Origin of the sequence: Streptomyces sp. GB4-14, from assembly GCF_022696125.1 — a bacterium.
In the GTDB taxonomy this organism is placed as follows: Bacteria; Actinomycetota; Actinomycetes; order Streptomycetales; family Streptomycetaceae; genus Streptomyces; species Streptomyces werraensis.
In genome coordinates this window covers 3,750,038-4,205,968 of sequence record NZ_RZHO01000002.1, presented here as the reverse complement: position 1 = coordinate 4,205,968, position 455,931 = coordinate 3,750,038, and the positions used below count along the sequence as shown (strand labels likewise).

Sequence of the window (455,931 nt, the reverse complement as noted above, 5' to 3'; positions counted from 1 at the left end):
CGGGTGCGGCTGCGCTTGGCGATCCACCACAGGGCGGGGGCCACGGCGAGCGCGATCGCGGTGAGCGGCAGGGACAGCGACGCCATGATCACCAGGGAGATCACGAACAGCAGCAGGTTGCCGATGGTCATCGGCAGCATGAAGAGCAGGCCCTGGATGAGCTGGAGGTCGCTGGTGGCGCGGCCGACGACCTGTCCGGTGGACAGCTCGTCCTGGCGTCTGCCGTCGAGCCGGGCGATCGACCCGAACATCTCGGTGCGCAGGTCGTGCTGGACGTCGAGGGCGAGCTTCCCGCCGTAGTAGCGGCGGATGTAGGTGAGGACGTAGACGGCGAGGGCGGCGCCGACCAGCAGGCCGGCCCAGGTGCCCATGTCCCGGGTCTTGTCGCCGATCACGTCGTCGATGATCACCTTGGTGATCAGCGGGACCAGGGCCATCACGGCCATGCCGGCGAGGGAGGAGCCGAGGGCCAGGACGACGTTCCTGGGGTGCCGCCACGCGTAGGCGGCCAGCCGTCGTGCCCATCCCCGTTGCGCTGTCACGCGGTGCCCTCCGATCGTCCTGATCTTCCGGAAGGCTCCAACGCCGACCGAAGCGGATTTCATCCCTCCGCAACAATTCCGCGGGCGCGCACCGCCTACGCGGCGTCGGATTCTCGTCACGCAATCGACACGCCGTCTCCACGCGCTTGACTGCATGTCCATGCCAGTCTCTCGGGTATCTCCCTTGTGCAACCCGCGTAGATCGGACACCCCACATGCTCGCCATACGCATACGGCACCGCAAGGCGGCGGCCCTCGCCACGGCCGCCGTGCTCGCCGGCCTCGCCGCCCCCGCCGCGACCGCCACCCCGGCCACGGTGACGGAGACCGCCACGACGGCGTCCTACGACCCGGCGTACTACGACGCCGCGGCCGGCAAGACCGGCACAGCCCTCAAGTCCGCCCTGCACACGATCATCAGCGACCAGACGAAGCTGTCGTACTCGGCGGTCTGGGAGGCGCTGAAGGTCACCGACCAGGACCCGGACAACAGCAGCAACGTGATCCTGCTCTACTCGGGCATCTCCCGCAGCAAGACGCTCAACGGCGGTGACGTGGGCGACTGGAACCGCGAGCACGTCTGGGCCAAGTCGCACGGCGACTTCGGCACCTCCACCGGCCCCGGCACCGACCTGCACCACCTGCGTCCCGAGGACGTGCAGGTCAACTCCATCCGCGGCAACAAGGACTTCGACAACGGCGGCAGTTCGTTCACCAACAGCGGCGGCAGCCTCACCGACTCGAACTCCTTCGAACCCCGTGACGCCGTCAAGGGTGACGTGGCCCGCATGATCCTCTACATGGCGGTCCGCTACGAGGGCACCGACGGCTGGCCCGACCTGGAGCCCAACGACACCGTCACCAACGGCACCAACCCGTACCACGGCCGCCTCTCGGTGCTGAAGCAGTGGCACCAGCAGGACCCGCCGAGCGCGTTCGAGGTGAACCGCAACGACGTCATCTTCGCGTCGTACCAGCACAACCGGAACCCGTTCATCGACCACCCGGAGTGGGTCGAGGCCATCTGGTGACGGCGGGACGGGCACCGGTCACCGCGCCTGCGGGGTGACCGGTGCCGGAAACGGGGCAGACTGCCTCATGACCGACGCGACACCGAGTCCCCACACCCTGTCCGGACGCCTGCTCGCCGCCCTCTGGACGCTGCGGCTCCTCGCCACGTCGGAGGGGTCTCCGCCGAAGCCCGAGGAGTTCCTCGCGAAGAAGAGGCCGGCGACCGTGGTGGGCAGGGAACTGTCCGCGCTGGGCTCCCACCTCCTCCGGGCCAGACGCCGGGGAGGCGAGCGATGGAAGGCCGCGGTGACCGTCCACCGCGAACTGCCGGACCTCCTGCCGGCGGACGGCGTGAGCCGCGACACCATGTCCCCGCCCGAGCAGCAGGCCTTCTCCTCGGGGTACGCCGAGGGTCTCGACCACTACCGGGACAAGTTCGGGGAACTGCTTCACTGAGACGGCTCCCGCCCTCCGTCACGCCGGGTACGGCACCGTCTCCCGGGCCGTGCGGAGGGCGCCCGCCCACCAGGAGAGCTGGTCCAGCAGCTTCTTCGCGTAGCCCGCGGACTCCGGGTCGGCGGGGCGGCCGTCCTCCCACGCCACCCGGTTCAGCGGGAAGGCGAGACCGTCGCGGATGGTCACCGCGTGCAGCTCGCCCATCACGTTCTCCAGGTGCAGGACGGCGTGCCGGCCGCCCGCCCCGCCGCCGTAGCTGACGAACGCGACGGGCTTGGCCGCCCACTGGGTGTAGTGCCAGTCGATCGCGGCCTTGAGGGAGGCCGGGTAGCTGCGGTTGTACTCCGGCGTGACCATGATGAAGGCGTCCGCGCCGTCCAGCGCCGCCGTGAGCGGTGCCATGGAGGCGGGGCGCGGGTAGGAGGCGCCGGCCACCGAGGGGTAGGCGTCCGGCAGGGTCAGGGGGATGTCGTGCTCGGCCAGGTCGACGACCTCGACGTCGAAGCCGCCGTGCCCGCGGGCCTGCTCCGCGACCCACGAGCCCACCACGGGACCGAACCGTCCCTCACGGACGCTGCCGACGACGACCACGAGCTTGTGCGTGTTGATGTCCATGCCGTCCACCCTGGAAGCGGCCCGGGACGGCAGCCAGACCGCGCTCAGGCTGGCCCCCGCAGGGCCACGCTGAGCACTGCGCACGGGCGGGTCCGCCGTCCTATCCTCGCGGCATGGGGACACCACTGGGCGACTTCCTGCGGCTCAAGCGCGACAGCACCCAGCCGGAGCAGCTGGGGCTCCCGGAGCACGGCCGCCGCCGCTCCCCCGGGCTGCGCCGCTCGGACGTGGCCGCGCGGGCCGGGGTGAGCGTCGAGTACCTGACCCGGATCGAGCAGGGCCGCGACCGCAACCCCTCGGTGGCCGTGCTGCACGCGCTGTGCGACGCGCTCGCGCTGACCCCGGCGGAGCGGGAGCACGTGCGGTACCTGGCGAAGATCGGCGGCGACGAGTGCACCGGGCACCTCGGGCCGGAGCCCGCCCGCCGGGAGGTCCGTGCGCCGGTGCGGGAGACCCTGCGGCTGCTGGAACCGGGCGTCGCGGTGGTCACCAACCGGCTGGGCGACCTCCTCGCCTGGACCTCCGGCTACGAGGCGGTCGCGGCCGGCACGGGACTGCTGGACGCCGACGGGCCGAACCTCACGCGGTACGTGTTCACCGACCCGCGCGCCCGGTCCCTCTTCCCCGACTGGGACGAGGTCGCCGACGAGCAGGTCTTCGACCTGTGGCTCGGTCCGAGGGCGGAGAACGCGGAGTGGCTGGCGGCGGAGCTGGCCCCGGCGGCGGGTCCGGAGTTCACCCGCCGGATGAACCGCCACAAGGTCCCGGAGCGGGGCGTGCTGCGGCTCCACCACCCCGACGCGGGTGAGCTGCGTCTGCGCCGCGAGTACCTCGAACTGCCGTCGGACTCCCAGCTGCTGCTGGTCCTCCTGCCCGACGGCGAGGCGACGTCCGAGGCGCTCGCCCGTCTCGGTGGCCGGACGGCGCACGGACGGCTCCGGGCGATTTCCTAGGAGCCTTCAGCCCAGGTGCGTCGGCGCGAACATGCGGAGGACCGCCGGGAGGACGACCACCGAGGGACCAGGGGTGGAGAGGGCCTTGGCGAGGTCCTCCTCCAGGGACTCGGGGGTGGTGCGGACGCCGGGGACGCCGAAGGACTCGGCGAGGGCCACGTAGTCCGGGCGGGTCAGCTCGGTCGCCGTGGGCTCGCCGAAGGCGTCCGTCATGTACTCGCGCAGGATGCCGTAGCCGCCGTCGTCGACGATCAGCCAGGTGACGTCCAGGTCGTACTGGCGGGCCGTGGCCAGCTCGGCGATCGAGTACAGCGCGCCGCCGTCGCCGGAGACCGCCAGCACCGGGCGGGTGGGGTCGGCGACCGCCGCGCCGAGGGCGGCGGGAAAGCCGTAGCCGAGACCGCCGGCGCCCTGCGCCGAGTGCAGGTGGTTGGGGCCCATCGCGTCGAACGCGGACCACGCCCAGTAGGCGAGGATCGTCATGTCCCAGAAGGACGGCGAGCCGGTCGGCAGGGCGCGCCGCACGGCCGTCAGGACCTGCTGCTCCAGCGCCAGGTCCTGCCCGTCGATGCGGGCCCGCACCCGGTCCAGCAGCTCCCGCACCCGCGCCGGGGCGGTGTCGTCCTCGCGGGGCCCGGCCGTCTCCAGGAGCGCCTGGAGGGCGAGGCGGGCGTCCGCGTGGATGCCGATGCCGGGGTGGTTGGACTCCAGTTTGCCGAGGTCGGCCTCGATCTGGATGACCCGGCCGCGAGGCTTGAACGTGTGGTAGTTCGAGGAGAGTTCGCCGAGTCCGGAGCCGACGACGAGCAGGACGTCCGCGTCCTCCAGGAAGTCGGTGGTGTGGCGGTCCTCGATCCAGGACTGCAGGGACAGCGGGTGGGTCCACGGGAAGGCGCCCTTGCCGCCGGGGGTGGTCACCACGGGCGCCTGAAGGCGCTCGGCGAGCTGCCGCAGCTTGCCGGAGGCGTCGGAGCGGACCACTCCGCCGCCCGCGATGATCGCGGGGCGTTCCGCCCCGGACAGCAGGTGCGCGGCCAGCGCGGTGAGTTCGGGGCGCGGGGGCAGCTCGTCCGGGGTGGCGTCCATCGCCGTCACCACCGGCAGGACCGTCTTCGCGAGCAGCACGTCCTGCGGGATCTCCACCCACACGGGCCCGTGCGGGACGGTGAGCGCCGACTTCCACGCCGCCGCGATCGCCGACGGGATCTGGGAGGCCGTGCGGACCGTGTGCACGGACTTGACGACGCCCCGGAACGAGGCGGACTGGTCGGGGAGTTCGTGCAGATAGCCGTGGCGTCCGCCGCCGAGGCCGGCCGTCGGCACCTGGCTGCTGATCGCCAGCACCGGCGCGGACGCGGCCGCCGCCTCCTGGAGCGCGGCCAGCGAGGTGAGCGCGCCGGGTCCGGTGGACAGCAGCAGCGGGGCCGCCTCGCCGGTGATGCGGCCGTACGCGTCGGCCGCGAAGCCCGCGTTGTTCTCCACGCGCAGGCCGATGTAGCGCAGGTCGGAGCGGCGCAGCGCGTCGAACATGCCGAGGGCGTGCTGGCCGGGCAGCCCGAAGACGGTGGTCGCGCCGAGCCCGGCCAGGGTCTCCACGACCAGGTCTCCGCCGGTGCGGCCGGGCGGGGGGTTCAGCGCCGCCTCCGTCTGCGCGGCGGTCGGACGGAGCTCCAGGTCGTGGTCGTGCGTCACTTGGCGCGGGCCTCCGCAATCTGGCGGGACATGATCGTGGTCAGTTCGTACGCCGTGTGGGACGCGGCGACCGAAGTGATCTCGGCGTGGTCGTACGCGGGCGCCACCTCGACGACGTCGGCCGAGACCAGGTTGCAGGAGGCGAGGCCGCGCAGGATCTCCAGCAGCTCGCGGGAGGTCATGCCGCCCGCCTCGGGCGTGCCGGTGCCGGGGGCGTGGGCCGGGTCGAGGCAGTCGATGTCGATGGAGATGTACAGCGGGCGGTCGCCGATGCGCTGCCGGAGCTGGTCGGCGACCTCGTCGGCGCCGCGGCGGTAGACGTCCGCGGAGGTGACGATGCCGAAGCCCATCTTCTCGTCGTCGGTGAGGTCCTGCTTGCCGTAGAGCGGGCCGCGGGTGCCGACGTGGGAGAGCGCCTCGGTGTCGAGGATGCCCTCCTCGACGGCCCGGCGGAACGGCGTGCCGTGGGTGTACTCGGCGCCGAAGTAGGTGTCCCAGGTGTCGAGGTGCGCGTCGAAGTGGAGCAGCGCGACCGGGCCGTGCTTCCTGGCGACGCTCCTGAGCAGCGGCAGCGCGATGGTGTGGTCGCCGCCGAGGGTCATCAGGCGGGCGCCGGTGCCGAGGAGGTCGTCGGCGGCGGCCTCTATCGTCTCGACGGCCTCGTTGATGTTGAACGGGTTGACGGCGATGTCACCGCCGTCCGCGACCTGCGCGAGGGCGAAGGGGGAGGCGTCCTGCGCGGGGTTGTAGGGGCGCAGCAGCCGGGACGCCTCGCGGATGGCGTTGCCGCCGAAGCGGGCGCCCGGCCGGTAGGAGACGCCCGAGTCGAACGGCACGCCCACGACGGCGACGTCGGCGCGGCCGACCTCGTCGAGCCGGGGCAGCCGGGCGAAGGTCGCGGGACCCGCGTAGCGCGGCACGCGGGACGAGTCGACGGGGCCGCGGGGCGTCTCGTTGCTGCTCATGAAGGACTGCTCTCTTTCCTACGTTTCGTCGCGTATGTGGTGACTGCCCACGATGCTACTGGGCGGCCGGGACCTGTTCGGACACGGTTTCGGACGCGTTCTCCGGCTCGGTGCCGCGTCCTGCGAGGCGCTCGCGCCAGGCGGCGAGGACGGCCGCGTCGGTCGGGCGGGTGGCGAGGGAGACGACGACGTAGGCCGCGAGGGAGGCGAGGAGGCCGTAGTAGACGGGCTCGTTGGCGAGGATGCCGTACGCGGCCATCAGGCCGATCACGGCGAGGCCGCCCACGGCGACGGAGGCGAGGGCGCCCTGGGCGGTGCCGCGCTTCCACAGCAGCCCGCCGAGGATGGGCACGAGCAGCCCGCCGACCAGCAGGTTGTACGCGACGGTCAGCGCCTGGACGACGTCGTTGAGGGCGATGGCGGTGGCGATCACGGCGAGACCCATCAGCAGGATGAAGGCGCGGTTGCCCCTGACCTCGTCGTGCTGCTCGCGCTCCGGGCGGACGATGCCGCGCAGCCGCGCCCAGATGTCGTTGTTGGCGACGGTGGCGCAGGCGATCAGCGCGCCGGAGGACGTCGACATCACGGCGGCGAGCGCGGCGGCCAGCACGAGGCCGCGCACGCCCATGGGCAGCTCGTCCTTGACGATGGTGGCGAACGCGTCGTCGGGGCTGGCGAGCTTCGGGTAGAGCACCTTGGCCGCGGTGCCGATGACCGCGCCGGCGACGGCGTAGGCGAGGCAGTAGGTGCCGGCGACGGTGCCGCCCCAGCGGGCCGTGCGGTCGCTGCGGGCGGTGAACACACGCTGCCAGATGTCCTGCCCGATGAGCATGCCGAACGTGTAGATCAGCACGTAGGTGAAGATCGTCTCGCCGCCGATGCCCAGCGGGTCGAAGTACTCGGTGGGCAGCTGTGCCTTCATCTCGCTGAAGCCGCCCGCCTTGACCACGGCGATGGGCAGCAGCAGGAGCAGCACGCCGATCGTCTTCACGACGAACTGCACCATGTCGGTGAGCGTGATCGACCACATGCCGCCGAGCGTGGAGTACGCGACGACGATCGAGCCGCCGAGGACGATCGCGAGGGTGCGGTTGATGTCGAAGAGGACGTCGAAGATCGTGGCGTAGGCGATCGTCGAGGTCACCGCGAGCATCAGGGTGTACGCCCACATGACGAGGCCGGAGATGACGCCGGCCCGGCCGCCGTAGCGCAGGTCGAGCATCTCCGAGACGGTGTAGACCTTCAGCCGGGCGATACGGGCGGAGAAGAAGACGCTGAGGGCGAGCAGTCCGAGGCCGATGGTGAACACCATCCAGGCGCCCGACAGGCCGTACTGGTAGCCGAGGCCCACGCCGCCGATGGTGGAGGCGCCGCCGAGGACGATGGCGGCCATGGTGCCGGAGTACATGGCGGGACCCAGGCGGCGGCCGGCCACCAGGAACTCGCTCTTGGACCTGGCGCGGCGCATGCCCCACCAGCCCATGGCCAGCATGCCGGCCATATAGACGACGATGACCAGGTAGTCCACGGCCATGCGGGGGCCTCCTTCGCGCACTGTCGGTGGCGTGTCGTGCAGACGGATCGCGCTCACCGGCGCCGCGCGGGGACATCCGCCCGTACCCGCGGGTTGCCGGTGACCCGACCTTAGGTGGCCGAAAAGCGACTGCGAAGTGTACGTTTCATCCAGATCGACATCCTGGGATGGAGGAAACGTCCACCATGCCGGACCCCGCTGTTCCGCCCACTCCACCCGTCCCCCTGGACGCGCTGCTCGCCCGCGCGGACCTGGGCCTGCGCCGGATCGCGGGCCCCGCGGACCCGGCGGTCGTGGTGCACTGGGCGCACACCTCGGAGATGGCCGACCCCTACCCGTACCTGCTGGGCGGCGAGCTGCTGCTGTCGGCGGGCGTGCACGTCCCGGACGGCGCGGGCGCGGGCTACTTCGACGCGTACGTGTCGCGGATCGTCGCGGCGGGCGGGGCGGCGCTCGGCTTCGGTGTCGCGCCGGTGCACGACACGGTGCCCGGGGCGCTGGTGGAGGCGTGCGAGATGCACGGGCTGCCGCTGCTGGAGGTGCCGCCGAGGACCACGTTCTCGGCGGTGGCGCGGGCGGTGTGGCAGCTGATGGCGCAGGCCCGCACGGCCGAGCTGCGGCGGGTAACGGAGGCCCAGCAGAGCCTGGCCACCGCCGCCGCCCGCCCGGACCCGGTCCCCTCCGTCCTCCAGCAGCTCGCCCGCCGCCTGGGCGGACGCGCGGTGCTGTACGGACCCGAGGGCACACGGATCGCGGCCGCCGGGACCGATCCGGGCGAGGAGACACGCACGGCGCTGGCGAAACTCGCGGAGGTCGTACGGCCGTCGGGACAGGAGCCCTCGGACGCCCGCCCCTCCTCCGCGTCCGACACGGTGGCCGGGCTGCGGCTGGTCGCGCACGCGCTGGGCAACGGCGAGGGGTTCGTGCTCGGGACGGCCGCCCCGCAGCGGGACGCGGGCGACCACACCATCGCGTCCGTCGCGGCCGTGCTGCTCTCCCTGCTCACCGGCGAACGGCACAGCGGCTCGGGCGCCGGCCGCTCCTCCGCGCTGGTACGGCTGCTGCTGGGCGCGGCGCCCGCGGAGGTGGCGCCGCTGCTCGGCGGTGACCGGTGGCGGGTCGTGCACGGCAGGCCGGACGGGCGGGCGGCGCCGGACCCGGTGGCCGCCTCCGCGCTCGGCGCGGCCCTCGGCTCGTCCCTGGTGGACGTCTCTGGCGAGGTGGTGCGGGTCCTGGTGCCCGACGGGCGGACGGTGGAGCGGGTGCCGGGCTGGACGCTCGGCGTCAGCGCTGCGGCGGCCCCGCGGGACTGGCCGGCCGCCGACACCCAGGCCGCCCGCGCCCTGGCCCGCGCCCGCGCCACCCGCACCCCGCTGCTCCGTCACGGCGACCGCCCGACGGCCCTCACGGACCTGGTCCCCCCGGCGGAAGCGGACGCCCACGCCCGCGCGCTCCTCGCGCCCATAGAGCGGTCCCCGGCCCTGGTCGACACCCTGCGCACCTGGCTGTCCCTCCACGGCAGCTGGGACCGCACGGCGGTCGCCCTGGACGTCCACCGCAACACGGTCCGGCAGCGCATCGCGCGCTGCGCGTCGCTCCTGGACGCGGACCTGGACGACCCGGACGTCCGCATGGAGCTGTGGTTCGCGCTGCGGCGGACGTGACCGTTGGCCCGGCCCGCGTGAGCGGCCCGGAGCCGGTCAGGACCGGCGGGGCGTCCGGGATCCCCCGCCCTCCGGTGTCAGGGGCAGGCCGCGCAGGGTCAGTCCCGACGGCGCGGGCAACGGTGCGGTGGGCGGGGCGGCCCGGAACGACTGGAGCAGGTACGCCACCAGGCGGCGGGACGCCCTCGGGTCGTCCGGGAGGGCCGCCACCAAGCCGCAGTGGGCCACCAGGGCGACGACGAGGTCGGACGGGTGGAAGTCGGGCCGGAGCGCACCCGACGCCTGGGCTCTGCGCACCAGGACGGTGAGGTCGCGTTCGGCCTGCTCACGGGAGTGCGCGTGCTCCTCCCTGGTCTCCGGGAAGGCGTCGAGGAACGCGGCCGGGAATCCGCGTTCCTCCCGCTGGAGGGCGCAGACCGTCTCGACCAGGTGCGTCAGGCCCGTCCACGGGTCGTCGGCGGCCAGGGCGTCACCAAGGGCCCGGCCGCAGGTCTCCATCTGCCGCGCGAACGCGCCCCGCACCAGCGCCTCCCGGGTCGGGAAGTGCCGGTACAGGGTCGCCACGCCGACCCCGGCCCGCCGGGCCACGGTCGCCATCGGGGCGTCGATCCCGTGCTCGGCGAAGACCGCGCGGGCCGCGGCGAGGAGGCGCTCCCGGTTGCGCCGGGCGTCCGCCCGCACGGTGTCCCGGGCCGTGTTCCGAGAGGATCGCGTCGTCACTGTCTCTCGCTTCCGCCTAAACGGACGATCTCGTCCGCTTGCCAGCCTACGGTCGGTCCCGAACCCCCGGACCACCTGACGCGAAGGCGACGGCGATGGACGACCGCATGATGAAGGCAGTGCTCTACGACCGTTACGGCGGCCCCGAGGAGCTCTACGTGGGCCGCGTGCCCCGGCCCGTGCCCGGCCCCGGCGAGGTCCTGGTGAAGGTGAGCGCGTTCAGCGTGAACGGCGGCGAGCTGTCCGCCCGCTCCGGGCGGCTCCGCCTGCTGCTCGGCCGCCGCTTCCCCAAGCGCGTGGGCCTTGACTTCACCGGCGAGGTCGCCGCGCACGGGGCCGGGGTCACCCGGTTCGCGCCCGGCGACCGCGTGTGGGGCGTCCTGGGCCGGACCTCGGGGTTCGGCAGCGCCGCCGAGTACGTGACCGTGCCCGAGGAGCGCGTCGGCCCGCTCCCCGACGGCCTCGACCCGGTGGACGCCGCCGCGCTCCCGGTGGCCACTACGGCCGTCACCGCGCTGCGCGACAAGGCCGGGCTGCGCCCCGGCGAGCGGCTCCTCGTGCGGGGCGCGGCGGGCGGCGTCGGCAACGCCGCCGTCCAGCTCGGGCGGGCGTACGGCGCGAAGGTCACGGGCCTCGCCCGCGCCGCCAACCTCGGCCTCGTCCGCGAACTCGGCGCGCACGAGGCCGTCGACCACCGGAGCGTACGGCCGGCGGACCTGGGCCGCTTCGACGTCGTCCTGGACACGGTGGGGACGGATCTCCGCGCCTTCCGGGGCCTGCTGAACCCCGGCGGGCGCATGGTGACCATCGCCTTCGACCTGAGCCGGCCCGTCACGTCGCTCGGCTACATTGCGGGCAGCGCGCTGCACGGACGCGGCCGGGTCCGCTTCTTCAGCGGCGACCCCCGTCGGGCCGATCTCGACGTGCTGGCCCGGCACGTCGCCGAGGGCGCGCTGCGCCCCGTGGTGGACAGGGTCTTCCCGCTGGAGGAGACGGCGGCGGCCCATCGGGCTCTGGAGGCGGGCGGCGTCCGGGGCAAGTACGTGGTGAGGGTCGCGGCTGAGTAGCCGTACGCAGCCGGCTGAGTACGTGACGCACGTCCCAGCGCGCGATACGCCAGGGACGGCCCCTGTTCCCTGCCTCACAATGGACGCATGCCGATACCCGGGACCCCCAGCCGCGCCGAACTCGTCGAGCACCTGGTCGCCACCCGCATCGCGGGCGAGGTCGCCACGCCGCGCGAGAACAACCTCTCCCACTACCGGAAGCTGGCGAACGGCGACCGGCACTACTGGCTCGGCCTGGAGCTCGGCGAGCGCTGGACCGACGAGCAGGACGTGCTCGCGGTGATGGCCGAGCGGGTCGGCGTGAACGACGACCCCGAGCACCGGTACGGGCAGGACACCATCGACCCCGAGCTGACGGTCGACGGCCTGGAGCGGATGGCGGGGCGGCTGCGCAAGGCGGCGGAGGGCCGGCAGCGGGTGCTGCTGGCGACCGGACACCCGGGCGGCCTGCTGGACGTGCACCGGGCGACGGCCGCCGCGCTGCGGGCGGCGGGCTGCGAGATCGTGGTCATCCCGGACGGGCTGACCACGGAGGAGGGCTACGTGATGCAGTTCGCGGACGTGGCGGTGCTTGAGCACGGGGCGACGCTGTGGCACACCCACTCGGGCGCGCCGATGAAGACGATCCTCACGGCGCTGGAGCGGGAGGGGAGACCGCTGCCCGACCTGGTGGTCGCCGACCACGGCTGGGCGGGCGCCGCCGGCCAGTACGGAGTGGACTCCGTCGGGTACGCCGACTGCAACGACCCCGCGCTGTTCCTCGCCGAGGCCGAGGGCACCGTCCAGGTGACCGTCCCCCTGGACGACCATGTGACGAGCCCCCGCCACTACGACCCGATGACGGCGTACCTGCTGGCGGCGGCGGGTCTGAGCTGACTCTCCCCTATGAACCTATGAACCGGGCCGCGGCCCCTTCCCTGGAAGCGCCGCGGCCTCTCCTTCTGCCTCAGTCCTCGTCGCGCGGGACGCGGACCACGCCCTCCTGGATGACGGAGACCGCGAGGCGGCCGTCCTGGGTGTAGATGCGCGCCTGGCCGAGCCCCCGGCCGCCGTGGGCGGTGGGGGACTGCTGGTCGTACAGCAGCCACTCGTCCGCGCGGAACGGGCGGTGGAACCACATCGCGTGGTCCAGGGAGGCCCCGACGACGTCGCCGACGGCCCAGCCGCCGCGCCCGTGGGCGAGCAGTACGGAGTCGAGGAGCGTCATGTCGGAGACGTACGTGGCGAGGACGACGTGCAGCAGAGGGTCGTCGGCGAGCTTGCCGTTGGTGCGGAACCACACCTGGGAGTGGGGTTCGCGGGGCTCGCCGAAGCGGCCGTAGGGCGGCTCGTCGACGTAGCGCAGGTCGACGGCGGCGCGTGCCTCGAGGAAGCGGTCGACGACCTCGGGCTCGAGGTGGGCGTAGCCGCGCAGGCGTTCCTCCGAGGTCGGGAGCGCGTCCGGGTCCGGGGACGCCGGCATCGGTGCCTGGTGGTCCAGGCCCTCCTCGTAGGTCTGGAAGGACGCGGAGAGGTGGAAGATCGGCTTGCCGTGCTGGACCGCGACCACCCGCCGGGTGGTGAACGAGCGGCCGTCGCGGATCCGGTCGACGGTGTAGACGATCGGCGCGCCGGGGTCGCCGAGGCGCAGGAAGTACGCGTGCAGGGAATGGGCGGGCCGGTCCTCGGGGACGGTCCGCCCGGCCGCGACCAGCGCCTGCGCCGCGACCTGCCCGCCGAAGACGCGGGGGACGACGGCGCTGCGCGAGCTGCCGCGGAAGATGTTCTCCTCGATCTGCTCGAGGTCGAGCAGATCGAGGAGTTCCTGAAGAGCCTGACTCATGGAATCAGTTGTATACGGCAGGGATTTCCGGGACCTTACAGGCCCATGTCCTTGGCGATGATCGTCTTCATGATCTCGCTGGTGCCGCCGTAGATGCGGTTGACCCGGTTGTCCGCGTACAGGCGGGCGATCGGGTACTCGTTCATGTAGCCGTAGCCGCCGTGCAGCTGGAGGCAGCGGTCGATGACGCGGTGGGCGACCTCGGTGCAGAACAGCTTGGCGCTGGCGGCCTCGGCGGGCGTGAGCTCGCCGGCGTCCAGGGCCTCCGTGGCGCGGTCGGCGACGGCCTCGGCGGCGTCCACCTCGGCCTGGCAGGCGGCCAGCTCGAACTTGGTGTTCTGGAAGTGCGCCACCGGCTTGCCGAAGACGGTGCGCTCCTGCACGTACTGCTTGGCGAACCGGACGGCGGCCTTGGCCTGGGCGTAGGCGCCGTAGGCGATGCCCCAGCGCTCGGAGGCCAGGTTGTGGCCGAGGTAGTAGAAGCCCTTGTTCTCCTCGCCGAGCAGGTCCTCGGCGGCGACCTTCACGTCGACGAACGCCAGCTCGGCGGTGTCGGAGGTGCGCAGGCCGAGCTTGTCGAGCTTGCGGCCGACCGAGTAGCCCTCGGACTTGGTGTCCACGACGAAGAGGGAGATGCCGTGACGGCGGTCCTCGGCGGTGGGGGCCGCGGTGCGGGCGCAGACGATCACCTTGTCGGCGTGGACGCCGCCGGTGATGAAGGTCTTGGCGCCGTTGAGGACGTAGTGAGTGCCGTCCTCGCTCAGCTTGGCGGTGGTCTTCATGCCCGCGAGGTCGGAGCCGGTGCCCGGCTCGGTCATCGCGATGGCCCACATCTCCTCGCCGGTGACGAACTTCGGGAGGTACCGCTTCTTCTGCTCGTCGGTGCCGAGCATCTTGATGTACGGCAGGGCGAGCAGCACGTGCACGCCGGAGCCGCCGAACTGGACGCCCGCGCGGGCGGTCTCCTCGTAGAGGACGGCCTCGAACTTGTGGGTGTCCATGCCCGCGCCGCCGAACTCCTCCGGCACGCTGATGCCGAAGATGCCCAGCTCACCGAGCTTGTAGTAGAAGTCGCGGGGCGCCTGTCCGGCCGCGAACCACTCGTCGTAGACGGGGACGACCTCGGCCTCGATGAAGGCGCGGAGGGTCTCCCGGAACGCCTCGTGATCCTCGTTGAAAATCGTACGGCGCACTATTCGCCACCTCCGGGGCCTGGGCATGTCTAAGCGCTTGCTCAGAGCAAGGTACCGGCGAGTATCCACACCCGTCCAGACCGGACGCCCCGTAACGCTCGTCACTCCGCGGCAGCGGGCGCGCCCCTCAGGAGTCCGCCGCCGCCGCGAACGCCCCCCGGGCCATCCGGTGCAGCAGCTCCGCCGTGCCCGCGCGGTCCGGGAGGGAGCCCGGGCGGGTGAGGTGGGGGGTGGAGTTGAGGAGGCCGAAGACCGAGTGGACCGCCGAGCGGGCGGCCGGTTCGGCGAGGTCCGGGTAGAGGCGGCGCACCACGGCCACCCAGAGCTCGACGTACTGCCGCTGGAGCTGGCGCACCAGCTTGCGGTCGGCGTCCCGGAGGCGGTCCAGCTCACGGTCGTGCAGGGTGATGAGCGGGCGGTCGTCGAGCGCGAAGTCGATGTGCCCCTCGATCAGCGAGTCGAGGACCGCCTCGGGAGCCGTCCCCCCGGCCCCGTCCGCCTCGGTGAGCCGACGCTTCGCACCGGTCAGCAGCGACTCGCTGATGCCGACCAGCAGCTCCGCCAGCATCGCGTCCTTGCCCGCGAAGTGCCGGTAGAGCCCGGGCCCGCTGATGCCGACGGCGGCGCCTATCTCGTCGACGCCGACCCCGTGGAAGCCCCGCTCGGCGAAGAGCCGCGCGGCCTCCTTGAGGATCTGCTCGCGGCGGGTGGGGGCGTCGGTTCTGGTGGCCATGAGGACGATTCTAGACAGGGAGGTTAGCGGTCGTTAACCTGAAGGAAATGCGTTAACGCTCATTAACACGTGAGGGGACCCGCAGGATGCATGAGGCACCGGAGCTTCACAGCGCGGCCGATCCCGCGTCGGAGGCCTTTCGGGCCAACGAGGAGGCGCACCGCGCCCTCGTCGAGGAGCTGCGCGGCAAGCTGGCCGCGGCGGCGCTCGGCGGCGGCGAGCGGGCACGCGCCCGTCACACCGCGCGCGGGAAGCTGCTCCCGCGCGACCGGGTGGACACCCTCCTGGACCCCGGCTCGCCCTTCCTGGAGCTGGCCCCGCTGGCCGCCGACGGGATGTACGACGGGCAGGCGCCGGCGGCCGGGGTGATCGCCGGGATCGGCCGGGTCGCGGGCCGCGAGTGCGTGGTCGTCGCCAACGACGCCACCGTCAAGGGCGGCACGTACTACCCGATGACCGTGAAGAAGCACCTGCGCGCGCAGGAGGTGGCCCTGGACAACCGGCTGCCCTGCGTCTACCTGGTGGACTCCGGAGGCGCCTTCCTGCCGATGCAGGACGAGGTGTTCCCGGACCGGGACCACTTCGGCCGCATCTTCTACAACCAGGCCCGGATGTCCGGCGCCGGCATCCCGCAGATCGCGGCGGTGCTCGGCTCCTGCACGGCGGGCGGGGCGTACGTCCCGGCGATGAGCGACGAGGCGGTGATCGTCCGCAACCAGGGCACGATCTTCCTCGGCGGCCCGCCGCTGGTGAAGGCGGCCACGGGTGAGGTCGTCACGGCGGAGGAGCTGGGCGGCGGCGAGGTCCACTCGCGGGTGTCCGGGGTGACCGACCACCTCGCCGAGGACGACGCGCACGCGCTGAGGATCGTGCGCCGGATCGTCTCCACGCTGCCCGCGCGCGGCCGGCTGCCCTGGCGGGTGGAACCGGCCGCCGAGCCCAAGGTGGACCCGGCGGGGCTGTACGGCGCGGTGCCGGTGGACTCCCGCACCCCCTACGACGTCCGCGAGATCATCGCGCGCGTCGTGGACGGCTCCCGGTTCGCCGAGTTCAAGGCGGAGTTCGGGCAGACCCTGGTCACCGGCTTCGCGCACATCCACGGCCACCCGGTGGGGATCGTCGCCAACAACGGCATCCTCTTCTCCGAGTCCGCCCAGAAGGGCGCCCACTTCATCGAGCTGTGCGACCAGCGCGGCATCCCCCTGGTGTTCCTGCAGAACATCTCGGGCTTCATGGTCGGCCGGGACTACGAGGCGGGCGGCATCGCCAAGCACGGCGCCAAGATGGTCACGGCCGTCGCCTGCACGCGCGTGCCGAAGCTGACCGTCGTGGTCGGCGGCTCCTACGGCGCGGGCAACTACTCGATGTGCGGCCGGGCCTACTCCCCCCGCTTCCTGTGGATGTGGCCGAACGCCAAGATCTCGGTGATGGGCGGCGAGCAGGCGGCCTCGGTCCTGGCGACGGTCAAACGGGACCAGCTGGAGGCGCGCGGCGAGGAGTGGCCCGCGGACGAGGAAGAGGCCTTCAAGGCCCCGATCCGCGCCCAGTACGAGCGCCAGGGGAACGCCTACTACGCGACGGCACGCCTCTGGGACGACGGCGTGATCGACCCGATGGACACCCGGCAGGTGCTGGGGCTGGCCCTGACCGCGTGCGCCAACGCGCCCCTGGGTGACCCCCAGTTCGGCGTCTTCCGGATGTGAGGGGACCCCTGACGATGACTGATCAGATGTTCGACACGGTGCTGGTGGCGAACCGGGGCGAGATCGCCGTCCGCGTCGAGCGCACGCTGCGATCGCTGGGCGTGCGCTCGGTGGCGGTGTACTCGGACGCGGACGCGGACGCCCGGCACGTCCGGGAGGCCGACACGGCGGTGCGGATCGGACCGGCGCCGGCCGCCGAGAGCTACCTGTCGGCCCAGCGGCTGCTGGAGGCCGCCGCCCGCACCGGCGCGCAGGCGGTGCACCCGGGGTACGGCTTCCTCGCGGAGAACGCGGAGTTCGCACGGGCCTGCGAGGCGGCAGGGCTCGTGTTCATCGGTCCCCCGGCGGACGCCATCGCCCTGATGGGCGACAAGATCCGCGCCAAGGAGACGGTGAAGGCGGCCGGGGTGCCGGTGGTGCCCGGCTCCAGCGGCAGCGGGCTGACGGACGCGCAGCTCGTCGACGCGGCCCGCGGGATCGGCATGCCGGTACTGCTGAAGCCGTCGGCGGGCGGCGGCGGCAAGGGCATGCGGCTCGTGCGGGACGAGACGCGGCTCGCCGACGAGATCGCCGCAGCCCGGCGCGAGGCCCGCGCCTCCTTCGGCGACGACACGCTCCTGGTGGAGCGGTGGATCGACCGGCCCCGGCACATCGAGATCCAGGTGCTGGCCGACGGCCACGGGAACGTGGTGCACCTGGGTGAGCGCGAGTGCTCCCTCCAGCGGCGGCACCAGAAGATCGTCGAGGAGGCGCCCAGTGTGCTCCTCGACGAGAAGACCCGGGCGGCGATGGGCGAGGCGGCCGTGCAGGCGGCCCGCTCCTGCGGCTACCGGGGCGCGGGCACGGTGGAGTTCATCGTCCCGGGCGACGACCCGTCGGCGTACTACTTCATGGAGATGAACACCCGGCTCCAGGTGGAGCACCCGGTCACCGAACTGATCACCGGCCTCGACCTGGTGGAGTGGCAGCTGCGGGTCGCGGCGGGCGAGCGGCTGCCGTTCGGGCAGGACGACGTCCGCCTCACCGGGCACGCGGTCGAGGCGCGGCTGTGCGCCGAGGACCCGGCGCGCGGCTTCCTGCCCTCCGGCGGCACGGTGCTGCGGCTGCGCGAGCCCCGGGGCGACGGCGTGCGCACCGACTCCGGGCTCTCCGAGGGCACGGAGGTCGGCAGCCTCTACGACCCGATGCTCTCCAAGGTGATCGCGTACGGTCCCGACCGGGCGACGGCGCTGCGCAAGCTGCGGGCGGCGCTCGCGGAGACGGTGACGCTGGGCGTGCAGACCAACGCGGGCTTCCTGCGGCGGCTGCTGGCGCACCCGGCGGTCGTGTCGGGCGAGCTGGACACCGGTCTGGTCGAGCGGGAGGCGGACTCCCTGGCCGGCGGCGAGGTGCCGGCCGAGGTGTACGCGGCGGCGGCGCTGCTGCGCCAGGCCGCCCTCGAACCCGCCGCGGCGCCCGGCTGGCGTGACCCGTTCGCCGCCGCCGACGGCTGGCGGATGGGCGGCGGCCGGGCCTGGACGGCGCACCACCTGCGGGTGGCGGGCCACGAACCGGTGACCGTGCGGGTGCGCGCCACGGCCGACGGCGGCACGGAGCTGCTGCTGCCCGGGGCGGACACCCCGCTGCGGGCGTCCGCCGGGCCGCTGGACGGACACCGGTTCACCTGCGAGCTGGACGGCGTGGCGCACACCTTCGCCGCCCTGCCGGACGGCTCCTGGCTGGGCCGGGACGGCGACGCCTGGCAGGTGCGGGACCACGACCCGGTCGCCGCGTCCCTCACCCGGGCGGGTCAGGCGGGCGCCGACTCGCTGACCGCGCCGATGCCGGGCACGGTGACGGTGGTGAAGGTCGCCGTCGGCGACGAGGTGGACGCGGGCCAGAGCCTGCTGGTGGTGGAGGCGATGAAGATGGAGCACGTCATCTCCGCCCCGCACGCGGGCACGGTCACGGAGCTGGACGTGTCCCCGGGCACGACGGTCGCCATGGACCAGGTGCTCGCGGTCATCGCGTCCGTGGAGGCCGCGGAACCGGCGGAAGGGGAGACGGCATGAACGCGAGCGAGCTGGGCCTGCCCATGGCCGTACCGGCCGAGGGGCTGCCGGCGCGGGTGCGGATCCACGAGGTGGGTGCCCGCGACGGCCTGCAGAACGAGAAGCAGACCGTGCCGACGGCCGTGAAGGCGGAGTTCGTCCGCCGGCTGGCCGGCACGGGCCTGACCACGATCGAGGCGACGAGCTTCGTGCACCCGAAGTGGGTGCCGCAGCTCGCGGACGCCGAGGACCTGTACCCGGCGGTGTCCGACCTGCCGGTCGAGCTGCCGGTGCTGGTTCCCAACGAGCGCGGCCTGGACCGCGCGCTGGCGCTGGGCGCCCGCCGGGTGGCGGTGTTCGCCAGTGCCACGGAGTCCTTCGCCAAGGCCAACCTCAACCGCACGGTGGACGAGGCGCTGGTCATGTTCGAGCCGGTGGTGGCCCGCGCGAAGGAGCAGGGCGTCCATGTGCGCGGCTATCTGTCGATGTGCTTCGGCGACCCCTGGGAGGGCGCGGTCCCGGTCCCCCAGGTGGTGCGGGTGTGCCGGGCGCTGCTCGACATGGGCTGCGACGAGCTGAGCCTCGGCGACACGATCGGCGTGGCGACCCCGGGCCATGTGACGGCCCTGATCCGCGCGCTCACGGAGGCGGGCGTGCCCGTCCCCGCGCTGGGCGTGCACTTCCACGACACCTACGGCCAGGCGCTGTCCAACACCCTGGCCGCGCTCCAGCAGGGCGTCGCCACGGTCGACGCCTCGGCCGGCGGGCTGGGCGGCTGCCCGTACGCGAAGTCCGCCACCGGCAATCTCGCCACCGAAGACCTCGTGTGGATGCTGCGGGGCCTCGGCATCGACACCGGGGTCGACCTCGGCCGTCTGGTCGCCACAAGCGTCTGGATGGCCGCCCATCTGGGCCGACCCAGCCCGTCCCGCACCGTACGAGCCCTCTCCCACCAGGAGCAGTGACGCCATGGACCACAAACTCTCCCCCGAACTCGAGGAACTCCGCCGCACGGTCGAGGAGTTCGCGCACGACGTGGTGGCGCCGAAGATCGGCGACTTCTACGAGCGGCACGAGTTCCCGTACGAGATCGTCCGGGAGATGGGCCGCATGGGCCTGTTCGGGCTGCCGTTCCCGGAGGAGTACGGCGGCATGGGCGGCGACTACTTCGCGCTCGGCGTGGCCCTGGAGGAACTGGCCCGCGTGGACTCCTCGGTGGCCATCACCCTGGAGGCGGGCGTCTCGCTGGGCGCCATGCCGCTGCACCTGTTCGGCACCGAGGAACAGAAGCGCGAGTGGCTGCCCCGGCTGTGCTCGGGCGAGATACTCGGCGCGTTCGGGCTGACCGAGCCGGACGGCGGCAGCGACGCGGGCGCGACCCGCACGACGGCCCGGCTGGACGAGGCGACGGACGAGTGGGTCATCAACGGCACCAAGTGCTTCATCACCAACTCGGGCACGGACATCACCGGTCTGGTCACCGTCACCGCCGTCACCGGCCGCAAGCCCGACGGCAGGCCGCGGATCTCGTCGATCATCGTTCCGTCCGGCACGCCCGGCTTCACGGTGGCGGCGCCGTACTCGAAGGTCGGCTGGAACGCCTCGGACACGCGCGAGCTCTCCTTCCAGGACGTGCGCGTCCCCGCGGCCAACCTGCTGGGCGAGGAGGGCCGCGGCTACGCGCAGTTCCTGCGCATCCTCGACGAGGGCCGCATCGCCATCGCGGCGCTCGCCACGGGCCTCGCGCAGGGCTGTGTCGACGAGTCGGTGAAGTACGCCAAGGAGCGGCACGCCTTCGGGCGTCCGATCGGCGCCAACCAGGCGATCCAGTTCAAGATCGCCGACATGGAGATGAAGGCGCACACGGCGCGGCTGGCGTGGCGGGACGCGGCGAGCCGGCTGGTGGCGGGCGAGCCGTTCAAGAAGGAGGCGGCGCTGGCCAAGCTGTACTCCTCCACGGTCGCCGTGGACAACGCGCGCGACGCGACGCAGATCCACGGCGGCTACGGCTTCATGAACGAGTACCCGGTGGCCCGCATGTGGCGCGACTCCAAGATCCTGGAGATCGGCGAGGGCACCAGCGAGGTCCAGCGGATGCTCATCGCACGGGAGTTGGGTCTGGCCGGCTGACCCCGGGACCGGCAGTGGGAGGGCCCGCGTCGGCCAGGACGCGGGCCGTCGCCGTGGCCGGGGCGCCTCAGCCCTCGGCCAGGTACATCAGCGCCACCAGGGCCGGCAGCGGGATCAGGAGCAGTACCGCCCCGACCACCCAGTGGCGGCGCCCGGACGCGCCCGTGCCGCGCCGGACCAGGATGTTGGCGGGGATCCACAGCCCGATCAGGACCGCCCACGGCGGGAGCAGGAGCCGCAGCCAGCCCACCAGATCGCCCACGGCCCCGCCGGAGGCGGACTCCGTGCCGGCGGTCAGGAGACTCGCCGCGAAGAGCGCCGTCAGCCACAGCGGTACGACGGCGAGGACACCGAGGACCAGGTTGACGGCCGCGGTGGGCCCCCACTTACGCACCACGTCCATGCCCGATCCCCCTTCGCGTGACCGGTTTCACGGTACAGGGCGGGCATTTCGGCACCCCGCGCAGGGACGGGTACGGGATGCCCTCTGGACAGATCGTTTGGTTAGGCTAACCTAACGCTGTTTGTACACCGGTCCCGTACGCACGAAAGCAGACCCTTCCATGCCGAACGCCACAACCGCCCGCCTCTCCCGTCGTGGACTGCTCGCCGCCGGCGGCGCCCTGGGCCTCGGCGCCGTACTCACCGCCTGCGGGGGCGACGACGCGAAGGACGGCGGCGCGGACACGAAGGGCTCCGCCAAGACCGGCCCCTGGACCTTCAAAGACGACCGCGGCACCACGGTGAAGCTGGACGAGGCGCCCAAGAACATCGTCGCGTTCACGGGCGTGGCCGCCGCGCTGTACGACTACGGCATCGAGGTCAAGGGCGTCTTCGGCCCGACCACGACCAAGGACGGCAAGGCCGACGTCCAGGCCGGCGACATGGACGTCAGCAAGGTGACGGTCCTGGGCAACGTCTGGGACCAGTTCAACGTCGAGAAGTACGCGGCCCTCGCGCCCGACGTCCTGATCTCCACGATGTTCGACGACGCCGGCACCCTCTGGTACGTCCCCGAGGCGTCCAAGGACAAGATCGCCAAGCTCGCGCCCAGCGTCGGCATCTCCGTGTTCGACCGTCAGCTCACCGCCCCGCTCCAGCGGATGTGGGAGCTGGCCGAGTCGCTCGGCGCCGACATGACGGCCGCGAAGGTCACCGAGGCCAAGAAGCGGTTCGAGGCGGCCTCGGAGCGGCTGCGCAAGGCCGCCAAGGCCAAGCCCGAGATCAAGGTGCTGGTCGGCTCCGCGAGCCCCGAGCTGTTCTACGTCTCGGGCAGCAACCTCTCGATCGACCTGGAGTACTTCAAGGCCCTCGGCGTGAACTTCGTGGAGCCGACGGAGGAGGCCAAGAAGGCCACGGGCGGCTGGTTCGAGAGCCTGAGCTGGGAGAACGTCGACAAGCACAAGGCCGACGTGATCATGATGGACGACCGCTCCTCGGCCATCCAGCCCGCCGACATCACCGAGGCGACCTGGAAGCAGCTGCCCGCCGTCAAGGCCGGCCAGGTCATCGCCCGTTCCACCGAGCCGATCCTGTCCTACGACAAGTGCGTGGCGCCGGTGGAGGCGCTCGCCGAGGCCATCGAGAAGGCCAGGAAGGTCAGCTGACCTCCGCGCAAGGCCCCCTCGCAGGTCCCCTGGCAAGGGCCAGCCGCCCTCGACTCGCAGGAGTACGCCGTGACGACTGCCGTGGCCGCCCCGTTCCGCTCCTTCGCCCCTCGGGCCGCCGGGACGCGGCGGCTCGGCCCGTCACCGGTCCGGGTCACCTTCACCGGACCGGAGCTGGGCGGCTTCCGCTCCGACGGGCGTGACCGGTCCCTGTCGTCACCCCTGCCCGATCCCGGGCGGGACAGGCCGGTGGTGCCGCTGGAACTCGGCGACAACCGGTGGCAGGTCCGGCGCGAACTGCCGGACGGCGTACGGGCGGTGACGCGCTCGTACACGCTGCGGGCGCCGCGTACGGACGCCCGGAGGCGGAACACCGAGATCGAGGTCGACCTCGACCTGCACGGCGTCACCCCTCAGGCGGGCCCGTCCGCCGGGGCCGGCCCGGCCTCCCGCTGGGCCGCCCGTGCCGCCGTGGGCGACCGGGTACTGCTGTTCGGCCCCGCGATCGCCGGCAACCGCGCGATCCGCTTCCGCCCTCCCGAGGACACCTCGACGGTGCCGCTGTGGGCGGACCAGACCCGCCTGCCAGGCGCGTCCGCCGTCCCGGAGAGCCTCCCGGCGGCCCCGCTACCGGGTCCGGCTGGAGGTACCGCACACCGGGGACGTCCAGGAGCTGCCTGCGGACACGGAGATCACCTGGTTCGCACGGGAGGGCGCCGCCGCCCCGGAGGCTCCGCCGGCCCTGGACGCCGTCCGCCGGACCGCCCTTCCCTCCCCCGAGCGCGCCTCCGTGTGGAGCGCCGGTGAGTCCGGCCAGGTCAAGCGGCTGCGTCGGCATTTCGTCCGGGAGCGCGGTGTCGACCGTCGGCGGGTGACGTTCGTGGGCTACCGGCCGCGCGGCCTGACGGAGCAGCAGCTTCGCGAACAGGCTTGAGCCGTGGGCGAGTTGAGGCTTTGTAGCGTCCTGTCGAGGACGTGACAACGGTCACGAAGGAAACGGGATTACCCCGGGAAAAGTTTGGTTAGGCTAACCTAAGTTGAACCGCACTGGACCTCTCCCCGCATCAGACCGTCCCCACCGGAGGACCCCCACATGCGCTCGCACCTGCTCAACGACACCACCACGGAGCACTACCGACGCTCCGTGACCGAAGGAGTCGAGCGGGTGGCCGCAAAACTCGCCGCCACCGACCGGCCGTTCACCGGCGTCACGGTCGACGACCTCGCCCCGCGCATCGACGCGATCGACCTCGACCGGCCGCTGCACGACACCACCGCGGTGCTGGACGAACTGGAGGACGTCTACCTCAGGGACGCGGTCTACTTCCACCACCCCCGCTACCTCGCCCACCTCAACTGCCCGGTCGTCATCCCGGCCGTGCTGGGCGAGGCGGTGCTCTCCGCCGTCAACTCCTCCCTGGACACCTGGGACCAGTCGGCCGGCGGCACCCTGATCGAGCGGAAGCTGATCGACTGGACGGCCGCCCGCATCGGCCTCGGCCCCGCCGCCGACGGCGTGTTCACCTCCGGCGGCACCCAGTCCAACCTCCAGGCGCTGCTGCTGGCCCGCGAGGAGACCAAGACCGAGGAGCTGACGAAGCTGCGCGTCTTCGCCTCCGAGGTCAGTCACTTCAGCGTGCAGAAATCCGCGAAGCTGCTCGGTCTCGGCCCGGACGCCGTGGTGGTGGTCCCCGTCGACCACGACAAGCGGATGCAGACCGTCGCCCTCGCCCACGAACTGGAGCGCTGCGCCGGGGCGGGGCTGATCCCGATGGCGGTCGTCGCCACCGCCGGCACCACCGACTTCGGCTCCATCGACCCGCTGCCGGAGATCGCGGGACTGTGCGAGCAGTACGGCGCCTGGATGCACGTGGACGCCGCCTACGGCTGCGGCCTGCTCGCCTCCCTCAAGTACCGGCACCGCATCGACGGCATCGAGCGCGCCGACTCGGTCACCGTCGACTACCACAAGTCCTTCTTCCAGCCGGTCAGTTCCTCGGCAGTGCTGGTGCGCGACGCGGCCACGCTGCGGCACGCCACCTACCACGCGGAGTACCTCAACCCGCGCCGCATGGTGACCGAGCGCATCCCCAACCAGGTCGACAAGTCCCTCCAGACCACCCGCCGCTTCGACGCGCTGAAGCTGTGGATGACGCTGCGCGTGATGGGCGCCGACGGCATCGGCCGGCTGTTCGACGAGGTGTGCGACCTCGCGGCCGAGGGCTGGAAGCTGCTGGCCGCCGACCCCCGCTTCGACGTGGTGGTCGAGCCGAGCCTCTCCACCCTGGTCTTCCGTTACGTCCCGGCGGCCGTCACCGATGCCGCCGAGATCGACCGCGCCAACCTGCACGCCCGCAAGGCCCTGTTCGCCTCCGGCGACGCGGTGGTCGCGAGCACCAAGGTGGCCGGGCGCCACTACCTGAAGTTCACCCTGCTCAACCCCGAGACCACGACGGCCGACATCACGGCCGTCCTCGACCTGATCGCCGGCCACGCCGAGCAGTACCTGGGAGAGTCCCTTGACCGCGCTTGCTGACACCACGGAACCGACCTACGACTTCGTGGGCATCGGGCTGGGCCCGTTCAACCTGGGGCTGGCCTGCCTGACCGAGCCCATCGACGAACTCGCGGGCGTCTTCCTGGAGTCCAAGCCGGACTTCGAGTGGCACGCGGGAATGTTCCTCGACGGCGCGCACCTGCAGACGCCGTTCATGTCGGACCTGGTCACCCTCGCCGACCCGACCTCCCCGTACTCCTTCCTCAACTACCTGAAGGAGAAGGGCCGGCTGTACTCGTTCTACATCCGGGAGAACTTCTACCCGCTGCGCGTGGAGTACGACGACTACTGCCGCTGGGCCGCCGCACAGCTGAGCAGCATCCGCTTCGGGACCACCGTCACCGAGGTCACGTGGGACGAGGCCGCCGAGGTGTACGTCGTGGCCACGTCCACCGGCACGACGTACCGCGGCCGGCACCTGGTGCTCGGCACCGGCACCGTTCCGTTCGTGCCCGAGGCGTGCCGCGGCCTGGAGGGCGACCTCTTCCACAACGCGCAGTACATGCACCGCAAGGCCGAGCTGCTGGGGAAGAAGTCGGTCACGATCGTGGGCAGCGGGCAGAGCGCCGCCGAAATCTACTACGAGCTGCTCTCGGAGATCGACGCCCACGGCTACCAGCTCAACTGGGTCACCCGCTCCCCGCGGTTCTTCCCGCTGGAGTACACCAAGCTGACCCTGGAGATGACGTCCCCGGACTACATCGACTACTTCCGCGCGCTGCCCGAGGACACCCGCTACCGGCTGGAGAAGCAGCAGAAGGGCCTGTTCAAGGGCATCAACTCGGACCTGATCGACGCGATCTTCGACCTGCTGTACCAGAAGAACGTGGAGAGCGGCGGCCGCGGCGTGCCCACCCGGCTGCTCACCAACTCCTCGCTCACCTCCGCCCGGTACCAGGACGGCACGTACACGCTGAGCTTCCACCAGGACGAGCAGGGCAAGGACTTCGAGATCGCCACCGAGGGCCTGGTGCTGGCGACCGGCTACCACTACGAGCAGCCCGCCTTCCTGGCGCCGGTGCGCGACCGGCTGCGCCTCGACGGCCGCGGCCGCTTCGACGTCGCCCGCAACTACGCGATCGACGTCACCGGGCGCGGCGTGTTCCTGCAGAACGCGGGCGTGCACACGCACAGCATCACCAGCCCCGACCTGGGCATGGGCGCCTACCGCAACGCCTCGATCATCCGCGAGCTGCTGGGCACCGAGTACTACCCGGTCGAGAAGAGCATCGCCTTCCAGGAGTTCGCCGTATGAGCACCATCGGTACGTTCACGATCCGCCCGCTCGACCCGAGGAAGGACGCGGAGCTGCTGCACCGCTGGGTGACGCATCCCAAGGCGGCGTTCTGGATGATGCAGGACGCGAAGCTCGAGGACGTGGAACGCGAGTACATGCGGATCGCCGCCCACGAGCACCACCACGCCTACCTGGGCCTGCACGACGGCGAGCCCGCCTTCCTGATGGAGAAGTACGACCCCCGGTACGTCGAACTCGCCGGACTCTACGAGCCCGAGCCCGGCGACGTCGGCATGCACTTCCTGGTCGCCCCCACCGACCGCCCCGTCCACGGCTTCACCCGCGCCGTCATCACCGCCGTGATGGAGGAACTGTTCGCCGATCCGGCCACCCGCCGGGTCGTGGTGGAGCCGGACGTCGGCAACAAGGCCGTGCACGCCCTGAACGAGGCCGTGGGCTTCGTGCCCGAGCGCGAGATCGACAAGCCGGAGAAGCGCGCGCTGCTGAGCTTCTGCACGCGCGAACAGTTCGAGGCCGCACGAGGAGCTTCCGCATGACCCTGTCCGACGCCGTGGCGCACCTGTCCCCCCACCGCTGGGCGCGGGCCAACCGTCTGCTGATCCGCAAGGCGCTCGCCGAGTTCGCGCACGAAAGGCTCGTCACTCCCGAGCCGGCCGGTGACGGCCGGTACGTCGTCCGCAGCGACGACGGCGAGACCCGCTACACGTTCGCCGCGAAGCTGCGCGGCCTGGACCACTGGCAGGTCGACGCCGACTCGATCACCCGCCACCGCGGCGACGCCGAACTCGAGCTCGCCGCGCTGGACTTCTTCATCGAGCTGCAGAAATCCCTGGGGCTGAGCGACGAGATCCTGCCGGTGTACCTGGAGGAGATCTCCTCCACCCTCTCCGGCACCTGCTACAAGCTGACCAAGCCGCAGATCACCTCAGCCGAGCTGGTCGACGCCGGGTTCCAGGCGATCGAGGCCGGCATGACCGAGGGCCACCCCTGCTTCGTCGCCAACAACGGGCGGCTCGGCTTCGGCGTCCACGAGTACCGGCGGTACGCCCCGGAGGCCGCGAACCCGGTGAAGCTGGTGTGGCTGGCCGCCCACCGCTCGCGGGCCGCGTTCACGGCCGGCGCCGGCATCGAGTACGAGGCGTTCGTCCGGCAGGAGCTGGGCGAGGAGACCGTCGAGCGGTTCCACGGCGTCCTGCGCGCGCAGGACCTGGACCCGGCCGACTACCTGCTGATCCCCGTCCACCCCTGGCAGTGGTGGAACAAGCTGTCCGTCACCTTCGCCGCCGAGGTCGCCCGCCGGCACCTCGTGCTGCTGGGCGAGGGTGACGACGAGTACCTGGCGCAGCAGTCCATCCGCACCTTCTTCAACCGCTCGCACCCGGAGAAGCACTACGTGAAGACGGCCCTGTCCGTCCTCAACATGGGCTTCATGCGGGGCCTGTCCGCCGCCTACATGGAGGCCACCCCCGCGATCAACGACTGGCTGGCGCGCCTGATCGACAACGACGCGGTGCTGCGGTCCACGGGACTGTCGGTCATCCGCGAGCGGGCCGCCGTGGGCTACCGGCACCTGGAGTACGAGCAGGCCACCGACCGCTACTCGCCGTACCGCAAGATGCTGGCGGCGCTGTGGCGGGAGAGCCCGGTGACGTCCCTGGAGGACGGCGAGTCGCTGGCCACCATGGCGTCCCTGGTCCACGTCGACCACGAGGGCCGGTCCTTCGCGGCCGCCCTGATCGAGCGCTCCGGGCTCGCCCCGGAGGAGTGGCTGAGACGCTACCTGCGGGCCTACTACGTCCCGCTGCTGCACAGCTTCTACGCCTACGACCTGGTGTACATGCCGCACGGCGAGAACGTCATCCTGGTCCTGGAGGACGGCGCCGTGAAGCGCGCGGTCTACAAGGACATCGCCGAGGAGATCGCGGTGATGGACCCGGACGCGGTGCTGCCGCCGGAGGTGTCCCGGATCCGTGTCGACGTCCCGGACGACACCAAGCTGCTGTCGATCTTCACGGACGTCTTCGACTGCTTCTTCCGCTTCCTCGCGGCGAACCTCGCCGAGGAAGGCGTCCTCGACGAGGAGGGCTTCTGGCGGACGGTCGCCGAGGTCACCCGCGAGTACCAGGCGTCGGTGCCGGAGCTGGCCGACAAGTTCGCCCGCTACGACATGTTCGCCCCGGAGTTCGCCCTGTCCTGCCTGAACCGCCTCCAGCTGCGCAACAACAAGCAAATGGTCGACCTGGCGGACCCCTCGGGCGCGCTCCAGCTCATAGGCACCCTGAAGAATCCCTTGGCGGCGTTCTGACCCGGCGCCCCTCAGGGGCGCCGGGAGCTGCGCCCCACCCCCACCCACGGTCGGCCACCCACGTTCCCCAGCCCTCCCTCCCCCAACTCCCGCCCCTGCCGGGGAACGTGGCGATGGAACAATCCCCCCATGGCGGAAATCATCCAGAAGGACGGCACGTGGACCTTCGACGGCGAAACCCTGCGCCTGACCCCCGGCCGCGACAAGAACGTCGGCCTGCTCCGCCGCACGCTGGGTGAACTGGCCGTGCCGCTGGAGGCGTTGGCGGGCATCTCACTGGAGCAGGGCAAGAAGTCGGGGCGGCTCAGGCTGCGGCTGCGCGACGGCGCCGACCCCCTGCTGCACGCGACGGGCGGCCGCCTCACCGAGCCCCACGACCCGTACCAGCTGGTCGTGGAGTCCGACCGCTACGGCGTCGCCGAGTACTTCACGGAGGAGGTCCGCACCGCGCTGCTGCTGGAGCAGATCCCGTCGGGCCCGGTGACCGGCTACCTGCTGCCCGGTCCGCCCCTGCCGCTGTCCGTCTCCGCAGGGGACGGCACGGTGAGCTTCGACGGCGAGCGCGTCCGGCTGGAGTGGAACTGGAAGACGGAGGACGCCAAGGCCGCCGCGGGCCCCCGCACCCTGGCGGTGGCCGACCTGGAGGGCGTGGACTGGCAGCCGGCGGCCGGGCTGGAGAACGGCCATCTGCGCTTCCTCGTGCGGCACGCCCCCACCAAGGTCCCGGCCAAGTACGACCCGAACGCGGTGGAGCTGTGGGGGTTCAAGAGGGACCCGCTGATGGCGCTGGTGGCCGCCGCCGTGCAGGCCCGTCTGCCGCACCCGTCCACCCCCGCCGCCCCGGCCCTGGAGGGCCCGCGCACCCCGGAGACCGACCGGTCCGCGCCGCCCGGCCCCGCCGAGGACGACCACGACGCGCTGCTGCGCCGGCTGCGGGAGCTGGGCGAGCTGCACCGGTCCGGGGTCCTCACCGACGAGGAGTTCACCCTCGCCAAGCAGGCCGTCCTGAAGCGCATGTAGAGGCCACCGGGCTTGGCCTGCCCGAAATCGGGCACGTTTCTTGCGAAACGGCCGCCGGTACTCCAGGATCATCGGGTGCACGACGAACTTGTCGATCATCTGACGCGGTCCACGCCCCTCAGCCGGGGCGAGGCGCTGCGTGTGATCCAGGACGTGCTCGCCTACTTCGACGAGACGACCGAGGAGTACGTCCGTCGCCGCCATCGCGAGCTCCAGGCCCAGGGCCTGGTGAACGCGACGATCTTCCAGCGGATCGAGGCGGACCTGAGATACCGCGCGGTGGCGCCGCCCGAGCTCTCGCTCCGGCAGCTGCGCCGCATCGTCTACGGCTAGGAACATACCTGTATGTGCGGAATCGTCGGTTACATCGGCAGGCGTGAGGTCGCCCCCCTGCTGCTCGAGGGCCTGCAGCGCCTGGAGTACCGCGGCTACGACTCGGCGGGCATCGCCGTGACCTCCCCGAAGACGGGGACCCTGAAGACGGTCAAGGCCAAGGGCCGGGTGCGCGACCTGGAGGCCAAGGTCCCGGCGCGCTTCAAGGGCACCACCGGCATCGCCCACACCCGCTGGGCCACCCACGGCGCCCCGTCCGACGTGAACGCCCACCCGCACCTGGACGCCGAGGGCAAGGTCGCCGTCGTCCACAACGGCATCATCGACAACGCCGCCGACCTGCGCCGCAAGCTGGAGGCGGACGGCGTCGAGTTCCTCTCCGAGACCGACACCGAGGTCCTCGTCCACCTCATCGCCCGCTCGGGGGCCGAGAAGCTCGAGGACAAGGTCCGCGAGACGGTCCGCCTGATCGAGGGCACCTACGGCATCGCCGTGCTGCACGCCGACTTCCCGGACCGCATCGTCGTCGCCCGCAACGGCTCGCCGGTCGTCCTCGGCATCGGCGAGAAGGAGATGTTCGTCGCCTCGGACATCGCCGCCCTGGTCGCCCACACCCGCCAGATAGTCACCCTCGACGACGGCGAGATGGCCACCCTCAAGGCCGACGACTTCCGCACCTACACCACGGAGGGCACGCGGACCACCGCCGAGCCCACCACCGTGGAGTGGGAGGCCGCCTCCTACGACATGGGCGGCCACGACACGTACATGCACAAGGAGATCCACGAGCAGGCCGAGGCCGTGGACCGCGTGCTGCGCGGCCGGATCGACGACCGCTTCTCCACCGTGCACCTGGGCGGCCTCAACCTGGACGCCCGCGAGGCCCGGCGCATCCGCCGCGTGAAGATCCTCGGCTGCGGCACCTCGTACCACGCCGGCATGATCGGCGCCCAGATGATCGAGGAGCTCGCGCGCATCCCCGCCGACGCCGAGCCCGCCTCCGAGTTCCGCTACCGCAACGCGGTCGTCGACCCCGACACCCTGTACGTCGCGGTCTCCCAGTCCGGCGAGACGTACGACGTGCTGGCCGCCGTCCAGGAGCTGAAGCGCAAGGGCGCCCGGGTCCTCGGCGTGGTCAACGTGGTGGGCTCCGCGATCGCCCGCGAGGCGGACGGCGGCGTCTACGTGCACGCAGGACCGGAGGTCTGCGTCGTCTCCACCAAGTGCTTCACCAACACCACGGTCGCCTTCGCGCTGCTCGCCCTGCACCTGGGCCGCACCCGTGACCTCTCCGTCCGCGACGGCAAGCGGATCATCGAGGGCCTGCGCCGCCTCCCCGCCCAGATCGCCGAGATGCTGGAGCAGGAGGAGCAGATCAAGAAGCTGGCGCTGGAGTACGCCGAGGCCCGCTCGATGCTCTTCATCGGCCGTGTCCGGGGCTACCCGGTGGCCCGTGAGGCCTCCCTGAAGCTCAAGGAGGTCTCCTACATCCACGCCGAGGCCTACCCGGCCTCCGAGCTGAAGCACGGCCCGCTGGCCCTGATCGAGCCGGCTCTCCCGACCGTCGCCATCGTCCCGGACGACGACCTGCTGGAGAAGAACCGCGCGGCCATGGAGGAGATCAAGGCCCGCAGCGGCCGGATCGTCGCGGTGGCGCACCAGGAGCAGGAGAAGGCGGACCACACGATCGTGGTCCCCAAGAACGAGGACGAGCTGGACCCGATCCTCATGGGCATTCCCCTCCAGCTCCTCGCCTACCACACGGCCCTGGCCCTGGGCAGGGACATCGACAAGCCCCGCAACCTGGCGAAGTCGGTCACGGTCGAATAATCACCTCTGAGGGGCAGCGCGCCCCAAAGGGGCGCGGGGCTGTGCCGATATGCGGCTCCGCCGCGCGGGCGCGATCAACCCGCACCGGCCCGCACCGGCCGTGCGAACAGAACGGGCCCCCACGTGTTGCCGGTCAACACGTGGGGGCCCGCCTCACATCACCCCGTCAGGGAATGACGACAACAGGCCGCTGCGCCCGCTTCGCCAGCCTCCCCGCGACCGACCCGAAGAGCCGCCCCACGAGCCCGTGGGTGGAACCCACGACGATCGCGTCGGCCGCGTACTCCCGCCCCACCTCTTCGAGTTCATGGCAGATGTCCCCGCCCCGCTCGACGAGGATCCACGGCACCTCGGCCAGATAGTCGGCGCAGGCGAGCTCCAGCCCCAGCACCTCCGTGCGGTGGTCCGGGACGTCGACGAAGACCGGCGGCTCGCAGCCCGCCCACACCGTGGTGGGCAGCCGGTTGGCGACGTGGACGATGATCAGACCGGAACCGGAGCGCCGTGCCATGCCGATGGCGTACGCGAGGGCCCGTTCGCTGGAGGTGGACCCGTCGAAGCCGACGACCACCCCGTGCCGGAAGGCGGGGTCGCACGCATGGCGCGATTCCTCAGCCGCCAGGGGTTCGGACGCCGTCGGATCGGCGACCGGCCGCTTGCGGTCCGCGGGTTCGAAGAATTCGTGACCGGCCATGGCTGTCTCGGGGGTGTGATCCTTTTATGGGGACGACAGTGTGCGGCGGAGCTGTGTCCGGGAAGTACCTTCCCAACCCCATACCCCCAAGGGTACGGCGGCACGCCTCCTTGGCCCAGATCCCGCGCGAACCGGGAGGCGGGTTCCCCGGAGCATGCACGAGGGTCCGCCCACGGCGCAACGGTTGCTGGCCTGTACAGGCGGTTTGCCGGGTATTCGCTTGACACCTGAACCATCCGCACCGGGCGACCCGCACGGTGACCGACGGACGGCCTGCCCGTCGGGAGGACGGGACCCCGACGGCCTCACCACGGCAGGAGGCACTCCGACGCCCCACCCCGCCCACGCCCACGCCCCCGCCCGGCTCCCGGAGGACGGCCTTCTGCGCCGGGCGGCGCTCGGGCGCCTGCCGGCCCCGCGGTCCTCCTGTGGCGCGGCGCGCCACACCTCACGGCGGCAGGCGTGACATGCGGCCCGGCAGCCGTCACGGCCGCTCCCCTCGCCCCGGCGCCCCTGCCTGCTCCCGGCGCCCCGCCGCCGGCCCCCGCGCCCGGCGCGTCGGCGCCTCTCCCCACGCGCGGGCGCACGCCCCACGGGACGCCGTAGACTCACCGGCCGGTTGACCGGTTTCCGCACCCACCCCCGTCTCTTTTCAGCCAACTTCCGGTTCTGGCGCACCTCGTGCCATGACCACCCTCCAACCCCCGTTCCACCTGCACGGAAAGCACCTCGCGGGCCCCGCGCACCCTACGTGCTTTGGCCACCGCGACGAGGCGCACTTCCCTGCACGGCGCGCGAGTGCAACGCTTCGTGATCGAATGCTTCACGCCAAGTTGCCAAGTCGACAATGCACCGAGTGCCGAACTGGCCACCGGTGCGCGACGGGACACAGTAGATTCGATCTTGACTGTCTTACGGCGGGGGACTCGTGCAGGACCGAGGGGAAACGTGCAGGAGCGACACAACCGAGGAGCCGCGACCACCGAGGGGGGCTTAGCAGGATGAGCCACGACTCCACTGCCGCGCCGGAGAACGCGGCCCGGAAACTCTCCGGGCGCCGCCGCAAGGAGATCGTCGCGGTGCTGCTGTTCAGCGGCGGCCCCATTTTCGAGAGTTCCATACCGCTGTCGGTGTTCGGGGTTGACCGCCAGGACGCCGGCGTGCCGCGCTACCGCTTGCTGGTGTGCGGCGGCGAAGAAGGCCCGCTGCGGACCACAGGGGGCCTGGAACTCACCGCGCCACACGGCCTGGAGGCGATATCCCGGGCGGGCACCGTCGTGGTGCCGGCCTGGCGATCGATCACCTCCCCGCCACCGGAGGAGGCCCTGGACGCGCTGCGCCGGGCCCACGAGGAGGGCGCCCGCATCGTCGGGCTGTGCACCGGCGCCTTCGTCCTCGCGGCGGCGGGTCTGCTGGACGGCCGTCCGGCGACCACCCACTGGATGTACGCGCCGACGCTGGCCAAGCGCTATCCGTCGGTGCACGTCGATCCACGCGAGCTGTTCGTGGACGACGGCGACGTGCTGACGTCCGCGGGCACCGCGGCCGGCATCGACCTGTGTCTGCACATCGTGCGCACGGACCACGGCAACGAGGCGGCCGGCGCGCTCGCCCGCCGCCTGGTGGTTCCGCCGCGCCGCAGCGGCGGTCAGGAGCGCTACCTCGACCGGTCTTTACCGGAGGAGATCGGCGCCGACCCGCTCGCCGAGGTCGTCGCCTGGGCGCTGGAGCACCTCCACGAGCAGTTCGACGTGGAGACGCTCGCCGCCCGCGCGTACATGAGCCGCCGCACCTTCGACCGCCGGTTCCGCTCGCTGACCGGCAGCGCGCCGCTGCAGTGGCTGATCACGCAGCGGGTGCTCCAGGCGCAGCGCCTGCTGGAGACGTCGGACTACTCGGTCGACGAAGTGGCGGGCCGCTGCGGCTTCCGCTCGCCGGTCGCGCTGCGCGGCCACTTCCGGCGCCAGCTCGGCTCCTCCCCGGCCGCCTACCGGGCCGCCTACCGGGCACGGCGTCCGCAGGCCGAGCGGGGCCAGGACGACGGGAGCGCGCAGGGCGCCCCGACGGGCGGCGTCCCGGCCGGCCGGCCGGATTCCGCGGGGCACTCGATGCCGCAGCAGCTGCACACGGACGGAGGCGTCCCGCACCAGTCGCGCCGGACGGCGGCCGGTGCGATGGGGTCGTCGCTGACCGCGTCGGCGCCGGGCTTCCCGGGGCAGCGCAGCGCGCCCTGAGACGACCGCCGTGAGGGCCGGAGGCCGCGTGCCTCCGGCCCTCACCGCTGTGCGGGACGACCTCGCCGCCGTACGGGAAGATCCAGGGAATCCCCGCTTCACCACCCGGTCCCGCCCGGCGTCACGCACCGTAGGGTGAGACACATGAACGATCGCATGGTGTGGATCGACTGCGAGATGACCGGCCTCTCGCTGTCGGACGACGCGCTCATCGAGGTGGCCGCCCTCGTCACCGACTCCGAGCTCAACGTGCTCGGCGAGGGCGTCGACATCGTCGTCCGCCCGCCGGAGCGGGCCCTGGAGACGATGCCGGAGGTGGTGCGCGCGATGCACACCGCGTCGGGGCTGCTCGACGAGCTGCCGAACGGCACGACGCTCGAGGACGCCGAGCAGCGCGTCCTCGCGTACATCAAGGAGCACGTCAAGGAGCCCGGCAAGGCGCCCCTGTGCGGGAACTCCGTCGGCACCGACCGCGGCTTCCTGCTGCGCGACATGCCGGCCCTGGAGAGCTACCTGCACTACCGGATCGTCGACGTGTCCAGCATCAAGGAGCTGGCCCGCCGCTGGTACCCCCGGGCGTACTTCAACAGCCCCGAGAAGAACGGCAACCACCGGGCGCTCGCCGACATCCGCGAGTCCATCGCGGAGCTGCGCTACTACCGCGAGGCCGTCTTCGTGCCGCAGCCGGGACCCGACTCCGACACGGCGAAGAAGATCGCGGCGAAGCACGTCCTGCCTGCTCGGTAGGGGCGTCGAGGGGGCCCAGGGGGGCCGCGCGGAAAGGCGTGCGCGAGCACCCCTTCGGACCCTGTACACTTTTTCTCGGCCGGTCGGGGAAGTCACTGATCTCCCGGAAACAGGCCGTGGTGGGTGTAGCTCAGCTGGTAGAGCACCTGGTTGTGGTCCAGGATGTCGCGGGTTCAAGTCCCGTCACTCACCCTCACCGCAGAAGCCGGTGACCTCGACGAGGTCACCGGCTTCTGGCGTCACCGGGGGCAAGGGGCAGGGTGCGGACGACTCCGCCCGCACCCATGGCACCCTCAGGACGACGCGCGCTCCACCAGTTCCGTCGCCAGCACCATCTGACGCCGCTCCAGCTCCCGCGTCGCGGACGGACGGCGGTCGGCGACTTCGCGGAGCAGCAGGTCGGTCATCGCCCGGCCCATCTCCTCGATCGGCTGGCGCACGCTGGTCAGCGGCGGCTCCATGTGGCGGGCGATCGCGGAGTCGTCGTAGCCGACCAGCGCCACGTCGTCCGGGATGCGGCGGCCCGCCTCGCGCAGCACCTGGCGCGCGCCGGCCGCCGTGACGTCGGAGGCGGCGAAGACCGCGTCCAGGTCGGGGCGGCGCTGCAGCAGGGCCTCCATGGCGCGGCGGCCGCCGCCCTCGGAGAAGTCGCCCGGCTCGATCAGCAGCTCGTCCACCTGGTGTCCCGCCTCGCGCAGCGCCTCCCGGTAGCCGTCGACGCGGCGCTGGGCGCCGTAGACGTCCAGCCGGCCGGTGATGTGCGCGATGGTGCGCCGGCCCCGGGAGACCAGGTGCTCGACGGCCTGCCGGGCGCCGCCGTAGTTGTCGGAGTCCACCGAGGTGAGCGTCTCGTCCGCGGAGCGGGGGCCGCTGATCACGGCGGGGATCTCCAGCTGGGACAGCATGTCGGGCAGCGGGTCGTCGGCGTGCACCGAGACCAGCAGCACGCCGTCCACGCGGTGCGCCGCCAGGTACTGGGCGAGCCGCTGCCGCTCCCGGTCGCTGCCCGCGAAGATCAGCAGGAGCTGCATCTCCGTGTCGGACAGCGCGGCGCCGACGCCGCGGAGCATGTCGGAGAAGTAGGGCTCGGTGAAGAAGCGGGTCTCCGGCTCGGGCACCACGAGCGCTATCGCGTCGGTGCGGTTGGCCGCGAGGGCGCGGGCCGCGGTGTTGGGGACGTAGCCCAGCTCGGCGACGGCCGCCTCGACGGCGGCGCGTGTGGCCTCGCTCACCCGCGGAGAGCCGTTGATCACGCGCGACACGGTGCCGCGGCCCACTCCGGCGCGCGCTGCCACCTCTTCGAGGGTGGGGCGGCCACCGCTCCGGCCCCGCACTCCGTGGCTTGCCATCCGCCCCCGCCTTCCTTGTGTGTCACCCTGGCCTGGAATGTAACAGCCCCGGCAGTGACGGTGACCAGCCGCGAGGGCGTCCGTGCGGACCCCGGCGTTCCGAGGGGGCGGACCCCGGGTCAAGTTAACGGGCAGATAACTGAACGCAGTTTGCCGCGTCTGTTCCCTTGACACCCCCGCCCGGACCCGGGACTCTTCAACACATCACTTGTGGGAGCGCTCCCACAGTACCTGACACATACACAACCCGCACGTTCCCCGCCCGAGCCGCAACGCGCAGAATACGGGTCAACAACGCCGTTGGCCGGGGGGTCGGCACGTCAGGGCAACAGGAGGACGCAATGCGAGCACGTACCCTGCCCCTCACCAGGCAGCGGTCGGGCGGGGGGAAGCCCTTCGCCCGCAAGGCGCTGGCGGTCGCGGCCGTCGTGTCGCTGGGCACCGGGCTGCTGGCCGGCTGCGCCGACGACGGCGGAGACGACAGCTCCGGTGGTTCCTCGTCCGGCGAGGGCAAGACCACGATCACCCTGGGTCTGTTCGGCACCATGGGCTTCAAGGAGGCCGGCCTCTACGCCGAGTACGAGAAGCTCAACCCGGACATCAAGATCCAGGAGAACGTGGTCGAGCGGAACGAGAACTACTACCCCGCTCTCGTCAACCACCTGACCACCAACAGCGGGCTGATGGACGTGCAGGCCATCGAGGTCGCCAACATCGCCGAGGTCGTGAACACCCAGGCGGACAAGTTCACGGACATGTCCAAGGTCGACGGTGTGAAGAAGGACGGCTGGCTGCCCTGGAAGTGGGAGCAGGCCACCACCAAGGACGGCCAGACCATCGGTCTCGGCACGGACGTCGGCCCGATGGCCATCTGCTACCGCAAGGACCTCTTCGAGAAGGCCGGTCTGCCGAGCGACCGCGAGCAGGTCGGCAAGCTGTGGGCCGGCGACTGGAACAAGTTCATCGCGACCGGCGAGAAGTACAAGAAGGCGGCCGGCAAGGACACCTTCTTCATGGACTCCCCCGGCGGCCTGCTGAACGCGGTGCTCAGCAGTGAGAAGGAGAAGTTCTACGACGCCTCCGGCGAGGTCATCTACAAGACCAACCCCGCCGTGAAGGCCGCCTTCGACCTGACCGCCGAGGCCGCCGAGAAGGGCCTGGTCCAGTCGCAGACGCAGTTCCAGCCGGCCTGGGACACCACCATCGCCAACAGCAAGTTCGCCACCGTCGCCTGCCCGCCGTGGATGCTCGGCTACATCAAGGGCAAGTCCAAGCCCGACGCGGCCGGCAAGTGGGACGTCGCCGTGGCGCCGAAGTCCGGCAACTGGGGCGGCTCCTTCCTGGGCGTGCCGAAGAGCGGCAAGAACGTCGAGGAGGCGCAGAAGCTGGTCGCCTGGCTGACCGCGCCCGAGCAGCAGGCCAAGCTGTTCAAGGTCCAGGGCTCCTTCCCGAGCGCCCCGGCGGCGTACGACAGCCCGGAGGTGACCGGCGCCACCAACGAGATGACCGGTGACGCGCCGATCGGTGAGATCTTCTCCGAGGCCGCCAAGCAGATCCCGGTCCAGGTGATCGGCCCGAAGGACCAGATCATCCAGCAGGGTCTGACCGACAACGGCGTCATCCTCGTGACGAAGGGCAAGTCGGCCAAGGAGGCCTGGGAGACGGCCACCAAGACCATCGACAACAACCTGGACCAGTGACCCGCATGGCCACCCGCTCCGACATCGCCGCGTCCCCCGTCAAGGGGGGCGCGGCCCCGGGCCGTACGCCCGGGAGCCGCCCCGCGGACAAGGAAGACCGGCGCAGGACGAAGCTGTCGCGCCGCTGGCAGCGCGACGCCCGCTGGAGCCCGTACGCGTTCGTCGCGCCGTTCTTCCTGCTGTTCGCGGCCTTCGGCCTGTTCCCGCTGATCTACACCGGCTGGGCCTCGCTGCACCAGGTCGAGCTGACCGCGCCGACCGACATGAACTGGGTCGGCCTGAAGAACTACACCCGGATCTTCGACGACGACTTCTTCTGGAACGCGGCGCAGAACACCCTGACCATCGGCATCATCTCCACCGTCCCGCAGCTGATGATCGCCATGGGCATCGCCCACATCCTCAACTACAAGCTGAGGGCGTCCACGTTCTGGCGGGTCGCGATGCTCGCGCCGTACGCCACCTCGATCGCCGCCGCGACCCTGGTGTTCGTGCTGCTCTTCGGCCGTGACTACGGCATGATCAACTGGGCGCTCGGCGCGGTGGGGATCGACCCGATCGGCTGGCAGGACGACAAGTGGCCCGGCCAGATAGCCGTCTCCACGATCATCATCTGGCGCTGGACCGGCTACAACGCGCTGATCTACCTGGCCGCGATGCAGGCGATCCCGCAGGACCTGTACGAGTCGGCGGCGCTGGACGGCGCCAGCCGCTGGCGGCAGTTCCTGCACGTGACGCTGCCCTCGCTGCGTCCGACGATCCTGTTCACCGTGGTCGTCTCGACGATCGGCGCCAGCCAGGTCTTCGGCGAGCCGCTGCTGTTCGACCCCAACAAGGGCGCGTCGGGCGGCGCGGAGCACCAGTTCCAGACGCTCGGCCTGTACCTGTACGAGCAGGGCTGGGTCAACCAGCACCTGGGCCGTGCCTCGGCGATCGCCTGGACCATGTTCGCGATCCTGATCGTCATCGGCCTCATCAACCAGCTCATCTCGCGCCGGCTGCGCGCCAGCAGTTAAGGAGTGTGGCCGTGACGACGACTGTGACGCCCCCCGAGACACCGATCGTCAAGGAGCAGAAGCGCTCGCGCCTGCCGAAGTCGGCGCGGGCCGGCGGGACCCTGCACGGCGGACCGCTCGCGTACGCGATCCTCGCCGTGTTCATGATCGTGTCGCTGTTCCCGCTGGTGTGGACCGCGATCGCCGCGTCCCGCGACAACCAGCGCCTGGCGGAGAACCCGCCGCCGTTCTGGTTCGGCTCCAACCTGTTCAAGAACCTGGAGCTCGCCTGGAACGACGCCAACCTCGGCGAGGCGTTCCTCAACACCACCATCGTGGCGGGCACCTCCGCCGTCACCATCGTGGTGCTGTCGACGATCGCCGGGTTCGCCTTCGCCAAGCTGCGCTTCAAGGGCCGCAACGCCCTGATGCTGGTGGTCATCGGCACGATGATGATCCCGCCGCAGCTCAGCATCATCCCGCTGTACATGATGGTCGCGAAGCTGGACTGGACCGACCAGCTCCAGGCGGTCATCTTCCCGTCGCTGGTGAGCGCGTTCGGCGTGTTCTTCATGCGGCAGTACCTGCTCCAGGCGCTGCCCGACGAGGTCATCGAGGCCGCGCGGGTGGACGGCGCCAGCAGCTGGCGCGTGGTGTGGCACGTGGTGTTTCCCGCCGCGCGGCCGGCCATGGCCGTGCTGGGCATGCTGATGTTCGTGCAGGCGTGGAACGACTTCCTGTGGCCGTTCCTGGTGCTGACGCAGACCGGCAACCCGACCGTGCAGGTCGCCGTCGCGGGTCTCGGCCGCGGGTACACCCCCGACCAGTCCCTGATCATGGCGGGTGCGCTGCTCGGCACGCTGCCCCTGCTGCTGGTCTTCGCGATCTTCGGCAAGCAGATCGTGGGCGGCATCATGCAGGGCGCGGTCAAGGGCTGACGCCCGCGCCCGATCCCGGTGGGGCCGGGTCGCCGCCGCCTCGGCCCCCTTCCTTCCTCTCACGTATCCGTCGGTCTTCCACGACCCCTATGCGACCTCTATGGGAGCGCTTCCATGTCTGACTCCGCCACGCCGGCGACCCCGGTGACCTTTCCTCCGGCCTTCCTCTGGGGCGCCGCGACCTCCGCGTACCAGATCGAGGGGGCGGTGCGGGAGGACGGACGTACCCCTTCCATCTGGGACACCTTCAGTCACACGCCGGGAAAGACGGCGGGCGGCGACACCGGTGACGTCGCCGTCGACCACTACCACCGCTACCGCGACGACGTGGCGCTGATGGCCGACCTCAACCTGCAGGCCTACCGCTTCTCCGTGTCCTGGTCCCGGGTCCAGCCCACCGGCCGCGGCCCTGCCGTGCAGCGCGGTCTGGACTTCTACCGCCGGCTCGTCGACGAGCTGCTGGAGAAGGGCATCAAGCCGGCCGTCACCCTCTACCACTGGGACCTGCCGCAGGAGCTGGAGGACGCGGGCGGCTGGCCGGAGCGCGACACCGCCTACCGCTTCGCCGAGTACGCGCAGATCGTGGGCGAGGCGCTCGGCGACCGCGTCGAGACGTGGATGACGCTCAACGAGCCCTGGTGCAGCGCCTTCCTGGGCTACGCCTCCGGTGTGCACGCCCCCGGCCGCACCGAACCGGCCGCCGCGCTGAAGGCCGCCCACCACCTCAACCTGGCGCACGGCCTCGGCACCAAGGCGCTGCGCTCGGTGATGCCGGCCCGCAACCAGATCTCCCTCAGCCTCAACACCTCCGTGGTGCGCCCGCTGAACCCCGGGTCCCCGGCGGACCTGGTGGCGGCCCGGAAGATCGACGACCTGTCGGGCGGCATCTTCCACGGCCCGATCCTGCACGGCGCCTACCCGGAGACGCTGCTGGAGGCGACCTCCTCGGTGACCGACTGGTCGTGCATCCAGGACGGTGACCTGGACACGATCCACCAGCCGATCGACGCGCTGGGCCTCAACTACTACACGCCGACCCTGGTGTCGGCCGCCGACCCCGACGACAAGGGCCCGCGCGCCGACGGTCACGGGGCGAGCGAGCACTCGCCGTGGCCCGCCGCCGACGACGTGGCGTTCCACCAGTCGCCGGGCGACCAGACGGAGATGGGCTGGTCGGTCGACCCGACCGGGCTGCACGAGCTGATCATGCGCTACCACCGCGAGGCTCCCGGCCTGCCCCTCTACATCACGGAGAACGGCGCCGCCTACGACGACAAGCCGGACGCCGACGGCAAGGTCCACGACCCGGAGCGCGTGTCCTACCTGTACGGCCACCTCTCCGCGGTGCGCCGGGCCATCGCCGACGGCGCCGACGTGCGCGGCTACTTCCTGTGGTCGCTGCTGGACAACTTCGAGTGGGCGTACGGCTACGAGAAGCGCTTCGGCGCCGTGTACGTCGACTACGTCAGCCAGAAGCGGACGCCGAAGTCGAGCGCGCTGTGGTACGCGCAGGCGGCGAAGGCGGGTGAGCTTCCGGACCCCGAGGGCTTCTGACCGGCCCTCGGCGTTCCGGAAGGAACGGGGCGCGGGATGCGGGGGGCGGGGCGCGGTGGTCCCTGGGGAGTGCCGCGCCCCGCTCGTGTGCGTCCGGGTCCTGCCACGCGGGCCGCTCCAGGCCTGCCGCCGGACGCACGGGTGCCCCGGCCGGGTGGGGGGAGGTCCGGCCGGGGCACGCGTTCCCCGTTTTCTTCAGGTGGCTCGACTGCTTCGGGTGACCCGGCCGCCTAAGGTGGCCCGGCTGCTTCAGGTGGCCCGGCTGCTTCAGGTGGCCCGGCGGCTCAAAGGCGGCCCGGCTGCTCAGTTGTAGGCCGCGAACGCCTTCGAGAAGGCGAACTTCTCCTGGAGGATCGAGCTGCAGGTGGCGTCGGCGGCCGGCTTCTCGCCCTCGGGGCACTGCTGGTCGCGGGTGCCGGACCACATCGACAGCCGGCCCAGCCCCTTGGCCTTGGCGAACTCCACCAGCTGGGTGGCGTCCTCGACCGTGAAGATCTCGGTGACGACGTCGTTCACCCCGATCATCGGGGTCACCGCGACCGTCTTCCACGCCTCGGCCTCGCCGAGCCCGAGGACCTCCTTGAGCTGCGCCTGGGTGGCGGTGGCGGCCTGCTCGGCGTAGGTGCCCATGTCGTCGCTGTACGCCGGGCCGTAGTCCATCGCCATGATGTTGACGGCGTCGATGCGCACGCCGTTCCTCCTGGCGTCGGCGAGGAGGTTCACGCCGTCCTGGGTGAGCCCTTCCGGCATCACCGGGAGGGTGAAGGAGACGTCCAGGTCCGGGTGGGACTTCTGCAGAGCGGCGATCGCTCGCGCGCGGCGGGTGTTCGCCTCCGCGTTCGGCAGCGCGCCGCCCTCGACGTCGAAGTCCACCTTGGTGAGCTGGTAGGTGTCGACGACCTCGGTGTAGGCCGCGGTGAGCGCCTCCACCGAGCCGCAGGTGGTGCCGAGTTCGGAGCCGGCCGCGCCGCCGAAGGAGACGCGGACGTCGCCGCCCGCCTCGCGCAGCGCGCCGATCTGCGCGGCCACCGGGTTGTCGCCGAGGCCTCCGGTGCCGCCCCACCTGGGGGTGCAGCCGCCGCCGTCCGTGACGAACGCGAGGGTGTACTCCTTCACGCCGGTCGCCTCGGCGCTCGCCGGCAGGTCGAACGCCGGGCTGAGGGAGGTGTCGACGTAGGGGGCGAAGCCCGCGCCGGCCGCCTTCGCGGAGCCGTCGGCGGCCACACCGGCCGTCTCGTCGGTGGCCAGTGCGGTGTTCGTGAACAGGAACGCCCCGCCGGCGGCGACGGCCGCGGCCGCCACCGCGCCGATCGCCTTGTTCCTGCCGCTGATCCTGCGCCGGTGCGTGCTCATCGCATGCCTGCCTTCGTTGCCGTTCGTGGGGGGAGGTTGCGGCAGCACGCTAGTGATCCGGAACCGGACAACCCGCCTGATCCGGACGGCGGCAGGGAACCTTAGGGTCCGCTTAAGGGAGGGATCGGGAGCGGTTAAAGGACAGGGCGGCGCGGCCCGTCCTGCGGCGGCGGACGCTCCCCCGGTGCCCGCGCCGCCGCGGCGGCCGGTCGCGGCCGTCGAGCTGGATCCAGATGCGCACCTCGGTCCCGCCGAGCACCGACCGGCCGATCCGCACGTCACCGCCCGTGGACTCGGCGAGACGGCGCACGATGTCCAGGCCGAGACCGGTGGAGCCGTCGGTGCCGGAGCCCCGGCCGCGCGCCATCGCCGCCTCGGGGTCGGCTATGCCGGGGCCCGCGTCGGAGACCAGCACGATCACCGCGTCCTCGCCGTTGTGCACGTCGACCGCGAAGGCGGTGCCCTCGGGGGTGTGCCGGAAGACGTTGCCGAGCAGGGCGTCCAGAGCGGCGGCCAGGTCGGCGCGGGCCACAGGGATGCGCACCGGCCGGTCCGCCCCGGCCACCCGCCACTTGCGGCCCTCGTCCTCGGCGAGCGCCGACCAGAACGCCATCCGCTCGCGCACCACTTCAGCCGCGTCACACCCCGCGCCCGGTCCGGCGGCGGCCGTCTGCGGCTTGGCGTCGCGGGCGGTGCGGATGATGGTGTCGACCTCGCGCTCCAGCTGCTCGACGGCGGCGCGGGTCTGCTCCGCGGCCGGACCGTCCCCCAGGGAGGCGGCGTTGAGGCGCAGCACGGTGAGCGGGGTGCGCAGCCGGTGGGACAGGTCGGCGGCCAGCTCCCGCTCGTTGGCGAGGAGCTGGACGACCTGGTCGGCCATGGAGTTGAACGCCACGGCAGCCAGGCGCAGTTCGGTCGGCCCCTCCTCGGGGACGCGGGCGCCGAGCTTGCCCTCGCCCAGTTCGTGCGCCCCCTCGACCAGCCGCTGGGCGGGCCGCACCATGCGCACGCCCAGCCGGTCGGCGACCGCGACCGAGCCGACGATCAGGGCGGCGCCGACGGCCGCGAGGACCGCCCAGGCGGTGCCGACGCCGTTGGTGACGGCGGACTCCGGGACGAACACCTCGACGACGGCGATCTCGCCGGAGCTGAGCGCGACCGGCTGGAGCAGCGCCGAACCGCCGGGCACGGTGGAGGTGGAGGCGCGACCCAGTTCCCGCACGGCGGCGATGTCCTCGTCGGAGGCCCGCCTCTCCCCTATGTCCAGGGGCCGTTCACCGGCGACGGCCGGGAGGTGCACGGCCATGGCGGTGCCGGAGCCGGCCGAGGCGACGACCCGCTCCAGCTGGGCGCGGTCGGTGGTGATGGACAGCGCGGGGGCGACGGCCGCCGCCTCCCGCTCGGCGCCCGCGAAGGCGCGGTCACGGGCCATCTCGCGGATGACCAGGCCGAGCGGGACGGCGAAGGCCACCACGACCATCGCGGTCACCGCCAGCGACACCTTCACCAGCGCCCATCTCATCGCGGCGGCTCCGCTCCGGGCGCGTGCACGGGTCCGGCCGCGTCGGCCGGGGGCTCCAGCTTCACGCCGACGCCCCGCAGGGTGTGCAGGTAACGGGGGCGGGCCGCGGTCTCCCCCAGCTTCCGGCGCAGCCAGGACAGATGGACGTCGATGGTCTGGTCGTCGCCGTAGGACTGCTGCCACACCTCGGCGAGCAGCTCGCGCCGGGGCACGACCACGCCGGGCCGTCCGGCGAGGAAGGCGAGCAGGTCGAACTCGCGTCTGGTCAGGTCCAGTCGCACGCCGTCCAGCTCGGCCTGGCGACGCAGCGGGTCGACGGTGAGGCCGCCGACCCGGATCACCGGGGAGGGCGCGGCCTCGCCGCCCGAGGCACGGGCGCGGCGCAGCACGGCGGCCATCCGGGCGGAGAGGTGCTCCACCGAGAACGGCTTGGTCAGATAGTCGTCCGCGCCGGCGTTGAGCAGCCGCACGATCTCCGTCTCGTCGTCGCGGGCGGTGGCGACGATGACCGGGACGTCGGTGATGCCGCGGAGCATCTTCAGGGCCTCGGAGCCGTCGAGATCCGGCAGTCCGAGGTCCAGGACGACCACGTCGAAGCGGAAATGGGCGACCTCGCGCAGCGCCTCCAGCGCGGTCCCGACGCTGCGCACGGTGTGCGAGGCGTCGGTCAGCTGCCGTATGAGCGCCGAACGTACGAACTGGTCGTCCTCGACCACGAGAACACTTGCCATGGGCGGCACCGTACGCCATGCCGGGCGAGGGCGGCCGGGGCCTGTGGACAACTCCGGACGAGCTACTCGAAGGCCTGTGGACGGCCGGTCCTGGCCGTCCGGGGGCGCGACACGGGTGGGGCCTGTGGGGCACTATGGGCCGACGATGCGCAGAGGACTCCTTCATGTACTGGCCTGGCTGCTCGCCACGGGCGCGGCGGTCACGCTGTCCTGGTGGGGCGTCAGCACGGTGATGGAGGGCACGGCCTACGACCCGCCGCGCGCCCTGCCGATCCCGGCGGGCGAGGAGAAGGCGCAGGCCGTGTCGTCGTCCACGCGCCGCCCGTCCCCGGGGCCGTCGGAGGACGAGGACGACACGCGGACGGAGAAGTCCCGCGAGCCGTCGGGGACTCCGGCCACCGGGTCCGCCCCGCCGGACCCGACGCCCTCGCGCACCGCCTCCCCTTCGAAGACGCCGTCCGCGCCGGAGGCGACCGCCGCCGGCGAGGTCAAGAGCTACGACACCCGGGGCGGACGGGCGGTGTTCGACATCGGCGAGACGTCCGCGTCGCTGGTGTCGGCGACGCCGGGGGCCGGCTGGTCGATGCAGGTGTGGAAGACGGAGACGTGGATCCGGGTGGAGTTCGCCTCGGGCACGGACCGGGTGACGGTGTTCTGCACCTGGCACGACGGCCCGCCGCGGGTGGAGATCTCCACGTACTGACGCCGTCCCGGGGCGCGTTCAGCGGAACGCGTCGGCGGGCGGCGCCGGGGACGCGACCGCCCTGAGGTCGGTCACGGGGGCCGCGCCGCCGGTGAAGTCGGTCAGTTCCCGGCCGTGCTGGACCCGGCCGGAGTGCGGGTCGGAGGCGGCCCGGCGGGTCAGCTCGGCGACCGGCAGCGGCGCGTCGGAGGCGACGAGGACCGCGTTGCCGAACCGCTTGCCGCGCAGCACGGCCGGGTCGGCGATCAGCGCGAGTTCCGCGAACCGGGCGGCGGCGGTGGCGATCTGGCCGCGCAGATGCGTGAGCGGCGGCCCGTCGGCGAGGTTGGCGGTGTAGATCCCGCCGGGGGCCAGCGCCCTGCGGACCTCGTCGAGGAACTCGGTGGAGGTCAGATGGGCCGGGGTGCGGGCGCCGCTGAAGACGTCGGCGACGACGAGGTCGGCCCAGCCGTCGGGCACCTTGGCGAGCCCTTCGCGGGCGTCCGCCGTGCGCACCCGGATCCGCGCCCGGGGGTCGAGCGGCAGCTCCCGCCGGACCAGCCGGACCAGCGCCCCGTCGCGCTCGACGACCTGCTGGGTGGAGCGGGGCCGGGTGGCGGCGACGTACCGGGCGAGGGTGAGGGCGCCACCGCCGAGGTGCACGGCGCGCAGGGGCTTTCCGGGCGGGGCGGCGAGGTCGACGACGTGCCCGAAGCGGCGCTGGTACTCGAAGGAGAGGTGGGCGGGGTCGTCCAGGTCGACGTGCGACTGGGGAGCGTCGTCGACCAGCAGCGTCCAGGCGCATGACCGGTCGCGGTCCGGGACGAGCCGGGCGGTGCCTCCGTCGACCTGCTCGGTGACGGCCTCGACGGCCGCCTGTCCCCGTCCGCTGCTCCTGCCCCGTGCCATGCGGTCATTGTCCCAGGCGGCGCGTCCGCACCCCGCCGGGGCCCGGCGCGCGGCCGCCCGCTGCCCGCGCCGCCCCTCAGCTGCAGCCGTCCGCCGCTTCGATCATCCGCTGGGCCTGCCCCAGGGCCTCGCGCAGCACCGCGGGGTCCGTCGCGAGGTCGGCCTCGCCGGGCGGCACCAGCCAGTCGGAGCCCTCCGCCGGGCGGTCGGGCGTCAGGCAGATGCCCCGGCCGTCGGTCTCCGTGCAGACGCTGCCGGGGACGTCCCAGGCGGCGGCGGTGCCGGGCGGCACCAGGAAGCCGAGGGTGTCGCAGCCGCCGTCGTGCAGCACCGGACCCACCGCGTCCCCGGCTCCGCGCCGCAGGATGTCCACCGCCTCCAGGCCCTGGCGGGCCGGGACGGTGACGACGTCACAGTCCCGGCCGTCGGGTTCAAGAGGGTCGTTCTTCCGGCTGGTCGTCATCATCCCGGCCTCCACCACACGGATCACGCTCGGACGAGGGGTCGGGAGTCGGGGGGCTCCCGGTCCACAGAGTTCAACGAGCCGCGCCGTCAAGGGCTACGCCGGAAGTACGCCGCAAAGGATGGCACTTCATGGCAGATCGCGGCTGACATATCCGGTATGTAGTCAAACTCAGCGTACCCAGCTCGTCACAGCAGGTACGTTCATGCCCGCCGGAAACAGGGTGGCACTCGGACAAGCCGTCCCGTTTCCGGCATGGTTCGACGGTTCGCAGAGAGGACCCGGCCATGGCGTCGTCAACGGTGCCCTCGTCCCAGCCAGCTCGGCCGTCGCGGCCGAATCTCGTCTTCCGGCGACTGCGCGGCTCGCGCTCGCCGGCCGAGTTCGCCGCGGCGGTGCGGCGGGCCGCCCGCGAGATCGGCGAGCGGGTCAGCTGTGACGCGCGGTACGTGCACCGGGTGGAGGCGGGCGAGATCCGCTGCCCCAACTACGCCTACGAACGGGTCTTCCTGCACATGTTCCCCGGCCGCACGCTGACCGACCTGGGCTTCTCGCCCCGCTCGTCGGTCCGCGGGCGCCGGGCCCGGGCCGCCGGGGACCGGTCCGCGGCCCGACCCGAGAACCCGGCGAACGCCACGAGTGAGACCAGCGGGGCGTCCGAGCCGTATGAGACGCACAACAGGTACGACCCGTACGACGAGTTCGACCCGCACGACCACGAGGAGAGCGACGTGCTGCGTCGCGCATTCATGACCGGCGGTGGCGCCACGGTGGCCGCCGTCCTGAGTCCGTACGGGCTCGCCCCGGAGGCTTCGGCGGCACAGCGCCCCGTGCGCCGTGCGGGGACGTCGGACGCGTGCGCCCTGGAGGAGGCCGTACGCCGGATCCGGGTGCTCGACGACCGCCACGGGGCGGACGGGCTCTACCGCCGCGCCGCCGCCCCGCTGCGGGCCGCGTACGAACTGCTGGAAGCCGGGACGACCCGGCAGAGCACGGCGGACCGGCTGTACGCGGGCGCCGGGGAGCTGGCCATCTCGGTGGGCTGGCTGGCGCACGACTCGGGCCGCTTCGACGACGCGCGCTCGCACTACGCGGAGGCGCTGGCGACCGCCCGGGTGACGGGCGACGCGGCACTGGAGGCGCACGCCTTCTGCAACACGGCGTTCCTCGCCCGGGACGCGGGCCGGCCCCGTGAGGCGGTGCGGGCGGCGCAGGCGGCCCAGCGGGCGGCGCGGCCGCTCGGCTCGCCCCGGCTGATGTCGCTGTTGGCACTGCGCGAGGCGGGCGGCTGGGCCGGTCTCGCCGACCGCACGGGGTGCGAACAGGCGCTGGTCCGGGCCCAGGCGTACTTCGACCGCGGGACCGCGGAGGCGGACCCCGAGTGGATGACCTTCTACGGGGAGGCCGAGCTGGAAGGCCTGGAGGCGCAGTGCTGGTCCACGCTGGGCGACTGGACGCGCGCGGCGCGCCACGCCCGGCGGGCGGCGGAGCTCCAGGACCCGCACTTCACCCGCAACATCGCCCTGTACACGGCGGAGCTGGCCGACGACCTGGCCCGCGGCGGCCGTCCGGAGGAGGCGGCGCAGGCCGGGATGCGCGCCCTGGACCTGCTGGGCGAGGTCCAGTCGTCCCGCGTCCGCTCGATGCTGTCCGTCACCTCGCGCGTGCTCCTGCCGCACCGCCGTGCGTCCGGCGTCTCGGAGTTCCTGGACCGCCACGCCTCCCTGCCCCGCATGGTGTGAGCACACGGGACACGGGCCGCGGGGCCCCGCCGGCGCAGGGGGAAGAACGCCGGCGGGGCCCCGCGGTGTCCGGACCGGGTCACGCGCCCTTGGCGGCACGGCCCAGGCGGAGGGCGGAGACGAGGAAGAACACGCCGCCGAGGAATGCGTAGCCCGCGAGCGTCTTCAGGTCGGCGTCGGCGCCGCCCGCCTGCGCGGCGAAGGACACACCGGCGAGGGTGGAGATGCCGCCGCTCGCGATCATCGCCCACTGCCCGCCCATGCGGCGCCGGACGACGCCCACGACGAGCTGGACCAGACCGGCGGTGACGGCCCAGGCGCCCCAGACCCGCAGCACCGCCGGGATGCCGGAGGTCGCGGCGAGGGCGAGGCCGACGGCCGTGGCGGCGCTCAGGGCGATGTTCAGGTACAGGTGCCGCACGGGACCGCCGTCCGCGGCGGCGGAGCGTACGTCGGCGATCGCGCAGGCGACGTCGAACAGCGGATAGATCACCAGGAGCGTCGCGCTGAGCGGGCCGAGGGTGTCGGCGGTGGCGAACAGCAGGGCGGCCCAGACGGCGGCGAAGGCGAAGCGCACGAAGTACAGACGGCGCAGTGCCGCGGGGGCGGCGGTGGGCGCGGGGGCCGGGGCGGTGGTGACGAGGGTGTCCACGGGAGTGCCTCTCGATGGGCGGAGCTGGCGAGGGAGAACGTTCGGTCTCCCTTGATTGAAGACCCGTCGCGGCCCGCTCGTCAAGACCGAACGTTCTCCCTCGCACTTTTGGTACGCTCGCACCCATGAGTCGGGGCACACGAAGCGGCAGGCCGTCCGAGGCGCGGACCCGGCTGCTCGGAACGGCGACGAAGATCTTCTACGCCGAGGGGATCCACTCCGTGGGCGTCGACCGGGTCATCGAGGAGGCCCAGGTCACCCGGGCCACGCTGTACCGGCACTTCTCGGGCAAGGAGGAACTGGTCCTCGCCTATCTCGACCAGGCGGACCAGGGCATACGGGCGCAGATCACCGGCGCGCAGTCGCCCGACGCCTCACCGGAGGACGACGTACGGGCGGTCGCGCGGGCCATCGCCGACGGCATCCGCTCCCCCGGCTTCCGCGGCTGCGCGTTCCTCAACGCGGTGGCGGAGTACCCCGACCCTGGCCACCCGGTGCACCGGGCCGTGCTGGCGCACCGGCAGTGGTTCCTGGGGACCGTCACAGAGCTGCTCGGCCGCGCGGGACTCGAGCCCGCCGACGCGGCGGGACGGCACTTCGTGATGCTCAGGGACGGCGCAATGGCGGCCGGCTGCCTCTTCGACCCCGAACTGGTCTGCGAGACCTTTCTGAGCGGCGTCGAGTCGTTGCTCAGGGCGGGCGCCGCCGCGTCACGCGCCTGACACCCACGCGCGCGTGGGTGTCAGGGGACGAGGTGCCCCACGTCGTTCCAGCTCTCCACGGCCGGCTCGCCGTACGCCCAGCCCAGGACCGACAGGGACGTCGGGTTGAGACGGATGCGGGCCGCGAAGTCCAGCGGCAGGCCCAGCCAGCGGGCGCCGATGGAGCGCAGGATGTGGCCGTGGGCGAAGACCAGCACGTCACGGTCGGCGGAACGCGCCCAGGCGACCACTTCGTCCGCGCGGGCCGTCACCTCCGCGAGCGTCTCCCCCTCCGGGACACCGTCCCGCCAGATGAGCCAGCCCGGCCGCACCGCCTGGATCTCCGCCGGGGTCATGCCCTCGTACGCGCCGTAGTCCCACTCCAGGAGCGCGTCCCAGTGCCGGGCGCGGTCGCCGAAGCCGGCCAGCTCGCACGTCTCCCGCGCGCGGGACAGCGGGCTGGTGCGCACCTCGACGTCCGGCAGCCCGTCGTAGGGCTGCCGGTGCAGGCGCTCGCCCAGCAGCTTCGCCCCCTGACGGCCCTCCTCCAGCAACGGCACATCGGTCCTGCCGGTGTGCTTTCCGGACAGCGACCACGCCGTCTGTCCGTGCCGGGCCAGCAGGATGCGCGGAGCCATGGGGAACCTTCCGGGAATGTCACAGGCGGGACCCGTCCATCATCGCTCACCCCGGTCCAGGGCAACCCGGGGGGCGATCTCCGCGTCTTCCCGGTTCCGAGGGCGTGTACGCGGGAAGACGCGCGCACACCGTAGAGTGGCTGGCCGCCGACCAGGACAGCACGAGGACGAAGGGGGAGCGATCGGATGCCGCACGCCGAGACACCGGGCACCGAGGCGGTCCCGGCGACCCGGATGCGCTGGTGGACGGAGCTGCCGCTCATCCTCCTCGTGTACGCCTGCTACTCCGCGGGACGGCTCGTCGTCCGCGGCGACGTCTCCGACGCCGTCGACCACGGCCTGGCGCTGCTGCGGATCGAGAAGGCGTTGTACCTCAACGCCGAGCACCCGCTGAACCGCCTGTTCACCCGCGAACCGTGGATCGGCATACCCGCCGACTTCTGGTACGCCTCCCTGCACTACCTGGTCACCCCGGCGCTCCTCGTGTGGCTGTTCCGCTCCCGCGCGGTGCGCTACCGGGCGGCCAGGACCTGGCTGATGACGTCGACGTTCATCGGCCTGATCGGCTTCACCCTGCTGCCCACCTGCCCGCCCCGGCTGCTCGACCCGAGCCACGGCTTCGTCGACACGATGGCCTACTACAGCTCGTGGGGCTGGTGGGGCGGCGAGGCGAGCGCCCCGCGCGGTCTGGGCGGCATGACCAACCAGTACGCGGCGATGCCCAGCCTGCACGTGGGATGGGCGCTGTGGTGCGGCGTGATCCTCTGGAAGTACGGGCGCGGGCGCTGGGCCAGGACGGCCGCGGTCGTCTACCCGCTGGTCACCACGATCGTGGTGATGGGCACCGCCAACCACTACTTCCTCGACGCGCTCGCGGGCGCCGCCGTGATGGGCGCGGGCTACCTGCTGGCCCCGTACGTGACGCGGTACGCGGACGTCGTGAAGGCCCGCTTCCGGATCGGTGCGACGGCCGTCCCCGCGGTCTCGTCCGGCCCGGATACCGCGATTGTCAGTGACGGATGCCAGACTTCCGCGGGTGAGCGAATTCCACGGCAGCGGCAGCCCGAGTCGCGGTACGGAGCCGAACCGGGTGCCTCCCCCACGGACGCCGGAGAAGGGGCTCCGGCACCGGCTCGCTGAGCTGCGCGGTCCCGAGGTGAAGCCCAGGGCGCTGGACGCCCGGGCGCTGGCCGCCCTCGCCGCCAACCCGGGCTGCAGACGGCGCGCGATCCTCGACGGCGCCGGCGTGGACAAGGCCGCATTGGCGAGCGCGCTGGGCTCGCCCTCGGTCTTCGGCCAGTCGCAGTTCGCCTTCGTCCGGGGCAACGCCTTCGAGGCCAAGGTCAAGGCCGACGGCGGCACGGAGCTGCTGCGCCTCGCCCACGAGAAGCTGGACCGCACGGCCGAGCCGCCCATGGGCGCGCGCCTGCCGGACCTGGGCGCGCAGGACTCCGACGGCCGCACGCGGCGCACGGAGGAGGCGCTGCGCGAGGCCGCCGCGGAACCGGGCGCCTGGACGCTCCTCGACCACCCGATGCTCGCCCTCGACGTGGCGGGCTCCCCCGCGTTCCTGGAGCCGGACGCGGTGGTGGTGCACCCCGACGGCAGCTGGACGGTCGTAGAGATCAAGTCGTTCCCCATGCTGGACGGGGCCGCCGACCCGGCGAAGGTCGGCGCGGCCGCCCGCCAGGCCGCGGTGTACGTGCTGGCGCTGGAGCGGGTCGCCGAGCGGCTGGACCCGCCGCCACGGGTGCGTCACCGTGTGCTGCTGGTGTGCCCGAAGGACTTCTCCAACCTGCCCACCGCCTCCGCCGTGGACGTGCGCAAGCAGCGCGCGGTGACCGCGCGCCAGCTGGCCCGGCTCACCCGCATCGAGGAGATCGCCGGGACGCTGCCCGACGGCGTGTGCTTCGCCCCGGAGCTGCCGCCCGAGCAGCTCGAGTGGTCCGTGGAGTCGGTCCCGGCGACGTACGCGCCCGAGTGCCTGTCCGCGTGCGAGCTGGCCTTCCACTGCCGTGACCGGTCCCGCGCGGCCGGCGCCGTGACCTCCCTGGGCCGCCCGGTGCGGGCCGAGCTGGGCGGTCTGACGACGGTCGGGGACGTGCTGGCGGCGGCCCGCGGCGAGGCGGGCGACCCCGAGGACCCGGCGGTCGCCGCGCTGCGCCGGGCCGCCGCCCTGCGCGCGGAGGCGCTCGCGTCCGCCGCCGAAGGGGCGCGGGAGGTGGCCGGGTGTCGCTGATCTCCACCCTCGCCCGGCTCGAGGCGGTCGACACCGGCCGCGCGCAGCCCGCCGCGACCGTCCGGCACCGGCATCTGTCCGAGCGGCCGCTGGTGTTCGTGCCGCTCATCACCGCCGGTGAGGCGGGCGCCCCGCTCGGCGCGCTGGTGGGGACCGACCGGGACGCGCCGCGGCTGCTGGTGGTGCCGCAGCCGCGCGACCGCGAGCTGCGGTTCGCGTTCCTCGCCGAGCTGGCGGACGTCGTCCTGCCGTACGTGGACGGGTTCGCGGACGCCGTGGAGGCGGCCGAGCGCTCGGAGACCGACCCGGAGACGGGCAAGCGGGTCAAGGTCGAGGTCGAGCTGTGCGCGGACGCGCCGCAGTTGATCGTGCCGAGCCGGGCCGGCGTCGACCTGGTGCGCCTGCTCGGCCGGTCGATGCGGTTCCGGCGCACCGCGGAGCAGGACCCGGAGACCCCGTTCCCGGCGCCGCCCCGGGTGCCGCTGCTCGGCCGCTGGCTGACGCACTTCGGGGAGCGGGCCCGGGTGCCCGGCTCCTGCCTGCTGCTCGCCATGACGGACGTGCTGGGCCGGCACTGGGCGACCGGCCAGTCCACGCTGGAGGACCAGCACCTGGGGGCGCTGCTCGCCTGGATCGACCCGCCCGAGGGCCGCTCCGGCGCGGAGGCCGCCCAGGAGGCGGAGCTGGCGCGGGACGACGACGGGCAGCTGGTGTGCCCGCCCGCGGGCCCGGCCACCGACCCGGCGTTCGACAACAAGCTGCTCGCCCCGGCCATCGAGCGCTACGACCGCGCGCGCACCGCGCTCGCCGCCGCCGAGGACGGTGTGGAGGCCGACGACCGGCTGGGCGCGCTGACCGCCGCCGAGCAGGACATCCGCGCCCTGGTGGAGAGCCGTACGCGGCCCACCTGGGACGCGGTGTGGCGGGGCCTGGACCTGCTGCGGGAGCTGCCGGAGGGCGCCCGCGTGGAGGAGCGCTGGACGCGCGACCGCTGGTCGTTCACCAGCCACCGCGACCGGGTGGCGGCCGGGGAGCCGCCGCAGCCGCGCCGCGACGACGCGGTGACGGCGGCGAACAAGCTGGCGGCCCGCGAGCGGGAGCAGGCGCGTCTGGAGGCACAGGAGGCACTCGACGACCCGCTGGTGATGGCGGCCCGGCGGCTGTCCGGGGAGGCGTTCGCCGGGGAGGTCGTCGACGTGGTGATGGCGTACAGCGAGAGCAAGCGGCCGAGCCCGCGCCCGCTGGTCACTGTCCGCACGGACGACCGGCCGCATCTGGGCGAGCGTGTGAAGGTGTACCGCTCGCTGGGCGGGAAGCCGCAGACGGCGGAGTTCGTGGAGTACGCGGCGGGGCCGGAGGACGGTCTGCTGGTCCTGCGGATCATGGACAAGATGGGCCGGGGCAAGGAGCCGGAGCCCGGTTCGGTGCCGGAGAAGGGCGACCGGCTGTGCTTCACGCTCTTCGAGCACGAGCCGCGCGGCGGCGCCAAGCTGCCCGACCCGGAGGAGACCCCGTGGACCCACGGCGGGCCGCCCGGTGAGGACCCCGCCCCCGAGCCCGCCGACCCGGTGACCGAGGAGGACGTGTTGTGACCGCCCCTGTCGAGGCGACGGTGTTCGACCCCGGCTCCGCGGCCGCCCGGGCCACGGACGCGATCCTCCACGACACACTCCACGGCCCCGCGCGCGGTGTCGTCGTCGACTCCCCGCCCGGCGCCGGCAAGTCCACGCTGGTGGTGCGCGCGGCGCTGGAACTGGCCGAGGCGGGCCGCCCGCTGATGGTGGTCGCGCAGACGAACGCGCAGGTGGACGACCTGGTGCTGCGCCTCGCCGAGAAGAACCCCGACCTGCCGGTGGGCCGCCTGCACAGCAGCGACACCGACCCGTACGACAAGGCGCTGGACGCCCTCGACCAGGTGCGCACGTCCGCGAAGGCGGCGGACCTCGCCGGGCTGCCGGTGGTGCTGTCGACGGCGGCGAAGTGGGCGCACGTGAAGAACGTGGAGCCGTGGCAGCACGCCATCGTCGACGAGGCGTACCAGATGCGCTCGGACGCGCTGCTGGCGGTGGCCGGGCTGTTCGAGCGGGCGCTGTTCGTGGGCGACCCGGGGCAGCTGGACCCGTTCTCCATCGTGGGCGCCGAGCAGTGGGCGGGCCTGTCGTACGACCCGTCGGGCTCGGCGGTGACCACGCTGCTCGCGCACAACCCCGACCTGCCGCAGCACCGGCTGCCGGTGTCCTGGCGGCTGCCCGCCTCGGCGGCGCCGCTGGTGTCGGACGCGTTCTACCCGTTCACGCCCTTCCGCAGCGGCACGGACCACGGCGACCGCGCCCTGACCCTCGCCGTCCCGTCGGACGGCTCGGGCCCTGACCGGGTGATCGACGAGGCGGCGGAGACCGGCTGGGGCCTGCTGGAGCTGCCCGCCCGCCACACCCCGCGCACCGACCCGGAGGCGGTGGGGGCGGTCGCCCTCGTGGTGCGCCGGCTGCTGGACCGGGGCGGCGCGGCGGTCTCCGAGCGCTCCCCCGACCCGACGCTGCTCACCGCGGACCGCGTCGCGGTCGGCACGGCCCACCGCGACCAGGCGGCGGCGATCCGTTCGGCGCTGGCGGACCTGGGTGTGAGCGACGTGACCGTCGACACGGCGAACCGCCTCCAGGGCCGGGAGTACGACGTGACGGTCGTCCTCCACCCCCTCTCCGGCCGCCCCGACGCGACGGCGTTCCACCTGGAGACGGGCCGCCTCTGCGTCCTCGCCTCCCGCCACCGCCACGCGTGCATCGTCGTCTGCCGCGAGGGCGTGACGGACCTCCTGGACGACTACCCGTCCACGGAACCGGTCCAGCTCGGGACGCTGGTGAAGTTCCCGGACGGCTGGGAGGCGAACCACGCGGTGCTGTCGCATCTGGCGGAGCACCGGGTGGCCTGGCGGCCCTGAGGCGGGACGGGGGCCGCGTCGGCGTCCGGCGCGCGCCGGTGCCGGGCGGGCCGGGGGAATAACCGGGGACCACCCCCTGTTCCCCCCACCGCACATGCACCGAGTGCGAAGACGTCCGACAGGAGGCACCCACGTGACCGCAGGCGACGAGATCAGGGGCACGGCACACGGCACCGCCCCCGTTCCCCTCTCCGTTCTCGACCTGGTCACGGTGGGTGCCGGGCGGACCGCGTCCGACGCGTTGCGGACCAGCGTGGAGCTGGCGAAGCTCACCGAGGCGCGCGGGTTCCACCGGTACTGGGTGGCCGAGCACCACTCCATGCCGGGCGTGGTCTCCTCCTCGCCGGCCGTGATCCTCGCGCACCTGGCCGCGTACACGGAGCGGATCCGGCTCGGGTCGGGCGGTGTGATGCTGCCCAACCACGCGCCCCTCGTGATCGCCGAGCAGTTCGGCACGCTGGAGGCCATGGCGCCGGGACGGATCGACCTGGGGCTGGGGCGGGCGCCCGGCACCGACGGGGCGACGGCCGCCGCCCTGCGCCGCACCGACCGGCTGAACGAGGGCGCCGACGACTTCCCGCAGCAGCTCGCCGAGCTCACCCGCTTCCTGGACGACGACTTCCCCGACGGGCACCCGTACCGGCGCATCCACGCCGTGCCCGGCCCTGTGCAGGCCACCTCGCCCGGCGGGGTGCAGTCCCCGCACCGGCCGCCGGTGTGGCTGCTCGGCTCCTCCGGGTTCAGCGCGCGGCTGGCCGGCGTGCTCGGCCTGCCGTTCGCCTTCGCGCACCACTTCTCCGCGCAGAACACCGTCCCCGCCCTCGACCTGTACCGGGAGAGCTTCCGGCCGAGCGAGGTGCTGGACGCGCCCTACGCGCTGATCGGGGTCGCCGCGCTCGCCGCCGACGACGAGAAGGAGGCGCGCCGCCAGGTGCTGGCCGCCGCGCTGAACATGGTGCGGCTGCGCACCGGACGCCCGGGGCTCGTGCCCACGCCCGAGGAGGCGGAGGCGTACGACTTCAGCCCGATGGAGCGGGAGTTCGTGGAGTCCTGGAACGCCAACGTCATCCACGGCACGGCGGACGAGGTCCGGGCAGGCCTGGACGACCTGCAGAAGCGCACCGGCGCCGACGAGTTGATGCTCACCGCCAACGCGCACGGTGGTGACGTCCGGGTGCGGTCGTACGAACTGATCGCCGACGCCTACGGGTTGCCGACGCCCGCCTGAACCCCGGGTGTGCCGAGCAGTTCGGAGATGCGGTCGGGCGGGACGGGCCGTGAGTACAGCCAGCCCTGGCCGGTGTCGCAGCCGATCCGGCGCAGCCGGGTGGCCTGCGCGGAGGTCTCCACGCACTCCGCGGTGACGGTCAGCCCCAGCCGGTGGGCGAGCTGCACCATCGCCTCGACGATGACCTCGTCCGCCGGGCTGGCCTTGGCGGCGCGGTCCTCGATCTGGAAGCCGCGCACGAAGGAGCCGTCGAGCTTCAGCACCGACACCGGCAGCCTGCTGAGGTAGGCGAGGTTGGAGTAGCCGGTGCCGAAGTCGTCGATGGCGATGCGCACGCCCATGTCGCTGAGGGCTTCGAGCGCCCGCAACGGCCGGCCCGAGGAGCCCATCACCGCGGACTCGGTCAGCTCCAGCTGGAGGAGGTGCGGGGGCAGCCCGGTCTCCTCCAGGGTTTCGGCGACGTCGGCGACCAGGTCGGAGTCCCAGACCTGACGGACCGCCACGTTCACGCTGACGAAGATCGGCGGCTCGTCCGGGTGCTGCGTCTGCCAGGCGCGCGCCTGCCTGCAGGCCGTGCGCAGCACCCAGCGGCCGAGCGGCACGATCGAACCGTCCTCCTCCGCCAGGGAGATGAACCGATTCGGCGTGAGCGTGCCGAAGCGCGGGTGGTGCCAGCGGATCAGGGCCTCCACGCCGTGCACGCGGTCGTCGTCCATGCCGACCAGCGGCTGGTACTCCAGGGCGAACTCGCCCCGGTCGATGGCCGGGCGGAGGGAGGAGACGAGGGCCTGCCGGGTGACGCGTGAGGCGTTGCGCTCCGGGTCGAACAGCGTCCAGCGGGCCTTGCCGTCGGCCTTCGCCCAGTACAGCGTGGTGTCGGCGGCCTGCATCAGCGCGGTGGGCGTGGTCCCGGCGGCGTGCCGCTCGACCACGCCGATGGAGGCGGACACCTTCAGGCGGCGGCCGGACAGGTCGAACGGCTCCTGGATCGCGTCGAGCAGCGACTCGGCGAGGTCGGCGAGCTGTTCGGTGCCGGTGGAGTCCTCCACGAGCAGGGCGAACTCGTCGCCGCCGAGCCGGGCGACCAGCGGGATCCCGGCCCGGGCCCGGCCCGCGTCCTGCGCGCACCGCGTGAGCCGGTCGGCCACGGCGGCGAGGAGCTGGTCGCCGACGCGGTGGCCGAGGGTGTCGTTGACGGCCTTGAAGCCGTCCAGGTCGAGGTAGCAGAGCCCGATCCGGCCGGTGCCGCTCTCCGCGTACGACTCCGCCTCCAGGGCGGTGGTCAGGCGTTCGAAGAACAGGGTGCGGTTGGGCAGCCGGGTCACCGGGTCGTGCATACGGAGGTGGCGGAGCCGGGCCTGGAGGGCGCGGTGGTCGCTGATGTCGGCGACGGACAGCAGGACGCCGCCGTCGCCGGAAGGCAGCGGGGCGACCGTGACCCGGACCCACAGGGCGTGCCCCTCGGGGTGTTTCAGCCGGCGGGTGCAGCGCAGCCGGGCGCGGCGGCCGCGCAGCAGTTCGCGGTAGGCGTGCCAGGTGCGGGCGTCGGAGGCGAGGTCGACCAGGTCGGCGGCGACGGCGCCGGTGAGGGCGTCCTGGTCGCGGCCCAGCAGGTCGGCGAGGGCGGCGTTGGCGCCGGTGACCATGCCCTCCCGGTCGACGACGGCCATGGCGAGCGGGGCGGCGGTGAAGACGGAGCGGTAGGACGGGGGCGCGGGCGACCGCGGGGAGGCGGACCCGGCGGAACCGACCGGCTCGGCAGCCTCGGCGGACCCGGCACCCGGGGACGCCGGGTTCTCACTCTCCGTGACGACCGACCGATTGAGCTCAGTCGCGGGCGTCGGCCCTTCGGACGTTCCGCTCACCACTCGCTCCCGCAGTGCACTCGCTCGCTGTCGTGCAGGAAAACACCTTCCGCATCCGGAAAGTGTGCCGATCATAGAGGCCCGCGTCGGGCCCTTCCAGCCACTGTCCGGCCTCCGGGCCGGTTCCGCATCTCTGCCAGATCGTTTCTGCACGGGTACGGACGGCTTCTGCCGAGGCTCCGACCAGTTGTGACGTTCTGTGAGTGCGGACGGTGCTCAGTGCGCGCGGTCCCGCCCGTTCTGCCGCCGTTCTCACCCGAGCGGTGCAGTTGAACAGGGCGCAGTACGACAAATCATCCCACTCTGGGTGCGGTGTCCCGCGAACCGTCTCCCGGAGGTCCCCGTGCCGCGTCAGCTCACCCCGAGAGGACTCGGTCGTGAGGCACTGCGACAGCGGCTGGGCCGTTCGGGTGTCCGGCCCCGGCTGCGGACCACGGCGGCGATGTGCACGACGATGTCGGCGCTCGCCGCGACGTCCATGGTGAGCGTGCCGTCCGGTCCCGAGCCGTTCTCGGCGGAGCCGTGCGTGCTCACCCGGACCGACGCCCACCACTCGGAGGGGCTGGACACCTGGAACGCGGCCTATCCGCGTCCGACCAGCCGGCTGGACGCGGTGATGGTGTTCCTGTCGTTCCCCGACTCGCGTCCGCTGACCTCGCCGGACGAGCTGGCCGCCGACCACTTCCCGATGACCAGCCGCTTCTTCGAGCGGGCCTCCTACGGGAAGTTCAGCCTGCGGGCGCATCCGGTGAAGCGGTGGATCCGGATGCCGCGCCCCTCGACGGCGTACGCCGTACAGCGCGACTGGACGGTGGCGCACCGTGCGGCCTACCTGCGGGACGCGCTCGCCGCATCCGATCCGCACGTCGACTACTCGGCCTACGACATCGTGTACCTCGTCGCCGATCCGGACGCGCCGGGGGTGGACTCGGACGCCACGAAGGTGGTCAACCTGGACCGGCCGATGCGGGCGGACGGCGCCGACATCCGGCGGGTCGTCACCGTGTTCGAGAACCATCCTCCGGACCGTCTGGTGCTGGCGCACGAGACGGGGCACGTCTTCGACCTGCCGGATCTGTACCACCGGCCGGTGGACGGCAAGGGCGACTGGGACACCCATGTCGGGGACTGGGACCTGATGGGCAGCCAGTTCGCGCTGGCCCCGGATCTGTTCGGCTGGCACAAGTGGAAGCTGGGCTGGCTGGAGCCGCGGCAGGTGCGGTGCGTGCAGGAGGGCGGTCCGGTGCGGCTGACGCTGGAGCCGCTGGGGGCGGGGCCGGGCACGCCGGTGACGGGCGCGGCCGGGGCGCCGTCGTTCGGTCTCGGGCGCGGCACCAAGCTGGCGGTGGTGCGCACGGGCGCGGACACGGCGCTGGCCTTCGAGGTGCGCGGCCCGGTCGGCAACGACCGCGCGGCCTGCCGGCCGGGGGTGCTGGTCTACCGCGTGTCCAGCGGCACCCGCTCGGGACGCGGTCCCGTCGAGGTGATCGACGCCCACCCGCACACCGAGGGGTGCTGGGAGGACTCGGTCTATCCCCCGCTTGCGGACGCCCCGGTCGCCCTCGGCGAGAGCTTCACGGTCCCCGGCGAGTCGGTCCGCGTCGACGTGGAGGGCCGCACGCCCTCCGGCGCCTGGACGGTCAAGATCACCACCGGCGACCGCGCGGCCCGGGCGTCCTGACCGGACGCGTGACCCACGCGCAGAAGGCCCCCCGCTTGCGCGAGAGGCCTTCCACGTGTCGTGCGCCGCCAGGGACTCGAACCCCGGACCCGCTGATTAAGAGTCAGCTGCTCTAACCAACTGAGCTAGCGGCGCCTGCTGACGTCGTAGACATTAGCACCACGATCGGCGGGAGGAAAAATCGATATCCGCACGGCGGCACGGGCCGCCCGGACCGCCGCCCAGAGCAGTACCTCCGGGCCCGGCAGCCAGGGGCTCCGGCTGTCGGGGGCGACCAGCCAGCGGGCCGGGGGTCCCGCGTCGGGGCGGGCGGGTCCGGACGGGGCGGGGACGGTCACCGCGTCGCCGGCGCCGTGACACAGCAGGGGCGGGACGCCGTCCGTGCGGCTGCCGTGGGCGCCCCACTCCTCCCACTTCAGCAGGGCGGGCAGCCGCTGGGCCGTGCCCACGGCGCCGAACAGCAGCATCCGGCCCCGGTACTCCGCGACGGGACCCGAGCCCGGCCCCTCCTCCCACAGACGGTCCAGCATCCGGCGCCCGAAGATCGCGGGCACGCTCACCACGTCGAAGACGACGCCGCAGGGCAGGACCACCGGAGCGTCCGGCCGCTCGCCCCAGAGGGTGCGGGCGCCGCGCGGGGCGGCGCCGGCCGAGGCGAGCCAGGCGGCTCCGTCCGGGGTGACACCGCTGACGTCGGAGACATTCGGTGTGCTGCTCATACAGATATTTCTACGTGCCGTGAGGGAACGGTTCCGCAGAGTTGCCGGAATCCGGGACGGCGACCCGGCCGGGCGCGTACCCTGTCGTCCGGCATATGCCACACCCGTTCGACGGGCCGGAGGACCGGGGCGCCGGCGCGGCTCACACGGGGTCGACGTGCCCCGGGCCCTCGCCGCCGCGCATCAGGTCGCGGCCGAACTCGACCATCTTCTTCGCGTAGTCCTCGGTCCACTCGGCGCGCTCGGCGATGTCCGCCGTGGACAGCCGGTCGAAGCGCCGGGGGTCGGCGAGCTGGGCCGCCGCCATCGCCTGGAACTCCGTCGCCCGGTCCGCGGCGGCACGGAACGCGAGCGTCAGCTCCGTGGCCCGCTCCAGCAGCGCGCGCGGATCCTCGATCGACTCCAGGTCGAAGAAATGCTCGGGGTCCGAGGCCGCCTGCGCGGGCTCGAACAGCAGGGGCGCGGGGCGCAGCCGCGGCTGGTCCGGGCGCGGCGTGTGCTCCGCCATGACTTCTCCTTCGTACGTCGCGGTGGCCTCCGGGTGCCGGAGGGCCACCGTCCATTGTCCCGCGCCCCCGCAAGAGGGCGTCCGGCCCGCGGGGACCGGCCGGCCCCGCGTCCGCGGGCGCGCCGACCGGTGACTACCCAGCTCGCGGGGCGCACAAAGACGGCGACGGGAACGCGCTCCGGGCGCGCGGGAGGGCGTACGCCGGCGAAGGTGGCGTTCGTCACGTCCGTGCCGGACCGGCATCTCCCGTCACACCTGGACGACCGGCTCCCGGGTGAAGAGCGCGCCCAGTTCCGGCGCGTTGACGCGGCGGTCGGCCAGGCGCAGGCCCTCCCAGGCCGTGACCTGGTTGGCGGTGAGGACCGGCTTTCCCAGCTCCTTCTCCAGTGCCGGGATGTGGGCCACGGTGTGCAGGGCGGTGTCCGGCAGGAGCAGCGCCTCCGCGTCCGGGGAGTCGGCCGCGCGGGCCAGCGCGAACAGCTCCCGTTCGCCCCAGGCGCCGACCTCGGCGGCCGTGACGGTGGTCCCCGAGCTGCGCACCCCGGTGACCTCCGCTCCCCCGGCCCGCAGGAAGTCGGCGAAGAGCCGGGCGACGTCGTCGGGGTAGGTCGCGCCGACGGCGACCCGGCGTACCTCGATCTCCCGGATCGCGTGCACGAAGGCGAAGGAGGTGGAGGAGGCGGGCATGCCCGCGGCGAGCGCGAGGCCCCGCACCTGCTCGTGGGCGCCCTCCCAGCCGTGCACGAAGCTGCCGCTGGTGCACGCCCACACCACGGCCTCCGCGCCGGAGAGCCGCAGTTCCTGCAGTCCGGCCGCCAGTCGTTCGGGCGAGCCCATCTCGCGCAGCACGTCCACCCGGTGCGCGTCCTCGCCGATGTCGGTGTGCACCAGGTCCAGGCGGACGTCGCTGCCCAGCAACTGCTCGATGCGCGGATAGTCGTCCTCCGCGAAGTGGCCGGGGTAGAGGAATCCCAGTGCGGTCATGTCCAGCCTTCCTGCTGCTTCTCTCCTGGCGCTTCCGGCAGTACGGGACCGGGCGCCGCCCGGCCGGGCAGCACGGCCGGCGTCCGGCCCGGCGTGACGGTCCCGGAGCGTGCGGACGCGTCGATCGGCGCCCGACACGGTCCCACCGCCCGGGTACCCCATCGGCGCAACGCCGCCCACATGCTCACCTGGTTGGCCGAGATGAGCGGTATGTGAGGTCCCGCCTCCTCCTCGACGGTGACCGAGAGGGCGTGGACCTCGTGGGACGCCGCCGGACAGCGGGAGAGATTTCCGGACGGCTTCACAGCTGATCGGGGCACGGTCGTCGAGCAGCCGCGCGATGCCGGACACCTCGCGCCCGACCAGGGAGATCTCGAGGAATCGGCCGGCCGTGCACCGTGGTCCCGTGCCGGTCGAGACCGCTCCCACGGCCGGACGGGCCGAAACTGGCCGGAATAACTCGCATCGCTTCGGGTAGCGGCGCCGCCATGGCTCCACCACTTCACCCACTGAGACGAATCACAGGGACCTCCGGGCCCTCGCGTCGGTCGCTGCTCGCGGGGGTCGCGGCGCTCGGCGCGCTGGGCGCGGCGGGGTGTTCCCGCGTGCCGACCGCCTCCACGACGGACGGCGGCGACCTGCTCGAGCGGCTGAGGGCGGCGGGCGTGGTCCGGCTGGGCATCGCCGGTGAGATCCCGTTCGGCTACATCGACAAGGACGGTGAGCTGACCGGCGAGGCGCCCGAGCTGGCCAAGGTCATCTTCAAACGGCTGGGGGTGGACCGGGTGCAGCCCGTGCCCACCGAGTTCGGCTCGCTCATACCCGGGCTGAACTCCCAGCAGTTCGACGTCGTGGCCGCGGGCATGTACGTGAACCCCGAGCGCTGTGAGCAGGTCATCTTCTCCGACCCCGACTACCAGATGCTCGACTCGTTCATCGTCCGCAAGGGCAACCCGCTGGGGCTGCGCGACTACCAGGACGTGGTCGAGAAGAAGGCGAAGTTCGCCACCGGCACCGGCTACGCGGAGATCGCGTACGCCGTGGAGGCCGGCTACAAGGAGAGCGACATCCTGATCGTCCCCGATCAGGTGGCCGGCCTGAACGCCGTCGAGGCCGGACGTGTCGACGTCTTCGCCGGTACCGCGCTCACCACCCGTGAGGTGGTCAAGAAGTCGAGCAAGGCCGAGGCCACCGAGCCGTTCAAGCCCCTCGTCGGGGGCGAGCCGCACGTCGACGGCGGCGCGTTCGCGTTCCGGCCGACGGAGACCGAGCTGCGGGACGCCTTCAACGTGGAGCTGGCGAAGCTCAAGAAGAGCGGCGAGCTGCTGCGCATCCTCAGGCCGTTCGGGTTCACCGAGGACGAGATGACCGATCTGACCGCGAAGGAGCTGTGCGGCGGATGACCTCAGGACTCTGGGAACGCGTACTCGAAGGCGTCTGGGTCACGATCCAGCTGCTCGTGCTCAGCGCGCTGCTCGCCACCGCCGTGTCGTTCGTGGTCGGCATCGCGCGCACCCACCGGCTGTGGATCGTCCGCTTCCTCGCGGGCTTCTACACCGAGGTGTTCCGCGGCACCTCCGCGCTGGTGATGATCTTCTGGGTGTTCTTCGTGCTGCCGCCGGCCTTCGGCTGGCAGCTCGTGCCGCTGTGGGCGGGCACCCTGGCACTCGGCCTGACCTACGGGGCGTACGGCTCGGAGATCGTGCGCGGCGCCCTCGCCGCGGTCGACCCGGCCCAGCGTGAGGGCGGCATCGCCCTCAGCTTCACGCCCTGGCAGCGGATGAGGCTCATCCTGCTGCCGCAGGCGGTGCCCGAGATGATCCCGCCGTTCTCCAACCTGCTGATCGAGCTGCTCAAGGGCACCGCCCTGGTGTCGGTCATGGGCATGGGCGACCTGGCGTTCAGCGCCAACCTGGTCCGCCTGGCGCTGCAGGAGAGCGCGGAGATCTACACGTACGTCCTGCTCATCTACTTCGCCATCGCCTTCCTGCTCACCCGGTCGATGCGCGGGCTGGAGAAGAAGCTGAAGGCGGGCGTCGGCAAGGCGCCGAGGAAGAAGGCCGCCGCCGTGCGCGTGCCCGAGGGAAGTGGTGTCTCGTGACGTGGGACTGGGGCGCGGTCGCCGACTTCATGCCGTACTTCTGGGACGGTCTGTGGGTCACCCTGCAGATCCTGGTGTTCGGTTCGCTGATCTCCTTCGCGCTGGGCCTGGTGTGGGCGCTGCTGATGCGGGCGCCGACGCGCTGGGTGACCTGGCCGGTCGGCGGCCTCACGGAGTTCGTCCGCAACACCCCGCTGCTGGTGCAGCTGTTCTTCCTCTTCTACGTGCTGCCCGAGTGGGGGATCACCTTCTCGGCGATGACCACCGGCGTCTTCGCCATCGGGCTGCACTACTCGACGTACACGATGCAGGTCTACCGCGCCGGTATCGAGGCCGTGCCGGCGGGCCAGTGGGAGGCGGCGACGGCGCTGAACCTGCCGCTGCGCCGGACGTGGACCGTGGTGATCCTGCCGCAGGCCGTGCGCCGGGTGGTGCCCGCGCTCGGCAACTACGTCATCTCGATGCTGAAGGACACGCCCCTGCTGATGGCCATCACCGTCCTGGAGATGCTCGGCCAGGCCCGGCTGTTCGCCCAGCAGAACTTCCAGTTCACCGAGCCCCTGACGGTGATCGGCGTGGCCTTCATCGTCATCTCCTACCTGGCCTCCCTTGCCCTGCGAGCCCTGGAGCGACGCCTTGTCCACTGACACCCACGCCCCCTTCGAAGAGAAGCCCGGGACCCCGCGCGCGACCGGTGAGCTGATCCGGCTGGAGCGGGTCACCAAGCGGTTCGGGGACCACACGGTCCTGGACAACCTGGACTTCTCGGTCGACGCCGGCAAGCACGTGACGCTGATCGGTCCGTCCGGGTCCGGCAAGACCACGATCCTGCGACTGCTGATGACCCTGCTGAAGCCCGACGAGGGCGTCATCACCGTCGACGGGCAGCAGCTGTTCCCGGCGCCGGAGAAGCAGGTCCGCGAGGTCCGCAAGAAGATCGGCATGGTCTTCCAGCAGTTCAACCTGTTCCCGAACATGACCGTGCTGCGGAACATCACCGAGGCCCCGGTCACCGTGCTCGGCATGTCCAAGGACGCCGCCGAGGAGCGGGCGCGGGAGCTGCTGGAGATGGTCGGGCTGAGCGACCACCTCGACAAGCACCCGGCCCAGCTCTCCGGCGGCCAGCAGCAGCGGGTGGCGATCGCCCGGGCGCTGGCGATGCGCCCGCAGGTGCTGCTGCTGGACGAGGTCACCTCGGCCCTGGACCCGGAGCTGGTGGCCGGCGTGCTGGACGTGCTGCGGGACATCGCCCGCTCCACGGACATCACGATGCTGTGCGTGACCCACGAGATGAACTTCGCCCGGGACATCTCGGACCAGGTGCTGATGTTCGACTCGGGCCGGGTCATCGAGGCGGGCTCGCCGGAGAAGATCTTCAACGAGCCGGAGCACGACCGGACGCGGGAATTCCTCAGCGCGGTCCTGTAGTCACGGAGCGTGCCCCGGCGCATCACCCGAGGTCCACGGTCTGGGTCATACCCCTGGCATATGCCAGGGGGTCGGCACCGCAGTTCAGAGGGCCGCAATCTTGTCAACCCCCGCCTTCGACAACGTCTTTGACGGCTATCGTGGAGGGGATTCGTTGACCGGATTGCGGCCCTACGAGCGAGCGCAGGGGGAAACCGTGGCGCTGAGGCACGAGCCGACCGCGTCGTACCACTCGGTCCAGGACGCGCTGCGCGTCCTGGAGACGGTGGCGCGGCGCGGCACAGGAATCAACGAGACCGAACTGGCCCGCGAGACCGGCATCGCCACGGAGCGGCTGACCACCCTCCTGCGCATGCTGCGCCGCGAGGCCTACGTCGAGCAGATCGCCGACGGCGCCTACGTCACCGGGGCCGCCTTCGTCCGGCTCGGCTCCGCCGACGGACACCGGCAGGCCCTGCGGGACACGCTCCAGCACACCCTCGAACGGCTGCGCGACTCCGTGGGCGCCGCCGTCTACCTCAGCCGGTACGTCGACGGCGAGGTCCGGGTCACCCAGTACGCCGACTCCCCGGCCACCCCGAAGGTGAACGAGTGGGTGGACTTCCGCTACTCGGCGCACGCCACGGCGGTCGGCAAGAGCCTGCTCACCCAGCTGGACCACGAGGGCCGGCGCGACCACCTGGCCCGGCACCGCCCGGCCCGGCTCACCTCGCGCACCATCACCAGCGACCGCCTGCTGCTGTCGAAGCTCGCCGCGCAGCCGCCGACGGTTCCGGTCCTGGACCTCCAGGAGTACGCGGTCGGCACGGTGTGCGCGGCCGTCCCGCTCACCGCCGGGTCCACGGCGGGATGCCTGGCGCTGTCCCTGCCGCTGGCCCACGCCCACCGGCTGCGCAGGGCCGCCGACGCCCTCAACCGCAACGCCGCCCCGGTGCTGCTGTCGCTGGCGATCTGAGCCTCGGCGGGAGTGGTCGGGAGCACCCTCTCGGACCAGGTATGATTTTTCCCGTCGCCGACCGCGGAAGCGGACGGCGGGAGTCATGCGCCGCTAGCTCAGTTGGTTAGAGCAGCTGACTCTTAATCAGCGGGTCCGGGGTTCGAGTCCCTGGCGGCGCACCGAGAAGGGCCTCTCGTGGGAGCGAGAGGCCCTTTGACGTGCCCGGGGACCTGTCAGAAGGTCACGTCGGAGCAGGCGTAGAACGCGTTGCCCGTGTCATGGACCGTCCACACCGCGAGGATCACGTGGTGGCCGCTGAGCCCGGTGGGCAGCCGGCCGCTGTGCGACAGGGTCTGCGGCGGACGCTGGCCGTTGTAGGGGACGGTCAGGAACGGGGTGAGGTTGAGGTCGGACCGGGACAGGTTGTGGTTCTGGTTCCAGCCCGGCTTGGTGACGTAGTACTTGAAGTCGGTGGTGGCGTGCATCGCCGTGAACTGCCACCGGAAGGTGTACTCCTGGCCGCCGGTCACCCGGGTGGTGGGCCAGGCGCCGCCCGACGGGGTGCGCGGGGCGTCGAGGGGGGCGAAGGACGCGTTGCCGGCCGAACAGAGCTTGCCGTCGGCGGGGCCGCCCGCCGGGAAGCCCTTCGGGCCCTCGACGCTCTGCGGCTCCCACTGGATGGCGCCGCAGTTGGAGACGCCGCCGTTCTGGCAGAGCTTCTGCCTGCTGACCGGCAGGTCGGTGTAGCCGTGGCCGCTGGCGCCGCCGGAGGAGAGCATGAGCGCTCCGGTCGTGGCCAGTCCCACCGCGGCCGCGTACAGCTTGGTCCGTTTACGCATGCTGCCGCTCCTGGATCGTGGGGGAGTTTGTCAGGGGTGCAGGTCTAGACCAAGTCTCAGGGTAAGGACGGTTGTTGAACATGTCCATACCAATCGCGGGGGTTGTTTCCCTCCGCGGTCGCCCTCCGTTCAGACCCCGGTCTCACCCCGCCCCGCGTAGAACGCCACCGTCAGGTCCTTCACCAGCACCTGGCGCTCGTAGTCGTCCAGGTCCACCAGGCCGCGCATGGTCAGCCGGGTCACGGTGTCCTCCACCGAGTCCACGACCGCGCCGATCACGCTCGCCCGGTGCCGGGCGTCCAGCGCCGTGATCCGGCGCCGGTGCATCGCGGCGGCCACCTCCGGCGCGTACTCCACCCGCAGCGGACGCACCGCGCACACCTCCACCCCCACCGGCCCGGCGTCCGCCGCCACCAGCCGGGTCAGCGCGTCCTGCGTCGCCTGCACCGCGCCCCGCCCGGCGCCCGGCGCGGCCACCGGCACCCGCAGCAGCGCCGCCTCCACGCACGCCCGCAGATACCCCTCGTGGTCCTCGACGCCCAGGGTCGCCCGCGCGGTGTCCCGCACCCGCCACACCACCAGCACCGACACCCGCAGCGCCACCCCGCCCCGGTCCGCCGCGGGGAGCGGCTCACCGCGCCAGTGCCGCAGCCGCACGTCGACCCGGCGGCGCAGCAACAGCGGGTTCACCCACAGCAGTCCGGTCCCCCGCACGGTCCCCCGGTAACGGCCGAACAGTTCCAGCACCCAGGCCCGTCCGGTCCGCCCGCGGGCCAGACCGCCGAAGCCGAACAGCCCGAGCGCCCCGGCCCCGGCGAACGCCGCCCACTGCGCGGGCCCGGGACCGCCGGCCCCGGCGGACGGTCCGAACGCCTCCGCCGCGAGCGGCGGCAGCACTCCCGCCCACCACGCGGTGACCGCGCAGCCCGCGGCGCCGCACACCCCCGCGAACACCCCGGCGATCCCCGGCAGCACCCGCGCGGGCCGCTCCACGATCTCCGGGTCGACGCCGGGCGCGGACGCGCGGGCCCTTACCCCGATGTCCCGGGTGTCCCGGTCCTCCTTCTCGGGCAGGGGACGGTGGGCGACGACCGCGGGCCGCGGCTTCGCCTCCGCGGGAGGCGCCGAGGGTTCCTCACGGAACAGCAGGTGGACGGGGATCTCGGTGGTGGACTCGGTGTGGATCAGCCGGGCCGGGCGGGCGGCCGCGAAGCCGTCGTCGGGCCCCTCGGACTCGGGGACGTGCTCGGGGATGTGGGGTGTCGTGGTGGTCATGCGTGCCTCCAGCCTCCGCGCCAGATGCGTCACATCGAGGGACTCGGGCGGGGGCGGAAGCCCGGCGCCCCGGTCGGGTCAGGCGAAGAGCCGTTGCCAGGTCTCCGGGTTCGGGACGCCGTCCGCCGCCCCGCCCCGCAGGCCCTGGGCCCGCTGGAAGCCGGCCACGTCGCGCCGGTCCTCATCGCCCCGGCGCGGGCCGGTCCCCTGGGTGCCGTGCCGGCCGGATCCCTTCGCCACCGGCTGCCGGCCCAGCCGGGTGACGTGCTCGTTCTCCGCACCCGGGCGAAACGGCTCCCGGCCCGGCACCCCGTGCGCGGCGGGCGCGGCGAGAAGGCCCACCGGGGCAGAAGCGGAACCTCCGTTTGAGCCGTCGAGGGATCCGCCGGACCGTCCGCCCGACGGACCGGGAGCACCGTCCGCGGCGGCGCCCCGCCGCACCGGCGCCACACCGGCCGCCCCCTCCCCGGCGTCCGTCCCGCGCGGTCCGTCGGGCACGGCGGGCACCGGCGTCCCGCCGCCCGCCACGACGGCGTCCGCGCCCTCGGTGACGGGTGGGGAATCCGCCACCTGCGGCTCGGCCGAAGGCGTGGGCAGGACGGGCGCGGCGGTCTCCGGGGCGGCTCCCGCGGTTCCGTCGGTCACGCCCTTGTAGCGGTACGGCACATAGCGCGCCGAGTTGTTCCAGTAGGCGTACGGCGTCGTCATCTTGCGGGTGTGCGGCGGGGTCTGCTCGTAGGCGACGTACTGGGTGCGGGCGGAGTTCGCCCACCCGCCGAAAATGACGACGTGCGAACCGTTGTACGGGTCGGACGCATTGTGGAACAGGAGGATGTCACCCGGCTGGAGTTCCGCCTTGGTGATTTTCTCGGCGTATTGCGCGAGGCTTCCCGTCCATTCGTTGCCGGGCAGTTTCCAGGCCATCGACACATAGCCCGAGCAGTCCTGCCGGTATCCGTCGGACCAGTAGGAGGACACGCTGTAGGGCACCTTCTGGCTGACCCAGGAGGCGGCCCGCCTGACGATGTCCGTCCGGCTGATCGCGGGGACCGTCCCGGGCGGCAGCGCGGGACCCGTGCGCCCGTCGGAGCCGAACAGGGGACCCGGCGCGCCCTGCCCGCCGCTTCCCTGATCTGCGGGGACGCCCTGGCCCGCGGAGACCCGGGTGTCCTGGGCGGCGACCGCGGGGACCGGGTGCGCGCCGAACGCGGCGGACGCGACCGCGGCCACCACGAGGGCGGCGCGGTGCGCCAGGGAGCGCCGCGGCCGCCCCGCGCGGGGAAGCGGCCGCTCCCGCCGTTCACCCGCTCGTCCGGGGGACGCGTGGTCTCCGGCGGGACCGCATTCCTCGCACACCGGAGACCCCATGCGACTTCCCTCACATTCCCGGAACGTTTCTCCGCATCTGCGCACGAGCGTCAGTGTCGCAACGGTCATCCGGGCGCGCACTTTGACGGTCCGAATGATGTAAAGCGCCCCTCCTCCGGACGCCCCGGGTGGCGGGCGGCGGGCCGGGGTGGTCACGAGCAGCTTCCGGGGTCCTGTAGAGTTCTTCCGTCAGCAGGCGCCGCTAGCTCAGTTGGTTAGAGCAGCTGACTCTTAATCAGCGGGTCCGGGGTTCGAGTCCCTGGCGGCGCACCGACACGACGGGCTCCTCGTTCCACGAGGAGCCCGTCGGCTTTTGGCCGGAAACTCTCTCGCCCCCGTTGAGCGCCTCGCTCTCGCGGCCCGTACGGAACTGTGACACCACAGGACACCCTCGGGTGTCACAAAGGTCCCCCTTTGCCCGGTCTGCACCGTGTTTCGCACCTTGCGATCATGAGGAGCGAACCGGGACCCTGGGTCCCTTCAACGGTCCGCGCCGTCGCGGTCGTTGAGGGGATCGGGGGAGCACCGGCCGCCGGCGGGGACGGGGTGAGGGACCCCGTTCCACCGCGCCGGCACCGAAGGGGGATCATGCAACCGGAAGGACACGAAGTCGTGTCTATAAGGTGTGCGTGACGTGGTGACCGCGGTCCGCCACTGACACGTCCGGAGGTCGAGGGGGACCGGCCCGGACGTAAGAAAGCGACGAAACACGCGCTCTTGCCGCGTGTGGGGGGATGACTCATGACGTCGACGCCGACGGGCGCCCACCGGGACGACGACCCGTCCCAGACCACCCAGCTGCGGGTGCCCGGCCATCGGAACTGGAACACGGGTACGTTCCGCCGGATCAAGAAAGCGCTGCCCAGATACGACTACGAGCACTACAGCCGCCTCGCGGGTCCCCTCACCCAGCCTGATCCGAACAAGCCGTACAAGGTCCAGTACCGCTCGCTGATCTCGCAGGAGCCGCACCGCATCCGCATCGCGCTGATGCTGCTGGCTGCCCCCGTGCTGTCGCTGGTGCTGCTGGTGTGGCTGCTCCAGCCGTCGCACTGGACGGAGCGCGACTACCCGGCGTTCGAGTGGCTGCCCGCCCTCGACGTCGTGATGCTCGTGTCGATCGGTCTGATCGAGCTCTTCCGCTGCATGAACGTGGTGTCGAACGCGCACGCCACGCTCGTCGCGCGCGACCCGATCCCCGTGGTGCCCGAGACCGGCACCCGGGTGGCCTTCCTCACCTCCTTCGTGCCCGGCAAGGAGCCGCTGGAGATGGTGACGAAGACCCTGGAGGCGGCCGTCAAGATCCGCCACCGGGGCCTGATGCACGTCTGGCTGCTCGACGAGGGCGACGACCCCGAGGTGAAGGCGGTCTGCGAGCGACTCGGCGTGCACCACTTCTCCCGCAAGGGCGTCGCGAAGTGGAACCAGAAGAAGGGCCCGCACCGCGCGAAGACCAAGCACGGCAACTACAACGCCTGGCTGGACGCGCACGGCGACAACTACGACTTCTTCGCCTCCGTGGACACCGACCACGTGCCGCTGCCGAACTACTTGGAGCGGATGCTCGGCTTCTTCCGCGACCCGGACGTCGGCTTCGTCATCGGCCCGCAGGTCTACGGCAACTACGACAACTTCGTCACCAAGGCCGCCGAGTCCCAGCAGTTCCTCTTCCACGCGCTGATCCAGCGCGCCGGCAACCGCTACGGCTCCCCGATGTTCGTGGGCACCTCCAACGCGGTGCGCATCAAGGCGCTGAAGCAGATCGGCGGCCTGTACGACTCGATCACCGAGGACATGGCGACCGGGTTCGAGATGCACCGGGCGAAGAACCCGGAGACCGGACGGAAGTGGCGCTCGGTCTACACCCCGGACGTGCTCGCGGTCGGCGAGGGCCCCAACGCCTGGACCGACTTCTTCACCCAGCAGATGCGCTGGTCGCGCGGTACGTACGAGACGATCCTCAAGCAGTACTGGAAGGGCTGGTTCTCGCTCCCGCCGAGCAAGCTCTTCAACTACACGATGATGATCATCTTCTATCCGATGTCCGCCCTGAACTGGATCCTCGCGGCGCTCAGCTGCGCGCTGTTCCTGGGCCTGGGCGCCTCGGGTGTGAACATCGACCCGGCCGTCTGGCTGATGCTCTACGGCAACGCCTCCGCGCTGCAGATCGGCCTGTACGTCTGGAACCGCCGGCACAACGTCTCCCCGCACGAGCCGGAGGGCTCCGGCGGTGTGGCCGGCATGGTGATGTCCGCGCTGTCGGCCCCGCTCTACGCGAAGGCGCTGATCGACTCGGTGCTGCGCCGCAAGAGCAAGTTCGTGGTCACCCCGAAGGGCGACTCGGCCAGCCCGGACACCTGGTTCGGCACCTTCCGCTACCACTGGTACTTCATTCTGATCTTCGGTGGCTCCATCGCCGCGGGCTTCGTCTTCGGGCACTCCCACCCGGCGATGGTCATCTGGGCCACCTTCGCCCTGCTCATCACCGCGGCGCCGATGTTCGCCTGGCGTCATGGCATGCGGCAGGACCGGAAGAAGCCCGGCGCGCACGCGGCGGGGCACCGGCGCGAGGACGCGACCCCGGCCGACGGCGTGCGGATGCCCCAGCAGCAGCACGCCCCGCACCAGCCGCAGCCCCGGCCCCACTGGGCCGGCTCCCACGGCGCACCGGGCGGACCAGGGGGCCCCGAAGGGCCGGGAGGCCCCGGGGGCGGCAACCCCGGTGACGACCAGACCATGCAGATCGCCCTTGGTGGACTTGGGGGACGTAAGGAATGACTGACCGTGCAGGCCGCCGTCGCGCCCGTCGGATCGCGATAGGCACGGCGGTGGTGCTCGCGCTGGCCGGGATGAACGGCCCGTGGCTCTACCGCTTCGGGACGGAGAAATACCACCAGTACAAGATCAATCAGCCGGAGTACAAGGCCGCGAACGGCAAGTGGGAGATCGTCGAGTTTCCCGAGGAGTACCGGCAGAACACCATCCACGCGGCGCTGCTGCGCACCGGCAAGGTGCTGCTCGTCGCGGGGTCGGGCAACAACCAGGACAACTTCGACGCGAAGAAGTACGACACCCGGATCTGGGACCCGGTCAAGGGCACCATCAAGAAGGTGCCCACGCCGAACGACCTGTTCTGCACCGGGCACACGCAGCTCGCCAACGGCAACCTGCTGATCGCGGGCGGCACCAAGCGGTACGAGAAGCTCAAGGGCGACGTGAAGAAGGCCGGCGGCCTGATGCTCGTCCACAACGAGAACCCGGACAAACCGATCACCCTGCCGGCGGGCACCAGGTTCACCGGCAAGGAGAACGGCAAGACCTTCGTCTCCAAGGACCCGGTGCTCGTGCCGCGCGCCGAGAAGAAGTTCGACCCGGAGACGGGCGAGTTCCTCGGCACCACCCCGGGCGTGGGCCGCATCTACGTCGAGGCGCAGAAGGAGGGCGCCGAGTACGAGACCGGCACGCAGGACAACTACCGGGTGCAGGGGCTCTCCGGCGCCGACGCGCGCAACACGTACGGCATCGCCGAGAAGCTCGCCCTGGACAAGAAGGACTTCCAGGGCATCCGGGACGCCTACGAGTTCGACCCGGTCGCCGAGAAGTACATCAAGGTCGACCCGATGAAGGAGGCCCGCTGGTACCCGACGCTCACCACCCTGAGCGACGGGAAGATCCTCAGCGTCTCCGGCCTCGACGACATCGGCCAGCTGGTCCCGGGCAAGAACGAGATCTACGACCCGGAGACCAAGGAGTGGGAGTACACCGACAAGGAGCGGCAGTTCCCCACGTACCCGGCGCTGTTCCTGATGCAGAACGGCAAGATCTTCTACTCCGGGTCGAACGCGGGCTACGGACCGGACGACGTCGGCCGCGAGCCGGGCGTCTGGGACGTGAAGACCAACAAGTTCAAGAAGATCCCCGGGCTGAGCGACCCCGAGCTGATGGAGACGTCCGGCACGGTGCTGCTGCCGCCCGCCCAGGACGAGAAGTACATGGTCATCGGCGGCGGCGGGGTGGGCGAGTCCCCGCGCTCCAGTGAGAAGACCAGGATCGTCGACCTGAAGGCCGACGACCCGACGTTCGTCGACGGGCCGTCGCTGGACAAGGGCACCCGCTACCCGCAGGCGTCGATCCTGCCGAACGACGAGGTGCTGATCTCCGGCGGCTCGGAGGACTACCGGGGCCGCGGCGACTCCAACATCCTCGAGGCGCGGATCTACGACACGGAGAAGAACGAGCTGCGGCGGGTCGCCGACCCGCTGGTGGGCCGCAACTACCACTCGGGTTCCATCCTGCTGCCCGACGGCCGCGTGATGTTCTTCGGCTCGGACTCGCTGTTCGCCGACAAGGCCAACACCAAGCCGGGCAAGTTCGAGCAGCGCATCGAGATCTACACCCCGCCGTACCTCTACGGCGACGAGGAGCAGCCCGACCTCTCCGGGGGGCCGCAGACCATCAGGCGCGGCGGGTCCGGCACGTTCACCTCGCAGGACGCGGCGTCGGTCAAGAAGGTCCGGCTGATCCGGCCGAGCGCCACCACCCACGTCACCGACGTGGACCAGCGCTCGATCGCCCTGGACTTCACGACCGACGGCGACGAGGTCACGGTGACCGTGCCGAAGAACAAGAACCTGGTGCAGTCCGGCTGGTACATGCTGTTCGTCACCGACGGCGACGGCACGCCCAGCAAGGCCCAGTGGGTGCGGGTGCCGTAGCGCGCCCGCCGGTACGACAGAGGGGGGCGCCGTGCGATCGCACGGCGCCCCCCTTCGTGTACGCGCGCTGCCCTGCCGCTAGTTCGCCGACGCGCGCGCCAGGTCCAGGGCGTAGTCCTCCCACCACTCGCCGGCCTTCGGGCCGCCCTTGCACTCGCCGTCCGACTCCCCCGGGCGCTTGATCCACAGATAGGCGTCGACGAGCGGGTCGGCCGTGCGGGTCGTGGGGGTCTCGCCGAGCGCCCGGCCGGGCGGGTTGCACCAGCGCTCGTCCGGATCGCCGTCCGTGTAGGGGCCGTTGCCGTTGCGGCTGGTGTCCACGACGAAGTGCTTTCCGCCGACCTCGGCGGACAGCTTCTTGCCGTAGGCGATGGAGTCCTCGGTGGTGTAGAAGTTCGAGACGTTCACCGCGAAGCCGTCGGCCTGCTCGATCCCGGCCCGCTTCAGCGGCTCGTGGATCTGGTCGGGGCTGCCCCAGCCGGCATTGCCCGCGTCCAGGTACACCTTGGTGTTCTTCAGGTCCTTCAGCCGGGTGACGGCGCCCTTGAGGAGGTCGTAGCGCTCCTCGTGGAACTCCTGCGGGGTGCAGCCGTCGACCAGGTGCAGCACCGCGTCCGGCTCCAGCACCACCGTCGCCGGGCGGTCCCCGATGCCCTCGGCCACCGCGTCGACGAAGTCCCGGTAGGCGTCGCCGTCGGCGGCCCCGCCCTGCGAGTACTGGCCGCAGTCGCGGTGCGGGATGTTGTAGAGGACCAGCACCGCGCGGCGGCCGGCCCGGTCGGCGCCCTCGGTGAACTCCCGCGCCTGCTCCTCGGCGTTCTCCGGGTTGATCCACTCCGCGACGGGCTGCTCGGCGATCTTCCTGAGCTGCTGCGCCTCGGCCTTCCTGCCGTCCCCCAGCAGCTCGCCGACCTCGCGCGCCGCGACACCGTCCGGGTTGACCCAGAAGGGGTCCGCCTCCTTCGGCTGCTGCGTGACGACGGCCGCGGCCGAGCCCTCCTTCTGGTCGTCACCTCCCGAGGAGCATCCCGTGAGCAGCAGCGCCGCCCCCAGCACCGCTGCGGACGCCCGCCCCCCGGCGAACGCCCCGACCCCCCTGCTGCCGTACATCCAACCCCCCTTGGGTGCACTTGTTCCAAGTGTTCCGAGCCCCAATCCTGGCACACCGCACGGCCCGCCAGGACGGCCGAGTGCCGCTTGTCCACGGCCTGTTACAGCGGACCCGGGGCGTCGTGGGGCCCGCCGTGCGCGACGTGGCCGGATCCACGCCCACCTGCGCCGATCACGGAATGCGACCGGTCCGGGACTGTCACGCGTCGGTGCGGGGCGCCGAGACGTCGGTGAGGTACGCGGAGACGACGACGTTGGCCTCGTAGGCGCCGGCCGCGGGGTCGAAGGCGCCCCCGCAGGTGATCAGCCGGAGCTCGGCGCGCCCCTCATGGCGCGGGCCGTACGCCTCCTGGGCGTCGAAGCCGTCCCGGTCGAGCACGCGGACGTCCTCGACGGTGAACTCGGCGACCGTGCCGTCGCTGCGGGCCACCCGGATCTCCTGGCCGGGCTCCAGCGTGTCCAGCCGGTGGAAGACGGCGGGCCGCGTCTCGGTGTCGAGGTGCCCCACCATCAGCGCGGCGCCCTCCGCGCCGGGGGCGGTGCCGGCCGCGTACCAGCCGACCTCGCCCGGGCGGTCCGGCGGCGGCGGGTCGGGGGCGCCGCGCTCGTCCAGGCCGCGGGCGGCGACCGGGGCGCGCAGGTCCAGGCCGGGGATGTCGAGGGTGAGCGGGTCGGCGGCCTTCAGCGGCCGGTGCACGGTGGGCAGGTCGGTCAGGGGCGGGCGTCCGGCCGCCGCCATGTCGCCGGTGGCCGGTCCGGCCGTCCCGGCGGGCACCTCGGTGAGTCCTTGCCCCCACAGCCACAGTCCGAGCAGCAGCGCCACCCAGACCGCGCCGGCGGGCAGCCGTTTCGTCAGGTCGCGCATGATGCCGGTCAACCCGTCCTCCGGCCGCGCCGCGCCTGACGCCGGGCCGTCCGGTGCACGGTGAGGGCGGCGGTCCCGGCCAGGGCGAGGGCGACCACCGTCTGCGCGGTGCCGGGCCCGTGCCGCTCGGGGCCGTCGGCGAGGTCCCGTGCCGCGCCGCCGGCTCCGGCGTTCACGGGGGCGACGGGCGAGGGATGCGCGGAGGGCTCGGCGCCCGCGGCGGGCGTGGGGTTCCGGACGACCTCGACGGTGCCCTTGTGCTCCGTGCCGTCGCAGGCGACGGTCACCGTGTACGTCCCGGCGGTGAGCGTGGACCGTACCCGCCCGTCGCCCGTGAGGCCGTCGCCGTCGTCGCCGGGGGTGAGGCGGGCGTCGGACACCAGCGCCGGGGACTGCGCGACCGCCTCGCGCGCGTCGCACCCGGTCACCCTGAGGGCGATGTCGCCGCCGGGCGCGGAAGTCGCGGGGACCGCCGAGACGCCCCCGCCGTCCGCCGCGTACGCCGCACAGGCCGCCGGACCGAACGCGGTGACGGCCAGGACACCCGCGCAGAGTGCGAGTCGCCGCTTACCCATCGTGAACCTCCAGACACTCTGGAGGTTCCCCCGCCCGGTCCGGCCCCGCACCTCCTTACGCGCGACACTGGACCGGTCGGGTGAACGAGGTACGGCGAAACGGCCGTACGACGATCAGACGAGGTCGACGATGTCCGCGATGGAGTCGACGACCCTGCTCGGCCGGTACGGGAAGTTCTCCACCTGCTCCGGCCGGGTCAGCCCGGTCAGCACCAGGTACGTCTTCATGCCGGCCTCGATGCCCGCCAGCACGTCGGTGTCCATCCGGTCGCCGATCATCGCGCTGCTCTCGGAGTGCGCGCCTATGGTGTTCAGTCCGGTGCGCATCATCAGCGGGTTGGGCTTGCCCGCGAAGTAGGGCTGCCGGCCGGTCGCCTTGGTGATGAGCGCGGCCACCGCGCCGGTCGCCGGGAGCGGGCCCTCGGTGGAGGGGCCGGTCTCGTCGGGGTTGGTGCAGATGAACCGGGCCCCGGCGTTGATCAGCCGCACCGCCTTGGTCATCGCCTCGAACGAGTACGTGCGGGTCTCGCCGAGGACCACGTAGTCGGGGTCGTGGTCGGTGAGGATGTAGCCGATGTCGTGCAGCGCGGTGGTCAGGCCGGCCTCGCCGATGACGTACGCGGAGCCGCCGGGCCGCTGGTCGTCGAGGAACTTGGCGGTGGCCAGGGCGGACGTCCAGATGTTCTCGATCGGCACCTCGAGCCCCATCCGGCGCAGCCGGGCGTGCAGGTCGCGCGGGGTGTAGATCGAGTTGTTGGTCAGCACCAGGAAGGGCCGCCCGGTCTCGCGCAGCTTCTTGATGAAGGCGTCGGCCCCGGGAATCGGCACACCTTCGTGGATCAGCACCCCGTCCATGTCGGTGAGCCAGGACTCGATGGGCTTGCGGTCTGCCATGTACACGATCTCCTGCCGTCGTCGGGCCCTGTGGGCCCCAGCCTAAATCGTCCCGGGTGCGGGTCGTCCGTGGCCGGTCGCGCAGTTCCCCGCGCCCCCGAGGGGTGCTGCAACCCCGGCCGCCGACAGCGCACCCCCGCCAGCCGCGGGCAGTCGTGCCGCTGCATCGCCGGGTGCGGGTCGTCCGTGGTTGTTCGCGCAGTTCCCCGCGCCCCCGAGGGGTGCTGCGGCCCCGGCCGCCGACAGCGCACCCCCGCCAGCCGCGGGCAGTCGTGCCGCTGCATCGCCGGGTGCGGGTCGTCCGTGGTTGTTCGCGCAGTTCCCCGCGCCCCCGAGGGGTGCTGCAACCCCGGCCGCCGACAGCGCACCCCCGCCAGCCGCGGGCAGTCGTGCCGCTGCATCGCCGGGTGCGGGTCGTCCGTGGTTGTTCGCGCAGTTCCCCGCGCCCCCGAGGGGTGCTGCGGCCCCGGCCGCCGACAGCGCACCCCCGCCAGCCGCGGGCAGTCGTGCCGCTGCATCGCCGGGTGCGGATGGTCCGTGGTTGTTCGCGCAGTTCCCCGCGCCCCTGAAGGGTGCTGCGGCCCCGGCCGCTGACAGTGCCGGGCTGCGCGGTACCCCCGCCCGGCACCACACCGTGGACCGCTCACCCGTCCTGCCCGAACACCGGCGCCAGCACCAACTGCGCCGCCCCCTCGGCGACCCGCCCCTCCCCGGGCACCGACCGCACCGCCGCACACTCCTCCCCCGTCCGCCGGGCCCGGGCCTCCAGCACCTCCCGCACACCGGACACGAACGCCTCCGGCGCCCCCTCCACCGTCCGCCCGCCCACCAGCACCCGATCGATGTCCAGCAACCCGACCAGATTCGCCGCCCCGGTCCCCAGCACCCGAGCCGCCTCCTCCGTCTCCCCCCGCGCCACCGCCGCCAGGCACAGCGCCTCCACGCACCCCCGGTCCCCGCACCCGCACGGCGGCCCGTCCAGCTGCACCACCTGGTGCCCGAACTCCCCCGCCCCGGTCCGCGGCCCCCGGTGCACACTCCCGCCGATCACCAGCCCGGCCCCGAGCCCCGTGCCGAGGTGCAGATAGGCGAAGGACCCGCCCTCACCCCCGACGGCCAGCCCGAGCGCCACGGCGTTGGTGTCCTTGTCGACGACGACCGGGACGGAGCCCAGCCGCGCGGACAACGCCTCCCGCAGCGGAAACCCGTCCCACTCGGGAAACCCCGTCACCCGGTGCAGCACCCCCCGCCGATGGTCGAGCGGCCCGGGCAGCGCGACGCCCACCCCCAGCAGCGACCGCACGCCCGCGACCTCCGTCCCCAGCTCCCCCACCACGGACGCGACCCGCCCCAGCACCGCCTCCGCGCCCGCCCCCAGATCCAGCGCCGTATGCCGCCGCGCCACCACCGTGCCGTCGAGATCGGCCAGCACGGCCCGCAGCTCGTCGCGGTCCAGATGCACACCCACCGCGTGCCCCGCCTCCGGCACCAGCCGCAGCACCGTCCGCGGCTTGCCGCCCGTGGACGCCCGCCGCCCGGCCTCCGCGGCGAGGCCCTCCTCACGCAGCCGGGCGGTTATCTTGCTGACCGCCTGCGGGGTGAGCCCGGTGCGCTCGGCGAGTTCCAGCCGGCTGATCCCCTCCGCCCCGGCCGTGCGCAGCAGGTCCAGCACCAGCGCGGTGTTGTGGCTGCGCAGGGCGAGCAGATTGGCCCCGCCGCCCGCGCCTCGCATGCCACCGCCGTACGTCCTGTTCACCCGCCCATTGTGTCCCCCTCTTGCACTTTGGCAACAGCGTTGCGAAAGTAGGACGCATGACTGGCACTCCCCTCCGCGTCGGCCTCGTCGGCTACGGCCTCGCGGGTTCCGTGTTCCACGCCCCGCTGATCGCCGCGACCCAGGGCCTCGCGCTCGACACGGTCGTCACCTCCAACCCCGAGCGGCAGGCGCAGGCCCGCGCCGAGTACCCGGACGTCACGGTCGCCGCCTCGGCGGACGAGCTGTGGGCGCGCGCGGACGAACTGGACCTGATCGTCGTCGCGTCCCCCAACAAGACCCACGTCCCGCTCGCCACCGCCGCGCTGGAGGCCGGTCTGCCGGTCGTCGTGGACAAGCCCGTCGCGGGCACGGCGGCCGAGGCCCGCACGCTGGCCGAGCTGGCCGACAGGCGCGGCCTGCTGCTGTCGGTCTTCCAGAACCGCCGCTGGGACAACGACTTCCTCACCCTGCGCAGGCTGATCGCCGACGGCGAGCTGGGCGAGGTGTACCGCTTCGAGTCACGGTTCGAGCGCTGGCGTCCGCAGCTCAAGGGCGGCTGGCGGGAGTCCGGCGACCCGGCGGAGATCGGCGGCCTGCTGTACGACCTCGGCAGCCATGTCGTCGACCAGGCGCTGGTCCTGTTCGGCCCGGTGACGTCGGTGTACGCCGAGACGGACGTCCGTCGCGAGGGCGCGCGGACCGACGACGACACGTTCATCGCGCTCACCCACGAGAGCGGGGTCCGCTCCCACCTGTACGTCTCCGCGACCACCGCCCAGCTCGGCCCGCGCTTCCGCGTCCTCGGCTCGCGGGCCGGGTACGTCAAGCACGGCCTGGACCCGCAGGAGACCGCCCTCCGCGAGGGCGCGCGCCCGGGCGCGTCCGGTGCCGAGTGGGGCGCCGAGCCCGAGGAGCTGTGGGGCCGTCTCGGCGCCGGGGAGTCCCCGGTGACCGGCGGCGGCAGCCCCGTCCCCACCCTGCCGGGCGACTACCCCGCCTACTACGCGGCCGTGGCGCGGGCGCTGCTCTCCGGCGGCCCCAACCCGGTGACCGCGCAGGAGGCCGCCGCGGCGCTCGACGTCCTGGAGGCGGCGCGCCGTTCGGCCGCCGAGAAGGTGACGGTGACCCTGTGACCAGCCCGAAGCAGTCCCCGGAGCTCACCCCGACGGTGGAGGAGCTGGAGGCGCAGGAACGCCGCCTGGTCCTCCGGCAGTTCACGCACGACGACGCGTGGGCGCTGGGCTCCCTGCTGGTGGACCTGGCGCGTGAGCGGCAGGCGCCGGTCGCGATCGACATCCACCGCGCGGGCCAGCAGCTGTTCCACGCGGCGCTGCCGGGCTCCACGCCCGACAACGACGCGTGGATCGCCCGCAAGCGCCGGGTGGTGGAGCGGTACGGCTCCGCGTCCTACCTGGTGGGCGCGCGGTTCCGGGCGAAGGGCACGACGTTCGAGGAGTCGTCCCGCCTCGACCCGGACATGTACGCGGCCCACGGCGGCTCCTTCCCGATCACCGTCGAGGGCGTCGGCGTCGTCGGCGCGGTGACGGTCTCGGGCCTGCCCCAGCTCCAGGACCACCGGCTGGTGGTGGAGGCGCTGGAGCTCTTCCTGTCACGGGCCTAGCCGGCCCGTATCACGCGACGAGGAGCAGGACGACGGCCCGGTCCCTCGCCTCCCGCCCGAGGCGAGGGACCGGCGTGTCCCTGTGTCCTACGCCTGCGCCAGCACCTGCCGTTGCCGTCCGAGCCCCGTGACCTCCAGCTCGACCACGTCACCTGCCCTCAGGTACGGCTTCGGTTCGGAGTGGCCCATCGCGACCCCGGCCGGGGTGCCGGTGTTGACGACGTCGCCCGGGTACAGGGTCATGAACCGGCTGACATGGCGCACGACCTCGCCGACCGGGAAGATCTGCTCCGCCGTCGTGCCGTTCTGTTTCAGCTCGCCGTTGACCCACAGCCGCAGCGACAGGTTCTGCGGGTCGGGCACCTCGTCGGCGGTGACCAGCCAGGGGCCGAGCGGGTTGAACGTCTCGCAGTTCTTGCCCTTGTCCCAGGTGCCGCCGCGTTCGATCTGGAACTCCCGCTCGGAGACGTCGTGGGCGACGGCGTACCCGGCGACGTGCGCGAGTGCGTCCTCCGCCGACTCCAGGTACCGCGCGGTCCGCCCGATCACGACGGCCAGTTCGACCTCCCAGTCGGTCTTCACCGACCCGCGCGGGATCAGCACGGTGTCGTCGGGGCCGACGACGGTGTCCGGGGCCTTGAAGAAGACGACCGGCTCGGCGGGCGGCTCGGCGCCGGTCTCGCGGGCATGGTCGTGGTAGTTGAGCCCGATGCACACGATCTTGCCGATCCGCGCGAGCGGCGGCCCGGTGCGCAGTCCCGCCGTGTCCAGTGCGGGCAGGTCGCCGGCGGCGGCCGCGCTCCTGATCCGGCCGAGGGCGTCCTCGTCGACGAGGAGCGTCCCGTCGATGTCCGCGACGATTCCGGACAGGTCCCGCAGGGTCCCGTCGGGGTCGAGCAGGGCGGGCCGTTCCCGTCCCGCCGTACCGACGCGCAGCAGCTTCATGGTCGTGTCTCCCTCGCTCGCGGGCGCCCGCCCGACGGGGACGACCGGTGCGGCGGGCGCGGCCGTCGGAGGACCGGCCGATCCTCCAGGCCGGGCCCTCCACTCCGCAAGACCCGGTTCACGTACTGGACCGTGTCCGCCGCACGCCTCACCGGTACAGCGCCGCACACCTCACCGGTACAGCGCGGACCGCTCGACCACGCTCCACGTCGTGGAGGTGACCACGTAGAGCGCGGCGGCGAGGGGCACGACGGCGACGGTGACCAGGGTGAAGAAGGACATGAACGGCATCACCTTCATGACCCCGCCCATGGCGGCGGCGCCCGGCACCTGCGGGTCCGCGCCCGCTCCCGTGCCCGCCATGGCCGCCGAGGCCGCGGTCATCCGGCGGGAGAGCCGGTAGCTGAAGTACGCGACGACCGCGACGACCGCGAAGAGGCCGAGGTACACCAGGCCGGCCCCGCCGAACATCCCGCCGTCGTCGAGGGCGTCCGCCCACCGGCCGCCGAGGGGCGCGTCGAGCAGCCGGTGGGTGAGCAGCGCGTTGGGCTCGCCGCCGATCGAGCCGCTGGAGAAGAGGTGGTAGAGCAGGAAGAACGCGGGGAGCTGGAGCAGGCTGGGCAGGCAGCCGGACAGCGGGGACACCTTCTCCTCGGCGTGCAGCTCCATCACGGCCTTCTGGAGCTTCTCCGGGTTCTTGCCGTGCTTGCGGCGCAGTTCGGCGATGCGCGGCTGGAGCGCGGCCCGCGCCTTCTGCCCGCGCGCGGCGGCCCGGGAGAGGGGGTGGACGAGGAGGCGTACGAGGGCCGTGAACGCGATGATCGCGGCGGCCGCGGCGGACAGGCCGAACAGGGGGCGGAGCAGGTCGGCGAGCTGCTCGACCAGGGTGGCGAAGACAGACAAGGGTGAGCCCTCCGGGGGTCTCGTCGTGCCGGGGGTCCCGGCACGACGGACGGCCGGGACGGGACGGGGAAGGTCGGCATGACGACCCGCGCGCGGGCGTGCGGAGGGAACGTGGAGAGAACGTCCCGCGGAAGTGCCCTACGCGGCGGTCGCCGGGAGGGCGTGACCGGGCGCTCGGGGACGGGTGCGTCCCTTGGCGTCGGGATCTCGCTGGGGGAGGAAGGCCGTACGCCGGTCGCGGTCCCGCAGGGCCGTGCGCACCCGGGTGGGCGGCACGGCGGGTGCGCTGCGGGCGGCGATCACGGCGCAGACGGTGAGGGCGGCGCCGGCCGCGGCGGTCGCGGCGAGCGTGACATGGACGAGGGAGAGGCCGCCGTCGGGGGCCGGGGTCAGCAGCAGGGCGATCTGGAGCAGCGGGAAGAGCAGGGCGAGGAGGGTGCGCGCGGAGCGCGTGGCCGGCCGCCCGGCGGGCGTGTGCCGCGTCGTGGGCCGTGTCATGAACCGCGTCATGGGCCGTGTCCCCCCTCTCCTCGTCCCGTGGTGCGTCGCGTGCACCGCATTGTGCCAGGCCTCTGTGTCAGCTCGGTGTGAGCCGTCGGTCAGGCGGGCTCGACCTCCACGGGCCGCAGCAGCCGCTTCGGCTTGAGCAGGGCCCGGCTGACCGGGTCGGCCGGGTCCCGGCTGAGGTCCGGTCCCGGCACCACTTCGACGTCCGGGACGGCCACGACGGTTCCACAGGCGGGGCAGTCGCTGTACGGGCCGAGCTCGGTGCCGCAGGCGGCGTGCCGGAAGATCCGCAGCCGCCGTTTCGTGAGGTGCTCGCGGCCCCACAGTCCGAGGGCGCGCAGGGTGGGCCACAGGGCGATGCCGCGGTCGGTGAGGACGTACTCGTCGCGGGGCGGGGACTCCTGGTAGCGGCGCTTCTCCAGGATGCCCTGGGCGGTGAGCGCCTGGAGCCGGGAGGCGAGGACCGCGCGCGGGATGCCGAGGTGGACGAGGAAGTCGTTGTAGCGGCGCACGCCGTAGAACGCGTCGCGGATGACGAGCAGCGTCCAGCGTTCGCCGATGACCTCCAGGGCGCTCGCGATGGAGCACTCCTGCGTCGCGTAGTCCTTGCCCAGTGCCATGCCGTCCACTGTAACCACTTTTCCGATTGTTGGTTCAATGAGCGAACCGACTGGTGTTACCTTGGTCGGGTCCTGGTGAGTTCAATGAGCGAACCTACCATCGCGTCTCTCACGCACGCCTCCCTCCCGATCCCGCAGAGGACCCCGACGACATGACCGCCACCCCCGCCACCGCCGCACAGGCGCAGGCCGCCACCGCGCGCGCCGCCGGCCCCGAGTCATCTCCTCGCCCAGCCGCCACCCTGGCCCTGACCAGCGCCGCCACGGCCGTGGCGCTGATGACGTACACCGCCCCGATCGTCACGCTGCCCGCGACCGCGGCCGCCCTGCACACCCCGCTGTCCGCGCAGGCGTGGCTGCTGAACGGCACCCCGCTCGGGCTCGCCGCGCTGCTCCTGGTGGCCGGCAGCCTCGCCGACGACTACGGCCGCCGCCGGGTCTTCGTCTGGGGCACCCTGGCGCTCGGCATCACCACGGCCCTCGGGGCCCTGGCCACCGACACGTGGCTGTTCACCCTGGCCCGGATCGCGCAGGGCGCGGCCAGCGCGGCCCTGCTGGCCAGCAGTCTCGGCCTGATCGTGCACGCCTTCCCGACGGCCGCAGGGCGGCTGCGGGCGACGGGCGTGTGGGGCGCGTTCGTCACCGGAGGCATCGCGGTGGGCCCGCTGCTCGCCGCGGGGATACCGAACTGGCGCACGGTCTACGGCGTCCTCGGCGCCGCCGCGCTGGTGATCGCCCTGCTGGGCACCCGCGCGCTCACCGAGTCACGGTCCGCGCGCGGGGGCCGGCCCGACTTCGCCGGGGCCGCGACGTTCGGACCGGCGCTGGTGGCGCTGGTGGCGGCCCTCACGCTGGGCCGGGACGGCTGGCTGCGGGCGCCGGTGTGGCTGCTGCTGGGCGCGACCGTCGTCCTTCTCGCAGGGTTCGCGCTGGTGGAGCGGCGCACGGCGACCCCGATGATCGACCTGTCCCTGCTCCGCCACCGCGGTTTCCTCGCCTCGTCCGTGGGCGGCCTGTTCACGGGACTGTCGGTGATCGGCCTGTTCAGCTTCCTGCCGGCGGTGCTCCAGCGGGTGCTGGGCATGTCCGCGATGGAGACGGCGCTGTTGTCCCTGCTGTGGGCGGGGCTCGCGTTCGTCGTCGCGCTGCAGGCCCGCCGCCTGGCAGGCCGCATCCCGACGCGCGTCCAGCTGGCCATCGCCTTCGCGCTGCACGCCGTCGGCGTGATCACGATGCTGGGCGCGATCGACGCGGGCTCCACGGCCCGATTCGTCCCCGGCATGATGATCGCCGGCGTCGGCAGCGGGCTGCTCAACGCGGCGCTGCCGCTGCTCGCCGTCGAGTCGGTCCCGCCCGCGCGGGCCGCGATGGGCTCCGGCGCGCAGCAGACCCTGCGCTACATCGGCTCGTGCGCCGGCGTCTCCCTCACCATCGCGGTGGCGACGTCGTCGAGCGGCGGCCCGGCCCGGGGCACGGACATCGCGATGGTGGTGTCCGCGGTGCTGGCTCTGGTCGCGGCGGTGGCGGTGCTGGCGCTGAGGGAACGGCCGTAGGACCGCGGCGGGCATGCCGTGGACCGGCTCCGGAGGGCCTTGGGGCCCTCACTTCTGTCACCTGTCGGCAGTACGGTGTCCCCCATGCGCCCCGACACGCCTGCCGAAAACGTCGACCACATCAACGAGGCCGCCCGTCTGGAGCGGACCGCCGACCGCTACCCCGAGGACGCCGAGGCCCTGCTGCTGCGGGCCGCCGCGCACCGGGAGCTGGCCGGAGACCGCCCGGCCGCCACGGCGCTCTACGACCGTCTGCTGACCTCGGGCGCGGACCTGGACAACCCGTACCTGGTCCGCGCCCTGAAAGCCTCCAACCTGTGGGAGTACGGTCATGAGGCGGAGGCCCGCGCGATCATCGACGGCATCCGCACGGCGTCCCCGCGCGACCCCGCCCCCTGGGTGATCGTCGCGGAAGCCCTGGAGGCGCACGACGAGCTGGAGCAGGCGCACGAGACGTTCACCGAGGCGGTGCGCCTGCTGCTGACCGGGGTGAGCGAGCCGCCGCGCGCCACGCATCCGCTGCTGCTCGGACGCCACCGGGTGCGCAGGATGCTGGGCGCGGCGCACGACGAGTGGGACGCGCTCGCGGACTCCGTGCACAGGCACCCCATCGGCCTGGACGAGCTGCACGACCCGAAGCGCGTGTGGTCGCTCGGTTCGGAGAACCCGGAGGAGCTCGAGGCGGAGATCCTGCGGCTGCGCGCGGAACTGGGCGCGTACCGGGAGGCGCTGTCCCGCCCGTTCCCGGTGGCGGTGCTGCACTGGCCGGCCGACGAGCTGGCGGAGCTGACGGAGGCGTACCCGGACCTCGCCGAGGAGTACCCGTCCTACGAGGCCCACCTGCGGACGATAGAGGCGGCCCTGCGCGAACTGGCCGCGTCCGGCACACCGAACCTGGGCATCGTGCGGGGCACGGTCCCGTCGTACGAGGCGTTCGCCGCGTCGGAGCTGACGTCCCCCTCGGACGCGAGCCTCCTCCCCCAGTACGCGACGACGCTCGCGGCGCGGGGGCGTGCGGTGGCGTGGCCGCCGGAGCGGTCGCAGGCGTGCTGGTGCGGGTCGGGGCAGGCGTACGGGGAGTGCCACGGGGTGCGGGCGTCTTCGCGCTGACGCGCGCGCAGGGGTGCGCCCGGCCACCGGTTCGTCCGGCGGCCGGGCGCACTTGGCGTTTCCGCGGCTGTTGTCGCGTTACCCGGCGAGGGCCGCGTTACTTGGCGAGGAAGGCGAGGAGGGCGTCGGTGACCTCCTGGGCGTGGGTCCACAGCAGGCCGTGCGGGGCGCCCTCGACGACGACGTACTCGGCCTGGGGCAGCGCCTGGTGGAAGGGCTCGCCGGTGGACTCGATGGGCAGGATCCGGTCGGCGGTGCCGTGCAGGATCAGCGCCGGGACGTCGATCTTGGCCAGGTCGGCGCGGAAGTCGGTGGTCCAGGTGGCGACGGCGGCGATGGAGGCGTACGGGGAGGACCCGGCGGCCACGTTCCAGCTGTTGCGCAGGGCCTCTTCGCTGATGCGGGTGCCGAGGTTCTCGTCCAGGTTGTAGAAGTCCTGGTAGAACGCGGTGAAGTAGGCGTACCGGTCCGCGGTGACGGCCTTCTCGATGCCCTCGAAGACGGAGGCGTCGACGCCCGTGGGGTTGTCGTCCGTCTTGAGCAGGTACGGCTCGAGCGAGGCGAGGAAGGCGGCCTTCGCGACCCGCTCCGACCCGTAGGTGCCGAGGTAGCGGCCGACTTCGCCGGTGCCCATGGAGAACCCGACGAGGACCGCGTCGCGCAGGTCCAGGGTCTCCATGACGGTGTTCAGGTCGGCGGCGAAGGTGTCGTAGTCGTAGCCGGTGGTGGGCTGGCTGGACTGCCCGAACCCGCGCCGGTCGTAGGTGACGACCCGGTAGCCGGCGGCGAGCAGGGCGGCGGTCTGCTTCTCCCAGGAGTGACCGTCGAGCGGATACCCGTGGATCAGCACGACCGGCTGCCCGGTGCCGTGGTCCTCGTAGTACAGCTCGATGTCGGTGCTGTTCTCCTGGCCGACGGTGATGAACGGCATGGTGACTGCCCCTCTTTCCTGAGGTCTGGTGTGCGGGAGCACTGGAGAAGAAGGTAGCGCGTCACTTGGTTGTACGCAACTAGATTGCGCACAATTAATTTCCGCCGGGGCGTCTGGGGGCGGGGTGCTGTCTGCGGGGTCGCTTGTGCGCTGCGAGCTGACGAACGAGGCCGGAGGCGGCGATGGTGGCCCGCAGCAGGTCACGGACGAGGTCGAGGTCGACGCTGCCGGGACCGGCTGAAGCGGGGGCAACTCCTACCCGCGACGCCGCCCCGCTCGCAGGCGGGCATCCCGTCGGCCACGACCTCCGTGCACCCGTGGAGCTCGACCTGGCGCAGCTCACACAGGCGCACCAGGACGGCCTTGCGGCCGTCGGAGACCTCGGCGAGGTCGGCGTCCACGTTGGGCGCGCTGCTTTGCACCGCGGCGGGAGCTTATGTCGACATGGCCGTGCGATTCCGCCTCAAATCTTGCCCTGACGTGACACCTTGAGCCAACAAATTCGGGATCAATCACCCCACTTCACAATTCAACTGCTTCAATGTCCGACCTTTGCAGTACCGTCACACGAACCAACCGAAGCGGAGGGCCGTCATGCGCTGACAAGGCCCAGACCTGTGTAGTTGAGGAAACAGCCCATGCCCTACGAGCCCGGCACTGTCTGGCAGTACGAGGTCCCCACGACCGGCAGCACGCATCTGCCGCCAGACGCCGGCTACGGCAAGGCCCTGACGAATCAGGGCTACGGCTTTGAGGTCGCCATCGCCGACCTGGTCGACAACTCGATCGACGCCGGGGCCGACAAGATAGTCGTGCACTTCCTGCGCGACGCCGAGCGCATCCTTACCCTGCTGGTCATCGACAACGGCACGGGCATGGACGACGCCGGTCTGGTTGCGGCCATGACGGTGGGACGGCGCCGCGACTACGGGGATAGCGCCCTCGGCATGTACGGCACAGGGCTGAAAGCGGCCTCGCTCTCTCACGCCGCTTCCCTGACCGTCGTCAGCCGCACCAAGCGCAGCCGCGCTGCTGGCCGACGGCTCACGGCGGAGGGCATCGAGGACAGCTTCCGGTGCGACACAGTTGATCCGCGGTACGCGCAGGAACTTGTGGACCGGTACGACGGCATCATCGAGTGGCAGGGCACAATCGTGCGCTGGGACCAGGTCCGCGTCTTCGAAACCGTGACGACCGGCCAAAGCGACCACTTCCTGTCCAAAGCCATCGCGCGTCTTGAGACCCACCTCGGCCTCTACCTGCACCGTTTCCTGCAGGACGGCCTCAAGCTCGACATCGCCGTGTGGGACATCAGCAGCAGCGAGGGTGAACTCGGCGAGGAAGTGGACCACATCGCCGTCCAGCCGCTGGATCCCTTCGGGTACAAGGTGCCCGGCAAGGCCCGCTACCCGCGTACGTTCACCGCCCCCGTCGAGGGTCTCGGCGACATCCAGCTGACCGCGCACATCTGGCCCGCGAAGTCGAAGCAGGCCGGTTTCCGCCAGATCGGCTCTCTCACCGACCGGCAGGGGTTTTACTTCTACCGCAACAACCGCCTTGTCCAAGCCGGCGGCTGGAACGGCCTGCGCAATCCCGAGGGTCACCTGGTGCTCGCCCGCGTGGAAGTCGACCTGCCCGCCCAGGGCAACAGCGTTCTCAGCCTGGACGTCAAGAAGGAAACCGTCACCGTCACACCTGCCTTCACTCTCGGCGTGGAGAAGGCTGTCGACGCAGACGGCCACACCTTCCACCAGTACCTCAGCGACGCCGAGGCCACCTACCGGGAGGGGGCCAAGCGCAACGAGATTGTGCGCAAGGCCGTGACCCCTCCGGGGAAGGGACTGGACCCGAAGATCAAGCGGGTCATCAAGGAAGAACTCCCCGAAAAGCCGGGTGAAGATCCGATCGCCTTCTCCTGGGCCACGCTGCCCGCGGACAAGTTCTTCGACCTGGACCGCGAGAACAACGTCGTCCTGCTCAACAGGGCCTTCCGCAGCGACTTCAACGATGGACGGCGCGGCGGGAGCAACGACGCGCCGGTGACAAAAACACTTCTGTACCTGCTGCTTGAAGACTGCTTCGGTCTCGGCCGCTGGGAGCGCGGCCGACAGGACCGAGTGGACTACTGGAACACCATTCTGCTGGCTGCGGCAGGCGCGCACCGAGAGCGCCGTACGCAGACGGCTGACTGATCCAGTACCGCTCTCACATCAGTCCTGACTGGGGGAACCATGACCACCACTTCATCTGCCGTGCTGCTCGACATCCACACCTCCGCGCTGGCGGGGATGGGCAGCCTGCCCCGCACCTTCGCCTCCTGGGCCAAGCTCGCCGCCGAGGTGTATACGGACGCGGATCTGAGCGAGGAACTGTTCCGCTCTCATCTCCTCAACGGTGACGATGCGCTGACCGCCCTGTGGAGCCGACACCTCACTGCCTGGGACTTCGCCGAGAATCCGCCGTGGGGTGGCAGCACCCCAGCCCGGACAGATGAACGGCGTGCCGTGATCTATGAGCACCTCGGGTTCGGCAGCGACGTCTGCAAGGCCCTGGACCAGGCGGTGCCGGTCGCGAAGGTGCCCGGAGCGACGGTAATCACCCGGGAGTTCACTCCCTGGTACACCGCTGAACGCGCAGCTGCCAGAAGCTTCTACTGGACGGCGTACGAACGGAAGCTGCGTGAGAAGGGCTGGTCCGAAGCGGCCATCGCCAGTCTGGACGAGGCGAGCCGGGCGGTAGTGGAGAGGCTTACCGACCCCGAGCAGCCCACGGCCCGCCAGGCGAAGGGCCTGGTGGTGGGCTACGTCCAGTCCGGCAAGACGGCGAACTTCACCGGGGTGGCCGCCAAGGCGATCGACGCCGGGTACCGGCTGGTCATCGTGCTGGGCGGCACCCTCAACCTGCTGCGTGCACAGACCCAGCGACGCCTGGACATGGAGCTGATCGGCCAGGAGAACATCCTGCGCGGCGCCGACATCTCGGATGTCGATTCACTCGTGGGTGTGGACTACGTGGGCGATGACGAGGGCTGGCCGGACTTCGTCCGCCACGGTGCGCGCCCCTCCACGCTCGGTGCTTTCGACATCGAACGCCTGACGACTCGTGACAACGACTATAAGAGCCTGGCTCAAGGCATCCGGGCGCTGGAGTTCGAGAAGCGCGTCCCGACCAAGCCGCTGCATGATCCAGTAAACCTGCACCATGCCGCGGCACGGATTCTCGTGGTGAAGAAGAACAAGAGCGTCCTGACCAAACTGGTCAAGGACCTCAAGCAGATTCACGGCATCCTGGGTGAACTGCCCGCTCTCATTATCGACGACGAGTCTGACCAGGCCTCCGTCAACACCTCTGACCCCAAGAAGTGGGAGCGCGGAAGCACCGAGCGCACCGCGATCAACGGCTTGATCTCCAAGCTGCTCGGGTTGCTCCCGCGGGCCCAGTACGTCGGCTACACCGCGACGCCGTTCGCCAACGTCTTCATCGATCCCGGTGATGACATGGACATCTTCCCCAGCGACTTCCTGATTTCGCTGCCCCGGCCGGCTGGGTACATGGGCGTTCAGGACTTCCACGACCTGGACTCCCCCGTGCCCGTCGACCAGCGCACCTATGCCAACTCGCAGGAGAAGGCACACGTGCGAGGGATCTATGACTCCACGGGAGAAGACAGACTCCAGGAGGCGATGGACGCCTTCGTGCTGTCCGGCGCCCTCAAGCTCTACCGAGCGGATCACGGTGTGCCGGACGCCGCCTTCCGGCACCACACCATGCTCGCCCACCAGTCGGTGCGGCAGGACGACCACGCTGACCTGGCTCTGCGCATCAACACCATGTGGCACCAGGCGGGTTATAGCTCGACGGCAGGACACGAACGTCTCGCGGCGCTCTGGGGAACCGATTTCGGGCCCGTCAGCGCGGCTCAGGCCAGTGACCTGCCTGCGCCGTCTTCCTACGAGGAGCTGCGTCCCTACGTGCACGCCGCACGGCAGCGCATCGGCAGCGGAGGCCAACCGGTCATCGTCGTGAACGGGGACACCGATCGGTACTTCGCCCAGCTCGACCTGGACTTCGACCGGACACCGAACGTCTGGAAGATCCTCGTGGGCGGTACGAAACTATCCCGCGGCTTCACGGTCGAGGGCCTGACCGTCACCTACTACCGCCGCACCACCCAGCAGGCCGACACTCTGATGCAGATGGGCCGCTGGTTCGGCTTCCGTCCCGGGTACCGGGACCTCGTCCGGCTGTACATCGGCCGTGAGGAGCCGTTCGGCCGCGACAAGTCCGTCGACCTCTATGAGGCGTACGAGGCCGTCTGCCGTGACGAGGAGACGTTCCGAGAGCAGCTTGCCCAGTATGCCGAGCTGGTCGACGGCAAGCCCCAGGTCACCCCTGTCGAGATCCCGCCGCTCGTGGCGCAACACCTGCCGTGGCTCAAGCCCTCGGCGCGCAACAAGATGTTCAACGCCGAGCTCGTGGAGATCCGCTCCCCGGGCCGCCCCATCGAGCCTGCCTCGTACCCGCTCACCGGATCAGTGACGAAGCGCAACACCGAGCACTGGCGGCCGGTACTGAGCGCACTGGCCCCGGAGCCCGTGCCGTTCAACAACCCCCCGGACAGCTCAAGCCCTCTCTCGCGGACGTTCACGGCGCTCACTGGCGCCGTCACCCACGGCGATCTGCTGAGCGCGCTGCGCAAGCTCGAGTGGGAACGGCCCCAGTACTTCGACCCGCACCTGACCTATCTGCAGCAGCTTGACGGCACCCTCGCGCGGGTAGATGACTGGCTTCTCATCTCGCCCCGGCTGGCCTCGGGGAACCGCGTCGAAGCGAGTGTCGTCGGCTCGGTCCCCTTGTCCCTTGTCCGACGGAGCATCCAGGCCGGCAAGAGCAGCTTCGGCCGCATCGCGAGCGTCGAGCACCGTACGGCTGCTCAACGGCTCATCGATGACGCCGCTGCTGGGGGCAGCACTCTTATCGGACCCAGGACTGGCGTGGCTCTGCTCTACCCAGTCGTGGAGGGCAGCAGCCAGGACAGCGTCCAGGCCGCGGTCCACAACGGCATCGCAGATCCGTCGAGGGTTGTGATGGCTTTCACTCTCATCCCGCCCCGGTCGGCGACCAGCGGCGACAGGCGTCTGGTGCGCTTCCGAGCCAAGAACTCGCGCTATGAGGGTGAGGCCACGGCTCCTTCGGAGTCCTCCTCGTAGGCGGCACCCTCACGTCAACACCTGGACATACTGGCTGACACGAACAGGACGGACATTGCTGCCCTTCGACGAAGACGTCACTGTGCAGGCAGCCTCCCGCATCGCGATGCAGGATGCGCTGAAGCAAGACCTCGACGTACAAAAGGTGGCCGATCATATCCTCTCCCTCGATCCGAAAGGGAAGAGATTCGGCGCAGTTCTCCGCGACACCATCGACCAGTTGCTGAACGGCGAGGCGACCGGAAGATACGACTGGAATCAGCTTTACAAAACGGAGAAAACTCACGCAGGCACGCTCGTTGAGATCAACTTGCAGCGAGAGTTCAAATTCGCCGACGGTGGGGACGTGGGCAGCTTTGACGACAAGCACCCCATGGACTACCGCATCCTTGGCATCGACGTGGACTGCAAGTTCTCTCAGACTTTCGGAGGGTGGATGATCCCCCCGGAAGCCATGGGCTACCTCTGCCTCCTTGTCTGGGCGGATGACAGTAAGAGCAAATGGAGCGCCGGGATACTTCGGGTTCGCTCTGAGTGGCTCAACACTGGAAGAAACCGAGACAAAAAACTCACGCTAAAAGCGGAGCACCGGGACGATGCGGTGCACTGGATCTGGCGTGATGCGGACCTTCCAGAGAACGTCCTTCTCCACCTGCCTGAGGCCACTCGATCCGCCATCTTGAACGAAAAATCCGGACAGGCGCGTGTCGTTGAGCTGTTCAGCCGTGTCCAGAACCGCCGTATCGGACGCGGCACAGTCCGAACAGCAGCCCAGCAACTCGACTACCTGGCACGGCTGCGGGAAGGTAAGTACAGAGCACGTACAGTACTCCGCGAGAGGGGCATTCTCATTGCCGGTCCTTTCGACAAGCATCGCGACATAGCCCGCCGCATCGGTGCCGAGGTTCCCCAGCGCGGTGAGTTCGTCAGCTTCCGGGTAGCCGAAGCCATGCCTCATCATGGGGAGGCCCCGCGTGTTGAACTGGAAGGACGTGAATGGGTTCTCGCCACTCCGGACGACCCAGAGCGGGAAGGTCCCAGACTGCCGAGGGTCAACGGTGAGGAAGAAGTTTGAGGGGCAGGACTGTGACCAGGACACCTCAGCTGGCGTGACGGTCAGCAAGGAGGTCTGGGTGCCGCCCGCCGGCTCCTGGGCGTCCTCCGCGGCCCGGCGGCGCAACATGCAGGCCATCCGCAGCCGCGACACCACGCCCGAGAAGCTGATCAGGCGGCTGGTCCACGCCCAGGGGCTGCGCTACCGCGTGGCAGCAAGGCCGCTGCCCGACCTTCGCCGGACGGCTGACATGGTCTTCCGCCCGGCGAAGGTGGCCGTCTTCATCGACGGCTGCTACTGGCACGGATGCCCTGAGCATTACGTCCCGCCGAAGACCAACGAGGGCTACTGGTCAGACAAGGTCGCCCGGAACATGGCCCGTGACCGGGACACCGACCAGCGTCTGGCAGAGGCGGGCTGGACGGTGCTCCGGTTCTGGGAACACGAGGCGTCGGAGAAGTGCGCCGCACGCATCGCTGCGGAGGTGGAGAAGCGTCGCAATCAAGGCAAGCAGGCTAAGCCTAAGCAGACTTAGCCTCGGAGCGATCACGCTCCTGCGCTGCCCTGAGCACATCGGCGATGGACTGCCCCACAGCCCTGGCCACGGGCGGCGGGAACGCGTTACCGACCTGCCGGTACTGCGCCGTCTTCCCACCGAAAAAGTCCCACTCCACCGGGAAGCCCTGGACGATGGCTGCCTGCCTCACTGTGAGCATCGGCCCGTCCGGGCCGAAGAGGTCACGGTCTTCGGTCTGCTTCTTCTCGCAGGTCTCGATGTCGTTGGCGACGCCCATGCCGGAGATGCCGAGCTGGCGCCATGCTGCCTTTGCGCGGCTAGGCCCCAGGTCTGCGCCGCCATGCTTCTTGGAGCCGCCTACGAGAGTCGGGGCGATTCCGCCGCCCTTGCCCTTCAGTTCGGCGTCTCGTTCCTGCGCCTTGCGGAGCCACTTCTCGTAAGCATCACGGGCCCGCTGTGCATGGGCTCCTTCGAAATACCGCGAGTACCTCTCCAGCATCGAAGGCTGAAGCGCTGCAGCCACACTCACCGGCTCCTCAAGCGCAGGTGTCGGCCACTCGTACTTCAGGTCCTTGATGACGTCGTCACGGAAGGCCACGAGGATGGCGCGCGGTCTGAGCTGTGGCACGCCGAAGTCACTGGCCTCTAGGACGCCCCACTTCGCGACCGTGTAGCCAAGGCCGGGGTCCTTGGCCATCTGGCCGTCGTCGCCTCGGTACTCGCCGCCCTGCAGTCGGGCTGTGATCCAGTCCCGGTAGTCCGAGAACTTGGGGTCCATGATCCCGCGCACGTTCTCGATCATGACGGCCCGAGGCCTGAGAATGTCAACCAACTCAAGCATGCGCGGGAAGAGGTCCCGCTCATCGTCCTTGCCAAGCTGCTTGCCCGCGTGTGAGAAAGGCGGGCACGGCACACCGCCTGCCAGCAGATCGAGGCCTCGCATCCGCAGCAGCTCGGCACTCTTCTTGACGTCCCGGTAAGGGTCGAACTCTTTGACGTCACCGGCCAGAACGTCGCAGTGCTCCCGCTCCCAGGCCCACACCTCGTGATCTTCGATGTTCAGCTTGAGTGTCTCGACCGCATACGCGTCGATTTCGACCAAAGCCAAGTGCCCGAAACCCGCCTGATGGAGACCGATGGCCTGACCTCCAGCCCCAGCGCAGATCTCGATCGAAGTGAGCTGAGGCTCCATCGGCGTCGCCTGGACGCCGCGAGCTTCCTTCGTGTGGGTCATGCCCCCTCCTTACAGCCGTGCAGCGGCAGACACATCTTGCAATCCACCATCACTGAGGGTGACAGACCCCACTGACAACGAGACCAGACCAAGTGTGCAGCACGCCTCGCCGTTCCCGGAACGCACCCTCCGCCACGCCGAACACTCATACGATATTGCCCATGCGGATACCTGCCTGGACCGAGGACGAACTTGTGCTTGCAGGCGCCCTGGTCGTGAAAAACGGCTGGCGCGAGCTGCGGACCGGGGAGCCCGAGGTCCAGGAGCTGTCTGACCTGCTCCGCTCGCTGCCCCTGCACGCTCCGGAGGCCCGCAGCGTTCCCAGCTTCCGGTCGCCGGACAGTGTGAGCCGTAAGACGACGGACTTCATGACCAACCACCCGTCCTACACCGGCAAGGCCACAAGGTGCGGGAAACCCACCCTGCTGATGATCCATGCCTTCACCGAGCGGGAGACGGAGATGTGTCTCGCCGCGGAGGCCCTCAGGGATGCCATTGGCTCTGGCGAGCTGTACCGCATTCCGCCCCAGCCCGAGGAGGTGGACGAGACGGGCGCGTCGGCGATCGAAGGCCGCCTTCTCATCCGGCGGGCGCTCGCACGTGAGCGTGACCCCAAGCTGCGAGTCCGCAAGATCGGACAGGTGCGAGGGCAAGGACTCCCCCTGCGGTGCGAGGTTTGCGCCTTCGACTTCGCCCAAGCGTACGGAGACCTCGGGGACGGTTACATCGAGGTGCATCACATCACCCCTCTTCATGTCTCCGGAGTCAGGGAGACGAAGCTGGACGACCTCGCGTGCCTGTGCGCCAACTGTCACCGCATGTGTCACAGAATCCGTCCAGGAGAATCCTGGCGTACGCCGGATGCGCTCCGTGAGCTGATGCGGAAGCCCACCGGGGATGCCATCCACTAGGCGGCGTCCGCTTCAGCCTCGTAGTGCATATGCGCACGGTCCAGGACATCGTCCGGGTCCAGGCCGCGCGCGCTGGTCCAGTGCAGCAGGTCGGTGATCAGCTCAACGGCTGACTCTGCCAGGACGGCGTCGGACTGGCCCCGTGGAAGCGTTCCGCTGCGTGCCCTGTAGCTCTCCAGCGCCTCGGCGGCGCGTTCCATGCGGAGGCAGCCGGCGTCCTGGCCGAGCTCGATCTCGCACCAGACCGCTTTGCCGATGGCCGTGGCCACCGCTCCCCAGTCCACTGCCATCGCAGCCAGCAGGTGCAGGCCACGTCCGCACTCGGCGTCGCAGTCGGCAGCACGCAGCAAAGGCAGCGATCTGGCTTTGTCATGCATCTCGACTCGCAGCCGATCACGCTTCCGCTCGAGAATCAGCGTCGCCGCGGAGCCTTCTCCGACGTGCTTGATGACGTTCGTCGCCAGCTCCGTGACGACGAGCTGCGCCGCGTCTCTGGCGGTCGGCACGCCCCACTGGCTCAGCTGGGTGGCCGCCGCCCTCCGCAGCAGACGGACTTCGCTGGGCAGTGCTTCGAAAGGCAGCACGCAGCGGCGCTGCACGTTCTCGGTGTAAGTCCCGGACACAGCAGTTCTCCCTCCCGCGCCACTTGACGAGTACGCATCGTGCCGAGCCGGATGCGTTGCGTGGCGATGCGTTACTGAGAATGACACAGAGAACTCTCACCGTGTAACTCCTCACGAGCCTCGATCGGGTGAATCTGTGCGTGGTGCCAGCCCAGCCTCCCTAGCCTGTTCTCGCTCCATACGCCCGCCTGGCCTATGCCTCAGAGGAGTCCCATGTCTGTGAGGACCACCACCCGCCGCCGCCAACTGGGCTCGACCCTGCGCAAGTTGCGCGCCCGCAGCGGCATGACGCTCGAGGAGGCCGGACGGCTGGTCGGCGTATCAAAGGCCACGGTCAGCCGTTACGAGACGCAGGCGGGACCAGTGAAGTGGATCGTCGTCGATGCCCTGTGCCGTGAGTACGGAGCGACGGACGCCGAGCGGGAGGCCGTCGTCAGGCTGGCCAAGGACGCCAAGCAGCAGGGCTGGTGGAGTTCCTTTGCCGACTCCATCCCGGAGAGCATGAACCTGCTGCTCACGCTGGAGGACGAGGCCGTTCGGGAGGATCACTTCTCCTGCGTGTACGTCCCCGGTCTCCTGCAGACCCGCGCGTACAGCACCGCTTTGCAGAAGGCGAACGAGATCCCACTGGCGCCGGCGGAGATCGAACGGCTCGTCGACATCCGCATGAAGCGGCAGGAGATCCTTACCCGTCCCGACCCGCCACGGCTGTGGGCGATCCTCGACGAGTCCGTCATCCGCCGCGTCGTCGGATCGCCGGAAACGATGAAGGAACAGCTGGAGCGGCTGCTGGAGGCGAACGAGTCCCTGCACATCACGCTTCAGGTACTGCCGTTCTCCAAGGGCGCCCACTCCGCCGCGCTCGGCAGTTTCGTCATCCTCGGCGGCCCCGAGTCGGCTCTCGACGTCGTGTACGTCGACTTCCACACCGGCTCGCTCTTCCTTGAGAAGGAGGAGGAACTCCACCGATACAGGCTTGCGTTCGAGTACCTCCGCGCACAAGCGTTGGACATGGAGGCGTCGTCTTCCCTGATCCAGCGTGTTTACGAGGAGCTGTGAATGTCAGTCGGCCAGCCGCCCGCTCATCGGCCCAAGTGGTTCAAGTCGTCCTACAGCGGCGGCAACACGACTGAGTGCCTGGAGGCGGCCTACACGCCCGATAGTGTGCTCATAAGAGACTCGAAGCGGTCGTCGGGACCGCGCCTTGAGCTGTCCCGGCGTGCCTGGGCGCAGTTTGTGGCAGGCGTGCCCGCACGGTGACCGCGCCACGCGTACCGGCTCAGAGGGATGTGCAGTCCCGTCCGTGCCCATGCTGACGGAGTTGCAGTACCGGCAGGTGTTAGCCCACCCCCGGCCCCTCCCACTCCCCCACCAACAACCCCAGCACCACCTCGTCCATGAACTCCCCCAGCACCCACGCCGACGACCGCAGCACCCCCTCCCGCACGAAACCGTTGCGTTCCGCGGCGCGGATCATGCCCTCGTTGTCCGCGAGGGTCTCGATCTGGAGGCGTTGCAGGCCGCGCACGGCGAAGCCGTAGTAGCAGAGGGCCGCGACGACGTCCGTGCCGTAGCCCTTGCCGCGGGCGGCGGGGAGCAGGCCGATGCCGATGTGGGCGTTGCGGTTGTGGGTGTCGATGCCCCACAGGTTCGCCGTGCCGATGAGGGTGCCGCCGGCGAGCTCCACCACGGAGAAGGGCGCCATGTTCTCCGGTGGGCTGTCGAAGGCGAGCTGCGGGTCCTTCGCCGTGACCGGCCGCCACGGGCGGCCCTCGGCGCGCGCGGCGTTGACCACGTCGTTGTAGAGCTCGGTCCGCAGGACCGGTATGTCGTCCTCGTGCCGTGCCCGGAGGCCGACCCTGGTTCCCTTCAGCATGCGGCCCTTCCTATAGGCCCGGGCGGGCGGGCGACAAACCATTAATCCGGTGTGCCGCCCGTCGAACCGAAGCGCGGCGGTACTCGACCGGCTCGTCCCGGCCGCTCCGCCCGGGGACCCGGCCCGGGTGCTCCTGTGGTGCACGGCCGCGGCGGCCTCGACGGCCTTCCTCGCCGGACCTCGTGGGTGTGGGAGGCGGCGCTCCCGGACTGAGCGGGGGCGGCAGGGCGACCGGACGTACGGTCGTGGGTCCGCTGCGGAGCAGGAGGGTGCAAGGGCTGCGAAAACCCCGGGGCGTCGCGCACCCGCCCGGCGTTACGCTGGCGCCATGGAGTGCTTCGCCGCCTTTCGCACGCGTCGCTGAGGGCCCCGCTCGCCGTCGCCGGGTCACGGCCGGGAGCGGGCCGACCGATGCCCCCTTCCCACCCGGGCGTCCAGCCCTCAGCCCGAAAGGCACACTCCCATGCGCATCCGCGCGTACACCCCGCAGGACCTCGCGGCCCTGACCGACCTGACCATCGAGACGTTCCGGCCGTTCTACGAGGACTCCTTCCGCCCTCTGGTGGGTGAGGCCGTCTTCGCCAACCAGCACGGCGACTGGCGCGACGACTACCGTCGGGAGGTCCCCGGACTTCACGCGCCCGAACGGCACAGGTACGTCGCGGTCGCCGAGACCGGCGACGGCAGCGGCATCGCCGGCTACGTGGCGTGGAGCGTCACCCCCGGCCGCCGGAACGGCAGCATCAGTCACCTCGCCGTCTCCCCGCGGCACCGCCGCCACCACGTCGGAGCCGCCCTGTGCGAGCACGCCTTCGCGCAGATGCGGAGTCTCGGCGCCGAGGTCGTCGAGATCGGCACCGGCGGCGACCCCTTCCACGCACCCGCCCGCGCCCTCTACGAGCGCCTCGGGTGCACGGCGCTGCCGACCGCGGTCTACTACCGGCGGCTCTGAGCCGGGTCCCGGGTGGGCGCGGCCTCCGTGCCCACCCCGGGCTGCGCCTGGCTCACTCGGCGCGGCCGGTGAACGCCACCGACGCGCCGAGGCCGATCATGGCCAGGCCGCCGGTGCCGCCGATCGCCGCCGTCCTGCGCGGTGACCGGCCCAGCCAGTCCCGCGCGGTGGCGGCGCCCAGGCCCCAGACGCCGTCGGAGAGCAGCTGCAACAGGGCGCCTGCCAGGCCGAGTACCAGCATCTGCGCGGTCGCGTGACCGGCCTCGCGGTCGACGAACTGGGGCAGTACGGCGGTGAGGAAGACGACGCTCTTGGGGTTCGTCACCCCGACCCAGAACCCCGCCCGGACCGAACCGGCCGTCCCCTCACCGCCCTTGGCGTCCGCCGGCCGGCCGGCCACGTCCCGGCCCCGCCAACTCGCGTGCACCGCCCTCACCCCGAGCACGATCAGGTACGCGGCGCCGAGCAGTTTGACCGTGTGGAAGAGCACCGCCGACCGCTCGACCAGGCTCCCCACGCCCAGCGCGACGGCCACGACCAGGACGTAGCCGCCGAGCGCGTTGCCCAGCACGGACGCCAGGGCCGTCGCCCGACCGTGGGCGAGGGCGCGTCCGACCACGAACAGCACGCTCGGTCCGGGCACGGCGGACAGCAGCAGGGACATCGTGCAGAAGGCGAGCAGGTGGTGGGCGTCGACCATGGGCCGATCCTCCCGGGCGGCCGACGCCGCCCGCCAGACGGACTTTCGGCCTAGGCCTCCGGGAGTGCGCCGCCGCACGCGCCCGCGGCGGGATGTTCGACCGTCTGGAGATCAAAGTGCTGCCGCCCGGGCCCCGGTGGGCGGCTCAGGCACGGTTCATGGTCAACGGTGAGGACCTGGTCGAGGAAGCGGTCGACGAGGGAGGTCGCGGCCCGTTCGCGGCCGACGTGCTGCCGGCCGGCCGCCCGCGAAGTGGTCCGTCGTCATGCGTACGACCGTACGCTTCACGTCGGCGCGAGCGTACGGGCGTACTCGCCCTCGCGCGGCGAGCGCCCCCGCGCCGTGTCGGGCACGGGGGCGCTCGCCGGTGAGGAAGGGGAGCTACGGCGTGGCCGTCACGCCGCCGGTGTCAGCTCCGCCCGGCCGAACAGGAGGGCGTAGCCGGACGGGAGCTGGTGCAGGATGCGCGTCACCAACTCGTCGCCGACCAGCGGCGGCAGGACGCTGAGCACGGAGCTGACGTCCCAGCGGGCCGTCGCCGGGGTCGCGCCCTCGATACGGGCCGCCACCGAGTCGACGAACTCGGACGCCGTCAGCCGGCGCGTCGCCGGGATCTGCGAGGCGACCACCCGCGCGGCCTCCTCGGGCAGGGCGCGGGCCAGGTCGACGCGCTCGTCCCCGACGACGTGGCCGCCGAGGGCGGACAGGACGATGCGGGTGACGCTCTCCGCCTCCGACCGCGTCGGGTACTGCCCGGCCTCCCGCACGGCGTCGACGAGTTCACGCCAGGCGGGGTCCTGTGCCGGGCGCGGCGCGGGCGCCGGGGTCATGATGCCTCCCGGCTGCGGGATCGCGGGCTTCTGCGGCGTCAGCGTGGTCATCCGAAGCTCCTCTCCTGCTGCGGTATTCGGTTCTGAAGGGGGTCCGGTGTCGTGTCCCCCACCGGGGGTGTACGGCGCGTGGACGCGTCCCGCGGGAGGGGGTTCCGCGGGACGCGTGGAAGGGGCGCGCGGGTGTCAGCCGACGATCTGCTTGCGGCTGTCGCCGCCCGTGATCTGGATGCGGCGCGGCTTGGCCGCCTCGGCCACCGGGATGCGCAGGGTCAGGACACCCGCGTCGTACTTCGCGTCGATGCGCTCGGTGTCCAGGGTGTCGCCAAGGAACAGCTGCCGGCTGAAGTGGCCGGTCGGACGCTCGGAGACCACCACGTCCGCGTCCTCGGGGGCCGGCGAGCGGCGCTCGGCACGGACGTTCAGGACGTTGCGCTCGACGTCGAGTTCGATGGACTCCGGGTCGATGCCGGGGATGTCGAAGTGGACGATGAAGTCGTCCCCTGCCCGGTAGGCGTCCATCGGCATCGCCGAGGTGCGGGTGGCCGGGCCGAAGGCCTGCCGCGTGAGTCGGTCGAACTCGGCGAACGGGTCGGTACGCATGAGCATCACAGTCCACTCCTCTCCGTGAAGTCGCTTGTGCGATGCCCTACGGATCACTTCCTTATATAACCCACCCGCTGGAAAGTTGACAACCCCCGACTCAGTTTTGCGTGGGCGGTCGCTCCGGGGCTGGTGGGAGGGGGCGCCGCCGGGCGCGTTAGCCTCGGAGATCCGAGGTTTCCGCGCCCCGCGCGGGGCGCAGTGGCAGGAGGCAGCAGGCATGGCGAAGGTTCCCAGTTCGGTCGTGGCCGCGAGCGGGCTCGTCGGCGGGTACGGCGTGGCCCGCTGGACCCGTAAGCGGCAGCTCGGCGGGGTCGTGCTCGCCGCCGCCGGGGTCGCCGCCGCCCAGCAGTGGCGCGAGCGGGCCGGCGGCACGGCGGCCGGTGTGCTGTCGGCGGCGTACGTGGCCGCCTTCGCCGGGTCGCACCCGCTGGCGAAGAAGGTCGGCGCCTGGCCGGCCGTGTTCTCGGTGGCCGGCGCGGTCGCCCTCGCGTCGTGGGCGGTGGCCGACCGGCGAGGCTGAGCCTCCGCCGGCCGCACCCCCGTCGAAGGCGGCCGTCAGGAGCCCGTCCGTCAGGGGCGGGCCACCGCCTGCTGCGGTTCGGCCGCCGACAGCGGCGCCGCGATGTCCTCCAGCGACCGCCGCTCCGCGTTCACCGCGAGCAGCGCCGCGACGACACCCGCCGCGACCATCAGCCCCGCGCCGATCTGGAACGCGAGCACCGTGTCGCCGACCTTGCCGGTGCCGGTCAGCTCGGCGAACAGCAGCGGGCCGCTGATGCCTCCGGCGGCGGTGCCGATCGCGTAGAAGAAGGCGATGGACATGGCCCGGGTCTCCATCGGGAAGATCTCGGAGACCGTGAGGTAGGCGCTGGACGCGCCGGCGGAGGCGAAGAACAGCACCACGCACCAGCACGCCGTCATCGTCGCCGCGGTGAGCGAGCCGCGGTCGAACAGCCACGCCGTGCCGAACAGCAGCGCGCCGGACAGCACGTAGGTGCCGGAGATCATGATGCGGCGGCCGACCGTGTCGAACAGCTTGCCGAGCAGCAGCGGGCCGAGGAAGTTGCCGGCCGCGATGACCGCGAAGTAGTAGCCGGTGTTCCCGGACGGCACGTCGAAGAACTGCGTGAGGATCGCCCCGAAGCCGAACGTGATCGCGTTGTAGAGGAACGCCTGCCCGATGAACAGGGCGAAGCCGAGGGTGGAGCGCCTGCGGTAGCGGCCGAAGACCGTCCGGGCGATCTCGGTGAACGTGGTGCGGCTGCGCTGGTGGATCGTCATCTCGCCGTCGGCGGCCGGCAGTTCCTTGCCGCCGTCGGCCGTGACGCGTTCCTCGATGCCGGCGACGATCCGCTCGGCCTCCTCGTCCCGGCCGTGGATCAGCAGCCAGCGCGGGCTCTCCGGGACGTGCCGCCGTACGAGCAGGATGGCCAGGGAGAGGACCGCGCCCAGGGCGAAGGTGAGGCGCCAGCCGACGTCCGCCGGGAAGATCGAGGTGTTCAGGGCGACGATCGACAGCAGCGCGCCGGCGACCGCGCCGAGCCAGTAACTGCCGTTGATGAGCAGGTCCACGCGGCCCCGGTACTGCGCCGGGATCAGCTCGTCGATCGCGGAGTTGATGGCCGCGTACTCGCCGCCGATGCCGAAGCCGGTGAGGAAGCGGAAGAGGAAGAACCACCAGGTGTCGAAGGACAGGGCGGTCATCGCCGTCGCGCCCAGATAGACGGCCAGGGTGATCAGGAACAGCTTCTTGCGGCCGTAGATGTCGGTGAGCCGGCCCCAGAAGAGGGCGCCCAGGCAGGCGCCCGTGACGTAGAGGGCGGCGGAGATGCCGGTGACCTCGCCGGAGGTGATGGGCAGTCCGCTGCCGGGCTCCGACAGACGGGCCGCGATGTTCCCGACGACGGTGACTTCCATCCCGTCGAGGATCCATACGGTGCCGAGGCCGATGACGACGGACCAGTGCCAGCGGGACCACGGCAGGCGGTCCAGGCGGGCGGGGATTCTGGTGGTGATGGTGCGTCCGGTCCCGGACTGCGCGGTGGCCATGGGCTCCCTCCTCGACGAAGTGAACCTCGTGTGCCCCGCGCCGGCCGCTTTCACGCCCGGCCGGTCCGCGGCCGGTACGGCCCCGGACGCCTCAGGGGCCGGACGCCTCAGGGGCCGGACCGCGCGACGCCTCTGCCTCCCTACGCCCCCAGCGCCCGTGACACCGTGTAGATCAGCAGGCCCGCGAGCGAGCCGACCACCGTGCCGTTGATGCGGATGAACTGCAGGTCGCGGCCGATGTTGGCCTCGATCTTCTTCGTCGTGTGCTCCGCGTCCCAGCTCGCCACCGTGTCCGTGATCAGCGAGGTGATCTCCTTGCGGTAGGTGGTCACCACGTACACCGCGGCGCTCTCCAGCCAGCCGTCGACCTTGCCCTGGAGCTTCGGCTCGAGCGACATGCGGGCGCCCAGCGACAGCAGCGACGCCCGCAGCCGCAGCCGCAGTTCGCTGCGCTCGTCCTCCGCCGCCGAGACGATCATGCCCCGTACGGCCGTCCAGGCGGACGCGATCAGGTCCTGCACCTCGCTGCGGCCCAGGATGTCGCCCTTGAGTCGCTCCACGCGCGCGCGGGTGTCGGTGTCGGACTGGAGGTCGGTCGCGAAGTCCGTGAGGAAGCGGTCCAGGGCTCCGCGCGCCGGGTGGCTCGGCATGTCCCGCATCTCGGTGACGAAGCGCAGCAGCTCCTTGTAGACGCGCTCGCCGACCTTGCGGTCCACGAACTTGGGCGTCCAGCCTGGGGCGCCGCCGTGCACCGCGTCCATCACGGCGTCGCTGTGCAGCACGAGCCAGTCGTGGGCGCGGGTGACGACGACGTCCACCGCGCGTTTGTGGGCGCCGTCGGCCACGATCCGCTCCAGCATCTTGCCCATGCCGGGCGCGACCTCCTGGGCGTTGGCCCGGCGCGTGATCGCCTCCCCGACGACCGCCTGCACGTCCGAGTCGCGCAGCACGGTCAGCGCGCCGCGCAGGGCCGCCGACGCCTCGGCGGTGACGCGGTCGGCATGCTCGGGGACGGAGAGCCAGGCGCCGAGTCGTGCGCCGATGCCGACGGCGCGGAGGCGTCGGCGCACGACGTCCTCCGAGAGGAAGTTCTCCCCGACGAAGTCGCCGAGGGCCGTGCCGAGCTGGTCCTTCTTGGTGGGGATGATCGCCGTGTGCGGGATGGGCAGGCCCAGCGGGTGCCGGAAGAGCGCGGTGACGGCGAACCAGTCGGCCAGCGCGCCCACCATGCCCGCCTCCGCCGCCGCGGCCACGTACCCCGCCCAGGCGCCGGCGCCCTGGTGGGAGGCCCACTCGGCGAGGACGTACACGAGGGCGACGAACAGCAGCAGGCCGGTCGCCGTGAGCTTCATCCGGCGCACCCCGCGCTGCTTCTCCTCGTCCGCGGGGCTGAACGTCGTCATCGCGCGGTTCGTGGCGGCACCGGTGCGGGCATGCTGCCCGGCGGCGTCCCGGTCCTCGGTGTCTGCCGTATCAGTCCGTTCCATCCGCTCCACCCGTTCGGTGATCTCTCACACATTGTCCCTTCCTGACCGACTCCTGGAACGGAACAGGAGTTCCCGGCGTCTGTCCGTGGGGGGATCGTCCAGGGACGTCACCTAGAGGTACCCCGGGCCGGCCGGGACACCCCGGGCCACGCGGACCGACCACCCGAAGGCCCGCACGGGGCCCGTCCCCGCGGCCGGTCCCAGGTCACGCCCGGTCCTGTCCCGGGCCCGTCCGGGTCCGCCCGGACGATCTTCGGCCGCGTCCCGCACCCGGCCTCCCCCGCCCTGACCCACCATGGTGCGACGGACGGAGCCCCGAGCGGCTCCCGCTTCCCGAGGAGAACGGAACAGCATGACCCGTGACGGGGACACGGCGGTGGGGCCGCGCACACCGCAGCCCCCCGCCCCGCAGGGGCGGCCCGGACGGTACGCGGCGTTGCTGGCCGCGGTGCTCGCGGCCGTGCTCGCCGTGTCCGCCGTGATCTTCGTCGGGGTGTCCGCCGACGGCCTGCGCGGGCGGGACACCCCGGCCCGGGAGGGCGGCGGGGCCGGGAACCCCGTCGCGCCCGCCTCCGCCGGGACCTGGGTCACCGCCTGGGCGACCGCGCCCGGCGGCGGCGAGCCCGGCACGGAGACCGCGGGGCTCGCCGGCCGGTCCGTGCGCAACGTCGTCCACACCACCGCCGGCGGCACCCGCGCCCGTGTCACCCTGTCCAACCTCTACGGCCGCGCCCCGCTCACCCTCACGCACGCGTCGATCGCCGTCTCCGCCGGCCCGGACACCGCCGCCGCGCTCGCCGGCACCATGCGGCCCCTCACCTTCGCCGGCAACCCGTCGGTCGTCGTCCCGGCGGGCGGACAGGTGGTCAGCGACGCCGTGCGCGTCCCGATCCCGCGCGACGCGCACGCGCTGATCAGCACGTACTCCCCCGTCCCCTCGGGCCCGGTGACGTACCACAAGCACGCCCGGCAGATCTCGTGGGTCGCCGAGGGCGAGCACACCCGCGACAGCACCGGGGCCGCCTACAACGGGAAGAGCACCGTATGGCGGTACGTCACCGCGCTGGACGTGTTCAGCGACGACTCCGAGGGCACGGTCGTCGTCCTCGGTGACTCCCTCACCGACGGCATCACCGCCACCGTCGGCGCCGACGCCCGCTGGCCCGACGTGCTGTCCGGCCGGCTGCGCTCGGCCCTCGCCTCCGGCCGGGACCTCCCCCGCTACAGCGTCGTCAACCTCGGGCTCAGCGGGAACCGCGTCCTCGCCGACGGGCCCGGCCGGCCGCCGCGCAACCCCAGCGCGCCGCGCCGCTTCGACCGGGACGTGCTGGGCCGCGCGAACGTCCGGGTCGTGGTCGTCGCGCTCGGCGTCAACGACATCCTCCGCGCGCCGGACACCGCCGACCCGGAGCGGATCCTGCGCGGGCTGACGGCCCTGGCCGAGCGGGCGCACGCACGGGGGATCAAGGTCGTCGGGGCGACGCTGATGCCGTACCGCGGGCACCACGGCTGGACCCCGTACGGCGAGGACGTACGGCAGCGGGTCAACGAGGAGATCCGCGACGGCGGGGTGTTCGACGAGGTCGTGGACTTCGACGAGGCGGTGCGGGACGGGTACGACCCCCGCCGCTTCCGGGCCGGCTACGACTCCGGGGACGGACTGCACCCCAGTGACGACGGCTACGCGCGCATGGCGCAGACGTTCGAGCTGAAGGCGCTGAAGGGCGGGGCGCCGGCCCGGCTGTGACCGGCGCCGGGACCGGTGAGCGCGGTCAGCGTTCCCCGGGCCGCCGCTCCCGCTCCTGGTGCGGGCCGTGCAGATTCAGCGGGTCGTGCGGACGCCGCGACTCCTCCAGTTCCCGGATGTGCCGCTCGGCGCTGTCCAGATGCTCCCGCCGCTGCCGCTCGGCTCGCTCCAGGTGCTCCCGCCGCCGCTCCTCCTTGAGCGCCTGCTTCTCCCGCCGCCGTTCCTCGCGCAGCCGCTGCCGCTCGGCGCGCGGCAGCTTGCGCTGCACGCCGACGCCGCCCCAGAAGGCGAGCCCGGTGACGATCACGCGCGGGGCGCCCGGCTCGGGCGGCACGCCCTCCTCACGGTGGTCGAAGCCGCCCATGATGCCGACGCCGCGCACCACGACCTCCACGCCCGGCGGCACGATCACATCGACGCCGCCCATGATCGCGACGGCGTTGACGACGACCTCACGGTCCGCGAAGTTCGCCTCGCGCAGGTCGATCTCGCCGCCACCCCAGAAGGCGAAGCAGTTGAACCGCCGGGGCGCCGTCCACCGGCCCTTGCGCTGGAAGCCGCTCATCACGGCGACCGCCCAGGTCGACGTCCCCGACTCGTCCCCGCCGACGATCCGGTCCGCCCAACCGCCGCCCGTCGCCGGGTCCTTCGTCAGCGACACGGAGGGCGCGACCGCCGTGCCCGACGCGGGCAGGTCACGGGTGAGGGGGGCCAGTTCCCCGTAGGTGCGCGCCTGGTAGGTGGCGTCCAGCCGCTCCTCGAACTCCTCCATGTCCAGGCGGCCCTCGGCGAGGGCGTCCCGGAGGACTTCGGCGACCCGTTCACGGTCGGCGTCGGAGGCGCGGAGGTCCGGGGCGGGTGCGTCGTCGGTCATACCCAGCAGCCTACGAGTTGTCCCCGTCACACGGCTACGAGGACCGCGTGGGCGCCCGCCCGGCCCGCTCCGCGTACATCCGCGCGATGACCGCCTCGATGTCCGGTTCCCGCACCGACAGGTCGACGAGCGGGTAGCGCTCGGCGATCCGCGTCACCAGCCCGGCCGCCGGCTCCGACGCGGGGAACGCCACCCACTGCCGGGGCCCGTCCACCCGCACCACCCGCGCGGGAGCGGGCACCTCCACCGGCGGGCACTCCCGCTCCAGGTCCACCACCAGCGTCCGCTCGCCCTCCCCCACCTCGTGCAGACCGGCGAGCGCCCCGTCGTACACCAGCCGGCCGTGGTCGATGACCATCACACGGGAGCAGACCTGCTCGATGTCCTGGAGGTCGTGCGTGGTCAGCAGGACGGTCGTGGAGCGCTCGGCGTTCACCTGCCGCAGGAACTCCCGCACCCGGGTCTTGGAGACGACGTCCAGGCCGATCGTCGGCTCGTCCAGGTACAGCACCTCCGGGTCGTGCAGCAGCGCCGCCGCGATGTCCCCGCGCATCCGCTGCCCCAGCGACAGCTGCCGCACCGGCACCTCCAGCAGATCACCCAGGTCGAGCAGTTCGACCAGCCGCGCGAGGTTCTCCCGGTAGCGGGCGTCGGGGATGCGGTACATGCGGTGCATCAGCTTGTACGAGTCGATCAGCGGCAGGTCCCACCACAGGGTGGTGCGCTGCCCGAACACCACCCCGATGCGGTGCGCCAGCCGGGTCCGCTCCCGCGACGGATCGATCCCGGCGACCCGCAGCCGGCCGCCGCTCGGCGTGAGGATGCCGGTCAGCATCTTGATCGTCGTCGACTTCCCGGCGCCGTTCGGCCCGATGTAGCCGACCATCTCGCCGCGCCCCACCGTGAAGGAGATCGAGTCCACGGCGCGCACCTGGTGCCGCTCCCGCCGCAGCAGCCCCTTGCGCCGGCGCACGTCGAAGACCTTCTCGACCCGGTCCAGCTCGATGAACGCCTCCGGTCCGGCCCCGGGACCCGGTTCCACTGTCGTGTGCATCGGCCCTCTCAACTCCCCACGCTCCTGTACGACCTGAGCCCCATCCGCCACACCAGCCCCGCGAGCACACAGCACCCCGCCGCCACCAGCGGCGACACGAACGCCGTCCACCCCGGCAGCGCCAGCGGGTACGGGCGCCCCAGCACGTGCGCGGCGGGCACCCAGTTGACGAAGGCCAGCGGCAGCACGAACGTCACCCCGCGCACCAGGTCCTTGCCGAACACCGCCGGCGGATACTGCAGCATCGTCGTCCCGCCGTACGTGAACGCGTTCTGCACCTCCGCCGCGTCCTGCGCGTAGATCTGGAACGCCGCGCCCGCCACGAACAACGCCACGAAGATCGCCGCACCCGCGAGCACCATCAACGGCACCAGCAGCACCCGCGACACCGTCCAGTCGATGTCCGCCGCCACCAGCGCCCAGCCCAGCACCGCCCCGCCCTGCACGGCCCGCCCCAGCCGGCGCACCGAGAAGCGGTCCCCGCCGACCTGCGCCAGCACCGGAACGGGCCGCACCAGCAGCACGTCGAAGGAACCGTCCCGGATCCGTGACCCCAGCTGCGGCATCGAACCCGCCGCCAGATGCGCGATCCCGAACGACGTCACCGACGCCCCGTACAGGAACGCCACCTCCGGCAGCGACCAGCCGGCCAGGGAGTCGACGTGCGAGAACATCAGCAGGATCCCCACGAAGTCCAGGCCCGTCATCACCAGGTTCCCGAACAGCGTGAACACGAAGGACGCCCGGTAGGTCATCCCGGACCGCACCCACATCCCGGCGATCATCCGGTAGGCCCGCAGCCCCTCCAGCACCGCGCCGCGCTCAGCCACCCTGCACCACCACCCGGCGCGTGGCCGCCGACTGCACCAGCCGGCCCGCCGCCAGCAGCACCACCGCCCACACCGCCTGGAACGCCAGCGCCCCCGCCGCGCCCGTCTCCCCCATCAGCACGTCCGCCGGCACCTGAAGCTGCGCCGCCCACGGCAGCGCCCGCGCGACCTCGCCGAACCCTCCGGGAAAGACGTTCAGCGGCAGCACCATGCCCGAGAAGAACACCCCGAGGATCATCATCGCCTGGTTGACGCCCGTACCGTCCAGCAGCCAGAACACACTCAGCGCCACCAGATAGCGGATCGCGAAACTCACCACCGCCGCCAGCGCCAGCGCCACGCCGAAGGACGCCCACACGTCGAACCGCGTGGGCAGCGCCGTCGGGAAGAACAGCCCGCCCACCAGGAACGGCACCACACCCCGCCCCAGCAGCTGGAACACCCCCCGCCCCAGGTCGCTCGCCAGCCACCACAGCTGCAGATCCGCCGGCCGGTAGAGGTCCACCGCGATGTCACCGGTGCGGATCCGCTCCATCAGCTCCTGCTCGACACCGCCGCCCTGCAGCGCCAGCGCCGCGAACAGGCACTGCCCCAGCCACACGTACGTCACCGCCTGCGCCTGGTCGTACCCGCCGAGGTGCGGACGCTCGTCCCACAGGGCCAGATACGTGTAGACGAGGATCAGCCCGAACACCGTGTTGGTGAACACACCGGCCGCGGTCGCCGCCCGGTACGACGCGTACCGCCGGAAGCCCCGGGCCGCCACGGCCAGGTACAACCGTGCCGAACCCACCTCTTCCTCCCCTTTCCGCCGCGGACACCGAAGCGCAGGAGCCTAGTCCGCGAGGCAGATGAGCCGCCACGGGTTTTCCGGCCCGTCCTCCGGTCAGGTGAACACCCGGCGCGGCCGTACGGGCGGGAAGCCGCAGGGCGCGCGAGGCGCGTCGCCGCCCGGCGAAGGCGGCGACGGATGCGACAGTCTTCAATAAGAGGCACGCACCAGGCGTACGCGCACACACGACGCGTACGCCTACGCATGAGGCGTACGGGAACGAACAAGGCGAATCAGGAGTCCGTGCACGACATGAGCGACGAGCCGCAGCCGAAGAAGCCCCGCCCGGGGTGGGCATCGCACGAGCCTCAGGCGGCCGACGCCCCGCGGGGGAGGAACGGCGGCGAGGCCCACGACGCCGGCGGCGCACCGGACGACCCACGGACGGACGAAGCCGCCCTCCCACGAACGGATGAATCCGACGGGGACAGCGGGACCGGCCCCGCTCCCGCGAGAACCGGCGCCTCCGCGAAGAAGGCCGCCCGGGAGAAACGCCGCGCCGCCCTCAAGGCCCGCCGCACCGGCTGGCGTCGCCTCGTCCCCACCTGGCGCATGACCCTCGGCGCGTTCCTCGTCACCGCACTGCTCGTCGTCGGCGGCTTCCTCCTCGGCTACGCCCTCGTCCAGATCCCCGCCGCCAACGCCCTCGCCACCCAGCAGGCCAACGTCTACCTCTATGCCGACGGCTCCGTCATCGCCCGCGACGGCGAGGTCAACCGGGAGAACGTCACGCTCTCCCAGATCTCCGAGGACGCCCAGCACGCCGTCCTCGCCGCCGAGGACCGCGACTTCTACACCGAGTCCGCCGTCGACCCCCAGGCCATGGTCCGCGGCGCGTGGAACACCGTCACCGGCAAGGGCAAGCAGTCCGGCTCCACCATCACCCAGCAGTACGTGAAGAACTACTACCTGCGCCAGGAGCAGACCGTCACCCGCAAGGTGAAGGAGTTCTTCATCGCCATCAAGCTGGACCGCAACCAGTCCAAGGACGAGATCCTCGAGGGCTACCTCAACACCAGCTTCTTCGGCCGCGGCGCCTACGGCATCCAGGCCGCCGCCCACGCCTACTACGACATGGACGCCTCCGAACTCGACGCCGGACGCGCCGCCTACCTCGCCGCCCTCGTCAACGCCCCCAGCCAGTACGACGTGATCGCCCACCCCGAGAACCGGGCCTTCGTCGAGAAGCGCTGGAACTACGTCCTCGACGGCATGGTCGACGAAGGCTGGCTCGACCCGGCCGAACGCGCCCGCCTCACCTTCCCCGTGCCCAAGCGGACCACCCACTCCACCGGCATGTCCGGGCAGCGCGGCTACATCGTCAACGTCGTCAAGCAGCACCTCACCGACAACAAGATCGTCGACGAGGCCTCCCTCGACACCGGCGGCTACCGCATCACCACCACCCTGCAGAAGAGCAAGCAGGACGCCTTCGTCGAGTCCGTCAACGACAACCTCATGGACCGCCTCGACCAGGAGAACCGCAAGGTCGACACCTACGTCCGCGCCGGCGGCGCCTCCGTCGAACCCAAGACCGGCAAGGTCGTGGCGATGTACAACGGCATCGACTACGTCAAGCAGTACACCCCCAACGCCACCCGCCGGGACTTCCAGGTCGGCTCCTCCTTCAAGCCGTTCGTCTTCACCGCCGCCGTCGAGAACGGCTCCCGCACCCAGGACGGCCGCCGCATCACCCCGGGCACCCGCTACGACGGCACCAGCGAACGCCCCGTCCAGGGCTGGGCCGGCCCCCGCTACGCGCCCGAGAACGAGGACCACGAGGACTACGGCGACATCACCGTCGCCGAGGCCACCGACAAGTCCGTCAACGCCGTCTACGCCCAGATGGCCGTCGACGTCGGCCCCGACAAGGTCCGCCAGACCGCCGTCGACCTCGGACTCTCCCCCGACACCCCCGACCTCGACGGCGCCGGACCCTCCATCGCCCTCGGCGTCGCCAACGCCAGCGTCCTCGACATGGCGCAGGCGTACGCGACCCTCGCCAACCACGGCAAGCACACCCCGTACACCCTCGTCGAGAAGGTCACCCACAACGGCCGCGACGTCGCCCTCCCCGACCGGCGCACCCGGCAGGCCGTCAGCCGCGAGGCCGCCGACACCACCACGTCCGTCCTCAAGGGCGTCGTCGAGAAGGGCACCGCCACCGCCGCACAGACCTCCGGACGCCCCGCCGCCGGCAAGACAGGCACCGCCGAGGAGGACACCGCCGCCTGGTTCGCCGGCTACACCCCCGAGCTCGCCACCGTCGTCGCCGTCATGGGCCAGGACCCCGTCACCGCCGGCCACAAGTCCCTCTACGGCGCCATGGGCCTGCCCCGCGTCAACGGCGGCGGCGCCCCCGCCGAGATCTGGGGCCAGTACACCCGCGACGCCCTCGACGGCGAACCCGTCAGCTCCTTCAGCCTGCGGCTCCAGCCCGGCGCCGACGAGAGCCAGCCCCCCGCCCCCGACTCCAGCGGCGGACCGTCCTCCTCCGGCGACCCCTCCTCCGCCTCCGCCGCCCCCGACGACGAGGACACCGACAGCGGCGCTCCCGAGGACAGCGGGAGCAGCAGCGACGACGACGGCACGGAGAGCGAAGAGCAGGACTCCACCGGCGGCACCACCACCGGCTCCCCCACCGGCGGCACCGGCGACGGCGGCGGCACCGGCACGGGCGGCGCCGGGGACACCACCGGCGGCGGCAGCACCGACGACGGCTCCAACCGCGACGAACTCCCCGGCCCCGGCGGACTCAGCGGCGCCCTCGACGGACGCCGCTGGAACTAGTCGCCCCTAGTGACCCGAGGTCGCCTTCAGCCCCACCACGGCCACCAGCAGCAGACAGATGAAGAAGATCCGGGCGGCGGTCACCGGCTCCCCCAGCACCGCCATGCCCAGCACCGCCGCCCCGGCCGCGCCGATCCCCACCCACACGCCGTACGCCGTCCCGATCGGCAGCGTCCGCGCCGCGTACGACAGCAGCAGCATGCTCGTCACGATGCCGGCGCCCGTCAGCACGCTCGGCCACAGACGGGTGAAACCGTCCGTGTACTTCATGCCGACCGACCAGCCGACCTCCAGCAGACCGGCGACCACCAGCAGAACCCAGGCCATGACGGCACCTCCGGGACACGACAGCGAAACGGGGGTGCGTCGTCTTTGCCTTCACCCCGGTACGGCGCGTCTCGTCGGGGCCCGCGCGGCGGGACCGCACAGGACCTCCCACCGTAGCCGACCACACGAAAAGGGCCGGTGACACCCGTCACCGGCCCTCCGAACAACGGGAACTACAGGTACAGCCCGGTCGAGTCCTCCGACCCCTCGAAACGGTCCGCGGCCACGGCGTGCAGATCACGTTCCCGCATCAGCACGTACGCCGTCCCGCGCACCTCGACCTCCGCACGGTCCTCCGGGTCGAACAACACCCGGTCACCGGGCTCCACCGTCCGCACGTTCTGACCCACCGCGACCACCTCGGCCCAGGCCAGCCGACGGCCCACCGCCGCCGTCGCGGGAATCAGAATGCCGCCCCCCGAACGCCGCTCACCCTCACCGGTCTCCTGCCGCACGAGCACACGGTCGTGCAGCATCCGGATCGGCAGCTTGTCGTGCTGGGAACTGTCGTTTCTGTTGGCGCTCACAGCCTGAAACCTACCTGCCTCGACAACGGGCGCACTCGGGAGGGGGACCGTCGGACCCTCACCTCAGCGGCGCCGCTTACGGGTACCCAGGGCCAGCAGCCCCACGACTCCCACCACCAGCAGCCCCACCGGGACCACCCGCTCCAGCCGCGGCGACCCCGTCTCGTCCACGAACTGCGCCTTCACATCGCTCACCACACGGTTGACGCCCACATAGGCGCGCCCCAGCGTGTGGTCCACGTTCGACACGACCCTTGCCTTCGCGTCCCCCACGATCGTCTTCGGGTGCACCCGCACCCCGATCTCGTCCAGGGTCTCCGCCAGCACCGCACGGCGACGCGCGATGTCCGCCTCGATCTGCGCCGGGGTCCTGGTGTCCGCCGTGTCCGCCACCGTGTCGCCTCCACGATCCGCTGTGTTGCCTGTGCCGGACAGTCTGTCAGCTTCAGGCCGCGCCGCACTGTCAGGACCCCCGGTTACCCTCGATCCCGGCACCCGATCCACGCAGTGCACGTAAGAGGAGACGAGACCGATGAGCGCACGCCTGACGCCCGGGGACGAGGCCCCCGCCTTCACCCTGCCCGACGCCGACGGCAACGAGGTGTCGCTGGCCGACCACAAGGGCCGCAAGGTCATCGTCTACTTCTACCCGGCGGCGCTGACGCCCGGCTGCACCAAGCAGGCGTGCGACTTCACCGACAACCTCGACGTGCTGGCCGAGGCGGGGTACGACGTGATCGGCATCTCCCCGGACGCCCCGGAGAAGCTCGCCAAGTTCCGCGAGAAGGAGAACCTGAAGGTCACCCTGCTCGCCGACCCGGACAAGAAGGTCCTGGACGCCTACGGCGCGTACGGCGAGAAGAAGAACTACGGCAAGACGTACATGGGCGTCATCCGCTCCACGATCGTCGTCGACGAGGAGGGCAAGGTCGAACACGCCCTCTACAACGTCCGCGCGACGGGCCACGTCGCCAAGATCATCAAGGACTTGGGCATCTGACCCGGCCGCCCTTTTCGCAACGGCCTGCACCGGTGCGCCGGTGCAGGCCGTTCCGCTTTCCGTACGTGACCGTCCGATATCCGGATCGTCCCAACTGCCACGCGATCACCGCCACGTGGTGCCGAGGAGGCCGACGAACCCGGGGCGACGCCCAGTAGAGTAAGCACCGCTGCGGGCCCGTACCCCAGCTGGCAAGAGGGCGCCGGTTTAGGTCCGGTGTGTCGTGGGTTCGAGTCCCACCGGGCCCACAGGGAGCAGAGGCTCGCCACCGCGATGGTGTCGAGCCTCTTCCGTGTCTTCAGCCCAGCAGCTCCCGCACCACCGGTACCAGCCCCCGGAACGCCTTCCCCCGGTGGCTGATCGCGTTCTTCTCCTCCGGGGTCAGCTCCGCGCACGTGCGTGTCTCGCCCTCGGGCTGGAGGATCGGGTCGTAGCCGAAGCCGTTGGTGCCGGCGGGGGTGTGGCGGAGGGTGCCGTTGAGGCGGCCCTCGACGACCCGCTCCGTGCCGTCCGGCAACGCGAGGGCCGCCGCGCACGCGAAGTACGCCCCGCGGTGTTCGTCGGCGATGTCGGAGAGCTGGGCGAGGAGGAGGTCGAGGTTGGCCTTGTCGTCGCCGTGGCGGCCGGACCAGCGGGCGGAGAAGATGCCGGGGGCGCCGCCGAGCACGTCGACGCAGAGGCCGGAGTCGTCGGCGACGGCGGGCAGGCCGGTGGCCCGGGCGAGGGCGTGGGCCTTGAGGAGGGCGTTCTCGGCGAAGGTGACGCCGGTCTCCTTGACGTCGGGGACGGCGGGGTAGGCGTCGGCGCCGACGAGTTCGTGCGGCAGGCCCGCGTCGGCGAGGATCGAGCGGAGCTCGGTGATCTTTCCGGCGTTGCGGGTGGCGAGGATCAGGCGGGTCATGGGCCCAGTATCCCTGGGCCGTGACGCGGCCTGTCGTTACGGGGTGCAGACCTTGGTGAGTTCGCCGGCGGCGTCGGTGACGGGGCCGATGTCGGGGGTCGTGTCGCCGTTCCTGACGGAGGTGCGGACGTTGTCGACGGCCTTGTCGAGGTCGTCGACGGCCTTGGAGACGTCGGCGTTGTCGGTCTTGTCGCCGATCTCGGTGAGGTTCTTGTCGATGGAGTCGAGGGATTCCTCGAGCTGGGTGACGTCGTTGCCCGCGTTCTCCACGGCCTGCTGCATGTCGGTGACGCTGTCGGCGATGGCGTCGGCGGTCTGGACGCAGTCCAGGGCCTTGTCGACGGCGTCGCAGCCGGTGGTGAGTCCGGCGGTCAGCGCGACGGCCGCCAGGGTGGCGGCGACGGCTGCGGTGCGGCGTCGGCGGCTCGATGCCATGGATCGTTCCCTCCTTCGTCGGGCCGGTGGGGCCCGGTGTGTCGGCGGGGCGCGCGGGGGGTGCCCGTGCGCCCGTAACCCTTCAGACGCGGCGGCGGTCGGCGCGGTTGCTCGCGCCGACCACGGGTCTTGGGGTGCCCTTTACCTTTCGAGGAGGGTATCGAGTGCGGTGCGCTGTGCGGCGGCGAGTTGGGTGCATCCGGTGACGGCGAGGTCGAGGAGGGCGTTGAGCTCGTCGCGGGCGAAGGGTTCGGCCTCGGCGGTGCCCTGGACCTCGACGAAGCGGCCGTCGCCGGTGCAGACGACGTTCATGTCGGTGTCGGCGCGGACGTCCTCCTCGTAGCAGAGGTCGAGGAGGGGCACGCCGGCGACGATGCCGACGGAGACGGCGGCGACGGTGCCGGTGAGGGGTTTGCGGCCGGGCTTGACGAGTTTCCTGGCCTGGGCCCAGCCGATGGCGTCGGCGAGGGCGACGTAGGCGCCGGTGATGGCGGCGGTGCGGGTGCCGCCGTCGGCCTGGAGGACGTCGCAGTCGAGGACGACGGTGTTCTCGCCGAGGGCCTTGTAGTCGATGACGGCGCGCAGGGAGCGGCCGATGAGGCGGCTGATCTCGTGGGTGCGGCCGCCGATGCGGCCGCGGACGGATTCGCGGTCGCCGCGGGTGTTGGTGGCGCGGGGGAGCATGGCGTATTCGGCGGTGACCCAGCCCTCGCCGCTGCCCTTGCGCCAGCGGGGGACGCCTTCGGTGACGGAGGCGGTGCAGAGGACCTTGGTGTCGCCGAAGGAGACGAGGACGGAGCCTTCGGCGTGTTTGCTCCAGCCGCGGTCGATGGTGACGGGGCGGAGCTGTTCGGGGGTGCGGCCGTCGATGCGAGACATGGCGTCGAGCCTAGCCGTAGACACGGCGGGGCCCTTCCCCGTGCTGGGGGAAGGGCCCGGGTGCGGTGGCGGCCGGTGGGGCCGCGGCGCGCGCGTCAGGTGGTGCGGTCGTTCACATCATGTCTTCGATCTCGGCGGCGATGGGGTCGGCGTCGGTGCCGATGACGACCTGGATGGCGCTGCCCATCTTGACGACGCCGTGGGCGCCGGCGGCCTTGAGGGCGGCGTCGTCGACCTTGGACGGGTCCACGACCTCGGTGCGGAGGCGGGTGATGCAGCCCTCGACCTCTTCGATGTTGTCGATGCCGCCGAGCCCGGCAACGATCTTCTCAGCCTTGGTGGCCATGTTCGTTCTCCCTGATCCGAACCGCTTTGTCGCAGTAACCCACAGTTGGCCCATCTTTGCGAGCGGTCATGTCGTGGGCGCTCGATGATGGGCGTCACGACAGCGGAACCGTCCTGCCTCACTGGTCTACACCACCGGGTGGACTGCCGCCAAACCCTCAGGGTCGTCCAGCGAAGGGGACTTGATGAGTACCGAGAGCCCCGCGGGTGCCGGCGCGGGGGTGAGCCCGCTGCGGGAGCGCTGGCACCGGTTGTTCCAGGGTCTGCAGAAGATGGGGCGGAGTCTGCAGCTGCCGATCGCGGTGCTGCCGGCGGCGGGCATCCTCAACCGGCTGGGGCAGCCGGACGTGTTCGGGGACGACGGGCTGGGGTGGACGAACGTCTCGAAGGTGATGGCGGGGGCGGGCGGGGCCCTGCTGGACGGTTCGCTGGGGCTGCCGCTGCTGTTCTGTGTGGGTGTGGCCATCGGGATGGCGAAGAAGGCGGACGGGTCGACGGCGCTGGCGGCGGTGGCGGGGTTCCTCGTCTACTTCAATGTGCTGCGGCAGTTCCCGAAGGACTGTCCGGAGGGTTCCGAGGCGGTACCGAACGTCGGCTGTCAGCTGGCGGACGGGACGGTGACGGCGTTCGACTACCAGAATCCGGGGGTGTTCGGCGGCATCGTCATCGGTCTGACGGCGGCGTATCTGTGGCAACGGTTCCACCGGACGAAGCTGGTGGACTGGCTGGGCTTCTTCAACGGGCGGCGGCTGGTGCCGATCATCATGGCGTTCGCGGCGATCGTGTTCGCGTCGCTGTGCCTGTGGGTGTGGCCGCCGATCGGTGACGCACTGGAGAGTTTCAGCGACTGGATGACGGGGCTCGGCGCGTGGGGTGCGGGCGTGTTCGGGGTCGCGAACCGGGCGTTGCTGGTGATCGGGCTGCACCAGTTCCTGAACGTGCCCATCTGGTTCCAGTTCGGTACGTACACGAAGCCGGACGGGACGGTGGTGCACGGTGACATCAACATGTTCCTGGCGGGCGACCCGGATGCGGGGCAGTTCCTGTCGGGGTTCTTCCCGATCATGATGTTCGCGCTGCCGGCGGCGGCGCTGGCGATCACGCACTGCGCGCGGCCGGACCGGCGCAAGGAGATCGGCGGACTGATGCTGTCGGTGGCGCTGACGTCGTTCGTCACGGGGATCACGGAGCCGATCGAGTACTCGTTCCTGTTCGTGGCGCCGCTGCTGTACGCGGTGCACGCGGTGCTGACGGGTGTGTCGATGGCGGTCACGTGGGGCCTTGGTGTGCACGACGGGTTCAGTTTCTCGGCGGGTCTGATCGACTACGTCATCAACTGGAACCTGGCGACGAAACCGTGGCTGATCATCCCCATCGGGCTGGTGTTCGCGGCGGTGTACTACGCGGTGTTCCGTTTCGCGATCACGAAGTTCGACCTGAAGACTCCGGGGCGGGAGCCGGAGGAGGAGGTGGAGGACGCGACGCGGCGCTGATCTCCTAGGCTGGAGGCGGCTGTCCCAGCCCTCGGGACCTCGAGTTCCGGGGGCTTTTCGGTGTGCCCGTGAAGGGGTCTGGCCGGCGCTTCCGCAAAGGCACCGTGCGTAGTTCCACGGTCGCTGATTCGCGGGTTCCTTACGTGGCCTTCATCGTGCTACAACAGGTCTACACCACTAGTGGTGTAGACCACCACCGATGGAGGAAGTATGAGCACCGCCACCGACTCGGCGGCCCCCGCAAAGAAGCGGGGATCCGGCCTCTTCCAGGGCCTGCAGAAGGTCGGCCGCAGCCTTCAGCTCCCGATCGCCGTCCTGCCGGCGGCGGGCATTCTGCTGCGCCTCGGCCAGCCGGACGTGTTCGGCGCGGACGGCCTTGGCTGGGACAAGGTCGCGGCCGTCTTCGCCACCGCGGGTGGCGCCATCTTCGACAACCTGCCGATGCTGTTCTGCATCGGCGTTGCCATCGGCTTCGCCAAGAAGGCCGACGGCTCGACCGCCCTCGCCGCGCTCGTCGGCTTCCTGGTCTACAGCAACGTCCTGAAGGCCTTCCCGGTCACCGAGGCCAAGGTGCAGGACGGCGCGGACATAGCCGCGACGTACAACAACCCGGGTGTCCTCGGCGGCATCCTGATGGGTCTGCTGGCCGCGGTGCTGTGGCAGCGGTACCACCGCAAGAGGCTGGTCGACTGGCTCGGCTTCTTCAACGGCCGCCGCCTCGTCCCGATCATCATGGCCTTCGTCGGCACCCTCGTGGGCGTCTTCTTCGGCCTGGTCTGGGAGCCGATCGGCAACCTCATCTCCGACGCCGGCGAGTGGATCACCGGTCTGGGCGCCGCGGGCGCGGGTCTGTTCGGTCTGATCAACCGCGCGCTGATCCCCATCGGCATGCACCAGTTCGTGAACACCGTCTCCTGGTTCCAGATCGGTGACTTCACCAACGCGGCGGGCGAGGTCGTCCACGGCGACCTGAACCGCTTCTTCGCCGGTGACCCGGACGCCGGCCAGTTCATGTCGGGCTTCTTCCCGATCATGATGTTCGGTCTGCCGGCCGCCGCGCTCGCCATCGCGCACGCCGCCCGGCCCGAGCGCCGCAAGGCCGTGCTGGGCATGATGCTCTCGCTCGCGCTGACCTCGTTCGTGACCGGTGTGACCGAGCCGATCGAGTTCGCGTTCATGTTCATCGCCCCGGCGCTGTACGTGATCCACGCGGTGCTGACCGCGCTGTCCATGGCGATCACCTGGGCGCTCGGTGTGCACGCCGGCTTCACCTTCTCGGCGGGCTTCATCGACTACGCCCTGAACTGGAACCTGGCGACCAAGCCCTGGCTGATCATCCCGATCGGCCTGGTGTTCGCGGTGATCTACTACGTGCTCTTCCGCTTCGCCATCACCAAGTTCGACCTGCCCACCCCGGGACGTGAGCCCGAGGAGGAGCTGGAGGACACCACCAAGGCGTGACGCCTCCTCGTACGACGCCGAAGGCCCCGGAACCGGCTCGGTTCCGGGGCCTTCGGCGTGCGCGGGGCTGCCGCGCTCAGATCTCGTACGTCGCCCCCGGCGCCGCCAGCCCCACCGGGCCGTCGTACACCGCGCGCGCGTCGGTGAGGTTGACCTGCGGGTCGGTCCACGGCGGGATGTGCGTGAGGATCAGCCGGCGGGCCCCGGCGCGGGCCGCGGACTCGCCCGCCTCACGGCCGTTGAGGTGCAGGTCCGGGATGCTCTCCTTGCCGTGCGTGAAGGCGGCCTCGCACAGGAAGAGGTCGGCGTCCCGGGCGAGGTCGTCGAGGAGCGGGGTCGCCCCCGTGTCGCCGGAGTAGGTCAGCGTCTTCCCGCCGTGCTCGATGCGGATGCCGTACGCCTCGACCGGGTGCGCGACGCGCTCGGTGTGCACGAGGAACGGGCCGATCTCGAAGGTGGACGGCTTGACCGTGTGGAAGTCGAAGACCTCGCTCATGGAGGAGGCCGAGGGGGTGTCGGCGTAGGCCGTCGTCAGCCGGTGCTCGGTGCCCTCGGGACCGTAGACCGGCAGCGGGGCGCAGCGGCCGCCGTCGTGCCGGTAGTAACGCGCCACGAAGTAGGCGCACATGTCGATGCAGTGGTCGGCGTGCAGATGGCTGAGGAAGATCGCGTCGAGGTCGTAGAGACCGCAGTGGCGCTGCAGCTCGCCCAGGGCGCCGTTGCCCATGTCGAGGAGCAGCCGGAAGCCGTCGGCCTCGACGAGGTAGCTCGAGCAGGCCGATTCCGCGGACGGGAACGACCCCGAGCAGCCGACGACGGTGAGCTTCATGAAGCAGAAACCTCCGCTGGCGGGTGGGAGAAGACGGGGGTCGTGCGGTTCGTCGAGCGTAAGGCGCAAAACCTGCGGTCGCTCCTCCACCAGGCGCCGTTGTGGGCGAACTCACCTGTGCTGTCACCGGTTCGGCTGGAAGGGGCGCGTGCCGGGGCGGGAGGGGGCGCGCGTCCTCGGTCCGCGCCGGTACGGTCTGGTCATGAACACGGCCTGGTGGCTCGCACTCGCCGCGGTGGTCCTGCTCGCCCTGGTCACCGCCCTCGTCGACGGCTGGGGCAGAGGCCACCGTCCCCGCAGAGACCGTCGCCGGGGAAAGGAGGGGGAGACGGAGTGAGTCCGCCCCGGACAGCGGAAGGGCCGGGGAGTGTGTCCCCGGCCCCGGCACGTCACGCGTGACGGACTACGCCCAGAGCTGCCCCTGCAGGGTCTCGATGGCTTCTTCCGTCGTCGGCGCCGTGTAGACACCCGTCGACAGGTACTTCCAGCCGCCGTCGGCGACGACGAAGACGACGTCGGCGGACTCGCCGGCCTTGAGTGCCTTGTTCGCGACGCCGATCGCCGCGTGCAGGGCGGCGCCGGTGGAGACGCCCGCGAAGATGCCCTCCTGCTGGAGGAGTTCGCGGGTGCGGGTGACCGCGTCGGCGGAGCCGACGGAGAAGCGGGTGGTGAGGACGGACGCGTCGTACAGCTCCGGCACGAAGCCCTCGTCGAGGTTGCGCAGGCCGTAGACCAGGTCGTCGTAGCGCGGCTCGGCGGCGACGATCCTCACGTCGGGCTTGTGCTCGCGCAGGTAGCGGCCGACGCCCATCAGGGTGCCCGTGGTGCCGAGGCCGGCGACGAAGTGCGTGACGGACGGGAGGTCCGCGAGGATCTCCGGGCCGGTGGTCGCGTAGTGGGCGCCCGCGTTGTCCGGGTTGCCGTACTGGTAGAGCATCACCCAGTCCGGGTGCTCGGCGGACAGCTCCTTGGCGACGCGCACGGCGGTGTTGGAGCCGCCCGCGGCCGGCGAGGAGATGATCTCCGCGCCCCACATGCCGAGCAGGTCGCGCCGCTCCTGCGAGGTGTTCTCGGGCATCACGCACACCATGCGGTAGCCCTTGAGCTTCGCGGCCATGGCGAGGGAGATGCCGGTGTTGCCGGACGTCGGCTCGAGGATCGTGCAGCCCGGGGTGAGACGGCCGTCCTTCTCCGCCTGCTCGATCATGAACAGCGCGGGGCGGTCCTTGACGGAACCCGTGGGGTTGCGGTCCTCCAGCTTGGCCCAGATGCGGACGTCGGCGGACGGCGACAGCCGCGGCAGGCGCACCAGGGGGGTGTTGCCCACCGCGGCCAGCGGGGAGTCGTACCGCATGCGGATCAGGCCATGCCGCCGGCGACGGCCGGCAGGATCGTCACGTTGTCGCCGTCGCTCAGCTTGGTGTTGATGCCGTCGAGGAAGCGGACGTCCTCGTCGTTGAGGTAGACGTTGACGAACCGGCGCAGCTGGTCGCCGTCCACGATGCGGGCCTGGATGCCCGAATGCCGGGTCTCGAGGTCGGCGAAGAGCTCGGCGAGGGTGTCCCCGTTGCCCTCCACCGCCTTCTGACCGTCGGTGTACTGGCGGAGGATGGTGGGGATGCGGACCTCGATGGCCATGGCTGAGGGCTCCTGTCGGAAGGTGTCGTGGGTTCGTCGTAGGCGCACGGCGGCGCCGCGGCTCACGGCCGCAGGCGGCGGCGGAACGTCAACAGATGGCGCTGTTCAGCCTGCACAGGTCGACGTGGAGCCGCGCCACGAGCAGCATGCCCGGCGCCTTGTCGCCCACGTCGAGGAGAACCATGCACTCATCGTATCGATTCCCCGGCGGGATCCCGGAGGGTGATCCCACATCCCGGACGTGAACCATCCGCCATGCGGGATCAGTACGCGTCGACGACCCGTACCTCCTCCTCGGTGACCTCGCCCTCCACGATGCGGAAGGAGCGGAACTGGAAGTCGCCGGCGCCGTCGGTGTCGGCGGTGGAGACCAGCACGTAGTGGGCGCCGGGCTCGTTGGCGTAGGTGATGTCGGTGCGCGAGGGGTAGGCCTCGGTCGCGGTGTGCGAGTGGTAGATGACCACCGGCTCCTCGTCGCGGTCGTCCATCTCCCGGTACAGCTTCAGCAGGTCCTGGGAGTCGAACTCGTAGAACGTGGGCGAGCGGGCCGCGTTCAGCATGGGGATGAAACGCTCGGGGCGGCCGGAGCCCACCGGGCCCGCCACCACGCCGCACGCCTCGTCGGGGTGGTCCTCGCGGGCGTGCGCGACGATCTGGTCGTAGAGGGCCTGGGTGATGGTCAGCATGGGCTCAGGATAAGCAGACGGGCCGTTCCGTACCGAGGGGTGGTACGGAACGGCCCGGATGCCGGACGCCTTGAGCGGATGGCGGCGGGGAACCCCACGAGTGCTCCCCGTGCGCCGGCGTCCTTCGGGGTGGTCAGCCGACCTTCTCGAACCGGTCCTCGTCGCGGTCCGCGATCGCCGGGTTGCCCTTCTTGAGCACGGTCCAGCCGATGCCCAGGGCGACAGCCCAGCCGGCCGCGACGTAGAGACAGACACGGGCGTCCGCGTCCGCCGCGATCATGCCGGTGACGCCGATCAGGAAGACCAGGGCGACCCAGCTGAACAGGGCGCCGCCGGGGGCGGGGAAGGACGAGGCGCGCAGCCGGCCGGCGTCGACGGCGCGGCGGTAGCGGATGTGGCTGACGAGGATCATCATCCAGGTCCAGATGCCGGCCGCGGTGGCGACGGAGGTGACGTAGAGGAACGCCTTCTCCGGGACGACGTAGTTCAGGACCACGCCGATGCCCATGAGGGCGACGGAGACCGTGATGCCGACGGCGGGCGTCTTGCGGGCGTTGAGCTTGCCGAAGGCCTGCGGCGCCTCGCTGTTGGAGGCCAGGTCGCGCAGCATCCGGCCGGTGGAGTACATGCCCGAGTTGCAGGACGACAGGGCCGCGGTGAGCACGACGAAGTTGACGATGCCCGCGGCGAGCGGGATGCCGATCTTGCCGAAGGCGTGCACGAAGGGGCTCTCGCCTGCGGAGAACTCGGTCCACTTGACGACGGAGAGGATCACCAGCAGGGCGCCGACGTAGAAGACGATGATGCGCCAGGGCAGGGTGTTGATGGCCTTGGGCAGCGTCTTCTCGGGGTTCTCGGACTCGCCCGCGGTGACGCCGACGAGCTCGACGGCGAGGTAGGCGAACATGACGCCCTGGAGGGTCATCAGGCTGGAGCCGATGCCGTTGGGGAAGAAGCCGTCGTGCGACCAGAGGTTGGAGACGGTGGCGGTGTCACCGGCGTCGGAGAAGCCGAGGGTGAGCACGCCGAGTCCGATGACGATCATGCCGATGATGGCGGTGACCTTGATCATCGAGAACCAGAACTCGACCTCGCCGAAGATCTTGACGGAGATCAGGTTCACGCCGAACAGCACGACGAGGAAGACCAGGGCGCTGACCCACTGCGGGATCTCGGGGAACCAGAAGTGGATGTAGATGGCGGCGGCCGTCAGCTCGGCCATGCCCGTGACCACCCACATCAGCCAGTACGTCCAGCCGGTGACGAAGCCGAAGAACGGGCCGAGGAACTCGCGGGCGTACTCGGCGAAGGAGCCGGAGACGGGACGGTAGAGGAGGAGCTCTCCCAGGGCCCGCATGATGAAGAAGATGACCACGCCCGCGAGGGCGTACATGAGGATGATGCTGGGGCCGGCCTTGGCGATGTTCGCCCCGGCGCCCATGAAGAGGCCGACGCCGATGGCGCCGCCGATCGCGATCATCTGGACCTGGCGGCTGCCGAGTCCGCGCTCGTACCCCTCTTCAGGGGCTTCGGTGACCTTCGCAGAGGTCATGTGTCGTGCGCCTTTCTCCATGCCGACCCGGGCCGTCTCTCGGCCGCGGATCGGGTCTCGATCCCCCCGGACTGATGGAGCTGAGCGGACGCGCGGGCCCGCTCGTGCCTGGCCGGCGGTGACCGGCTCGGTGGCGCACCCGGCCGAACGTTCGGGTGGCGTTCGCCGGGCGGTCGTGAAGGTCTATCACGGCCGCCATACTGATCACAGGGGGGCGCTGTGGCGCGCCTCACAGGAAGAAGCGGACAAAAGGCACCTGAAGGGCCCATAGGTGGCGGTCATTTGACGCGATCGTTATCCGGATTTGAGCGTCCTCTGAGCGAACACGTCGGCGGACTTTTCCGGACATTCAGGCCGCATGTCCGGCATGCCGCCCGGGGGCGGACGGCGCGCCCGGCGGACTCACGGCATGAGCGTCGAGACGAGCGTCTCCTGAAGACCGCCCAGCCAGAGGTACGCCATCACCATCGGCTTGCGCGGGTCCTCGTCCGGAAGGCGGAACAGCAGGTCGCTGTCGTCCTCGTCGGTGATCTCCAGCCGGGCGCCGATCGCCAGGCGCAGATCGTTCAGCGCGCCGAGCCAGCGCAGGGACTCCTCCGGCGTCAGCTCGAGCACCGTCTCGCCCTCGCCGGCCGCCGCCCTCAGCCCGTCCAGGGAGCGGATCACCGCCAGCGCGTTCTCCCGCTTGCCGGCCCGCAGGTCGTTCTCCGTGTAGCGGCGGAACTCGGCGGAGTGGGCCCGCTGCTCCTCGGCCTCCTCGGGCCGCTCGGTCCCCTCCGGGTCGACGTAGGCGTCGGGGAAGAGACGGCGCAGCACCGGGTCGGAGGGCGGCTCGCTGGGGCCGTCGGCGAAGAGCTCCGCGAGCGGGTCGCCGCCGGACTCCTCGGCCGGGCCGGGGCCGATGATCTCCATCAGCTGCACGGCGAGCGAGCGGATGATGGAGATCTCGACGTCGTCGAGGGCGACGGCCGCGCCGCCGCCGGGGAGCGGTTCGAAGTGTCCTGGCATAGGGGCGGTTCGCTGCTTCCGGTCCTGCGGGCGGGGTCGGGCCACGTCCGGTGCGGTCATGTCCGGCTTCACTTCCGGTCGTGCTGGAGGGTCGCCCACAGGCCGTAGCCGTGCATGGCCTGGACGTCGCGCTCCATCTCCTCGCGGGTGCCGCTGGAGACGACGGCCCGGCCCTTGTGGTGGACGTCGAGCATGAGCTTGGTGGCCTTGTCCTTGGAGTAGCCGAAGTACGTCTGGAAGACATAGGTCACGTAGCTCATGAGGTTGACCGGGTCGTTGTGGACGATCGTGACCCACGGGACGTCGGGCTCGGGTACGGCGAAGACCTCCTCCGCCGACTCGGTGCGTTCGATCTCCAGGGGTGCGGGTGACGTCACACTGCCCATGCTGCCACCGGAGGGGGGTGGTCGCACAAACCGGCCCGCTCACGACCGCCCGCGGAGTTAAATCGTCAGAGTGACGAAATGGGGGTACCATCCTCGCCATGGACACAGCGGACCTTGGGTTGCCGGTGAATGTTCCGTCGACGGCGCTCTTCACCGACCAGTACGAACTGACGATGCTGCAGGCGGCGCTGAAGGCCGGCACGGCCGAGCGGCACAGCGTGTTCGAGATCTTCACCCGGCGGCTGCCGCACGGCCGCCGCTACGGCGTCGTGGCGGGCACCGGACGGGTGCTGGACGCGGTGGAGAACTTCCGCTTCGACGAGGGCGTGCTGCGCTTCCTGCGCGAGAAGGCCGTCGTCGACGAGGAGACCTCGGACTGGCTGGCCGGCTACCGCTTCTCCGGCGACATCTGGGGCTACCCGGAGGGCGAGGTCTACTTCCCCGGCTCGCCCGTCATGCGGGTGGAGGGCAGCTTCGCCGAGTGCGTGCTGCTGGAGACGGTGATCCTGTCGATCCTCAACCACGACTCGGCCATCGCCGCCGCGGCCTCCCGGATGTCGTCCGCCGCCGGCGGCCGGCCGCTGATCGAGATGGGCGCCCGGCGCACCCATGAGCTGGCCGCCGTCGCCGCCTCCCGCGCCGCCTACATCGGCGGCTTCTCCTCCACCTCCGACCTGGCGGCCGGCTTCCGCTACAACATCCCCACCGTCGGCACCTCCGCCCACGCCTTCACCCTGCTGCACGACACCGAGCGGGACGCCTTCCGCGCCCAGGTGGACTCCCTCGGCGCCGGCACCACGCTGCTGGTGGACACCTACGACGTGGCCGAGGCGGTCCGCGCGGCCGTCGAGGTCGCCGGGCCCGAGCTGGGCGCGGTGCGCATCGACTCCGGCGACCTGCTGCTGGTGGCCCACCGGGTGCGGCAGCAGCTCGACGAGCTGGGCGCCCGCGACACGAAGATCGTCGTGACCTCGGACCTGGACGAGTACGCCATCGCCTCGCTGGCCGCGGCGCCGGTGGACGCGTACGGGGTGGGCACGCAGCTGGTGACCGGCTCCGGGCACCCGACCGCCTCCATGGTCTACAAGCTGGTCGCGCGCGCCGAGTCCGCCGACCCCGGGGCGCCGCTGGTGCCGGTGGCGAAGAAGTCCACCGGCGGCAAGACGTCGGTCGGCGGCCGCAAGTGGGCCGCCCGGCGGCGGGACGCGGACGGCGTCGCCGAGGCCGAGGTGATCGGCACCGGCGAGGTCCCGCCCGAGCTGGCCGACCGGCAGCTGCTGGTTCCGCTGGTGCGGGGCGGCGAGGTGATCGCCCGCGAGCCGCTGGACGTGGTCCGCGACCGGCACGCCGCCGCCCGCGCCGGTCTCCCGCTGTCCGCGACGCAGCTCTCCCGCGGGGAACCCGTCCTTCCGACGGAGTACGTGCACGTGCCGTCGGGTAGCTAAAGGCAAGCCAAGGCGTGAGTCCCCGTCCGCGTCGCTCCGTCCCGGGGCCCGAGGCACGCCCGCCCGGCCCCGCCGAATCCATCCGTCCGCCCAGAGCCGAAGGACACCGACCATGCGCCGCGCACTGATCGTCGTAGACGTGCAGAACGACTTCTGCGAGGGGGGCAGCCTCGCCGTCGCCGGCGGCGCCGACGTGGCCGCCGCCGTGACCGAGCTGATCGGCCAGGCCCCGGCCGGGTACCGGCACGTGGTCGCCACCCGGGACCACCACGTGGACCCCGGCGACCACTTCTCCGACCACCCCGACTTCCAGCGGTCCTGGCCCGCCCACTGCGTCGCCGGCACCGAGGGCGTCGGCTTCCACCCGAACTTCTCGCCCGCCGTGACCTCCGGGGCGGTCGACGCCGTCTTCGACAAGGGGGCGCACGCGGCGGCCTACAGCGGCTTCGAGGGCGCCGACGAGAACGGCACACCGCTCGCCGAGTGGCTGCGGGAGCGGGGGGTCGACGAGGTGGACGTCGTGGGCATCGCCACCGACCACTGCGTACGGGCCACCGCGCTGGACGCGGTGCGGGAGGGCTTCCGCACCCAGGTGCTGCTCGATCTCACCGCGGGCGTGTCCCGGGAGACCACCGAGCGGGCGCTGGAGGAGATGCGGGAGGCAGGCGTGGAGCTGTCCGGCAAGCCGGTCGTGCGGTGAGCCGGATCAGGCGGGGGCGGCCGGGCGGTTGATCAGCGCCCGGATCGGGTGCCACAGCTCCACCGGGAGCACTCCCCCGGCGGAGGCCGTGCGCCATATCAGGCCGTCGGGATGGTGCAGGACCGCCGTGATCTCGTCGGGCGTGGGCGGAGCGGTGTTGCCGCGCAGATAGACGGCGCGCAGGCCCAGGTTGCGCAGCCTGGTCAGGGCGCGCGCCCGGTTCTGCGCGTGGACCAGCACGCGTACCCCGGCCGGTGTGTCGGCGGCGGGGCTGGGCAGGTTCAGCGCCACCACCACCGTGCCGTTCGGCAGCTTGCAGAAGCCTCCTGCGGCCATGCGGTCATACCCCCGTGTCAGCAGGTGTCAATAAGAGAGCCACAGGAGGCACCTAAACACGGATCGGCGGTGACCCGCCAGGGGGTCACCGCCGATCATGCTCTGACCTGCTAGAACGCTATTCAGCGACCCGCAGGGCCCACCTCGAGCTCGATCGTGGAGCCGTCCTTGGCCTCCTTGGTGATCTTGATCTTGGTGTTGGTGTCAGTGACCTGGACGCTGCCGGTCGGGTTCGCCGGGTCCCAGTAGGTGTTGGTGCGGTCGTTGAAGACCGGCACGCCCTTCGAGGACGGGATGTACGTCGCGACGTCCGCCTTGTGCAGCGTGATCGCGTCGGTGCGGAAGGTGCTGAACGGCGAGTCGTAGGCCTGGATGCGGTTGCGCATCAGGGTGCCGTCGGACCACTTCAGCGCGGTCGGGTGGGAGTCGATCGGGAGGATCAGACCCGCGCCCGGGTGCACGCTGGTGTTGTTGTCCAGCTGGGAGGTGTCCCACTTCCAGATCAGCAGGCCGTTCTGGTAGGCGTAGTGCTCCACCCAGTCCGGACGGCTGTTCGCGAAGCCGAAGTTGTACGGGCCGACCTTCAGCGTCTTGTCGTACGACACGTACTGCCGGTTCTCGGCGATGTAGTACTGCTCGTAGTCGTTGGTGAACGACGCGCCGATGCGGGAGAAGCCCTTCGCCGTCCAGGCCTCGTCGGCCGTCTCGGCGTTGTCCGTGAAGAGCGTGGTGCCGTCCGCCGTCACCGTGATCGCGTCGGCCGTGAAGCCCTTCAGGGCGACACCGCCGTCGGTCTGGTAGCGGAAGCGCAGGTCGATCTTCTGGCCCGCGTAGGCGTCCAGCGGGTACACCAGCTTCTTGTGGCCGTCGACCGTGCCGTGCAGGGCCGGCTTGTCGCTGCCGTCCCGCGGGATCGGCTGACCGTCCACCGTGCCGTCCAGGGCGGTCCAGTTGGCGCCGCCGTCGGTGGACACCTCGGTGTAGAGGAAGTCGTAGTCGGACTCGATCTCGTACCAGCCGTCCAGGGACAGCTCGGCCGACGACCTGCCGGTGAGGTCGACGCTGCGGGTGAGGGTGTTCCGCAGGTCGTCACCGCTGCCGCTCCACCACTGGGTCCGGCCCTCGGCCGGAGTGACGATCTCGGTGGTGACGGCCTTCTTCGGGAGCTGGACGACCAGCGCCTGCTTGTGCTTGGTGTTGTACTCGGCGACGCCCAGCTTGTGCCAGGAGTTGACGCCGGCCTTGGCGGTGTCGTAGTTCAGCCAGCCGAGCTGGAGCTTGTCCCAGGCGGTCATGTCGCCGGGCAGGTTGCCGATCTCGTTCTTGCCGGTGCCCAGCCAGGAACCGGAGGACATCAGCGTCCAGAAGCCGGTGGCGTTCTCGCCGCCCTGGGTGTCGTAGAGGTCCGGCAGGCCGAGGTCGTGGCCGTACTCGTGGGCGAAGACGCCGAGTCCGCCGTTCTCGGGCTGGATGGTGTAGTCGCCGACCCAGATCCCGGTGTCGCCGATCTGCGTGCCGCCGAGCTTGTTGTTCTCGGGGCCGGTGGCGCCGGCGTCGGTGCCGAAGGCGTACCAGCGGTGCGCCCAGATCGCGTCCTCGCCCTGGGCGCCGCCGCCGGCGGACTCGTCCTCACCGGCGTGCACGATCTGGAAGTGGTCGATGTAACCGTCGGACTCGTTGAAGTCGCCGTCACCGTCGAAGTCGTAGCGGTCCCACAGGTCGTACTGGGAGAGCTGCGCCTTGATCTGGGCGTCGGTCCGGCCGGCGGCCTTCTGCTGCTCGACCCAGGCGGTGACGCCGTCCTGCACCGCGTACCAGGCGCAGTTGTCGGGCACACACTTGTTGGATCCGTAACGGGCCTCGTTGTAGGGCACCTTGACCCAGTCGGAGACCTCGCCGTCGACCGAGTAGCGGCCCGAGGACTGCTTCTCGTAGTACGTCTTGACCGAGTCGACGCCCTTGCCGGACCCGAAGTACAGGTCCTCGAAGTGCTGCTGGTCGTAGTCCTCCTGCCAGGCCGTGGAGTTGTCCACCTCACGGTCCGGCTCGGCGATCTGGTTGTGCAGGGGTCCCGGGGTGCCGCCGTAGCGGCTGTCGATCTTGTCGCCGAACTCCACCAGGATGGTGAAGATCTTGTCGGTCTTCTCCCGGCCGAGCTCGACGTACTTGCTGTCGCCCTTCTTGCTCTTGAGCTGGACGACCTTGGAACCGTCACGGTTCTTGACCGACGTCTTGCCGGAGAGCACCTGGTTGAGGGCCTCCTCGCGCTGGGCCGCCTGCGTCTTGGAGAGCGGGCCCTCGAGGTCGTGGTCGACGTGGTTGTTCGACGCCGGGTCGTGCCGGTCCACGGCGCTGGGACGGTCGGCCCGGTCGGCCGAGTCCGCCTGCGCCACGGTGAACGCAGAGCAGGTGGCGGTGGCCGCCGCAAGGGCCACGCCTATCGCGGCCGCTCTGAACGTCCAGGGTCTACTGGTCACTTGAGATCCCCTCCCGCGTGCCTGCGCGCGGCCGAAGGAGGTTCCGTCTGTGGAAGGTCCCGCGCGCACGTGATCAACGCGTGTAGTCAAGTGACGTCATTTGACTAGAGGTTCGCCAGAAAAAACAGACCTTGACTTGAACAGATCAAACGCGTTATGCGGAGCGACGGTTCGCATTGCGGACAGTTCCCCGCGAAACCCTGGCGGGCGCGTCCGCCGGGCCCTGTGCGGGGCGCCATGAATCCGTGCGCCCCCTGTGCACCGGCCCTGTAGGTCAGGTCACGCTTACTGTCCGTTCCCCTCGGGCACGCTCGCGGTTAGAGTCGCTTGGCGGAACACCCTTGAGCCGGTGGAAAGCCAGGCCGACAGCCCCCGACTTCCGAGGACACGATGGCCATGCCCCGTCCGACTGTCGCTCAGTTCGCCTACGGCTCGTGCGCCGTGATCCTGTCGACCCTCGCGTTGCTGCTGCTGTCCGGGACGAGTTCCGGCGCGGGCGTCGCGGCGGTCGCCGTCGTGGCGCTCGCCCTGGGACTCGTGGTGGCCGTGCGCGTACCGGGCCCCGCGTCCCGTCGCCCCGCAGCGGCCCGGCCCGCGACGCCGCTCCCGGTGCGGGCCACGGTGCCGTCCCCGTCCCGCGAGCAGGTCCGCGAGCCGGTCCACGAGCGCGCGGCGTCCTGACGCTCCGCCCGTCACCCGAGGGACGCCCCCCGGCCGCCCGGCCGGGGTGTATCGCGGTGCGGCCGGGCCTCACCGCGTGCTGACCACGACGGTCCTGGCCGCCTTGTCGTGCAGTCCCTGCTTGTAGGGCCGGTCGAAATAGCTCCAGCCGCCCGAGATCGCGGTCCAGACGCAGGCGCAGCAGAAGGCGAACGGCAGCCACAGCACGGCCGCGCGGATCAGCGCGGTCTGCACGGAGGGGTTGGAGCCGTCGGCGAGGTCGGCCACCCGCATGCCCAGCCACTTCTTGCCCAGGGTGCGGCCGTAGCGGACGGCCATGAAGGTGTCGTACGCGATGTACAGGGCCGCGGCGATGACCGACTGGGCGAAGCCGTTGCCGACGTTGACCCGATCGCCGTCGATGTTGTACTCGCTGACCCCGACCGGCCAGGTGAGCAGCCAGACGACGACGCCGACGAGGATCATGTCGATGATGCGGGCCAGCGTGCGCCGGCCGCTGTCGGCGAGCGGAGGCATCCCGGCCGGCGGGTCGCCCGGTCCGCCGCCCCCGTAGGGACCGCCGCCCGGGCCGCCGCCGTACGGGCCGCCGCTCCCGCCGTAGGGGCCGCCGCTCCCGCCGTAGGGGCCGCCCGCTCCCCCGCCGCCGTAGGGCCCCTGGGGGCCGCCGCCCCCGTACGGGCCGCTGCCGCCCTGACCGGGCGGGGGCGTGGAGCCGGGCGTGTCGTACGGGGAGCCCGGGCCGGGGGCGCCGGGCGGGGGCTGTTTCCTGAACGGGTCGTCGTCCGGCGGCGGCTGCTTCCGGAACGGGTCCTCGTCCGGCGGCTGCTGACCGGAGCCGGGGGGCGGTTCGGTGGTCATGCCCCCGATCCGATCCCGAACACCGCGGCCCCGCATCCGGCGGGCCGCCGTCCGGAGTAGCGGCGCCGCCCGCCGGGCCGATGCGGCGTCAGGCGGCGGGCGCCCGGCGCGCGTGTCAGACGGCGGCGACGAAGGTGTGCGCGGCCTTGTCGTGCCAGCACTGGCGCCAGGGCTTGTCGAACAGGCACCACAGCACGCCGACGACGCCGACCACGAGCAGTCCGGGCACGCTGTAGACCAGCCAGCGCCGCAGCGCCGCGCCGAGCTCCGGGGCCTCGTGCGCCTCGATGTCCCGCACCTCGATGCCCATGAGCCTCTTGCCCAGCGTGCGGCCCCACTTGACGGTCGGCAGCACCTCGAGGAGCACCCCGCCGAGCAGCAGGACGGCGAGGACGATGCCGAGGTGGACGGAGGTGGTGCCGTCGACCAGCCACACCGTGACGGTCCGTCCGGACAGCTTGGCCGCCTCGATCTTCGCGTCGATGTGGTCCAGGGCCCTCATACCGAGGGGCACGGCGGCCGCGGCGGTGACGGCGCCGAGGACGACCGTGTCGAGCAGCCGGGCGGCCAGCCGCCGGCCCAGGGTGGCGGGGCGGGCGGCGGCCTGGCGGCGGGCGGCGGCCTGGAACACGTCGTCGACCGGCGGCTTCCAGGGCGCGGGCTGCGGTTCCGGGGCGGCGCCCGCGAGCCGGTGCACCTGCTGCGGCCAGGAGGGCTGCCCGCCCCCGGGGCCGGACGTCAGCGGCGCCGAGGCGGCCGGGGCCGCGGCCGCCGCCGGGGTCGCCGGGGCGGACACGGCGGGCGCGGCGGCGGGTCCGGCGGGTCCGGTGGTCTGCGGGGGCACGGCGGGCGCGGTGGCCTGCTGCGGGCCGGACGGCGGGGCGGCGGGCGCGGACGCCGACGCGGCGGCGCGCTCGGCCGCGGCCTTCCCGGCGGTGAAGCCGGGCCGTCCGGCGCCGGGCGCGTTCGTCTCCCCGGCGCGCGGGGAGACGGCGCGGAAGGTCATGGTGCCCTCGTCGGGGGACGCCGCCGCACCGCCGGACGGGGCGGGCGGTTGCGCGGAGCCGGCCGTCGGCCTGCGGAAGACGAACGTCCCGTCCGCCCGCGGGGCGTCCGGGGAGGCGGTTGCCGGTGCCGAGGTGTCCGGGGTGTGCGGCACGCGGGGGTCGGCGCCGGCGGTCCCCCAGGAGACCTTGCGGTCCTGGTCGCCGCCGAAGCCGGACTGGCGGGAGCGGTCGGCGCCCCAGGCGGAGGCGGGCTCGGGCCTGCTGCCGTGCTGGGCGTCGGCCGGGGACGGGGCCGCCGGGGCGGGCGCGTCGTCCGGGTCCTCGTCGAAGAAGTGCGGGCCGGTCTCCTCCACGGACGGCACGGCCGGCGCGGCGCCGGAGGAGGCGGCCGGCGCGGCGCCGGGCGGCGGGGCGAGCGGCTCTCCGTCGGCGGGTGCCGGACGGCTGGTGCCCGGCACCCAGGAGGCGCCGTTCCAGTACCGGACGTAGCCGGGAATGGAGGGGTCCGGGTAGTACCCCTCGCGGGGCCTGTCGTCTCCGGGTGCCGGGGTTGGGGCGCTCATGTCCGTCGTCCCGTATCTGCTCGAGGGATGGGTCGGGGGCAACCACATCTATCAGACGGGCGGGGCCCGGACGTCCCGTCCGGGCGGACCCCACCCCTTTCGGGCACCTTCTCGTTCAGAAGAGCTTGCCCGGGTTCAGAATGCCGAGCGGATCGAACGCGCGCTTGACGGCCCGCTGCATCTCCATGGACACGGGACCGGCCTCCCGCGCCAGCCACTCCTTCTTCAGCACGCCGACCCCGTGCTCGCCGGTGATGGTGCCGCCGAGCTCCAGGCCGAGCGCCATGATCTCGTCGAAGGACTCGCGGGCCCGCCGGGACTCGTCCGGGTCGGAGGCGTCGAAGCAGACCGTCGGGTGGGTGTTGCCGTCGCCGGCGTGGGCGACGACGCCGATGGTCAGCCCGTGCTTCCCGGAGATCCGCTCGACGCCCTCGATCAGCTCGCCGAGCCGGGAGCGGGGCACGCACACGTCGTCGATCATCGTGGTGCCCTTGACGGCCTCCAGCGCGACCAGGGACATCCGGCGGGCCTGGAGCAGCATCTCCGACTCGGCGGCGTCCTCGGCGGGGACGACCTGGGTGGCGCCGGCCTCCTCGCAGAGCGCGCCGAGGGCGGCGAGGTCGGCGGCGGGGTCGGCGGTGTCGAACGCGGCCAGCAGCAGCGCCTCGGTGGACTCCGGCAGGCCCATGCGGGCCATGTCGTTGACCGCCTTGACGGTGGTGCGGTCCATCAGTTCGAGGAGGGACGGGACGTGACCGCCGGCCATGATGCGGCACACCGCGTCGCTCGCGGCGGCGCCGGAGGCGAACTCGGCGGCCAGCACCAGCTGCTCCGGAGGCTTGGGCCGCAGCGCGAGGACGGCGCGGACGACGATGCCGAGAGATCCCTCGGAGCCGACGAACAGCCGGGTCAGGTCGTAGCCGGCGACGCCCTTGACGGTGCGGCGGCCGGTGGTGAGCAGCCGCCCGTCGGCGAGGACGACGTCCAGACCGAGGACGTACTCGGCGGTGACGCCGTACTTCACGCAGCACAGGCCGCCCGAGGCGGTGCCGATGTTGCCGCCGATGGTGCACATCTCCCAGCTGGAGGGGTCCGGCGGGTAGGCGAGGCCGTGCTCGGCGACCGCGCGGGAGAGGGCGGCGTTGATCACGCCCGGTTCGACGACCGCGATCCGGTCGACCGGGTCGATCTCCAGGATGCGGTCCATCTTGGTCAGCGAGAGCACGATGCAGCCGTCGGTGGCGTTGGCGGCGCCGGACAGGCCGGTGCGGGCGCCCTGCGGGACGACCGGCACCCGCAGCTCGGTGGCGGTGCGCATCACGTGCTGGACCTGCTCGACCGTCCGGGGCAGCACCACCACCGCGGGGCTGCCGGCCGGGCAGAAGCTCGCCATGTCGTTGGCGTAGGAGGCCGTGACGTCCGGGTCGGTGAGGACGGCCTCCGCGGGCAGGCCGCCGAGCAGCCGGTCGACGAGAGGTCCGGCCGCGACCGTGTCTTCATCGCGTCGCGCTTCGATACGGCTCATGATCACAGCGTCGCACCCGGGGCCATCGGTGTGAACCCCATGCGGGCGGGCGGGTCCCGTCGGAGTGTGATGATCATATGTAAGCGGTGGGTGACGCACAGTGTGCGCCATGGACGACAAGCCTCATGCGCGCCGGCGGAGGTACCGTCGCGCCCTGCTCGCCTCGGCCGGCGGCACGGTCGTACTGGGCGGGGTGCTGGTGACGCTGCCGTGGGGCGGGCAGGCGGCGCCCCCGGCACCCACTCCGCAGGAGCGCGCCCTGGCCGCGGTGACCAGCGGCGTCCCGGCCGCGCTGCCCGGCCTGGATGCGCTGGCCGCCGAGCGCGAACGGCATCTGCGCACGCACCCCCGGGACGCGCGCGCCTGGGCCGAGCTGGGCGCGGCCCGGGTGGAGCAGGGGCTGCGGCTGGCCGACCCGCGCTACTGGCCGCGCGCCGAGAAGGCGCTGCGCACCGCGCTGAAGGTACGGAAGGACGACGTGCCGGCGCTGCGGGCGATGGCCGTGCTGGCGAACGCCCGCCGGGACCACGCGGCCGCCCGCGCCTGGGGCGAGGCGGCACGGAAGCTGGAGCCGGAGCGGTGGACGACGTACCCGCCGCTGATCGAGGCGTCCGCCGGGCTCGGCGACGACGAGGAGACCGGCCGGCTGCTGGAGAAGCTCGCGAAGCTGCGGTCAGGGCCGGAGGTGATGGCGCGGGCGGCGGCCGTGTACCGGGACCGGGGCTGGCGGGAGGACGCGGCGGCGAAGCTCGCGGACGCCGCGTCGGCCGCCGGGGAGCCCGCCGAGCGCGCGGCCTACCTGGAGCGGGCCGGGCAGCTCGCCTGGGAACGCGGTGACCGGCAGGACGCGCTGCGCCACTTCCAGGAGGCGGTGCGCACCGACCCCGACCAGCGGGCGGCCCAGGCCGGGCAGGGCAGGGTGCTGGCGGCGCTGGGCCGCACCACGGAGGCGCTGAGCGCGTACCGCACGGCGCTGGCGAGGCAGCCGCGGCCGGAGTACGCGCTGGAGCTGGGCGAGCTGTACGAGTCGCTGGGGATGCGGCCGGCCGCCGAGGCGCACTACGCGCTGGTGCGGGAGCGGGTCCGGCTGGCCACCGCGCACGGCGCCGACGAGGAGCTGGTGCTGGGCCGGTACGAGGCCGACCACGGGGATGCGGAGGCGGCGGTGCGGCGGCTGCGGGCGGAGTGGCGGCGGCAGCCGTCGACGGAGGTCGCGGACGCGCTGGGCTGGGCGCTGCACCGGGCCGGTGAGCACGAGGAGGCGCTGCCGTTCGCGGTGCGGGCCACGGAGGGCACCGAGGGCGGGGGCGTGCGCAGCGGGCTGTTCGCCTACCACCGGGGGATGATCGAGCTCTCCCTGGAGCGGTACGGGGCCGCGCGCCGCCATCTGACGGAGGCGCTGCGGATCAACCCCTGGTTCTCGCCGCTGCACGCGCCCCGGGCGAAGGAGGCGCTGGCCCGCCTGGGTGAGCCGTCCGTCCAGGCGGGCCCCGAGTCCTCCTGAGAGGGGGCGCGGGCGCGCGGCGCCTACAGGTTGCCGCGCTTGGCCTGCTCGCGCTCGATCGCCTCGAACAGGGCCTTGAAGTTGCCCTTGCCGAAGCCCATGGAGCCGTGGCGCTCGATCATCTCGAAGAAGACGGTCGGGCGGTCCTGGACCGGCTTGGTGAAGATCTGCAGCAGATAGCCGTCCTCGTCGCGGTCGACGAGGATCTTCAGCTCGCGCAGCGTCTCCACCGGCACGCGGGTCTCGCCCGCCCACTCGCCGAGGGTGTCGTAGTACGAGTCCGGGGTGTCCAGGAACTGCACGCCGGCGGCGCGCATCTGGCGGACGGTGTGCACGATGTCGTTGGTGTTCAGCGCGATGTGCTGGACGCCGGCGCCGCCGTAGAACTCCAGGTACTCGTCGATCTGGGACTTCTTCTTGGCGATGGCGGGCTCGTTGATCGGGAACTTGACCTTGAGCGTGCCGTCGGCCACGACCTTCGACATCAGCGCGCTGTACTCGGTCGCGATGTCGTCGCCCACGAACTCCTTCATGTTCGTGAAGCCCATGACCTTGTTGTAGAACTCGACCCACTCGTTCATGCGGCCGAGCTCCACGTTGCCGACGCAGTGGTCGACGGCCTGGAAGGACCGCTTGGCCGGCGGCTCGACGATGGGGTCGGCGGAGACGTAGCCCGGCAGGTAGGGGCCGTCGTAGCCGCCGCGCTCGACCAGGGTGTGCCGGGTCTTGCCGTAGGTGGCGATGGCGGCCAGCACGACGGTGCCGTGCTCGTCCTTCAGCTCGTACGGCTCGGCGACGGAGGTGGCGCCGTGCTCGATCGCGTACGCGTAGGCGGCGCGGGCGTCCGGCACCTCGATGGCGAGGTCGTACACGCCGTCGCCGTGCGCGGCCACGTGGTCCTCGAGGAACGCGCCCCACTCGGTGGACCGCTTGATCACCGAGGTGAACACGAAGCGGGCCGAGCCGCTCTCCAGCACGTAGGAGGCGGTCTCGCGGCTGCCGTTCTCCGGTCCGGAGTAGGCGACGAGCTGCATGCCGAAGGCGGTCGAGTAGTAGTGCGCCGCCTGCTTGGCGTTGCCCACGGCGAAGACGACCGCGTCCATTCCCTTGACCGGGAAGGGGTCTGCCTGCCGTGCGGTGTCGGGAGCGGTGTGTGTGGTCTGCGTCATAGGGGCAGGGTGGAACAGCCCTGCAAGGTGCGCAACAGTTTGCCCGATCACTGGGCAACATGCTCAGCCGGATGCCCGTATCGGCGGGCTTTCTGTACAGGATGACCACTGGGGAGAGCGGTATGGCGATCGATCATCTGGACGGGCGGATCATCCTGCTGCTGGCACGCGAGCCGCGCGTCGGGGTGCTGGAGATGTCCCGCAGGCTGGGGGTGGCGCGCGGGACCGTGCAGGCCCGCCTGGACCGCCTTCAGTCGAACGGAGTCATCCGCGGATTCGGCCCCCAGGTGGATCCCGCGGCCCTCGGCTACCCGGTCACCGCGTTCGCCACCCTGCAGATCAGACAGGGTCAAGGCGCCGATGTACGGGCCCACTTGGCGACCGTCCCCGAGGTGCTGGAACTGCACACCACCACCGGGACCGGGGACATGCTGTGCCGCCTCGTGGCTCGCTCGAACGCCGATCTCCAGCGGGTGATCGACCGCGTCGTCGGTTTTGATGGCATCGTCCGGGCGTCCACGGCGATCGTCATGGAGAACCCCGTTCCGCTGCGGATCATCCCGCTGGTGGAGCAGGCCGCGCTCGGCGAGTGACCGGACCTGGCCGAGCTGGGGGTGAGCGGATGTGAACTTCTGGGAGTACCTGGAGAGCCGGCACCAGCAACTGCTCACCGACGCCTACCAGCACGCCAGCGTCGTCTTCCAGTGCATGGTGGTGGCCACCGCCCTCGGTGTGCTGATCGGCATCGTCACCTACCGCAGCGAGTGGGCGGGCAGCCTCGCCACCACCCTCACCTCGGCCCTGCTGACCGTCCCGGCGCTGGCCATGATCGGCCTCCTCATCCCGATCGTGGGGCTCGGCGTCCCGCCGACCGTGATCGCGCTGACCCTGTACGGGCTGCTGCCCGTCGTGCGGAACGCGATCGTGGGCCTGCGCGGGGTCGATCCGGCGCTGGTGGACGCGGCCACGGGCATCGGCATGTCCCGGCTGTCCCGGCTGGTGCGGGTGGAGCTGCCGCTGGCGTGGCCGCCGATCCTCACCGGCATCCGTGTCTCCACGCAGATGCTGATGGGCATCGCGGCCATCGCCGCCTTCGCCTCCGGACCCGGCCTCGGCAACCTGATCTTCCGCGGGATCGCCTCCCTGGGCAGCAGGAACGCCCTGAACCAGGTGCTCGCCGGCACCCTCGGCATCGTCGTCCTCGCCCTGCTGTTCGACGCCGCGTACGTCCTGCTCGGACGGCTGACCATCTCCAGGGGGATCCGTGCCTGAGTCCGGTACGACCGAGGCCGCTCCCCGGTCGGTCGGGGCGACCATCGAGCTGGAGGGCCTCACCAAGCGCTACCCGGGCAGCGACCGGCCCGCCGTCGACGACGTCAGCATGGAGATCGGGGCGGGCGAGACGGTGGTACTCGTCGGCCCCTCCGGGTGCGGGAAGTCCACCACGCTGAAGATGATCAACCGGCTGATCGAGCCGACCGGCGGCCGGATCCGCATCGGCGGCGAGGACGTCACCGACATGGACCCGGTGAAGCTGCGCCGCACCATCGGCTACGCGATCCAGGCGAGCGGGCTGTTCCCGCACATGAGCGTCGCGCAGAACATCGCCCTGGTGCCGAAGATGCTGCGCTGGCCGGCCGCGCGGGTGCGCGACCGGGTGGAGGAGATGCTGGACCTGGTCGGCCTGGAACCCGGCGAGTTCCGCGACCGCTATCCGCGCCAGCTCTCCGGCGGCCAGCAGCAGCGGGTCGGCGTGGCGCGGGCGCTGGCGGCGGACCCGCCGGTGCTGCTGATGGACGAGCCGTTCGGCGCGGTCGACCCGATCACCCGCGACCACCTCCAGGACGAGCTGATCCGGCTCCAGCGGGAGCTGCACAAGACGATCGTGTTCGTCACCCACGACTTCGACGAGGCGATCAAGATCGGGGACCGGATCGCGGTGCTGCGCGAGCAGTCGCACATCGCCCAGTTCGACACCCCTGAGGCGATCCTCACCAACCCCGCCGACGACTTCGTGTCCGGTTTCGTCGGCGCGGGCGCGGCGCTGAAGCGGCTCAACCTCACCCGGGTCGGGGACGTGACGATCACCGACTACCCGACGGTGGGCGTCGACGACCCGCTCGACGAGATCTCCGCCCGGCTGCGCTCCGCCGGCACGGACGAGGTGCTGGTGCTGGACAAGCGGGGCCGCCCCTACAAGTGGCTGCGGCGCGGCGACATCGTGCGCGCGCAGGGCTCCTTGGCCCGCGCGGGCGTCCTGGTGCACGACACGGTGACCCGGGACGCCACCCTGCGGGACGCGCTGGAGGCGGTGCTCACCGACAACACGGGCCGTGTCGCGGTGACCGGGCGGCGCGGCGCCTACGAGGGTGTCGTGGACGTGGAGACGCTGATGAACTCCGTGCACGAACTGCTGGAGGCGGACCGGCTGGAGGCGCGGGAGTCGCAGGCCGGTCCGGAGGAACGGCGGTCCGCGCAGACGCACGCCGAGCAGGAGGCCGCGCGCCCCTCGGGCGACCGCGGGGAGGCCCAGGCGTGAGGACCTCCGAGGGGCGGCGGTCCGGGGACGGGCCCGGGGTGCGCGAGGGCGCGGGGCCGGACGGGGAGGAGGCCCCTGAGCCGGTCCGGCCGGCCGTGGCGCCGGCGCGGGTGAGCCGGCAGAAGCTGACGCTGCTGCCGCTGCTGCTGATCGCCGTGCTGCTGGCGACGTGGCTGTGGTTCGAGCAGGCCGACCTGGACGCCCTCACCCGCAACGCCCTGTCGGACGGGCGGGTGTCGAAGGCGCTGTGGCAGCACATCGAGCTGACCGTGATCTCGACGTTCTTCGTGCTGATCATCGCCATCCCGCTGGGCATCCTGCTGACCCGCGGGCCGGCCGGCCGGGCCACCCCGGTGGTGATGACGCTCGCCAACATCGGCCAGGCCACCCCGGCGATCGGGCTGCTGGCGCTGCTGGTGATCTGGCTGGGCATCGGCCGCCGGGCGGCCCTGATCGGCATCATCGCCTACGCCGTGCTGCCGGTGCTGTCCAACACCGTCACCGGGCTGCGGGCCAACGACCCGGCGCTGCTGGAGGCGGCGCGCGGCATCGGCATGTCCCCGGTGGGCGTGCTCACCCGGGTGGAGCTGCCGCTCGCCGTGCCGCTGATCCTCGCGGGTGTGCGCACCGCGCTGGTGCTGAATGTCGGCACGGCGACGCTCGCCACCTTCGGCGGGGGCGGCGGACTGGGCGTGCTGATCACCACCGGGATCACCAGCCAGCGGATGCCGGTGCTGGTGGTGGGGTCGGTGCTCACCGTCGCGCTGGCCCTGCTGGTGGACTGGCTGGCCTCGCTCGCGGAGCTGCTGCTGCGGCCGCGCGGGCTGGAGGCCGGGCCGTGAGCGGGCGCCCCGGGGTGTGCCTGACGCTGGCGGCAGTGCTGCTGGCGGTGGTGTCGGGGTGCGGGCTGACCAGCGGGTCGCCCATGGTCGACGACGTGGAGCCGGGCACGATCGGCCGGGGGAAGCCGCTGGAGGGCGCCGAGCTCACCGTCACCTCCAAGGAGTTCACCGAGCAGCTGATCCTCGGCGCGATCATGGGCATCGCCTTCCAGGCGGCGGGCGCGGAGGTGGTGGACCGGACGGGCATCCAGGGCTCGGTCGGCTCGCGGGAGGCGGTCGTCAAGGGCGAGGCGGACGCCGGGTTCGAGTACACGGGCACAGGGTGGATCACGTACCTGGGCAACAGCAGACCGATCCCCGACCCCCGCGAGCAGTGGCTGGCGGTGCGCGAGGCGGACACGAGGAACGGGGTGACCTGGCTGGAGCCGTCGGAGCTGAACAACACGTACGCCCTCGCCATGAACCAGGCCAACTACGAGCGGTACGGCACCCGCACCCTGTCGGAGGTGGCGGAGCTGTCGAAGACCGACCCGGGCGCGGTGACGCTGTGCGTGGAGGGCGAGTTCGCCAACCGCGCGGACGGGCTGCCCGGCATGGAGAAGGCGTACGGGATGAGCGTCCCGGCGGGCGGCATCACGCAGATGGACACCGGGATCATCTACACGCAGACGGCCAAGGGCGCCTGCACCTACGGCGAGGTCTTCACCACCGACGGGCGGATCAAGTCCATGAACCTGGTGGTGATGGAGGACGACAAGAAGTTCTTCCCCAACTACAACGCGGCCCCGACCGTGAACAGCGAGACGCTGGAGAACTGGCCCGCGATCGCCGAGGTGCTCGCCCCGGTCACGGAGAAGCTGGACAACACCGTGGCGCAGACCCTCAACGCCCGCGTCGACGTCGACGGTGAGGACCCCCACCAGGTCGCGCTGGACTGGATGGTGGCCGAGGGCTTCGTCGAGGAGAAGTAGCGGGCCGCCGGGTCAGCAGGCGGGGACCTTGCCGGTGCCCTTCTCCAGGGCGACCAGCGCGTCCACGGCGCCCTTGAGGGTGGTCACCGGGACCAGGCGCAGCCCCTGGGGCAGTTCGGCCCGGGCCTCGGCGCACTCGTCGCGCGGGACGAGGAAGACGGTGGCGCCGTCCCGCTTGGCGGCCTGCGTCTTCAGCGGGACGCCGCCGACCGCGCCGACCCGGCCCTCGGCGTCGATGGTGCCCGTGCCGGCCACGACCCGGCCGCCGGTGAGGTCGCCGCCGCTGCCGTCGCCGTCCAGCTTGTCGACGATGCCGAGGGAGAACAGCAGTCCGGCGCTCGGACCGCCGACGTCGGCGAGCTCCAGGGTGACGTCGATGCCCTCGTTCTCCCGGCCCAGGTACGCCAGCGCGGCCCGGGTGGCCTCGTCCTGGGACTCCTTCATCTGCTTCTGGTTGAACTGCTCGATCTCCTGGACGTCGCCCCCGCTGGGGTAGACGGCGTCGCGGGGCATGACCGCCTCGTCGCTGCGGAACCAACTGTCGATCACCTGCGGCAGGTTCACGCGGGTGTCCGGGGAAGTGGCCACGATGGTCGTCATCCGCAGCTGGCCGGTGGTCCTGCGCACCTCGGCGCCGGAGATGGTGATGACCTGCCGGCCCTTGTTCTCACCGAGCACGTCGACCGTCGTCCCGGGCTGCGCCACGGAGAAGGGCAGCGGCGCGAGCACGGCGGTGGCCAGCAGCGCGGCGGCCGGGGCGGCGCAGACGGCCAGGGCCTGGGGACGTGTGAGGCGAGTGAGCACGGAGCCAATCTAACGTGACGTGCGTGGGACCCGGCCGGGGTGCCCTCCGAGGCGGATCCGCCGGGTGGGCGCCCCGCCCGGGTGCCCGCGGTCAGCGCAGGGCCTCGGCGACCTCCCGGGCCGCCTCCACCACGCGTGTGCCGACCCGTTCCGGCACGACGTCCGCCAGCATGACGACGCCCACGCTGCCCTCGACCCCCGTGACGCCGACGAGCGGCGCTGCCGCCCCGCAGGCGCCGGTCTCCAGCTCACCGTGGGTGAGGGTGTAGCCGGGGTCGCCGGGGGTCTTCTGCCGGGCGGCGAGTATCGCCCTGCCCGCGGCCCCGCGGTCCAGCGGGTGCCGGAACCCTGCCCGGTAGGCCACGTGGTAGTCGGTCCATGACGGCTCCACCACCGCCACGGCGAGGGCTTCCGCCCCGTCGACCAGGGTCAGGTGGGCGGTGGCGCCGATGTCCTCCGCGAGGGACCGCAGCGCCGGCATCGCCGCCTCGCGTACCAGCGGGTGCACCTGTCGTCCCAGCCGCAGCACGCCGAGGCCGACGCGGGCCCGGCCGCCCAGGTCGCGGCGGACCAGCGCGTGCTGCTCGAGCGTGGCGAGCAACCGGTACACCACGGTCCGGTTGACGCCCAGTTTGTGGGAAAGCTCGGTGACGGTCAGCCCGTGGTCCGTGTCGGCGAGCAGTTTCAGGACCCGTAGGCCCCTGTCGAGCGTCTGAGAGGTCTCCGCGGTCACGACGCCCACTCCTTCAGTGGTGAGGTCGACGGCCCTCCCGCTGCATGTGCGTCACCGGTCCCGGCGGTCACGCGCTTCAGAGGGCCGCCGATCGGCCGGCGGCCCGGACCAGTCCCGGGCACAGTCGCTTCACGGCTGCGCTCCGCGGCGGCGCTGCCACGGGGCGTGTGCGTAGCGGGACAGTAGCGACCCGGTCCCGCTGAGCGGAAGGCTCCGTCCAGAATCCGGTCACCAGTTGAACAAACTGGTCACTTTTGTCCCAGTACGCACGCAGGGTGACCGCTCCCACACGCCTCACCGTCCACAGATGACGCACAGGCGTCTCACCGCATGCGGGTGGCCCACTCCTGCACCTTGGCGATCCGCTGGCGCAGCTGGCCCGCGGTGGCCTCGGCGGACGGCGGGCCGCCGCACACCCGGCGCAGCTCGGTGTGGATCACGCCGTGCGGCTTGCCGCTCTGGTGGACGTAGGCGCCGACGAGCGAGTTGAGCTTCTTGCGCAGCTCCATCATCTCCTTGTGGGAGACCACGGGCCGCCGCTCGGCGGGCAGTTCGAGCAGGTCGGCCTCCTCGGCCGGCTTCTTCCTGCTGTGCGCGATCTGCCGGGCCTGCCGCTTCTGGAGCAGCAGCTGCACCTGGTCGGGCTCCAGCAGGCCGGGGATGCCGAGGTAGTCCTGCTCCTCCTCGCTGCCGGGATGCGCCTGCATGCCGAACTCGGCGCCGTTGTACATGACCCGGTCGAAGACGGCGTCGGACTCCAGCGCCTCGAAGGGCAGCATGTCCTGCTCGCCGGTGTCCTCGTCCTGCTGCTTGTTCGCCTCGTCCATCTCCTTCTCGGACTCGGCGTAGGGGTCCTCCTCGCCCTCCTTCTTGGGCTTGTCGAGGACGTGGTCGCGCTCGCGCTCCATCTCGTTCGCGAAACCGAGCAGGTCCGGCACGGTCGGCAGGAACACGGACGCGGTCTCGCCGCGCCGCCGGGAGCGCACGAAACGGCCGACGGCCTGGGCGAAGAAGAGGGGCGTGGAGATGGTGGTGGCGTACACGCCGACCGCGAGGCGCGGGACGTCGACGCCCTCGGACACCATGCGGACGGCCACCATCCAGCGGTCGTCGCTCGCACTGAACTCGTCGATCCGCTTGGACGCGCCCGCGTCGTCGGAGAGCACGAGGGTGGCCTTGTGGCCGGTGATGTCCCGGATCAGCTTGGCGTAGGCGCGGGCGGACTCCTGGTCGGAGGCGATGACCAGGGCGCCGGCGTCCGGGATGGCCTTCCTGACCTCGGTGAGCCGCTGGTCGGCGGCGCGCAGCACGGACGGCATCCACTCGCCGCGCGGGTCGAGGGCGGTGCGCCAGGCCTGGCTGATCGCGTCCTTGGTCATGGGCTCGCCGAGCCGGGCGGCGATCTCGTCGCCCGCCTTGGTGCGCCAGCGCATGTTGCCGCTGTACGACATGAAGATCACCGGCCGGACGACGCCGTCGGCGAGGGCGGAGCCGTACCCGTAGGTGTAGTCGGCGGACGACCGGCGGATCCCGTCGTCGCCCTCCTCGTACGTCACGAACGGGATCGGGTTGGTGTCCGAGCGGAACGGCGTACCGGTCAGCGCGAGGCGGCGGGTGGCCGGCTCGAACGCCTCCAGGCACGCCTCGCCCCACGACTTGGAGTCGCCGGCGTGGTGGATCTCGTCCAGGATCACGAGCGTCTTGCGCTGCTCGACACGGTTGCGGTGCAGCATGGGGCGCACACCGACGCCGGCGTACGTGACGGCGACGCCGTCGTACTCCCGGCCGAGCGGGCCCGCGCTGTACTCCGGGTCGAGCTTGATGCCTATCCGGGCGGCCGCCTCCGCCCACTGCTTCTTCAGATGCTCGGTGGGCGCGACGACGGTCACCTGCTGCACGACGTGGTGGTGCAGCAGCCAGGACGCCAGCGTCAGCGCGAACGTGGTCTTTCCGGCGCCGGGCGTGGCGACCGCGAGGAAGTCACGGGGCTGGGCCTGGATGTACTTGTCCATCGCCGCCTGCTGCCAGGCGCGCAGCTTGCCGGCGGTGCCCCAGGGGGCACGGCCGGGGAAGGCCGGGGACAGGTGGTGCGAGGCGGTGCCGGCGGTGGTAGTCACGATCTCCGGGAGGGTGGGTCGGGCGGCTCTGGTGCGTGGGACGACCGGGCCACCCTACCGATGCGGCGGTGACGCACACGCCGCTACACGGCCGTCCCGCCCGAGGGTGGGACCCACGTCACAACTGCCTCAGCCGTCGTGCGATCTCTCTCACATCACTCTCCGCCCCGGACGCCACATCGACGACCAGCGTGTACGCCGTGTCCTGGTCCACGCCCGCGAGGTCGGCCCCGTTCACCGCGAGGAACGTGGCGGTGGCCAGCCAGGCGGTGCGTTTGTTGCCGTCGACGAACGGGTGGTTCGTCGCGACGGCGTGGAGGAGCGCCGCGGCCTGCTCGTACGGATCCTCGTACGCCGCGGTGCCGAACATCCGGGCGCGTGGGCGGTGCACGGCCGAGGCCAACAGCCCCGGCGCCCGGGTCTCGGGCGGCTGCCCGCCGAAGGCGACCTCGGCGATGGCCGTGACCTCGTCGACGGTGAGGTGCCGGGTCATTCGCCGAGCCTCCTCAGCAACTCGGCGTGCTCCCGCGCGATGCGCTCGGCGACGGCACGCACCAGCGTGCCCTCCTCGTGCAGGTGTCGGCGCAGCGCTTCCCGCGCGACCTCCTCCGGGGCGCGGTCCTGCGCGTCCGCGAGGTCGTGGAGAGCCTGGTGCACGTCGGGGTCGAGGCGGAGAACCAGTTCGGACATGACGGGAGACTACTGTCGGCGATCACCCGGCGACGACCGGTTTACGGGTCGGCGCTCCCGCACCCGCGTAGCCACCCAGACCCCCGCCAGGGCCACCGCCGCCATCGGCAGGAAGACCACGGCGAAGGCGGCCGGGCGGGAGCCGGTGGCCTCCGTGGCCGCGTGGCTGACGGTGCCTCCGCCGAGGGCGGCGAAGGCGGCGCCGCCGATCGCCAGGAGGAGGACGTTGGAGAGGCCGTCGGAGATCTGGAGGGCGGCGGAGTTGGTGCCGGCCTCCTCGGGGGCGGAGAGCTGGAGCAGCAGCACGCTGGTGGAGGAGATCACCAGGCCCATGCCGAAACAGCCGAACGCCCACGCCACCGCCAGCGTCCAGGCGGGCACGGAGTGGATCAGCACGCTCGGCGCGGCCGCGATGGCGGACGCGACCAGCAGCATCCCCACGGTCATCAGCCGTTCCCGGTGCTTCTCCAGGCGGGGCCGGGACTGCACCCAGGAGCCCAGCGCCCAGGTGCCGCCGCCCGCCGCGAGGGAGAATCCGGCCAGCGTCGGGCTGAGTCCCCGCTGGGTGACCAGCATCAGCGGGACGAAGGACTCCGCCGCGATGAAGGAACCGGCGGCGACACCGCGCAGCAGCACCACCGACGGCAGGCCGCGGGCCGCCCGCCAGGTGCCGCGCGGGAGCAGGCCGAGGACGGCCGGGACCAGCAGGGCCACGCCCAGCGCGCCCGGCAGCAGGGACAGCCACCGCAGGTCCTGGGCGGCGTACTGGAGCAGCCCCGCGCCGAAGGAGATGGCGAGCGCCAGCCGGATGCGGCGACGGTCGAAGGAGGCCGGGGCCTCGGCGGCGTCCCCGACCGGGCCGGAGGCGAGCCGCCGGATCTGGGGCAGTGCCAGCGCCAGCGGGAGCACCACGATCACCGGGATACCGAGGAACACCCAGCGCCAGCCGAGATGCTCGGTCACCGCGCCCGAGGCGAGCGGGCCGACGATCGACGGGACGACCCAGGCGGCCGCGAACGCCGCCATGATGGCCGGGCGCAGCCGCTCGGGATACGCGCGGCCGACGACGACGTACAGGGCGACGATCACCAGGCCGCCGCCGAGGCCCTGGACCGCGCGGCCCAGGATGAACAGCCACATCGCGCCCGCGGTGCCGCCGATCAGCAGCCCGGCCGCGAAGGAGGCGATGCCCCAGGTGAGCGGGGCGAGCGGCCCGCGCCGGTCGGACCACTGGCCGGACAGCACCATGCCGAAGAGGCTGGTGGTGAAGTATCCGGAGAACGCGAACGCGTACAGCGGGACGCCGTTCAGCTCGCGGGCCGCGACGGGCATCGCCGTGCCCACGGCGGTCGCCTCGAAGGCGATCAGCAGCACGACGGAGACGACCCCGATGCTCAGTGCGCGGTACCGGCGGCTGAGGACGGTGCCGTCGGGGACGACGGCCGGGGCGGGAGCGCCGGCGGGCTCGGCGACACCCGTGTCGCGGGGGTTCGGGGCGGTCATGCCCGCCAGGGTAAGGTCCACGGCCCTGGTTGACCCCTGTCGGGGGTCGGGTCCGGCACCGGGACCTTGGTCGTAGGACCGGCGCCTCCCCTTTGTGAACGGGGCATGGCAGTCACGTTGCACGCCACGGAGTTCCCTTGAGCCCCGCGAACCCGCTCCGTACGGTCGACGTACCGGTTCGGGACGGCGAGGCGCCGCACGGCACCTCTCCCCCACCGACACGGCCGTGTGCCCGAGTGGTTCAGGGACTCGCCTGCAAAGCGAGTTACGCGGGTTCGATCCCCGCCACGGCCTCGACGAAGGGCGGGGCGCTTCAGGCGCTCCGCCCTTCGACGCGCGCGGCGGTACGACTCACCCGCCGCGCTCCGGTGACACCGTGTCGGAGTGGCCCGCCCTCGTCGGGGCGACCCGCCTCAGAGCACCCCGCCCGCCTCGTCCTGGAAAAGATGGGTCCAGTAGTGCCAGTCCGTGTCCTCCGTCGTGCCCGTGGGGTCGACCGAGGCGAGGACCTGGATCATCGTCAGGGCGAGCTGGTCGTAGGCGTCGCTCGTGAGGGCGTGGCCGGAGGCCTCGTCGAGGGAGCGCTCCCGGTGCAGGAGCCAGAGGGTGAACGCGAGCGTGGAGATGTCCGTGTTCAGCGGGCGCAGCGCCCCGTCCGACTCGCTCCAGCTCAGCACCGCTCCCGTCGCCCCGTCGACGACCAGGCTGTGGTCGTCGACCAGGTGCCCCACGCGTACCAGCCGGTCGGCGTGGGCCGGGACGAGACCCGGCGGGAAGCCGCTCCCGCAGTCGTCGGCCGCGTACTCCGTGAGCGTGCGCAGCGGCTGGTCGGTGTCCAGGGAGAACAGGAAGCCGTCCTCGGGCAGGCCCGTCTCGCGCAGGAAGCGGCGGGTCGGCTCGTGCGTGAGCGTCGCCGGGAAGTCGACGTCCTCGAAGCGGACCACGCCGCCCCGGCCGAACTCGTCGTCCAGCAGGCGCAGGGGGAGGTCCAGGGCGAGACCGGAGGCCGTGCCGGGGCCCGCGACCAGGGCCAGGGGCCGGATCAGCGCCGCCATCCGCCAGAACGGCGCGGGCTCGCCGTCCGCGCCCTCCTCGAACACCGCGAGCAGCTGCCGCGAGGCCTCCGCGACCGCCTTGGTGCCGTACCGGCCGGCGTAGGCGGCGAACTGGCCGCGCAGCCCGGCCAGTTCGTCCGTGGCCGCGGCGAAGCGGACGAACGTCGGCAGGGACGGGGCGAGCGGACGGCAGTCCATGAGGTCGGGCCGGTCCTGGACGTACGCGCTGGAGACCTCGCCGGTCGCGCCGTCGAGCAGCACGGACTCCGGCTCCAGGCCCGCCGGGGCGGCGAACGCGCCGATGACGAGCCGGTCGCGCAGCGCGGGCGACAACCGGCCGGCGGCGCCCGTCACCTCGGCGACCGTGTGCAGGCCGCCGGGGCGGGACGGCTCGACGAAGCGGAACAGGCCGTTGTCGCACGGCAGTCCGGGTCCGGTCAGCCAGCTCCGCGTCGACGCGTGCGTGACCTGGGGACCGAGGTCGTCCTCGGTGAGTGTGATCGCCCTCGCGACAACGGTGTCGGTCGTGCTCATGATTCCCCCGCGATACGTGTGCTCGGTCCCGGGCCCGCGAACGTCCCGCCCCGGGCAGGACGGCCCGCGCCCTGCCGGGCCCACGGCCGTCCCCCACTGCTCCGAACAGTACGCGGCGCCACTGACAACGCATCGGAGACGGGGAGCACGGCCGGCGTCCTGTATCCCAAGACGCCCGGGAGGCCCCGAGCGTTGCCCCGGCGGGGCGATCGGCCCGGGGAATCGCTCAGTTGGAGGTCACCACGGCGGCCTGCGGGCGGATCGGCAGCCGGTTGACCGGCCGGCCGGTGGCGGCGCGCACGGCGGAGGCGATCGCCGCCGGCGAGGTCACCACCGGCACCGCGCTGACCGCCTTCGCGCCGAACGGCGCGACCACGTCCCGCTCCTCGACCAGCTTCACGATCCGGATGTCGGGCGCGTCCAGCGCGGTCGGCAGCGCGTACCCGGTGAGGTCCGGGTGACGGATCAGGCCGCGCGGCGTGCGCAGGTTCTCGGTGAGCGCGGCGCCCAGGCCCTGGGTCACGCCCGCCTCGATCCGCGCGGCGAGCTGCGCCGGGTTGAGCACCCGGCCCACGTCCTGCGCGACGGCCAGCTCCACGACCCGGACCGAGCCCAGCTCGATGTCGACGTCCACCACGGCCCGGACCGCGCAGAAGGCGATGCCGACGAAGGCGTCGCCCTGCCCCGCGTCGTCCAGCGGCTCGGTGGGGTGCGGCCGGCACTGCGCGGTCGCCCACAGCTCCTTGCCGTCCATCGCCTCGGTGACGGTCGTGGACAGCACGCCGTCGTACGAGGTGATCTTGCCGTCGGTGATCTGGAGCAGCTCGGTGGACATGCCGAACTTGTGCGCCAGCGGCTGGAGGAGCTGGGTGCGGACCATCTTGGCCGCGCGCTCCACCGCCCCGCCCGACACCCAGGTGTGGCGTCCCCGGCAGCCTGCCCCGGCCGGGGGCTGGTCGGTGTCGACGGGCACCACGTGCACCTCGTCGATGCCGAGGGTCTCCTGCACGATCTGCCGGGCCAGCGTGGAGAAGCCCTGTCCGGTCTCGACGGCCGCGCACAGCACGGTCGCCACGCCGTTCTGGACGCGCACGGTGGCCGTGGACACCTCGTCGGCGCCCTCCGCGCCCAGCATGTGCACCATGCCCAGGCCGTAGCCCACGCCCCGCCGCACTGCGGCCGGTTCGCCCGCGCCCTCGGGGCCGCCGGGCAGCAGCCACTCGTCCTCGGGGGTGTCCTTGGGCAGCGGCGGCAGCGGGAAGTCCCGTACGGCCTCCAGCAGTTCGGCGACGGGGGCGGGGCAGGTGACGGTCTGGCCGGTGGGCAGCACGTCGCCGGTGGCCATCACGTTCCGCAGCCGCACCTCGGCCGGGTCCAGGCCGAGCTTCTTGGCCAGCTTGTCCATCTGCGCCTCGTACGCGGCGCACACCTGCATCGCGCCCTCGCCGCGCACATGGCCGGAGGGCGGGTTGTTGGTGCGCACCGCCCAGCCCTCGATGAAGGCGTTGGGCACGACGTACGGGCCGCAGGCGAAGGCGACGGCGGCGGCCAGGGCGTCGGAGGAGGTGCCGGCGTAGGCGCCCGCGTCGAGCAGGATCTGCGCCTCGACCTTGACCAGCTTGCCCTCGGCGTCGGCGTGGTGGCGGTAGCGCAGCAGGGTGGGGTGGCGGTGGGTGTGGCCGAGGAAGGACTCCTCGCGGGTGGCGGCGAGCTTCACCGGGCAGCCGGTCTTCAGCGCCAGCAGCCCGAGGGGCAGCTGGAAGCTCTGGTCCTCGCGGTCGGCGGTGGCGCCGGGCACACCGGTGACGACGATCTTGACCTGGTCCTGCTGGAGGCCGAACGCGGCGGCGGCGGTGTCCCGGTCGCCGTGCGGGTCGGTGGAGGCCAGGTACAGCTCGACCCCGCCGTCCGGGCGGGGCACGGCGAGTCCGGCCTCGGCCCCTATGGGGGCGGGGTCCTGGCGGCCGATGCGGTAGAGCCCCTCGACGACGACCTCGCCGACCGCGTCCGCGTCGCCGTGGCGCAGCGGGATGTGCCGGATCAGGTTGCCGTCGGGGTGCAGCGGTTCGGCCTCGAAGGCCTGCTCGGGGTCGGTCACCGGGTCGAGCACCTCGTACTCGACGATGACCGCGGCGGCGGCCATGCGCGCGGTGTCGGGGTGGTCGGCGGCGACGGCGGCCAGCGGCTCGCCGTGGTGGCGTACGACCTCGGAGGCGAAGACGGGGCGGTCGGCCTTGCCGCGGCCGAGCACCGGGGTGCCGGGGACGTCCTCGTGGGTGACGACCGCGCGGACGCCGGGCATCTCGCGCGCGTGCGTGGTGTCGATCGACTTGATGCGCGCGTGCGGGTGCGGGGAGCGCAGCACCGCGGCCCACAGCAGGCCCTCGGCCCACAGGTCGGCGGCGTACGGGAAGGTGCCCTCCGTCTTGGCGCGCGCGTCGGCGGCCGGGAGGGACGCGCCGAGTCCGCGTGGCGGGGCGGTCTCCTCCTCGGGGGCCGCCTCGGCGGTCTGCACGGTGGCTGCTTCGTTGCTCACGCCTGGCCTCCGTCCTGGCCGTGGTGCCGGTCCTGCGGTGCGACGCCGAACGCCGAGGGGTTGACCCCGCCGGCGCCGGGGCCCGCCTGGTGCGGGATGCGGGGGGTGCCGTCGCCGTCGTCCGCGGCGGCCTCGGCCTCCGCGTGCGCCCCGCGCTCGGCGACGACCTCCTGCACGGCGTTCACCACGCCCCGGTAGCCGGAGCAGCGGCACAGGTTGCCGCACAGGGCCTGGCGGGTCTCCAGCTCGGTCGGGGCCGGGTTGCCCTCCAGCAGGTCGTGCACGGTCATCGCCATGCCGGGCACGCAGAAGCCGCACTGCACGGCGCCGCAGCGGGCGAGGGCGCGCTGCACGTCCGAGGGGCGGCCGTCCTGGGCCAGTCCCTCGACGGTGCGGACCTCGCTGCCGGCCGCGGTGACGGCGGGGACCAGGCAGGACGCGACGAGCCGTCCGTCGACCTGGACGTTGCACGCGCCGCACTCGCCCTGCGAGCAGCCGTCCTTGGCGCCCGCCAGGCCGAGGCGCTCGCGCAGCACGTAGAGCAGGGACTCGCCGATCCACGCGTCGGTGACGGGCCGGTCGGTGCCGTTGACACGGAGGACGTAGGAGGCGAGGGGGTGGTCGTCGTGCGGGGCCACGAGGACGTCGGCGACGGGGGCGTCCGGTTCGTCGGAGGCCTCCGGGGCGCCCGGACCGTCCGCGTCGGGGATGTCGTCGCCCTCGGGGTGCTCCGAGCCCTCCGTTGGCCCTTCGGAGGGCTCGGCGGCCTCCTGGGCGTCCGCGGGGTCGCCGTCGGTCCCGGACGCGCCGGAGGGGGGCTCCTCGGCGTCCTGGGGGGCGTGCGGGTGCTCGTGGCCCCCTGCGGCCCCGGCGTCACCGTCGGCGCCCTCCTCGGACTGCCACGGCTGCTCCGGGAGTTCCTCGGCGGGCAGCGGCCGGGAGGCCGGCGGGGCGTCGTGCGCGGAGGTGTCCTCGTCGGGGCGCGCCTGCGGCTGCTCCGGGGAGGCGCCGGGCGTGCCCGGGTACGAGGGCTGCGAGCCGTGCTGCCGGGCGGAGGCGTCCTGCGTCTCCTGGGCGGGACCGTGCTCGCCGCTGTGCCCGTCCTGGCCGTCGTGGGCGCCGGGCGCCTGCCCGTACGCACCGGCCTGCTGTTCGTGGTCCTGCGGCACTCCGGGTACGCCGGGGCCCCAGGGCGTGCCGATGGACTGGGACTCGGCCCAGGGGGCGGCGGCGCCGCCCGGGAGGGTCGCCGGAGGGGTGCTCCCCCACTGCTCGACCAGGGAGGACCTGGTGAACTCGCCGGACTCGTCCGGCAGGTCGCCGCCCGCCACGGGGATCGACCACTGCCCGGTGACGTCCTGCCCCGGCGCCTGGCCGTGCCCGGGGTGCTGCCCCGCGGGATCGTGGCCCTGCGCGTGCTGCTGTCCTTGCCCGTTCGGGTCGTAGGTCCACTGCCCGCTCGCGCCGGGGTCGTAGCCGTACGGGTCCCCCGCCGCCGCGTCGGGCTCCGCGGACGCCGGGTCGTGCCACTGGGCGCCGTCGACGGGGGCGCCGGGCGCGGCCCAGCTGCCGGTGGCCGCCGGGTCGGTGCCCGCGGTGGTGGCCGGCGTGACCGTGATCTGCGGCGGGACGTAGCCGTGGCCGGGGGCGGCCAGCGGGCTCTCCATCGCGTCCAGCAGGGCGTCGATGCCGCCCTCCGGGAGGTTCACGAACGCCGTGGCCCCGTCGTCGTAGTCGCCCTGCGGCAGCGGGTCCCAGCGGCTGCCGCCCGGAGGCGTGCCGCCCTGTCCGTGCTGGTCGTCGGTCACGACAACGCCCTCCCCAGTGCTCGTCGGGCCAGCGCGGCGACGGTGCGCCGCAGGTGCAGTACCGCGGGCGGCAGCGGCGGGACGGTGCCGTCCTCGCCGGGCGCGGCGTCGGGGATGCAGGCCGCGGCGACGTACTCCCCGAACGCGCTGAGCGCCTCAGGGACGATCGCGCGGTTGTTGTCCCAGTCGATGAGCTGCGCGACCCACTGCTCGGCCTCCAGGGGCCGCAGCGGCATCGGCGCTATGGCGCCCACCGCGCAGCGCACCCCGCGCCGGGCGGGGTCGAGCACGAGGGCGACGGAGGCGACCGCGCGGCCGGGTCCGGTGCGGCCGGTCGCCTTCAGGAAGACCTGGGGGGCGTGCAGCAGCGGCACGCGCACGTAGCCGATCAGCTCGCCGGGGCGCAGCACGTCCATGCCGGCCAGCAGGTGCGACACCGGGACCTCGCGGCGGGCGCCGCCCGGACCGGCGACGATCAGCGTCGCCTCGAGGGCGGCCAGCACGGGCAGGGCGTCCCCGGTGGGGGCGGCGGAGGCGATGTTGCCGCCGAGGGTGCCGGCGTTGCGGATGTGCGGGGGTCCGGCGGCACGCGCGGCGGCGGCGAGCGCGGGGATGAGCGCGGCGAAGTCGGGGCGCCCCATGCGCGCGTGGGTGAGTCCGGCGCCGAGCAGCGCGTGTCCGTCCAGGTACTGCCAGCCGCGGATCTCGCTGATCTTGCCGAGGCCGACCAGCGCGGCGGGCCTGAGCTGCCCGGAGTTGACGGCGGCCATCAGGTCGGTGCCGCCCGCGACGGGCACGGCGGCGGGCATGGCGGTGAGCGCCGCCACGGCCTCGTCCAGCGTCGTGGGCAGCGTCACGGCCTGCGCCGCCTGCGGTGCGTGCGTGCTCAAAACCGGCTGCCCCTTCCCGCTGCCCCACCTGGTCCCACCCGTGCGCCGTACGGTACGTGCTGACAGGGCGGACGTGGCAACTCTGGCACATCTTGGCAGGTGCCGAGGACGGGGGTCCGCTAGGAGGCATTCGCCCGTCCGGGCCCGGACCTGGCCGTTCCGTCCCCGAATCGCCCCGGCACCACGGAATCACAGCCTTCGGAAGCTCTTGTTCCGTTATGACCCGGCCTGTTCGGCCCGCAGCGAACGCGGGGGACACGCGTCGTCCCCCGGGGCGGAGGAGCACCGGGGGACGGCCGAGGCACGCGGCTACAGGGCGGGCGGCGGCCCGTCGATCGGGCGGCCGAGGACGCCCGGGCGGCGCTGCCACGGGCGGGGACCGCCGGGCGGGCGGTAGGCGACGCCGAGGGCGTCCAGGCGCCGGTAGTGCTCGGTCATCCGCCGCTCGAAGCCGGGGAAGTCCCGGTCGGCGGGGGCGGGCAGCTCGCTCCAGGCGACCTCGGCCAGCGCAGCGAGCCGGGGGAACGTCTGGTAGTCGACGCGTTGCTGGTCCTCCATCACCTCGGTCCACACGTTGGCCTGCGTGCCCAGCACCCGCTCCCGCTCCTCGGGCGTCAGCTCACCCGGGACCGGTTCGAACCGGTAGACGTCCTCCAGGGTGCGCACGTACCCGATGGGCACGGGCTCGTCGGGGCCCCCGTCCTGGCGGTGGTCCAGGTAGACCTGCTGCTCGGGGCACATCACCACGTCGTGGCCCGCGCGGGCCGCGGTGACCCCGCCCGCGTAGCCGCGCCAGGACGACACGGCGGCGCCCGGCGCGAGTCCGCCCTGGAGGATCTCGTCCCAGCCGATGAGCCGCCGCCCGCGGTCGGCCAGCCAGCGGTCGAAGTGGCCGATGAACCAGGACTGGAGGGCGTCCTCGTCCGCGAGCCCGAGCTTCGCGATCTGTTCCTGCGCCGTCCTCGACGCCCGCCACTGGTCCTTGACGCATTCGTCGCCGCCGATGTGCACGAACGGCGAGAACGGCCCGGCGTCGGCGGGGAACAGTTCCAGCAGTTCCTCCAGCACCCCTTCGTAGAAGCGCAGGGTGTCCTCGGTGGGGGCGAGGACGTTCGGATTGATGCCCCAGGTGTCCCAGACGGTCAGCGCGGCGGTGTCGACGACATCGGAGTTGCCCAGTTCCGGATACGCGGCGATGGCGGCCTGCGAGTGCCCGGGCACGTCGATTTCGGGGACGACGCAGATATGCCGTTCGGCGGCGTAGGCGACGATCTCGCGGAGATCGTCCTGGGTGTAGTGGCCGCCGTGCGGACGGTCGTCCCAGAGCGGCGAGGCACGGTGGCCGATTTTGGTGCGGGCACGCCAGGATCCGGTCTCGGTGAGGCGCGGATACCGCTTGATCTCGACGCGCCAGCCCTGGTCGTCCGTCAGGTGCAGATGCAGCACGTTGAGTTTGTGCGCGGACATCAGATCGAGATAACGCAGCACGCCTTCCTTCGGCATGAAGTGGCGTGCCACGTCGAGCATCAGACCGCGCCAGCGGAAGCGGGGCGCGTCCTCGACGGTCAGGTGCGGCACCGTCCACGCCCGGTCGCGGCGGACCGGCGCCCTGCGGAACGCGTCGGCTCCGAGGAGCTGGCGCAGGGTCTGCGCGCCGTGCTGCACGCCGGCCGCGTCGCCGCCCTCGACGAGGACGCCGGCAGGGTCGCTGACGAGCCGGTACGCCTCCGGGCCGAGGTCCGGCGCGAGTGCGAGCCGGACGCCGACGCCGGCCTCGGCGGGCTCCCGCGCCTCCCTCCAGGGCAGCCCGGTGGCTCCCCGCAGCACGGCGCCGAGCCACCGCCCGACGCCCTCCGCACCGGCCCCGGCGTACAGCCCGGAAGCCTCCGTCAAACGGGTCTCCCCGGCGCCGGCGACGACGCCCCTGGGGGCCGGAATCAGTGAAGTCGGCATCACGTCAGTCCTTTACCGCGCCGCCCAGTCCGGAGACCAGGCGCCGCTGTACGAGTACGAAGAAGACCAGCACCGGAATCGTCATCACGGTGGACGCCGCCATGACCCCGCCCCAGTCGGGGTCGTCGGGTTTGTAGAACACCAGCAGCGCCATCGGCAGGGTCGACTGGGAGATGTCGCTGATGATGAACGACTTGGCGAACAGGAAGTCGTTCCAGGCGGAGATGAACGAGAACACACTGGTGGCCACGAGGCCCGGCAGGACGAGCGGGAAAAGGATCTGCCAAAGGAACCGCGCACGGCTCGCGCCGTCCATGTACGCGGCCTCCTCCAGCGCCTCCGGAACGCCCTTCACGAAGCCTCTGAGCATCCAGATCGCGAACGGCAGCGAGAAGGCGATGTGCGGCAGGATCAGCGACCACAGCGTGTTCAGCTGGCCGAGGTCCCGCATCACGAAGAACAGGGGGATCGTCAGCGCCTCCACCGGCACCATCTGGGCCACCAGAAACATGATCAGCAGGGTGGTCCGCAAACGGAACCGGAATCGCGTCACGGCGGTCGCGGCGAGAAACGCGATGAACGCGGAGGCGATCACCACGGCGACCGCGACGACGACGCTGTTGAGGAAGTAACGGCCGAAATCCTGCTGCCCGAACACCCGCCGGAACGAGTCCAGCGTGGGCGCCGTCGTCCACGGCCGCGGCTCGTCCGAGCGGATCTCCCCGGCCGGCTTGAAGGCGCTCAGCACCATCCAGTACAGCGGGAAGGCCACCGCGGCGGCGACCACCAGCGCGGTCGCCTCGGCGGCCGTCCGGCCCGGGCGCCGGGTGAACCGGCGCAGAAGATTCACCCGGGATTCCACGTCCTGCCTCACGGGACTCACAGTTCCTCCCCCTGGCGGCGCAGCAGCCGCAGGTACACCAGCGTCACGGCGAGCAGGATCAGCAGCATCACCACGCCGATCGCGGCGCCCAGGCTGTACTGCGAGGACGCGAACGCCTTCTGGTACGCGTACACGTTGAGCACCAGGTTCTGTCCCGCGATGCCCCCGCCGCCCGTCATGACGTAGATCTGCGTGAAGACCTTGAAGTCCCAGATGACCGACTGGATGGTGACGACGACCAGGATCGGGCGGAGCATCGGCGCGAGCACCGACCGCCAGATCCGCCACGGGGAGGCCCCGTCCAGCGCGGCCGCCTCCAGCACCTCCGCGGGCACGGCCCGGATGCCGGCGTAGACGGTGACCATCACGAACGGGAAGGAGCACCACACCACTTCGAGCAGCACCAGGAAGAACGCGCTGAACCGTCCGTACGTCCAGGAGTGGTCACCGAGCCCGAGCACCCGGTTGACGGGACCGAAGTCGGCGTCGAAGAGGAACAGCCACACCGTGGAGCCGGTGATCGCGGGAGTGGCCCAGGCGCCGAGCGCGGCCAGCATCAACGCCAGCCGGGGCACGGCCCGCACGCGGGTGAGCAGCACGGCGAGCGCGCACCCCACGGCCAGCGTGGAGACGACACAGGCCGCCGCGAACGCCACGGTGGCCAGCAGCACCTCCCAGAACTGCCCGTCCGAGAACAGCCGGGAGTAGTTCCCGAACCCCTCGAAGGTCGTCGGCTCCCCTCCACTGACCTGGGCCTGGGTGTAGTGGAAGACCGAAATCAGCCCAAGCTGGTAGATGGGATAGGCGAGCAACCCCCCGAGCACGACAAGTGCCGGCGCGAGATACAACCAGGGCGTACCGGAACGCCTTGTTCGGGGACGCGGGGAACTGCGCGGGAACCCCCCGCGGACCGGCACCCGCGAACGCTCGAGAACCCCCGAGCTCGTGGGCCCGCTCACCCGGCCGACCCGAACGCGTCGTTCATCTTCCGAGCGGCGTCCGCCGAGGCGGAGTCCACGTCCTTCTTGCCGGACACGATCTCCTGGAACATCGTCGGCAGCACCGCGCCCGCATCGATCTGCGCCCACGCCGGCGAAGCGGGCACGAACCTCGTGTCAGCCGCGAGCGTCTCGACGAACGGCTTGACGAAGGGCTCCTTCGCGGCCACCTGCTGCCGCACGTCGGAGAACGTCGGCAGGAACCCCATCGCCTCGAACAGCTCCCCCTGCGCCTTCTTGGACGCGAGCCGCTTCATCAGGTCGACGGCGAGGGTGCGGTGCGTGGTGGACTTCAGCACGCCCAGGTTGTTGCCGCCCGCGAACGCGGGGGCGATCGACCCCGCCTTCAGGCCCGGCAGCGGCACGACCTTGTACGCGCCCTTGACCTTGCCGGCCTCGACGGCGGCGTGGCTGAAGTCGCCGCCGATCGCCATGGCCGCCTTGCCCGCCGCGAACGCGGTGATCGTGTCGTTGCCGGTCATCGCGGCGCACTTGGCGGCCGGGCAGTTGTCGTCGCCGAACAGCGAGGTGTACGCCTCGATGCCCTTGCGCGCGGCGGCGCTGTCGATGGCGGCGGCGTACGAGCCGCCCTTGCCGGTGGCGAGTTCGCCGCCGTGGGCCCAGATGAACGGCATCGCGCCGTAGGTGTAGGCGCCGCCGACGGCGAGCCCGTACAGGTCGGGCTTCGCGGCGCGGATCTCCTTCGCCGTGGAGATCAGCTCCTCCTGCGTCCTCGGGACGTCGAGGCCGAGTTCCTCGAAGACGTCGGTGCGGTAGTACAGCGCGCGGACGCCGACGAAGTAGGGGACGCCGTAGACCTTGCCGCCGACGGTGACGGACTGGCGGGCGGTGGGGTCGGTGTCCTTGGCCTCGTCCCAGGCGCCGAAGTCCTCGGTGACGTCGGCGAGTCCGCCGTCCTTCACATAGCCGGCGGTGTCGGTGTTGCCGTACTCGATGAGGTCGGGCGCCGACTCGGGGTCGTTGAAGGCGGCCTTGATGCGTTGGGCGCGGGTCTCGACGGGGATGTACTCGACGGTGACCTCGGCGCCCTCGTGCTCCTTCTCGAACTCGGCGAGGACGGAGTCGACGACCTGTTCCTTGGGCTGGTTGTTGACCTCCTGGAAGAGCCAGACGCGCAGGGTGCCGGTCTTCTCGTCCTTGTCGGACGCGGAGTTGCCGGAGGTCTGAGGGGCGCAGGCGGCGGTGGCGAGGACGGCCGCGACGGCGACCATGCGGACGGACAGCTTCATGGAGTGCTCCTCCGAGCGCGTTGCAGCATACGCAATGGCGGTTTCGCTGTGCACAACACACCGGAGGCTATGGACTGGGTGAACCACGCCACAAGAGGTCTCAACCACTCTGTGACCGGCCGACGCACCCTGCGCAACGGGCAAGCAGCACAAAGGCCCCCGTGGGCACGCAAAGCGCACCCCGGGGGCCTCGGAGGACTCGGACCGGCGTCAGTCAGGAAGGGAGGGGGCTACTTGTCGCCCTTGCCCTTGTCGTCGCCGCCTTCACCCATGGACTCGTAGATCTCCTTGCACATGGGGCACACCGGGTACTTCTTCGGGTCGCGGCCGGGCACCCACACCTTGCCGCACAGCGCCACGACGGGAGTGCCGTCGAGGGCGCTCGCCATGATCTTGTCCTTCTGGACGTAGTGGGCGAAGCGCTCGTGGTCACCGTCGCCGTGGGAGGTCTGCGGCGTCGGCTCGACGAGGGTCCCCGTACCAGTCCCGCGCTCGGGCTCAAGAGTGCTCATAACAGCCAAGGGTACTGAAGCCGGCCCCGGTCAGTTGAGCGAAGGGTCGTCCGGATACGTGGCGACCATCGCCAGTTCGTTGCGCTGCCGGCGGAGCACCTCGCGCCAGAGCCGCTCGGGCGCCGGACAGGAGACGTCACCGGGCTCGGACTCCACCACGTACCAGGCGCCGTCGACCAGCTCGTCCTCGAGCTGGCCGGGGCCCCAGCCCGCGTAGCCGGCGAAGATCCGCAGCGAGCCGAGGACGGAGGCGAGCAGTTCCGGCGGGGCCTCCAGGTCGACCAGGCCGATCGCGCCGTGCACCCGGCGCCAGCCGAGCGGCGGCTCCTCCCCCGCCGCGCCGCCCGGGACGACGGCGACACCGAGGGCCGAGTCCAGCGACACCGGGCCGCCCTGGAACACCACGCCGGGTTCGCCGGCCAGGTCCGCCCAACCCTCCAGGATGTCGCCCACGTCCACCGGGGTCGGCCGGTTGAGGACGACACCGAGGGAGCCCTCCTCGTCGTGGTCGAGAAGGAGCACCACCGCGCGGTCGAAGTTCGGGTCCGCCAGAGCGGGAGTGGCCACGAGCAGCCGCCCTGTGAGCGAGGACACCTCGGTCATGCCAGACATGATCCCGCATCTTCCCGCCGCGCGGGGAGGCAATGCGGGTGACGGAGTGAAGACCGCCGCCGCGCGCGAGAGCTTCCTGGTCGGGCGTCGTCCGGCCGGAGCGAAGGGGTGCGGGCGGGCGGCCGGGAGCGCGCCCGGCGCACGTCCGGCCGCGGTGACCCCGCGTGGCCGCGGGGGAACCGTTCGTGTTGTGACAGAGCCATGACGTTCCCAGGGCCTCCTCGGGCTTACAGAAGGGGGGTCAAGGGCGATTACCCTTTCCCTTCTGACCCTCTGCCCCACTCCACGGAACGCGAGATTCATGACCGTCAACGACGTCGATGACGTACTGCTTGTCCACGGCGGAACCCCGCTGGAGGGCGAGATCCGGGTCCGCGGTGCGAAGAACCTCGTACCGAAGGCCATGGTCGCCGCGCTGCTGGGCAGCGCACCGAGCCGGCTGCGCAACGTTCCGGACATCCGTGACGTCCGGGTCGTCCGGGGTCTGCTGCAGTTGCACGGCGTGACGGTCCGTCCGGGCGACGAGCCCGGCGAACTGGTGCTCGACCCCACCTACGTGGAGAGCGCCAACGTCGCTGACATCGATGCCCACGCCGGTTCCTCGCGGATCCCGATCCTGTTCTGCGGCCCGCTGCTGCACCGTCTCGGGCACGCGTTCATCCCGGGCCTCGGCGGCTGCGACATCGGCGGACGCCCCATCGACTTCCACTTCGACGTGCTGCGGCAGTTCGGCGCGACGATCGAGAAGCGCGCGGACGGCCAGTACCTGGAGGCTCCGCAGCGGCTGCGCGGCACGAAGATCCGCCTGCCGTACCCGTCCGTCGGCGCCACCGAGCAGGTGCTGCTCACGGCGGTGCTCGCGGAGGGCGTCACCGAGCTGTCCAACGCGGCGGTGGAGCCGGAGATCGAGGACCTGATCTGCGTCCTGCAGAAGATGGGCGCCATCATCGCGATGGACACCGACCGGACGATCCGCATCACCGGTGTGGACACGCTCGGCGGCTACACCCACCGCGCCCTGCCGGACCGCCTGGAGGCCGCCTCCTGGGCGTCCGCGGCGCTCGCCACCGAGGGCAACATCTACGTCCACGGCGCCCAGCAGCGCTCGATGATGACGTTCCTCAACACCTACCGGAAGGTCGGCGGCGCCTTCGAGATCGACGACGAGGGCATCCGTTTCTGGCACCCGGGCGGACAGTTGAAGTCCATCGCCCTGGAGACGGACGTGCACCCCGGCTTCCAGACCGACTGGCAGCAGCCCCTGGTGGTCGCCCTGACGCAGGCCACGGGCCTGTCCATCATCCACGAGACGGTCTACGAGTCCCGGCTGGGCTTCACGTCCGCGCTCAACCAGATGGGCGCCCACATCCAGCTCTACCGCGAGTGCCTGGGCGGCTCCGACTGCCGCTTCGGCCAGCGCAACTTCCTGCACTCGGCGGTCGTCTCCGGCCCGACGAAGCTCCAGGGCGCGGATCTCGAGATCCCCGACCTGCGCGGCGGCTTCTCGTACCTGATCGCGGCCCTCGCCGCCCAGGGCACGTCCCGCGTCCACGGCATCGGGCTGATCAACCGCGGCTACGAGAACTTCATGGAGAAGCTCTCCGCCCTCGGCGCGAAGGTGGAACTCCCGGGCAAGGCCCTCGGCTGACCCCCGCACCAACGCCGATGGGGCGGTCACCCTGGTCGGGTGACCGCCCCATCGGCGTTCACTGCGGCGCCCCGGAAGGGGGCGCGGGGAACTGCGCGACCGGCCACGACGGGCCGGCAGACGGCGAGAGGGACGCCCGGCCGAACGGCGCTGGACCGCTCAGGCGTGAGGCGCCCGCAAGGCGCCTTACTTGCCCTTGGCCGCTTCCTTGAGCTTCGACCCCGCAGACACCTTCACGCTGTAACCAGCGGGGATCTGGATCGGCTCACCGGTCTGCGGGTTGCGCGCGGTGCGCGCAGCGCGGTGGGTGCGCTCGAAGGTCAGGAAGCCGGGGATGGTGACCTTCTCGTCGCCCTTGGAGACGATGTCGCCGACGACGTCGGCGAACGCGGCCAGCACGGCGTCGGCGTCCTTGCGGGTCACCTCGGCGCGGTCGGCCAGCGCGGCCACCAGCTCACTGCGGTTCATGTTGTTACTCCCGTGTTCTTCTTGCCGTTGAGGCGTGCCACGCGGCGGAGCCGCATGTCGGGCACGGCGAAAGCCGATGCTGCCAGGTTCCTCGGTGAGTCCCCGGACCCGGGTCCTTCGTCGGACCCTCGCGCCCAGGGACGCATCCTGCCTCTACCTGCGGCGGTAATGCCAATCCGGCACCCGCAGGAGTCGTGAGAACACCCGAGGGAGTCACACGAAGAGCGCCACGGCCTCCGCACGGTGACGCTCCGTCCGCTTCCGGCAGCGGACAGCAGGGGCCGGAGCCCAGGCCCGGCCGCCCACCCTAGAGGGCGGCCAGGACTACGGGTTCCGCGACGCGCCGGTTCAAACCCCGTGGCGATCCTCACAACGTGCGGTCCGCCTCGGATCAGGCGCTCACACCCTTCGCGGGCGTCATGCCCCGGCGGCCTTCGCGGCGTCCCGGACGGCGCCGGCGACCGCGCCGGCGACCTTCTCGTTGAAGACGCTGGGGATGATGTAGTTCGGGTTCAGCTCGTCCTCGGTGACGACGTCGGCCAGGGCCTGCGCGGCGGCCAGCATCATCTCGGTGTTGACGGTGCGGGACTGCGCGTCCAGCAGGCCGCGGAAGACACCCGGGAAGACCAGCACGTTGTTGATCTGGTTGGGGAAGTCGGAGCGACCGGTGGCGACAACCGCCGCCGTCTGGCGGGCGATTGCCGGGTCCACCTCGGGGTCGGGGTTCGCGAGCGCGAACACGATCGCGCCCTCGGCCATCGCGGCGACGTCCTCGGCGCCCAGCACGTTCGGGGCGGACACGCCGATGAAGACGTCCGCGCCGCGCACGGCCTCCTTCAGCGTGCCGGTGAGGTTCTCCGGGTTGGTGTGGTCGGCGATCCAGCTCAGCGCGGAGCCGGGGGCGGCGTCGACCAGGTCCTCGCGGCCGGCGTGCACCACGCCGTGGATGTCGGCCACCACGGCGTTCTTCACACCGGCGGCCAGCAGCAGCTTGAGGATGGCGGTGCCGGCCGCGCCGGCGCCGGACATGACGACCCGGATGCTCTCGATGGTCTTGCCGGTGACGCGCAGCGCGTTGGTCAGGGCGGCGAGCACCACGATCGCGGTGCCGTGCTGGTCGTCGTGGAAGACGGGGATGTCGAGGGCCTCGCGCAGCCGGGCCTCGATCTCGAAGCATCGGGGCGCGGAGATGTCCTCGAGGTTGATGCCGGCGAAGCCGGGGGCGATCGCCTTGACGATCTCCACGATCGCGTCGGTGTCCTGGGTGTCCAGGCACAGCGGCCAGGCGTCGATGCCGGCGAACCGCTTGAACAGGGCGGCCTTGCCCTCCATCACCGGCAGGGCGGCCTTGGGGCCGATGTTGCCCAGGCCCAGCACGGCGGAGCCGTCCGTCACGACCGCAACGGAGTTGCGCTTGATGGTCAGGCGGCGGGCGTCCTCGGGGTTCTCGGCGATCGCCATGCAGACCCGGGCCACGCCGGGCGTGTAGATCATGGACAGGTCGTCACGGGTGCGGATGGGGTGCTTCGACGCCATCTCGATCTTGCCGCCGAGGTGCATCAGGAACGTACGGTCGGAGACCTTGCCGAGGGTGACGCCCTCGATGAGGCGCAGCTGTTCGACGATCTCGTCGGCGTGGGCGGTGGAGGTGGCCGCGATCGTGACGTCGATCCGGAGCCGCTCGTGGCCCGACGCGGTCACGTCGAGGCCGGTCACCAGGCCTCCGTGGGACTCGACTGCCCCGGTGAGCTGGGACACCGCGGTTCCTCCCGCGGGCACCTCCAGCCGGATGGTCATCGAGTAGGAGACGCTGGGCGCCGTTGCCATGGCCGACTTCCTCTGCTTTTCAACCGTGTCGCGAATCGTGCCGTCCGATCGTCGCACCTACCACTGAGTACGTGGTAGCCGCCTCGGATTGCGGACGTTTTGTTCATCGCCGTCTGCCGCCAGACGGAAAGTGAGTTCCACCATACGAGAGACGCCGGGGCAACAGAAGAGGCCCCCGTCACATCTCGTGACGAGGGCCTCTCGAACGCCTGTGACACCGACCCGCCATGCTCGCCTCGCGGCAAGTGGTCGCTCGAAGCGACTAAGGTTGGGCCCGGGGGCTTGGATCGGGCCGGTGCCACATCCAGGCTAACAAACGGATCGCCCAAGGCCATTCCCATGACCGGGGGATATTTCCCGAGCCCCTCGGCACCCCCGTCCGCTCAGTCCCGCAGCAGGTCGGGCACCCCCTCGGCGTCCGGTTCGTCGCGCTCCGCGGACACCACGGTGAGCTGCTGCGTCGCGCGCGTCAGGGCGACGTAGAGCACCCGCAGGCCGGCCGGGGACTCGTCCGCGATCTCCGCGGGCGAGACGACCACCGTCGCGTCGTACTCCAGACCCTTGGCCTCCAGGCTGCCGAGCGCCACCACCCGGTCGCCGAGCCCGTCGAGCCAGCGCCGCGCCTCCTCGCGCCGCCGCATGGCGACGACCACGCCGACCGTGCCGTCCACCCGCTCCAGCAGCCGGGCGGCCTCGGCGCGCACGGTGTCGCCCAGCGTCCGGCCGGCCACGGCGAAGCGCGGCTCCACGCCGGTGGAGCGCACCGCGCGCGGCGACTGCGAGCCCGGCATGGCGAGGGCCAGGACCTTCGCCGCCAGCTCCGCGATCTCGGACGGGTTCCGGTAGTTCACGGTCAGCTCGAAGCGCCGGCGCGGACGGGTGCCGAGGGCCTCGTCACGGGCGCGGGCGGCCTCGTCCGGGTCGGACCAGGAGGACTGGGCCGGGTCGCCGACGATCGTCCAGGTGGCGTGGCGGCCGCGGCGGCCGACCATGCGCCACTGCATCGGGGTGAGGTCCTGCGCCTCGTCGACGATGACGTGCGCGTACTCGACGCGCTCCTGGGCGAGCCGCTCGGCCCGCTCGCGCTGGGTCTCCTCGCGCACCGGCATCAGCTCCTCCAGACCGGTGAGCTGGTCCAGCGGGTCGATCTCGCGCTTCTTGCGGGGCCTGGCGGGGGCGCCCAGGATCGCCTGGAGCTCGTCCAGCATCGCGATGTCGTGCACGGAGCGCCCGTCCCGCTGGAGGGCGCGCGCCAGCTTGCGCACCTCCCCCGGGTTGAGGACGCGCCGGGCCCAGCGGCCGAGGCGCCGCTCGTCGGCCATGGCGTCCAGGACGGCGGCGGGGGTGAGTTCCGGCCACCAGGCGTCGAGGAAGACGGTGAAGTCGTCCTCGGAGGTGATGTCCTCGTCGAAGGAGGAGCGCAGCTCGGCGGCGAGCTCGGGGTCGGTGTGCCGGTTCCCGGCGCCGGAGCGCTCCCACAGGGCGTCCAGGAGCAGCTTGCGGGCACGGGGGCGCAGCAGGTTGACGGGGGCGGTGCCGCCGAGGGCGGTGCGGCGGATGCCCGCCAGCTCCTCGGCCTCCAGCTCGAGGCGGCGGCCGAAGGCGACGACCCGCAGCCGCTGCGGCGCGTCGTTCAGCTCCAGCGCGCCGCGGGCGGCCTTCCGCAACACCTTGAGCATGCGGTACGAGCCCTTGATCCGGGCCACGGCCGGGGAGTCGTACACGGTGGCCTCGGCGCCGTCGACGAGGGAGCCGATGGCGCGGATCGCGACCTGGCCCTCCTCGCCGAGTGACGGCAGCACGCCCTCGGTGTAGGCGACCAGCAGGGGGGTCGGGGAGACGATGAGGATGCCGCCCGCGTACCGGCGCCGGTCCTGGTAGAGCAGGTAGGCCGCGCGGTGCAGGGCGACGGCGGTCTTGCCGGTGCCGGGACCGCCCTCGACGTAGGTGACGGAGGCGGCGGGGGCGCGGATCACCAGGTCCTGCTCGGCCTGGATGGACGCGACGATGTCCCGCATGGTGTGCGTACGGGCCTGGCCGAGGGCGGCCATCAGGGCGCCGTCGCCGATCACGGCCAGCTCGCGGCCGTCGAGGCTGGCCTTCAGCTCGGGGCGCATCAGGTCGTCCTCGACGCTCCGCACCCGGCGCCCCTTGGAGCGGATCACCCGGCGCCGCACGACCCGGCCGGGATCGACCGGGGTGGAGCGGTAGAAGGGCGCCGCTGCGGGCGCGCGCCAGTCGATGACCAGCGGGGCGTAGTCCTCGTCGAGGACGCCGATCCGGCCGATGTGCAGGGTCTCGGCGATGTCGGCGGTGTTGTCGGGGCGGACGGCGCCCTCGGCGGGCTCGACGGCGGTGTACGCGCCGTCCGGGCCCTTCTTGCCGTCCTTGCCGAGCAGCAGGTCGATCCGGCCGAAGAGGAAGTCCTCGTACTCGTGGTGCAGCCGGTTGAGGTGGACGCCGGCCCGGAAGACCTGGGCGTCCCGCTCGGCGAGGGCGCCGGGCGTGCCGACGTGGCCGCGCTGGGCGGCGTCGCGCATGAGGAACTCGGCCTCGGAGATCTTCTCCTCGAGGCGCCGGTACACCCGGTCCAGGTGTTCCTGTTCCACACGGATCTCCCGGTCGCGAACGGAGTCGTGAACCGGGACGACCGCGGATTCCTGTTGAGCCTGAGCGGCCACCGGGCCCCCTTCTGACGTGCTGGGCAGCCGTCAACCGTACGCGAAGGGGGCCCCGTGAGGCTACGCGTCGACCTCCACGAGCGTCTTGCCGTCGAAGGTCGCGATCACGAAGTGGTCGATCTGGTTGCGCTCGAAGGCGGCGCCGCCCTGGACGTACAGCGGCTGCTTGCCCTTGTCGGTCGCGGCGTCGGGCAGTCCGTAGCCCTCGCCGGTGACCGCCCAGGAATTCACCGTCTCGCGCTCGCCGTTCTTGCCGACGGCGATGAGCGAGCACTTCTGTTCGCCCTTGACGTTCTTCAGCTCGGTGACGATCTCGGTGCCCCAGAGCTTGTCCTCCAGGGCCACGGTGGCGGTCACCCCGGTGGCGGGGTCGGTCGCCGTGATCTTCTCGGAGCTCTTGTCGAAGGCGTCCTTCACCGGGTTGGCCGCGAGCGTGCGGCCGGTGTTGCCGCCGCCGCTGCCGCTGTCCCCGCCGCTCGCCGCGACGGCCACGAACGGGCCGCTGACGATCAGCGCGCCGGCCGCGGCGACCATGTAGAAGTTCCGGCGGCGCTTGCGCGCCCTGCGCTCGGCCACCTCGTCGACGAGCTTCTCCACCACGCGCGGCGACGGCTTCGCGGACAGCGACTCGCCGATCGCGGGCGATCCGGCGGCGTCGGGCAGGTCCGCGAGCGCGGCCAGCATCGGTTCCATGCCGGCGAGTTCGTCGAGCTGCTGGGCGCACCACTCGCAGGTCGCCAGATGCGCCTCGAACTCGGTGGCTTCGGCGTCGTCGAGAATGCCGAGGGCGTAGGCACCGACGGTCTCGTGTTCGTTCGGCACCGGTGATCCCTCCATGGCACCAGACATACCCGTCCCGCCCGTGCCGAATCCCTGGTTTCCCCCGTACACCCTCATCACGCCGTCACCCCCCGCTCCTCCAGAGCCAGCTTCATCGACCGCAGGGCGTAGAACACCCGGGAGCGTACGGTGCCGCTCGGTATGCCGAGTGTCTGGGCCGCCTCATTGACGGTACGCCCCTTGAAGTAGGTCTCGACGAGGACCTCCCGGTGTGCCGGGGTCAGGTCGTCGAGTGCGTCCGACAGCGTCATCAGCCACAGCGCCTTGTCGATCTCGTCCTCCGCGGGGATGACCTCCAGCGGCGACGGATCGACCTCCTGCGGCCGGGCCTGCCGGCTGCGGTGGCCGTCGATGACGATGCGCCGGGCGACCGTCACCAGCCAGGGGCGTACCGAACCGGTCGCCCGATTGAGCTGACCGGCGTTCTTCCAGGCACGGATGAGCGTTTCCTGGACGACGTCCTCGGCGCGCTGCCGGTCTCCGGCGACCAGCCTGAGGACGTAGGCCAGCAGGGGTCCTGCGTGCTCGCGGTACAGCGCACGCATCAGCTCCTCGTCAGGTTCCGAGGGCTGTGAAGACATGCGATGTCGGGCCCTCGTTCCACGTTCATTGGCCACGGCCGCATCCTTGCGCACGCCCACCTCCGGTGTCCGGGGGATCCCCCAGTCGGTCGCTCGACAACCGGTACGCACGCGGCCCGTCAGGTGTTCAAAGAGAGACGGCAGTTTTCTCAGGGACGTCTCGACGACCGGGACATGAACACACATTCCCGCTGCTTTCCCTTCACATTTCCGACACACCACGAGCCGAAGGCTGTCGACGGGTGACCGCCAGCGCCCAACAAGGGCGTGACGGACATCACTTGGCCGATTTTCGGGATCTCTGGGACACGAAAACCGCGAAGCGGATGAGGGAGTTCAATCGGGCGCCGGAGGAGAGCGCCGTTCAGGCGCGGGTGAGGGCTGCCGTACGACGGCGGTGGCGGGCCACGCGCTCCCGGTTTCCGCAGACCTCGCTGGAGCACCAGCGCCTCCTGCGCCCCCGTGAGGTGTCGACGTACACGATGGGGCAGTTGTCGCCCTCGCACTGGCGCAGCCTCGCGCGGGCGGCCGGGTCGGTCAGCAGGTCCACCGCGTCCCGGGCCACCGCGCCGAGCAGCGCGTCACGGCCGGGCGGGCCGTCGAGCCGGCGCACCAGCGTCCCGTCCGTGCCGGGCACCGCGCGGGGCGCCGGGGGTGCGGAGCGGGCCAGGTCGTTGACCCGGGCGAGTGCGGGGCCCTGGGACGGGGAGCCGGGCGCCCGCACCAACGGGGCCAGATGGGCACGCAGTTCGCGGAAGGCCCCCAGCCAGGACGGGTCGGCGTGGGCGAGCGGGGTGCCCTCGGGGACGAGTCCGGCCCCGGTGATCCAGGCCCGCAGCGCGTCGACGGAGCCCAGCCGTTCTCCCGGATGGGTGGTCGCGAGCAGATCCAGGCAGACCCGCCCGGTGTCGAACCTCAGCTCGTAGGACGCCGTGACCGTGCCCAGTGCCATGTCCTGCCACCGCCTAGGTGGGCCCCGCGCGCGTGGGGGGCCGTGCGCGAACCGGGAAACCGTGCTCCCTCCACAGTGCCCGCCCGCCCCGGACCCCGGAACCCCTCCTGCCGGGTGCTTTCGACGCGGCCTCGCGGCACCCCGGTGCGCCCGGGTCAGACCGCCGCGTCGTACTTGGTGTCCGCCGCCGGGTCGAGGGCGAGGCGGTAGCCGCGTTTGACGACCGTCTGGATCAGCTTGGGGGCGCCCAGGGCCGTGCGGAGGCGGGCCATCGCCGTCTCCACCGCGTGTTCGTCGCGGCCCGCGCCGGGCAGGGCGCGCAGCAGTTCCGCGCGGGAGACGACCCAGCCGGGCCTGCGGGCCAGCGCCCGCAGCAGGGACATCCCGGCGGGCGGCACCGGCCGCAGCCCGCCGTCGACCAGCACCGCGTGACCCCGGATTTCCACCCGGTGCCCGGCGACGGGCAACGTGCGCGCGCGGGAGGGGAGTTCGCGGCACAGAAGCTGGACCAGCGGGCCCAGGCGGAAGCGTTCGGGCTGCACCGTGTCGACGCCCCGCGCCTGGAGCGGCAGGGCGGTGACCGGCCCGACGCAGGCGGGCAGCACGTCGTGGCCGAGCGCGGCCAGCAGGTCGTCGAGCAGGCCCCGCTCCTCGGCGCGGGACAGCAGCGACGCGGCGGCGGGCGCGCTGGTGAAGGTGACCGCGTCCAGGGTGCGGGCGACGACCGCGTCGATCAACCGGTCCACCGGTCCGATGTCCTCCGGCGGCAGCCACCGGTAGACCGGCACGCCCACCACCTCCGCTCCCCCGGCCCGCAGCGACTCCACGAACCCGGGCAGCGGCTCGCCGTGGAGCTGGACGGCGATGCGCAGCCCGTCGACGCCCTCCTCGAGGAGCCGGTCCAGCACCTCCGCCATCGACTCCGACGCCGGCGACCACTCCTCGGTCAGCCCGGCCGCCCGGATGGCGCCCTTCACCTTGGGCCCGCGCGCCAGGATCCGCACCCCGCGCAGCCGCTCCAGCAGGTCCTCGCCGAGCCCCCAGCCGTCGGCGGCCTCGACCCAGCCGCGGAACCCGATGGCCGTGGTGGCGACCGCGATGTCGGGGATCCGCCCGATGATCTCCTTCGTGGCGGCCAGCAGCTCGCTGTCGTCGGAGAGCGGAACGATCCGCAGCGCCGGGGCGTGCAGCACCGCCGCGCCGCGCCGCTCCAGCAGCGCGCCCAGCTCGTCGGCCCGGCGCGCCGCGGTCACGCCCACGGTGAACCCCGCGAGGGGGCCGTGCTCCGGAGACTGCTCTCGTTCGTCGTACATCACTCTCGTCCCGGCTCGAGTCGGCGTCCTGCACGGAGGTGCGGCTCCACGTCCGTGCCGAGCGAGCCTGTCAACGATCCATGACAGGCTCGGTTCGGCTTCATGTCACCAGTGTTACGTCACCCGCCGTCACACCTCGGCGTAGCTGAGCTGCGGCTTCTCCTCCGTGGCGGGGGTCCGGCCGGCCGGGCCCTCGGCGGGCCGGCGAAGGTATACCGCCCAGGTGACCGCGAAGCAGACCGCGTAGCAGGCGAGGAACGCCACGAACGCGCCGGTGCCGGAGCCGTAGGAGAGGAAGGACTGGCGGAAGGCCAGGTTGATGCCGACGCCGCCGAGCGCGCCCACCGCGCCGATCAGCCCCATCGACGCCCCGGACAGCCGCCGCCCGTACGCGGCCGCCGCCTCCCCTTCGAGGCCCAACGCGTGCGCCTTGGCCTGGAAGATGCCGGGGATCATCTTGTACGTCGACCCGTTGCCGAGGCCGGTCAGCACGAACAGCACCACGAAGGCGACGGTGAACAGCGCCAGCGACTTCGCCATGGAGGCGGCGATCAGCACGACGGTCGCGGCGCCCATGGCGACGAAGTTCCACAGGGTGATACGCGCGCCGCCGTAGCGGTCGGCGAGCCGGCCGCCCACCGGACGGATCAGCGAGCCCAGCAGCGGCCCGACGAAGGTGACGTACGCGGCCTCCAGCGGGGTGCGGTCGAACTGGTTCTGCAGCACCTGTCCGAAGGCGAAGCTGTAGCCGATGAACGAGCCGAAGGTGCCGATGTAGAGGAAGGACATGATCCAGGTGTGCCGGTCACGCGCGGCGTCCTTGGCGGCGCCGGTGTCGTTCCTCACCGAGGCCAGGTTGTCCATGTGGAGGGCGGCCAGCACGGCGGCGACGACGATCAGCGGGATGTAGATGCCGAGCAGCATGCGCGGCCCGCCGCTCGCGCCGATGATCGCGAGGGCGGCGAGCTGGATGACCGGGACGCCGATGTTGCCGCCGCCGGCGTTCAGCCCGAGCGCCCAGCCCTTCTTCCTCAGCGGGAAGAAGGCGTTGATGTTGGTCATGGAGGACGCGAAGTTGCCGCCGCCGACACCGGCCAGCAGGCCGACGAGGAGGAAGGTGGAGAAGGACGTCCCCGGCTCCATCACGGTGAACGCGGCGACGGTGGGCACGAGCAGCAGCGCCGCGCTGATCACCGTCCAGTTCCGTCCGCCGAAGATCGCGACGGCGAAGGTGTACGGGACCCGGACGACGGCGCCGACGAGCGTGACCATCGACGTGAGCAGGAACTTGTCGGCGGGGGTCAGCCCGTACTCGGGGCCCATGAAGAGCACCAGCACGGACCACATGGTCCAGACGGAGAAGCCGATGTGCTCGGACAGGACGGAGAAGAGGAGATTGCGGCGGGCGATCTTCTCTCCGGTGCGGTTCCAGAAGGTCTCGTCCTCCGGGTCCCACTGCTGGATCCAACGGCCGCTGCGGGCTGTCATGGGGCCTCCACTGCTCTCCGGGGCGCGGCGGTGCCGCGAGGGCTGGTCCCGAAGGTAGGGAGGGAGCGTTTCCGGCCTGTGGCAGGCGGTGACCGGCAGGGAACGTTGCTCTCACCCCCGCCGGGGGCGGGGTGAGAGAAGTCCGTCACCGGTCACCGGTGGGGCGGTGAGGGGTCAGTGCTGCGGGGGCGGGCCGTACGGGCCGGGCTGCTGCGGCGGGGCGCCGTACGGGCCGGGCGCCTGCTGCGGGGCGTAGGGGCCGGGCGCCTGCTGCGGGGCGCCGTAGGGGCCGGGCTGACCGTAGGGGCCGGGCTGACCGTAGGGGCCGGGCTGACCGTAGGCGGGAGGCTGCTGGGCGTGGCCGGGAGCGGGCTGCTGCTGCGGGAACGGCTGGCCGTACGCCGGGGGCTGCGGTGCGTGTCCCGGGGCGGGCTGTTGCTGCGGGAACGGCGCCGCGCCCTGGGCCTGCGCGCCGTACGGCCCGTACGGGCCGCCCCCGTACGGCGTGCCGGAGCCCGGCGGCAGGTAGCGCACGCGGCCCGTCCCGTCCGTCACCGGTGCGAAGCCGGCCGCTTGGAGCCGCGCCGCGAACTTGGCGTTGCGCTTGCGGGTGACGACGAAGCCGATGCCGAGGATCGCCATGAGCGCCAGCCAGATGACCGCCGCGATGACGAAGTCGTCCGAGGTGCCGCCCAGCCGGTAGGCGATGATCACGGCGCCGATGGAGACACCGAGGGCGCCGTAGCCGATCCGCTTCTCGGCGCTCTTGCCGGTGAGGTCGAAGTTGATGCGCGCCTTGAGCAGTTCGACGGCGTCCGGCACGAGCGGCGGCAGGGAGACGCCGTCGTGGGCGTTGGGGTACTGCGCCCAGTTCTGCGCGGCGCGGGCCTGTGCCTGCGGGCTGGGGTCGGGCACGATCAGCATCTTCAGCTGGCTGTTGTTGCCGCCGCCCTGCCGGACGTCGGCGTACTCGTAGCCGAACTGCTGGGCGACGAAGGCGAGTCGGGCGAGTTTCTTCACGGATGCCATGGGGCTGGTGAGCTCCACCGGCTCCCCGCCCGCCATCAACCGCAGCATCTTCTGCGTCTGCCGCTTGCCCATGCGCCCCGCGCCCCCTGGCCTGCCGTTCACTTCAGCAACAGGGGGCAGTCTCGCACGGGCCGCCCCGGCGCGAAAGGCGCGTCCGGGGCGGCCCGGCACGTCAGCGGCGGCGTCCCCGCCCGGCCGGCCGGGGACGCTTGCTCTCGCTGCCGTCCGGCCACAGCTGCGGCCTGCGCTTCGCCGCCACGTCCTCCATCCACCCGAACCAGACGACGCAGCTGCCGATCAGCACCCAGGTCAGGGCCAGCACCGGCCACGAACTCTCCAGCAGCCAGGGGACGTTCTCGTACATCACGTCGAAGCCCCACAGCTGGTCCCAGAGCGTGGCGGCGACGACGATGCAGACGTTGTGCCACAGGTAGATCGTCACGGCCCGCGAGTTCAGCAGCGTGATCAGCTTGTCCCAGCGGCGCAGCCAACTCGGCCAGTCGGTCCACGAAGGGCTCAGGTGCAGGAGCAGGAGCACGGTCGCGAAGGACCACACGGCCTGGGCGAAGGGGATGGAGTCGAGGTCGTACCCGGTCTTGAACCCCTCCCTGAAGGCGAACCAGAGCCCCAGCGCCGCGATCACCGGCGCCACCGAGGGCACGACGTAGCGCGGGAGGCGCTTCAGGATGCCTTCCTGGTGGGCCATGCCCAGGATCCAGCAGGCGCCGAAGGTGCTGAAGTCGGTGAGGGCCGACGGGAAGCGCTCGCCGGGGAGTTCGAGGTAACCGAAGTGGAGCACGGCCGACAGCGCGAGCGGAGCCAGGAGCGTCACCCAGGGGAGGGCGCGAAGGGCCCGCAGGAGGAGCGGGGAGAGCAGGACGTACCAGAGGTACGCGCGGATGTACCACAGCGGACCCGCGAAGTCGGCGGCCCAGTTCTCCGCCAGGATGCCGTGTACACCGGGGAGCCCTTCGCCGTAAGGCGGGTCGCTCAGCGGCAGGACCCAGTAGACGAGGTGGAACCACCACCAGCCCGGGTGCCCGTCCGCGTCGGGTCCCCACCCCTGCAGCACCATGGCCGTCACGCCGATCGCGCCCATCAGCCACAGCGGCGGCAGCAGGCGGCGCATCCGGCTCCGCACGACCTGGACGGCCGGCCGCTTCAGGGAGCGCGCCATGAGGTTGCCGGCGAGGGCGAACATCACGCCCATGGACGGGAAGACCACGGGCAGCCACGCCCAGCCCATCAGGTGGTACAGCACCACCCGGAACAGGGCCACGGCCCGCAGGAGGTCGAAGTACCGGTCCCGGCCCGGCTTCTTCGGGGCGGCCGGGGTCTCCTCGGGCTCCCGCTCGGACGGCGGTTCCGTCGTGTGCTGCTGCGGGAACGGGTACGCCGGCTGCGGGGCCAGACCCGTGTGGCCGCCGTACGGCGTCGGGTACGGCGCGGCCGGTTCCGGGACCGGGCCGGCGCCGGACGGGTGTCCGTGGGTCATGCCACCGGCCTCCGGTCGTCGTTGTACACCTGGCCGCTCGGCACGGCCCCGTTCACGGGCGCCCCGACGACGCCGGTGCGGCGCAGCTTCTGCCAGCGCAGCCGGCCGCCGGTGAGCGCCGTGATCCAGGACTGGAGCAGCACGACGTACATCAGCTGGCGGTACAGGATCTGCTGCAGCGGCAGCGAGATCAGATGGGTCATGCGTTCCTTGTCCAGACGGAACGCGTAGGCGGCGCAGACCGCCTGGATGGCCAGGACGCCCAGCCACGCGAGGATGGTCTGCTGGGTCGGCCCGAAGACGAGGCCGTACAGCAGGAAGACGTCGATCAGCGGCGCCAGCAGCGGGGCCACGATCATGAACAGGGAGACGAAGGGCAGGCCCACGCGGCCGAAGCGGCCGGAGGGGCCCTTGTCGACGAGGGCGCGGCGGTGCTTCCAGATGGCCTGCATGGTGCCGTACGACCAGCGGTAGCGCTGGGACCAGAGCTGCTGGACGGTCTCCGGGGCCTCGGTCCAGGCGCGGGCGTTCTCCGCGTAGACCACGCGCCAGCCGGCGCGGTGCAGCGCCATCGTGACGTCGGTGTCCTCGGCGAGCGTGTCGTCGCTCATGCCGCCGATGGGCTCCAGCGCCGACTTCCGGAAGGCGCCGACGGCGCCCGGGATGGTCGGCATGCAGCGCAGGATGTCGTACATCCGGCGGTCCAGGTTGAAGCCCATCACGTATTCGATGTGCTGCCAGGCGCCGATGAGGCTGTCCTTGTTGCCGACCTTCGCGTTGCCGGCGACGGCGCCGACCCTCGGGTCGCCGAAGGGCTGCACGAGCTCACGGACCGTGGACGGCTCGAAGACCGTGTCGCCGTCCATCATCACGACGATGTCGTGGCGGGCGTTGGCGAGGCCCCGGTTGAGGGCGGCGGGCTTGCCCGCGTTGAGCTGGCGGACGACCCGGACGTTGGGCAGGCCCATCGCCTCGACGATGCGGGCGGTGCCGTCGGTGGACCCGTCGTCGATGACCAGCACCTCGATCGGATGATCGCTGGCCATCAGGGAGTTGACCGTGTTCTCGATGCACTTGGCCTCGTTGTACGCCGGGACCAGCACCGTGACCGGCTCGGTGACCGGCGGGCCCCAGCGGAAGTCCGTGCGGCGCACCCGGCGGGCGTGGGCGCCGGACAGCAGCAGCATCAGCACGAAGCGGGCGATGACCAGGGTGCCGATGACGGCGAGGCCCACCACCAGCACGTCGGTGATCCTCTCGGAGGCCTGCACCAGGAAGATCCAGGCCTTGCCCTTCCACAGCTCGGGTCCGGTGACCGGGCTGTGCGCGCTGGGCGCGTCCAGGGCCTCGGTCAGGTTGTCGAACTCGTAGCCCTTCTTCTTCAGGTCGGGCAGGAAGGTGTCGAGCGCGGTCACGGTCTGGCTGCGGTCGCCGCCGGAGTCGTGCATGAGGACGATGGCGCCCTTGCCGTTCTCCGGGGTGGCGCGGCGGATGATCTCGTCGACGCCGGGCCGCTTCCAGTCCTCGCTGTCGGTGTTGTTGACGACGGTGAGGTAGCCGCGGCTGCCGATGTACTCGGTGACCGGCCAGGACTCGTTGTCCATGGCGTCGGAGAAGGACGAGTACGGCGGGCGGAACAGCGAGGTGCGGATGCCGGCCGCGCCGGTGAGGGCGAGCTGGTTCTGCGACAGCTCCCAGTCGATGCGCTTCTTGGACTGGAGCGACAGGTCGGGGTGGTTGAAGGTGTGCAGGCCCAGCTCGTGGCCCTCGTCGACCATGCGCTGGACGAGGTCCGGGTAGCGGGAGGCCATGGTGCCGGTGACGAAGAAGACGGCGTGCGCGTCGTGCTTCTTCAGCACGTCGAGCACCTTCGGCGTCCAGGTGGGGTCGGGGCCGTCGTCGAAGGTGAGCACGAGACGCCGGTCGGGCACGCTCAGGGTCGTGGCCTTGCCGTTGCGGGCGTCTATCACCGGGCCGCCCTCGAGTATCTCCTTGGGCACCTCGGTGGTGGGCGCCGGTGCCTGCACCCGGTGGTCGGCGAGGATCTCGCTGTGCACGTAGCCGCGCAGCATCAGCATGGCGGCGAGGGCGACCAGGACCAGCAGCGGCAGCAGCAGACGCAGCGGTACGCGACGGCGCAGTGCGCCGCGCCGGTCCGGGCGGGGCGCCCGGCGGCGGTGGGACGGGGGTGCCATCAGAGGACGTTCTCCGGGGACGGTGCGGCGGCGGGGGCGGAGTCGGCGCCCGACGCGGGTTCGGCGGCGACCGGACGGTCGGCGGAGGGAGCGGAAAGGCTGTCGGTGCCGCCGGCCTCGCCGCCGCCGGTGGGGTCGGACGTCTCGGAGGACGGCGGATCGGCCGGGGTCGTCGGCGTCGTGGGCTGTGTGGCGGTGCCGCCGCCGGCCGGGGGTGCGGTCGCGGTGGTCCCGCCGTTCCCGCTGCCGCCTCCTGTGGCCGGCTGGGAGCTGGCGCGGCCGGCCGGGGTGGTCGCCGGGGCTCCCCCGTCCTGCTGCCGCGCCGTGCCGCCGGAGCCGCCCGCCACAGGGGCGGAGGCGCCGGGCCCGGGCAGGTCGGAGGCGCCCGGGGCGGGCGTGCCGAGGCCGGGGTCGAGGCTGGTGCCGGAGCTGGGCGCGGGGTCGGTCGCGGAGGGCCGGGGCGTGGTGTCGACCTGCTCGGCCGGCCTGTCCTCCTGGCCCGGGACGGGCATCCAGGGGGCGTCGGAGTTGCCGGACAGCAGGGTGGCGACCATGACGACGGCGTAGCCGGCGCAGGCGAGGCCGACGGCCAGGCCGATGCGGCGGTAGAGCCGGTTGCGGCGGCCCGACTCGTCGACGAACACGGGGGCCGCCTCGGGTGCCGCGCCCGCTCCGGGTGTACGGCTCAGCACACCGCCGGCGCCGATCTGCACGGCGTCGAGCTGGACCGTCACCTCGTGCGGGTCGTGGGTGGCCTCGGCGGTGCCGGGGTCCTCCTGCCACGGATCGCGGACGGCGGTGCCGGTGTCGGCGGGAACGGTGGCGTCCACGGCCGGGATGCGGGTGGTGGCTGCGGGGTCCGCCGTCCCCCCGGCCGGTGCCGCCGGCGCGGCGGGGCGGGGCACGCGCAGGGCGGTGGTGCGCTCGGAGTCGTAGACGTCGTCGGAGGTCCTGCGTGTCGCGGGCGCGGGCGGCTTGCGGAAGGCGTCGAAGCCGCCGCGACCGCCGGACGGCCCGGGTACGTCGCCCGGGCGAACGCCGCCGGCCGGACCGGGGCGGGAGGACGGACCCGGGATCCCGCCCACCTCGGGCAGCACCTGCGTACGGTCCTCGCCGCCGTGCCGGGGCGCGCCGGACGGGCCGGAGACGCCGGGGCGGCCGCCCGTTCCGGGCAGGACGTCGGTCCTGTCGTCGCCCCCTGTCGGAGGCAGCACCTGTGTACGGTCCTCGTCCCTGCCGTTCCCGGACGGGAACACGCCGAGCCGCGCCCAGCGCTCGTCGAGGGAGCCGGAACCGGAACCGGCGCGGAAACTCTCCGCGCCGTCTCTCACACCGGGTTCGGCGGGTCTCTCCGCCAGGGGGAGCACCCGTGTCTCACGGGCGTCCTCGTCCGCTTCCGCGAACCTCCGGGAGCCGTCGGCCGACTGCGGCCGCCCCGGTTGGGCGTCTTCTCGCCACTTCTCCACGCGCTCGCACTTCCCCCCAACGGAACCTTCGGCGCGCGTACGACCCGAGCACCCGTCGGCGGACCGGGCCCCCACCCGCTCCGAGCGCCCCGTTTATCACACCGTGCTCGGGCATCGAATGTAGCGCACGCGGAGGTTGTGTGTTTGCGGGCCGACCTTTTGTGTCAGCAGCGAGACATTGGGTGCGCTCCCATCACATCGGTGTCGGCTGCGGGGATCCAGGAGTCCGCGGGACGCCGCAGCCAGCCCCGCGCGGCGGCGATTTCGGCCGCCGACCTGCGCAGTTCGGTCAGAGCGGGGTGGATCATCCCCTTCCGCCACACAAGAGACACGGGTGAGAGGGGGACCGGCTCGACCAGGGGGCGCGACACGGTCCCGGGAAGTGGCGGAAAACCGACCACGGCGAGGATCGGGTTCCGGGTACGTGCCATCACCCGCTGGAACTCCTCCTCCCCCACCGCCAGCGGGGCGGGCGGAGCGAGCGCGATGCCCCGCCCGTCGAACAGCCGCCGCGCCAGGTCCGTCCACTCCTCGGTGCGGGTGTTGCCCGCACCGGCGTAGACGGTCTCGCCCGCCAGCGCGGCCAGCGGCACCTCGGGCAGCCCGGCCAGGGCGTGTTCCTCGGGCAGCACGACCGCCATCGGCTCGTACCGCACCGGCTGCTGGTCGAGCCCGGCCCGCACGGCCGGGGCGAGCCCCGCGAACCGGCCGAACGACGCGTCGAGCCGCCCCGCGAGCAGCTCCCCCGCCGCCCAGGTCAGCCCGCTCTCGTAGCGGGCCATCAGCTCGTGCCCGGGGGCGCGCTCCCGCGCCCGGTGCAGCACCTCGCGGTGGGTCACGAGGCCCGGGGAGTTGAGGTCCACCAGGAGCGGGCGGCTCTGTCCCGCGGCGGCGAGCAGGTCGTCCTGCGATTGGAGCACGGCGCGGGCGTACGGCAGCAGGCGTTCCCCGTCGGCGGTGAGCGTGACCCGGCGGGTGCTGCGGACGAACAGCTCGCAGCCCAGCTCCCGCTCCAGGCGCCGCACGTCCCGGCTGAGCGCCTGCTGGGCGATGTGGAGGCGGGCCGCGGCGCGGGTGAAGTGCAGCTCCTCGGCGACGGTGACGAAGGCGCGCAGCAGGCGGGGCTCGACGTGGGCGGGTGCGGGCATGGCCGTGAACCTACAACACAGGTGCGTCAATCGGTGCGGAGAAGGTGTTGGACCGGGTGCCCGGCCAGGGGCGACGGTGAGGCCATGCCGCAGCCGACCTCCGGGGACACCCGTCTGTTCACCGTCACCGCCGACACCCTCGTGGCCGTCGACTTCACTCCCCGCGCCCGGCGCGAGCCGGGCCCGTACCGCCGTCTGTTCGCCGTGCCCGGCGCCCGCGCCTTCACGGCGGGGAATCTGCTCGCCCGGCTCCCGATGGGGATGTTCGCGCTGAGCGCGATCGTGATGATCGCCGGCAGCCGCGGGTCCTACGCCCTGGCCGGCGCCGTCACCGCGACCGGGCTCGCCGCCACGGCGGTGGTCGCCCCGTGGACCGCGCGTCTTGTGGACCGTTACGGGCAGGCCCGGATCGCACTGCCGGCCACGCTGGTCGCGGTGCTCGGCTCACTGGCGCTGGTGCTCTGCGTGCGCCACGACGCCCCCGACTGGACCCTGTTCGCCGCCTACGCCGCGACCGCCACCACCCCGAACACCGGAGGCATGTCACGGGCCCGCTGGGCGCATCTGCTGAAGGGCAGACCCGACGCGCTGCACACCGCGAACTCCTTCGAGCAGGCCGCCGACGAGCTGTGCTTCATGCTCGGCCCGGTGCTCGCCGCCGTGCTGTGCGGGACGTTCTTCCCGGAGGCGGGGACCCTGACGGGCGCGGTGCTGCTGCTGACGGGCGTCGCGCTGTTCACCGCGCAGCGCTCCACGGAGCCCCCGGCGGTCCGCCGCGCCACCGGGCGGGCCCCGCTGCGCGCGCCGGGCGTACGGCCGCTGCTGCTGGTCTGCCTGGCGACGGGCGGGGTGTTCGGCTCGATGGAGGTCGTGACGATCGCGTTCGCGGACGGGCAGGGGCACCGTACGGCGGCCGGTGCGGTGCTGGCGCTCCAGGCGGCGGGTTCCTGCGTGGCGGGCCTGCTGTACGGGGCGGTGCGCCCGGCCGGGTCGGCGTGGTCCCGGCTGGTCCGGTGCCTGGCCGCGATGACCGCGCTGATGACGCTGCCGCTGCTGGCCGCCGCCCTCACCGGCTCGCTGCTGGTCCTGGCGGGGGCGCTGCTGGTGGCGGGCATGGCGACCGCCCCGACAATGGTCACCACGATGACCCTGGTGCAGCGGCACACCCCAGAGGGGCGGCTGAACGAGGGCATGACGCTGGCGGTCACCGGGCTGCTGGGCGGGATCGCCTGCGGCAGCGCGGCCGGCGGCTGGATCGTGGAGCACGTTTCGGCCACCGCCGGGTACGGGGTGCCGGTCGGGGCGGCGGTGACCGCCTTCGCGGTCGCGGGGACCCTCCTCGCGTTCGGCTCGTCGAACCGCTTCACGGATCACCGTCCGCACCATTGACGGCCACAGATCCCGCACATACCTTCACCCGTCGAAGCGCTTCGACGAGGGCGTCGGCCGCTTCCTCCCCCCACGAACCGTGCCCACGAGGACTCCCGATGGTGAAGATCACGGATGTGGCCCGGCGGGCCGGCGTCTCCCCCAGTACGGTCTCGTACGCGCTGAGCGGCAAGCGGCCGATCTCCGACGCGACCCGGCGCCGGGTGCAGGCCGCGGTGCGCGAGCTGGGCTACCGCGCGGACGGCGGCGGACGGTCCCGGTCCGGCGCCCGGTCGAAGGTGCTCGCGCTGGCGGTGCCGATGCGGCCCGGCATCCATGTGCCGGTGGTCACCCAGTTCGCGGTGTCGGTGGTCACCGCCGCCCGCGCCCGCGACCACGACGTGCTGCTGCTCACCCAGGGCGAGGGCGACCAGGGCATCGGGCGGGTCACGGAGACGGGGCTGGCGGACGGGGTGATCGTCACGGACGTGCAGCTGCAGGACCCGCGACTGCCGCTGCTGCGTTCCTGTCCTTCACCGTCCGTGCTGATCGGGGTGCCCGCCGAGGCGGACGGCCTGACCTGCGTCGATCTGGACTTCCGGGCGGCCGGGGAGCTGTGCGTGGACCATCTGGCGGAGCTCGGGCACCGCGCGGTGGCGCTGGTCGGCTCGCCGCCGGAGGTGTACGTGCGGCGCACGGCGTTCGCCCGGCGGCTGGTGGAGGGGTTCACCGCGGCCGCCGACCGGCACGGCCTCGCCTCGGCGGTGCTGCCGTGCGGCACCGGCCGGGACGCGGCCCGCGCGGTCGTGGAGCGGCTGCTGCGCGACCTGCCCGCGCTGACCGGGGTGGTGGTGCACAACGAGCCGCTCGTCGACCCCCTGATCGAGGCGTTCGAGGAGCTGGGCATGCGGATCCCCGGCGATCTGTCGCTCACCGCCGTCTGCCCGGCGCCGGTGGCCGCGGCGGCCCGCGTCCCGGTCACCTCGGTGGCCGTGCCGGCCGCCGAGCTGGGCGCCCGCGCGGTGCATCTGCTGGTACGGAAGCTGTCCGGGGCCGCCGTACCGGGCACCACCCTGCTGCCGCCCCGGCTCACGGTGCGGGCGAGCACGGCGCCGCGCGGGCACTGAGACTCAGCCGAGCTGCCAGGCCTTCCCCAGCCGGTACGCGGCGCACAGGTTCACGTCCAGGAAGTACGCCCCGGCCGCCCCGCACTGCGCTTCCCCGGCGCCCGGGTCGACGGGCTGGCCGTGCCCCATCCCGGTGAGGCTGTACGTCTCCACGACCGCGTTCCCTCCGGGGCCTCGGTAGACGCGGTGCGGGTACCCGGCGACGGTGTCGCCGACGTCGGCGGTGCGGTCGGCGCCGTGCACGTTCGTCCACTGGTCCACCAGGGCGGTCATGTTGACCGGCTTCACCGTGTAGTCGGCCGTGCCCTGGAACACGGTGAGCGCCGGCCAGGGCCCGGTGTACCCGGGCCGCGCGGCCCGCACCCGGTCGCCCCACTGCGCAGGCGTCTGGGTGGCCCCGACGTACATGCACACGTACGCCGTTCCGGCGGCCTGCGCGCAGCCGTAGGGCAGTCCGGCGACGATCCCGCCCGCGGCGAACTTCTCCGGGTACGTGGCCATCATCACGGCGGTCATCCCGCCGCCCGCGGACAGCCCGGTGACGTAGACGCGGGACGGGTCGCCGGAGACGTCGGCGAGCTGCCGGTCCACCATCTGGGCGATCGAGGCGGCCTCGCCCTGCCCGCGCCTGGTGTCGGCGGGCTCGAACCAGTTGAAGCACTGGCTGAGGTTGTTGCCGCTCTGCTGCTGCGGCAGCACCACGGAGAAGCCCCAGCGGTCGGCGAGCGTGGTCCAGCCGGTGCCGGAGGCGTACCCGGCGGCGTTCTGGGTGCAGCCGTGCAGGGCGACGACCACGGGGCGGCCCGCGGGCAGCCCGTCGGGGACGTAGCGGTACATCTTCAGGGCGCCGGGGTTGCTGCCGAAGCCGGTGACCTCCTGGAGGGAGGCGGCGGAGGCGGGCGCGGGGGCGAGCAGGACGGAGAGGAGGGCGGCCAGGAGGGCCGTCAGCACGGTGGGGCGCAGTGCGGCTCTGGTCTGTGTCATGGAGAGCGAAGGTAGAAGCGCGAACCACCCACCGATATGGGTGCGGCCCCCACATCCCGGGGGTGCGCCCATGTGGCCGCGCATGACAGAGGCCCCGCCGCTCGCGCGACGGGGCCTGCTGCCCACATGGGGTAAGTGGAGATGGCGGGAATCGAACCCGCGTCCAACGGTGAGGAACCAGGGCTTCTCCGTGTGCAGTCGGCTGTGCTTTTCTCGGCCCCGGAGATCACGCCGACAAGTCTCCGACGGGCCCAGTCACTGTTGGATTTCCCTTTTCACCCCGTGACCGGGATCAAGGTTTAGTTCCCTAGCTGATGCCAGGATCCGGGTCGGGAACATCCCCGGGCTGACACTCCCTTAAGTGGGGGAGCCGCTGCTCGCTACCTGAAGATCAGGCAGCGAGGGCGAGCTCGCCCTGGGAGAGGGATCGCTTGGAATTGGCGATTATTTTTTTCGGCCTGTGGTTTACGAGATCATGGCCGCTTCCTCGACACGCTTCCCCTGCTTCGACAGCCGCTGTCGAAACCGATCATCCCCATGTTGTGTTGTCAAACCCTCCCGGAGGAGGTGACCCGCACCCTCTGTGAGGTGCGAAGCCATCGTACGTGACCAACGCGGGTCGATGCCAGCCTATTCCCGCGAGGCCCCGGGGGCCTCAGGCCCGCTGCTTCCTGCGCACCGCGGAGATCGCCCGCTCGGCCTCGCGCCGGTCCTGCTTCTCGCGCAGCGTCTGCCGCTTGTCGTACTCCTTCTTGCCCTTGGCGAGCGCGATCTCGACCTTCGCCCGGCCGTCCTTGAAGTACAGGGAGAGCGGCACGATGGTGTGGCCGGTCTCCTGGGACTTGGCCTCCAGCTTGTCGATCTCCTCGCGGTGCAGCAGCAGCTTCCGCTTGCGCCGGGCGCTGTGGTTGGTCCAGGTGCCCTGGCTGTACTCCGGGACGTGCACGTTGTGCAGCCACGCCTCGTGGTCGGTGAGCTGGACGAAGCCGTCCACCAGCGACGCCCGGCCCTGGCGGAGGGACTTCACCTCGGTGCCGGTCAGCACCAGGCCCGCCTCGTAGGTGTCGATGATGAGGTAGTCGTGGCGCGCCTTCTTGTTCTGCGCGATCAGCTTGCGCCCTTTTTCCTTAGCCATAGTGCCGCCCATTTTCGCACTACGGAGGGGCTCCCGGGGAAGCGATTACCGGGGGCGGCTCACCTGCCGAGTCCGCTGATGACCGTCTCGGCGCGCTCCAGCGCCTGCCCGCCGGCCTCCAGGTCGGGGGTGATGCCGTGGCCGTCGACGCCGCGGCCGGAGGGGGTGCGGTAGTGACCGACGGTCAGTTCGGCCACGGAGCCGTCGGGCAGCTCGGTCGGCATCTGCACCGATCCCTTGCCGAAGGTGCGGGAGCCCACGACGACCGCCCGGCCTCGGTCCTGGAGGGCGCCGGTGAGGAGTTCGGCCGCGCTCATCGTCCCCGCGTCGACCAGCGCGACCAGCGGTCTCTTCGTGTCGCCGCCGGGCTCGGCGTGCAGGGCGCGCTGCTCGCCGGCGACGTCGTAGGTGGCGACCAGGCCGCCGTCGAGGAAGGCGGAGGCCGCGGTGACCGCCTCGGCGACCAGGCCGCCGGGGTTGCCGCGCAGGTCGAGGACGATGCCGGACCCCTCGGGCGCCTCGCGTACGGCGGCGCCGACCCGCTCGCCGGATCCCTTGGTGAAGGCGGACACCTGGACGACCGTGACACCGGAGGCCAGGGAGCGGACGGTGACCGGCTCCCGGGAGAGCCGGGCGCGCCGGACGGTCTCGCTCCACGAGCGCGAACCGCGCTCGAGGCCGAGCCGCACGGTGCTGCCTGCGGTCTTGCCCGCCCTGTCGCCGCGCAGTAACGAGACGACCTCGGTGACGGGCCGGCCGTCGACCTTCTCGCCGTCGACGCTGCGCAGCCGGTCGCCCGGTCGGATGCCCGCCTCGTCGGCGGGGGTGCCGCTGCCGACCCTGCTCACCTCGATGCGCCCGTCCCGCTCACGGGCCCACAGGCCGACGCCGGTGTAGGCGCCGTCCAGGGTGGCCTCGAACTCCTCGTACTCGCCGCGCGAGTAGACGGCGCCCCAGCGGTCGCCGCTGCGGCTGACCGCGCGCTCCGCGGCCTCCAGCGGGGACGCGCCGTGGGCGGCGGCCTCCTCGGCCGCCCGGGCGACCTCGGCGTGGTGGCCGACGGGAGCGGCCTGCGCGGCGCCGTCCGCGGCGTCCCCGCGGCCGGTGCCGGGAAGGCTGCCCGTGGCCGCACCGGCGACGAGCACACTCGCGAAGACCAGGGTCAGGGCGGCGCCGCGGCGAACGCTGCGGGGCCGACAGAACGGGTCACGACCTGACATGCCGGTGAGTCTAGGACAACGCAAAGGGGCGCACGGCCCGTTGGCCGCGCGCCCCTCGTTGGCAAGAGTCACACCTTCAGATACTTGCGCAGCGCGAAGAACGCGGCCAACGCCGGCATCAGCAGACTGGTCGCCAGGATGAGCGGAAGCTTCGTCAGGACGGCGTCCCAGCCGATGAAGTTGATCAGGCTCAGCTTCTCCGACAGGGCGAGTCCGTGGTCGATGATGAAGTACCGCGCCAGGAGGAGGAAGGCGCACGCGAGGGTGCCGCCGATGAGTCCGGCGACCGCGGCCTCCATGATGAACGGCGCCTGGATGTAGAAGCCGGAGGCGCCCACCAGGCGCATGATCCCGGTCTCGCGCCGGCGGCTGAACGCGGACACCCGGACGGTGTTCACGATCAGCATCAGGGCGACGACCAGCATCAGCGCCATCATGGCGAGGGCGGCGATGTTCATGCCCTCCAGCAGCCCGAAGAGGTTGTCCAGCAGGCCCTTCTGGTCCTGCACGGACTGCACCCCGTCCCGCCCGTCGAAGGCGGTCGCGATGACCTGGTACTTCTCCGGGTCCTTCAGCTTGATGCGGTACGACTCCTGCATCTGGTCCGGCGTGAGGGAGCTGGCCAGCGGCGAGTCGCCGAACTGCTCCTTGTAGTGCTTGTACGCCTCGTCCTGCGACTCGTACGTCACCGTGTCGACGACCGACATCTTCTCCAGGTCGGCCTTGATCTGGCTCTTCTGGTCGTCGGTCACCGCGCCCTTGGCGCAGTTCGGGTCGGACTCGGCGTCGGACTTGTTGCAGAGGAAGATGGAGACGTTGACCTTGTCGTACCAGTAGCCCTTCATCGTGCTCACCTGGTCGCTCATCAGGAGCGACCCGCCGAACAGGGCGAGCGACAGGGCGACGGAGACGACGACCGCGAAGGTCATCGTCAGGTTGCGGCGGAGACCGACGCCGATCTCCGACAGGACGAACTGGGCGCGCATGGCGTCTGATCAAGCCTTTCCGTGGAGCGTCAGTGCTGGTAGCCGTAGACGCCGCGTGCCTGGTCGCGCACGAGGCGGCCCTTCTCCAGCTCGATGACGCGCTTGCGCATCTGGTCCACGATGTTCTGGTCGTGCGTCGCCATCACCACGGTGGTGCCCGTCCGGTTGATCCGGTCGAGCAGCTTCATGATGCCGACGGAGGTCTGCGGGTCGAGGTTGCCGGTGGGCTCGTCGCAGATGAGCAGCTTGGGCCGGTTGACGAAGGCCCGCGCGATGGCGACGCGCTGCTGCTCGCCGCCGGACAGCTCGCCCGGCATGCGGTCCTCCTTGCCGCCGAGCCCGACCAGGTCGAGCACCTGCGGCACGGACTTGCGGATCTCGCCGCGCGACTTGCCGATGACCTCCTGCGCGAAGGCCACGTTCTCGGCGACCGTCTTGTTGGGCAGCAGACGGAAGTCCTGGAACACGGTCCCCAGCTGGCGCCGGATCTGCGGCACCTTCCAGTTGGAGACGCGGGCGAGATCCTTGCCGAGGACGTGCACCTGACCGTGGCTGGCCCGCTCCTCGCGGAGGACGAGCCGCAGGAAGGTGGACTTACCGGAGCCGGAGGACCCGACGAGGAACACGAACTCGCCCTTCTCGACCTCCAGGGACACATCCCGGAGGGCAGGGCGGGTCTGCTTGGGGTAGACCTTGGACACGTTGTCGAATCGGATCACGGATGCACCACGGGTAGCCGGGGGTAGATGAGCGTGACCTTACGCGACCCGGGGAGCCGAGCGCAGTCACCGGAGGGGGTTGCGGAAGAGATGCGCCCTTTGTACCGGCCGACGCCGGCTGCCCGGGGTCGGGGGCGCCCCCGGGGAGGGTCCTGACTGGGGAGGACCCGGCGCGCACCCGGCGGGAACCTGGCACAGTGGAAGGGGAACGTTCACACGGCGGTGGGCGTTGAACCCCAGGAATCGGCGCGAGGAGGGCGAGCGCATGACGTACGACCGGCTGGTGTGCGCGAACTGCGCCGCGCCCGTGAGCGAGGGCCGGTGCCCCGTGTGCCGTGCGAACCGCGAGCGGATGCAGCAGGAGAACTTCTTCGCGGGGCTGACCCCGATGACCCTGATCGTCCTGCTGGCGGTGCTGGTGGCGGCGGTGGCCCTGCTCGCCCATCAGACCGTCTGACCAGGACGGACAGGGACCCCACAGACGGAGCGAGGGCCCGGAGCGCGGCGGCGCTCCGGGCCCTTGCGTCATGTCGTGCGTACGGTGCGTACGCGCGCGGCCACCGTCAGGCGGCGGCGCCGCCGCGGCCGGTCATCAGGCGCGGGAGCACCCGGAAGCCGATACCGCCGGCGATCATCGTGGCGGCGCCGATGACCAGGAAGGTGGTCTCGGCGGCACCGGTCTCGGCCAGCTCCTTGCCGTTGCCCTGCGCCGAGGCCGCCGGGGCCTCCTCGCCGGTGTCGGTCAGGGAGGAGGAGCCCTCCTCCTGCGGGGAGGCGCCGCCGTCGGGGTCGAGGCCGCCGCCGGGGGCGGACTCGGAGGGCTCCTCGGTCGGCTCCTCGGTCGGGTCCTCGGTCGGGTCCTCGGTGGGCTCCTCGGTGGGGTCCTCGGTGGGCTCCTCCGTCGTGGGCTCCTCGGTGGGCTCCTCCGGCGTGGTCGGAACCTCGGTGGGCTCCTCCGGCGTGGTCGGAACCTCGGTGGGCGGCTCCTCCGGCTCGGTGGGGTCGTCCTCGTCGCCGAGGCTCACACCGAGACCGAGGCCCGCATCGTTCGCCTCGGCGCTCACGCCGATCTCGAGGGCGGAGGCGGCGCCGGCCGCCGTGAGCGAGGCGCCGGCCGCTATCACGGCACCGGCCGCGATACGGGCGACACGGATCCGCGTCTTCTTGGTCATGTGGTTGCTACCCCCAGTAGCTCATCGTCAGTGAGGCGGCGCCCGGGGCCGTGATCAACGGAGGTAACTGTGGTGAAACGCCCCCCGGTTCACATGCGCCCCAGAAATGCGCATGCCACGCGCCACCCTTCCCACTTTCCAAAAGAACGTCAAGGGCGTTGCGTACGCGATGTCCGGCTCCGCACGCTTTGCCGGACACGGAAGCTGTGAGTGTGATGTAAATCCCGGACATCCCCGACACGGCAAGGCAACTGCCGCTAGGGAAGCGGCAGTTGCCTTGTCGACAAATCGGTGTGCGGGCGGAGCCTTACTTCTCCCGCTGCTTGCGCCAGCGAATTCCGGCCTCGAGAAAACCGTCGATCTCGCCGTTGAACACGGCCTCCGGGTTGCCCACCTCGAACTCCGTGCGCAGGTCCTTGACCATCTGGTACGGGTGCAGCACGTACGAACGCATCTGGTTGCCCCAGGAGTTGCCGCCGTCGCCCTTGAGGGCGTCCATCTTGGCCTGTTCCTCCTGGCGGCGCCGCTCCAGCAGCTTGGCCTGGAGGACGTTCATCGCGGTGGCCTTGTTCTGGATCTGCGACCGCTCGTTCTGGCAGGAGACCACGATGCCGGTGGGGATGTGCGTGATGCGCACCGCGGAGTCCGTGGTGTTCACGCCCTGGCCGCCGGGGCCCGAGGAACGGTAGACGTCGATGCGCAGCTCGGACTCGTCGATGTCGACGTGGTCGGACTGCTCGACGACGGGGAGCACCTCGACGCCCGCGAAGGACGTCTGGCGGCGGCCCTGGTTGTCGAAGGGCGAGATGCGCACCAGGCGGTGCGTGCCCTGCTCGACGGAGAGGGTGCCGTAGGCGTACGGCGCCTGCACGGCGAAGGTGGTCGACTTGATGCCGGCCTCCTCCGCGTAGGAGGTCTCGATCAGCTCCGTCTTGTAGCCGCGCTGCTCGGCCCAGCGCAGGTACATGCGCTGGAGCTTCTCGGCGAAGTCGGCGGCGTCCACGCCGCCCGCCTCGGCGCGGATGTTGACCAGCGCCTCACGGGAGTCGTACTCGCCGCTGAGGAGGGTGCGGACCTCCATCTCGTCCAGTGCCTTCTTGACCGAGGTGAGCTCCGACTCGGCCTCCGCGCGGGTGTCCGGGTCGTCCTCCTCCTCGGCCATCTCGAAGAGCACGGCGAGATCGTCGATCCGCGAGCGCAGGGCCTCGGCCTTCCTGACCTCCGCCTGGAGGTGGGACAGCTTGCTGGTGATCTTCTGCGCCTCGTCCGGGTTGTCCCAGAGGGACGGCGCGGCCGCCTGCTCCTCGAGCACGGCGATGTCTGCCCTCATCTTGTCGAGGTCCAGGACGGCCTCGATCGACTCCATGGTCGAGGAGAGGGACTTGAGCTCTTCGGATACGTCGACGACTGCCACGCCCTCCAGCGTAACGGCTTCCCGCCGTGGGCCATGCCGGGCGGGGGCGCCCGGCTCCCTCCCCTCGTCCGGGGGCTGCGCCCCCGGGCCCCCGTTCGCGCAGTTCCCCGCGCCCCTGAGGGGGGTCGCTCTCCCCTGGGCCGGGGAGGTGCCGCGTGTCTCCCTCACCTCCCTGGGGGCTGCGCCCCCAGACCCCCCTTCGCGCAGTTCCCCGCGCCCCTGGGGGGTGTTGTTCTCCCGCGTTGCTAGGGGGTGGCCGGGGCCGAGTTCTCCATGTCGGTCGGTGGGGGTGGGGTGTCGTCCGACGTGGCCAGCCAGGTGCCTACGCCTGCTGCCGCGAGGAGGGTCGCCGCCACCGCCAGCGTGAGGCGGCGGCGGCGCGTCACCGCTCTGTTGCGGGCCGAGCCGGGGCGGGGGGCGCCGGCCGCCCGGGGGGCGCGGGCCGTGCCGTGGGCTCCGCCGGCCAGCTCGTCCGGTGCCGGGACCCGCATCGACGTGTGCGTGTCGCGGTTGGAGTCGGAGGGCCGGGCGCCCGGCACCAGCGGGACCGCGCCCCGGCGGCGTACCGGCTGTCCGGCGGCCGGGGCGGCGCCGGACAGTTCCTCGGCGGCCTCCTCGGCCTGGTCGGTGTCCGGCTCGTCCACGTCCAGCGGCGGCATCCCGGCCAGCATCGGGAGCAGTTCCCGCAGCCGGGCGGCCAGCTCGGAGGCGCGCAGGCGCGAGGCGGGGGCCTTGGCCAGGCACTGCACCAGCAGCTGCCACAGCTCGTCCGGGATGCCCGGCAGCGGCACCACCGTCTCGGTGACGTGCCGGCGCAGCACCGCGCCCGGGTGGCCGCCGCCGAACGGGGTGAAGCCCGCGAGCAGCTCGTAGAGGACCGTGGCGAGGGCGTAGATGTCGACGGCGGCGCGCGGCGGGAGGCCCTCGACGATCTCCGGGGCCAGATAGTCCGGCGTGCCGATGATCTTCGAGGCGCGGGTGCGGCGCGGGGTGTCGATGAGTTTCGCCACGCCGAAGTCGGTCAGCAGGGCGCGGTGCGAGCCGCCGGGGCCGAGCGGGCCCTGCATGTCCAGCAGGACGTTCTCCGGTTTGACGTCGCGGTGGACGACGCCAGCCGCGTGCGCCGCCGCCAGGCCGTCCGCGACGTCCGCGGCGATCGCCACCGCGGCCTCCGGGGCGAGCCTGCGCTCCCGGTCCAGCCGGGTGCGCAGGTCGGTGCCCCGGACCAGGTCCATGACCAGCGCGAGGTCGTTGCCGTCGACGACCAGGTCCCGCACGGACACCACGTGCGGATGCTCCAGACCCAGCAGCGCCGTCCGCTCCTGCACGAAGCGGCCGACGAGCTCCTGGTCCGAGGAGAGATCCTCACGCAGCAGCTTGATGGCGACGGGCCCCTCGGGGCCCTCGCCCAGCCACACCGTGCCGGCGCTGCCCCGCCCGAGGATCTGATGGGCGGTGTACCGGCTGCCGATTCTCCGTGCCAAGACTGCTCCTACCGACGCGTGTTGTCGCCAAAGCTACGCGTCCGGACAGGTGACCTTCACCGGAGACCCGGAAATCGGCCCCCAGATGTCGACAAAGCGGCAAACGAGTCTAGTTCGCCGGGCCGGAGGGGCCGCCCAGGTCCTCGATCCAGCCCGTGACCGAGCCGAACCAGTCACTGAGCTGCTCCCAGTAGCCCTTGCCCGTGCCGATCCAGTCCTGGAGCGGGCTCAGCTCCCAGATCAGCCAGCTCGCCACGAACAGGATGAGCAGCGTGAACAGGCACCCCTTGAGGCAGCCGAGGCCGGGGATCCGCATCGGGTTGGCGCTGCGCTGCCGGGGCTGGCGCGGCTCCCGTGCGGGGCGCTGCGGCTCCGGCGGGGGCGCGTACCGCTGCGGCGGCTGGGGCGCCTGCCGGCGCTGGCGCTCCGGCGGCGGGGCGTACTGCTGCGGCTGCTGCTGCGGGTAGCCGTACCCGGGGCCGGGCTGCGGCTGCTGCTGGGGGTGGCGCTGCGGCGGCTGCTGCGGGGGCCGGGCCACCTGCCGCTGGGGGCGGCGGCGCAGCGGGTCCTGGCTGGGGTCGAGGTACTGGACCTGGGTCTGCTCGTTGCGGTCGCGGGCCGCGCGGAGCTGGTTCTGCCAGGGGTGCGGGTCCTCGGGGCCGCCGGGCTGCCCTGGCGGCACCGGGGGCATCACGGCCGTGGGGTCGGCCGCGCCGGACGGGCCGGTGTGCGGCAGGACGGTGGTGGCGGCGCCTGGGTCGTAGGCGCCGTTCGGGTTCTGCGGCAGCACCTGCGTGGGGTCGGAGGCTCCATGGGCGGACGGCTCGCCGGGGACCCGCGCGGGCGCGGGGTCGGGGGCGAGGAGCGCGCCGACGTTCTCCGCGGCGGAGATCTGCGCCGAGTTCGCGTGCACGCCGATGCCCTGGGCGACGACCCGCAGCCCGCGCGCGAGGTTCTCGGCGCTGGGCCGCTCGTCGGGGTTCTTGCGCAGGCAGCGCTCGATGACCGTCCACAGCGGGTCGGGCACGGTGGACGGGCGGCGCGGCTCGGCGCTCAGGTGCTGGTGCAGCACCTCCAGGGCGGACCCGCCGGAGAACGGCGGACGGCCGGTGACCAGCTCGTACAGCAGGATGCCGGCGCCGTAGATGTCGACGGCGGAGGTCTGCGGGCGGCCCTCGGCGGACTCCGGCGCGATGTACGCGGGCGTGCCGACGAACTCGTGGGTGCGGGTCAGGCCCGGGGAGTCGGCGAGGCGCGCGATGCCGAAGTCGGTGAGCATCGGGTGAAGCTCGTCGCCCTGCTGCTTGAGCAGGACGTTGGCGGGTTTGAGGTCGCGGTGGACCACGCCGTCGGCGTGGCTGGCCCCGAGCGCGTCGGCGATCTGCGCGGTCAGCAGGGCCGCGGCGACGGGGGTGAGGGGGCCGTGCTCCCGCAGGTAGCGGTGCAGGTCGGGGCCCTCGACGAGGTCCATGACCAGCGCCAGCAGCTCGCCCTCGACCACCAGGTCACGGACCCGGACGATGTTGGGGTGGGTGAGCCTCAGCAGGACGGAGCGCTCGCGCAGGAAGCGCATCACGACGTCGGCGTCGCCCGCCAGCTCCTCCTTGAGGACCTTGATCGCCACGGTCTCGCCGGGCTGGCCCGGCACGGCCGCCTCGGCGCCCGCGGTCTCCCGCTGGCGCGCGCGCCAGACGGTGCCCGTGGCGCCGCGTCCGAGCGGCTCCTCGAGCAGGTACTTGCTCCCTACCGGCCGCACGTCATGCGCTCCCTGCTGCTTGCTGGCTGGCGTACACCGTGGTCCACCCTGCTGCGGAATGTTCCGACCCACTGTAGTGCCGCCGCACGGGATACCGGCGGGCCGACTTCTGCGTCACCCCGTGCTGGGTCCTACGCACCGGTTCCCGTTCCTGTTCGACGGTTTCGACGACTCCGTTGAATTGTCCGCGGATTCCGCGTGTGCGGAGTCTGCCGGAAAGACGCCCGACTCTGTCCGTTGGTTGCCGCGGGCCGGACGTGACCGATCTCAAGTCGGCGCGGAACGATCACCCGCGCGTCATTGGTCAGGCATTTTTACGGGCAGAGCCGACCAATCAAGATCATTTGATGCCCGGAGGCGGGCGCGCTGTCGGTGACAGGTGCGAGGATGCGGGCAGTACTGGCCGTACGTGCGCGTGTGGCGGTGGGGGAAGTCCGCGGAGGGGGACCGCGGGGCGGCTTCGTCCCCCGTGTCGCGGGCGCCCGCGCAGAAGGGACCGCTGACGGCGATGCAGATCCGGCTGACCGTCGTAGACCCGCTGGGCCCCTCCTCCCCCGTCCAGGAGCGGGCCGTGAGCTGCGACGTGCTGGTCACGGCGCCCGCGGGCACGGCTCTCGCCGCGGTCGCCTCCGCGCTCGCCTCGGCGGTCTCCGGCGGCGACGGCTCCGCCGGCTCCTCGGGCGCGCCCGTGCTGTACGCCGGTGACCAGCGGCTCGACGCCCAGCGCTGCACGCTGGGCGAGCCCCCGCTGATCGACGGAGCGGTGCTGGCGGTGGGCGCCCCCGGCGAGCCGGAGCCGCACCCCGAGCTGGACGCCACCCCCACCCGGCTGCACGTGGTCGCCGGGCCCGACGCGGGCGGGGTGCACCTGCTGCACGGCGGGGAGATCCGCATAGGCCGCTCGGCCGACGCCGACGTGCCGCTCGACGACCCGGACGTCTCCCGGCTGCACTGCGCGGTGACGGTCGGCGCGGACGGCCGCGTCTCCGTCGCCGACCTCGGCTCCACCAACGGCACCACGCTGGACGGCCGCCCCGTCGGCCCCCGCCCGGTACGGCTCACCCCGGGCGCGCTGCTGCGCATCGGCGAGTCGGCCCTGCGGCTGACCCCGGCGGAAGGGCCGTCCGCCCGCACGGCGACCACCCCGGACGGAGAAGGGCACGTACGGGTGCCGGGGCCGCGTACGGCCCGGGCGGCTCGGGACGCCGTGGGAGCGCCGGGTCCGCGAGATGCCGGGAGCGCCCCCGAGGGGCCGCGCGCGCCCACCCACCACGCCTACGGCTCGGCGGACCCGGCCACGCCCGCCCACGCCGGCGCTCCGGCGTCGGGCCCCGTTTCCCATGTGCCGGAGCAGAGCGGCCCGCCGGAGGCCGAGCGGCACGACGGAGGGAGCCAGGGGCGGCGCACCGTGCGGATCGCCGCCCAGGGGGACGTGCCCCGGATGCCCCAGGGGCGGCGCGTGTCCCGGCCCGTCCCCGCCGACGAGACGCACGCGGGCCGGGGGCGGGCGCAGGGCCTGTACGCCGGCCCCGCGCACGGCCAGACGCGGGACGAGGCGCCCACGGCGCACCCCGGACCCCACCCCGCCGGACCGCCGCCCGCCGGGCCCACCGGCCGGACCACCGGCGACGCCCGCGACGGGCGGTACGCCGACGCCACCGCCGCGCAGACCTCCGACACCCCCGACGGCACCCGCAAGGGCACCCCCGTACGGGGCACCGACGTCCCCGAGCCGCCGCGACCGCGCAAGCGGGGCGGGATCGGCGCCTGGGCGCGGCGGCTCACCGGCGGGCGGACCGAGCGGGACGACGACGCCGCCGCCCTCCACGACGGCCCGGCGCGGGGTACGGCGTACGCCCCGGCGCCCGCCGTCCCCGCGCAGCCCGAGACCTGGCCGGACCCGGCCACCCTGCTGCTGACCGCGCTCGGCCCCGGCCCCCGGCTGTGGGAGCGCGGCCCTGACCACCCGGAGGCGCTCGCGGTGCGGCTCGGCACCGCGGACCGGCCCGCGCCGGACGGCTCCGGGCTGCTGCCCGTCGTCCCCGTGACCGTGGGACTGCGCGAGGTCGGCGCGCTGGGGCTCGCCGGACCGCGCGAGCGGCTCTCCGGGCTGGCCCGCGCGGCGCTCGCCCAGCTCGCCGCGCTGCACTCCCCCGACACGCTGGAGATCGTCCTGATCGCCGCGGACCCGTCCCGTCCGTCGGACGAGCGCACCGCCGAGTGGTCCTGGCTGGGCTGGCTGCCGCATCTGCGGCCCGGACACGGCCAGGACTGCCGGCTGCTCCTCGCCCACGACCGGGAGCAGGCCGCGGCCCGCGCCGACGAACTGCTGCGCCGCCTCGCCGACCACGACCACGCGGGCGCCCCGGCCGACGCGGGGCCGTACACGGTGGTCGTGGTGGACGGCGACCCCGGCGGCGCCGACGTGCGGGACGCCCTGGCGCGGCTGGCGGTGGAGGGGCCGCGCGCCGGCGTCCATCTGCTGTGCCTCGCCGAGACGCCCGCCGCCTCGCCCGCGTCCCCGGTGACGGAGACGTACGAGGCGGCCTGCGCGGTGGCACCCGCGTTCCGTGACTGCGGAGCGGTCGCCCTGCTCAGCGGGGACGTGGCGACCGCGCTCCGGCTGCTGCGGGTGGCCAGGACCGGTGACGGCTCCCCGCCCGGCCCGGTCGGACACGGCACCCTGGCCACCGTGGACGCGGTGTCCGCGGCCTGGGCCGAGCGGTTCGCGCGGGCGCTCGCGCCGCTGCGGCCCGACGGTCCCGCGGCCGGACCGCACCCGCGCGTGTCGGCGCCGCTGCCCCCGTCGGCGCGGCTCCTCGACGAACTGGGCCTGGCCCGTGCCACCCCGGCGTCGCTCATGGCCCGCTGGGCGGACGCGGCCGACGACCCCGGTGCGCTCGGCGGACGCGCCACCGCCGTCCTCGGCGCCGGCCCGCGTGGCCCGGTCACCGCCGATCTCACCGCCGACGGACCCCACCTGCTGGTCGAGGGCCCGTCCGGCAGCGGCCGTACGGAGCTGCTGCGCGCGGTCGTCGCGTCACTGGCCGCGGCCGAGCGGCCCGACCGGCTGGGCATCGTCCTGGTCGACGGGCGCGGCGGCCCGGTCACCGGTTCCGGGGCCGGCGAGGGCCTGCGGGTGTGCACGGACGTGCCGCACGTCTCCACCCACCTGAGCGCCGACGACCCGGTGCGGATGCGGGAGTTCGCGCAGTCCCTGAGCGCCGAGCTGAAGCGGCGGGCGGAGCTGCTGGGGCGTTCGGACTTCGCCGAGTGGCACACCGGGCGGGAGCTGGCGGACCGGATGGTCGCCCAGCGCACGGCCGCGAACGGCGACCTGGACAGCCCGCCCAGCGCGACCGTGCGGCTGCGTCCCGGCGCGGACCGGCGCAAGACGCAGGCCGCGCCGGCGCTGCCCCGGCTGGTGGTGGTCGTGGACGACCTCGACCAGCTGGTCTCCCCCGCGCTCGGCGCGCCCGGCAGGCCGGCCGCGGGGTCGGTGATGCGGGCGCTGGAGGCGGTGGCTCGGGACGGTGAGCGGCTCGGGGTGCACCTGGTCACGGCGACCGCGCCCTGTCCCCGGACGGCGCAGACCGAGCCGGTGAGGCAGGCGTCGCTGCGGGTCGCGCTGGACGCGCCGGTCGTGGGGCGAGGGCCGGACGATCCCGCGCCGGGGCGTGGCCGGCTGGTCCGCCCGGACGGGCGGGGGACGGAGTTCCAGGGCGGCCGGGTGACGGGGCGTATTCCGCGTACGGCGACGCTGCGGCCGACGGTGGTGCCGGTGGAGTGGCACCGGATGGGTGACCCGCCGGCCCGGCGGCAGGTGCGGGAGCTCGGCAACGGGCCGACGGACCTGGCCCTCCTCGCCAGCGCCCTCGACCGGGCGGCCCGCCAGGTCGCGTCACCCCGGGTGCCGTCGCTGTTGTAGGACGAGGGCGTTCCATTCCCCCTGGGGGACGGCAACGGTGCCGTGGCGCACGGCACCGGGTCTCGCTCACGGCCCCGACCGGGTGCCGTCGCGCGGGGCCCCTTCCAGCGACCGTGACGGAAACCCCCCAGGGGCGCGGGGAACTGCGCTGACCAGCCACCGACCGCCCGCACCCGGCACCGACAGCCTGCGCCCCAGCCGCCCGCCGCCACACGACCGCCCACAGCCAAGGCGGCAGCCAGCCCGCAGCGGCGGCGGAGCACTTCCAGCGACCGTGACGGAAACCCCCCAGGGGCGCGGGGAACTGCGCGACCAGCCACCGACCGCCCGCAGGCTGCGCAGCACGTGACGCCCGGTCACGACGTGGTCACGATCGTCGAGTTGACACAGGACGCGCTCTTGCCACCCCCTCGCGCCGGGCGTAGACCAGACCGCACGGAACAGCGCTCGAACGTTCGGCCAAGTACGACGGAGTACGAGAACGGGGCAGTGATGCGCAGGACGAGCAGGAACTTCCGGATACGCGGGTCGGCCGGGCGGCACGGGCCGGTCCTCCCCACCCGACGGGCCGTCAGAGCCGCCGCGGCGCTGGCCGCCGGTGTGCTGGCGGTCTCCCTCACCGCCTGCGGAGGCGACGACGACGGCGGCGGTGACGGCGACGACAAGGGCAAGGCGTCCGGGGACACCGGAACCACCGTCACCCTGCCGAAGCTGGACGGCCAGACCCTGGAGGTCGCGGCCGTGTGGACCGGTGCGGAGCAGAAGAACTTCAAGCAGGTCCTCGCGGAGTTCGAGAAGCGCACCGGCGCCAAGGTGACCTTCGTCCCCGCCCAGGACCCGATCATCAACTTCCTCGGCTCGAAGATCGCGGGCGGCGCCCCGCCGGACGTGGCGATGCTGCCGCAGCCCGGCGCGATCAAGCAGGCCGTGGAGAAGAACTGGGCCAAGCCGCTCGGCCCCGAGGCCACCAAGGAGCTGACGAAGAACTACTCGCAGGGCTGGCAGGACATCGGCAAGGTCGACGGCAAGCAGTACGGGGTCTACTACAAGGCCGCGAACAAGTCGCTGATCTGGTACAACGCCCAGGTCTTCGAGAACGCGGGCGCGTCCGAGCCGAAGACCTGGGACGAGCTGCTGAACACGGCGCAGATGGTCTACGACTCCGGCGTCACCCCGTTCTCCGTCGGCGGGGCCGACGGCTGGACCCTCACGGACTGGTTCGAGAACATCTACCTCTCGCAGGCGGGCCCGGAGAAGTACGACCAGCTCGCGAAGCACGAGATCAAGTGGACGGACCCGTCCGTCAAGGAGGCGCTGACCACCCTCGCCGAGGTGTGGGGCAAGAAGGACTACCTCGCGGGCGGCGCGAAGGGCGCGCTGCAGACGGAGTTCCCGGCGTCCGTGACGCAGACCTTCACCGGCGGCGACCAGCCCAAGGCCGGCATGGTCTACGAGGGCGACTTCGTGCAGGTGAACATCGGCGAGACCAAGGCGAAGGTGGGCACCGACGCGAAGGTGTTCCCGTTCCCCGCGGTCGGTGACGCCCCGCCCGTGGTGTCCGGCGGCGACGCGGCGGTGATCCTGGAGGACTCCGAGGCGGCGCAGGCCCTGGTGACGTTCCTCGCCTCCCCTGACGCGGCGAGCATCCAGGCGAAGCTCGGCGGCTACCTCTCCCCGAACAGGAACGTGCCGCAGTCGGCGTACCCGAACGAGGTCCAGCAGAAGATGGCCAAGGCGCTCATCGACGCCGGCGACGACTTCCGCTTCGACATGTCCGACCAGGCCCCGCAGGCCTTCGGCGGCACGCCGGGCAAGGGTGAGTGGAAGGCGCTGCAGGACTTCCTGAAGAACCCGTCGGACGTGGCCGGCACGCAGGCGAAGCTGGAGGCCGACGCGGCCGCGGCGTACGGGAACTGACCGGCGATGGCGGCGGACACGGCGGCGGGGGCCGCGAAGACGGCCCCCGCCGCTCCCAGGTCGCGCAAGAGCGTCACCGGCACCCGCAGGACCGTGGCGGCGCTGTTCCTGCTGCCCGCCCTGGTGCTGCTCGGGGCGCTCGTGGTCTACCCGATCGGGTACTCGGTCATCCGCAGCTTCTACGACCAGTCCGGCGACTCCTTCGCCGGGTTCGACAACTACCGGGCGCTGTTCACGGACGACGGCATCCGCACGGCGCTGAAGAACAACATCGTCTGGGTGGTGTTCGCCCCGACGGTGGCGACCGCGCTCGGTCTGATCTTCGCGGTGCTCACCGAACGGGTGCGCTGGGGCACGGCGTTCAAGCTGGTCGTCTTCATGCCGATGGCCATCTCCATGCTGGCGGCGGGCATCATCTTCCGTCTCGTCTACGACCAGGACCCGGACAAGGGCGTGGCGAACGCCGTGTGGGTGGGCGTGCACGACACCTTCGCCCAGTCCTCGGCGTTCCCGAAGGCGCACCCGGGCCGCGAGTCGCCGCTGGAGCCGGCCGGCGGGGGCGCGTTCGTCACCAAGGACACGGTGAGCGCCGGGGACACGGTGACGCTGCCGCTGGTGGGCGTCGCCCCGGACGTGATGCCGGACGACGCGAAGCCGGCCGCGGCGCCGAAGCCGGAGGGCGACCGGATCACCGGCAGCACCTGGCAGGACTTCACCCGCGGCAAGGGCGTCGGCACGCTCAACCAGGTGGACTCCTCCGAGCTGGGCTACGCCGGGATGCGGATCGAGGCGGTGAAGGACGGAACGGTGGTGGAGACGGCCACGGCCGCCGCCGACGGCACGTTCTCCTTCTCGTCGAAGGCCGACGGGGCCCAGCTGCGGCTGCCCGCGAGCAACTTCGCGGAGCCGTACAACGGCCTCGACTGGCTCGGCCCGTCGCTGGTCACCCCGGCCATCATCGGCTCGTACATCTGGATGTGGGCGGGGTTCGCGATGGTGCTGATCGCGGCCGGGCTCGCGGGCATGCCCCGTGAGCTGCTGGAGGCCGCCCGGGTGGACGGCGCGAACGAGTGGCAGGTGTTCCGGCGGGTCACGGTGCCGTTGCTCGCGCCGGTCCTCGCGGTGGTCACCGTCACCCTGATGATCAACGTCCTGAAGGTGTTCGACCTGGTGTTCATCATCGCGCCGGGCTCGTCCCAGGACGACGCCAACGTCCTCGCGCTGGAGCTGTACCGCAAGGGCTTCTCCGAGGACCAGCCGGGCGTCGCCAGCGCCATCGCGGTGTTCCTGCTGCTGCTGGTCATCCCGGTGATGTGGTTCAACGTACGGCGGCTGAGGCGGGAGGTGCGGCGATGAGCGCGGACGCCGGAAGCGTCACGAAGGCGGGCGTGCGGCCCGCCGGGTCCGTCCGGGCGGAACGGCCGCTGGGGTCCCGGCTCGCCGGGTGGGTGAGCGGCGGCGCGGTCCGCGTCTTCCTGATCGTCGTCGGCCTGTTCTGGCTGGTGCCGACGATCGGACTGCTGATGGCCAGCCTCCGCTCGCCGGAGGACATGGCGGTGGACGGCTGGTGGACGGTGTTCACCGAGCCGTCCGAGCTGACCTTCGGCGCGTACCGGACCCTGCTGGAGAACGACGACATCACCGCCTCGCTGCTGAACACGGTGTACATCACCGTGCCGGCGACCGTGCTGGTGGTGGTGATCGGCGCGCTCGCCGGGTACGCCTTCGCGTGGATGGACTTCCCGGGCCGCGACTGGTGGTTCCTCGCCGTGGTGGGGCTGCTGGTGGTGCCGGTGCAGGTGGCGCTCATCCCGATCGCCGAACTCTTCGGCAAGCTGGGCATCTTCGGCTCTCTGACCGGTGTGGTGGTGTTCCACGTCGGCTTCGGTCTGCCGTTCGCGGTGTTCCTGCTGCGGAACTTCTTCGCGGAGATCCCCAAGGAACTGCTGGAGGCGGCCCGGCTGGACGGCGCGGGCGAACTGCGGCTGTTCGTGCGGGTGGTGATGCCGCTGGCCGGTCCGGCCGTCGCCGCGCTGGGCATCTTCCAGTTCCTGTGGGTGTGGAACGACATGCTGGTCGCGCTGATCTTCACCGACTCGGGGAGCCAGCCGATCACGGTCGCCCTGCAGACGCAGGTACGGCAGTTCGGGAACAACATCGACGTGCTGGCGCCGGGCGCGTTCATCTCGATGGTGGTGCCGCTGGTGGTGTTCTTCGCGTTCCAGCGGCAGTTCGTGTCCGGCGTGATGGCCGGCGCCGTCAAGTAGGCACATCGCATCCACAGTTGGGGGCGGACCGGCCGAGGTCCGCCCCTTCGTGCGACGTGATTCCCCCGGATGCCGCAGGGGTGCGTAACCAAGGCGGGCCAACGGGCGTTGCCGGGCAGAACGCCCGCGCCGACCGTTGGATGCCCCTTGCCCAGGTTCAGTGTCATTGTCCCCGCGTACCAGGTTCAGGCGTATCTGCGCGAGTGCCTGGAGTCGGTGCTGACCCAGTCGTACCCGGACCTCGAACTGATCGCCGTGGACGACTGCTCGCCCGACGCCTGCGGAGCGGTGATCGACGAGTTCGCGGCCCGCGACCCGCGGGTGCGGCCGGTGCACCTGCCGGCCAACGTCGGTCTGGGCCCGGCCCGCAACGCGGGCATGGCCCGCGCGACCGGCGACTACCTGGTGTTCCTGGACGGCGACGACACCCTCACCCCGGACGCGCTGCTCGCCGTCGCCGACCGGCTCAAGGAGACCGGCGACCCGGACGTCCTGGTCTACGACTACGCCCGCGCCTACTGGACCGGCGAGACCGTGCGCAACCAGGTCGCGGCCCAGCTCGCCGAGCACGGCCCGGCGCCGTTCACCCTCGCCGACCGGCCCGGGCTGCTCGGCCTGCTCGCGGTGGCCTGGAACAAGGCGTACCGGCGGGAGTTCGTCGAGCGGGAGGGCTTCACCTTCCCGCCCGGCTACTACGAGGACACCCCGTGGACCTACCCGGTGCTGATGACGGCGGGGACGGTCGCCACCCTCGACCGGGTGTGCGTGCACTACCGGCAGCGGCGCGCCGGCGGCATCCTGCACACCACCAGCGAGCGCCACTTCGAGGTCTTCGGCCAGTACGACCGGGTCTTCGCCCACCTCGACGCGCACCCCGGTCTGGAGCGCTGGCGGCCGGTGCTGTTCCGCCGCATGGTCGACCACCTGCTCACCGTGTACACCCGCCCGGACCGGCTGCCGCGCGGCTCGCGCGCCGCCTTCCTGCGCCGGGCCCGCGACCAGTACCGGCGCCACCGCACGCCCGGCGCGTCCGTCCCCGCGCGCGCCCGGGTGCGGCACGCGCTGGTCCGGTTCGGGCTGCACCGCACCTACCGCACCCTGCGGCTCGCCGCCGCTCTCGGCCGTCGCGCGGGCCGGATGCGCCGCCGTGCCCTGCGCGGTCTGCGCCGCGCCCTGCTGCGCACCCACTACGGCGTCCAGCGGCTGCTCCCCCTGGACACCGGCCGGGTCCTGTTCACCGTCGAGGACGACGGCGGCTACGGCGGGGACCCCGCCGCCCTGGAGTCGGCGGTCCGCGACCACGCCCCGCACGTCCGCACCGCCTGGGCGGCCCGCCCGGAGCTGCACCACACCCTGCCCACCGCCACCCGCCGCCTGGTGCCCGGCACCGCCGCCCATCTGACCGCGCTGGCCCGCAGCGCGTACGTGGTGACCGACCGCACGCTCGTGCCCGGCCTGGTCAAGCGCAAGGGGCAGATCCTGGTGCACACCCCGCCCGGCACCCCGCTGGCGTACGCGGGGCTCGACCTCCAGGACCGCCCGGCGGCGGCCCGGGACACGGACTTCGCCCGGCTGCTGGAGGGCGTCGACCAGTGGGACCACGTCGTCACCGGCGACCGCCACTCCACGCTGACCTACGAGCGGGTGCTGCCCGGCCGCTACCGGACGCTGGAGTACGGCAGGCCGCGCACCGACCGGTTCCACACGGCGACCCCGCAGGACGTGGCCGTGCTGCGCGACTCCCTGGGCGTCCCCGCGGGCGCGGTGGCGATCCTGTACGCGCCCGCGCCCCGCGACTACCGCCGCACCCCGGTGGGGACGCTCGACCTGGAGCGCGTGGTGCGCCGGCTCGGCCCCCGGTTCGTGATCCTCTCCCGCGCCGGACGGCCGCAGGACCAGCCGCTGGAGGCCGCCTCCGACCGGGTGGTGGACGTGAGCGCCCACCCGGACGTGATGGCGCTCTGTCTGGCCTCGGACGCCCTGGTCACCGACTTCTCCCCGCTGATGTGCGACTACGCGGGCCTGGACCGCCCGATCGTGCTGCACGCCGAGGACCGGGAGGCGTACGCGGCGGCCCGCGGTCTGTACGTCGACCCGTGGACCTTCCCGCCCGGCGCGGTCGCGGACAGCGAGGACGAGCTGATCGAGATCTTCGCCGGGGGCCGCTGGTGCGGGCCGCGCGCAACCCGGCTGCGGGCGGCGTTCCGTGACCGCTTCTGCCCGCACGACGACGGCCGCGCGGCCGAGCGGGTGGTGCGCACGGTGCTGCTCGGGGAGTTCGCCGAGCCGCTGCCCGTCCCGCCGGAGCGGCGCCGCCCGGTGCCGGCGGCCGCCGCCGCGCCGGAGACCCCCGTGGTGTCGCTGCCGCCGCAGCCGGCGGTCTTCTGACCGTCACTCACCCCGTCCGCCCGTCGTTGCCCCACTGGGAGTACGCATGTCCCCCGGCTCGTCACGGCCCGCCCCGGCCCGGCCGCCCGCGCGGCGCCCGACGGGGCGGCCCGGGCGGCGGCCCGCCCGCTGAGCGGCCGCCGTCACGCCCTCGTCAACGGAAAGAGCAGAATGCCCCGCTTCAGCATCATCGTCCCGTCCCATGGGGTCGCAGGCCGGCTGGGCCAGGCGCTGGACTCGGTCCTCGCCCAGTCGTTCGGAGACTTCGAGCTGATCCCGGTCTGCGACGCGGCCGGGTCACCGGCGGCCGGTGTCGCCGCCGGGCGCGCCGAGCGGGACTCCCGGGTGACGCCCGTCCACGCGCCGCCGTCCGAGGGGCTGGCGGGTGCGCGCAACGCGGGCGTGCGGGCGGCGACCGGGACGTATCTGCTGTTCCTCGACGGGGACGACGTGCTGGTGCCGGGTGCGCTGGCGGCGCTGGACGCGCGGCTGGCGGAGACCGGCCCGGTGGACGTGCTGCCCTGCGAGCACGAGCGCGTCCCCTGGTGGGAGGGGGAGCCCACGCGTCCCGTCGCGCCGCTGCTGGAGCACACCCCGGGCGGCGCCTTCGCCCCCGCCCGCGCCCCGCAGCTCACCGGGGTGCGGCTGCCCGCGTGGAGCGCGGCCTGGCGGCGCGACTTCGTCACCGAGCACGAACTGGCCTTCCCGCCCGGGTGGTTCACCGACGTCGCCTGGTGCGGGAGGGCGCTGCTGCGTGCGGAGCGGGTGGCGGTGTCGCGCCGGGTGCTGGTGCGGCACCGGGCGCGCCGCCAGGGCGACCGGCTGCGGCTGCCCGGCGCCCACCACCACGACCTGCTGGACCAGACCGAGCGGGTGCTCGACGAGGCCGCCGGTCTCGGGCTCCCGGCCGAGCGGTCGGGGCCGCTGTTCGAGCAGCTCTTCGCGGCCGTGCTGAAGACCGCCGCCCACCCCCGCCGGCTGCCGTCCGGACACCGGGAGTTCTTCCGCCGGGCGAGCGCCCTGTACCGCGGGCACCGGCCCGCCGGGTTCCGGCCGCCGGGCGGCAGCCTGGGCGTGCAGCACCGGCTGCTGGCGGCCGGTTCGTACGAGGCGTTCGCCGCGCTGCGCGACGCCCGGCGCGCGGCAGGCCGGGCGGCGGCCGCGCTGCCCCGTCCGCGCGGTCTGCGCACCCGGCTGCACTACGGCCTCCAGCTGCGCCGCCCGCTCGACCCGAACCTCGCGGTGTACTGCGCGTACTGGGGCCGGGGCTACGCCTGCAACCCGGCCGCGATCCACGCCAAGGCCCGAGAACTCGCCCCGCACATCCGGGGCGTGTTCCTGGTGGAGGCCGACCAGGCGCACACCGTGCCCGACGGCGTGGAGTACGCGGTCCTCGGCAGTCACCGCGCCTGGGAGCTGCTGGCCCGCGCCACGTACCTGGTGAACAACGCCAACTTCGCGGAGGGCGTCGTCAAACGCCCCGGCAGCGTGCACCTCCAGACCCAGCACGGCACCCCGCTGAAGACCATGGGCGTGGACCAGTCGACGTATCCGGTCGTGGCGGCCGCCACCGGCAGTTTCACCAAGCTGCTGGGGCGGGTGGACCGCTGGGACTTCAACCTCTCCTCCAACCCCCACTCCACCCGCGTCTGGGAGCGCGCCTTCCCCGGCTCGTACGAGCATCTGGAGTACGGCTATCCGCGCAACGACGTGTACGTGACGGCCGGCGCCGACGACGTGGCACGGGTCCGCGCCGAGCTGGGCGTCCCGGAGGGCGTGCGTGCCGTCCTGTACGCGCCGACGCACCGCGACCACCACACCGGGTTCGAGCCCGGCCTCGACCTGGAGGCGTTCTGCGAGGCGGCCGGCGAGGACGTGGTGGTGCTGCTGCGCGCGCACTACTTCTACGACCGGGGCGGGCGCGGACGTGGCGGGAGGGTCATCGACGTCACGGCGCACCGGTCCTCGGAGGACGTGTGCCTGGCGGCGGACGCGCTGGTGACGGACTACTCGTCGATCATGTTCGACTACGCCAACCTGGACCGCCCGATCGTGGTGTACGCCGACGACTGGGAGGTGTACCGGGAGACGCGGGGCGTCTGCTTCGACCTGATGGCCGCCCCGCCGGGCCGGGTCGCCCGCACGCCCGAGGAACTGGCCAGGGTGTTCCGCGACGGCTCCTACGCGGACGGGGAGGCGGCGGCGCTGCGGGCCGCGTTCCGGGAGCGGTTCTGCCCGTTCGACGACGGCCGGGCCGCCGAGCGGGTGGTGCGCCGGGTGCTGCTCGGCGAGCCGCCCGAGACCCTGCCGCCCGTGATCCCGCTCGCGGAGCGTGTCCCCGCCCCCGCGGCCGCCGCCCTGGTGAGGAGCTGACGTGCCCCGCTTCAGCGTCATCGTCCCCGTCCACCACGTGCAGGGCTATCTGCACGCCTGTCTCGACTCGGTGCTCGGGCAGTCCTACCGCGACCTCGAGCTGATCGCCGTGGACGACCGCTCCCCCGACGGCTGCGGGGCGATCCTCGACGACTACGCGGCCCGCGACGAGCGGGTGCGGGTGCTGCACCTGGAGGAGAACGTGGGCCTCGGCCGGGCCCGCAACGCGGCGATGCCGCACGCGACCGGCGACCACCTGCTCTTCCTCGACAGTGACGACACCCTCACCCCGGGCGCGCTGCGTGCCCTCGCGGACCGGCTCGACGAGACCGGCGACCCGGACGTGCTGGTCTTCGACTACGCCCGCACCTACTGGTGGGGCGGCACCCGCCGCAACGTCCTCGCCCATGTGCTGTCCGAGGCGGCCGGGAGCACCTTCACGGCGGCCGAGCGGCCGGAGATCCTCGACCTGCTGATGGTGGTGTGGAACAAGGTCTACCGCCGTGACTTCGTCGAGCGGGAGGGCTTCACCTTCCCGCCCGGCTACTACGAGGACACGCCCTGGACCTTCCCGGTGCTGCTCAGCGCGGAGCGCATCGCCACCCTGGACCGCATCTGCCTGTACTACCGGCAGCGCCGCCAGGGGAACATCCTGTCCACCACCAGCCGCAAGCACTTCGACGTGCACGAGCAGTACGCGCGGGTGTTCCGGTTCGTGGACGCACGTCCGGCGCTGGCGCACTGGCGGCCGTTCCTGCACGCCAAGATGGGCGAGCACTGTCTCGACATCCTGTCCAAGCCGGACCGGCTGCCGCCGTCGGACCGGGCCGAGTTCTTCCGCCGCACCGCGGAGATGTTCCACGCGCACCGCCCGCCGGGGGCGCGGGTCCCCGCCGAACTGCGGGTCCTGGAGGGCTCGTACGCCGGGTACGTGCTGCGCCGCCGGGCCACGCGGACCGGCCGGGAGCTGCAGCGGCGGGCCCGGCAGGTCCACGCGGCGACGGCGGCGCGGGCGGTGCGCGCCCGGTCGCTGCTGCACCGCCCGCTGGACCCGCACCTCGCCGTGTACTCGGCGTTCTCGCACCGCGGGATGCTCGGCGACCCGGCGGCCGTCTACCGCGCGGCCCGTGAACTCGCCCCGCACATCCGGGGCGTATGGGTGGTCGCCGACGAGGAGCGGGCCGCGTCCCTGCCGCCGGGCACCCCGTTCGTGCTGCCGGACACGCCGGAGTACCGCCGGGTGACCGAGCGGGCCACGTACTTCGTCAACAACGTCAACTGGGCGGGCACGCTGGTGAAACGGCCGGGCAGCGTGCACGTCCACACCCACCACGGCACCCCGCTGAAGTACGCGGGCGCGGATCTGCTGGAGAAGCCCGGCGCGCGGCTGCACTTCGACGTGCCGCAGATGCTGCGCCGGGCCGACCGCTGGGACCACAGCCTGGTCGCCAACCGCCACTCCGAGCTGGTGTGGGAGCGGGCCTTCCCCTGCCACTTCACCTCGCTGCGGTCGGGCTCCCCGCGCAACGACGTGCTGGTGCGCGGCGACGAGGAGCGCGCCCGTGCGACACGGGAGCGGCTCGGGATCCCGGAGGGCGACACGGTGGTGCTGTACGCGCCGACCCGCCGGGACTACCGCAGGGACGGGCTGGTGGAGCGGATCGATCCGGCCCGGTTCGCCGCCGACCTGGGCGAGGGCCGCACCCTGGTGGTCCGGCTGCACCCCACGCTCGCCGACGGACCGGCGCGCGGGCTCGGGCTGTCGGAGCTGCACCGGCGGGGCGTGCTGGTGGACGCCACCGACGAGCCGGAGGTGCAGGACGTGCTGCTCGCGGCGGACGTCCTGGTCACCGACTACTCGTCCGTGATGTTCGACTACGCCCTCCTGGACCGGCCGGTCGTGGTGCACGCCGACGACTGGGACGCCTTCCGCGCGAGCCGGGGCGCGTACCTGGACGTCACGGCTCGGCCGCCTGGTCATGTGACGCGTAGCTACCGGGAGCTGGCGTGGCTGTTCGCGTCGGGCACGTGGGCGGACGAGGAGTCGGCGCGGCTGCGGGCGGCGTTCCGGGAGCGGTTCTGCGAGTACGACGACGGCCGGGCCGCCGAGAGGGTGGTGCGCGCCGTGATGCTGGGCGAGCCGTTGCCGGAGCTCTCGGGCGATCCCGGCCTGGTGCCCGCGCAGACCGCCGGCCGCGACCTGCTGACCCCGTCGTGAGGCCGCGCACCTGGGTGCTGCTGCTGGCAGCCCTGTTCGCGCTGATGCAGCTGGCCACCGTGGAGGGCCGTGACACCCCCGACAGCAAGAACTACGTGTCGTACGCGCTGAGTCTGACCGGCGCGGACGAACGGGAGGCTGCGGCCGCCACCATCGACCACTACTGCGCGGGCAGGGCGGCGATGGCGCACCGCGCGCAGCTCGTGGACGTGGTGCGCTTCCACGCCCCGGACCCCGCGCCACGGGTCCTCGAGGAGTGCCGGGAGCAGGAGTGGCGGCAGGTGGAGGCGCGCCTCGCGGCCGGGGACACCGGCGGGCGCACGGTGCCGTTCATGCCGGAGCGGTTCATGCGGATCTTCGAGGTGCGGCCCGGCTATCCGCTGGTCCTGGCGCCGTTCGTTGCGCTGCTCGGGGTGACGTGGGGCGTGTGGACGGCGGGCGTGCTGATCACCTGTGCGGGCGGGGTGCTCGCCTACCTGGTGCTGCGCACCCTGGCGGCCCCGGTGCCGCTCGCGCTCACCGGGATGGCGCTGTACCTGGTCCTGCCGTGCGGGACGACGGCGATGCGTCCGATGACCGAGGGCCTGATGCTGGCGCTCACCCTGGCCGCGCTGTGGGGCTGCGCCCTGGTGCTGGGCGGGACGAGACCCCGGGCGGGGCTCGCGCTGGTGGGGGGCGCGCTGTTCGCGCTGTTCACGGTGAAGCACTCGCAGGCGCTGTTCCTCGGGGCGTGTCTGGCGGCGGCGGGCGTGGCGGTCGCGGTGCGGCGGCGGTGGCGGGGGACGCCGGCGGGGCGTGGTCCCGTCGCGCTGGCCGCGGTGGGGTGCGCGGGGGTGCTGGGCACGGTGCTGGTGTCCCGGCTGCTGGACTACCCGTCGGTGTCGGAGAGCGTGCAGGACCTGCTCACCGACCACTTCGCCCGGCCGGACCGGGAGCGGCCGTGGGCGGAGTTCTTCCAGCTCCAGGGGAACTTCTGGATGGAGTGGGCGCGACGGCAGCTGTGGGAGCCGCTGTTCCTCGCGGCGCTGGCGGCGGGCGCGCTGGGGGCGCGGCGGCGGCCGGCGTTCGGGGTCTTCCTGGCCGCGGCGGCCTGCACGGGGATCCTCAACCAGGCGGGGCACCCGGACATCAACATCTGGGGCGACCGGCTGATCACGCTGGCCTGGCTGCTGCCGGTGCTGGGGGTGCCGCTGCTGCTGGAGCCGGTGCTGCGGCGGGCGGTGGTGCCCGCGCAGGGGGCGCCGGTGGAGCCGGTGGGCTGACCGGCCGTCACCCGAAGCGGTGACGGCAGGTCAGGATCACGCTCACACGGGAACATTGGTCGAATGCCTCGAATGCCCCTTTTTCTTCGCATCCGATGAGCGCCGGCGTCCTCGTCCGGCGCCGCACGGTTGACGGCGCCACGGCGCTGCGCGGCGGCGGGTCCTGGCGGCCGTCGCCGTACCAGTGCGCCGGCTTCCTGTTCTTCCTGGTGATGACTCTGGCGTTCTGGCGGGTGCCGCTGTGCTGCGACGCCGGGCAGCACGCGGCGGTCGTGGAGCGCCTCAAGGCCGATCTGCTGCGCCCCCGGCACCCGATGGCGGACCTGCCCGGCGCGGGCAGCCCGTACTACTCGCCGTACGCCGTGGCGCAGGGCGTGTTCGCCCGGCTGACCGGGCTGGGCGGCTGGGAGGTGCTGCGGCTGACCGGGCCGCTGAACCTGCTGGTGCTGCTCACCGGCCTGGGCCGCTTCGTGCGGGTGCTGACCCCGCGCCCCTGGGCGCCCGTGCTGGCGCTGGCCGCGACGGCCCTGCTGTGGGGCGTGGAGCGCGCCTGGTGGAGCGGCTATCTCAACCTGATGTCGATGACGGGCAATCTGCCCTACCCGTCGGCGTTCGCGATCGGGCTGGCCTTCTGGGCGTGGGCGCTGACCGGCGCGCGGGCCCGGGACGCGGGGAGTGTGCGCTATCTGGGGCCGGGCGGCCTGCGCCCGCTGTCCGGGTACGCGGGCCTCGGTCTGCTGTACGGGCTGATCCTGCTGGTGCACCCGATCACCGCGGTCGCGGCGGCGCTGGGGGCGCTGGCACTGGTCGCCGGGTGGCAGCGGCGGTGGTCGGCGGCGCTGGCCGGGCGCTGGGCGCTGACCGGCGCGGTGGCCCTGCTGACGGCGGCCTGCTGGCCGTACTTCGACGTGTTCGCGCTGGCCGGGGACTCCAGCGTGGACGCGATGCACCGGCGGCTGTACCTGGATCTGGCCGGGCAGTTCGGGCTGGCGCTGCTGGGGCTTCCGGCCCTGTGGCTACGGGCCAGGCGCTCACGGCGGGACCCGCTGGTACTGATGTTCGCCCTGGACTGCGCGGTCGTGGCGTACGGCTGGGTGAGCGGCCACTACACCTACGGGCGGGCCCTCGGGCTGACGCTGGTGCCGCTGCAGCTCGCGCTTGCCGTGGAGCTTGCGGCGCCCCGCCCCTGGCCGGTGTGGCGGCGACTGCTGGGCGGGGCCGCGGCGGCGGGGGCCGTCGCCGGGTTCCTGACCGTGCACGCGGGGGCGCTGCTGCCCCCGGCCGCGGACCCGGTCGGCTTCCGGCAGCCGCCGGACTGGCCGTCGTACGACTGGGCCGCGCGGCACATCGCCCCCGGGGAGGTGGTGATCACCGACGGCTACTACGCCATCCACGCGATCGCCGGGTACGGGCCCGACCTGGCCGCACCCGCCTGGCCGGACGCCTCGCTGGACGAACGGGAGCGGCTGCGGCGGCTGGCCGATGTGCGCGCCTACCTGGATCCCGCCTCGACCCGCGCCCTGCGGGACACGGTGGTCCGCCGCTACGGGGTGCGCTGGCTGCTCCTCACCCGCTACCAGCGGGTGCCCGAGGAGGCCGTGGTGGTGGCCTGGAGCCGGCGCACCGGCGAGGTGCTGGCGCGGGTCGGGAGCGGGCGGCGGGACTACTCGACGACGAGCTCGACGGGGATGTTGCCGCGGGTGGCGTTGGAGTAGGGGCAGACCTGGTGGGCCTGCTCGACCAGCTTGCGGCCGGTCTCCTCGTCGAGGCCGTCGGGCAGCTCGACGCGGAGCGTCACGGCGAGACCGAAGCCCTCGCCCTCCTTGCCGAGCACGACCTCGGCGGTCACCGCCGCGTCGGCGACGTCCACCTTGGCGGCGCGGCCCACGACGCCGAGGGCGCTGCCGAAGCAGGCCGCGTACCCGGCGGCGAAGAGCTGCTCCGGGTTGGTGCCCTTGCCGTCGCCGCCCAGCTCCTTCGGGGCGCTCAGGCCGAGGTCCAGCTTGCCGTCGGAGGTGACGGCGCGGCCCTCGCGACCGTGGGTGGCGGTGGCGACTGCGGTGTAGAGCGCGTCCATGGGGACACCTTTCGTCTTCGGCGGGTGACCGGCCGGATCCTGGGACCCGGCCTCCGTGGGCTCAAGTAGAGCACACAATTCAATTGGACACAACCAAATGGCTCGCACAGCGCTACCCTGGACGTATGACAGCGACACCCAGCCCCACCCCGGCGACGGACGCGCCGGCCGTCACGGACGACTGGCTCCGTCTCGACCAGCAGATCTGCTTCAGCCTCAACTCCGCCGTCCGCGCCTTCAACGGCGTCTACCGGGTGGTGCTGAAGGATCTCGGCCTCACCTACCCGCAGTACCTGGTCATGCTGGTGCTGTGGGAGGACGGCACCCTGCCGGTCAAGCGGCTGGGCGAGCGCCTGCGGCTGGACTCCGGCACCCTCTCCCCGCTGCTCAAGCGGCTGGAGGCGGCCGGTCTGGTGCACCGGGAGCGCAGCGCCCGCGACGAGCGGTCCGTGGAGGTGCGGCTCACCGAGGAGGGCGCCGCGCTGCGCGAGCAGGCCGTGCGGGTGCCGCGCCGGATCGCCGCCGCCACCGGGCTGCGGGCCGAGGAGATGCGTGCCCTCGGCGCCACCCTCGCCGATCTCACCGCCGCCCTGGACAAGGCGGCCGCCGAAGGGGCCTGACGCCCGCCGGGACCGCCCCGGGGTGCGGGACGGCACACGCCGGGCGAGCGTGGAGTGAACCTCCGCAGCGCGCCCCGAGGATGCCATGCACCCCGACCCCTCCCCCGCCCACGCCGGCGCCGTCTCGGTCGTCGTCATAGGCCACGACGACGCCGCCCATGTGGCCGGCGCGGTGAGTTCCGCGCTGGGGCAGGGGCCCGCCGTGCGGGAGGTCGTCGCCGTGGACGACTGCTCCACGGACGGCAGCGCGGAGCTGCTGGAGCGGCTGGCCGCCGCCGAGCCCCGGCTGCGGGTGGTCCGGCTGCCGGTCAACAGCGGCGGCTGCGGCACCCCCCGCAACACCGGGCTGGACGCGGCGGTCGCCCCGTACGTGATGTTCCTGGACAGCGACGACGTGCTGCCGCCGGGCGCCGTGGACGCGCTCCTCGCCGCCGCGCGGGAGACGGACGCGCAGGTGACGGGCGGTCTCTGCGTGCGCCGCGAGCTGCCCTCGGGCCGTGAGGTGCCGTGGGAGCCCGCCCTGTACGCCTCCCCCGCCGTCCTCTCCCGCCCGGCCGACCACCCGCGCCTGGTCCGCGACACCCTGAGCGTCAACAAGCTGTACGCGACGGACTTCCTGCGCGCCCACGGCATCCGGTTCCCCGACGGCCGCTTCCCCTACGAGGACATGGTCTTCACCGCGCGGGTGTGGGCCGCCGCCCCGCGCGTCGCCCTCGTCCCGGACCGGGTGTACGTCTGGCACGTGCGCCGCGCCGCGCGCCGGCTGTCGATCTCGCTGGACCGCGCGGGCGTCGACAACTGGCGCGCCCGCACGCACGCCTGCCGCACCGCCCACGCGATCCTGCTGGACGCCGGGGAGAAGGGGCTGGCACGCGCCGTCCGCGCCAAGTTCCTCGACCACGACCTGCGCATGTACGTCCGCGAGCTGCCGCTGCGTGACGAGGCCTACCGCCGCTTGTGGTGGGCGCACACCCGCGCGCACCTCGCCGAGTACGACGCCGCCGACCGCTCCGGCGACCCGGCCTCCCCCGGCATGCTGCTCGCGCGGGTGCTGCTGGCCTCGCCCGGGCCGCGCGACCTGCCCCGGCTGCGCGAGCTGGCCGCCCGCCCGGCCCGGCTGTGCCCGCCGTACGCCCGGACGGCCGAGGGCACGCCCTGCTGGTCGGCGGAGCTGCCCGAGGTCACCCTGGAGACTCTTCCGGAGCGCCCGGTCCGCCTGCTGCCGCTCGCCGTGGACGCCGAGCTGCGTCCCCGCACCCGCCTGCTGCGGCTGCGCCTGCACGAGCTGTACGGCGCGGTCGGGCGGGCCGGTCCGGTGGACGCGGAGGTGGAGTGGCGCCACCGCGACCGCGCGCGCCTGGTGCTGCGCCGTACGGTGCCGCTGCGGCCGGCCGCCGACGGCGCCTGGACCGCCGTCACACCCGTCCCGCTGGAACGGCTGGCGGCGCTCGCCGCGGGCGCCTGGGACCTGCGGCTGCGGCTGCGCTTCCGCGACGGCGCGTCCCGCACCGTCTCGGCCCACGCCCTCACCGGTCCCGGCCTGCTCCGCCCCCGCGCGGTCCCGAGCGCCCGCTACGGCCTGCTCCTCACCCGCCCGTACGCCACCCACGGAGGAGCGCTGGCCCTGCGGGTCACGGCGGGCGCACAGGGCGCGGGCCGGATCCTGGCCGGCCGGCTGCGGCGGTGGCTGCCCTGACGCGGACCCGCACCGTCCCGGCGGCTGCGCACCCCGGCCGCCGCGAGCCACCCCTACGTCCCGACCGTCGTCCGCACTGGTCGGACCGCGGCGGGGCACAGGGCGCGAACCGGCCGTGCGGCCAGATCCCGTCCGCCCCTGCCGCCACCTGCGGGGCGCGCCGGCTCCGCGCGTCGCGGCGGGCGCGGCCGGACAGTGACCGGCCGGCTCCACCGGCCGCCTTGCCCCTGATGAGGGCCCGCACCGACCTCCGCCGCTGCACCCGGCGCCACCCCGAGCCACCGCGACGGCCTGATCCCGTCCGCCCCGTCCGCCACCCGCAGGGCGCGCCGGCTCCGCGCGTCGCGGCGGGCGCGGACGGACAGTGACCGGCCGGCTCCACCGGCCGCCTTGCCCCTGATGAGGGCCCGCACCGACCTCCGCCGCTGCACCCGGCGCCGCCCCGAGCCACCGCGACGGCCTGATCCCGTCCGCCCCTGCCGCCACCTGCGGGGCGCGCCGGCTCCGCGCGTCGCGGCGGGCGCGGGCCGGGCAGGCCCGATGGCTGGCTTGCCCCGACGAGGACGGCAGTCCGTCTCCTCCGAGCCCGCGCCGTCCCGAGCCGCCGGCCCGGCCCACTCCTCGTCCACCCCTCCCCCGGGGGGACACACCGGCCCCGCAGGTCGCGGCAGGGGCACAGGGCGTCGACCGGGTGCCGGACGGGTGCCGGCCGGGTGCCGGACGGGTGCCGGCCGGGTGCCGGACGGACGGATGCTCTGGCGCGAGCCAGGGATCAGAGCGCCTTGAGGGCCTGCGCCGTCGCGCGGGCCAGGCCGTCCAGGTAGCCCTTCGGCAGCTTCGGGCTGCGGATCACCACCGAGCGCCAGTACAACGGCCCGGAGATCAGGTCGAGGGCCAGGGCGTGGTCCACGCCGGCGCCGATCTCACCCCGCTCCTGGGCCGCGGTGACGATGCCCTTGGCGACACCGTCCTGGCCCTCGCGCAGGGCCTTCTGCACGGCCTCGGCGATCTCGGGGTTGCGGGCGGCCTCGGCCTGGAGGTCGGGGAGGATCTGCGAGGCGACGGGATGGCGCAGGGCGCGCGAGCTGACCTCGTAGAGCAGGCGCAGGTCGCTCTCCAGGGAGCCGGTGTCGGGGGCGGGCAGGCCCTGGACGGCGAGCGCGGAGACCACGTCGAGGACGACGTGCAGCTTGGAGCGCCAGCGGCGGTACACCGCGGTCTTCCCCACGCCCGCGCGGCGCGCGATGCCCTCGATCGACATCCGGGCGTAGCCGACGGCGGCGAGCTCCTCGAAGACGGCCGTCCGAATGGCCTCGGTGACGTCCTCGCGCAGGACGGCGGCCCCGGCGGGAGCCCGGCGGCGCGGACGTGGCTCGGGCGCGTCGGCGTTCGTCATGGGCTCCAGCATAGGCCGCCCGCGTAGCGACGATACGGTTGCGTTCCGACGTGCATTCGACCTACGCTCGTCGTCACGACGATACGGTCCCGTTCCGACGTCAGACCGTTGGACCCGTCACCCCCACCCCCCTCCTAGCGAAAGCAGCGGATGTGAGTCAGGCACTCGACACACCGCCCGCCGCGTCGGCGCGCCCGGAACCCCCCGAGTCCGACCTCGCGGCCCTCGCAGCCCGGCACGGCCTCACGGTCAGCGGAGCCCGCCCGCCCCTCGGCGCATACGTCCGCCAGCTGTGGGGGCGGCGCCACTTCATCCTGGCCTTCTCCCAGGCCAAGCTGACCGCCCAGTACAGCAAGGCGAAGCTGGGGCAGCTGTGGCAGGTGGCGACGCCGCTGCTGAACGCGGCCGTGTACTTCTTCATCTTCGGTCTGCTGCTGGGCGCCCGTAAGGGCATACCGAGCGATGCCTACGTGCCGTTCCTGGTGACGGGTGTGTTCGTGTTCACCTTCACGCAGAGCTCGGTGCTCGCGGGCGTGCGGGCGATCTCGGGGAACCTGGGGCTGGTGCGGGCGCTGCACTTCCCCCGGGCGTCACTGCCGATCTCGTTCGCGCTCCAGCAGCTCCAGCAGCTGCTGTTCTCGATGATCGTCCTGGTCGTCGTCATGATCGGATTCCGCAGCTACCCGGATGCCTCCTGGCTGCTGGTGGTCCCCGCGCTGGCGCTGCAGTTCGTGTTCAACACCGGCCTCGCGCTGATCTTCGCGCGGATGGGCAGCAAGACCCCCGACCTGGCGCAGCTGATGCCGTTCGTGCTGCGGACCTGGATGTACGCGTCCGGCGTGATGTTCTCCATCCCCGCGATGCTGGAGGACAAGAACGTTCCCGCCTGGCTGGCGGACGTCCTGCAGTGGAACCCGGCCGCGGTCTACATGGACCTGGTGCGGTTCGCGCTGATCGACAAGTACGACTCGTCCTACCTGCCGCCGCACGTCTGGGCGTTCGCGCTCGGCTGGGCGGTGCTCGCCGGCGTGGTCGGCTTCGTCTACTTCTGGAAGGCAGAGGAGAGGTACGGCCGTGGCTGACACCCCCAAGGACAGGAGGCCGACGGTCGTCGCCGACGGCGTCGACGTGGTCTACCGGGTCAACGGCACCGGCGCCGGACGCGGCACCGCGACCGCAGCGCTCAACCGCATGCTCCGCCGCGGACAGACCGAGAAGGCGGCCGGCGTGCGCCGGGTGCACGCCGTGCGGAACGTGTCCTTCGTGGCGTACCGCGGAGAGGCGATCGGACTGATCGGCACCAACGGCTCCGGCAAGTCCACCCTGCTCAAGGCCGTCGCCGGGCTCCTCCCGGTGGAGAACGGCAACATCTACACCGACGGCCAGCCGTCCCTGCTCGGGGTCAACGCGGCCCTGATGGCCGACCTCACCGGCGAGCGCAACGTGATGCTCGGCGGGCTCGCGATGGGCATGTCCCGCGAGGAGGTGAAGGCCCGCTACCAGGACATCGTCGACTTCTCCGGGATCAACGAGAAGGGCGACTTCATCACCCTGCCGATGCGCACCTACTCCTCCGGCATGGCCGCCCGGCTGCGCTTCTCCATCGCCGCCGCCAAGGACCACGACGTGCTCCTCGTCGACGAGGCGCTGGCCACCGGCGACCGCTCCTTCCAGAAGCGCTCCGAGGCCCGTATCCGCGAGCTGCGCAAGCACGCCGGGACGGTGTTCCTGGTCAGCCACAACAACAAGTCCATCCGTGACACCTGCGACCGGGTGCTCTGGCTGGAGCGCGGCGAGCTGCGCATGGACGGCCCCACGGACGAGGTGCTCCGGGAGTACGAGAAGTTCACGGGAGCGGCCCGCTAGCAGATCCGGCGTGGGCGCGGCGAGCGCCGTTCGGGTGGACTTCGCGCCGACCGATTCGCCCGACAGGTGTCACTATGACTGGATGACGACCGACGGGACCGTCCGCGCCGACGAGCAGCCGAAGGAGCCCCGTGATGCCCCAGCTCAGCGTCATCGTCCACGGACCGAACACCCAGGACCACCTGACCGGCCTCCTCGACTCGCTCGTCGCCCACCCGCTGCCGGACGTGGAGGTCGTCGTCGCCGCCGTCGGCGACTGGGCCCGTGAGACGGCCGAGCGGCACGCCCCGCAGCTCCAGGTGGTCCCGCTGCCCGACGGCGCCTCCGACGCGGCGGCGAGAGCGGCGGGGGCCGCGCGGGCCACGGGCCGCTGGCTGCACTTCGTCCGCGCCAAGGACGGCCTCCCGCCCGGCAGCCCCCGCACCGTCGCCGAACGCACCGCCGAGCTGCCCGACACCGTCGACGTCCTCCTCCTGGACCATCTGCGCAGCACCTGGCGCAGCTCCGCCCTGCCCTCGGCGGACGGCCCCCTCCTCGCCCGTGCCGGACGCACCGAGCCGGCCCTCGCCGACAGCGCCTACCTGCTGCGCCTGACCCCGCTGCTGGGCACCCGCGTGCTGCGCGCCGGCTTCTGGCGGGCCCACGAGGAGCACCTCACCACCGACGACGAGGCCCGCGCCGCCCTCGCCGCCCTGCTGCTCGCCGGCCGCGTCTCCTGCCTGCCGCACATCGCCTACGAGGACCGGCGGCTGCGCCCCGCGAGCCTCCCGCCCGTCACCCCCGAGCAGCACCTCGCCGCCGTCGACCGCTACGAGGCCCTGCTCGACCTCGCCCAGGACCGGCCCGCGGTCTACACCGTGCTCTACGAGATCATGGTCCGCGACTGCCTGCGCACCTTCGCCCGCGGCGCCGTGCCCGAGCCGGCCGCCCGGGAGTTCTTCCTGCGGGCCGGATCCGCCGCCGTACGCCGCCGCCCCGAGGGGTACCGCCGTCCCGGCGGCCCTGAGGGCGTGCGCCGCTCGCTGCTGGAGGAGGGCGCCTACACGCGCTACCGCGCCTTTCAGACCGCCAACCACGCGCGTCGCGCCGTGCGGTCCACGGTGCGCGCCGGACGGCGGCAGGCGGGCGCCCTGATCCGCGACCACCAGTACCGCGCGGCGCTGCGCCGGCCCGTCGACCCGCACCTCGCGGTGTTCTCCGCCTACTGGAACCGCGGCGTCGCCTGCAACCCGGCCGCGATCGCCGCGAAGCTCGCCGAACTCGCCCCGCACGTCCACCCGGTGTGGGTGGTGACCGCGCGCAACGCGGCCCTGCTGCCGCCCGGCACCGACCACGTGGTCCCCGGCACCCGCCGCTACTGGGAGGTGCTCGCCACGGCGAAGTACCTCGTCAACAACGTCAACTTCCCGAACGCGGTGGTCAAACGCCCCGACGCGGTGCATGTGCAGACCCACCACGGCACCCCGCTCAAGCGCATGGGCCTCGACCAGATGGCCTACCCGGCCGCCGCGCAGGGCCTGGACTTCGACGCCCTGCTGGAGCGCGTCGACAAGTGGGACTACAGCGTCTCCGCCAACAGCCACACCACCCGCATGTGGGAGCGCGCCTACCCGTCCCGGTACGTCTCCCTCGACCACGGCTATCCGCGCAACGACGTCTACTACACGGCGGGCGCCGACGAGGTGCGCGCGGTCCGCGAGCGGCTCGGCATCGCCCCCGGCCGCCGCGCCGTCCTCTACGCGCCCACCCACCGCGACTACGAGGCCGGCTGGACCCCGCGCCTGGACCTGGCCGCGCTCGCCGACCGGCTCGGCGAGGACACCGTCCTGCTGGTGCGCGCCCACTACTTCTACGACCCGGGCCTCACCCCGCCGGCCGGCCTGCGCCGCTCGGGGCGCGTGATCGACGTGTCCGCGTACGAACCGGTCGAGGAGCTGTGCCTGGCCGCCGACGCCCTGGTCACGGACTACTCGTCGATCATGTTCGACTACGCCAACCTGGACCGCCCGATCGTGATCCACGCCGACGACTGGGAGACGTACCGGACCACGCGCGGGGTGTACTTCGACCTGACGGCCGAGGCGCCGGGGCCGGTCGCGCGCACCCAGGACGACCTCACCGAGATCCTCGCCACCGACGCCTGGCGCGACGAGGGCGCGGCGAAGGCGCGGGCCGCCTTCCGGCGCCGGTTCTGCGAGTTCGACGACGGCCGGGCCGCCGAGCGCGTCGTGCGCCGGGTGTTCCTCGGCGAGGACGAGGCGTCCCTGCCCCCGGTGCTGCCGCCGAAGGAGCGCACCCCGGCGCCGGCCCCCCAGGAGGTGACCGCGTGATGTCCACGTCCCGGCTCCCCGACGTCACCGTCACGGTGATCGTGCACAACGACGCCGGACGGCTGCCCCGCGCCGTGCGGTCCGTGTGCCGCCAGACCCACCGCGACCTGGAGGTCGTCATCAGCGACGACCACTCCACGGACGACACCCCGCGGGTGGCGCGGGAGCTGGCGGCCGCCGACCCGCGCGTGCGGTACCTGCGGCTGCCGGAGAACAGCGGCGGGTGCAGCGCCCCGCGCAACCGCGCCCTGGAGATCGCCCGGGCGCCGTACCTGATGTTCCTCGACAGCGACGACGAACTGCCGGAGGGGGCGGTCGCCGCCCTGCTGGCCGCGCACCGGGAGCGGGAGATCGACTTCGCGATGGGGGCGGTGCGCCGGATCCGCGTGGACACCGGACGCCGCTCCACGTGGATGCCGCACCTGGTGGGCGAGCGCCGCACCCTGGACGGCATCGAGGACGACCCGCGGTTGTTCTTCGAGCACCTGGCGACCAGCAAGATGTACGCCCGCGCCTTCCTCGACCGGCACGCGCTGCGCTTCCCGGAGGGCATCCACTACGAGGACCAGCTGTTCTCGGCGCAGGCCTACTGCCTGGCGGAGCGGTTCACGATCGTCCCCGAGCCGGTCTACCTCTGGTACATAGCCCCGTACGTGAGCTCCGACACCGCGTCCATATCCAACCAGCGGCACCTGATCGGCAACGTCCGCGACCGGATCCACGTGCAGCGCCTGATCGACGCGTTCCTGGCGGAGAGCGGGCACGAAGGGCTGCGCGAGGACAAGGACCACAAGTTCCTCAAGCACGACTTCCGGATGTACGCGGGCGACCTGCCGTACCGCGACGCGGAGTGGCTGGCCGCCTTCGCCGACGAGGTGAACCCGTACCTGGAGACGCTGGCCCCGGGCGCGTACGCGCGGCTGCCCCGTGCGGAGCGGGTGGTGCTCCAGCTGGTCCGGGACCGTCGCCTGCCGGAGGCCGCGCTCGCGGCGCGGGGACTGGGGCACGGCGTCGCCCCGAGGCGGCTGACCGGCGACGCGGACGGCCGGGTCTACTGGGGCGACCGGGTGCCGGACGGCGTGGCCGCCCGCCGCGAGCTGGACCTGACCGAGCTGGAGCCGGACACCCGCCCGTTCCCCGCCGCGCTGTTCCGGCACGAGATCACGGGGCTCGCCCGCGTCCCCGGGGGCGGCGCCCGGGTCGACCTCACCGTGCGGACCTACGACCCGGCGCTGCGGCTCCCCGTCGGCCCCCAGCGGGCGAGCCTGGTGATCTCCCCGGGCCGGCGCCGCCTCACCGTGCCGTTCCGCCTGGACCCGGTGCGGCCGGGTGTGTTCGAGGGGACGGTACGGCTGGACCTGGCCGGGGCGCGGCTGCCGCTGGGCGGGTTCGCCGGGGTCCGGCACCCGCTGGTGCGGCTCTCCGGTGGCGGCCGGAGCAACCAGGCGCTGCTGCTGGCGCCTCTGGAGTTCCCCGCGCTGACCGCCCGCGTCCCCTACCGCTCAGGCGCCGCCCCCCACCAGGTCACCGTCGAGCCCGAGGGACACAACCCGGGCCGCCTCCAGGTCCGCTGGGAACCGGCCGGCGTCACCGCCGCGCTCCGCCCGGTCGCCGGCCGCCTGGTCCACCCGCGCCTGCGCCGCGCGGTGCAGCTGGTGGCGGGCGCCCTGCGCTGACCGCACGCACCGTCCGCCCGCCGTCCGCCCGCCGTCCGCACCGGGCCGTACGGCCGGCGGGCGCACTGCGCCGGTCCCACGCCGCCCCGCCTCACGGCACCGCGTACAGCACCTCCCCGCGCGGCCCCCGGGCCACCGGCCGCAGCGCGGCGTCGTCCAGCGCGCCACGGCGGTCCAGCACCCAGCGCACCTCGTAATCCCGCTCGGTGCGCCGCCGCTCGGCCGCGGACGTGTCCGCGGCGAAGTACGCCCGGGTGACGGCGGTACGGCGCTCCTCGTCGGCGAGGAAGAAGTCCGGGTAGCCGGGGGCGACCGTATAGGGGCCGTACGCCGGCACCTGGCGGGCGACCCGGCCCTCCGCCATGACGACGTCGCCGTACCGCACCCAGCGGGTGATCCACCCGTACCCCGGCCACGGCCGCCGGTACTTCTCCGCGACCGGACCCGGCAGCGCGTCGGCCGGGACCACGTACCCGAGCGCGCCCGCCTGCGCCCAGGCACCGGCCAGCAGCGCCCCGGCGAGCAGCGCCGCCCACACCGACCGCACCCGCCGCGATCCTTCCCCCACGACCGCGAGCGCCGCCGCGAGCTGCGCCGGGATCACCGCCGCCGGCAGGGCCCTCGCCCAGGAGTGGTGCCCGGTGACCCGGCCCGCCGCGACGGCCAGCACGCCCAGGGCGCAGAACACCACCAGCGGATCGCGGTGGTCACGCCGCCACCGCCCCACCAGCGCGGCCACCCCGAGCAGCACCAGTGCGAACCGCGCCGCCGGATGCGCGTACAGCACCCGGTGCACCGTCTCCAGCCGTTCCCCGGCGTCCGCCAGCGCGAAGAAGTCGTAGTACGGCCACGCCCCCAGCACCGAGACGCCCAGCAGCAGCGCGCCGCCGAGCCGGGGCCACACCGCGCGCCCGGGACGCGCGGCGGCCACCGTGGCGGCAGCGCCGGCCGTGGCCACCACCCCGGAGAACTGGTGGCAGAGCAGGATCACCGCCCACAGCACGCCCAGCCCCAGCCACACCCCCCACCCGGCCGGCCGGCGCAGCGCCCCGCTCAGCCAGGTCCAGAAGTGGAAGGCGAGCCCCAGCGTGAAGGTGCTCGGGTACGCCGCCGTCAGGGCCAGCGAGTGCAGCCCGGTGAACCCGCTCCACAGCAAGGGCTCGGTGCCCCACAGCAGCAGCAGGGACAGCAGCGCGAGCACGGGCGCGGCCGGGTGCGCGCTCAGCGTCCGCACGTACCGCCACACGCCCGTGACCAGCAGCGCCAGTCCGGCCGCGGCGGCCGCCCGCAGCACCACGAACACGTCCAGCCCGGTCACCCGGGCCGCACCGCCGAGCACCAGCGTCCACGGCGAGTAGTAGGGGCTCGGGGTGTTCGCGTCGACCAGCGGGTTGCCGGGGGCGAGCGGGGCGTGCCGCAGCCGCTGCACGGTCGCCGCGTGGATGCCCAGGTCGCCCATCCACGGCAGCCGTACGACGACCAGGGCCAGCAGCAGCAGGACGAGTCCGGTGACGCCCGTGGCCAGGACCCGGCCGGCGGCGGCCGGGCGGAGCGCGGAGCGCCGTGTGCCGGTCTCCCCGGACATCCCGGACGACGAGAATCGGACAGTCACAGGGGAGCCCTATCCCGTTACGGCACCGTGCCCACGGGTTCGCCGCCGATTCCCGCCCAACGCACCACACACGCGCGAGGGGCGCCCCGGACCGTGACGGCCCGGGGCGCCCCTCGACGGGTCCGGTGCGCTACGAGTTCCTGAGCAGCGTGCGCATGGTCCGCATCGCCACCGACAGGTTGGCCAGGTCGAACGCGTCGGAGTTGTGGATCTCCTCCAGCGTGCTGCGGGCCCGGCCCAGCAGCGCCGCGTTCTTCTGCTCCCACAGCGCGAAGCGCTGCTCCGGCGTCGACGTGCCGTCGCCCTCCGCCAGCACGTCCGCGGTGACCGCCGCGTGCGCCGCGTACAGGTCCTCGCGGATCGCCGCACGGGCCATCGACTGCCACCGGTCGGCGCGCGGCAGCTCGATGATCCGGTCCATCAGCTGGGTGATGCGCAGCCGGTCGCCCAGGTCGTAGTAGACCTCGGCGACGTCCAGCGGCTCCTTGCCCATCCGGTCGGCCACGGACACGATGTCGAGCGTCGGGAAGGCGGAGGAGAATCCGGCGACCCGCGTGGCCAGCTCGTCCGGGACCCCGGCGCCGCCGAGCTCGTCGTAGATCTTCTGGTACCAGTCCAGGTCATCGCCGCGCAGCAGCTTGGGCAGCTGCGACCAGACGTGCTCCACCCGCTCGGCGAAGAACGACACCGTCTCCTCGAGCTGCAGCGGCTGCGGCCGGTTGTTCAGCAGCCAGCGCGTGCCGCGCTCCACCAGACGGCGCGAGTGCAGCCGGATCCGGGTCTGGGTGGCCGCGTCGACCTTGGTGTCGAGCGCCTCCACGCCGTCCCACACCACCGAGGAGCGGAAGATCGCGCGGGCCGCGGTCTGCGCCCGGACGATCTCCTCCAGCGACGCCCCGGTCTCCTCGCGCATCCGGTGCAGATACGTGGTGCCGCCGGTGTTGACCGTGTCGTTGACCAGCACGGTCGTGGTGATCTCACGGCGCAGCGGGTGCGTGTCGATGTGCTCCGCGAACTGCTCGCGCAGCGCGGTCGGGAAGTACGCGTGCAGCAGGCCCTTGAGGTACGGGTCGTCGGGCAGCGAGGTGTGCAGCAGCTCCTCGGCGACGGTGATCTTCGTGTACGCCAGCAGCACCGCCGTCTCCGGCCCGGTCAGGCCCTGCCCGGAGGCGAGCCGCTCGCGGATCTGCCGGTCGGTGGGCAGGAACTCCAGCGCCCGGTCCAGATGGCCCTCGCGCACCAGGTGCTTCAGGAAGCGCTGCTGCGCGTGGATCATGTCCTTCGACTGGGCGAGCGCGTTGGCGATGGCGGTGTTCTGCGCGTAGTTGTTGCGCAGCACCAGACGGCCGACCTCGTCGGTCATCTCGGCGAGCAGCTTGTTGCGCTGCTTCACCGTCATGTCGCCTTCCTTGACGAGCCCGTTCAGCAGGATCTTGATGTTCACCTCGTGGTCGGAGGTGTCCACGCCCGCGCTGTTGTCGATGGCGTCGGTGTTGATCCGGCCGCCGTGCAGCGCGAACTCGATCCGGCCGAGCTGGGTCAGGCCCAGGTTGCCTCCCTCGCCGACGACGGAGACCCGCAGGTCCTGCCCGTCGACGCGGATCGCGTCGTTGCTCTTGTCGCCGACGTCCGCGTGGGACTCGGTGGACGCCTTGACGTAGGTGCCGATGCCGCCGTTCCACAGCAGGTCGACCGGCGCCGTGAGGATGGCCTTCATCAGGTCGGCCGGGGTCATCTTGGAGATCTTCTCCTCGATGCCCAGGGCCTCACGGATGTGGCTGTTGAGCTGGATGGACTTGGCCGTGCGCGGGAAGACGCCACCGCCCGCGGAGATCAGCTCGGCGTTGTAGTCGGCCCAGCTGGAGCGCGGCAGCTCGAACAGCCGGCGGCGCTCGGCGTACCCGGTGGCCGCGTCCGGGTCCGGGTCGATGAAGATGTGCCGGTGGTCGAAGGCGGCGACCAGGCGGATGTGCTCGCTGAGCAGCATGCCGTTGCCGAACACGTCGCCGGACATGTCGCCGATGCCGACGACCGTGAAGTCCTCGCTCTGGGTGTCCACGCCCAGCTCGCGGAAGTGCCGCTTGACGGACTCCCAGGCGCCGCGCGCGGTGATGCCCATGCCCTTGTGGTCGTAGCCGGCCGAGCCGCCGGAGGCGAAGGCGTCCCCGAGCCAGAAGTTGTAGCTCTCCGCGACCTCGTTGGCGATGTCGGAGAAGGTCGCGGTGCCCTTGTCGGCGGCGACGACCAGGTAGGTGTCGTCCTCGTCGTGCCGGACGACGTCCGCCGGCGGCACGACCTCGCCGCCCACCATGTTGTCGGTGATGTCGAGCAGCGCGGAGATGAACGTCCGGTAGGAGGCGATGCCCTCGGCCATCCACGCGTCGCGGTCGACGGCCGGGTCGGGCAGCTGCTTGGCGACGAAGCCGCCCTTGGCGCCGACCGGCACGATGACGGTGTTCTTCACCATCTGCGCCTTGACCAGGCCGAGGATCTCGGTGCGGAAGTCCTCACGCCGGTCGGACCAGCGCAGACCGCCGCGCGCGACCTTGCCGAAGCGCAGGTGCACGCCCTCCACCCGCGGCGAGTACACCCAGATCTCGAACGCCGGGCGCGGCGCGGGCAGGTCCGGGATGGCCCGCGGGTCGAACTTCATGGAGACGTAGTCGTGCGGCTCGCCGCCCGCCGCCTCCTGGAAGAAGTTGGTGCGCAGCGTCGCCTTGATGACGGTGAGGAAGGAGCGCAGGATGCGGTCCTCGTCGAGGCTCGCGACCTGGTCGAGGGCGGCGTCGAGCTCCTCCAGCAGGGCGTCCACCAGCTCGTACCCGGCGCGCTGCCGGTCCGGCGACATCCGCGCCTCGAACAGGGAGACCAGCAGCCGGGTGGTGTGGACGTTGTGGCGGAGGGTGTCCTCCATGTAGTCCTGGCTGAAGGTGGACCCGGCCTGGCGCAGGTACTTGGCGTACGCGCGCAGCACCATCGCCTGGCGCCAGGTGAGCCCGGCGCTCAGCACGAGGGCGTTGAAGCCGTCGTTCTCCGCCTTGCCGGTCCAGGTCGCCGCGAAGGCCTCCTGGAAGCGCTCGCGGGCGTCGTCGCCGAGGTAGTCCACCCCGCCGCCGGGCGCCTGCGGCATGCGCAGCCCGAAGTCGTAGATGTAGGCGACGCTGCGGTCGTCGCACCGCAGCTCGTACGGCCGCTCGTCGATGACCTCGACGCCGAGGCGCTGCAGCACGGGCAGCACCGCGGACAGGGAGACGGCCTCGCCGGTGCGGTAGATCTTGAAGCGGCGCTCGTCGGGCGCCGCGCCCACCGGCTCGTACAGGCTGAGCGCGAAGTCCTGCTGCTCGCCCAGCTCCTCCAGGCGCACCAGGTCGGCCACGGCGCCGCGCGGGCTGTGGTCGGCCTTGTAGCCCTCGGGGAAGGCGTCCGCGTAGCGGCGCAGCAGCTCGGCGGCGCGCTCCTCGCCGAACTCGGTGGTCAGCGCCTCGGAGAAGCCGTCGGACCACGAGCGGGCGGCCTCCGCCAGCCGGGACTCGATGCGTTCCTTGTCGCTGTCGGACAGGTGGCGCAGCTCGGTGCCCTGCGGGACGCGGACGACGAAGTGCAGCCGGGAGAGGACCGATTCGGTGTTCCACGCGGTGAAGTCGACGCTGACGCCGCCGAGCTCCTCCTTGAGGATGTCGATGATCCGCAGCCGCACCGCGGTGGTGTAGCGGTCGCGCGGCAGGTAGACGAGGGCGGAGTAGTAGCGCCCGTACTCGTCCTGGCGCAGGTACAGCCGCAGCCGGCGGCGCTCCTGGAGGTAGAGCACCGAGGTGGCGATGGCCTGCAGTTCCTCGACCGGGGTCTGGAACAGCTCGTCGCGCGGGTAGGTCTCCAGGATCTGGAGCAGGTCGCGCCCGTCGTGGCTGTGCGGGGAGAAGCCGGCCCGCTCCAGGACGTCCTCGACCTTGCGGCGGATCACCGGCACCCGGCGCACGGACTCGGTGTACGCGGCGGAGGAGAACAGCCCGAGGAAGCGCCGCTCGCCGATGACGTTGCCGTCGGCGTCGAACTTCTTCACGCCGATGTAGTCCAGGTACGACGGCCGGTGCACGGTGGCGCGGCTGTTGGCCTTGGTGAGGATGAGCAGCTTGTGCTCGCGGGCCTTGGCGCGGGCGTCGGCGGGGAGCCGGTCGAAGGACGGGCTGACCGGGTGGTCCTCGTCGGTCGCGTGGTGCGGGTCGGAGCGCAGGATGCCGAGGCCGGTGCCGGGCACGGCGGCCAGCGAGTCGTCGGCGCGCAGCTCGTACTCGCGGTAGCCGAGGAAGGTGAAGTGGTCGTCGGCGAGCCAGTGGAGCAGTTCGCGGGCCTCCTCGACCTGCAGCGGGGGCAGGTCGGCGGGGACGGGCTCGTCGGGCAGCGCGTCGGCCAGCGAGGTGGCGGCCTGACGCATCTTGCCCCAGTCCTCGACGGCCTCGCGGACGTCGGAGAGCACGCGCAGCAGATCGGCGGTGATCTGCTTGAGGTCGCCGCGGTCGGTCTCGCGGTCGATCTCCACGTGGATCCAGGACTCGACGTGCGCATCGTGCGGCAGGTCGCGGGCGTCCTGCGGGAGGTCGCCGCTCACCGGGTCGGAGAGGACCTCGATCAGCTTGCCGGTGACGTCCCGGCGGACCACGAACTGCGGGTGGATCACCACGTGGATGCCGCGGCCCTGGCGGGTCAGCTCGTTGGTGACGGAGTCGACGAGGAAGGGCATGTCGTCGGTGACGACCTCGACGACGGAGTGGCTGCAGGTCCAGCCGTTCTCCTCGACGGTCGGGGTGTGCACCCGGACGTTCGCCGTGCCCTGCGGGCGGTTCTCGGCGAGCCGGCGGTGCGAGACGGCGGCCCCGAAGACGTCGACCGGGTCGCGGTCGGTGAGGTCTTCCGGGGCGGTGTGCAGGTAGTAGCGCTGGAGGAACGTGAGGACGGCATCCCGGTCGGGCGTGTCCCCCTCCGCGGTCCCAGTCGGCAGTTTCCCCCCGGCCGGGCTGTTCTCAGCTACCCGGGCGGCCCGATCGAGCAGCTCGGCCTTGGCTTCGTCCAGCTTGGTCTGCATGGTCCTCTGGCTCCTGTCGCGCGCCGTTGCGTGACGTAGAAGGAAGTACGGTCTCCGACCCTGTGGTGCGGCGGTACGACACGGGGTGTCCGGTCTGTGCCGACGGTATGCCGCAAGGTGAGAGGAGCGGGGGCTTCTCGGCGGAATTGAAGGGGTCCGACGGGTGTGACGTGGCTCTCCGTGACGCCGGGCTCCCTGGGGTGCGCCGCGTCCCGTGCCGCCCGCGAGGATCAGCGGTCGCCACCCGGTCACGGATGTCCTCCGTGCTCGCCGGGCGCACAGCGGGGACGCCACGGTCCCCGCGAGCTATCGCGCTGATCACGCTGCCTAGGCTATCGCTCTCCGGAGGGGCCCCGTCATGAGCCGTATGTGTACAAAACCGGGGGGCGAACTTTGACGTTTCGCACAGTGCGCCCGGGCTCCCCGGGTCAGCCGGAGACCGCCAGCCGTTCCGCCTGCGCCACGGCCTCGCTCAGGCTGTCGACCACCGGAACCCCGACCGCCTCCAGACTGGTCCGGCCGTGCGAGCCGCCGGTCCACAGCACGGCGTGCGCGCCCACGTGGAGCGCGGCCAGCGCGTCGTCGGCGGCGTCGCCGATGACCACCGTGCGCCGCGGGTCCACCGTGCCGCGCAGCGCGTCCAGGTGGCGCACCAAGTGCTCCGCCTTGCTTCCGCCGGAGGGGCCGGTGCGGCCGTCGACGCGTATGAAGTGGGAGGAGATACCGAAGTCCTCCACCAGCGGGACCAGCTCCTCGTGCCCGTACATGCTGAGGATCGACTGGCTGCGGCCCGCCGCCACCCACCCCGTGAGCAGGTCCTCCACGCCGTCGGCGAGACCGCAGCGCACCCGGTGCTCGGTGTAGTGGCGGTGGAAGACGGCGTCCATGACCTCCCACTCGGCCTGGCTGGGCATCCGGCCCATCAGCCGCTCGTAGAAGCGCGGCACCGGCACGCAGTACAGCTCCCGGTACCGCTCCAGCGTGATGGGTGCGAGGCCCAGCTCGGCGAAGGCCGCGTTCGTCGCCCCGATGACCGCGTCGACGTCGTGGAACAGCGTGCCGTTCCAGTCCCAGACGATGTGCGCGTCCGTGTGCGTCCCCATGCGGAAAACCTACCCGGGCCGTCAGGCGACGAGCTGCGGGATCTCCTGCGTCGCGAACCACAGCAGCTCGTGGTCCTCCGCGCCGTCCACGACGAACTGCGCGTCGTCGTCCCCCTTGTCCGCCGCGTCCAGCGCCTGCGCGGCGGCCGCCACGTCCTCCTCGGCGTCCTCCGCGTCGACGTGCACCGCGGCCGCCTTCGCCAGGCGTACGGGCCCGGCGAGGCGCACCTCGCCCAGCACGGCCGGGTCCGGGCCCCGGCCGGGTTCGGCGGAGGCCGCGCCGTCGGCCACGTCCACGGCGACCACGACCCGGCGGCGGGGCGCGGCGGGGTCGGCGGCGAGCAGACGCAGGGAGGCCAGCGCGGCGCGGCTGAGCGCGGCGTACTCCAGCTCCTCGATGTCGTCGGAGAGGTACCACTCGCGCAGCGCGGGCGTCACGGCGTACGCGGTGAACGGCCCGTCGCCCAGCTGCCCCGTCCTGTGCGCCTCGGCGAGCCCGGGGAGGGTGAGGGGGACGTAGACGCGCATGGTCGGCCGCTTTCGTCAGCTCGGATCACTACTTCGGCAAGGTCTCAGAATACGTCGCACCCGTCCCCCTTCGAGTCCTCGCCGCCCCCTCGGGAGCCGTCACCCTCGGTCCACGGATTCACCCGTCCCGCCCGTGTGAACAAGGGCGCCGGCAGGCGACCGGCCACCCGGATAAGTGAACTTCCCTCCCCGCCCCACGCACCCCCGCCCTTCCTTGCCCCGCCCCCGCACGGCCCCGTACAAGATCCACGTCACGAAGTTACTGCCCGGTACCCGGCTCCCCCGCCGGCCCGGCCTTCAGAACGGGGCCCTCGTGCACAAGGTCATGAGCAGAACACCACGCCGCTCCCCCGCAGCAGTCCCCCCACGCGTCCCCACGACAAACCCGTCCCTGGCCCCCTCCCCAGGCGCGGGCCGCCCCCGAGGAACAACCCCTCGCCGCACCCGGCCCACGGACAACCGCCCGGCGGGCCGGGCACCGGCGCGCGGCGGCCGCACGGGCCCAGGGCCGGGGGCGCCGTCCGCCGCGCCGCCCGAGCACCGGGGCGGGACGCCCACGGGTACGGCGCCCGAGCGCCAGGACGGAGCACCCGCCGACTTCCTCGGCACTCCGGGCCGGAGGTCCGACGGCACGGTGTCCGGGCCCCGGAGCCGGGTGCCGGCGGGCACGAGGCCCGGCGGCCGGGGCCGCCCACCCACAGGGACCGCGCCCGAGGGCCGGGGCGCGGCGCCCGCCGACACGGCCGGAGACCGCGGCCGGGTGCCCGTCGCAGCGCCTTTCCGGGCCGCGCGCAGGGCGCCGGACGGCACCGCGTCCACGCGCCCGGACGGGGTGCCTCGGGGCGTCCCCCAGCCCCGGCCCACCGACCGCTTCGCGGACCTGCTCGTCGCCGTGCTCAGCGGCCAGCGCCCCGTGCACGCGATGCTGCGGCACAGTGCCGGGCAGGCCTACGACGAGCTGATCCGGCTCGCGGAGCGCGGCCCGCTGCGGACGCGCGGGGCGCGGCCCGTCGTGCGGGACATCGGGTGGTTCGTGCCGCGCGAGGGCGCCATCGAGGCGTTCGCGCGGATCGGCGCCGGGGACAGGCTCCGCGCCATGGCGTTCCGGCTGGAGCGCGGCCGGGACCTCCGCTGGCGCTGCACCGCCGTCGAGCTGGGCGGCCCCCGCTGACGACCACGCGCAACGGCCGGGTCCTGGCACCCTCAGGTGCCCGGACCCGGCCGGCAGTGCCGTCGGTACGGCGATGTCACTTCTTGCGGCGACGCCCGCCCCGCGCCTGCTTCCGGCGCTCCGCGCGGGTCAGCCCGTCCGCCGACGAGCGCACCGGCTCGTCGTCGGTGGCCAGCTCGCCCTCGATGGTGCCGCCCTCGCCGTCCACCGTGGGAGCGGAGAAGTGGAGGTTCCGCCGCTGCGGGGCGTCCAGACCCTTCGCCCGGATCTCCGGCCGCGCCTGCGCCGGCACCGCGTCCTGCTTCTCCAGGTCGGCGGTCGGCTTGACGTCCTCGACCGGCACCTCCTCGACCTGCTGCTCGACCTGGACCTCCAGGTTGAACAGGTAGCCGACGGACTCCTCCTTGATGCCGTCCATCATCGCGCTGAACATGTCGAAGCCCTCGCGCTGGTACTCGACCAGCGGGTCCTTCTGGGCCATCGCGCGCAGGCCGATGCCCTCCTGGAGGTAGTCCATCTCGTAGAGGTGCTCGCGCCACTTGCGGTCCAGCACCGACAGCACGACCCGTCGCTCCAGCTCACGCATGATCTCGGAGCCGAGCTGCGCCTCGCGCGCCTCGTACTGGGCGCGGATGTCGTCCTTGATGGACTCGGAGATGAACTCGGCGGTCAGACCGGCACGGTCGCCGGCCGCCTCCTCCAGCTCCTCGATCGTGACGCTCACCGGGTAGAGCTGCTTGAACGCGCCCCACAGCCGGTCCAGGTCCCAGTCCTCGGGGAAGCCCTCCGCGGTCTCCGCCTGGACGTACGCGTCGATGGTGTCGTCCATGAAGTGGTGGATCTGCTCCTGCAGGTCCTCGCCCTCCAGGACGCGGCGGCGCTCGCCGTAGATGACCTCGCGCTGCCGGTTGAGCACCTCGTCGTACTTCAGGACGTTCTTACGCGTCTCGAAGTTCTGCGTCTCCACCTGCGACTGCGCGGACGCGATCGCACGGGTGACCATCTTGTTCTCGATCGGCACGTCGTCCGGCACGTTCGCCATGGACATCACGCGCTCGACCATCTGCGCCTTGAACAGCCGCATCAGGTCGTCGCCGAGCGACAGGTAGAAGCGGGACTCGCCCGGGTCGCCCTGACGGCCGGAACGACCGCGCAGCTGGTTGTCGATACGCCGCGACTCGTGCCGCTCCGTGCCCAGCACGTAGAGGCCGCCGAGCTTCTCGACCTCCTCCTTCTCGGCCTTCACGGCCTCCTCGGCGCGCGCCATGGCCTCCGGCAGGGCCGCGGCCCATTCCTCGATGTGCTCCTCGGGGTCGAGGCCGCGCTGCCGCAGCTCCGCCTCCGCGAGGTCCTCGGGGTTGCCGCCGAGCTTGATGTCCGTACCACGGCCGGCCATGTTCGTGGCGACCGTGACGGCGCCGCGGCGGCCGGCCTGGGCGACGATCTGCGCCTCACGCTCGTGGTGCTTGGCGTTCAGCACCTCGTGCTGGATGCCCCGCTTGCTGAGCTGCTGCGACAGGTACTCGGACTTCTCGACCGAGGTGGTGCCGACGAGGATCGGCTGGCCCTTGCGGTGCTTCTCCTCGATGTCGTCGACGACCGCCTCGAACTTGGCGACCTCGGTGCGGTAGATCAGGTCCGACTGGTCCTTGCGGATCATCGGCCGGTTGGTCGGGATGGGCACCACGCCGAGCTTGTAGATCTGGTGGAACTCGGCGGCCTCGGTCATCGCCGTACCGGTCATGCCGGACAGACCCGGCAGCTCCTTGCCGCTGTGGTCGTGGCGCTTGTAGAGGCGGAAGAAGTTCTGCAGCGTGATCGTGGCGAGCGTCTGGTTCTCGTCCTTGATCGGCACGCCCTCCTTGGCCTCGATGGCCTGGTGCATGCCCTCGTTGTAGCGGCGGCCGGCGAGGATACGTCCGGTGTGCTCGTCGACGATCATGACTTCGTCGTCGATGATGACGTAGTCCTTGTCCTTCTTGAAGAGCTCCTTCGCCTTGATGGCGTTGTTCAGGTAGCCCACGAGCGGGGTGTTCACCGACTCGTACAGGTTGTCGATGCCGAGCCAGTCCTCGACCTTGGCGACACCGGACTCGTGGATGGCGACCGTGCGCTTCTTCTCGTCGACGTCGTAGTCGCCGGTCTCCTCGATGCCCTTGAGCGGGTTGCCCGGCTCACCGCGCTTGAGGCGCTTCACCAGCTTGGCGAAGTCGCCGTACCACTTGGTGGCCTGGTCCGCGGGGCCGGAGATGATCAGCGGCGTACGGGCCTCGTCGATGAGGATCGAGTCGACCTCGTCGACGATGGCGAAGTTGTGGCCGCGCTGCACCAGCTCTTCCTTCGACCACGCCATGTTGTCGCGCAGGTAGTCGAAGCCGAACTCGTTGTTCGTGCCGTAGGTGATGTCGCACGCGTACTGCTCGCGGCGCTGGGCCGGCGTCATGTTGGCGAGGATGCAGCCGACGCTCAGGCCCAGGAAACGGTGGACGCGGCCCATCATCTCCGAGTCGCGCTCGGCCAGGTAGTCGTTCACCGTGATGATGTGGACGCCCTCGCCCGACAGGGCGTTCAGGTACGCGGGGAGCGTGCCGACGAGGGTCTTGCCCTCACCGGTCTTCATTTCCGCCACGTAACCCATGTGCAGGGCCGCGCCGCCCATGATCTGGACGTCGTAGTGGCGCTGGCCCAGCACGCGCCGGGCGGCTTCGCGCACCGTGGCGAAGGCCTCGGGCAGCAGGTCGTCCAGGCTCTCACCGTCGGCGTAGCGCTGCTTGTACTCATCGGTGAGGGCCCGCAGCTCGGCGTCGGAGAGGCCTTCGAAGTCCTCTTCGATGGAGTTGACCTGGTCCGCGATGCGGTGCAGCTTGCGCAGGATTTTGCCTTCGCCTGCACGCATGATCTTCGAGAGGACGGACACGGGGGTTGGTCTCCTTGCCGGTCGGGCCTGGGACGGTCGGTTTCCGTTTCACTGACTGAGCAACGGCCATCGTATGCGAGGACCCCGTCGCGCCGGGAGGCCTGCCGGGGCGGTGACCGTCCGCCGCAGCCGAACCGTGGCACGGCCGCTACACGGACAACGTCCCGGGCGCCCGGATGGTGCCGCACGCATACGGCGAATCACACGCAGGGTGATCATCGTTCCGCCCGGGCCGAAGGGATGGCGCCCGCCGCCGCGACGTGCGCAGAATCGCCCGATGGAACCCGTCACGCTCACCACCGACCGTCTGCTGCTGCGTACCGTCGGCCCGCAGGACGCCGACACGGTGTACCGGATCTGCCAGGACCCGGACATCCAGCGCTGGACCACGATCCCTTCGCCGTACCTCCCCGAGCACGCGCGCGGTTTCACGGAGCAGATCGCCCCCGACGGCTGGGCGAACGGCACGATGTTCACCTTCGGCGTCTTCCTGCCCGCCGGGGAGCTGACGGGCATGCTCGGCATCACCATGCGGTCGTTCGCGACGGGCGAGATCGGCTTCTGGAGCGCCAAGGAGCACCGCGGCAACGGCTACATCACCGAGGCCACTGTGGCCGCGTGCCGCTGGGCCTTCACCCGGATGTCCATCGACCGCATGGAGTGGCGCGCCGAGGTGGGCAACACGGCCTCCCGCGCGGTCGCCGAGCGGGCCGGCTTCACGATCGAGGGCGTGCTGCGCTCCTCGCTCGTCAACAAGGGGGTGCTGCGGGACGGCTGGGTGGGCTCCCTGCTCCCCTCCGACCTGGGCCTTCCGTCCACCACCCCGTACGTGCCGGCCCGGGCCTGACGAACGTGCCCCGCGGGGCGCCCGCGTTGTCAGTGGGGCCCTCTAAGGTGCGGACGTATGACGACCCTGCCGCGTCCGACCACGGAACTCTCGGCCGACGAGGCCCGCCGCATCGCCCTGCGGGCCCAGGGACTCCTCGGCGTCCCCGACCGCCGCGCCGGTGTGCGCGGCGTCCTGCGCCACCTCGGCGCGGTGCAGCTCGACACGATCTCCGTCCTCGCCCGCTCGCACGAGCTGATCCCGTACGCCCGGCTCGGCGCGGTGGGCCGGCGCACGGTGGAGGAGGCGTACTGGAAGCAGGGCGACCAACCCGCGCACACGTTCGAGTACTGGTCGCACGCCGCGTGCATCCTCCCCGTCGAGGAGTGGCCGCACTTCGCCTTCCGCCGCCGCGCCTACCGCGCCCGTCCGCACTGGAACCACGACCTGCCCGACGGCGTGTACGACCAGGTCGTCAAGCAGCTGCGCACCGAAGGGCCGCTGACCGCCACCGAGCTGGGCGGCGCGAAGCGCACCAGCGAGTGGTGGGACTGGTCCGGCACCAAGGTCGCCGTGGAGCGCGCCCTGATGTACGGCGAGGTGGTGTGCGTGGAGCGTCGCGGCTGGAAGCGGGTCTACGACCTGGCCGAGCGCGCCGTGCCGGCCGCACTGCTGGCCGAGGAGCCGTCGGACGAGGAGTGCCTGCGCCGGCTGGTGGGGCTGGCCGGGCGGGCGCTGGGCGTGGGCACCCGCGCGGACATCGCGGACTACCACCGTCTCAAGGGCGAGCAGGTCGACGCGGTGATCGCCGACTCGGGGCTGGTGCCCGTCACGGTCGAGGGCTGGTCCAAGCCGGCCTGGGCGGACCCGGAGGCCCTGGCCACACCCCCGCGCGGACGGCACCGCACGACGCTGCTGTCCCCGTTCGACTCCCTGATCTGGGAGCGGGCACGCACGGAGCGGATCTTCGGCTTCACCCACCGTCTGGAGGCGTACGTCCCCAAGCCCAAGCGAGTCCACGGCTATTTCGCGATGCCGGTGCTGGCGGGCGGGCGGCTGGTGGGCCGCGTGGACCCGGCGCGCGAGAGCCGCACGCTGGTCGCCAAGCAGGTCACGCTGGACGGCCGCAAGGCGGCGCCGCAGGTGGCGCAGGCGCTGGTGGAGGCGGCGGGCTGGGTGGGTTGCACGGACGTCCGCGTGGAGCGGGTGGACGCGCCGGAGCTGCGCGAGCCGCTCATCGCGGAGCTGGCCCGGCTGCTCGCCTGAGGTCAGCGGGCCGGCAGGGCAGCGGGGGCCGGCGGGTCAGCGGATCTCGAGGATCTTCTCCCGCATCGCGTAGACCACGGCCTCCATCCGGGAGTGCAGCTGAAGCTTCTCCAGGATGTTGCGCACGTGGTTCTTCACGGTGTTCTCGGAGATGAACAACTCCTTGGCGATGTCCCGGTTGTTCATGCCCGTGGCGACGAGTTTGAGGACCTCCAGCTCGCGGTCCGTCAGCCGGGGCGCGGGGACGAGCCGGCGCTCGTCGGTGCGCTGGATCATCGACTTGAACTCGGTGAGCAGCTTCGACGCCATGGAGGGGCTGATCTGCGACTGCCCGTCGGCGACGGCGCGGATGGCGGTGGCGACCTCGTCGGTGGAGATCTCCTTGAGCAGGTAGCCGGTCGCGCCCGCCTTGATGGCGTCGTAGAGGTCGGCCTCCTCGTCGCTGATCGTCAGCATGATGATCTTGGCGCTGGGGGCCACCTCCTTGATGGAGGTGCAGGCCTCGATGCCGCCCCGCTTGGGCATCCGCACGTCCATCAGGACGATGTCGGGCAGCAGGTCGGCGGCCTTCTCCACGGCCTCGGCGCCGTCACCGGCCTCGCCGACGACCTGGATGTCCTCCTCGGCGGCGAGCACGATCTCCAGACCGCGGCGGAACAGCGCGTGGTCGTCCACCACAAGGACTCTGATCGGCTCCTTGCGCGGAGTGTCCGCGTCCGGGCCCATGCCGACGACGCCGTCGTCGGCATCCTCGTCCCGCATCGGTCCGAAGCTGTCCGCCATCGCGTTCCTCCCCCTGAAGGCTGTGGCCTGTGGTCCTGACCATCGCCAACCCAAGGCAACGGCCCACCCGTTGGGCCGCTGCCGCCATGATTCCATGCCGCACCGTCACCGGGGTGCAGTGTGCGCGCCGGGCGGTGGCGCGCCGGTGCCCCTGGGGGCGCACTCGCGCACCAGGGGCACCTGCTGTGCTGTCGCCCGGCGGGTCAGCCGCCGAGGGTTCCGCCGGCCTCGGGGGAGTGGTTCTCGGTGACCATCGTGTCGGTCCTGAGGTGGATCACGCCGTAGTCGTAGGCGTGGCGCCGGTAGACGACGCTGGGCTCCTTGGTCTCGGAGTCGACGAAGAGGTAGAAGTCGTGCCCGACCAACTCCATCTCGTAGAGCGCCTGGTCGAGGGTCATGGGGGCGGCCACGTGGGTCTTCTCGCGGACGACCAGCGGCCCGTCGCCCTGGACCTCCAGCGAACCGATCTTCTTGGTGGGGACCGCCTGCTCCTCTTCCCGCGCGGTGCTAGCGCCGGCCCCGTTGAGGGTGGCCACGCCGGGCACGTGGTCGGGGACCTCGGCGGCGGGGATCCTGCGCGCGCCGCGCCGTGAGAAACGCTTGTCGTGCTGTTTGCGCAGTCGGGCGTCGAGCTTCTCCGCTGCCAGGTCGAGCGCCGCGTACGGGTCGCTCGCCGCCGCCTCCGCCCGGATCACCGGTCCGCGGGAGCGGAGCGTGATCTCCACCCGGTCACAGCGGTCGGCCTGTCGGGGGTTGGGCTCCTTGGACACCTCGACGTCGAGGCTCATCACCTTGCCATCGAGCTTCTGGATCTTCTCCAGGTTCAGCTTCTCGGCCACGTGCTTCCGGAACCGCTCGGGCACCTCGGTCTTGCGGCCCTTGACGACGATGTCCACGCAGAACTCCGTTCCCGGATCACTCCGCTTCGCTGCGGATGTGTCTCCCTTTTGCACCAGGCCCCGGTGTCGTCCGGAGCCTCGGACTCGGTGACGTCCACCTCCTCCCCCGTGCGCGAGATCTCCAGTCCACCGGTGCGGGTGATGTCGAAAAAGCCCGCACCACCGCATTCCGATCAGAGGGGTGTGGCCTGCGGCTTTCCCTCACAACCGAACATATCTCGCGCGGACGGATGGCGTCACCCTCTACCGCGACGTACCTCCATTCAGGGGAATTAACCCTCTGATTACCTGCAACGACGTAAGTTCTCAGTCAGTTTCGGTGTATTCCGAACGCATCCGGCGACGCCGCCACAACGGCCGCGCACACCACGCCGGGCGTTCCGCCGACGCTTTCCCCGTCCGCCTCCTTCGCCGTCCGGCCGGGCTGCCGGTCCGCCCCGCTCCACACCGGCGGCGGTGTCCGCCGTTGTTCTGACCCTTCCCATGTCTCACCCAGGTACACGAACGCGGGCCGCGAATTGCTCGATGCCTCCCGGCCCTTTCCGGCCGGTTCCGTTTCCGGGCCGGGCGGCCCTTGTGCGGCCCGGACCGCGCGCGCCGCCTCGGCGAGGGTCGCCCCGGTCGTCATGAGGTCGTCGACCAGCACGATCCGGCCCCGGTGCAGCAGCCGGGCGCTGCCCGGCGCCACCGCGAGGGCGCCCGCGACGTTGGCCAGACGCTGCCTCGAGCCGAGTCCCGACTGGTCGGCCACCGGCCGCCGTTGCCGCAGCGCGGCGAGTACTGCGGCGGGTACCCCCGTGCGCCGCAGCTCACCCGCCGCCGCGTAGGCGATCCGCCGCGCGGGGTCGTGCCCGCGCGCCCGCACGGCCCGCCGGGCGGACGGCACGGGGACGAGCAGTACGGGGGCGCACGCCGCCCTGCCCGTGCCGTCATGGACGCCGGACCGCCCGCGCGCGGCCGGAACTCCCAGTCCTGCCCGTACGGCACCCGCCAGGGCCTCGCCCAGCGGCCGGGCGAGGGCCAGGGCGCCGCGCTCCTTGTGGGCGAGCAGCACGGCGCGCACCTCGTCGGCGTAGGGGGCGGCCGCGTGCACGGGCGGCAGTCCGCGGGGCTCGGGCGCCGGCCGCACCCGGCGTGGCGTCCTGCCGCCCAGCGCCGCACGGCACCGGTCGCAGAGCACGGCGCGGGGCCTGCCGCATCCGCCGCACTCGGCCGGAAGCACCAGGTCGGTGAGGTCCCGCCACCAGCTCCGCATGGGCCCACTGTGCCAACGCCCCGGACACCCGGCCACCCCTGTGGACAACCATGCGACCGGCGCCGGAACCGCTCGAACACCGTGGCGAGAACCGCCCCGCGCGGGGGCCGGCACCCTAAGGACCTGCACCTGCACCCTAAGGACCTGCACCGTAAGAACCGTCCCCGTAAGGACCGGCCCCGCAGGAACGAAACCCGGAGGCCGCTCAGCCCGGATAGACCGGCGCCGCCCCCTCCTTCACCTCCGCCACCTTCTGCCACTGCGCCCCCGACGGCAGCCGCACGATGCCGTCCACCGAGTACGCCACCAGCGGCGCGTTCTCGTCCCCGGCGGCGGTGAGCGCCTTCACGCCGGTCAGCGCGGCGGGCGGCGGCACGTCCGGGGTGGAGCCGTCGACCTCGACGTACTTCATCTGCTCCACGCCGCCGTGCTCGCGGCCGACGACCACGAGCCGGCTGTCACCGGCCCACGACATGGCCGTGACCTGCTCCAGCTCGGGCGTCGCCGAGCGCAGCTCCACCACGGTGACCGTGGGGTGCTCGCCCGGCCCGGCCTCGTCCGGGCCGCTGCGCTCGATGCGTCCGATGAGCAGCGACCGCTGGTCGCCGTTCTCCACGACAAGGGCGATCCGCACCCCGTCGGCGGCCACCCGCACCGCCTGGATCCTGCCCTCCAGACCCGGCGTGCGCACCTGGAGCGGCCGGCCCGCGCCCTCCTCCAGCAGGTAGAGGCCGGGGCGGGCGGGGTTGCGGTCGGCGACCCACAGACCGCCCTGGGCGTCCCAGCTCGGCGGGGTCAGCCGGTCCTGCTCGGTCTCGCCCTGGCTGCGCAGCACCGGCTCGCCGAGCGGGGAGCCCTGCGCCAGCGCGGAGACGAACAGGTCCTGCCCGTTCAGGCCGACGCCGGCCGCCGTGCGCTCGTCCCGCGCGACCGCCACCGACCGCAGGCCCTGCTCGCCCTGTCCGAGCGCGCCGGGCGCCGGTTCGGGGTCGGGGGTGCGGCCGCCGGCGGCGATCCGGACCAGCTTGTGCTCCTGGTCGAGGTAGTACAGGTAGTCGGGCTGGTTGAGCGCGCCCCTGGTGGCCACGGTCTCGGCGCCGTCCTGGGTGAGCGAGCACAGCTGCCCGCCGTCGGCCCGCAGTTCGACCTCCTCCACCGCGGGGCTGAGGTCGCGCAGCGTGAACAGCAGCTGGGCGGCCATCTCCTCGCAGCGGCCGGTGCCGACCTCGGACGCCCGGTCGTTCAGCGGCACGGTGAGCTTGCCCCGGTCGTCCGGGGTGAGCGGCCCGGTGCCCTTCCGCAGCTGGGTGCCGGCCGGAAAGCTCGACCGGACGACGGGGTCGAGCCAGTTCGTCGGGCCGGAGAGCAGCGAGCGCACCATCCGCGTCGTGGGGTCCACGTGCCGGCGCACGTACACGGGGTCGGCGACCGCCATCGGCAGCGACGACCCGTTCACGTCCACGTTCGAGGCGAAGTAGTACTTGTTGAAGGACGTGTAGTTGCGCTGGAAGTCCGACTTGCCCATGACGACGCCCTGCGGCACCGCGTCGATGCGCCACTGGCCGCTCTTGTCGTCCTTCACCAGCCGCACCAGTTCGCTGTAGTGGCCGGAGGAGGGCGCGTACGCCTGCTGCGCGTCCACGGTGGCGAACTTGGTGCCGGTCAGCGTGTACGTCAGGGCGGTGCTGTCCTCGCGGGGCTCCCGGTCGGCGCGGGCGCCGGGCCCGTCGGAGAGCACGGTGGTGGACTGCTCCGGCCGCCAGTACTTGGACGCCTCGGGGGTGAGGTACTGGCGCGCGGTCTTGTAGTCGGCGTCGTCGCTGGTCAGGGCCTCCAGGAAGCCCTGGACTATCTGGGTGGGGGTGGCGTCGTCGCTCGGCGGCATGGCGTACACCCGCACCTGCGTGTCCTGCCGCGGCGTGGACTCCACCCCGCGCAGGTCGCCGCTGTCCGGCATCGAGGCGCACCCGGCCAGCAGGACCGCCCCGCAGGCGGCGTACACCGCAGTCCTGGCCGGTGCTGTCCCCCGCCCGCGCCTCACACGCTCAGCGCCCACGCGTGGCCTCCCCGTCCTTCTCCGCATCGCGCGGTGCACCGTCGCCGCCCTCGCCGCCGGCCGTCGGCCGGTCCGCGTCGCCCGGGCGGGCCTCGTCCGTCCCGCCGTTCGTGCCGGACACCGTGCCCGGCGTCATCCGCGTGCTGCCCGAGCGGGCCACCACGCGCGCGCCGTTGCCGGGCAGGGCGGTGGGGTCGGCCGTGGGCGCCGAGGCGCCGGGCCTGCGGCCCAGCGGGTCGCGGGCGGACTGCGCCGGGTCGTCGGCGCCGGGCCGGCGCACCGGCACCGTGGCGCGCTTCTCGCCGTCGCCGCCGCGCGGCAGTCCCGCGTCGTCGAGGCCGCGGTTGCGCCGCGAGTCCTTGGGTTCCAGGGGTATCGGGGATCCGCGCAGCGGCTCGTCCGCCGTCCGGGGCAGCGTCAGCCGGAACTGCGAGCCGCCGCCCGGCTCGCCCCACGCCTGGAGCCAGCCGCCGTGCAGCCGGGCGTCCTCCAGGGCGATGGACAGCCCCAGGCCCGTACCGCCCGTGGTGCGGGCGCGGGCCGGGTCGGCCCGCCAGAAGCGGCTGAACACGCGCGTGGCCTCGCCGGGCTTGAGCCCGACGCCGTAGTCGCGCACCGCGACCGCCACGGCGCCTCCCGCGGCGGCCAGCTTGACGACGACGTCCCTGCCCTCGCCGTGCTCGACGGCGTTGACGACCAGGTTGCGCAGCACCCGCTCCACGCGCCGCGCGTCGGCCTCGGCGACCACGGGCTGCTGGTCGCCGACGACCTTGATGGCGGTGCCCTTGCGCTCGGCGAGCGGCTCCGCGCCGGTCACCACGCGCCGCACCACCTCGCGCAGGTCGATCGGTTCCGCCTCCAGGGCGGCCGCGCCCGCGTCGAAGCGGCTGATCTCCAGCAGGTCGGCGAGCAGCGACTCGAACCGGTCGAGCTGGTCGGCGAGCAGCTCGGCGGAGCGCGCGGTCACCGGGTCGAAGTCCTCGCGTGCCTCGTGGATGACGTCGGCGGCCATCCGCACGGTGGTCAGCGGCGTGCGCAGCTCGTGCGACACGTCCGACACGAACCGGCGCTGCATCCGCGACAGGTCCTCGAGCTGGCTGATCTTGAGCTGGAGATTCTGCGCCATCTTGTTGAAGGCCTCGCCGAGCCGGGCGATGTCGTCCTCGCCGGTGACCTTCATGCGTTCCTGCAGCCGTCCCGCGGACAGCCGTTCGGCGATCCCGGCGGCCATCCGGACCGGTGTGACCACCTGCCGCACCACGAGCCAGGCGATCGCCCCGAGCAGCACGACCACGAACAGCCCGGCGGTCGCCAGGGTGCCCTTGACCAGGCTCAGTGACTTCTCCTCCTGGGTGAGCGGGAAGAGGTAGTAGAGCTGGTACGGGTCGCCGTTGGGGTCGTTGACCTGCTTGCCGATGACGAGGGCCGGCTGGGACTGCTTCTCCTTCTCGGCGTAGACGATGCGCGTGTAGCTCTGCGCGGCCCCGGTGCTGGTGTCGATGCGCTCGCGCAGCTCCGCGGGGACGCTGGCGGCCGGGTTGACCCCGCCGGAGGCGCGCGGTCCGCGCCCGCTGCCGCTGTCGCCGCCGGAGGGCAGGGTCACCACGTCGAAGGCGCCCTGGCCGCCGCTGGACAGCGAGGCGACGAGGTCGCTCATCCACTGGATGACGCTCTGCGAGGGGCGGCCGTCGGGTGCGGTGCCCTCCTCGCCGGTGACGCTCACGGCCTGCTCGGCCTGCTGCTTGGCCACGGCGAAACCGCCCGTGGCCTGGCTCTGCGACGCCTTCACCTTGGCGTCCAGCAGGCCGTTGCGCACCTGGCCGATGACGACGAAGCCGAGCAGCAGCACGACGCCCAGCGACATCAGCAGCGTCGTGACGACGACCTTGAGCTGGATGTTGCGCCGCCACAGCCGTATGACGGGCAGCAGCGGGCGCCGCACCCAGCGCATGACGAGGCGGACGACCGGGCTGCCCTGGACCCCGCCCTGGAGCAGGTCGCCGTCGAAGAGGTGGCGCCAGCGGAAAGCGGCCGTACCCCGGCCGACAGGCCGCCCCGGACGGTCCCCGGACCGGCCGGGCGCCGAAGCGGCACTGTCACCGGACATGTCAGCTCGGTCCTGCCTTGTATCCGACACCACGGACGGTCACCACGATCTCGGGCTTCTCCGGGTCCTTCTCGACCTTGGAGCGCAGCCGCTGCACATGGACGTTGACCAGGCGGGTGTCCGCAGCGTGGCGGTACCCCCACACCTGCTCCAGCAGCACCTCACGCGTGAACACCTGCCACGGCTTGCGCGCGAGGGCGACCAGCAGGTCGAACTCCAGCGGGGTCAGGGCGATGGACTGCCCGTCCCGCTTCACGGAGTGACCGGCCACGTCGATCACCAGGTCGCCGATGGCGAGCTGCTCCGGTGCCGGCTCCTCGGACCTGCGCAGCCGCGCACGGATCCGGGCGACCAGCTCCTTCGGCTTGAACGGCTTGACGATGTAGTCGTCGGCCCCGGACTCCAGGCCCACCACCACGTCGACGGTGTCGCTCTTCGCCGTGAGCATCACGATCGGCACCCCGGACTCCGCCCTGATCAGGCGGCAGACCTCGATGCCGTCACGGCCGGGGAGCATCAGGTCCAGCAGGACCAGATCCGGCTTGGTCTCACGGAAGGCGGCCAGCGCCTTGTCGCCGTCGGCTACGAAAGACGGCTCAAAACCTTCACCGCGCAGCACGATGCCGAGCATCTCGGCCAGTGCGCTGTCGTCGTCGACGACAAGGACTCGTCCCTTCATAAACGACATCATCCCATTAGCTATTCGTTACCTGGCGTGACCTGGCACACAGGGCGGCCAGAGCCTCGGTGGTCACGGGCGAAACGACGCCCTCTTCGGTGACGACGGCCGTCACCAGCTCCGGCGGTGTCACGTCGAACGCCGGGTTGTACGCGGTCGTCCCCAACGGGGCCACCGGAATCCCGCCTCCCGCCTCCGCTCCGGCCACCGGCACCTGCGGCGCCGTGATCTCTGTCACCTCGTGGCCGGGACGCTGCTCCACCTCGATGGACGCCCCGTCCGGCGTCGAGGGATCCACCGTCGTCACCGGAGCCACCACGATGAACGGCACATGGTGGTACCGCGCGAGCACCGCGAGCGGATAGCTCCCCACCTTGTTCGCCACCGAACCGTCGGCCGCGATGCGGTCCGCCCCGATCAGCACCGCGTCCACCTCGCCCGCCGCGAACAGCGATCCCGCCGCGTTGTCGGTGAGCAGGGTGTACGCCATGCCGCTGCGGGCCGCCTCGTACGCCGTCAGGCGAGCACCTTGCAGCAACGGACGCGTTTCGTCCACCCACAGGCGCCGCAGCCGCCCCGCCCGGTGCGCCGCGAGCGCCACCGCGAAGGCCGTCCCCTCGCCGCCCGACACCAGCGAACCGGTGTTGCAGTGGGTGAGGATCCGGTGCCCGCCGCCGGGCAGCAGCTCGTCGAGGAGAGCCAGCCCGTGCTCCGCCATCCTCGCACTGGCCTCGGCGTCCTCCCGGTGCAGCTGCCGCGCGGCGGCCAGCGCCGCCCCGGCCGCCTGCCGCGGGTCGCCGCCGCCGTCCACCACCGCCCGGTACGCGGAGTGCGCCCGCCGCACCCCGACCGCGAGGTTCACCGCCGTGGGCCGGGCGCTCTCCAGGGCCGCGGCCGCGTCGTCCACGTCGTAGCCCCGCACGGCCGCGAGCGCGACTCCGTACGCGCCCGCGATGCCCAGCAGGGGGGCGCCGCGCACGGCGAGCGAACGGATCGCCTCCACCAGCGCGGGCGCGTCCGTGCAGACCAGCTCGACCTCCTCGGCCGGGAGCCGCGTCTGGTCGAGCAGGACCAGCACCGGGCCTTCGGGAGGCTCCTCCCAGCGCAGTGCCGGCATCCAGGTCGGCCGCTTGTCGTCACCGCTGTGCGCGTACTGATCAGCCATGCCGCCAGTCTGCCCCCTGACCCGCGGACAATAGAAGGCGAGCAGCCCGACCTCGGCGGGCCCACCGGGAAGCACCGCATGGCACGATGGCTGCCCGAGCCGCCACCGGACCGCGGCCGGGCACCGTGAAGGAGCGACGATGAACGACACTCCGGGCTGGGCCTCGCCCGGATCCGCCCCGTCCGACGGGCGGGAACCGGGCGCGTCCGGACCTGCCGGGCCCGACGGCCGTCCCGGTCCCGAGCAGTCCGCCGACCGGCCGCGGCAGTCGGGTGACGCCCCGCGGGAGCCGGGCGTGAAGTGGTCCAAGGACCAGCCCCCGGCCGCCCAGTGGTCCGCGCCCACCGGCACCCCCGGCGCGGGCGGCCCCGGCCAGGCCCCTCCGCCGCCCCCCGGCCCCGGCTGGGGCGCCCCGCCGCCCGGCGGACCCGGCGGCCAGGCCCCCTGGGGAGGCTGGGGCAACGGCTGGGGAGGCCCAGCGCCCGCGGCGAAGCCCGGCGTCATCCCGCTGCGCCCCCTCGGCGTCGGCGAGCTCCTCGACGGCGCCGTGTCGACCATGCGCACCTACTGGCGCACGGTCCTCGGCATCTCGCTGACCCTCGCCGTCCTCACCGAGATCGCCGCCGTGCTGCTGCAGGGCTTCGTCCTCGGCGACGCCGACACCGAGGTGCTCGACGACCCGAGCGCCACCCTCGGCGAACTCACCGACGTCATGGGCGACCTGCTGCTCAGCTCCGCCGCCCTCTACGGCATCACCCTGATCGGCACGGTCGCGGCGACCGCCCTGCTCACCACCGTCACCAGCCGTGCCGTGCTCGGCCGCCCGGTGACCACCGGCGAGGCCTGGCGCGACGCCCGCCCGCAGGTCCTCAAGCTGTTCGGCCTGATCCTCCTGCTCGGGCTCATCGCGGTGGGCATCGCCGCCGTCGGCGCGCTGCCCGGCATCCTCGTCAGCGTCTCGGCCGGCGCCGAGGTGGGCTTCGGACTGACCTTGCTGGGCCTGCTCGCGGCGGCCGTGTTCGCCGCCTGGCTCATGGTCCGCCTCTCGCTGGCCTCGCCCGCGCTGATGCTGGAGAAGCAGGGCATCGTCAGGGCGATGCGCCGCTCCGCCCGGCTGGTGCGGGGCTCCTGGTGGCGGGTCTTCGGCATCCAGCTGCTCGCCGCGATCATCGCCTACGTCGTCGCGGCGATCATCGTCATCCCCTTCACGTTCCTCGCCGCCGCGTTCAGCGGCGAAGGCGTCACCGGCTTCGTGAACACCACCGGCGGGGACATCGGCTGGACGTTCCTGATCATCAGCGGCGTCGGCTCGGTGATCGGCTCCATGATCACGTTCCCCATCACCGCAGGCGTCACCGTGCTCCTCTACATGGACCAGCGGATCCGCCGCGAGGCCCTCGACCTCGAACTGGCCCGAGCGGCCGGCGTCCAGGACCACGGCGCCACCGGCGGGAGCTGATGCGGTGACCGTCACGGGGGGAGTTCTCCAGGCCGTACCGGCCCTGCCGACGGCCGCCGACACCGCCGTACGCCTGCTGGCGCGCGGCGACGACGAACCGCCCGTCACCCTCCCGCGCGACCCCGCGCGGGAGGCCGCCCGGCGCGAGCTGTCGAAGCAGATGTACCACGAGAACGACCCCAGCTGGCTCCAGCGGGCGCTGGAGACCTTCTGGGACTGGGTCGACGACCTCCTGGGCGCCGCGTCCACGGCGACACCCGGCGGCGCGCTCGGCCTCGTCGTCATCGTCGTCGCCGTGCTCGCCGTCGCGGCCGCCCTCTGGTGGCGCCTCGGCACCCCCCGCCGCCGCCCCGTCACCGTCCCCGCCCTGTTCGACGACCGCCCCCGCAGCGCCGCCGAGCACCGCGCCGCCGCCGAGGCGCACGCCGCCCAGGGCCACTGGAACCAGGCCGTGCAGGAACGCATGCGGGCCGTCGTCCGCGCCCTGGAGGAACGCGCCCTCCTCGACCCCCGCCCCGGCCGCACCGCCGACGAGGCCGCCGCCGAGGCCGGCCGGGCCCTGCCCGCCCACACCGACCGGCTGCGCACCGCCGCCCGCGACTTCGACGACGTCACGTACGGCGGCCGGACCGCCTCCGAGGGCACGTACCGCAGGCTCGCCGCCCTCGACGGCGACCTGGAGCGCGCCAAGCCCGCCCTCGCCGGCACGCACCCCGACGCCCGCCAGGGGGCCACCGGATGACGACGGAGGTCACCTCGCCGCCCACCTCGGCCTCCCCCACCGCCCGCCAGGTGTGGACCCGCAGCCGGGGCGTGGCCCTCGCGCTGGTGCTGCTCGTCGTGGCGGCCGTCGCCATCGCCGTCGTCCGCTCCGACGCCCGGCACGGCCGGCTCGACCCGCGCTCCGCCGCCCCCTCCGGCAGCCGCGCCGTCGCCGAGCTCCTCGCCGAGCGGGGCGTCGACACCCGCGTGGTCACCACCCTCGCCGAGGCCGCCGACGCGGCAGGACCCGACACCACCCTGCTGGTCGCCGTGCCGGACCTGCTGACACCCCGCCAGCAGACACGGCTGCGCACGGCCACCGAGGACTCCGGCGGCCGCACCGTCCTGGTCGCCTCCGGCGTCGCCTCCGTGGAGCGCCTCGTCCCCGGCGTCATGGCCGACCCGGCCAACAGCCTCGACTCCACCCTCGAACCGGACTGCGACCTCCCCGCCGCCGTACGCGCGGGCAGCGCCGACACGGGCGGCATCCGCTACTCCTCCGCCCATCCCGACGCCGACGAGTGCTACCGCAGCCACCGCCTGGCGACCCTGCTGCGCGTCCCCGCCCCCTCCGGCTCAGGCGACACCGTCCTCCTCGGGGCCCCCGACATCCTCCTCAACGACCGCCTGGACGAGCACGGCAACGCCTCGCTGGCGCTCCAGCTCCTCGGCTCCCGCCCCCATCTCGTCTGGTACCTCCCCACCCCCGCCGACGCCACCGCCGGCACCGAGGACGAGAAGAGCTTCTTCGACCTCCTCCCCTCCGGCTGGCTCTGGGGCACCCTCCAGCTGTTCGTCGCCGCCGCCCTGGCCGCCCTGTGGCGGGCACGCCGGCTCGGCCCCCTCGTCCCCGAGAAACTGCCCGTGGCGATCCGCGCCTCCGAGACGGTCGAAGGCCGCGCCCGCCTCTACCGCAAGGCCGACGCCCGCGACCGCGCCGCCCTCGCCCTGCGCTCCGCCACCCGCGTCCGCCTCGCCCCTCTCGTCGGCGTCCCCGGCACCCAGGCGCACGCGCCCGAGGCCCTGCTGCCCGCACTGTCCGCCCGCCTCGACGGCGACGGACCGTCCCCCCACACGCTTCTGTTCGGCCCGCCCCCCGGCGACGACGCGGCTCTGATCCGGCTCGCCGACCAACTCGACGCCCTCGAAAGGCAGGTACGCCGTCCATGATGGACCCGACCACCGACAACGCCGCGCCCACCGGCGACCCGGCCGCCGCCCGGGCCGCCCTGGAGGCCCTGCGCGCGGAGATCGCCAAGGCCGTGGTCGGCCAGGACCCCGCCGTGACCGGCCTCGTCGTCGCCCTGCTCTGCCGCGGCCACGTCCTCCTCGAGGGAGTCCCCGGCGTCGCCAAGACCCTGCTGATCCGCTCCCTCGCCGCCGCACTCGAACTCGACACCAAGCGTGTCCAGTTCACCCCCGACCTGATGCCGAGCGACGTCACCGGCTCGTTGGTCTACGACGCCCGCACCGCCGAGTTCTCCTTCCAGCCCGGCCCGGTCTTCACGAACCTCCTCCTCGCGGACGAGATCAACCGCACGCCCCCGAAGACCCAGTCCTCCCTGCTGGAGGCCATGGAGGAACGCCAGGTCACCGTCGACGGCACGCCGCGCGCCCTCCCCGACCCGTTCCTGGTCGCCGCGACCCAGAACCCCGTCGAGTACGAGGGCACCTACCCCCTGCCCGAGGCGCAGCTCGACCGCTTCCTCCTCAAGCTGACGATCCCCCTGCCGTCCCGTCAGGACGAGATCGACGTCCTCACCCGGCACGCCCAGGGCTTCGACCCGCGCGACCTGCGCGCCGCCGGCGTACGCCCCGTCGCGACCGCCGCCGACCTGGAGGCCGCCCGCCGAGCGGTCGCCGCCACCACCGTCTCCCCCGAGATCACCGCGTACGTCGTCGACGTGTGCCGCGCCACCCGCGAGTCGCCGTCCCTCACTCTCGGCGTCTCCCCGCGAGGCGCCACCGCGCTGCTCGCGACCGCCCGCGCCTGGGCGTGGCTGACCGGCCGCGACTACGTGATCCCCGACGACGTGAAGGCCCTCGCCCTGCCCACGCTCCGCCATCGCATACAGCTGCGCCCGGAGGCCGAGATGGAGGGCGTGACGGCCGACTCGGTCATCAACGCGGTCCTCTCCCACGTCCCCGTCCCCCGCTGATGGCTCCCACCGGACGCGCCGCCCTGCTCGCGGCCCTCGGCTCCCTCCCCGTCGGCATCTGGGAACCCGGCTGGACGGGTCTCCTCGCCGTCAACGTGCCCCTCGCGGTGGCCTGCGCCTGCGACTACGCCCTGGCCGCCCCGGTCCGCACCCTCGGCCTGGCCCGATCCGGCGACACCTCCGTACGCCTCGGCGACACCGCCGACGTCACCCTGACGGTCACCAACCCGTCCCGCCGCCCGCTGCGCGCCCGTCTCCGCGACGCCTGGCCGCCGAGCAGCTGGACGCCCGGCACGGAGACGGAGGCGTCCCGGCACCGGCTGACCATCCCCGCGGGGGAACGCCGCCGCGTGACGACCCGCCTGCGCCCGACCCGCCGGGGCGACCGCCAGGCGGACCGCGTCACTGTCCGCTCCTACGGTCCGCTCGGCCTGTTCACCCGCCAGGGCACCCACAAAGTGCCGTGGACGGTTCGCGTCCTGCCGCCGTTCACCAGCCGCAAGCACCTGCCGTCCAAGCTGGCGCGCCTGCGCGAACTGGACGGCCGCACCAGCGTCCTGACGCGGGGGGAGGGCACCGAGTTCGACAGCCTCCGCGCCTACGTCCCGGGCGACGACACCCGCTCCATCGACTGGCGCGCCACCGCCCGGCAGTCGGAGGTCGCGGTACGCACCTGGCGCCCGGAGCGCGACCGGCACATCCTGCTCGTCCTCGACACCGGCCGCACCTCGGCGGGCCGTGTGGGCGACGCACCGCGCCTGGACGCCTCCATGGACGCGGCCCTGCTCCTCGCCGCCCTGGCCTCCCGTGCCGGCGACCGCGTCGACCTGCTGGCCTACGACCGCCGGGTACGCGCCCTGGTACAGGGCCACGCGTCCGGCGATCTCCTGCCGTCGCTGGTGAACGCGATGGCCACGCTGGAACCCGAGCTGGTGGAGACGGACGCCCGCGGCCTGACGGCGGCGGCACTCCGAACGGCCTCACGCCGCTCCCTGATCGTGCTTCTGACGACGCTGGACGCGACACCGGTGGAGGAGGGCCTGCTGCCTGTCCTGAGCCGCCTGACACAGCGCCACACGGTCCTGCTGGCCTCGGTGGCCGACCCGCATGTCGCGTCCATGGCGGGGGGTCGTGGAGACGTGGACGCGGTGTACGAGGCCGCGGCTGCCGCACAGGCCCACACGGAACGCGACCGCACAGCCGAACAGCTCCGCCGCCGCGGGGTGACGGTCGTGGACGCGACCCCGGAGGAACTGGCGCCGGCACTGGCGGACGCGTATCTGGCGCTGAAGTCGGCGGGGCGGCTGTAGGACGAGAGCGGGCGCGGGGGACGGCCCCGTAACGCAGAAAGCCCCCGTGCCGAATGGCACGGGGGCTTTCTCAAGAATTGTTCGGCGGCGTCCTACTCTCCCACAGGGTCCCCCCTGCAGTACCATCGGCGCTGTAAGGCTTAGCTTCCGGGTTCGGAATGTAACCGGGCGTTTCCCCTACGCTATGACCACCGAAACACTATGAAACTGACAACCGCACCATGCCGTGACCATGGCATGGGGTTGTTCGTGGTTTCAGAACCAACACAGTGGACGCGAGCAACTGAGGACAAGCCCTCGGCCTATTAGTACCGGTCAACTCCACACGTTACCGTGCTTCCATATCCGGCCTATCAACCCAGTCGTCTACTGGGAGCCTTACCCTCTCTAGGAGGTGGGAGTCCTCATCTCGAAGCAGGCTTCCCGCTTAGATGCTTTCAGCGGTTATCCCTCCCGAACGTAGCCAACCAGCCATGCCCTTGGCAGAACAACTGGCACACCAGAGGTTCGTCCGTCCCGGTCCTCTCGTACTAGGGACAGCCCTTCTCAAGACTCCTACGCGCACAGCGGATAGGGACCGAACTGTCTCACGACGTTCTAAACCCAGCTCGCGTACCGCTTTAATGGGCGAACAGCCCAACCCTTGGGACCGACTCCAGCCCCAGGATGCGACGAGCCGACATCGAGGTGCCAAACCATCCCGTCGATATGGACTCTTGGGGAAGATCAGCCTGTTATCCCCGGGGTACCTTTTATCCGTTGAGCGACGGCGCTTCCACAAGCCACCGCCGGATCACTAGTCCCGACTTTCGTCCCTGCTCGACCCGTCGGTCTCACAGTCAAGCTCCCTTGTGCACTTACACTCAACACCTGATTGCCAACCAGGCTGAGGGAACCTTTGGGCGCCTCCGTTACCCTTTAGGAGGCAACCGCCCCAGTTAAACTACCCATCAGACACTGTCCCTGATCCGGATCACGGACCCAGGTTAGACATCCAGCACGACCAGACTGGTATTTCAACGACGACTCCACCCGAACTGGCGTCCGAGCTTCACAGTCTCCCAGCTATCCTACACAAGCCGAACCGAACACCAATATCAAACTGTAGTAAAGGTCCCGGGGTCTTTCCGTCCTGCTGCGCGAAACGAGCATCTTTACTCGTAGTGCAATTTCACCGGGCCTATGGTTGAGACAGTCGAGAAGTCGTTACGCCATTCGTGCAGGTCGGAACTTACCCGACAAGGAATTTCGCTACCTTAGGATGGTTATAGTTACCACCGCCGTTTACTGGCGCTTAAGTTCTCAGCTTCGCCCACCCGAAAGTGAGCTAACCGGTCCCCTTAACGTTCCAGCACCGGGCAGGCGTCAGTCCGTATACATCGCCTTACGGCTTCGCACGGACCTGTGTTTTTAGTAAACAGTCGCTTCTCGCTGGTCTCTGCGGCCACCCCCAGCTCTAGCAGCAAGTGCTATCACCAGGTGTGGCCCCCCTTCTCCCGAAGTTACGGGGGCATTTTGCCGAGTTCCTTAACCATAGTTCACCCGAACGCCTCGGTATTCTCTACCTGACCACCTGAGTCGGTTTAGGGTACGGGCCGCCATGAAACTCGCTAGAGGCTTTTCTCGACAGCATAGGATCATCCACTTCACCACAATCGGCTCGGCATCAGGTCTCAGACACATGGTGTGCGGATTTGCCTACACACCGTCCTACACCCTTACCCCGGGACAACCACCGCCCGGGATGGACTACCTTCCTGCGTCACCCCATCACTCACCTACTACCAGCTCGGGTCACCGGCTCCACCACTCCGACCTCGTCCGAAGACTCAGCCGGCGGCTTCACGGGCTTAGCATCACTGGATTCGATGTTTGACGCTTCACAGCGGGTACCGGAATATCAACCGGTTATCCATCGACTACGCCTGTCGGCCTCGCCTTAGGTCCCGACTTACCCTGGGCAGATCAGCTTGACCCAGGAACCCTTAGTCAATCGGCGCACACGTTTCTCACGTGTGAATCGCTACTCATGCCTGCATTCTCACTCGTCAACCGTCCACAACTCGCTTCCGCGGCTGCTTCACCCGGCAGACGACGCTCCCCTACCCATCACAGCACCCGTTGGGGCTATCTGCTGCAATGACACGACTTCGGCGGTACGCTTGAGCCCCGCTACATTGTCGGCGCGGAATCACTAGACCAGTGAGCTATTACGCACTCTTTCAAGGGTGGCTGCTTCTAAGCCAACCTCCTGGTTGTCTGTGCGACTCCACATCCTTTCCCACTTAGCGTACGCTTAGGGGCCTTAGTCGATGCTCTGGGCTGTTTCCCTCTCGACCATGGAGCTTATCCCCCACAGTCTCACTGCCGCGCTCTCACTTACCGGCATTCGGAGTTTGGCTAAGGTCAGTAACCCGGTAGGGCCCATCGCCTATCCAGTGCTCTACCTCCGGCAAGAAACACACGACGCTGCACCTAAATGCATTTCGGGGAGAACCAGCTATCACGGAGTTTGATTGGCCTTTCACCCCTAACCACAGGTCATCCCCCAGGTTTTCAACCCTGGTGGGTTCGGTCCTCCACGAAGTCTTACCTCCGCTTCAACCTGCCCATGGCTAGATCACTCCGCTTCGGGTCTTGAGCGTGCTACTGAAACGCCCTGTTCGGACTCGCTTTCGCTACGGCTTCCCCACCCGGGTTAACCTCGCAACACACCGCAAACTCGCAGGCTCATTCTTCAAAAGGCACGCAGTCACGAGAACAAGGCAAGCCTTGTTCCGACGCTCCCACGGCTTGTAGGCACACGGTTTCAGGTACTATTTCACTCCGCTCCCGCGGTACTTTTCACCATTCCCTCACGGTACTATCCGCTATCGGTCACCAGGGAATATTTAGGCTTAGCGGGTGGTCCCGCCAGATTCACACGGGATTTCTCGGGCCCCGTGCTACTTGGGTGTCTCTCAAACGAGCCGCTGACGTTTCGACTACGGGGGTCTTACCCTCTACGCCGGACCTTTCGCATGTCCTTCGCCTACATCAACGGTTTCTGACTCGTCTCATGGCCGGCAGACCATGAAAGAGAGATCCCACAACCCCGAATGCGCAACCCCTGCCGGGTCTCACACGCATACGGTTTGGCCTCATCCGGTTTCGCTCGCCACTACTCCCGGAATCACGGTTGTTTTCTCTTCCTGCGGGTACTGAGATGTTTCACTTCCCCGCGTTCCCTCCACTTGCCCTATGTGTTCAGGCAAGGGTGACAGCCCATGACGACTGCCGGGTTTCCCCATTCGGACACCCCCGGATCAAAGCCTGGTTGACGACTCCCCGGGGCCTATCGTGGCCTCCCACGTCCTTCATCGGTTCCTGGTGCCAAGGCATCCACCGTGCGCCCTTAAAAACTTGGCCACAGATGCTCGCGTCCACTGTGCAGTTCTCAAACAACGACCAACCACCCGTCACAACCCACCGAAGCAGATCTTTACCGGGGCCGGCACTGAAGGCGACCATGCGGCCGAACCCTCAGACACCCAACAGCGTGCCCGACACAGTCAGTTGACCAGATCAGCGTTCCACGCCCCGAAGAGCAGTACTAGCGCCTGGTCCATCCTGGACCGTGCCGAGTAGTCAACGTTCCACCCATGAGCAACCAGCATCAGACGTTCGCCGATGTACTGGCCTCTGACCCGGACAAGTCCGAGTAAGAAGTGCTCCTTAGAAAGGAGGTGATCCAGCCGCACCTTCCGGTACGGCTACCTTGTTACGACTTCGTCCCAATCGCCAGTCCCACCTTCGACAGCTCCCTCCCACAAGGGGTTGGGCCACCGGCTTCGGGTGTTACCGACTTTCGTGACGTGACGGGCGGTGTGTACAAGGCCCGGGAACGTATTCACCGCAGCAATGCTGATCTGCGATTACTAGCGACTCCGACTTCATGGGGTCGAGTTGCAGACCCCAATCCGAACTGAGACCGGCTTTTTGAGATTCGCTCCACCTCGCGGTATCGCAGCTCATTGTACCGGCCATTGTAGCACGTGTGCAGCCCAAGACATAAGGGGCATGATGACTTGACGTCGTCCCCACCTTCCTCCGAGTTGACCCCGGCGGTCTCCCGTGAGTCCCCAGCACCACAAGGGCCTGCTGGCAACACGGGACAAGGGTTGCGCTCGTTGCGGGACTTAACCCAACATCTCACGACACGAGCTGACGACAGCCATGCACCACCTGTACACCGACCACAAGGGGGACCCTGTCTCCAGGGTTTTCCGGTGTATGTCAAGCCTTGGTAAGGTTCTTCGCGTTGCGTCGAATTAAGCCACATGCTCCGCCGCTTGTGCGGGCCCCCGTCAATTCCTTTGAGTTTTAGCCTTGCGGCCGTACTCCCCAGGCGGGGCACTTAATGCGTTAGCTGCGGCACGGACGACGTGGAATGTCGCCCACACCTAGTGCCCACCGTTTACGGCGTGGACTACCAGGGTATCTAATCCTGTTCGCTCCCCACGCTTTCGCTCCTCAGCGTCAGTATCGGCCCAGAGATCCGCCTTCGCCACCGGTGTTCCTCCTGATATCTGCGCATTTCACCGCTACACCAGGAATTCCGATCTCCCCTACCGAACTCTAGCCTGCCCGTATCGACTGCAGACCCGGGGTTAAGCCCCGGGCTTTCACAACCGACGCGACAAGCCGCCTACGAGCTCTTTACGCCCAATAATTCCGGACAACGCTCGCGCCCTACGTATTACCGCGGCTGCTGGCACGTAGTTAGCCGGCGCTTCTTCTGCAGGTACCGTCACTTTCGCTTCTTCCCTGCTGAAAGAGGTTTACAACCCGAAGGCCGTCATCCCTCACGCGGCGTCGCTGCATCAGGCTTTCGCCCATTGTGCAATATTCCCCACTGCTGCCTCCCGTAGGAGTCTGGGCCGTGTCTCAGTCCCAGTGTGGCCGGTCGCCCTCTCAGGCCGGCTACCCGTCGTCGCCTTGGTGAGCCATTACCTCACCAACAAGCTGATAGGCCGCGGGCTCATCCTGCACCGCCGGAGCTTTCGATCACCAAGGATGCCCAAGATGATCAGTATCCGGTATTAGACCCCGTTTCCAGGGCTTGTCCCAGAGTGCAGGGCAGATTGCCCACGTGTTACTCACCCGTTCGCCACTAATCCCCTCCCGAAGGAGGTTCATCGTTCGACTTGCATGTGTTAAGCACGCCGCCAGCGTTCGTCCTGAGCCAGGATCAAACTCTCCGTGAATGTTTACCCGTGATCGGGTGCACACATCACGAGAGCGGAACATCGGGAGGAATAGTCCCGACGTTCACAGCGTCCTCGCTGTGTTTTCTTCAAAGGAACCTCGACCATCCGAACCGGATGGACGGGGTATCAACATATCTGGCGTTGACTTTTGGCACGCTGTTGAGTTCTCAAGGAACGGACGCTTCCTTTGTACTCACCCTCTCGGGCTTTCCTCCGGGCGCTTCCCTTCGGTCTTGCGTTTCCGACTCTATCAGATATTTCCGATCCGATTTCCTCGGTGCTTTCCAGGTCAACGCTTTCGCGCTTTCCTTTCCGGCGGATCCGACTTTATCAGAAGTTCCGGGGCGGATTGACCGGCCTCGAATTCCGACTTATCGGGGGGTGCTTCCGCGGAATCTGCGTCCCGCCGGGAAGCCAGTAGATGTTCACCGTTGCCTTCAGGGTCAGACCCCATCTCCAGGCAACTGTTCTAATCTACCTCCCCACCGGCGCCGCGTCAACAGCTCCCGTGGGGCGAAGAGGAGACTAGCAGCTCACCGGGGCCGGTCGCACATCAGGCGGCCGTGGGCACGGTGGCGCTTCGCTCGGATGCCTCCACGTCCCCGGTGGCACCCGCGCGAGCGGCGCGTCCGCCGAGGATGTAGACGTACGCCAGGAAGGCCAGTTCCGCGACGACGCCGATGGTGATGCGGGCCCAGGTGGGCAGGCCCGACGGGGTGACGAAGCCTTCGACGGCCCCCGAGACGAAGAGGACCAGAGCCAGGCCGATCGCCATGGCGAGGGCGGCCCGGCCTTCCTCGGCGAGTGCGGTGCGGCGGGTGCGCGGGCCCGGGTCGACGACCGTCCAGCCGAGCCGCAGCCCCGTGCCGGCGGCGACGAAGACCGCGGTGAGCTCCAGCAGGCCGTGCGGCAGGACCAGACCGAGGAAGGTGTCGAGGCGTCCGGCGGACGACATCAGGCCGAAGCCGACCCCCAGGTTGAGCATGTTCTGGAAGAGGATCCACAGCACCGGCAGGCCGAGGAACACGCCGAGGATCAGGCACAGGGCGGCGGCCCACGCGTTGTTCGTCCACACCTGCGCGGCGAACGAGGTCGCCGGGTTGCTGGAGTAGTACGTCTCGTACTGGCCGCCCGGGCGGGTCATCTCGCGGAGTTCCGCGGGCGCCGCTATGGAGGCCTGGACCTCGGGGTGGGTGCCTATCCACCAGCCGAGCAGCGCGGCCACGGCCGTGGAGATCAGCGCCGTCGGCACCCACCAGTGACGCGCGCGGTAGACGGCCGCGGGGAAGCCGTGGGTCAGGAAGTGCGTGACATCGCGCCAGGACGCCCGGCGGGTGCCGGTCACCGCGCTGCGCGCGCGGGCGACCAGCTGGCTGAGCCGGCCGGTGAGCTGGGGGTCGGGGGCGGCCGACTGGATCACCGAGAGGTGCGTGGCGGCGCGCTGGTACAGGGTGACGAGTTCGTCGGCCTCGGCTCCGGTGAGCCGGCGGCGTCGTCCGAGCAGGGCGTCGAGGCGGTCCCACTCCGCGCGATGGGCGGAGACGAAGACGTCGAGGTCCATCGGTGTCCCTGCTCCTCGGCTGTTCGTACTGCGGTGCGATGTGCCATCAGCTTGGCAGACTGGCGGTGTTCGGGGCAGACCCAGGAGAGGCGGCGGGCGTGAGTGAGCTGGTGACGGGCGAGGCGGTGGCGTTGGAACTGCGCCCCGCGAAGCTGCCCAGCAGGGGGCTGGCCGTGCTGCTGGACCTGGCGGCGGCCGTGACCGTGTACGTCCTGGTGACCCTCGGTCTGGTGGCGGCGACGGCCTCGCTGGACGAGGCGGCGCGGACGGCGGTGTCGATCGCGTCGTTCGTCCTGGTGCTGGTGGGGGCGCCGATCCTGGTGGAGACGCTGACCCACGGGCGGTCGCTCGGGAAGCTGGCGTGCGGGCTGCGGGTGGTGCGGGACGACGGCGGGCCGATCCGGTTCCGGCACGCGCTGGTGCGGGGGCTGCTCGGGGTGATCGAGATCCTGATGACGTTCGGGGTCGTGGCCTGCATCGCCTCGCTGGTGTCCGCGCGTGGCCGGCGGCTGGGGGACGTCTTCGCGGGGACGCTGGTCGTGCGGGAGCGGGTGCCGGCCGCGCAGGGCGGTTTCGTGCCGCCGCCTCCGCCGTGGTTGGCGGGACGCTTCTCCGGGCTCGACCTGTCGGCGGTGCCCGACGGTCTGTGGCTCGCCGTCCGGCAGTACCTGACGCGGATGCGGCAGCTCGATCCGCAGGTCGGCTGGTCGATGGCGGAGCGGCTGGCGTCCGACGTGGCCGGGCGGACCGGGGCGCCGGTGCCTCCGGGGGTGCCGCCCGCGATGTATCTGGCGGCCGTGCTGCAGGAGCGGCAGACGCGGGAGGCGCAGCGGACGTTCGGCGGCGGAGGGGCCGCGGCCTCTCCCGCTGTCCCCGGTCGGGGCGGGCCCGTGCTGCCGCCGCCCGCCGTTTCGCCCACCCCCGTGTCTCCGCCGGCGTCGCCGGTCGCCCCTGGCTCGAACAGCGAGACCCCCGGTGCGTCCGCCGAGCGGCCCGCGACGGGGTTCGTGCCGCCCGCCTGACCGCCGCCGACGGCAGTCCTTCAGCCGAGGTCCGACGGCGGTGAGTCCAGGTCCTCCAGCTCGACGCCGGGCGCCGACAGGACGACGTCGCCGGCCAGGTGCACGGTGTGCTGTTCGCCCGTGTCCAGGGCCGTGACCTGGTACGCGTCCACGGTCAGGGGGCCGTTGTCAGTGGGGTGTGTTTCTCTGTCGACCAGCGCCCAGGACTGGTCCACGGTGCGGGGGGCGAGGACCGGGTCGGTGAAGGCGACGAGGCGTACGCGGGTGGCCGCGGCGGAGGGGGTGAGGCGCAGGAGACGGGCGGTTGCGACGAGGAAGGCCGGGGACGAGCCGGTGAAGGCGTGGGCGCGCACATTGCCTTCGGTGGCGTGAGTTCCGGTGGGGTCGGTGCGGACCCAGGTGACGCCGTCGAGGGCGGCGCCGCGGACCTGCCAGCTCGCGGCGTGCAGTTCGAGGCGGAGGGGGCGGCCGAGGGCGTCGAGGGTGAGGTCGACCGAGCCCGTGTGACCGCCGTCGGGGGCGGTGAGCCGGGAGACGTAGCGCCAGCCGGACGGGCCGGGGGCGCACTGGAAGTGTTCGTCCGCGAGGGGGGTGTGATCGTGCGGATCGTGGAGCGAATAGCGGCCGCGGGGCATGGGGGTCCTGGGTCGTGAGGGCGGGGCCGGTCGCCGGTCCGACAACGGGGCAGGCCCCCGGCACGGGGGTGCGGGGGCCTGCCTCGGGGCTCGGGCTCGGTGAGGAGCTGCCGGCTCAGTAGCGGTAGTGGTCGGGCTTGTACGGGCCCTCCACCTTCACGCCGATGTAGTCGGCCTGGTCCTTGCGCAGCGTGGTGAGCTTGACGCCGAGCGCGTCCAGGTGGAGGCGGGCGACCTTCTCGTCGAGGTGCTTGGGCAGCACGTAGACGCCGGTCGGGTACTCGTCGGGCTTGGTGAACAGCTCGATCTGGGCCAGGGTCTGGTCCGCGAAGGAGTTGGACATCACGAACGACGGGTGACCGGTGGCGTTGCCCAGGTTCAGCAGGCGGCCCTCGGACAGCACGATGATCTTCTTGCCGTCGGGGAACGTCCAGGTGTGGACCTGCGGCTTGATCTCGTCCTTGACGATGCCCGGGATCTTCGCCAGACCGGCCATGTCGATCTCGTTGTCGAAGTGGCCGATGTTCCCGACGATGGCCTGGTGCTTCATCCTGGCCATGTCCGAGGCCATGATGATGTCCTTGTTGCCGGTCGTGGTGATGAAGATGTCGGCCGTCTCGACGACCTCGTCGAGCGTGGTGACCTGGTAGCCGTCCATCGCCGCCTGCAGCGCGCAGATCGGGTCGATCTCCGTGACGATCACCCGGGCGCCCTGGCCGCGCAGCGACTCCGCACAGCCCTTGCCGACGTCGCCGTAGCCGCACACGACGGCGGTCTTGCCGCCGATCAGGGTGTCCGTGGCGCGGTTGATGCCGTCGACCAGGGAGTGGCGGCAGCCGTACTTGTTGTCGAACTTCGACTTCGTCACGGCGTCGTTCACGTTGATCGCCGGGAACAGCAGGGTGCCGTCACGCTGCATCTCGTACAGACGGTGGACGCCTGTCGTGGTCTCCTCGGTGACACCGCGGATCTCGGAGGACAGCTGGGTCCACTTCTGCGGGTTCTCCGCGAGGGTGCGGTTGAGGAGCTCCAGGATGACCCGGTGCTCGTCGGACTCGGCGGTGTCCGGGGAGGGCGCCTTGCCGTCCTTCTCGTACTCCACGCCCTTGTGGACCAGGAGCGTGGCGTCGCCGCCGTCGTCGAGGATCATGTTCGGGCCGCCGGTGGGGCTGTCCGGCCAGGTCAGCGCCTGCTCGGTGCACCACCAGTACTCCTCGAGCGTCTCGCCCTTCCAGGCGAAGACGGGGACGCCCTGCGGGTTGTCGGGCGTGCCGTTCGGACCGACGGCGATGGCGGCCGCGGCGTGGTCCTGGGTGGAGAAGATGTTGCAGGACGCCCAGCGGACCCGCGCGCCGAGCGCGACCAGGGTCTCGATGAGGACGGCGGTCTGCACGGTCATGTGCAGGGAGCCGGTGATCCGGGCGCCGGCCAGGGGCTGGGCGTCGGCGTACTCCTTGCGGATCGCCATCAGGCCGGGCATCTCGTGCTCGGCGAGGGTGATCTCCTTGCGGCCGAACTCGGCCAGGGAGAGATCGGCGACCTTGAAGTCCTGTCGGTTGTCGACAGTCGTCATTACGGGCTGCTCCTCGGGTTGGGTCGAGGTGGGTACGGCTGGTCTGCGCGGCGGCGGACACAGGGGTGCCCGAGGAGGGCACAGGCATGCCCGCGTACGCGCAGCGCAGTCCGTCGGAGGCCCTCTCTCCCTCGGCCGGTCCGCGGTGGGACCGCCCGACCGCCATCAGCAGCGACGTCTGGCTCCGTCCCAAGCTACACCGACCCGCCCGGCGGTCCCCAGTCCGGCCGCGAACACATCAGGCCGTTCTGGGGCCGCTGTGCGGTCCGGGAACGGCCTGACGGGGATGTCGGGGTGGGTCAGTGCGCTGCGTCCGGCTGGGTGGGGCCGCCGGGCGTGGCCTCGGGGTCGGGCCCCTTGGCGGCCTCGGTCTCGCTGTAGATGTCGGGCTCGAGGTAGATCACCCGGGCGATCGGCACGGCGTCGCGGATGCGGGACTCGGCGGCGTCGATGGCGGCGGCGATCTCCCCGGCGGTCTCGTCGTGCCGGACGGCGATCTTGGCGGCGACCAGCAGCTCCTCCGGGCCGAGGTGGAGGGTGCGCATGTGGATGATGCGGGTGACGGTGTCGCCGTCGACGACGGCGGCCTCGATCTTGCGGGTCTCCTCGACGCCCGCGGCCTCGCCCAGCAGCAGCGACTTGGTCTCGGCGGCGAGCACCAGGGCGATCAGGATGAGCAGGACGCCGATGCAGAGGGTGCCGATGCCGTCCCAGACGCTGTCGCCGGTGGCGAGGGCCAGGCCGACGCCGCCGAGGGCGAGCACCAGACCGACGAGCGCGCCGAGGTCCTCCAGGAGGACGACCGGCAGCTCGGGCGCCTTGGCGTGGCGGACGAACTCCTTCCAGGAGCGGTGACCGCGCAGGACGTTGGACTCCTTGATGGCGGTCCGGAAGGAGAAGCTCTCGGCGATGATCGCGAAGACCAGCACGCCGACCGGCCAGTACCAGTGCTCCAGCTCGTGCGGGTGCTTGATCTTCTCGTAGCCCTCGTAGAGGGCGAACATGCCGCCGACCGAGAACAGCACGATGGAGACGAGGAAGGCGTAGATGTACCGCTCGCGGCCGTAGCCGAAGGGGTGCTCCGGGGAGGCCTTGCGCTGGGCCTTCTTGCCGCCGACGAGCAGCAGTGCCTGGTTGCCGGAGTCGGCGACCGAGTGCACGGACTCGGCGAGCATCGACGAGGAGCCGCTGAAGACGAACGCCACGAACTTCGCTACCGCGATCGCGAGGTTGGCGGCCAGTGCCGCCACGATCGCCTTGGTGCCGCCTGACGCGCTCATGTGTTCGCGTTGTCCCTTCGTACGCCGTTGAGGTCGCGGCAGGCGGGTGCGCCTGCCGTCGGGCCGTCGCCCGTGCTGTGACGGTGGGCCATTGTTGCAGCCCCGCCCGGCGACGGCGCGTCAGGTCGTCGTGATGGACCGCTCAGAGGACGACGGTGGCCCGGAAGACAGTTCCGGTACCCGAGACCTCGGCCTTCTCACCCGCGGGGACGAACACGGACTGTCCGGGCGTCAGGTCGTGCTCGCCCGCGCGGACGGCGCCGGCGGTGCACAGCAGGATCTGCGGGGCGTCGAGGGTGAGGTCGTGGGCGGGGGCGCCCTCGGGGAGGACGTAACGGGAGAGCCGGAACTCGTCGGTGGGGGTCTCGTAGACCTCCTCGTCGTCCGGTCCTGCCTCCGGGCGGAGCACGCCGGGGTCGGCCGCCTCGAAGCGGACGATGCGCAGCAGTTCGGGGACGTCGACGTGCTTGGGGGTGAGGCCGCAGCGCAGGACGTTGTCGGAGTTGGCCATGATCTCGACGCCGAGGCCGTCGAGGTAGGCGTGCGGCACGCCGGCGCCGAGGTACAGCGCCTCGCCGGGCTGCAGCCGGACGTGGTTGAGGAGCATCGCGGCGATGACGCCGGGGTCGCCCGGGTAGTGGTGGGCGATGCCGGCGTAGGGGGCGTACTCGCCGCCGAGACGGTCGCAGGCGGCGGCCGTCTCCGTGACGGTGCGGGCCATCTCCTCGCGGTCGGCGGTGAGTACGGCGGTGAGCACCTCGCGCAGCGCCGCCTCCTCGGGGCGGGCGTGCAGCAGGTCCACGTACGGCTTCAGGGAGTCCACGCCGAGGCCGTCGAGAAGTTCGGCGGCGCGCAGCGGGTCGCGGAAGCCGCACAGGCCGTCGAACTCGGTGAGGGCGCAGATCAGTTCGGGCTTGTGGTTGGCGTCCTTGTAGTTGCGGTGCGGGGCGGTGACGGGGACGCCACGGCGCTCCTCGTCCTCGTAACCCGCCTGCGCCTGGGCCCGGTCGGGGTGGACCTGGAGGGACAGCGGGGAGCCGGCGGCGAGGAGTTTGAGCAGGAACGGCAGGCGGGGCCCGAACTTGGCGACCGCGGCGGCTCCGAGCTCGCGCCCGGGGTCGGCGTCGATGACCTCGGCGAGGGTGCCCCGGCCGGTGCGCGAGGGCGCGCCGGGGTGTGCGCCCATCCACATCTCCGCCTGCGGTTCGCCGGTCGGCTCGGTCCCGAGCAGCCGCGGGATGGCGGTGGTGGAGCCCCAGGCGTAGGGGCGGACGGTGTTGTCGAGGCGGTCCATGGGGCTCTTCGCGTTCCTTCTGCCGGTTCTCGTACGCGCGCGCCGGGCCGGGCGTCCGCGCGGGGGTCAGGGGGTCTTCGGCATCATCGGTGTGCCGAGGCGAGCGCCAGGTAAACGGCGGCGAAATCGGTGACGGCGATCAGTTCCGCGAGGGTCTCCAGGTCGCCGCCCTCCTCCGGTTCCAGCTCGCTGATCGGCGTGTCGTGGGTGAGGGCCAGTTCGCGGGCGGCGGGGGCGGCGGTGAGGCCGCCGAGGGGCCGGTCGCGGAGCAGCACCACGCGGGCGTGCAGGGCGGGCGGTTCCTCCACGCGGTCGCGGAAGAAGTCGTCCGGGTCGGCGCCTGCGGCGAGCGGTCCGGCGAGCAGGGCGCTGTGCGCGGCGAGGGCCTCGGGCAGTTCGGCGACGACGGCGGGGGTGCCGGACAGCTCGGCGAGCGCGGCGGCGAAGCGCCGTCCCGCCGGTCCGGCCGAGACGCCCTCGGTCCACACGACGGGCAGCGCGTCGGCGAGTTCGGCGGCGAGGGTCTTGGCCGCGTTGCTGTACGTGGCGACGGCGGGCCCGCAGCGTTCGGCGACGGTGTCGAGGCGGTCGGCGACCTTCTGCAGGGCGTCCGGCGGCGCGGTGAGCAGGCCGGTGCGGTCCAGCAGGGCGAGCAGCGGGGTGAGCATCGCCCACAGCACGCCGGGCGCGGAGGCGGCGAGGGGTTCGTCGTGGTCGTAGGGCGCGACGGCCATGGGGACGCACAGGCCGTGGCTGCCGGAGAGGGTCTCGGCGAGCGGAGTGCCGGCGGGGGCGACGGCGACGACGGTGAGGCCGCGCCGGTAGGCCTGCTCGCAGAGCAGGGACAGGCCCGGTTCGGTGCCGTCCGGGGTGGCGATCAGCAGCAGGTCCACGGACCCGGCCCAGCCCGGCAGTTCCCAGCGCAGGGCGCCCGCGGCGGGCGCGACGCCGGTGGGGGCGAGGCGCGTGACGGGGCTGCCGGCGCCGGCCAGCGTGCCGAGCAGGTCGGCGGTCTGGGTGGCGGCGGCGCCGGGCCCGGCGATGAGCACGGCGCGGGGGCGGCCGTCGGGCTTCAGGTCGCCCACGCCCGCCTCGGCGGCGTGCCGTGCCGCGGTGCGGACGCGGGCCCCGGCCTCGGCGGCGCCGCGGAGCAGGGCGCGGTGGTCGGCCTCGGCGAGGCCCTCCGGTGAGTCGAGCAGCGATTCGTCGAGCATGGGCGACTGGCTCCGATCGGCGGGGCGGTACGCGGGGGCTCCGGGCGCGCGGCGGCGGCTACTGCGGGCGGCGGGCCTCGTCGACGAGGAGGACGGGGATGCCGTCGCGGACCGGGTAGGCGAGTCCGCAGTCCTGGCCGGTGCAGACCAGCTCGGTGTCCCGCTCCTCGAGGGGGGAGTGGCAGGCCGGGCAGGCCAGGATCTCCAGGAGGCCGGCTTCGAGAGGCATGAGGGTCCCTTCGCTGGTGGATGTGCTGGTCAGGGTACCGCCGGTGGGGGCCGCGCGGCGGGTCCGGGGCGGTCCCCACCGGCGGTGGCCGCCCCGGCCGTCGGGGCTCGGGGACTACTGCCTGATCAGGGCGAGGGCCTCGTCGCGGACGCGGATCATGGTGGCCTCGTCCCGGGCCTCGGCGTTCAGCCGCAGCAGCGGTTCGGTGTTGCTGGGGCGGACGTTGAACCACCAGTCGGCGGCGGAGACGGTGAGGCCGTCCAGGTCGTCGAGGGTGATGCCCTCGCGGCCCTGGTAGGCGGCGCGGATCGCGGCGAGGCGGGCGGTCTGGTCGTCGACGGTGGAGTTGATCTCGCCGGAGCCCGCGTAGCGGTCGTACTGGTCGACGAGCGCGGACAGGGTGCCCTGCTGTTCGCCGAGCGCGGCGAGGACGTGCAGGGCGGCCAGCATGCCGGTGTCGGCGTTCCAGAAGTCGCGGAAGTAGTAGTGGGCGGAGTGCTCACCGCCGAAGATGGCGCCGGTCCTGGCCATCTCGGCCTTGATGAAGGAGTGGCCCACGCGGGTGCGTTCGGGGGTGCCGCCGTTCTCCCGGACGACCTCGGGGACGGACCGGGAGGTGATCAGGTTGTGGATGACGGTGCCCGTGCCGCCGTTGCGCGCCAGTTCGCGGGAGGCGACCAGGGCGGTGACGGCCGAGGGCGAGACCGGTTCGCCGCGCTCGTCGACGACGAAGCAGCGGTCGGCGTCGCCGTCGAAGGCGAGGCCGAGGTCGGCGCCCTCCTCGCGGACCCGCTTCTGCAGGTCGACGAGGTTGGCCGGGTCGAGCGGGTTGGCCTCGTGGTTGGGGAAGGTGCCGTCGAGCTCGAAGTACATCGGGACGAGCGTGAGCGGCAGTCCGGCGAGGACGGTGGGGACGGTGTGGCCGCCCATGCCGTTGCCGGCGTCGACGACGACCTTCAGCGGGCGGATGCCGGTGAGGTCGACGAGGGAGCGCAGGTGGGCCGCGTAGTCGTCGAGGGTGTCGCGGCGGGTGACCGTCCCGGTGGCGGCGGCCGGCCGGGGGACGCCCGTGTCGCTCCACTCCTCGACGAGGGCGCGGATGTCGGCGAGGCCGGTGTCCTGGCCGACGGGGGCGGCGCCGGCGCGGCACAGCTTGATGCCGTTGTACCGCGCCGGGTTGTGCGAGGCGGTGAACATCGCGCCGGGCAGGTCCAGCGCACCCGAGGCGTAGTACAGCTGGTCGGTGGAGCACAGGCCGATCTCGGTGACGTCGGCGCCCTGGCCGGCCGCGCCGCGGGCGAAGGCGGCGGACAGGCCGGGCGACGAGGGGCGCATGTCGTGGCCGGTGACGACGGCGGTCGCGGAGGTCACCCGCACGAAGGCGGCTCCGAAGAGCTCGGCGAGCGGCTCGTCCCACTGGTCGGGGACGACCCCGCGCACGTCGTACGCCTTCACGATCTGCGAGAGATCAGCAGCCACGGCCAGCCCTTCCGGAAGTCCTGTCGGTCACCACAAACTACCCGTAGCGTCCGGCACGGCCGTCGCGGAGGCTCACGGCAGCATCCAGCCGAGCACCGCCGTGCTCTGGCCCACCACGATCAGGCACATCACGAGCAGCAGGCCGAGGCTCCAGGGCAGCACCTTGCGCAGCAGGTCGCCCTCGCGGCCCGCGAGTCCGACGGCCGCGCAGGCGATGGCGAGGTTCTGCGGCGAGATCATCTTGCCGAGCACGCCGCCGGAGCTGTTGGCGGCGGCGAGCAGTTCGGGTGAGAGGCCGGACTGCTGGGCGGCGGTGACCTGGAGGGCGCCGAAGAGGGCGTTGGCGGAGGTGTCGGAGCCGGACACGGCGACGCCGAACCAGCCCAGCACCGGGGACAGGAAGGCGAGGCCCGCGCCGGCGCCCGCCACGAAATGGCCGATGGTGGCGGCCTGTCCGGAGAGGTTCATGACGTAGGCGAGGGCGAGCACGCTGGTCACCGTGAGCAGCGCGAACCGCAGCTCGCGCACGGTCTCCAGCCACTCCTTGACCGCGACGCGCGCGTGGACGCCGAGGACGGCCGCGGTGGCGAGCCCGGCGAGCAGCACGAGCGTCCCGCCGGTGGAGACGAGCGGCAGGCTGAAGGTGTTGCCGCCGACGGGCTCGCCGTCGGGGCCGGCGACGTCCAGCAGCGGCCAGTTCCAGGTCCGGGTGGCGCCGGCCAGCCAGTCCTTGACGGCCGGGATCTGCGCGACGGCGAAGATCGCGACGATCAGCGCGTAGGGGGCGTACGCCCGCACGACCTCGCCGCGCGGGTCGTCGGCGTCCAGTTCCTCGCTGCGGGTGCCGGTGAGGACGGAGGCCCGTACGGACTCGGTGGCGGGCACGCGGGAGCGGGGCACGGCCATCAGGGCGCCCGCGCCGGCGAGGGCGGCGCCGATGTCGGCGAGCTGGGCGGAGACGTAGTTGGAGGCGGCGAACTGCGCCACGGCGAAGGCGACGCCGCACACCAGGGCGGGGATCCAGGTCTCACGCAGTCCACGCCGGCCGTCGACCAGCCAGACGAGCACGAGCGGCACCACGAGGGCCAGCAGCGGGGTCTGGCGGCCGACGACGGACGCCACGGAGTCCAGCGGGAGCCCGGTGACCTGGGCGAGCGTGACGACGGGCGTGCCCATCGCGCCGAACGCCACCGGCGCGGTGTTGGCGACCAGCGCGACGACGGCGGCGCGTACGGGGTCGAAGCCGAGGGCCACCAGCATCACGGCGGAGATCGCGACGGGGGCGCCGAACCCGGCCAGCGCCTCCAGCAGGGCGCCGAAGCAGAAGGCGACGACCAGCGCCTGGACGCGGGGGTCGTCGGAGAGCCGGCCGAAGGAGCGGCGCAGGACGTCGAAGTGGCGGGTGCGGACCGTCATCCGATAGATCCACAGGGCGTTGACGACGATCCACATGATGGGGAAGAGCCCGAAGACGGCGCCCTGGACGCCGCTGGAGAGCGTCTGGTCCAGCGGCATCCCGTACGCCAGCCAGGCCACCGCGACGGCCGACGCCAGGCCGATCAGGCCCGCGAGGTGCGCCTTCATCCGGACACCGCCGAGCAGCACCAGCACGATCAGCAGCGGAAGGGCCGCCACGAGGGCGGAGAGGCCGAGCGATCCGGCGACGGGTTCCAGTTCCTGGACGTACACGGGCGCCTCCCGGATTCCGCCATGCGAAAGCGATTTCTCGCTGCGTCACCGGAATGGTCGTGTCCGCGCCAAGCAGGCGTCAATGGGTGTGCGGTGAAGGGATATCGCGGGACGGCCGGAGCGCGCGGCTCAGTTGTCCGGGGAGCGCAGAACCCGCAGGTGGCCGCGGCGGGCGACCTCCATCGGGTCGGCCCCGCGCGCGCCGCCGCCGGCACCGGCCGCCCGCTCCTGGGGGCGGGCCGCCTCACGCACGGCGTTGGCGAGCGCTTCCAGGTCGTCCCCGCTGGGCTGCGCCGGGGCGGACCCGTCGAGGAGACGGACGACCTCCCAGCCACGCGGCGCGGTGAGGCGCTCGGAGTGCTCGGCGCACAGGTCGTAGCAGTGGGGTTCGGCGTAGGTGGCGAGCGGGCCGAGGACCGCGGTCGAGTCGGCGTAGACGTACGTCAGCGTCGCGACGGCGGGACGGCCGCAGGCGGTGCGCGAACAGCGACGTACAGGGCTCACGACGTTGGACGGTACCGCACTCTTGAGCGGGCCGCGACGACTCTCCACCAGGTCACTCCCCCGTGTCGGGGTGTGAAACGCCCCACATACCCAAGGAAAGACACCTCTGCGACCAGGCGGTACGCCGGAACGGCGGCTTTCGGCCGGTTCTGATTCCGGTCACCACTCGGCATAAACACCGTCAAATGCCTTGAGGTGATCGGTCAAGGAGAGATACGGAATCGAGCCCAACCTTGGCTGGAATGGTCAGGTTGTGACATGGCGCGCGGGTCGGCCGGAACGCGCGTGGGCGTGGGGCGGCGCGGCGGCACGACGACTACCCTTCGCAGTGATGGACAGCCCCGTGACTCCTCGCTCCGCGGCCCCCGGGCCCCGACGCCGTGATCGCCACGGCCGCGGCATGCGCGGCCCGATCGCGCCACCCCAGGTGCCGCTGGCCGCCAGCCGTGCGGAGACGTTCGCGGATCTGGTGCAGGACTCGGTGGAGCGGCTGGAGCGGCGCTGGCCGCAGCTCGCCGACATCGATTTCCTGGTGCAGGACGTCCCCCGGCTGGACGGCGCTGCCGCGCCCGGCTGGGACGAGACGGTCCCGCTGGGCGGGACCGTGACGGCGCGTGACGGCCGCCCCGCGCGCGTCGTGATCTACCGGCGGCCGGTCGAGATCCGCTCCAAGGGGCGCGACGAGCGGGCGGCGCTGGTCCACGAGGTCGTGGTCGAACAGGTCGCCGACCTGCTGGGACTCACCCCCGAGACGGTCGACCCCCGGTACGGCGAGGACTGACGTACCGGGGGGCCTCGTACGGCGCACCGGGCGGGGGCCTCGTACGGCAACCGCCCTGAGGACGGCTACCGCTGGAGGACGGACAGGTCCTCGGACGCGTCCGGCACCGCCACCATGCCCCGGTCGTCCGGGAGCGCCTGCACCGTGAAGTACGGGACGCCTCCCTCCGTCGAGGCCAGGGTGCGCGAGGCGTAGACCGGACCGCCGGACCGCGTCTCGACCGTCAGCGCGTAGCTGCCCTTCAGCCCCGCGGGCACGGGCGCCTCGACGTCCTGCGTCGTCCCCGACCTGATGCTGTACGTCTTCGTCTGCGGCGTGCCGCCCTTGGTGCCCGCGGAGGCCGTCACCCTGATCTCGGCGCCGCCCTCGGGCGCGGTGACCGAGAGGGTGGTGCCCTTGGCGGTGTTGTCCAGCGCCGTCGCGCGCGTCTCGACCGGGCGCGCCGCCGGAATGAACGCCGACTCCTGCTTGCCCTCCTCGCCGCGCAGCACCCGCACCGCCGCCACCACCGGCACGGAGCCGTCCGGCGCCGTCAGCACCAGGGAGCCGGCCTCGCCGCGGGTGAGCTCACCCAGGTCGAAGGCCGCGGTCATACCGCCCTTGAGGTGCAGCGTCTCGTTGCCGGCCGGGGTGATCAGGCCGGACGGGGCGGCGAGCCGCACCTTCAGGTCGACGTCGGCGTCCCCGGGCGTGAACGCGACCAGACGCACGGCCGTGGCGTCCTTCGGGATGCCGGGCAGCACCAGGCGGCCCGACGGGTCGGCCGACGCGGGCAGCCAGTCGCCGCCCGTCTCGTCGTCCAGGGCCTGCACGGCGGCGCCGACCCGGCCGCTGCGCACCACCACGTGCACGGTCACGTCGGTCTGCTTCTCGGCGGTGAGCGTGGACAGCAGCACCGGCTCGGCGGAGCGGGGCTTGACCGTGATGCCCTCCCCCACCGTCGTCTTCAGCTCGCCGTCCTTGCCGTACAGCTCGACGTCCACCACGGCCGCGGAGTCGTCCGGGTTGGTCAGGTGGATGTAGTCGGTGCGGCTGTCGTCCGTGCTGGCGCCGGGGAACCAGAACTGCGTGTCGGCGGCGGAGCAGGCCACGCCCTGGAGCCCGCGGCCGGTGCCCGCGGCGACCTCGGTGGTCTGCTGCGCGGTCCAGCCGGACGCGAAGCGGCCGTCGGCGGTGCCGACGAGGGCGGGGGCGTCGGCGCCGTCGGCCTCGGCGGTCACCGGCTTGCCGGGCTCCTCGAGCTGGAGGACGGGCTTGTCGGCCTGGTCGCCCTCCACCGCGTCCTTGTCGCCCTTCTCGCCCTTCTCGTCGTTCTCGTCGTTCTCGTCCTTCCCGGCCTTTTCGCCGTCCTTCTCGTCCTCGCCCTCGGCGTCCTCGTCCGGGGCCGACTGCTGCGCGGCCGACCGGAGCACGGCCGTGCCCTTGTCGTCCGCGCCCTCCGTGACCGGGGTGAACGAGGTGTACGTCGTCTCGGCCAGGTCCGAGGTGCTGGGCCGCGGACACAGCAGGCCGGTGCGCTCCACGGGCAGGGTGGCCGCCCCTGTGCGCCGCTCGGCGGCCCCGGGGTCGGGCGCCGAGACCGCGGCGAAACCGGTGACGGCGGCGAGCGCGGTGGCGCCCGCGATCAGGGACAGGGTGGTGCGGTTCACTGCTGGCTCCCGTCAGGACGCTCGTTGCCCGTGCCGTGGGGGTCGTACGGGGTGTCGTAGCCCTGCGGGTACGCCGTCCCGTCGTATCCCTGCGGGTACGTCTGGTCGTAGCCCTGCTGCGGGGCGCCGTAGCCGTACGGGTCGTACGCGCCGTCCTCCTGCGGGTAGCCCTCCGCCGGGTACTGCTGTCCGCCGTAGGGGTCCGCCGGGTACTGCTGCTGGTAGGGCGCGGCCGCGTAGGCGTTCTCGTCGTAGTCGGTGTTTCCGTACTGCCCCTGGTCCCAGTCGCCGTAGCCGGTCTGGTGCGGGACGGTCGCCGGGGGGTGCTCCGGCGGGGCGGGCATGCCGGCTTCGCCGTCCGTGCCCCCTGTCACGTACGGGTCCGGGCCGGGCGCGTCCATGGCGCCGGCGTCCATGCCGTCCCCGCCCTCGCCGTCGGCCGGCGCCGAGGCGGCGGCCTCCGCCTCGGCCTGGGCGCGCAGCCGGCGGGCGCGGCGGCCCTCGCCGGCCATGGCCTCGGCCGGGACGGGCTCCTCCTCGGGCAGGTCGTCGTCGATGTCGCGGCGGCGGCCGGGCAGCGCCATGACCACGAGGACCACGGCGAGCAGGCCCTGCGCCCACATCCACAGGGTGTGGGTGAACGGCTCGTCGTAGGTGACGTCCAGGCGCCCGCCGGACGCGGGCAGTTCGAAGCCCTGGGCCCAGCCGTCGACCGTGGTGGGGGTGAGCGCCTTGCCGTCGAGGGTGGCGGTCCAGCCCTCCGCGGCGGAGTCGGCCAGACGCAGGACGCGGCCCTCCGCGCCGTCCTCGATCTCGGTGTGGATCTCGACCGGGCCCGCGGCCACGGGCTCCGGTTCGCCCTTGCCCCCGGCGGGCACGACGGCCGCGCGGGCGACCTGCCGGTCCACCCGCCACAGCGCGCCGCCCGCCCGCTGGCTGAGCCGGCTCAGGCCGGGCGTGGCGTCCAGCACCCGGGTGACCTCGCGCGGGGCGCCCGGGTGCACCAGGACGTAGCGGACGGCGAAGCCGCCGAGCTGGTCGGCCTGGTCGGCGCCGGAACCGGCGACGAGGTTGGCGACGACCTTGTCGAGCAGTCCGTTCTCGCCGTCCTGGGCGGCGATCTCCGCGTCGCCCATGCGGGCGCCGGAGCCGCGCACCAGGACGTAGTCGACGCGGTCGGCGGAGTCGGTGTCGAGGACCAGGGTGCGGGCCTGGTCGCGGGTGGCGCTCTCCTCGGCGACGAACGCCGGCACCTGCACCGGGTGGCGCCGCTCGACGGGGCCGTCGGCGCCGCGGACCATCCAGCCGACGGCCAGGACCAGCGGGCCGACGGCGCAGGCCAGGGCGATCAGCGCGGCGACCGGCTGACGCCAGCCGAAGCTCTGCTCGGCGACGCGCGCGCGGGCGCCGTCGGCGCCCAGCGTGCCGGCGGCCAGCAGGGCGATGCCGTAGACGAGGGTGGCGGGGCCCGCCCAGGCGGAGCCGTTGGACAGGGCCGCGAAGAGGAGGCCCACCAGGGCGGCCGTCCACGCGGCGAGGATCGCCGTGCGGCGCTCGGCGCGCAGCAGGGCGGCCAGCGCCGCGAGGACCAGGCCGATGAGCAGCAGCCCGCCGCCGGTGCCGGGCCCGCCGGGGCTCACGCCGAGCAGGTCGAGCGCGGACGCGGCCGACGGTCCGAACGGCAGTCCGGCCTCCTGGAAGAAGCCGAACGGCAGCAGGGACAGCGACCAGGGGGCGAGCACCAGCAGGGGGCTGCCGAACTGCGCCAGGAAGCGCGGGCCGTAGGTCTTGAGGTCGGCCCTGCGCAGGGCCAGCACGCCGATGCCGAGGACCAGCGCCATCGGCCACACGATCGGGGTGAAGGCCGTGGTGAGGGTGAGCAGCAGCGCGTACGCCCAGGTGGCGCGCCAGCTGCCGCGGCCGTCGGGGGCGGTGAGGCCGCTCGCGGCGATGCCGGCGCGGGCCAGGAGGGGCAGCAGCACGGCGAGCACGGCCGTGCCGATGTGTCCCGAGGCCAGGGCGCCGGTCACGGCGGGCAGGAAGGCGTAGGCGACGGCCGCCCACGCGCGCAGCAGCCGGGACTCGACCAGCGGGCGGGAGGCGAAGTACGCGGTGAAGCCGGCCAGCGGGACCGAGCAGACGAGCATCACGGTGACGGCGAGGCCGGTGGAGCCGAGCAGCAGGGTCGCCAGCGCCGCGACGATCGCCAGATAGGGCGGTGCGGTGCCGGTGCCGCCGGCGCCGACCGCGTGCCAGGCGTCGGTGTAGCGGGCCCACAGGTCGCCCGCGGCGGCGGGCGCGGGCAGCAGGGCTCCGCCTGCCAGCGCGCCGCCGCCGAGGAGCTGACGGCACGCCACCAGCGAGACCAGCAGCAGCGTCAGGAAGAGGACTGGTCCCGGCCGGCGGGCGATGCGCTTGAGACGGGCGAACTGCTCGATCTCGAGGAAGTCGGCGTCGTCGCCGCCGGGGCCGGACTCGATCGCGCTGCCGTGCCGTCCCGCGCCGGAGACCGCCTCGGGGTCGGAACGTCCGACAAGGTTGCCCGCGACCTGCTCCACGGTGACGCGGACGGTCGCGCCGGGCGGCGGGAACAGCGGCCGCAGCTCGCCCTTGTCGACCTGGGGGGTGCCGCGGTCGCGGCGTCCGGCGAGGATGCGCTCGGGGCGCAGCAGCACGCCCATGAGGCCGCGGATCTCGTCGACGGCCTGCCCGGGGACCTTGCCGATCAGGTAGGCGAGGGTGCGCAGCAGCGTGCCGAGGACGACCCGGAGGAGCACCCAGGGCAGGGCGGCGGTGCGGGTGTTGACGAGGAGGGTGTGGACGGCGCCGGCCTTGTCCACCTTGTGCGGGGAGGCGGCGGTGCGGCCGACGCAGTCGACGGTGCGGCGCTCACGGGAGGCCGCCTCGGCGTGCCGGACGACCGCCTCGGGCGCGACGAGGACCCGGTAGCCGGCGGCGTTCAGCCGCCAGCACAGGTCGACGTCGTCGCGCATGAGGGGCAGGTGCCGGTCGAAACCGCCGAGCTGCTCGAAGAGGTCGCGGCGGACGAGCATGCCCGCGGTGGACACGCTCAGCACGGGCCGTACGTGGTCGTGCTGGCCCTGGTCCTGCTCGCGGCGGTCCAGGCCGGTCCAGCGGCGGCCGGAGTTGGCGATGGAGACGCCGACCTCGAGCAGCTGCCTGCGGTCGTACCAGCCGCGGAGCTTGGGGCCGACGACGGCGACGTCCTCGCGGCCGAGCTCGTACTCGTTCTCCACGACGCGCAGCATCTGCGCCAGCGCGTCCGGCTCGGGCGCGCAGTCGTCGTGCAGCAGCCACAGCCACTCGACCGGTTCGCCGTACGGCAGTTCGGGCAGGTCGTAGGCGTCGTCGCGCCAGCTGCGGGTGGCCGGGTCCCAGCCGCTCGGCCGCTTCAGGTACGGCAGGTCGTCGGGGGTGAGGCGCGGGGCGCCGCGGTGGCACTCCTCGACGGCCTGGCCGAAGCCGGTGCGCCGGGCGAGGTGCAGGACGCGGTCGTCGCCGAGGGCCTCGGAGACCAGCCGGGCGGAGTCGTCGGCGCTGCCGGTGTCGGCGGCCATGACGGACTGGACGGGGCGCTCCTGGCCGAGCAGGCCGGCCAGTGCGTCCGGCAGCCAGCGGGCGCCGTCGTGGGAGACGAGGACCGCGGTCACCACGTGACGCGGGAACTCAGGTGCGGCAGCGGAATCCTGACGGGCTGCCGTGTGGCTGTGCACGGACATCGAGGTACGGGCCCCGGTTCGGTGGACTGTGGGGACGCCCGTGCCCGATGGGGGCGGCGGGGCGTCTCGGACGAGCGACCACACTATCGGCTGCACAACAAGGGGGCCCGCCGCCTGTGGACAACCCAACGGCGACGGGCCTTAAGTGACGTTTGTACGAAGAAGCGTGTGCGTATCGGGAGTGCGCCGGGCGACGCCCGGGGCGCCGCGCGTCAGACGGCGGCCTTCTTGAGGCGGCGGCGCTCCCGCTCGGACAGACCGCCCCAGATGCCGAAGCGCTCGTCGTGCGCGAGGGCGTACTCGAGGCACTCGGAGCGGACCTCGCAGGCGAGGCAGACCTTCTTGGCCTCCCGGGTGGAGCCGCCCTTCTCGGGGAAGAAGGACTCGGGGTCGGTCTGGGCGCACAGCGCGCGCTCCTGCCAGCCGAGTTCCTCGTCCGCGTCGTCGACCAGCAGTTGCTGCACCAGCTCGGTCATGTGCGCCCCTCGTCCGTCTTTCGCGTCCCCGTGATGTGGCCGTTACCGATTCCGGCTGAACGACACGAGTGAAATTACAAGTGTGCTGCTCCGGGCGAGTCAAGCCGAGATCTGCTATTGGGCCCCTTATTCACTCTGCGGAACCAAGGCCGAGCGGAAAGTGTTCAAATCACCCTAAACCTTGACATGCAGATAGGACCCGCGAGGGCGTCCGGCCCCCACAGAGCCTCACGGGGGAGGACGCCCAGAGGATCGATCCCGTTCCGACACCCCCCGCCGTGGCGATCCGGATCACAGTCGGGTCACAGGATCGCAACGGCGCACAGGGCGCCCGGCCGTGCGCACCTTGTGTCCCGGCAACCGGCTGAGCAAACCTTTCACCTGCCAGATGAACCGGATGAGGTGAACCCGGTCCCACATACCGGGCGTCGAGTTGACTTCGGTGGTGTGAACCGCTCTCCTTGTGGGCATGCTCGCGAATCCGGCACTCACCTCGACCCGCTCCGCCGGGTTCCTCGGTGCTGCCCGCGCTCGCTGTAGCTGTCGCTGTACCGGCTGTTGAGCCACCGCGCTCCCGCCGCCGCGTCCCTCGAGGACCCCGCTTCCTCCTGCTGAATCCGCTCCCACCGGGGCGAACCCTGCCGCCCGCCCGCGACCCGGGCCCCACGCGGCGACCCCCCACCGCCCCGCCTCATCGCGCCGAGGACCTCCGTACCCCATGAACAGCGACAGCGACCTGCAGATCGCCGGCGACATCCTCGAAGTCCCGCACCTGCTCCAGCCCGAACGTGAACACCCCTCCACCGTGGCCGAGTTCGTCGGTCTGGCCCGCGCCGTCGCCGCCGACCGCGCCCAGTGGGAACCCCTCGTGCGCTACGACGCCACCACCCGCTGGTACCACCGGCTGCGCACCGGCCCCGGCTACGAGGTCTGGCTGCTGTCCTGGGTGCCCGGCCAGGGCAGCGGACCGCACGACCACGGCCGTTCCTCCGGCGTCCTCACCGTTCTGGACGGCGCGCTGACCGAGCGCACCGACCGCGGCACGCGCGTGCTGACCGCCGGGGACCAGCGGGTCTTCGCGCCCGGCTACGCGCACGACGTCGTCAACGACACCCTGGAACCCGCGGTCAGCCTGCACGTCTACTACCCGGGCCTGACCGAGATGCCGATGCACCCCGCGTCCCGGCTCCGCCCGGCCGCCGCCTCCCCCGCCGCCCCGCACTGCGAGGCACGCCCGGCAACGGTCCGGTGACTGGCTGACGCGATGTCGTGGCGGCCTGCGAGGATGGCCCCATGCGCATTGTGGTTCTGGCAGGCGGCATCGGCGGTGCCCGTTTCCTGCGCGGTCTGAAGCGGGCCGTGCCGGACGCGGACATCACGGTCATCGGCAACACCGGGGACGACATCCACCTCTTCGGGCTGAAGGTCTGCCCGGACCTCGACACGGTGATGTACACGCTCGGCGGCGGTATCGACGAGGAGCAGGGCTGGGGGCGGAGCGACGAGACCTTCCACCTCAAGGAGGAGCTCGCGGCCTACGGCGTCGGCCCGGACTGGTTCGGGCTCGGCGACCGCGACTTCGCCACGCACATCGTGCGCACCCAGATGCTCGGCGCGGGCTTCCCGCTGAGCGCGGTCACCGAGGCGCTGTGCGACCGCTGGCAGCCCGGCGTACGGCTGATCCCCATGACCGACGACCGCGTCGAGACGCACGTGGCGGTCGAGCTGGACGGCGAGCGCAAGGCGGTCCACTTCCAGGAGTACTGGGTGCGGCTGCGGGCCTCGGTGCCCGCCCAGGCGGTCGTGCCGGTCGGCGCGGAGCAGGCCAAGCCCGCCCCGGGCGTCCTGGAGGCGATCGGCGAGGCCGACGTGATCCTCTTCCCGCCGTCCAACCCGGTGGTGTCCGTCGGCACGATCCTCGCGGTGCCCGGCATCCGCGAGGCCATCGCCGACGCGGGCGTGCCGGTGGTCGGCCTCTCCCCGATCGTGGGGGACGCGCCGGTGCGCGGCATGGCCGACAAGGTGCTCGCCGCCGTCGGCGTGGAGTCCACGGCGGCGGCGGTCGCCGAGCACTACGGCTCCGGGCTGCTGGACGGCTGGCTGGTGGACACCGTGGACGCGGCGAGCGTGGAGCGGGTCGAGGCGGCGGGCATCCGCTGCCTGGCCGTGCCCCTGATGATGACCGACGTGGACGCGGCCGCCCGGATGGCCCGCGAGGCGCTGGCCCTGGCCGAGGAGGTCCGGACGGCATGAGCGAGGCACCCCCCGCCTACCGGGTCCGGGCCCTCCCGGGCCTGCCCGAGGTCCGTCCCGGCGACGACCTGGCCAAGCTGATCGCGGCCGCCGCGCCCGACCTCGCCGACGGCGACGTCCTCCTGGTCACCTCGAAGATCGTCTCCAAGGCGGAGGGCCGGATCGTCGAGGCCGCCGACCGGGAGGCCGCGATCGACGCGGAGACCGTACGGGTGGTGGCCCGGCGCGGCCCCCTGCGCATCGTCGAGAACCGGCAGGGCCTGGTGATGGCCGCCGCCGGCGTCGACGCCTCCAACACGGCGCCGGGCACGGTCCTGCTCCTCCCCGAGGACCCGGACGCCTCCGCGCGCGCGATCCGCCGAGGGATCCGCGACGCGCTCGGCGTCGAGGTCGGCGTGATCGTCACCGACACCTTCGGCCGCCCCTGGCGCGCGGGCCTGACCGACGTGGCGATCGGCGCGGCGGGCGTGCGCGTGCTGGACGACCTGCGCGGCGGCACCGACGCGCACGGCAACCCGCTCGCCGCCACGGTCGTCGCCACCGCCGACGAGCTGGCCGCCGCGGGCGACCTGGTCAAGGGCAAGGCCGCGGGCCTCCCGGTGGCGGTGGTCCGCGGCCTGCCGCACACCACGTCCCCCGACGACACCGAGGGCGCCCGCGCCCTGGTCCGCGCCGCGCGCGACGACATGTTCCGTCTGGGCACGTCCGAGGCGGTCCGCGAGGCGGTCACCCAGCGCCGCACGGTGCGGTCCTTCACGGACGAGCCGGTCGACCCCGGGGCGGTCCGCCGTGCGGTGGCCGCCGCCGTGACGGCCCCCGCGCCCCACCACACGACCCCCTGGCGCTTCGTCCTCCTGGAATCCCCCGAGACCCGCACCCGTCTCCTCGACGCGATGCGCGACGCCTGGATCGCGGACCTGCGCCGGGACGGCAAGTCCGAGGAGTCCGTCGCCAAGCGGATCCGCCGCGGCGACGTCCTGCGCAACGCCCCGTACCTGGTCGTGCCCTGCCTGGTGACGGACGGCTCGCACCATTACGGCGACGCCCGCAGGGACGGCGCGGAGCGGGAGATGTTCGTCGTCGCCATGGGCGCGGGCGTGCAGAACTTCCTGGTGGCCCTCGCGGGCGAGCGGCTCGGCTCGGCGTGGGTGTCGTCGACGATGTTCTGCCGTGACGTGGTCCGTGAGGTCCTGGACCTGCCGGCCGGCTGGGACCCGATGGGCGCGGTCGCGGTGGGCCACCCGGCCGAGGAGCCGCGCCCCCGTCCCGAGCGGGACGCCGCCCGTTTCATCGAGGTGCGGTGAGCGAGGCCCTACCCTCGTAGGAGCTCTTCACTCTCACCTCAGGGACTCTCGTGGCCGGACGCTTCGCTCCCCGCCCGACGCGGACCACCGTGCGCGGCGGCCATGTCGCGATGCCGTCGCCACGGGGACCGCGCAGCGCGCCGGCCTCGCCCCGGACCCGCACGTGGGTACCGGACGGCCCCCTGGACCTGGGCCTGGTCCTCGGCCCGCTGCGCCGGGGCACCGGCGACCCCACGTTCCGCACGACCCCGGACGGCGCCGCGTGGCGCACCAGCCTCACACCTGTCGGCCCCGGCACCCTCCGGGTGACCCAGCACGACGACACGATCCGTGGCCAGGCGTGGGGCCCCGGCGCCGACTGGCTCCTGGACCGCCTCCCCGAACTGCTCGGCGCCGCCGACGACCCGTCCGCGTTCGTGCCCCGGCACCGTCTGCTGGCGTTCACCCACCACCGCCTGCCGGGCCTGCGGCTGCTGCGCACCGGGCTGGTGCTGGAGTCGTTGATCCCGTCGATCCTGGAGCAGAAGGTCACGACCGGGGAGGCGTACCGGGCGTGGCGGCTGCTGGTCCGCAAGTTCGGCGGACCCGCGCCCGGGCCGGCGCCCGATCGGATGGCGGTGATGCCGGCGCCGCGCACCTGGGCGCTGATCCCCTCCTGGGAATGGCACCGCGCCGGCGTCGACGACAAACGGGCCTCGACCGTGCTGCGCGCGGTGCGGGTCGCCGCACGGCTGGAGGAGGCGGCCCGTATGTCTCCCGAGGAGGCGCGGGCGCGGTTGGAGCTGGTGCCGGGGATCGGGCCGTGGACGTCTGCGGAGACGGTGCAGCGGAGTCATGGGGCGGTGGATGCGGTGACCGTGGGGGATCTGCATCTGCCGGGGATCGTGGGGTGGGCGTTGGCGGGGGACCGTGACGCGGACGACGCCGTCATGCTGTCGTTGCTGGAGCCGTACGCGGGGCAGCGGCACAGGGCGGTGCGGCTCATCCTGCTGAGCGGGAGGACGCCTGCGCGACGGGCGCCCCGTATGCCGCACGGGGACATCGGTCGGCTTTGAACCGCGGTGCGGGACAGCAACGTACCTGTGCTGCCGCACCCTCTTCTCTCTCCGCACCCGGCGTTGGTGCGGGCCGCGGGTGTTCACGCCCCTGGCGCCGACAGGGTGCCGCCGCGCCCACCCGTGCCGCCCCAGCGGCACAAATGCCCGCGGCTGGCGGGGGGCCTGTGCCCGTCGCGTGCCTGGGAGGGCGGGAGGCGACCTCAGCCACCGGGGTCGGCGTAGCCGCTCGCGGCGGGGAGGGGACGGGGTGGGGGCGGTCGCCCGCAGCGGCCGGCGCGTCCGCGCCCTGAACCTTCCGGGACGCACTCTCGCGCCGGACCTAGCACGACCGCCCCCACCCCGCCCCGCACCACCCACCCACCGCAGGCGCCACGCCGCCCCCACCGGACAGGACGATGCGCCGCAGGCACTACTGGTCGGACGAGAACCGCACAGCCCCCGCCGGAATCCGCGCGTCGCACCACACCCGCACGCCCTCCCTCAGCTCGTTGCGGGCGCCCACGACCGCCCCGTCGCCTATCACCGCCCCCGTCAGCACAGCCCGCTCCCCCACCCGCGCCCGCGTCCCGATCAGGGAGTCCGTGACCACCGCACCCGGTTCGATCACCGCGCCCGGCAGGATCGTCGAGCCGAACACCCGCGCGCCCTCCGCGACGAACGCCCCCTCGCCCACCACCGTCCCGCCCGCCAGCTTCGCGTCCGGCGCGACCCGCGCCGTCGGCAGCACCAGCCGGTCCCCGCACCGCCCCGGCACGGCCGGCGACGGCGCCTTCCCCAGCACCAGGTCCGCCGACCCCCGTACGAACGCCGCCGGCGTCCCGAGGTCCAGCCAGTACGTCGAGTCGACCATCCCCTGCAGGTGCGCCCCCGCCGCCAGCAGTCCGGGGAACGTCTCCCGCTCGACCGACACCACCCGCCCCGCGGGAATCGTGTCGATGACGGACCGCCGGAAGACGTACGCCCCGGCGTTGATCTGATCGGTGACGATCTCCTCGGGCGTCTGCGGCTTCTCGAGGAACGCCAGCACCCGCCCCGTCCCGTCCGTCGGCACCAGCCCGTACGCCCGCGGATCGGTCACCTGCGTGAGGTGCAGCGAGACGTCGGCCCCCGACGTCTCGTGCGTCCGCACCAGCGCCCGGATGTCCAGCCCCGTCAGGATGTCCCCGTTGAACACCAGCACCGGCTCGTCCGGCCCGGAGTGCAGCCGCGAGGCGACGTTGCGGATGGCGCCGCCCGTGCCGAGGGGCTCCTCCTCCGTGACGTACTCGATGTGCAGCCCCAGCGCGGACCCGTCGCCGAAGTACGGCTCGAACACCTCGGCGAGGTACGACGTGGCGAGGACGATGTGCTCCACGCCCGCCGCGCGCGCCCGCGCGAGCTGGTGCGTGAGGAACGGCACCCCGGCCGCCGGGACCATGGGCTTGGGCGTGTGCACCGTGAGCGGACGCAGCCGCGTGCCCTTGCCGCCGACCAGGAGGATCGCTTCTGTCACCTGTCGTCTCTGCTTCCTGCCGGGACCGGCCGAACTGTCTTTCGGCCGGCCAGTGTATGCAGACGTTCCCCGGCAGGATCGGAGCGGCCGGCCCCCGGCCGCCCCGCGGACTCGCGCCCTCAGCAGCCCCTCAGCGGCCTTGGTACTCGGCCGCCTTGGACCGCACGCTGCTCAGCTTCTTGTACAGCTTCCCCCCGGGGCAGGAGGTGTTGAACCCGTCCCGGTGACCGGAGATCACCTTCATCTTCACCTTCGTGCCTTTCGCGTACAGGTTGCCACCGGCGGACGTCAGGGACGTCTTCTTCTTCGGGTTCATGCCGTGCAGCCCGAGCTTCCAGGCGGTGAGCCGGGCGACGGCCTTCACCGCCTTGGAGGACGGCTTCTTGGAGCCGTAGGAGCCGATGACGGCGATGCCGGTGGTCTTCGAGTTGAACCCCATGGTGTGCGCCCCCTTCACCGGCTTGGCCACACCGCCGGCCCGGCCCTCGTAGATGCGGCCGCACTTGTCGACGAGGAAGTTGTAGCCGATGTCCCGCCAGCCCAGGCTCTTGGTGTGGTAGCGGTAGAAGCCGCGGATCAGGGAGGGCGCCTGCGAGCAGGAGTAGTTGTTGCCGGAGGCGGTGTGGTGCACGAAGGCCGCCTTGACCTTGCTCGTGTAGACGAAGCTCTTCTCGCGCAGGCTCTCGTCCGCCCCCCAGCCGCGCCGGGTGACGATGGAGGGGCGCGGCCCGATGTACGGCTTGGCCTGCTGCTGCCCGGTCAGTTCGGTGCCGCGCAGGGTGACGAGTTTCTCCCGTGTCTCCTCGGCGGTGAGCGAGGGGATATGGGTGGCGCCGAGCGGCACGAGGGCGGAGTTGGCGGCGGAGGCGGCCTGGGCCGCGGCGGTCATGACGCCCGTACGAGGTTCTTCCGCGCCCTCGGCGAACTCCCCGGGCTCCGCCTCCCCCGGATCGACCAGATCGAGCCGCATCCCGGCCGGCGGGGTGGACACCTCACCCCCTTCACCGGCGCCCTCCCCGCCTGACGCCCCCTCGTCCGGCCCTGTGTCCACGGGGTCCGCATCCCCCGGCTCACCGGCTTCCGGCAGCACCCGCACCTCGACCCCGTCCGACTCCCCCACCCACAGCGGCGCGGTGGCGCCCCGCACCTTCCCGGTGGCGGCCTCCGAGGAGTCCGGGTCCGCCCCGTGCTGGGTGTAGTGGGTCTCGACGTCCTGCCAGTCGGTCCACCCCCCCGTGCCGGCCGCACGGGTGCGGACCTGCACGCGGCCGTGGAGGTCGGCGGAGGGGTCGTCCCAGACGACACCGAGGAGGGAGAAGGGCCGTACCGTGCGGGGCGTCAGGCCGAGGACGGCGCCGGAGGCACGGTCGCGGGTGAGGGGCCGTAGGGGCAGCGACCGGGTGCTGCCGGGGACATCGGCTCGGGCGTCGGCTCGGGCGTCCGCCGTCCCCGCGGTTCGCGTGGCCACGTCCGCCACCGGCGCCGGTGCCCCGGCGGACGAGGCGGACGAGGCGGACGCGGCGGCGGGCGGGGCGAACGGAAGGGCGAGGGCCGCGGCGCAGGTGACGCCGATTGAGGAAGCAAGAATTCCACGCATGCCCCTGAGCTTGGACATAGTCAGACAAATCTGTCCATCGCTCATATGACGGTCTGTCGGCTGCCGTTCCCCCGAACCGGTGGCCCGCACCTGGTCCGCACGGAGGGTGCGCCCGGCGCGGGCCGCGTACGCTAACACGGGTGAACGCCACCGACCGCACCCCTGCCGACCTGCTGAGTTCCGCGCTCGCCGCGGACCCGGGACGCCCCTTGGTGACCTTCTACGACGACGCCACGGGCGAGCGGGTCGAATTGTCCGTGGCCACCTTCGCCAATTGGGTGGCCAAGACCGCCAACCTGCTCCAGGACGAACTGTCCGTCGAACCGGGCGACCGGGTGGCCCTGCTGCTGCCCGCGCACTGGCAGACCGCGGTGTGGCTGCTGGCGTGCGCGTCGGTCGGCGTGGTCGCGGACGTCGGCGGCGACCCGTCCGCGGCGGACGTGGCGGTGAGCGGTCCGGAGCCGGAGTCGCTGGATGCCGCCCGCGCCTGTTCCGGCCCGCGGGTCGCGCTGGCGTTGCGGCCGCTCGGCGGGCGCTTCCCGCAGCCGCCGGAGGGCTTCGCCGACTACGCCGTGGAGGTGCCGGGGCAGGGCGACCGGTTCGTGCCGTACGCGCCCGTCGACCCGGAGGAGCCGGCGCTGATCGTGGCGGGCCGGGAGTTCTCGGGCGCGGAGGTGGTCGAGCGGGCCCGCGCGGAGGCGCCGGAGCTCGGGCTGACCGGCCCCGGTTCGCGCATCCTCTCCGGACTGCCGTACGACACCTGGGAAGGACTGAACGCCGGGCTGTACGCGCCACTGGCGACCGGCGGCTCGGTGGTGCTGTGCCGCAACCTCGACCGGCTGGACGCCGAAGCCCTGGACAAGCGGGTCGAGAACGAACGGGTCACGGTCATCGCCCGCTGACCTGCCCTCCCCCGGCGCACACCGCCGTCACCCGTTCGGCGCAGCACCACCTCCCACCCCTCCCTCCCCCGGGCCACAGTCGTAGGAAGCGGCACACCGAACGGCACGCCCCCGGGCGCACCCGCGAGGTACGCGGAGCAGCCCGCACCCGTACGCCGTCCCGGCCCGTACGCAGGGAGGGGTGGAACCGGCATGAGCGACACCGCAGGCACACCCCCCGAGGGACAGGGCGGGACGGGACGCCCCCACGGTCCGGGCGCCGGCTCCTCGCCGAGCGGGCGCGGCGCGGTCCGCCGCCGTCGCCGGCGCTGGGTGTGGGGTGTGGGCCTCGGGGTGTCCCTCGCGCTGGTGGGCGCCGCGGCCGCCGGGTGGGCGGTGTACATGAAGCTGGAGGGGAACATCACCCCGGACGAGGCGGCGGCGGCCGAGCTCGCCCGGTTCGAGAAGGACCGGCCCACCGCCCTGGTGAAGGACGCCCTCAACATCCTGCTGATCGGGTCGGACTCGCGGGCGGGCGCCGAGAACCGCCGCTACGGGCGCGATCCGGGCACCGAGCGCTCGGACACGGTGATCCTGCTGCATCTGTCGGCGGGCCGGCGCAGCGCCACCGCGGTGTCGATACCGCGCGACCTGATGGTGGACGTGCCCGACTGCCGCCGCCCCGACGGGTCGCGTTCGGCGCCGATGTTCGCCCAGTTCAACGCGGCCTTCGAGGTGGGCGGCTCGGCCTGCACCGTCCGCACCGCCGAGAAGCTGACCGACATCCGCGTGGACCACCACGTCGTCGTCGACTTCAAGGGGTTCAAGGACATGGTCGACGCGGTGGACGGCGTCGAGGTGTGCCTGAACGAGCCGATCGACGACAAGGACGCCCACCTGCACCTGCCGGCAGGACAGGTGACGCTCGACGGGGAGCAGGCCCTCGGTTACGTCCGCGCCCGCAAGACCCTCGGGGACGGCAGCGACACCGGCCGCATCGAGCGCCAGCAGCGGTTCCTCGGCGCGCTGGTCAACAAGGTGCGCAGCAACGAGATCCTGCTGAATCCGGTGAAGCTGTATCCCGTCCTGGACGCGGCCACCTCGTCCCTCACGACCGACCCCGAACTCGCCAGCTTGCGCGGTTTGTACGAACTCGTACGGGGGCTGCGTGACATCCCTGCGGAGGGTGTGCAATTCCTCACCGTGCCAAGGGAGTCCTACGCCGGGGACGTGAATCGGGATCAGCTCGCCCAGCCCGCCGCCGGGAAACTGTTCGAGCGGCTGCGCAAGGACGAACCCATACGTGTGGGCACGGACGGTGAGCGAAAGGCCACGGAAAAGGAAACAACGGCCCCGGCGGACAGCGCGTCCCCGGCACCCACGTTCTCCGGTAACACCGCCGCCGAGGACCCCTGCGCGTAAAGGGAACTCAAAGACAACTCCCAGGCTGCGAACTCCTGTCCACAGAAATGGGCGGATTGCCCCTTGTGAAGGCGTGGAATTCGTCACCGACGTCGCCGGACGCCGATCCGGCCCGTTAGTGTGAGCCCTCCGGTGCGTCCGTTCCTTCAGGTCCGTCCTGAGATCCCGCACTGTGTGACCGAGACCCGAGCGCCTTGGGAGGGGAAAGGCGCCGCGTGGCCCCGACGGAGGATTCGAGCGACCGTGGACGCGCAAGGCCGTGGGCGGGGAGAGAACATCGATCCCGCAGACCAGTGGGTACTCAATCCGAGCACCGGCGAATACGAACTGCGACTGAGCCCTTCCGCACCGCAGTCACCCATTCCGGGCCCGCGCGGGCCGCGGAACGCGGGGGCGGGAAATCCGCGTGCCCGGTCGGCGTCGCCCGACCGGGCGCCCGAGCGCCCCGGCCGCGCCTCCGCCGGGAGTGAGACGCCCGGGCGGGACGTCCCGCCGCAGCGCCGGCGCCGGGGTGCGCAGGAGGAGCCTCCGGCGGGCCGCCGGGGGCGCCGGCCGACGAAGAAGTCCAAGAAGGCCAAGAAGGTGCTGCTGTGGACCAGCGGCACGGTGGCCTTCCTGGTGCTCGCCACGGGTGTGGGCGGCTATCTCTACCTGGAGCACCTGAACGACAACATCACGTCCGTCTCCGACGACGGGGCGGGCACCGGTGGCTTCAAGAAGGACCAGGCCATCAACATCCTGCTGATCGGCACGGACAAGCGCACCGGCTCGGGCAACGAGGGCTACGGCGACAAGGGCAGCGAAGGCCACGCCGACACCACGATCCTGCTGCACGTCTCCAAGGACCGCTCCAACGCCACCGCGCTGAGCATCCCGCGCGACCTGATAGTCGACATCCCGGACTGCCCGACCGAGCAGGAGGACGGCAGCCAGAAGGTCATCCCGGGCGAGACCGGCGTCCGCTTCAACACCAGCCTCGGACAGGCCGGCCGTACGCCCAGCTGCACCATGCGGACCGTGACCGAGCTGACCGGCATCAAGCCGGACAACTTCATGGTGGCGGACTTCAACGCGGTGAAGACGCTGACCTCGGCGGTCGGCGGCGTCCCGGTGTGCCTGGGCAAGGACATCAACGACCCGGACTCGCACCTGAACCTGCCCAAGGGCACGCACCGGATCGAGGGCGAGGAAGCGCTGGCGTTCGTGCGCACCCGTCACTCGGTGGGCCTCGGCGGCGACCTGAGCCGTATCGAGCTGCAGCAGCAGTTCCTCAGCTCGCTGATGCGCGAGCTGAAGTCGAACGACACGCTCACCAGCCCGTCCAAGATGATCAAGCTGGCCGAGGCGGGCACCAAGGCGCTCACCGTCGACTCGTCGCTCAACAGCATCAACAAGCTCAAGGACCTCGGTCTGGAGCTGGGCAAACTCAACGTCAAGAACCTGACGTTCACGACGATCCCGGTGATCGACAACCCTGCGGAGAAGGTGAAGGCGACCGTCGTGCTCGACGAGTCCAAGGCGCCGCAGGTCTTCGACCTGATCCGCAACGACGTGTCGTTCACCGAGGTCAAGAAGAAGCAGAAGAAGGAGAAGGCCGCCGTCGCCGCCCGGCTGAAGGGCGAGAAGGCTCCGGCCTCCGAGGTGCGGGTCCGCATCCTCAACGGCGGCGCGCCCGCCGGAAGCGCCCAGTCGACCCTGAGCTGGCTCCAGGTCGACGAGGGCGTCAGCAAGTCGGAGAACGCGGGCAACGCGCCCGCGGAAGCGGCGAAGACCACCCTCGAGTACGCCCCGGACCAGGCGGACCAGGCACGCCGGCTGGCCGACATCATGGGCCTGTCCGCGTCGGCGCTGAAGCCGGGCGAGAGCGTCACCAACTCGCAGGGGCTCCCCGCGATGACGCTGACCCTCGGCAAGGACTTCAAGGGCGCGGGTGTCTCGCTCACGCCCCCGGACAAGGCTCCGGACGACATCAAGAAGTCCACGGCGGACAAGGTCGTCTGCGCCGAATAGGCACCTGACGGGCCCGTCTCGCGTCCTACGGGGCGCAGACGGGCCCGTTCCATGTCCAGGGGTGGGGAGAAACACCGCACGATGACGCGAAGTGACGTGTACGAGGAGGGGGCACGGCAGGACGGCGCCCCGCGCCGGTCCGGCCCGCCCGAGGAGGGCCGTCCCGAGGGAGGACGCGCCGAGGGCGGCGACGGCAGCGGGAGACCGCGCGGCGGACGGACGCGGCGCGCCCTGCGCTGGTCGGCGACGACCCTGGCCGTGCTGATACTCGGCACGGCGGGCGCCGGTTACCTGTACTACGACCACCTCAACGACAACCTGGTGAAGGGCGAGCGCAGCAGCGGCGACTCCAAGGCCGAGCGGTCCGCGCCGAACGCGGCCGGGCAGACGCCCCTCAACATCCTGCTGATCGGTTCCGACAGCCGCGCCTCCGACGCCAACGTCGCCCTCGGCGGCGGCAAGGCCAACCGCGGCAACCCGCCGCTGGGCGACGTGCAGATGCTGATCCACCTGGCCGCGGACCGGAGGAGCGCGGCCGTGGTGAGCATCCCGCGCGACACCCGCGTCGACATCCCCCGCTGCACCGACCCGGACACCGGGACGACGTACCCGGAGACCAACGACATCATCAACACCTCGCTGGCGCGCGGCGGTCCGGGCTGCACGCTGGCCACCTGGGAGAACCTCACCGGTGTCTACGTCGACCACTGGATGACCATCGACTTCGCCGGCGTGGTGCGGATGGCGGACGCGGTCGGCGGCGTCGAGGTGTGCGTCCGGCAGAACGTGTGGGACCGGCCGCTGCCCGGCGTGCCCGGTGGCTCGGGCCTGAAGCTGCGGGCGGGGAAGACCAAGGTGGAGGGCGTGCAGGCCCTGCAGTGGCTGCGCACGCGGCACGCGTGGGGCAGCGACGTCCTGCGCACCCGGGCGCAGCGCATGTACATGAACTCGATGATCCGCACGCTGCGCGGGCAGAACGTGTTCACCGACACCGGGCGGCTCACCGATCTCGCCGAGGCGGCCACGAAGTCGCTCCAGGTCTCCGAGGAGATCGGGTCGGTGAAGAAGCTGTACGACCTGGGGATGCAGCTGCGGACGGTGCCGCCGGACCGCATCACGATGACGACCCTGCCGACCGTCCCGGACCCGCAGAACGCCAACCACCTGCTGCCCGCCGGGGACGACGCGGAGCAGGTCTGGGCGCTGCTGCGCGACGACGTGCCGTTCGACGACAAGGGCGGCAAGGGCGGCAAGGGCGCGAAGAGCGGCACGGGCGGGGCCGGGAAGGCGTCCCGCGAGGAGCGCACCGCCGACCCGTCCGCGCCCGACGACGAGATCGGCGTGCTGGTGCGGAACGCCACCCGGTCCGCCACCGAGGGGCCGGTCACCGGCCGGGCGAGCGCGATCGCCGAGGAGCTGACCGAACAGGGGTTCACCCGTGCCGCGCCGGACACCTCCGCCGCCGGCGCCGAGGAGCGGACCGTCGTGCGCTACCCGGCCGACGACCTGAAGGGGGACGCCCAGCGGGTCGCCGAGTCCCTGGGCATCCCGACGGGTTCGGTCCGCCGGTCGGCCGACGTCTCCGGGGTCACCGTGGTGGTCGGCGCGGACTGGCGCGAGGGCGCCACGTACCGGGAGCCGGAGCCGCCGAAGGCGGGCGACCTGCCGGACGACGCCGACGCGCTCACCGCGGCCGAGAAGGGCGCCTGCATGGACGTGTACGCGCCGTACCGCTGGTAGCGCCCGCGGCGGGCGGGGACCCCGCCCCCTCTTGAGGAAATCGAGGGAAAACCCGGGGCAACTGACGGGCCCGTCGTGCGTCTAACAGGACGCAGGGCGGGGCCTGCGTTCCGGAGCGGGGTTTCCAGGGGTGGGAAGGACGGGGCAGTGACACAGAACGCCACGCGGGAGACGGCCCGCCACGAGGAGCTCGCGCCGGCTCCCGACGACGCCCCGCCCGCCGAGGACGCCCCGCCCGCCGACGGCTCGGCCCCGCGTCCGCGGCGCTTGCGCGGAATCCTCAAGTGGTCGGCCGCGGTGCTCGCGCTGCTCATACTCGCGGCCGGCGCGGCGGGTTACCTGTACTACCGCGAGCTCAACGACAACATCCGGAAGGACCCGCTGAACCTGGGCGACAGCAAGGTCGCCGAGCCGACGCCCAACGCGGCGGGCCAGACCCCGCTGAACATCCTGCTGATCGGCAGCGACGCGCGGGACAGCGAGGAGAACCAGAAACTCGGCGGCGCCCGCGAGACGTTCGGCTCGACGCCGCTTGCGGACGTGCAGATGCTGGTGCACCTGTCCGCGGACCGCAGCAACATGTCCGTGATCAGCATGCCGCGCGACACCCTGCTGAAGATCCCCAAGTGCACCGACCCCGACGACGGCACGGTGTATCCGGCGAGCGAGGGCCGCCGCATGGCCAACGAGAGCCTGGGGCACGGCGGTCCGGGCTGCACGGTGGCCACCTGGCAGGAGCTGACCGGCATCCACATCGACCACTTCGTCATGGTGGACTTCGCGGGCGTGGTCGCCATGGCGGACGCGGTCGGCGGCGTCCCCGTCTGCGTCGACGCCAACATCCACTCGCGCGACAGCCAGGGCCACGGCTCCGGGCTGAAGCTGCCGAAGGGCACCCACCCGGTCAAGGGCGAGCAGGCCCTGCAGTGGCTGCGCACCCGGTACGGCTTCGAGGACGGCAGCGACCTCGCGCGGGCCAAGGCGCAGCACATGTACATGAACTCGCTCGCCCGGCAGCTGCGTGAGAACGCCACGCTGAGCAGCCCCAACAACCTGCGCAGGCTGGCCGAGGAGGCCACCCGGGCGCTCACCGTCGACCCCGGCCTCGACACGGTGAAGAAGCTGTACGACCTGAGCACCGAGCTGCGGAAGGTGAAGCCGGAGCGCATCACCATGACGACGATGCCCAACCGGTACGTAGGCGCACGCGTGGAGCCCACCGAGGACGCCGAGAAGCTGTTCCGGCTGGTGCGCGAGGACATCGCCCTGGACGGCAGGGACGCCAAGCCGAAGCCGGCCGTGGAGAAGCCGCCCGCCGACCCGGCCGCGGACGACGCCGCCATCGCCGTGCAGGTCCGCAACGGCACCCGCACCGACTCCCTCGCGCCCGCCTCCGGCCGGGCCTCCGCGATCGCCGGTGCGCTGCGGGAGAAGGGCTTCACCGGCGCCACCGCCGACACCGCGGGCGCGTACACGCAGGGGCGGACCGTGGTGCGTTACCCGAGCGCCGACCTGGAGGGCGACGCCCGCCGTGTCGCCGCGGTCCTCGGCATCCCGGCGGACGCGGTGAAGCGGTCCACGGACGTGTCCGGCGTGACGCTCGTCGTGGGCGCGGACTGGCGCGAGGGCACGCGGTACGAGGCGCCCGAGGAGGACGACACCACGCCCGAGTCGGCGCAGGCCCTCAACGGCGCGGACGACAAGGCCTGCATGCACGTGGACCCCGGCTTCACCTGGTGACCGCGAAGGCCCCTTCCCGGTGCGGGAAGGGGCCTTCGGGCGCAAGGGTGACGGGGGGTCAGGCCGCCTTGGCGTCCTCCGCCTTGACGGCGGGCCGGCGGGAGGCGATGACCTTCTTCGCCAGGGAGCGCGGGCTGGTCAGGAAGCCCCAGCCCCACGACATGTGCATGGTGGCGAGGGCCACCGGGATCTGCAGCCGCGCCTTCAGCGGCAGGCCCTTGCCGGCGGGTATCGAGCCCGCGACGATCGCCGCGAGGTAGCCGCCGGGGATCACGAAGCCCCACGGGGTGAGCGCCGCGCCCACCACGAGGCCGGCCGCGATCGCGCACACCGCGGTCGGCGGGGCGAGGTAGCGCAGGTTGATGGAGCCGGAGTGGTAGCGGGCCACCACGTGGCGCCAACGGCCGTAGTCCTTGTACTGCTTGGCGAGCGCCCGCACGGACGGGCGGGGGCGGTACGACACCCGCAGCTCGGGCGAGAACCAGATCAGCCCGCCCGCCTCCCGGATACGGAAGTTCAGCTCCCAGTCCTGGGCGCGGATGAACTCCACGTTGTAGCCGCCCTGCCGCTCCAGCGCCTCGCGCCGGAACACGCCCAGGTACACGGTCTCGGCGGGGCCCGCCTCGCCGCCGGTGTGGAAGGCGGCGTTGCCCACGCCGATCTTCGAGGTCATCGCGGCGGCGACGGCCCGCTCCCAGTCGTTCTCGCCCTCGGCGTGCATGATGCCGCCGACGTTCTGCGCGCCGGTCTCCTCCAGGAGGCGCACGGCGGTGGCGATGTAGTCCGGGGAGAGCATCCCGTGGCCGTCGACGCGGACCACGATCGGATGGCGCGAGGCCTCGATCGCCGCGTTGAGGGCGGCCGGGGTGCGGCCCGTCGGGTTGGGCACGGTGTGCACCCGCGGGTCCTCGGCGACGAGCTCGGCGGCGATCTCGTCCGTGCGGTCCGTGGACGGACCGAGGGCGATCACGACCTCCATCTCGCCGGCGTACTCCTGGGCGAGGATCGCGCGGACCGCGCCGCGCAGATGCCGTTCCTCGTTGAGGACGGGCATGATCACGGAAACGGCCGGGGGCCGCACGTCGGGATTGGCGTTCATAGGAGCCTCACGTTACCGCGAACGGGGGACACGTCTGCGCGTGCCGGGGTGCTGTGCGGAGGGCCGCAGATCGTATCGGCCTACGGTGCTCACGATTCCACGCTCGGCCGTCGTCCGGAGGTGCCCCCCTTGCCCACGCCGCCGCGCTCCCCCCGGCCCCGAAACCCCGACCGGCGCCCGGCGCGGCCGCCCCGCCCGGCCCCGCGCCCGCCCGCGCCCCCGCGCCGCCGGCCGCGGTGGGTCATGCGCACGGTCACCGCGCTGTCGGTCGTGGTGCTCGCCTCCGCGGGGATCGGGCACGCGGTGCTCAGCGGGCTCGACGACGACATCGCACGGGTCGACCCCTTCCGCGACATGAAGAACCGGCCCCGGGCCGGTCACGGCATGAACATCCTGCTGGTCGGCACGGACGGGCGGGACAGCATCGGCGAGGCGGAGCGGGAGCGCTACCGGCTCGGCGGGGCGCCCTGCCACTGCACCGACACGATCATGATCGTGCACATCTCGGAGGACCGGGACCGCGCCAGCGTCGTCAGTCTGCCCCGCGACTCCTACGCCCTGACGCCCCCGCACACCGACCGGGTGAGCGGGCAGCGGCACAAGGGACACCCGCTGAAGCTGAACGCGGCGTACGCGGAGGGCGGACCGCAGCTCACCGTGCGGACGGTGGAGAAGATGACCCGGGTGAAGATCGACCACTACCTGGAGGTCGACTTCGCCAGCTTCATGAAGACCGTCGACGTGGTCGGGGGCGTGGAGATCTGCACCGACCAGCGGCTGAAGGACAGCCACAGCGGGCTCGACCTGCCCCCTGGCCGGCACACCCTCAAGGGCGGCGAGGCCCTCCAGTACGTCCGTGCCCGGTACGTCGACGGGGGGTCCGACCTCAGCCGGATGCGGCGGCAGCAGCATTTCCTGGCGGCGCTGGTGGAGCGGGCCACGTCGTCCGGGATCCTGCTGAACCCGATGCGGTTCCGGGACGTCACGCGCGCGGTGCTCGGCTCGGTCCGCGCGGACGAGGGGTTCGGCACGGGTGAGCTGCTCGACCTGGGGCGGGCGATGCGGAACTTCTCGCCGTCGTCGTCGGAGTTCACCACCGTGCCCGTGGTGACGCCGGGGCTCGTCGTGAAGGGCATCGGCTCGACGCTGAAGTGGGACCCGGAGAAGTCCGAGCGCATCTTCGACGCGCTGCGCCGCGACGAGCCGCTGTCCACGCGGCCCTCGGCCGGCGCGGCGCTGCGGGTGCCGGTCGACCCGAAGCAGATCCGGGTGCAGGTCGAGAACGGCACCCGCACGCCCGGTCTGGGGCGGCGGGTGGACGCGGCCCTGGCGGCGACCGGCTTCGCCACCACCAAGGCCCCCGTGAACGCCGCCCGCCAGGACCACCGGCGCACGGTCGTCGCCTACGACCCCCGCTGGGACCGCTCGGCGAAGTCCCTCGCGGCGGCCCTCCCCGGCAGCGAACTGCGCGCGGTGAAGGGCCAGGGCCCCACCTTGAAGGTCATCGCGGGCGACGACTTCGAGAAGGTCCGCAAGGTCCGCCCCGAGGACCCGGGCCAGGGAGAGTTCGGGGTGGTCCGAGGCGACGAGGTCAACTGCGGCTGACCCCCGCCTGCGGCGGTCCCCCTCTGTCCTCTGCGGGCCGTGACCCCGAGCAGCCGGACGGGCCGCTCACCCTCCGGGCCGCCGACGACCTTGGCCCCGCGCCCCTCGGCCGTACCGTCGGGCAGTCCCGGGCCCTGGGCGGGGAGTCGCCGGCGCCTGCCCACGGCAGCGTGCCCGGCGGCCGGGCAGAGAGGAGGCCAACGCCCTCATGGTCCCGAGCGCTCGGCGGCGAGCGGTGCCGCAGACGCCGCAGAAGGTGGCTGCGTCAGTCGTCGAAGCCCTCCGCCGCGCGCTTCTCGCGGAGTTCCAGGATCGCGCGGCGGCGGGAGAGGCGGTGGGTGCGGCGGATCTGCGCCTCCTGGTAGCGGCGGCGGTCGCGGTCGCTCTCGGGGAGGACCGGGGGCACCCGCCGGGGCTTGCCGTCGGCGTCGACCGCGGCGAAGACGAGGTAGGCGGAGCCGACGTGCGTGGCCGGCGTGGACTCGTTCCAGCGTTCGGCCAGCACCCGCACCCCGACCTCCATCGACGTCCGGCCGGTCCAGTTGACCTGGGCCTTGACGTGAACAAGGTCACCCACGCGCACCGGCTCGAAGAACGCCATCTCGTCCATGGAGGCCGTCACGGCCGGCCCTCCGGAGTGCCGGCCGGCGACGGCGCCCGCCGCGTCGTCGACCAGTTTCATGATCACCCCGCCGTGCACGGTGCCCAGAAGATTGGTGTCGTTGTGGGTCATGATGTGGCTGAGGGTGGTGCGGGACGCCGAGACGGGCTTGCCCGGGATCTCCGGACTGTCCGTCTGCGCGGCAGGGGCCTGGTCTGTCATGGCCTCCACCTTATGCCGAGGTCCGCAAGCGGTTGTTTTGTGTCAGCTTCGCAACAGCGGCGCTCTGATTTTCCGACGACCCTTGTACGGCTGCCCCGGCGGACCTGCACACTGTCTGCCATGAATGATTGGCCCGAGGCATGGTCCGACGACAACCGCGGCGGCCGCTACGGACGCGGGAGCGCGAGCGCACAGCCCGAGAGCGCCCGTGTCATGCGGCAGGTCCGGCGGGGTCGGCCGGCCCCTCCCGGGCAGGGCGCCTACGGCGGGGTCCCGCAGCAGCCCCAGTACGTCGACGGCCGCGGCAGCGGCGGCTACGACGACTACGACAGCGGCTACAACACGGGCCAGGTGTACGGCGGTGGCGGACGCGGCGGCGGTGACGGCCACGGTCCGCAGCGCCCCGCGCCCGACTGGCGGCGCCGTATCAAGTGGACGGCGATCACCCTGGTGACCGTGCTGTTCGTCACCACCGTCGCCACGTACTTCTGGGCCGACTCCAAGCTCAACCGCGAGGTCGACCTGTCGAAGGTGATCGAGCGGCCCGAGAAGGGCGAGGGCACCAACTACCTCATCGTCGGCTCCGACAGCCGTGAGGGCCTGTCCGACGAGGACAAGAAGCGGCTGCGCACCGGGTCCTCCGAGGGCAAGCGCACGGACTCGATGATGATCCTGCACACCGGCGGCAACGGCCCGACCCTCATCTCGCTGCCCCGTGACTCGAACGTGGAGATCCCGACCTTCAAGGGCTCCGAATCCGGGAAGATCTACCAGGGCACCGGCCGCCAGGTGAAGCTGAACGCCGCGTACGCCGAGGACGGCCCCGAGCTGCTGGTGCGCACGGTGGAGTTCAACACCGGCCTGCACATCGACCACTACGTGGAGATCGGCTTCGCCGGCTTCGCGAACATCGTGGACGCGGCCGGCGGCGTGGAGATCGACATCCCGCAGGACATCAAGGACACCAAGTCCGGCGCCGACCTCAAGAAGGGCAAGCAGACCCTGAACGGCGAGGAGGCGCTCGCCTTCGTCCGCACCCGCTACGCGCTGGCCGGCTCCGACCTGGACCGCACCAAGAACCAGCAGAAGTTCCTGTCCGCCCTGGCCAACCAGGTGGCCACCCCGGGCACGGTGCTCAACCCGTTCCGCCTCTACCCCACGATGGGCGCGGGACTGGACTCCCTGATCGTCGACAAGGAGATGGGCCTGTTCGACCTGGCCGACATGTTCTGGTCGATGAAGGGCGTCAGCGGCGGCGAGGGCACCTCGATGAACATGCCGCTCGCCGGCTCCAGCGGCGGCAACCTGCTGTGGGACAAGGACAAGGTGAAGCAGCTGGTCAACCAGCTGAACAACGACGAGAAGGTGACCGTCACGGGCGACTGACACCGGACATGCGTGAGGGCACCCCGGGCGGGGGTGCCCTCACGCATGTCCGGCGGTGGACGTCACATCGGGGCGCCCGCCATCGCACGGCACATCTCGGAGCAGCGGCGGCACGACTCGGCGCACCGCGTCATCAGCTCGTCCTCCGGCATCGACATGCACGCCTCCGCGCACAGGTCGCAGGCCTGCGCGCACATCATGCACATCTCGTTGTGCAGCGGGGAGCGCCGCATCATCATGTCCGCGCACATGCGGGTCATCTCCGAACAGTCGAGGAGCGCCCGCATGATCCGCGTCTGGGCCTCGCCGCCCCTCTGCAGACACGCGCTCATGGCCTCCTCGCACACGCCGTGACAGGCCATGCACGCCTGGATGCACTCCTGCATCTCCTTGGTCAGCGGTTCCGTGGCCGGCTGCTGCTGGGTCATGGTTCCTCCCAGGGTCCGGCGAGGACCGGCGTTCGGCCCTCGCACCACCCGTCCTACGCCCCTGTGTCCATGACCACCACAGGACGCTGCTTGGCCGGGCCCGGAGGGGCAACCAGGAAGGGTGGCGCCGGTGACCGCGGCGCCGAGGGGGCGATCGCAGGACGGACAGGGGAGAGGACCATGACGGCACGGACGGAACGTCACCGGCTGCGCAGACGGCTGGAGCGGCTCATCGGCATCGCGGCGACCGAGGGCAACGAACTCGTGCCGTTGCGCAACGGCGACGAGATCTTCCCGGCGATGCTGGAGGCGGTCCGCGCCGCGGAGCACACGGTCGACATGATGACGTTCGTCTACTGGCGGGGCGACATCGCGCGCGAGTTCGCGGAGGCGCTGGCCGAGCGGGCCCGCGCGGGCGTCCGGGTGCGGCTGCTGCTGGACGGCTTCGGCGCCAAGGAGATAGAGCCGGAGCTGCTGGAGGCCATGGAGGAGGCCGGCGTCCACGTGGCGTGGTTCCGCAAGCCGACCCGGCTGTCGCCGATGCGGCAGAACCACCGCTGCCACCGCAAGGTGCTCGTCACCGACGAGCACACCGCCTTCACCGGCGGGGTGGGCATCGCGCAGGAGTGGTGCGGCGACGCCCGCAACCCCGAGGAGTGGCGCGACACGCATGTGCGGGTCAGGGGCCCGGCCGTGGACGGCATCGCGGCGGCCTTCGCCCAGAACTGGGCCGAGTGCCACGACGAGCTGTACGACGAGTGCGACCGCTTCACCCCGCAGGAGCAGCCCGGCAACGCCACGGTGCAGGTGGTGCGCGGCTCGGCCAGCTTCGGCTGGCAGGACATGCAGACCCTGCTGCGCGTGGTGATCACCTCGGCGCAGGAACGGTTCCGGCTGTCCACGGCGTACTTCGCGCCGGACGAGTACTTCGTCGACCTGCTGGCGGCCGCCGCCCGCCGGGGCGTGAAGGTGGAGATCCTGCTGCCCGGGCCGCACACCGACCAGCGCGCCTGTCTGCTGGCCGGGCGCCGCCACTACCAGACGCTGGTGGACGCGGGCGTGGAGGTGCGGGAGTACCAGCCGACCATGCTCCACACGAAGATCATCACGGTGGACGGCGTCTGCTCCCTGATCGGCTCGACCAACTTCAACCGCCGCTCGCTGGAGCACGACGAGGAGGTCATGCTGGCCGTTCTCGACGAGCATTTCACCGCACAGCTCGACGACGACTTCGACAACGACCGCAAGCAGAGCGAGGCCGTCGACCCGGTCCGCTGGCGGCGCCGCCCGCTGGCCGCACGCCTCGCCGAGGCGGCCGTCACTCCGATCCGGCGATTTCTGTAGGCCGGCGGCGATGAGTTCCGCCGGCGCGGGGAGTCCACCCCCTGTCAGCCAGGTCAGGAGAGACCAGGTCAGGAGAGACAGTGCCTCAGCTGCTGCGCGTACAGAACTTCAACGTCTCGGCCGACGGGATCGGCGCGGGCGAGGACCAGAGCCTCGAGCGCCCCTTCGGCCATGTGGACCCCGGCAGGATGTTCGCCTGGGCGGGGGCGACCGCGAGCTGGCCCAACCGCACCGACCCCGGCGGGACCCGGGGCCTCGACGACTACTTCACCCGTGATTTCAGGAACAACATCGGCGCCGAGATCATGGGGCGCAACAAGTTCGGGCCTCAGCGCGGGCCCTGGCAGGACCACGAGTGGCGGGGCTGGTGGGGGGACGAGCCGCCGTTCCGCACGCCGGTGTTCGTGATGACCCACCATCCGCGTCCGTCGTTCACGCTGTCCGACACCACGTTCCACTTCGTCGACGGCACCCCGGAGCGGGTGCTGGAGCTGGCGCGGGAGGCGGCGGACGACAGGGACGTCCGGCTCGGCGGCGGGGTCACCACCGTGCGGCAGTTCCTCGACGCGGGTCTGGTGGACACCCTGCACGTGGCGGTGTCGCCGGTGAAGCTGGGCTCCGGGCTGCGTCTGTGGGACTCCCCGGAGGACCTGCTCGACCGGTACCACATGGAGGCCGTGCCCAGCCCGAGCGGTGTGACGCACCACCTCTTCTGGCGCAGGTGAGCGGGGCACGGGGGCCGGTGACAGGGCCGGACGACGCACGAGGGCGCCCGGGATCTCCCGGGCGCCCTCGTGCGGGGCCGACCTCGGTTACGGCAGGTTGCGCGCCATCACGATGCGCTGGACCTGGTTGGTGCCCTCGTAGATCTGGGTGATCTTGGCGTCGCGCATCATGCGCTCGACCGGGTAGTCACGGGTGTAGCCGTAGCCGCCGAGGAGCTGGACGGCGTCCGTGGTGACCTCCATGGCGACGTCGGAGGCGAAGCACTTGGCGGCGGCCCCCTGGAAGGTCAGGTCGCTGTCGTTCCGCTCGGACTTCGCCGCGGCCGCGTACGTCAGCTGGCGGGCGGCCTCGATCTTCATGGCCATGTCGGCGAGCATGAACTGCACGCCCTGGAAGTCGGCGATCGGCTTGCCGAACTGCTTGCGCTCCTTGACGTAGCCCTTGGCGTAGTCGAGGGCGCCCTGGGCGATGCCGAGGGCCTGCGCGGCGATGGTGATGCGGGTGTGGTCCAGGGTCTTCATCGCCGTGGCGAAACCGGTGCCCTCCTCGCCGATCATGCGGTGGGCGGGGATGCGGACGTTGTCCAGGTAGACCTCGCGGGTGGGCGAGCCCTTGATGCCGAGCTTCTTCTCCGGGGCGCCGAAGGAGACGCCCGGGTCGGACTTCTCCACGACGAAGGCGGAGATGCCCTTGGAGCGCTTCTCCGGGTCGGTGACGGCCATGACCGTGTAGAACTCGGACTCACCGGCGTTGGTGATCCAGCGCTTCACGCCGTTGAGCACCCAGAAGTCGCCGTCGCGGACGGCGCGGGTCTTCATGCCGGCGGCGTCGGAACCGGCGTCCGGCTCGGACAGGCAGTACGAGAACATCGCCTCGCCCTTGGCGAGCGGGGCCATGTACTTCTTCTTCAGCGCCTCGGAGCCGGAGAGGATGACCGGCAGCGAGCCCAGCTTGTTCACGGCGGGGATGAGGGAGGACGACGCGCAGACGCGGGCCACCTCCTCGATCACGATGACCGTGGCGAGCGCGTCGGCGCCGGCGCCGCCGTACTCCTCGGGCACGTGCACGGCGTGCAGGTCGTTCGCGGTCAGCGCGTCCAGGGCCTCGCGGGGGAAGCGGGCCTCCTCGTCCACCGCGGCGGCGTGCGGCGCGATCTTCGCCTCGGCCAGCGAGCGGACGGCGTCCCGGAGCATGTCGTGCTCCTCGGACGGGCGGTACAGGTCGAAGTCAGCCGATCCGGCCAAGGTCTCTCACGCTCCAAAACGCTGCGATGCTGGTCACGCTAACTACCGTTAAGTAACTCAAATGTTAGGCCTTCGCCCACGGTCGTGGATAGGTGAGCTGGGCGACAGCGGGAGAACAACCTGACGGGGGGCGTACGGGCGCCCCGGATATGCTCGGGCGCGCACGTGCCTGCCGCAGACCTCTGGAGCACCCCCATGGCCCTCAAGATCACCGTGATCGGCACCGGTTATCTCGGCGCGACCCACGCCGCGGCCATGGCCGAGCTGGGCTTCGAGGTGATGGGCCTCGACGTGGTGCCCGAGAAGATCGACAAGCTGCGCCGCGGCGAGGTCCCGATGTACGAGCCGGGACTCGAGGAGCTGCTGCGCCGGCACGTGGCCGGGATCGAGGGCTCGACCGGCCGGCTGCGGTTCACCATGGACTGGGCCGAGCTGGGCGAGTTCGGCGACGTCCACTTCGTCTGTGTGAACACCCCGCAGCGGCACGGCGAGTACGCCTGTGACATGTCGTACGTCGACTCGGCGATCGCCTCGCTCGCCCCGCATCTCAAGGGCCCCGCGCTGGTCGTCGGCAAGTCGACGGTGCCCGTCGGGTCGGCCGACCGGCTGGCCGCCTACCTCGCCGAGCACGCGCCGGCCGGGGCGGACGCGGAGCTGGCCTGGAACCCGGAGTTCCTGCGCGAGGGCTTCGCGGTGCAGGACACCCTGCACCCGGACCGGATCGTGGTGGGCGTGCGCAGCGAGCGTTCGGAGAAGCTGCTGCGCGAGGTGTACGCCACGCCGGTCGAGGAGGGCTCGCCGTTCGTCGTGACGGACTTCCCGACGGCGGAGCTGGTGAAGACGTCCGCGAACTCCTTCCTCGCCACGAAGATCTCGTTCATCAACGCGATGGCGGAGCTGTGCGAGGCCACCGGCGGCGACGTCGCCAAGCTGGCCGAGGCGATCGGGTACGACGACCGGATCGGCCGGAAGTTCCTGCGGGCCGGGATCGGCTTCGGCGGCGGCTGTCTGCCGAAGGACATCCGGGCGTTCATGGCGCGCGCCGGCGAGCTGGGCGCGGACCAGGCGCTGACGTTCCTGCGCGAGATCGACTCGATCAACATGCGCCAGCGCGGGCGGATGGTGGAGCTGACCCGGCAGGAGCTGGGCGGCGGGCCGTTCCTCGGCAAGCGGGTGGCGGTGCTGGGCGCGACGTTCAAGCCCGACTCGGACGACGTCCGCGACTCGCCCGCGCTGAACGTGGCCGGGCAGATCCACCTCCAGGGCGGCCAGGTCACGGTCTACGACCCGAAGGGCATGGACAACGCCCGCAGGATCTTCCCCACGCTCGGGTACGCCGACTCGGCGCTGGAGGCGGTGCGCGGCGCCCATGTGGTGCTGCACCTGACGGAGTGGCAGGAGTTCCGCGAGCTGGACCCGGCGGAGCTGGGCGAGGTCGCGGCCGAGCGGGTCGTGCTGGACGGGCGCAACGCGCTCGACGCGGAGGCGTGGCGGCGGGCCGGCTGGCGCTTCCGGGCGATGGGACGCCCCGGGGCCTGAGACGCGCTTCCCGCGCGAAGGGTGACGCCGGTTCGGCCGAGGCTCAGTCGGCCGAACCGGCGTCGTGTTGCATTCTGCCCCAACGGGCGCGAACGTGCCGGGACTACCCCTGCTTCGCCCGGTACCGGCGCATCTTCTCGCGGGCCCCGCACACCCGCATGGAGCACCAGCGGCCGCGTCCGGCGGGGCTGCGGTCGTAGTAGGCCCAGTGGCAGGCCGGGGACTCGCACGCCTTGAGGCGCTGCCAGGTGCCGGCCGTGACCGCCTCGGCGACGGCGGCGGCGACCCGGGAGAGCAGCGGCCCGTCGTCGACCGGCGCGAGGGCGGCGGAGCCGTCGGCGGGGTCGACCGTGACCACCAGGGGCGCACGGGCGAGCAGGTCGCCGAGCGGGACGACCGGACGGTGGGCGGGGTGGCCGGCGTGCGCGAGAAGCGTGGCCCGCAGCGACTCGCGCAGGTCGCGGGCGTCGTCGACGGTGTCCTCGGTGAGCCCGAAGGGCGCGCGGCCCTCGGGGGTGTCCAGTGCGTCGGCGCCGGTGGCGAGGTCCACCGTGTTGACGAGGTCGTGGACCAGGGTCAGCCGCCCCGGCGGGGCCGCTCTCTCGCTCATGACGCGACGGTACCTTTCCGAAATCTCCTTGCGAGGTTACCGGCTCTGCGGCAGCATGCGGTAACGGTTACCTGTAGGCCGCTTCAGGCGGTAACACGAGGAGGCAGTCATGTCCGTAGCGAAGGTGGGCGCCGTCGTCCTGGACTGTCCGGACCCGCACACCCTGGCCGGTTTCTACGCCGGTGTCGTGGGCGGCACGCCGGAGGGCGAGGGCGACTGGGTGGACCTGGCGGTCCCCGACGGCCCGACGCTGGCCTTCCAGCGGGCCGAGGACCATGTCCCCCCGCGGTGGCCCACGGCCGACCGCTCCCAGCAGTTCCACCTCGACCTGACCGTCGAGGACCTGGACGCGGCCGAGAAGGAGGTCCTGGCGCTGGGCGCGAAGCCGCTGGACACGGAGGACCGCGCGAGGACCTTCCGGGTTTACGCGGACCCGGCCGGGCACCCGTTCTGCCTGTGCGCCTGCTGAGAGCCTGACGAGACATGGAGGAACCGATGGCCCCCGTGGCACGACTGCGCAGTGTCGTCCTGGACTGCCCCGACCCGAGTGAGCTGGCGGTCTTCTACGCGGCCGTCGCCGGCGGCACGCCCGTGGCGGAGGACGAGGACTGGGTGGTCCTCCAGGTGCCCTCGGGCCCCCGCCTCGCCTTCCAGCGCGCCCCCGGCTACGCCCCGCCGGCCTGGCCGGCCGCCGACCACGACTCCCAGCAGTTCCACCTGGACTTCGACGCGGGCGGTACCTGGGACGAGGTCGACGCGGCGGAGGAGAAGGTGCTGGCCCTCGGGGCCCGCGTCCTGGACCGCGAGGACTACGAGAAGAAGGACTTCCGCGTCTACGCCGACCCGGCGGGCCACCCCTTCTGTCTGTGCCGCATCGAGCAGCCGTAGGCCCGCTCGGAGCCGGGTTCAGCCGTCGAGGGTGACGATCGTCGCCGTCGACGGCTTGCGGCGTTGTTGGGCCGTGTGGGACGTGAAGGCGGTGGCGCGGAGAACCCGTTGGACGTTCCCCCAGGTCAGGAGGGCTACGTCCGACTCCTCCCAGCCTCGGCGGAGGAGTTCCGCGATCAGGCGGGGGTAGCAGGACGGATCGCGCAGTTCCTGCGGGTGGGCGCTGCCCGTGTCGTACGTGCCGGAGAGGCCCACGGATTCCGGGCCGGCGACGGTGCGGACGTGGTCGAGGTGGTCGGCGACGTCGCGGACGGTCGGGCCGGCCTGTTCGGCGGTGAGCGGCACCAGGCACAGCCCCTTCGCCTCGCCCACCGCCGCGAGCAGGTCGTCGGGCAGGTTGGCCGGGTGCGGACGCAGGTCGCGGGCGCCCGAGCGGGTGAACAGCACCGGCGCCTTGGAGACCACGAGGGCCCGGCGGATCGTGGGGGCGGAGGCGTAGGAGAGGTCGGCGACCATGCCGAGCCGGTTCATCTCCCGCACGACCTCCTCGCCGAAGCGGGTCAGCCCGGACGGGCCCGCCCAGGAGGTGCCGGTGAGGGTGAGCACCCGGACGCCGAGGGCGTGCAGGGAGCGCAGAACGCTCAGGGAGTCGCCGAGGGCGGGCGCGCCCGCGGGGCCGAAGAGCACGGCGACCCGGCCGCAGTTGCGGGCGTCGACGACCTCCCCGGCGGTGCGGGCGGGCCGCAGCCCCGCGTCGTGGGCGGCGACGACCCCCTGCGCCAGGTCCAGCTGCTCCAGGGTCGTGGTGAGCGCCCGGCCGTCGTCGTGGCCGTCGGGCAGGTGCAGCGACCAGAACACGGCGCCGACCTGCCCCTGGCGCAGCCGCGGCAGGTCCGTGTCGACGGCGCTCTCCCCCAGGTCGAGGTCGTACCAGGGCAGTCCGCGCAGCGTCCACGGCAGGCCGCTGTAGCCGTCGCAGACGGGGTGGGCGGCGAGGACGGCCCGCGCGCGGTCGAGGGGGGCGTCGTCCGGGTCGGAGACCGGCCGGTACTCCTCCGGCCCGACGACGACCGCCTCCTGCGGGTACGGCTCGTCGGCACGGCCCACCTCGGCGGCGGTATGCAGGTCGTCCTGGAGATCGGCCATAACGGGGCTCCGTACGTCGTGACCTCGGGCGGTACGGTCACCGTCGCACGGAGCACCCGCGGGCTTCCTGGTGAACGCGGCGTTCGGGGTACGGCGGGACGCCCGCCCCCTTGCGCCGCGTCCGCCGGTCAGCCGTCGAGCGCCTCGATGGTGGCGTTGGACGGCGCGCGCGTGGCGCGCAGGTCACGGGCCACGTCCTCGGCGGCGCCGAGCACGCGGACCGCGTTCTGCCAGGTCAGCTTGGCCAGGTCGGCGCGGGACCAGCCGCGGTCCAGCAGCTCGGCGATCAGCCGGGGGTAGCCGGAGACGTCGTCCAGGCCGTCGGGTGTGAAGGCCGTGCCGTCGTAGTCGCCGCCGATGCCCAGGTGGTCGACGCCGGCGACCTCGCGCATGTGGTCGAGGTGGTCGGCGACCGTGGCCACCGTGGCGACGGGCCGCGGGCGGCTCTCCTCGAAGGCGCGGTGCAGCTTCATCGCCTCGGGGCTGGTGTCGAGGTGGTGGAAGCCGTGGGCGCGCAGGTTCTCGTCGGCGGCGGCCGTCCAGTCGACGGCGGCCTGGAGCACGAACTTCGGCACGAACGTCACCATCGCGACGCCGCCGTTGGCGGGCAGCCGCTCCAGCACGTCGTCGGGGATGTTGCGCGGGTGGTCGCAGACCGCGCGGGCCGAGGAGTGGGAGAAGATCACCGGCGCGGTGCTGGTGTCCAGCGCGTCCCGCATGGTCGTGGCGGCGACGTGGGAGAGGTCGACCAGCATGCCGAGCCGGTTCATCTCCCGCACCACCTCACGGCCGAAGGCCGTGAGGCCGCCCACGCCGGGCTCGTCGGTCGCCGAATCGGCCCACGCCACGTTGAAGTTGTGGGTGAGGGTCAGATAGCGCACCCCGAGGTCGTACAACCCCCGCAGCGTGCCGAGGGAGTTGGCGATGGAGTGGCCGCCCTCCGCGCCCATGAGGGAGGCGATACGGCCCTCCCGGCGCGCGGCCTCCATGTCGGCGGCGGTCAGCGCGGGCGCCAGGTCCCGCGGATGCCGGTCCAGCAACTGCCGTACGCAGTCGATCTGTTCCAGCGTGGCCGGCACCGGGTCGGGGGCGTCGGCGCGGACGTACACCGACCAGAACTGCGCCCCGACGCCCCCGGCGCGCAGCCGGGGGATGTCGGTGTGCAGATGGGCGGACTGGTCGCCGGCGATGTCGCGGGCGTCGAGGTCGTAGGAGACCTGTTCGCGCAGCGCCCAGGGCAGGTCGTTGTGCCCGTCGACGACGGGGAAGTCGGCGAGCAGGGCGCGGGCGTCGTCCAGAGAGGTCATACCGGCAACCCCGCTCACTTGCCGAAGCCGAAACCGGTGCCGGACCCCTCGGCCTTGGCCCGCAGCCGCTTGCCCTTCTCGGTCGCCTGGTCGTTCAGCTCCTGCTGGAACTCCTTCATGCGGCCCAGCAGTTCCTCGTCGTGGGCGGCGAGGATGCGGGCTGCGAGCAGGCCCGCGTTGCGCGCGCCGGCGACGGAGACGGTGGCCACGGGCACACCGGCCGGCATCTGCACGATGGACAGCAGCGAGTCCATGCCGTCGAGGTACTTCAGCGGCACGGGCACGCCGATGACGGGCAGCGGGGTCACGGAGGCGAGCATTCCGGGCAGATGGGCGGCGCCGCCCGCGCCCGCGATGATCACCTTGAGCCCGCGGTCCGCGGCCTGCTCGCCGTAGGTGATCATCTCGCGGGGCATGCGGTGCGCGGAGACGACGTCGACCTCGTAGGCGATCTCGAACTCGTCGAGGGCCTTGGCCGCCGCCTCCATGACGGGCCAGTCGGAGTCCGACCCCATGACGATGCCAACGACTGGACTCATTCGGTGATCGTGCCTCTCAGGTAGCCGGCTGCGTGACGGGCGCGCTCCAGCACGTCGTCCAGGTCGTCGCCGTAGGTGTTCACGTGACCGACCTTGCGGCCGGGCTTCACGTCCTTGCCGTACATGTGGATCTTCAGCTGGGGGTCGCGCGCCATGCAGTGCAGGTACGCCGAGTACATGTCCGGGTAGTCACCGCCGAGGACGTTGACCATGACCGTCCACTTCGCGCGCGGGCGCGGGTCGCCGAGCGGGAGGTCGAGGACGGCGCGGACGTGGTTGGCGAACTGCGAGGTGATCGCGCCGTCCATGGACCAGTGGCCGGAGTTGTGCGGGCGCATCGCGAGTTCGTTGACGAGGATGCGGCCGTCATGGGTCTGGAACAGCTCCACCGCGAGGTGGCCGACCACGCCGAGCTCCTTGGCGATGGTCAGCGCCATCTCCTCGGCCTTCAGCGCGAGCTCCTCGTCGAGGTCGGGCGCGGGCGCGATCACGGTGTCACACACGCCGTTGACCTGCCGCGACTCCACGACCGGGTAGGCGACGGCCTGGCCGTGCGGGGAGCGGACCACGTTGGCGGCCAGCTCGCGCACGAAGTCGACCTTCTCCTCGGCGAGCACGGGCACCCCGGCCTTGAACGGCTCGGCGGCCTCCTCGGCGGAGTCCACGACCCACACGCCCTTGCCGTCGTACCCGCCCCGGACGGTCTTGAGGACGACGGGGAAGCCCTCGCCCTCCGCCGCGAACGCCGCCACATCGGCCGGATCCGACACGATGCGGTGGCGCGGGCACGGGATGCCGATCGCGTCGAGCTTCGCGCGCATCACGCCCTTGTCCTGGGCGTGCACCAGCGCCTCGGGCCCGGGGCGGACGGGCACGCCGTCGGCCTCCAGGGCCCGCAGGTGCTCGGTGGGCACGTGCTCGTGGTCGAAGGTGATCACGTCGCAGCCGCGTGCGAAGTCGCGCAGCGTGTCCAGGTCGCGGTAGTCGCCGACGACGACGTCGCTCACCACCTGGGCCGCGGAGTCCTGCGGAGTGTCACTGAGAAGCTTGAACCTGATGCCGAGCGGGATGCCCGCCTCGTGTGTCATACGAGCGAGCTGACCGCCGCCGACCATGCCGACTACCGGGAACGTCACGCCCCCAGGGTATCCGCCCGCGCCAGGGTGGCCGATTCCCGCCCGTCCCCCGGGACGGAAGGGGCACATGATGCCCGTGCGACACGGCGTCCGCAGGAAGATCGCGCGTGCGGGTGGTTAGCATGGCGGAGTTGACGCACTCGACCGACGGGAGCCTGTGGGCGATGGAACAAGGTTCCTCGGGGCTTCGGCGGCTCTTCCGCGAAGTGGCCAAGTTCGGCGCGGTGGGGGGAGCCGGGGTTCTGGTCAACCTCGGTGTGTTCAACCTGGTCCGTCAGGCGACCGACCTCCAGGTGGTGCGCGCGAGCGTCATCGCCACGGTGGTCGCGATCGTCTTCAACTACGTCGGCTTCCGGTACTTCACCTACCGGGACCGCGACAAGTCCCGGCGCACCCGCGAGATGTCGCTGTTCCTGCTGTTCAGCGTCATCGGCCTGGTGATCGAGAACGGCGTGCTCTACACGGCGACGTACGGCTTCGGCTGGGACAGCTCCCTGCAGAGCAACATCTTCAAGTTCCTCGGCATCGGCATCGCGACGCTGTTCCGCTTCTGGTCCTACCGCTCGTGGGTGTTCCGCGCCCTGCCGGTGCGGGAGGAGCCCGTGGCGGGCGGCGGCGCCACAAGGGCCGGGGAGCGGCCCCGGCAGCGCGTGCCGTAGCGGCACTCGCGCGCCGTGCGACCGCCGCGCGTCTCAGCGGACCGTCCTGCGGGTCTCCTCGTCGGGGTCCTTCCGCGGGGGCGTGCTGGAGAGGAACAGGCCGAACACGGGCGGTTTGGCCTGGAGCATCTCCAGACGGCCGCCGTCCGCCTCCGCGAGGTCGCGGGCGACCGCCAGGCCGATCCCGGTGGAGTTGCGGCCGCTGATCGCCCGCTCGAAGATCCGCGAGCCCAGCTCGGCGGGCACGCCCGGACCCTCGTCGGTGACCTCCACGACGACCTGGTTGCCGGTGACCCGGGTGCGCAGGGCGACCGTGCCGCCGCCGTGCATCAGCGAGTTCTCGATCAGCGCGGCCAGCACCTGGGCGACCGCGCCCGGGGTGCCGACGGCCCGCAGGTCCCGCTTGCCGGAGGTGACGATGGCCCGGCCGGCGCTGCGGTAGGCGGGGCGCCACTCGGCGAGCTGCTGCTTGATCACCTCGTCGAGGTCGAAGGTGACGGCGGAGCCGGTGCGCGGGTCGCGGGAGTTGGTCAGCAGCCGCTCCACGACGTCCGTCAGCCTCTCCACCTGCGTGAGCGCGATCGTCGCCTCCTCCTTGACCGTGTCCGGGTCGTCGGTGACGGTGATCTCCTCGAGCCGCATGGACAGCGCGGTGAGCGGGGTGCGCAGCTGGTGGGAGGCGTCGGCGGCGAGTCGCCGCTCGGCGGTCAGCATGCGCGCGATGCGCTCGGCGGAGGCGTCCAGCACGTCGGCGACCCGGTCCAGTTCGGGGACGCCGTAGCGGCGGTGGCGGGGGCGCGGGTCGCCGGAGCCGAGGCGCTCGGCGGTCTCGGCGAGGTCGGTCAGCGGGGAGGCGAGCCGGTTGGCCTGCCGGATCGCCAGCAGCACCGCCGCGATCACCGCGAGCAGCGCCACCAGGCCGATGATCAGCAGGGTGCGGGCGACCTCCTCGGTCACCGAGGAGCGCGGCTCCTGGACGGTGACCGTCTCGCCCTCCTCGCCGGGCGCCGTGGCGCTGATGACGTCGCCGTCCGGCTGGGAGCCGACCTCGATGGGCGGCTTGCCGGGGATCCGGACGACGGCGTACCGGTCGTCGGGCATCTGGTCGCCGAGGATCTCGGCGGTGACCTTGTCCTCGACGAGCAGACGGCTGTCGACGATGCTGGCGAGCCGCACCGCCTCGGACTTCACGCGCTCCTTGGCGGTCTCGGTGATGGTGCGGGTCTCGACGATCACCAGCGAGACCCCGAAGACGGCGATCACGACGAGGACCACGGCGAGCGTGGACTGGATCAGACGGCGGCGCATGTCCTCTTACCCGGCGGCGGAACCCCGGCGGGGGTTCAGCTCTTCTCGAAACGGAAGCCCACGCCGCGCACGGTGGCGATGTAGCGGGGGTTGGCCGCGTCGTCGCCGAGCTTCTTGCGCAGCCAGGAGATGTGCATGTCGAGGGTCTTGGTGGAGGACCACCAGGTGGTGTCCCAGACCTCGCGCATCAGCTGGTCGCGGGTGACCACCCGGCCCGCGTCGCGCACCAGCACCCGCAGCAGGTCGAACTCCTTGGCGGTGAGCTGAAGCTCCTCGTCGCCCATCCACGCGCGGTGCGACTCGACGTCGATGCGCACCCCGTGGGTGGCGGGCGGCTGCTGCGGCTCGGCGGCGCCGCGCCGCAGCAGGGCCCGGACCCTGGCCAGCAGTTCGGCGAGGCGGAACGGCTTGGTGACGTAGTCGTCGGCGCCCGCGTCCAGGCCCACGACGGTGTCCACCTCGTCGGCGCGCGCGGTGAGGATCAGCAGGGGGACCGTGTGCCCCTCGGCGCGCAGCCGGCGGGCGACCTCCAGGCCGTCCATCCCCGGCAGCCCGAGGTCCAGCACGACCAGGTCGACGCCGCCCTGCATTCCGGCGTCCAGGGCGCCGGGTCCGTCCTCACGCACCTCGACTTCGTAGCCCTCCCGGCGCAGGGCGCGGGCCAGCGGCTCCGAGATGGACGCGTCGTCCTCGGCGAGCAGTACACGGGTCATGCGGATGATGGTAGACCCGTGGCCCGAGCCGCAGGGGTGTGATCGGCGGGCTCGGTTCTTACCGGTGTCTCACCCGATTCTCACCGCCCGGACCCCTGGTACGGACCTGCGGGTGCGAGGTGCGATGCTGAGCAGACCTTCGAATAGGCGATCACGGTTCCTTCGAAACCTGTGATTCGCGTCTCAAGTCCTTCCATATCCGGCAGTGTCCTGCCGTATGGTGAAGCAACGCCTGTTGCACCACGGGGACCTTCGGCGGCAGTTGACGCTGAAGGTCTCTTTTGTGTGCGGGCCGGCACACGCTGCCGGTCCCTGAAGGAATGACCTGTGGCCGGGCCTTCGCCGCGCGTCGACGCACGGCGGGGGCGTGGATCCCGGTGGTCGCCGTCCGCCGCTCCGTGATCCGGAGCGGCACCCCCCAGGCGTGGGGCGGACGGTACGGCCCGCCGGTGCCGGCCAACCCCCACCGGGCGCGTACCCGTCTCGCGCGACGCGTCCCGACAGCAAGGAACGACCATGGCGTCCAGCCTGACGAAGGACTCGGTCACCCCGGGCACCCCCGGTTCCGAGAAGACCTTCTTCGGCCACCCCCGCGGACTGGCCACTCTCTTCATGACCGAGATGTGGGAGCGTTTCTCCTACTACGGCATGAGGGCTCTGCTCCCGCTGTACCTCGTCGCTCCGGGCGGTCTCGGTCTGAGCGCGGGCACCGCCACCGCCATCTACTCGGTGTACCTGTCGCTGGTGTACCTGCTCGCCATGCCCGGCGGCTGGTTCGGCGACCGGGTCTGGGGCCCCCGCAAGACCGTCGCCGTCGCCGGCGGCGTCATCATGCTGGGCCACCTGACGCTGGCCCTGCCCTACTCGGGCACGTTCTACGGCGGCCTCGGCCTCGTCGCGATCGGCTCCGGTCTGCTGAAGGCCAACATCTCCACGATGGTCGGCCAGCTCTACCAGGGCCCGGACGACCCGCGCCGGGACGGCGGCTTCACCGTCTTCTACATGGGCATCAACCTCGGTGCCTTCGCCGCGCCGCTGATCATCGGCACCATCGGCGAGAGCGTCAACTGGCACCTGGGCTTCGCGCTCGCCGCGCTGGGCATGGGTCTGGGCGTCACACAGTTCCTGCTGGGCAGCCGCCACCTGGACCCGCAGTCCAGCGTCGTCCCGAAGCCGCTGTCGGCCGAGGAGAAGGTCTCCACGCTGCGCAAGGCCGCGCTGTGGGCGGGCATCGCCGTCGTGGCGTACGCGATCGTCGGCTTCTCCGGCAACTACACCCTGAACTGGATCCTGGTCCCGCTGACCCTGCTCGGCGTGATCATCCCGGTGATGGTGCTGGCGCGCATCAAGCGCGACAAGGACCTCGACCGCACCGAGCAGTCGAAGATGTCCGCGTACATCTGGTTCTTCGTCGCCGCGGCGATCTTCTGGATGATCTACGACCAGGGCGGCTCGACCCTGTCGATCTTCGCCGACTCGTCGGCCGAGAACAGCGTGCTCGGCTGGGACTTCCCGGTCTCCTGGTACCAGTCGGTCAACCCGGTGCTGATCATGGCGCTGGCCCCGGTCTTCGCCTGGATCTGGCTCGCGCTGAACCGGCGCGGCAAGGAGCCGAGCACGATCGTGAAGTTCGCGTCCGGTCTGATGCTGGTCGGCGTCTCGTTCTTCCTGTTCCTCGCCCCGCTGTCGATCGCCGAGGGCGGTCACAAGGCGGCCGCGCTGTGGCTGGTGGCGATCTACTTCATCCAGACCGTCGGCGAGCTGCTGCTCTCCCCGGTCGGCCTGTCGGTCACCACGAAGATGGCGCCCGCGAAGTACGCCTCGCAGATGATGGGCGTCTGGTTCCTCGCCGTCACCGCCGGCGACGCCACGACGGGCCTGCTGTCCATCGCGGGCGTCGACCTCAACAAGACGGGCATCGTCGCCCTTGAGGCGGCCCTCGCGGTCGTGGCGGGCTTCGCGATCTGGATGTACCGCAACAAGGTGAAGTCCCTGATGGGAGATGTCCGCTGACGCGGACGCCACGCATCCCGCACCCTTGAACGAAGGGCCCCCGGCCGATCCGGCTGGGGGCCCTTCGGGCGTGGGGGCGCGCTTCGGCGCGGCGGGTGGTGCGCGGGGCGGGGGGCGCGCTGTTCTGCGCCGTTGGGCTGGGGGCCTTTCGTCGTGTGCGGGCCGTCCAGGGCCGGTCGCGCAGTTCCCCGCGCCCCTTGCGGGGTGCCGATGCGCGGGCGAGGTTGCGCGGGGCAGGGGGGTCGCGCTGTTCAGCGCCGTTGGACTGGGCGCCTTTCGTCGTATGCGGGCCGTCCAGGGCCGGTCGCGCAGTTGCCCGCGCCCCTGGCGGGGCGCCGATGCGCAGGCGGGGTTGCGCAGGGCGCGGGGGTTCGCGCTGTTCTGCGCCGTTGGGCTGGGGGCCTTTCGTCGTGTGCGGGCCGTCCAGGGCCGGTCGCGCAGTTGCCCGCGCCCTTGCGTGGGGGCCTGGGGTCTGCTGGGGCGACCGGGGTGGCTGGAAGGGGCTCAGGTGGGGCCTGGGAAGGCGCGGGGCGGGTGCGGGCGGGTCCCGGGGTCTTGCGGGCGCTCAGGCTCGTACAGCGGTTGTCCGCCGGAAAGGGAGCGGCCTCCGAGGGACCCTCTGCGGTTCCTGGAGGCCGGTGCGTGCCGGGTGCCGGGAGGTGAGCCTGCGACTACGCCGGGGTGCCGAGTTCCGCCCAGACCGTCTTGCCCGCCACGTCGGGGGTGCGCTGCACGCCCCAGTCGAGGCAGAGGCGCTGGACGATGAACATGCCGTGGCCGCCGGGGCGTCCCGCGCGGTGGGGTGTGCGGGGGGACGGCTGGCCCGTGCCCCGGTCGGTGACCTCGAGGCGGATCACCTTGCGGTCGCTGGTGATGGTCAGCAGGTCCGGCCCTTCGGCGTGCAGGCACGCGTTGGTGACCAGCTCGGAGACGACGAGCAGGACGTCCTCGGCGGCGGCCCGCCGGTCCGCCGTGGCGGCCGGCAGCCAGCCCCAGTCGTACAGCGCCTGCCGCGTGAAGTCCCGGGCGAGCGGCACGACCCCGCTCTGGTCCTCGAAGCTCAGCCGGCGCACCAGTGCGCCGGCGGGCGGCCCCGGAGGGGACGCCGGCTCGGCGGTCGGCGCGGCCACGCCGCCGTCCGGGACACCCGCGGCCGGTGCAGCGCCCCCGGACACCCCGGAAGCGCCGCTGGGCTCCGGACCGCGGTCGCCCGGCGAATAGGGCCGGGTGGTGCTCATCAGCGCTTCACCTCACCGTGTCACCAGTTCACAATGCGAAATCTTCCGTACGCGGCCGGTCACCCGCGGACGGCCCGAAGGGTTCTCGGCGTCCTCCCGACCACCGCGTCCGGGACGTACAGGAAGTCTCCTGCCCGACCCGTCCGACGGAACACCCCCGTATTCGCACGAAAAGACGCGCCGGGAACCCCCCGCCGTCGGCGGGGGCGGCACGACCGCCCCGCCGGGCCTGCCCGCCCGCATCACGCCGAATCGTCGGCCAGGGCCGCCTCGAGCGTGTCGTGGACGGCGAACACCGCGTCCGCTCCCGTGATCTCGAACACGCGCGCGACGACGGGCTGCATGCCCACGAGGGCCACCCCACCGCCACCCGCCTCGGCCTTCAGCCGGGCGCCCAGCAGCACGTTCAGCCCCGTGGAGTCACAGAACTCCAGCCGGGAGCAGTCGATGACAAGCCGCTTGAAACCCTTGGCGAGACAGTCCTCCAGTGGCTCCCGCAACAGATCGGCGGTGTGGTGGTCCAACTCACCCGCCGGGGTCACGACGGCACTGGGGCCCTCTTCTCGCACCTCGACCAGAAGCCGGCCCGACTGTGCGCTGCCGACCGTCCCGCGGTCCATGCCGTCTCTCTCTCCCGAGGTCGTGGCTGTTCCTGACGCTCTCGAACATTACGCCTTCCGGCCACGCATCGACACTCTAACAATCACGCACAAACGGACATAACCGAACAGAACGCACTTGCGGCATGCTCCGAGCAGCCGATAGGGCTAGTAAAGACCCGTACCCGACACGGCCGGCTTTGGAGGCGCCGCACACCGCAGTGCACGTATCGGCTTCGGCAGCCATATGCCGAGAACGATGGAGGACATCATGTCACCCCGGCTCGACGCATCGCCTACCCGAGAAGCGACGTCGACACCCCCTCCGGAACATCTGGATCCCATCATCGAGCAGGACGGCCTGGGAGTCGTCCAGGACGGCCCACTCGCCGGGCTCCCGGAGATCCCCCCGTACGACGAGGTGGGCCCGGTCGACGCCCGGGCCCTGTCCAAGACCCTGTTCGAGCGCCTGGAGTCGCTCGACGAAGGCAGTCACGAGTACTCGTACGTACGCACCACGCTCGTCGAACTGAACCTCGCCCTGGTCAAGTTCGCCGCCTCCCGGTTCCGCTCCCGCAGCGAGCCCATGGAGGACATCATCCAGGTCGGCACCATCGGCCTGATCAAGGCGATCGACCGCTTCGAGCACACGCGGGGTGTGGAGTTCCCCACCTTCGCGATGCCGACCATCATCGGCGAGATCAAGCGCTTCTTCCGCGACACCTCGTGGTCCGTGCGCGTACCGCGCCGCCTGCAGGAGCTGCGGCTGGACCTGGCCAAGGCCGGTGACGAACTGGCCCAGCAGCTCGACCGCGCGCCGACGGTGGCCGAGCTGGCGGACCGGCTGGGCATCACCACCGACGAGGTCGTCGAGGGCATGGCCGCGTCGAACGCGTACACCGCCTCCTCCCTGGACGCCCAGCCCGAGGAGGACGACGCCGAGGGCGCGCTGGCCGACCGGATCGGTTACGAGGACCACGGGCTCGAAGGCATCGAGTACATCGAGTCGTTGAAGCCGCTGATCGCGGAACTGCCCGCGCGGGACCGTAAGATCCTGTCGCTGCGGTTCGTCGCCGGCATGACCCAGTCGGAGATCGGCGAGGAGCTCGGCATCTCCCAGATGCACGTCTCCCGTCTGCTGTCCCGGACGCTGGTGAAGCTGCGCAAGGGCCTCACGGTCGAGGAGTGATCCCGGCCGCGTGACGTCCGTCCTCCGCAGGGCGGCCCGGAGGGTCCGGGCCGCCCTTCAGGGGTTCGAGGGCGTTTCGGCGCCCTCCCGGACCACCCGTACGCCCCTGCGCCACACGTCCGTGACCAGCGGGACGCCCGGCCGGTAGGCCAGGTGCACGTGGCTGGGGGCGTCCAGCAGCACCAGGTCCGCGTACGCGCCCGGGACGAGCCGGCCCACGTCGGTGCGCCGCAGCGCCGCCGCGCCGCCCGCGGTGGCCGCCCAGACGGCCTCGTCGGGCGTCATCCCCATGTCCCGCACGGCGAGCGCGACGCAGAACGGCACCGACGAGGTGAACGACGAACCGGGGTTGCAGTCGGTGGAGAGCGCCACGGTCGCCCCCGCGTCCAGCAGCCGCCTGGCGTCCGGCCAGGCCGCCCTGGTGGAGAACTCCGCGCCGGGCAGCAGCGTCGCGACGGTCGCGCTGTTCGCCAGCGCGTCCACGTCGGCGTCGGTGAGGTGGGTGCAGTGGTCGGCGCTGGCCGCGTCCAGCTCGACGGCCAGCTGCACACCGGGGCCGTACGAGAGCTGGTTGGCGTGGATACGCGGGTGCAGCCCCTTCGCCTTGCCGGCGGTGAGGATCGCGCGGGCCTGGTCGCCGTCGAAGGCGCCCTTCTCGCAGAACACGTCGATCCAACGGGCGTGCGGGGCGCAGGCGTTCAGCATCTCGCCGGTGACCAGGGCGACGTAGCCGGCCGGGTCGTCGGCGAACTCGGGGGCGACGATGTGCGCGCCGAGGAAGGTGACCTCGTCGGTGTGGCGGGCGGCCAGGCGCAGGGCGCGCGCCTCGTCCTCGACGGTCAGTCCGTAGCCGGACTTGGTCTCGAAGGTCGTGGTGCCCTGGCGGAGCGCCTCCGCGAGGTGGCGCGTGAGGTTGGCCTCCAGCTCCCCGTCGCCCGCGGCGCGGGTGGCGGCGACGGTGGTGCGGATGCCGCCCGCGCTGTACGGGCGGCCCGACATGCGGGCGTTGAACTCCTCGGTGCGGTCCCCCGCGAACACCAGGTGGGAGTGGGAGTCCACGAAGCCGGGCAGGACCGCGCGGCCGCCCGCGTCGACCCGGTTGTCGGTGGCGGGTGCTTTGCCCGACTCGCCGGTCCACACGACGCGGTCGCCCTCGATGACGACGGCCGCGTCCCGGACCAGCCCGAGGGGGTCCGGGGCGCGGAGGGAGGGGTCGTTGGTGACCAGCGTGCCGATGTTGGTGATGACGGTGGCGCTCATGGTGTCCTCACGGGTCGCGTGCTCATGGGTCGTCAGGCGCGCAAGTCCTGGATCGCCTGCGCGAGGGCTCCGGGCACGTCGGGGACCAGTGTGTGCGCCCAGTCGCGCACCACGTGCCGGCCTGCCACGACCGTGTGCCGCACATCGGCGGCCGTCGCCGCGAATACGGCCGTCTCGGCGCCCAGCCGGGGCGGCGGCCCCGCCGTCCTGACCGAGTCCAGCGCGACGGTGGTGAGGTCGGCGCGCGCCCCGGCCTCGATGACGCCGGTGTCGTCCCAGCCGAGCGCCGCGTGCCCGTCGACGGTGGCCGCGCGCAGCAGGGCGGCGGCCGTCCAGTGACCGCGGGTGCGGGTGCGCAGCCGCTCGTTCAGCTCCATCGCGCGCGCCTCCTCGAAGAGGTCGACGACGGCGTGGCTGTCGGAGCCGAGGCTGAGCGGGGAGCCCTCGTTCTGGAGGGCCGCGGCGGGTCCGATGCCGTCGGCGAGGTCGCGTTCGGTGGTGGGGCACATGCAGGTGCCGGTGCCGCTGCCGCCGATCAGTGAGACGTCCTCGGCGGTGAGGTGGGTGTTGTGCACGCCGGTGGTGCGCGGCCCGAGCACGCCGTGCAGGGCGAGCAGCTGGGCCGGGGTGCAGCCGTGCGCCTCCCGGCAGGCGTCGTTCTCGGCGGTCTGCTCGGACAGGTGCACGTGCAGCGGGGCGCGGCGCTCCTCGGCCCAGCGCGCCACCGTCGACAGCTGCTCCGCGGGCACGGCCCGTACGGAGTGCACGGCCGCGCCGATCCGCGCGTGGTCCCGGTCCTTGAGAAGTGAGGAGCGTGCGGCCCAGGCCTCCGCGTCGCCGTCGGAGAAGCGCGACTGGTGCGCGGTGGGCGGCCGGCCGAAGCCGGAGGAGAGGTAGGCGGCGTCGAGGAGGGTGATCCGGATGCCGGCCTCGGCGGCGGCCGCGAGCAGCGCCTCCCCCATGGCGTTGGGGTCGGCGTAGGGCGCGCCGCCGGGCGCGTGGTGCACGTAGTGGAACTCGCCGACGGTGGTGATCCCGGCCAGCGCCATCTCGGCGTACACGGCGCGGGCGAGCGCGTGGTAGCTGTCCGGGGTGAGCCGCTCGGCGGTCGCGTACATGACCTCGCGCCAGGTCCAGAAGGTGCCGGAGCCGACCTGGACGGTGGAGCGCAGGGCGCGGTGGAAGGCGTGGCTGTGGGCGTTGGCCAGCCCCGGGAGGGTCAGTCCGCGCAGGATCTCGGCGCCGGGCGGGGGCGCGGGGACGCCGGTGCGGACGGCTGCGATGCGTCCGTCCGTCATGTCGAGGGCGACGCCTGGCTCGACGTGCGTGCCGAGCCAGGCGTGTTCCAGCCAGTACGTCCGCGGGGTGGCGGTCACGGGGAGGCCAGTCCTTCCAGTACGTCGGCGAGGGCGAGGACCCCGGCCACGCAGTCGTCCTCGGCGGCGAACTCGGCCGGGGAGTGCGAGACGCCGGTGGGGTTCCGTACGAACAGCATGGCGGTCGGGACGCGTCCGGCGAGGATTCCCGCATCGTGTCCCGCGCCGGTGCCGAGGACGGGCACCTTCAGGCCGGCGTCCTTGCCGAGGATGCGTGCGAGCCGGTCGCGCAGGGCGTGGTCGAACTCGACGACGGGGGTGAAGGACTCGCGCTCCACGTCCAGCTGGACGCCGTGGGCGGCGGCGTACGCGCGGGCGGCCCGCTCCACCCCGCCGACCACCGCGTCCAGGCGCTCCTGGTCACAGGCCCGGGAGTCGAGCCAGCCGCGCACCAGGGAGGGCACGGCGTTGACGCCGTTCGGTTCGACGGCCATCTTGCCGAACGTGGCGACCCCGCCCGCCTGTTCGGCCTCCCGGCGGGCGGCGAGGACGGTCTCGGCGTACGGCAGCATCGGGTCGTGCCGGTCGGCGAGCCGGGTGGTGCCGGCGTGGTTGGCCTCGCCCCGGAAGTCGAACCGCCAGCGGCCGTGCGGCCAGATCGCGGACGCGACGCCGACCCGGTCGCCGGTCAGGTCCAGCGCCCGGCCCTGCTCGACGTGCAGCTCGACGAACGCGCCGATGCGGCCGAGGCGTACGGGGTCGGGGCCGAGGGCGTCCGGGTCGTGGCCGGCGGTCTCCATGGCCTGCGGGAGGGTGATGCCGTCGGCGTCGGTGAGGCGGTGGGCCTGGTCGACGGTGAGCGCGCCCGCGGTGAGCCGGGAGCCGACGCAGGCGAGTCCGAAGCGGGCGCCCTCCTCGTCGCCGAAGTTGACGACGCCGAGCGGCTTGGCCGGCCGGACGCCGCGGCGGCGCAGTTCGTCGAGGGCGGCGAAGGCGGAGACGACGCCGAGGGGGCCGTCGAAGGCGCCGCCGTCGGGCACGGAGTCCAGGTGCGACCCGGTGACCACGGCGTCCCCCTCGGCGGGGTCGCCGAGCCAGGCCCACTGGTTGCCGTTGCGGTCCACCTCGTAGGTGAGGCCGCGGCGGCGGGCCTGCTCGCGGAACCAGTCCCGGCAGTCGGCGTCGGCGCCGGTCCAGGCGAACCGGCGGTAGCCGCCGCTCGCGGAGTTCCGTCCGACGGGCAGCAGTTGCCGCCACATCTCGTGGAAGGAGTCCTGCTCGGGCGCGGGCCGGACGGAGCGCTCCGCGGCGGCCGGGACGGGGCGGGTCATGCCTGCTCGCCCTCACGCATGGGGATGCGCACACCGCGCTCGTCCGCGACCGACTCGGCGATGTCGTACCCGGCGTCGACGTGCCGGACGACGCCCATGCCGGGGTCGTTGGTGAGCACGCGGCGGATCTTCTCGCCGGCCAGGGCGGTGCCGTCGGCGACGGTGACCTGGCCCGCGTGGAGGGAGCGGCCCATGCCGACGCCGCCGCCGTGGTGGACCGACACCCAGGAGGCGCCGGAGGCGACGTTCACCATGGCGTTGAGCAGCGGCCAGTCGGCGATGGCGTCGGAGCCGTCGAGCATCGCCTCGGTCTCCCGGTAGGGGGAGGCGACGGAGCCGCAGTCGAGGTGGTCGCGGCCGATGACGACGGGCGCGGACAGCTCGCCGCTCGCGACCATGTCGTTGAAGCGCTCGCCGGCCTTGTCGCGCTCCCCGTAGCCGAGCCAGCAGATGCGGGCGGGCAGGCCCTGGAAGTGCACCCGTTCCCCGGCCATCTTGATCCAGCGGGCGAGGGACTCGTTCTCCGGGAAGAGGTCCAGAACGGCGCGGTCGGTCCGCGCGATGTCGGCGGGGTCGCCGGAGAGTGCGGCCCAGCGGAAGGGGCCCTTGCCCTCGCAGAACAGCGGGCGGATGTAGGCGGGGACGAAGCCGGGGAAGGCGAACGCCCGCTCGTACCCGGCGAGCTGGGCCTCGCCGCGGATGGAGTTGCCGTAGTCGAAGACCTCGGCGCCGGCGTCCTGGAAGCCGACCATCGCCTCGACGTGCCGGGCCATGGACTCGCGGGCGCGCGTGGTGAAGCCGGCCGGGTCCTTGGCGGCCGCGTCGGCCATGTCCTCGAAGGCCGTGCCGAGGGGCAGGTAGGCGAGGGGGTCGTGGGCGGAGGTCTGGTCGGTGACGATGTCGATGGGCGCCCCCATGGCGAGGAGCTGCGGGACGGCCTCCGCCGCGTTGCCGAGGACGCCGATGGACAGCGGGCGGCGGGCGTCGCGGGCCTCGGTGGCGAGCCGCAGCGCGTGGTCCAGGGAGTCGGCCTTCACGTCGAGGTAGCGGTGCTCGAGGCGGCGGTCGATGGCGCGCGGGTCGCAGTCGACGCAGATCGCCACGCCGTCGTTCATGGTGACCGCGAGGGGCTGGGCGCCGCCCATGCCGCCGAGTCCGGCGGTGAGGGTGACGGTGCCGGCGAGGGAGCCGCCGAAGCGCTTGGCGGCGACGGCGGCGAAGGTCTCGTAGGTGCCCTGGAGGATGCCCTGGGTGCCGATGTAGATCCAGGAGCCGGCGGTCATCTGCCCGTACATGGTCAGGCCGAGCTGCTCCAGGCGGCGGAACTCCTCCCAGTTCGCCCAGTCGCCGACCAGGTTGGAGTTGGCGATGAGGACGCGCGGCGCCCACTCGTGGGTCCGCATCACGCCGACGGGGCGGCCGGACTGGACGAGCATCGTCTCGTCCTGCTCGAGGGTCCTGAGCGTGCGGACCATGGCGTCGAAGGAGCGCCAGTCGCGGGCCGCCTTGCCGGTGCCGCCGTAGACGACGAGCTTGTCGGGGTGCTCGGCGACCTCGGGGTCGAGGTTGTTCTGCAGCATCCGCAGGGCGGCCTCCTGCTGCCATCCCAGGGCGCTCAGCTCGCTGCCGCGCGGTGCTCGGACGGGACGAGGTCCTGACATGGGGTGCCTCCAGGTGGCCACACGACGTCTGCAGATATTCACATCCTCACCGGCTGAATAGACCTAGTCAATACAGGGGGTGCGTCAGTGCCTCCGTCCGGGGGATGTTTGGCTGGACGCATGCGCGCGAACGAGCAGACCGATGACAGGACGGCCGACGTGACGGCCGGGGCCGACCCGCGGGCCGCCGGGCGGGCGGCCCGCCGGGACGCCGCGGTGCGGGCGGCCGTGGAGCAGGGCTTCCTCGACACCGGCGCGCCCCTGGTGGCGCTGCTGGACGTCACCGGCATCCGTGAGTCGGCGGCGGACCTGCGGGCCGCCTTCGAGGCCGTGACAGCGCCCGGCACGCCGGTGCTGCACGCCTTCGCGGTGAAGGCGAGCCCGCTGGTGCCGGTGCTGCGGCTGCTGCGCGAGGAGGGCATCGGCGCGGAGGTGGCCAGCCCGGGCGAGCTGGCGCTGGCGCGCGCCGCGGGCGTGGAGCCGGGGCGCACCGTGCTGGACTCCCCCGCCAAGACGCTCGCCGAGCTGCGGGAGGCGCTGGAGCTGGGCATCGCCGTCAACGCGGACAACCCGCAGGAGCTGGAGCGCATCGATGCGCTGGTGGCCGGCACGGACGTCCGCTCGCCGCTCGGCATCCGGGTGAACCCGCAGGTCGGGGGCGGTTCCATCGAGGCGCTGTCGACGGCGACGGCCACCTCGAAGTTCGGCGTGGCGCTGCGGGACGAGGGCGCGCGTCAGTGGGTGGTCCAGGCGTACCTGGACCGTCCGTGGCTGACCCGGCTGCACGCCCACACCGGCTCCCAGGGCATCGCCCTGACGATGATGGCGCGCGGGGTCGCGGAGACGTACGAACTGGCGGAGGAGATCAACCGGCGGGCCGGACGGCAGCAGGTCGACACCCTCGACATCGGCGGCGGCCTGCCGGTGAACTTCGCCTCCGAGGAGAGCCGCCCCACCTACGCGGAGTACGCGCGGCTGCTCAAGGAGACGGTGCCGGGACTGTTCGACGGGCGGTACGGGCTGGTCACCGAGTTCGGCCGGTCCCTGCTGGCCAAGCACGGCACGGTGGTCACGCGCGTGGAGTACGCCAAGAGCGCGGGCGGCCGGCCGGTGGCGGTGACCCACGCGGGCGTGCAGGTCGCGACGCGCACGGTGTACGCGCCGGAGTCGTGGCCGCTGCGGATCGCCGCCTACGACGCGAAGGGGCTGCCCAAGGAGGGCCCGGCGGTCGTCCAGGACGTGGCGGGCCCGGCCTGCTTCGCGGGCGACCTGCTGGCGCGGGGGCAGGAGCTGCCGCTGCTGGAGCAGGGCGACCACGCGGCGGCGCTGGACACCGGCGCGTACTACTTCGCGCACCACTACGCGTACAACTCGCTCCCGCGCCCGGCCGTCCTCGGCTACGCCCAGGACGCCTCCGGCGCGATCACCTTCGCGACGGTCCGCCCGGCGCAGCCGATCGAGGAGATCGTCGCGGAGTCGGGCGCGGCCCACACCGACGCCCTGACGGGCCTGGGCTGACACGCACGGGGCGTGACCGGACGGGGCGTGACCGGACGGGGCGTGACCGGACGGGGCACGGGCGAGCGCTCGCGCCCCGGGCTCCGCGCCCCGGCCCACCGCGCCCGTCGCCGTCCCGTAGGAGCACGGCCGTGCGCCCGGGCGGCCTCACGGGTGCCGGCGCCCCGGGCGCCGAGTGCGGGGCGAGCACGGTCCGGCGCGGCCCGCGCGGACCCGGCGTGCGCGGACGCCCTGACGGACCTGGGCGGCCAGCACGCGGGCGTGACCGGAGACCGCACTCCCGACCGGCCCGGCGCGTGGCGCGGGTTCGGGTGCCGGGCGGAGGGGCGTGCGAGGCGCGGACACATCCCGGGCGCGTGACCACCACGCGCCCGGTGTCCCGTCAGGCCGCTGTCGTCAGCCGCCGCCGTGCCCCGCCCGGGGACGCGTCGCCCGCGGCGATGCCTGTCGTGCGGTAGGCCTTGACGGCGCGGCCGGCGGGGCGGCCCGCGCCCTTGCGGAGCCAGTCCACGCGGACCCACAGCAGTACGTCGTCGTCGCGCTCCAGGCGGCCGATCCACGCCGCCTTCAGCCACAGCCCCACACCGCACCCGGCGAGCAGCAGTCCGGCCGCGGCGGGCGCCGCGAGGGCCGAGCCGAGCGCGGCGAGGAAGGCGAGCAGCAGCCACCAGCGGTGCGCCCGGCGCCAGTTGCGCGCGGTGACCGCACGGTCCTGCAGCACGTCGTGCCGACCCGCCCGGGCCGCCGCACGGGCCAGGGCGCGGTACCGGCCCCGCCGCGTCAGCGCCACGAGGGCCGCGGCCACGAGGAACAGCGCGGCTCCGCCGAGCACGCCGATCCGCAGCCCCGTCAGGCCCGGTACGAACGCCCCGGCGCCCGCGGCGACGACTCCCAGCCACCACAGTGACGCGGCCCCGGCCCGTACGACGACGGCCACCCGGGCCAGCCCCTGTCCTCCGCGCGTCACGTCCAGCCTCCCGTCTTCCGATTCCTGAGGAAGTCCATCTGTGGGAAGTCCCTTACCGGTGGAACGCCTTCGAGGGAAGTCCCCGCGTCGGACGCTAGCGGGGGAAGCTGAGACGAGTCTGAGAAGACGCGGCTGTCACTCCACGAACAGCCCGCGCGCCGCCGCCCGGGTGTCGAACTCCTCGAGCCGCGCCTGTGCGTCGGGCAGGTCGTCGCACATCGCCTCGAGGAGCACCCGCCCCAGCAGCATCGGCGCGCACGCGGTGTCGAACACCAGCGCCGTGCCGACGGCGGCCGGCAGCAGCAGGTCGGACACCTTGGCGACGGGCGCGAACGCCGAGTCGGCGACGGTGACGACGGTCAGCCCCGACTCCTTGGCGTGGACGAGCGCGTCGAGGACCTCGCGCGGATGCCGCGGCAGCGCGAAGCACAGCAGCGCCGACGCCCCCGCCCGCACGGCCGCGTCGATCCGGTCGAGCAGCATCGTGCCGCCCTCGTTGAGCAGCCGTACGTCCGGGTGGACCTTGGCGGCGAAGTAGGCGAAGCCGTGCGCCTGGGCGGCGGCCGCCCGCAGACCGAGCACGGGCAGCGGCCGGCTGTCCGCGAGCACCCGCCCCGCCCGCCGCACCGGCTCGGGGTCGGCCAGCACCTCCGCGAGATGGCGCAGGTTCTCGATCTCGGCCTCGACGGCCTGCTGGTACTCGTTGGACGAGCGGGTGTCCGGGGCGGGTTCGGCCGGCGCGACCTCCCGCAGGTACCGGCGCAGCGCGGGGTAGCCGTCGAAGCCGAGGGCGACCGCGAAGCGGGTCACGGAGGGCTGGCTCACCCCGGCCAGTTCGGCCAGCTCCACGCTCGACAGGAACGGCACGTCGGCGGCGCGCCGCACCATGCTGTGGGCGATGCGCCGCTGGGTGGGCGTCAGCCGGTGTCCCTCGAACAGCGCCTGGAGACGCGCCGCGGGGCTCTCGGTGCCGCTCATGACCTGACTCCCCCTCGGCCGTCCCCGGCCCATTCATCCGTCGTGACTTCTGCATGCCGTTATACAGGCGCACGCCGCACCGTGCCGGGCGGGCGCCGGACCCGGCACGGATCACGCCTTGTCGTGGATCCGGAGCCCTCTTCCGGGACACGTCCGGATCTCGACGATTTCGCCACGAGATCCGCGCGGCCGGGAACGGCCGGATAGCGTGAGCCGTCGAACAGGTAAGCAATTGTGGACTCAGGTGCCCCACGGGGCACGGGCGCAGGAGTGGGTGGGGGCGTGGACGCGCAGAGTCGTGGGCGGGCGGAAGGGGCCGATCCCGCCGACCAGTGGGTGCTGAATCCGCAGACCGGTGACTACGAGCTGAGGCTGGACGGCGCCCCGCCGCCTCCGACGCCCTCGGTCCCGCGCCAGCGCACCCCGCAGGCGCCCGGGCCGCGTCCCGGCGGCCCGCGCGAGCGCGACCCGGACCCAAGCGACCGGGACGCCGACCCCGGCCCCGACGGCCCCCGCGACTCGCACCGCCGCAAGCGCAAGCAGCCCAAGAGGTCCGGCCGGCGCAAGGCGCTGATGTGGACCGGGGGCGTGATGGGCCTGGTGCTCGTCGGCGGCTCGGCGTTCGCGTACTACTGGTGGGACCGCCTGGGCGGGAACATCGACACCGTCGACATCGGTGACGTCGGCAGCGACACCGTTCTCGGGGACGGCCCGGCCAACATCCTCGTCATCGGCAACGACGTCCGCACCGGCAAGGGCAACGAGGCGTACGGCAACCGGGACAACGTGACCGGGCACGCCGACACCACGCTGCTGTTCCATGTCGCAGGGGACCGGTCCAACGCGACGGTGGTGAGCATTCCCCGCGACCTGATGACCGAGATACCGGACTGCGAGACCCGGCAGTCCGACGGCTCGGCGAAGACGGTCCCCGGCTCGGAGGGCACCACCCGGTTCAACGAGTCCTACGGCGTCGGGGGCCGCGACCCCGGCTGCACCATGCGCACGGTCGAGCAGCTGACCGGCCTGGACGTGGACCACTTCATGATGTTCGACTTCAACGCCGTCAAGACGCTGTCCACGGCGGTCGGCGGCGTCGAGGTGTGCCTGGAGGAACCTCTGAAGGACACCTCGGGCGGCACCGAGCTCGACCTGCCGGAAGGGAAGAGCGTCATCCAGGGCGAGGAGGCGCTGTCGTTCCTGCGCAACCGGCACGGGCTGAAGAACGAGAGCGACCTGGACCGGATCGGGATGCAGCAGAAGTTCGTCGCGTCGATGCTGCGCCGCCTCAAGGAGGACACGCTCGGCAGCCCGTCCAAGATGCTGGACGTCGCCGACGCGGCCACCAAGTCCCTCACCGTGGACAAGGCCATCGGCAGCCCCGCCGAGCTGCTCACCCTCGCCAAGGAGCTCGGCAAGATCGACCTGAAGAACATCACCCTGATGACGCTCCCGGTGATCGACAACCCGGACGAGCCGAAGCCCGTCACCGTGGTCCCTGACCCGGTGAAGGCGCCGCAGGTGTTCTCGATGCTCCAGGACGACGTGTCGTTCACCGAGGTGAAGAAGCAGCAGAAGAAGGCCAAGGACAAGCAGGACGCGTTGCTGAAGGGCGCGCGGGCCGAGGCGTCCGCCGTGCGCGTCGACGTCCTCAACGGCGGCGGCCCGCAGGGCGCCGCCGGGGAGACGATCACCTGGCTGCAGAACAGCGAGGGCGTGTCCCGTTCGGCGAACGGGGGCAACGCCCCCGCCGAGGTCGCCCGCACCCAGCTCGTGTATGCCCCGGACCAGGCCGACCAGGCGCGCAGGCTCGCCGACCTGATGGGGCTGCCCGCCGCCGCCATGAAGCCCACCGCCGAGGCCGGCGGCGACGGGCCGATGACCCTGACCCTCGGCCCCGACTTCAAGAAGGCCGGGGTGCCGGTCACGACGCCGAAGAAGGTCGACGTCCCGCAGTCCCGGGCCGACGAGAAGATGTGCAAGGGCTGAGACAAGGACGGCGCGCGAGGGCAGGTGAACGGCGGCCCGCCCGAGGACGGGAACGGGGGTTACCCCCAGTGCGGGCGGGCTTCCGCGTGCCTACCTTGTGAGGCATGACCGGAATGGACGCGCGGGACGCCGAGCTGAAGAAGGAACTCCACGCCTCCCTGCAGGCCCGCAGGGAGCTGGGCGAGGAATACGAGTCCGCCCTGGTCGACTCGTTCCTGGAGAAGGTCGACCAGCGCATCGACGGCGCCGTGGAGCGCCGGGTCCGGCGGCAGCTGGCCGAGCACCGGCTGACGTCCGCCCGGGACGCGCGGGCGCCGAAGGCCACGGACTCCTGGGGCGAGCGGTTCGGCTTCGGGATCGTGTCGCTGGTGCTGGCGGTGCCGCTGTCCGCGATCGGCGGGGGCGTGGCCGAGCTGCCCGGCCTGCTGGTCGCCTGGGCGGGGATCGTGGGCGTGAACGTCGTCCAGGCCGTGCGCACCAACCCGGGGCTGTTCCGCGGCCGTCGGCCCGCGCGGGACGACGACGCCTGGGAGGACTGAGCCGCACGGAGGAAGCGGCGCACGCGCGCCGGGGAGAAGAGATTGGCGCGGGGACCGCCGCACCCCCGTTGCCGGGGGGCGGGACGACGGCGGTCCCCGCGAACACGCGCTCCGCCTCCGGCGTAGTGCGTCGCACAGGCGTCCATGGAGGTCCGGGAGCCGCTCCGGAGGTCCTTCGACGCCGTGTGGCCGTCGGCCGGAACGGGGAGCCGCTCCCGTCCCGCCGACATCCATCACTGTGCCGGAGCTGTGTTAACCGGGTGCTGCGCGGGCGTGACGTGCTCGTACCACTTCCGCGAAGGGTGTGCCCGCCATGCCCGCGCGGGACCGACCGCGCCCTTGGGCCCGGGTGCGGGCCGTCGCGGGTTGCGCGCGCAGTTCCCCGCGCCCCTTCGGGACGCGGCCCCGGCAGCACCCTCAGAGGCGCGGGAAACTGCGCGCCAAGCCCCCACTCCGCCGCGGACGGCATCGAACCGCATCCTCAGGGGCGCGGGGAACTGCGCGACCAGCCCCCACCCCGCCGCGGGGACGGCTGCCTCAGGCGCCGGTCTTGGCGAGGAAGGACAGCAGGTCCTGACGGCTGACCACCCCGGTCGGCTTGCCCTCGACCAGCACGATCGCCGCGTCCGCCTTGCCCAGCACGGCCATCAGGTCCGCGACCGGCTCACCGGAGCCGACCTGCGGCAGCGGCGCGGACATGTGCTTCTCCAGCGGGTCGTCGAGCGAGGCGCTCTTGCTGAACAGCGCGTCCAGCAGCTCGCGCTCCACGACCGAGCCGACGACCTCGGCGGCCATCACGTCCGGGTGGCCGGCGCCCGGCTTGACGACCGGCATCTGCGAGACGCCGTACTCGCGCAGCACCTCGATGGCCTGGCCGACGGTCTCGTCGGGGTGCATGTGGACGAGGGACGGGATGTGGCCGCCCTCCTTGTCGTCCAGGACGTCGGCGACGCGGGCGCTCGGGCCGCTGTCCTCGAGGAAGCCGTAGTCGGCCATCCACTCGTCGTTGAAGATCTTGCTGAGGTAGCCGCGGCCGCTGTCCGGCAGCAGCACGACGACGACGTCGTCCTCGCCGAGCCGGGAGGCCACCTCCAGCGCCGCCACGACCGCCATGCCGCAGGAGCCGCCGACCAGCAGGCCCTCCTCCTTGGCGAGCCGGCGGGTCATCTGGAAGGAGTCCTTGTCGGAGACGGCGACGATCTCGTCCGCGACGTCACGGTCGTAGGCGGACGGCCAGAAGTCCTCGCCGACGCCCTCCACCAGGTACGGCCGGCCGGAGCCGCCGGAGTACACCGAGCCCTCGGGGTCCGCGCCGATGACCTTGACGCGGCCCTCGCTGGCCTCCTTGAGGTAGCGGCCGGTGCCGGAGATGGTGCCGCCGGTGCCGACGCCGGCCACGAAGTGGGTGATCTTCCCCTCGGTCTGCTCCCACAGCTCGGGGCCGGTGGAGTGGTAGTGCGACAGGGGGTTGTTCGGGTTGGAGTACTGGTCCGGCTTCCAGGCGCCCGGCGTCTCACGCACCAGCCGGTCGGAGACGTTGTAGTAGGAGTCGGGGTGCTCGGGGGCCACCGCCGTGGGGCAGACCACGACCTCGGCGCCGTACGCGCGCAGGACGTTGATCTTGTCCGTGGAGACCTTGTCCGGGCAGACGAAGATGCACTTGTAGCCCTTCTGCTGGGCCACGATGGCAAGTCCGACGCCCGTGTTGCCGCTGGTCGGCTCGACGATCGTGCCGCCGGGCCGCAGCTCGCCGCTCTTCTCCGCCGCCTCGATCATGCGCAGGGCGATGCGGTCCTTCACGGAGCCGCCCGGGTTGAAGTACTCCACCTTGGCCAGGACGGTGGCCCTGATGCCCTTGGTCACGCTGTTGAGCCGCACCAGCGGGGTGTTGCCGACGAGGCTGATCATCGAGTCGTGGAATTGCACCGTTGTCTCCGGATGCTGCAAAAGAGGTGGTCGTGGTGGTGATGCCAGCCTAGGCCCTCCCCGGGGCCGGACCCGGCCGGGTCGTTCACTCCCCGTCTGGATTGGACCACCGTCCGTACGGGGCAAGACCTGGGTGTACGGCTACGAGGAGGTGGCGGCGAGCATGACGGGCATGTCGAGGGCGCGGGTGGCCCGGCGCATCGCGGCCGGCGCCGCGTACGGCGGCGGGGGGATCGGGCTGGCCGGAGCGGCGGCCGTGGGGCTGCTGCTGGCGGAGGCGCAGCTGGCCCGGCGCCGTGTGGGCAACGGCACGACTCCTCACGTCCCCCACCCGGACGGGCTGTACGGCGCCTCGTACACGGTGCCGGGTGAGCCGGCGCTGCGGCTGACGATGCTGGGCGACTCCACGGCGGCCGGGCAGGGCGTGCACCGGGCCGGGCAGACTCCGGGCGCGCTGATCGCCTCCGGGGTGGCGGCGATCGCGGAGCGCCCGGTGGGGCTGTCCACCGTCGCGGTGCCCGGGGCCCGCTCGGACGACCTGGACCGGCAGGTGAGCCTGGCACTGGCGGACCCGTCGCGGGTGCCGGACATCTGCGTGATCATGGTCGGCGCCAACGACGTCACCCACCGCATGCCCCCCACCCGCTCCGTGCGCCACCTCGCCGGGGCGGTGCGCCGGCTGCGGACGGCCGGCGCGGAGGTGGTGGTCGGCACGTGCCCGGATCTCGGCACCATCGAGCCGGTGAGCCAGCCGCTGCGCTGGCTGGCCCGCCGCGCCTCGCGGCAGCTCGCGGCGGCGCAGACGATCGGCGTGGTCGAGCAGGGCGGGCGCACGGTGTCGCTGGGCGACCTGCTGGGCCCGGAGTTCGCGGCGAACCCGCGGGAGCTGTTCGGCCCGGACAGCTACCACCCCTCGGCGGAGGGGTACGCGACGGCGGCCATGGCGGTGCTGCCGACGGTGTGCGCGGCACTGGGCCTGTGGCCGGCGGAGGAGGACCGCCCGGACGCCGCCCGCCGCGAGGGCTTCCTGCCGGTGGCGCGCGCGGCGGCGGAGGCCGCCTCGGAGGCGGGCACGGAGGTCACGGCCGCGATGCCGACGGGCCCCCGAGGCGCCTGGGCCCTCCTCAAACGCCGGCGCAGGCGCCGGGTGACGGAGTCGGAGCCCGAGCCGTCGGCCCAGCCGTCCCCGTAGGCCACCGCCCGGCCCGGGACGCGCGGGGCGCCCGCCCTCGCCGCACGGCCGGACGCGGGGCACGGGACGTCCGCCGCCCCTGCGGGCGTTCGTGCGGCCAGGGACGGCACAGCCGCATCCCCTGCGGGCAGTCGTGCCGCCCGGGGCGGCACGGGTGGGCGCAGGCGGCACGGGCGGGGACGCGCCCACGCCGACCCGCTGCCGCGCAGGGCGAACACGCCCCTCGTTCGCGCACCCCGGGAGGGTGTACACCGGTAAGGGTGGGACGACCCGCCCCCAGGGTCGGAAAAAGCAAGCGCTTAGAAAGTTGCGGCCCATGTCACACCCCGACACCCGTGACCCCGGTCATACGTACGGGTAACTTCCCAACGGACGCCGCCCAGCGCCCCGCCGCACCCTCTTCACTCTGGAGCCGTGATGCCCGAAGCCGTGATCGTTTCCGCCGCCCGCTCCCCCATCGGCCGCGCCTTCAAGGGCTCGCTCAAGGACCTGCGCCCGGACGACCTGACCGCCACGATCATCCAGGCGGCCCTCGCCAAGGTCCCCGAGCTGGACCCGCGGGACATCGACGACCTGATGCTCGGCTGCGGTCTGCCGGGCGGCGAGCAGGGCAACAACCTCGGCCGAATCGTCGCCGTGCAGATGGGCATGGACCACCTCCCCGGCTGCACGATCACCCGTTACTGCTCCTCCTCGCTGCAGACCTCCCGCATGGCGCTGCACGCCATCAAGGCCGGCGAGGGCGACGTCTTCATCTCGGCCGGCGTCGAGACGGTCTCGCGCTTCGTGAAGGGCAACTCCGACAGCCTCCCGGACACGCACAACCCGCTGTTCGCCGAGGCCGAGGCCCGCACCGCCGAGGTCGCCCAGCAGGAGGGCACCACCTGGCACGACCCGCGCGAGGACGGCCTGGTCCCCGACCCGTACATCGCGATGGGCCAGACCGCGGAGAACCTCGCCCGCTGGAAGGGCGTCACCCGCCAGGAGATGGACGAGTTCGGCGTCCGCTCGCAGAACCTCGCCGAGGAGGCCATCAAGAACGGCTTCTGGGAGCGCGAGATCACCCCGGTGACGCTGCCCGACGGCACGGTCGTCAGCAAGGACGACGGCCCGCGCCCCGGCGTCACCATGGAGGGCGTCTCCGGCCTGAAGCCCGTCTTCCGCCCGGACGGTCTCGTCACCGCCGGCAACTGCTGCCCGCTCAACGACGGCGCCGCCGCGCTCGTCATCATGAGCGACACCAAGGCCCGCGAGCTGGGCCTGACCCCGCTGGCCCGGATCGTGTCCACCGGCGTCTCCGGCCTCTCCCCGGAGATCATGGGCCTCGGACCGGTCGAGGCGAGCAAGCAGGCCCTCGGGCGGGCCGGCCTGACCGTCGACGACATCGATCTGTTCGAGATCAACGAGGCGTTCGCCGCCCAGGTGATCCCGTCCTACAAGGACCTGGGCATCCCGCTGGACAAGCTGAACGTCAACGGCGGCGCCATCGCCGTCGGCCACCCCTTCGGCATGACCGGCGCCCGCATCACCGGCACGCTCATCAACTCCCTGCAGTTCCACGACAAGCAGTTCGGTCTGGAGACCATGTGCGTCGGCGGCGGGCAGGGCATGGCGATGGTCATCGAGCGCCTGAGCTGAGTCCGCCCACCACTGCGTCACCGCGGCGGCACAGTGCGTGAGAAAGCGGCCCGGCACCCCCGTCCCCCGGGGTGCCGGGCCGTTCTGTGATCCAAATTCCCCCAGGATGTGACCTACGCCTCGCGGGCGGGGCATCCGCGCAGGTCACGGAAGTCGCGTCAGGTGTCCCCACCCCGTCGGACTGTCCGATTCGTGACGTTACGCACTGACAGATGGTTAGTCCGCCCTTCAAGCTGATGTAGGAAGTCGGGGGTCGACTGTGAACCGGGAGTACGTCAGTGAGCGCCATGCCGATCGCCCTGCTGATCACCACGGCCGCCACCGGCGCCGTGGGCGTCGCCGTCCTGCGCAGCGTGCTGGTGCTGCGCCGACAGGTCGCGGCACTGCACACCGAGCTGGCCAGGAGCCGGACCACGGGCCGTGCCCAGGTCCCGCCCGCCCGCTCGGCCGGACCGGACGAGATACGCGCCGCGGTCGCGGAGGCGCTCGCCGAGGAGCGGGAGCGCGAGCTGGCCGAGGCGCGGGCGTTCTGGGCCGCCCAGGAGGCCCGTGACGCCTTCGACGGCCCCTCCCTGCTGGGTCTGCCCGACAGTGAGCTGTTCCTGCCCAGGCAGGCCGATTTCGCGGGTCTGGAGCCGGTCTCCGAGCCCGGCGCCGACACCGAGGAGCACGCCGGGGACTCCCCCGAGCTGGCCGCGGCCCGCCGCCGTCATCCCTCGCACCCGGACTTCGTGCCGCACTCCTCGCCGGTCGTGAGCGACCACGAGCGCACGGTGGAGGTGCTGGAGGAGCTGGCGGCCGCGCGCACCGAGCTGACCGACGTCCGTCCGGGCCCGCTGGGCACCCTGGACGTGTACGTGTTCGCCGACGGCACCACGCTGTGCATGACGCCGGGCCACCGCGAGACCGCGGACCGGCTGGCCGAGGCGCTGCGGGCGGGCGAGAAGCCGTTCCTGCTGGGCGGCTCCGGCATCTCCGGGGCGTACACGCTGACGTTCTCCTGCGGCGAGGACAGCGTCTACATCCTCGCGGACCGCGTCATCGCGTCCCTGTAGTTCCCGATGCCCCCGGCGTCCCGGGGGCGCCCCTGTACCGCCCGGCGCACGCTCCTCGCGGGGTCACACACCCGCGCGCTCGCGTGCCTCCTCGACGAGCCGGGCGGCTTCGGCCACTTCCTCGTCGCTTCTGAGCACGAGGGCGAAGTCGTGTCCGGCGACGGTGATCTGGTCAGCGGCGGCGAACATGCCGGCGTCCGGCATCTCGCGCGGCTCGGTGCCCGGCTCCTCGACGAGCTGGGTGCGCCGCGCCAACTCCCTGGCCAGGGCGAGCGCCTCGGCCGCCGCCCCTCGCTGCAGCCGGCTCTGCGGCGCGGCCCGCAGGCGGTCGGCGAAATGATCCACGGCACGGGTGAAGGGCGTCGTATCAACCACGCGGCGAGCGTACGCGGCGCGGCAGGACTGTTGCCAACGGACGGGTGCTCGGGCACGGTGACCTGAAGGACCGGCTTGTATCCCAGCGTCCGGAGGCGCCGATGTCCCAAGTCTTCTCCGCAGAGACCCATCGCAACATGCTCGCCCGCATCCCGCACTGCACCGGTCGTGAGATCTCCGACTGGCTGCGCACCGTCGAAGAAGGCCCGGCGCTCGTCCGCTTCGAGGAGAAGGTCAGCTGGCTGAGGCACGAGTACGACCTGGCGTACGGCCACGCCAAGGCGATCGTGCACGAGTACGACCTGCGCAGGGCGGCGCGCAGGCTCCTCTAGCCGGCGCCCGGCCCGTCCCCCGGAACGGACCTGGAGACACGGCGAAGGGCCCCGGCCGGAACCGGGGCCCTTCGTCATGCCGTGCGGCGGACGCCGGGGCGTCAGTCGCTGTTGAGGATCGAGATGAGCCGCAGGAACTCGAGGTAGATCCACACCAGGGTCAGCGTGAGGCCGAAGGCGGCGAGCCAGGCCTCCTCACGCGGGGCACCGTAGGCGATGCCGTCCTCGACCTGCTTGAAGTCCAGGGCGAGGAAGCAGGCGCCGAGGATGATGCCGATGACGCCGAACAGGACGCCGAGGGCGCCGCTGCGGAAGCCGAGGCCGTCGCCGCCGCCGATCACCGCGAACAGCAGGTTCACGGCCATCAGCAGGATGAAGCCGAGGGCTGCCGCCATCACGAAGCCGTAGAAGCGGCGGTTGACGCGGATCCACCCGGCCTTGTAGGCCACCAGCACACCGGCGAACACCGCCATGGTGCCGAGCACGGCCTGCATGGCCGCGCCGTCGGCGATGCGGTTGTCGACGACGCTGGAGACGACGCCGAGGAACACGCCCTCGAAGGCGGCGTAGGTCAGGATCAGCGCGGGCGACGCCTTGCGCTTGAACGCCTGCACGAAGCCCAGGACCATGGCGATCAGCGCGGCGCCGATGCCGATGCCGTAGGACCGGCCGATGTTGGCGTCGTCGACCGGCAGCAGCGCCCAGGCGAGCGCGGCGGTGACGACGAGCACGCCGAGCGTGGTGCCCGTGCGCATCACGACGTCGTCGATGGTCATGCGGCCGGTCGCGGCGGGGGCCTGCGGCGGCGCGCCGTACTGCTGCTGCTGCGCGTACGGGTTCTGGGCGTACGGGTTGCCCGTCGGCTGGGCGTACGGGTTGGCCTGCGTGGCGACTGCGGGGCCCCCGGCCTGCGGCGCGGTGTTGAAGCCCGCGTAGCCGTTGTCGCGGCCGAACCCCCGTCGCGAGAAGACCGGGTTGCTGCTCCTCATTTCACTCCTCCATGGCCACTCGATGCGGCCTTGGCTCAAGAGTAATAGGTAGGCAAAGGAATGACCCTAATGCTTGGGGAGGATCTTTCCCTCGTTGTGCTGCGCAACACGCTACGCGTCCTGGTGATTCCCTTCACGGCCGGTCACGGACCGGTACCGAGCCGGTACCTGCCCGGAACCGGCCGGAGACAGTGATCACTCCAGGGGGAGTCCGGTGTAGCCCTCGGCGAAGTCGGCCGCGGCGGACCGGGAGGTGGCGATGCGGTCCGGACGGGCGAGCCGCAGCCGGTCGTCGAAGGCGGTGGTGCCGGGGGCGCGGTGCAGCAGCGCGGTCATGTCGTGGGAGAACCGCTCGGCCTGCCGGACGCGGCACAGACAGGCGTCGGATAGGCGTCGAGCAGTTCGGCGGAGCCAGCCGCAGCAGCCGCGCCGGCATCAGCCCGGCAGGACCGGCCCCCACGATCCCCACCGTGGTGCGCATCGGTCGTCCCCCTTCGCCCGCGGCCGAACGCGAGGTCCCGACCACGCCCATACGGGTGCCAACGGCCGCGCGGGGCGTCCGGGGAAGCCGGGGGCGAGCGTGGGGAGGGCGTGGTGGTGCCCGGAGCCGGACTTGAACCGGCACGCCCGCTCAGGGGCAGCGAGGTTTAAGCTCGCCGTGTCTGCATTCCACCATCCGGGCAGGCCGTGGGCCCCGCTTCGCGGTTCCGAGCCTATCGGTGACCCTCCCCCCGACTGCGGCGGGATGGACCGATCTTGTCTTATTTTATTGGCGCCTGAGGGAGCATCAGACACCGGAACGCACCGTCAGCACGTGCCACCAGCCTTGCCTGCGACGAGGCCCCCCGCACGTGAAATGACGGGATTTCACCGTCCGGGACAGGGCGCCCCACCCTTTCCGGGGACGACCCGGGTAGGGGTCTCCCGTCATCCCCAGGTATGACCCGGCGTCCGGCGCTCCCTCCCGAGTCGCCCCCGGGAACCGGAGCTGCGGCTGACTCCGCGGCGGCGAAGCCACGGAACGATGGTCGTGTCCTCGCAACACGCCGTCCTGACAGGAGCTCATCCGTGACCACCGCCCCCCTCGCCGACCGGACCACCGCCGTGGCCGCACGTGCCACGGAGCTGTCGAAGATCTACGGCCAGGGCGAGACCCAGGTGGTCGCCCTGGACCGGGTCTCCGTCGACTTCCGGCAGGCCGAGTTCACCGCGATCATGGGTCCCTCCGGCTCGGGCAAGTCCACGCTGATGCACTGCGTCGCCGGGCTCGACACCTTCTCCTCCGGCTCCGTGCGCATCGGCGACACCGAGCTGGGCGCGCTGAAGGACAAGCAGCTCACCCGGCTGCGCCGGGACAAGATCGGCTTCATCTTCCAGGCGTTCAACCTGCTGCCGACGCTGAACGCCCTGGAGAACATCACCCTCCCGATGGACATCGCGGGCCGCAAGCCGGACAAGGAGTGGCTGGACACCGTGATCCGGATGGTCGGTCTGTCCGACCGGCTGAGCCACCGGCCCGCCCAGCTCTCCGGCGGCCAGCAGCAGCGGGTCGCGGTGGCGCGGGCGCTGGCGTCCCGGCCCGACATCGTCTTCGGCGACGAGCCGACCGGCAACCTCGACTCCCGCTCCGGCGCCGAGGTGCTCGGCTTCCTGCGCAACTCGGTGCGCGAGCTGGGCCAGACGGTGGTCATGGTGACCCACGACCCGGTCGCCGCCGCCTACGCGGACCGGGTGGTCTTCCTCGCCGACGGCCGGATCGTCGACGAGCTGTACGGGCCGACGGCCGACTCGGTGCTGGACCGCATGAAGCGCTTCGACGTCAAGGGCCGCACCAGCTGACCCCGCCCCCGCCGCCCGCCCGCCCCTCCCCCGTACCGTCTGGACAGAGAAGACCCATGTTCCGTACCGCCTTGCGCAACGTCTTCGCGCACAAGGCCAGGCTGTTGATGACCGTGCTCGCCGTGATGCTCGGCGTGGCGTTCGTGTCGGGCACCCTGGTCTTCGCGGACACCCTCTCCAACGCCTTCCGCAACCAGTCGGCGAAGAGCTACGACGACGTCGCCGTCGCCGTCACCTCCTACGCCGACCCGGACAACCCCGAGGAGGCGCCCGGCCTGTCCGCCAAGGACCTCGACCGGATCTCCGCCGTGGACGGCGTCGCCGGGGTGTACGGGCGCGTCGAGGGCTTCGCCGGCGTCGCCGACCCCGACGGGAAATTGATCGGCGTCGGCTGGTCCAACAAGGGCTCGAACTTCGCGCCCGGCAAGGACGGCAAGGACCCCGCGTACACGTTCACCGACGGCTCCGGCCCGGTGCGGGACGGCCAGATCGCCCTGGACGAGGAGTCCGCGGCCAAGGGCGAGTACGAGGTCGGCGACCGGGTGCGCGTCGCCACCAACGGCCCGGTGAAGGAGTACACCCTCAGCGGCGTGTTCACCACCGAGGACGGCGCCGTCAACGCCGGCGGCAGCCTCGTCCTCTTCGACACCGCCGTCGCCCAGAAGCAGTACCTCCGACAGGGCTACTTCGAGGACGCCACCGTCGTCGCCGCCCCCGGCGCGGACGACGCGGAGATCCTCGCCGCGGTCGAGCCGCTGCTGCCGGACACCGCGAAGGCGCAGACCGGCGCTGCGCTCGCGGACGAGCAGGCCGACCAGATCGAACAGGGCATGGGCAACCTCAAGCAGGTCCTGCTCGGCTTCGCGGGCATCGCGCTCTTCGTGGGCGTCTTCCTGATCTCCAACACGTTCACGATGCTGGTCGCCCAGCGCACCAAGGAGGTCGCCCTGATGCGCGCGGTCGGCGCGTCCCGCAGGCAGATCACCCGTTCGGTGCTCGCCGAGGCCGCGGTGGTGGGTCTGGTGGCCTCGGCCGTCGGCTTCGTCCTCGGCGTCGGTCTGGCCGTCGGACTGCGCTCCGGCATGGCGGCGTTCGACATGAAGATGCCTGACGGCCCGCTGGTCCTGTCCGCCACTCCGGTGATCTCGGCGTTCGCGGTGGGCGTGCTGATCACGGTGTTCGCCGCCTGGCTGCCCGGCCGCAGGGCCGCGAAGATCCCGCCGGTGGCGGCGATGAACAGCGTGCACGCGGTGGCCACCACCAAGTCGCTGGTGCTGCGCAACTCCATCGGCGGGGCCGTCACCGCCCTCGGCGCGGCGGCGATCGTGGCAGGCGCCTCGACCGGCGGCGACGACGGCCGGATGTACATCGGCGCGGGGGCGTTCCTCGCTCTGATCGGCGTGATCATCCTGATCCCGCTGCTGTCCCGGCCCGTGATCGCACTCGTCCGTCCGCTGCTCGTCGGGCCTTTCGGCGTGGCCGGCAAGCTGGCCGGCCAGAACGCGGTCCGCAACCCGCGCCGCACCGGCGCCACCGCCTCGGCGCTGGCGATCGGACTGACGCTGGTGACCGGCCTGTCGGTGCTCGGCGTCACGGTCGGCACCGCCATCGACAAGATGACCACGGACAACATCAAGGCCGACTACATGGTCACGATGGCCAACGGGGGCGACCTCGACCGGTCCGCGCTGACCGCGCTCGAGAAGGCCGAGGGCGTCTCGGCGGTCTCGCCGCAGCAGGACGCCTACCTCCAGGCCGGCGACGACTACGTGTCCGCCTCCGCGGTCACCCCGGGCGACATCGAGCGGGTCCTGAACGTCGACGTCGTCAGCGGCGACGCCGGCACGCTCGCCGAGGGGCAGATCGCGGTGGCCGAGACCACGGCGAAGAGCAAGGGCTGGAAGCCCGGCGACCGCATCCCCTTCACCTTCGCCGACGAGAAGAAGGCGACGCTGACGGTCGGCGCCGTCTACAAGGACAGCGAGTTCCTCTCGCCCGTCCTCGTCGACACCGCCGTGGTGGACGGGCACGAGGCGAAGCCGTACATCCGGCAGATCTTCGTGAAGGTCGACGGCGGCCAGACCGCGGCGAACGAGCAGGTCCTCGTCGACGCGCTGGGCGACAACCCGGCGATCACCGTCATGGACCGGCAGGACATCCGCGACGAGTTCGGCGGCGCCATCAACACCCTGCTGAACGTCATGTACGGGCTGCTGGCGATGGCGCTGATCATCGCGGTGCTGGGCGTCGTCAACACCCTCGCGATGTCCGTCTTCGAACGCCAGCAGGAGATCGGCATGCTGCGCGCGATCGGTCTGGACCGGCGCCGGGTGAAGCGGATGGTCCGGCTGGAGGCCGTCGTCATCTCGGTCTTCGGCGCGGTGGTCGGCATCGGTCTCGGCACGTTCCTCGGCTGGGCGATCGGCGAGACCGTCGCCGAGGAGATTCCCGGGTACGCGCTGGTCCTGCCCTGGGACCGGATCGGGATCTTCGTGGTGCTGGCCGGTCTGGTGGGCGTCCTGGCCGCCCTGTGGCCTGCCCGCAACGCCGCCCGGCTGAACATGCTGAGCGCGATCAAGGCGGAGTGACCTCGCCGCGACGCGGCACACAGAGGGCCGGGCCTCCCGTACAGGGAGCCCGGCCCTTCGCGTCGTGGTAGGGATCAGGCGGGGCCGGGAGCGCCCCACACCCGGGCCCGCAGCGGCATCCCGGAGGCGCCGGACTCGGGGGTCCGCACCGCGACGACCTGGTTGACTCCGATCCGGTTGCGTTCGAAGGCGAGCGCGGAGGCGGCCATGTACAGCTGCCAGACGCGGGCCCGGCCCGGACCGGTGAGGGCCACGGCACGGGCCCAGTCGGCCTCCAGGTTGGCGACCCAGCGGCGCAGGGTGAGGGCGTAGTGCTCGCGGATCGACTCCACGTCGCGGACCTCGAACCCGGCGCGCTCCAGCAGGGTGACGGTGGTGCCGAGCGGGGCGAGTTCGCCGTCGGGGAAGACGTAGGCGTCGATGAACTCGTCCACCTGGTACGACGACTCGTCGCGCTGCGGGCGGCGGGCGATCTGGTGGTTGAGCAGCCGGCCGCCGGGCCTGAGGAGCCGGTGCAGGGCGGTCGCGTACCCCAGGTACCGCTCGGAGCCGACGTGTTCGGCCATGCCGATGGAGGAGATGGCGTCGTAGGGGCCGTCCGCGACGTCCCGGTAGTCCTGGACGCGGATCTCGACGCGGTCGGTGAGCCCCTCCTCGGCGATCCGCTTGCGGGCGTACGCGGCCTGTTCCTGGGAGAGGGTGATGCCCACGACGTTCACCCCGTGCTCGCGGGCGGCGTGGATCGCCATGGAGCCCCAGCCGCAGCCGACGTCCAGCAGCCGCTGCCCGGGCCGCAGGGCGAGCTTGCGGGCGACCAGTTCGAGCTTGTCGTGCTGCGCCTGTTCGAGGGTGGACTCCGGGGGCGGGGCGGGCCAGTAGGCGCAGGAGTACACCATGGACGGGCCGAGGACGATCTCGTAGAAGTCGTTGCCGACGTCGTAGTGGTGGCTGATGGCGCGCTTGTCGCTGCGCTTGGTGTGCAGTCCGCGGCGGGGTCTGCGGACCTCCTCGCGGGGCGGGGCGGGCGGCAGCGGCGGGCCCGCCATGGCGAGCAGCCGGCGCACCGCCGAGCGGAACTCCGGGTCGCGCAGGGACCGGGCGAGGGTGCGGGCGTCCTCGTCGCGCTCCCAGATGCTCCCGGCGAGCAGGCCCAGCGCAGTGTAGAGGTCGCCCTCGATCGTCAGGTCGCCGGCCACCCAGGCGCGGGCCAGGCCCAGCTCTCCCGGCTTGAACAGCAGGCGGCGCAGGGCGCGCCGGTTGCGCACGACCAGGACGGGGGCCTCCGGGGGGCCGGCTTCCGAGCCGTCCCAGGTGCGGACACGCACCGGGAAGGGTGCGCCGAGCAACTGCTCGAGGATGCCTTTCAGCCGCGAGGCGGCGTCTGCCATGGTGTACACCTCCGTGACCGGATCCCGGAATGTCGACACCACGTAAACACCTGGGCGCGGCCGTGACAGTCCCCGGCGCGCGTCATCTTCGGGCAAAACACGGAAACGCAACCCGCGGGGAGTCACCCGGAGCACGCCGAAGGGGCCGCCCGCACCACGGATGGCGGGCGGCCCCTTCGGGGGCGGCCTGTGCGTGACCGGGGATGAGCCCGGGTCAGGAGGCCTTGGCCTCGGTCTTCCTCGGCTCCTGCGCGGCGGCGGGCGCCGGGGCCGGCTTGGCGGCCTCGTAGAACTCCTCGCGCGGGGACTCGATCGCGCCCAGGGACACGACCTCACGCTTGAGGAACATGCCGAGGGTCCAGTCGGCGAAGACCCGGATCTTGCGGTTCCAGGTCGGCATGGCCAGACCGTGGTAGCCACGGTGCATGTACCAGGCGAGCCGGCCCTTGAGCTTGATCTTGAACTTGCCCATCACGATCATCGCGACGCCCTTGTGCAGGCCGAGGCCCGCGACCGCGCCCTTGTTGGCGTGGCTGTACTCCTTCTGCGGGAAGCCCCGCATGCCGGAGATCACGTTGTCGCCGAGGACCTTGGCCTGGCGCAGCGCGTGCTGGGCGTTCGGCGGGCACCAGGCGTTCTCGTTGCCGGCCTTGCGGCCCACGAGGTCCGGGACCTGGGCGTTGTCGCCCGCGGCCCAGATGTAGTCGGTGCCCTTGACCTGGAGCGTCGGCTCGGTGTCGACGTGGCCGCGCGGGCCGAGCGGCAGGCCGAAGCGGGCCAGCGCCGGGTTGGGCTTGACGCCCGCGGTCCACACGATGGTGCCGGCGTCGACCTCGAGGCCGTTCTTCAGCACCACGTGGCCGTCGACGCAGGAGTCCATGGAGGTGGACAGGTAGACCTCGACGCCGCGGCTCTCGAGGTGCTCCTTGCCGTACGCGCCGAGCTTGGGGCCGACCTCGGGAAGGATCTTGTCGGCGGCGTCGACGAGGATGAAGCGCATGTCCTCGCGGGACACCGTCTTGTAGTACTTGGCCGCGTCCCGGGCCATGTCCTCGACCTCACCGACGGTCTCCGCGCCGGCGAAGCCGCCGCCCACGAAGACGAAGGTGAGCGCCTTGCGGCGGATCTCCTCGTCCGTGGTGGAGTCGGCCTTGTCGAGCTGCTCGAGGACGTGGTTGCGCAGGCCGATGGCCTCCTCGACGCCCTTCATGCCGATGCCCTGCTCGGCGAGGCCGGGGATCGGGAAGGTGCGGGAGACCGCGCCGAGCGCGATCACCAGGTAGTCGAAGGGCAGCTCGTACGCCTCGCCGACCAGCGGGGCGATCGTGGCGACCTTGCGGTCCTGGTCGATGGTGGTGACCCGGCCGGTGAGGACCTCCGCCTTGGGAAGCACGCGCCGCAACGGGACGACGACGTGCCGCGGGGAGATGCTGCCGGCGGCGGCTTCGGGGAGGAAGGGCTGGTAGGTCATGTACGACCGCGGGTCGACGACGGTGACGGTCGCCTCGCCGTAACGCATCTTCTTCTGGATGCGCCGAGCTGCGTACAGGCCTACGTACCCACCGCCTACTACGAGGATCCTGGGACGCTCCGTGGTGCTCATGCCATCGAGTATCCACCCGCCCGAGGGGGGTACCTCGTGCGCCCCTTCACAAGCTCCGGCAGGGCCTGTGCTACACTCCCGCGCTTCTTGATCCAGATCACAGTCCTGATCGGGAACCGGACTCCCGCCTGACGCGTTGTCAATGCCGCGTGAGCTGCCTCTCTGCGGCCCCGGACGGTCCGTGAGGCCGACCGGGCGGTCGGCGCGAGGGGTGTGCGTGAATCCCCCGCGACCCCCTTCTGAACGTGTTCAAAGGGGTGTTGAGCGCCCGAACGGGTCAATCGGACCCCCTTCTTCGCCCTCCCGGGGCCAATTCCTTGTGAAGAACTTCACGAACTTTCCCGGGGAGGTCCGTCCCGGGGGGCCCGAAGGCCCCCCGGAGCGCCGCTCAAACGCTATCCCGACTGCTCAGCGGAGTGCTACTGACTGGTAACAAAAGAGAGCTAGGCCACGGACCAGGCGATCCCGTCGAGGATGTCGTGCTCGGACACCACGACCTCCTCGGCGCCCGTGCGCTCCATGATCGCCAGCAGCACCAGGGCGCCCGCGCCGATCACGTCGACCCGGCCCGGATGCATGGACGGCACCGCGGCCCGCTCGGCGTGGGTGGAGCGCAGCAGCCACCCGGTGATCTCCCGGACCCGCTCACGGGAGACGCGGGAGTGGTGGATGGCGGCCGAGTCGTACTCGGGCAGGTCCTGGGCGATCGCCGACACGGTGGTGACGGACCCCGCCAGGCCCACCAGCGTCCGCGCCTCGCGCAGCGGCACCGCCTCCTCCGCCCGGTCTAGGGCGGCCTCGATGTCGGCGCGCATCGCGGCGATCTGCTCCTCGGTGGGCGGGTCCGTCACGGCCCCGTCCCGCACCAGGTGACGCTCGGTCATCCGGACGCAGCCGACGTCCACGGAGCGGGCGGCGCGCACCTGGTCGTCGCCGACGACGAACTCGGTGGAGCCGCCGCCGATGTCCACCACGAGGAACGGCCGGCGCAGGTCGTCCCGCCCGGTCAGCTCCTTGGTGGCGCCGGTGAAGGAGAACTCCGCCTCCTGGTCGCCGGTGATCACCTCGGGCTCCACGCCCAGGATGTCCACCACCCCGCGCACGAAGTCGTCGCGGTTCTCGGCGTCGCGGGAGGCCGAGGTGGCGACGAAGCGCAGGTGCTCCGAGGCGCCGTGCTTCTCGATGATCTCCGCGTACTCGCGGCAGGCGGCGAAGGTGCGCTCCAGCGCCTCCGGGGCCAGTCGGCCGGTGCGGTCGACGCCCTGGCCGAGCCGCACGATGGTCATCCGCCGGTCCAGGTCGGTGAGTTCGCCGGTCGCCGGGTCGGCGTCGGCGACCAGCAGGCGGATGGAGTTCGTACCGCAGTCGATCGCGGCGACCCGGGTCACTGGGCGCCTCCCTCGGCCGCGGGCGTCACGCAGGGGCCCTTGGCCCACCACTCCGGCAGCATCGCCAGCGCCTCGTCGCCGAGCGGGTTGACGCCCGGCCCGGCGGCCAGCGAGTGCGCGACGAGGACGTGCAGGCACTTCACCCGGTCCGGCATGCCGCCGGCGCTGGGGAAGTTCTTCAGCTCCTCGATCTCGTCGCGGCGCCGGATGTAGTCCTCGTGCGCGGCGCGGTAGGCCGCCGCCAGCTCCGGGTCGGCGGCCAGCCGCTCGGTCATCTCCTTCATCACGCCGTTCGCCTCCAGCGTGCCGATCGCGGAGTTCGCCCGCGGGCACGTCAGGTAGTACAGCGTCGGGAAGGGCGTGCCGTCGGGCAGCCGCGGCGCGGTCTCCACGACGTCCGGCTGCCCGCAGGGACAGCGGTGCGCGATGGCGCGCAGCCCGCGCGGGGGCCGGCCGAGCTGCTGCTTGAAGGCCTCGACGTCCGCGTCGGTGGGCTCGGTACGCGGGGTCGTGGGCGGAGGGGTGTCCATACGTGTCTTTCTGCGGTGTTCCGTCGGGTCACTGGGCGGCGGCGTCGGCCTTGTCGACGCCGTCCCAGACGTTGGCGTACCAGGGACGGTCGGCGGCCCGGAGGTCGCCGCGCGTGGTGTCGGCGCCGGCCGGGTCGACGACGATGTAGCCGGTCTCCCCCGGCATGACGTAGTGCAGGCGCCTGCGGATCTCCTGCTCGGCGTAGGCGTCGTCCTGCCAGCGGGCCTTGAGGTCGCGCAGCCGTTCGACCCGGCGGCGGGTCTCGTCCTGCTCCTTCTGCAGGTCGGCGATCTCCGCGCGCTGGGAGACGTACTGCCGCATCGGGTAGGCGAGGGCCACGACCAGGGAGCAGAGGACCAGGGCGAGCAGGGCCGCGCGGCCGGTCAGCCGTGAGCGGCGGGCCTGCCGCTTGGTCTGCGAGCGGTAGACCCGGGCCGCGGTCTGCTCACCGATCAGCCGGATCCTGGTCGCGGTGGAGAAACGGTCCCGGTCCTTCACCGCCATGTTCCCGCCTCTCGTTCGGTCTCATACACGCGTACGTCCCCGCACACGGTACGGGACCGGGTACGGGGACGTACGTACGACGCTTCCTGCGGGGGCGAGGTCAGCCCCTGCTGTGCCTACTGGTTCGCAGCGCGGAACCGGGGGAAGGCGCTGCGGCCGGCGTACACCGCGGCGTCGTCGAGGATCTCCTCGATGCGCAGCAGCTGGTTGTACTTGGCGACGCGCTCGGAGCGGGCCGGGGCGCCGGTCTTGATCTGGCCGCAGTTGGTGGCGACGGCGAGGTCGGCGATGGTGACGTCCTCGGTCTCGCCGGAGCGGTGGGACATCATGCACTTGAAGCCGTTGCGCTGGGCCAGCTCGACGGCGTCCAGGGTCTCGGTGAGCGAGCCGATCTGGTTCACCTTCACCAGCAGGGCGTTGGCGGCGCCCTCCTCGATGCCGCGGGCCAGGCGCTCCGGGTTGGTGACGAACAGGTCGTCGCCGACGAGCTGGACCTTGTCGCCGAGCTTGTCGGTGATGGTCTTCCAGCCCTCCCAGTCGTCCTCGAACAGCGGGTCCTCGATGGACACGAGCGGGTACGCGTCGACGAGCTCCGCGTAGTACTCGGTCATCTCGGCCGCCGAGCGCTCCTTGCCCTCGAAGGTGTAGACGCCGTCCTTGTAGAACTCGGAGGCGGCCACGTCGAGGGCGAGGGCGATCTGCTCGCCGGGGGTGTAACCGGCTTCCTTGATGGCCTCGAGGATGAGGTCGAGGGCCTCGCGGTTGGAGCCGAGGTTCGGGGCGAAGCCGCCCTCGTCGCCCAGACCGGTGGCCAGGCCCTTGCCCTTCAGCACCTTCTTGAGGGTGTGGTAGACCTCGGCGCCCCAGCGCAGGGCCTCGGAGAAGGACTCCGCGCCGATCGGGGCGATCATGAACTCCTGGATGTCCACGTTGGAGTCGGCGTGCGAGCCGCCGTTCAGGATGTTCATCATCGGCACCGGCAGCAGGTGCGCGTTCGGGCCGCCCAGGTAGCGGAACAGCGGCAGGTCGCTGGCCTCGGAGGCGGCGTGCGCGACGGCGAGCGAGACGCCGAGGATGGCGTTGGCGCCGAGCGAGCCCTTGTTGTCGGTGGCGTCCAGGTCGAACATCGCCTGGTCGATCAGGCGCTGCTCGGTGGCGTCGTAGCCGACGAGCTCCGGGCCGATCTGCTCGATGACGGCCAGGACGGCCTTCTCGACGCCCTTGCCCAGGTAACGGCCGGCGTCGCCGTCACGGAGTTCGATGGCCTCGAAGGCGCCGGTGGAGGCGCCGGACGGGACGGCGGCACGACCCGTGCTGCCGTCGTCGAGGCCGACCTCGACCTCGACCGTGGGGTTGCCTCGGGAGTCCAGGATTTCCCGGGCTACGACGACGTCGATGGACGGCACGAGCATCTCCTTCTTGGGATGTGACGCGGGTGAGCGGGGCCGCGGGGGCCCTGCGGGTCCGAGCCTAACCGGCTCCGGGCGATCGGCCATCTCGCCGCCCGCCTCATGGACAGAACCGAGAATAGATTGTTTCCGGACGGAACAAAGCCGGTTCGGGAAACCGTGACCGGAACGCGTCCGGACATGACCCCGCCCCGGTGCGTACGGGGGAAGAAACGCACCGGGGCGGGGAGCCCGTGGGGACGGGGAGGGACCTGGCGGTCGCTGCTTACTTGAGGTGCAGCTGCTGGCCCGGGTAGATGAGATCGGCGTCGTCGACGATGTCGTCGTTCAGCTCGAACAGCTTCGCCCAGCCGCCCTTGACCTCGTGCTCCGCGGCGATGGAGCTGAGGGTGTCACCCTTGACGACCTTGTACTCGCCGTCGCCCTTCTCGACCTTCTTGCCGGTCGGGGTGGTCACGGTCTTCTTCTCGGCCTTCTGCTCGGCCGGGGCGGCCGGGGCGGCCTGGCGCTCGGCGGAGCGGGAGGCCTTCTGCTCGCTCTCACGCGACTCGGTCGAGCCGGACTCCTGCGAGGAGCCCTCGGCGGAGCCGCCGTCGTAGGAGGCGTTGGACAGGCCGGTGCCGCAGACCGGCCAGGCGCCCTTGCCCTGGCCCGCGAGGACCTTCTCGGCGATCTCGATCTGCTGGGCCTTGGAGGCCTGGTCGGCGGTGGCGGCGTACTGCGTGCCGCCGTACGCGGCCCAGGTGGAGGCGGAGAACTGCAGACCGCCGTAGTAACCGTTGCCGGTGTTGATGGACCAGTTGCCGCCGGACTCGCACTGGGCGACGGCGTCCCACTCGGACGCGGTGGCCGCGGAGGCGGTGCCGGACGCCATCAGCGGGCCGGCGACGGCGGCGCCGGCGACACCGGCGATGGCGATGGCGCGAGTGGCCTTGGACGGACGACGGTGCTTGCCCTTGCCGGAAAACAGCATGGATGGATCCCCTCACCGACGCCTACGAGGTGAGCTGTCGGGTTCGGGCCGGTTGAGTTGCCCGGCCACGTCCCTCCCGGGACGCGGCTTCACCCCGAGCCGTACCGGACGTCAACCGTCCGGTCGCGGCACTTACCTGGGTCCCCCGCTCCTGCCTACGGCGCATGACGCGACGACTGTTCCCGTGCTGCCACTGGCAGGATTCGGCGTGGCGGCAGCCGGGGCCCGCGGTGGCGAGCGGTCACGACCGTAAGCACGTGATCGACGGAATTTCAAAGATGATCAGGGCCTCTGAGACCTATCTCTCACAGTCCTTATTACGGACATTCAGCCCTTATCGCTCCGTCAACTGCCGCCGTCCGCAGGCGTCTTCGACCGCCCGTTTCCTACCGCTATTCGGCGGTCTCGGCGTCCACCAGGAGCCGCTGGCCAGGCAGGATGAGGTCCGGGTCGTCGCCGATGACCTGCTGGTTCTCCACGTAGAGCGCCGTCCATCCGCCGGTCAGGGCAAGGGAGTCGGCGATGGAGGCCAGGCTGTCGCCGTTCTGGACGGTGTAGCGGTCGTCGGCGATGCCGGCGGGCGTGTCCACGGAGGGCGAGGCGTGCCGGCCGGACGACGGGGTCCCGGCGTCGGCGGTCGCGTCCTCCTGCGCGCTGGGACCGCGGTGACGGCCCGAGCCGCTGTCCTCGGACCCGGTGACGGCCGAAGAACCGGTACTCTGCCCCGACTTGTCCGACTCGTCACCTTCGGGGGTGGCGGAGGCGGAGGCGGACGGGGAGGCGGAGGCGCCGGCGTCCGCGCCACTCTTGACCTCACCGGACGAACCGGACGTGGCCGACGGAGAGGGGGAAGCGGACGAATCACCGGATTCCGGCGAACCGGACGGTGTGCCGGTGCCGCCGGTCCCGGAGTCGTCCCGGTCCGTACCGTCCGGCACGCCCGGGTCGACGTTCGGGGACGCGGTGTCCTGGTTCAGACCCGTGAGCAGGCCGCAGGCGCGCCACTTGCCGACCCCCTGGTCGGCGAGGATCCTCTCGGCCACGGTGATCTGCTGGTTGCGGCTGGCCTCGTCGGCGCTGGGCGCGAACTCCAGGCCGCCGTAGTTCTCCCAGTCGTCCTGGGTCAACTGCAGGCCGCCGTAGTAGCCGTTGCCGGTGTTCTGGCTCCAGGAGCCGCCGCTCTCGCACTCCGCGACCCGGTCCCAGGTCTCACCGTCCGCCGCGCTGGCGGCGCCCGCCCCGAGGAGCGGGATCGCGATCGCGGAGCCGGTCACCCCGGCGGCGACGAGCAGAGCCGGAGCCTGGCGGGGGCGACGGTGTCGGCCGTTCCCGGAGAGCATGCGGAAGCCTTTCACTCGGCAGCAAGGACCGGCACGGGCGAGCAAAACCTTGCGGCGCGCCGTACTTGATGGGTGAACGTATAGGCAGTCGATCACTTGTCACAAGTTCATGCCGTGCAGATCACATGGAGATCACAGAGTTGAGCATGTCTCAGGTTTCCGCGCGTCGGCCCCCGGGCACGGACAGGAAGGTCAGGTGTGTCCTGAACTCCGCCCTGAACGCGGAGGGGAGAATTCCACCGGAAGCGTGCGGAGTCCCCGCATGATGAGGCCGCCGCGCCAGCGCAGTTCGGCCGGATCCGCGGCGAGCCGGAGGTCCGGAAGGCGCGTCAGAAGCGTGGCGAGCGCGGTCTGCCCCTCCAGGCGCGCGAGCGGGGCGCCCAGGCAGTAGTGGATGCCGTGCCCGTACCCCAGGTGCTGGTTGTCGCGGCGGCCCAGGTCCAGGGTGTCCGGGTCGGTGAACCGCTCCGGGTCCCGGTCGGCCGCGGCCAGCACGACGAGCACCGGGTCGCCGGTCTCGATCCGCTGCCCGCCGATGACGACCGGTTCCGTGGCGAACCGCCAGGTCGCCAGCTCCACCGGGCCGTCGTAGCGGAGCAGTTCCTCCACCCCGGTCGCCAGCAGCCCGCGGTCCCCCTCGGCCAGCGCCCGCTGCAGACGCTCCCGCTGCCCGGGGTGCGTGAGCAGGGCGTAGGTGCCGTTGCCGATCAGGTTGACCGTCGTCTCGAAGCCGGCGAAGAGGAGGATGAACGCCATCGCGGCGGCCTCGTTCTCCGTGAGGTGCTCGCCGTGGTCGGAGGCGCGGATCAGACCGGAGATGAGGTCCTCGCCGGGGGCGGGCTCGGCGGGCAGCGCCTGACGCTTGCGGTGGATCAGCTCGGCGAGGTAGGCGCGCATCTTCTTCACCGACCGCGCCACCCCGCCGCGCGGGCCGCCGCCGTGACGGATCATCATGCCCGCCCAGTCCCGGAAGTCGTCCTGGTCCTCGCGCGGGACGCCGAGCAGGTCGCAGATGGCGTAGATGGGGAGGGGGAAGGCGAAGTCGTGGATGAGATCGGCGGTGCCGCCGCCGTTCGTCGTGAAACGGTCGATGAGGTCGTCCGTGAGTTCCTGCACGCGGGGGGCGAACTCGGCCACGCGGCGCGGGGTGAACGCCTTGCTGACCAGGCGGCGGAGGCGGGTGTGGTCCGGGGGGTCGATGTTCAGCAGGTGCGTCATGAGGTCGGCCTGCCGCTCGCCCGGGATGCCGGTCTTGCCCTTCGCGTGCGCGGGCTCGTCGTGGTGCGCGGGGTTCTTCGACAGACGGTTGTCGGCGAGGGTCTGACGGGCGTCGGCGTAACGGGTGACCAGCCAGGCGTCGACGCCGCTGGGCAGCTTCGTCTTGTGCACGGGGGCGTGCTCGCGGAGCCAGGCGTAGGCGGGGTAGGGGTTGGCCGCGAACTCCCATGTGAACAGGTCGGGGGCCGGGGAGGGGGGTGACTGGTCACGCATGGGGTGACCCTAACGGGCCGGGGATTCGGGGCCGCGGGCCCGTGCGGGTGGGTGGGGGCTGGGCGCGCAGTTCCCCGCGCCCCTGGAAGGGGGTGGCTCGCACCGCGAGTATGTGCGGGTCCGCGGGACTTGCTCGCGCCGTTCCCCGCGCCCCTTCAGGCCCTGACGGGCCTGGCATCGGGCCGGCGGGCCCGTGCGGGTGAGTGAGGGCTGGGCGCGCAGTTCCCCGCGCCCCTTCAGGCCCTGAGGGGCGCGGGGAACTGCGCGAACGGGGGTTCGGGGGCGGGGCCCCCGTGGTGGTGGGTCAGCCGCCCCCGGTCTTTTCCGTCGCGCGGATCGCGTCCCGGTACACCCGGGCGGCAGCCCGAAGAGCCGCTTCCGCGTCCACCCCCTCCGCCTCCGCCCGCGCGGCCAGCGCCAGCAGCTCGTAGCCGATCCCCTCCCCGGAGGGGAGAGGAACGGACAGGCCCGCCGAGCGGGCCCGCGACGCCAGCTTGGTGGCGAGCGCCAGCGCCGGCTGCCCCACCGGCACCCCGTCCGTGACGGACTCCCTCCGCTTCTCCTCCGCCTTCGTCCGCATCCAGTGCGCCTTGACCTCCTCCGGCGTCCGCGCCGTCTCCTCCCCGAAGACGTGCGGATGCCGGTGGACGAGCTTGGCGACGATCCCGCCCGCGACGTCGTCGACCGAGAAGGGCTCCTCCGGGTGCTCCTCGGCGATGCGCGCGTGGAAGACGACCTGGAGCAGCACGTCCCCCAGTTCCTCGCGCAGCTCGTCCCGGTCGCCGTCCTCGATGGCCTCGACGAGCTCGTACGCCTCCTCGATGCCGTACTTGGCGAGGCCCTTGTGGGTCTGCTGCGAGGACCAGGGGCACTCGGCGCGGATGCGGTCCATGACCTGGACCAGGTCGAGCAGGCGGGCGCCGGGCAGGTCGTAGGAGGCGGGCAGCAGCTCCAGCTCGGGCATGCGGACCCGGCCGCTGCCGGCCATCCGCGCCAGTCCGTCGGTGAGCGCGGGCTCGCCCTCGCCGGTCGCGACGACGACCACCGTGCGGCCGCCGGCGCAGGCGTCGACGACCTCCTCCGCGGTGGGCGCGGCCTCCTCGACGGCTATTCCGGCCTCGCGCAGGTACGGCAGCTGCGGGTGGGCGCCGTCCGCGCACAGCACCCGGTCGGCCGTGCGCAGGACCTGCCAGGCGGGCCAGGACAGCAGTCCTGGCGCGACCCGGTGGCTGGTGGTGAGCAGGACGACACGGCCGGGGGCGGGGCTGGTTGCGTTCACCCTTCGAAACTAGCCCACCTCACAGGCCCAGCGGCGGCCCGTCCACGGCGGTGACGTCCTTCACCCACGGCGTCTTCGCGTCGACCCGGCTGCTCTTCTCCGCGTCCCACTCGCCGTAGCGCGGGTTGAGGTCGACGTCGAGCTCCTTGCTCGCGTCGGACAGCGCCTTCCAGAACTCGGGCCGGCTGGTGTCGGTGCCGAGCTTCTGGGCGAGCTTCTGCGCCGTCACCTGGAGGCGGAGGTTGTCGTCGAGGCGCTGCGGCGGGACGCCGTACTGCTGGAGCCAGGCGGCCTCCAGCGCCTTCGCGCCGCCGGCCTGCTCCTCGAACTCGGCCCGCGTCCGCTGCACCTCGCGGTCGGAGACCGTCACCCCGGCGTCGCGCGCGGCGCGCTCGAGCACCCGGTCCAGCACCATGCTGTGCAGGGTGTCGCGGGTCAGACCGCCGGTGCGGGCGATGGCCTGCTGGTACTGCGCCTCGTCCGGAACGGCCTTCCGCTGCGCGGCACGCACCTCGTCGACGCGGTTCTCCAGCTGCGACACGGTGATCCGCTCCCCGCCGACCACGGCCGCCGCACCGGGGTGCGCGTCGTTCCCGCAGGCGGTGAGCAGAGGGGCCGCGGCGATCGCGGCGGTGAGGAGGAACGCGGTGCGACGACGGCGGTGCAAGGAAACCTCCTGAGGAGAGCTTGTGCGGCGGTGCACAAAGTCTTGCGGTGATCGATGGTAGGCATCGGCCAAGCTCTGGCCAACCCATTCGACCAACGATTCACGGCGACTTCCGGCACCGCCGCGCCCGCCGTCTCCCCCGCGCGGGCCCTATCCGCGCACCTGCCCCAGCCACTGGAGGGTGCGCCGGATGTCCGCCGCGAGCGGGTGCCCCGGCCCCTGGACGCGCTCGACGTCGTGCAGCAGCCGCACCAGCGTGTCGTGCGCGGCGGCCCGGTCGCCGAGGGCGAGCAGCAGATGCCCGATGCGGCGCCGCACGTCGTGGGCCTGCTGCGGGTCCCCGGCGGCCACGTACCGGTTCTCGTAGTACGGCAGCAGCGCGCGGTACTCGGCGAGGGCGGCCGCCGGGTCGCCGAGCTGCTCCAGGCACTGGGCGGCCTCGTAGCGGTGGCGCAGCGACTGCGGGTCGGCCTGGCCCGCCTCGGCCGCGCGCTCGTCGGCGAGGCGGCGCAGCTCGGGCAGGGCCCGCCGGTACTGGCCGTCGTCGAGGAGCGTGGCCGCGTACTGCTTGCGCAGGGTGCGCACCACCGGGGAGTGCTCGCCGTGCTGTTCGGCGGCGACCGGGAGGATCGAGCCGAGGATGTCGACGGCCTGGGTGATGCGGCCCTCGCCGAGCAGCCGCTTCACCTCGTCGACGGCGGCGGCCACGTCGGCCTTCTCCGCCGCCGGCGCCGGCGGCGCGGCGGGCGCGGGCTGCGGCGCCGGCGTCCTGGCGCGGTCCGGCCAGGGCGCGTGCGGGCGCAGGAAGGGCCGGGTCGGGTCCAGCGGGGCGCCGGTGGGCGTGCCCCGGGAGGGCAGCAGCAGCGCCAGGTGCTCGTACACCTCCTGCGCGGAGTCCGGCCGGTGCTGCGGGTCCTTGGCGAGCAGCCGCAGAACCAGCGCCTCCAGCGCCTCCGGCACCTCGGGGCGCAGCCGCCGCACCGGCACGGGCGGCTCGTACAGATGCCGGTGCAGCACCCCGAGCGCCGTGGAGCCGGAGAACGGCACGTCGCCGCTGAGCAGTTCGTGCATCAGCACGCCGAGCGCGTACAGGTCGGTGTACGGGCCGACCGCGCCGCCCATCGCCTGCTCGGGCGCCATGTAGGCGGGCGAGCCGATGGGCGTGCCGGTGTGGGTCAGACGCGTGGTGTCGGCGTCCATCACGGAGGCCACGCCGAGGTCGAGGACCGTGACCGTGCCGTCCTGCTTCACCATCACGTTCCGCGGCTTGAGGTCGCGGTGGACGATCGGCACCGCGTGCACGGCGCTGAGCACGGCGCACAGCTGCGCGGCGACCGCGACCGCCCACTGCCACGGGTACGGGTCGTGCTCGGCGAGGTGGTCGCCGAGGTCGGCGCCGTCGACGTACTGCATGACGAGGAACAGCTCCTCGCCCTCGCTGCCCGCGTCGTGCACGGTGACCAGGCCGGGGTGGTCGACCTGCGCGGTCACCCGGCACTCGCGCACGAAGCGGCGGCGCAGCTCGTCGGCCTCGTGTCCTGCCACCTTGTCGGGGCGCAGCAGCTTCACCGCCACGCGGCGGTCCAGCCGCTTGTCGTAGGCCGTCCAGACCTGTCCCATGCCGCCCTGGCCGATGAGCGTGGACAGTTCGTAGCGGCCGGCGACGACCCGTCCCGTCGTCGCGCTCACCGTCCGCCCTCGTGGTCACCCTGCGGCCGCTGCTGTCCGTCCTGCCGGCGCAGGTAGTCGCTGAGCTCGTCGAGCTCGGCGCGCACCTGGTCGATCCGGGCGGGCGCGGGTCCCTGCGGGGGCTGCGCCTGCGGCGGGGGGACGGGGACGGGCGGGGCGGTGGAGGGCGGCACGGGGCCGGGGTACGGGGTGTGCGGGGGCTGCGGCTGGGGCTGAGACAGGGTCGTGGGCGTGTACGGCGAGGCCGGCTGCGGATAGCCGTAGGGGGCGGGGCCGTTCGGCGCGTGGGCCGGGGCGGCGTGCGGCGACGGCGGCACCGGGCCGCCGTACCGGCCGTGCTGCCGGGGCAGGCGGATGTCGACGATCAGGTAGTAGGCGCTGGAGCAGGCGCCGAGCAGGAGGAGGACGGCGAGGGCCGCGTCGGTGCGCCAGTCGGTCTCCGGGAAGGCGCCCATCACGACCATGGCCACGACGGCCAGCGGGATGCTCGCCCAGGCCGCTATCCAGTCGTGGACCCGCCCGCGCAGCACCGCGATCCTGAACAGCGGCACGGCGGACAGCATCCCGCAGCACAGCACCCCGGAGGCCGCGTACAGCACGCGCTGCGTGATGACCGATCCCGAGCTGGGTGGGGGCGGCGGCGCGCCGTGGCCGTACATGCTGCTCCTGGACGGGTGTAGCCGATGTGTGAACTCCGGTGGAGGGTCCGAGCGTATAGGTCCAGGGCGACAACCGGTCCCGTGATGTACCGAACCGTTGTCGTACCGGAGCTGGGCCGCCGTCAGCCGGGGGCGATCGTCCCGTCCGTCAGACCGTCGTACATCCCGCGCACGAGCTGCTCGCCGAGGCGTCCGGCCTCCCTGAGCGCCCTCTCGAACGCGTCCAGGGCGCGGAACCGCTCGCCGTAGCGCCGCTGTTCGTCCGGTGCGAGGCGCGGGAGCTGGAGGCGGCGGACGTCGAGCCGGGTGGCGGTGGACGCGTAGCTGCTGGCCTGGCGGTGGTTGGCGGTGCCGCGCAGGAAGCCGGCGAGGAACCACGCGTCGAGCGCCGCCGGGTCGGGGCGCAACAGGACGAGGTTGCGGCCGAGGACGGCCCCGGCGGTCGCCTCGTCGACGACCCGGGCGACGGCCCCGCCGCCGAGCACGGGCAGCACGACGTCGCCCGGCTCGGTGAGCACCGGCTCCTCCTCGCTCTCCGGGAGGGTCCCGGAGGGCGCGGTCCCGGCCAGCACGTCGTGGTCGGTGAGCACGGGCACACGCGCGCGGCCGCCGTGTCCGCCGGTGCGCATCACCAGCGCGCCCGCGCGCGCCAGTTCGCCGACGGTGGTCAGCGGCAGCCGCCCGGACGCGGCGGACGGCACTTGCTCCGCGGGCGGCGGCGCCAGCTCGGCGGTCAGCCGCAGCGTCTCGTCGAGCCGCGCCCGTACGTCGGTGAGCCGGCCGGCGCCGTCGGCGTCCGCCGGGGGCGGCAGCCGGCGGGCGGGGGTCAGGTCGACGTCGTCGTCGAGGAGTTCGATGACCGGCACCGAGCGGGCCAGGCCGGGCCGTTCCTCGACGCCGCCGTCACGGTCGAAGGCGCCCCAGGCGTCGAGCACGGTCTCCCGCACCCCGGGCCAGTCGGGCCCGCCGCGCCCCTCGGCGGTGAACCGCCCGACGTCGACGAGCAGCACCTGAGGCTGTGCGGGCGTCCGCTCGGGCCTGCGCAGCACCCACAGGTGCAGCGGCACGTTGTAGGGGGGTGCCGCCCCGGCGGGCAGCGCGACGACGGCGCGCAGCGCGCCCCGGCGCAGGAGGTCGGCCCTGATCCTCCGGCCGGAGCGGCGGGAGGCCACGGCGGGCGGCATCAGCATCACGGCGGTGCCGCCGTCCCTGAGCCGGGCGAGCGCGTGCTGCACCCAGGCCAGCTCGGACTCGGTGCGGGCGGGGAAGCCGTACTCCCAGCGCGGGTCGTAGGCGAGGTCGTCGTGGCCCCAGTTGCGCTCGTTGAACGGCGGGTGGCACAGCACGGCGTCGGCCCGCAGCTCCGGGTACGCGTCGGCCCGCAGGGTGTCGCCGGCGGCGGCGTGCACGGGGGCGCGGGTGTGCAGGGCGAGGCGCAGGGCGGTGAGGGCGGCGAGCTCCGGCGAGCTGTCCTGGGCGTGGAGGCGGCGGTCGGGGCGGTCGGCGACGGCGCGGAGCAGGGCGCCGGTGCCGCAGGCGGGGTCCAGGACGGTGGCGGGGGTGCCGACGAGGGCGGCCATGAGGCCGGCGAGGTCCGGCGGGGTGAGCGTGTACTGGCGCGGGTTGGCGTCGAGGTGCCGCCCGAGCAGGAACTCGAAGGCGGGGCGGGCGCCCCGCTCGGCGGCGAGTTCGGCGACGCCGCGCAGGAGGGGGACGGAGGGGAGGAGGCGGGGGGCGGTGGGGATGTCGAGGGCGGGGGCGGCCGGGGCGGTCGGTGTTGGCGCGGGGGCCGGATTCGCCGGTGCGGCGGGCGTGGGCGAGGTGTTCACAGGGTGCTGACCGTTCACGCGTGAGCGGTCGGGGCGTCCCGGTCGGGCCGTTTCGGGCATGCGCGGTGTGAGCACCTCGTCCAGCGCCGCGGGGAGCAGGGCGGCGAGCCGCTCGTCGGTGCCGGAGCTGATGTCGAGCCAGACGGGCGGCCGGTCGTGGATCAGCAGCAGCGCGCACCCGGCGTGGACGAGCGCGGTGACCGGCCCGTCGGGGTGACCGGCGAGCTGCTGCCATACGCGCTCCTTGAGCGGGACCTCGGCGAGCTTGCGGTGGCGCCGCAGCCACTCCTCGACCTCGGCGAGGGCGAACGCGGGGCTGGTCTCGGTGCCGCCGACCGGCCGGGGGAAGTCGGCGTGCCGGCGGCGCCAGTTGCTGACCGCGGCCCGGCCCACTCCCGCCAGCCGGGCGATCCCCGCGGCGGTCACTTCAGTCGCGTCGTCCTGCATCCCGGAACCCCGCCCCGCTCTCCCGCTGCTCCTTGTGTGACGACGAGCATACCGAGGACGGTAAGGACCGGGGTTCACGGTCGTGTACCACTCACTTCACATTTCTCGTGTTGACTCGGTTCACAGGCTCTGGTCTTATTGACCCAGCACGAGCGGCCGCCAATGAAATGGGGCGGCCGCCGCCTGGGGAGGGGGACACCGTCATGGGTATGAAGACCAAGATCGCGCTGGGCGCCGTCGTGGGGATCGCCGTCATCGGCGCCGTCTCGGCGAACGCCGGCGACAACGGCACCGGCTCCGCCGACAAGGGCGCCTCCGCCTCCGCGGACCGGCAGCCCGGCGGCGCGAAGGGCGCGGGGGCGGACGCCGGCCAGGGCGGGGAGAAGACGGAGAAGGCAGAGAAGAAGGCCTCGCAGGCCGAGCAGTTCAAGGCGTTCGTGGAGGAGAACGGGACGGCCCAGGAGAAGGCGGCCGTCGCGCACGTCACCAAGGTGCAGGGCGCCGACGAGCAGAACGACATCCTCGACACCGCCGACGTCTACACCGACTTCACCGGCGGCATCATGGGCGGGGGCACGGGCCCCGCCAAGCTCATCGCCTCCGCCTTCGCCGACTGGAAGCAGAGCGAGAACGGCCTCGTCACCGTCTACGACGCCGACGGCGAGCTCCTCGGCAACGGCGAGTTCTGACCCTCGCCCCCGGCGCCACGCGCCGCTCCCGGCCGATCACGGCCACTCCCGGCCGCCACATCGGCCGTCCCCGGCCGTCGTCCCGGCCGCCTCCGGTCACCGCGGCCGCTCCGCGGCGACCGTCCACCACCACACACCCCCGAAGGAACAGAATCGTCATGCGTCGCACCGCACTCGCCGCCCTCTGTCTCGTCGCCGTGACCGGTGCCGGGCTCACCGGCTGTCAGTCCGGCGAGGACACGGCGTCCGCCGGATCCGAGCCGTCCTCGGAGCAGGCGAAGAACGTCAAGGAGAACAAGGAGCCGTTCGCCGGGCTGTCGGGCGGCGAGATCACCGAACGGGCGGTGGCCGCCACCACCGGCGCCCCGTCCCTGCGGTTCACGGGCGAGATCCCCGACGGGGAGAGCGGGGGCACCCTCCGCCTCGACCTGGCCCTGGACAAGAAGGGCGACTGCGCCGGCACCCTCGGCATGGGCGACGAGGGCGAGGTCGAGCTGATCAAGACGGGCGACACCCTCTACGCCAAGTACGACGAGGCGTTCCTGCGCGCCCAGAGCGAGGGCGAGCCGCAGGCCGACGTGGACGCGGTCGTGGAGATGATGGCCGGCACCTGGACGAAGATGTCCGCCACCGGCGCGGACGCCGAGGACATCGCGGGCTTCTGCGACCTCGACGAGGTGCTCGGCGGCGCGAAGGACGGCAGTTCGGACGCCTCCCGGGGCAAGACCACCACGCTCGACGGCACTCCGGCGCTGACGCTCACCGAGCAGGACGGCGAGGACCGTTACACCTTCTACGTCGCCACCGAGGGCGAGCCGTACCTGCTCCGGCTGGAGAGCACGTCGGCCGCCGACCCGGGGTCGGTCACCTTCACCGACTTCGGCAAGCCGGTCCCGGCCGAGAAGCCCGAGGGCGAGATCCTGGACCTCGACGCCCTGGGCTGACCGACCGTCACAGCGAGGCCTGATCCGCACGTCAGGCCCGACGTCCCCGGCGTGGCCGCGCTCCCCGTGGCAGCGGACCGGCGCCAGCGCCGCGGGCGCCTCGGCCGGGCCGTCGGTGTCGAACGGCGCGCCCGTCCAGCGGCGCCACTGTCCAGGCAGACGACAGGGGTTCAGACCCCGCACTGCTCCCGCATGGTCTCCTTGTCCGCCTTCGTCACGGGCATCTCGTACTTCACGGCGACCTGGGCGAAGCGGACGGCGTAGGCGCAGCGGACGGCCTTGCTGGGCGGGAGCCAGGACGCAGGGCCGGAGTCGCTCTTGGCGGAGTTGGCGCTTCCGTCGACGGGGAGCAGGTTGAGCGGGTCGTTGGCCAGTTGCCGGCGCTTGGCCTCGGACCAGCGGGAGGCGCCCATCTGCCAGCTGTAGGAGAGCGGCACGACGTGGTCGATCTGCACCTCGGCGGCCTTCTGCTTGCGCCACTCGATCGTCTTGCCGGTGTAGGGGTCGGCCAGGGTCAGGGAGACGACGACGCAGTCGGAGCCGGAGCGGAAGCGCAGCTCCTGGCCGTCCCGCTGGAGGATGTCGTTGCGGGTGTCGCAGCCGTTCCGGGCCAGGGGCACGCCGTCGGCGGTGTCCATCCAGGCGTAGCCGTACTCGTCGCGGTCGTAGCCTGTCTTGGGGCCGCGGCCCTTGGTGGCGACCTTGTCGATGAGGGCGGCGGCCTCGGCGCGCTCCTGTGCGTCACGGACGGGGGCGAGGCCGGGGCGGGTGCCGTCGGGGTTGTCCAGCGGGCTCGCCGCGCGCCCGTCGGGGGCCGGCGCCCCGCTGCCGCCGGACGCGGGGACGTCCGCGTCGGGTATCGACTCGCACCCCGCGAGGAGGACCACCGCGACGGCCGCCGCCCCTCCCCCGCGCCGCATCCGGCTGCCCCACCCCAGGTCTCGCGTCACCGCGCCCCTCCCTCGTTCTGCTGTTCTGCTCCGAACCTGCCCCGGCAGGAGCGGTCCATCCGGAAGCTCACCGTAACGAGCGAGTGGTGCAGACCTTTCGCCGCCCGCTTGGGCATTCGATGTGATCCGCGCGTATGGTCGGATTTGAGCCACTTCGGAAGGAGCTCTGATGGGCATCCTCGACAAGTTCAAGAGCAACAAGGCGGCACACAAGGCGGCGCACAAGGCCTCCGACGCCGCGGAGAAGAAGATGAACGAGAGGTCCGGCGGCAAGTACGAGCAGCAGATCGACACCGGTCAGCAGCAGGCGGAGCGCCGGCTCGGCATGGAGCGCGACCGTCCCGACCAGCCGTAGGGCCTCACGTACGTCTCAGGGCCGTCCGCGGTGCGCCTCACGCGCACCGCGGACGGCCCTGCTGTTCGGACAGCCGGGTCAGGACCCCAGCACCGAGGTGAGGAACTCCCCCACCCACCCGAGCAGGTCCCGCCCGACCAGCGGCTTGCCGCCGACCTTCGCGGTCTTCGGGCGCGGCACCAGCACCTGGTGGGACGTCGGCTTGATCACCGAGCCGGGGTAGAGACGCTTGAGCCGCAGCTCCTGCGACTCGCGCAGTTCCACCGGCGCGAACCGGATGTTGTTGCCCTGCAGGACGATCTCGCCGACCGCGCAGGCCCGCGCGAGCATCCTCAGGCCCGCCACCAGCAGCAGGTTCTCCACCGGCTCCGGCAGCTTGCCGTAGCGGTCGACGAGCTCCTCGCGGACGGCCTTGATGTCCTCCTCGGAGTTCGCGGAGGCGATGGCCCGGTACGCCTGGAGGCGCAGCCGCTCGCCGGGCGCGTAGTCGTGCGGGACGTGCGCGTCGACCGGCAGCTCGATCTTCACCTCGAGCGGCGCCTCCTCCACCTCGCCGGTCTCCAGCTGGCGGCGGTAGTCCGCGACGGCCTCGCCGACCATCCGCACGTACAGGTCGAAGCCGACGCCCGCGATGTGCCCGGACTGCTCACCGCCGAGCAGGTTGCCCGCGCCGCGGATCTCCAGGTCCTTCATCGCCACGTACATGCCCGCGCCCATCTCGGTGTGCTGGGCGATGGTCGCCAGACGCTCGTGCGCGGTCTCCGTCAGCGGCTTCTCCGGCGGGTACAGGAAGTACGCGTACCCGCGCTCGCGGCCGCGGCCGACCCGGCCGCGCAGCTGGTGCAGCTGGCTGAGGCCGAAGTTGTCCCCGCGCTCGACGATCAGGGTGTTGGCGTTGGAGATGTCGATGCCGGACTCGACGATCGTCGTCGACACCAGCACGTCGAACTTCTTCTCCCAGAAGTCGACGACGACCTGCTCCAGCGCCTGCTCCGACATCTGGCCGTGGGCGGTCGCGATGCGCGCCTCGGGCACGATCTCGCGGAGCCGGGCCGCCGCGCGGTCGATGGACTCGACGCGGTTGTGGATGTAGAAGACCTGGCCCTCGCGCAGCAGTTCACGGCGGATGGCGGCGCCGATCTGCCGCTGGTCGTAGGGGCCGACGAAGGTGAGCACCGGGTGGCGCTCCTCCGGCGGGGTGGTGATCGTCGACATCTCGCGGATGCCGGTGACCGCCATCTCCAGGGTGCGCGGGATGGGTGTGGCGGACATGGTGAGCACGTCGACGTTGGCGCGGAGCTTCTTCAGCTGCTCCTTGTGCTCGACGCCGAACCGCTGCTCCTCGTCGACGATGACCAGGCCCAGGTCCTTGAACTTCGTCTCGGAGGAGAACAGCCGGTGGGTGCCGATGACCACGTCCACCGAGCCGTCCTTGAGACCTTCCAGGACCGCCTTGGCCTCGGTGTCCGTCTGGAAGCGGGACAGCGCCCGCACGTTCACCGGGAACTGCGCGTACCGCTCGCTGAACGTCCCGAAGTGCTGCTGCACCAGCAGCGTCGTCGGCACCAGCACGGCGACCTGCTTGCCGTCCTGGACTGCCTTGAACGCGGCCCGCACCGCGATCTCGGTCTTGCCGTAGCCGACGTCGCCGCAGATCAGCCGGTCCATGGGGACCGACTTCTCCATGTCCTCCTTGACCTCGGCGATGGTGGTGAGCTGGTCGGGCGTCTCCGCGTAGGGGAAGGCGTCCTCCAGTTCGCGCTGCCAGGGCGTGTCCGGGCCGAAGGCGTGACCGGGCGCCGCCATCCGCGCGCTGTACAGCTTGATCAGGTCGGCTGCGATCTCCTTGACGGCCTTCTTGGCGCGCGCCTTGGTCTTGGTCCAGTCGGCGCCGCCGAGCCGGTGCAGGGTGGGCGCCTCCCCGCCGACGTACTTGGTGATCTGCTCGAGCTGGTCGGTGGGGATGTAGAGGCGGTCGCCGGGCTGGCCGCGCTTGGCGGGGGCGTACTCCACGACCAGGTACTCGCGGGTGGCGCCCTGCACGGTGCGCTGCACCATCTCGATGTACCGGCCGACGCCGTGCTGCTCGTGGACGATGTAGTCGCCCGCCTCCAGTGTGAGCGGGTCGATGGTCTTGCGGCGCCGGGCGGGCATCCGGGCGCCCTCGCGGCCGGACGCCTTCTGGCCGGTGAGGTCGGTCTCGGTGAGCACGGCCAGCTTGAGCGCCGGGGCGACGAGGCCGTGGTCGATGCAGCCGCAGGAGACGTGCACCACGGACGGGGTCAGCTCGCCCAGGTCGTTGTCGAGGCGGGCGGCGATGCCCTCCCCTCCCAGCACCTCCACGGTGCGGGAGGCCGGGCCGTGGCCCTCGGTGACGTAGACCGTGCGCCAGCCGTCGGCGAGCCAGCCCTTGGTGTCGGCGAGCGCCCGCGCGGTGTCGCCGCGGTAGGACTCGGGGGCGTGCAGGCCCAGCTTGAGGGTGTCGGCGTCCAGTTCCTCGTCGGCGGCGAACGGCGACACCGTCCACCACATCATGTCCAGCTCGCGGGCCCGGTCCCGGACGTCGGCGAGGGACCACAGGGAGGCCGCGCCGACGTCGATGGGCGCCTCGCCCCCGCCTGCGGTGGCCGCCCAGGACGCCTGGAGGAACTCCTGCGAGGTGGCGACCAGGTCGGACGCGCGCGTGCGCACCCGCTCCGGGTCGCACACCACGGTCATGGCGCCCTTGGGCAGCACGTCCAGCAGCAGCTCCATGTCGTCGACGAGGACCGGGGCGAGGGACTCCATGCCCTCCACCGCGATGCCCTCGGCGATCTTCCCGAGCAGCTCGCCCAGCTCCGGGTGCTCCTCGGCGAGCGCCCGCGCCCGCTCGCGCACCTCGTCGGTGAGCAGCAGCTCGCGGCAGGGCGGCGCCCACAGTCCGTGCTCGGCGACCTCCAGGGACCGCTGGTCGGCGACCTTGAAGTAGCGGATCTCCTCGACGTCGTCGCCCCAGAACTCCACCCGAAGGGGGTGCTCCTCGGTGGGCGGGAACACGTCGAGGATGCCGCCGCGCACCGCGAACTCGCCGCGCTTCTCCACCAGCTCCACGCGCGCGTACGCGGCGGCGGCGAGGGCGTCGACGACGTCGTTCAGGTCGGCGCTCTGCCCTGTGCGCAGGGAGACCGGCTCCAGGTCGCCCAGGCCCTTGACCTGCGGCTGGAGCACGGAGCGCACGGGGGCGACGACGACGGAGACCGGGCCGGTCTCGGGGTCGTCGGGGCGGGGGTGGGCCAGGCGCCGGAGCACGGCGAGGCGGCGGCCGACGGTGTCGCTGCGGGGGCTGAGCCGCTCGTGCGGCAGCGTCTCCCAGGACGGGTACTCCACGACCCCCTGGGGCGGGAGCAGCGAGCGCAGGGCGGCCGCCAGGTCCTCCGCCTCGCGTCCCGTGGCCGTCACGGCGAGCACGGGGCGGCCGGCGTCACGGGCCAGGGCGGCGACCGCGAAGGGACGGGCCGCGGGCGGGCCGACGAGGTCGACGTGCATGCGGTTGCCGTCGGCGGCGGCCGTGACCGCTTCCGCGAGGGCGGTGTCCTTGACGACGGCGTCGAGCAGACCGTGCAGGCTCATGCGGGGCGGAATCCCTTCCGGGGATGTGCAACACGACGGGCCCGACGCGCGCCGCGGGCCGGGGGTGTCCAGGGTACGTCGCCGCGTCCGCGGGTGCGGGGGCTGTGGACAGCGCCGGGCGTCGCCGCCGAGCCGCCGGGGGGCTCCGCCCCGTGGACCCCCGGCCTGTGCCTGCCCACCACCCGGCTCGGCGTCTCCAGAAGCCTGGGCGCCGGAAGTCCCCCCGTGGGACTTCCGGCGCCCGTGTTCCCCCGCAACCCCGTGTGCGGTGGTCAGTCGGTGGCGATGGCGTTCAGGACGTTCATGCGGCCGGCACGGAATGCCGGGACCAGGGCCGCGAACAGGCCCACGAAGGCCGAGCCGATGAACACCCCGGTGATCGTCGGCCACGGGATGTCGAGGACCTTCAGGCCCTCCAGCGCCAGGAGCTGCTGCGCGGTGGCGCCCCAGCCGATGCCCAGGCCGAGGCCGAGCAGGGCGCCGAAGAGGGCGATCACTACCGACTCCATGCGGATCATGCGGCGCAGCTGCCGGCGCGAGAGGCCGATGGCCCGCATGAGGCCGATCTCCCGGGTGCGCTCGACGACCGACAGGGCCAGGGTGTTCACCACGCCCAGGATCGCCACGATGATCGCCAGGGCCAGCAGGCCGTAGATCATGTTCAGCAGCTGGCCGATCTGGTCCTTCAGGGCCTCCTTGTAGTCGGTCTGGTCGCGCACCTCGTACTGCGGGAACTCGCCCAGGGCGTCCTTCAGCGCCTTGTAGGCGGCATCCTTCTGCCCGTCCTGCGCCGAGGCGAAGAGCAACTGGTCCAGCGGCATCTTGTCGGCCGGGACGTACGTGGCGAGGGTGTCGATGGACGTGTACATCGCGCCGGCGTCGATCACGCCCTCGCTGCTGGTGATGGCCCGCACCGTCAGGGACCCGGTGGTGCCGTCCGTGAAGGCGACCTCGATCTCCGAGCCGATGCGGACGTCGTGGTCCTTGGCGAAGTCCTCGTGCACGGACATCGAGTCGGGCTTGTAGGCGTCGGCGAGGTTCCCGGCGACGGTCTCGACGCGCAGGTCGGTCGCGTACGTCGGGTCGGCCGCGGTGATCGCGGTGTCCTTCACGGTTTCGCCGTCGGGCGTGGTGAAGTCCGCCTCGGTCCACTTGTACTCGGTGACCCGGTCGATCCCCGGCGCCGCCTTCACGGCCTCGACGGCCTGCGGGGTGATCAGCGCTCCCATGTCGTCCTGGACGATGAAGTCCGTGCCGACCGCCTTGTCGAGTTCCTCGGTGGCCGAGGCGACCATGGAGGAGCCCACGACCGACAGGCACGCCACCAGGGCGAGGCCGATCATCAGCGCGGCGCCCGTCGCGCCGGTGCGGCGCGGGTTGCGCAGGGCGTTGCGCTCGGCCATGCGGCCCACGGGGCCGAACGCCCGCAGCAGGATCGCGCCGAGGACCCGGACCATGCCGCTCGCCAGCACCGGGCCGACGACGACGAAGCCGATCAGGGACAGCACCACGCCCAGGCCGAGCCACAGGGAGCCGTCGGCGGCCTTGTCGGCGGTCCCGGCCAGGTAGAGGGCGAAGCCGCCGGCGCCGGTGAGGACCAGACCGGCCACGGCCCGGATCCAACCGGCCTTGGCGTCCGCCGGGGTGCCGGCGTCCCGCAGCGCGGCCATCGGGGAGATCTTCCCGGCCCGCCGGGCCGGCAGGTAGGCGGCGAGCACCGTGACGACGACGCCCAGGACCAGGCCGACCACAGGCGTCGTCCAGGCGACCGTGAGGTCGTCGGTGGACAGCTCCATGCCCATCTGGCCCATGAGCTCCATGAGCCCGATCGCGAGCCCGACGCCCGCGCCGACGCCGAGTACCGAGCCGAGCACGCCGAGCAGCAGCGCCTCGACCAGCACCGAGCGGTTGACCTGCTTGCGGGACGAGCCGATGGCCCGCATCAGGCCGATCTCCCGGGTGCGCTGGGCGACCAGCATGGAGAAGGTGTTGATGATCAGGAAGATGCCGACGAGGAAGGCGATCCCGGCGAAGCCGAGCATGGCGTACTTCATGACGCCCATGAAGTCGCCGAGGCTCTCCTGGTTGGCCTCCGCGGTCTCCTCAGCGGTCAGCACCTTGTAGCCGGCGCCGAGTTCGGCCACGACGTTCTTCTTCAGCTGGTCGTCGCTGACGCCGGGCGCGGCGGTGACGTTGACGTTGGTGTAGACGCCGCTCTCACCGACCAGGGTCCGCTGGGCGGTCGCGGTGTCCATGTAGAAGATCGCGGCACCGGGGTTGGTGACGGTGAAGTCCGCGATGCCGGAGATCTTCGCGGTGTGCGTGCCGACGGCGCTGATGACGCCGATCTCGTCACCGAGCTTCAGGTCGTGCTTGTCGGCGGTGTCGCCGTCGACCATGATCTGGTCGCCGCCCTCGGGCGCGGCACCGGAGGTGATCTCCATGGTGCGGGCGTCGTTGGAGTTCCAGCTGCCGACGATGGTGGGGCCGCCGCTGGTCGGCGAGAGGCTGTCCTTGTCGGCGTCGACGACGGTCACCGAGGTGGAGAACACGGTGCCCTCTGCGGACTTCACGCCCTCCGCCCTGCGCACCTCGTCGAGCACGGAGGCCGGTATCACCGGCGGCTTGCCGTTGCCGGAGGTCGTCTGACCGCTGTCGGAGGCGTCCTTGTCGCTGACGGTGACGTCCGAGGAGGTGGCCGCGAACAGCTTGTCGAACGTCGTGTTCATGGTGTCCGTGAACACCAGCGTGCCGCAGACGAACGCCACCGACAGCAGCACCGCCACCGCCGACAGCGCCATGCGTCCCTTGTGCGCGAGGAAGTTGCGCATCGAGGTCTTGAGCACGGTCATGACGTGCGCCCCCGGGCGTCGAAGTCCTTCATGCGGTCGAGGACCTGCTCGGCGGTCGGCTGGTGCATCTCGTCGACGATGCGGCCGTCGGCCAGGTACAGCACCCGGTCCGCGTAGGAGGCGGCGACGGGGTCGTGGGTGACCATCACGATGGTCTGGCCCAGCTCGTCGACCGAGCGGCGCAGGAAGCCGAGCACCTCGGCACCGGCGCGGGAGTCGAGGTTGCCGGTCGGCTCGTCGCCGAAGATGATCTCCGGCCGGGCGGCCAGCGCCCGTGCCACGGCGACCCGCTGCTGCTGGCCGCCGGAGAGCTGCGTCGGCCGGTGCTTGAGCCGCTCCGCGAGCCCGACGGTCTCCACCACACGGTCTAGCCATGCCTTGTCGGGCTTGCGGCCGGCGATGTCCATGGGCAGCGTGATGTTCTCGAGCGCGTTGAGCGTCGGCAGCAGGTTGAACGCCTGGAAGATGAAGCCGATCCGGTCGCGGCGCAGCCGGGTGAGCTTCTTGTCCTTCAGGCCGGTGATCTCGGTGTCGTCCAGGTAGATCTGACCGCTCGTCACGGTGTCGAGCCCGGCGAGGCAGTGCATCAGCGTGGACTTGCCGGACCCCGAGGGGCCCATGATCGCGGTGAACTGTCCGCGGGCGATGTCCACGTCGACGTGGTCGAGGGCGACGACACGGGTCTCCCCCGACCCGTACGCCTTCACGACCTGCCGCGCCCGCGCGGCAACGGCCGTAGTCCTTCCAGTACCCCCGTGCCTGGGAATGGTCACAGCCGATGTCACGGTAAGTCTCCTATGTCGGTGGTCAAGACAAAGCGGTGCTCCCGGCGGCCGCCCTGGTCTGCGGCGGCCGCCCGGCGCGTGGTGTGCGGGACGTGCTTCAGTCTGGCGGGGGGAGGGGGTCCGGCGCGCTGATGCTCAGCGCAGTCTTCTGCTGTGGAAAACCCCACCCCCGGTGCTGTGCTCCGCCACCCCCCAGCGGCGTAAAGCCAGGTTAAGGACGGGGCCGGCCCCGCCTCGTCCTCCGCCGGGACGAACCCTCCCCGAGCCGCAGTACGGAGGTGCCCCTAGGGGCTCTCCGCCCTGGGGCGGAGGCCGCCTCGGGGTCGCTCGTCCTTCCGTCGCCCCGCGTCTCCTCCCGTCCACGCCTCAGGACCCGCCCCGTCCGGCGCTGCCCAGCGTCCACCCTGCCGCCGCGTCAGGGTCAAGCGGACGGCCCGCCGGTGGACAGCGCGATGTCCCGCGTGCACCGCAAAAGTCGGCGTTGATCCGGGTAACACCCCAGCTCAGGGCGGGTACCCCCGGCGAGAGCGCTCCCCGGCGCGCGAGTTGTTCCAACCTTCGCGCTTCGCTCTACGCGCGAGTTGACGTGCGGGCTCTGCTCCGCCACCCCCCTCCCTGTGGTCCCCGCACGGACCCGAGCCACGCAAGGAGCACGGGATGCCAGCCGACCCCTTCCCCCCTCCCCGCGACCCGCGCCGCCCCCGCCCCCCGTACGCCGATGCCCCGTACACGGATCCCCGCACGGGCGTCCCGTACGCCGCCTCCCCGGCCCACCGCACCTACCCCTGGCTACCGCCCGCCCCGCCCCGCCTGTCCGGCGGAGGACGCCGACCGGCCGTGCGGGTGCGTCACTCCACCACGCGGCCCGTCAGCGCGCTGAGGCTGGCGCACACGTGGTCCATCTGCGTCTGCACGTCCTCACGCCGGTCGGCGTGCTCCCTCAGCACCCGCTCGGTCTCCCGCTCGACGCCCTCCGCACGGGACTGCGCCTCGGCCAGCACCTCCGCCGCACGCTCCCGGGCCTCGTCCGCGCAGCGCCGGGCCGCCTCCTGCGCGTCGGCGAACACCTGCCGCGCCTCCGCCAGCACCTTCTCGGCGCGCTCCTCCGCCTCCGCCTGCCGGGCGTCCAGCTCCGCCGCCCGCGCCGCCTCCTCCCCGGCGACCTCGTCGAGCCGCCGCGCCTGCGCCCTGGCCTCCTCGGCGAGCAGCTCCGAGGTGCGCTCCCGCATCCGCCGCACCTCCGCCAGCGCCTCGGTGCGCCGCTCCTTCACGTCAAGCCGCGCCTCGACGCGGATCTCGTCGGCCTTCTCCCGCGCCGCGGCCAGCCGCTCCCGGGCGTACTCGTCGGCGACGGCGCGCAGCGCGGCCGCGTACGCCCGCGCGGCCTCCTCCACCTCGGCGGCGTCGTCCCGCGCCAGGTCGACCAGGTCCCGCGCGTGCTGCCGCGCCGACTCCCGTACGGCCGTGGCCTCCTCCAGCGCCAGCAGGAACAGCCGCCGGGGCCCGTCGCCGAGCGACTCGTACGTCTGCTCCGGCAGCCCGGCCGCCCGCTCCCGCAGCCGTTCGAGCTCCTCCTCCATCTCCCGCGCCAGGACGGTGAGCCGCGCCGCGCGCTCCCAGGCGGCGTCCCGGTCGTCCGACAGCGCCTCGACGTACGCGATCACCTGCAGGGGGCGATACCCGCGCCCCCGGCGGACGATCTCGAACCCCCGCGACGACACCGATGTGCTGCTCACCCTGGAACCCCTTCCACCGACGGACATGAAGCCCAGCACGACGACCGAGCACAAAAGGGATGAATCGCGCACATCTTGATCGATGACGAGGAAGTGTTCATAACGCGACACTCCGCTCGGCGGGCCCGGCAGGGGCGGACAGACGTGAGCCGGGCCCGGTCGTCGTCACGACCGGGCCCGGCTCACGGGTCACACCATCAGCGGCGGCGGCTCACAGCAGCCCGTCCCACATCTGCTCCAGCAGCACCGACCACCAGGTCTCCGGCGACCCCAGCGCAGCCGGGTCCAGCGCGGCCAGCTGCGCCTGGAAGTCGACGGTCCAGCGGCCCGCCTGCTCCTGGTTCAGCCCGAACCGCAGCCGCCACATCCGGCCCAGCAGCGCCAGGCAGCGCGCGAACTCCGGCAGCCCCGTGTTCACGAACTGCGGCGGCACCGCCGTACCGCCCGGACCGGCCTCCACCGGCACCGCGACGATGTTCGCCGTGCCGTACTGCACACAGAGCGCCTTGCCGAAGTCGCTGCCCATCACCAGGTACGAACCCGCGTCCGGCGCCGGCTGCACCCCCCGCTCCGCGGCCAGCTCCGCCAGCGTCGGCACCGGGCGGCCCGGCTGGGCCTGCGCCCAGAAGAACGGCCCCATGTCCGTCGGCAGACCCGCCGTCACCAGCGTGTGCGCCACCACCGGCGGCACGCCCTGACGGGACACCGCCGCCTGCTCGAACCGGAACACGCCCGGCCCGAACGCGGCCGCCAGCTCCTGCGCGATCGCCTCCGGCGGGATCGGCGGGGCGGGCTGCACCGGCGGGATCGGCGCCCGCACCGGAGCGGGACGCGCGGGACCGTCCGCCACCTGGTGCAGTTCGCCCTGGTGGGCGAGGAGCTGCCGCATGCCCTGCTGGCGGCTCGCGTGGTCCGTGCCGTACGGCGCGATCGACGTGATGCGCGCCTGCGGCCACTGCTCGCGGATCATCCGCGCGCAGTACGCGCCCGGCAGCTCGCACGACTCCAGCTCCGTGTGCAGCTCCAGCACCTGGTTCGGCGGCACGTTCATCGCGCGCAGCTCGTGGAAGATCTGCCACTCCGGGTGCGGGGTGCCCGGCGCGGAACGCCGGATCAGCTGCTGCTCGGAGCCGTCCTGCGCGCGGTAGCGCAGCACGGCCTGGTAGCCGGGGCCGACGGTCGGCTGCTGCGGATAGCCGTACGCCGACGGCTGCCCCGGCACGGGGGCGCCCTGCGGGGGCGTACCGGGAGGCACGGCGCCTGGAGGCATCGCCCCGGGCGCCATCGGCGGGATCCCGGGCGCACCGGGCGGTGCGGGCGGCGGGGGCGCGCCCGGCCCGCCGGCCGGGGGCGCGGCCAGGACGGTCTCCGCGTGGTGCACGGGCGGAGTGCCGGGAGCGCCGCCCGGAGCGCCGGGAGGCTGGGGCGCGCCGCCCTGGCCGGGGGCACCGGGAGGACCGGGAGGCTGAGGCGCACCCGGGGCACCGGGCCGGCCGGGGGCGCCCGGAGCACCAGGAGGACCGGGAGGCTGAGGCGCGCCGGACTGTCCGGCAGGCTGAGCCACGCCGGGCGCGCCGTGCGCACCCGGCTGCCCCGGAGCCCCGGGCGGCCCCGGAGGCACAGGCACCCCCGCACCCGAGCCGTTGGGATCGGCGAGCATCGTCGCCGCGTGATGCACCCCGCCCGGAGGCGCACCCGGCGGGGGCGGGGTCGGCGCCCCAGGCGGAGGCGTCTGCCCGCCGCCCGGACCCTCCGGCCCCTCCGGTCCCAGCGACGACACCAGCTGCGTGGGCACATAGCCGCTCCCGCCCTGCGCGGGCGCAGGCGCGGACGTGCCGCCGGGTCGCGCACCCGGCGTCCCCGGAGCACCCGGAGGCGGCGGGGCCGAAGGACCCTGCCCCCGCTTCGGCGGGGTCGCCTTGCTGGTCGCGGCGTCGGCGATGTCACCGGCGTCCGGCGCACCCGGAGCCGGCGGCACGGGCGCACCCGGCGCCGCAGTGCCGGGAACACCGGCCTGGGTGGGAGGCGGAGGCGTCGCAGGGGCCCCCGCCTGGGCAGAAGGCGGCGGCGTCGCCTGCCCCGTCCCGCCCGCATCAACCGCCGGCGCGACCGCCGTCGACGGCAGCCGGCTGCCGCCCGACATCAACGCCGTCTTCGCGTCGGGCGTCACCGGGGCGTCCCCGCCCGGCTCCCGCACCTGCGGCGCGTACACGGTCCGCGGCAGCGGCACCGACCGGTCCTCACCCGCGTCCGCCGTGGTGTCCGTACCGGCCCACGGCGTGCCCTCGTCCGCACCCCCGCCGGCCGCCGGCCACCCGGAACCGCCACCGTCGGAAGCGGACGCCGCGGCACCGGAACCCGCCGAGGACTCCTCCGAGCCACCCGCGTCGGCACCCCGCCCCGCACCCGCGGACGACGACGCCCATCCCGCACCCGGCGCACCCGCCTGGCCAGGCGCCTCACCCGACGCCGCACCGGAACCCGCGGCAGAAGCCGCGGACACCCCTCCCGCGCCCCCCGACGTCTCCCCGCGACGGTCCGGGATCCCCAGCCGGTCCGCAGCCTCCTGCAGCCACTCCGGCGGACTCAGCAGGAACGACGTCTGGTTGAGGTCCACCCGCGCCGGAGGCGCGGGCGCCGGCTCCTCGGCCGCCGCCTCGTCCCTGCCGTACTCCTCCTCGTACCGGCGGACCACCTCGCCCACCGGCAGCGCCGGCCACAGCGTCGCCTCACCGCTGTCCCGGGCGATCACCAGCCGCTGCCCGCCACCGTCCGAACGCGGACCGTCCGCACGGTCCTCCGCCCACACCACGAACCCGAGACCGAACTCCCGCACCCGCACCTCACGGTGCTGGTACGCGGGCACATCCCCGTTGACCCACTCCTCCGCGCGCTCCTGCGCCTGCGCGAACGTCACCATCGCTCGACTCACTCCCCCGCGGAAGAAACCGGAACGGCACGCGCGAACCCGCCGTCCACCATCAGATTCGCCACCGTCTCCAACTCCGGAGGAGACCCCGCGAGCCGCGACAGGAACACGTCGAAATCCTCACCGCACGGCAACAACAGCCGCTCCACACGCTCCGCCTGCGACCACGACGGATCCACGTCCCGCACGTCGTCGTACGCGCAGAACCACACCGAACCCTGCCGCTCGCCCCTCACCTTCACGGCCAGCAGACCACCCTGCACGAACGCCACGCACAGATAGTCCTTGGTCAGATGGTCCCGCAGACACTTGTTCACATACACCAGGTCGTTGACCGCGGCCTCGTCCCGCACCGTGAAGAACGGCTGGTCCACCAGCAGACCCAGCTCCGCGTCCAACGCCGTCCCCACCGGCGCACAACCGCCCGCCGCCTTCAGGAACGACCGGTACGCACCCGGCAACCGGTACCCGAGATCCTCCTCCACGCCCAGCACCTGCGACTCCGTCACCGCCACACCCGACTTCGGCAGCCCGAAATGCGCCGGACGCGTCTCCTGCAACGGCCGCGTCCCACGCTTCCCGTGATCCACCGCCGCCGTCGCCACACCCCCGTGATGCCGCAGCAACGCCTTCACCTCGACCGGCACCAACTCCAGACGCCGCGTACCCGCCACGTGATGCCACGTCCAGCCGTGCGGCGTCGCCACCACCGGCACCGTGTCCCACAACTCGTGACCCGTCGCCGCCAGCGCCGCGTTCGCCGACACGTAGTCCGTCAACCGCAGCTCGTCCGCACCGAAACCCTCCGGCGGGTCCGCGATCTCCGCAGCCGCGCGCGCGTAGGGCGAGAAATCGGGATACCCACGCTCGTCCACCCGCACCCCTCTCGGGTGACGGGCCGCCCGCACCGGATCCGGAAAGTGCACGACCTGCCCGGCGTAGGCCGCGTTCGGCGGCGCGGAAGTGCCCCCGGCCTGACGGCCGGGAGGTGCCCCCAGCCCGAGCGGACCTGTCGTCATGGCGGTTGCCCCCTGCGGCACTCTGTACGCCCCGCCCCACCCCACCCTCGGGGCCGTCACGGACCGTATCGACTGTCACGTCTGTCTCGACTGCTCTACCGCCACGACCCCTCGGCGCCCGCGCACGGAACACCGCTGGATCGCGGTGCCGACAGCCTATGCGGTACACCCCCACCGGTCACCGGGCACCGGTCACCAGGCCCTCCGCTTCCGTGACCCCACGTCACCCCACCGTGACAGCCCGCCCACACCCTGGCGTGTCGGCCCGCCCCAGCTTCCCCAGCCGCCACACGATTTGGCACTCTGTGACCACCGGGGAGACGCTCGGGAGGGGATGACGATCATGAACGCGACGCAGACGGGGACGCACACCGGACCAACCGGCGCCCCCCGCTCAGGCGACCCCCGCATCGGCTGGAGCACCACCGACACCACCCCCGCACCCGCCCTCCGGCACCGCCGCGACGGCATCCTCCCCACCATCGCCGCCGCCCTCTCCGTCCGCGGCGCCACCCTCACCGGCACCGCCGCCCGCGGCGACACACCCCCCGCACTCCACCCGCTCGTCCAGGACTTCCTCGACACCCTCCCCAGCGACCAGCGCGACCGCTTCACCGGACGCTGCGCCGAAACCATCCTCATCTCCCGGCACATCGCCACCGCCGACGCAGCCCGCAGCAAAAGAGCCGCCCGCAGACCCATGACCAACGGCGAAGCCCGCAAAGCCCTCAAACACGCCAAACTCACCACCCGCCGCATCCGCGAGGACGGCGACCCCCTCCACGGCAGCTACGCCGCCCCCTGCCGCGCCTGCACCGCCCTCACCGCCCACTTCGGCGTCCGCACGGTCGACCCCGCCGCCACCGACGGCTGAACCACCCCCCGCACCACCACACGACCTCGACGAACGAAGAGCAGATGCACACCGACCGCACGTCCACCACCCGCTTCGCCGTGCCCGTCGACGCCGCACTGCGCGCCGCCGGCTGGCAACCCGGACGCTGGGACATCAAACAAGCCGAGATCTGGGCCGACACCCTCCGCGACCACACCTCGCCCGCCGGACACCGCCACACCGTCTTCCCCGCCGCCGTCGAAGCCTGGGCCGAATTCGGCGCACTCCACATCCTCCCCACCGGACCCGGCCGCCAGATCGCCCCCACCCCCCTCCACATCGACCCCCTGCACGGCCTCCACCTCGCCCGCACCCTCGGCGACCTCGGCCGCGCCCTCGACACCGAGGTCTGCCCCCTCGGCGCCGAAACCGACACCCAGGCACTCCTCGCCATCGACGCCCAAGGCCGCGTCTACGCCCTCGACCACACCGGCGACTGGTACCTCGGCCCCGACATCGACGCCGCCCTCACCACCCTCATCACCGGCGCCCAGCCCCAACGCCTCACCACCGGCTGACCCCCACCGCGCACCCGGCGCCCTACGACGCCGGAATCACCGCCGACACCCGGAAACCCCCCGAGTCCGTCGGCCCCGACACGAACACCCCACCCAACGCCGACACCCGCTCCCGCATCCCCACCAGACCGTTCCCCCCCGACGGCAACCCCGCCGACGAACCCACACCCGACGGCGGCTCGTTCTCCACCTGCATCGCGATCTCCGACACCCGGTGCGCCAGCCGCACATACGTCTTCGCACCCGCCGCATGCTTGTGGACGTTCGTCAACGCCTCCTGCACCACCCGGTACGCCGTCGCCTCCACCTCCGGCGCATACGACCGGCACTCCCCCTCCACCGACAGATCGACCACCATCCCCGCCGCGGCCGACTGCCCCACCAACTCGTCGATCTCCGCCAGCGACGGCCCCTCCACCGGCTCCTCCACGGCCACCCGCGACGCCGCGGCCGCCGCAGCCGCACCCACCGCCGCCAACGGCACCGACGACCCCTTCGGCCGGGGCCGCACCGCGTCCCCACCCGCACGCAGCACCCCGAGCATCTCCCGCAACTCCGTCAACGCCTGCCGGCCCATGTCCCCCACCAGCGCGGCATTCCTCACCGCCTTCTCCGGATCCTTCCGCGCCACCGCCTGCAACGCCGCCGCATGCACCACCATCAGACTCACCCGATGCGCCACCACGTCGTGCATCTCCCGCGCGATCCGCGTCCGCTCCTCGTTACGCGCCCACTCCGCACGCTCCTCCGCCCGCTCCGCGAGCAACTGCAGCTCCCGCTCCAGACTGTCCGCCCGCTCCCGCAGACTCTCCATCAGCCGCCGCCGCGCCCCCACATACAGACCCAGCAGCACCGGAGGAGCCGTCACCCCCAGCGCCATCGTCACCGACGCGAACGGCACCAGCCAGTCACCGACCTCGACGTCCCCCCGCGCGATGTCCTGCCGCATCCGCACGAACATCACGATCAGCACACCGACCGACTGCATCCCCGCCAACGACCCGATGATCCGACGCGGCAGGTCAGACGCCGCCAGCGAATACAGCCCCACGATCCCCAGCAGGAACCCCATCGCCGCCGGCGTCACCGCGATCGCCACCAGCACCACCGCGATCGGCCACCGACGCCGCACCAGCAGCACCGCCCCCGCCGCCAGCCCGAACAGCACCCCCACGGCGACCGGGATCCCCGCCTCCCACGCGAACGGAACCCCCTCGACCCCGCACTCCAGCGCGGACACCGCCGCAAGCCCCACATCGAGCACGGCACTGCGCCGCCGCTCCCACCACCAGGGCCCTCCCCGGGCCGTCACATGGTCTTCCCCCGTCGTGGTCATGCCTCCAGCCTAAGGGCGCTCCCAGTCCGTTTTCCGAGGAGTTTTCACCTCACCCCCGGACCACACCGACCGACCGATCAGCCGCGATACGCCCCACAATCCCTCGAACTGCTGAATCGCGCACCGTTCGACCCGGGAACCCTCCATTCCGGCCGGACGGTATGCCCATGGCACATCCGACCGGCACATACGCCGACTTCGAAGGCCTGCGCGAGCAGGCGGTCGCCCTGCGACGCGCGGGGTACAGCCTCCGGCAGATTCGCGAGAAGCTGAAGATCTACAACAACGACATCCTCAACCAGCTGGTGAAGGGAGAACCGCCGCCTGCGTGGACCCGGCGCCCCAACGCCAAGGACGACCTACGGGCAAAGGCACGGGAGCTACGCCTTCAGGGCTGGACCTACGACCAGATCCAGATCGAGCTGGGCTGCTCCAGGAGTTCGGTGTCGCTGTGGGTTCGCGACCTACCGAAGCCCGAACCCCGCTACACCCCCGAGGAACAGCGGCAGCTCATGAATGAAGGGCTGGCACGGCGTCGCGCGGCAGACGAAGAGGGGCGCAGGAGGACCAGGAGGGTCGCTCACCGCGAGACGAGGGAGCTGACGGACCGCGAACTGTTCACCGCCGGCGTTGCGCTCTACTGGGCAGAAGGCGCCAAGAGCAAACCGTACGACCGGCGTGAGCGGGCCGTTTTCGTCAACAGTGACCCGGGCGTTATCCAGACCTACCTGGCCTGGCTGGATCTCCTCGACATCGACCGGGAGCGCTTGGGCTTCCGCGTGCTCATCCATGAATCAGCAGACATCGACGCCGCCCATGCCTTCTGGGCGGAGATCGTGGACATCGATCCCTCGGCCTTCGCCAGGCCGACTCTGAAGAAGCACAACGCGAAGACCATCCGGAAGAACACTGGTGAGAACTACCGCGGTTGCCTGACGGTGACCGTGGCTCGGAGTGCCGATCTGTACAACCGGATCGAGGGCTGGTGGAGCGGTATCGTCGCGCACGCGCAAGGACGCCTCCGGTAAGGTTCGACGCGCGGTCCCCCGTGGTGTAATCCGGCAGCACACCAAGTTTTGGTCTTGGCAGGTCAAGGTTCGAATCCTTGCGGGGGAGCTAACAGCGCGCAGGACCCAGGTTCGGGCCCTGACCGGGCGGCAGCCCCGGTCAGGGCCCGCGCTCATGTCCCCCCGGAAACGCCCCGGTATCCTGCGGATGTCCATCCCCCCACCTCCAACACAGCCGAAGGGCATCCCGTGAGCGCCAATCGCCCGGCAGCCGTCGTCGTTCTCGCAGCGGGTGAGGGCACCCGTATGAAGTCGGCCACACCGAAGGTCCTGCACGAGATCTGTGGTCGTTCCCTGGTGGGTCATGTGCTCGCCGCCGCCGGTGAGCTGGACCCGGCGCATCTCGTCGTCGTCGTGGGTCACGCCCGTGAGCAGGTGACCGCGCATCTCGCCGAGGTGGCCCCCGGCGTGCGGACCGCCGTGCAGGCGGAGCAGAACGGCACGGGGCATGCCGTGCGGATGGGTCTGGAGGAGCTGGGCGGTTCCGTGGACGGGACCGTGGTGGTGGTGTGCGGCGACACCCCGCTGCTGACCGGTGAGACGCTGCGCCGGCTATCGGAGACGCATGTGGCGGACGGCAACGCGGTGACGGTGCTGACGGCCGAGGTGCCGGATGCGACCGGGTACGGCCGCATCGTGCGGGACGGCTCGGGTGCGGTGACGGCGATCGTGGAGCACAAGGACGCGTCGGACGAGGTGCGGGCGATCCGGGAGATCAACTCGGGTGTGTTCGCGTTCGACGGTGCGCTGCTGGCGGACGCGCTGAAGAAGGTGCGTACGGACAACAGCCAGGGTGAGGAGTACTTGACGGACGTGCTGGGGATCCTGCGCGAGGCGGGGCACCGGGTGGGTGCGTCGGTGGCGGGGGACCACCGGGAGATCGCGGGGATCAACAACCGTGTGCAGTTGTCCGAGGCGCGGCGGATCCTGAACGAGCGGCTGTTGACGGCGGCGATGCTGTCGGGTGTGACGGTGGTGGATCCGGCGTCGACGTGGGTGGACGTGACGGTGACGTTCGAGCGGGATGTGCTGGTGCATCCGGGGACGCAGTTGCACGGCTCGACGCATCTGGGCGAGGGCTGTGAGGTGGGTCCGAACACGCGGTTGACGGATACCCGGGTGGGTGCGGGGGCGCGGGTGGACAACACGGTGGCGATGGGTGCCGAGGTGGGTCCGGAGGCGTCGGTGGGTCCGTTCGCGTATCTGCGTCCGGGGACGCGGCTGTCGCGCAAGGGCAAGATCGGTACGTTCGTGGAGACGAAGAACGCGTCGATCGGTGAGGGGTCGAAGGTTCCGCATCTGTCGTATGTGGGTGATGCGACGATCGGCGAGTACTCGAACATCGGTGCGGCGAGTGTGTTCGTCAATTACGACGGACAGGACAAACATCACACGACGGTCGGGTCGCACTGCCGGACGGGGTCGGACAACATGTTTGTTGCTCCTGTCACGGTCGGAGACGGTGCTTACACGGCTGCGGGCTCGGTGATCACGAAGGATGTGCCGCCCGGTTCCCTGGCGGTGGCCCGTGGTCAGCAGCGCAACATCGAGGGCTGGGTGGCTCGTAAGCGTCCGGGGAGTGCTGCCGCGAAGGCCGCGGAGGCGGCGTCGCGGGAGTCGGCCGGGGAGGACTGACCGGAGAGCGTCCCGTTCGGGACGGCGTACCGTGAGAGGTGCGGAAACGCGCACCCCCACCAGCTGAGACACCTCTGAGGAGACAGTGCTGTGACCGGGATCAAGACGACCGGCGAGAAGAAGATGATGTTCTTCTCCGGCCGCGCCCACCCCGAGCTTGCCGAGGAGGTCGCCCAGCAGTTGGGTGTCGGGGTCGTCCCGACGAAGGCCTTCGACTTCGCGAACGGCGAGATCTATGTGCGGTATCAGGAGTCGGCGCGTGGTGCCGACTGTTTCCTGATCCAGAGCCACACGGCGCCGATCAACAAGTGGATCATGGAGCAGTTGATCATGATCGACGCGTTGAAGCGTGCGTCGGCCCGTTCGATCACGGTGATCGTGCCGTTCTACGGGTACGCCCGGCAGGACAAGAAGCACCGTGGCCGTGAGCCCATCTCGGCGCGTCTGATCGCGGACCTGATGAAGACGGCGGGTGCGGACCGTCTGCTGACGGTGGACCTGCACACGGACCAGATTCAGGGCTTCTTCGACGGTCCGGTGGACCATCTGTTCGCGCTGCCGCTGCTCGCGGACTACGTCGGCGCGAAGGTGGACCGTTCGAAGCTGACGGTGGTGTCCCCGGACGCGGGCCGTGTGCGGGTGGCGGACCGCTGGTGCGACCGGCTGGGTGCGCCGCTGGCGATCGTGCACAAGCGCCGGGACAAGGACGTGGCGAATCAGGTCACGGTGCACGAGGTGGTCGGTGAGGTGAAGGGCCGCGTGTGTGTGCTGGTGGACGACATGATCGACACCGGTGGCACGATCTGTGCGGCGGCGGACGCGCTGTTCGCGCACGGTGCTGAGGATGTGATCGTGACGGCGACGCACGGTGTGCTGTCGGGTCCGGCGGCGGACCGTCTGAAGAATTCGAAGGTGAGCGAGTTCGTGTTCACGAACACGCTGCCGACGCCGGGTGAGCTGAGTGAGAGCCTGGACAAGATCAAGGTGCTGTCGATCGCGCCGACGATCGCGCGCGCGGCGCGTGAGGTGTTCGAGGACGGTTCCGTGACGAGTCTGTTCGACGAGCAGTAAGGGTTCTGCGGTCCGGCGTCCGTTCGGCTGCCGGTGATCGTTTTGGGTACGGCCTCCTGGCCCGGGTAAACTGCACGAGTTGCTCGGCGAGGGAGGCCGTACCGCTTCTTCGGAAGTTGCGTACGGCGGTCCGTTATCGACGCGCTCTTCGTAGCAGGCCGTTCGTGGCCGGGTGACCACGTCCGTTTCTGACTATGAGGAGTGATCATGTCCGAGGTGAAGATCGCCGCCGAGACGCGCACCGAGTTCGGCAAGGGTGCCGCCCGCCGTATCCGTCGCGCCGACAAGGTTCCCGGTGTGCTGTACGGTCACGGTTCCGACCCGATCCACCTGACCTTCCCGGGCCACGAGCTGCTGCTCGCCCTGCGTACGCCGAACGTCCTGATCGCGCTGGACATCGACGGCAAGACCAACGAGCTGGCCATCCCGAAGTCCGTTCAGCGTGACCCGCTGAAGGGCTTCCTCGAGCACGTGGACCTGCAGCTGGTGAAGCGCGGCGAGAAGGTCCAGGTCGAGATCCCGGTGCAGGCCGAGGGCGAGCTGGCCCCGGGCGGCAACCTGCTGGAGCACGTCCTGGACGCGCTGCCGGTCGAGGCCGAGGCCACGCACATCCCGGAGAACGTGACCGTCTCCGTCGAGGGTCTGGCGGCCGGCGCGTCCGTCCTCGCCAAGGACATCGAGCTCCCCAGCGGTGTCACCCTCGCGGTGGACGAGGACGCCGTGGTGCTGCAGGTCCTGGCGGCGCAGGCGGAGGAGGCGCCCGAGGGTGCCGAGGAGGGCGAAGAGGCCGCCGAGGCCTGAGCCTTTCGGATCCAGTCGTAACGTCGGCCGCTGCTCCCGTGCGGGGCGGCGGCCGACGCGTATGTGGGAGGAAGCGTGGGCGTGACGGAGGACGCGGCGGGGCCCTGGCTGATCGCCGGGCTGGGCAATCCGGGGCCGGGGTACGCGATGAACCGGCACAACGTGGGGTTCATGGTCGCGGATTTGCTGGCGGAGCGGGTGGGCGGCCGGTTCAAGCGGGCGGCGAAGGCGCAGGCGCAGGTGGTGGAGGGCCGGGTCGGGTCTCCGGGGCCGGGCAGCCGCCGGGTGGTGCTGGTGAAGCCGATGTCGTACATGAATCTGTCGGGCGGGCCGGTGAACGCGCTGCGGGAGTTCTACAAGGTGCCGCCGCAGCGGGTGGTGGCGATCCATGACGAGCTGGACATCGATTACGGGACGCTGCGGCTGAAGCTGGGGGGCGGGGACAACGGGCACAACGGTCTGAAGTCGCTGACGGGTGCGTTCGGCCGGGATTATCACCGGGTGCGGTTCGGGATCGGGCGGCCGCCGGGGCGGATGCCGGTGGCGGACTTCGTTCTGAAGGATTTCTCGTCGGCGGAGCGCAAGGAGCTGGACTATTTGGTGGACCGGGCGGCGGACGCGGTGGAGTGTCTGGTGGCGGAGGGTCTGGAGCGGGCGCAGAGCGTCTACAACTCCTGATTGGCGGCCGATGGTGACTTGGGCCGACATGTCGTCCGGAGCCGCCCCCCGGAGTTGACCGGGTGCAAGGTCATGGCCAAGGATCGCGGCCATGCCTTCCGCTGTCCGTTCCTCGCGCGGTTCCTCCGCGCTGCGCTTCGGCCGGTTCGCGGCGATGGGCGCGGTCGCCGTGCTGATCCTGATCGCCGGTGTGTGGGCGTCGTGGGGGACGGCGCAGCACGTGATGCTGACCAAGGGCCGCGAGCGGGGCACGGTCGAGGTGACGCGGTGCGTCGAGGACGCCTGTGGGGGTCCGTTCCGGCCGCTGTCGCCGGGGGCGCAGCCGCGGGAGAGGGTGGTGCTGGACGGCACGGTGGCCGTGGAGAAGGGCCGTACCTACGCGGTGGTGCTGAAGCCGGGTGGCCAGGAGGCGGTGCGTTCCGGTCCGGCGGGGGTGCTGTACGCGTGGGTGCCGCTCGGGGGCGCGCTGCTGCTGGCGTCGGTGGTGGTGGCGGGTGGCCTGCTGCGGACGCGGCTGGCGTGGGTGATGGCGCTGGCGGGTGCGGGTCTGCTGACGGCGGCGTTCGTGGCGCTGTAGGGACGCGTCCGGGCGTGAAGGGGGCGGTGCCCTCCGGATCGTGGGATCCGGAGGGCACCGCCCTTTCGTGGCGTGCCGGGGTCAGCCGGTGTTGCGCAGGCCCGCCGCGACGCCGTTGACGGTGAGCAGCAGGGCGCGGGAGAGCAGCGGGTCGGGCTGTTCGCCGGCGGCGGCGGCGTCCCGCTGGCGCTTGAGCAGGGCCACCTGGAGGTAGGAGATGGGGTCCAGGTAGGCGTCGCGGATGGCGAAGGTCTGCTTGAGGACGGGGTCGGCGTCGAGCAGTTCCTGTTCGCCGGTGACGCGGAGCACCTCGGTGACGGTGAGGTCGTGCTCCGCCCTGATGGTGTCGAAGACGTGCTTGAGCTCGTCCGGGACGAGGGTGTCGACGTAGTGCTGGGCGATCCGCAGATCCGTCTTGGCGAGGGTCATCTCCACGTTGGAGATGAAGTTGCGGAAGAAGTGCCACTGTTCGTACATCTCGTCGAGCACGGTGTCCAGGCCGGCCTCGCGCAGCGCCTTGAGGCCGGAGCCGACGCCGAACCAGCCGGGGACGATCTGCCGGGACTGGGTCCAGCCGAACACCCACGGGATGGCGCGCAGGCCGTCGAGGGAGACGCCGGAGCCGGGGCGGCGGGAGGGCCGCGAGCCCAGGTGCAGTTCGGCGAGCTGGTCGACCGGGGTGGAGGCGAGGAAGTACGTCGGCAGGTCGGGGTCCTCGACGAAGGACCGGTACGCGGCGTGGGCGGCGTCGGAGACGACGTCCATGGCGGCGTCCCAGCGGGCGAGGGCCTCGACGGACTGGCGGGGCGCCGTGTGCAGGGCGGACGCCTGCAGGGTGGCGGCGACGGTCAGTTCGAGGTTCTCGCGGGCGAGGGAGGGGATGAGGTACTTGTCGGAGATGACCTCGCCCTGCTCGGTGACCTTGATCTCGCCTTCGAGGGTGCCCCAGGGCTGGGCGAGGATGGCGTCGTGGGTGGGGCCGCCGCCGCGGCCGACGGTGCCGCCGCGGCCGTGGAAGAGGCGCAGCCGCACCCCGTAGCGGTGGGCGACGTCGCGCAGCCGGCGCTGGGCGCGGTGGATCTCCCACTGGCTGGTGGTGATGCCGCCGAACTTGGAGGAGTCGGAGTAGCCGAGCATGACCTCCTGGACGTCGCCGCGCAGGGCGACGAGGCGCCGGTAGGACGGGTCGGCGAGCATGTCCTCCAGGATGGTGTCGGCGGCCTTGAGTTCGTCGGTGGTCTCCAGCAGCGGCACGATGCCGATCTTGGCCCAGCCGGCGTGCAGGTCGATCAGGCCGGCCTCGCGGGCGAGGACGGCGGCGGCGAACACGTCGTCGGCGCCCCGGCACATGGAGATGATGTACGACTCGACGACCTCGGGTCCGAAGACCTCCAGGGCTCGCTTGACGGTCCGGAAGACGCCGAGGGTCTTCTCGCCGGCCTCGTCGACGGGCGCCGGGGTGGGCGCGAGGGGCCGGCGGGAGCGCAGCTCCTTGGCGAGGAGCTTGGCGCGGTACTCGCGGGGCATGTCGGCGTAGCGCCAGGACTCCTCGCCGAGCCGGTCGAACAGCTGGCCGAGGGCGTGGTGGTGGGCGTCGGCGTGCTCGCGGACGTCCATGGTGGCGAGCTGGAGGCCGAAGGCGGCGAGGGTGCGGATGGTGCGGGCGAGGCGCCCGTCGGCGAAGAGGCCGCCGCGGTGCTCGCGCAGGGACGCCTGGATGATCCGCAGGTCGGCGATGAGCTCGCTGGTGCCGAGGTAGTCGCGGCCGGGCTCGTGCGGGGTGCCCTTGGCGAGGCGGAGCTTGGTGTTCTCCAGCTTCTGCCGGATGCAGGTGGCCTTGAGCCGGTAGGGCTCCTCGGCGTTGAGCCGCTTGTAGCGGGGGCTGATCTCGGGGAGGGCCTCCAGGTCGGCCTGGAGGGAGGTGAGCAGTTCCTCGGTGGCCCCGGTGTAGCGGATGGAGTTGGAGAGGAAGCCGCGCAGCTCGTCGATCATCTCCAGGGCGTCGTTGATGCCGTGCTCGTGCTGGAGGATCAGGACGTCCCAGGTGACCTGGGGGGTGACGTTGGGGTTGCCGTCGCGGTCGCCGCCGATCCAGGTGCCGAAGGTCAGCGGGCGGGTGTCGTCGGGCAGGTGGACGCCGACGCGCTCCAGTTCGGCGGTGAGGTCCTCCAGGACGTCGCCGACGGCGCCGGCGTGCAGCTCGTCGAGGTAGTAGATGGCGTTGCGGGCCTCGTCGGCGGGTTCGGGGCGCACCACGCGCAGTTCGTCCGTCTGCCAGACGAGGTCGATGTTCTCCGCCAGGCGGGTGTCGAGGCGGCGCCGGTCGGAGGGGAGGACCGGGGTCTCCAGCAGGGCGGCGATGCGGCGGAGCTTGTTGAGGACGGAGCGGCGGGCCGCCTCGGTGGGGTGGGCGGTGAAGACGGGCCGCACGTTGAGGTTGCGGACGGTCTGGCGCAGGTGTTCGGGGTCGGCGTCCTTGAGCCGGTCGGCGGTGCGGGAGAGCAGGCCGCCCTCGGCGGCGCGGCGGGCGGCGAGTTCGCGTCCGCGGTGCACCTGTTCGGTGACGTTGGCCAGGTGGAAGTAGGTGGAGAAGGCGCGTACCAGCTTGGCGGCCGTCTCGAGTTCGGTGCCGCGCAGCAGCTCTGCGGCGGCCTCGCCGTCCTCGCGGGTGAGGCGGCGGACCTTCTCGACGAGGTCGAGGAGCTCCGGGCCCTCCTGCCGGACGAGCGTCTCTCCGAGGAGGTCGCCCAGTCGGCGGATGTCGGCACGCAGTTCGGCGCTCGTCGTGGTGGTCTGGTCGTCGGCACTGCTCACAGGTGCGGCTCCTTGCAGTGTTGGAAGCTCGTCTGGGAGGGAACCCGAACGAGCGTCTCGCGCGGCGTGTGCCGCTTGCGGGCCGGACGTCCGGGAAGAAATCAGAGCGGACCGCGCTGTCCGACCGACTTCCAAGGATAGGTGTCGAGCCGGACGCGCTGGCCCACGGGCTCTTGCCGCGGGGGGACGCACTGCCATACTTACGATGCCGTAGGTTACGGGACCGTAGGAAAGCGATGCGGTTCCGGCCCGGCACCTTCCCTCAGTCCACATACCCCACAGGGGAACGCATGACCTCAACCTCCGAAGTGCTCGACGAAGCCCCGAAGCAGTCCAGGCCCGACGACGTCGCGCCCTCCGCCACGCTGGGCGGGGAGCGGAAACGGTCCATCGAGCAGATCACGCTGCTCCTCTTCATCGTCGTCCCCTTCCTCGCGCTCCTGGCGGCCGTGCCGCTGGCGTGGGGCTGGGGGGTGAGCTGGCTGGACCTCGGCCTGCTGGTCTTCTTCTACTTCCTGGGATGCCACGGCATCACCATCGGCTTCCACCGTCACTTCACGCACGGTTCGTTCAAGGCGAAGCGGCCGCTGAAGATCGCGCTGGCGGTCGCCGGTTCGATGGCGGTCGAGGGACCGCTGGTGCGCTGGGTGGCCGACCACCGCAAGCATCACAAGTTCTCCGACGCGGAGGGCGACCCGCACTCGCCGTGGCGGTACGGGGAGAGCGTTCCGGCGCTCATGAAGGGCCTGTGGTGGGCGCACATCGGGTGGATGTTCGACGAGGAGCAGACGCCGCAGGACAAGTACGCGCCGGACCTGATCAAGGACCCGGTGATGCGTGGCATCTCCCGTCTGTTCGTGCTGTGGACGGCGTTGTCGCTGGCGCTGCCCGCGCTGATCGGCGGTCTGGTGACGATGTCGTGGTGGGGCGCGTTCACCGGCTTCTTCTGGGGGTCACTCGTCCGGGTGGCTCTGCTGCACCATGTGACGTGGTCGATCAACTCGATCTGCCACGCGGTCGGCAAGCGTCCGTTCAAGTCGCGGGACCGCTCGGGGAACGTGTGGTGGCTGGCGATCCTGTCGTGCGGTGAGTCCTGGCACAACCTGCACCACGCGGACCCGACGTCGGCGCGCCACGGTGTGGAGCGCTGGCAGCTGGACTCCTCGGCGCGGCTGATCCGCTGGTTCGAGCAGCTGGGCTGGGCGTACGACGTGCGGTGGCCGTCACGCTCGCGTATCGATTCGCGCCGTGTCGGCCCGGATGGCTCCGCCCGGCGCGGGAAGGAACCTGCCGAGGCGGCATGATGGTCGCCGTGGCGACCGACTCGAGCACCCCAAGCAATGACAAGCCGCGGCGTGCGCGCCGCACCCGGATGACCGGTGCCGAGCGCCGCCAGCAGCTGCTGGAGATCGGCCGCACCCTCTTCGCGGCGAAGGGGTTCGAGGGCACGTCGGTGGAGGAGATCGCGGCGAAGGCCGGGGTCTCCAAACCCGTGGTGTACGAGCACTTCGGCGGCAAGGAGGGGCTGTACGCGGTCGTGGTGGACCGGGAGATGCGGCGGCTGCTGGACATGGTGACCGGCTCGCTGACGGCCGGCCATCCGCGGGAGCTGTGCGAGCAGGCCGCGTTCGCGCTGCTGGACTACATCGAGGAGTACACGGACGGGTTCCGCATCCTGGTCCGTGACTCCCCCATCCCGCAGTCGACGGGGACCTTCGCCTCGCTGATCTCGGACATCGCCACCCAGGTGGAGGACATCCTGGGCCGCGAGTTCAAGTCGCGGGGCTTCGACCCGAAGCTGGCCCCGCTGTACGCGCAGGCGCTGGTGGGGATGGTGGCGCTGACCGGCCAGTGGTGGCTGGACGTGCGCAAGCCGAAGAAGGCCGAGGTGGCGGCTCATCTCGTGAACCTGGCCTGGCACGGTCTGGACGGCCTGGAGCCGAAGCCGCGGCTGATAGGCCACCGGAAGAGCTGAATCAACAGCACACTGGATTAACCTTGTGCAATCATGTGCGCATGACTGAAATCACGATCAGCGCAGCCCGTGCCCAGCTCGGTGACCTCGTGCGTCGCGCGGCCCACGGCCGCGAGACGATCGCCCTCACGGATCACGGGCACGTGGCCGCGCTACTCGTGTCGCCGCAGGTCATAGAGGATCTGGAAGACGCGTTGGCGGTTGCCGACTACGAGCGCCGCAAGGCTGCGGGCCTCCTCGGCGAAGGCATCCCACACGAAGAGGTCGGACGCATGCTGGGGTTGCGCCCGTGACCTACCGCATCGTTTGGGAGCCCAACGCCACGAACGCGGCCGTGCGGTTCCTCCGTGACGACCCGGCAGGGTTGGCCGCTGTGTACGAGGCCGTCGACACCCTGGCGAAGGAGCCCCGGCCCGCCCAGTCCGTCGCCTACGGACCGACAGCGCGCCGCTTGCGCGTCGGCGACTACCGGGTGCTGTACGTCATCGACGACGACGTGATCCACATCCTCGTCACCCACCTGGGCCGCACCCGCTGAATCAGCCCTCCTTGACGGCGACGGCGAAGACGCGGCGGAAGCGGAACGGGGTGCCGTGCGCGGTGGCCGGGTAGGCCTCCCGCAGGGCGGCGCGGTACTCGGCGAGGAACTCCTCCCGGCCCGCGGGGTCGTCGTCGAGGGCGGTGAGGACGGGCCGCAGCCCGGTGCCCTTCACCCAGTCGAGCACGGGGTCCTCCCCCGACAGCAGATGGACGTACGTCGTCTCCCAGGCGTCCACGGAGCAGCCGAGGGCGGCCAGGCGGTCCAGGTATCCCTCGGGCGGCAGGACGGCGTCCTCGTGACGCAGGACGCCGGACAGGCGGTCCCGCCGGCGAGGGGAGGCGGCGAGGTCGCGCATCAGGGTGTGGCTGGGGGCGCCGAAGTTGCCGGGCACCTGGAGGGCGAGGACCCCGCCGGGCACGAGCCCGTCGATCCACGCGGCGAACCGCTCCACGTGCCCGGGCACCCACTGCAGGGTGGCGTTGCTGACGATCAGGTCGTACGGCTCCTCGGGCGTCCAGGTGCCGGCGTCGGCGTGGGCGAAGTCGAGGCGGCCGCCTCCCTGGGTGGGGCCCTCGTGATCGGCGCGGGCCTTGGCGAGCATCTCGGGGGAGTTGTCGTAGCCGGTGATGCGGGCGGCCGGCCAGCGGTCGGCGAGAAGGGCGGTGACATTGCCGGCGCCGCAGCCGATGTCGGCGACGCGGGGCGGGTCGCCCGGCAGGCCGGGGACGCGGGCTAGCAGGTCGGTGAAGGGCCGGGTGCGGTGCCCGGCGTGACGCAGGTACTGGGCGGGGTCCCAGACGGGACGGGCGGCGGCGGCGGACACGGAACCTCCCCGGATCGCGGATCGTGACCCCAGCGTCACCCCGAAGCTTCTCGACGTCAAGAAAATTGACATCAAGAGACTTCACATCGACACAACCACTACACTGATCCTTATGGAGGACGAGGTCGATCGGCTGGTCGCAGCGTGGCGCCGGGAGCGCCCGGACCTCGACGTGGAACCGCTCGAGGTGCTCAGCCGGGTCAGCAGACTGGCCCGGCACCTGGACCGCGCACGCCGCCTCGCCTTCACCGAGCACGGCCTGGAGTCCTGGGAGTTCGACGTGCTGACCGCGCTGCGCCGCGCGGGCACCCCGTACCAGCTCTCCCCCGGGCAGCTCCTCACACAGACGCTCGTCACCTCGGGCACGATGACCAACCGTATCGACCGGCTCACCAAGAAGGGCCTGGTGGAGCGGCTGCCGGACCCCAGCGACCGGCGCGGTGTGCTGGTGCGGCTGACCGACGAGGGCAAGGACCGCGCGGACCAGGCGCTGGCCGGTCTGCTCGCCCAGGAGCGGGCGATCCTCGGCGAGCTCACCCGCCCCCAGCGGGTGGAACTGGCCGGGCTGCTACGCCAGTTGACCGCCCCGTTCGACAACATCCCCGGATAGGTCGGCCGGCCCCACCCCGGCCCGGCGCGCAAGGGCGACCGCGGCCAGCGTGGAGTGCACGCCCAGCTTCCCGAGGACGTTCTGCATGTGGGTGCGCACGGTGTGCGGGGACAGGTACAGGCGCTCGGCGACGGCCTTGCGCCCCAGGCCCGCGACCATGCAGCGCAGCACCTCCCGCTCGCGCGGGGTCAGCGACTCCACGAGCCGCTCGCTCTCCGTGCGATGGCGCCGGGCCGCGGTCAACTCCCGCAGGACGCCGGTGAGCAGCGCGGGCGGCAGATGGGTCTCGTCGCGCAGCACGCCGCGGATGACGGTGAGCAGCCGGCTCAGCGAGCAGTCCTTGGCGACCCAGCCGGAGGCGCCCGCCTGCAGGGCGAGGGCGGCACGGGCCGGGTCGTCCTTCTCGGCGAGCACGACCACCCGCACCTGCGGCTGGGCCGAACGCACGCCGCTCACCAGGGAGATGCCGTCCACGGCGCCGTCCTCGTCGACGGCCTGCACGGGCACGGCCGGGCGCCCGTCCGGCACGGGGACGCCCAGGTCGGCGTCGACGAGCATGACGTCGAACCGCCGCCCCTCGGCCGCCGCCCGCTCCAGACACCGCAGCGCCGCCGGGCCGCTGCCCGCCGCGGACACGTCGACGTCGGGCTCCGCGGCCAGCGCCGCGGCCAGCGACTCGGCGAAGATGCGGTGGTCGTCGACGACCAGGACTCGAATGCGAACCACGTAACCCCCTTCCCCACGCTCTTCCCAGAGCAGGGGACTACCCCGTCGCCGGTGGACGACACCGGCGCGGACACGGCACCGAGGCCCCCGTGGCTTTTCCTCGCCGGACGCGGGACGGGACGGCTCGTCCGCACGGCCGCCGCCGCGCGACAACCGCCACCCCGCCCCGGACGCCGTGCCCGGCCGTCTCGCCCCCTGAACGCACGCCGGCCCCCACCGGCGCTGTTCATCAGAGTACGGGCGGGGGCCCGGAGCGGAAGCTGATTTGCAGAACTTGCGGCCTTGCGCGTTTATGGTGTGCCGCATGTTTCGTCTTGAGACAGAAGTCGACAAGGCCCGACGCGATCTGCTCCACAGGCGGCTCCGGGACACCAACACGGCGGCCTCCCCGGTCCTGCGCGCCCTGCGCGGAACTCCCGCCGAGCGCGAATCCCCTTTGCACGTGTGGGCGTCGGACGCGAACGGCGAACTCGCGGGCGGTCTGGTCGGCCACACCTGGACGACGTGGCTCCACGTGACCTACCTCTGGGTCGACGCGGCCCACCGCGGCACGGGCCTCGGCACGGCGCTCCTGACGGAGGCGGAACGCCTGGCCGCCGGTGAACGCGCCTGCACGCACTCCCGCGTGGAGACCTGGGACTTCCAGGCGCCGGACTTCTACAAGAAGCGGGGCTACGAGGTGGTGTGCGTGATCCCCGACTACCCGCCGGGGGTCACGGAGTACACGCTGACGAAGCAACTCACCTGAGAGGCCAGGGCCTTCCGGGCGAGTTCCGGGCCACGTCGCCCGCGGGACGGTCCCCGTAGAATCCCCGCATGCCCGCTGACGAAGGCGTGACCCGGTCCACGTTCTCCGGTCGCATCCGGCCGATGTCCCTGCCGCAGCCGATGCCGCGGGTGCCCCAGCGGGTGTGGTCGGACGAGGACTGGGAGCGCATCCGGCGCGGCTACTCCGCGCGGGGCATGGACGAGAAGTGGAACGTCTTCACGGAGGGCGAGGTCGTCTTCCTGCACCGGAGCTGGACGGGCAGAGGAATCTACGCGGCCACCTTCGCGCCGGTCGACGACGGTGGCCGGCGGATCGTTCATGCCGTGGTGGAGCGCGATCCCAAGCGTTACCGGGGCACGGACGACGACTACGACTGCGTGATGCTGGAGCTGGTGATCAGCGCCATCGTGCTGGGCGAACCGGCGACCGGTCTGCGCGCACGTCTCGTCGAGTTGACGCGCCGGGAGGCCGGCTCCGCCGATGCGCCCGCCGAGCTGGTGCAGCACAGCGCGCTGGGACTGCGCTCGGATCCCTAGCCGGACGCGGAAGGCGGATGCCCCGCCCGGCGACGGCCGTGGCGGGGCATCCCCAGGCGAACCGCGTGACTACCGCACCCGCCGCGCCCCCGCCGAAGGCACCGCCTCGAAGACGCGGGGCGTCTTGAAGCCCGCCGACGCGAAGGCCTCCTCCAGCGCCTTGGTGATCGCCGGGACGTCCGTCTCCTCCGCCAGCACGATCGCCGAGCCGCCGAAGCCGCCGCCCGTCATGCGGGCGCCCAGCGCGCCGGCCGTGACCGCCGTGTCGACGACCAGGTCGAGTTCGGGGCAGGAGACGCGGAAGTCGTCGCGGAGGGAGGTGTGGCCCTCGACCAGGAGGGGGCCGACGGCGCGGGTGTCGCCCGACTCCAGGAGGGAGACGACCTGCTCGACGCGGTGGTCCTCGGTCACCACGTGGCGGACCAGACGGCGGACCTCCTCGTCCTCGCCGAGGCGGGCCAGCGCCGCGTCCAGGTCGTCGTACGGCACGTCCCGCAGGGCGTCGACGCCGAGCAGGGCCGCGCCCTTCTCGCAGCCCTCGCGGCGTTTGCCGTACTCGCCCTCGCTGTGGCTGTGCTTGACCTGGGTGTCGACGACCAGCAGGCGCATGCCCTCGGCGGCGAGGTCGAAGGGGATCTGGCGCTGGGACAGGTCCCGGGTGTCGAGGAACAGGGCGTGGCCCGCCTCGCAGCAGGCGGACGCCGTCTGGTCCATGATGCCGACGGGCGCGCCGACGTAGACGTTCTCGGCGCGCTGGGACAGGCGGGCGAGCTGCCAGCCGCGCAGGCCGAGGCCGAACAGGTCGTTCAGCGCGAGGGCGACCACGACCTCCAGGGCGGCCGAGGAGGACAGGCCGGCGCCCGCCGGGACGGTGGACGCGAGGTGGACGTCCGCGCCGGTGACCGCGTGACCGGCCTCGCGCAGCGCCCAGACGACGCCCGCGGGGTAGGCGGTCCAGCGCCTGTCGGACCCGGGGGTGAGGCCGTCCACCGTCAGTTCGACGACCGGGCCCTCCACATCGGCGGAGTGCAGGCGCAGGACGCCGTCGTCGCGCCGGGACACCGCCGCCACCGCGGTGTGCGGCAGGGCGAACGGCATGACGAAGCCGTCGTTGTAATCGGTGTGCTCGCCGATGAGGTTGACCCGGCCGGGTGCCGCCCACACCCCGTCGGGCGCGCTCCCGTACAGCTCCTCGAACCGTGCGGCGACGGCTTCCGCGGCGGCCGCGCTGGACTCGCTCATGCCCTGAACCCCTGACCCTTCGTTGCTCCTAGTTGCCGCGCTGCTGCGCGAACTCCCACGCGTCCGCGACGATCCCCTCGAGGTCCGCGCGTGACGGGTTCCAGCCGAGCTTCTCGCGGGCCGTGGCGGCGGACGCCACCAGGACCGCGGGGTCGCCGCCCCGGCGCGGTGCGACGACCTCGGGGATCGGGTGCCCGGTGACCTTGCGGACGGTCTCGACGACCTCGCGGACCGAGAAGCCGTTGCCGTTGCCGAGGTTGCAGATCAGGTGCTCGCCGGGCGTGGCCGCCTCCAGCGCGAGCAGGTGCGCCTCGGCCAGGTCGGCGACGTGGATGTAGTCGCGTACGCAGGTGCCGTCGGGCGTCGGGTAGTCGTCGCCGTACACGGAGATCGCCTCGCGCCGGCCCAGGGCGACCTGGAGCACCAGGGGGATGAGGTGGGACTCGGGGTCGTGGCGCTCGCCGTACTTTCCGTAGGCGCCGGCGACGTTGAAGTAGCGCAGGGAGACCGCGCCGAGCCCGTGGGCCTGCGCCTCGCCGGTGATCATGTGGTCGACGGCGAGCTTGGAGGCGCCGTAGGGGCTGGTGGGGCGGGTGGGGGCGGTCTCCGGGATCGGGACCTGCTCGGGCTCGCCGTACGTGGCGGCCGTGGAGGAGAACACCAGGCGGCGCACGCCGGCCTCGCGCATGGCGCCGAGCAGCGCCATGGTGCCGCCGACGTTGTTGTCCCAGTACTTCTCCGGCTTCTGCACGGACTCGCCGACCTGGGAGAAGGCGGCGAAGTGCAGCACGCCGTCGAACGAGGGGTCCAGCCACTTGGCGGCGTCACGGATGTCGCCCTCGACGAACGTGGCGTCCGCGGGGACGCCCTCGCGGAAGCCGGTGGAGAGGTTGTCGAGCACGACGACCTCGTGACCGGCCTCGACCAGATGCTGGGCGACGACGCTGCCTACGTATCCCGCGCCCCCGGTGACCAGGTACTTCCCGCTCATGAACTCGCTACCTCTCGCAGTCGCTCGGCCGCGCGCTCCGGCGGCACGTCGTTGATGAAGACGTTCATGCCGGACTCGGAGCCCGCGAGGAACTTAAGCTTGCCGGACGTCCGGCGAATGGTGAAAAGCTCCAGGTGTAGCGCGAAGTCGTCGCGTGTCACGCCGTCGAAGGCGTCCAGCGGGCCGAACGGCGCCTGGTGCCAGGCGGCGATGTACGGCGTGGGCGGCTCGCCCTCCCCGAAGATCCGGTCGAAGCGCCTGAGCAGTTCCAGGTACACCCGGGGGAACTCCGTGCGCGCCGCCTCGTCGAGCCCCAGCAGGTCGGGCACCCTGCGCTTGGGGTAGAGGTGCACCTCGTACGGCCAGTGCGCCGCGTACGGCACGAACGCCACCCAGTGTTCGCCCTCCAGGACGACCCGCTCGCCGGCGCGTTCCCGCTCGACCACGGCGTCGAACAGGTTCTCCCCTCCCGTCGCCTCCTTGTGCGCCGCCACCTGGCGCAGCATCAGGGCGGTGCGAGGAGTGGTGAAGGGGTAGGCGTAGATCTGCCCGTGGGGGTGCTGGAGGGTGACCCCGATCTCGGCGCCCCGGTTCTCGAAGCAGAACACCTGTTCAACGGAGGACAGATGCGACAGCTCGGACGTGCGGTCCGTCCAGGCGTCCAGCACCAGCCGCGCCTGCCGTTCGCCCAGCGAGGCGAAGGAGGCGTCGTGGTCGGAGGTGAAGCAGACGACCTCGCAGCGGCCGGAGTCCCCGGCGAGCGAGGGGAAGCGGTTCTCGAAGACCACCACGTCGTACGAGGAGTCGGGGATCTCGCTCAGCCGGTCGCCCTCGGACGGGCACAGCGGACACTCGTCGGCCGGCGGGTGATACGTGCGGCCCTGCCGGTGCGAGGCGATGGCGACGGAATCGCCCAGGAGCTCGTCGCGGCGGATCTCGGACGTGGTCACGGTGGCGTCCAGCGGGCGGCGGTCGACCGCGTCGCGCACGGTGTCGTCGGCGAGGTCGTAGTAGATGAGCTCACGTCCGTCGGCCAGCCGGGTCGAGGTCTTCTTCACTGTGGCACTCCTCCGCACCCGCCAGTCACTCAACACAATCGAACATAACACATCACAACTCACCAGCGAGCAGCGCTCATCACAATCCAACAAAGAACATGTAGGAACATGTTCAGTTACTGAACACGGAAGCGTAGATTCCGCGTCGGATCAGTTCGCGAACGAAGCGAGTGCGTATGCATACCCCCACATACCTGGCCGCGGAGCTTCGGCTCCCCACCAACTGGCTGGACTACACGATCCTCGGGATCTACTTCCTCGTCGTGCTGGGCATCGGCTTCGCGGCCCGCCGGTCGGTCAAGACGAGCCTGGACTTCTTCCTCTCCGGCCGTTCGCTGCCCGCCTGGGTGACCGGACTCGCGTTCATCGCGGCCAACCTCGGCGCCACCGAGATCCTCGGCATGGCCGCGAACAGCGCGCAGTACGGCGTCTACACGACGCACTGGTACTGGATCGGCGCCATCCCCGCGATGGTGTTCCTCGGCCTGGTGATGATGCCGTTCTACTACGGCTCCAAGGTCCGCTCGGTCCCGGAGTTCCTGCTGATGCGCTTCGACAGGGCGGCGCACCTGCTGAGCTCGATCCTCTTCGCGGCGGCCGCCATCCTCATCGCCGGCGTCAACCTCTACGCCCTCGCGATCGTCGTCGAGGCCCTCCTCGGCTGGCCGCAGTGGGTGGCCATCGTCGTCGCCGGAGCCTTCGTCCTCGGCTACATCACCCTGGGCGGTCTGTCCTCGGCGATCTACAACGAGGTCCTGCAGTTCTTCGTCATCCTGGCGGCGCTCATCCCGATCACCGTGCTCGGCCTGAAGAGCGTCGGCGGCTGGGACGGCCTGTCGGACCAGCTCACCGCGTCCCGCGGCGACAACTTCATGACGGCCTGGGGCGGCACCGGCATCGGCAGCGACAACCCGCTCGGCGCCAACTGGCTGACCATCGTCCTCGGCCTCGGTTTCGTCCTCTCCTTCGGCTACTGGACGACCAACTTCGCCGAGGTGCAGCGCGCGCTGTCCGCGAAGAACCTCTCGGCGGCCCAGCGCACCCCGCTGATCGCCGCGTTCCCGAAGATCTTCATCGTCTTCCTGGTGATGATCCCCGGCCTGGTCGCCGCCGTGCTGGTGCCCAAGATCGGCACCAGCGGCTCGGACCTGCAGTACAACGACGCCATCCCGTACCTGATGCAGCAGCTGCTGCCCAACGGCGTGCTGGGCATCGCCGTGACCGGTCTGCTGGCCGCGTTCATGGCGGGCATGGCGGCGAACGTCTCCTCGTTCAACACCGTCTTCACCTCCGACATCTGGGCGAAGTACGTGGTGAAGGACCGCGAGGACTCCTACTACGTCCGCTTCGGCCGCCTGATCACCGCGATCGGCGTGCTCGCGTCCATCGGCACGGCGTTCCTGGCCAGCTCGTTCTCCAACATCATGGCCTACCTCCAGACGCTGTTCTCCTTCTTCAACGTGCCGATGTTCGTCGTCTTCATCATCGGCATGTTCTGGAAGCGGGCGTCGATGAAGTCCGGCTTCTGGGGCCTGATCGCGGGCACCACGGCCGCGATGGTGAACTACTTCTGGATCTACAAGCAGGGCATCATCGACATCCCCTCCGACCAGGGCGCCAACTTCGTCTCCGCGATCGCGGGCTTCGTCGCGGGCGCGGTCGTCATGGTCGCGGTGTCGCTGTTCACGGCGCCCAAACCCGCCGCCGAGCTGCAGGGCCTGGTCTACGGCACCCGCTCGCCCGGCATGGCGGAGCCGCCCGCGGAGGGCGACGACGCGTGGTACCGCAAGCCGGCACTGCTGGGCTGGGGCGCGGTGATTCTGGCTGCCGTCTGCTACATCCCGTTCTCGTTCTGACCGCGGGAGGATTGAGAGAGCATGTCCGAGCACAACTCCGAGAGTGACCTCCAGAAGGAGATCACCGAGCTGGAGACCAAGTCCGCGACGGCCGCCCGGTTGTTCGACATCCGGCGGATCATCGGTGGGCTGTTCGTCGTGTACGGGGTGATCGTGATGATCGCCGGGTTCACCGCGTCGGATGCCGACATCGAGAAGGCGGAGGGGGTCAACATCAACCTGTGGACGGGGTTGGGGATGCTGATCCTCGGCCTCCTGTTCCTCCTCTGGCTCTGGCTCCGCCCGACCCCACCGCCACCGGCGGTCCCTGACGACGAGGACGCGTCCAGTTCCTGACGCGGGTCGTTCCCACACGGGGTGTGCGCCCTCGCCCACGGGGGTCGCACACCCCGGGCCGGGGGGAGTTCGCGCAGCCCGGCGCTTACGGGGTGCCGTGCCGCCCCAGCGGCACGACTGCCCGCGGCCGGCGACGCCCGCGGCGGGGAGGGGACGGGTGGGGGCGGTCGCCCGCAGCGGCCGGCGCGTCCGCACCCCTGACCTCTCGAGACGCACTCTCGCGCCGGACCGAGGACGACCGCCCCCACCCCGGCCCCGCACCACCCACCCACCGCAGGCGCCACGCCCGCCCCACCGGACAGGACGACGCGCCGCAGGCGTCAGACCTCAGCCCCCGGTCACGAGCGCGTCGACGCCCGGTCCAGCAGACCCGTACGCGCGGCCAGCGCCGCTGCCTCCAGCCTCGACCCCACCCCCAGCTTCATCAACACCCTCTGCACATGCGTCCGAGCCGTCGACGGCGCGATCCCCATCCCCGCCGCGATCTGCCGCGTGTCCTCCCCCTCCGCGACCCGCACCAGCACCTCCACCTCCCGAGGCGTCAGCATCGACAGCAACCTCGCCCCCTCGTCGTCCGGCTGAGCCGCCGGGTTCAGCAGCTCCCCGAACGCCCCCTGCAACAACGCGGGCGCCACCGCCGCCTCCCCCGCCCGCGCCTTCAGCATCGCCCGCTCGACGCCCTCGATCCGCTCGTCGTGCCGCACGTATCCCGACGCCCCCGCCGCGAACGCCGCCGCGATCCCCCGCGGCGACGGCACCGGCCCCAGCACCACGACCGCCACCTGCGGCCGCTCCCGCTTGATCTTCACCACCGGGTCGAACGTCCCGGCCTCCGCCGGCGCCGCCGTCCCCAGCAGACAGACCTCCGGCGCCCTGCTGATCACCAGATCCGCCGCCCCCGCCGCGGGCGCCGCCGCGGCCAGCACCCTGTGCCCTCGCAGCTTCAGCGCCGAGGCCAGCGCCTCGGCGAGCAGTCGGTGGTCGTCGACCACCATCAGCCGCACTCCCATCGGACAACCATCCCCCCAGACAACACACCCCCGGATGCCCCCGGAAGCTACACGCTTGTTCGACGTCGCGCTCCCCCTACCGGCGAGAATCGCCCCGTAACGCCGAAATTCTCGTGTTCGATGGCGAAGAGCGCGTGATGAGCGGTACGCGAACGGCCCCGTCCCTGAGCAGGGACGGGGCCGTGGGCGAAGGCGTGAGGCGACGGCGAACGATCACCCCGTGCCGAACGCGATCACCGAGTACTCCTTCTCACGGCTCGTGAAGTCACTGGCGTACACGGAGGACATGTACAGCCCGCCCTGCCCGAACTGGATCTCCGAGTAGTCGGGCGACATCCGGGACTCGACGTCGCGCACCGCCTCCGTCGACGGGTTCTCCATCAGGACCGTCTCCTTGAAGGACTCGCCGTCGATGCTGACGACCTGCCCGCCCTTGTCGTACGGCGGCCGCTTGTAGGCGATGACGTTGGGGCCGTCCATGCGCAGCGGGAAGATCTCGTAGTTCTCGCCGGCGTCGGCACGCTGGCCCGTCTGCTTGCCGGTGGCCAGGTCGAACGCGACGACCTCGTTGGTCTGGCTGTAGGAGTCGCCGCCGCTGTCGTGCTCCTCGGTGGCGATGTACAGCCGGTCGTTGCCGACCGTGACGCCCGTGCAGTTCTCCACCTTGTAGATGGCGTCGCAGCGGGCGGCGAACTCGTCGCCCGGGGCGGAGAGGCGGGCGCGCAGCTTGCCGGTCTTGTTGTCGATGGAGAAGAAGTCGGAGATGCCGCTGCCGTCACCGGCGCTGTCGCCGACGTCGGCGGCCACCACGAGGGGGTCGGTGGAGACGACGGCCGCGTACTCGATGCCCTCGTCCATCTTGTACTCGGCGAGGATGTCGCCCGACTTGGGGTCGACGTTCTGGATGTGCAGCTGACGCTGGTCGTACGAGCCGCACTTGCGGACCGCGACCAGCTTGGCGCCGCCGCCGTACCCGGCGTCGTAGCAGGAGTCGGACGTCTTCGGTGCCCAGCGCTCGTCACCGGTGGCGAGGTCCCAGGCGGCGCCGCCGCTGGTGGAGCCTGCCGCGACGGTGCCGCCGCCGATCGTGACGTTGTTGAAGCTGACCGGCATGGTTCCGGACTTGGCGGTCTTGGTCCACACCTTGCTGCCGGCCGCCAGGTCGACCACCGCGACCTCGGTGCAGGCCTGGGGGTCCGTCTTGCTCGGCATGGCCGGCTTGTGGACGATCGCCGTCTTGTCGTCCTCGGTGATGTGCGGGGTCGCCGCGCACACCGGACCGGGGAGGTCCAGCGTCCACTTCTTGGTGCCGGTCCTGCGGTCGTAACCGGTGATCTCCGACAGCCCGCTCTTGGCGTAGACGGAGTCGGTCAGCCAGGAACCGGCGATGGAGATGGTCGTGACGCCCTTGGGCACCTTGGGCGAGGGCACCTGGAACAGCACCTTGGACCCGGTGGCGGCGGGCGCCTTCTCCTTGGCCTCGCCGGTGGTGGCGCCCCCGTCGCCGGAGCCGCCCTCCTTGCCGTCGCCCTCGCCGCCCTTGGTGTCGCCGCCCTCGGCGGTGGTCTGCTTGTCGTCGTCCTTGCCGGACGAGTTCGCGTACCAGACGCCGCCGCCGACGATCAGCGCGATCGCGACGACCGCCGACACGATGATCGCCACCTGGGCGTTGAACTTCCGCCCGCCGCCGGGCTGTCCGGGCTGCGCCTGCATCGGCACGGTCGGCTGCGCGTAACCGTAGGGGGGCTGCTGGCCGTACGGGCCGGGCTGCTGCGGCTGGCCGTACGGACCCGGCTGCTGACCGTAAGGGCCGGGCTGCGGCGGCTGGCCGTACGGACCGGGCTGCTGGGCCGGGTAGCCGTAACCGGCGGGCGGCTGCTGCGGGTAGCCGTAGCCGGGGCCCTGCGGAGGCGTAGGCGGCGCGGCGGGAGGCGGGGTCCCCGGCGCCTGCGGGTAGCCGTAGCCCGGCTGCGGCTGGGGCGCCTTGTTCACATCGGGTCCGGCGGGCGGCTGCTGGGGCGGCTGCGCCGGCGGGGTGGGAGGCGTGGCGGGAGCCGAGGGCGCCGGCGGCTGCGGCTCCGACGGTTCCTGCGGCGGCCCGAACCCCGGCTGCTGCGGGGGCTGGTTGGGCGGCGGGGGCGGCTGGCTCATGACGTGGGTACCTCAGGGGAAGGGGACGACGGGCGGCGGGAAAGTGACGCGAGTTGCGCTCACGGGGCTCATGTGCCGTAGGCGAGCATCAACTTCTCCTTCGCGTCGTCGTTGCCGTTCAGCCGGGTGGTCGACAGGTAGAAGCGGCCGTCGACCCAGTCGATCGCCTTGCTGAAGAAGCCGTTCTCGATGTCGGCGACCGCCTGCGGGTTCTGCATCAGCGTGGCCGGCTTGTGGTTCGCGCCGCCGACGGGCAGGGCGACGACCCGGCCGCCGGCGTCGTAGGACGGCTCGACGTACGCGACGAGCTTGCCGCCCTCGACCTTCATCGGGATCATCGACTCCTCCACGGGGGAGGACTCGCGCCACAGCTCCTTGCCGTTGGCGAGGCTGATGGCGACGAGCTCGTTGGCCCCGGTGGTGGCGGCCGTCGGCAGGTAGAGGGTGTCGCCCTCGACGACGACGCCTTCGCAGCCCTGGAGGTCGCGCGCGAGGATGGCCCAGCCGCAGCCGGGGTCGAAGTTCTCGTCGACGGCGACCTGGGAGCGCAGCTTGCCGGCGGCGGTGAAGGCCGCGATGTTCCACGACTTCTTGTCGCTGCCCTCCTCCTGCTTGGTCGCGTAGACGACCAGAGGGTCGACGGAGAAGGTGCGCTCGACGCGCCAGCCCTTGGCGTACTGGTAGGTCCACTTGGCCATGCCGGTGGCGGGGTCGAGCTCGCGGACCTCGTCGTGGGCGTTGTCGCCGCCGGCGCCGCAGGAGGCGACCTGGATCAGCCGCTCGCCGCCCGCGAACGCGGCGGGGAAGCAGGGGGCGTCGCCGTACCGCTTGGAGTCCCACAGCTTCTTGCCGGTGCGCACGTCGTACGCCGTGCCGGACTGCGAGCGGCCCACCATCAGCGTGTTGCCGGCGAGGGACAGCTCGATGGAGAGCACGCTGTCGAACAGCGCGCCGTCGGCGACCTCCTGCGTCCAGCCCTTCTCGCCGGTGACGAGGTCGACGAGCTGGAGCTGGTTGCACTTGGCGCTGTCGCTGCTGCCGCTCATGGACGCGACGACGATCTTGTCGTCGGCCGTCTTCTCCGGGGTGACCGCGCAGATCTTGTGGGGGAAGGTGATGGTGTCCCAGGCGGGTTTGCCGTCGGTGACGTTGTACCCGTAGAGGTCCTTGTAGGCCGCCTTGACCGCGGTCTTGCCGGTTATCCACTGGCCGGGGGCGTCGGCGCCGGAGCCGGGGGCGTCGGGCGCCTCCTTGTACCAGAGCACCTTGGACTCGCCCGCCTGGCGGCCCTCGTTGAGGTCCTCGGTCTCCTCGCCGCCGTCGCCGCTGCCGTCGCCCGGGTTGACCGGGGCGCCGCTGGGCCCGCCCGGCTCGGGGTCGTCGGTCTGCCGGGCGACCGGCTCCTTCTTGTCGTCGTCGCCGGAGACGGCCCACACCGTGCCGCCGACGATCAGCGCGACCGCCACCGCGGCGGCGGCGATCAGCAGCGGCTTGCCCTTGAAGGGGTTGCGGGAGCCGCCGCCGGGCGGGGTGCCGGGCGCGCCGGGGAAGCCGGGCTGCTGCGGATGGCCGTACCCGGACTGGCCGTACGGGCCCGGCTGCTGCGGCTGTCCGTACGGACCGGGCTGCTGGTACGGCCCGGAGGCGTAGGGGCCGGGCTGCGTCGGAGGCTGCTGCGGGTAGCCGTACCCGGGATGCGGAGCGCCGGAGGGCTGACCCTGCGGGGGCGGCGGCGGGGTGCCCTGCGGGGGCGGTGGGGTCTGCGGCGGTGTCTGCGGCGGTCCGAAACCCCCGCCCGGCGGCGGGTCCTGCGGAGGTCCGAAGCCGCCCTGAGGCGGCTGGTTGGGCGGCTGAGTCATCAGCGCGTTCCCCCTTGCTCACTGATTTTTAGCCACGCCCTGAGGTTCGTGATGACCCAGAGTCGTCGTCGGTCACTTGTCGGACGGCTCTTTCTATCACCCGGCACCGACACGCCACCGGGCCGCGTCCTCCCCTGTTCCCAAGGGAGGACCGGCCTGTGATGCGCCCGTTACGTGCCTTCACGCCCTCTTCACGCGGCGCGTGCTCCCCACGCGCAGGCGCACGAGGCGGCTCTCGCGCCGGTCAGGCGTCCTCGGCGAGTTCCAGCCAGCGCAGCTCCAGTTCGTCGCGCTGACCGGCCAGGTCCCGCAGTTCGGCGTCGAGTTCGGCCACTTTCGCGAAGTCCGTGGCGTTCTCGGCGATGGCGGTGTGGAGGGTGGCCTCCCTGGCCGAGATCTTGTCCAGCTGGCGCTCGATGCGCTGGAGTTCCTTCTTCGCCGCGCGCTGGTCGGCGGCGCTCTTCTCGGGCGTCGCGCCGCGGGCCGGGGCGGCGGCCTGGGCGGAGGCGGCGGCGGCCTCCTCCATGCGCTTGCGGCGCTCCAGGTACTCGTCGATGCCGCGCGGCAGCATCCGCAGGGTGCCGTCGCCGAGGAGGGCGAAGACGCGGTCGGTGGTGCGCTCGACGAAGAACCGGTCGTGGGAGATGACGATCATGGAGCCGGGCCAGCCGTCGAGGAGGTCCTCGAGCTGGGTCAGGGTCTCGATGTCGAGGTCGTTGGTGGGCTCGTCGAGGAAGAGGACGTTGGGCTCGTCCATCAGCAGCCGCAGCAGCTGGAGGCGGCGGCGCTCACCGCCGGAGAGGTCCCCGACGGGCGTCCACTGCTTCTCCTTGTTGAAGCCGAAGGTCTCGCAGAGCTGACCGGCGGTCATCTCGCGGCCCTTGCCGAGGTCGACGCGCTCACGCACCTGCTGCACGGCCTGCAGCACCCGCCAGGTGGGGTCGAGTTCGGCGACCTCCTGCGACAGATAGGCCAGTTTGACGGTCTTCCCGACGCGGATGCGGCCGGCCGCGGGCTGTGTCTCGCCCTCGCTGCGGGCGGCCTCGGCGAGCGCGCGCAGCAGGGACGTCTTGCCGGCGCCGTTGACGCCGACCAGGCCGATGCGGTCGCCGGGGCCGAGCTGCCAGGTCACGTGCTTCAGCAGCACCTTGGGCCCGGCCTGGACGGTCACGTCCTCCAGGTCGAACACGGTCTTGCCGAGCCGCGAGGAGGCGAACTTCATCAGCTCGCTGCTGTCGCGCGGCGGCGGCACGTCGGCGATCAGTTCGTTGGCGGCCTCGACGCGGAAGCGCGGCTTGGAGGTGCGGGCGGGGGCGCCGCGGCGCAGCCAGGCCAGCTCCTTGCGGACCAGGTTCTGCCGCTTGGCCTCCTCGGTGGCCGCGATGCGCTCGCGCTCGGCGCGGGCGAAGACGTAGTCGGAGTAGCCGCCCTCGTACTCGTGGACGACGCCGCGCTGCACGTCCCACATGCGGGTGCAGACCTGGTCGAGGAACCACCGGTCGTGGGTGACGCAGACGAGCGCGGAGCGGCGGTTGCGCAGGTGCTCGGCGAGCCAGGCGATGCCCTCGACGTCGAGGTGGTTGGTCGGCTCGTCGAGGACGATCAGGTCCTGTTCCTCGATGAGCAGCTTGGCCAGCGCGATGCGGCGCCGCTCGCCGCCGGACAGCGGTCCGACGACGGTGTCGAGTCCTTTGGGGAAGCCGGGCAGGTCGAGCCCGCCGAACAGTCCGGTGAGCACGTCGCGGACCTTGGCGTCACCGGCCCACTCGTGGTCGGCCATGTCCCCGATGACCTCGTGCCGGACGGTCGCCTCGGGGTCGAGCGAGTCGTGCTGCGTGAGCACGCCGAGCCGCAGCCCGCCGGAGTGCGTCACCCGCCCGGTGTCGGCCTCCTCCAGCCGGGCCAGCATGCGGATCAGCGTGGTCTTGCCGTCCCCGTTGCGCCCCACGACCCCGATCCGGTCGCCCTCGGAGACGCCGAGGGAGATCCCGTCCAGCAGCGCACGGGTGCCGTACACCTTGCTGACGTTCTCGACATTGACCAGATTGACGGCCATTTCTCTCCTGCCCGGTGGATCGATCAGCTTTCCAGCGTAGGCCCTGCCGGGGGGCGGTCGTGACGCGAGGAGGTGGTCACCCTTTGTGATGAGGCGACCGGAAACGGGCGGCTGCCGTAGGTGGCAGGCAGCAGGTTCCCGTCCACGGGAGGAATCATGACCGCCGAACCCGTGAGGCTCTCCCGCCGCACACGCCGCACACCGAATTGATCGGCGGGAGCCCGGTGGAAGCGCGGCCCTGAGCCGTTCAGACCACCGTGGCCCCCGGCACCGGCCCCGGCGCCGTGCGTACGTCCCGGCAGGTACCGGAGGCCCGCAGCGCCGCCGCGACGGTCTCCGCCGCCTCCGCGTCCCGCGCCAGGAACGCCGTCGTCGGCCCCGACCCCGACACCAGCGAGGCCAGTGCCCCCGCCGCGCGCCCCGCGGCCAGCGTGTCCGCCAGCTCCGGGAACAGAGACAGCGCCGCCGGCTGGAGATCGTTGGACACGGCGGCCGCGAGCGCTTCCGCGTCACCCTTGGCGAGAGCGCCGAGCAGTCCCCGCGAAGCCACCGGCTCCGGGATCTCCCGCGCTTCCGCCAGCCGGTCGAACTCCCGGAACACCGCCGGTGTGGACAGCCCCCGTGAGGCCATCGCGAACACCCAGTGGAAGGTCCCCCCGACCTCCAGCTCCGTCAGCCTCTCGCCGCGCCCGGTACCGAGCGCGGCCCCGCCGATCAGGCTGAACGGCACGTCGCTGCCCAGCTCGGCGCAGATGTCGAGGAGTTCCTCCCGGCTCGCGCCGGTGCCCCACAGCGCGTCGCAGGCGAGCAGGGCGCCCGCACCGTCCGCGCTGCCGCCGGCCATGCCGCCCGCGACGGGGATGTCCTTGGCGATGTGCAGGTGGACGTCGGGCGCCCGGCCGTACCGCTCGGCGAGGGCCAGGGCGGCGCGGGCGGCGAGGTTGCTGCGGTCGAGGGGGACCTGCGCGGCGTCGGGGCCTTCGCAGGTGATGCGCGGGCCGTCCGGCGACGGGGTGGCGGTCACCTCGTCGTACAGGCCGACCGCGAGGAAGACGTTGGCCAGCTCGTGGAAGCCGTCGGGGCGGGCCGCGCCGACCGCGAGCTGCACGTTGACCTTGGCGGGGACGCGGACGGTGACGCTCACTGCGGGCCCTGCTCCTCGTGTCCGGCGTGCTTGTGTTCGGCGATGCGCGCGAACTCCTCGACGGTCAGCGACTCGCCCCGCGCCTGCGGCGGGACGCCGGCCGCGACCAGCGCCGCCTCGGCCGCGGCCGGCGAGCCCGCCCAGCCGGCGAGGGCGGCGCGCAGCGTCTTGCGGCGCTGGGCGAAGGCCGCGTCGACCACGGCGAACACCTCGCGCCGGGTCGCGGTGGTCTTCAGCGGCTCCGCACGCCGCACCAGCGACACCAGGCCGCTGTCGACGTTCGGCGCGGGCCAGAAGACGGTGCGGCCGATGGCCCCGGCGCGCTTGACCTCGGCGTACCAGTTGGCCTTGACCGACGGGACGCCGTACACCTTCGAGCCGGGTGCGGCGGCGAGCCGGTCGGCCACCTCGGACTGGACCATCACCAGCGTGCGCTCGATGCTCGGGAACGTCTCGAGCATGTGCAGCAGCACGGGGACGGCGACGTTGTAGGGGAGGTTGGCGACCAGCGCGGTCGGGGCCGGTCCCGGCAGCTCGGTGACGTGCATCGCGTCGGAGTGGACCAGCGCGAACCGGTCGGCGCGCTCCGGCATGCGGGCGGCGACGGTGGCGGGCAGCGCCCCGGCGAGCACGTCGTCGATCTCCACCGCGGTGACCCGGTCGGCGGCCTCCAGCAGCGCCAGCGTGAGCGAGCCGAGCCCGGGGCCGACCTCGACGACGACGTCGTCGGGGCGTACCTCGGCGGTGCGCACGATACGGCGGACCGTGTTGGCGTCGATGACGAAGTTCTGGCCGCGCTGCTTGGTGGGCCGTACGCCGAGGGCGGCCGCCAGTTCGCGGACGTCGGCGGGGCCGAGGAGGGCGTCGGGGGTGGGGCTGGTCACGGGACAAGGGTACGGGGCGCGTGGGTCCGCCCCGGTCACCGCCGGTGCGGTCGGCGGCCGGCGGCGCCGAGGTCCCGCCAGGTGCGGGTGTCGAACTGGTCCAGCCCGCCGTACATGCGCGAGCCGAGGGCCGATCGCTCTCCCGAGCGACACGACCGCGGACCGTGCGCGAGGTGAGGGCCCGTCAGTAGCCGAAGGCCCGCGCGGTGTTGGCGCCGAGCGCGGTGGCCAGGGTGTCCTCGTCGACGCCGCGCACGGCCGCCATGGCGCGCACGGTGACCGGCACCAGGTAGGGGGCGTTGGGCCGGCCGCGGTAGGGCACCGGGGTGAGGAAGGGCGCGTCGGTCTCCACCAGGACCAGTTCCAGCGGGGCGACGGCGAGCGCGTCCCGCAGGTTCTGGGCGTTCTTGAAGGTGACGTTGCCGGCGAACGACATGTAGTAGCCGGCGGCGGCGCAGATCTCCGCCATCTCCGCGTCCCCGGAGTAGCAGTGGAAGACGGTGCGCTCGGGGGCGCCCTCCTCCTTCAGCACGCGCAGCACGTCCGCGTGGGCGTCGCGGTCGTGGATCACGAGCGTCTTGCCGTGCCGCTTGGCGATCTCGATGTGGGCGCGGAAGGACCGCTCCTGCGCCTCCTTGCCGTCCTCGCCGGTGCGGAAGTGGTCGAGGCCGGTCTCGCCGACGCCCTTGACCTGGGGCAGCGCGGCCAGCCGGTCGATCTCGGCGAGCGCCTCGTCCAGCGCCGCGTCCCCGCCGGGCTGCCTGGCGCCCTGCCGGGACCACCCGTCGGGGTCGCCGTGGACGATCCGCGGGGCCTCGTTGGGGTGCAGGGCGACCGTCGCGTGCACGGCGTCGTACGCCGCGGCCGTCTCCGCCGCCCACCGGGACCCCTTGAGGTCGCAGCCGACCTGCACCACGGTCGTCACCCCCACCGACGCGGCCTTGGCGAGGGCCTCCTCGACCGTGCCGGACTGCATGTCGAGATGCGTGTGGGAATCCGCGACCGGCACCCGCAGGGGCTCCGGGAGCGGCGGCGCGGCGTTCTTGTCGGTGTCGTCGGCAGGCATGCTCCCGATCCTACGGAAGCGGCGCGGACCCCTCCTGCGCCCAGGGGGCCTCCACCGGTCCGGCGGCCGGCACCCGGCGCTCCCGGTGGGCGGCGTCGCGGGCCGAGGCGACCCGGCCCGGCCGGAGGATCCGCACGACATGTCCGTCGCAGCTGCGGCAGGTGGGCCGGCTGAGCGGGGAGGGCACGATCCGGCCGTCCGCCACGTACAGCACGAAGGTGCGGCCGTCGGCGTCGACGTGGTGCTCTATCTCGTACGCCTGCTCCCAGCCGTATCCGCAGCGCATGCAGGCGAAGGCGTACGCCTCGGTGACGACGGCGGTGGCGCCCGCGCGCAGTGCGCCCGGTCCGGAGATCTCGGTCATGCCGGCTCCTGTCGGTCCGCTGACGGGACGGGCCCGCGCCCGCCCCTGCGGCCAGTGGACTCCCCGGCGGCCATGAGCACACGGGCACCGGCGGAGTATTGGCGCCGATTTGGCCGTGGATTACCCGAACGCCCCGGGTTCTTTACCGACACCGGTACCTCTCATGACGAGGGAGCGACGTCCGGCGTCACCGCTTCCCGGCGTCCTGGGCGGTGCCGGCGTTCTTCGCCGCCACCACCGCGTCGAAGACCTGCCGCTTCGGCAGCCCCGCCGCCGCCGCGACCGCCGCGATGGCCTCCTTGCGCCGCTCGCCCGCCTCCTCGCGCACCCGCACCCGGCGCACCAGCTCGGCGTCGTCGATCTCCTCGGGGCCCTTCTCGGGGGCGCCCTCGACGACCACGGTGATCTCCCCGCGCACACCCTCGGCCGCCCACGCGGCCAGCTCGGCCAGCGGGCCCCGCCTGACCTCCTCGTACGTCTTGGTCAGCTCGCGGCAGACGGCGGCGCGGCGGTCGGCGCCGAACACCTCGGCCATCGCGGCGAGGGTGTCGTCGAGGCGGTGCGGGGCCTCGAAGTAGACGAGGGTGCGGCGCTCGTCGGCGACCTCCCGCAGCCGGCCGAGACGCTCGCCCGCCTTGCGGGGCAGGAACCCCTCGAAGCAGAACCGGTCGACGGGCAGCCCGGACAGGGCGAGCGCGGTGAGCACGGCGGACGGCCCGGGCACCGCGGTGACCTGGATGTCCCGCTCGACGGCCGCGGCGACCAGCCGGTAGCCGGGGTCGGACACGGACGGCATGCCGGCGTCGGTGACGAGCAGCACGCGCGCGCCGCCCGCCAGCTCGTCGACCAGTTCGGGCGTGCGGGCGGTCTCGTTGCCCTCGAAGTACGACACCACCCGCCCCTTGGGGGTGACGCCGAGCGCCTGGGTCAGCCGGCGCAGCCGCCGGGTGTCCTCGGCGGCGACGACGTCGGCGCCGGCGAGTTCCTCGGCGAGCCGGGGCGGCGCGTCGGAGATGTCGCCGATGGGGGTGCCTGCGAGTACGAGGGTTCCGGTCACGCGTCCATCCTCCCAGGAGCGGACGGAGGCGGGGCATACCGCCCATGCGCGGGACTCACACAGCGCCGTTCCCTACGATGGCGCGGTGACCAGTACCGCGTCCTCCACGGACACCCGCCAGGAGCAGTCGCCGCTCGAGCAGCGGCAGACGTGGCAGCACCGGCTGCGGCGTTTCGGCCACCGTACGTCCGCCGTCAGAGGCGACGTCCGCGACCGCCTGGTCCCGCCGTACACCGAGCCGTCGGACCGGCTGTGGAAGACGCTCGGGGTGCCGCCGGTGCTCGCCGGCCGTCTCGTCCGCTGGTCGGGGTGGGGCGGCCCGCTGCTGGTGACGCTGGTGGCGGGGGTGCTGCGGTTCTGGAACCTGGGCCACCCCAAGGCGGTGATATTCGACGAGACGTACTACGCGAAGGACGCGTGGGCGCTCGTCCACCGCGGGTTCGAGGTGAACTGGGACAAGGAGGTCAACCGGCTCATCCTGGACTCGGGCGGCAACGTCCCGATCCCGACGGACGCGGCGTACGTCGTGCATCCGCCGGTCGGCAAGTACGTGATCGGGCTGGGGGAGCTGCTCTTCGGCTTCGACCCGTTTGGCTGGCGGTTCATGACGGCGCTGCTCGGCACGCTGTCGGTGCTGATGCTGTGCCGGATCGGGCGCCGGCTGTTCCGCTCCACGTTCCTCGGCTGCCTCGCGGGCGCGCTGATGGCGGTGGACGGGCTGCACTTCGTGATGAGCCGCACCGCGCTGCTCGACGGCGTGCTGATGTTCTTCGTGCTGGCCGCCTTCGGGTGTCTGCTGATCGACCGGGACAAGGCCCGCGAGAAGCTGGCCGCCGCGCTGCCGGTGGACGCGGACGGGCGGGCCCGTCCGGACGTGGACGCCGCCGAGAACACCCGGATCGGCTTCCGTCCGTGGCGTCTTGCGGCGGGCCTGATGCTGGGCCTGGCGATCGGCACCAAATGGAACGGCCTGTACATCATGGCCGCGTTCTGTGTGATGTCCGTGCTGTGGGACGTCGGCGCGCGCCGGGTCGCGGGCGCGGTGCGTCCCCGGCTGGCCGTGCTGAAGCGGGACCTGGGCTGGGCCTTCCTCTCGACGGTGCCGGTGGCGGTGTTCACGTACTTCGCGTCCTGGGCCGGCTGGATCCTCTCCGCGGCCGACGGCAGCGGCGGCTACTACCGCGACTGGGCCACCCGCGACGGGCGGGGAAGCGACTGGTCGTGGCTGTTCCCCGACTGGTGGCGCAGCCTGTGGCACTACGAGAACCAGGTGTACGAGTTCCACGTCGGCCTGTCCTCGCCGCACACGTACGAGTCCAACCCGTGGAGCTGGATCGTCGCCGGCCGCCCGGTGTCGTACTTCTACGAGTCGCCCGCGCCCGGCGTGGACGGCTGCCCGGTGGACGCGGGCGAGAAGTGCGCGCAGGAGGTCCTCGCCATCGGCACGCCGTTGCTGTGGTGGGTGGGCTGCCTGGCCCTCCTCTACGTCCTGTGGCGCTGGGCCTTCCGCCGCGACTGGCGCGCGGGCGCGATCGCGTGCGGCATCGCCGCGGGGTACGCCCCCTGGTTCCTCTACCAGGAACGCACGATCTTCTACTTCTACGCGATCGTCTTCCTGCCGTTCCTCTGCCTGGCGGTGGCGATGCTCCTGGGCGCGATCGTCGGCCCGCCCCGCTCCACGGACACCCGCCGCGTGGCGGGAGCGACGGCGGCGGGCGTCCTGACCCTCCTGATCATCTGGAACTTCATCTACTTCTGGCCGATCTACACGGGCACGCCCATCCCGATCGACGACTGGCGGTCGCGGATGTGGCTGGACACGTGGGTGTAGCGGGCCGGACACCGCCCGGCGGGAGCCTCCCGCGCATGACAGCGGAATAGCGCAATCCGCTATTCGAATTCGAACACGGGACGCTCGTAGGACAAGCCTGTTAACCTCCGTGCCTACTGCGGCGTAACCCGCGAAGCACGTCACCGAGGGTTGTCGATCTGCTACCTTGGGTATATCGCACTGAGTCAACGCAGCTCTCTGGGGGGTGGTTGTCGTGGGCTGGGACAATTTCGGAGCCGGTGCACGCGCTGTCCTTGATCCGACGGGGAGGATCTTTCCCGCCCGAGCGGCGGACCACGGCATGGCGGTGCGGTCTTTTCACGAGGGCGTCGAATCCCTCATTTCCGCGTTGGACGCGGAAACCGATCGCTCCCGCCGGAGCGCCTCCGAATTGACGGGGTACAAACCGCACGCCGAGGTGTCGAGGTCCTTATCGCGTCTGCGTCTTGTCGCAGTGACCACGAGCTTCCTCTCCGCCGTGCTGACATCGGCACTGGGGCTGGTGTCGCTCGCCAGCGGAACCGACTGGCCCGTCGCCGTGATCTCGGCATGCTCGGTCCTGGCCACGGTCGGCATCGGCGCATTTTTCACCGCACTGCAGCGCTCACTGAAACAAAAAGAACGAGAACTGCATCACCGTGAAACCGCGATGATCCGCGAAACCCTGAAGCGGATGGCCGAGAACCAGGTCGATTCACTGGAGGCTGCCAGCCTCATCCGCCGCAGCCGGGTCGATCCGGCGCTGGCGAGCGCATTGTTCATGGAAATCGTCTCGGAGTACGACGAAAGCGGGCGTAATAGCCCGATCGTCTCCCATTCTCCGAAGGTCAGCGTAGAGCAGGTCATGAAAACGGCAAGCGAAGACCACCCGGTGGTCAAAATCCTCCGCCGCCTCGCGGCCGACGTGCAGGAAGCACGTTGAGCATGCACGGGGCCGGGGAAACCCCTGATTCCAAAGTGGACGTCGACCAGCTCATCGAACTGGCCAAGAGGCTGGAGAACGTCCCGAAGGGGACCGTCAAACGCGCCCTCAAGGAGATCAACTACCCGGCCCGCACCCAGCGCATCAACATGTACCTCGGCCATGCCACGACCGCGCTCGGGACCCTGGTGGCCGGTGGAGCTGTGATAGCCCTGGTCTGGCTCGCCCACAGCATGGTCCAGGCACAGGAGGCGGGGTACGGCGTCCTGCTCTGCGGTCTCCCCGCTTCGTCGATCGCCGGCATCTTCGTCATCAGGAAGGCGCCCAATCTCAGGGCGTTCAACTCCATGTCACGCCAGCTGGGATCGGCTCAGGCGAACCAGGTCCCCCCGGCCCGCACCCCGGCCGACGCAGCCGCCAACGCCGCCAACCCCGCCGACCAGACCGGGAGCGGTGTCTGACCACCCCTGGGGCCGTCAGGCCAAGGTCTCCTTTGAGACACCGATCGAAAACCGACGCCCCCTGGTCAGCGCACAGCGCATAGAGTGCTCCACGTACCGGGCTTTTGAACGTGTTCAGATGACGCGGGGTCCGGCGGGGGAGGATCGCCCGATGGGCAAGGGGGTCAAGGTCGCCGTCGTCGGCGGCGTGTTCGCCGTGATGGTCGGCGGAGCGGGGTACGGGGCGTACAACATCGTCTCGGCACTGAACGGAAACGGGGGCGGCTCCGGCGCCGCGGAGACGCGCAGGTCGGGGCCGCCCGACCAGGACGAGGTGCGCGAGGCGTCCGAAGCGTTCTTCGGCGCCTGGGAGAAGGGGCAGGCCACGCGGGCCGCCTCGTACACGAACAACGCGCAGGAAGCGGGCGCGCTGCTGGCCGCGTACGGCGAGGAGGCGCGCATAGGGCGGGTCGACATCACGCCGGGCGCACCGCGCGGCACCACCGTGCCGTTCACGGTGAAGGCGACCGTCTCCGCCGACGGCGTCTCCAAGCCACTGCGCTACACCAGCACCCTGACGGTCGTGCGCGGGCAGACCACCGGACGCGCGCTGGTCGACTGGAAACCGGCCGTCGTGCACCCGGACCTGAAGGACGGGGACACGCTCGTCACCGGAGAGTCCGCGCAGCCGCCCATCGAGGCGGTGGACCGCGACGGCACCGTGCTGACCAGGGAGAAGTACCCCTCCCTCGGCCCGGTCCTGGACACCCTGCGGCAGAAGTACGGCGACAAGGCGGGCGGCAGCCCCGCCGTCGAGCTGTCCATCCGGCACACGACCGACGAGGCGGACACCCCGCTGCTCACCCTCGCCGCGGGCGAGCCTGGCACGCTGCGCACCACGCTCAGCGCCGGGGTGCAGGCGGCAGCCGAGAAGGCGGTGAAGGACTTCCCGGAGTCGTCGGTGGTGGCGCTGAAGCCCAGCACCGGTGAGGTCCTGGCGGTGGCCAACAACCGCGGCGACGGCTTCAACGCGGCCTTCCAGGGGCAGGTCGCCCCCGGCTCCACCATGAAGATCATCACTGCCGCGATGCTCATCGACCACGGCGTGACCTCCATGAACGGCCCGGCGCCCTGCCCCGACACCGCGACCTGGCAGAGCCAGACCTTCAAGAACCTCACCGGCATGGAGCCCGACGAGGGCGCCACCCTCGCCAACAGCTTCCTGCGCTCCTGCAACACCGCCTTCATCAAGCTGATCGACGAGCAGCCGCTCACCGACACCTCGCTCACCGAGGAGGCGCAGGAGCGGTTCGGGCTGGGCCGGGACGACTGGAAGACCGGCATAGCGTCCTTCGACGGCAGCGTGCCGGCCTCCGGCGGCCCGGACCGGGCGGCGAACGCCATCGGCCAGGGCCAGGTGCAGATGAACCCGCTGAACATGGCCTCCGTGACGGCTACCGCGATCACGGGCGCGTTCCGCCAGCCCTACCTGGTCTCCCCCGAGCTCGACAACCGTCGGCTGGCCCAGGCGAAGGGCCTGCCTGCGGAGACGTCGGACCAGCTCAAGGAGATGATGCGGCTCACCGCCACCCAGGGCACCGCGCAGCAGGCGATGTCCGGCCTGGGCGGTGACATCGGCGCGAAGACCGGTTCCGCGGAGGTCGACGGGAACGCCACGTCGGACAGCTGGTTCACCGGTTTCCGCGGTGACGTCGCGGCGGCGGCGATGGCCCAGCAGGGCGGCCACGGCGGCGACGCGGCGGGGCCGATTGTCGCAGCCGTGCTACGAGCGGGCGGCTGAGCGCACGGCCCGTCCGGCGGGACTTTAGGGTGGGGGCCGTCGTCGGCGCGACTGCGCCGACGGGGCCTTGACTCGATCGAGAGCCACGCGGGCCGCGGGGGGCCGGGGCGGGGCGACGGAGGACGGACACCAGTGGGGAACAGAGGGCGCGCCGGGGACCGGCGGAACATGAGGCCGGTCGTGATCGGCGCGGCGATGGCCGTGCTGATGGGCGGCGCCGGTTACGGCGCGTACGCACTCGTCGGGGGCGCGGGACGGGACGGCGGGGACACCGCCACCCAGGCGGAGACCGTGAAGTCGGGGCCGCTGTCGGCCGACGAGGTCACGGCCGCCGCCGAGAAGTTCCTCACCGCCTGGCAGTCCGGCCAGGTCGCGGAGGCCGCCGCCGCGACCGACGACCCGGTGGCCGCGAAGGCGGCGCTCGCCTCGTACGTGAAGGACGCCCGCGTCCGCGACCTCGCCCTCACGCCGGGCGCCCCCGCCCGGGACTCGGTCACCTTCGCCGTCAAGGGCACGGTGTCGTACGAGCGGACGGCGAAGCCGCTGACGTACGACAGCACGCTGACCGTGGTGCGGCGGGCCGGGGACGGGGAGCCGCGTGTCGACTGGCGGCCGTCCGTGCTGCACCCGGAGCTGCGGGAGGGCGACAAGCTCGTCACCGGCGAGGCCGGCACCCCGCCGGTGAAGGCGCTGGACCGCGACGGCGGCGAGCTGACCACCGAGAAGTACCCGTCGCTGGGGTCCGTGCTGGACGGGCTGCGCGAGAAGTACGGCGAGAAGGCGGGGGGCGAGGCCGGGGTCGAGCTGCGTGTGGTGCGCGGCGAGGCGTCGAAGAAGGCGGAACTGGCCGACACGACCCTGCTGGAGCTGAGCGAGGGCACGCCGGGCACGGTGAAGACCACGCTGAGCCCGTCCCTGCAGGCGCTCGCCGAGGCCGAGGTGGCGAAGCGCAAGCAGGCCTCGGTGGTGGTGGTGCGGCCGTCGACCGGCGAGATACTCGCGGCGGCGAACTCCTCGCGTGGCTTCAACGTCGCGTTCCAGGGGTCGCTGGCGCCGGGATCCACGATGAAGGTGGTCACGTCCTCGATGCTGATCGAGAAGGGCCTCGCGTCGATCGACAAGAAGCACCCGTGCCCCAAGTACTTCAGCTACGGCGGCTGGAAGTTCCAGAACCTCGACAAGTTCCAGATCAAGGACGGCACGTTCCGCGCGAGTTTCGCCGCCTCCTGCAACACGGCCTTCATCAGCCAGGCCCCGAAGCTGGAGGACGACGACCTCACCCGGCACGCCCAGGACTACTTCGGCCTGGGCCGCGACGACTGGAAGGTCGGGGTGTCCACGTTCGACGGCGCGGTGCCCGTGCAGTCGAAGGCCCCGATGGCGGCGTCGCTGATAGGCCAGGGCGGGGTGCGGATGAACCCGCTGAACATGGCGTCGGTGTCGGCGACGGTGAAGGCGGGCGTCTTCCACCAGCCGTACCTGGTGTCGCCGGAGGTCGACGGACGTCAGCTGGCGACCGCGCCGCGCACCCTGTCCGCGGGCACGCTCGCGCAGCTGCGGGAGCTGATGTCGTACACCGCGACCGCCGGCACCGCCGCGGAGGCGATGGCCGGGGTGGACGGTGAGCGGGGCGCGAAGACGGGCTCGGCCGAGGTGGACGGACAGAAGAAGCCCAACGGCTGGTTCACCGCGTACCGCGGCGACCTGGCGGCGGCCGCCGTCGTCCAGTCCGCCGGCCACGGCGGCTCCACGGCGGGCCCGATCGTGGCGACGCTGCTGAAGGCGGGCGGCTGAGAGACCCGCGGCGGGCGGTCAGTGCGGGACCGGCTCCGCCTTCGCCACGTGGGTGAGGCGGAGGAAACGGGACAGGGTCTTGGTGTCGAACTCGACCACCGAGTGGCCCTGGCCGGTGTGGAACTCCACCACGGCCTGCACCCGGCCGCACGGCCACACCCGTACGCCGCCGCTGTCCACCGGCGCCTTGAGGCCGTGTTCCAGCAGGTCCCGGTCGACGACCCATTCGAGGGGCCGCGCCCCGGGCAGGTCCACCCGTACATGGCGGGGGTCGTGCTCGGGGTCGTACCGCAGCACCACGGGGACGGCCCCGTGACTCTCCAGCAGGGGATCCTCATCCGTCACGATGTGGACTCGCGCGTACTGCTCGATCACGGACATCGGTGGGCCCCTTACGCTGCGTCGTGCGCCCGGCAAGGCATCCATGGCTTATCAGCCGTTTACCCACCCCTGTCCTATCGTGCACCCAAATCGGAATCCGCGCTTCCGAGCGGCCTATATCACAGATGAGGTAAGCGGCAAGCAGGACGAGACGTAGAACAAGCCGCTCGCTCTTGCGAAAGGTTCGCAAGAGGACACATCATCGAGTCCGTGCACGCACCTGACGGATTCATCGACGTCCCCGTTTCCGCCGCCGCCGGCGTCCTCGCCGCCGGCGCGATCGCCGTGAGCCTGCGCGGCGCGCGCCGCGAGCTCGACGACACGGCACGCCCCGGTGCGGGCGCCGGCGCCGAGCGCACCGCCCCGCTGGCCGGGCTGGTCGCGGCGTTCATCTTCGCCGTGCAGATGCTGAACTTCCCGGTGGCCGCCGGCACCAGCGGCCACCTCCTCGGCGGCGCCCTCGCCGCGATCCTCGTCGGCCCGTACACGGGCGTGCTGTGCGTGTCCGTGGTGCTGCTGCTCCAGTCCGTGCTGTTCGCCGACGGCGGCCTGACCGCGCTCGGTGTGAACATCACCACGATGGCGCTCACCACCACCGTGGTCGCCTACGCGCTTTTCCGCGGCCTGGTGAAGGTGCTGCCGCGCTCCCGCCGCTCGGTGACCGCCGCGTCCTTCGTGGCCGCGCTGGTCTCCGTCCCGGCCTCCGCGGTCGTCTTCACACTGCTGTACGCGGTGGGCGGCACCACCGACGTGTCGATCGGCAAGGTCGCCACCGCGATGGTCGGCGTGCACGTCCTCATCGGTCTCGGGGAGGCCGCCATCACCGCGCTGACCGTCGGCGCGGTGATCGCCGTCCGCCCGGACCTGGTGCACGGCGCGCGCGGGCTGCGGCAGAAGCTGAAGCTGCGGGTGAACGGCGAGCTGGTCGACGCCCCGGAGACCGCGGAGCCCGTCCCGGCCCCCGCGCGCTCCCCGCGCAGGGTCTGGATCGCCGGTCTGGTCACCTCGCTGGTGCTCGCCGGTTTCGTGAGCTTCTACGCCTCGGCGAACCCGGACGGCCTGGAGAAGGTCGCCGCCGACCACGGCATCGACAAGCAGGCCGAGGAGCACGCGGTCGCGGACTCGCCGCTCGCCGACTACGGAGTGAAGGACGTCGACGACGCCCGGCTCTCCGGCGGCCTCGCGGGCGTGATCGGCGTCGGCGTGACGGTCGTCGCGGGCACGGGCGTGTTCTGGGCGGTCCGCCGCCGGCGCACGGCCGACGAGCAGGCGGAGGCCACCTCCCCCGCCGGCACGAGCGTCTGACGTGGGCGCGGGCCACTCCCACCGGCTCTACCGGCACGGCCACTCCCCCGTGCACGCGCTGCCGCCGCACACCAAACTCGCGGCGGTGCTCGCGTTCGTGATCGTGGTCGTGTCGACGCCGCGCGAGGCGATGTGGGCGTTCGCGGCGTACGCCGTGCTGCTCGCCGCGGTCGCGTACGCGGCGCGCGTACCGGCCGCCTTCCTGCTGAAGCGGCTGCTGATCGAGGTGCCGTTCGTCGCGTTCGCCGTGCTGCTGCCGTTCGTCGCCGAGGGCGAGCGGGTCGACGTCCTCGGGCTGTCGCTGAGCGTGAACGGCCTGTGGGGCGCCTGGAACGTGCTGGCCAAGGGCACCCTCGGGGTCGCCGCGTCCGTCCTGCTCGCCGCCACCACCGAACTGCGGGAGCTGCTGCACGGCCTCCAGCGGCTCAAACTGCCGCCGCTGCTGGTGCAGATCGCGTCCTTCATGGTCCGCTACGGCGACGTCATCACCGACGAGATGCGCCGGATGCGGATCGCCCGCGAGTCGCGGGGCTTCGAGGCGCGCGGGATACGGCACTGGGGTGTGCTCGCCAAGTCGGCGGGCGCGCTGTTCATCCGCTCCTACGAACGCGGCGAACGCGTCCACCTGGCGATGGTGAGCCGTGGCTACACCGGGGTCATGCCGGTGATCGACGAGGTGGCGGCGTCCCGGACGCAGTGGTCGTACGCGCTGGCCCTCCCCTGCGCCGCCCTCGTCGTGTGTCTGCTGGGATGGACCCTGTGAGTACTGCTTCCCTGGAGGTCTCCGGCCTCGCCTTCGCCTACCCCGACGGCCATCAGGCGCTGTTCGGCGTGGACTTCACCATCGGGCGCGGCGAGCGGGTCGCGCTGCTCGGGCCGAACGGCGCCGGCAAGACCACCCTCGTCCTGCACCTCAACGGCATCCTCACCGGCGGCGCGGGCACCGTGCGCGTGGCCGGCCTGGAGGTCGGCAGGCGGAACATGGCGGAGATCCGGCGCCGGGTCGGGATCGTCTTCCAGGACCCGGACGACCAGCTGTTCATGCCGACGGTGCGGGAGGACGTCGCGTTCGGTCCGGCGGCGGCCGGGCTGAAGGGGGCCGAGCTGGAGGCGCGCGTGGACCGGGCGCTGGAGCGGGTCGGCATGGCGGAGTTCAAGGACCGCCCGCCCCACCACCTCTCCTTCGGACAGCGGCGCCGGGTGGCGGTGGCGACCGTGCTCGCGATGGAGCCGGAGATCCTCGTCCTGGACGAGCCGTCCTCCAACCTCGACCCGGCGTCCCGCCGTGAACTCGCGGACATCCTGCGGTCGTTGGACGTCACCGTCCTGATGGTCACGCACGACCTGCCGTACGCGCTGGAGCTGTGCCCGCGCGCGCTGGTCCTCAGCGGCGGGGTGATCGCGGCGGACGGTCCGACGGGTGATCTGCTCGCCGACGAGGACCTGATGCGGGCGCACCGCCTGGAACTGCCGTACGGCTTCGACCCGCGTTCCGTGCCGGCGCCGCCCGGCCGTGGGTGACGAGCGCGCCGCGCCCTGGAATCGCAGGCGCGACGGCGTGGTTGCACCCACTGTCGCAGGCGAGTGGAAGGAACGACGAGACGTGGACGTCGAGGTGCACGGCACGGCGGCCGGCGGTTGGGAACCGGTCCGGGAGGCGTTCGCCCGGAACTTCGAGCGGCTCGGGGAGCGGGGAGCGGCGCTCGCCGTGTACCGGGACGGGCGCCGGGTCGTGGACCTGTGGGCCGGGACGAAGGACGTCGACGGCGACGCGCCCTGGCAGCGGGACACCGCGCAGGTCGTGCGGTCGGCGACGAAGGGCGTGGCGGCCGCCGCGGTGCTGATGCTCTACGAGCGGGGCCTGCTCGACCTGGACGCGCCGGTCGGCCGGTACTGGCCGGAGTTCAAGGCGCACGGCAAGGAGGGCGTGCTGGTCCGGCACGTCCTCGGGCACCGAGCCGGGCTGCCGGTGCTGGACCGTCCGCTGAGCTTCGCCGACGCCGCCGACCCGGTACGGGCCGCGGAGGCGGTCGCCGCGCAGGCCCCCGTGTGGGAGCCGGGCACGGACCACGGCTACCACGCGCTGACGTACGGCTGGCTGGTGGACGAGCTGGTGCGCCGGGTGACCGGCGAGGGCACCGGGGAGTGGATCGCGTCCGAGATCGCGGCCCCCCTCGGCCTGGACCTGTGGGTGGGCCTCCCGCCCTCCGAGGCGCACCGCGTCGGGCGGGCCGGCAAGGTCGAGGCGCCCGAGCCGCCGGGGGCGCTGCGCGCCCGTCCCAAGCGCTCGGTCACCGCCGCCTACGCCGACCCGGACTCCCTCACCCGCCGCGCCTTCGCCGCGATCGACCCGTCCCCGGACCACAACGACCCGGCGTTCCACGCGGCCGCCCTGCCCGCCGCCAACGGCATCGCCACGGCGGACGGGCTGGCCCGCTTCTACGCGTCACTCGTCGGCGCGGTCGACGGGGTGCGCCTGCTCTCCCCGGACACGGTGGAGCGCGCCCGCTCCGAGGAGTCGGCGGGCCCCGACCGGGTCCTGGTGGTCGGCACCCGCTTCGGGCTCGGCTACATGCTGCACGGCAGCGCCTCTCCGTTCCTGGCCCCGGGCTCCTTCGGGCACCCGGGCCGCGGCGGCTCCCTCGGCTTCGCCGATCCCGGGTCCGGCGTCGCCTTCGGCTATGTCACCAACGGCTTCCGTAAGACGGTCACCGCGGACCCCAGGGCGCAGGCTCTGATCCGTGCGGTGCGGGATTGCGTTCCCCGTTCCTAGACGTGGATCGGGTGGGAGACACGGCCGGACGCGTCGTCGATCTCGCGGTGCGCCTTGTCGAGCATCTGCATGGCGAGTTCGTTCAGGGCCCGGGCGCCGGCGATCTCCTCCCCGACCCGCGGCTGATTGGAGTCGGTGTAGTGCCGGGACGCGTGCCCGTGGGCGCGCACCTCGGACCCGTCGGGCAGCCTGACCATCGCGACCGCGCGGGTGTGCTGGTCGTCCTCCGCGAACTCCATCTCCACGTGCCATCCCACTGCGGTGTGCATCATGACGGATCACCTCCGGATTACCTCTCGTTCCAGGGTGCGCCTCCCGCCTGCGTGGCGCATGCGCCCGGCGGACGCGGGCGGACGTCGCTTTCCGGCCGGTGATCGGCACTTCACCACCAGTGGCGGCGAGGTGGGGATACCGTCACCGGGGCCCCGCCGACCACGGGGTCTTCACACCGCCCCCCCCCGGAGGCCCCGTGCGCCGCTGTTCTCCCGCCGCCGTCAGTGCCGCCGCGGCGGCACTGCTCCTGACCGGCTGCACCGGCGCGGACGCCCCGGAGCGTGCGGACACCCCGGCGCCCACCGGGCCCGCCGCCTCCCAGCCCGCCCTGGCCGTCCCGCGAGCCGCCGAGGTGCTCCTCCCCGAGACCTCCGGCACCGCGGGTGAACAGCTTCCGCGCTTCACCCCGCCTGAGGAGGCGTACACGCTCTACGCGGACTGCACCGGCACGGGCACGGTGACGATCGTCGACCGCTCCGCCGGCGGAGGCCGCCACCTCGTCCGCTGCAACGGGGTCACCACGGTCGGCGTCGTCCACACCCCCCGGGAGGCCCAGCACCTGGCGGTCCAGGTGACGAAGGGCCCCGCCACCTGGAGGCTCACCGTCGTCTCGGGTGTTCAGAAGGGATGAGGCCTTACGCCTCGCGTTCCCGTACGTCCACCAGCGTCGCGCCGGCGTGGGTGATCAGGTCCTTCGGGGGCATCGGGAAGACCGTGTAGGGGGTGCCTGCCGCGGCCCAGACCACGGGGTGGCCGAGGAGGGAGCGGTCGGCGAGGACGCGGGTGCGGGTGCGGTGGCCGAAGGGGGGTACGCCGCCGATGGCGTAGCCGGTGGTCTCGCGGACGACGTCGGCCTTGGCGCGGGTGACCCGCTCGGCGCCGAGTTCCTCGCGGACCCGCTCGAGGTCGACGCGGGACGCGCCGTCCATGAGGACCAGGACCGGGTCGCCGTCGGCGGCGAAGATCAGCGACTTGCAGATCTGGCTGAGCTCGCAGCCGATCGCGGCGGCGGCCTCGGCGGCGGTGCGGGTGGCGTCGGGGAAGCGGCGTACCTGGCCGGCCACGTCCCCCAGGCCCAGTTCCCGCAGGGCCTCGGCGAAACGGGGGTGGGCCGCCGAGCCCTCGGTGTCGGTGGCTGAGGTGGTCATGCGGGGCACCGTAACCGCCGGAACCCGGCGTCCGCGACCGCGTTCCGCGCCACGGACACCCACGAGGAAGCCGGTGAGGGCGCCCCGTCCCCACGGAGCCCTCACCGGCTGGTCGTGACCGTCCGGGCGGTCAGGCCCGGACGAGTTCCTTGTCCTCGTCGTCCTTGTCCGCGGCGCGGTCGTGCACGGCGAGGCTCTCGCCCTCGACGTCGACGTTGGGCAGCGCCCGGTCCAGCCACTTCGGCAGCCACCAGGCCTTGGCGCCGAGCAGCGCCAGGACGGCCGGGACGAGTGTCATGCGGACCACGAACGCGTCGAAGAGGACGGCGATCGCGAGGCCGAAGCCGATCATCTTGACCATGGAGTCGCTGGACCCGATGAACCCGGAGAACACCGCGATCATGATGACCGCCGCGGCGGTCACCACCCGGGCGCTGTACCGGAATCCGGTGACCACGGCCTGGGACGGCTTCTCGCCGTGGACGTGGGCCTCGCGGATGCGGGTCACGAGGAAGACCTCGTAGTCCATGGCCAGTCCGAAGACCACGCCGACCATGAAGATCGGCATCATCGACATGATCGGGCCGGTCTCCTCGACGCCCATCAGGCCGGACAGCCAGCCCCACTGGTAGACCGCGACGACCGCGCCGAGGGCCGCCAGCACCGAGAGCAGGAAGCCGAGGGCCGCCTTCAGCGGGACCAGGATCGAGCGGAACACCACGATCAGCAGCAGGAACGCGAGTCCGACCACCAGCACCAGGTACGGCACCAGCGCGTCGTTCAGCTTCTGCGACACGTCGATGTTCATCGCCGTGGCGCCGGTGACGAGGACGTCCGCGCCGGTGTCGTCCTTGATGCCGGCGCCCGCGGCCCGGATGTCGTGGACCAGGTCCTCGGTGGCGGCCGAGGACGGCTTGGCGTCCGGGATGACGGCGATCGTCGCGGTGTCGCCGGCCTTGTTGGGGGCCGCCGGGGCGACGTTCACGACGTTGTCGAGCGCCTTGATCTCGTCGCCGGCCTGCCGGAAGACGGCCTGCGGGTCGTCGCTGCCCTGGGCGTCGACCACGACCACCAGCGGGCCGTTGAAGCCGGGGCCGAAGCCGTCGGAGAGCAGGTCGTAGGCGCGGCGCTGGGTGGTGGACGTCGGCTGGGAGCCGTCGTCGGGCAGGCCCAGTTCCAGGGAGCCGGCCGGGACCGCGGCGGCGCCGAGGCCGACGATGCCGAGCAGCAGCACGGCCAGCGGACGGCGGACGACGAAGCTCGCCCAGCGGGTGCCCATGTTGGGCCTGTCCGCCTTGTCCTTGGCGCGTCCGCCGCCGAGCAGCTTGCTCTTCTCGCCCGCGGGGCGGACGCGGCGGCCGGCGTAGCCGAGCACGGCGGGGATGAGGGTGAGGGCGATGAGGACCGCGACGGCGACCGTGCCGGCGGCGGCGACGCCCATCTTCGTCAGCATCGGGATGTTGACGACGGACAGGCCGACCAGGGCGATGACGACGGTCAGGCCGGCGAAGACCACGGCGGAGCCCGCGGTGCCGACGGCCCGTCCGGCCGCCTCCTCGCGCTCGCGTCCCTCGGCCAGTTCGGCGCGGTAGCGGGAGACCACGAACAGGGCGTAGTCGATGCCGACCGCGAGGCCGATCATCGAGGCCAGGATGGAGGTGGTGGAGCCCAGGTCGAGCGTGCTCGCGAGCGCGGTGATGGTGGCGACGCCGATGCCCACGCCGACGATCGCGGTGAGCAGCGGCAGCCCGGCGGCGAGCAGCGAGCCGAGGGTGATGACCAGGACGACGGCGGCGACGCCGATGCCGATGATCTCCGCGGAGCCGGTCTCCGGGACGGCCTGGAGGGCGTCACCGCCGATCTCGACGGTCAGCCCCGAGTCGCGGGCGTCCTCGGCTGCGGCCTGCAGGGCCTCGCGGGAGGTCTCCTCCAGCTCCATGCCGGGGACCTTGTAGGTCACGGAGGCGTAGGCGATCGTGCCGTCCTGGCTGACGCCGCCGCCCTGGTACGGGTCGGAGACCTGGGCGACCTCGGCGCCGCCGGACAGCTCGTCGACGGTCTCCTGGACCGCCGCCTTGTTGCCGGGGTCGGTCATCTTCTGGCCGTCGGGCGCCTTGAAGACGACGCGGGCGGTGGCTCCGTCGGCGCTGGCGCCGGGGAACCGTTCGTCCAGCAGGTCGAAGGCCTTCTGGGCCTCGGTGCCGGGGATGGAGAAGGAGGAGTTTCCGGCGGCGGGCGCGCCGGCCGCGCCGGCGCCCGCGAGCGCCAGCAGCGCCACCCAGAAGAGGGCGACGACGTGCCGTTTCCGGAAGGAGAACCGGCCGAGTCGGTAGAGGAATGTGGCCACGAGGGCGTACTCCCGGTCAGTCGTGAGTGCTTCAGGGCAAGGTGGATCAGCCCGACGACGTGAGCGGTGACGTCAGGAGGTGGCTGACTGTGGGTGCCGGCGGTGGGGACCGTCAGCGGGGTGGGGCGACTCCGAGGGCGGGGAGCACCACGGCGTCGATGTACGAGATGAGGAACGCTTGCGTGGGCGGCTGCTCGTCGATCAGTGTCCGGGTGGCGAACGCCCCGACCAGCATGTGCACGATGTAGTCCAGCGCCGGGCAGTCGGCGCGGACCTCGCCCCGTCGGATCGCGCGGTCGACGATCCGGCGGAACTCCTCGACCTCCGGCTCCACCAGCAGTTCGCGGAGCGCCTGGCGGAGGTCGTCGTTCTGGTGCACCGCCATGGCGAGGGCCCGCATGAGGGCGACGTTCTGCGCCATGTCGCAGTCGTCCTCGCGGCCGATGATCGTGTGCAGGTCACCCCGCAGGGACCCGGTGTCCACGTCGGCGATGCCGCCGGGCTTCTGGCTGCGCATCGCCCGGACCACCAGCTCGGCCTTGCCGCCCCACTGGCGGTAGAGCGTGGCCTTGCTGGACCGGGTGCGGGCGGCCACGGCGTCCATGGTGAGGGCGTCGTAACCGACCTCACGGAGCAGGTCGAGCACGGCCCCGTACAGCTCGGCCTCGCGCTCGGGGGTGATCCGGCTGCGACGTGACGTCGCGATGTCACTCATGCCGACCACCTTTCCGCTCCGGGTCCCACCGCGTCAAAGAAACGACACGGTTTCGTACAAGAAGAAGGTACAACGCGCGAGTAGCGAAACGAAACCGTTTCGTACGTGGTGTGCGTCACGGTTGTCGGTTCGGCATAAGTTGCTGCGTCCCGTCCCCCGGAAAAGCATGGGGAGAGTGACCTATCTGCGTCTGCCGCACCTCAAGGACGACCTGCTGTGCTTCGTGGCGGAGGACGACCTCTGGCTCGCCCCGCTGGACGGACCGGGCCGCGCCTGGCGGATCACCGCCGACCGCACCAAGCTCGGCCACCCCCGCTTCTCCCCCGACGGCCGCCACATCGCGTACACGAGCTGGCGCAGCCTGGACCCCGAGGTGCACCTGGCGCCGGTGGACGGCGGCCCCGGGCGGCGGCTGACGTACTGGGGCAGCTCCGACACCCGGGTCTGCGGCTGGGCCCCGCCCGACGAGCAGGGGCACGCGTCGATCCTCGCCGTCACCTCGCACGGCGAGCCCTTCTCGTACTTCACCTGGGCCTACAAGCTCGGCCTCGACGGCAGCCCCGGGCGCAAGCTGCCCTGGGGCCCGGTCTCCGACATCCAGGTCGCCGACCTCGCGGGCGAGCGCAAGTCCTTGCTGCTCACCGGCACCCCGCCGCACGAACCGGCGTCCTGGAAGCGCTACCGGGGCGGCGCCACCGGCCGGCTCTGGCTGCACGGGCACCGTCTGCTGGAGGGGCTCGACGGCCATCTGCACTCGCCCATGTTCGTCGGCGGCCGGATCGCCTTCCTCTCCGACCACGAGGGCATCGACAACCTCTACTCCTGCGCCCACGACGGCACCGACTTGCGCCGCCACACCGACCACGACGCCTTCTACGCCCGGCACGCCTCCACCGACGGCGCCCGCGTCGTCTACCAGTGCGCCGGCGACCTGTGGATCGTCGACGACCTCTCGCCCGATTCCGAGCCGCGGCGGCTGGACGTACGGCTGAGCGGTCCGCGCTCCGGCCGGCGCCCCTACCAGGTGCCCGCCGCGGGGCACCTGGACGGTCTCTCCGTGGACGAGACCGGCCGGGCCAGCGCGGTCGCGGTACGCGGCAGCCTGTACTGGCTCACCCACCGCGACGGCCCCGCCCGCACCCTCACCGACACCCCTGGCGTCCGGGTGCGGCTGCCGGAGATGCTCGGCGAGGGCGGCCAGGTCGCGTACGTCACGGACGCCGAGGGCGAGGACGCCGTGGAGATCGCCTCGCTGCCCCGGGCCACCGGCCACCGTGCGCACCGCAGACTGGCCGCCGGGAAGCTGGGCCGGGTGCTGGAGATGGTCGCCGACCCCGAGGGGCAGCGGCTCGCGGTCGCCGCCCACGACGGGCGGCTGCTGCTGGTGGACACCGACGAGGCGACGGACGGGACGGCCGAGGAGGTCACCGAGCTGATCCACTCCGGCAACGGCCCGGTGCGCGACCTCGCCTTCTCCCCGGACGGCGCCTGGCTGGCCTGGTCCCATCCGGTGATCGGGCGGTCGCTGCGGCAGATCAAGCTCGCCCGGATCAAGGACCGGCTGGTCCTGGACGTCACAGGCGGCCGCTTCGAGGACGAGAACCCGGTCTTCACCCGCGACGGCCGCTATCTGGCGTTCCTGTCCTGGCGCGGCTTCGACCCGGTGTACGACGTCCACACCGGCGACCTGTCCTTCCCGCTGGGCTGCCGCCCGTACCTGGTGCCGCTGTCGTCGGCGACGCCCTCGCCGTTCGCGCTGAACCCGGAGGGGCGGCCCGCCGCCGGGGGGCTCGACCCGCTGGACGAGGAGGGCGAGGAGGGCGGCACGGTGACCGTGGAGGCGGAGGGCCTCGAGAGCAGGGTGACGCCCTTCCCGGTGGCCGCCTCCAAGTACTCGGGCCTGTGCCCGGTCGCGGGCTGCGGTCTTGTGTGGCTGCGCTGGCCGATCTCGGGCGCGCTGGGCGAGACGTTCGCCAACCCCGACGACACCACCGGCCGGCCCACCCTGGAGCACTTCGACGTCCCCAAGGCCAAGAAGTCCGAACTCGTCACCCACCTCGACTTCTTCGCGGTCAGCGGCGACGGCACCCGGCTGGTCGTGGTCGACGAGGGCGAGCTGCGCGCGGTGCCCGCCACCGAGCGGGGCGACGGCGACTCCACGGTGTGGATCGACCTGCGCCGCATCAAGCACGAGGCGGATCCGGCGGCCGAGTGGCGCCAGGCGTACGCGGAGGCGGGACGGCTGATCCGCGCCTACTTCTGGGAGCCGGACATGTGCGGCATCGACTGGGACGGGGTGCTGGAGCAGTACCGCCCGCTGGTCGAACGGGTCGCCTCCCCCGACGAGTTCGCCGACCTGCTGCGCGAGGTCCTCGGTGAACTGGGCACCTCGCACGCCTACGTCACCGCGGCCCGCCGCAACGAGGGGCCCCCGCACTACCAGCGGCGCCAGGGCCTGCTCGGCGCCAACCTGGTCCACCGCGACGCGGGGTGGACGGTGAGGCGGATCCTGCCCGGCGAATCCTCCGACTCCCGGGCCCGCTCCCCGCTAGCCGGCACCGGCATCCGCGAGGGCGCGGTCCTCACCCATGTCGACGGCCGCCCGGTGGACCCCGTGACCGGGCCGTACCCGCTGCTCGCGGCGGCGGGCGGCACCACGGTCGAGCTCACGTTCTCGCCCGAGGGCGAGGGTCCGCCCCGGCGGGTCGCGGTCGTCCCGCTGGTCGACGAGACGCCCCTGCGCTACCAGGACTGGGTGGCCAAACGGCGAGCCGTCGTACGCGAGTTGAGCGGCGGGCGCTGCGGGTATCTGCACATCCCCGACATGGGCGGCTCCGGCTGGGCGCAGTTCAACCGGGACGTGCGGATGGAGATGTCCCGGCCCGCGCTCATCGTGGACGTGCGCGGCAACGCGGGCGGGCACATCAGCGAACTCGTGGTGGAGAAGCTGACCCGCACCATCATCGGCTGGGACCTCACCCGCGACGCCCAGCCCGTGTCGTACGCCTCCAACGCGCCGCGCGGGCCCGTGGTCGCGCTGGCCGACGAGGCGACCAGCTCCGACGGCGACATGATCACCGCCGCGTTCAAACTGCTGAAGCTGGGCCCGGTGGTGGGGCAGCGCACCTGGGGCGGGGTGGTCGGCATGACCGGCCGGCACCGCCTCGGGGACGGCACGGTGATCACGGTGCCGATGAACGCGGCCTGGTTCGACGCGTACGGCTGGTCCGTGGAGAACCGGGGCGTCGACCCCGACCTGGAGGCGCTGCGCACCCCGCTGGACTGGGCCGAGGGCCGGCACGCGGTCCTGGACGACGCCGTACGGCTCGCACTGGACCTGCTGGAGGCCGAACCGCCCGCCTCGCCCCCGGGATACGCCGACGTGCCCGACCGTTCGCGTCCCAAGCTGCCGCCGCGCAGCCGCTGAGGGCGTGAGAAAGGGGTGCCCCCTTCGCCAGGGGCACCCCTTCCTACGGCACGTCACTGCCCGGGTGGGTCGACGTCAGACCTCGTGGTCCTGGTCGAAGCGCTCCTCGGACTCACGGCGACGCTGCGGGTCCTGCTCGTCGTCCCGACGGCGGCCGCGGTTCTGCAGCTGCTCCTTGCCCTGCTGGGCGCGCTGCTTGGCCTGCTGCTGGAACTGGCCGGCCTTCTCCTGCATCTGGTCCTTCATACCCATGTGGGTTCACTCCCGTTGTGGGGTGGGGGGAACTTGCCCGACCAGATTCACACGGGCGGTGACCCTGCGCATGTCGATCAGTCACGCACCGTAGCGCGGTGCTGTTCGTCGGCGCTGCCGCCCGCACCGACCAGGCCGATGCGCAGCCCGTCGAGCCGGCCGGCGAACCGCTTCATCTCCCGTTGCCCCACGGTGCCGATGAGGGCGGGCAGGTAGCCGCGGATGCCCTGCATGCCGCGCAGCCACGCCTGTCCGTAGACGTGCGCGGAACGCCGCTCGATGCCCGCGACGAGCCGGTCCACGGCCGGTCCGAGCGGGTACGTCTTGTTGGCCGGCCACGGCAGTCGCTGCCTCAACTCCCGCATGACGTCGTCCTGGTCGGCGCCGCGCACCATGTCGGTGTCGGTCCACGACAGGTAGCCGACGCCCACCTTGACGCCCCGGTGGGCGACTTCGGCGCGCAGCGCGTGCGCGTACGCCTCCACACCGGACTTGGAGGCGCAGTACGCCGTCATCATCGGCGCCGGGGTGATCGCGGCGAGGGACGCGATCTGCAGCAGGTAGCCGCGGCTCTCGACGAGCAGCGGCAGGAACGCCCGCGCGGTGACGGCCGATCCGATCAGGTTGACCTCGATCACGCGCCGCCAGGCGTCCGGGTCGGACTCGGTGAGCGGGCCGCCCGTCGCCACACCGGCGTTGGCGACCACGATGTCCACCCGGCCGAACCGCTCGCGCACCTCCGCGGCGACCCGGGCCATCGCCTCGTGGTCGGTGACGTCCGCGTACCAGTGGTCGCTGTCGCTGTGCAGCCGGGCGGAGACGTCCTTCAGCGCGTCCGGTTCGAGACCGACCAGTGCCACCTTCACGCCGCGCGCGGAGAGTTTGCGGGCGAGCAGCTCCCCGACCCCGCGCGCCGCGCCGGTGACGACGGCGACCTTTCCTTCGAGAATGACCCTGCTCATGCGTTCTCCTCGGCGGGTACGGGCGGCTGTTGGGCACTCACGTGGGCGGTGACGAGGTCCCGGATCCGCGCGGTGACCAGGTCGGGCGCCTCGACGGGGGTCATGTGGCCGACGCCGGGCAGTTCGGTGAGGCCGCGGCAGTCGGGCAGCGCGGCGGCGAGCGCGCGGGCGTGCACGGGCGGGGTGAGCCGGTCGGCGGTGCCGGCGACGATCTCCACGGGCACGTTCAACTCCCTCACGGCCGCGTCGAGGTCGAGCGTGGCGAGCACGTGCGACCAGGCGTGACGCACCGTGCGGGGGCAGGCGTGCACGATGCGGGCGCAGGCCTCCACCATGTCGGGCGCCGAGGCGGGGCCCATGGTCGCGTACTTGAGGATGCGCCGGGCGGCGGGGGTGACCGGGCCCAGCGGCGCGCGGCTGCCGAGGATGTGTCCGGTGATCCAGGTCCTGACCCGGCCGGGACGCAGCGGCAGCACCGTGGACTCGGGGACGAGCCGCGTGCTGCCCGTGCTGCACAGCAGGACGGCGGCGGCGTGCTCCCGGAAGGCGGGCCGGGCGGAGGCGGCCATCACCGTCATGCCGCCCATGGAGTGCCCGGCGATCACGGCGCGTTCGCCGGGGGCGAGGGTGGCGGTGAGGACGGCCTCGAGGTCGTCGGCGAGCGCGTCGGTGCTGCACGCGGGGCTCGCCGGGCTGCGTCCGTGGCCGCGCTGGTCGTAGGCGATCACCCGGTGGTCTGCGGCGAGTTCGCGGATCTGCGCGGCCCAGAAGGCGGTCGAGCAGGTCCAGCCGTGCGCGAGGACGACGGCGGGCGCGCCCTCGGGTCCGTGCACCTCGACGTGGACCGGGGCGCCGTCGGCGGAGGTGGCGGTCAGCTCGCGCCCGGGGGCGGGCGGGGCGTAGCGCCCGGTGGTGACGGGGGCCGGGCGGCTCATGCGGCCACCTCCGCGTTCTGCGCGCCGGTCCCGGGCCGTGCGTCGGCGGCGCGCAGCACGGCGTACTCGGCGAGGTCGACGCGGCGGGTGGCGCGCCGGAACTCGGCGGTGGTGCCGGGCCAGATGGTGGTGTTGCGGCCGCTCGCGTCGAGGTACCAGCTGGTGCAGCCGCCGGTGTTCCACACCGTGCGCTTCATCCGTTCCTGCACCCGGTGGTTCCAGGCGCGGACCGCGCTGGGGCGGGCGTCGAGGGCGACGCGGCCCCCGAGGACGTCGAGCTGGCGCAGGTAGTCGGCCATGTAGTTCAGCTGGGACTCGATCATCAGGATCATCGAGGAGTTCCCGAGGCCGGTGTTGGGGCCGATGATCGTCATCCAGTTGGGGAAGCCGGCCGCGGAGGCGCCGCGCAGCGCCTGCATGCCGCCCGACCACACCTCCGCGAGGGTCTTGCCCTCGGGGCCGACGACCCGCTCGGCGATCGGCATGTCGGTGACGTGGAAGCCGGTGGAGAAGACGATGGCGTCGGCCTCGGTCTCGGTGCCGTCGGCGGCGACCAGGGTCGAGCCGCGCACCTCGGTCAGCCCGCTCGCGACGACGTCCACGTTGGGCTGCGCGAGGGCCGGGTAGTACGTGCTGGACAGCAGGATCCGCTTGCAGCCGATGCGGTAGTCGGGGGTGAGCTTGGCCCGCAGCGCCGGGTCCTTGACGGCCCGCGCCATGTTCCGCCTGGCGAGCTGCTCGACGAAGCCGAGCTCGCCCGGGTGCTTGGTGAACGCCTGCACCTGGAGCTCGCGGATGCCCCACAGCATCCCGCGGCGCAGCTTGGTGGTGAAGGGCAGCGCCCGGTGCACGGCGCGTTCGGCCGCCCCGATGGGCCGGTCCATGCGGGGCAGCACCCAGGCGGGGGTGCGCTGGAAGAGGGTGAGCCTCTCCACCTGCGGCTGGATCGACGGGACGATCTGGATCGCGGAGGCGCCGGTGCCGATCACGGCGACCCGCTTGCCGCGCAGGTCGTAGTCGTGGTCCCAGCGGGCGGAGTGGAACACCTTGCCGGGGAAGGTGTCGAGGCCGGGCACGTCCGGCAGCTTGGGCTCGGACAGGGGCCCGGTGGCGGAGACGACGACGTCCGCGCTCCAGTTGCCGCCGGTGGTCTCGATGTCCCAGCGCAGCCGCTCGGCGTCCCAGGTCATCCGCTTCACCTCGGCGTTGAAGCGGAGGTGCGGGCGCAGCCCGAAGGTGTCGGTGACGCGCTCCAGGTAGGCGCGGATGTGCTCCTGCCCGGAGAAGGAGCGCGGCCAGTCGGGGTTGGGCGCGAAGGAGAAGGAGTACAGGTGGGAGGGCACGTCGCAGGCGCACCCCGGGTAGCTGTTGTCGCGCCAGGTGCCGCCGACGCTGCCGGCCCGCTCCAGGACGACGAAGTCCGTGATCCCCTCGCGGCGCAGCCGTACGGCGGCCCCGAGTCCGCCGAATCCCGACCCGATCACCGCGACCCGTACATGCTCGTGCTCGGCCATCCCAAAGCCTCCGCGCATCACTCAGAACCATGCCAGTGAACACTGGCGCAATGGGGAGCGTAGAGCAGTGGCGTACTCATGGGTAGGGGGTGTGCGAGGAAAGTTACCGGCGGTACGACCTAGGGTTCAGATGTGGCAGACGACAGCGAGACACCCACGGGGCGGCGCGAGTACCGCATGGAGGAGCTGGCGCGGCGCGCCGGCATCACCGTGCGCACGCTCCGCTTCTACCGCGAGCGCAAACTGCTCCCGCCGCCCCGCCGCGAGGGCCGCATCGCCTGGTACGACGACCACCACCTGGCCCGCCTGCGCACCATCACGGCGCTGCTGGAGCGCGGCCACACGCTGAACGGCATAGCCGAGCTGGCCGAGGCCTTCGACAACGGCCGCGGCGTCGGCGACCTGCTCGGCATGGAGGTCCCCACCGAGGAGACCCCGGTGCGCCTCACCCCCGAGGAACTCGCCGACCACTTCGCCGGCGAGGTCACCCCGGAGAACCTGGCCGCCGCCCTGGACCTCGGCTATCTCGGCGTCGACGGCGAGGAGATCGTCCACATCAGCCGCCGTCTGCTGGAGGTGTCGTCCGCGCTGGTCCGCGAGGGCATCCCGCTCGGCGAGGTGCTCCGTACCGGCGCGGAGGTCCGCACCCACGCCGACGCTCTCGCCGACCTCTTCGCCGGCCTGATCCTCCGCCACGCCCCGGAGGAGACCCTCCACCGCCTGCGCCCGCTGGCCCGCAGCGTGGTCGACGCGGAGCTGTCGCTGGCGCTCGACCGGAGACTGCGGAAGCGGGACTGAGCCGAGCCGAGGGCCCGGGGCGCCTTCCCGGCCGTCAGACCCCGGCCACCTCCGCCTGCCAGAGCGGGCTGGCGCAGTAGTGGTTGTCGTACCGCTCGGAACTGGCCTTGATGTCCTCGACGTCGGCCTCCCCCCGGTACACGCGCTCCAGCAGACGGTAGTAGTCGAAGCGGTCCATGCCGGGAGTGAAGGTGACCAGCACGTCGGCCTCCTGGTCCCGCGCGGGGGCGAAGGCGTGCGGCAGCCGGGGCGGCACCGTCACGAGGTCGCCCGTCCGAAGGGTGACGATCCGGTCGCCCAGCAGCACACGCAGGCTCCCGCCGAGCACGAAGAACATCTCGGTCGCCCGGGTGTGGAAGTGCGCGGGCGCGCCGGGAGAGCCCTTGCGCAGGGTGGCACGGTTGACCGTCAGTGCCCCCTGGGTCCCGTCGGAGTCGGCGAGCAGGGTGATGAGGCTCGCGGCCCCGTCCTGCAGCGTCTCGGCGGAGCCGGCGCGGACGAGGACGGGACGGGCGGACGCGTTCGCGGCGTTCTCGGACACAGGGTTCTCCTCGGCGTGGTCGGGACGGTGCGGCAAGGGGGAGCGGCGCCGCGCGGATCCGGTGCGGACCGGCCCCGGGCCCCGGCGTCACGCCGGTCCCCGTTTCCCCGTGACCACCACGCTAGGCGGCACAATGACCCTGCGTAGGGTGCATTCCCGTGACGAATTCATGGGTCAATCACGCCGGGCGCACCGGCAGCGACCTTCATCTGGACCTGGACCTGGACCCGGCCGGAGGCGGCAGCCGTCGCGCCGTCCTCGGCCGTGCGCTGCGTGAGGCGATCAGGGAGGGGCGACTGGCCCCGGGCACCCGGCTCCCTCCCTACCGGTCGCTCGCCGCCGACCTCGGACTGGCCCGCAACACCGTCGCCGAGACCTACGCCGAACTCGTCGCCGAGGGCTGGCTGGTCGCCCGTCAGGGATCGGGAACGAGGGTGGCGCCCGGAGCCAGGCCGGCCGCTGCCCCGCGCGGTCCCGAGACCGTGCCGGCCACGTGGCAACCACCCGCCCACGACCTGCGGCAGGGTCTGCCCGACGTCGCCTCCTTCCCCCGTACGGCCTGGCTGGCCTCCGCCCGGCGGGCGCTGAACACGGCGCCCCACGAGGCGTTCGGGCCCGGTGATCCCCGCGGACGGCCGGAACTGCGGCGCGCCCTCGCCGGATACCTCTCCCGTGTGCGGGGCGTCCGCGCCCGCCCCGGGACGATCGTCGTGTGCTCCGGCGTCGCCCACGCCCTGCGCCTGCTCTTCGAGGGAAAGGTGGTGCGCGGTCCCCTGGCCGTGGAGTCCTACGGACTGCCGTTCCACCGGTCGCTCCTGGAGGCGGCACGGGTCCGGACCGTGCCGCTGACACTCGACGAACACGGCGCCCGCACCGAGGAGTTGGCCGCACTGAAGGGCGTACGGGCGGCCCTGCTCACCCCCGCCCACCAGTTCCCCACCGGGGGAGCGCTCCGTCCCGAGCGGCGGACCGCCGCGGTGAACTGGGCGCGAGCGGCCGGGGGCGTACGGCTGGAGGACGACTACGACGGGGAGTTCCGTTACGACCGGGAGCCGGTGGGCGCCGTCCAGGGACTGGACCCGCAGCACGTCGTGTACCTGGGTTCGCTCAGCAAGAGCCTCTCCCCCGCGCTGAGGCTGGGCTGGATGGTGCTGCCGGAGCACCTGGTGGAGCCCGTGCTGCGTGCCAAGGGGGAGCGTGAGGCGTGGGCGGGGGTCACTGATCAGCTGACCCTCGCCGATTTCATCGAGTCGGGCCACTACGACCGTCACGTCCGCCGGACCCGGCAGCGGTACCGGCAGCGGAGGGACCGTCTGGTCGCGCTCCTCGCCCGCCGGGCACCGCACGTCAAGCCCACGGGTGTCGCCGCGGGCCTGCACGCGGTGCTGAACCTGCCGCCCGGCACCGAACGGTCCGTCGCCGAGGCCGCGGCCCGGCAGCGCGTCGCGGTGGACCCGCTCGCCGGTTTCCGGCACCCGGCGGCCACCATGCCCGCCCGCGACGGCCTGGTCGTCGGCTACGCCGCGCCCCCCGACCACGGTCTCGGACCCGCGTTCGACGCTCTCTGCGGCATCTTGCCTCCCCCACCGGACGGGGGCTGACGGCCACGGCCGCCCGGGCCGGCCGCAGGCGTGGCGGGATCACGCACCGGCCCCCACGTACCCGGTGGGTCGCCGCCCGTGGGGCGCCTACCCGTAGACGACCGTCACCGGCGCGTGGTCCGACCAGCGTTCGGCGTGGGTGGCCGCGCGTTCCACCTAGGCCTTCACCGCGCGGCCGGCGAGCCCCGGGGTGGCCATCTGGTAGTCGATGCGCCAGCCCGTGTCGTTGTCGAAGGCGCGGCCCCGGTACGACCACCACGAGTAGGGGCCGTCGACGTCCGGGTGCAGGGCGCGCACCACGTCGACGTAGCCGCCGTCGTCCGGGGCGAGGACGCGGGAGAGCCATTCCCGCTCCTCGGGCAGGAAACCGGAGTTCTTGGTGTTGCCGCGCCAGTTCTTCAGGTCGGCCTTCTCGTGCGCGATGTTCCAGTCGCCGCAGACGACGACCTCGCGCCCGTCGGCGGCGGCCTTCTCCCGCAGCTCCTTGAGGTATGCGAGGAACTCGTCCATGAAGCGGACCTTCTCGTCCTGCCGCTCCGTGCCGACCTCGCCGGACGGCAGGTACAGCGAGGCGACCGTCACACCGGGCAGGTCCGCCTCGACGTACCGTCCGCTGCCGTCGAACTCCGCCGAGCCGAAGCCGATCCGCACCCGCTCGGGCTCGCGCCGGGTGTACAGGGAGACGCCCGCGCGTCCCTTGGCGGCGGCCGGCGCGTGCACCACGTGCCAACCCTGGGGCTCCCGCACCGTCTCCGGCAGCTGCGCCGCCTCGGCCCGCACCTCCTGGAGGCACAGCACATCGGCGGAGGTCCCGGCGAGCCACTCCACGAAGCCCTTCTTGGCGGCGGCGCGGAGTCCGTTGACGTTGGCAGAGGTCACAGTGAGCACCAGGGCACGATACGACACGCGCAGGTCCGGGCATGTTTTACGGTAATCGTCATGGAAATCCGCCCGGTCCCCTACGACCACCCCGACGCCGTGAAGCTGGACGCCGCCGTCCAGGCCGAGTACGACATCCGCTACGGCGACGGCGGCGACGCCACCCCCATGGACCCCGCGGACTTCCGTCCCCCCAACGGCATCTACCTGATCGCCTACGACGCGCTCGGCGTCCCGGTCGCCTCCGGCGGCTGGCGCGTCCAGGACGCCAACGAGGAGGGCAACCGGGACGGCGACGCCGAGCTGAAGCGCATGTACGTCGTCGAGGACATGCGCGGCCGCGGTCTCGCCCGCCGCATCCTCGCCGCCCTGGAGGAGGACGCCCGCGCCGCCGGCCGCGTCCGCATGGTCCTGGAGACCGGCACCAAGCAGCCGGAGGCCATCGCCCTGTACACCTCCAGCGGCTACGAGCCCTGCGAGAAGTTCGGCTACTACCGCTTCCACGAGGAGAGCCTCTGCTACGCGAAGAAGCTGTAGCACACCTTCGGGTCAGGTGTGCCGGTGCACCTTGTCGGCGATCCGCCAGCCCGCGCCGTGCGGGCCGGCAGGAACACGTCGGTGAAGGCGCCGGCGCCGTGCCGCAGCGTCATGGGCGCCGTCGCGACGCTGCCGTGGACGTCGACGCCGTCGATCCGCCGACGCCCGGCCGCTTCGTCCGCGGCCGGGCGCCCCGGGAAGAGGCCGCGGTACTCGTCCAGGGACCAGGAGACGAACACCCCGTCGAGCAGCGCAAGAACGTCACCGCCACGTCGTTCAGCGCCTTCGACGGGCCGCTGGACGTGAGGCCCCCGGACCAGGCCGAGGAGCTGCACATGGGCGGCACCGGCTGACGGTCGCGGAACAAGTCGAAGCCCCGGCCGGGTGAACCCGGCCGGGGCTTCGTTGCGTGGACCTGAGGGGATTTGAACCCCTGGCCCCCTCGATGCGAACGAGGTGCGCTACCGGACTGCGCCACAGGCCCTTGCAACGAGTGAAACTTTAGCATCCCGATCGGGGTGCTCAAAAATCCGTTGGCCGGGTGCTACTCGTTCGCGGCCTTGGGACGGTCGCCGTCCTCGTACTGGTCGAACAGCGGGGTGCGTCCGCGCTCGCGGGAGCGGCGGGCGGAGGCGGCGCGACGGGCGTCGGTGCGGCCGCCGTCCGCGTCCCGGTCGTCGGCCGCCGGCGGCTCCGGCTCCTCGGTCGCCGCCTGCGTCTTCTCGGCCGGCACGGCGCTGGAGCGGGCGGAGCTCCAGGTGTCCGGGGCGCCGAGGTCGACGTCGCCGGAGGCGCGCGGCGCGACCGGGGCCGTCACGTACGTGGGGAGCGGGACGGGGACCGGGTCCCAGCTGTCACCGCCCTGGCAGGGCCGCCGGCTGCGCTCGCGCTGCTGGTCGACCCACTCGGCGTGGTCGGTCTGCTCGACCAGCGCGCGCCGGTCCGCGGCGAGCGCGGACAGACCCGGGTCGGTGCCGGCGCCGGCTTCCGGGCCCTCCGGTTCGTCCGGGTCGGCCTCGTCGACGACGGGACGGCGGCGGGGCCGCCGCTCGCGCAGCCGTTGCGCCGCGGCCTCGGCCTGGCGGCGGTCCATCTGGTAGGCGAACCGGCGGCGCTCCTGGGAGCGCAGGTAGGCGATGTAGGCGCTGAGCAGCACGGCGGGCACGCCCGGCGCCCAGAGGAACGCCAGCCCGCCGACCGCGGCGACGACCGCGCCGAGCGTGAAGGCGAGGAACAGCATCGTGATGGTGCGCCGGCGGCGCGCGAGGACCTTCGAGCGCCGGGCGCGCTCGGCGGCGGCCTGCGCGCTGCGGTCCCGGCGGGCGAGGTCCGGGGAGCGGCGCGCGGCGGGGACGCGGCCCTGCGCGGCGGGGTCGCGGAAGGCGGCCGGTTCGCCCCGGCCGGCAGTCCGCTCGTCGAGCGGGGCGGCCTCCTCGGGCGCGTGCGGTTCGCCGCGTTCCTGCGGGGCCGGCCCGCCGCGGCCCGGTTCCGGACGCTCGTCCAGGAGGGGCGGTACGGGCACCTGGGTCTGCGGACGGGTCTGGGACACGGCGAAGGCCCGGACGTCCACCGAGTCGGTGATCGCATCCGGGTCGTGGACGCCCTGCTCCCCCTCGTCGGCGGAGCGCGCCCGCAGGTCCTTGGCGTACCGGCGCTCCATGCCCGCCCGTCCGGACAGCAGCCGGATGGCGGTGCTGAAGCGTTCCGTCGGACGTGCCTCGTTCAGCTCGTCCTGCCTACGGAGCCACATCGGCACCAAGTAGGCGGCCCAGGCCCCGACGATGACTGCGTAGATGAGGCCGCTGCTGCTCACGTCTCACACCGTAGAGGGGTTTGCACGGGGCCATAGGCCAATTGGGCCGGTGTGTCGCACGATCTGGCTGATATTTCGAACTTTTCTTGTGATGGATGCGATCGGACAGTCGCCGGATCCCGGTAATTGCCGGTTCCGAGTCGGTCGTCCCGCACCGCAATTCGAACGTATATTCAATTAGTGGGGCCGTGCTGGATTCCGTGGTCGCGCTGTTCGCGTCCGGGCAGCTCATGGCCCGACCGCTCCCGCGCGCGGGCGCGGCGCCAGCGGGAGAGTAGACCGTCCGGGACTTCTTCCGCGGTGAGCGCGAACACGAGATGGTCGCGCCACGCGCCGTCGATGTGGAGATAGCGCGGGCGCAGCCCTTCCTCGCGGAATCCGAGTTTCTCCACGACCCTGCGGCTGGGGCCGTTCTCGGGGCGAATGCAGACCTCGATGCGGTGCAGTCCGACGGTGCGGAAACAGTGGTCGACGGCCATCGCGACGGACGTGGGCACCACGCCCCGTCCGGCGACGGCCTCGTCCACCCAGTAGCCGATGTGCCCGGAGCACATGGAGCCCCAGGTGATCCCGGCGACCGTCAACTGTCCGACCAGGCGCCCCTGGTACTCGATGACGAACGGCAGCATGCGGCCCGCGCTCGCCTCGGAGCGCAGGTGGCGCACCATCTGCCGGTAGGTGGGGCGGTGGGTGACGGGGCCGCTGGGCGTGGGCGGCGGGATGGTCGCCTCCCAGGGCCGCAGCCAGTCGCGGTTGCGGCGGTTCACCTCGCGCCAGGCCTTCTGGTCGCGCAGCTTTATCGGCCGGAGGACGATGTCGCCGTCCACCAGCTCCACGGGCCAGTACGGGGTGTTCAGCGCGCACCCCCGTCGTCGGCGTCCGGACGGGGATGGTCCCCGCCGCGCAGCTGGTCCACCGCGTGCCTCAACAGCGGCTCCAGGACGGCGAGACCGTCCTTCACCCCGCCGCTCGACCCGGGGAGGTTGACGATCAGCGAGGTGCCCGCGACGCCGGCGAGGCCGCGGGAGAGGGCGGCGGTGGGCACCTTGTCCCGGCCGTACGCGCGGATGGCCTCGGCGATGCCGGGGACCTCGCGGTCGATCACCCGGCGGGTGGCCTCGGGGGTGCGGTCGGTGGGCGAGATGCCGGTGCCGCCGGTGGTGACGACGACGTCGTACCCGGCGTCGGCGGCCGCGCGCAGGGCGGCCTCCACGGGGTCGCCGTCGGGGACCACCTGGGGGCCGTCGACGGCGAAGCCGAACCGCTTCAGACCCTCGGCGATCAGCGGGCCGCCCGTGTCCTGGTAGACGCCTGCGGCGGCGCGGTTGGACGCCGTGACGACGAGGGCCCGGTACGGGGTCGCGGGGTGCGTCATGACCGGCTCCAGTCGCCCGACTTGCCGCCCGTCTTCTCCTCCACCCGCACGTCCGTGATGACCGCCTCCTTGTCGACCGCCTTGACCATGTCGATCACGGTGAGCGCGGCCACGGACACGGCGGTGAGGGCTTCCATCTCGACGCCCGTGCGGTCCGTCGTCCGTACGGTCGCCGCGATCTCCACGGCGTCGTCCGCGACCGACAGGTCCAGTTTCACACCGGACAGCGCCAAGGGGTGACACAGCGGGATGAGGTCGGGGGTGCGTTTGGCGCCCATGATGCCCGCGATGCGCGCGGTGGCGAGCGCGTCGCCCTTGGGCACGCCCTCGCCGCGCAGCAGCTCGACCACGCGCGGCGCGACGAGCACGCGGCCGGTGGCGCGTGCGGTGCGCGCGGTGACGTCCTTGGCGGACACGTCGACCATGCGGGCGGCGCCCGCCTCGTCGATGTGGGTCAGACGGGACTGGTCGTCGGTGGGTCCGGGGGTGTCCCCCCGGGAAGGCACGGTCATGATGGTGTGGCGCTCCCGGTCCTGGCCCGTCGCGGTGCGGGGCGCGGGCCTGCTGTGCGCGACACGGTACCGCCAACGGGCGCTGCTCAGCCGAGCAGGACCACCTCGACCTCGGTGCCCGGCGCCACGTCCTGGACGTCCTCGGGGACGACGACGAGCGCGTTCGCCCGGGCGAGGGCGGCGACCAGATGCGATCCGGCGCCGCCGACGGGCGTGACGACGCCGTCGGCGTACCGGCCGCGCAGGAACTGGCGGCGGCCCTTCGGCGAGGTCAGTGCCTTCTCGGCCCTCAGCTCGGCGCGCACGCGCGGCCGGTGGACGTCCTCGAGCCCCATCAGGGCGCGGATGGCGGGGCGGACGAACAGCTCGAAGGAGACGTAGGAGGAGACCGGGTTGCCGGGGAGGGCGAGCAGCGGGGTGTGGTCGGGGCCGATGGAACCGAAGCCCTGCGGCTTGCCCGGCTGCATGGCGAGCTTGCGGAACTCCACGCCGCTGCCGGGCTCGTCCTCGTCGCCCGCGTGCGAGAGCGCCTCCTTGACGACGTCGTACGCCCCGACGCTCACGCCGCCGGAGGTGACCATCAGGTCGGCGCGGACGAGCTGGTCCTCGATGGTGTCGCGGAGGGTCTCGGCGTCGTCGGCGACGGCGCCGACGCGGTAGGCGATGGCGCCGGCGTCGCGGGCGGCGGCGGTGAGGGCGAAGCTGTTGGAGTCGTAGATCTGGCCGGGGCGCAGCGGCTCGTCGGGCTGGACGAGTTCGCTGCCGGTGGAGAGGACCACCACGCGCGGGCGCGGGCGCACCCGGACCGTGCCGCGGCCGACGGCGGCGAGGAGGGAGATCTGCGGCGGGCCGAGGACGGTGCCGGCCTCCAGGACGCGGTCGCCGGCCCGTACGTCGCTGCCCTGGGCGCGCACGTGCGCGCCGGCGGGCGCGGGGCGGTAGACGCTGACCTGTCCGGTGGCGCCCTCGGGGGCGAGGCTGCGGGCGCGCATCCCGGCGACGGGGCCCTCGCCGAGTCCGCCGTCGGTCCACTCGACGGGGACGACGGTCTCGGCGCCGGGCGGGAGCGGGGCGCCGGTCATGATGCGCGCGGCCTGCCCGGGCCCGACGTGCAGGGGGTCGGCCGCGCCGGCCGCGACGTCGCCGACGACCTCGAGGGAGGCCGGGTACTCCTCGCTCGCGCCGGCGATGTCCGCGACCCGCACCGCGTAGCCGTCCATCGAGCTGTTGTCGAAGGGGGGCAGGGAGACCGGGACCGTGATGTCCTCGACGAGGACGCAGCCCTGTGCGTCGAGCAGGTTCAGCTCGATGGGTTCGAGCGGGCGGACGGTCGCGAGGATGTCGTCCAGGTGCTCGTCCACCGACCAGAGGTGGTCCGGTTCTGCGGTGCGGGGCGCGGCGCTGCTCAACGTTGCTGCATCTCCTCGGTGACGAATCGCTGGAGCCAGGTCCGGAAGTCCGGTCCCAGGTCCTCACGTTCGCACGCGAGACGGACAATGGCACGCAGGTAGTCCCCGCGGTCGCCGGTGTCATAGCGGCGGCCCTGGAAGATGACGCCGTGCACCGGTCCGCCGAGCGTGGCGTCCGCGGCGAGCTGCTGGAGGGCGTCGGTCAGCTGGATCTCGCCGCCGCGGCCGGGCTCGGTCTTGCTCAGCACGTCGAAGACGGCCGGGTCGAGGACGTAGCGGCCGATGATGGCGTAGTGAGAGGGCGCCTCCTCGCGGGAGGGCTTCTCGACCAGGCCGCTGAGCCGCACGACGTCGGCGTCGGTGGTGGCCTCGACGGCGGCGGAGCCGTAGAGGTGGATCTGCTCGGGGGCCACCTCCATCAGCGCGACGACGCTGCCGCCGTGCTCCTGCTGCACCTCGATCATGCGCTGGAGCAGCGGGTCGCGCGGGTCGATCAGGTCGTCGCCGAGGAGGACGGCGAAAGGCTCGTCGCCGACGTGCGGGGCGGCGCACAGCACGGCGTGGCCGAGGCCCTTGGGGTCGCCCTGGCGGACGTAGTGCATGGTGGCGAGGTCGCTGGACTCCTGGACCTTGGCGAGACGTTCGCCGTCGCCCTTCTTCTCGAGCGCGGACTCGAGTTCGTAGTTGCGGTCGAAGTGGTCCTCGAGCGGGCGCTTGTTGCGGCCCGTGACCATGAGGACGTCGTCGAGGCCGGCGGCGACGGCCTCTTCGACCACGTACTGGATCGCCGGCTTGTCGACCACCGGCAGCATCTCCTTGGGCGTGGCCTTGGTGGCCGGCAGGAACCGGGTGCCGAGGCCGGCGGCGGGGATGACAGCCTTGCTGATCCGCGGGTGTGACTGAGACATGAGCGACACCCTAGCCGGTGTCTTTGTACTGAATCTGTGACTCCGCTGAAAAAATGCTCATATGAGCACATTATGACCGTACGGGAATCGACTTGAGACAGAACCAGGGCCAGCCCGAACCTGACAAGCGCACGCGGCGGCGCGAAGTCCTCCAGGCGAGGAACGGATTGACGGCCGATGACGTTCAGGGGCACGCCGCCGCCCTGGCCCGCCGGGCGCTCGCGCTGCCCGAGCTGGCCGGGGCCCGCACGGTGGCCGCGTACGTCTCCGTGGGAAGCGAACCGGGCACGCCGGCGCTGCTGGACGCGCTGCGCGCCCGGGGCGTGCGGGTGCTGCTGCCCGCGCTGCTGCCCGACAACGACCTGGCGTGGGGCGTGTACCGGGGCCCGGACTCCCTGCTGCCCGCGCGTCACGGCGGCGGGCGGATGACGCTGCTCGAGCCCGCCGGGGAGCGGCTGGGGCCCGATGCCGTGACGGAGGCGGACGCCGTGCTGCTGCCCGGTCTCTCGGTGGACACCCGCGGAATGCGCCTGGGCCGCGGCGGCGGCTCCTACGACCGTGTCCTCGCCCGCTTGGAGCGGGCGCGGGTGCGTCCGGCGCTGGTGGTGCTGCTGTACGACTGGGAGGTCGTGGAGCGGGTGCCGGAGGAGCCGCACGACCGGCCGGTGGACGCGGTGGTGACCCCGTCCGGGGTGCGGCGGTTCGGCCGGCCCGCCCCGGAGGCCTGAGAGACGCGGGCCGGCCTCCACGCGCGCGTGGAGGCCGGCCGTCGTGTCCGCGGGGTGCGGCGGCGGGTCAGGGCTTGAGCACCAGGTGGTCGGTGGTGGAGTCCTCGACCGCCTTCTCCGAGTAGGCCCACTCCAGCAGTTCGCCCTCGGCCCACTTGTCCGTCTGGTCGACGTAGTGGGCGTTGTAGGCGTGCCCGGAGGCGCCGGTGAGGTTGATCCAGCGGGACTTGTCGAGGTCGCCGAGGTTGACGACCATCCGCATGGACGGCACCCACACCACCCCGTAGCCGCCGGCGGCGTTCCAGCCGGTGGCGTTGACGGTGGCCTCGCCGCCGCCGAGCTTCCACGGGCCGCGGTTGAGCACGTACTTCACGATGCCGGGCCCGTCGCTGCCGAGCGTCTGGTTGTCCAGGAACAGGCGGTGCAGCCGGCCCCAGCTCCAGGTGTCGATGTCCTTGCCGAGCTTGGCGGTCAGCTCCCAGCGGGCGTCGATCAGGGCCCGCTTGAACAGCTGGTCGCGGTTCTCGGCGGCGGGCCGGGTACCGCGCTTCGGCGTGGTCCACCACTCGCTGTCCTCGTCGGCCATCAGCCGGCGGACCACCTCGAACCAGCGGTCGCCGCCGTCCGGCTGCGCCTGGCTCGCGGAGCGCTGGCCGCACTCGCGGACCTTGCCCGCCTCGTCGGCCGGACCGGTGGTGTTGGCCGGCTCGACCCACAGGCACTGGCCCTTGACCCGCACCTCCTTGGGCAGCTTGTGCCCGAAGGAGAGCTTGAGGATGTTGCGCCAGACGGAGTTGAAGTACGCGGCGGCCGCCGAGTCGGCGTCCTGGGTGTAGTCCCAGCCCTCCAGCAGCTTCTGCGCCTCGCGGACGTGCTCGTCGTCGACGTCGATCTTGAGCAGTTCGGGCACCAGCAGCTTGGCGATGGAGCTGGAGTTGTCCAGCTGCATCTGCCGCATGTCGTCCGTGGAGATCTTCCCGCCGTCCTTGATCTTCGACTGGATCAGGTCGTTGATCCGCTGGCTGCGGGCGCCGTAGCCCCAGTCGGTGGTCAGCGTGTACGGGTAGTCCTCGTCGACGACGGCCTGGTTGGCGGTGACGATGTAGCCGCGCTCCGGGTCGAACTCGTAGGGCAGTTCGTCCTGGTCGACCCAGCCGGTCCACTCGTAGTCCGGGTCCCAGCCGGGGGCGGGGACGGAACCGTCGTGCTTCTCCGCCCGGGTCGGGATCCTGCCCGGCAGGGTGTAGCCGATGTGGCCCTCGGTGTCCGCGTAGACGAGGTTCTGCGAGGGCACCTCGAAAAGCTCGGAGGCCTCGCGGAAGTCGTCCCAGTCCTTGGCGCGGTTGATCGCGAAGACGGCGTCCATGGTGCGGCCGGGGTCCAGGGCGGTCCAGCGCAGCGCCACGGCGTAGCCGTCGCCCCGGTCGGGGGCCGCGCTGTCGACGGTGGCCTTCTTGCCGGTCTTCACCAGCTCGTCCGAACGGTCGGACAGCAGCGGGCCGTTGTTGGTCTCACGCACGACGATCTTCCGGGAGGCGCCGCCGGCGACCTTGATGATCTCCTCGCGCGTCTCGAACGGCACCACCTTGTCGCCGTACTGGTAGCCGTCGCCGGTGATCTTCTCCAGGTACAGGTCGGTGACGTCCACGCCGGAGTTGGTCAGGCCCCAGGCGATGTCCTGGTTGTGGCCGATTATCACGCCGGGCATGCCCGCGAAGGTGTACCCCGTGACGTCGTAGCGGCACTTGTCGGAGACGTCGCGGCAGTGCAGGCCCATCTGGTACCAGACGGACGGCAGCGAGGCCGACAGGTGCGGGTCGTTGGCGAGCAGCGGCTTGCCGGAGACGGTGTGCTGGCCTGAGACGACCCAGGAGTTGGAGCCGATGCCGTCGCCGTTCACGCCGACGGCGGTGGGGAGGTCCTCCAACACCCGCTGGAGGCCGGTGAGCTGGCTCTCGAAGCCGGCCGCGTCGCCCTCCGCACCGGCTCCCGTGCCGCCTTCCGTGCCGCCACCGAGCTCCGAACCGGCGCCCTCGCCCGAGCCGGTCCCGTCGCCCTCGCCCTCACCGTCACCCGAGCCGCCCTCGGCCTCGAACGTGCCGCTGCCCTCGTCGTAGCCGCCCTCCTGCACGATCGGCTTGTTCCGGCTGTACGGGTACGACGGGTACAGGTCGGCGATCTGCTTCGGGCCGAGGCGGCTGGTCAGCAGCGCCCGGTCGATCTCGTCCTGCATGTTGCCGCGCAGGTCCCAGGCCATCGCCTTCAGCCAGGCCACGGAGTCGACCGGCGTCCACGCGCCGGGCTTGTAGTCGTTCTCGAAGCTCAGCGCCGCGTACTCGAGGGAGATGTCCTTGCCCTGCTTGCCCTCCAGGTAGGCGTTGACGCCCTTGGCGTACGCCTGGAGGTACTTCTTGGTGGCGGGGGACAGCTTCTCCTCGTACTCCTGCTTCGCGATGCGGTCCCAGCCGAGGGTGCGCAGGAACGCGTCGTTGTCGACCTGGCCCGCGCCGAACATCTCCGACAGCCGGCCGGACGTCATGTGCCGGCGCACGTCCATCTCGTAGAACCGGTCCTGTGCCTGGACGTAGCCCTGCGCCATGAACAGGTCCTCGTCGGAGGAGGCGTAGATCTGCGGGATGCCGTAGCCGTCGCGTCTGACGTCGACGGGCCCGGACAGTCCCTCGAGGGTGATCGACCCCTTGGTCTGCGGGAAGGAGGCGCGCACGGTACTGACGGACCAGTACGCCCCGTAGGCGACGCCTCCGATCAGGGCCAGCACCAGGACGAGCACGAGGAGGCGGCCTTTGCGCCCCTTCTTCCTGCCGGACGTGCCGGCGGCCTGCTGACCCGTGGAGGCGGCGGCGGCGGTGGTGTCGGTGGGCATCGCTGTCCTTGCTGTCCTAACGCGAGCGGCAGGTCGGGCTGTGCTTTTAACTGAGCGCTGGAGCAACGATAGGCGCAGGGCTCCGCGCCCCTTGACGCGGAGTGGGGAACCAGCCCGGACGGGCGTTCGATCTTGCCGCCTTTCGCGTCAAGAACGCGTCAAGAGTTAGGTAAGGTAACGAAGTAGTTCGCCGTGACAATCGAAGCGGTTCGCCCGGAAAGCGGGCGCATCGCCCGCGACGGACGCGCGCTCCCTCACGGGTGCGCCAGGGCCGGGGAAGGGAACGCCGCTGACTGTCCACCACCTCAACCAGCTCCTGCTCGTGTGCTCGGTCGTTCTGCTCGTCGCCGTGGCGGCGGTCCGGATCTCCTCGCGCAGCGGGCTCCCCAGCCTGCTCGTCTACCTGGGCATCGGCATCGCCATCGGCCAGGACGGCATCGGCGACATCCAGTTCGACAACGCCGAGTTGACCCAGGTCATCGGGTACGCGGCCCTGGTCGTGATCCTCGCCGAGGGCGGTCTGGGCACGAAGTGGACCGAAATCAGACCGGTCCTGCCCTCGGCCGCCGCGCTGGCGCTGGCCGGCGTCGCCGTGAGCGTCGGCGTGACGGCCACGGCGGCGCACCTGCTGATCGGGCTGGAGTGGCGGCAGGCGCTCATCATCGGCGCGGTCGTCTCCTCGACGGACGCGGCGGCCGTCTTCTCGGTACTGCGGAAGGTGCCGCTGCCCGCGCGGGTGCGGGGGACCCTTGAGGCCGAGTCCGGCTTCAACGACGCCCCCGTCGTGATCCTCGTGGTGGCCTTCTCCACGGCCGGTCCGGTCGAGCACTGGTACGTGCTGATCGGCGAGATCCTCCTGGAGCTGGCGATCGGCGCCGCCATCGGCCTCGCCGTCGGCTGGCTCGGCGCCTGGGGCCTGCGGCACGTGGCGCTGCCCGCCTCCGGCCTCTACCCCATCGCCGTCATGGCCATCGCGGTCACCGCCTACGCGGCCGGCGCGCTCGTCCACGGCAGCGGCTTCCTCGCCGTCTACCTCGCCTCGATGCTGCTCGGCAACGCCGGGCTGCCGCACTGGCCCGCCACCCGCGGCTTCGCCGAGGGGCTCGGCTGGCTCGCCCAGATCGGCATGTTCGTGCTGCTCGGCCTGCTGGTCACGCCGCACGAGCTCGGCGACGACATCGTGCCCGCGCTGGTCGTCGGGCTGGTGCTCACGATGGTGGCCCGTCCGCTCAGCGTCGTCGCCTGCCTGGTGCCGTTCCGGGTGCCCTGGCAGGAGCAGACCCTGATGTCCTGGGCGGGACTGCGCGGCGCCGTGCCCATCATCCTGGCGACCATCCCGATGGTGCAGGGCGTCGACGGCAGCGAGCGGATCTTCAACATCGTCTTCCTGCTGGTCGTCGTCTACACCCTGGTGCAGGGCCCGACGCTGCCCGCGCTGGCCCGGCTGTTGCGGCTCGGCGACTCCGGCGCCGCCGACCTGGGCGTCGAGTCGGCGCCCCTGGAGCGGCTGCGCGGCCATCTGCTGTCGGTCACCGTCCCCTCCGGGTCGCGGATGCACGGCGTCGAGGTCGGCGAACTGCGGCTGCCCGCCGGGTCCGCGGTCACCCTCGTCGTGCGGGACGGGACGTCCTTCGTGCCGTCACCGGAGACGATGCTGCGCCGCGGGGACGAACTCCTCGTCGTCGCCACCGACCCGGTACGGGACGCGGCGGAGCGCCGGCTGCGCGCGGTCGCCCGGGGCGGCAAGCTCGCCGGCTGGCTGGGCAACGGCCGCGACACCGAAGGATCGCAGGCCGGACGCTGAGAGGGTGCTCACTTTCACAGGCGGGCACGCCGTCGACCTCTGTATCATGAAGCGACCCCAGATCGGACCAACTCTGCCTGACGCAGAGCTGGCGCGACCGTATGGCGGCCGGGCGCCCTGAGCTGTGGCGCCGGTATCTACCGCAGTCAGCGCAAGAGGACAGCTCTCGGCGTGCCCGCGCGACCGCGCGCGGGGCGCTACCAGGTGGCGGAAAGGCACGGGCCGTGGCATCCACGGTCACCACGTCGAAGGACTCGGCGGCCACCTCCCGACCGGGATACGGCCGCCTGCTGCGCACCCGCGGCGCGTGGACGTTCCTGCTCCCCGGCTTCGCGGCACGCCAGCCGTTCGCGATGCTCACCCTGTCCATCGTGCTGCTCGTCCAGCACACCACCGGCTCCTACGGCGCGGCCGGCGCCGTCGCGGCCGTCACCGGCGTCTCGATGGCGCTGTTCGCCCCGTACACCGGCCGGCTCGCCGACCGCCACGGCCAGCGTGCCGTGCTGGTGCCGGGCGTGCTGGTGCACGCGGCCGCCGGACTCGCCCTCACCGCCCTCGCGCTGAACGACGCCCCCCTGTGGGCGCTGTTCGCCGCGGCCGTCCCCACCGGCGCCTCCGTGCCACAGGTCGGGCCGATGGTCCGCGCCCGCTGGGGCGTCCGCCTCAAGGGCTCCCCGCTGATGGCGACCGCCGCGGCCTTCGAGTCCGTCACCGACGAGTTCACCTTCGTCGTCGGCCCGCTGCTCGCCACCGCCCTGTGCACGACGGTCGATCCGTCCGCGGGCCTGGTCACCGAGGCCGCGCTCACCCTGGTCGGCGGTCTGCTGTTCGCCGCCCAGAAGGGCACCCAGCCGCCGGTCGCCACGACCGCCGACGGCCACCCGCGCGTACGGCACGCCTCCGCGCTGCGCGTGCCCGGCGTGCGCGTGCTGATCGTGACGTTCCTCGGCATCGGCTCCGTCTTCGGCGGCATGCAGGTCTCCCTGGCCGCGTTCACCGAGTCCATCGGCGAACCCGGCCTCAACGGCGTCCTCTACGGCGTCTTCGCCGCCGGCAACATGCTCGCGGGCCTCGCCTGCGGCGCGATCGCCTGGAAGGTCGCCCCGCAGCGCCGCCTGGTCGTCGCCTACGCCGCCCTCGCGCTGGCCGCCTCCGCGCTGTGGACGGCCGACTCGGCGCTGCTGCTGGGCGCGCTCGGCCTGCTGGTCGGCATGTGCATCGCCCCGGCGCTGATCACCGGCTACACGCTGGTGGAGAGCCTCGTCCCGGCGGGCGCCCGCACCGAGGCGTTCACCTGGCTGACCGGCGCCGTCGCGCTGGGCCAGGCCGCCGCCGTCACCGTCGCCGGACAGTTCGAGGACCGGCTGTGGGACGGCGCCGGATTCCTGGTGCCGATGGGCGGCACGCTGCTCGCCCTGGCGACCCTGCTGGCGCTGCGCTCGCGGCTCGCGGGTGCTCCGCGCGGGCGTACGGTCGCACGTGGCATGGGTCACCGCGAGCCCGTCGCAGTGGACTAGGCCCACGGAATGCGTCACTATGGACCGTCGTTAGCACTCATTGAGTGAGAGTGCCAGGAGGAAGACAGTGCCGACCTACCAGTACCAGTGCACCGAGTGCGGCGAGGGCCTCGAGGCGGTGCAGAAGTTCACCGACGACGCTCTGACCGAGTGCCCCAGCTGCCAGGGCCGCCTGAAGAAGGTGTTCTCCGCGGTCGGCATCGTCTTCAAGGGTTCCGGTTTCTACCGCAACGACAGCCGCGGCTCCTCGTCGAGCTCCTCGCCGGCGTCGTCGAAGTCCTCCGGGTCCTCGTCGTCGAGCTCCTCGTCGTCGGACTCCGGTTCCAGCTCGTCCTCGTCCGGTTCCTCCGGCAGCTCGACGAGCACGACGGCGGCCTGACCGCCTGACGCGCGCTTCCCGGGGCCCTGCCGTCTCCCGACGGCGGGGCCCTCGGCGTTTCCGGCGCCTCCAGGGACGGCCGACGGGGCTCCCTCCCGGCGTTTCCGGGTGCCGTTAGGGTCGGGCCATGGCGAACATGGCGAACGCCGAGATCGGCGTGATCGGCGGATCCGGCTTCTACTCCTTCCTCGACGACGTGACCGAGGTCCAGGTCGACACCCCTTACGGGGCGCCCAGCGACTCCCTCTTCCTCGGCGAGGTGGCCGGCCGGAGGGTCGCCTTCCTGCCCCGGCACGGACGCGGCCACCACCTGCCCCCGCACCGCATCAACTACCGCGCCAACCTGTGGGCGCTGCGGTCGGTGGGCGTGCGCCAGGTCCTCGGCCCGTGCGCGGTGGGCGGCCTGCGCCCCGAGTACGGCCCCGGCACGCTCCTGGTGCCGGACCAGCTCGTGGACCGCACCAAGTCCCGGGTCAACACGTACTTCGACGGGCTGCCGCTGCCCGACGGCACCGTGCCGAACGTCGTCCATGTGTCCCTGGCCGACCCCTACTGCCCCACCGGACGGGCGTCCGCGCTGAAGGCGGCGCGCGGCCGGGACTGGGAGGCGGTCGACGGCGGCACGCTGGTCGTCGTCGAGGGCCCGCGCTTCTCCACCCGCGCCGAGTCGCTGTGGCACCAGGCGCAGGGCTGGTCCGTGGTGGGCATGACCGGGCACCCGGAGGCGGCGCTCGCCCGTGAGCTGGAGCTCTGCTACACGTCGTTGACGCTGGTCACGGACCTGGACGCGGGTGCCGAGACGGGTGAGGGCGTCTCCCACGACGAGGTGCTGCAGGTGTTCGCGGCGAACGTGGACCGGCTGCGGGGGGTGCTGTTCGACGCGGTGGCGGCGTTGCCGTCGACGGAGGAGCGGGACTGTCTGTGCGCGTCGGCGCTGGGAGGGATGGATCCGGGGTTCGCGTTGCCGTAGGCGGCGTCGGGCCGCGCACGCGGCGGCGGGCGGGCTGCGCGGAGGCGCGGCGCCAAGGAGGTGTGGAACGCGGAGGCGCTCGTTCGGGTGGGGCGGTTTTCCACAACCGAGGATGTGTTCACAGCCCCCGGCGGGATTCCGTCGGGGGCTTCATCGTGGGGTGCGCAAGCCGTTCCCGCGTCCCAGGTGGTGGTCCCGTGTCCATGTCGTCCATGACGTCCGCGCCCTCCGCGCCCTCCGCGCCCTCTGCGTCGTCCGCGTCGTCCGCGTACCGTCGTTCCCCGTTCCCGCGTCCGCACGGCGCCGATGTGCCGCCGCCGTGCGGGGTGCCGCCGTTCGACCCGGTGCGGGTGCGCGGTGCGCTGCCGCTCGCGGGCCGGCTGGCGCGACACCGGAGGCGGGCGGTGGCGGTCGGTCTCGCGGTGACCGCGGCGGCGCTCGTCGCGGCGGGCCCGAGGGACACCGACCGCTCACGCGGACACCCCGAGCCGGCCAGGGCGGCGGCCGGCACACCCATGGCGTCCGGCGGCGACGACCGTCCCGTACGGCAGCGGCGCGCGGGCACGACCGTCGGCGCGCCGGTGCGGATCGCCGACGCGGCCACGGTCCGGCTGCTGCGGCCCGGCGACCGGGTCGACGTGATCGCGGCCGGGGAGACGGTGTCCGGCTCACAGGCGCGGGTGGTCGCGCGCGGGGCGCGGGTCACGGAGGTGCCGGAGCCGCCGGGCGACGACGGGGGCGCCCTGGTCGTCCTGTCGGTGCCGCGCGACACGGCGGCCGAGCTGGCGGGCGCGAGCGCGACGGCACGGCTGGCGGTGACGCTGTGGTGAGGCGCGCGGCGCCGGGCGCCGTGACCGGCCGGTGTCCGACCCCGCCCGCCCCCTCAGCTCCCCCCGTACAGCTCCCCGTACGACGGCCACGCACCGCCGGGACCGTCCACCGGGGCGGCGGCCCGCACGGCGCGGACGATCGCCCGGGTCACCAGGTCCGCGCCCGCCGCGAGCACCTCGTTCAGCGCGAGCGGATCCTTCGCGTCCAGCGGGCGCGTGCCGGTGGCCAGGGTGAAGACGGTGTCGCCGTCGTTCAGCAGATGCACCGGGCGGACGGCGCGCGCGATGCCGTCGTGCGCGGTGCCGGCCACCTTCTGCGCCTGCGCGCGGGTCAGGTCGGCGTCGGTGGCGACCACGGCGAGGGTCGTGTTCATCGGCGGCGGGGCGTTGCGCTCGGCCGCCTCCGCCAGCCGGCGCCGTGCGGCCCGGTGCACCTCGGGATCGGGCAGCCGCGGGCGTCCGCCGAAGTACTCCCCGTAGAGCACCCCCGTCTCCAGGTCCACCGCCGATCCCACCGCGTTGGCCACCACCAGCGCGGCCACGGTCACCCCGGACGGCAGGACCGTGCTCGCCGAGCCGACCCCGCCCTTGAGCCGGCCCACGACGGCACCCGTCCCGGCGCCCACGCAGCCCTGCGGCACCGGCGCCCCAGGATCCGTGGCCGCGGCGGCCTCGATCGCCTCGCGGCCCAGGGCGGCGTCCGGCCGGGCCCGGAAGTCCCCGCCGCGGCGCAGGTCGAAGACGCAGGCGGCCGGCACGACCGGCACCACGTGGGTCGGCTCCGGACCGACCCGCACCCCGCGGCCCCGCTCCTCCAGCCAGGCCATCACCCCCGACGCCGCGTCCAGGCCGAAGGCGCTGCCGCCGGTCAGGGTGACCGCGTCCACGCGCTGCACCACGTTGCGCGGGTCCAGCGCGTCGGTCTCCTTCGTGCCGGGTCCTCCGCCGCGCACGTCCACCGCGGCGACCGCGCCGCCCTCGGGGGCGAGCACCACCGTGGTCCCGGTGAGCCATCCGTCGCCAATCCGCGTCGCGTGTCCCACGCGCACGCCGGCCACATCCGTCAGAGCGTCAGCTTTCATGGAGGCAGTCATGCCCTTACGGCCCCGGCCGTACCCTGGACGCATGAGTACCGCTCCCGAGCCGCCGCGCGAGCCGAAGCCCGCGCTGGTCTTCGACGACCCCCTGGACCAGCCGGCCTCCGACGACACGGACCGCGGCTGGGGCGAGCGCCCGTCCGGCGACAGCGCCGCCGACCTGAGGCGTTTCCTCGACGAGAAGCCGCCCCACCACATCTGACCGGGCGGCGGGGTCCCCTACCGCCCGTCGCCGGTCTGCCCGCCGCCGTCCGCCCGAGTGCTCCTGCCCCCGCCCTGCGCGCGCTCGGCCAGCAGCGCGTCCCGGATCTCCTTCAGGACCTCCAGCTCGGTCACCTCGACGACCTCGTGGGCGCCTTCCTTCGCCTTCCGGCGCGCCTCCACGCGGGCCAGGTACTTCGCCATGGGCAGCACCATCAGGAAGTAGACGACCGCCGCCGTGATCACGAACTGCAGCGTCGCGCCGAGCACCGAGCCCCACAGGATCCGCACCCCGGTCGCCGCGTCCCCGGTGCCCTCGCAGGGGCCCTTCAGGCAGGACGTGTAGCCGTCGAGGTTCTGGGTGCCGAACGCACCCACCAGCGGGTTGATGATGCCTTCCACGACCGAGTTGACGATGTTGGTGAAGGCGGCGCCGATGACGACCGCCACCGCCAGATCGACCACGTTCCCGCGCATCAGGAAGGCCTTGAAACCCTGCCACAGGCTCGTCTTCTCCTGGTCGCTCACTCCGGGGCCTCATTTCTCGTGCGTAGGGTGCGGAAGGAAGCGCTCCGCAACTTACGTCACCGCCGAGGCGGCACGTCCAGTCGTTTCGGACGGCGGAACGGGAGGGGCGGGGTCACCGGCGTGCGCGGGGGCGGCGCGCACCCCCTCCGCCACGCGCCCCTGAAGTACCGTTCGACCAGGAACAATTCATGTCGGGGTGAGGTTCATCCACAACTTCTCGCGTGTTCCGCTCGTCGTCCGGGCATACGTTTTCCCGGTTCCCGGACACGACGTCCGGCCGAGGGGCTACGGTATGCACCCACAAGGTGACATGCAGCAACGCCGGGAGAAACCTTGAGCGTTCCGTACGAGACGGCAGCGTGCGAACCACCTGACTCGTCCGACTCACCGGAGGAGCACCTCGCGCGCCTCCTGGGCCGCGCCCTGAACTCCTTCGAGTTGCCGGACGAGACGATCCGCCGACTGGACTGCGCGCTGGCGCACGACGGTTCCCTGCATTCGGCGCACCACAGCGCGGGGCTGCACCGGGAGACGTACCGGCACACGTGGCTGCTGGCGGACGGTGCGGCACTGACGCTGTGGGAGCTGGTCCACAACACCGTCCCGGGCAGCGAGCCGCAGCACGAGGTGTACGTGGACGAGGAGGAGCTGCGGACGGCGACCGCGCGGCTGCCGCTGCCGCCGGAGGCCCCGGACTTCGAACTGCCGGTGACGGCACCGGCTTTCACGCTGCCCGCGGTACGCCAGGTGTACGTCCCGGACGACTCCCCCGATCACGCCCGGCGTTTACTGCGCCGGGCGGAGAACGAGGACCGGCCGGACGCCGAGACGGCGGCGCTGCTGTCGACGGCGTGCGCGCATCGCATCACGCAGGCGTTCGGCCGTCCGTCGCGGGCGGGCCGTGCGGCGCTGTGCTTCTCGCTGTACGAGCACGCGTTCCTGCTGGGTGACGGCGGTGAGGTCTCGCTGTGGGAGGTCGAGCACACGGTGACGCCGGACGGGCGGCACATGTGCGAGGTGTACGCGAGTGAGGACGCCGCGCGGCGGGCGATGGAGCGCAGGGCCGCGCAGGGCCGCCGAACCCCTGAGCGGGGCCCGGGACCGGCCTAGTCCCCTTCGGAGAGACGCCGTACGAGGACGGCGAACGCGTCGCGTTCGGCCTCGGTGAGGCGTACGGTCTCCGCGCTCGGGCCTGTGGCCCGCTGACGCGGGATGGTCGGGGCCCCGTGGTGGGTGTGCACCGGGGCGGGCTCCGCCCCGGCGTGGTGGCGCGTGCGCCTGCGCAGGCGCAGGCGGCGCCGGAGGGCGTCGGCCAGACCGGCGGCGCAGGCCACAACCACCAGGGTGACGACGGTGGCACCCGTCGTCCGCGAGAGGGTCTCGTGCTCAGCCATGCCGCCCAGTACACACCACGGTCCGGGGAGTTGTACCCCGGACCGTGACGATCGTGATCTATATCGCACTAGGCATGAACTGCACACACACCCCCAAACGGACGCATCGTCACACCGTCCGCGCGGCGACCGTTTCCTTGCTCGTTCCGGTGCCTCCGGCCGCCGGTGCGGGGGCGGTGTCCTCGCCCGTCACCGGGGCGGCCGGGCCGGCGGCGCCACGCAGGCCCTTGAGGACGATCACGAGGGCCGTGGTGACGCCGACGCCGGCTGCGATGGCGACGAGGTAGAGCAGCGGGTTGCCGATGAGGGGCACCACGAAGATGCCGCCGTGGGGTGCGCGCAGGGTGGCGCCGAACGCCATGGACAGGGCACCGGTGACCGCGCCGCCGGCCATCGAGGCGGGGATGACGCGGAGCGGGTCGGCGGCGGCGAAGGGGATGGCGCCCTCGGAGATGAAGGAGGCGCCGAGGACCCAGGCGGCCTTGCCGTTCTCGCGTTCGGCGCGGTTGAAGAGGCGGCCGCGCACGGTGGTGGCGAGTGCCATCGCGAGGGGCGGGACCATGCCGGCCGCCATGACGGCGGCCATGACCTTCATCGCGGAGTCGCTGGGGTTCGCGACGGCGATGCCGGCGGTGGCGAAGGTGTAGGCGACCTTGTTGACGGGGCCGCCGAGGTCGAAGCACATCATCAGGCCGAGAAGGGCGCCCAGGAGGACGGCGTTGGCGCCGGTGAGGCCGCCCAGCCAGTCGGTCATGCCCTTCTGGGCCTCCGCGATGGGCTTGCCGATGACGACGAACATCAGGAAGCCGACGACCGCCGAGGAGATCAGCGGGATCACCACCACCGGCATGATGCCGCGCAGCGCCGCCGGGATGTTCACCTTCTGGACGGCGAGCACCACACCGCCGGCGATCAGTCCGGCGGCGAGGCCGCCGAGGAAGCCGGCGTTGATGGTGAGGGAGATGGCGCCGCCGACGAAGCCGGGGACGAGTCCGGGCCGGTCGGCCATGCCGTAGGCGATGTATCCGGCGAGGACGGGGACGAGGAAGCCGAAGGCGACGCCGCCGATCTGGAAGAGCAGCGCGCCCCAGCTGGCGGCCTGGGTCCACACGAAGTGGTCCATGACCGACGGGGCCTCGTTGATCTCGTAGCCGCCGATCGCGAAGCCCAGGGCGATGAGCAGTCCGCCCGCGGCGACGAACGGGACCATGTAGCTGACGCCGGACATCAGCCAGCGGCGCAGACGGGTGCCGTAGCCCTCGTCGTCCGTGCCGGCGCGTTCGACGGGGGTGGACCCGGCGGCGGGGGCGGCCTCGGTGGTCACGCCGCGTGCGGCCTTGTCGCGGACCTCGCCGATCAGGTCGGCGGGGCGGTTGATCGCGGCCTTCACACCGGTGTCGACGGTGGGCTTCCCGGCGAAGCGCTGCTTGTCCCGTACGGGGACGTCGTGGGCGAGGACGACGCCGTCCGCGGCGGCGATCACGGCCGGGTCGAGCCGGGTGAAGCCGGCGGATCCCTGGGTCTCGACGACGATCTCGACGCCCGCCTCGCGGCCCGCCTTCTCCAGCGACTCGGCGGCCATGTAGGTGTGGGCGATGCCGGTCGGGCAGGAGGTGACGGCGACGATCCGGAAGGGCCGGTCGCCGT

General features: G+C 72.3%; 384 protein-coding genes, 9 tRNA genes, 3 rRNA genes, 1 other RNA gene, 3 pseudogenes and 2 riboswitches (2 of these 402 only partly in view). Of the genes and pseudogenes, 174 read left to right on the top strand and 226 right to left on the bottom strand.

Going from position 1 to position 455,931, the window contains the following annotated elements; genetic code table 11:
- Positions 1-542, bottom strand: partial view of an ABC transporter ATP-binding protein gene (locus ELQ39_RS20560; protein ID WP_242593269.1) — the 5' portion only. The gene continues 3,166 nt to the left of window position 1, outside the view; 542 of the gene's 3,708 nt are visible here — the first part of the coding sequence; its start codon is at positions 540-542; its stop codon lies off the left edge, out of view.
- A gap of 215 nt (positions 543-757) precedes the next feature.
- Between ELQ39_RS20560 and ELQ39_RS20555 the strand changes: the two genes are divergently transcribed.
- Both ELQ39_RS20555 and ELQ39_RS20550 read left to right on the top strand, forming a co-directional pair.
- The gene (locus ELQ39_RS20555; RefSeq protein ID WP_242593267.1) at positions 758-1,573 is read left to right on the top strand and encodes an endonuclease I family protein; all 816 of its coding nucleotides are present in this window, start codon (positions 758-760) and stop codon (positions 1,571-1,573) included.
- A 67-nt stretch (positions 1,574-1,640) separates the two neighbouring features.
- Positions 1,641-2,009, top strand: coding sequence for a hypothetical protein (locus ELQ39_RS20550; protein WP_242593265.1), 369 nt, complete (start codon positions 1,641-1,643; stop codon positions 2,007-2,009).
- A gap of 18 nt (positions 2,010-2,027) precedes the next feature.
- Here the strand turns inward: ELQ39_RS20550 and ELQ39_RS20545 are convergent, their stop codons facing one another.
- Positions 2,028-2,624 (bottom strand): NADPH-dependent FMN reductase, encoded by a 597-nt coding sequence (locus ELQ39_RS20545; protein ID WP_242593263.1) that lies wholly within the window; start codon positions 2,622-2,624, stop codon positions 2,028-2,030.
- A 113-nt stretch (positions 2,625-2,737) separates the two neighbouring features.
- Between ELQ39_RS20545 and ELQ39_RS20540 the strand changes: the two genes are divergently transcribed.
- A complete protein-coding gene (locus ELQ39_RS20540) occupies positions 2,738-3,577 on the top strand; it encodes a helix-turn-helix domain-containing protein (protein ID WP_190000739.1) in 840 nt (279 codons plus the stop codon).
- Between the two features lie 6 nt (positions 3,578-3,583).
- Here the strand turns inward: ELQ39_RS20540 and ELQ39_RS20535 are convergent, their stop codons facing one another.
- The 3 genes from ELQ39_RS20535 to ELQ39_RS20525 are packed head-to-tail and all read right to left on the bottom strand — an operon-like array spanning position 3,584 to position 7,768.
- Positions 3,584-5,269 carry a thiamine pyrophosphate-binding protein gene (locus tag ELQ39_RS20535; RefSeq protein WP_242593261.1) on the bottom strand — a complete coding sequence of 562 codons (1,686 nt, stop codon included), beginning with the start codon at positions 5,267-5,269 and terminating at the stop codon, positions 3,584-3,586.
- On the bottom strand, positions 5,266-6,234 hold the full coding sequence (gene speB, locus ELQ39_RS20530; RefSeq protein ID WP_225628635.1) for an agmatinase: 969 nt from the start codon (positions 6,232-6,234) through the stop codon (positions 5,266-5,268). The genes ELQ39_RS20535 and speB overlap by 4 nt, the downstream gene beginning before the upstream one ends.
- 55 nt (positions 6,235-6,289) lie before the next feature.
- Positions 6,290-7,768: a sodium:solute symporter gene (locus tag ELQ39_RS20525; protein WP_242593259.1), complete on the bottom strand. Its 1,479-nt coding sequence runs from the start codon at positions 7,766-7,768 to the stop codon at positions 6,290-6,292.
- Positions 7,769-7,953: 185 nt separating this feature from the next.
- Here ELQ39_RS20525 and ELQ39_RS20520 point away from each other — a divergent pair, with 185 nt between their 5' ends.
- Positions 7,954-9,432 carry a helix-turn-helix domain-containing protein gene (locus tag ELQ39_RS20520; protein WP_242593257.1) on the top strand — a complete coding sequence of 493 codons (1,479 nt, stop codon included), beginning with the start codon at positions 7,954-7,956 and terminating at the stop codon, positions 9,430-9,432.
- A gap of 36 nt (positions 9,433-9,468) precedes the next feature.
- Here the strand turns inward: ELQ39_RS20520 and ELQ39_RS20515 are convergent, their stop codons facing one another.
- The gene (locus ELQ39_RS20515; protein ID WP_242593255.1) at positions 9,469-10,152 is read right to left on the bottom strand and encodes a TetR/AcrR family transcriptional regulator; all 684 of its coding nucleotides are present in this window, start codon (positions 10,150-10,152) and stop codon (positions 9,469-9,471) included.
- A 95-nt stretch (positions 10,153-10,247) separates the two neighbouring features.
- Between ELQ39_RS20515 and ELQ39_RS20510 the strand changes: the two genes are divergently transcribed.
- The gene (locus ELQ39_RS20510; RefSeq protein ID WP_242593253.1) at positions 10,248-11,219 is read left to right on the top strand and encodes an NAD(P)-dependent alcohol dehydrogenase; all 972 of its coding nucleotides are present in this window, start codon (positions 10,248-10,250) and stop codon (positions 11,217-11,219) included.
- An 87-nt stretch (positions 11,220-11,306) separates the two neighbouring features.
- Positions 11,307-12,095, top strand: coding sequence for a phosphatase (locus tag ELQ39_RS20505; RefSeq protein WP_190000746.1), 789 nt, complete (start codon positions 11,307-11,309; stop codon positions 12,093-12,095).
- Positions 12,096-12,165: 70 nt separating this feature from the next.
- Here the strand turns inward: ELQ39_RS20505 and tesB are convergent, their stop codons facing one another.
- The 3 genes from tesB to ELQ39_RS20490 form a co-directional block, all read right to left on the bottom strand.
- Complete coding sequence (gene tesB / locus ELQ39_RS20500) at positions 12,166-13,041, bottom strand: acyl-CoA thioesterase II (RefSeq protein ID WP_225629331.1); 876 nt, start codon at positions 13,039-13,041, stop codon at positions 12,166-12,168.
- Positions 13,042-13,076: 35 nt separating this feature from the next.
- Positions 13,077-14,234, bottom strand: a complete 1,158-nt coding sequence (locus tag ELQ39_RS20495; RefSeq protein ID WP_242593251.1) for an acyl-CoA dehydrogenase family protein — start codon at positions 14,232-14,234, stop codon at positions 13,077-13,079.
- A gap of 127 nt (positions 14,235-14,361) precedes the next feature.
- Entirely contained in the window at positions 14,362-14,967 is a 606-nt protein-coding gene (locus ELQ39_RS20490; RefSeq protein WP_225629332.1) for an SACE_7040 family transcriptional regulator, read from the bottom strand.
- 86 nt (positions 14,968-15,053) lie between these two features.
- Between ELQ39_RS20490 and ELQ39_RS20485 the strand changes: the two genes are divergently transcribed.
- The 4 genes from ELQ39_RS20485 to ELQ39_RS20470 are packed head-to-tail and all read left to right on the top strand — an operon-like array spanning position 15,054 to position 20,830.
- Positions 15,054-16,670, top strand: a complete 1,617-nt coding sequence (locus tag ELQ39_RS20485; protein WP_242593249.1) for a carboxyl transferase domain-containing protein — start codon at positions 15,054-15,056, stop codon at positions 16,668-16,670.
- 26 nt (positions 16,671-16,696) lie between these two features.
- The gene (locus tag ELQ39_RS20480; protein ID WP_242595635.1) at positions 16,697-18,721 is read left to right on the top strand and encodes an acetyl/propionyl/methylcrotonyl-CoA carboxylase subunit alpha; all 2,025 of its coding nucleotides are present in this window, start codon (positions 16,697-16,699) and stop codon (positions 18,719-18,721) included.
- Positions 18,718-19,665, top strand: coding sequence for a hydroxymethylglutaryl-CoA lyase (locus ELQ39_RS20475; RefSeq protein WP_242593247.1), 948 nt, complete (start codon positions 18,718-18,720; stop codon positions 19,663-19,665). Before ELQ39_RS20480 ends, ELQ39_RS20475 begins: the two co-directional genes overlap by 4 nt.
- Positions 19,666-19,669: 4 nt before the next feature.
- On the top strand, positions 19,670-20,830 hold the full coding sequence (locus ELQ39_RS20470) for an acyl-CoA dehydrogenase family protein (RefSeq protein ID WP_190000751.1): 1,161 nt from the start codon (positions 19,670-19,672) through the stop codon (positions 20,828-20,830).
- A gap of 67 nt (positions 20,831-20,897) precedes the next feature.
- Here ELQ39_RS20470 and ELQ39_RS20465 read toward each other — a convergent pair whose 3' ends face one another.
- Positions 20,898-21,233: a hypothetical protein gene (locus ELQ39_RS20465; protein WP_242593245.1), complete on the bottom strand. Its 336-nt coding sequence runs from the start codon at positions 21,231-21,233 to the stop codon at positions 20,898-20,900.
- A 160-nt stretch (positions 21,234-21,393) separates the two neighbouring features.
- Here ELQ39_RS20465 and ELQ39_RS20460 point away from each other — a divergent pair, with 160 nt between their 5' ends.
- The 9 genes and pseudogenes from ELQ39_RS20460 (at position 21,394) to glmS (ending at position 31,740) form a co-directional block, all read left to right on the top strand.
- A complete protein-coding gene (locus tag ELQ39_RS20460) occupies positions 21,394-22,437 on the top strand; it encodes an ABC transporter substrate-binding protein (RefSeq protein WP_242593243.1) in 1,044 nt (347 codons plus the stop codon).
- Between the two features lie 69 nt (positions 22,438-22,506).
- Positions 22,507-23,371: pseudogene (locus ELQ39_RS20455) on the top strand (siderophore-interacting protein).
- A gap of 159 nt (positions 23,372-23,530) precedes the next feature.
- Entirely contained in the window at positions 23,531-24,973 is a 1,443-nt protein-coding gene (desA, locus tag ELQ39_RS20450; RefSeq protein ID WP_190000754.1) for a lysine decarboxylase DesA, read from the top strand.
- Positions 24,957-26,249: a lysine N(6)-hydroxylase/L-ornithine N(5)-oxygenase family protein gene (locus ELQ39_RS20445; protein WP_242593241.1), complete on the top strand. Its 1,293-nt coding sequence runs from the start codon at positions 24,957-24,959 to the stop codon at positions 26,247-26,249. Before desA ends, ELQ39_RS20445 begins: the two co-directional genes overlap by 17 nt.
- On the top strand, positions 26,246-26,788 hold the full coding sequence (locus ELQ39_RS20440; protein ID WP_242593239.1) for a GNAT family N-acetyltransferase: 543 nt from the start codon (positions 26,246-26,248) through the stop codon (positions 26,786-26,788). Before ELQ39_RS20445 ends, ELQ39_RS20440 begins: the two co-directional genes overlap by 4 nt.
- Entirely contained in the window at positions 26,785-28,557 is a 1,773-nt protein-coding gene (locus ELQ39_RS20435) for an IucA/IucC family protein (protein ID WP_242593237.1), read from the top strand. Before ELQ39_RS20440 ends, ELQ39_RS20435 begins: the two co-directional genes overlap by 4 nt.
- A 129-nt stretch (positions 28,558-28,686) precedes the next feature.
- Positions 28,687-29,577 carry a DUF4429 domain-containing protein gene (locus ELQ39_RS20430; protein ID WP_242593235.1) on the top strand — a complete coding sequence of 297 codons (891 nt, stop codon included), beginning with the start codon at positions 28,687-28,689 and terminating at the stop codon, positions 29,575-29,577.
- 75 nt (positions 29,578-29,652) lie between these two features.
- Positions 29,653-29,910, top strand: a complete 258-nt coding sequence (locus tag ELQ39_RS20425) for a hypothetical protein (protein ID WP_006131553.1) — start codon at positions 29,653-29,655, stop codon at positions 29,908-29,910.
- A 12-nt stretch (positions 29,911-29,922) separates the two neighbouring features.
- The gene (glmS, locus tag ELQ39_RS20420) at positions 29,923-31,740 is read left to right on the top strand and encodes a glutamine--fructose-6-phosphate transaminase (isomerizing) (RefSeq protein WP_190000759.1); all 1,818 of its coding nucleotides are present in this window, start codon (positions 29,923-29,925) and stop codon (positions 31,738-31,740) included.
- Positions 31,741-31,906: 166 nt separating this feature from the next.
- Here the strand turns inward: glmS and ELQ39_RS20415 are convergent, their stop codons facing one another.
- The gene (locus ELQ39_RS20415; protein WP_019525177.1) at positions 31,907-32,434 is read right to left on the bottom strand and encodes a universal stress protein; all 528 of its coding nucleotides are present in this window, start codon (positions 32,432-32,434) and stop codon (positions 31,907-31,909) included.
- A gap of 1,001 nt (positions 32,435-33,435) precedes the next feature.
- Between ELQ39_RS20415 and ELQ39_RS20410 the strand changes: the two genes are divergently transcribed.
- The 3 genes from ELQ39_RS20410 to ELQ39_RS20400 all read left to right on the top strand — a co-directional run bounded on the left by ELQ39_RS20410 (position 33,436) and on the right by ELQ39_RS20400 (position 35,607).
- A complete protein-coding gene (locus ELQ39_RS20410; RefSeq protein WP_190000760.1) occupies positions 33,436-34,668 on the top strand; it encodes a helix-turn-helix domain-containing protein in 1,233 nt (410 codons plus the stop codon).
- 144 nt (positions 34,669-34,812) lie between these two features.
- Positions 34,813-35,415, top strand: coding sequence for an oligoribonuclease (orn, locus tag ELQ39_RS20405; RefSeq protein WP_190000761.1), 603 nt, complete (start codon positions 34,813-34,815; stop codon positions 35,413-35,415).
- Between the two features lie 119 nt (positions 35,416-35,534).
- Positions 35,535-35,607, top strand: a tRNA-His gene (locus ELQ39_RS20400).
- 101 nt (positions 35,608-35,708) lie between these two features.
- Here the strand turns inward: ELQ39_RS20400 and ELQ39_RS20395 are convergent.
- Positions 35,709-36,764, bottom strand: a complete 1,056-nt coding sequence (locus tag ELQ39_RS20395; RefSeq protein WP_242593233.1) for a LacI family DNA-binding transcriptional regulator — start codon at positions 36,762-36,764, stop codon at positions 35,709-35,711.
- Between the two features lie 341 nt (positions 36,765-37,105).
- On the opposite strand from ELQ39_RS20395, the gene ELQ39_RS20390 reads away from it, so the two are divergent.
- The 4 genes from ELQ39_RS20390 (at position 37,106) to ELQ39_RS20375 (ending at position 41,951) form a co-directional block, all read left to right on the top strand.
- Positions 37,106-38,464, top strand: a complete 1,359-nt coding sequence (locus tag ELQ39_RS20390; protein ID WP_242593231.1) for an ABC transporter substrate-binding protein — start codon at positions 37,106-37,108, stop codon at positions 38,462-38,464.
- A gap of 5 nt (positions 38,465-38,469) precedes the next feature.
- The gene (locus tag ELQ39_RS20385) at positions 38,470-39,480 is read left to right on the top strand and encodes an ABC transporter permease subunit (protein ID WP_190000964.1); all 1,011 of its coding nucleotides are present in this window, start codon (positions 38,470-38,472) and stop codon (positions 39,478-39,480) included.
- A gap of 11 nt (positions 39,481-39,491) precedes the next feature.
- Positions 39,492-40,397, top strand: coding sequence for a carbohydrate ABC transporter permease (locus tag ELQ39_RS20380; protein ID WP_190000764.1), 906 nt, complete (start codon positions 39,492-39,494; stop codon positions 40,395-40,397).
- A 114-nt stretch (positions 40,398-40,511) separates the two neighbouring features.
- Positions 40,512-41,951 (top strand): GH1 family beta-glucosidase, encoded by a 1,440-nt coding sequence (locus ELQ39_RS20375; protein ID WP_242593229.1) that lies wholly within the window; start codon positions 40,512-40,514, stop codon positions 41,949-41,951.
- Between the two features lie 303 nt (positions 41,952-42,254).
- Here ELQ39_RS20375 and ELQ39_RS20370 read toward each other — a convergent pair whose 3' ends face one another.
- From ELQ39_RS20370 to ELQ39_RS20360, 3 genes are all read right to left on the bottom strand, one after another.
- Positions 42,255-43,304 (bottom strand): chitinase, encoded by a 1,050-nt coding sequence (locus tag ELQ39_RS20370; RefSeq protein WP_242593227.1) that lies wholly within the window; start codon positions 43,302-43,304, stop codon positions 42,255-42,257.
- 112 nt (positions 43,305-43,416) lie between these two features.
- Positions 43,417-44,826: a sensor histidine kinase gene (locus ELQ39_RS20365; RefSeq protein WP_242593225.1), complete on the bottom strand. Its 1,410-nt coding sequence runs from the start codon at positions 44,824-44,826 to the stop codon at positions 43,417-43,419.
- Positions 44,823-45,557: a response regulator transcription factor gene (locus ELQ39_RS20360; RefSeq protein WP_190000768.1), complete on the bottom strand. Its 735-nt coding sequence runs from the start codon at positions 45,555-45,557 to the stop codon at positions 44,823-44,825. The genes ELQ39_RS20365 and ELQ39_RS20360 overlap by 4 nt, the downstream gene beginning before the upstream one ends.
- A 145-nt stretch (positions 45,558-45,702) precedes the next feature.
- On the opposite strand from ELQ39_RS20360, the gene ELQ39_RS20355 reads away from it, so the two are divergent.
- The gene (locus ELQ39_RS20355; protein ID WP_242593223.1) at positions 45,703-46,260 is read left to right on the top strand and encodes a hypothetical protein; all 558 of its coding nucleotides are present in this window, start codon (positions 45,703-45,705) and stop codon (positions 46,258-46,260) included.
- Between the two features lie 18 nt (positions 46,261-46,278).
- Here ELQ39_RS20355 and ELQ39_RS20350 read toward each other — a convergent pair whose 3' ends face one another.
- The gene (locus tag ELQ39_RS20350; RefSeq protein WP_242593221.1) at positions 46,279-47,148 is read right to left on the bottom strand and encodes a spermidine synthase; all 870 of its coding nucleotides are present in this window, start codon (positions 47,146-47,148) and stop codon (positions 46,279-46,281) included.
- 76 nt (positions 47,149-47,224) lie between these two features.
- Positions 47,225-47,611 carry a hypothetical protein gene (locus tag ELQ39_RS20345; protein WP_391664687.1) on the bottom strand — a complete coding sequence of 129 codons (387 nt, stop codon included), beginning with the start codon at positions 47,609-47,611 and terminating at the stop codon, positions 47,225-47,227.
- Between the two features lie 287 nt (positions 47,612-47,898).
- On the opposite strand from ELQ39_RS20345, the gene ELQ39_RS20340 reads away from it, so the two are divergent.
- On the top strand, positions 47,899-49,353 hold the full coding sequence (locus ELQ39_RS20340; RefSeq protein ID WP_242593219.1) for a hypothetical protein: 1,455 nt from the start codon (positions 47,899-47,901) through the stop codon (positions 49,351-49,353).
- Between the two features lie 79 nt (positions 49,354-49,432).
- On the opposite strand, the gene ELQ39_RS20335 is transcribed toward ELQ39_RS20340, so the two are convergent.
- Positions 49,433-50,005, bottom strand: coding sequence for a hypothetical protein (locus ELQ39_RS20335; RefSeq protein ID WP_242593217.1), 573 nt, complete (start codon positions 50,003-50,005; stop codon positions 49,433-49,435).
- 125 nt (positions 50,006-50,130) lie between these two features.
- Between ELQ39_RS20335 and ELQ39_RS20330 the strand changes: the two genes are divergently transcribed.
- Complete coding sequence (locus ELQ39_RS20330; protein WP_242593215.1) at positions 50,131-50,727, top strand: TetR/AcrR family transcriptional regulator; 597 nt, start codon at positions 50,131-50,133, stop codon at positions 50,725-50,727.
- A 20-nt stretch (positions 50,728-50,747) separates the two neighbouring features.
- On the opposite strand, the gene ELQ39_RS20325 is transcribed toward ELQ39_RS20330, so the two are convergent.
- Positions 50,748-51,344 (bottom strand): histidine phosphatase family protein, encoded by a 597-nt coding sequence (locus ELQ39_RS20325; protein ID WP_242593213.1) that lies wholly within the window; start codon positions 51,342-51,344, stop codon positions 50,748-50,750.
- A 186-nt stretch (positions 51,345-51,530) separates the two neighbouring features.
- Here ELQ39_RS20325 and ELQ39_RS20320 point away from each other — a divergent pair, with 186 nt between their 5' ends.
- The 5 genes from ELQ39_RS20320 to ELQ39_RS20300 all read left to right on the top strand — a co-directional run bounded on the left by ELQ39_RS20320 (position 51,531) and on the right by ELQ39_RS20300 (position 57,749).
- Positions 51,531-52,484, top strand: coding sequence for a phosphatase PAP2 family protein (locus ELQ39_RS20320; protein ID WP_242593211.1), 954 nt, complete (start codon positions 51,531-51,533; stop codon positions 52,482-52,484).
- On the top strand, positions 52,435-53,583 hold the full coding sequence (locus tag ELQ39_RS20315) for a hypothetical protein (protein WP_225627875.1): 1,149 nt from the start codon (positions 52,435-52,437) through the stop codon (positions 53,581-53,583). The genes ELQ39_RS20320 and ELQ39_RS20315 overlap by 50 nt, the downstream gene beginning before the upstream one ends.
- A complete protein-coding gene (locus tag ELQ39_RS20310; RefSeq protein ID WP_242593209.1) occupies positions 53,574-55,175 on the top strand; it encodes a hypothetical protein in 1,602 nt (533 codons plus the stop codon). Before ELQ39_RS20315 ends, ELQ39_RS20310 begins: the two co-directional genes overlap by 10 nt.
- Positions 55,172-56,521, top strand: a complete 1,350-nt coding sequence (locus ELQ39_RS20305; RefSeq protein ID WP_242593207.1) for an AAA family ATPase — start codon at positions 55,172-55,174, stop codon at positions 56,519-56,521. Before ELQ39_RS20310 ends, ELQ39_RS20305 begins: the two co-directional genes overlap by 4 nt.
- A gap of 94 nt (positions 56,522-56,615) precedes the next feature.
- Complete coding sequence (locus ELQ39_RS20300; RefSeq protein WP_443334346.1) at positions 56,616-57,749, top strand: LLM class flavin-dependent oxidoreductase; 1,134 nt, start codon at positions 56,616-56,618, stop codon at positions 57,747-57,749.
- Here ELQ39_RS20300 and ELQ39_RS20295 read toward each other — a convergent pair.
- A complete protein-coding gene (locus tag ELQ39_RS20295) occupies positions 57,725-59,614 on the bottom strand; it encodes a putative bifunctional diguanylate cyclase/phosphodiesterase (protein ID WP_190000781.1) in 1,890 nt (629 codons plus the stop codon). The two genes, ELQ39_RS20300 and ELQ39_RS20295, sit on opposite strands and share 25 nt — an antisense overlap.
- A gap of 442 nt (positions 59,615-60,056) precedes the next feature.
- Here ELQ39_RS20295 and ELQ39_RS20290 point away from each other — a divergent pair, with 442 nt between their 5' ends.
- The gene (locus ELQ39_RS20290) at positions 60,057-61,295 is read left to right on the top strand and encodes a M6 family metalloprotease domain-containing protein (protein WP_242593204.1); all 1,239 of its coding nucleotides are present in this window, start codon (positions 60,057-60,059) and stop codon (positions 61,293-61,295) included.
- A gap of 61 nt (positions 61,296-61,356) precedes the next feature.
- On the opposite strand, the gene ELQ39_RS20285 is transcribed toward ELQ39_RS20290, so the two are convergent.
- From ELQ39_RS20285 to ELQ39_RS20270, 4 genes are all read right to left on the bottom strand, one after another.
- Positions 61,357-61,430 (bottom strand) — tRNA-Lys (locus ELQ39_RS20285).
- Positions 61,421-62,014, bottom strand: coding sequence for a bifunctional DNA primase/polymerase (locus tag ELQ39_RS20280; protein ID WP_190000783.1), 594 nt, complete (start codon positions 62,012-62,014; stop codon positions 61,421-61,423). Before ELQ39_RS20280 ends, ELQ39_RS20285 begins: the two co-directional genes overlap by 10 nt.
- Before the next feature lie 142 nt (positions 62,015-62,156).
- Positions 62,157-62,522, bottom strand: coding sequence for a hypothetical protein (locus ELQ39_RS20275; protein ID WP_189897930.1), 366 nt, complete (start codon positions 62,520-62,522; stop codon positions 62,157-62,159).
- A 249-nt stretch (positions 62,523-62,771) separates the two neighbouring features.
- A complete protein-coding gene (locus ELQ39_RS20270; protein WP_242593202.1) occupies positions 62,772-63,506 on the bottom strand; it encodes a maleate cis-trans isomerase family protein in 735 nt (244 codons plus the stop codon).
- Between the two features lie 488 nt (positions 63,507-63,994).
- On the opposite strand from ELQ39_RS20270, the gene ehuB reads away from it, so the two are divergent.
- The 6 genes from ehuB to ELQ39_RS20235 all read left to right on the top strand — a co-directional run bounded on the left by ehuB (position 63,995) and on the right by ELQ39_RS20235 (position 68,151).
- Positions 63,995-64,909, top strand: a complete 915-nt coding sequence (ehuB, locus tag ELQ39_RS20260; protein ID WP_225627880.1) for an ectoine/hydroxyectoine ABC transporter substrate-binding protein EhuB — start codon at positions 63,995-63,997, stop codon at positions 64,907-64,909.
- Complete coding sequence (ehuC, locus tag ELQ39_RS20255) at positions 64,906-65,607, top strand: ectoine/hydroxyectoine ABC transporter permease subunit EhuC (RefSeq protein ID WP_242593200.1); 702 nt, start codon at positions 64,906-64,908, stop codon at positions 65,605-65,607. Before ehuB ends, ehuC begins: the two co-directional genes overlap by 4 nt.
- Positions 65,604-66,254, top strand: coding sequence for an ectoine/hydroxyectoine ABC transporter permease subunit EhuD (gene ehuD / locus ELQ39_RS20250; RefSeq protein WP_225627881.1), 651 nt, complete (start codon positions 65,604-65,606; stop codon positions 66,252-66,254). Before ehuC ends, ehuD begins: the two co-directional genes overlap by 4 nt.
- Positions 66,244-67,035, top strand: a complete 792-nt coding sequence (gene ehuA, locus ELQ39_RS20245) for an ectoine/hydroxyectoine ABC transporter ATP-binding protein EhuA (protein ID WP_225627882.1) — start codon at positions 66,244-66,246, stop codon at positions 67,033-67,035. Before ehuD ends, ehuA begins: the two co-directional genes overlap by 11 nt.
- A 196-nt stretch (positions 67,036-67,231) precedes the next feature.
- Positions 67,232-67,990: an IclR family transcriptional regulator domain-containing protein gene (locus tag ELQ39_RS20240; protein ID WP_190000789.1), complete on the top strand. Its 759-nt coding sequence runs from the start codon at positions 67,232-67,234 to the stop codon at positions 67,988-67,990.
- Positions 67,991-68,077: 87 nt separating this feature from the next.
- Positions 68,078-68,151: transfer RNA gene (locus tag ELQ39_RS20235), tRNA-Lys, on the top strand.
- 54 nt (positions 68,152-68,205) lie between these two features.
- On the opposite strand, the gene ELQ39_RS20230 is transcribed toward ELQ39_RS20235, so the two are convergent.
- From ELQ39_RS20230 to ELQ39_RS20220, 3 genes are all read right to left on the bottom strand, one after another.
- Positions 68,206-68,811, bottom strand: coding sequence for a lytic polysaccharide monooxygenase auxiliary activity family 9 protein (locus ELQ39_RS20230; protein ID WP_093767176.1), 606 nt, complete (start codon positions 68,809-68,811; stop codon positions 68,206-68,208).
- 129 nt (positions 68,812-68,940) lie between these two features.
- The gene (locus ELQ39_RS20225) at positions 68,941-70,086 is read right to left on the bottom strand and encodes an SPFH domain-containing protein (RefSeq protein WP_242593198.1); all 1,146 of its coding nucleotides are present in this window, start codon (positions 70,084-70,086) and stop codon (positions 68,941-68,943) included.
- Positions 70,087-70,164: 78 nt separating this feature from the next.
- Positions 70,165-71,454 (bottom strand): peptidoglycan-binding protein, encoded by a 1,290-nt coding sequence (locus ELQ39_RS20220; RefSeq protein WP_242593196.1) that lies wholly within the window; start codon positions 71,452-71,454, stop codon positions 70,165-70,167.
- Positions 71,455-71,650: 196 nt separating this feature from the next.
- On the opposite strand from ELQ39_RS20220, the gene ELQ39_RS20215 reads away from it, so the two are divergent.
- The 3 genes from ELQ39_RS20215 (at position 71,651) to ELQ39_RS20205 (ending at position 76,169) form a co-directional block, all read left to right on the top strand.
- Positions 71,651-71,724, top strand: a tRNA-Lys gene (locus ELQ39_RS20215).
- Between the two features lie 471 nt (positions 71,725-72,195).
- Positions 72,196-74,232 (top strand): glycosyltransferase family 2 protein, encoded by a 2,037-nt coding sequence (locus ELQ39_RS20210; protein ID WP_190000792.1) that lies wholly within the window; start codon positions 72,196-72,198, stop codon positions 74,230-74,232.
- Entirely contained in the window at positions 74,229-76,169 is a 1,941-nt protein-coding gene (locus ELQ39_RS20205) for a galactose oxidase-like domain-containing protein (protein ID WP_190000793.1), read from the top strand. Before ELQ39_RS20210 ends, ELQ39_RS20205 begins: the two co-directional genes overlap by 4 nt.
- Before the next feature lie 78 nt (positions 76,170-76,247).
- Here ELQ39_RS20205 and ELQ39_RS20200 read toward each other — a convergent pair whose 3' ends face one another.
- The 5 genes from ELQ39_RS20200 to ELQ39_RS20180 form a co-directional block, all read right to left on the bottom strand.
- A complete protein-coding gene (locus ELQ39_RS20200) occupies positions 76,248-77,279 on the bottom strand; it encodes a glycoside hydrolase family 6 protein (protein WP_225641444.1) in 1,032 nt (343 codons plus the stop codon).
- A 199-nt stretch (positions 77,280-77,478) separates the two neighbouring features.
- Positions 77,479-78,144, bottom strand: a complete 666-nt coding sequence (locus ELQ39_RS20195; RefSeq protein WP_242593194.1) for a class F sortase — start codon at positions 78,142-78,144, stop codon at positions 77,479-77,481.
- A gap of 8 nt (positions 78,145-78,152) precedes the next feature.
- Positions 78,153-78,719 (bottom strand): hypothetical protein, encoded by a 567-nt coding sequence (locus tag ELQ39_RS20190; protein ID WP_225627889.1) that lies wholly within the window; start codon positions 78,717-78,719, stop codon positions 78,153-78,155.
- 114 nt (positions 78,720-78,833) lie between these two features.
- Positions 78,834-79,613, bottom strand: a complete 780-nt coding sequence (locus ELQ39_RS20185) for an HAD-IIA family hydrolase (RefSeq protein ID WP_190000797.1) — start codon at positions 79,611-79,613, stop codon at positions 78,834-78,836.
- 643 nt (positions 79,614-80,256) lie between these two features.
- On the bottom strand, positions 80,257-81,345 hold the full coding sequence (locus ELQ39_RS20180; protein ID WP_242595634.1) for an ROK family transcriptional regulator: 1,089 nt from the start codon (positions 81,343-81,345) through the stop codon (positions 80,257-80,259).
- An 80-nt stretch (positions 81,346-81,425) separates the two neighbouring features.
- Between ELQ39_RS20180 and ELQ39_RS20175 the strand changes: the two genes are divergently transcribed.
- The gene (locus tag ELQ39_RS20175; protein WP_242593192.1) at positions 81,426-82,502 is read left to right on the top strand and encodes a Gfo/Idh/MocA family oxidoreductase; all 1,077 of its coding nucleotides are present in this window, start codon (positions 81,426-81,428) and stop codon (positions 82,500-82,502) included.
- Positions 82,499-82,990, top strand: a complete 492-nt coding sequence (locus tag ELQ39_RS20170) for a heme-degrading domain-containing protein (RefSeq protein WP_242593190.1) — start codon at positions 82,499-82,501, stop codon at positions 82,988-82,990. Before ELQ39_RS20175 ends, ELQ39_RS20170 begins: the two co-directional genes overlap by 4 nt.
- A gap of 87 nt (positions 82,991-83,077) precedes the next feature.
- On the opposite strand, the gene ELQ39_RS20165 is transcribed toward ELQ39_RS20170, so the two are convergent.
- The 4 genes from ELQ39_RS20165 to ELQ39_RS20150 form a co-directional block, all read right to left on the bottom strand.
- Entirely contained in the window at positions 83,078-83,935 is an 858-nt protein-coding gene (locus tag ELQ39_RS20165) for a fumarylacetoacetate hydrolase family protein (protein WP_242593188.1), read from the bottom strand.
- A gap of 171 nt (positions 83,936-84,106) precedes the next feature.
- The gene (locus ELQ39_RS20160; protein ID WP_242593186.1) at positions 84,107-84,838 is read right to left on the bottom strand and encodes a YidC/Oxa1 family membrane protein insertase; all 732 of its coding nucleotides are present in this window, start codon (positions 84,836-84,838) and stop codon (positions 84,107-84,109) included.
- A gap of 138 nt (positions 84,839-84,976) precedes the next feature.
- On the bottom strand, positions 84,977-85,336 hold the full coding sequence (locus tag ELQ39_RS20155) for a DUF6412 domain-containing protein (RefSeq protein WP_225627894.1): 360 nt from the start codon (positions 85,334-85,336) through the stop codon (positions 84,977-84,979).
- Positions 85,337-85,437: 101 nt separating this feature from the next.
- Positions 85,438-85,965, bottom strand: a complete 528-nt coding sequence (locus ELQ39_RS20150) for a winged helix-turn-helix transcriptional regulator (protein ID WP_190000803.1) — start codon at positions 85,963-85,965, stop codon at positions 85,438-85,440.
- Positions 85,966-86,117: 152 nt separating this feature from the next.
- Here ELQ39_RS20150 and ELQ39_RS20145 point away from each other — a divergent pair, with 152 nt between their 5' ends.
- Together ELQ39_RS20145 and ELQ39_RS20140 are read left to right on the top strand one after the other, a co-directional pair.
- Positions 86,118-87,518: an MFS transporter gene (locus tag ELQ39_RS20145; protein ID WP_225641433.1), complete on the top strand. Its 1,401-nt coding sequence runs from the start codon at positions 86,118-86,120 to the stop codon at positions 87,516-87,518.
- An 84-nt stretch (positions 87,519-87,602) separates the two neighbouring features.
- A complete protein-coding gene (locus ELQ39_RS20140) occupies positions 87,603-88,628 on the top strand; it encodes an SEC-C metal-binding domain-containing protein (protein ID WP_225641431.1) in 1,026 nt (341 codons plus the stop codon).
- A 97-nt stretch (positions 88,629-88,725) separates the two neighbouring features.
- Here ELQ39_RS20140 and ELQ39_RS20135 read toward each other — a convergent pair whose 3' ends face one another.
- Positions 88,726-89,559, bottom strand: a complete 834-nt coding sequence (locus ELQ39_RS20135; protein WP_242593184.1) for an alpha/beta fold hydrolase — start codon at positions 89,557-89,559, stop codon at positions 88,726-88,728.
- Positions 89,560-90,197: 638 nt separating this feature from the next.
- On the opposite strand from ELQ39_RS20135, the gene ELQ39_RS20130 reads away from it, so the two are divergent.
- From ELQ39_RS20130 to ELQ39_RS20115, 4 genes are read left to right on the top strand one after another with little or no spacing between them, the layout of a single operon-like run.
- The gene (locus tag ELQ39_RS20130; RefSeq protein WP_242593182.1) at positions 90,198-91,751 is read left to right on the top strand and encodes an ATP-binding protein; all 1,554 of its coding nucleotides are present in this window, start codon (positions 90,198-90,200) and stop codon (positions 91,749-91,751) included.
- 39 nt (positions 91,752-91,790) lie between these two features.
- Entirely contained in the window at positions 91,791-94,769 is a 2,979-nt protein-coding gene (locus ELQ39_RS20125) for a Z1 domain-containing protein (RefSeq protein ID WP_242593180.1), read from the top strand.
- A 55-nt stretch (positions 94,770-94,824) separates the two neighbouring features.
- A complete protein-coding gene (locus tag ELQ39_RS20120) occupies positions 94,825-95,844 on the top strand; it encodes a NaeI family type II restriction endonuclease (RefSeq protein WP_242593179.1) in 1,020 nt (339 codons plus the stop codon).
- Between the two features lie 58 nt (positions 95,845-95,902).
- Positions 95,903-96,358 carry a very short patch repair endonuclease gene (locus ELQ39_RS20115; protein ID WP_337663041.1) on the top strand — a complete coding sequence of 152 codons (456 nt, stop codon included), beginning with the start codon at positions 95,903-95,905 and terminating at the stop codon, positions 96,356-96,358.
- On the opposite strand, the gene ELQ39_RS20110 is transcribed toward ELQ39_RS20115, so the two are convergent.
- The gene (locus ELQ39_RS20110) at positions 96,345-97,574 is read right to left on the bottom strand and encodes a DNA cytosine methyltransferase (RefSeq protein WP_242593178.1); all 1,230 of its coding nucleotides are present in this window, start codon (positions 97,572-97,574) and stop codon (positions 96,345-96,347) included. The genes ELQ39_RS20115 and ELQ39_RS20110 overlap by 14 nt on opposite strands.
- A gap of 161 nt (positions 97,575-97,735) precedes the next feature.
- On the opposite strand from ELQ39_RS20110, the gene ELQ39_RS20105 reads away from it, so the two are divergent.
- Positions 97,736-98,485 carry an HNH endonuclease gene (locus ELQ39_RS20105; RefSeq protein WP_242593177.1) on the top strand — a complete coding sequence of 250 codons (750 nt, stop codon included), beginning with the start codon at positions 97,736-97,738 and terminating at the stop codon, positions 98,483-98,485.
- Here ELQ39_RS20105 and ELQ39_RS20100 read toward each other — a convergent pair.
- Positions 98,482-99,108 carry an ATP-binding protein gene (locus ELQ39_RS20100; protein ID WP_242593176.1) on the bottom strand — a complete coding sequence of 209 codons (627 nt, stop codon included), beginning with the start codon at positions 99,106-99,108 and terminating at the stop codon, positions 98,482-98,484. The genes ELQ39_RS20105 and ELQ39_RS20100 overlap by 4 nt on opposite strands.
- A gap of 213 nt (positions 99,109-99,321) precedes the next feature.
- Between ELQ39_RS20100 and ELQ39_RS20095 the strand changes: the two genes are divergently transcribed.
- Both ELQ39_RS20095 and ELQ39_RS20090 read left to right on the top strand, forming a co-directional pair.
- On the top strand, positions 99,322-100,167 hold the full coding sequence (locus tag ELQ39_RS20095; RefSeq protein WP_242593175.1) for a helix-turn-helix domain-containing protein: 846 nt from the start codon (positions 99,322-99,324) through the stop codon (positions 100,165-100,167).
- Positions 100,168-100,368, top strand: coding sequence for a DUF397 domain-containing protein (locus ELQ39_RS20090; protein ID WP_242593174.1), 201 nt, complete (start codon positions 100,168-100,170; stop codon positions 100,366-100,368).
- 79 nt (positions 100,369-100,447) lie between these two features.
- Here ELQ39_RS20090 and ELQ39_RS20085 read toward each other — a convergent pair whose 3' ends face one another.
- Positions 100,448-100,984, bottom strand: coding sequence for a GNAT family N-acetyltransferase (locus ELQ39_RS20085; RefSeq protein WP_242593173.1), 537 nt, complete (start codon positions 100,982-100,984; stop codon positions 100,448-100,450).
- 463 nt (positions 100,985-101,447) lie between these two features.
- On the opposite strand from ELQ39_RS20085, the gene ELQ39_RS20080 reads away from it, so the two are divergent.
- A complete protein-coding gene (locus ELQ39_RS20080) occupies positions 101,448-101,936 on the top strand; it encodes a GNAT family N-acetyltransferase (protein ID WP_242593172.1) in 489 nt (162 codons plus the stop codon).
- A 52-nt stretch (positions 101,937-101,988) separates the two neighbouring features.
- On the opposite strand, the gene ELQ39_RS20075 is transcribed toward ELQ39_RS20080, so the two are convergent.
- From ELQ39_RS20075 to ELQ39_RS20065, 3 genes are all read right to left on the bottom strand, one after another.
- Complete coding sequence (locus tag ELQ39_RS20075) at positions 101,989-102,636, bottom strand: LysE family translocator (protein WP_242593171.1); 648 nt, start codon at positions 102,634-102,636, stop codon at positions 101,989-101,991.
- Between the two features lie 395 nt (positions 102,637-103,031).
- Positions 103,032-103,517 carry a DUF2267 domain-containing protein gene (locus tag ELQ39_RS20070; RefSeq protein ID WP_242593169.1) on the bottom strand — a complete coding sequence of 162 codons (486 nt, stop codon included), beginning with the start codon at positions 103,515-103,517 and terminating at the stop codon, positions 103,032-103,034.
- 135 nt (positions 103,518-103,652) lie between these two features.
- Entirely contained in the window at positions 103,653-104,075 is a 423-nt protein-coding gene (locus tag ELQ39_RS20065; RefSeq protein WP_190000821.1) for an Hsp20/alpha crystallin family protein, read from the bottom strand.
- A 214-nt stretch (positions 104,076-104,289) separates the two neighbouring features.
- Here ELQ39_RS20065 and ELQ39_RS20060 point away from each other — a divergent pair, with 214 nt between their 5' ends.
- The gene (locus ELQ39_RS20060) at positions 104,290-104,592 is read left to right on the top strand and encodes a hypothetical protein (protein ID WP_019525107.1); all 303 of its coding nucleotides are present in this window, start codon (positions 104,290-104,292) and stop codon (positions 104,590-104,592) included.
- A 50-nt stretch (positions 104,593-104,642) separates the two neighbouring features.
- On the opposite strand, the gene ELQ39_RS20055 is transcribed toward ELQ39_RS20060, so the two are convergent.
- Together ELQ39_RS20055 and ELQ39_RS20050 are read right to left on the bottom strand one after the other, a co-directional pair.
- Positions 104,643-106,121, bottom strand: coding sequence for an MFS transporter (locus ELQ39_RS20055; protein WP_242593168.1), 1,479 nt, complete (start codon positions 106,119-106,121; stop codon positions 104,643-104,645).
- Between the two features lie 140 nt (positions 106,122-106,261).
- Complete coding sequence (locus ELQ39_RS20050) at positions 106,262-107,608, bottom strand: DUF445 domain-containing protein (RefSeq protein ID WP_277994712.1); 1,347 nt, start codon at positions 107,606-107,608, stop codon at positions 106,262-106,264.
- A 352-nt stretch (positions 107,609-107,960) separates the two neighbouring features.
- On the opposite strand from ELQ39_RS20050, the gene ELQ39_RS20045 reads away from it, so the two are divergent.
- Positions 107,961-109,355: an SGNH/GDSL hydrolase family protein gene (locus tag ELQ39_RS20045; protein ID WP_242593164.1), complete on the top strand. Its 1,395-nt coding sequence runs from the start codon at positions 107,961-107,963 to the stop codon at positions 109,353-109,355.
- A gap of 25 nt (positions 109,356-109,380) precedes the next feature.
- Here ELQ39_RS20045 and ELQ39_RS20040 read toward each other — a convergent pair whose 3' ends face one another.
- The 4 genes from ELQ39_RS20040 to ELQ39_RS20025 are packed head-to-tail and all read right to left on the bottom strand — an operon-like array spanning position 109,381 to position 112,906.
- Positions 109,381-110,229, bottom strand: a complete 849-nt coding sequence (locus ELQ39_RS20040; protein ID WP_190000825.1) for a DUF1707 SHOCT-like domain-containing protein — start codon at positions 110,227-110,229, stop codon at positions 109,381-109,383.
- A gap of 34 nt (positions 110,230-110,263) precedes the next feature.
- Complete coding sequence (locus ELQ39_RS20035) at positions 110,264-111,283, bottom strand: ABC transporter ATP-binding protein (protein ID WP_242593162.1); 1,020 nt, start codon at positions 111,281-111,283, stop codon at positions 110,264-110,266.
- Positions 111,284-111,291: 8 nt separating this feature from the next.
- A complete protein-coding gene (locus ELQ39_RS20030; protein ID WP_242593160.1) occupies positions 111,292-112,113 on the bottom strand; it encodes an ABC transporter permease in 822 nt (273 codons plus the stop codon).
- Positions 112,106-112,906 (bottom strand): ABC transporter permease, encoded by an 801-nt coding sequence (locus tag ELQ39_RS20025; RefSeq protein WP_242593158.1) that lies wholly within the window; start codon positions 112,904-112,906, stop codon positions 112,106-112,108. The genes ELQ39_RS20030 and ELQ39_RS20025 overlap by 8 nt, the downstream gene beginning before the upstream one ends.
- Before the next feature lie 291 nt (positions 112,907-113,197).
- On the opposite strand from ELQ39_RS20025, the gene ELQ39_RS20020 reads away from it, so the two are divergent.
- The gene (locus ELQ39_RS20020; protein ID WP_242593155.1) at positions 113,198-115,735 is read left to right on the top strand and encodes a transglycosylase domain-containing protein; all 2,538 of its coding nucleotides are present in this window, start codon (positions 113,198-113,200) and stop codon (positions 115,733-115,735) included.
- A 6-nt stretch (positions 115,736-115,741) separates the two neighbouring features.
- On the opposite strand, the gene ELQ39_RS20015 is transcribed toward ELQ39_RS20020, so the two are convergent.
- The 3 genes from ELQ39_RS20015 to ELQ39_RS20005 all read right to left on the bottom strand — a co-directional run bounded on the left by ELQ39_RS20015 (position 115,742) and on the right by ELQ39_RS20005 (position 116,982).
- Positions 115,742-116,062: a DMT family transporter gene (locus ELQ39_RS20015; protein ID WP_006131656.1), complete on the bottom strand. Its 321-nt coding sequence runs from the start codon at positions 116,060-116,062 to the stop codon at positions 115,742-115,744.
- 33 nt (positions 116,063-116,095) lie between these two features.
- Positions 116,096-116,160: riboswitch (guanidine-III (ykkC-III) riboswitch) on the bottom strand.
- A 75-nt stretch (positions 116,161-116,235) separates the two neighbouring features.
- Positions 116,236-116,589 carry a GroES family chaperonin gene (locus ELQ39_RS20010; protein WP_190000829.1) on the bottom strand — a complete coding sequence of 118 codons (354 nt, stop codon included), beginning with the start codon at positions 116,587-116,589 and terminating at the stop codon, positions 116,236-116,238.
- 63 nt (positions 116,590-116,652) lie between these two features.
- On the bottom strand, positions 116,653-116,982 hold the full coding sequence (locus ELQ39_RS20005; RefSeq protein ID WP_048460539.1) for a DUF3618 domain-containing protein: 330 nt from the start codon (positions 116,980-116,982) through the stop codon (positions 116,653-116,655).
- 139 nt (positions 116,983-117,121) lie between these two features.
- On the opposite strand from ELQ39_RS20005, the gene bcp reads away from it, so the two are divergent.
- Entirely contained in the window at positions 117,122-117,589 is a 468-nt protein-coding gene (bcp, locus tag ELQ39_RS20000; protein WP_190000830.1) for a thioredoxin-dependent thiol peroxidase, read from the top strand.
- 173 nt (positions 117,590-117,762) lie between these two features.
- Positions 117,763-117,837, top strand: a tRNA-Leu gene (locus ELQ39_RS19995).
- Between the two features lie 50 nt (positions 117,838-117,887).
- Here ELQ39_RS19995 and rdgB read toward each other — a convergent pair.
- The 4 genes from rdgB to ELQ39_RS19975 all read right to left on the bottom strand — a co-directional run bounded on the left by rdgB (position 117,888) and on the right by ELQ39_RS19975 (position 120,150).
- Positions 117,888-118,490, bottom strand: coding sequence for an RdgB/HAM1 family non-canonical purine NTP pyrophosphatase (gene rdgB / locus ELQ39_RS19990; protein WP_242593153.1), 603 nt, complete (start codon positions 118,488-118,490; stop codon positions 117,888-117,890).
- Positions 118,491-118,526: 36 nt separating this feature from the next.
- Positions 118,527-118,925: a hypothetical protein gene (locus tag ELQ39_RS19985; protein WP_225627916.1), complete on the bottom strand. Its 399-nt coding sequence runs from the start codon at positions 118,923-118,925 to the stop codon at positions 118,527-118,529.
- Positions 118,926-119,066: 141 nt separating this feature from the next.
- Positions 119,067-119,804 (bottom strand): ribonuclease PH, encoded by a 738-nt coding sequence (gene rph, locus ELQ39_RS19980; protein ID WP_242593151.1) that lies wholly within the window; start codon positions 119,802-119,804, stop codon positions 119,067-119,069.
- A gap of 112 nt (positions 119,805-119,916) precedes the next feature.
- Positions 119,917-120,150 carry a glucose PTS transporter subunit EIIB gene (locus tag ELQ39_RS19975; protein WP_006131663.1) on the bottom strand — a complete coding sequence of 78 codons (234 nt, stop codon included), beginning with the start codon at positions 120,148-120,150 and terminating at the stop codon, positions 119,917-119,919.
- Positions 120,151-120,334: 184 nt separating this feature from the next.
- Here ELQ39_RS19975 and ELQ39_RS19970 point away from each other — a divergent pair, with 184 nt between their 5' ends.
- Together ELQ39_RS19970 and ELQ39_RS19965 are read left to right on the top strand one after the other, a co-directional pair.
- Positions 120,335-121,642 carry a PTS transporter subunit EIIC gene (locus ELQ39_RS19970; RefSeq protein WP_242593149.1) on the top strand — a complete coding sequence of 436 codons (1,308 nt, stop codon included), beginning with the start codon at positions 120,335-120,337 and terminating at the stop codon, positions 121,640-121,642.
- Positions 121,643-121,852: 210 nt separating this feature from the next.
- A complete protein-coding gene (locus tag ELQ39_RS19965) occupies positions 121,853-123,103 on the top strand; it encodes a PTS transporter subunit EIIC (protein WP_048460545.1) in 1,251 nt (416 codons plus the stop codon).
- Between the two features lie 76 nt (positions 123,104-123,179).
- On the opposite strand, the gene ELQ39_RS19960 is transcribed toward ELQ39_RS19965, so the two are convergent.
- The gene (locus ELQ39_RS19960; RefSeq protein ID WP_190000835.1) at positions 123,180-123,932 is read right to left on the bottom strand and encodes an MBL fold metallo-hydrolase; all 753 of its coding nucleotides are present in this window, start codon (positions 123,930-123,932) and stop codon (positions 123,180-123,182) included.
- A gap of 202 nt (positions 123,933-124,134) precedes the next feature.
- Between ELQ39_RS19960 and ELQ39_RS32440 the strand changes: the two genes are divergently transcribed.
- A complete protein-coding gene (locus tag ELQ39_RS32440) occupies positions 124,135-124,269 on the top strand; it encodes a hypothetical protein (protein WP_267461824.1) in 135 nt (44 codons plus the stop codon).
- A 66-nt stretch (positions 124,270-124,335) separates the two neighbouring features.
- On the opposite strand, the gene ELQ39_RS19955 is transcribed toward ELQ39_RS32440, so the two are convergent.
- The 7 genes from ELQ39_RS19955 to clpS form a co-directional block, all read right to left on the bottom strand.
- Entirely contained in the window at positions 124,336-125,286 is a 951-nt protein-coding gene (locus ELQ39_RS19955; RefSeq protein WP_190000836.1) for a PLP-dependent cysteine synthase family protein, read from the bottom strand.
- 5 nt (positions 125,287-125,291) lie between these two features.
- Positions 125,292-125,570: a MoaD/ThiS family protein gene (locus ELQ39_RS19950; RefSeq protein WP_019525083.1), complete on the bottom strand. Its 279-nt coding sequence runs from the start codon at positions 125,568-125,570 to the stop codon at positions 125,292-125,294.
- 88 nt (positions 125,571-125,658) lie between these two features.
- Positions 125,659-125,754, bottom strand: a complete 96-nt coding sequence (locus tag ELQ39_RS32570; protein ID WP_337663017.1) for a putative leader peptide — start codon at positions 125,752-125,754, stop codon at positions 125,659-125,661.
- Positions 125,755-125,833: 79 nt separating this feature from the next.
- On the bottom strand, positions 125,834-126,256 hold the full coding sequence (locus ELQ39_RS19945) for a Mov34/MPN/PAD-1 family protein (protein ID WP_189897822.1): 423 nt from the start codon (positions 126,254-126,256) through the stop codon (positions 125,834-125,836).
- Positions 126,257-126,389: 133 nt separating this feature from the next.
- Positions 126,390-127,808: an amino acid permease gene (locus ELQ39_RS19940; protein ID WP_190000837.1), complete on the bottom strand. Its 1,419-nt coding sequence runs from the start codon at positions 127,806-127,808 to the stop codon at positions 126,390-126,392.
- A gap of 402 nt (positions 127,809-128,210) precedes the next feature.
- The gene (locus ELQ39_RS19935; protein WP_225627924.1) at positions 128,211-128,816 is read right to left on the bottom strand and encodes a DUF2017 domain-containing protein; all 606 of its coding nucleotides are present in this window, start codon (positions 128,814-128,816) and stop codon (positions 128,211-128,213) included.
- A gap of 68 nt (positions 128,817-128,884) precedes the next feature.
- Positions 128,885-129,202 (bottom strand): ATP-dependent Clp protease adapter ClpS, encoded by a 318-nt coding sequence (clpS, locus tag ELQ39_RS19930; RefSeq protein WP_006131673.1) that lies wholly within the window; start codon positions 129,200-129,202, stop codon positions 128,885-128,887.
- Positions 129,203-129,300: 98 nt separating this feature from the next.
- Between clpS and ELQ39_RS19925 the strand changes: the two genes are divergently transcribed.
- Positions 129,301-130,647, top strand: coding sequence for a nicotinate phosphoribosyltransferase (locus ELQ39_RS19925; protein WP_190000839.1), 1,347 nt, complete (start codon positions 129,301-129,303; stop codon positions 130,645-130,647).
- A 112-nt stretch (positions 130,648-130,759) separates the two neighbouring features.
- Positions 130,760-131,347, top strand: coding sequence for a nicotinamidase (locus ELQ39_RS19920; protein WP_190000840.1), 588 nt, complete (start codon positions 130,760-130,762; stop codon positions 131,345-131,347).
- A gap of 6 nt (positions 131,348-131,353) precedes the next feature.
- Here the strand turns inward: ELQ39_RS19920 and ELQ39_RS19915 are convergent, their stop codons facing one another.
- Together ELQ39_RS19915 and ELQ39_RS19910 are read right to left on the bottom strand one after the other, a co-directional pair.
- Complete coding sequence (locus ELQ39_RS19915; RefSeq protein ID WP_190000841.1) at positions 131,354-131,683, bottom strand: hypothetical protein; 330 nt, start codon at positions 131,681-131,683, stop codon at positions 131,354-131,356.
- Positions 131,684-131,805: 122 nt separating this feature from the next.
- Positions 131,806-134,160, bottom strand: a complete 2,355-nt coding sequence (locus ELQ39_RS19910) for an immune inhibitor A domain-containing protein (protein WP_242593147.1) — start codon at positions 134,158-134,160, stop codon at positions 131,806-131,808.
- 396 nt (positions 134,161-134,556) lie between these two features.
- Between ELQ39_RS19910 and ELQ39_RS19905 the strand changes: the two genes are divergently transcribed.
- A complete protein-coding gene (locus tag ELQ39_RS19905; RefSeq protein ID WP_225627918.1) occupies positions 134,557-134,841 on the top strand; it encodes a hypothetical protein in 285 nt (94 codons plus the stop codon).
- Positions 134,842-134,910: 69 nt separating this feature from the next.
- Here the strand turns inward: ELQ39_RS19905 and ELQ39_RS19900 are convergent, their stop codons facing one another.
- From ELQ39_RS19900 to ELQ39_RS19890, 3 genes are all read right to left on the bottom strand, one after another.
- Complete coding sequence (locus tag ELQ39_RS19900; RefSeq protein ID WP_242593145.1) at positions 134,911-135,699, bottom strand: RDD family protein; 789 nt, start codon at positions 135,697-135,699, stop codon at positions 134,911-134,913.
- Positions 135,700-135,814: 115 nt separating this feature from the next.
- Positions 135,815-137,269 carry an RDD family protein gene (locus tag ELQ39_RS19895; protein WP_242593143.1) on the bottom strand — a complete coding sequence of 485 codons (1,455 nt, stop codon included), beginning with the start codon at positions 137,267-137,269 and terminating at the stop codon, positions 135,815-135,817.
- Between the two features lie 115 nt (positions 137,270-137,384).
- The gene (locus ELQ39_RS19890) at positions 137,385-138,800 is read right to left on the bottom strand and encodes an FAD-binding oxidoreductase (protein ID WP_242593142.1); all 1,416 of its coding nucleotides are present in this window, start codon (positions 138,798-138,800) and stop codon (positions 137,385-137,387) included.
- A gap of 103 nt (positions 138,801-138,903) precedes the next feature.
- Here ELQ39_RS19890 and ELQ39_RS19885 point away from each other — a divergent pair, with 103 nt between their 5' ends.
- Positions 138,904-140,298 (top strand): tetratricopeptide repeat protein, encoded by a 1,395-nt coding sequence (locus tag ELQ39_RS19885; protein WP_242593141.1) that lies wholly within the window; start codon positions 138,904-138,906, stop codon positions 140,296-140,298.
- A gap of 23 nt (positions 140,299-140,321) precedes the next feature.
- On the opposite strand, the gene hppD is transcribed toward ELQ39_RS19885, so the two are convergent.
- Positions 140,322-141,467 carry a 4-hydroxyphenylpyruvate dioxygenase gene (gene hppD, locus ELQ39_RS19880; RefSeq protein ID WP_225644155.1) on the bottom strand — a complete coding sequence of 382 codons (1,146 nt, stop codon included), beginning with the start codon at positions 141,465-141,467 and terminating at the stop codon, positions 140,322-140,324.
- A 122-nt stretch (positions 141,468-141,589) separates the two neighbouring features.
- Between hppD and ELQ39_RS19875 the strand changes: the two genes are divergently transcribed.
- Genes ELQ39_RS19875 through ELQ39_RS19855 form a run of 5 tightly spaced genes read left to right on the top strand, consistent with a single transcriptional unit; the run spans position 141,590 to position 145,819 of the window.
- Positions 141,590-142,060 (top strand): Lrp/AsnC family transcriptional regulator, encoded by a 471-nt coding sequence (locus ELQ39_RS19875; protein ID WP_190000849.1) that lies wholly within the window; start codon positions 141,590-141,592, stop codon positions 142,058-142,060.
- A gap of 31 nt (positions 142,061-142,091) precedes the next feature.
- Entirely contained in the window at positions 142,092-142,739 is a 648-nt protein-coding gene (locus ELQ39_RS19870) for an ABC transporter permease (RefSeq protein ID WP_242593140.1), read from the top strand.
- The gene (locus ELQ39_RS19865) at positions 142,732-144,006 is read left to right on the top strand and encodes a betaine/proline/choline family ABC transporter ATP-binding protein (protein WP_242593139.1); all 1,275 of its coding nucleotides are present in this window, start codon (positions 142,732-142,734) and stop codon (positions 144,004-144,006) included. Before ELQ39_RS19870 ends, ELQ39_RS19865 begins: the two co-directional genes overlap by 8 nt.
- A complete protein-coding gene (locus ELQ39_RS19860; RefSeq protein WP_391664654.1) occupies positions 144,003-144,848 on the top strand; it encodes an ABC transporter permease in 846 nt (281 codons plus the stop codon). The genes ELQ39_RS19865 and ELQ39_RS19860 overlap by 4 nt, the downstream gene beginning before the upstream one ends.
- On the top strand, positions 144,845-145,819 hold the full coding sequence (locus ELQ39_RS19855) for a glycine betaine ABC transporter substrate-binding protein (RefSeq protein WP_242593138.1): 975 nt from the start codon (positions 144,845-144,847) through the stop codon (positions 145,817-145,819). The genes ELQ39_RS19860 and ELQ39_RS19855 overlap by 4 nt, the downstream gene beginning before the upstream one ends.
- Positions 145,820-145,831: 12 nt before the next feature.
- On the opposite strand, the gene ELQ39_RS19850 is transcribed toward ELQ39_RS19855, so the two are convergent.
- From ELQ39_RS19850 to ELQ39_RS19825, 6 genes are all read right to left on the bottom strand, one after another.
- The gene (locus ELQ39_RS19850; RefSeq protein WP_225628695.1) at positions 145,832-146,623 is read right to left on the bottom strand and encodes a S16 family serine protease; all 792 of its coding nucleotides are present in this window, start codon (positions 146,621-146,623) and stop codon (positions 145,832-145,834) included.
- Between the two features lie 91 nt (positions 146,624-146,714).
- Positions 146,715-147,356: an IclR family transcriptional regulator gene (locus tag ELQ39_RS19845; RefSeq protein ID WP_190000855.1), complete on the bottom strand. Its 642-nt coding sequence runs from the start codon at positions 147,354-147,356 to the stop codon at positions 146,715-146,717.
- A gap of 323 nt (positions 147,357-147,679) precedes the next feature.
- Positions 147,680-149,473, bottom strand: a complete 1,794-nt coding sequence (locus ELQ39_RS19840) for a DEAD/DEAH box helicase (RefSeq protein WP_391664653.1) — start codon at positions 149,471-149,473, stop codon at positions 147,680-147,682.
- A gap of 118 nt (positions 149,474-149,591) precedes the next feature.
- Positions 149,592-149,966: a type II toxin-antitoxin system death-on-curing family toxin gene (locus tag ELQ39_RS19835; RefSeq protein WP_242593137.1), complete on the bottom strand. Its 375-nt coding sequence runs from the start codon at positions 149,964-149,966 to the stop codon at positions 149,592-149,594.
- Positions 149,963-150,163: a hypothetical protein gene (locus ELQ39_RS19830; RefSeq protein ID WP_037639831.1), complete on the bottom strand. Its 201-nt coding sequence runs from the start codon at positions 150,161-150,163 to the stop codon at positions 149,963-149,965. The genes ELQ39_RS19835 and ELQ39_RS19830 overlap by 4 nt, the downstream gene beginning before the upstream one ends.
- 9 nt (positions 150,164-150,172) lie before the next feature.
- On the bottom strand, positions 150,173-151,666 hold the full coding sequence (locus tag ELQ39_RS19825; protein WP_242593136.1) for an MFS transporter: 1,494 nt from the start codon (positions 151,664-151,666) through the stop codon (positions 150,173-150,175).
- 222 nt (positions 151,667-151,888) lie between these two features.
- Between ELQ39_RS19825 and ELQ39_RS19820 the strand changes: the two genes are divergently transcribed.
- Positions 151,889-151,960 (top strand) — tRNA-Cys (locus tag ELQ39_RS19820).
- Positions 151,961-152,079: 119 nt separating this feature from the next.
- On the opposite strand, the gene ELQ39_RS19815 is transcribed toward ELQ39_RS19820, so the two are convergent.
- The 10 genes from ELQ39_RS19815 to ELQ39_RS19770 form a co-directional block, all read right to left on the bottom strand.
- Complete coding sequence (locus ELQ39_RS19815; protein WP_225628692.1) at positions 152,080-153,255, bottom strand: SUKH-4 family immunity protein; 1,176 nt, start codon at positions 153,253-153,255, stop codon at positions 152,080-152,082.
- A 226-nt stretch (positions 153,256-153,481) separates the two neighbouring features.
- Positions 153,482-155,791, bottom strand: a complete 2,310-nt coding sequence (locus ELQ39_RS19810; RefSeq protein ID WP_225628691.1) for a xanthine dehydrogenase family protein molybdopterin-binding subunit — start codon at positions 155,789-155,791, stop codon at positions 153,482-153,484.
- Positions 155,788-157,599, bottom strand: a complete 1,812-nt coding sequence (locus tag ELQ39_RS19805) for a 2Fe-2S iron-sulfur cluster-binding protein (protein ID WP_242593134.1) — start codon at positions 157,597-157,599, stop codon at positions 155,788-155,790. Before ELQ39_RS19805 ends, ELQ39_RS19810 begins: the two co-directional genes overlap by 4 nt.
- Positions 157,596-158,489: an FAD binding domain-containing protein gene (locus ELQ39_RS19800; RefSeq protein ID WP_006134432.1), complete on the bottom strand. Its 894-nt coding sequence runs from the start codon at positions 158,487-158,489 to the stop codon at positions 157,596-157,598. The genes ELQ39_RS19805 and ELQ39_RS19800 overlap by 4 nt, the downstream gene beginning before the upstream one ends.
- A gap of 309 nt (positions 158,490-158,798) precedes the next feature.
- Positions 158,799-160,442: a beta-N-acetylhexosaminidase gene (locus ELQ39_RS19795; RefSeq protein ID WP_242593132.1), complete on the bottom strand. Its 1,644-nt coding sequence runs from the start codon at positions 160,440-160,442 to the stop codon at positions 158,799-158,801.
- A gap of 4 nt (positions 160,443-160,446) precedes the next feature.
- Positions 160,447-161,292 (bottom strand): carbohydrate ABC transporter permease, encoded by an 846-nt coding sequence (locus ELQ39_RS19790; RefSeq protein ID WP_242595631.1) that lies wholly within the window; start codon positions 161,290-161,292, stop codon positions 160,447-160,449.
- Positions 161,293-161,321: 29 nt separating this feature from the next.
- Positions 161,322-162,242: a carbohydrate ABC transporter permease gene (locus ELQ39_RS19785; protein WP_242593130.1), complete on the bottom strand. Its 921-nt coding sequence runs from the start codon at positions 162,240-162,242 to the stop codon at positions 161,322-161,324.
- A 38-nt stretch (positions 162,243-162,280) separates the two neighbouring features.
- Positions 162,281-163,573: an extracellular solute-binding protein gene (locus ELQ39_RS19780; protein ID WP_242593128.1), complete on the bottom strand. Its 1,293-nt coding sequence runs from the start codon at positions 163,571-163,573 to the stop codon at positions 162,281-162,283.
- A 230-nt stretch (positions 163,574-163,803) separates the two neighbouring features.
- Positions 163,804-164,085 (bottom strand): DUF3039 domain-containing protein, encoded by a 282-nt coding sequence (locus tag ELQ39_RS19775; RefSeq protein WP_019525837.1) that lies wholly within the window; start codon positions 164,083-164,085, stop codon positions 163,804-163,806.
- Positions 164,086-164,115: 30 nt separating this feature from the next.
- Positions 164,116-164,688: a YqgE/AlgH family protein gene (locus tag ELQ39_RS19770; protein ID WP_006134440.1), complete on the bottom strand. Its 573-nt coding sequence runs from the start codon at positions 164,686-164,688 to the stop codon at positions 164,116-164,118.
- Between the two features lie 310 nt (positions 164,689-164,998).
- Here ELQ39_RS19770 and murA point away from each other — a divergent pair, with 310 nt between their 5' ends.
- Complete coding sequence (gene murA / locus ELQ39_RS19765) at positions 164,999-166,345, top strand: UDP-N-acetylglucosamine 1-carboxyvinyltransferase (RefSeq protein WP_190000865.1); 1,347 nt, start codon at positions 164,999-165,001, stop codon at positions 166,343-166,345.
- Between the two features lie 186 nt (positions 166,346-166,531).
- Here the strand turns inward: murA and ELQ39_RS19760 are convergent, their stop codons facing one another.
- From ELQ39_RS19760 to ELQ39_RS19700, 13 genes are all read right to left on the bottom strand, one after another.
- Positions 166,532-166,813 (bottom strand): HU family DNA-binding protein, encoded by a 282-nt coding sequence (locus ELQ39_RS19760; RefSeq protein WP_003990598.1) that lies wholly within the window; start codon positions 166,811-166,813, stop codon positions 166,532-166,534.
- Between the two features lie 417 nt (positions 166,814-167,230).
- On the bottom strand, positions 167,231-168,640 hold the full coding sequence (locus ELQ39_RS19755; RefSeq protein ID WP_242593126.1) for an NAD-dependent malic enzyme: 1,410 nt from the start codon (positions 168,638-168,640) through the stop codon (positions 167,231-167,233).
- 383 nt (positions 168,641-169,023) lie between these two features.
- Positions 169,024-171,321: a HelD family protein gene (locus ELQ39_RS19750; protein ID WP_242593125.1), complete on the bottom strand. Its 2,298-nt coding sequence runs from the start codon at positions 171,319-171,321 to the stop codon at positions 169,024-169,026.
- A 60-nt stretch (positions 171,322-171,381) separates the two neighbouring features.
- Positions 171,382-172,143, bottom strand: a complete 762-nt coding sequence (locus ELQ39_RS19745) for an anti-sigma factor (protein ID WP_337663016.1) — start codon at positions 172,141-172,143, stop codon at positions 171,382-171,384.
- A 74-nt stretch (positions 172,144-172,217) separates the two neighbouring features.
- Complete coding sequence (locus tag ELQ39_RS19740) at positions 172,218-172,802, bottom strand: sigma-70 family RNA polymerase sigma factor (protein WP_078492847.1); 585 nt, start codon at positions 172,800-172,802, stop codon at positions 172,218-172,220.
- 304 nt (positions 172,803-173,106) lie between these two features.
- Entirely contained in the window at positions 173,107-173,694 is a 588-nt protein-coding gene (locus ELQ39_RS19735) for a CGNR zinc finger domain-containing protein (protein WP_242593123.1), read from the bottom strand.
- A 155-nt stretch (positions 173,695-173,849) separates the two neighbouring features.
- Positions 173,850-175,007 (bottom strand): uroporphyrinogen-III synthase, encoded by a 1,158-nt coding sequence (locus ELQ39_RS19730; protein ID WP_242593122.1) that lies wholly within the window; start codon positions 175,005-175,007, stop codon positions 173,850-173,852.
- Between the two features lie 129 nt (positions 175,008-175,136).
- A complete protein-coding gene (locus tag ELQ39_RS19725) occupies positions 175,137-176,495 on the bottom strand; it encodes a nitrate/nitrite transporter (protein ID WP_242593121.1) in 1,359 nt (452 codons plus the stop codon).
- Between the two features lie 174 nt (positions 176,496-176,669).
- Positions 176,670-177,596, bottom strand: a complete 927-nt coding sequence (locus ELQ39_RS19720) for a hypothetical protein (protein ID WP_242593120.1) — start codon at positions 177,594-177,596, stop codon at positions 176,670-176,672.
- Positions 177,597-177,696: 100 nt separating this feature from the next.
- Positions 177,697-179,019, bottom strand: coding sequence for an acyltransferase family protein (locus tag ELQ39_RS19715; RefSeq protein ID WP_225628681.1), 1,323 nt, complete (start codon positions 179,017-179,019; stop codon positions 177,697-177,699).
- Complete coding sequence (locus ELQ39_RS19710) at positions 179,016-181,214, bottom strand: polysaccharide deacetylase family protein (protein ID WP_242593119.1); 2,199 nt, start codon at positions 181,212-181,214, stop codon at positions 179,016-179,018. The genes ELQ39_RS19715 and ELQ39_RS19710 overlap by 4 nt, the downstream gene beginning before the upstream one ends.
- The gene (locus ELQ39_RS19705) at positions 181,214-182,680 is read right to left on the bottom strand and encodes a hypothetical protein (RefSeq protein WP_242593118.1); all 1,467 of its coding nucleotides are present in this window, start codon (positions 182,678-182,680) and stop codon (positions 181,214-181,216) included. The genes ELQ39_RS19710 and ELQ39_RS19705 overlap by 1 nt, the downstream gene beginning before the upstream one ends.
- Before the next feature lie 164 nt (positions 182,681-182,844).
- Complete coding sequence (locus tag ELQ39_RS19700) at positions 182,845-183,828, bottom strand: LysR family transcriptional regulator (RefSeq protein ID WP_242593117.1); 984 nt, start codon at positions 183,826-183,828, stop codon at positions 182,845-182,847.
- Between the two features lie 84 nt (positions 183,829-183,912).
- On the opposite strand from ELQ39_RS19700, the gene ELQ39_RS19695 reads away from it, so the two are divergent.
- Entirely contained in the window at positions 183,913-185,217 is a 1,305-nt protein-coding gene (locus ELQ39_RS19695) for an MFS transporter (protein ID WP_242593116.1), read from the top strand.
- 98 nt (positions 185,218-185,315) lie between these two features.
- Positions 185,316-186,323: a LacI family DNA-binding transcriptional regulator gene (locus tag ELQ39_RS19690; protein ID WP_242593115.1), complete on the top strand. Its 1,008-nt coding sequence runs from the start codon at positions 185,316-185,318 to the stop codon at positions 186,321-186,323.
- A gap of 3 nt (positions 186,324-186,326) precedes the next feature.
- Here ELQ39_RS19690 and ELQ39_RS19685 read toward each other — a convergent pair whose 3' ends face one another.
- From ELQ39_RS19685 to ftsE, 6 genes are all read right to left on the bottom strand, one after another.
- The gene (locus ELQ39_RS19685) at positions 186,327-187,307 is read right to left on the bottom strand and encodes an extracellular catalytic domain type 1 short-chain-length polyhydroxyalkanoate depolymerase (protein WP_242593114.1); all 981 of its coding nucleotides are present in this window, start codon (positions 187,305-187,307) and stop codon (positions 186,327-186,329) included.
- Between the two features lie 133 nt (positions 187,308-187,440).
- Positions 187,441-187,844, bottom strand: a transfer-messenger RNA (tmRNA) gene (ssrA, locus tag ELQ39_RS19680).
- Between the two features lie 118 nt (positions 187,845-187,962).
- Entirely contained in the window at positions 187,963-188,442 is a 480-nt protein-coding gene (smpB, locus tag ELQ39_RS19675) for an SsrA-binding protein SmpB (RefSeq protein ID WP_019525820.1), read from the bottom strand.
- Positions 188,443-188,501: 59 nt separating this feature from the next.
- Positions 188,502-189,662, bottom strand: coding sequence for a S41 family peptidase (locus ELQ39_RS19670; protein WP_242593112.1), 1,161 nt, complete (start codon positions 189,660-189,662; stop codon positions 188,502-188,504).
- A gap of 68 nt (positions 189,663-189,730) precedes the next feature.
- Positions 189,731-190,648, bottom strand: a complete 918-nt coding sequence (gene ftsX, locus ELQ39_RS19665; protein ID WP_225628676.1) for a permease-like cell division protein FtsX — start codon at positions 190,646-190,648, stop codon at positions 189,731-189,733.
- 29 nt (positions 190,649-190,677) lie between these two features.
- Positions 190,678-191,367 (bottom strand): cell division ATP-binding protein FtsE, encoded by a 690-nt coding sequence (ftsE, locus tag ELQ39_RS19660; protein WP_006132401.1) that lies wholly within the window; start codon positions 191,365-191,367, stop codon positions 190,678-190,680.
- A gap of 265 nt (positions 191,368-191,632) precedes the next feature.
- Here ftsE and ELQ39_RS19655 point away from each other — a divergent pair, with 265 nt between their 5' ends.
- Positions 191,633-191,824: a hypothetical protein gene (locus ELQ39_RS19655; RefSeq protein WP_019525816.1), complete on the top strand. Its 192-nt coding sequence runs from the start codon at positions 191,633-191,635 to the stop codon at positions 191,822-191,824.
- Positions 191,825-191,930: 106 nt separating this feature from the next.
- On the opposite strand, the gene ELQ39_RS19650 is transcribed toward ELQ39_RS19655, so the two are convergent.
- The 4 genes from ELQ39_RS19650 to ELQ39_RS19635 form a co-directional block, all read right to left on the bottom strand.
- Positions 191,931-192,539, bottom strand: a complete 609-nt coding sequence (locus ELQ39_RS19650) for a hypothetical protein (protein WP_242593110.1) — start codon at positions 192,537-192,539, stop codon at positions 191,931-191,933.
- A 307-nt stretch (positions 192,540-192,846) separates the two neighbouring features.
- Positions 192,847-193,953 (bottom strand): peptide chain release factor 2, encoded by a 1,107-nt coding sequence (gene prfB, locus ELQ39_RS19645; protein WP_242593108.1) that lies wholly within the window; start codon positions 193,951-193,953, stop codon positions 192,847-192,849.
- A 245-nt stretch (positions 193,954-194,198) separates the two neighbouring features.
- On the bottom strand, positions 194,199-195,437 hold the full coding sequence (locus ELQ39_RS19640) for a serine/threonine-protein kinase (protein WP_190000884.1): 1,239 nt from the start codon (positions 195,435-195,437) through the stop codon (positions 194,199-194,201).
- Between the two features lie 109 nt (positions 195,438-195,546).
- Positions 195,547-197,193: a serine/threonine-protein kinase gene (locus ELQ39_RS19635; protein ID WP_242593106.1), complete on the bottom strand. Its 1,647-nt coding sequence runs from the start codon at positions 197,191-197,193 to the stop codon at positions 195,547-195,549.
- A 508-nt stretch (positions 197,194-197,701) separates the two neighbouring features.
- Here ELQ39_RS19635 and ELQ39_RS19630 point away from each other — a divergent pair.
- The 9 genes from ELQ39_RS19630 (at position 197,702) to ELQ39_RS19590 (ending at position 215,261) form a co-directional block, all read left to right on the top strand.
- Complete coding sequence (locus tag ELQ39_RS19630) at positions 197,702-201,121, top strand: FHA domain-containing protein (RefSeq protein ID WP_242593103.1); 3,420 nt, start codon at positions 197,702-197,704, stop codon at positions 201,119-201,121.
- Between the two features lie 492 nt (positions 201,122-201,613).
- The gene (locus tag ELQ39_RS19625; RefSeq protein ID WP_225629583.1) at positions 201,614-203,038 is read left to right on the top strand and encodes an ABC transporter substrate-binding protein; all 1,425 of its coding nucleotides are present in this window, start codon (positions 201,614-201,616) and stop codon (positions 203,036-203,038) included.
- A gap of 6 nt (positions 203,039-203,044) precedes the next feature.
- Positions 203,045-204,394 carry a carbohydrate ABC transporter permease gene (locus ELQ39_RS19620; protein ID WP_225644114.1) on the top strand — a complete coding sequence of 450 codons (1,350 nt, stop codon included), beginning with the start codon at positions 203,045-203,047 and terminating at the stop codon, positions 204,392-204,394.
- On the top strand, positions 204,391-205,305 hold the full coding sequence (locus ELQ39_RS19615; RefSeq protein WP_242593101.1) for a carbohydrate ABC transporter permease: 915 nt from the start codon (positions 204,391-204,393) through the stop codon (positions 205,303-205,305). The genes ELQ39_RS19620 and ELQ39_RS19615 overlap by 4 nt, the downstream gene beginning before the upstream one ends.
- A 147-nt stretch (positions 205,306-205,452) precedes the next feature.
- Entirely contained in the window at positions 205,453-207,693 is a 2,241-nt protein-coding gene (locus ELQ39_RS19610) for a bifunctional glycosyltransferase/CDP-glycerol:glycerophosphate glycerophosphotransferase (RefSeq protein ID WP_190000890.1), read from the top strand.
- Between the two features lie 171 nt (positions 207,694-207,864).
- Positions 207,865-210,066 (top strand): bifunctional glycosyltransferase/CDP-glycerol:glycerophosphate glycerophosphotransferase, encoded by a 2,202-nt coding sequence (locus ELQ39_RS19605; RefSeq protein ID WP_242593099.1) that lies wholly within the window; start codon positions 207,865-207,867, stop codon positions 210,064-210,066.
- A 1-nt stretch (position 210,067) separates the two neighbouring features.
- Complete coding sequence (locus ELQ39_RS32565; protein ID WP_242593097.1) at positions 210,068-212,284, top strand: bifunctional glycosyltransferase/CDP-glycerol:glycerophosphate glycerophosphotransferase; 2,217 nt, start codon at positions 210,068-210,070, stop codon at positions 212,282-212,284.
- The gene (locus ELQ39_RS19595) at positions 212,281-213,546 is read left to right on the top strand and encodes a hypothetical protein (RefSeq protein ID WP_242593095.1); all 1,266 of its coding nucleotides are present in this window, start codon (positions 212,281-212,283) and stop codon (positions 213,544-213,546) included. Before ELQ39_RS32565 ends, ELQ39_RS19595 begins: the two co-directional genes overlap by 4 nt.
- A 95-nt stretch (positions 213,547-213,641) precedes the next feature.
- A complete protein-coding gene (locus ELQ39_RS19590) occupies positions 213,642-215,261 on the top strand; it encodes a hypothetical protein (protein WP_242593093.1) in 1,620 nt (539 codons plus the stop codon).
- On the opposite strand, the gene ELQ39_RS19585 is transcribed toward ELQ39_RS19590, so the two are convergent.
- Positions 215,210-215,623 (bottom strand): organic hydroperoxide resistance protein, encoded by a 414-nt coding sequence (locus ELQ39_RS19585; protein WP_190000895.1) that lies wholly within the window; start codon positions 215,621-215,623, stop codon positions 215,210-215,212. The genes ELQ39_RS19590 and ELQ39_RS19585 overlap by 52 nt on opposite strands.
- A 125-nt stretch (positions 215,624-215,748) precedes the next feature.
- On the opposite strand from ELQ39_RS19585, the gene ELQ39_RS19580 reads away from it, so the two are divergent.
- A complete protein-coding gene (locus ELQ39_RS19580; protein WP_190000896.1) occupies positions 215,749-216,243 on the top strand; it encodes a transcriptional regulator, SarA/Rot family in 495 nt (164 codons plus the stop codon).
- 85 nt (positions 216,244-216,328) lie between these two features.
- Positions 216,329-217,939 (top strand): glycosyltransferase, encoded by a 1,611-nt coding sequence (locus ELQ39_RS19575; protein ID WP_242593091.1) that lies wholly within the window; start codon positions 216,329-216,331, stop codon positions 217,937-217,939.
- A gap of 772 nt (positions 217,940-218,711) precedes the next feature.
- Here ELQ39_RS19575 and ELQ39_RS19570 read toward each other — a convergent pair.
- Complete coding sequence (locus ELQ39_RS19570; RefSeq protein ID WP_190000898.1) at positions 218,712-219,347, bottom strand: TetR/AcrR family transcriptional regulator; 636 nt, start codon at positions 219,345-219,347, stop codon at positions 218,712-218,714.
- Between the two features lie 140 nt (positions 219,348-219,487).
- Between ELQ39_RS19570 and ELQ39_RS19565 the strand changes: the two genes are divergently transcribed.
- From ELQ39_RS19565 to ELQ39_RS19550, 4 genes are all read left to right on the top strand, one after another.
- Positions 219,488-220,417, top strand: coding sequence for an ABC transporter permease (locus ELQ39_RS19565; protein WP_242593089.1), 930 nt, complete (start codon positions 219,488-219,490; stop codon positions 220,415-220,417).
- The gene (locus tag ELQ39_RS19560) at positions 220,410-221,201 is read left to right on the top strand and encodes an ABC transporter ATP-binding protein (RefSeq protein ID WP_190000900.1); all 792 of its coding nucleotides are present in this window, start codon (positions 220,410-220,412) and stop codon (positions 221,199-221,201) included. Before ELQ39_RS19565 ends, ELQ39_RS19560 begins: the two co-directional genes overlap by 8 nt.
- A 134-nt stretch (positions 221,202-221,335) precedes the next feature.
- Entirely contained in the window at positions 221,336-223,531 is a 2,196-nt protein-coding gene (locus ELQ39_RS19555) for a CDP-glycerol glycerophosphotransferase family protein (protein ID WP_242593087.1), read from the top strand.
- On the top strand, positions 223,531-225,207 hold the full coding sequence (locus ELQ39_RS19550) for a glycosyltransferase (RefSeq protein WP_242593085.1): 1,677 nt from the start codon (positions 223,531-223,533) through the stop codon (positions 225,205-225,207). The genes ELQ39_RS19555 and ELQ39_RS19550 overlap by 1 nt, the downstream gene beginning before the upstream one ends.
- Before the next feature lie 91 nt (positions 225,208-225,298).
- Here the strand turns inward: ELQ39_RS19550 and ELQ39_RS19545 are convergent, their stop codons facing one another.
- The 4 genes from ELQ39_RS19545 to ELQ39_RS19530 all read right to left on the bottom strand — a co-directional run bounded on the left by ELQ39_RS19545 (position 225,299) and on the right by ELQ39_RS19530 (position 233,530).
- Positions 225,299-226,819: a hypothetical protein gene (locus ELQ39_RS19545; RefSeq protein ID WP_242593083.1), complete on the bottom strand. Its 1,521-nt coding sequence runs from the start codon at positions 226,817-226,819 to the stop codon at positions 225,299-225,301.
- Between the two features lie 130 nt (positions 226,820-226,949).
- Positions 226,950-231,899 carry an NAD-glutamate dehydrogenase gene (locus tag ELQ39_RS19540; RefSeq protein WP_225644904.1) on the bottom strand — a complete coding sequence of 1,650 codons (4,950 nt, stop codon included), beginning with the start codon at positions 231,897-231,899 and terminating at the stop codon, positions 226,950-226,952.
- A gap of 428 nt (positions 231,900-232,327) precedes the next feature.
- Positions 232,328-233,002 (bottom strand): HAD family hydrolase, encoded by a 675-nt coding sequence (locus tag ELQ39_RS19535; protein ID WP_190000905.1) that lies wholly within the window; start codon positions 233,000-233,002, stop codon positions 232,328-232,330.
- Between the two features lie 21 nt (positions 233,003-233,023).
- A complete protein-coding gene (locus ELQ39_RS19530; protein ID WP_190000906.1) occupies positions 233,024-233,530 on the bottom strand; it encodes a DUF6912 family protein in 507 nt (168 codons plus the stop codon).
- A gap of 760 nt (positions 233,531-234,290) precedes the next feature.
- Here ELQ39_RS19530 and ELQ39_RS32560 point away from each other — a divergent pair.
- On the top strand, positions 234,291-234,701 hold the full coding sequence (locus ELQ39_RS32560; protein WP_356807690.1) for an Rv3235 family protein: 411 nt from the start codon (positions 234,291-234,293) through the stop codon (positions 234,699-234,701).
- Positions 234,702-234,777: 76 nt separating this feature from the next.
- Here the strand turns inward: ELQ39_RS32560 and secA are convergent, their stop codons facing one another.
- Entirely contained in the window at positions 234,778-237,618 is a 2,841-nt protein-coding gene (gene secA / locus ELQ39_RS19520; protein ID WP_190000908.1) for a preprotein translocase subunit SecA, read from the bottom strand.
- A 277-nt stretch (positions 237,619-237,895) separates the two neighbouring features.
- On the opposite strand from secA, the gene ELQ39_RS19515 reads away from it, so the two are divergent.
- Positions 237,896-238,465 carry a GNAT family N-acetyltransferase gene (locus tag ELQ39_RS19515; protein ID WP_225629566.1) on the top strand — a complete coding sequence of 190 codons (570 nt, stop codon included), beginning with the start codon at positions 237,896-237,898 and terminating at the stop codon, positions 238,463-238,465.
- A gap of 57 nt (positions 238,466-238,522) precedes the next feature.
- Entirely contained in the window at positions 238,523-239,710 is a 1,188-nt protein-coding gene (locus ELQ39_RS19510; RefSeq protein ID WP_242593079.1) for a winged helix-turn-helix domain-containing protein, read from the top strand.
- 36 nt (positions 239,711-239,746) lie between these two features.
- Here the strand turns inward: ELQ39_RS19510 and ELQ39_RS19505 are convergent, their stop codons facing one another.
- The 7 genes from ELQ39_RS19505 to mtnA all read right to left on the bottom strand — a co-directional run bounded on the left by ELQ39_RS19505 (position 239,747) and on the right by mtnA (position 248,654).
- A complete protein-coding gene (locus ELQ39_RS19505; RefSeq protein ID WP_006132445.1) occupies positions 239,747-240,493 on the bottom strand; it encodes a response regulator in 747 nt (248 codons plus the stop codon).
- A 203-nt stretch (positions 240,494-240,696) separates the two neighbouring features.
- Positions 240,697-241,389, bottom strand: a complete 693-nt coding sequence (gene hpf, locus ELQ39_RS19500) for a ribosome hibernation-promoting factor, HPF/YfiA family (protein WP_190000911.1) — start codon at positions 241,387-241,389, stop codon at positions 240,697-240,699.
- A 313-nt stretch (positions 241,390-241,702) separates the two neighbouring features.
- Complete coding sequence (locus ELQ39_RS19495) at positions 241,703-242,647, bottom strand: ComF family protein (protein WP_242593077.1); 945 nt, start codon at positions 242,645-242,647, stop codon at positions 241,703-241,705.
- A gap of 205 nt (positions 242,648-242,852) precedes the next feature.
- Positions 242,853-244,703 (bottom strand): LpqB family beta-propeller domain-containing protein, encoded by a 1,851-nt coding sequence (locus ELQ39_RS19490; protein ID WP_242593075.1) that lies wholly within the window; start codon positions 244,701-244,703, stop codon positions 242,853-242,855.
- The gene (gene mtrB, locus ELQ39_RS19485; protein WP_242593072.1) at positions 244,693-246,810 is read right to left on the bottom strand and encodes an MtrAB system histidine kinase MtrB; all 2,118 of its coding nucleotides are present in this window, start codon (positions 246,808-246,810) and stop codon (positions 244,693-244,695) included. The genes ELQ39_RS19490 and mtrB overlap by 11 nt, the downstream gene beginning before the upstream one ends.
- A gap of 1 nt (position 246,811) precedes the next feature.
- Positions 246,812-247,501 carry a two-component system response regulator MtrA gene (gene mtrA / locus ELQ39_RS19480; RefSeq protein WP_004987303.1) on the bottom strand — a complete coding sequence of 230 codons (690 nt, stop codon included), beginning with the start codon at positions 247,499-247,501 and terminating at the stop codon, positions 246,812-246,814.
- A gap of 4 nt (positions 247,502-247,505) precedes the next feature.
- Positions 247,506-248,654, bottom strand: a complete 1,149-nt coding sequence (mtnA, locus tag ELQ39_RS19475) for an S-methyl-5-thioribose-1-phosphate isomerase (protein ID WP_190000915.1) — start codon at positions 248,652-248,654, stop codon at positions 247,506-247,508.
- 139 nt (positions 248,655-248,793) lie between these two features.
- Here mtnA and ELQ39_RS19470 point away from each other — a divergent pair, with 139 nt between their 5' ends.
- Genes ELQ39_RS19470 through ELQ39_RS19450 form a run of 5 tightly spaced genes read left to right on the top strand, consistent with a single transcriptional unit; the run spans position 248,794 to position 254,344 of the window.
- Entirely contained in the window at positions 248,794-250,113 is a 1,320-nt protein-coding gene (locus tag ELQ39_RS19470) for a glycerophosphoryl diester phosphodiesterase membrane domain-containing protein (protein ID WP_242593070.1), read from the top strand.
- A 4-nt stretch (positions 250,114-250,117) separates the two neighbouring features.
- Entirely contained in the window at positions 250,118-250,855 is a 738-nt protein-coding gene (locus tag ELQ39_RS19465) for a DUF4129 domain-containing protein (RefSeq protein ID WP_190000917.1), read from the top strand.
- Positions 250,852-252,045, top strand: a complete 1,194-nt coding sequence (locus ELQ39_RS19460) for a DUF4350 domain-containing protein (protein WP_242593048.1) — start codon at positions 250,852-250,854, stop codon at positions 252,043-252,045. The genes ELQ39_RS19465 and ELQ39_RS19460 overlap by 4 nt, the downstream gene beginning before the upstream one ends.
- The gene (locus ELQ39_RS19455) at positions 252,045-253,034 is read left to right on the top strand and encodes an AAA family ATPase (protein WP_019526563.1); all 990 of its coding nucleotides are present in this window, start codon (positions 252,045-252,047) and stop codon (positions 253,032-253,034) included. Before ELQ39_RS19460 ends, ELQ39_RS19455 begins: the two co-directional genes overlap by 1 nt.
- The gene (locus ELQ39_RS19450) at positions 253,034-254,344 is read left to right on the top strand and encodes a DUF58 domain-containing protein (RefSeq protein WP_242593046.1); all 1,311 of its coding nucleotides are present in this window, start codon (positions 253,034-253,036) and stop codon (positions 254,342-254,344) included. The genes ELQ39_RS19455 and ELQ39_RS19450 overlap by 1 nt, the downstream gene beginning before the upstream one ends.
- 79 nt (positions 254,345-254,423) lie before the next feature.
- On the opposite strand, the gene rrf is transcribed toward ELQ39_RS19450, so the two are convergent.
- From rrf to ELQ39_RS19430, 4 genes are all read right to left on the bottom strand, one after another.
- Positions 254,424-254,540 (bottom strand): 5S ribosomal RNA (gene rrf, locus ELQ39_RS19445).
- Between the two features lie 89 nt (positions 254,541-254,629).
- A 23S ribosomal RNA gene (locus tag ELQ39_RS19440) occupies positions 254,630-257,752 on the bottom strand.
- Between the two features lie 310 nt (positions 257,753-258,062).
- Positions 258,063-259,590 (bottom strand): 16S ribosomal RNA (locus ELQ39_RS19435).
- Together the 16S, 23S and 5S rRNA genes form the textbook arrangement of a ribosomal RNA operon.
- A 556-nt stretch (positions 259,591-260,146) precedes the next feature.
- Complete coding sequence (locus ELQ39_RS19430; protein ID WP_242593044.1) at positions 260,147-261,154, bottom strand: stage II sporulation protein M; 1,008 nt, start codon at positions 261,152-261,154, stop codon at positions 260,147-260,149.
- A 98-nt stretch (positions 261,155-261,252) separates the two neighbouring features.
- On the opposite strand from ELQ39_RS19430, the gene ELQ39_RS19425 reads away from it, so the two are divergent.
- Positions 261,253-262,176, top strand: a complete 924-nt coding sequence (locus tag ELQ39_RS19425) for an RDD family protein (protein WP_242593043.1) — start codon at positions 261,253-261,255, stop codon at positions 262,174-262,176.
- Between the two features lie 20 nt (positions 262,177-262,196).
- Here ELQ39_RS19425 and ELQ39_RS19420 read toward each other — a convergent pair whose 3' ends face one another.
- From ELQ39_RS19420 to ELQ39_RS19380, 9 genes are all read right to left on the bottom strand, one after another.
- Positions 262,197-262,811: a hypothetical protein gene (locus tag ELQ39_RS19420; protein WP_225629578.1), complete on the bottom strand. Its 615-nt coding sequence runs from the start codon at positions 262,809-262,811 to the stop codon at positions 262,197-262,199.
- Positions 262,812-262,926: 115 nt separating this feature from the next.
- Positions 262,927-264,384, bottom strand: coding sequence for an adenosylhomocysteinase (ahcY, locus tag ELQ39_RS19415; RefSeq protein WP_242593041.1), 1,458 nt, complete (start codon positions 264,382-264,384; stop codon positions 262,927-262,929).
- A gap of 299 nt (positions 264,385-264,683) precedes the next feature.
- A complete protein-coding gene (locus tag ELQ39_RS19410; RefSeq protein ID WP_242593039.1) occupies positions 264,684-265,664 on the bottom strand; it encodes a cation diffusion facilitator family transporter in 981 nt (326 codons plus the stop codon).
- Positions 265,665-265,806: 142 nt separating this feature from the next.
- The gene (manA, locus tag ELQ39_RS19405) at positions 265,807-266,958 is read right to left on the bottom strand and encodes a mannose-6-phosphate isomerase, class I (RefSeq protein WP_242593037.1); all 1,152 of its coding nucleotides are present in this window, start codon (positions 266,956-266,958) and stop codon (positions 265,807-265,809) included.
- A gap of 83 nt (positions 266,959-267,041) precedes the next feature.
- The gene (locus ELQ39_RS19400; RefSeq protein WP_242593035.1) at positions 267,042-268,172 is read right to left on the bottom strand and encodes an SIS domain-containing protein; all 1,131 of its coding nucleotides are present in this window, start codon (positions 268,170-268,172) and stop codon (positions 267,042-267,044) included.
- Between the two features lie 58 nt (positions 268,173-268,230).
- A complete protein-coding gene (locus ELQ39_RS19395; RefSeq protein WP_006134660.1) occupies positions 268,231-268,401 on the bottom strand; it encodes a Trm112 family protein in 171 nt (56 codons plus the stop codon).
- Between the two features lie 114 nt (positions 268,402-268,515).
- Positions 268,516-269,880, bottom strand: a complete 1,365-nt coding sequence (locus ELQ39_RS19390; RefSeq protein WP_242593033.1) for a phosphomannomutase/phosphoglucomutase — start codon at positions 269,878-269,880, stop codon at positions 268,516-268,518.
- Between the two features lie 72 nt (positions 269,881-269,952).
- Positions 269,953-271,569 carry an L-lactate permease gene (locus ELQ39_RS19385; RefSeq protein ID WP_242593031.1) on the bottom strand — a complete coding sequence of 539 codons (1,617 nt, stop codon included), beginning with the start codon at positions 271,567-271,569 and terminating at the stop codon, positions 269,953-269,955.
- A 129-nt stretch (positions 271,570-271,698) separates the two neighbouring features.
- On the bottom strand, positions 271,699-272,121 hold the full coding sequence (locus ELQ39_RS19380; protein WP_006134663.1) for a DUF3499 domain-containing protein: 423 nt from the start codon (positions 272,119-272,121) through the stop codon (positions 271,699-271,701).
- A 352-nt stretch (positions 272,122-272,473) separates the two neighbouring features.
- On the opposite strand from ELQ39_RS19380, the gene ELQ39_RS19375 reads away from it, so the two are divergent.
- Positions 272,474-272,854, top strand: a complete 381-nt coding sequence (locus ELQ39_RS19375) for a metallopeptidase family protein (RefSeq protein WP_225626838.1) — start codon at positions 272,474-272,476, stop codon at positions 272,852-272,854.
- Between the two features lie 65 nt (positions 272,855-272,919).
- Here ELQ39_RS19375 and ELQ39_RS19370 read toward each other — a convergent pair whose 3' ends face one another.
- The 3 genes from ELQ39_RS19370 to ELQ39_RS19360 all read right to left on the bottom strand — a co-directional run bounded on the left by ELQ39_RS19370 (position 272,920) and on the right by ELQ39_RS19360 (position 278,719).
- The gene (locus tag ELQ39_RS19370) at positions 272,920-274,503 is read right to left on the bottom strand and encodes a DUF5719 family protein (protein WP_242593030.1); all 1,584 of its coding nucleotides are present in this window, start codon (positions 274,501-274,503) and stop codon (positions 272,920-272,922) included.
- A complete protein-coding gene (locus ELQ39_RS19365) occupies positions 274,500-278,243 on the bottom strand; it encodes a glycosyltransferase (protein WP_242593029.1) in 3,744 nt (1,247 codons plus the stop codon). Before ELQ39_RS19365 ends, ELQ39_RS19370 begins: the two co-directional genes overlap by 4 nt.
- 212 nt (positions 278,244-278,455) lie before the next feature.
- Positions 278,456-278,719: a WhiB family transcriptional regulator gene (locus ELQ39_RS19360; RefSeq protein WP_006134669.1), complete on the bottom strand. Its 264-nt coding sequence runs from the start codon at positions 278,717-278,719 to the stop codon at positions 278,456-278,458.
- A gap of 718 nt (positions 278,720-279,437) precedes the next feature.
- On the opposite strand from ELQ39_RS19360, the gene ELQ39_RS19355 reads away from it, so the two are divergent.
- Genes ELQ39_RS19355 through ELQ39_RS19340 form a run of 4 tightly spaced genes read left to right on the top strand, consistent with a single transcriptional unit; the run spans position 279,438 to position 283,331 of the window.
- Positions 279,438-279,971 (top strand): cysteine dioxygenase, encoded by a 534-nt coding sequence (locus tag ELQ39_RS19355; protein ID WP_190002715.1) that lies wholly within the window; start codon positions 279,438-279,440, stop codon positions 279,969-279,971.
- Positions 279,972-280,012: 41 nt separating this feature from the next.
- On the top strand, positions 280,013-280,972 hold the full coding sequence (cofD, locus tag ELQ39_RS19350) for a 2-phospho-L-lactate transferase (RefSeq protein WP_190002716.1): 960 nt from the start codon (positions 280,013-280,015) through the stop codon (positions 280,970-280,972).
- A complete protein-coding gene (locus ELQ39_RS19345) occupies positions 280,969-282,276 on the top strand; it encodes a coenzyme F420-0:L-glutamate ligase (protein ID WP_242593028.1) in 1,308 nt (435 codons plus the stop codon). Before cofD ends, ELQ39_RS19345 begins: the two co-directional genes overlap by 4 nt.
- A gap of 50 nt (positions 282,277-282,326) precedes the next feature.
- Positions 282,327-283,331 carry a DNA-3-methyladenine glycosylase family protein gene (locus ELQ39_RS19340; RefSeq protein WP_242593027.1) on the top strand — a complete coding sequence of 335 codons (1,005 nt, stop codon included), beginning with the start codon at positions 282,327-282,329 and terminating at the stop codon, positions 283,329-283,331.
- Between the two features lie 412 nt (positions 283,332-283,743).
- Here ELQ39_RS19340 and ELQ39_RS19335 read toward each other — a convergent pair whose 3' ends face one another.
- Both ELQ39_RS19335 and ELQ39_RS19330 read right to left on the bottom strand, forming a co-directional pair.
- Positions 283,744-284,826 carry a sugar phosphate nucleotidyltransferase gene (locus tag ELQ39_RS19335; RefSeq protein WP_225626843.1) on the bottom strand — a complete coding sequence of 361 codons (1,083 nt, stop codon included), beginning with the start codon at positions 284,824-284,826 and terminating at the stop codon, positions 283,744-283,746.
- A 130-nt stretch (positions 284,827-284,956) separates the two neighbouring features.
- The gene (locus ELQ39_RS19330; protein WP_242593026.1) at positions 284,957-286,423 is read right to left on the bottom strand and encodes a peptidoglycan recognition protein family protein; all 1,467 of its coding nucleotides are present in this window, start codon (positions 286,421-286,423) and stop codon (positions 284,957-284,959) included.
- A gap of 140 nt (positions 286,424-286,563) precedes the next feature.
- Between ELQ39_RS19330 and ELQ39_RS19325 the strand changes: the two genes are divergently transcribed.
- From ELQ39_RS19325 to ELQ39_RS19305, 5 genes are all read left to right on the top strand, one after another.
- A complete protein-coding gene (locus ELQ39_RS19325; protein WP_242593025.1) occupies positions 286,564-287,325 on the top strand; it encodes a TIGR03089 family protein in 762 nt (253 codons plus the stop codon).
- 192 nt (positions 287,326-287,517) lie between these two features.
- Positions 287,518-288,726, top strand: a complete 1,209-nt coding sequence (locus tag ELQ39_RS19320) for an LCP family protein (RefSeq protein WP_190002722.1) — start codon at positions 287,518-287,520, stop codon at positions 288,724-288,726.
- Between the two features lie 243 nt (positions 288,727-288,969).
- Complete coding sequence (locus ELQ39_RS19315) at positions 288,970-290,736, top strand: LCP family protein (protein ID WP_242593024.1); 1,767 nt, start codon at positions 288,970-288,972, stop codon at positions 290,734-290,736.
- A gap of 81 nt (positions 290,737-290,817) precedes the next feature.
- Positions 290,818-292,476 carry an LCP family protein gene (locus tag ELQ39_RS19310; protein WP_242593023.1) on the top strand — a complete coding sequence of 553 codons (1,659 nt, stop codon included), beginning with the start codon at positions 290,818-290,820 and terminating at the stop codon, positions 292,474-292,476.
- A gap of 147 nt (positions 292,477-292,623) precedes the next feature.
- Positions 292,624-294,216 carry an LCP family protein gene (locus ELQ39_RS19305; RefSeq protein ID WP_242593022.1) on the top strand — a complete coding sequence of 531 codons (1,593 nt, stop codon included), beginning with the start codon at positions 292,624-292,626 and terminating at the stop codon, positions 294,214-294,216.
- 58 nt (positions 294,217-294,274) lie between these two features.
- Here ELQ39_RS19305 and ELQ39_RS19300 read toward each other — a convergent pair whose 3' ends face one another.
- Positions 294,275-295,315 carry a glycosyltransferase family 2 protein gene (locus ELQ39_RS19300; RefSeq protein WP_242593021.1) on the bottom strand — a complete coding sequence of 347 codons (1,041 nt, stop codon included), beginning with the start codon at positions 295,313-295,315 and terminating at the stop codon, positions 294,275-294,277.
- Between the two features lie 129 nt (positions 295,316-295,444).
- On the opposite strand from ELQ39_RS19300, the gene ELQ39_RS19295 reads away from it, so the two are divergent.
- Positions 295,445-296,920: an LCP family protein gene (locus ELQ39_RS19295; protein ID WP_435878983.1), complete on the top strand. Its 1,476-nt coding sequence runs from the start codon at positions 295,445-295,447 to the stop codon at positions 296,918-296,920.
- Positions 296,921-297,185: 265 nt separating this feature from the next.
- On the opposite strand, the gene ELQ39_RS19290 is transcribed toward ELQ39_RS19295, so the two are convergent.
- A complete protein-coding gene (locus ELQ39_RS19290; RefSeq protein WP_190002728.1) occupies positions 297,186-297,743 on the bottom strand; it encodes an acyl-CoA thioesterase in 558 nt (185 codons plus the stop codon).
- A gap of 120 nt (positions 297,744-297,863) precedes the next feature.
- Between ELQ39_RS19290 and ELQ39_RS19285 the strand changes: the two genes are divergently transcribed.
- Positions 297,864-299,129, top strand: coding sequence for an LCP family protein (locus ELQ39_RS19285; protein WP_225644178.1), 1,266 nt, complete (start codon positions 297,864-297,866; stop codon positions 299,127-299,129).
- Between the two features lie 62 nt (positions 299,130-299,191).
- Here ELQ39_RS19285 and ELQ39_RS19280 read toward each other — a convergent pair whose 3' ends face one another.
- Positions 299,192-299,557, bottom strand: a complete 366-nt coding sequence (locus ELQ39_RS19280; protein WP_242593020.1) for a four-helix bundle copper-binding protein — start codon at positions 299,555-299,557, stop codon at positions 299,192-299,194.
- A gap of 180 nt (positions 299,558-299,737) precedes the next feature.
- Here ELQ39_RS19280 and ELQ39_RS19275 point away from each other — a divergent pair, with 180 nt between their 5' ends.
- Positions 299,738-300,901: a phospholipase D-like domain-containing protein gene (locus ELQ39_RS19275; RefSeq protein ID WP_242593019.1), complete on the top strand. Its 1,164-nt coding sequence runs from the start codon at positions 299,738-299,740 to the stop codon at positions 300,899-300,901.
- 80 nt (positions 300,902-300,981) lie between these two features.
- Positions 300,982-301,626, top strand: coding sequence for a dihydrofolate reductase family protein (locus ELQ39_RS19270; RefSeq protein ID WP_242593018.1), 645 nt, complete (start codon positions 300,982-300,984; stop codon positions 301,624-301,626).
- Positions 301,627-301,713: 87 nt separating this feature from the next.
- Here ELQ39_RS19270 and ELQ39_RS19265 read toward each other — a convergent pair whose 3' ends face one another.
- Positions 301,714-302,871, bottom strand: coding sequence for an acyl-CoA dehydrogenase (locus ELQ39_RS19265; protein WP_242593017.1), 1,158 nt, complete (start codon positions 302,869-302,871; stop codon positions 301,714-301,716).
- A 195-nt stretch (positions 302,872-303,066) separates the two neighbouring features.
- On the opposite strand from ELQ39_RS19265, the gene ELQ39_RS19260 reads away from it, so the two are divergent.
- Positions 303,067-304,410: a UDP-glucose dehydrogenase family protein gene (locus tag ELQ39_RS19260; RefSeq protein ID WP_019527168.1), complete on the top strand. Its 1,344-nt coding sequence runs from the start codon at positions 303,067-303,069 to the stop codon at positions 304,408-304,410.
- Positions 304,411-304,513: 103 nt separating this feature from the next.
- Here the strand turns inward: ELQ39_RS19260 and ELQ39_RS19255 are convergent, their stop codons facing one another.
- Positions 304,514-305,020 (bottom strand): CGNR zinc finger domain-containing protein, encoded by a 507-nt coding sequence (locus ELQ39_RS19255; protein WP_242593016.1) that lies wholly within the window; start codon positions 305,018-305,020, stop codon positions 304,514-304,516.
- A gap of 109 nt (positions 305,021-305,129) precedes the next feature.
- On the opposite strand from ELQ39_RS19255, the gene ELQ39_RS19250 reads away from it, so the two are divergent.
- Together ELQ39_RS19250 and ELQ39_RS19245 are read left to right on the top strand one after the other, a co-directional pair.
- A complete protein-coding gene (locus ELQ39_RS19250; protein WP_242593014.1) occupies positions 305,130-305,489 on the top strand; it encodes a VOC family protein in 360 nt (119 codons plus the stop codon).
- A 26-nt stretch (positions 305,490-305,515) separates the two neighbouring features.
- Positions 305,516-305,908 carry a VOC family protein gene (locus tag ELQ39_RS19245; RefSeq protein WP_190002737.1) on the top strand — a complete coding sequence of 131 codons (393 nt, stop codon included), beginning with the start codon at positions 305,516-305,518 and terminating at the stop codon, positions 305,906-305,908.
- 18 nt (positions 305,909-305,926) lie between these two features.
- Here ELQ39_RS19245 and ELQ39_RS19240 read toward each other — a convergent pair whose 3' ends face one another.
- The 4 genes from ELQ39_RS19240 to ELQ39_RS19225 all read right to left on the bottom strand — a co-directional run bounded on the left by ELQ39_RS19240 (position 305,927) and on the right by ELQ39_RS19225 (position 310,036).
- On the bottom strand, positions 305,927-307,054 hold the full coding sequence (locus ELQ39_RS19240) for a dipeptidase (protein WP_242593012.1): 1,128 nt from the start codon (positions 307,052-307,054) through the stop codon (positions 305,927-305,929).
- Between the two features lie 128 nt (positions 307,055-307,182).
- Positions 307,183-308,361, bottom strand: coding sequence for a dipeptidase (locus ELQ39_RS19235; protein ID WP_242593011.1), 1,179 nt, complete (start codon positions 308,359-308,361; stop codon positions 307,183-307,185).
- Between the two features lie 14 nt (positions 308,362-308,375).
- Complete coding sequence (purE, locus tag ELQ39_RS19230; protein ID WP_190002740.1) at positions 308,376-308,900, bottom strand: 5-(carboxyamino)imidazole ribonucleotide mutase; 525 nt, start codon at positions 308,898-308,900, stop codon at positions 308,376-308,378.
- Positions 308,897-310,036, bottom strand: a complete 1,140-nt coding sequence (locus tag ELQ39_RS19225) for a 5-(carboxyamino)imidazole ribonucleotide synthase (protein WP_190002741.1) — start codon at positions 310,034-310,036, stop codon at positions 308,897-308,899. The genes purE and ELQ39_RS19225 overlap by 4 nt, the downstream gene beginning before the upstream one ends.
- A gap of 164 nt (positions 310,037-310,200) precedes the next feature.
- Here ELQ39_RS19225 and ELQ39_RS19220 point away from each other — a divergent pair, with 164 nt between their 5' ends.
- Positions 310,201-310,695: a GtrA family protein gene (locus ELQ39_RS19220; RefSeq protein ID WP_190003088.1), complete on the top strand. Its 495-nt coding sequence runs from the start codon at positions 310,201-310,203 to the stop codon at positions 310,693-310,695.
- Between the two features lie 33 nt (positions 310,696-310,728).
- Here the strand turns inward: ELQ39_RS19220 and ELQ39_RS19215 are convergent, their stop codons facing one another.
- A complete protein-coding gene (locus tag ELQ39_RS19215; protein ID WP_190002742.1) occupies positions 310,729-312,003 on the bottom strand; it encodes an ATP-binding protein in 1,275 nt (424 codons plus the stop codon).
- 35 nt (positions 312,004-312,038) lie between these two features.
- Positions 312,039-312,716, bottom strand: a complete 678-nt coding sequence (locus ELQ39_RS19210; RefSeq protein WP_019522689.1) for a response regulator transcription factor — start codon at positions 312,714-312,716, stop codon at positions 312,039-312,041.
- Positions 312,717-313,232: 516 nt separating this feature from the next.
- Here ELQ39_RS19210 and ELQ39_RS19205 point away from each other — a divergent pair.
- Positions 313,233-314,729 carry an oligopeptide:H+ symporter gene (locus tag ELQ39_RS19205; protein ID WP_225644165.1) on the top strand — a complete coding sequence of 499 codons (1,497 nt, stop codon included), beginning with the start codon at positions 313,233-313,235 and terminating at the stop codon, positions 314,727-314,729.
- Positions 314,730-315,400: 671 nt separating this feature from the next.
- Here the strand turns inward: ELQ39_RS19205 and ELQ39_RS19200 are convergent.
- The gene (locus tag ELQ39_RS19200) at positions 315,401-315,967 is read right to left on the bottom strand and encodes an ATP-binding protein (protein ID WP_190002744.1); all 567 of its coding nucleotides are present in this window, start codon (positions 315,965-315,967) and stop codon (positions 315,401-315,403) included.
- A 242-nt stretch (positions 315,968-316,209) separates the two neighbouring features.
- Positions 316,210-316,587, bottom strand: a complete 378-nt coding sequence (locus ELQ39_RS19195) for an STAS domain-containing protein (RefSeq protein WP_019522686.1) — start codon at positions 316,585-316,587, stop codon at positions 316,210-316,212.
- 250 nt (positions 316,588-316,837) lie between these two features.
- Here ELQ39_RS19195 and ELQ39_RS19190 point away from each other — a divergent pair, with 250 nt between their 5' ends.
- Positions 316,838-317,755 carry a SigB/SigF/SigG family RNA polymerase sigma factor gene (locus ELQ39_RS19190; protein WP_190002745.1) on the top strand — a complete coding sequence of 306 codons (918 nt, stop codon included), beginning with the start codon at positions 316,838-316,840 and terminating at the stop codon, positions 317,753-317,755.
- Positions 317,756-317,812: 57 nt separating this feature from the next.
- Here the strand turns inward: ELQ39_RS19190 and hutI are convergent, their stop codons facing one another.
- The 4 genes from hutI to hutU are packed head-to-tail and all read right to left on the bottom strand — an operon-like array spanning position 317,813 to position 323,323.
- A complete protein-coding gene (gene hutI / locus ELQ39_RS19185) occupies positions 317,813-319,015 on the bottom strand; it encodes an imidazolonepropionase (RefSeq protein WP_242593009.1) in 1,203 nt (400 codons plus the stop codon).
- 32 nt (positions 319,016-319,047) lie between these two features.
- Complete coding sequence (locus ELQ39_RS19180; protein WP_242593006.1) at positions 319,048-320,391, bottom strand: formimidoylglutamate deiminase; 1,344 nt, start codon at positions 320,389-320,391, stop codon at positions 319,048-319,050.
- Entirely contained in the window at positions 320,388-321,662 is a 1,275-nt protein-coding gene (locus ELQ39_RS19175) for an allantoate amidohydrolase (protein WP_242593004.1), read from the bottom strand. Before ELQ39_RS19175 ends, ELQ39_RS19180 begins: the two co-directional genes overlap by 4 nt.
- Complete coding sequence (gene hutU, locus ELQ39_RS19170) at positions 321,659-323,323, bottom strand: urocanate hydratase (RefSeq protein WP_242593002.1); 1,665 nt, start codon at positions 323,321-323,323, stop codon at positions 321,659-321,661. Before hutU ends, ELQ39_RS19175 begins: the two co-directional genes overlap by 4 nt.
- Before the next feature lie 120 nt (positions 323,324-323,443).
- Here hutU and ELQ39_RS19165 point away from each other — a divergent pair, with 120 nt between their 5' ends.
- Positions 323,444-324,841: a diaminopimelate decarboxylase gene (locus tag ELQ39_RS19165; RefSeq protein WP_190002749.1), complete on the top strand. Its 1,398-nt coding sequence runs from the start codon at positions 323,444-323,446 to the stop codon at positions 324,839-324,841.
- A gap of 382 nt (positions 324,842-325,223) precedes the next feature.
- Here the strand turns inward: ELQ39_RS19165 and ELQ39_RS19160 are convergent, their stop codons facing one another.
- Positions 325,224-325,808, bottom strand: a complete 585-nt coding sequence (locus ELQ39_RS19160; protein WP_242593000.1) for a hypothetical protein — start codon at positions 325,806-325,808, stop codon at positions 325,224-325,226.
- A 135-nt stretch (positions 325,809-325,943) separates the two neighbouring features.
- Positions 325,944-326,786 (bottom strand): MurR/RpiR family transcriptional regulator, encoded by an 843-nt coding sequence (locus tag ELQ39_RS19155; RefSeq protein ID WP_225626861.1) that lies wholly within the window; start codon positions 326,784-326,786, stop codon positions 325,944-325,946.
- Between the two features lie 282 nt (positions 326,787-327,068).
- Here ELQ39_RS19155 and ELQ39_RS19150 point away from each other — a divergent pair, with 282 nt between their 5' ends.
- On the top strand, positions 327,069-328,775 hold the full coding sequence (locus ELQ39_RS19150; RefSeq protein WP_242592998.1) for an LCP family protein: 1,707 nt from the start codon (positions 327,069-327,071) through the stop codon (positions 328,773-328,775).
- 113 nt (positions 328,776-328,888) lie between these two features.
- Positions 328,889-329,314, top strand: coding sequence for a hypothetical protein (locus tag ELQ39_RS19145; protein WP_225641244.1), 426 nt, complete (start codon positions 328,889-328,891; stop codon positions 329,312-329,314).
- Between the two features lie 537 nt (positions 329,315-329,851).
- Here the strand turns inward: ELQ39_RS19145 and ELQ39_RS19140 are convergent.
- Complete coding sequence (locus ELQ39_RS19140; RefSeq protein ID WP_190002753.1) at positions 329,852-331,240, bottom strand: cystathionine beta-synthase; 1,389 nt, start codon at positions 331,238-331,240, stop codon at positions 329,852-329,854.
- A gap of 163 nt (positions 331,241-331,403) precedes the next feature.
- Between ELQ39_RS19140 and ELQ39_RS19135 the strand changes: the two genes are divergently transcribed.
- The 3 genes from ELQ39_RS19135 (at position 331,404) to ELQ39_RS19125 (ending at position 335,125) form a co-directional block, all read left to right on the top strand.
- Positions 331,404-332,432 carry an SGNH/GDSL hydrolase family protein gene (locus ELQ39_RS19135; protein WP_242592996.1) on the top strand — a complete coding sequence of 343 codons (1,029 nt, stop codon included), beginning with the start codon at positions 331,404-331,406 and terminating at the stop codon, positions 332,430-332,432.
- Between the two features lie 417 nt (positions 332,433-332,849).
- A complete protein-coding gene (locus tag ELQ39_RS19130; RefSeq protein WP_242592994.1) occupies positions 332,850-334,070 on the top strand; it encodes an acetyl-CoA C-acetyltransferase in 1,221 nt (406 codons plus the stop codon).
- A gap of 278 nt (positions 334,071-334,348) precedes the next feature.
- On the top strand, positions 334,349-335,125 hold the full coding sequence (locus ELQ39_RS19125; RefSeq protein WP_242592992.1) for a hypothetical protein: 777 nt from the start codon (positions 334,349-334,351) through the stop codon (positions 335,123-335,125).
- A 63-nt stretch (positions 335,126-335,188) separates the two neighbouring features.
- Here ELQ39_RS19125 and ELQ39_RS19120 read toward each other — a convergent pair whose 3' ends face one another.
- Complete coding sequence (locus ELQ39_RS19120; RefSeq protein ID WP_225641090.1) at positions 335,189-335,500, bottom strand: hypothetical protein; 312 nt, start codon at positions 335,498-335,500, stop codon at positions 335,189-335,191.
- Positions 335,501-335,601: 101 nt separating this feature from the next.
- Between ELQ39_RS19120 and ELQ39_RS19115 the strand changes: the two genes are divergently transcribed.
- Positions 335,602-335,832: a DUF4287 domain-containing protein gene (locus tag ELQ39_RS19115; RefSeq protein WP_033276183.1), complete on the top strand. Its 231-nt coding sequence runs from the start codon at positions 335,602-335,604 to the stop codon at positions 335,830-335,832.
- Positions 335,833-335,933: 101 nt separating this feature from the next.
- Here ELQ39_RS19115 and ELQ39_RS19110 read toward each other — a convergent pair whose 3' ends face one another.
- The 3 genes and pseudogenes from ELQ39_RS19110 to ELQ39_RS19100 form a co-directional block, all read right to left on the bottom strand.
- A complete protein-coding gene (locus ELQ39_RS19110) occupies positions 335,934-336,821 on the bottom strand; it encodes a Bax inhibitor-1/YccA family protein (RefSeq protein WP_242592990.1) in 888 nt (295 codons plus the stop codon).
- A gap of 195 nt (positions 336,822-337,016) precedes the next feature.
- Positions 337,017-337,234 (bottom strand): annotated as a pseudogene (locus tag ELQ39_RS19105) (4-hydroxybenzoate 3-monooxygenase); the annotation flags it as partial.
- A 182-nt stretch (positions 337,235-337,416) separates the two neighbouring features.
- Positions 337,417-337,503, bottom strand: a tRNA-Leu gene (locus ELQ39_RS19100).
- Between the two features lie 386 nt (positions 337,504-337,889).
- Here ELQ39_RS19100 and ELQ39_RS19095 point away from each other — a divergent pair.
- Together ELQ39_RS19095 and ELQ39_RS19090 are read left to right on the top strand one after the other, a co-directional pair.
- On the top strand, positions 337,890-338,660 hold the full coding sequence (locus tag ELQ39_RS19095; RefSeq protein WP_242592988.1) for an ABC transporter ATP-binding protein: 771 nt from the start codon (positions 337,890-337,892) through the stop codon (positions 338,658-338,660).
- Between the two features lie 56 nt (positions 338,661-338,716).
- Complete coding sequence (locus ELQ39_RS19090) at positions 338,717-341,248, top strand: ABC transporter permease (RefSeq protein ID WP_242592985.1); 2,532 nt, start codon at positions 338,717-338,719, stop codon at positions 341,246-341,248.
- 74 nt (positions 341,249-341,322) lie between these two features.
- Here ELQ39_RS19090 and ELQ39_RS19085 read toward each other — a convergent pair whose 3' ends face one another.
- The 14 genes from ELQ39_RS19085 to ELQ39_RS19020 form a co-directional block, all read right to left on the bottom strand.
- Positions 341,323-342,636, bottom strand: coding sequence for a class I SAM-dependent methyltransferase (locus tag ELQ39_RS19085; protein WP_242592983.1), 1,314 nt, complete (start codon positions 342,634-342,636; stop codon positions 341,323-341,325).
- Between the two features lie 214 nt (positions 342,637-342,850).
- Positions 342,851-344,239, bottom strand: coding sequence for an NAD(P)/FAD-dependent oxidoreductase (locus tag ELQ39_RS19080; protein ID WP_242592981.1), 1,389 nt, complete (start codon positions 344,237-344,239; stop codon positions 342,851-342,853).
- 443 nt (positions 344,240-344,682) lie between these two features.
- The gene (locus ELQ39_RS19075; protein ID WP_190002764.1) at positions 344,683-345,627 is read right to left on the bottom strand and encodes a Ppx/GppA phosphatase family protein; all 945 of its coding nucleotides are present in this window, start codon (positions 345,625-345,627) and stop codon (positions 344,683-344,685) included.
- On the bottom strand, positions 345,624-346,157 hold the full coding sequence (locus tag ELQ39_RS19070) for a DUF501 domain-containing protein (RefSeq protein ID WP_190002765.1): 534 nt from the start codon (positions 346,155-346,157) through the stop codon (positions 345,624-345,626). The genes ELQ39_RS19075 and ELQ39_RS19070 overlap by 4 nt, the downstream gene beginning before the upstream one ends.
- A 28-nt stretch (positions 346,158-346,185) precedes the next feature.
- The gene (locus ELQ39_RS19065) at positions 346,186-346,662 is read right to left on the bottom strand and encodes an FtsB family cell division protein (protein ID WP_048457335.1); all 477 of its coding nucleotides are present in this window, start codon (positions 346,660-346,662) and stop codon (positions 346,186-346,188) included.
- A gap of 116 nt (positions 346,663-346,778) precedes the next feature.
- A complete protein-coding gene (eno, locus tag ELQ39_RS19060) occupies positions 346,779-348,068 on the bottom strand; it encodes a phosphopyruvate hydratase (protein WP_190002767.1) in 1,290 nt (429 codons plus the stop codon).
- 268 nt (positions 348,069-348,336) lie between these two features.
- A complete protein-coding gene (locus tag ELQ39_RS19055; RefSeq protein WP_225626867.1) occupies positions 348,337-349,044 on the bottom strand; it encodes a transglycosylase family protein in 708 nt (235 codons plus the stop codon).
- Between the two features lie 4 nt (positions 349,045-349,048).
- A riboswitch (cyclic di-AMP (ydaO/yuaA leader) is annotated at positions 349,049-349,217 on the bottom strand.
- A gap of 219 nt (positions 349,218-349,436) precedes the next feature.
- Entirely contained in the window at positions 349,437-350,384 is a 948-nt protein-coding gene (locus ELQ39_RS19050; protein ID WP_242592979.1) for a transglycosylase family protein, read from the bottom strand.
- Positions 350,385-350,576: 192 nt separating this feature from the next.
- On the bottom strand, positions 350,577-351,875 hold the full coding sequence (locus tag ELQ39_RS19045; RefSeq protein WP_242592978.1) for a cytochrome P450 family protein: 1,299 nt from the start codon (positions 351,873-351,875) through the stop codon (positions 350,577-350,579).
- Between the two features lie 304 nt (positions 351,876-352,179).
- Positions 352,180-353,154, bottom strand: coding sequence for a nucleoside triphosphate pyrophosphohydrolase (locus tag ELQ39_RS19040; protein WP_242592977.1), 975 nt, complete (start codon positions 353,152-353,154; stop codon positions 352,180-352,182).
- A 19-nt stretch (positions 353,155-353,173) separates the two neighbouring features.
- Positions 353,174-353,821, bottom strand: coding sequence for a SurA N-terminal domain-containing protein (locus ELQ39_RS19035; RefSeq protein ID WP_225626871.1), 648 nt, complete (start codon positions 353,819-353,821; stop codon positions 353,174-353,176).
- Positions 353,822-353,971: 150 nt separating this feature from the next.
- Positions 353,972-355,468 carry a protein kinase domain-containing protein gene (locus ELQ39_RS19030; protein WP_277995185.1) on the bottom strand — a complete coding sequence of 499 codons (1,497 nt, stop codon included), beginning with the start codon at positions 355,466-355,468 and terminating at the stop codon, positions 353,972-353,974.
- A 38-nt stretch (positions 355,469-355,506) separates the two neighbouring features.
- On the bottom strand, positions 355,507-356,169 hold the full coding sequence (locus ELQ39_RS19025) for a hypothetical protein (RefSeq protein ID WP_225626873.1): 663 nt from the start codon (positions 356,167-356,169) through the stop codon (positions 355,507-355,509).
- Between the two features lie 122 nt (positions 356,170-356,291).
- Positions 356,292-358,445, bottom strand: a complete 2,154-nt coding sequence (locus tag ELQ39_RS19020; RefSeq protein ID WP_242592976.1) for an N-6 DNA methylase — start codon at positions 358,443-358,445, stop codon at positions 356,292-356,294.
- A gap of 203 nt (positions 358,446-358,648) precedes the next feature.
- On the opposite strand from ELQ39_RS19020, the gene ELQ39_RS19015 reads away from it, so the two are divergent.
- A complete protein-coding gene (locus ELQ39_RS19015) occupies positions 358,649-359,134 on the top strand; it encodes a hypothetical protein (protein ID WP_242592975.1) in 486 nt (161 codons plus the stop codon).
- A gap of 158 nt (positions 359,135-359,292) precedes the next feature.
- Entirely contained in the window at positions 359,293-360,078 is a 786-nt protein-coding gene (locus tag ELQ39_RS19010) for a hypothetical protein (protein WP_242592974.1), read from the top strand.
- A gap of 170 nt (positions 360,079-360,248) precedes the next feature.
- Here ELQ39_RS19010 and ELQ39_RS19000 read toward each other — a convergent pair whose 3' ends face one another.
- The gene (locus tag ELQ39_RS19000; protein ID WP_190003091.1) at positions 360,249-360,998 is read right to left on the bottom strand and encodes a GmrSD restriction endonuclease domain-containing protein; all 750 of its coding nucleotides are present in this window, start codon (positions 360,996-360,998) and stop codon (positions 360,249-360,251) included.
- 199 nt (positions 360,999-361,197) lie between these two features.
- Here ELQ39_RS19000 and ELQ39_RS18995 point away from each other — a divergent pair, with 199 nt between their 5' ends.
- Positions 361,198-361,383, top strand: coding sequence for an antitoxin (locus tag ELQ39_RS18995; protein ID WP_190002778.1), 186 nt, complete (start codon positions 361,198-361,200; stop codon positions 361,381-361,383).
- 78 nt (positions 361,384-361,461) lie between these two features.
- Here ELQ39_RS18995 and mfd read toward each other — a convergent pair whose 3' ends face one another.
- The 6 genes from mfd to ELQ39_RS18965 form a co-directional block, all read right to left on the bottom strand.
- The gene (gene mfd, locus ELQ39_RS18990; RefSeq protein ID WP_242592973.1) at positions 361,462-364,992 is read right to left on the bottom strand and encodes a transcription-repair coupling factor; all 3,531 of its coding nucleotides are present in this window, start codon (positions 364,990-364,992) and stop codon (positions 361,462-361,464) included.
- A gap of 272 nt (positions 364,993-365,264) precedes the next feature.
- A complete protein-coding gene (locus ELQ39_RS18985; RefSeq protein WP_242592972.1) occupies positions 365,265-367,844 on the bottom strand; it encodes an ABC transporter permease in 2,580 nt (859 codons plus the stop codon).
- Positions 367,841-368,629, bottom strand: a complete 789-nt coding sequence (locus tag ELQ39_RS18980) for an ABC transporter ATP-binding protein (RefSeq protein WP_006135862.1) — start codon at positions 368,627-368,629, stop codon at positions 367,841-367,843. Before ELQ39_RS18980 ends, ELQ39_RS18985 begins: the two co-directional genes overlap by 4 nt.
- 848 nt (positions 368,630-369,477) lie before the next feature.
- Complete coding sequence (locus tag ELQ39_RS18975; RefSeq protein WP_391675888.1) at positions 369,478-370,365, bottom strand: cellulose-binding protein; 888 nt, start codon at positions 370,363-370,365, stop codon at positions 369,478-369,480.
- Between the two features lie 211 nt (positions 370,366-370,576).
- Entirely contained in the window at positions 370,577-373,285 is a 2,709-nt protein-coding gene (locus ELQ39_RS18970) for an SUKH-4 family immunity protein (RefSeq protein ID WP_242592971.1), read from the bottom strand.
- Positions 373,286-373,293: 8 nt separating this feature from the next.
- Positions 373,294-374,313, bottom strand: a complete 1,020-nt coding sequence (locus ELQ39_RS18965) for an SMI1/KNR4 family protein (protein WP_242595629.1) — start codon at positions 374,311-374,313, stop codon at positions 373,294-373,296.
- Positions 374,314-374,656: 343 nt separating this feature from the next.
- On the opposite strand from ELQ39_RS18965, the gene ELQ39_RS18960 reads away from it, so the two are divergent.
- Together ELQ39_RS18960 and ELQ39_RS18955 are read left to right on the top strand one after the other, a co-directional pair.
- Entirely contained in the window at positions 374,657-375,187 is a 531-nt protein-coding gene (locus tag ELQ39_RS18960; protein WP_242592968.1) for a YwqJ-related putative deaminase, read from the top strand.
- A gap of 44 nt (positions 375,188-375,231) precedes the next feature.
- Positions 375,232-375,726, top strand: a complete 495-nt coding sequence (locus ELQ39_RS18955; RefSeq protein WP_190002784.1) for an SUKH-3 domain-containing protein — start codon at positions 375,232-375,234, stop codon at positions 375,724-375,726.
- Between the two features lie 22 nt (positions 375,727-375,748).
- Here ELQ39_RS18955 and ELQ39_RS18950 read toward each other — a convergent pair whose 3' ends face one another.
- Positions 375,749-377,062: a sensor histidine kinase gene (locus ELQ39_RS18950; protein WP_242592966.1), complete on the bottom strand. Its 1,314-nt coding sequence runs from the start codon at positions 377,060-377,062 to the stop codon at positions 375,749-375,751.
- 167 nt (positions 377,063-377,229) lie between these two features.
- Between ELQ39_RS18950 and ELQ39_RS18945 the strand changes: the two genes are divergently transcribed.
- From ELQ39_RS18945 to ELQ39_RS18915, 7 genes are all read left to right on the top strand, one after another.
- The gene (locus ELQ39_RS18945) at positions 377,230-378,090 is read left to right on the top strand and encodes a helix-turn-helix domain-containing protein (protein WP_242592964.1); all 861 of its coding nucleotides are present in this window, start codon (positions 377,230-377,232) and stop codon (positions 378,088-378,090) included.
- A 14-nt stretch (positions 378,091-378,104) separates the two neighbouring features.
- Positions 378,105-378,178, top strand: a tRNA-Gln gene (locus ELQ39_RS18940).
- A 140-nt stretch (positions 378,179-378,318) separates the two neighbouring features.
- Entirely contained in the window at positions 378,319-379,764 is a 1,446-nt protein-coding gene (glmU, locus tag ELQ39_RS18935; protein ID WP_242592962.1) for a bifunctional UDP-N-acetylglucosamine diphosphorylase/glucosamine-1-phosphate N-acetyltransferase GlmU, read from the top strand.
- Positions 379,765-379,854: 90 nt separating this feature from the next.
- Positions 379,855-380,835, top strand: coding sequence for a ribose-phosphate diphosphokinase (locus ELQ39_RS18930; RefSeq protein WP_086702704.1), 981 nt, complete (start codon positions 379,855-379,857; stop codon positions 380,833-380,835).
- A gap of 207 nt (positions 380,836-381,042) precedes the next feature.
- Entirely contained in the window at positions 381,043-381,636 is a 594-nt protein-coding gene (locus ELQ39_RS18925; protein ID WP_225626884.1) for a 50S ribosomal protein L25/general stress protein Ctc, read from the top strand.
- A gap of 75 nt (positions 381,637-381,711) precedes the next feature.
- Positions 381,712-382,314 carry an aminoacyl-tRNA hydrolase gene (pth, locus tag ELQ39_RS18920; RefSeq protein WP_242592960.1) on the top strand — a complete coding sequence of 201 codons (603 nt, stop codon included), beginning with the start codon at positions 381,712-381,714 and terminating at the stop codon, positions 382,312-382,314.
- A gap of 91 nt (positions 382,315-382,405) precedes the next feature.
- Positions 382,406-382,891, top strand: coding sequence for a hypothetical protein (locus ELQ39_RS18915; protein ID WP_242592957.1), 486 nt, complete (start codon positions 382,406-382,408; stop codon positions 382,889-382,891).
- A gap of 81 nt (positions 382,892-382,972) precedes the next feature.
- Here the strand turns inward: ELQ39_RS18915 and ppc are convergent, their stop codons facing one another.
- A complete protein-coding gene (gene ppc / locus ELQ39_RS18910) occupies positions 382,973-385,705 on the bottom strand; it encodes a phosphoenolpyruvate carboxylase (protein ID WP_190002791.1) in 2,733 nt (910 codons plus the stop codon).
- A 290-nt stretch (positions 385,706-385,995) separates the two neighbouring features.
- On the opposite strand from ppc, the gene ELQ39_RS18905 reads away from it, so the two are divergent.
- Genes ELQ39_RS18905 through ELQ39_RS18890 form a run of 4 tightly spaced genes read left to right on the top strand, consistent with a single transcriptional unit; the run spans position 385,996 to position 388,218 of the window.
- Positions 385,996-387,009: a fatty acid desaturase gene (locus tag ELQ39_RS18905; RefSeq protein ID WP_190002792.1), complete on the top strand. Its 1,014-nt coding sequence runs from the start codon at positions 385,996-385,998 to the stop codon at positions 387,007-387,009.
- Positions 387,006-387,680, top strand: coding sequence for a TetR/AcrR family transcriptional regulator (locus ELQ39_RS18900; protein ID WP_031023834.1), 675 nt, complete (start codon positions 387,006-387,008; stop codon positions 387,678-387,680). Before ELQ39_RS18905 ends, ELQ39_RS18900 begins: the two co-directional genes overlap by 4 nt.
- 41 nt (positions 387,681-387,721) lie before the next feature.
- On the top strand, positions 387,722-387,973 hold the full coding sequence (locus tag ELQ39_RS18895) for a type II toxin-antitoxin system Phd/YefM family antitoxin (RefSeq protein WP_006135801.1): 252 nt from the start codon (positions 387,722-387,724) through the stop codon (positions 387,971-387,973).
- Positions 387,970-388,218 carry a type II toxin-antitoxin system RelE family toxin gene (locus tag ELQ39_RS18890; RefSeq protein WP_242592955.1) on the top strand — a complete coding sequence of 83 codons (249 nt, stop codon included), beginning with the start codon at positions 387,970-387,972 and terminating at the stop codon, positions 388,216-388,218. Before ELQ39_RS18895 ends, ELQ39_RS18890 begins: the two co-directional genes overlap by 4 nt.
- Before the next feature lies 1 nt (position 388,219).
- Here ELQ39_RS18890 and ELQ39_RS18885 read toward each other — a convergent pair whose 3' ends face one another.
- Complete coding sequence (locus tag ELQ39_RS18885) at positions 388,220-389,044, bottom strand: trans-aconitate 2-methyltransferase (RefSeq protein ID WP_242592953.1); 825 nt, start codon at positions 389,042-389,044, stop codon at positions 388,220-388,222.
- Between the two features lie 112 nt (positions 389,045-389,156).
- On the opposite strand from ELQ39_RS18885, the gene ELQ39_RS18880 reads away from it, so the two are divergent.
- Entirely contained in the window at positions 389,157-389,654 is a 498-nt protein-coding gene (locus ELQ39_RS18880; RefSeq protein ID WP_190002795.1) for a MarR family winged helix-turn-helix transcriptional regulator, read from the top strand.
- Here ELQ39_RS18880 and ELQ39_RS18875 read toward each other — a convergent pair.
- Complete coding sequence (locus ELQ39_RS18875) at positions 389,613-390,380, bottom strand: LuxR C-terminal-related transcriptional regulator (protein WP_190002796.1); 768 nt, start codon at positions 390,378-390,380, stop codon at positions 389,613-389,615. The two genes, ELQ39_RS18880 and ELQ39_RS18875, sit on opposite strands and share 42 nt — an antisense overlap.
- Before the next feature lie 304 nt (positions 390,381-390,684).
- Between ELQ39_RS18875 and ELQ39_RS18870 the strand changes: the two genes are divergently transcribed.
- Positions 390,685-391,128: a GNAT family N-acetyltransferase gene (locus ELQ39_RS18870; RefSeq protein ID WP_225641122.1), complete on the top strand. Its 444-nt coding sequence runs from the start codon at positions 390,685-390,687 to the stop codon at positions 391,126-391,128.
- 140 nt (positions 391,129-391,268) lie between these two features.
- Complete coding sequence (locus ELQ39_RS18865) at positions 391,269-391,685, top strand: hypothetical protein (RefSeq protein ID WP_190003093.1); 417 nt, start codon at positions 391,269-391,271, stop codon at positions 391,683-391,685.
- 69 nt (positions 391,686-391,754) lie between these two features.
- Here the strand turns inward: ELQ39_RS18865 and galK are convergent, their stop codons facing one another.
- Genes galK through galT form a run of 3 tightly spaced genes read right to left on the bottom strand, consistent with a single transcriptional unit; the run spans position 391,755 to position 394,976 of the window.
- Positions 391,755-392,927, bottom strand: coding sequence for a galactokinase (gene galK / locus ELQ39_RS18860; protein ID WP_242592951.1), 1,173 nt, complete (start codon positions 392,925-392,927; stop codon positions 391,755-391,757).
- Between the two features lie 28 nt (positions 392,928-392,955).
- Positions 392,956-393,918 carry a UDP-glucose 4-epimerase GalE gene (galE, locus tag ELQ39_RS18855; RefSeq protein WP_242592949.1) on the bottom strand — a complete coding sequence of 321 codons (963 nt, stop codon included), beginning with the start codon at positions 393,916-393,918 and terminating at the stop codon, positions 392,956-392,958.
- Complete coding sequence (gene galT / locus ELQ39_RS18850) at positions 393,915-394,976, bottom strand: galactose-1-phosphate uridylyltransferase (RefSeq protein ID WP_190002800.1); 1,062 nt, start codon at positions 394,974-394,976, stop codon at positions 393,915-393,917. The genes galE and galT overlap by 4 nt, the downstream gene beginning before the upstream one ends.
- Positions 394,977-395,152: 176 nt before the next feature.
- On the opposite strand from galT, the gene ELQ39_RS18845 reads away from it, so the two are divergent.
- Together ELQ39_RS18845 and ELQ39_RS18840 are read left to right on the top strand one after the other, a co-directional pair.
- On the top strand, positions 395,153-396,832 hold the full coding sequence (locus tag ELQ39_RS18845; protein WP_190002801.1) for a sodium:solute symporter family protein: 1,680 nt from the start codon (positions 395,153-395,155) through the stop codon (positions 396,830-396,832).
- A 21-nt stretch (positions 396,833-396,853) separates the two neighbouring features.
- Positions 396,854-397,168 (top strand): hypothetical protein, encoded by a 315-nt coding sequence (locus ELQ39_RS18840; RefSeq protein ID WP_190002802.1) that lies wholly within the window; start codon positions 396,854-396,856, stop codon positions 397,166-397,168.
- Positions 397,169-397,506: 338 nt separating this feature from the next.
- Here the strand turns inward: ELQ39_RS18840 and ELQ39_RS18835 are convergent, their stop codons facing one another.
- The 9 genes from ELQ39_RS18835 to rsmI all read right to left on the bottom strand — a co-directional run bounded on the left by ELQ39_RS18835 (position 397,507) and on the right by rsmI (position 408,759).
- Positions 397,507-398,178, bottom strand: coding sequence for a helix-turn-helix transcriptional regulator (locus tag ELQ39_RS18835; RefSeq protein WP_190002803.1), 672 nt, complete (start codon positions 398,176-398,178; stop codon positions 397,507-397,509).
- 213 nt (positions 398,179-398,391) lie between these two features.
- Entirely contained in the window at positions 398,392-400,329 is a 1,938-nt protein-coding gene (locus tag ELQ39_RS18830) for an outer membrane protein assembly factor BamB family protein (protein ID WP_242592947.1), read from the bottom strand.
- Positions 400,330-400,397: 68 nt separating this feature from the next.
- Positions 400,398-402,188, bottom strand: coding sequence for an outer membrane protein assembly factor BamB family protein (locus ELQ39_RS18825; RefSeq protein WP_242592945.1), 1,791 nt, complete (start codon positions 402,186-402,188; stop codon positions 400,398-400,400).
- Positions 402,189-402,432: 244 nt separating this feature from the next.
- A complete protein-coding gene (locus ELQ39_RS18820; protein ID WP_190002806.1) occupies positions 402,433-404,244 on the bottom strand; it encodes an ABC-F family ATP-binding cassette domain-containing protein in 1,812 nt (603 codons plus the stop codon).
- A 247-nt stretch (positions 404,245-404,491) separates the two neighbouring features.
- Complete coding sequence (locus ELQ39_RS18815) at positions 404,492-405,388, bottom strand: 4-(cytidine 5'-diphospho)-2-C-methyl-D-erythritol kinase (protein WP_242592943.1); 897 nt, start codon at positions 405,386-405,388, stop codon at positions 404,492-404,494.
- A complete protein-coding gene (rsmA, locus tag ELQ39_RS18810; RefSeq protein WP_190002808.1) occupies positions 405,385-406,272 on the bottom strand; it encodes a 16S rRNA (adenine(1518)-N(6)/adenine(1519)-N(6))-dimethyltransferase RsmA in 888 nt (295 codons plus the stop codon). The genes ELQ39_RS18815 and rsmA overlap by 4 nt, the downstream gene beginning before the upstream one ends.
- Positions 406,273-406,456: 184 nt before the next feature.
- Positions 406,457-407,338 (bottom strand): TatD family hydrolase, encoded by an 882-nt coding sequence (locus tag ELQ39_RS18805; protein WP_190002809.1) that lies wholly within the window; start codon positions 407,336-407,338, stop codon positions 406,457-406,459.
- 10 nt (positions 407,339-407,348) lie between these two features.
- Positions 407,349-407,702, bottom strand: a complete 354-nt coding sequence (locus ELQ39_RS18800; RefSeq protein WP_242592941.1) for a hypothetical protein — start codon at positions 407,700-407,702, stop codon at positions 407,349-407,351.
- Between the two features lie 187 nt (positions 407,703-407,889).
- Positions 407,890-408,759 (bottom strand): 16S rRNA (cytidine(1402)-2'-O)-methyltransferase, encoded by an 870-nt coding sequence (gene rsmI, locus ELQ39_RS18795; RefSeq protein ID WP_242592939.1) that lies wholly within the window; start codon positions 408,757-408,759, stop codon positions 407,890-407,892.
- A gap of 85 nt (positions 408,760-408,844) precedes the next feature.
- Between rsmI and ELQ39_RS18790 the strand changes: the two genes are divergently transcribed.
- From ELQ39_RS18790 to ELQ39_RS18770, 5 genes are all read left to right on the top strand, one after another.
- Complete coding sequence (locus ELQ39_RS18790; RefSeq protein WP_242592937.1) at positions 408,845-410,590, top strand: dolichyl-phosphate-mannose--protein mannosyltransferase; 1,746 nt, start codon at positions 408,845-408,847, stop codon at positions 410,588-410,590.
- Positions 410,591-410,804: 214 nt separating this feature from the next.
- The gene (locus ELQ39_RS18785) at positions 410,805-411,512 is read left to right on the top strand and encodes a hypothetical protein (RefSeq protein ID WP_242592935.1); all 708 of its coding nucleotides are present in this window, start codon (positions 410,805-410,807) and stop codon (positions 411,510-411,512) included.
- Positions 411,513-411,547: 35 nt separating this feature from the next.
- Entirely contained in the window at positions 411,548-411,973 is a 426-nt protein-coding gene (locus ELQ39_RS18780; protein ID WP_242592932.1) for a hypothetical protein, read from the top strand.
- 151 nt (positions 411,974-412,124) lie between these two features.
- Complete coding sequence (locus tag ELQ39_RS18775; RefSeq protein WP_225641143.1) at positions 412,125-413,753, top strand: penicillin-binding transpeptidase domain-containing protein; 1,629 nt, start codon at positions 412,125-412,127, stop codon at positions 413,751-413,753.
- 168 nt (positions 413,754-413,921) lie between these two features.
- Complete coding sequence (locus ELQ39_RS18770; protein WP_242592930.1) at positions 413,922-415,547, top strand: penicillin-binding transpeptidase domain-containing protein; 1,626 nt, start codon at positions 413,922-413,924, stop codon at positions 415,545-415,547.
- 18 nt (positions 415,548-415,565) lie between these two features.
- Here the strand turns inward: ELQ39_RS18770 and ELQ39_RS18765 are convergent, their stop codons facing one another.
- Positions 415,566-415,928 carry an SsgA family sporulation/cell division regulator gene (locus ELQ39_RS18765; RefSeq protein ID WP_190002817.1) on the bottom strand — a complete coding sequence of 121 codons (363 nt, stop codon included), beginning with the start codon at positions 415,926-415,928 and terminating at the stop codon, positions 415,566-415,568.
- Between the two features lie 210 nt (positions 415,929-416,138).
- On the opposite strand from ELQ39_RS18765, the gene ELQ39_RS18760 reads away from it, so the two are divergent.
- The 4 genes from ELQ39_RS18760 to ELQ39_RS18745 all read left to right on the top strand — a co-directional run bounded on the left by ELQ39_RS18760 (position 416,139) and on the right by ELQ39_RS18745 (position 420,006).
- Positions 416,139-417,233 (top strand): energy-coupling factor ABC transporter permease, encoded by a 1,095-nt coding sequence (locus ELQ39_RS18760; protein WP_190002818.1) that lies wholly within the window; start codon positions 416,139-416,141, stop codon positions 417,231-417,233.
- Position 417,234: 1 nt separating this feature from the next.
- A complete protein-coding gene (gene cbiQ, locus ELQ39_RS18755) occupies positions 417,235-417,996 on the top strand; it encodes a cobalt ECF transporter T component CbiQ (RefSeq protein ID WP_225629025.1) in 762 nt (253 codons plus the stop codon).
- The gene (locus ELQ39_RS18750) at positions 417,984-418,754 is read left to right on the top strand and encodes an ATP-binding cassette domain-containing protein (RefSeq protein WP_190002820.1); all 771 of its coding nucleotides are present in this window, start codon (positions 417,984-417,986) and stop codon (positions 418,752-418,754) included. Before cbiQ ends, ELQ39_RS18750 begins: the two co-directional genes overlap by 13 nt.
- Positions 418,755-418,836: 82 nt before the next feature.
- Entirely contained in the window at positions 418,837-420,006 is a 1,170-nt protein-coding gene (locus ELQ39_RS18745; RefSeq protein WP_242592928.1) for a serine hydrolase domain-containing protein, read from the top strand.
- Here ELQ39_RS18745 and ELQ39_RS18740 read toward each other — a convergent pair.
- Entirely contained in the window at positions 420,003-420,278 is a 276-nt protein-coding gene (locus tag ELQ39_RS18740; protein WP_190002822.1) for a DUF1876 domain-containing protein, read from the bottom strand. The two genes, ELQ39_RS18745 and ELQ39_RS18740, sit on opposite strands and share 4 nt — an antisense overlap.
- A gap of 197 nt (positions 420,279-420,475) precedes the next feature.
- Between ELQ39_RS18740 and ELQ39_RS18735 the strand changes: the two genes are divergently transcribed.
- The gene (locus tag ELQ39_RS18735) at positions 420,476-420,910 is read left to right on the top strand and encodes a hypothetical protein (protein ID WP_242592926.1); all 435 of its coding nucleotides are present in this window, start codon (positions 420,476-420,478) and stop codon (positions 420,908-420,910) included.
- A 4-nt stretch (positions 420,911-420,914) separates the two neighbouring features.
- Here the strand turns inward: ELQ39_RS18735 and ELQ39_RS18730 are convergent, their stop codons facing one another.
- From ELQ39_RS18730 to ELQ39_RS18720, 3 genes are all read right to left on the bottom strand, one after another.
- Positions 420,915-421,427, bottom strand: a complete 513-nt coding sequence (locus ELQ39_RS18730) for a YbaK/EbsC family protein (protein ID WP_242592923.1) — start codon at positions 421,425-421,427, stop codon at positions 420,915-420,917.
- Positions 421,428-421,557: 130 nt separating this feature from the next.
- On the bottom strand, positions 421,558-423,774 hold the full coding sequence (locus ELQ39_RS18725; protein WP_242592922.1) for an MMPL family transporter: 2,217 nt from the start codon (positions 423,772-423,774) through the stop codon (positions 421,558-421,560).
- Positions 423,775-423,886: 112 nt separating this feature from the next.
- Complete coding sequence (locus tag ELQ39_RS18720) at positions 423,887-424,489, bottom strand: TetR/AcrR family transcriptional regulator (RefSeq protein WP_033277398.1); 603 nt, start codon at positions 424,487-424,489, stop codon at positions 423,887-423,889.
- Positions 424,490-424,664: 175 nt separating this feature from the next.
- Here ELQ39_RS18720 and ELQ39_RS18715 point away from each other — a divergent pair, with 175 nt between their 5' ends.
- Complete coding sequence (locus tag ELQ39_RS18715) at positions 424,665-427,916, top strand: S41 family peptidase (protein WP_242592919.1); 3,252 nt, start codon at positions 424,665-424,667, stop codon at positions 427,914-427,916.
- A 75-nt stretch (positions 427,917-427,991) separates the two neighbouring features.
- Here the strand turns inward: ELQ39_RS18715 and ELQ39_RS18710 are convergent, their stop codons facing one another.
- The 4 genes from ELQ39_RS18710 to ELQ39_RS18695 form a co-directional block, all read right to left on the bottom strand.
- On the bottom strand, positions 427,992-428,168 hold the full coding sequence (locus tag ELQ39_RS18710) for a hypothetical protein (RefSeq protein ID WP_167338231.1): 177 nt from the start codon (positions 428,166-428,168) through the stop codon (positions 427,992-427,994).
- A 77-nt stretch (positions 428,169-428,245) separates the two neighbouring features.
- Complete coding sequence (locus tag ELQ39_RS18705) at positions 428,246-429,130, bottom strand: SDR family oxidoreductase (RefSeq protein WP_242592917.1); 885 nt, start codon at positions 429,128-429,130, stop codon at positions 428,246-428,248.
- Positions 429,127-430,065, bottom strand: a complete 939-nt coding sequence (locus tag ELQ39_RS18700; RefSeq protein ID WP_242592915.1) for an alpha/beta fold hydrolase — start codon at positions 430,063-430,065, stop codon at positions 429,127-429,129. Before ELQ39_RS18700 ends, ELQ39_RS18705 begins: the two co-directional genes overlap by 4 nt.
- Complete coding sequence (locus ELQ39_RS18695; RefSeq protein WP_190002831.1) at positions 430,062-431,579, bottom strand: flavin-containing monooxygenase; 1,518 nt, start codon at positions 431,577-431,579, stop codon at positions 430,062-430,064. The genes ELQ39_RS18700 and ELQ39_RS18695 overlap by 4 nt, the downstream gene beginning before the upstream one ends.
- A gap of 177 nt (positions 431,580-431,756) precedes the next feature.
- Between ELQ39_RS18695 and ELQ39_RS18690 the strand changes: the two genes are divergently transcribed.
- Complete coding sequence (locus tag ELQ39_RS18690) at positions 431,757-432,377, top strand: MerR family transcriptional regulator (protein WP_190003094.1); 621 nt, start codon at positions 431,757-431,759, stop codon at positions 432,375-432,377.
- Between the two features lie 34 nt (positions 432,378-432,411).
- On the opposite strand, the gene ELQ39_RS18685 is transcribed toward ELQ39_RS18690, so the two are convergent.
- Complete coding sequence (locus tag ELQ39_RS18685) at positions 432,412-432,918, bottom strand: cupin domain-containing protein (RefSeq protein ID WP_190002832.1); 507 nt, start codon at positions 432,916-432,918, stop codon at positions 432,412-432,414.
- Positions 432,919-433,076: 158 nt separating this feature from the next.
- Here ELQ39_RS18685 and pdxR point away from each other — a divergent pair, with 158 nt between their 5' ends.
- Positions 433,077-434,519: a MocR-like pyridoxine biosynthesis transcription factor PdxR gene (pdxR, locus tag ELQ39_RS18680; protein ID WP_242592913.1), complete on the top strand. Its 1,443-nt coding sequence runs from the start codon at positions 433,077-433,079 to the stop codon at positions 434,517-434,519.
- 87 nt (positions 434,520-434,606) lie between these two features.
- On the opposite strand, the pseudogene ELQ39_RS18675 reads toward pdxR, so the two are convergent.
- Positions 434,607-435,407 (bottom strand): annotated as a pseudogene (locus tag ELQ39_RS18675) (exodeoxyribonuclease III).
- Between the two features lie 51 nt (positions 435,408-435,458).
- On the opposite strand from ELQ39_RS18675, the gene ELQ39_RS18670 reads away from it, so the two are divergent.
- The gene (locus tag ELQ39_RS18670) at positions 435,459-435,935 is read left to right on the top strand and encodes a GNAT family N-acetyltransferase (RefSeq protein ID WP_242592911.1); all 477 of its coding nucleotides are present in this window, start codon (positions 435,459-435,461) and stop codon (positions 435,933-435,935) included.
- On the opposite strand, the gene ELQ39_RS18665 is transcribed toward ELQ39_RS18670, so the two are convergent.
- The 8 genes from ELQ39_RS18665 to galU form a co-directional block, all read right to left on the bottom strand.
- Positions 435,917-436,174, bottom strand: coding sequence for a nuclear transport factor 2 family protein (locus ELQ39_RS18665; RefSeq protein ID WP_337663040.1), 258 nt, complete (start codon positions 436,172-436,174; stop codon positions 435,917-435,919). The genes ELQ39_RS18670 and ELQ39_RS18665 overlap by 19 nt on opposite strands.
- A 171-nt stretch (positions 436,175-436,345) precedes the next feature.
- Positions 436,346-436,419: transfer RNA gene (locus tag ELQ39_RS18660), tRNA-Ala, on the bottom strand.
- Positions 436,420-436,479: 60 nt separating this feature from the next.
- Positions 436,480-437,748 carry a divisome protein SepX/GlpR gene (gene sepX / locus ELQ39_RS18655; protein WP_242592909.1) on the bottom strand — a complete coding sequence of 423 codons (1,269 nt, stop codon included), beginning with the start codon at positions 437,746-437,748 and terminating at the stop codon, positions 436,480-436,482.
- Positions 437,749-437,921: 173 nt separating this feature from the next.
- The gene (locus ELQ39_RS18650) at positions 437,922-438,584 is read right to left on the bottom strand and encodes a GNAT family N-acetyltransferase (protein WP_242592907.1); all 663 of its coding nucleotides are present in this window, start codon (positions 438,582-438,584) and stop codon (positions 437,922-437,924) included.
- A gap of 17 nt (positions 438,585-438,601) precedes the next feature.
- Positions 438,602-439,123 (bottom strand): MogA/MoaB family molybdenum cofactor biosynthesis protein, encoded by a 522-nt coding sequence (locus ELQ39_RS18645; RefSeq protein ID WP_242592905.1) that lies wholly within the window; start codon positions 439,121-439,123, stop codon positions 438,602-438,604.
- Positions 439,120-439,635 carry a cyclic pyranopterin monophosphate synthase MoaC gene (gene moaC / locus ELQ39_RS18640; RefSeq protein WP_190002840.1) on the bottom strand — a complete coding sequence of 172 codons (516 nt, stop codon included), beginning with the start codon at positions 439,633-439,635 and terminating at the stop codon, positions 439,120-439,122. The genes ELQ39_RS18645 and moaC overlap by 4 nt, the downstream gene beginning before the upstream one ends.
- Before the next feature lie 86 nt (positions 439,636-439,721).
- Positions 439,722-441,044, bottom strand: coding sequence for a molybdotransferase-like divisome protein Glp (gene glp, locus ELQ39_RS18635; RefSeq protein WP_242592903.1), 1,323 nt, complete (start codon positions 441,042-441,044; stop codon positions 439,722-439,724).
- Positions 441,041-441,952 carry a UTP--glucose-1-phosphate uridylyltransferase GalU gene (gene galU, locus ELQ39_RS18630; RefSeq protein WP_037640074.1) on the bottom strand — a complete coding sequence of 304 codons (912 nt, stop codon included), beginning with the start codon at positions 441,950-441,952 and terminating at the stop codon, positions 441,041-441,043. Before galU ends, glp begins: the two co-directional genes overlap by 4 nt.
- 92 nt (positions 441,953-442,044) lie before the next feature.
- Here galU and ELQ39_RS18625 point away from each other — a divergent pair, with 92 nt between their 5' ends.
- Positions 442,045-442,680: a 5-formyltetrahydrofolate cyclo-ligase gene (locus tag ELQ39_RS18625; protein WP_277994702.1), complete on the top strand. Its 636-nt coding sequence runs from the start codon at positions 442,045-442,047 to the stop codon at positions 442,678-442,680.
- Between the two features lie 67 nt (positions 442,681-442,747).
- Here ELQ39_RS18625 and ELQ39_RS18620 read toward each other — a convergent pair whose 3' ends face one another.
- On the bottom strand, positions 442,748-445,564 hold the full coding sequence (locus ELQ39_RS18620) for a penicillin acylase family protein (protein ID WP_242592899.1): 2,817 nt from the start codon (positions 445,562-445,564) through the stop codon (positions 442,748-442,750).
- Between the two features lie 322 nt (positions 445,565-445,886).
- Between ELQ39_RS18620 and ELQ39_RS18615 the strand changes: the two genes are divergently transcribed.
- The 5 genes from ELQ39_RS18615 to ELQ39_RS18595 all read left to right on the top strand — a co-directional run bounded on the left by ELQ39_RS18615 (position 445,887) and on the right by ELQ39_RS18595 (position 451,064).
- Positions 445,887-447,368: a potassium/proton antiporter gene (locus ELQ39_RS18615; RefSeq protein ID WP_391668713.1), complete on the top strand. Its 1,482-nt coding sequence runs from the start codon at positions 445,887-445,889 to the stop codon at positions 447,366-447,368.
- A 224-nt stretch (positions 447,369-447,592) separates the two neighbouring features.
- Complete coding sequence (locus tag ELQ39_RS18610) at positions 447,593-448,885, top strand: MFS transporter (RefSeq protein ID WP_190002844.1); 1,293 nt, start codon at positions 447,593-447,595, stop codon at positions 448,883-448,885.
- A 67-nt stretch (positions 448,886-448,952) separates the two neighbouring features.
- Positions 448,953-449,264 (top strand): FmdB family zinc ribbon protein, encoded by a 312-nt coding sequence (locus ELQ39_RS18605; protein ID WP_026243722.1) that lies wholly within the window; start codon positions 448,953-448,955, stop codon positions 449,262-449,264.
- Positions 449,265-449,400: 136 nt separating this feature from the next.
- Positions 449,401-450,234: an S-methyl-5'-thioadenosine phosphorylase gene (locus ELQ39_RS18600; RefSeq protein WP_190003096.1), complete on the top strand. Its 834-nt coding sequence runs from the start codon at positions 449,401-449,403 to the stop codon at positions 450,232-450,234.
- A gap of 203 nt (positions 450,235-450,437) precedes the next feature.
- On the top strand, positions 450,438-451,064 hold the full coding sequence (locus tag ELQ39_RS18595) for a hypothetical protein (RefSeq protein ID WP_242595627.1): 627 nt from the start codon (positions 450,438-450,440) through the stop codon (positions 451,062-451,064).
- 53 nt (positions 451,065-451,117) lie between these two features.
- Here the strand turns inward: ELQ39_RS18595 and ELQ39_RS18590 are convergent, their stop codons facing one another.
- A complete protein-coding gene (locus tag ELQ39_RS18590) occupies positions 451,118-452,146 on the bottom strand; it encodes a P1 family peptidase (protein WP_242592897.1) in 1,029 nt (342 codons plus the stop codon).
- A gap of 43 nt (positions 452,147-452,189) precedes the next feature.
- Here ELQ39_RS18590 and ELQ39_RS18585 point away from each other — a divergent pair, with 43 nt between their 5' ends.
- Entirely contained in the window at positions 452,190-452,363 is a 174-nt protein-coding gene (locus tag ELQ39_RS18585; protein ID WP_190002847.1) for a hypothetical protein, read from the top strand.
- Between the two features lie 17 nt (positions 452,364-452,380).
- On the opposite strand, the gene ELQ39_RS18580 is transcribed toward ELQ39_RS18585, so the two are convergent.
- The gene (locus tag ELQ39_RS18580) at positions 452,381-452,839 is read right to left on the bottom strand and encodes a large conductance mechanosensitive channel protein MscL (RefSeq protein WP_267461995.1); all 459 of its coding nucleotides are present in this window, start codon (positions 452,837-452,839) and stop codon (positions 452,381-452,383) included.
- Positions 452,840-453,223: 384 nt separating this feature from the next.
- Between ELQ39_RS18580 and ELQ39_RS18575 the strand changes: the two genes are divergently transcribed.
- Entirely contained in the window at positions 453,224-454,000 is a 777-nt protein-coding gene (locus ELQ39_RS18575; protein ID WP_225628825.1) for a DUF6227 family protein, read from the top strand.
- On the opposite strand, the gene ELQ39_RS18570 is transcribed toward ELQ39_RS18575, so the two are convergent.
- The gene (locus ELQ39_RS18570; RefSeq protein ID WP_190002850.1) at positions 453,997-454,284 is read right to left on the bottom strand and encodes a hypothetical protein; all 288 of its coding nucleotides are present in this window, start codon (positions 454,282-454,284) and stop codon (positions 453,997-453,999) included. The two genes, ELQ39_RS18575 and ELQ39_RS18570, sit on opposite strands and share 4 nt — an antisense overlap.
- Before the next feature lie 109 nt (positions 454,285-454,393).
- A protein-coding gene (locus tag ELQ39_RS18565) for a PTS fructose transporter subunit IIABC (protein WP_242592894.1) crosses the window boundary here: on the bottom strand, positions 454,394-455,931 show its 3' portion. The gene runs 607 nt beyond the window's last position; 1,538 of the gene's 2,145 nt are visible here — the last part of the coding sequence; its start codon lies beyond the right edge, outside the window; the stop codon is at positions 454,394-454,396.

Bases quoted from the DNA above. Each gene is read 5' to 3' on its own strand.
- ELQ39_RS20555 (WP_242593267.1), top strand. From the start codon at position 758: ATGCTCGCCATACGCATACGGCACCGCAAGGCGGCGGCCCTCGCCACG.
- ELQ39_RS20550 (WP_242593265.1), top strand. From the start codon at position 1,641: ATGACCGACGCGACACCGAGTCCCCACACCCTGTCCGGACGCCTGCTC.
- ELQ39_RS20545 (WP_242593263.1), bottom strand. From the start codon at position 2,624: ATGGACATCAACACGCACAAGCTCGTGGTCGTCGTCGGCAGCGTCCGT.
- ELQ39_RS20540 (WP_190000739.1), top strand. From the start codon at position 2,738: ATGGGGACACCACTGGGCGACTTCCTGCGGCTCAAGCGCGACAGCACC.
- speB (WP_225628635.1), bottom strand. From the start codon at position 6,234: ATGAGCAGCAACGAGACGCCCCGCGGCCCCGTCGACTCGTCCCGCGTG.
- ELQ39_RS20525 (WP_242593259.1), bottom strand. From the start codon at position 7,768: ATGGCCGTGGACTACCTGGTCATCGTCGTCTATATGGCCGGCATGCTG.
- ELQ39_RS20520 (WP_242593257.1), top strand. From the start codon at position 7,954: ATGCCGGACCCCGCTGTTCCGCCCACTCCACCCGTCCCCCTGGACGCG.
- ELQ39_RS20510 (WP_242593253.1), top strand. From the start codon at position 10,248: ATGGACGACCGCATGATGAAGGCAGTGCTCTACGACCGTTACGGCGGC.
- ELQ39_RS20505 (WP_190000746.1), top strand. From the start codon at position 11,307: ATGCCGATACCCGGGACCCCCAGCCGCGCCGAACTCGTCGAGCACCTG.
- tesB (WP_225629331.1), bottom strand. From the start codon at position 13,041: ATGAGTCAGGCTCTTCAGGAACTCCTCGATCTGCTCGACCTCGAGCAG.
- ELQ39_RS20490 (WP_225629332.1), bottom strand. From the start codon at position 14,967: ATGGCCACCAGAACCGACGCCCCCACCCGCCGCGAGCAGATCCTCAAG.
- ELQ39_RS20485 (WP_242593249.1), top strand. From the start codon at position 15,054: ATGCATGAGGCACCGGAGCTTCACAGCGCGGCCGATCCCGCGTCGGAG.
- ELQ39_RS20480 (WP_242595635.1), top strand. From the start codon at position 16,697: ATGTTCGACACGGTGCTGGTGGCGAACCGGGGCGAGATCGCCGTCCGC.
- ELQ39_RS20475 (WP_242593247.1), top strand. From the start codon at position 18,718: ATGAACGCGAGCGAGCTGGGCCTGCCCATGGCCGTACCGGCCGAGGGG.
- ELQ39_RS20470 (WP_190000751.1), top strand. From the start codon at position 19,670: ATGGACCACAAACTCTCCCCCGAACTCGAGGAACTCCGCCGCACGGTC.
- ELQ39_RS20465 (WP_242593245.1), bottom strand. From the start codon at position 21,233: ATGGACGTGGTGCGTAAGTGGGGGCCCACCGCGGCCGTCAACCTGGTC.
- ELQ39_RS20460 (WP_242593243.1), top strand. From the start codon at position 21,394: ATGCCGAACGCCACAACCGCCCGCCTCTCCCGTCGTGGACTGCTCGCC.
- desA (WP_190000754.1), top strand. From the start codon at position 23,531: ATGCGCTCGCACCTGCTCAACGACACCACCACGGAGCACTACCGACGC.
- ELQ39_RS20440 (WP_242593239.1), top strand. From the start codon at position 26,246: ATGAGCACCATCGGTACGTTCACGATCCGCCCGCTCGACCCGAGGAAG.
- ELQ39_RS20435 (WP_242593237.1), top strand. From the start codon at position 26,785: ATGACCCTGTCCGACGCCGTGGCGCACCTGTCCCCCCACCGCTGGGCG.
- ELQ39_RS20430 (WP_242593235.1), top strand. From the start codon at position 28,687: ATGGCGGAAATCATCCAGAAGGACGGCACGTGGACCTTCGACGGCGAA.
- glmS (WP_190000759.1), top strand. From the start codon at position 29,923: ATGTGCGGAATCGTCGGTTACATCGGCAGGCGTGAGGTCGCCCCCCTG.
- ELQ39_RS20415 (WP_019525177.1), bottom strand. From the start codon at position 32,434: ATGGCCGGTCACGAATTCTTCGAACCCGCGGACCGCAAGCGGCCGGTC.
- ELQ39_RS20410 (WP_190000760.1), top strand. From the start codon at position 33,436: ATGAGCCACGACTCCACTGCCGCGCCGGAGAACGCGGCCCGGAAACTC.
- orn (WP_190000761.1), top strand. From the start codon at position 34,813: ATGAACGATCGCATGGTGTGGATCGACTGCGAGATGACCGGCCTCTCG.
- ELQ39_RS20395 (WP_242593233.1), bottom strand. From the start codon at position 36,764: ATGGCAAGCCACGGAGTGCGGGGCCGGAGCGGTGGCCGCCCCACCCTC.
- ELQ39_RS20390 (WP_242593231.1), top strand. From the start codon at position 37,106: ATGCGAGCACGTACCCTGCCCCTCACCAGGCAGCGGTCGGGCGGGGGG.
- ELQ39_RS20385 (WP_190000964.1), top strand. From the start codon at position 38,470: ATGGCCACCCGCTCCGACATCGCCGCGTCCCCCGTCAAGGGGGGCGCG.
- ELQ39_RS20375 (WP_242593229.1), top strand. From the start codon at position 40,512: ATGTCTGACTCCGCCACGCCGGCGACCCCGGTGACCTTTCCTCCGGCC.
- ELQ39_RS20370 (WP_242593227.1), bottom strand. From the start codon at position 43,304: ATGAGCACGCACCGGCGCAGGATCAGCGGCAGGAACAAGGCGATCGGC.
- ELQ39_RS20365 (WP_242593225.1), bottom strand. From the start codon at position 44,826: ATGAGATGGGCGCTGGTGAAGGTGTCGCTGGCGGTGACCGCGATGGTC.
- ELQ39_RS20360 (WP_190000768.1), bottom strand. From the start codon at position 45,557: ATGGCAAGTGTTCTCGTGGTCGAGGACGACCAGTTCGTACGTTCGGCG.
- ELQ39_RS20355 (WP_242593223.1), top strand. From the start codon at position 45,703: ATGCGCAGAGGACTCCTTCATGTACTGGCCTGGCTGCTCGCCACGGGC.
- ELQ39_RS20350 (WP_242593221.1), bottom strand. From the start codon at position 47,148: ATGGCACGGGGCAGGAGCAGCGGACGGGGACAGGCGGCCGTCGAGGCC.
- ELQ39_RS20345 (WP_391664687.1), bottom strand. From the start codon at position 47,611: ATGACGACCAGCCGGAAGAACGACCCTCTTGAACCCGACGGCCGGGAC.
- ELQ39_RS20340 (WP_242593219.1), top strand. From the start codon at position 47,899: ATGGCGTCGTCAACGGTGCCCTCGTCCCAGCCAGCTCGGCCGTCGCGG.
- ELQ39_RS20330 (WP_242593215.1), top strand. From the start codon at position 50,131: ATGAGTCGGGGCACACGAAGCGGCAGGCCGTCCGAGGCGCGGACCCGG.
- ELQ39_RS20325 (WP_242593213.1), bottom strand. From the start codon at position 51,344: ATGGCTCCGCGCATCCTGCTGGCCCGGCACGGACAGACGGCGTGGTCG.
- ELQ39_RS20320 (WP_242593211.1), top strand. From the start codon at position 51,531: ATGCCGCACGCCGAGACACCGGGCACCGAGGCGGTCCCGGCGACCCGG.
- ELQ39_RS20300 (WP_443334346.1), top strand. From the start codon at position 56,616: ATGCACCGAGTGCGAAGACGTCCGACAGGAGGCACCCACGTGACCGCA.
- ELQ39_RS20290 (WP_242593204.1), top strand. From the start codon at position 60,057: ATGTGCACGACGATGTCGGCGCTCGCCGCGACGTCCATGGTGAGCGTG.
- ELQ39_RS20280 (WP_190000783.1), bottom strand. From the start codon at position 62,014: ATGAGCAGCACACCGAATGTCTCCGACGTCAGCGGTGTCACCCCGGAC.
- ELQ39_RS20275 (WP_189897930.1), bottom strand. From the start codon at position 62,522: ATGGCGGAGCACACGCCGCGCCCGGACCAGCCGCGGCTGCGCCCCGCG.
- ELQ39_RS20270 (WP_242593202.1), bottom strand. From the start codon at position 63,506: ATGACCGCACTGGGATTCCTCTACCCCGGCCACTTCGCGGAGGACGAC.
- ehuB (WP_225627880.1), top strand. From the start codon at position 63,995: ATGGCTCCACCACTTCACCCACTGAGACGAATCACAGGGACCTCCGGG.
- ehuC (WP_242593200.1), top strand. From the start codon at position 64,906: ATGACCTCAGGACTCTGGGAACGCGTACTCGAAGGCGTCTGGGTCACG.
- ELQ39_RS20230 (WP_093767176.1), bottom strand. From the start codon at position 68,811: ATGCGTAAACGGACCAAGCTGTACGCGGCCGCGGTGGGACTGGCCACG.
- ELQ39_RS20225 (WP_242593198.1), bottom strand. From the start codon at position 70,086: ATGACCACCACGACACCCCACATCCCCGAGCACGTCCCCGAGTCCGAG.
- ELQ39_RS20220 (WP_242593196.1), bottom strand. From the start codon at position 71,454: ATGGGGTCTCCGGTGTGCGAGGAATGCGGTCCCGCCGGAGACCACGCG.
- ELQ39_RS20210 (WP_190000792.1), top strand. From the start codon at position 72,196: ATGACGTCGACGCCGACGGGCGCCCACCGGGACGACGACCCGTCCCAG.
- ELQ39_RS20205 (WP_190000793.1), top strand. From the start codon at position 74,229: ATGACTGACCGTGCAGGCCGCCGTCGCGCCCGTCGGATCGCGATAGGC.
- ELQ39_RS20200 (WP_225641444.1), bottom strand. From the start codon at position 77,279: ATGTACGGCAGCAGGGGGGTCGGGGCGTTCGCCGGGGGGCGGGCGTCC.
- ELQ39_RS20195 (WP_242593194.1), bottom strand. From the start codon at position 78,144: ATGCGCGACCTGACGAAACGGCTGCCCGCCGGCGCGGTCTGGGTGGCG.
- ELQ39_RS20190 (WP_225627889.1), bottom strand. From the start codon at position 78,719: ATGGGTAAGCGGCGACTCGCACTCTGCGCGGGTGTCCTGGCCGTCACC.
- ELQ39_RS20185 (WP_190000797.1), bottom strand. From the start codon at position 79,613: ATGGCAGACCGCAAGCCCATCGAGTCCTGGCTCACCGACATGGACGGG.
- ELQ39_RS20180 (WP_242595634.1), bottom strand. From the start codon at position 81,345: ATGCGAGGCGCGGGCGGCGGGGCCAATCTGCTCGCCCTGCGCAGCCAC.
- ELQ39_RS20175 (WP_242593192.1), top strand. From the start codon at position 81,426: ATGACTGGCACTCCCCTCCGCGTCGGCCTCGTCGGCTACGGCCTCGCG.
- ELQ39_RS20165 (WP_242593188.1), bottom strand. From the start codon at position 83,935: ATGAAGCTGCTGCGCGTCGGTACGGCGGGACGGGAACGGCCCGCCCTG.
- ELQ39_RS20155 (WP_225627894.1), bottom strand. From the start codon at position 85,336: ATGACACGGCCCACGACGCGGCACACGCCCGCCGGGCGGCCGGCCACG.
- ELQ39_RS20150 (WP_190000803.1), bottom strand. From the start codon at position 85,965: ATGGCACTGGGCAAGGACTACGCGACGCAGGAGTGCTCCATCGCGAGC.
- ELQ39_RS20145 (WP_225641433.1), top strand. From the start codon at position 86,118: ATGACCGCCACCCCCGCCACCGCCGCACAGGCGCAGGCCGCCACCGCG.
- ELQ39_RS20140 (WP_225641431.1), top strand. From the start codon at position 87,603: ATGCGCCCCGACACGCCTGCCGAAAACGTCGACCACATCAACGAGGCC.
- ELQ39_RS20135 (WP_242593184.1), bottom strand. From the start codon at position 89,559: ATGCCGTTCATCACCGTCGGCCAGGAGAACAGCACCGACATCGAGCTG.
- ELQ39_RS20130 (WP_242593182.1), top strand. From the start codon at position 90,198: ATGCCCTACGAGCCCGGCACTGTCTGGCAGTACGAGGTCCCCACGACC.
- ELQ39_RS20125 (WP_242593180.1), top strand. From the start codon at position 91,791: ATGACCACCACTTCATCTGCCGTGCTGCTCGACATCCACACCTCCGCG.
- ELQ39_RS20110 (WP_242593178.1), bottom strand. From the start codon at position 97,574: ATGACCCACACGAAGGAAGCTCGCGGCGTCCAGGCGACGCCGATGGAG.
- ELQ39_RS20105 (WP_242593177.1), top strand. From the start codon at position 97,736: ATGCGGATACCTGCCTGGACCGAGGACGAACTTGTGCTTGCAGGCGCC.
- ELQ39_RS20095 (WP_242593175.1), top strand. From the start codon at position 99,322: ATGTCTGTGAGGACCACCACCCGCCGCCGCCAACTGGGCTCGACCCTG.
- ELQ39_RS20090 (WP_242593174.1), top strand. From the start codon at position 100,168: ATGTCAGTCGGCCAGCCGCCCGCTCATCGGCCCAAGTGGTTCAAGTCG.
- ELQ39_RS20085 (WP_242593173.1), bottom strand. From the start codon at position 100,984: ATGCTGAAGGGAACCAGGGTCGGCCTCCGGGCACGGCACGAGGACGAC.
- ELQ39_RS20080 (WP_242593172.1), top strand. From the start codon at position 101,448: ATGCGCATCCGCGCGTACACCCCGCAGGACCTCGCGGCCCTGACCGAC.
- ELQ39_RS20075 (WP_242593171.1), bottom strand. From the start codon at position 102,636: ATGGTCGACGCCCACCACCTGCTCGCCTTCTGCACGATGTCCCTGCTG.
- ELQ39_RS20070 (WP_242593169.1), bottom strand. From the start codon at position 103,517: ATGACCACGCTGACGCCGCAGAAGCCCGCGATCCCGCAGCCGGGAGGC.
- ELQ39_RS20065 (WP_190000821.1), bottom strand. From the start codon at position 104,075: ATGCTCATGCGTACCGACCCGTTCGCCGAGTTCGACCGACTCACGCGG.
- ELQ39_RS20060 (WP_019525107.1), top strand. From the start codon at position 104,290: ATGGCGAAGGTTCCCAGTTCGGTCGTGGCCGCGAGCGGGCTCGTCGGC.
- ELQ39_RS20055 (WP_242593168.1), bottom strand. From the start codon at position 106,121: ATGGCCACCGCGCAGTCCGGGACCGGACGCACCATCACCACCAGAATC.
- ELQ39_RS20050 (WP_277994712.1), bottom strand. From the start codon at position 107,608: ATGGAACGGACTGATACGGCAGACACCGAGGACCGGGACGCCGCCGGG.
- ELQ39_RS20045 (WP_242593164.1), top strand. From the start codon at position 107,961: ATGACCCGTGACGGGGACACGGCGGTGGGGCCGCGCACACCGCAGCCC.
- ELQ39_RS20040 (WP_190000825.1), bottom strand. From the start codon at position 110,229: ATGACCGACGACGCACCCGCCCCGGACCTCCGCGCCTCCGACGCCGAC.
- ELQ39_RS20035 (WP_242593162.1), bottom strand. From the start codon at position 111,283: ATGCACACGACAGTGGAACCGGGTCCCGGGGCCGGACCGGAGGCGTTC.
- ELQ39_RS20020 (WP_242593155.1), top strand. From the start codon at position 113,198: ATGAGCGACGAGCCGCAGCCGAAGAAGCCCCGCCCGGGGTGGGCATCG.
- ELQ39_RS20015 (WP_006131656.1), bottom strand. From the start codon at position 116,062: ATGGCCTGGGTTCTGCTGGTGGTCGCCGGTCTGCTGGAGGTCGGCTGG.
- bcp (WP_190000830.1), top strand. From the start codon at position 117,122: ATGAGCGCACGCCTGACGCCCGGGGACGAGGCCCCCGCCTTCACCCTG.
- rdgB (WP_242593153.1), bottom strand. From the start codon at position 118,490: ATGACCCGCCTGATCCTCGCCACCCGCAACGCCGGAAAGATCACCGAG.
- ELQ39_RS19985 (WP_225627916.1), bottom strand. From the start codon at position 118,925: ATGGCATCGAGCCGCCGACGCCGCACCGCAGCCGTCGCCGCCACCCTG.
- rph (WP_242593151.1), bottom strand. From the start codon at position 119,804: ATGTCTCGCATCGACGGCCGCACCCCCGAACAGCTCCGCCCCGTCACC.
- ELQ39_RS19975 (WP_006131663.1), bottom strand. From the start codon at position 120,150: ATGGCCACCAAGGCTGAGAAGATCGTTGCCGGGCTCGGCGGCATCGAC.
- ELQ39_RS19970 (WP_242593149.1), top strand. From the start codon at position 120,335: ATGAGTACCGAGAGCCCCGCGGGTGCCGGCGCGGGGGTGAGCCCGCTG.
- ELQ39_RS19965 (WP_048460545.1), top strand. From the start codon at position 121,853: ATGAGCACCGCCACCGACTCGGCGGCCCCCGCAAAGAAGCGGGGATCC.
- ELQ39_RS19960 (WP_190000835.1), bottom strand. From the start codon at position 123,932: ATGAAGCTCACCGTCGTCGGCTGCTCGGGGTCGTTCCCGTCCGCGGAA.
- ELQ39_RS32440 (WP_267461824.1), top strand. From the start codon at position 124,135: ATGAACACGGCCTGGTGGCTCGCACTCGCCGCGGTGGTCCTGCTCGCC.
- ELQ39_RS19955 (WP_190000836.1), bottom strand. From the start codon at position 125,286: ATGCGGTACGACTCCCCGCTGGCCGCGGTGGGCAACACCCCCCTGGTG.
- ELQ39_RS19950 (WP_019525083.1), bottom strand. From the start codon at position 125,570: ATGGCCATCGAGGTCCGCATCCCCACCATCCTCCGCCAGTACACCGAC.
- ELQ39_RS32570 (WP_337663017.1), bottom strand. From the start codon at position 125,754: ATGGTTCTCCTCGACGTGGGCGACAAGGCGCCGGGCATGCTGCTCGTG.
- ELQ39_RS19945 (WP_189897822.1), bottom strand. From the start codon at position 126,256: ATGCTGACCATCACCCAGGCCCTCTACGACCAGATCGTCGCGCACGCC.
- ELQ39_RS19940 (WP_190000837.1), bottom strand. From the start codon at position 127,808: ATGACCTCTGCGAAGGTCACCGAAGCCCCTGAAGAGGGGTACGAGCGC.
- ELQ39_RS19935 (WP_225627924.1), bottom strand. From the start codon at position 128,816: ATGCCAGGACACTTCGAACCGCTCCCCGGCGGCGGCGCGGCCGTCGCC.
- clpS (WP_006131673.1), bottom strand. From the start codon at position 129,202: ATGGGCAGTGTGACGTCACCCGCACCCCTGGAGATCGAACGCACCGAG.
- ELQ39_RS19925 (WP_190000839.1), top strand. From the start codon at position 129,301: ATGGACACAGCGGACCTTGGGTTGCCGGTGAATGTTCCGTCGACGGCG.
- ELQ39_RS19920 (WP_190000840.1), top strand. From the start codon at position 130,760: ATGCGCCGCGCACTGATCGTCGTAGACGTGCAGAACGACTTCTGCGAG.
- ELQ39_RS19915 (WP_190000841.1), bottom strand. From the start codon at position 131,683: ATGGCCGCAGGAGGCTTCTGCAAGCTGCCGAACGGCACGGTGGTGGTG.
- ELQ39_RS19905 (WP_225627918.1), top strand. From the start codon at position 134,557: ATGCCCCGTCCGACTGTCGCTCAGTTCGCCTACGGCTCGTGCGCCGTG.
- ELQ39_RS19900 (WP_242593145.1), bottom strand. From the start codon at position 135,699: ATGACCACCGAACCGCCCCCCGGCTCCGGTCAGCAGCCGCCGGACGAG.
- ELQ39_RS19895 (WP_242593143.1), bottom strand. From the start codon at position 137,269: ATGAGCGCCCCAACCCCGGCACCCGGAGACGACAGGCCCCGCGAGGGG.
- ELQ39_RS19885 (WP_242593141.1), top strand. From the start codon at position 138,904: ATGGACGACAAGCCTCATGCGCGCCGGCGGAGGTACCGTCGCGCCCTG.
- hppD (WP_225644155.1), bottom strand. From the start codon at position 141,467: ATGACGCAGACCACACACACCGCTCCCGACACCGCACGGCAGGCAGAC.
- ELQ39_RS19875 (WP_190000849.1), top strand. From the start codon at position 141,590: ATGGCGATCGATCATCTGGACGGGCGGATCATCCTGCTGCTGGCACGC.
- ELQ39_RS19835 (WP_242593137.1), bottom strand. From the start codon at position 149,966: ATGACCCGGCACCTCACCGTCGACGAGGTCACGGCCATCGCCGAGGTC.
- ELQ39_RS19830 (WP_037639831.1), bottom strand. From the start codon at position 150,163: ATGTCCGAACTGGTTCTCCGCCTCGACCCCGACGTGCACCAGGCTCTC.
- ELQ39_RS19825 (WP_242593136.1), bottom strand. From the start codon at position 151,666: ATGACCGCCCCGAACCCCCGCGACACGGGTGTCGCCGAGCCCGCCGGC.
- ELQ39_RS19815 (WP_225628692.1), bottom strand. From the start codon at position 153,255: ATGAGCACGACCGACACCGTTGTCGCGAGGGCGATCACACTCACCGAG.
- ELQ39_RS19795 (WP_242593132.1), bottom strand. From the start codon at position 160,442: ATGCCGACTTCACTGATTCCGGCCCCCAGGGGCGTCGTCGCCGGCGCC.
- ELQ39_RS19780 (WP_242593128.1), bottom strand. From the start codon at position 163,573: ATGAAGCTGTCCGTCCGCATGGTCGCCGTCGCGGCCGTCCTCGCCACC.
- ELQ39_RS19775 (WP_019525837.1), bottom strand. From the start codon at position 164,085: ATGAGCACTCTTGAGCCCGAGCGCGGGACTGGTACGGGGACCCTCGTC.
- ELQ39_RS19770 (WP_006134440.1), bottom strand. From the start codon at position 164,688: ATGACCGAGGTGTCCTCGCTCACAGGGCGGCTGCTCGTGGCCACTCCC.
- murA (WP_190000865.1), top strand. From the start codon at position 164,999: ATGACCGTCAACGACGTCGATGACGTACTGCTTGTCCACGGCGGAACC.
- ELQ39_RS19760 (WP_003990598.1), bottom strand. From the start codon at position 166,813: ATGAACCGCAGTGAGCTGGTGGCCGCGCTGGCCGACCGCGCCGAGGTG.
- ELQ39_RS19755 (WP_242593126.1), bottom strand. From the start codon at position 168,640: ATGGCAACGGCGCCCAGCGTCTCCTACTCGATGACCATCCGGCTGGAG.
- ELQ39_RS19735 (WP_242593123.1), bottom strand. From the start codon at position 173,694: ATGGCACTGGGCACGGTCACGGCGTCCTACGAGCTGAGGTTCGACACC.
- ELQ39_RS19730 (WP_242593122.1), bottom strand. From the start codon at position 175,007: ATGTACGACGAACGAGAGCAGTCTCCGGAGCACGGCCCCCTCGCGGGG.
- ELQ39_RS19725 (WP_242593121.1), bottom strand. From the start codon at position 176,495: ATGACAGCCCGCAGCGGCCGTTGGATCCAGCAGTGGGACCCGGAGGAC.
- ELQ39_RS19720 (WP_242593120.1), bottom strand. From the start codon at position 177,596: ATGGGCAAGCGGCAGACGCAGAAGATGCTGCGGTTGATGGCGGGCGGG.
- ELQ39_RS19715 (WP_225628681.1), bottom strand. From the start codon at position 179,019: ATGACCCACGGACACCCGTCCGGCGCCGGCCCGGTCCCGGAACCGGCC.
- ELQ39_RS19710 (WP_242593119.1), bottom strand. From the start codon at position 181,214: ATGGCACCCCCGTCCCACCGCCGCCGGGCGCCCCGCCCGGACCGGCGC.
- ELQ39_RS19700 (WP_242593117.1), bottom strand. From the start codon at position 183,828: ATGCCCGCACCCGCCCACGTCGAGCCCCGCCTGCTGCGCGCCTTCGTC.
- ELQ39_RS19695 (WP_242593116.1), top strand. From the start codon at position 183,913: ATGCCGCAGCCGACCTCCGGGGACACCCGTCTGTTCACCGTCACCGCC.
- ELQ39_RS19690 (WP_242593115.1), top strand. From the start codon at position 185,316: ATGGTGAAGATCACGGATGTGGCCCGGCGGGCCGGCGTCTCCCCCAGT.
- ELQ39_RS19685 (WP_242593114.1), bottom strand. From the start codon at position 187,307: ATGACACAGACCAGAGCCGCACTGCGCCCCACCGTGCTGACGGCCCTC.
- smpB (WP_019525820.1), bottom strand. From the start codon at position 188,442: ATGGCTAAGGAAAAAGGGCGCAAGCTGATCGCGCAGAACAAGAAGGCG.
- ELQ39_RS19670 (WP_242593112.1), bottom strand. From the start codon at position 189,662: ATGTCAGGTCGTGACCCGTTCTGTCGGCCCCGCAGCGTTCGCCGCGGC.
- ftsX (WP_225628676.1), bottom strand. From the start codon at position 190,648: ATGCGCGCCCAGTTCGTCCTGTCGGAGATCGGCGTCGGTCTCCGCCGC.
- ELQ39_RS19655 (WP_019525816.1), top strand. From the start codon at position 191,633: ATGACGTACGACCGGCTGGTGTGCGCGAACTGCGCCGCGCCCGTGAGC.
- ELQ39_RS19650 (WP_242593110.1), bottom strand. From the start codon at position 192,539: ATGACCAAGAAGACGCGGATCCGTGTCGCCCGTATCGCGGCCGGTGCC.
- ELQ39_RS19630 (WP_242593103.1), top strand. From the start codon at position 197,702: ATGCAGATCCGGCTGACCGTCGTAGACCCGCTGGGCCCCTCCTCCCCC.
- ELQ39_RS19625 (WP_225629583.1), top strand. From the start codon at position 201,614: ATGCGCAGGACGAGCAGGAACTTCCGGATACGCGGGTCGGCCGGGCGG.
- ELQ39_RS19620 (WP_225644114.1), top strand. From the start codon at position 203,045: ATGGCGGCGGACACGGCGGCGGGGGCCGCGAAGACGGCCCCCGCCGCT.
- ELQ39_RS19615 (WP_242593101.1), top strand. From the start codon at position 204,391: ATGAGCGCGGACGCCGGAAGCGTCACGAAGGCGGGCGTGCGGCCCGCC.
- ELQ39_RS19605 (WP_242593099.1), top strand. From the start codon at position 207,865: ATGCCCCGCTTCAGCATCATCGTCCCGTCCCATGGGGTCGCAGGCCGG.
- ELQ39_RS19590 (WP_242593093.1), top strand. From the start codon at position 213,642: ATGAGCGCCGGCGTCCTCGTCCGGCGCCGCACGGTTGACGGCGCCACG.
- ELQ39_RS19585 (WP_190000895.1), bottom strand. From the start codon at position 215,623: ATGGACGCGCTCTACACCGCAGTCGCCACCGCCACCCACGGTCGCGAG.
- ELQ39_RS19580 (WP_190000896.1), top strand. From the start codon at position 215,749: ATGACAGCGACACCCAGCCCCACCCCGGCGACGGACGCGCCGGCCGTC.
- ELQ39_RS19575 (WP_242593091.1), top strand. From the start codon at position 216,329: ATGCACCCCGACCCCTCCCCCGCCCACGCCGGCGCCGTCTCGGTCGTC.
- ELQ39_RS19570 (WP_190000898.1), bottom strand. From the start codon at position 219,347: ATGCTGGAGCCCATGACGAACGCCGACGCGCCCGAGCCACGTCCGCGC.
- ELQ39_RS19555 (WP_242593087.1), top strand. From the start codon at position 221,336: ATGCCCCAGCTCAGCGTCATCGTCCACGGACCGAACACCCAGGACCAC.
- ELQ39_RS19550 (WP_242593085.1), top strand. From the start codon at position 223,531: ATGTCCACGTCCCGGCTCCCCGACGTCACCGTCACGGTGATCGTGCAC.
- ELQ39_RS19540 (WP_225644904.1), bottom strand. From the start codon at position 231,899: ATGCAGACCAAGCTGGACGAAGCCAAGGCCGAGCTGCTCGATCGGGCC.
- ELQ39_RS19535 (WP_190000905.1), bottom strand. From the start codon at position 233,002: ATGGGGACGCACACGGACGCGCACATCGTCTGGGACTGGAACGGCACG.
- ELQ39_RS19530 (WP_190000906.1), bottom strand. From the start codon at position 233,530: ATGCGCGTCTACGTCCCCCTCACCCTCCCCGGGCTCGCCGAGGCGCAC.
- ELQ39_RS19515 (WP_225629566.1), top strand. From the start codon at position 237,896: ATGGAACCCGTCACGCTCACCACCGACCGTCTGCTGCTGCGTACCGTC.
- ELQ39_RS19510 (WP_242593079.1), top strand. From the start codon at position 238,523: ATGACGACCCTGCCGCGTCCGACCACGGAACTCTCGGCCGACGAGGCC.
- ELQ39_RS19505 (WP_006132445.1), bottom strand. From the start codon at position 240,493: ATGGCGGACAGCTTCGGACCGATGCGGGACGAGGATGCCGACGACGGC.
- ELQ39_RS19495 (WP_242593077.1), bottom strand. From the start codon at position 242,647: ATGCGGAGCTGGTGGCGGGACCTCACCGACCTGGTGCTTCCGGCCGAG.
- mtrB (WP_242593072.1), bottom strand. From the start codon at position 246,810: ATGTCCGGTGACAGTGCCGCTTCGGCGCCCGGCCGGTCCGGGGACCGT.
- mtrA (WP_004987303.1), bottom strand. From the start codon at position 247,501: ATGATGTCGTTTATGAAGGGACGAGTCCTTGTCGTCGACGACGACAGC.
- mtnA (WP_190000915.1), bottom strand. From the start codon at position 248,654: ATGGCTGATCAGTACGCGCACAGCGGTGACGACAAGCGGCCGACCTGG.
- ELQ39_RS19470 (WP_242593070.1), top strand. From the start codon at position 248,794: ATGAACGACACTCCGGGCTGGGCCTCGCCCGGATCCGCCCCGTCCGAC.
- ELQ39_RS19460 (WP_242593048.1), top strand. From the start codon at position 250,852: ATGACGACGGAGGTCACCTCGCCGCCCACCTCGGCCTCCCCCACCGCC.
- ELQ39_RS19455 (WP_019526563.1), top strand. From the start codon at position 252,045: ATGGACCCGACCACCGACAACGCCGCGCCCACCGGCGACCCGGCCGCC.
- ELQ39_RS19450 (WP_242593046.1), top strand. From the start codon at position 253,034: ATGGCTCCCACCGGACGCGCCGCCCTGCTCGCGGCCCTCGGCTCCCTC.
- ELQ39_RS19430 (WP_242593044.1), bottom strand. From the start codon at position 261,154: ATGGACCTCGACGTCTTCGTCTCCGCCCATCGCGCGGAGTGGGACCGC.
- ELQ39_RS19420 (WP_225629578.1), bottom strand. From the start codon at position 262,811: ATGCCCCGCGGCCGCTATTCGCTCCACGATCCGCACGATCACACCCCC.
- ahcY (WP_242593041.1), bottom strand. From the start codon at position 264,384: ATGACGACTGTCGACAACCGACAGGACTTCAAGGTCGCCGATCTCTCC.
- ELQ39_RS19410 (WP_242593039.1), bottom strand. From the start codon at position 265,664: ATGAGCGCGTCAGGCGGCACCAAGGCGATCGTGGCGGCACTGGCCGCC.
- manA (WP_242593037.1), bottom strand. From the start codon at position 266,958: ATGGACCGCCTCGACAACACCGTCCGCCCCTACGCCTGGGGCTCCACC.
- ELQ39_RS19400 (WP_242593035.1), bottom strand. From the start codon at position 268,172: ATGCTCGACGAATCGCTGCTCGACTCACCGGAGGGCCTCGCCGAGGCC.
- ELQ39_RS19395 (WP_006134660.1), bottom strand. From the start codon at position 268,401: ATGCCTCTCGAAGCCGGCCTCCTGGAGATCCTGGCCTGCCCGGCCTGC.
- ELQ39_RS19375 (WP_225626838.1), top strand. From the start codon at position 272,474: ATGCGCGGCCCGATCGCGCCACCCCAGGTGCCGCTGGCCGCCAGCCGT.
- ELQ39_RS19365 (WP_242593029.1), bottom strand. From the start codon at position 278,243: ATGTCCGTGCACAGCCACACGGCAGCCCGTCAGGATTCCGCTGCCGCA.
- ELQ39_RS19360 (WP_006134669.1), bottom strand. From the start codon at position 278,719: ATGACCGAGCTGGTGCAGCAACTGCTGGTCGACGACGCGGACGAGGAA.
- ELQ39_RS19355 (WP_190002715.1), top strand. From the start codon at position 279,438: ATGAACAGCGACAGCGACCTGCAGATCGCCGGCGACATCCTCGAAGTC.
- cofD (WP_190002716.1), top strand. From the start codon at position 280,013: ATGCGCATTGTGGTTCTGGCAGGCGGCATCGGCGGTGCCCGTTTCCTG.
- ELQ39_RS19345 (WP_242593028.1), top strand. From the start codon at position 280,969: ATGAGCGAGGCACCCCCCGCCTACCGGGTCCGGGCCCTCCCGGGCCTG.
- ELQ39_RS19330 (WP_242593026.1), bottom strand. From the start codon at position 286,423: ATGCGTGGAATTCTTGCTTCCTCAATCGGCGTCACCTGCGCCGCGGCC.
- ELQ39_RS19320 (WP_190002722.1), top strand. From the start codon at position 287,518: ATGAGCGACACCGCAGGCACACCCCCCGAGGGACAGGGCGGGACGGGA.
- ELQ39_RS19310 (WP_242593023.1), top strand. From the start codon at position 290,818: ATGACGCGAAGTGACGTGTACGAGGAGGGGGCACGGCAGGACGGCGCC.
- ELQ39_RS19300 (WP_242593021.1), bottom strand. From the start codon at position 295,315: ATGAACGCCAATCCCGACGTGCGGCCCCCGGCCGTTTCCGTGATCATG.
- ELQ39_RS19290 (WP_190002728.1), bottom strand. From the start codon at position 297,743: ATGACAGACCAGGCCCCTGCCGCGCAGACGGACAGTCCGGAGATCCCG.
- ELQ39_RS19285 (WP_225644178.1), top strand. From the start codon at position 297,864: ATGAATGATTGGCCCGAGGCATGGTCCGACGACAACCGCGGCGGCCGC.
- ELQ39_RS19280 (WP_242593020.1), bottom strand. From the start codon at position 299,557: ATGACCCAGCAGCAGCCGGCCACGGAACCGCTGACCAAGGAGATGCAG.
- ELQ39_RS19275 (WP_242593019.1), top strand. From the start codon at position 299,738: ATGACGGCACGGACGGAACGTCACCGGCTGCGCAGACGGCTGGAGCGG.
- ELQ39_RS19260 (WP_019527168.1), top strand. From the start codon at position 303,067: ATGGCCCTCAAGATCACCGTGATCGGCACCGGTTATCTCGGCGCGACC.
- ELQ39_RS19255 (WP_242593016.1), bottom strand. From the start codon at position 305,020: ATGAGCGAGAGAGCGGCCCCGCCGGGGCGGCTGACCCTGGTCCACGAC.
- ELQ39_RS19250 (WP_242593014.1), top strand. From the start codon at position 305,130: ATGTCCGTAGCGAAGGTGGGCGCCGTCGTCCTGGACTGTCCGGACCCG.
- ELQ39_RS19245 (WP_190002737.1), top strand. From the start codon at position 305,516: ATGGCCCCCGTGGCACGACTGCGCAGTGTCGTCCTGGACTGCCCCGAC.
- ELQ39_RS19240 (WP_242593012.1), bottom strand. From the start codon at position 307,054: ATGGCCGATCTCCAGGACGACCTGCATACCGCCGCCGAGGTGGGCCGT.
- ELQ39_RS19235 (WP_242593011.1), bottom strand. From the start codon at position 308,361: ATGACCTCTCTGGACGACGCCCGCGCCCTGCTCGCCGACTTCCCCGTC.
- purE (WP_190002740.1), bottom strand. From the start codon at position 308,900: ATGAGTCCAGTCGTTGGCATCGTCATGGGGTCGGACTCCGACTGGCCC.
- ELQ39_RS19220 (WP_190003088.1), top strand. From the start codon at position 310,201: ATGGAACAAGGTTCCTCGGGGCTTCGGCGGCTCTTCCGCGAAGTGGCC.
- ELQ39_RS19215 (WP_190002742.1), bottom strand. From the start codon at position 312,003: ATGCGCCGCCGTCTGATCCAGTCCACGCTCGCCGTGGTCCTCGTCGTG.
- ELQ39_RS19210 (WP_019522689.1), bottom strand. From the start codon at position 312,716: ATGACCCGTGTACTGCTCGCCGAGGACGACGCGTCCATCTCGGAGCCG.
- ELQ39_RS19205 (WP_225644165.1), top strand. From the start codon at position 313,233: ATGGCGTCCAGCCTGACGAAGGACTCGGTCACCCCGGGCACCCCCGGT.
- ELQ39_RS19200 (WP_190002744.1), bottom strand. From the start codon at position 315,967: ATGAGCACCACCCGGCCCTATTCGCCGGGCGACCGCGGTCCGGAGCCC.
- ELQ39_RS19195 (WP_019522686.1), bottom strand. From the start codon at position 316,587: ATGGACCGCGGGACGGTCGGCAGCGCACAGTCGGGCCGGCTTCTGGTC.
- ELQ39_RS19190 (WP_190002745.1), top strand. From the start codon at position 316,838: ATGTCACCCCGGCTCGACGCATCGCCTACCCGAGAAGCGACGTCGACA.
- hutI (WP_242593009.1), bottom strand. From the start codon at position 319,015: ATGAGCGCCACCGTCATCACCAACATCGGCACGCTGGTCACCAACGAC.
- ELQ39_RS19175 (WP_242593004.1), bottom strand. From the start codon at position 321,662: ATGACCCGCCCCGTCCCGGCCGCCGCGGAGCGCTCCGTCCGGCCCGCG.
- hutU (WP_242593002.1), bottom strand. From the start codon at position 323,323: ATGTCAGGACCTCGTCCCGTCCGAGCACCGCGCGGCAGCGAGCTGAGC.
- ELQ39_RS19165 (WP_190002749.1), top strand. From the start codon at position 323,444: ATGCGCGCGAACGAGCAGACCGATGACAGGACGGCCGACGTGACGGCC.
- ELQ39_RS19155 (WP_225626861.1), bottom strand. From the start codon at position 326,786: ATGAGCGGCACCGAGAGCCCCGCGGCGCGTCTCCAGGCGCTGTTCGAG.
- ELQ39_RS19145 (WP_225641244.1), top strand. From the start codon at position 328,889: ATGGACGCGCGGGACGCCGAGCTGAAGAAGGAACTCCACGCCTCCCTG.
- ELQ39_RS19135 (WP_242592996.1), top strand. From the start codon at position 331,404: ATGACGGGCATGTCGAGGGCGCGGGTGGCCCGGCGCATCGCGGCCGGC.
- ELQ39_RS19130 (WP_242592994.1), top strand. From the start codon at position 332,850: ATGCCCGAAGCCGTGATCGTTTCCGCCGCCCGCTCCCCCATCGGCCGC.
- ELQ39_RS19115 (WP_033276183.1), top strand. From the start codon at position 335,602: ATGTCCCAAGTCTTCTCCGCAGAGACCCATCGCAACATGCTCGCCCGC.
- ELQ39_RS19110 (WP_242592990.1), bottom strand. From the start codon at position 336,821: ATGAGGAGCAGCAACCCGGTCTTCTCGCGACGGGGGTTCGGCCGCGAC.
- ELQ39_RS19090 (WP_242592985.1), top strand. From the start codon at position 338,717: ATGTTCCGTACCGCCTTGCGCAACGTCTTCGCGCACAAGGCCAGGCTG.
- ELQ39_RS19085 (WP_242592983.1), bottom strand. From the start codon at position 342,636: ATGGCAGACGCCGCCTCGCGGCTGAAAGGCATCCTCGAGCAGTTGCTC.
- ELQ39_RS19080 (WP_242592981.1), bottom strand. From the start codon at position 344,239: ATGAGCACCACGGAGCGTCCCAGGATCCTCGTAGTAGGCGGTGGGTAC.
- ELQ39_RS19070 (WP_190002765.1), bottom strand. From the start codon at position 346,157: ATGGACACCCCTCCGCCCACGACCCCGCGTACCGAGCCCACCGACGCG.
- ELQ39_RS19065 (WP_048457335.1), bottom strand. From the start codon at position 346,662: ATGGCGGTGAAGGACCGGGACCGTTTCTCCACCGCGACCAGGATCCGG.
- ELQ39_RS19055 (WP_225626867.1), bottom strand. From the start codon at position 349,044: ATGCTGTTTTCCGGCAAGGGCAAGCACCGTCGTCCGTCCAAGGCCACT.
- ELQ39_RS19050 (WP_242592979.1), bottom strand. From the start codon at position 350,384: ATGCTCTCCGGGAACGGCCGACACCGTCGCCCCCGCCAGGCTCCGGCT.
- ELQ39_RS19045 (WP_242592978.1), bottom strand. From the start codon at position 351,875: ATGCGTGACCAGTCACCCCCCTCCCCGGCCCCCGACCTGTTCACATGG.
- ELQ39_RS19025 (WP_225626873.1), bottom strand. From the start codon at position 356,169: ATGTACGGCCACGGCGCGCCGCCGCCCCCACCCAGCTCGGGATCGGTC.
- ELQ39_RS19020 (WP_242592976.1), bottom strand. From the start codon at position 358,445: ATGCAGGACGACGCGACTGAAGTGACCGCCGCGGGGATCGCCCGGCTG.
- ELQ39_RS19015 (WP_242592975.1), top strand. From the start codon at position 358,649: ATGGGTATGAAGACCAAGATCGCGCTGGGCGCCGTCGTGGGGATCGCC.
- ELQ39_RS19010 (WP_242592974.1), top strand. From the start codon at position 359,293: ATGCGTCGCACCGCACTCGCCGCCCTCTGTCTCGTCGCCGTGACCGGT.
- ELQ39_RS19000 (WP_190003091.1), bottom strand. From the start codon at position 360,998: ATGCGGCGCGGGGGAGGGGCGGCGGCCGTCGCGGTGGTCCTCCTCGCG.
- ELQ39_RS18995 (WP_190002778.1), top strand. From the start codon at position 361,198: ATGGGCATCCTCGACAAGTTCAAGAGCAACAAGGCGGCACACAAGGCG.
- mfd (WP_242592973.1), bottom strand. From the start codon at position 364,992: ATGAGCCTGCACGGTCTGCTCGACGCCGTCGTCAAGGACACCGCCCTC.
- ELQ39_RS18985 (WP_242592972.1), bottom strand. From the start codon at position 367,844: ATGACCGTGCTCAAGACCTCGATGCGCAACTTCCTCGCGCACAAGGGA.
- ELQ39_RS18970 (WP_242592971.1), bottom strand. From the start codon at position 373,285: ATGGTGACGTTCGCGCAGGCGCAGGAGCGCGCGGAGGAGTGGGTCAAC.
- ELQ39_RS18965 (WP_242595629.1), bottom strand. From the start codon at position 374,313: ATGACGACAGGTCCGCTCGGGCTGGGGGCACCTCCCGGCCGTCAGGCC.
- ELQ39_RS18960 (WP_242592968.1), top strand. From the start codon at position 374,657: ATGAACGCGACGCAGACGGGGACGCACACCGGACCAACCGGCGCCCCC.
- ELQ39_RS18955 (WP_190002784.1), top strand. From the start codon at position 375,232: ATGCACACCGACCGCACGTCCACCACCCGCTTCGCCGTGCCCGTCGAC.
- ELQ39_RS18950 (WP_242592966.1), bottom strand. From the start codon at position 377,062: ATGACCACGACGGGGGAAGACCATGTGACGGCCCGGGGAGGGCCCTGG.
- ELQ39_RS18945 (WP_242592964.1), top strand. From the start codon at position 377,230: ATGGCACATCCGACCGGCACATACGCCGACTTCGAAGGCCTGCGCGAG.
- ELQ39_RS18925 (WP_225626884.1), top strand. From the start codon at position 381,043: ATGTCCGAGGTGAAGATCGCCGCCGAGACGCGCACCGAGTTCGGCAAG.
- ELQ39_RS18915 (WP_242592957.1), top strand. From the start codon at position 382,406: ATGCCTTCCGCTGTCCGTTCCTCGCGCGGTTCCTCCGCGCTGCGCTTC.
- ELQ39_RS18905 (WP_190002792.1), top strand. From the start codon at position 385,996: ATGACCTCAACCTCCGAAGTGCTCGACGAAGCCCCGAAGCAGTCCAGG.
- ELQ39_RS18900 (WP_031023834.1), top strand. From the start codon at position 387,006: ATGATGGTCGCCGTGGCGACCGACTCGAGCACCCCAAGCAATGACAAG.
- ELQ39_RS18895 (WP_006135801.1), top strand. From the start codon at position 387,722: ATGACTGAAATCACGATCAGCGCAGCCCGTGCCCAGCTCGGTGACCTC.
- ELQ39_RS18880 (WP_190002795.1), top strand. From the start codon at position 389,157: ATGGAGGACGAGGTCGATCGGCTGGTCGCAGCGTGGCGCCGGGAGCGC.
- ELQ39_RS18870 (WP_225641122.1), top strand. From the start codon at position 390,685: ATGTTTCGTCTTGAGACAGAAGTCGACAAGGCCCGACGCGATCTGCTC.
- ELQ39_RS18865 (WP_190003093.1), top strand. From the start codon at position 391,269: ATGCCGCGGGTGCCCCAGCGGGTGTGGTCGGACGAGGACTGGGAGCGC.
- galK (WP_242592951.1), bottom strand. From the start codon at position 392,927: ATGAGCGAGTCCAGCGCGGCCGCCGCGGAAGCCGTCGCCGCACGGTTC.
- galE (WP_242592949.1), bottom strand. From the start codon at position 393,918: ATGAGCGGGAAGTACCTGGTCACCGGGGGCGCGGGATACGTAGGCAGC.
- ELQ39_RS18845 (WP_190002801.1), top strand. From the start codon at position 395,153: ATGCATACCCCCACATACCTGGCCGCGGAGCTTCGGCTCCCCACCAAC.
- ELQ39_RS18840 (WP_190002802.1), top strand. From the start codon at position 396,854: ATGTCCGAGCACAACTCCGAGAGTGACCTCCAGAAGGAGATCACCGAG.
- ELQ39_RS18835 (WP_190002803.1), bottom strand. From the start codon at position 398,178: ATGGGAGTGCGGCTGATGGTGGTCGACGACCACCGACTGCTCGCCGAG.
- ELQ39_RS18830 (WP_242592947.1), bottom strand. From the start codon at position 400,329: ATGAGCCAGCCGCCCCCGCCGCCCAACCAGCCCCCGCAGCAGCCGGGG.
- ELQ39_RS18825 (WP_242592945.1), bottom strand. From the start codon at position 402,188: ATGACTCAGCCGCCCAACCAGCCGCCTCAGGGCGGCTTCGGACCTCCG.
- ELQ39_RS18820 (WP_190002806.1), bottom strand. From the start codon at position 404,244: ATGGCCGTCAATCTGGTCAATGTCGAGAACGTCAGCAAGGTGTACGGC.
- ELQ39_RS18805 (WP_190002809.1), bottom strand. From the start codon at position 407,338: ATGCCTGCCGACGACACCGACAAGAACGCCGCGCCGCCGCTCCCGGAG.
- ELQ39_RS18800 (WP_242592941.1), bottom strand. From the start codon at position 407,702: ATGACCGAGATCTCCGGACCGGGCGCACTGCGCGCGGGCGCCACCGCC.
- ELQ39_RS18775 (WP_225641143.1), top strand. From the start codon at position 412,125: ATGGGCAAGGGGGTCAAGGTCGCCGTCGTCGGCGGCGTGTTCGCCGTG.
- ELQ39_RS18770 (WP_242592930.1), top strand. From the start codon at position 413,922: ATGAGGCCGGTCGTGATCGGCGCGGCGATGGCCGTGCTGATGGGCGGC.
- ELQ39_RS18765 (WP_190002817.1), bottom strand. From the start codon at position 415,928: ATGTCCGTGATCGAGCAGTACGCGCGAGTCCACATCGTGACGGATGAG.
- ELQ39_RS18750 (WP_190002820.1), top strand. From the start codon at position 417,984: ATGGACCCTGTGAGTACTGCTTCCCTGGAGGTCTCCGGCCTCGCCTTC.
- ELQ39_RS18740 (WP_190002822.1), bottom strand. From the start codon at position 420,278: ATGATGCACACCGCAGTGGGATGGCACGTGGAGATGGAGTTCGCGGAG.
- ELQ39_RS18730 (WP_242592923.1), bottom strand. From the start codon at position 421,427: ATGACCACCTCAGCCACCGACACCGAGGGCTCGGCGGCCCACCCCCGT.
- ELQ39_RS18720 (WP_033277398.1), bottom strand. From the start codon at position 424,489: ATGAGTGACATCGCGACGTCACGTCGCAGCCGGATCACCCCCGAGCGC.
- ELQ39_RS18710 (WP_167338231.1), bottom strand. From the start codon at position 428,168: ATGGGTATGAAGGACCAGATGCAGGAGAAGGCCGGCCAGTTCCAGCAG.
- ELQ39_RS18705 (WP_242592917.1), bottom strand. From the start codon at position 429,130: ATGAGCAGGGTCATTCTCGAAGGAAAGGTCGCCGTCGTCACCGGCGCG.
- ELQ39_RS18700 (WP_242592915.1), bottom strand. From the start codon at position 430,065: ATGAGCCGCCCGGCCCCCGTCACCACCGGGCGCTACGCCCCGCCCGCC.
- ELQ39_RS18695 (WP_190002831.1), bottom strand. From the start codon at position 431,579: ATGGCCGAGCACGAGCATGTACGGGTCGCGGTGATCGGGTCGGGATTC.
- ELQ39_RS18690 (WP_190003094.1), top strand. From the start codon at position 431,757: ATGGAGGAGCTGGCGCGGCGCGCCGGCATCACCGTGCGCACGCTCCGC.
- ELQ39_RS18670 (WP_242592911.1), top strand. From the start codon at position 435,459: ATGGAAATCCGCCCGGTCCCCTACGACCACCCCGACGCCGTGAAGCTG.
- ELQ39_RS18645 (WP_242592905.1), bottom strand. From the start codon at position 439,123: ATGACGCACCCCGCGACCCCGTACCGGGCCCTCGTCGTCACGGCGTCC.
- moaC (WP_190002840.1), bottom strand. From the start codon at position 439,635: ATGACCGTGCCTTCCCGGGGGGACACCCCCGGACCCACCGACGACCAG.
- galU (WP_037640074.1), bottom strand. From the start codon at position 441,952: ATGTCTCAGTCACACCCGCGGATCAGCAAGGCTGTCATCCCCGCCGCC.
- ELQ39_RS18620 (WP_242592899.1), bottom strand. From the start codon at position 445,564: ATGCCCACCGACACCACCGCCGCCGCCGCCTCCACGGGTCAGCAGGCC.
- ELQ39_RS18600 (WP_190003096.1), top strand. From the start codon at position 449,401: ATGGCGAACGCCGAGATCGGCGTGATCGGCGGATCCGGCTTCTACTCC.
- ELQ39_RS18595 (WP_242595627.1), top strand. From the start codon at position 450,438: ATGTCGTCCATGACGTCCGCGCCCTCCGCGCCCTCCGCGCCCTCTGCG.
- ELQ39_RS18590 (WP_242592897.1), bottom strand. From the start codon at position 452,146: ATGAAAGCTGACGCTCTGACGGATGTGGCCGGCGTGCGCGTGGGACAC.
- ELQ39_RS18585 (WP_190002847.1), top strand. From the start codon at position 452,190: ATGAGTACCGCTCCCGAGCCGCCGCGCGAGCCGAAGCCCGCGCTGGTC.
- ELQ39_RS18580 (WP_267461995.1), bottom strand. From the start codon at position 452,839: ATGCGCGGGAACGTGGTCGATCTGGCGGTGGCGGTCGTCATCGGCGCC.
- ELQ39_RS18570 (WP_190002850.1), bottom strand. From the start codon at position 454,284: ATGGCTGAGCACGAGACCCTCTCGCGGACGACGGGTGCCACCGTCGTC.